Origin of the sequence: Pseudomonas sp. AOB-7 (genome assembly GCF_003696305.1) — a bacterium.
GTDB lineage: Bacteria > Pseudomonadota > Gammaproteobacteria > Pseudomonadales > Pseudomonadaceae > Aquipseudomonas.
The window spans coordinates 1-333,683 of sequence record NZ_RFFK01000006.1; the positions used below are offsets into that span (position 1 = coordinate 1).

General features: G+C 67.4%; 324 protein-coding genes, 5 tRNA genes, 3 pseudogenes and 3 riboswitches. Of the genes and pseudogenes, 200 read left to right on the top strand and 132 right to left on the bottom strand.

From position 1 onward, the window contains the following. Positions 1-175: 175 nt before the first annotated feature. The 31 genes from rpsJ to bfr all read left to right on the top strand — a co-directional run bounded on the left by rpsJ (position 176) and on the right by bfr (position 18,386). Entirely contained in the window at positions 176-487 is a 312-nt protein-coding gene (gene rpsJ, locus EA796_RS12845; RefSeq protein ID WP_003243886.1) for a 30S ribosomal protein S10, read from the top strand. Between the two features lie 83 nt (positions 488-570). After that, the gene (gene rplC, locus EA796_RS12850) at positions 571-1,200 is read left to right on the top strand and encodes a 50S ribosomal protein L3 (protein WP_122108897.1); all 630 of its coding nucleotides are present in this window, start codon (positions 571-573) and stop codon (positions 1,198-1,200) included. Between the two features lie 14 nt (positions 1,201-1,214). Then, positions 1,215-1,817: a 50S ribosomal protein L4 gene (gene rplD / locus EA796_RS12855; protein WP_021444332.1), complete on the top strand. Its 603-nt coding sequence runs from the start codon at positions 1,215-1,217 to the stop codon at positions 1,815-1,817. Next, positions 1,814-2,113, top strand: a complete 300-nt coding sequence (rplW, locus tag EA796_RS12860) for a 50S ribosomal protein L23 (RefSeq protein ID WP_021444331.1) — start codon at positions 1,814-1,816, stop codon at positions 2,111-2,113. Before rplD ends, rplW begins: the two co-directional genes overlap by 4 nt. A gap of 14 nt (positions 2,114-2,127) precedes the next feature. Continuing rightward, positions 2,128-2,952: a 50S ribosomal protein L2 gene (rplB, locus tag EA796_RS12865; protein WP_021444330.1), complete on the top strand. Its 825-nt coding sequence runs from the start codon at positions 2,128-2,130 to the stop codon at positions 2,950-2,952. Between the two features lie 16 nt (positions 2,953-2,968). Then, positions 2,969-3,244: a 30S ribosomal protein S19 gene (gene rpsS, locus EA796_RS12870; RefSeq protein ID WP_031303186.1), complete on the top strand. Its 276-nt coding sequence runs from the start codon at positions 2,969-2,971 to the stop codon at positions 3,242-3,244. An 11-nt stretch (positions 3,245-3,255) separates the two neighbouring features. Further along, complete coding sequence (rplV, locus tag EA796_RS12875) at positions 3,256-3,588, top strand: 50S ribosomal protein L22 (protein ID WP_003103908.1); 333 nt, start codon at positions 3,256-3,258, stop codon at positions 3,586-3,588. A gap of 13 nt (positions 3,589-3,601) precedes the next feature. Further along, the gene (gene rpsC / locus EA796_RS12880; protein ID WP_021444327.1) at positions 3,602-4,288 is read left to right on the top strand and encodes a 30S ribosomal protein S3; all 687 of its coding nucleotides are present in this window, start codon (positions 3,602-3,604) and stop codon (positions 4,286-4,288) included. Positions 4,289-4,300: 12 nt separating this feature from the next. Beyond that, on the top strand, positions 4,301-4,714 hold the full coding sequence (gene rplP, locus EA796_RS12885) for a 50S ribosomal protein L16 (RefSeq protein WP_003243901.1): 414 nt from the start codon (positions 4,301-4,303) through the stop codon (positions 4,712-4,714). After that, the gene (gene rpmC, locus EA796_RS12890) at positions 4,714-4,905 is read left to right on the top strand and encodes a 50S ribosomal protein L29 (protein WP_003463299.1); all 192 of its coding nucleotides are present in this window, start codon (positions 4,714-4,716) and stop codon (positions 4,903-4,905) included. Before rplP ends, rpmC begins: the two co-directional genes overlap by 1 nt. A 2-nt stretch (positions 4,906-4,907) precedes the next feature. After that, a complete protein-coding gene (rpsQ, locus tag EA796_RS12895) occupies positions 4,908-5,174 on the top strand; it encodes a 30S ribosomal protein S17 (RefSeq protein WP_031303185.1) in 267 nt (88 codons plus the stop codon). 23 nt (positions 5,175-5,197) lie between these two features. Next, the gene (rplN, locus tag EA796_RS12900; protein ID WP_003243907.1) at positions 5,198-5,566 is read left to right on the top strand and encodes a 50S ribosomal protein L14; all 369 of its coding nucleotides are present in this window, start codon (positions 5,198-5,200) and stop codon (positions 5,564-5,566) included. Between the two features lie 11 nt (positions 5,567-5,577). Next, the gene (rplX, locus tag EA796_RS12905) at positions 5,578-5,892 is read left to right on the top strand and encodes a 50S ribosomal protein L24 (protein WP_003243909.1); all 315 of its coding nucleotides are present in this window, start codon (positions 5,578-5,580) and stop codon (positions 5,890-5,892) included. 19 nt (positions 5,893-5,911) lie between these two features. Further along, complete coding sequence (rplE, locus tag EA796_RS12910) at positions 5,912-6,451, top strand: 50S ribosomal protein L5 (RefSeq protein ID WP_003243911.1); 540 nt, start codon at positions 5,912-5,914, stop codon at positions 6,449-6,451. A 14-nt stretch (positions 6,452-6,465) separates the two neighbouring features. Beyond that, positions 6,466-6,771 carry a 30S ribosomal protein S14 gene (gene rpsN / locus EA796_RS12915; RefSeq protein WP_003463288.1) on the top strand — a complete coding sequence of 102 codons (306 nt, stop codon included), beginning with the start codon at positions 6,466-6,468 and terminating at the stop codon, positions 6,769-6,771. A 185-nt stretch (positions 6,772-6,956) separates the two neighbouring features. Next, on the top strand, positions 6,957-7,349 hold the full coding sequence (gene rpsH, locus EA796_RS12920) for a 30S ribosomal protein S8 (RefSeq protein WP_013789766.1): 393 nt from the start codon (positions 6,957-6,959) through the stop codon (positions 7,347-7,349). 12 nt (positions 7,350-7,361) lie between these two features. After that, on the top strand, positions 7,362-7,895 hold the full coding sequence (gene rplF / locus EA796_RS12925; protein ID WP_021444325.1) for a 50S ribosomal protein L6: 534 nt from the start codon (positions 7,362-7,364) through the stop codon (positions 7,893-7,895). 11 nt (positions 7,896-7,906) lie between these two features. Beyond that, a complete protein-coding gene (rplR, locus tag EA796_RS12930; RefSeq protein ID WP_003243919.1) occupies positions 7,907-8,257 on the top strand; it encodes a 50S ribosomal protein L18 in 351 nt (116 codons plus the stop codon). Between the two features lie 3 nt (positions 8,258-8,260). After that, positions 8,261-8,761 carry a 30S ribosomal protein S5 gene (rpsE, locus tag EA796_RS12935; RefSeq protein ID WP_003243920.1) on the top strand — a complete coding sequence of 167 codons (501 nt, stop codon included), beginning with the start codon at positions 8,261-8,263 and terminating at the stop codon, positions 8,759-8,761. A 2-nt stretch (positions 8,762-8,763) separates the two neighbouring features. After that, the gene (rpmD, locus tag EA796_RS12940) at positions 8,764-8,943 is read left to right on the top strand and encodes a 50S ribosomal protein L30 (protein ID WP_003243922.1); all 180 of its coding nucleotides are present in this window, start codon (positions 8,764-8,766) and stop codon (positions 8,941-8,943) included. Positions 8,944-8,945: 2 nt separating this feature from the next. After that, positions 8,946-9,377 carry a 50S ribosomal protein L15 gene (gene rplO / locus EA796_RS12945; protein WP_013717341.1) on the top strand — a complete coding sequence of 144 codons (432 nt, stop codon included), beginning with the start codon at positions 8,946-8,948 and terminating at the stop codon, positions 9,375-9,377. After that, positions 9,378-10,706 carry a preprotein translocase subunit SecY gene (secY, locus tag EA796_RS12950; protein WP_122108898.1) on the top strand — a complete coding sequence of 443 codons (1,329 nt, stop codon included), beginning with the start codon at positions 9,378-9,380 and terminating at the stop codon, positions 10,704-10,706. It begins immediately after the preceding gene. Positions 10,707-10,734: 28 nt separating this feature from the next. Further along, entirely contained in the window at positions 10,735-10,851 is a 117-nt protein-coding gene (gene rpmJ, locus EA796_RS12955; protein WP_002555468.1) for a 50S ribosomal protein L36, read from the top strand. A gap of 133 nt (positions 10,852-10,984) precedes the next feature. Beyond that, entirely contained in the window at positions 10,985-11,341 is a 357-nt protein-coding gene (gene rpsM / locus EA796_RS12960) for a 30S ribosomal protein S13 (RefSeq protein WP_021444323.1), read from the top strand. A 30-nt stretch (positions 11,342-11,371) separates the two neighbouring features. Continuing rightward, positions 11,372-11,761 (top strand): 30S ribosomal protein S11, encoded by a 390-nt coding sequence (rpsK, locus tag EA796_RS12965; protein WP_003243933.1) that lies wholly within the window; start codon positions 11,372-11,374, stop codon positions 11,759-11,761. Positions 11,762-11,778: 17 nt separating this feature from the next. Beyond that, positions 11,779-12,399, top strand: a complete 621-nt coding sequence (gene rpsD / locus EA796_RS12970; RefSeq protein WP_021444322.1) for a 30S ribosomal protein S4 — start codon at positions 11,779-11,781, stop codon at positions 12,397-12,399. Positions 12,400-12,421: 22 nt separating this feature from the next. Next, on the top strand, positions 12,422-13,423 hold the full coding sequence (gene rpoA, locus EA796_RS12975; protein ID WP_122108899.1) for a DNA-directed RNA polymerase subunit alpha: 1,002 nt from the start codon (positions 12,422-12,424) through the stop codon (positions 13,421-13,423). 44 nt (positions 13,424-13,467) lie between these two features. Then, a complete protein-coding gene (gene rplQ / locus EA796_RS12980) occupies positions 13,468-13,854 on the top strand; it encodes a 50S ribosomal protein L17 (protein WP_003243945.1) in 387 nt (128 codons plus the stop codon). Positions 13,855-14,054: 200 nt separating this feature from the next. Then, the gene (locus EA796_RS12985; protein WP_122108900.1) at positions 14,055-15,434 is read left to right on the top strand and encodes a Na+/H+ antiporter NhaC family protein; all 1,380 of its coding nucleotides are present in this window, start codon (positions 14,055-14,057) and stop codon (positions 15,432-15,434) included. Between the two features lie 181 nt (positions 15,435-15,615). Continuing rightward, positions 15,616-17,766, top strand: coding sequence for a catalase/peroxidase HPI (gene katG / locus EA796_RS12990; RefSeq protein ID WP_122108901.1), 2,151 nt, complete (start codon positions 15,616-15,618; stop codon positions 17,764-17,766). A gap of 155 nt (positions 17,767-17,921) precedes the next feature. Next, the gene (bfr, locus tag EA796_RS12995; RefSeq protein ID WP_021444318.1) at positions 17,922-18,386 is read left to right on the top strand and encodes a bacterioferritin; all 465 of its coding nucleotides are present in this window, start codon (positions 17,922-17,924) and stop codon (positions 18,384-18,386) included. 48 nt (positions 18,387-18,434) lie between these two features. On the opposite strand, the gene uvrA is transcribed toward bfr, so the two are convergent. After that, positions 18,435-21,269 carry an excinuclease ABC subunit UvrA gene (uvrA, locus tag EA796_RS13000; RefSeq protein ID WP_122108902.1) on the bottom strand — a complete coding sequence of 945 codons (2,835 nt, stop codon included), beginning with the start codon at positions 21,267-21,269 and terminating at the stop codon, positions 18,435-18,437. 191 nt (positions 21,270-21,460) lie between these two features. On the opposite strand from uvrA, the gene EA796_RS13005 reads away from it, so the two are divergent. The 4 genes from EA796_RS13005 to EA796_RS13020 are packed head-to-tail and all read left to right on the top strand — an operon-like array spanning position 21,461 to position 25,179. Then, entirely contained in the window at positions 21,461-22,855 is a 1,395-nt protein-coding gene (locus EA796_RS13005) for an MFS transporter (RefSeq protein ID WP_122108903.1), read from the top strand. 9 nt (positions 22,856-22,864) lie between these two features. Next, on the top strand, positions 22,865-23,359 hold the full coding sequence (locus EA796_RS13010; protein ID WP_122108904.1) for a single-stranded DNA-binding protein: 495 nt from the start codon (positions 22,865-22,867) through the stop codon (positions 23,357-23,359). A gap of 19 nt (positions 23,360-23,378) precedes the next feature. Further along, a complete protein-coding gene (locus EA796_RS13015; RefSeq protein WP_122108905.1) occupies positions 23,379-24,263 on the top strand; it encodes a sugar nucleotide-binding protein in 885 nt (294 codons plus the stop codon). Next, on the top strand, positions 24,256-25,179 hold the full coding sequence (locus EA796_RS13020) for an NAD-dependent epimerase/dehydratase family protein (RefSeq protein ID WP_122108906.1): 924 nt from the start codon (positions 24,256-24,258) through the stop codon (positions 25,177-25,179). The genes EA796_RS13015 and EA796_RS13020 overlap by 8 nt, the downstream gene beginning before the upstream one ends. A gap of 53 nt (positions 25,180-25,232) precedes the next feature. Here the strand turns inward: EA796_RS13020 and EA796_RS13025 are convergent, their stop codons facing one another. Next, positions 25,233-25,916, bottom strand: coding sequence for an OmpW family protein (locus EA796_RS13025; RefSeq protein WP_021443655.1), 684 nt, complete (start codon positions 25,914-25,916; stop codon positions 25,233-25,235). A gap of 193 nt (positions 25,917-26,109) precedes the next feature. Here EA796_RS13025 and EA796_RS13030 point away from each other — a divergent pair, with 193 nt between their 5' ends. From EA796_RS13030 to EA796_RS13055, 6 genes are read left to right on the top strand one after another with little or no spacing between them, the layout of a single operon-like run. Beyond that, positions 26,110-26,883: a DUF3450 domain-containing protein gene (locus EA796_RS13030; RefSeq protein ID WP_122108907.1), complete on the top strand. Its 774-nt coding sequence runs from the start codon at positions 26,110-26,112 to the stop codon at positions 26,881-26,883. Continuing rightward, entirely contained in the window at positions 26,880-28,229 is a 1,350-nt protein-coding gene (locus EA796_RS13035) for a MotA/TolQ/ExbB proton channel family protein (RefSeq protein WP_122108908.1), read from the top strand. Before EA796_RS13030 ends, EA796_RS13035 begins: the two co-directional genes overlap by 4 nt. After that, positions 28,222-28,770, top strand: a complete 549-nt coding sequence (locus EA796_RS13040; RefSeq protein WP_122108909.1) for a MotA/TolQ/ExbB proton channel family protein — start codon at positions 28,222-28,224, stop codon at positions 28,768-28,770. The genes EA796_RS13035 and EA796_RS13040 overlap by 8 nt, the downstream gene beginning before the upstream one ends. A gap of 11 nt (positions 28,771-28,781) precedes the next feature. Continuing rightward, the gene (locus EA796_RS13045; protein ID WP_031303020.1) at positions 28,782-29,192 is read left to right on the top strand and encodes a biopolymer transporter ExbD; all 411 of its coding nucleotides are present in this window, start codon (positions 28,782-28,784) and stop codon (positions 29,190-29,192) included. Further along, a complete protein-coding gene (locus EA796_RS13050) occupies positions 29,192-29,881 on the top strand; it encodes a TonB family protein (RefSeq protein ID WP_122108910.1) in 690 nt (229 codons plus the stop codon). Before EA796_RS13045 ends, EA796_RS13050 begins: the two co-directional genes overlap by 1 nt. Before the next feature lie 2 nt (positions 29,882-29,883). After that, entirely contained in the window at positions 29,884-30,981 is a 1,098-nt protein-coding gene (locus EA796_RS13055) for a tetratricopeptide repeat protein (RefSeq protein WP_122108911.1), read from the top strand. Between the two features lie 143 nt (positions 30,982-31,124). On the opposite strand, the gene EA796_RS13060 is transcribed toward EA796_RS13055, so the two are convergent. The 4 genes from EA796_RS13060 to EA796_RS13075 all read right to left on the bottom strand — a co-directional run bounded on the left by EA796_RS13060 (position 31,125) and on the right by EA796_RS13075 (position 34,368). Continuing rightward, a complete protein-coding gene (locus tag EA796_RS13060) occupies positions 31,125-31,646 on the bottom strand; it encodes a DUF3299 domain-containing protein (protein ID WP_021444502.1) in 522 nt (173 codons plus the stop codon). 58 nt (positions 31,647-31,704) lie between these two features. Beyond that, entirely contained in the window at positions 31,705-32,970 is a 1,266-nt protein-coding gene (locus tag EA796_RS13065) for an FtsX-like permease family protein (protein WP_122108912.1), read from the bottom strand. 1 nt (position 32,971) lies between these two features. Beyond that, entirely contained in the window at positions 32,972-33,679 is a 708-nt protein-coding gene (locus tag EA796_RS13070) for an ABC transporter ATP-binding protein (RefSeq protein ID WP_122108913.1), read from the bottom strand. Between the two features lie 110 nt (positions 33,680-33,789). Next, positions 33,790-34,368 carry a DUF2796 domain-containing protein gene (locus EA796_RS13075; protein ID WP_122108914.1) on the bottom strand — a complete coding sequence of 193 codons (579 nt, stop codon included), beginning with the start codon at positions 34,366-34,368 and terminating at the stop codon, positions 33,790-33,792. 110 nt (positions 34,369-34,478) lie between these two features. Here EA796_RS13075 and EA796_RS13080 point away from each other — a divergent pair, with 110 nt between their 5' ends. Next, positions 34,479-34,829: a hypothetical protein gene (locus EA796_RS13080; protein ID WP_122108915.1), complete on the top strand. Its 351-nt coding sequence runs from the start codon at positions 34,479-34,481 to the stop codon at positions 34,827-34,829. Positions 34,830-34,939: 110 nt separating this feature from the next. On the opposite strand, the gene trxA is transcribed toward EA796_RS13080, so the two are convergent. The 3 genes from trxA to EA796_RS13095 all read right to left on the bottom strand — a co-directional run bounded on the left by trxA (position 34,940) and on the right by EA796_RS13095 (position 37,008). Beyond that, positions 34,940-35,812, bottom strand: coding sequence for a thioredoxin (trxA, locus tag EA796_RS13085; protein ID WP_122108916.1), 873 nt, complete (start codon positions 35,810-35,812; stop codon positions 34,940-34,942). Positions 35,813-35,911: 99 nt separating this feature from the next. Beyond that, the gene (locus EA796_RS13090; RefSeq protein WP_122108917.1) at positions 35,912-36,571 is read right to left on the bottom strand and encodes a methyltransferase; all 660 of its coding nucleotides are present in this window, start codon (positions 36,569-36,571) and stop codon (positions 35,912-35,914) included. Then, positions 36,568-37,008 (bottom strand): YbaY family lipoprotein, encoded by a 441-nt coding sequence (locus tag EA796_RS13095; protein WP_122108918.1) that lies wholly within the window; start codon positions 37,006-37,008, stop codon positions 36,568-36,570. The genes EA796_RS13090 and EA796_RS13095 overlap by 4 nt, the downstream gene beginning before the upstream one ends. Before the next feature lie 110 nt (positions 37,009-37,118). Between EA796_RS13095 and nrdR the strand changes: the two genes are divergently transcribed. From nrdR to EA796_RS13160, 13 genes are all read left to right on the top strand, one after another. Then, entirely contained in the window at positions 37,119-37,586 is a 468-nt protein-coding gene (gene nrdR, locus EA796_RS13100; RefSeq protein ID WP_021445840.1) for a transcriptional regulator NrdR, read from the top strand. Then, positions 37,583-38,689 (top strand): bifunctional diaminohydroxyphosphoribosylaminopyrimidine deaminase/5-amino-6-(5-phosphoribosylamino)uracil reductase RibD, encoded by a 1,107-nt coding sequence (ribD, locus tag EA796_RS13105; RefSeq protein WP_122108919.1) that lies wholly within the window; start codon positions 37,583-37,585, stop codon positions 38,687-38,689. Before nrdR ends, ribD begins: the two co-directional genes overlap by 4 nt. Positions 38,690-38,908: 219 nt before the next feature. Continuing rightward, positions 38,909-39,051, top strand: a riboswitch (FMN riboswitch). 126 nt (positions 39,052-39,177) lie between these two features. Then, positions 39,178-39,840, top strand: coding sequence for a riboflavin synthase (locus EA796_RS13110; RefSeq protein WP_021444360.1), 663 nt, complete (start codon positions 39,178-39,180; stop codon positions 39,838-39,840). 12 nt (positions 39,841-39,852) lie between these two features. Next, positions 39,853-40,932 carry a bifunctional 3,4-dihydroxy-2-butanone-4-phosphate synthase/GTP cyclohydrolase II gene (gene ribBA, locus EA796_RS13115; RefSeq protein WP_021444361.1) on the top strand — a complete coding sequence of 360 codons (1,080 nt, stop codon included), beginning with the start codon at positions 39,853-39,855 and terminating at the stop codon, positions 40,930-40,932. Between the two features lie 139 nt (positions 40,933-41,071). After that, complete coding sequence (gene ribE / locus EA796_RS13120; RefSeq protein ID WP_012019761.1) at positions 41,072-41,548, top strand: 6,7-dimethyl-8-ribityllumazine synthase; 477 nt, start codon at positions 41,072-41,074, stop codon at positions 41,546-41,548. Then, the gene (nusB, locus tag EA796_RS13125) at positions 41,545-42,024 is read left to right on the top strand and encodes a transcription antitermination factor NusB (protein WP_021444362.1); all 480 of its coding nucleotides are present in this window, start codon (positions 41,545-41,547) and stop codon (positions 42,022-42,024) included. Before ribE ends, nusB begins: the two co-directional genes overlap by 4 nt. A gap of 66 nt (positions 42,025-42,090) precedes the next feature. Then, positions 42,091-43,044 carry a thiamine-phosphate kinase gene (gene thiL / locus EA796_RS13130; RefSeq protein WP_122108920.1) on the top strand — a complete coding sequence of 318 codons (954 nt, stop codon included), beginning with the start codon at positions 42,091-42,093 and terminating at the stop codon, positions 43,042-43,044. 15 nt (positions 43,045-43,059) lie between these two features. Next, positions 43,060-43,587, top strand: a complete 528-nt coding sequence (locus tag EA796_RS13135; protein WP_021442491.1) for a phosphatidylglycerophosphatase A — start codon at positions 43,060-43,062, stop codon at positions 43,585-43,587. A gap of 11 nt (positions 43,588-43,598) precedes the next feature. After that, positions 43,599-44,333 carry an ABC transporter substrate-binding protein gene (locus EA796_RS13140; protein WP_122108921.1) on the top strand — a complete coding sequence of 245 codons (735 nt, stop codon included), beginning with the start codon at positions 43,599-43,601 and terminating at the stop codon, positions 44,331-44,333. Positions 44,334-44,350: 17 nt separating this feature from the next. After that, on the top strand, positions 44,351-44,995 hold the full coding sequence (locus EA796_RS13145) for a TIGR02281 family clan AA aspartic protease (RefSeq protein WP_122108922.1): 645 nt from the start codon (positions 44,351-44,353) through the stop codon (positions 44,993-44,995). A 255-nt stretch (positions 44,996-45,250) separates the two neighbouring features. Next, on the top strand, positions 45,251-45,871 hold the full coding sequence (gene ribA, locus EA796_RS13150; protein ID WP_021442488.1) for a GTP cyclohydrolase II: 621 nt from the start codon (positions 45,251-45,253) through the stop codon (positions 45,869-45,871). Continuing rightward, the gene (locus EA796_RS13155) at positions 45,868-46,281 is read left to right on the top strand and encodes an MFS transporter (protein WP_122108923.1); all 414 of its coding nucleotides are present in this window, start codon (positions 45,868-45,870) and stop codon (positions 46,279-46,281) included. The genes ribA and EA796_RS13155 overlap by 4 nt, the downstream gene beginning before the upstream one ends. Continuing rightward, entirely contained in the window at positions 46,281-47,075 is a 795-nt protein-coding gene (locus tag EA796_RS13160; protein ID WP_021442486.1) for a cobalamin-binding protein, read from the top strand. The genes EA796_RS13155 and EA796_RS13160 overlap by 1 nt, the downstream gene beginning before the upstream one ends. Before the next feature lie 34 nt (positions 47,076-47,109). Here the strand turns inward: EA796_RS13160 and EA796_RS13165 are convergent, their stop codons facing one another. The 7 genes from EA796_RS13165 to EA796_RS13195 all read right to left on the bottom strand — a co-directional run bounded on the left by EA796_RS13165 (position 47,110) and on the right by EA796_RS13195 (position 57,307). Then, entirely contained in the window at positions 47,110-48,996 is a 1,887-nt protein-coding gene (locus tag EA796_RS13165) for a TonB-dependent receptor domain-containing protein (protein ID WP_122108924.1), read from the bottom strand. 90 nt (positions 48,997-49,086) lie between these two features. Further along, positions 49,087-49,290, bottom strand: a riboswitch (cobalamin riboswitch). A 73-nt stretch (positions 49,291-49,363) separates the two neighbouring features. Then, on the bottom strand, positions 49,364-51,271 hold the full coding sequence (dxs, locus tag EA796_RS13170; RefSeq protein ID WP_122108925.1) for a 1-deoxy-D-xylulose-5-phosphate synthase: 1,908 nt from the start codon (positions 51,269-51,271) through the stop codon (positions 49,364-49,366). 103 nt (positions 51,272-51,374) lie between these two features. Then, positions 51,375-54,647, bottom strand: a complete 3,273-nt coding sequence (locus tag EA796_RS13175) for a carboxyl transferase domain-containing protein (RefSeq protein WP_122108926.1) — start codon at positions 54,645-54,647, stop codon at positions 51,375-51,377. Between the two features lie 137 nt (positions 54,648-54,784). Next, on the bottom strand, positions 54,785-55,672 hold the full coding sequence (locus tag EA796_RS13180) for a polyprenyl synthetase family protein (protein WP_122108927.1): 888 nt from the start codon (positions 55,670-55,672) through the stop codon (positions 54,785-54,787). Then, positions 55,669-55,911 (bottom strand): exodeoxyribonuclease VII small subunit, encoded by a 243-nt coding sequence (locus tag EA796_RS13185; protein ID WP_021444941.1) that lies wholly within the window; start codon positions 55,909-55,911, stop codon positions 55,669-55,671. The genes EA796_RS13180 and EA796_RS13185 overlap by 4 nt, the downstream gene beginning before the upstream one ends. A gap of 139 nt (positions 55,912-56,050) precedes the next feature. Then, a complete protein-coding gene (locus tag EA796_RS13190) occupies positions 56,051-56,824 on the bottom strand; it encodes a sulfite exporter TauE/SafE family protein (RefSeq protein ID WP_122108928.1) in 774 nt (257 codons plus the stop codon). Positions 56,825-56,908: 84 nt separating this feature from the next. Further along, entirely contained in the window at positions 56,909-57,307 is a 399-nt protein-coding gene (locus tag EA796_RS13195; RefSeq protein ID WP_003244028.1) for a nuclear transport factor 2 family protein, read from the bottom strand. A 164-nt stretch (positions 57,308-57,471) separates the two neighbouring features. Between EA796_RS13195 and EA796_RS13200 the strand changes: the two genes are divergently transcribed. The 4 genes from EA796_RS13200 to EA796_RS13215 are packed head-to-tail and all read left to right on the top strand — an operon-like array spanning position 57,472 to position 63,287. Continuing rightward, positions 57,472-58,659: an ABC transporter substrate-binding protein gene (locus EA796_RS13200; protein ID WP_122108929.1), complete on the top strand. Its 1,188-nt coding sequence runs from the start codon at positions 57,472-57,474 to the stop codon at positions 58,657-58,659. 43 nt (positions 58,660-58,702) lie between these two features. Then, positions 58,703-59,572: a branched-chain amino acid ABC transporter permease gene (locus EA796_RS13205; RefSeq protein WP_122108930.1), complete on the top strand. Its 870-nt coding sequence runs from the start codon at positions 58,703-58,705 to the stop codon at positions 59,570-59,572. Further along, on the top strand, positions 59,569-62,061 hold the full coding sequence (locus EA796_RS13210) for an ATP-binding cassette domain-containing protein (RefSeq protein WP_122108931.1): 2,493 nt from the start codon (positions 59,569-59,571) through the stop codon (positions 62,059-62,061). The genes EA796_RS13205 and EA796_RS13210 overlap by 4 nt, the downstream gene beginning before the upstream one ends. Beyond that, the gene (locus EA796_RS13215) at positions 62,058-63,287 is read left to right on the top strand and encodes an amidohydrolase family protein (RefSeq protein ID WP_122108932.1); all 1,230 of its coding nucleotides are present in this window, start codon (positions 62,058-62,060) and stop codon (positions 63,285-63,287) included. Before EA796_RS13210 ends, EA796_RS13215 begins: the two co-directional genes overlap by 4 nt. Here EA796_RS13215 and EA796_RS13220 read toward each other — a convergent pair. Beyond that, complete coding sequence (locus tag EA796_RS13220; RefSeq protein ID WP_122108933.1) at positions 63,284-63,979, bottom strand: GntR family transcriptional regulator; 696 nt, start codon at positions 63,977-63,979, stop codon at positions 63,284-63,286. The two genes, EA796_RS13215 and EA796_RS13220, sit on opposite strands and share 4 nt — an antisense overlap. Positions 63,980-64,062: 83 nt before the next feature. Beyond that, positions 64,063-65,637, bottom strand: a complete 1,575-nt coding sequence (locus EA796_RS13225; protein WP_122108934.1) for a gamma-glutamyltransferase family protein — start codon at positions 65,635-65,637, stop codon at positions 64,063-64,065. Between the two features lie 135 nt (positions 65,638-65,772). On the opposite strand from EA796_RS13225, the gene pcaQ reads away from it, so the two are divergent. From pcaQ to EA796_RS23730, 7 genes and pseudogenes are all read left to right on the top strand, one after another. Then, a complete protein-coding gene (pcaQ, locus tag EA796_RS13230; protein WP_122108935.1) occupies positions 65,773-66,705 on the top strand; it encodes a pca operon transcription factor PcaQ in 933 nt (310 codons plus the stop codon). A gap of 102 nt (positions 66,706-66,807) precedes the next feature. Then, entirely contained in the window at positions 66,808-67,527 is a 720-nt protein-coding gene (gene pcaH / locus EA796_RS13235; RefSeq protein WP_021444754.1) for a protocatechuate 3,4-dioxygenase subunit beta, read from the top strand. An 11-nt stretch (positions 67,528-67,538) separates the two neighbouring features. Beyond that, positions 67,539-68,147 (top strand): protocatechuate 3,4-dioxygenase subunit alpha, encoded by a 609-nt coding sequence (gene pcaG, locus EA796_RS13240; RefSeq protein WP_122108936.1) that lies wholly within the window; start codon positions 67,539-67,541, stop codon positions 68,145-68,147. Continuing rightward, on the top strand, positions 68,137-69,159 hold the full coding sequence (gene zapE, locus EA796_RS13245; protein ID WP_256679213.1) for a cell division protein ZapE: 1,023 nt from the start codon (positions 68,137-68,139) through the stop codon (positions 69,157-69,159). The genes pcaG and zapE overlap by 11 nt, the downstream gene beginning before the upstream one ends. After that, positions 69,153-70,097, top strand: coding sequence for an AEC family transporter (locus EA796_RS13250; RefSeq protein WP_122108937.1), 945 nt, complete (start codon positions 69,153-69,155; stop codon positions 70,095-70,097). Before zapE ends, EA796_RS13250 begins: the two co-directional genes overlap by 7 nt. A gap of 234 nt (positions 70,098-70,331) precedes the next feature. Continuing rightward, positions 70,332-71,354: pseudogene (locus tag EA796_RS23725) on the top strand (cache domain-containing protein); the annotation flags it as partial. Positions 71,355-71,489: 135 nt separating this feature from the next. After that, on the top strand, positions 71,490-72,218 hold the full coding sequence (locus tag EA796_RS23730; protein ID WP_371921471.1) for a methyl-accepting chemotaxis protein: 729 nt from the start codon (positions 71,490-71,492) through the stop codon (positions 72,216-72,218). Between the two features lie 8 nt (positions 72,219-72,226). Here the strand turns inward: EA796_RS23730 and EA796_RS13260 are convergent, their stop codons facing one another. Both EA796_RS13260 and EA796_RS13265 read right to left on the bottom strand, forming a co-directional pair. Next, positions 72,227-73,543, bottom strand: coding sequence for a bifunctional DedA family/phosphatase PAP2 family protein (locus tag EA796_RS13260; protein WP_122108939.1), 1,317 nt, complete (start codon positions 73,541-73,543; stop codon positions 72,227-72,229). Further along, on the bottom strand, positions 73,540-74,256 hold the full coding sequence (locus tag EA796_RS13265) for a DNA-3-methyladenine glycosylase (protein ID WP_031303449.1): 717 nt from the start codon (positions 74,254-74,256) through the stop codon (positions 73,540-73,542). Before EA796_RS13265 ends, EA796_RS13260 begins: the two co-directional genes overlap by 4 nt. 65 nt (positions 74,257-74,321) lie before the next feature. Between EA796_RS13265 and EA796_RS13270 the strand changes: the two genes are divergently transcribed. Next, on the top strand, positions 74,322-75,176 hold the full coding sequence (locus tag EA796_RS13270; protein ID WP_122108940.1) for a class I SAM-dependent methyltransferase: 855 nt from the start codon (positions 74,322-74,324) through the stop codon (positions 75,174-75,176). A 40-nt stretch (positions 75,177-75,216) separates the two neighbouring features. Here EA796_RS13270 and EA796_RS13275 read toward each other — a convergent pair whose 3' ends face one another. After that, positions 75,217-76,446, bottom strand: a complete 1,230-nt coding sequence (locus EA796_RS13275; protein ID WP_122108941.1) for an alpha/beta fold hydrolase — start codon at positions 76,444-76,446, stop codon at positions 75,217-75,219. Positions 76,447-76,748: 302 nt separating this feature from the next. Here EA796_RS13275 and EA796_RS13280 point away from each other — a divergent pair, with 302 nt between their 5' ends. From EA796_RS13280 to lipB, 11 genes are all read left to right on the top strand, one after another. Further along, positions 76,749-78,014: a glutamate-5-semialdehyde dehydrogenase gene (locus EA796_RS13280; RefSeq protein WP_122108942.1), complete on the top strand. Its 1,266-nt coding sequence runs from the start codon at positions 76,749-76,751 to the stop codon at positions 78,012-78,014. Beyond that, a complete protein-coding gene (gene nadD / locus EA796_RS13285; protein WP_122108943.1) occupies positions 78,014-78,691 on the top strand; it encodes a nicotinate-nucleotide adenylyltransferase in 678 nt (225 codons plus the stop codon). Before EA796_RS13280 ends, nadD begins: the two co-directional genes overlap by 1 nt. 67 nt (positions 78,692-78,758) lie before the next feature. Then, complete coding sequence (rsfS, locus tag EA796_RS13290) at positions 78,759-79,112, top strand: ribosome silencing factor (protein ID WP_031302530.1); 354 nt, start codon at positions 78,759-78,761, stop codon at positions 79,110-79,112. A gap of 9 nt (positions 79,113-79,121) precedes the next feature. Continuing rightward, entirely contained in the window at positions 79,122-79,589 is a 468-nt protein-coding gene (rlmH, locus tag EA796_RS13295) for a 23S rRNA (pseudouridine(1915)-N(3))-methyltransferase RlmH (RefSeq protein WP_021441823.1), read from the top strand. 14 nt (positions 79,590-79,603) lie between these two features. After that, entirely contained in the window at positions 79,604-81,493 is a 1,890-nt protein-coding gene (mrdA, locus tag EA796_RS13300; protein ID WP_021441824.1) for a penicillin-binding protein 2, read from the top strand. A gap of 38 nt (positions 81,494-81,531) precedes the next feature. Then, positions 81,532-82,632, top strand: a complete 1,101-nt coding sequence (rodA, locus tag EA796_RS13305; RefSeq protein WP_178082564.1) for a rod shape-determining protein RodA — start codon at positions 81,532-81,534, stop codon at positions 82,630-82,632. 17 nt (positions 82,633-82,649) lie between these two features. Next, positions 82,650-83,654, top strand: coding sequence for a lytic murein transglycosylase B (mltB, locus tag EA796_RS13310; protein WP_031302533.1), 1,005 nt, complete (start codon positions 82,650-82,652; stop codon positions 83,652-83,654). Then, positions 83,651-84,664 (top strand): septal ring lytic transglycosylase RlpA family protein, encoded by a 1,014-nt coding sequence (locus EA796_RS13315; protein ID WP_021441827.1) that lies wholly within the window; start codon positions 83,651-83,653, stop codon positions 84,662-84,664. Before mltB ends, EA796_RS13315 begins: the two co-directional genes overlap by 4 nt. A gap of 111 nt (positions 84,665-84,775) precedes the next feature. Then, entirely contained in the window at positions 84,776-85,939 is a 1,164-nt protein-coding gene (locus EA796_RS13320) for a D-alanyl-D-alanine carboxypeptidase family protein (RefSeq protein ID WP_021441828.1), read from the top strand. Between the two features lie 54 nt (positions 85,940-85,993). After that, on the top strand, positions 85,994-86,272 hold the full coding sequence (locus tag EA796_RS13325; protein ID WP_021441829.1) for a DUF493 domain-containing protein: 279 nt from the start codon (positions 85,994-85,996) through the stop codon (positions 86,270-86,272). After that, complete coding sequence (lipB, locus tag EA796_RS13330; RefSeq protein WP_122108945.1) at positions 86,272-86,889, top strand: lipoyl(octanoyl) transferase LipB; 618 nt, start codon at positions 86,272-86,274, stop codon at positions 86,887-86,889. The genes EA796_RS13325 and lipB overlap by 1 nt, the downstream gene beginning before the upstream one ends. Before the next feature lie 117 nt (positions 86,890-87,006). Here the strand turns inward: lipB and lipA are convergent, their stop codons facing one another. Both lipA and EA796_RS13340 read right to left on the bottom strand, forming a co-directional pair. Further along, positions 87,007-88,059: a lipoyl synthase gene (gene lipA, locus EA796_RS13335; RefSeq protein ID WP_122108946.1), complete on the bottom strand. Its 1,053-nt coding sequence runs from the start codon at positions 88,057-88,059 to the stop codon at positions 87,007-87,009. Between the two features lie 157 nt (positions 88,060-88,216). Beyond that, positions 88,217-88,912 (bottom strand): helix-turn-helix domain-containing protein, encoded by a 696-nt coding sequence (locus tag EA796_RS13340; protein WP_122109100.1) that lies wholly within the window; start codon positions 88,910-88,912, stop codon positions 88,217-88,219. Between the two features lie 98 nt (positions 88,913-89,010). Here EA796_RS13340 and EA796_RS13345 point away from each other — a divergent pair, with 98 nt between their 5' ends. Continuing rightward, positions 89,011-89,955 carry a carbon-nitrogen hydrolase family protein gene (locus EA796_RS13345; RefSeq protein ID WP_122108947.1) on the top strand — a complete coding sequence of 315 codons (945 nt, stop codon included), beginning with the start codon at positions 89,011-89,013 and terminating at the stop codon, positions 89,953-89,955. A 13-nt stretch (positions 89,956-89,968) separates the two neighbouring features. Then, entirely contained in the window at positions 89,969-90,409 is a 441-nt protein-coding gene (locus EA796_RS13350) for a GFA family protein (protein ID WP_021441834.1), read from the top strand. Here the strand turns inward: EA796_RS13350 and EA796_RS13355 are convergent. The 5 genes and pseudogenes from EA796_RS13355 to leuS all read right to left on the bottom strand — a co-directional run bounded on the left by EA796_RS13355 (position 90,406) and on the right by leuS (position 96,366). Beyond that, positions 90,406-91,689 carry a lytic murein transglycosylase gene (locus EA796_RS13355; protein WP_122108948.1) on the bottom strand — a complete coding sequence of 428 codons (1,284 nt, stop codon included), beginning with the start codon at positions 91,687-91,689 and terminating at the stop codon, positions 90,406-90,408. The two genes, EA796_RS13350 and EA796_RS13355, sit on opposite strands and share 4 nt — an antisense overlap. 80 nt (positions 91,690-91,769) lie before the next feature. Further along, positions 91,770-91,919: pseudogene (gene arfA, locus EA796_RS13360) on the bottom strand (alternative ribosome rescue factor ArfA); the annotation flags it as partial. Between the two features lie 79 nt (positions 91,920-91,998). Continuing rightward, positions 91,999-93,030, bottom strand: a complete 1,032-nt coding sequence (gene holA, locus EA796_RS13365) for a DNA polymerase III subunit delta (protein ID WP_122108949.1) — start codon at positions 93,028-93,030, stop codon at positions 91,999-92,001. Between the two features lie 57 nt (positions 93,031-93,087). Next, positions 93,088-93,699 (bottom strand): LPS assembly lipoprotein LptE, encoded by a 612-nt coding sequence (gene lptE / locus EA796_RS13370; RefSeq protein WP_122108950.1) that lies wholly within the window; start codon positions 93,697-93,699, stop codon positions 93,088-93,090. A gap of 54 nt (positions 93,700-93,753) precedes the next feature. Further along, positions 93,754-96,366, bottom strand: a complete 2,613-nt coding sequence (leuS, locus tag EA796_RS13375; protein WP_122108951.1) for a leucine--tRNA ligase — start codon at positions 96,364-96,366, stop codon at positions 93,754-93,756. 319 nt (positions 96,367-96,685) lie between these two features. Between leuS and EA796_RS13380 the strand changes: the two genes are divergently transcribed. Both EA796_RS13380 and EA796_RS13385 read left to right on the top strand, forming a co-directional pair. Beyond that, positions 96,686-97,114 carry a hypothetical protein gene (locus EA796_RS13380; RefSeq protein WP_122108952.1) on the top strand — a complete coding sequence of 143 codons (429 nt, stop codon included), beginning with the start codon at positions 96,686-96,688 and terminating at the stop codon, positions 97,112-97,114. Positions 97,115-97,137: 23 nt separating this feature from the next. Next, positions 97,138-97,908, top strand: coding sequence for a YdcF family protein (locus tag EA796_RS13385; RefSeq protein WP_122108953.1), 771 nt, complete (start codon positions 97,138-97,140; stop codon positions 97,906-97,908). A gap of 9 nt (positions 97,909-97,917) precedes the next feature. On the opposite strand, the gene EA796_RS13390 is transcribed toward EA796_RS13385, so the two are convergent. Further along, a complete protein-coding gene (locus EA796_RS13390; RefSeq protein WP_122108954.1) occupies positions 97,918-99,042 on the bottom strand; it encodes a class I SAM-dependent methyltransferase in 1,125 nt (374 codons plus the stop codon). Between the two features lie 68 nt (positions 99,043-99,110). Here EA796_RS13390 and EA796_RS13395 point away from each other — a divergent pair, with 68 nt between their 5' ends. Beyond that, entirely contained in the window at positions 99,111-99,887 is a 777-nt protein-coding gene (locus EA796_RS13395) for a ferredoxin--NADP reductase (RefSeq protein ID WP_021445307.1), read from the top strand. 1 nt (position 99,888) lies between these two features. Here EA796_RS13395 and EA796_RS13400 read toward each other — a convergent pair whose 3' ends face one another. Together EA796_RS13400 and mscL are read right to left on the bottom strand one after the other, a co-directional pair. Further along, the gene (locus EA796_RS13400) at positions 99,889-100,914 is read right to left on the bottom strand and encodes a CNNM domain-containing protein (protein ID WP_122108955.1); all 1,026 of its coding nucleotides are present in this window, start codon (positions 100,912-100,914) and stop codon (positions 99,889-99,891) included. Positions 100,915-101,038: 124 nt separating this feature from the next. Beyond that, positions 101,039-101,452, bottom strand: a complete 414-nt coding sequence (gene mscL, locus EA796_RS13405; protein ID WP_122108956.1) for a large-conductance mechanosensitive channel protein MscL — start codon at positions 101,450-101,452, stop codon at positions 101,039-101,041. A gap of 242 nt (positions 101,453-101,694) precedes the next feature. Between mscL and EA796_RS13410 the strand changes: the two genes are divergently transcribed. Beyond that, positions 101,695-101,940, top strand: a complete 246-nt coding sequence (locus EA796_RS13410; protein WP_021445303.1) for a YdcH family protein — start codon at positions 101,695-101,697, stop codon at positions 101,938-101,940. 79 nt (positions 101,941-102,019) lie between these two features. Continuing rightward, the gene (locus tag EA796_RS13415; RefSeq protein ID WP_021445302.1) at positions 102,020-102,298 is read left to right on the top strand and encodes a YdcH family protein; all 279 of its coding nucleotides are present in this window, start codon (positions 102,020-102,022) and stop codon (positions 102,296-102,298) included. A gap of 90 nt (positions 102,299-102,388) precedes the next feature. On the opposite strand, the gene EA796_RS13420 is transcribed toward EA796_RS13415, so the two are convergent. After that, entirely contained in the window at positions 102,389-102,883 is a 495-nt protein-coding gene (locus EA796_RS13420) for a GNAT family N-acetyltransferase (RefSeq protein WP_122108957.1), read from the bottom strand. A gap of 92 nt (positions 102,884-102,975) precedes the next feature. Here EA796_RS13420 and radA point away from each other — a divergent pair, with 92 nt between their 5' ends. Then, on the top strand, positions 102,976-104,337 hold the full coding sequence (radA, locus tag EA796_RS13425; RefSeq protein ID WP_122108958.1) for a DNA repair protein RadA: 1,362 nt from the start codon (positions 102,976-102,978) through the stop codon (positions 104,335-104,337). Positions 104,338-104,459: 122 nt separating this feature from the next. Here the strand turns inward: radA and EA796_RS13430 are convergent, their stop codons facing one another. Beyond that, positions 104,460-104,837 carry a PilZ domain-containing protein gene (locus EA796_RS13430; protein WP_122108959.1) on the bottom strand — a complete coding sequence of 126 codons (378 nt, stop codon included), beginning with the start codon at positions 104,835-104,837 and terminating at the stop codon, positions 104,460-104,462. Between the two features lie 162 nt (positions 104,838-104,999). Here EA796_RS13430 and EA796_RS13435 point away from each other — a divergent pair, with 162 nt between their 5' ends. After that, positions 105,000-105,515: a DUF3015 domain-containing protein gene (locus EA796_RS13435; protein WP_021445298.1), complete on the top strand. Its 516-nt coding sequence runs from the start codon at positions 105,000-105,002 to the stop codon at positions 105,513-105,515. A 59-nt stretch (positions 105,516-105,574) separates the two neighbouring features. Here EA796_RS13435 and glyA read toward each other — a convergent pair whose 3' ends face one another. Continuing rightward, a complete protein-coding gene (gene glyA / locus EA796_RS13440) occupies positions 105,575-106,828 on the bottom strand; it encodes a serine hydroxymethyltransferase (RefSeq protein WP_031303573.1) in 1,254 nt (417 codons plus the stop codon). Positions 106,829-107,114: 286 nt separating this feature from the next. Then, on the bottom strand, positions 107,115-111,239 hold the full coding sequence (locus EA796_RS13445; protein WP_371921472.1) for an EAL domain-containing protein: 4,125 nt from the start codon (positions 111,237-111,239) through the stop codon (positions 107,115-107,117). 375 nt (positions 111,240-111,614) lie between these two features. Here EA796_RS13445 and ettA point away from each other — a divergent pair, with 375 nt between their 5' ends. After that, positions 111,615-113,282 (top strand): energy-dependent translational throttle protein EttA, encoded by a 1,668-nt coding sequence (gene ettA, locus EA796_RS13450; RefSeq protein ID WP_021445295.1) that lies wholly within the window; start codon positions 111,615-111,617, stop codon positions 113,280-113,282. A 95-nt stretch (positions 113,283-113,377) separates the two neighbouring features. Here ettA and EA796_RS13455 read toward each other — a convergent pair whose 3' ends face one another. After that, a complete protein-coding gene (locus tag EA796_RS13455) occupies positions 113,378-113,710 on the bottom strand; it encodes a PilZ domain-containing protein (RefSeq protein ID WP_021445294.1) in 333 nt (110 codons plus the stop codon). A gap of 9 nt (positions 113,711-113,719) precedes the next feature. Further along, positions 113,720-116,041, bottom strand: a complete 2,322-nt coding sequence (locus EA796_RS13460) for a DUF1631 domain-containing protein (RefSeq protein WP_158603099.1) — start codon at positions 116,039-116,041, stop codon at positions 113,720-113,722. A 207-nt stretch (positions 116,042-116,248) separates the two neighbouring features. Here EA796_RS13460 and EA796_RS13465 point away from each other — a divergent pair. From EA796_RS13465 to EA796_RS13475, 3 genes are all read left to right on the top strand, one after another. Continuing rightward, positions 116,249-116,324, top strand: a tRNA-Asn gene (locus EA796_RS13465). Positions 116,325-116,333: 9 nt separating this feature from the next. After that, a tRNA-Pro gene (locus EA796_RS13470) sits at positions 116,334-116,410 on the top strand. Between the two features lie 5 nt (positions 116,411-116,415). Further along, positions 116,416-116,491, top strand: a tRNA-Lys gene (locus EA796_RS13475). Positions 116,492-116,661: 170 nt separating this feature from the next. On the opposite strand, the gene EA796_RS13480 is transcribed toward EA796_RS13475, so the two are convergent. The 4 genes from EA796_RS13480 to EA796_RS13495 all read right to left on the bottom strand — a co-directional run bounded on the left by EA796_RS13480 (position 116,662) and on the right by EA796_RS13495 (position 119,381). Then, on the bottom strand, positions 116,662-117,963 hold the full coding sequence (locus EA796_RS13480) for an NAD(P)/FAD-dependent oxidoreductase (protein WP_122108961.1): 1,302 nt from the start codon (positions 117,961-117,963) through the stop codon (positions 116,662-116,664). 63 nt (positions 117,964-118,026) lie between these two features. After that, positions 118,027-118,200: a DUF3094 domain-containing protein gene (locus tag EA796_RS13485; RefSeq protein WP_021445286.1), complete on the bottom strand. Its 174-nt coding sequence runs from the start codon at positions 118,198-118,200 to the stop codon at positions 118,027-118,029. Between the two features lie 24 nt (positions 118,201-118,224). Beyond that, positions 118,225-118,755, bottom strand: a complete 531-nt coding sequence (locus tag EA796_RS13490; RefSeq protein ID WP_122108962.1) for an MOSC domain-containing protein — start codon at positions 118,753-118,755, stop codon at positions 118,225-118,227. Beyond that, entirely contained in the window at positions 118,752-119,381 is a 630-nt protein-coding gene (locus EA796_RS13495) for a DUF1780 domain-containing protein (RefSeq protein WP_122108963.1), read from the bottom strand. Before EA796_RS13495 ends, EA796_RS13490 begins: the two co-directional genes overlap by 4 nt. Before the next feature lie 128 nt (positions 119,382-119,509). On the opposite strand from EA796_RS13495, the gene EA796_RS13500 reads away from it, so the two are divergent. Beyond that, a complete protein-coding gene (locus tag EA796_RS13500; protein WP_021443100.1) occupies positions 119,510-120,199 on the top strand; it encodes an energy-coupling factor ABC transporter permease in 690 nt (229 codons plus the stop codon). Positions 120,200-120,280: 81 nt separating this feature from the next. After that, positions 120,281-120,496 carry a hypothetical protein gene (locus EA796_RS13505; protein ID WP_122109102.1) on the top strand — a complete coding sequence of 72 codons (216 nt, stop codon included), beginning with the start codon at positions 120,281-120,283 and terminating at the stop codon, positions 120,494-120,496. 33 nt (positions 120,497-120,529) lie between these two features. On the opposite strand, the gene yacG is transcribed toward EA796_RS13505, so the two are convergent. The 6 genes and pseudogenes from yacG to miaB all read right to left on the bottom strand — a co-directional run bounded on the left by yacG (position 120,530) and on the right by miaB (position 125,254). After that, positions 120,530-120,724, bottom strand: a complete 195-nt coding sequence (gene yacG, locus EA796_RS13510) for a DNA gyrase inhibitor YacG (RefSeq protein ID WP_021443098.1) — start codon at positions 120,722-120,724, stop codon at positions 120,530-120,532. Then, positions 120,721-121,329, bottom strand: coding sequence for a dephospho-CoA kinase (coaE, locus tag EA796_RS13515; protein ID WP_122108964.1), 609 nt, complete (start codon positions 121,327-121,329; stop codon positions 120,721-120,723). Before coaE ends, yacG begins: the two co-directional genes overlap by 4 nt. 181 nt (positions 121,330-121,510) lie before the next feature. Beyond that, a complete protein-coding gene (locus EA796_RS13520) occupies positions 121,511-122,350 on the bottom strand; it encodes an HlyC/CorC family transporter (RefSeq protein ID WP_021443096.1) in 840 nt (279 codons plus the stop codon). Between the two features lie 15 nt (positions 122,351-122,365). Next, positions 122,366-122,837: pseudogene (gene ybeY, locus EA796_RS13525) on the bottom strand (rRNA maturation RNase YbeY); the annotation flags it as partial. After that, the gene (locus EA796_RS13530; RefSeq protein WP_122108966.1) at positions 122,830-123,822 is read right to left on the bottom strand and encodes a PhoH family protein; all 993 of its coding nucleotides are present in this window, start codon (positions 123,820-123,822) and stop codon (positions 122,830-122,832) included. The gene EA796_RS13530 and the pseudogene ybeY, both read right to left, overlap by 8 nt. An 88-nt stretch (positions 123,823-123,910) precedes the next feature. Continuing rightward, the gene (gene miaB / locus EA796_RS13535; RefSeq protein WP_178082563.1) at positions 123,911-125,254 is read right to left on the bottom strand and encodes a tRNA (N6-isopentenyl adenosine(37)-C2)-methylthiotransferase MiaB; all 1,344 of its coding nucleotides are present in this window, start codon (positions 125,252-125,254) and stop codon (positions 123,911-123,913) included. Positions 125,255-125,425: 171 nt separating this feature from the next. Here miaB and EA796_RS13540 point away from each other — a divergent pair, with 171 nt between their 5' ends. After that, on the top strand, positions 125,426-125,749 hold the full coding sequence (locus tag EA796_RS13540) for a DUF1820 family protein (protein ID WP_021443092.1): 324 nt from the start codon (positions 125,426-125,428) through the stop codon (positions 125,747-125,749). A gap of 31 nt (positions 125,750-125,780) precedes the next feature. On the opposite strand, the gene EA796_RS13545 is transcribed toward EA796_RS13540, so the two are convergent. From EA796_RS13545 to EA796_RS13565, 5 genes are all read right to left on the bottom strand, one after another. After that, a complete protein-coding gene (locus EA796_RS13545; RefSeq protein ID WP_122108968.1) occupies positions 125,781-126,329 on the bottom strand; it encodes a tetratricopeptide repeat protein in 549 nt (182 codons plus the stop codon). Positions 126,330-126,435: 106 nt separating this feature from the next. Further along, a complete protein-coding gene (locus EA796_RS13550) occupies positions 126,436-127,068 on the bottom strand; it encodes a hypothetical protein (RefSeq protein ID WP_122108969.1) in 633 nt (210 codons plus the stop codon). Further along, positions 127,068-128,357, bottom strand: coding sequence for a glutamate-1-semialdehyde 2,1-aminomutase (gene hemL / locus EA796_RS13555; protein ID WP_122108970.1), 1,290 nt, complete (start codon positions 128,355-128,357; stop codon positions 127,068-127,070). The genes EA796_RS13550 and hemL overlap by 1 nt, the downstream gene beginning before the upstream one ends. Before the next feature lie 22 nt (positions 128,358-128,379). After that, positions 128,380-129,009 carry a thiamine phosphate synthase gene (thiE, locus tag EA796_RS13560; protein WP_122108971.1) on the bottom strand — a complete coding sequence of 210 codons (630 nt, stop codon included), beginning with the start codon at positions 129,007-129,009 and terminating at the stop codon, positions 128,380-128,382. Further along, positions 129,006-129,803 carry a bifunctional hydroxymethylpyrimidine kinase/phosphomethylpyrimidine kinase gene (locus tag EA796_RS13565; protein WP_122108972.1) on the bottom strand — a complete coding sequence of 266 codons (798 nt, stop codon included), beginning with the start codon at positions 129,801-129,803 and terminating at the stop codon, positions 129,006-129,008. Before EA796_RS13565 ends, thiE begins: the two co-directional genes overlap by 4 nt. A 223-nt stretch (positions 129,804-130,026) precedes the next feature. On the opposite strand from EA796_RS13565, the gene EA796_RS13570 reads away from it, so the two are divergent. The 4 genes from EA796_RS13570 to EA796_RS13585 all read left to right on the top strand — a co-directional run bounded on the left by EA796_RS13570 (position 130,027) and on the right by EA796_RS13585 (position 135,942). Beyond that, positions 130,027-132,435: a hybrid sensor histidine kinase/response regulator gene (locus EA796_RS13570; RefSeq protein ID WP_122108973.1), complete on the top strand. Its 2,409-nt coding sequence runs from the start codon at positions 130,027-130,029 to the stop codon at positions 132,433-132,435. Positions 132,436-132,575: 140 nt separating this feature from the next. Next, positions 132,576-133,217 (top strand): TetR/AcrR family transcriptional regulator, encoded by a 642-nt coding sequence (locus EA796_RS13575; RefSeq protein ID WP_122108974.1) that lies wholly within the window; start codon positions 132,576-132,578, stop codon positions 133,215-133,217. Then, complete coding sequence (locus EA796_RS13580; RefSeq protein ID WP_122108975.1) at positions 133,214-134,863, top strand: acyl-CoA dehydrogenase family protein; 1,650 nt, start codon at positions 133,214-133,216, stop codon at positions 134,861-134,863. The genes EA796_RS13575 and EA796_RS13580 overlap by 4 nt, the downstream gene beginning before the upstream one ends. A gap of 144 nt (positions 134,864-135,007) precedes the next feature. Further along, positions 135,008-135,207, top strand: a riboswitch (cobalamin riboswitch). Positions 135,208-135,261: 54 nt separating this feature from the next. Continuing rightward, positions 135,262-135,942, top strand: a complete 681-nt coding sequence (locus EA796_RS13585; RefSeq protein ID WP_021443510.1) for an energy-coupling factor ABC transporter permease — start codon at positions 135,262-135,264, stop codon at positions 135,940-135,942. 9 nt (positions 135,943-135,951) lie between these two features. Here EA796_RS13585 and EA796_RS13590 read toward each other — a convergent pair whose 3' ends face one another. Beyond that, entirely contained in the window at positions 135,952-136,674 is a 723-nt protein-coding gene (locus tag EA796_RS13590) for a hypothetical protein (RefSeq protein WP_122108976.1), read from the bottom strand. 104 nt (positions 136,675-136,778) lie between these two features. Between EA796_RS13590 and EA796_RS13595 the strand changes: the two genes are divergently transcribed. Both EA796_RS13595 and amn read left to right on the top strand, forming a co-directional pair. Then, positions 136,779-137,108: a DUF3703 domain-containing protein gene (locus EA796_RS13595; RefSeq protein ID WP_122108977.1), complete on the top strand. Its 330-nt coding sequence runs from the start codon at positions 136,779-136,781 to the stop codon at positions 137,106-137,108. A gap of 65 nt (positions 137,109-137,173) precedes the next feature. Further along, positions 137,174-138,646 carry an AMP nucleosidase gene (amn, locus tag EA796_RS13600; protein ID WP_021443513.1) on the top strand — a complete coding sequence of 491 codons (1,473 nt, stop codon included), beginning with the start codon at positions 137,174-137,176 and terminating at the stop codon, positions 138,644-138,646. On the opposite strand, the gene EA796_RS13605 is transcribed toward amn, so the two are convergent. Further along, complete coding sequence (locus EA796_RS13605) at positions 138,647-139,615, bottom strand: threonine dehydratase (protein ID WP_122108978.1); 969 nt, start codon at positions 139,613-139,615, stop codon at positions 138,647-138,649. Positions 139,616-139,695: 80 nt separating this feature from the next. On the opposite strand from EA796_RS13605, the gene EA796_RS13610 reads away from it, so the two are divergent. Then, positions 139,696-141,039 carry a PLP-dependent aminotransferase family protein gene (locus EA796_RS13610; RefSeq protein WP_122108979.1) on the top strand — a complete coding sequence of 448 codons (1,344 nt, stop codon included), beginning with the start codon at positions 139,696-139,698 and terminating at the stop codon, positions 141,037-141,039. A gap of 3 nt (positions 141,040-141,042) precedes the next feature. On the opposite strand, the gene EA796_RS13615 is transcribed toward EA796_RS13610, so the two are convergent. After that, a complete protein-coding gene (locus tag EA796_RS13615; RefSeq protein WP_122108980.1) occupies positions 141,043-142,074 on the bottom strand; it encodes an NAD(P)-dependent alcohol dehydrogenase in 1,032 nt (343 codons plus the stop codon). Between the two features lie 175 nt (positions 142,075-142,249). Here EA796_RS13615 and EA796_RS13620 point away from each other — a divergent pair, with 175 nt between their 5' ends. Next, the gene (locus EA796_RS13620; RefSeq protein WP_178082565.1) at positions 142,250-142,819 is read left to right on the top strand and encodes a pseudouridine synthase; all 570 of its coding nucleotides are present in this window, start codon (positions 142,250-142,252) and stop codon (positions 142,817-142,819) included. Positions 142,820-142,901: 82 nt separating this feature from the next. On the opposite strand, the gene EA796_RS13625 is transcribed toward EA796_RS13620, so the two are convergent. The 5 genes from EA796_RS13625 to EA796_RS13645 all read right to left on the bottom strand — a co-directional run bounded on the left by EA796_RS13625 (position 142,902) and on the right by EA796_RS13645 (position 145,844). After that, on the bottom strand, positions 142,902-143,294 hold the full coding sequence (locus EA796_RS13625; RefSeq protein WP_122108982.1) for a globin: 393 nt from the start codon (positions 143,292-143,294) through the stop codon (positions 142,902-142,904). 59 nt (positions 143,295-143,353) lie between these two features. Next, positions 143,354-143,572, bottom strand: coding sequence for a DUF2788 domain-containing protein (locus EA796_RS13630; protein ID WP_003240295.1), 219 nt, complete (start codon positions 143,570-143,572; stop codon positions 143,354-143,356). A 90-nt stretch (positions 143,573-143,662) separates the two neighbouring features. After that, entirely contained in the window at positions 143,663-144,142 is a 480-nt protein-coding gene (locus EA796_RS13635; protein WP_021443909.1) for an Lrp/AsnC family transcriptional regulator, read from the bottom strand. A gap of 390 nt (positions 144,143-144,532) precedes the next feature. Beyond that, positions 144,533-145,417 (bottom strand): cation diffusion facilitator family transporter, encoded by an 885-nt coding sequence (locus EA796_RS13640; protein ID WP_122108983.1) that lies wholly within the window; start codon positions 145,415-145,417, stop codon positions 144,533-144,535. 7 nt (positions 145,418-145,424) lie between these two features. Then, a complete protein-coding gene (locus tag EA796_RS13645; RefSeq protein ID WP_122108984.1) occupies positions 145,425-145,844 on the bottom strand; it encodes a polyribonucleotide nucleotidyltransferase in 420 nt (139 codons plus the stop codon). 131 nt (positions 145,845-145,975) lie between these two features. On the opposite strand from EA796_RS13645, the gene hrpB reads away from it, so the two are divergent. Both hrpB and EA796_RS13655 read left to right on the top strand, forming a co-directional pair. Continuing rightward, entirely contained in the window at positions 145,976-148,510 is a 2,535-nt protein-coding gene (gene hrpB, locus EA796_RS13650) for an ATP-dependent helicase HrpB (protein ID WP_122108985.1), read from the top strand. Positions 148,511-148,564: 54 nt separating this feature from the next. Next, positions 148,565-149,389 (top strand): TlpA disulfide reductase family protein, encoded by an 825-nt coding sequence (locus EA796_RS13655; protein WP_122108986.1) that lies wholly within the window; start codon positions 148,565-148,567, stop codon positions 149,387-149,389. A 6-nt stretch (positions 149,390-149,395) separates the two neighbouring features. On the opposite strand, the gene EA796_RS13660 is transcribed toward EA796_RS13655, so the two are convergent. Next, positions 149,396-150,139: an ABC transporter substrate-binding protein gene (locus EA796_RS13660; protein WP_122108987.1), complete on the bottom strand. Its 744-nt coding sequence runs from the start codon at positions 150,137-150,139 to the stop codon at positions 149,396-149,398. A 101-nt stretch (positions 150,140-150,240) separates the two neighbouring features. Continuing rightward, positions 150,241-151,320, bottom strand: coding sequence for an endonuclease/exonuclease/phosphatase family protein (locus EA796_RS13665; RefSeq protein ID WP_122108988.1), 1,080 nt, complete (start codon positions 151,318-151,320; stop codon positions 150,241-150,243). 91 nt (positions 151,321-151,411) lie between these two features. Here EA796_RS13665 and EA796_RS13670 point away from each other — a divergent pair, with 91 nt between their 5' ends. From EA796_RS13670 to EA796_RS13680, 3 genes are read left to right on the top strand one after another with little or no spacing between them, the layout of a single operon-like run. Next, a complete protein-coding gene (locus EA796_RS13670) occupies positions 151,412-151,651 on the top strand; it encodes a CDGSH iron-sulfur domain-containing protein (RefSeq protein WP_122108989.1) in 240 nt (79 codons plus the stop codon). 33 nt (positions 151,652-151,684) lie between these two features. After that, a complete protein-coding gene (locus EA796_RS13675; protein WP_122108990.1) occupies positions 151,685-152,530 on the top strand; it encodes an SDR family oxidoreductase in 846 nt (281 codons plus the stop codon). Between the two features lie 52 nt (positions 152,531-152,582). Beyond that, complete coding sequence (locus EA796_RS13680) at positions 152,583-152,714, top strand: hypothetical protein (protein ID WP_371921469.1); 132 nt, start codon at positions 152,583-152,585, stop codon at positions 152,712-152,714. 17 nt (positions 152,715-152,731) lie between these two features. Here EA796_RS13680 and EA796_RS13685 read toward each other — a convergent pair whose 3' ends face one another. Both EA796_RS13685 and EA796_RS13690 read right to left on the bottom strand, forming a co-directional pair. Continuing rightward, positions 152,732-153,166: a VOC family protein gene (locus tag EA796_RS13685; RefSeq protein ID WP_021443900.1), complete on the bottom strand. Its 435-nt coding sequence runs from the start codon at positions 153,164-153,166 to the stop codon at positions 152,732-152,734. A 33-nt stretch (positions 153,167-153,199) separates the two neighbouring features. Beyond that, positions 153,200-153,865 (bottom strand): YciC family protein, encoded by a 666-nt coding sequence (locus EA796_RS13690; protein WP_122108991.1) that lies wholly within the window; start codon positions 153,863-153,865, stop codon positions 153,200-153,202. Between the two features lie 118 nt (positions 153,866-153,983). On the opposite strand from EA796_RS13690, the gene EA796_RS13695 reads away from it, so the two are divergent. The 3 genes from EA796_RS13695 to EA796_RS13705 all read left to right on the top strand — a co-directional run bounded on the left by EA796_RS13695 (position 153,984) and on the right by EA796_RS13705 (position 156,550). Beyond that, positions 153,984-154,463: an NYN domain-containing protein gene (locus EA796_RS13695; protein ID WP_021443898.1), complete on the top strand. Its 480-nt coding sequence runs from the start codon at positions 153,984-153,986 to the stop codon at positions 154,461-154,463. Between the two features lie 8 nt (positions 154,464-154,471). Then, positions 154,472-155,071 (top strand): PolC-type DNA polymerase III, encoded by a 600-nt coding sequence (locus EA796_RS13700; protein ID WP_021443897.1) that lies wholly within the window; start codon positions 154,472-154,474, stop codon positions 155,069-155,071. Between the two features lie 135 nt (positions 155,072-155,206). After that, complete coding sequence (locus EA796_RS13705) at positions 155,207-156,550, top strand: DEAD/DEAH box helicase (RefSeq protein WP_122108992.1); 1,344 nt, start codon at positions 155,207-155,209, stop codon at positions 156,548-156,550. 188 nt (positions 156,551-156,738) lie between these two features. Here EA796_RS13705 and EA796_RS13710 read toward each other — a convergent pair whose 3' ends face one another. The 8 genes from EA796_RS13710 to EA796_RS13745 form a co-directional block, all read right to left on the bottom strand. Continuing rightward, positions 156,739-157,980, bottom strand: coding sequence for a TIGR03862 family flavoprotein (locus EA796_RS13710; protein ID WP_122108993.1), 1,242 nt, complete (start codon positions 157,978-157,980; stop codon positions 156,739-156,741). A 72-nt stretch (positions 157,981-158,052) separates the two neighbouring features. After that, entirely contained in the window at positions 158,053-159,000 is a 948-nt protein-coding gene (locus EA796_RS13715; RefSeq protein WP_122108994.1) for an adenosine deaminase, read from the bottom strand. 190 nt (positions 159,001-159,190) lie between these two features. After that, positions 159,191-160,141 (bottom strand): 2-oxoglutarate and iron-dependent oxygenase domain-containing protein, encoded by a 951-nt coding sequence (locus tag EA796_RS13720; protein WP_122108995.1) that lies wholly within the window; start codon positions 160,139-160,141, stop codon positions 159,191-159,193. Positions 160,142-160,290: 149 nt separating this feature from the next. Further along, positions 160,291-161,373, bottom strand: coding sequence for a BMP family ABC transporter substrate-binding protein (locus EA796_RS13725; RefSeq protein ID WP_122108996.1), 1,083 nt, complete (start codon positions 161,371-161,373; stop codon positions 160,291-160,293). A gap of 254 nt (positions 161,374-161,627) precedes the next feature. Beyond that, a complete protein-coding gene (locus EA796_RS13730; protein ID WP_122108997.1) occupies positions 161,628-162,983 on the bottom strand; it encodes an 8-oxoguanine deaminase in 1,356 nt (451 codons plus the stop codon). Positions 162,984-163,153: 170 nt separating this feature from the next. Continuing rightward, the gene (locus EA796_RS13735) at positions 163,154-164,080 is read right to left on the bottom strand and encodes an ABC transporter permease (RefSeq protein ID WP_122108998.1); all 927 of its coding nucleotides are present in this window, start codon (positions 164,078-164,080) and stop codon (positions 163,154-163,156) included. A 17-nt stretch (positions 164,081-164,097) separates the two neighbouring features. Further along, complete coding sequence (locus EA796_RS13740) at positions 164,098-165,195, bottom strand: ABC transporter permease (protein WP_122108999.1); 1,098 nt, start codon at positions 165,193-165,195, stop codon at positions 164,098-164,100. Positions 165,196-165,206: 11 nt separating this feature from the next. Continuing rightward, positions 165,207-166,754 (bottom strand): ABC transporter ATP-binding protein, encoded by a 1,548-nt coding sequence (locus EA796_RS13745; protein ID WP_122109000.1) that lies wholly within the window; start codon positions 166,752-166,754, stop codon positions 165,207-165,209. A gap of 248 nt (positions 166,755-167,002) precedes the next feature. Between EA796_RS13745 and EA796_RS13750 the strand changes: the two genes are divergently transcribed. The 3 genes from EA796_RS13750 (at position 167,003) to EA796_RS13760 (ending at position 169,896) form a co-directional block, all read left to right on the top strand. Beyond that, positions 167,003-168,256, top strand: coding sequence for an ATP-binding protein (locus EA796_RS13750; protein WP_021443217.1), 1,254 nt, complete (start codon positions 167,003-167,005; stop codon positions 168,254-168,256). Between the two features lie 12 nt (positions 168,257-168,268). After that, on the top strand, positions 168,269-168,829 hold the full coding sequence (locus EA796_RS13755; protein ID WP_021443216.1) for a response regulator transcription factor: 561 nt from the start codon (positions 168,269-168,271) through the stop codon (positions 168,827-168,829). A gap of 125 nt (positions 168,830-168,954) precedes the next feature. Beyond that, positions 168,955-169,896 (top strand): AEC family transporter, encoded by a 942-nt coding sequence (locus EA796_RS13760; RefSeq protein ID WP_122109001.1) that lies wholly within the window; start codon positions 168,955-168,957, stop codon positions 169,894-169,896. A gap of 88 nt (positions 169,897-169,984) precedes the next feature. Here EA796_RS13760 and EA796_RS13765 read toward each other — a convergent pair whose 3' ends face one another. The 6 genes from EA796_RS13765 to gatC all read right to left on the bottom strand — a co-directional run bounded on the left by EA796_RS13765 (position 169,985) and on the right by gatC (position 175,271). Next, positions 169,985-170,365, bottom strand: coding sequence for a carboxymuconolactone decarboxylase family protein (locus EA796_RS13765; protein ID WP_122109002.1), 381 nt, complete (start codon positions 170,363-170,365; stop codon positions 169,985-169,987). A gap of 2 nt (positions 170,366-170,367) precedes the next feature. After that, positions 170,368-171,462 (bottom strand): calcium/sodium antiporter, encoded by a 1,095-nt coding sequence (locus EA796_RS13770; RefSeq protein WP_122109003.1) that lies wholly within the window; start codon positions 171,460-171,462, stop codon positions 170,368-170,370. 90 nt (positions 171,463-171,552) lie between these two features. Further along, entirely contained in the window at positions 171,553-171,981 is a 429-nt protein-coding gene (locus EA796_RS13775; RefSeq protein WP_122109004.1) for a septal ring lytic transglycosylase RlpA family protein, read from the bottom strand. A 75-nt stretch (positions 171,982-172,056) separates the two neighbouring features. Next, positions 172,057-173,505: an Asp-tRNA(Asn)/Glu-tRNA(Gln) amidotransferase subunit GatB gene (gatB, locus tag EA796_RS13780; RefSeq protein ID WP_021443211.1), complete on the bottom strand. Its 1,449-nt coding sequence runs from the start codon at positions 173,503-173,505 to the stop codon at positions 172,057-172,059. Between the two features lie 11 nt (positions 173,506-173,516). Beyond that, positions 173,517-174,968, bottom strand: a complete 1,452-nt coding sequence (gene gatA, locus EA796_RS13785; RefSeq protein ID WP_122109005.1) for an Asp-tRNA(Asn)/Glu-tRNA(Gln) amidotransferase subunit GatA — start codon at positions 174,966-174,968, stop codon at positions 173,517-173,519. Between the two features lie 15 nt (positions 174,969-174,983). Beyond that, positions 174,984-175,271: an Asp-tRNA(Asn)/Glu-tRNA(Gln) amidotransferase subunit GatC gene (gene gatC, locus EA796_RS13790; protein ID WP_021444716.1), complete on the bottom strand. Its 288-nt coding sequence runs from the start codon at positions 175,269-175,271 to the stop codon at positions 174,984-174,986. Positions 175,272-175,512: 241 nt separating this feature from the next. Here gatC and mreB point away from each other — a divergent pair, with 241 nt between their 5' ends. The 8 genes from mreB (at position 175,513) to tldD (ending at position 186,488) form a co-directional block, all read left to right on the top strand. Continuing rightward, positions 175,513-176,550 (top strand): rod shape-determining protein MreB, encoded by a 1,038-nt coding sequence (gene mreB / locus EA796_RS13795; protein WP_031303301.1) that lies wholly within the window; start codon positions 175,513-175,515, stop codon positions 176,548-176,550. A 200-nt stretch (positions 176,551-176,750) separates the two neighbouring features. Further along, on the top strand, positions 176,751-177,692 hold the full coding sequence (mreC, locus tag EA796_RS13800; protein ID WP_371921470.1) for a rod shape-determining protein MreC: 942 nt from the start codon (positions 176,751-176,753) through the stop codon (positions 177,690-177,692). Next, a complete protein-coding gene (mreD, locus tag EA796_RS13805; RefSeq protein WP_122109007.1) occupies positions 177,692-178,180 on the top strand; it encodes a rod shape-determining protein MreD in 489 nt (162 codons plus the stop codon). The genes mreC and mreD overlap by 1 nt, the downstream gene beginning before the upstream one ends. A gap of 49 nt (positions 178,181-178,229) precedes the next feature. Continuing rightward, positions 178,230-178,826: a nucleoside triphosphate pyrophosphatase gene (locus EA796_RS13810; protein WP_021444582.1), complete on the top strand. Its 597-nt coding sequence runs from the start codon at positions 178,230-178,232 to the stop codon at positions 178,824-178,826. 40 nt (positions 178,827-178,866) lie between these two features. Next, positions 178,867-180,324 carry a ribonuclease G gene (gene rng, locus EA796_RS13815; protein ID WP_122109008.1) on the top strand — a complete coding sequence of 486 codons (1,458 nt, stop codon included), beginning with the start codon at positions 178,867-178,869 and terminating at the stop codon, positions 180,322-180,324. A 12-nt stretch (positions 180,325-180,336) separates the two neighbouring features. After that, positions 180,337-184,155, top strand: coding sequence for a YhdP family protein (locus tag EA796_RS13820; protein ID WP_122109009.1), 3,819 nt, complete (start codon positions 180,337-180,339; stop codon positions 184,153-184,155). A gap of 39 nt (positions 184,156-184,194) precedes the next feature. Then, complete coding sequence (locus EA796_RS13825) at positions 184,195-185,043, top strand: carbon-nitrogen hydrolase family protein (RefSeq protein ID WP_122109010.1); 849 nt, start codon at positions 184,195-184,197, stop codon at positions 185,041-185,043. Between the two features lie 2 nt (positions 185,044-185,045). Beyond that, complete coding sequence (gene tldD, locus EA796_RS13830) at positions 185,046-186,488, top strand: metalloprotease TldD (RefSeq protein ID WP_122109011.1); 1,443 nt, start codon at positions 185,046-185,048, stop codon at positions 186,486-186,488. A gap of 148 nt (positions 186,489-186,636) precedes the next feature. Here tldD and yjgA read toward each other — a convergent pair whose 3' ends face one another. Further along, positions 186,637-187,155 (bottom strand): ribosome biogenesis factor YjgA, encoded by a 519-nt coding sequence (yjgA, locus tag EA796_RS13835; protein ID WP_021444455.1) that lies wholly within the window; start codon positions 187,153-187,155, stop codon positions 186,637-186,639. Positions 187,156-187,289: 134 nt separating this feature from the next. On the opposite strand from yjgA, the gene pmbA reads away from it, so the two are divergent. Then, entirely contained in the window at positions 187,290-188,636 is a 1,347-nt protein-coding gene (pmbA, locus tag EA796_RS13840; RefSeq protein ID WP_122109012.1) for a metalloprotease PmbA, read from the top strand. 53 nt (positions 188,637-188,689) lie between these two features. Here the strand turns inward: pmbA and EA796_RS13845 are convergent, their stop codons facing one another. The 10 genes from EA796_RS13845 to EA796_RS13890 all read right to left on the bottom strand — a co-directional run bounded on the left by EA796_RS13845 (position 188,690) and on the right by EA796_RS13890 (position 195,679). Further along, the gene (locus tag EA796_RS13845; protein ID WP_021445582.1) at positions 188,690-188,962 is read right to left on the bottom strand and encodes an HPr family phosphocarrier protein; all 273 of its coding nucleotides are present in this window, start codon (positions 188,960-188,962) and stop codon (positions 188,690-188,692) included. A 14-nt stretch (positions 188,963-188,976) separates the two neighbouring features. Continuing rightward, the gene (gene rapZ / locus EA796_RS13850) at positions 188,977-189,834 is read right to left on the bottom strand and encodes an RNase adapter RapZ (protein WP_021445581.1); all 858 of its coding nucleotides are present in this window, start codon (positions 189,832-189,834) and stop codon (positions 188,977-188,979) included. Positions 189,835-189,836: 2 nt separating this feature from the next. Next, the gene (gene ptsN, locus EA796_RS13855; RefSeq protein WP_021445580.1) at positions 189,837-190,301 is read right to left on the bottom strand and encodes a PTS IIA-like nitrogen regulatory protein PtsN; all 465 of its coding nucleotides are present in this window, start codon (positions 190,299-190,301) and stop codon (positions 189,837-189,839) included. A gap of 12 nt (positions 190,302-190,313) precedes the next feature. Continuing rightward, positions 190,314-190,622, bottom strand: coding sequence for a ribosome hibernation-promoting factor, HPF/YfiA family (hpf, locus tag EA796_RS13860; RefSeq protein ID WP_003242873.1), 309 nt, complete (start codon positions 190,620-190,622; stop codon positions 190,314-190,316). A 99-nt stretch (positions 190,623-190,721) separates the two neighbouring features. Beyond that, positions 190,722-192,215: an RNA polymerase factor sigma-54 gene (locus EA796_RS13865; RefSeq protein WP_122109013.1), complete on the bottom strand. Its 1,494-nt coding sequence runs from the start codon at positions 192,213-192,215 to the stop codon at positions 190,722-190,724. A 136-nt stretch (positions 192,216-192,351) separates the two neighbouring features. Next, the gene (gene lptB, locus EA796_RS13870; protein WP_021445578.1) at positions 192,352-193,077 is read right to left on the bottom strand and encodes an LPS export ABC transporter ATP-binding protein; all 726 of its coding nucleotides are present in this window, start codon (positions 193,075-193,077) and stop codon (positions 192,352-192,354) included. Further along, on the bottom strand, positions 193,077-193,622 hold the full coding sequence (gene lptA / locus EA796_RS13875; protein ID WP_122109014.1) for a lipopolysaccharide transport periplasmic protein LptA: 546 nt from the start codon (positions 193,620-193,622) through the stop codon (positions 193,077-193,079). Before lptA ends, lptB begins: the two co-directional genes overlap by 1 nt. Then, positions 193,609-194,175, bottom strand: a complete 567-nt coding sequence (gene lptC, locus EA796_RS13880; protein WP_122109015.1) for an LPS export ABC transporter periplasmic protein LptC — start codon at positions 194,173-194,175, stop codon at positions 193,609-193,611. Before lptC ends, lptA begins: the two co-directional genes overlap by 14 nt. 8 nt (positions 194,176-194,183) lie before the next feature. After that, positions 194,184-194,705 (bottom strand): HAD family hydrolase, encoded by a 522-nt coding sequence (locus EA796_RS13885; RefSeq protein ID WP_122109016.1) that lies wholly within the window; start codon positions 194,703-194,705, stop codon positions 194,184-194,186. After that, positions 194,705-195,679, bottom strand: a complete 975-nt coding sequence (locus EA796_RS13890; RefSeq protein WP_021445574.1) for a KpsF/GutQ family sugar-phosphate isomerase — start codon at positions 195,677-195,679, stop codon at positions 194,705-194,707. The genes EA796_RS13885 and EA796_RS13890 overlap by 1 nt, the downstream gene beginning before the upstream one ends. A 244-nt stretch (positions 195,680-195,923) precedes the next feature. Between EA796_RS13890 and EA796_RS13895 the strand changes: the two genes are divergently transcribed. The 10 genes from EA796_RS13895 to hisC all read left to right on the top strand — a co-directional run bounded on the left by EA796_RS13895 (position 195,924) and on the right by hisC (position 203,879). Continuing rightward, positions 195,924-196,733 (top strand): ABC transporter ATP-binding protein, encoded by an 810-nt coding sequence (locus tag EA796_RS13895; protein ID WP_122109017.1) that lies wholly within the window; start codon positions 195,924-195,926, stop codon positions 196,731-196,733. Beyond that, a complete protein-coding gene (mlaE, locus tag EA796_RS13900; protein WP_021445572.1) occupies positions 196,733-197,530 on the top strand; it encodes a lipid asymmetry maintenance ABC transporter permease subunit MlaE in 798 nt (265 codons plus the stop codon). Before EA796_RS13895 ends, mlaE begins: the two co-directional genes overlap by 1 nt. After that, complete coding sequence (mlaD, locus tag EA796_RS13905; RefSeq protein ID WP_021445571.1) at positions 197,530-198,000, top strand: outer membrane lipid asymmetry maintenance protein MlaD; 471 nt, start codon at positions 197,530-197,532, stop codon at positions 197,998-198,000. Before mlaE ends, mlaD begins: the two co-directional genes overlap by 1 nt. 14 nt (positions 198,001-198,014) lie before the next feature. Beyond that, positions 198,015-198,647, top strand: coding sequence for a phospholipid-binding protein MlaC (locus tag EA796_RS13910; RefSeq protein ID WP_122109018.1), 633 nt, complete (start codon positions 198,015-198,017; stop codon positions 198,645-198,647). Beyond that, positions 198,644-198,967 carry a lipid asymmetry maintenance protein MlaB gene (locus EA796_RS13915; RefSeq protein WP_021445569.1) on the top strand — a complete coding sequence of 108 codons (324 nt, stop codon included), beginning with the start codon at positions 198,644-198,646 and terminating at the stop codon, positions 198,965-198,967. Before EA796_RS13910 ends, EA796_RS13915 begins: the two co-directional genes overlap by 4 nt. 146 nt (positions 198,968-199,113) lie before the next feature. Next, complete coding sequence (locus EA796_RS13920) at positions 199,114-199,353, top strand: BolA family protein (RefSeq protein ID WP_003459267.1); 240 nt, start codon at positions 199,114-199,116, stop codon at positions 199,351-199,353. A gap of 22 nt (positions 199,354-199,375) precedes the next feature. Then, complete coding sequence (gene murA, locus EA796_RS13925) at positions 199,376-200,641, top strand: UDP-N-acetylglucosamine 1-carboxyvinyltransferase (protein ID WP_021445568.1); 1,266 nt, start codon at positions 199,376-199,378, stop codon at positions 200,639-200,641. A gap of 69 nt (positions 200,642-200,710) precedes the next feature. Then, complete coding sequence (gene hisG / locus EA796_RS13930; RefSeq protein WP_021445567.1) at positions 200,711-201,346, top strand: ATP phosphoribosyltransferase; 636 nt, start codon at positions 200,711-200,713, stop codon at positions 201,344-201,346. Between the two features lie 103 nt (positions 201,347-201,449). Further along, positions 201,450-202,760: a histidinol dehydrogenase gene (hisD, locus tag EA796_RS13935; RefSeq protein WP_122109019.1), complete on the top strand. Its 1,311-nt coding sequence runs from the start codon at positions 201,450-201,452 to the stop codon at positions 202,758-202,760. Positions 202,761-202,826: 66 nt separating this feature from the next. Then, the gene (gene hisC / locus EA796_RS13940) at positions 202,827-203,879 is read left to right on the top strand and encodes a histidinol-phosphate transaminase (protein WP_122109020.1); all 1,053 of its coding nucleotides are present in this window, start codon (positions 202,827-202,829) and stop codon (positions 203,877-203,879) included. Positions 203,880-203,999: 120 nt separating this feature from the next. On the opposite strand, the gene EA796_RS13945 is transcribed toward hisC, so the two are convergent. Both EA796_RS13945 and EA796_RS13950 read right to left on the bottom strand, forming a co-directional pair. Next, positions 204,000-204,455, bottom strand: a complete 456-nt coding sequence (locus EA796_RS13945) for a DUF2214 family protein (RefSeq protein WP_122109021.1) — start codon at positions 204,453-204,455, stop codon at positions 204,000-204,002. Positions 204,456-204,572: 117 nt separating this feature from the next. Continuing rightward, on the bottom strand, positions 204,573-205,946 hold the full coding sequence (locus EA796_RS13950) for an MATE family efflux transporter (RefSeq protein ID WP_122109022.1): 1,374 nt from the start codon (positions 205,944-205,946) through the stop codon (positions 204,573-204,575). Between the two features lie 163 nt (positions 205,947-206,109). Between EA796_RS13950 and EA796_RS13955 the strand changes: the two genes are divergently transcribed. Then, positions 206,110-206,574: an aminoacyl-tRNA deacylase gene (locus EA796_RS13955; RefSeq protein ID WP_021445651.1), complete on the top strand. Its 465-nt coding sequence runs from the start codon at positions 206,110-206,112 to the stop codon at positions 206,572-206,574. 135 nt (positions 206,575-206,709) lie between these two features. Continuing rightward, a complete protein-coding gene (locus EA796_RS13960) occupies positions 206,710-211,608 on the top strand; it encodes an alpha-2-macroglobulin (RefSeq protein WP_122109023.1) in 4,899 nt (1,632 codons plus the stop codon). A gap of 83 nt (positions 211,609-211,691) precedes the next feature. Here the strand turns inward: EA796_RS13960 and EA796_RS13965 are convergent, their stop codons facing one another. Beyond that, positions 211,692-211,994, bottom strand: coding sequence for a hypothetical protein (locus EA796_RS13965; protein ID WP_122109024.1), 303 nt, complete (start codon positions 211,992-211,994; stop codon positions 211,692-211,694). Between the two features lie 404 nt (positions 211,995-212,398). Here EA796_RS13965 and EA796_RS23575 point away from each other — a divergent pair, with 404 nt between their 5' ends. Beyond that, positions 212,399-213,439 carry a hypothetical protein gene (locus EA796_RS23575; RefSeq protein ID WP_218567633.1) on the top strand — a complete coding sequence of 347 codons (1,041 nt, stop codon included), beginning with the start codon at positions 212,399-212,401 and terminating at the stop codon, positions 213,437-213,439. Positions 213,440-213,720: 281 nt separating this feature from the next. Next, complete coding sequence (gene pbpC / locus EA796_RS13975) at positions 213,721-216,075, top strand: peptidoglycan glycosyltransferase PbpC (RefSeq protein ID WP_122109026.1); 2,355 nt, start codon at positions 213,721-213,723, stop codon at positions 216,073-216,075. A 41-nt stretch (positions 216,076-216,116) separates the two neighbouring features. Here the strand turns inward: pbpC and EA796_RS13980 are convergent, their stop codons facing one another. After that, positions 216,117-217,034: a LysR family transcriptional regulator gene (locus EA796_RS13980; RefSeq protein ID WP_021445326.1), complete on the bottom strand. Its 918-nt coding sequence runs from the start codon at positions 217,032-217,034 to the stop codon at positions 216,117-216,119. Positions 217,035-217,200: 166 nt separating this feature from the next. Between EA796_RS13980 and EA796_RS13985 the strand changes: the two genes are divergently transcribed. From EA796_RS13985 to EA796_RS13995, 3 genes are all read left to right on the top strand, one after another. After that, a complete protein-coding gene (locus EA796_RS13985; RefSeq protein ID WP_122109027.1) occupies positions 217,201-218,547 on the top strand; it encodes an aspartate aminotransferase family protein in 1,347 nt (448 codons plus the stop codon). A 90-nt stretch (positions 218,548-218,637) separates the two neighbouring features. Next, positions 218,638-220,134 carry a CoA-acylating methylmalonate-semialdehyde dehydrogenase gene (locus EA796_RS13990; RefSeq protein ID WP_122109028.1) on the top strand — a complete coding sequence of 499 codons (1,497 nt, stop codon included), beginning with the start codon at positions 218,638-218,640 and terminating at the stop codon, positions 220,132-220,134. A gap of 124 nt (positions 220,135-220,258) precedes the next feature. Next, positions 220,259-221,086, top strand: coding sequence for an arylamine N-acetyltransferase (locus EA796_RS13995; protein WP_122109029.1), 828 nt, complete (start codon positions 220,259-220,261; stop codon positions 221,084-221,086). Between the two features lie 526 nt (positions 221,087-221,612). Here the strand turns inward: EA796_RS13995 and EA796_RS14000 are convergent. The 7 genes from EA796_RS14000 to EA796_RS14030 form a co-directional block, all read right to left on the bottom strand. After that, a complete protein-coding gene (locus EA796_RS14000; protein WP_122109030.1) occupies positions 221,613-222,437 on the bottom strand; it encodes an NYN domain-containing protein in 825 nt (274 codons plus the stop codon). 143 nt (positions 222,438-222,580) lie between these two features. Then, positions 222,581-222,817 carry a hypothetical protein gene (locus EA796_RS14005; protein ID WP_031303580.1) on the bottom strand — a complete coding sequence of 79 codons (237 nt, stop codon included), beginning with the start codon at positions 222,815-222,817 and terminating at the stop codon, positions 222,581-222,583. A 418-nt stretch (positions 222,818-223,235) separates the two neighbouring features. After that, a complete protein-coding gene (locus tag EA796_RS14010) occupies positions 223,236-223,928 on the bottom strand; it encodes a lipopolysaccharide kinase InaA family protein (RefSeq protein ID WP_122109031.1) in 693 nt (230 codons plus the stop codon). Between the two features lie 366 nt (positions 223,929-224,294). Then, positions 224,295-225,941 carry a chaperonin GroEL gene (groL, locus tag EA796_RS14015; protein WP_122109103.1) on the bottom strand — a complete coding sequence of 549 codons (1,647 nt, stop codon included), beginning with the start codon at positions 225,939-225,941 and terminating at the stop codon, positions 224,295-224,297. A 49-nt stretch (positions 225,942-225,990) separates the two neighbouring features. Beyond that, positions 225,991-226,284, bottom strand: a complete 294-nt coding sequence (locus EA796_RS14020) for a co-chaperone GroES (RefSeq protein ID WP_021445335.1) — start codon at positions 226,282-226,284, stop codon at positions 225,991-225,993. A gap of 342 nt (positions 226,285-226,626) precedes the next feature. Further along, positions 226,627-227,091, bottom strand: a complete 465-nt coding sequence (locus EA796_RS14025; protein ID WP_122109032.1) for an FxsA family protein — start codon at positions 227,089-227,091, stop codon at positions 226,627-226,629. Between the two features lie 67 nt (positions 227,092-227,158). Next, on the bottom strand, positions 227,159-227,893 hold the full coding sequence (locus EA796_RS14030) for a HugZ family protein (protein ID WP_122109033.1): 735 nt from the start codon (positions 227,891-227,893) through the stop codon (positions 227,159-227,161). 108 nt (positions 227,894-228,001) lie between these two features. Between EA796_RS14030 and EA796_RS14035 the strand changes: the two genes are divergently transcribed. Then, positions 228,002-228,760 (top strand): SDR family oxidoreductase, encoded by a 759-nt coding sequence (locus tag EA796_RS14035; RefSeq protein WP_122109034.1) that lies wholly within the window; start codon positions 228,002-228,004, stop codon positions 228,758-228,760. Positions 228,761-228,845: 85 nt separating this feature from the next. Here the strand turns inward: EA796_RS14035 and EA796_RS14040 are convergent, their stop codons facing one another. Continuing rightward, positions 228,846-229,814: a polyprenyl synthetase family protein gene (locus EA796_RS14040; RefSeq protein WP_122109035.1), complete on the bottom strand. Its 969-nt coding sequence runs from the start codon at positions 229,812-229,814 to the stop codon at positions 228,846-228,848. Positions 229,815-230,060: 246 nt separating this feature from the next. Between EA796_RS14040 and rplU the strand changes: the two genes are divergently transcribed. The 5 genes from rplU to EA796_RS14065 all read left to right on the top strand — a co-directional run bounded on the left by rplU (position 230,061) and on the right by EA796_RS14065 (position 233,698). Further along, entirely contained in the window at positions 230,061-230,372 is a 312-nt protein-coding gene (gene rplU / locus EA796_RS14045; protein WP_021445340.1) for a 50S ribosomal protein L21, read from the top strand. 37 nt (positions 230,373-230,409) lie between these two features. Continuing rightward, positions 230,410-230,667, top strand: a complete 258-nt coding sequence (rpmA, locus tag EA796_RS14050) for a 50S ribosomal protein L27 (RefSeq protein WP_031303584.1) — start codon at positions 230,410-230,412, stop codon at positions 230,665-230,667. A 141-nt stretch (positions 230,668-230,808) separates the two neighbouring features. Then, entirely contained in the window at positions 230,809-232,026 is a 1,218-nt protein-coding gene (gene cgtA / locus EA796_RS14055) for an Obg family GTPase CgtA (RefSeq protein ID WP_021445342.1), read from the top strand. Between the two features lie 81 nt (positions 232,027-232,107). Further along, positions 232,108-233,226 (top strand): glutamate 5-kinase, encoded by a 1,119-nt coding sequence (gene proB, locus EA796_RS14060; protein ID WP_122109036.1) that lies wholly within the window; start codon positions 232,108-232,110, stop codon positions 233,224-233,226. Positions 233,227-233,236: 10 nt separating this feature from the next. Next, the gene (locus EA796_RS14065; RefSeq protein ID WP_122109037.1) at positions 233,237-233,698 is read left to right on the top strand and encodes a CreA family protein; all 462 of its coding nucleotides are present in this window, start codon (positions 233,237-233,239) and stop codon (positions 233,696-233,698) included. An 83-nt stretch (positions 233,699-233,781) separates the two neighbouring features. Here EA796_RS14065 and EA796_RS14070 read toward each other — a convergent pair whose 3' ends face one another. After that, positions 233,782-234,609, bottom strand: a complete 828-nt coding sequence (locus EA796_RS14070) for a metal-dependent hydrolase (RefSeq protein ID WP_122109038.1) — start codon at positions 234,607-234,609, stop codon at positions 233,782-233,784. Between the two features lie 121 nt (positions 234,610-234,730). On the opposite strand from EA796_RS14070, the gene EA796_RS14075 reads away from it, so the two are divergent. The 4 genes from EA796_RS14075 to EA796_RS14090 all read left to right on the top strand — a co-directional run bounded on the left by EA796_RS14075 (position 234,731) and on the right by EA796_RS14090 (position 237,920). Further along, positions 234,731-235,756 carry an AraC family transcriptional regulator gene (locus EA796_RS14075; protein WP_122109039.1) on the top strand — a complete coding sequence of 342 codons (1,026 nt, stop codon included), beginning with the start codon at positions 234,731-234,733 and terminating at the stop codon, positions 235,754-235,756. After that, positions 235,753-236,400 (top strand): MBL fold metallo-hydrolase, encoded by a 648-nt coding sequence (locus EA796_RS14080; RefSeq protein ID WP_122109040.1) that lies wholly within the window; start codon positions 235,753-235,755, stop codon positions 236,398-236,400. Before EA796_RS14075 ends, EA796_RS14080 begins: the two co-directional genes overlap by 4 nt. A 60-nt stretch (positions 236,401-236,460) precedes the next feature. Further along, positions 236,461-237,129: an OmpA family protein gene (locus EA796_RS14085; RefSeq protein WP_122109041.1), complete on the top strand. Its 669-nt coding sequence runs from the start codon at positions 236,461-236,463 to the stop codon at positions 237,127-237,129. 134 nt (positions 237,130-237,263) lie between these two features. After that, entirely contained in the window at positions 237,264-237,920 is a 657-nt protein-coding gene (locus tag EA796_RS14090; RefSeq protein ID WP_122109042.1) for an OmpA family protein, read from the top strand. Positions 237,921-238,025: 105 nt separating this feature from the next. On the opposite strand, the gene EA796_RS14095 is transcribed toward EA796_RS14090, so the two are convergent. From EA796_RS14095 to EA796_RS14120, 6 genes are all read right to left on the bottom strand, one after another. Next, positions 238,026-238,952 carry a MurR/RpiR family transcriptional regulator gene (locus EA796_RS14095; protein ID WP_122109043.1) on the bottom strand — a complete coding sequence of 309 codons (927 nt, stop codon included), beginning with the start codon at positions 238,950-238,952 and terminating at the stop codon, positions 238,026-238,028. Between the two features lie 85 nt (positions 238,953-239,037). Further along, complete coding sequence (locus EA796_RS14100) at positions 239,038-239,805, bottom strand: ABC transporter ATP-binding protein (RefSeq protein ID WP_122109044.1); 768 nt, start codon at positions 239,803-239,805, stop codon at positions 239,038-239,040. Positions 239,806-239,965: 160 nt separating this feature from the next. Continuing rightward, positions 239,966-241,078, bottom strand: coding sequence for a succinylglutamate desuccinylase/aspartoacylase family protein (locus EA796_RS14105; RefSeq protein ID WP_122109045.1), 1,113 nt, complete (start codon positions 241,076-241,078; stop codon positions 239,966-239,968). A gap of 9 nt (positions 241,079-241,087) precedes the next feature. After that, positions 241,088-241,783 carry an ABC transporter permease gene (locus tag EA796_RS14110; RefSeq protein ID WP_122109046.1) on the bottom strand — a complete coding sequence of 232 codons (696 nt, stop codon included), beginning with the start codon at positions 241,781-241,783 and terminating at the stop codon, positions 241,088-241,090. 12 nt (positions 241,784-241,795) lie between these two features. Continuing rightward, positions 241,796-242,485 carry an ABC transporter permease gene (locus tag EA796_RS14115; protein WP_122109047.1) on the bottom strand — a complete coding sequence of 230 codons (690 nt, stop codon included), beginning with the start codon at positions 242,483-242,485 and terminating at the stop codon, positions 241,796-241,798. Between the two features lie 92 nt (positions 242,486-242,577). Beyond that, the gene (locus EA796_RS14120; protein WP_122109048.1) at positions 242,578-243,354 is read right to left on the bottom strand and encodes an ABC transporter substrate-binding protein; all 777 of its coding nucleotides are present in this window, start codon (positions 243,352-243,354) and stop codon (positions 242,578-242,580) included. A gap of 468 nt (positions 243,355-243,822) precedes the next feature. Between EA796_RS14120 and EA796_RS14125 the strand changes: the two genes are divergently transcribed. From EA796_RS14125 to EA796_RS14155, 7 genes are all read left to right on the top strand, one after another. Beyond that, a complete protein-coding gene (locus tag EA796_RS14125) occupies positions 243,823-245,589 on the top strand; it encodes a cyanophycinase (protein WP_122109049.1) in 1,767 nt (588 codons plus the stop codon). Between the two features lie 65 nt (positions 245,590-245,654). Then, positions 245,655-245,978 (top strand): hypothetical protein, encoded by a 324-nt coding sequence (locus EA796_RS14130; RefSeq protein WP_122109050.1) that lies wholly within the window; start codon positions 245,655-245,657, stop codon positions 245,976-245,978. A gap of 42 nt (positions 245,979-246,020) precedes the next feature. Then, on the top strand, positions 246,021-247,301 hold the full coding sequence (locus tag EA796_RS14135; RefSeq protein WP_122109051.1) for an OprD family porin: 1,281 nt from the start codon (positions 246,021-246,023) through the stop codon (positions 247,299-247,301). 148 nt (positions 247,302-247,449) lie between these two features. Then, the gene (locus tag EA796_RS14140) at positions 247,450-248,211 is read left to right on the top strand and encodes a transporter substrate-binding domain-containing protein (RefSeq protein WP_122109052.1); all 762 of its coding nucleotides are present in this window, start codon (positions 247,450-247,452) and stop codon (positions 248,209-248,211) included. Positions 248,212-248,312: 101 nt separating this feature from the next. Then, a complete protein-coding gene (locus EA796_RS14145) occupies positions 248,313-249,572 on the top strand; it encodes a cyanophycinase (RefSeq protein WP_021442342.1) in 1,260 nt (419 codons plus the stop codon). Between the two features lie 199 nt (positions 249,573-249,771). Beyond that, positions 249,772-253,494 carry a response regulator gene (locus EA796_RS14150; RefSeq protein ID WP_122109053.1) on the top strand — a complete coding sequence of 1,241 codons (3,723 nt, stop codon included), beginning with the start codon at positions 249,772-249,774 and terminating at the stop codon, positions 253,492-253,494. A gap of 44 nt (positions 253,495-253,538) precedes the next feature. Continuing rightward, complete coding sequence (locus EA796_RS14155; protein WP_122109054.1) at positions 253,539-255,704, top strand: bifunctional diguanylate cyclase/phosphodiesterase; 2,166 nt, start codon at positions 253,539-253,541, stop codon at positions 255,702-255,704. Between the two features lie 62 nt (positions 255,705-255,766). Here the strand turns inward: EA796_RS14155 and EA796_RS14160 are convergent, their stop codons facing one another. Beyond that, a complete protein-coding gene (locus EA796_RS14160; RefSeq protein ID WP_021442527.1) occupies positions 255,767-256,387 on the bottom strand; it encodes a TetR family transcriptional regulator in 621 nt (206 codons plus the stop codon). 137 nt (positions 256,388-256,524) lie between these two features. Between EA796_RS14160 and EA796_RS14165 the strand changes: the two genes are divergently transcribed. The 3 genes from EA796_RS14165 to EA796_RS14175 all read left to right on the top strand — a co-directional run bounded on the left by EA796_RS14165 (position 256,525) and on the right by EA796_RS14175 (position 262,085). Beyond that, positions 256,525-257,676 (top strand): efflux RND transporter periplasmic adaptor subunit, encoded by a 1,152-nt coding sequence (locus tag EA796_RS14165; RefSeq protein ID WP_021442526.1) that lies wholly within the window; start codon positions 256,525-256,527, stop codon positions 257,674-257,676. 4 nt (positions 257,677-257,680) lie between these two features. Further along, positions 257,681-260,824: an efflux RND transporter permease subunit gene (locus tag EA796_RS14170; protein WP_122109055.1), complete on the top strand. Its 3,144-nt coding sequence runs from the start codon at positions 257,681-257,683 to the stop codon at positions 260,822-260,824. 91 nt (positions 260,825-260,915) lie between these two features. Continuing rightward, positions 260,916-262,085 (top strand): multidrug effflux MFS transporter, encoded by a 1,170-nt coding sequence (locus EA796_RS14175; protein WP_122109056.1) that lies wholly within the window; start codon positions 260,916-260,918, stop codon positions 262,083-262,085. Between the two features lie 166 nt (positions 262,086-262,251). Here EA796_RS14175 and adeC read toward each other — a convergent pair whose 3' ends face one another. Genes adeC through EA796_RS14190 form a run of 3 tightly spaced genes read right to left on the bottom strand, consistent with a single transcriptional unit; the run spans position 262,252 to position 267,988 of the window. Next, positions 262,252-263,685, bottom strand: a complete 1,434-nt coding sequence (gene adeC, locus EA796_RS14180; RefSeq protein WP_122109057.1) for an AdeC/AdeK/OprM family multidrug efflux complex outer membrane factor — start codon at positions 263,683-263,685, stop codon at positions 262,252-262,254. After that, entirely contained in the window at positions 263,682-266,825 is a 3,144-nt protein-coding gene (locus EA796_RS14185; RefSeq protein WP_021443405.1) for an efflux RND transporter permease subunit, read from the bottom strand. Before EA796_RS14185 ends, adeC begins: the two co-directional genes overlap by 4 nt. A gap of 14 nt (positions 266,826-266,839) precedes the next feature. Beyond that, positions 266,840-267,988 carry an efflux RND transporter periplasmic adaptor subunit gene (locus EA796_RS14190; RefSeq protein ID WP_122109058.1) on the bottom strand — a complete coding sequence of 383 codons (1,149 nt, stop codon included), beginning with the start codon at positions 267,986-267,988 and terminating at the stop codon, positions 266,840-266,842. A 179-nt stretch (positions 267,989-268,167) separates the two neighbouring features. Between EA796_RS14190 and EA796_RS14195 the strand changes: the two genes are divergently transcribed. Then, positions 268,168-268,803, top strand: a complete 636-nt coding sequence (locus EA796_RS14195) for a TetR family transcriptional regulator (protein ID WP_122109059.1) — start codon at positions 268,168-268,170, stop codon at positions 268,801-268,803. Between the two features lie 6 nt (positions 268,804-268,809). Here the strand turns inward: EA796_RS14195 and EA796_RS14200 are convergent, their stop codons facing one another. From EA796_RS14200 to EA796_RS14210, 3 genes are all read right to left on the bottom strand, one after another. After that, positions 268,810-268,989, bottom strand: a complete 180-nt coding sequence (locus tag EA796_RS14200) for a hypothetical protein (RefSeq protein ID WP_122109060.1) — start codon at positions 268,987-268,989, stop codon at positions 268,810-268,812. 31 nt (positions 268,990-269,020) lie between these two features. After that, positions 269,021-270,388 (bottom strand): PAS domain-containing protein, encoded by a 1,368-nt coding sequence (locus tag EA796_RS14205; protein ID WP_122109061.1) that lies wholly within the window; start codon positions 270,386-270,388, stop codon positions 269,021-269,023. A gap of 77 nt (positions 270,389-270,465) precedes the next feature. Next, entirely contained in the window at positions 270,466-271,482 is a 1,017-nt protein-coding gene (locus EA796_RS14210; protein WP_021445040.1) for a zinc-binding alcohol dehydrogenase family protein, read from the bottom strand. Positions 271,483-271,584: 102 nt separating this feature from the next. Here EA796_RS14210 and EA796_RS14215 point away from each other — a divergent pair, with 102 nt between their 5' ends. The 4 genes from EA796_RS14215 to EA796_RS14230 all read left to right on the top strand — a co-directional run bounded on the left by EA796_RS14215 (position 271,585) and on the right by EA796_RS14230 (position 275,008). Then, the gene (locus EA796_RS14215) at positions 271,585-272,502 is read left to right on the top strand and encodes a LysR family transcriptional regulator (protein ID WP_122109062.1); all 918 of its coding nucleotides are present in this window, start codon (positions 271,585-271,587) and stop codon (positions 272,500-272,502) included. A 67-nt stretch (positions 272,503-272,569) separates the two neighbouring features. Further along, positions 272,570-272,956, top strand: coding sequence for a DUF2946 domain-containing protein (locus EA796_RS14220; RefSeq protein ID WP_122109063.1), 387 nt, complete (start codon positions 272,570-272,572; stop codon positions 272,954-272,956). Positions 272,957-273,035: 79 nt separating this feature from the next. Then, entirely contained in the window at positions 273,036-274,439 is a 1,404-nt protein-coding gene (locus EA796_RS14225) for a PepSY domain-containing protein (protein ID WP_122109064.1), read from the top strand. Positions 274,440-274,528: 89 nt separating this feature from the next. After that, complete coding sequence (locus EA796_RS14230) at positions 274,529-275,008, top strand: copper chaperone PCu(A)C (RefSeq protein WP_122109065.1); 480 nt, start codon at positions 274,529-274,531, stop codon at positions 275,006-275,008. 181 nt (positions 275,009-275,189) lie between these two features. On the opposite strand, the gene EA796_RS14240 is transcribed toward EA796_RS14230, so the two are convergent. Continuing rightward, the gene (locus EA796_RS14240; protein WP_122109066.1) at positions 275,190-277,154 is read right to left on the bottom strand and encodes a methyl-accepting chemotaxis protein; all 1,965 of its coding nucleotides are present in this window, start codon (positions 277,152-277,154) and stop codon (positions 275,190-275,192) included. A 104-nt stretch (positions 277,155-277,258) separates the two neighbouring features. Then, positions 277,259-278,872, bottom strand: a complete 1,614-nt coding sequence (locus EA796_RS14245) for a diguanylate cyclase (protein WP_122109067.1) — start codon at positions 278,870-278,872, stop codon at positions 277,259-277,261. A gap of 266 nt (positions 278,873-279,138) precedes the next feature. Between EA796_RS14245 and EA796_RS14250 the strand changes: the two genes are divergently transcribed. After that, entirely contained in the window at positions 279,139-280,200 is a 1,062-nt protein-coding gene (locus EA796_RS14250) for a DUF2333 family protein (protein WP_122109068.1), read from the top strand. After that, positions 280,200-280,739: an NUDIX hydrolase gene (locus EA796_RS14255; protein WP_122109069.1), complete on the top strand. Its 540-nt coding sequence runs from the start codon at positions 280,200-280,202 to the stop codon at positions 280,737-280,739. The genes EA796_RS14250 and EA796_RS14255 overlap by 1 nt, the downstream gene beginning before the upstream one ends. Before the next feature lie 133 nt (positions 280,740-280,872). Here EA796_RS14255 and pta read toward each other — a convergent pair whose 3' ends face one another. The 3 genes from pta to EA796_RS23460 are packed head-to-tail and all read right to left on the bottom strand — an operon-like array spanning position 280,873 to position 284,377. Then, a complete protein-coding gene (gene pta / locus EA796_RS14260; RefSeq protein WP_122109070.1) occupies positions 280,873-282,966 on the bottom strand; it encodes a phosphate acetyltransferase in 2,094 nt (697 codons plus the stop codon). 55 nt (positions 282,967-283,021) lie between these two features. After that, on the bottom strand, positions 283,022-284,209 hold the full coding sequence (locus EA796_RS14265; RefSeq protein WP_122109071.1) for an acetate kinase: 1,188 nt from the start codon (positions 284,207-284,209) through the stop codon (positions 283,022-283,024). Continuing rightward, the gene (locus EA796_RS23460) at positions 284,210-284,377 is read right to left on the bottom strand and encodes a DUF3565 domain-containing protein (protein ID WP_256679215.1); all 168 of its coding nucleotides are present in this window, start codon (positions 284,375-284,377) and stop codon (positions 284,210-284,212) included. A gap of 141 nt (positions 284,378-284,518) precedes the next feature. Between EA796_RS23460 and EA796_RS14275 the strand changes: the two genes are divergently transcribed. The 4 genes from EA796_RS14275 to clpB all read left to right on the top strand — a co-directional run bounded on the left by EA796_RS14275 (position 284,519) and on the right by clpB (position 289,393). Then, complete coding sequence (locus EA796_RS14275; RefSeq protein WP_021446399.1) at positions 284,519-285,004, top strand: peptidylprolyl isomerase; 486 nt, start codon at positions 284,519-284,521, stop codon at positions 285,002-285,004. 239 nt (positions 285,005-285,243) lie between these two features. Further along, on the top strand, positions 285,244-285,738 hold the full coding sequence (locus EA796_RS14280; RefSeq protein WP_021446398.1) for a glutathione peroxidase: 495 nt from the start codon (positions 285,244-285,246) through the stop codon (positions 285,736-285,738). A gap of 231 nt (positions 285,739-285,969) precedes the next feature. Beyond that, positions 285,970-286,707 (top strand): nitroreductase family protein, encoded by a 738-nt coding sequence (locus EA796_RS14290; RefSeq protein ID WP_122109073.1) that lies wholly within the window; start codon positions 285,970-285,972, stop codon positions 286,705-286,707. A 121-nt stretch (positions 286,708-286,828) separates the two neighbouring features. Next, the gene (clpB, locus tag EA796_RS14295) at positions 286,829-289,393 is read left to right on the top strand and encodes an ATP-dependent chaperone ClpB (protein ID WP_122109074.1); all 2,565 of its coding nucleotides are present in this window, start codon (positions 286,829-286,831) and stop codon (positions 289,391-289,393) included. 251 nt (positions 289,394-289,644) lie between these two features. Here the strand turns inward: clpB and dld are convergent, their stop codons facing one another. The 3 genes from dld to EA796_RS14310 form a co-directional block, all read right to left on the bottom strand. After that, positions 289,645-291,378 carry a D-lactate dehydrogenase gene (dld, locus tag EA796_RS14300; protein ID WP_122109075.1) on the bottom strand — a complete coding sequence of 578 codons (1,734 nt, stop codon included), beginning with the start codon at positions 291,376-291,378 and terminating at the stop codon, positions 289,645-289,647. Positions 291,379-291,381: 3 nt separating this feature from the next. Next, on the bottom strand, positions 291,382-292,521 hold the full coding sequence (gene lldD / locus EA796_RS14305; protein ID WP_122109076.1) for an FMN-dependent L-lactate dehydrogenase LldD: 1,140 nt from the start codon (positions 292,519-292,521) through the stop codon (positions 291,382-291,384). Between the two features lie 82 nt (positions 292,522-292,603). After that, positions 292,604-294,298: an L-lactate permease gene (locus tag EA796_RS14310; RefSeq protein WP_021446393.1), complete on the bottom strand. Its 1,695-nt coding sequence runs from the start codon at positions 294,296-294,298 to the stop codon at positions 292,604-292,606. Positions 294,299-294,606: 308 nt separating this feature from the next. Here EA796_RS14310 and EA796_RS14315 point away from each other — a divergent pair, with 308 nt between their 5' ends. Then, positions 294,607-295,380, top strand: coding sequence for an FCD domain-containing protein (locus EA796_RS14315; RefSeq protein ID WP_122109077.1), 774 nt, complete (start codon positions 294,607-294,609; stop codon positions 295,378-295,380). A 79-nt stretch (positions 295,381-295,459) separates the two neighbouring features. Here the strand turns inward: EA796_RS14315 and smpB are convergent, their stop codons facing one another. After that, positions 295,460-295,942, bottom strand: coding sequence for an SsrA-binding protein SmpB (smpB, locus tag EA796_RS14320; protein ID WP_021444625.1), 483 nt, complete (start codon positions 295,940-295,942; stop codon positions 295,460-295,462). 126 nt (positions 295,943-296,068) lie between these two features. Between smpB and EA796_RS14325 the strand changes: the two genes are divergently transcribed. Genes EA796_RS14325 through EA796_RS14335 form a run of 3 tightly spaced genes read left to right on the top strand, consistent with a single transcriptional unit; the run spans position 296,069 to position 298,220 of the window. Next, positions 296,069-297,472: a sodium-dependent transporter gene (locus tag EA796_RS14325; protein WP_021444624.1), complete on the top strand. Its 1,404-nt coding sequence runs from the start codon at positions 296,069-296,071 to the stop codon at positions 297,470-297,472. After that, entirely contained in the window at positions 297,473-297,907 is a 435-nt protein-coding gene (locus EA796_RS14330) for a type II toxin-antitoxin system RatA family toxin (protein ID WP_021444623.1), read from the top strand. Further along, the gene (locus EA796_RS14335; protein WP_122109078.1) at positions 297,900-298,220 is read left to right on the top strand and encodes an RnfH family protein; all 321 of its coding nucleotides are present in this window, start codon (positions 297,900-297,902) and stop codon (positions 298,218-298,220) included. Before EA796_RS14330 ends, EA796_RS14335 begins: the two co-directional genes overlap by 8 nt. 59 nt (positions 298,221-298,279) lie before the next feature. Here the strand turns inward: EA796_RS14335 and EA796_RS14340 are convergent, their stop codons facing one another. Then, entirely contained in the window at positions 298,280-298,798 is a 519-nt protein-coding gene (locus tag EA796_RS14340; RefSeq protein WP_122109079.1) for an outer membrane protein assembly factor BamE, read from the bottom strand. Positions 298,799-298,892: 94 nt separating this feature from the next. Here EA796_RS14340 and fur point away from each other — a divergent pair, with 94 nt between their 5' ends. Then, positions 298,893-299,297: a ferric iron uptake transcriptional regulator gene (fur, locus tag EA796_RS14345; protein ID WP_031303278.1), complete on the top strand. Its 405-nt coding sequence runs from the start codon at positions 298,893-298,895 to the stop codon at positions 299,295-299,297. A 125-nt stretch (positions 299,298-299,422) separates the two neighbouring features. On the opposite strand, the gene recN is transcribed toward fur, so the two are convergent. After that, a complete protein-coding gene (gene recN, locus EA796_RS14350) occupies positions 299,423-301,099 on the bottom strand; it encodes a DNA repair protein RecN (RefSeq protein WP_122109080.1) in 1,677 nt (558 codons plus the stop codon). Positions 301,100-301,257: 158 nt separating this feature from the next. Between recN and grpE the strand changes: the two genes are divergently transcribed. The 8 genes from grpE to EA796_RS14390 all read left to right on the top strand — a co-directional run bounded on the left by grpE (position 301,258) and on the right by EA796_RS14390 (position 311,564). After that, complete coding sequence (gene grpE, locus EA796_RS14355) at positions 301,258-301,827, top strand: nucleotide exchange factor GrpE (protein WP_122109081.1); 570 nt, start codon at positions 301,258-301,260, stop codon at positions 301,825-301,827. 99 nt (positions 301,828-301,926) lie between these two features. Next, on the top strand, positions 301,927-303,843 hold the full coding sequence (gene dnaK, locus EA796_RS14360) for a molecular chaperone DnaK (protein WP_021444617.1): 1,917 nt from the start codon (positions 301,927-301,929) through the stop codon (positions 303,841-303,843). A gap of 134 nt (positions 303,844-303,977) precedes the next feature. Continuing rightward, positions 303,978-305,105 (top strand): molecular chaperone DnaJ, encoded by a 1,128-nt coding sequence (dnaJ, locus tag EA796_RS14365; RefSeq protein ID WP_031303276.1) that lies wholly within the window; start codon positions 303,978-303,980, stop codon positions 305,103-305,105. Positions 305,106-305,168: 63 nt separating this feature from the next. Next, the gene (gene dapB / locus EA796_RS14370) at positions 305,169-305,972 is read left to right on the top strand and encodes a 4-hydroxy-tetrahydrodipicolinate reductase (RefSeq protein ID WP_122109082.1); all 804 of its coding nucleotides are present in this window, start codon (positions 305,169-305,171) and stop codon (positions 305,970-305,972) included. A gap of 299 nt (positions 305,973-306,271) precedes the next feature. Then, a complete protein-coding gene (gene carA / locus EA796_RS14375; protein ID WP_122109083.1) occupies positions 306,272-307,420 on the top strand; it encodes a glutamine-hydrolyzing carbamoyl-phosphate synthase small subunit in 1,149 nt (382 codons plus the stop codon). A 31-nt stretch (positions 307,421-307,451) separates the two neighbouring features. Then, the gene (carB, locus tag EA796_RS14380) at positions 307,452-310,673 is read left to right on the top strand and encodes a carbamoyl-phosphate synthase large subunit (RefSeq protein ID WP_122109084.1); all 3,222 of its coding nucleotides are present in this window, start codon (positions 307,452-307,454) and stop codon (positions 310,671-310,673) included. Then, positions 310,670-311,146 (top strand): transcription elongation factor GreA, encoded by a 477-nt coding sequence (gene greA, locus EA796_RS14385; RefSeq protein WP_021444612.1) that lies wholly within the window; start codon positions 310,670-310,672, stop codon positions 311,144-311,146. Before carB ends, greA begins: the two co-directional genes overlap by 4 nt. Then, complete coding sequence (locus EA796_RS14390) at positions 311,124-311,564, top strand: DUF4149 domain-containing protein (RefSeq protein ID WP_122109085.1); 441 nt, start codon at positions 311,124-311,126, stop codon at positions 311,562-311,564. The genes greA and EA796_RS14390 overlap by 23 nt, the downstream gene beginning before the upstream one ends. 9 nt (positions 311,565-311,573) lie before the next feature. On the opposite strand, the gene yhbY is transcribed toward EA796_RS14390, so the two are convergent. Beyond that, positions 311,574-311,885, bottom strand: a complete 312-nt coding sequence (gene yhbY / locus EA796_RS14395; protein WP_031303274.1) for a ribosome assembly RNA-binding protein YhbY — start codon at positions 311,883-311,885, stop codon at positions 311,574-311,576. Between the two features lie 91 nt (positions 311,886-311,976). On the opposite strand from yhbY, the gene rlmE reads away from it, so the two are divergent. The 17 genes from rlmE to EA796_RS14480 all read left to right on the top strand — a co-directional run bounded on the left by rlmE (position 311,977) and on the right by EA796_RS14480 (position 328,167). Next, the gene (gene rlmE, locus EA796_RS14400; RefSeq protein ID WP_021444609.1) at positions 311,977-312,600 is read left to right on the top strand and encodes a 23S rRNA (uridine(2552)-2'-O)-methyltransferase RlmE; all 624 of its coding nucleotides are present in this window, start codon (positions 311,977-311,979) and stop codon (positions 312,598-312,600) included. A gap of 173 nt (positions 312,601-312,773) precedes the next feature. Beyond that, complete coding sequence (gene ftsH / locus EA796_RS14405; RefSeq protein ID WP_122109086.1) at positions 312,774-314,687, top strand: ATP-dependent zinc metalloprotease FtsH; 1,914 nt, start codon at positions 312,774-312,776, stop codon at positions 314,685-314,687. A 6-nt stretch (positions 314,688-314,693) separates the two neighbouring features. Beyond that, on the top strand, positions 314,694-315,545 hold the full coding sequence (folP, locus tag EA796_RS14410; protein ID WP_122109087.1) for a dihydropteroate synthase: 852 nt from the start codon (positions 314,694-314,696) through the stop codon (positions 315,543-315,545). A 13-nt stretch (positions 315,546-315,558) separates the two neighbouring features. Continuing rightward, a complete protein-coding gene (glmM, locus tag EA796_RS14415; protein WP_122109088.1) occupies positions 315,559-316,896 on the top strand; it encodes a phosphoglucosamine mutase in 1,338 nt (445 codons plus the stop codon). 65 nt (positions 316,897-316,961) lie between these two features. After that, the gene (tpiA, locus tag EA796_RS14420; RefSeq protein WP_122109089.1) at positions 316,962-317,717 is read left to right on the top strand and encodes a triose-phosphate isomerase; all 756 of its coding nucleotides are present in this window, start codon (positions 316,962-316,964) and stop codon (positions 317,715-317,717) included. Between the two features lie 3 nt (positions 317,718-317,720). Then, positions 317,721-318,098, top strand: coding sequence for a preprotein translocase subunit SecG (secG, locus tag EA796_RS14425; RefSeq protein WP_122109090.1), 378 nt, complete (start codon positions 317,721-317,723; stop codon positions 318,096-318,098). A gap of 7 nt (positions 318,099-318,105) precedes the next feature. Further along, a tRNA-Leu gene (locus EA796_RS14430) sits at positions 318,106-318,191 on the top strand. Between the two features lie 95 nt (positions 318,192-318,286). Beyond that, positions 318,287-318,363: transfer RNA gene (locus EA796_RS14435), tRNA-Met, on the top strand. Between the two features lie 129 nt (positions 318,364-318,492). Continuing rightward, the gene (rimP, locus tag EA796_RS14440) at positions 318,493-318,951 is read left to right on the top strand and encodes a ribosome maturation factor RimP (protein WP_122109091.1); all 459 of its coding nucleotides are present in this window, start codon (positions 318,493-318,495) and stop codon (positions 318,949-318,951) included. Between the two features lie 94 nt (positions 318,952-319,045). Continuing rightward, the gene (nusA, locus tag EA796_RS14445) at positions 319,046-320,527 is read left to right on the top strand and encodes a transcription termination factor NusA (protein WP_031303271.1); all 1,482 of its coding nucleotides are present in this window, start codon (positions 319,046-319,048) and stop codon (positions 320,525-320,527) included. Between the two features lie 27 nt (positions 320,528-320,554). Then, on the top strand, positions 320,555-323,041 hold the full coding sequence (gene infB, locus EA796_RS14450) for a translation initiation factor IF-2 (protein WP_021444601.1): 2,487 nt from the start codon (positions 320,555-320,557) through the stop codon (positions 323,039-323,041). 110 nt (positions 323,042-323,151) lie between these two features. Beyond that, positions 323,152-323,541: a 30S ribosome-binding factor RbfA gene (gene rbfA, locus EA796_RS14455; protein WP_021444600.1), complete on the top strand. Its 390-nt coding sequence runs from the start codon at positions 323,152-323,154 to the stop codon at positions 323,539-323,541. Positions 323,542-323,543: 2 nt separating this feature from the next. Then, the gene (gene truB, locus EA796_RS14460) at positions 323,544-324,464 is read left to right on the top strand and encodes a tRNA pseudouridine(55) synthase TruB (RefSeq protein ID WP_122109092.1); all 921 of its coding nucleotides are present in this window, start codon (positions 323,544-323,546) and stop codon (positions 324,462-324,464) included. A gap of 255 nt (positions 324,465-324,719) precedes the next feature. Then, positions 324,720-324,989, top strand: coding sequence for a 30S ribosomal protein S15 (rpsO, locus tag EA796_RS14465; RefSeq protein ID WP_004424394.1), 270 nt, complete (start codon positions 324,720-324,722; stop codon positions 324,987-324,989). 171 nt (positions 324,990-325,160) lie between these two features. Then, positions 325,161-327,266: a polyribonucleotide nucleotidyltransferase gene (pnp, locus tag EA796_RS14470; protein WP_122109093.1), complete on the top strand. Its 2,106-nt coding sequence runs from the start codon at positions 325,161-325,163 to the stop codon at positions 327,264-327,266. Between the two features lie 277 nt (positions 327,267-327,543). Next, positions 327,544-327,912, top strand: coding sequence for a BON domain-containing protein (locus EA796_RS14475; RefSeq protein ID WP_021444597.1), 369 nt, complete (start codon positions 327,544-327,546; stop codon positions 327,910-327,912). 57 nt (positions 327,913-327,969) lie between these two features. Further along, on the top strand, positions 327,970-328,167 hold the full coding sequence (locus EA796_RS14480) for a CsbD family protein (RefSeq protein WP_122109094.1): 198 nt from the start codon (positions 327,970-327,972) through the stop codon (positions 328,165-328,167). Positions 328,168-328,230: 63 nt separating this feature from the next. Here EA796_RS14480 and EA796_RS14485 read toward each other — a convergent pair whose 3' ends face one another. The 5 genes from EA796_RS14485 to EA796_RS14505 all read right to left on the bottom strand — a co-directional run. After that, positions 328,231-328,533 carry a DUF2845 domain-containing protein gene (locus tag EA796_RS14485; protein ID WP_031303269.1) on the bottom strand — a complete coding sequence of 101 codons (303 nt, stop codon included), beginning with the start codon at positions 328,531-328,533 and terminating at the stop codon, positions 328,231-328,233. Between the two features lie 23 nt (positions 328,534-328,556). Beyond that, complete coding sequence (locus EA796_RS14490) at positions 328,557-328,859, bottom strand: DUF2845 domain-containing protein (protein ID WP_122109095.1); 303 nt, start codon at positions 328,857-328,859, stop codon at positions 328,557-328,559. Between the two features lie 4 nt (positions 328,860-328,863). After that, positions 328,864-331,743: a DUF748 domain-containing protein gene (locus EA796_RS14495; RefSeq protein WP_122109096.1), complete on the bottom strand. Its 2,880-nt coding sequence runs from the start codon at positions 331,741-331,743 to the stop codon at positions 328,864-328,866. A gap of 104 nt (positions 331,744-331,847) precedes the next feature. Further along, the gene (locus EA796_RS14500; RefSeq protein WP_122109097.1) at positions 331,848-332,864 is read right to left on the bottom strand and encodes a class I SAM-dependent rRNA methyltransferase; all 1,017 of its coding nucleotides are present in this window, start codon (positions 332,862-332,864) and stop codon (positions 331,848-331,850) included. 198 nt (positions 332,865-333,062) lie between these two features. Next, positions 333,063-333,683 (bottom strand): acetyl-CoA C-acyltransferase (locus EA796_RS14505; RefSeq protein ID WP_122109098.1); only part of this gene is annotated, 621 nt, incomplete at its 5' end.

The following is a 333,683-nucleotide window of genomic DNA, read 5'->3' on the forward strand; positions in this document are numbered from 1 at the left end:
TGCCAAGATCGTCGAGTAATCGGTTGATCCGTTAAAGAGAAAAGGGCCCTTCGGGGCCCTTTTCTTTTGAACTGGTTAAAAGTTGACACCCCCTGGGGCCATCCGTACAATTGCGCCTCCTTTCGGCGGGCGTAGTCCGTCCGCAGGGATTAGCAGCTTGGAATCTGAGGTCAAAATGCAAAACCAACAAATCCGTATTCGGTTGAAGGCTTTTGACCATCGCCTGATCGATCAATCTACCCAGGAAATCGTGGAAACCGCGAAACGTACTGGTGCTCAGGTGCGTGGTCCGATTCCTCTGCCTACTCGTAAGGAGCGGTACACCGTTCTGATTTCTCCGCACGTCAACAAAGACGCGCGCGATCAGTACGAAATCCGCACTCATAAGCGTGTGCTGGACATCGTTCAGCCGACGGACAAAACCGTCGACGCGCTGATGAAGCTCGACCTTGCGGCAGGCGTGGAAGTGCAGATCAGCCTCGGCTAAAACCTGGCGGTTTTAGTCGTGTAACGCTCTGAAATGGGCGGCCATAGCGGGTGAAAGCCCCGTACACTCATGAGGTTTACAACATGACTATTGGTGTAGTCGGTCGTAAGTGCGGCATGACCCGCATTTTCACCGAAGAAGGTGTCTCCATTCCGGTCACGGTCATCGAGATCGAGCCGAATCGCGTCACCCAGTTCAAAAACGAGGAGTCCGATGGCTACCGTGCAGTGCAGGTCACTGTCGGCGAGCGTCGCGCCTCGCGCGTCAGCAAGGCTCAGGCCGGTCACTTCGCCAAGGCGAACGTCGCGGCAGGTCGTACCGTTCTGGAATTCCGTCTTGAAGAAGGCGACTACCAGGCAGGCGATCTGATCAACGCTGAAATTTTCCAAGCTGGTCAACTGGTGGATGTCACCGGTCAGTCCAAAGGTAAAGGCTTCGCCGGTACCATCAAGCGTTGGAACTTCCGCGGCCAGGACAACACTCACGGTAACTCCGTTTCTCACCGTGTGCCGGGTTCCATCGGCCAGTGCCAGACCCCGGGTCGTGTATTCAAGGGCAAAAAGATGTCCGGTCATATGGGCGCTGAGCGCGTGACCGTGCAGTCCCTGGAAGTCATTCGCGTAGACGCCGAGCGTAACCTGCTGCTGGTCAAGGGTGCCGTTCCGGGCGCTACTGGCGGCGACGTTATCGTTCGTCCGGCTGTCAAGGCGTAAGGGGAGAATCTGAGATGCAATTGAATGTAAATGGCGCTCAGGCGATCGAAGTGTCCGATGCGACCTTCGGTGGCGAGTTCAACGAGACCCTGGTTCACCAAGCAGTCGTGGCCTACATGGCCGGCGGCCGTCAGGGCACCAAAGGCCAGAAGTCCCGTTCCGACGTTTCCGGTGGCGGCAAGCGCCCGTGGCGTCAGAAGGGCACCGGTCGTGCCCGTGCCGGTACCACCCGTGGTCCGATCTGGCGTGGCGGTGGTGTGACCTTCGCAGCGTCAACCCGCAACCATGAGCAAAAGCTGAACAAGAAGATGTATCGCGCAGCTCTGCGCTCCATCCTTGCTGAGCTGGTGCGTACCGACCGTCTGGTCGTGGTCGAAGACTTCGCCGTTGATGCGCCGAAGACCAAGACCCTGTTGGCCAAGCTGAACGGCATGGGTCTGAACGATGTTCTGATCGTGTCCGATGCTGTTGATCAGAATCTGTACCTGGCTGCCCGCAACCTGCCGCACGTCGACGTTCGCGACGTTCAGGGTTCCGATCCGGTCAGCCTGATCGCGTACGAAAAGGTGCTGGTCACCGTTTCGGCCGTGAAGAAATTCGAGGAGCTGCTGGGATGAACCAGGAACGCGTATTCAAAGTGCTGCTTGGCCCGCACATCTCCGAGAAGGCCACGGTTCTGGCTGACAAGCAAGGTCAGTTCGTTTTCAAGGTCGCTACCGATGCGACCAAGCTGGAAATCAAGAAGGCCGTCGAAAGCCTGTTCAGCGTGAAGGTTGAGCGCGTCACTACCCAGAACGTTCTGGGCAAGAGCAAGCGCACCGCTCGCGGTCTGGGCAAGCGTAACGACTGGAAGAAGGCAGTTATCTCCCTTCAGCCGGGCCAAGATCTCGATTTCACCAGCAGTGCTGAGTAAGGAAGGGGTGCATCATGGCAATCGTTAAGTGCAAACCGACTTCCGCTGGCCGCCGTTTTGTGGTCAAGGTGGTCAACCAGGAGCTGCACAAAGGCGCTCCGTACGCTCCGCTGCTCGAGAAGAAGTCGAAGTCCGGCGGTCGTAACAACAACGGCCGTATCACCACGCGTCACGTTGGTGGTGGTCACAAGCAGCATTACCGTCTGGTCGACTTCCGTCGCAACGACAAGGATGGCATTCCGGCCACCGTCGAGCGCGTGGAATACGATCCGAACCGTACTGCTCACATCGCTCTGCTGAAGTACGCCGACGGTGAGCGTCGCTACATCATCGCGCCGAAGGGCGTGAGCGCTGGCGATCAGCTGGTAGCCGGCAACATGGCGCCGATCAAGCCGGGCAACAGCCTGCAGCTGCGCAACATTCCGGTAGGTTCGACCGTTCACGGTATCGAGCTGAAGCCGGGCAAAGGCGCACAGATCGCGCGTTCCGCTGGCGCTTCCGCGCAGCTGATCGCCCGTGAAGGTGCCTATGTGACTCTGCGTCTGCGCTCCGGCGAAATGCGCAAAGTCCTGGCCGAGTGCCGTGCGACCCTGGGCGAAGTCTCGAACTCCGAGCATAGCCTGCGTTCGCTGGGTAAGGCCGGTGCCAAGCGCTGGCGCGGTGTTCGTCCGACCGTTCGTGGTGTTGCCATGAACCCGGTTGATCACCCGCACGGTGGTGGTGAGGGTCGTACCTCCGGTGGTCGTCATCCGGTGTCGCCATGGGGCTTCCCGACCAAGGGCGCGAAGACCCGTGCTAACAAGCGCACCGACAACATGATCGTCCGTCGTCGCAAGTAAATAGAGGGATACGACAGTGCCACGTTCTCTGAAAAAAGGTCCTTTTATCGATCTTCACCTACTGAAGAAGGTCGAAGCGGCGGTGGAAAAGAACGATCGCAAGCCGGTTAAAACCTGGTCGCGCCGTTCCATGATCCTGCCGCAGATGGTCGGTCTGACCATCGCTGTGCATAACGGTCGTCAACATGTCCCGGTCCTCGTGAACGAAGACATGGTCGGCCACAAACTGGGCGAATTTGCCGGCACCCGTACCTATCGTGGTCACGTGGCCGACAAGAAAGCCAAGCGTTAAGGGGTAAGGAAATGGAAGTAGCCGCTAAGTTGTCGGGCGCTCGCATCTCCGCCCAGAAAGCCCGCTTGGTCGCCGACCAGATCCGCGGGAAGAAGGTGGGCGAAGCGCTCAACCTCCTGGCTTTCAGCAGCAAGAAAGCCGCCGAGATCATGAAGAAAGTGCTGGAGTCGGCCGTTGCCAACGCCGAGCACAACGAAGGCGCAGACGTCGATGACCTGAAGGTCAGCACCGTTTTCGTCAACGAAGGGCGTTCGCTTAAGCGCATCATGCCGCGTGCCAAAGGCCGTGCTGATCGCATCGTCAAGCGGTCTTGCCATATCACTGTCAAGGTTGCGGACAAGTAACGGAGTCGATCAGATGGGTCAGAAAGTACATCCCGTTGGCATCCGCCTGGGAATCGTCAAGGATCACACCTCGGTCTGGTATGCAGATGGTCGCAATTACGCCGACTACCTGAACGCCGACCTGAAGGTTCGTGCATACCTGCAAGACAAACTAAAAAGCGCGTCCGTAAGCCGTATCGACATCGCTCGTCCGGCACAAACCGCACGCATCACCATCCACACCGCTCGTCCCGGCATCGTGATCGGCAAGAAAGGTGAAGATGTTGAGAAGCTGCGTCAGGACCTGACCAAGCAAATGGGTGTGCCGGTGCACATCAACATCGAAGAGATCCGCAAGCCGGAGCTCGACGGTATGCTGGTTGCGCAGAGCGTAGCTCAGCAGCTGGAGCGTCGCGTTATGTTCCGTCGCGCCATGAAGCGCGCTGTACAGAACGCCATGCGCATTGGTGCCAAGGGCATCAAAATCCAGGTGAGTGGTCGTCTCGGCGGCGCTGAAATCGCCCGTACCGAGTGGTATCGCGAAGGTCGTGTGCCGCTGCACACCCTGCGTGCCGATATCGATTACGCCACCTACGAAGCGCACACCACCTACGGTGTGATTGGTGTCAAGGTTTGGATCTTCAAAGGCGAAGTGATTGGTGGTCGCCAGGAAGAGCTGAAGCCGCAAGCACCCGCTCCTCGTAAAAAAGCTGCTAAGTAAGGGGTACGCAAAATGTTGCAACCAAAGCGTACGAAGTTCCGCAAGCAGATGACCGGCCACAACCGTGGTCTGGCTCAGCGCGGTAGCAAGGTCAGCTTCGGCGAGTTCGCGCTGAAGTCTGTCGCCCGCGGTCGTCTCACCGCCCGTCAGATCGAGTCCGCTCGTCGTGCTCTGACTCGTCACGTCAAGCGTGGCGGCAAGATCTGGATTCGCGTGTTCCCGGACAAGCCGGTTACCAAGAAGCCTCTCGAAGTGCGGATGGGTAAAGGTAAGGGTGGCGTCGAATACTGGGTAGCCCAGATCCAGCCAGGCAAGGTCCTGTACGAGATCGAAGGCGTTTCCGAAGAGCTGGCGCGTGAGGCTTTCGCCCTGGCTGCTGCAAAGCTGCCGCTCGCCACCACCTTTGTTAAGCGGACGGTGATGTGATGAAAGCGACCGAACTTCGTGAAAAAACCGCACAGCAGCTGAACGAGCAACTGCTCGGCCTGCTGCGCGACCAGTTCAATCTGCGTATGCAGAAGGCAACTGGCCAGTTGGGGCAGTCTCACCTGCTCTCGCAAGTTAAGCGCGACATCGCTCGTGTGAAAACTGTGCTCAACCAGCAGGCAGGTAAGTGATCATGGCTGAAGCCGAAAAAACAGTCCGTACGCTGACCGGCCGTGTTGTCAGCGACAAGATGGACAAGACCATCACCGTTCTGATCGAGCGTCGCGTCAAGCACCCGATCTACGGTAAATACGTCAAGCGTTCGACCAAGCTGCACGCGCACGACGAGAACAACCAGTGCCACATCGGCGACAAGGTTTCCATCCGTGAAACCCGTCCGCTGGCCAAGACCAAGTCTTGGGCCCTGGTTGAAGTCCTCGAACGCGCAGTCGAAGTCTAAGGGCTAGGGGTCGGAGAAATTTTATGATTCAGACTCAATCCATGCTCGATGTGGCTGACAACAGCGGTGCACGTCGCGTCATGTGCATCAAGGTGCTGGGCGGCTCTCATCGTCGCTACGCCGGCATCGGCGACATCATCAAGGTCACCGTCAAGGAAGCAATTCCGCGCGGCAAAGTGAAGAAAGGTCAGGTCATGACCGCAGTGGTCGTTCGTACCCGTCACGGCGTTCGCCGTGCCGACGGTTCGATCATCCGCTTCGACGGCAACGCTGCTGTTCTGCTGAACAACAAGCAGGAGCCGATCGGTACCCGTATCTTCGGGCCAGTGACCCGTGAACTGCGTTCCGAGAAGTTCATGAAGATCGTCTCGCTCGCCCCTGAAGTGCTTTAAGGAGATCCGACATGCAAAAGATTCGTCGTGACGACGAGATCATCGTGATCGCCGGCAAAGACAAAGGTAAGCGTGGCAAGGTGCTCAAGGTTCTCGCTGACGACCGTCTGGTCGTTGGCGGCATCAACCTGGTGAAGCGCCATACCAAGCCGAACCCGATGTCGGGCGTTCAAGGCGGTATCGTCGAGAAAGAAGCGCCGCTGCACGCTTCCAACGTTGCCATCTTCAACTCTGAGACCAACAAGGCTGACCGCGTTGGCTTCAAGATCGAAGACGGCAAGAAAATTCGTGTCTTCAAGTCCACCCAGAAGCCGGTTGGCGCTTGAGAATCATAGGTAAAACACCATGGCACGACTGAAAGAGATTTACCGGAAGGAAATCGCGCCCAAGCTGAAGGAAGAACTGAAGCTGGCGAACGTGATGGAAGTTCCGCGCATCACCAAGATCACCCTGAACATGGGCCTGGGCGAAGCGATCGGTGACAAGAAAGTCATCGAGAACGCGGTTGCCGACCTCGAGAAGATCACCGGTCAGAAAGTCGTCGTGACTCATGCCCGCAAATCGATCGCCGGTTTCAAGGTTCGTGAAGGTTGGCCGATTGGCGTCAAGGTCACTCTGCGTCGCGAGCGTATGTACGAGTTCCTGGATCGTCTGCTGTCCATCTCCCTGCCGCGCGTGCGTGACTTCCGCGGCCTGAATGCCAAGTCCTTCGACGGCCGCGGCAACTACAGCATGGGCGTGAAAGAGCAGATCATCTTCCCGGAAATCGATTACGACAAAATCGATGCGCTGCGTGGTCTGGACATCACCCTGACTACCACTGCCCGTAACGATGATGAAGGCCGCGCCCTGCTGCGTGCTTTCAACTTCCCGTTCCGCAACTGATCGGAGTCTGGAACATGGCCAAGACAAGCATGAAGAACCGCGAGCTGAAGCGTCAGCAAACGGTTGCCAAGTACGCCAAGAAGCGTGCCGAGCTGAAAGCCACCATCGCCAATCCGAACACCAGTCCGGAAGCGCGTTGGGAAGCCCAGGTCGCTCTGCAGAAGCAGCCGCGTGACGCCAGCGCCTCGCGCCTGCGTAACCGCTGCCGCATCACCGGCCGTCCGCACGGCGTTTACCGCAAGTTCGGTCTGTCGCGTAACAAGCTGCGTGAAGCCGCCATGCGCGGCGACGTACCGGGTCTGGTGAAAGCCAGCTGGTAAGTCGAAACGGAGCCGGCCTCGCGCCGGCTTTGTTTTATCCGAATCAAGCCCCTTTTGGGGCTTGATTCATTTTTGATCGGTCTCTAGAATGTCCGGCTCTCCTGAGCCTGGCATTTTGCATGCCGAGCTTTTGGATGATCCCACAGCCTTCGGGCTGTTCTTTTTGTATCAGGAGCGTCTAGCCCATGAGTATGCAGGACCCGTTAGCGGACATGCTAACTCGTATCCGTAATGCCCAGATGGCTGAAAAGTCCGTCGTAAGCATGCCGTCTTCCACGCTGAAGGTGGCTGTAGCCAAAGTTCTGAAGGACGAAGGTTATATTGCGGGTTATCAGATCAGCGGCGAAGCCAAGCCGCAGCTGTCCATCGAGCTGAAGTACTTCGAAGGCCGTCCGGTCATCGAGGAAGTCAAGCGCGTGAGCCGTCCCGGCCTTCGCCAGTACAAATCCGTCGACGATCTGCCGAAAGTTCGCGGCGGTCTCGGTGTCTCCATCGTCTCCACCAACAAGGGTGTGATGACGGACCGCGCTGCGCGCGCTGCCGGTGTCGGCGGCGAAGTGCTCTGCACCGTGTTCTAAGGGGGGATAAGCATGTCTCGCGTTGCTAAGAACCCCGTAGTGCTGCCTGCCGGTGTCGAGGTCAAACTCGCCGGTCAGCAGCTCTCGGTGAAGGGCGCCAAGGGCGCTCTCGAACTGAACGTACACTCGTCCGTGGAAGTGATCCAGGAAGGCAGCGAGCTGCGTTTCGCCGCTCGTAATGGCGATCAGCAGAACCGCGCCATGGCCGGCACCACTCGTGCTCTGGTCAACAACATGGTCATCGGCGTCAGCCAAGGCTTCGAGCGCAAGCTGCAGCTGGTCGGCGTGGGCTACAAAGCTCAAGCCAAAGGCCAGGTGCTGAACCTCGCGCTGGGCTTCTCCCACCCGATCGACTACGAACTGCCGGCAGGCGTCGTAGCCGAAACCCCGAACCAGACCGAAATCCTGATCAAGGGTATCGACAAGCAACTGGTGGGTCAGGTGGCTGCGGAGATCCGTGACTTCCGTCGTCCTGAGCCTTACAAGGGCAAAGGCGTTCGTTACGCGGATGAAGTCGTCCGTCGTAAAGAAGCCAAGAAGAAGTAAGGGGCTGAGATATGACCGACAAAAAAGTTACTCGTCTGCGTCGCGCTCGCAAAGCACGCCTGAAAATGCACGAGCTCGAAGCCGTGCGTCTGTGCGTGTACCGCTCTTCGCAACACATCTACGCCCAGGTCATTTCGGCCGACGGCAGCAAGGTTCTGGCCAGTGCCTCGACCTTGGACAAAGCACTGCGTGATGGCGCCACTGGCAACGTCGACGCCGCCAAGAAAGTAGGTCAACTGGTTGCCGAGCGCGCGAAAGCCGCTGGTGTGACTCAGGTTGCATTCGACCGTTCTGGCTTCAAGTACCACGGTCGCGTCAAGGCGCTGGCCGATGCTGCTCGTGAAGGCGGGCTGGAGTTCTAAGTTATGGCAAATAACGACCAAAAGCGCGACGAAGGCTATATCGAGAAGCTGGTCCAGGTTAACCGCGTTGCCAAGACCGTAAAGGGTGGCCGTATCTTCACCTTCACCGCGCTGACCGTGGTGGGTGATGGCAAGGGTCGCGTCGGTTTCGGCCGTGGCAAGTCCCGCGAAGTGCCGGCCGCCATCCAGAAGGCGATGGAAGCTGCGCGTCGCAACATGATCCAGGTGGATCTGAACGGCACCACTCTGCAGTACCCGATCAAGTCCGCTCATGGCGCCTCCAAGGTGTACATGCAGCCGGCTTCGGAAGGTACCGGCATCATCGCCGGCGGCGCCATGCGTGCCGTGCTGGAAGTGGCGGGTGTGCAGAACGTTCTGGCCAAGTGCTACGGCTCGACCAACCCGGTGAACGTGGTTCACGCCACCTTCAAGGGTCTGAAGACCATGCAGTCTCCGGAATCCGTTGCAGCCAAGCGTGGCAAGAGCGTCGAGGAGATTCTCTAACCATGGCTAATACCGTCAAAGTGACTCTGATCAAGAGCACCAATGGCCGCCTGGCCAATCACAAAGCTTGCGTCAAGGGCCTCGGCCTGCGTCGCATCGGTCACACCGTAGAGGTTCTGGATACTCCGGAAAACCGCGGCATGATCAACAAGGCTTACTACCTGCTGAAGGTGGAGGGTTAATCATGCAACTGAACGATCTGCGTTCCGCGCCGGGTGCCCGTCGCGAGAAGCACCGTCCGGGCCGTGGTATCGGCAGCGGTCTGGGCAAGACCGGTGGCCGCGGCCACAAGGGTCAGACCTCCCGCTCCGGTGGCTCCATTGCTCCGGGCTTCGAGGGTGGTCAGCAGCCGCTGCACCGCCGTCTGCCGAAGTTCGGCTTCGTCTCCCTGAAGGCTATGGATCGCGCCGAAGTGCGTACCTCCGAGCTGAACAAGGTGGAAGGCGTCGTCACTCTGCAGGCGCTGAAGGATGCCAATCTGGTCGGCCAACACGTACAGCGCGTAAAAGTCATGCTGTCCGGTGAGGTTACCCGTGCGGTCACCCTGAAAGGTATCGCCGCCACCAAGGGTGCGCGCGCGGCTATCGAAGCAGCTGGCGGTAAGTTCGAGGACTAAATGGCTAAGCAAGGTGCTCTCTCAGCGCTGGCAGGTGGCGGGTTGTCCGAACTCTGGGCTCGTCTGCGTTTCCTGTTCATGGCGATCATCGTCTACCGGATAGGTGCGCACATCCCGGTTCCTGGCATCAACCCAGACCGACTGGCGGATCTGTTCCGGCAGAATGAGGGGACCATTCTTAGCTTGTTCAACATGTTTTCCGGCGGCGCGCTGGAGCGGATGAGCATCTTTGCACTGGGGATCATGCCGTACATCTCGGCCTCGATCATCATGCAGCTGATGACCGCCGTCAGCCCGCAGCTGGAGCAGTTGAAGAAGGAAGGTGAAGCTGGCCGTCGCAAGATCAGCCAGTACACCCGCTACGGCACTCTCGTCCTGGCGTTCGTTCAGGCCATCGGCATGTCCGTTGGTCTGGCCGGTCAGGGCGTGGCGTTCTCGGTCGATTTCGGCTTCCACTTCGTTGCGGTCACCACCTTCGTGGCGGGCGCGATTTTCATGATGTGGTTGGGCGAGCAGATCACCGAGCGCGGTGTCGGCAACGGTATCTCGATGCTGATTTTTGCAGGCATCGTAGCCGGTCTGCCGTCGGCAATCGGGCAGTCTTTCGAGTCTGCGCGCCAGGGCGATATCAACATCTTCGCCCTGATTGCCATCGGCCTGCTGGCAGTAGCGATCATCGGTTTCGTGGTGTTCATCGAGCGTGGTCAGCGTCGCATTGCGGTGCACTACGCCAAGCGTCAGCAGGGCCGCAAGGTCTTCGCCGCGCAGACCAGCCACCTGCCGCTGAAGGTGAACATGGCGGGGGTCATCCCGGCCATTTTCGCCAGCAGCCTTCTGCTGTTCCCGGCCTCGCTGGGTGCCTGGTTCGGTCAGTCCGAGGGTCTGGGCTGGCTGCAGGACATTTCGCAGGCGATCGCTCCTGGTCAGCCGTTGAACATTCTGCTGTTTAGTGCAGGGATCATTTTCTTCTGCTTCTTCTACACGGCGCTGATGTTCAACCCGAAAGACGTAGCGGAAAACCTGAAGAAGTCCGGTGCCTTTATTCCGGGCATCCGTCCGGGCGAGCAGTCGGCGCGCTATATCGATGGCGTTCTGACCCGCTTGACCATGTTCGGTGCTCTGTACATGACGGCCGTGTGCCTGCTGCCCCAGTTCCTGGTGGTGGCGGCCAACGTTCCGTTCTACCTTGGCGGGACCTCGTTGCTGATCGTGGTCGTGGTTGTCATGGACTTCATGTCCCAAGTGCAATCGCACCTCGTGTCTCACCAGTACGATTCCCTGATGAAGAAAGCCAACCTGAAGGGCTATGGCAGCGGCATGCTCCGCTGATCCACCCGTAAGGTTCGAGGAGTTGGTAATGAAAGTTCGTGCATCGGTGAAAAAGCTGTGCCGTAACTGCAAAATTATCCGTCGCGAAGGTGTCGTGCGGGTGATCTGCAGCGCAGAGCCGCGTCACAAGCAGCGCCAAGGCTGAGTGTGAACCACGCGTGATAAGCCCGGCAGCTAGTGCGCTGCCGGGTTGATTAATCGTTTCTACAGCGTTAATATCTCGCGCCCTATTTCTTGGCTTCCGGGGCGTAGGTAGCTGTCAATTGGAGTTCCACTGAATGGCCCGTATTGCAGGCGTTAACATTCCGGATAACAAGCACACTGTTATCTCGCTGACCTACATCTATGGTGTCGGTCGCACCACCGCACAGCAAATCTGTGCCGCTACCGGTGTAAACCCGGCTGCGAAAATCAAGGATCTGACTGACGAGCAGATCGAACAGCTGCGTGGCGAAGTAGCCAAGGTGAATACCGAAGGCGACCTGCGTCGTGAAGTGAATATGAAGATCAAGCGCTTGATGGATCTGGGTTGCTACCGTGGCCTGCGCCACCGTAAAGGCCTGCCGGTTCGCGGTCAGCGTACCAAGACCAACGCTCGCACCCGCAAGGGCCCGCGTAAGCCGATCCGCAAGTAATCGCATTCGCGAATCGACAGGAATTTAGTCATGGCAAAACCTGCTGCTCGTACTCGTAAGAAAGTCAAAAAGACGGTGGTCGATGGCATCGCCCACATCCACGCGTCTTTCAACAACACCATCGTGACCATCACCGACCGTCAGGGCAACGCCCTGTCCTGGGCTACCTCGGGTGGTTCGGGTTTCCGCGGCTCGCGTAAGTCCACTCCGTTCGCTGCCCAGATCGCCGCCGAGCGCGCTGGTCAGGCTGCACTGGAGTACGGCCTGAAGAACCTCGACGTGAACGTCAAGGGCCCGGGTCCGGGTCGCGAATCCGCTGTGCGTGCTCTGAACGCCTGCGGCTACAAAATCGCCAGCATCACCGACGTGACGCCTATCCCGCACAACGGGTGCCGTCCGCCGAAGAAGCGTCGCGTGTAAACAGGAGACAGTGAGAAATGGCTCGTTACATTGGTCCCAAGTGCAAACTGTCTCGCCGTGAAGGCACCGATCTCTTCCTGAAGAGCGGTGTTCGCGCGCTTGAATCTAAGTGCAACATCGAAGCAGCTCCCGGTATTCACGGTCAGCGTCGCGGTCGCCAGTCCGACTACGGCACCCAGCTGCGTGAGAAGCAGAAAGTCCGTCGTATCTACGGCGTGCTGGAGCGTCAGTTCAGCGGTTACTACAAGCAAGCTGCCAGCCAGAAGGGCGCCACCGGCGAAAACCTGCTGCAGCTGCTGGAATGCCGTCTGGATAACGTGGTTTACCGTATGGGCTTTGGCGCTACCCGTGCCGAATCCCGTCAGCTGGTTTCGCACAAAGCAATCAGCGTCAACGGTCAGACCGTAAACGTACCGTCCTATCAGGTTAAAGCTGGCGACGTCGTTGCTGTTCGCGAGAAATCGAAGAACCAGCTGCGCATCGTTCAGGCTCTTGAGCTCTGCGCCCAGCGTGGCCGCGTTGAGTGGGTCGAAGTAGACGCCGAGAAGAAGTCTGGTGTGTTCAAGAACGTACCGGCTCGTGGCGATCTGTCCGCTGACATCAACGAGAGCCTGATTGTCGAGCTCTACTCCAAGTAAGGGCTAGAAAATAGGTGCATCCATGCAGATTTCGGTAAATGAGTTCCTGACCCCCCGCCACATCGATGTGCAGGAGGTCAGTTCGACCCGCGCCAAGATCACCCTCGAGCCTCTCGAGCGTGGTTTCGGCCATACCCTGGGCAATGCGCTGCGTCGCATCCTGTTGTCCTCCATGCCTGGCTGTGCAGTAGTCGAGGCCGAGATCGACGGTGTACTCCACGAGTACTCCGCGATCGAAGGTGTGCAGGAAGATGTCATCGAGATCCTGCTCAACCTGAAAGGTCTGGCTATCAAGCTGCACGGCCGTGACGAAGTGACCCTGACTCTGGCTAAGAAGGGCCCGGGCGTCGTTACCGCTGCCGATATTCAGCTGGATCACGATGTCGAAATCGTCAATGGCGACCACGTCATCGCTAACCTGGCCGTCAATGGCGCGCTGAACATGAAGCTCACCGTAGCTCGTGGTCGCGGCTATGAGCCGGCTGACGCGCGTCAGAGCGACGAGGACGAAAGCCGCAGCATCGGTCGCTTGCAGCTGGATGCTTCGTTCAGCCCTGTGCGTCGGGTTGCTTACGTGGTGGAAAACGCCCGTGTCGAGCAGCGCACCAACCTGGACAAACTGGTCATCGACCTGGAAACCAACGGTACCCTGGACCCCGAAGAGGCCATCCGTCGTGCCGCGACCATCCTGCAGCAGCAGCTGGCCGCGTTCGTCGACCTCAAGGGTGACAGCGAGCCGGTGGTGGTCGAGCAGGAAGACGAGATCGATCCGATCCTGCTGCGTCCTGTCGATGACCTGGAACTGACCGTACGTTCGGCCAACTGCCTGAAGGCAGAGAACATCTATTACATCGGCGACCTGATTCAGCGCACCGAAGTAGAGCTGCTCAAAACCCCGAACCTGGGCAAGAAATCCCTGACCGAAATCAAGGATGTTCTGGCCTCTCGCGGTCTGTCCCTCGGTATGCGCCTCGACAATTGGCCGCCGGCAAGTCTGAAGAAAGACGATAAGGCCACTGCCTGATCGTCATCATCACCGAACGAACAAGTTTGGTAAGGAATTGAACCATGCGTCATCGTAAAAGTGGCCGTCACCTCAGCCGCACCAGCGCTCACCGCAAGGCCATGTTCCAGAACATGGCGGTCTCGCTGTTCGAGCACGAGCTGATCAAAACTACCCTGCCGAAAGCCAAGGAACTGCGTCGCGTTGCCGAGCCGCTGATCACCCTGGCCAAGGAAGACAGCGTTGCCAACCGTCGTCTGGCCTTCGACCGTACCCGTTCGAAAGCCATCGTCGGCAAGCTGTTCAACGACCTGGGCAAGCGCTACGCCACCCGTAACGGCGGCTACCTGCGCATCCTCAAGTGCGGCTTCCGCGCTGGCGACAACGCTCCGATGGCCTACGTTGAACTGGTCGACCGTCCGGTCGGTGGTTCGGTAGAAGCTGCCGAGTAAGTTGCTGGTTGTACGAAAAACCGGGCCTTGCGCCCGGTTTTTTGTTGCCCGTGATTCGTCGAGTCGGAAATCAGCGCCCTGGGGGTGTGAATATTTTTCCGCACGTCGTGTTTGATATTGTGTACGAGATTGGGCTCGGGTAAGGTTCGGCGGTCTTTGATTCGCCGGCTCGCCGGCCCCAATAAGAACAACTGCCGATCATGTCCGAACCTACCGCTCTGAGTCTTATCCCTCCTGCCATCGTCCTGACCCTCGCCATCTGGCTGCGTCGTCCCATCCTCGCCTTGCTGATCGGTGCTTGCAGCGGCCTGCTGTTGCTGTCGCCGCAAGACGCCATGGGCAGCTTCGCCGAGATTTCGCTGAAGGTGATGCAGGACGAAACCATTGGCTGGCTGATCCTGGTGTGCGGCAGCTTCGGCGCGCTGATCGCCCTGCTGGTGCGTACCGGCGGCGCCCTGGCGTTCGGTCGCGCCGCGCTGAAGCTGGCCAAGGGCCGGCGTTCCTCGCTGCTGATGACCTTCGTCCTCGGCGTGGTGATCTTCGTCGACGATTACCTCAATGCCCTGACCGTGGGCGAGACCATGAAGCGCGTCACCGACCGCTTCAAGGTTTCCCGCGAGAAGCTGGCCTACGTGGTGGACTCCACCGCCGCGCCGATCTGCGTGCTGGTGCCGCTGTCGACTTGGGCGGTGTTCTTCGGCGGCCTGCTGGAGAACAACGGCATCGCCGAGACCGGGCAGGGCATCGGCGTGTACGTCCAGGCCATTCCCTACATGCTCTACGCCTGGGCTGCGGTGCTCCTGGTGCTGCTGGTGGCCGCCGGCCTGTTCCCCGATATCGGCCCGATGCGCAGGGTCGAGATGCAGGCGCGCCACGGTTCGGCCGGGGCCATGCACGTGGGCGAGCTGAGCGCCGAGCACAACTATGCGATGAAGTCGCTGGAGGAGGAGTTCGAGGGCGCCGACAAGGAGGGCGGCAAGCTGCACAACTTCCTGGTGCCGCTGGCCATGCTGGTGGGCTTCACCGTCTACTTCGACATCGACGTGTGGATGGGCATGATCGCCACCATGCTGCTGACCCTGCCGTTCTACCTGCTGCAGCGCCTGATGCCGCTGACGGAGATGCTCGATCAGATGGTCGACGGCTTCAAGACCATGCTGCCGGCCATCGGCATCTGCGTCGCCGCCTTCATCTTCAAGGACGTCTGCGACCAGCTGATGCTGCCGCAGTACGTGGTCGAGAGCCTCAAGCCCTACATGACCCCGCAGATGCTGCCGGCCATGGTGTTCCTGTGCATGGCGGTGCTGAGCTTCGCCACCGGCTCGTCCTGGGGCATCTTCGCCGTGACCATCCCCATCGTCATGCCGCTGGCCTATGCGCTGGGCGCGGACATCCCGCTGGTGATCGGCGCGCTGATGTCGGCCTCGGCCTTCGGCAGCCAGGCCTGCTTCTACAGCGATTCCACGGTGCTGGCGGCGCAGGGTTCCGGCTGCGACCTGATCAGCCATGCCGTCACCCAGCTGCCCTATACCCTGATCGCGGCCGGCGTGGCGTTCGTTGGCTTCATCCTCGTGGCCTGAGCCTGCTGCGGGTATGGAAGAACGGGCCCCAGCGGCCCGTTTTTTTATGCGGCTCTTGAAAGAAAATAACTATCGAGTCGTTACGCTCCATGCATTGGTTCGCCTGGCGAAGCGGGTCTAGGCTTGTTCCATCGTCGGCCGCAGTCGATGGGACCGACCCGATGAGAAAAAGGAGAGAAGCATGTCGAACCAAGGTAAATGCCCGTTCAACCACGTCGCTGGCGGCGGCACGACCAACCGGGATTGGTGGCCGAACCAGTTGCGTGTGGATCTGCTCAATCAACATTCGGAAAAGTCCAACCCGCTGGGCGCGAAGTTCAACTACGCCGAAGAATTCAAGAAGCTCGACTACAAGGCGCTGAAGGCCGACCTGGTCAAGCTGATGACCGACAGCCAGGACTGGTGGCCGGCCGACTTCGGCCACTACGGCCCGCAAATGATCCGCATGGCCTGGCACGCCACTGGCACCTATCGCATCACCGACGGCCGCGGCGGCGGCGGTCGTGGTCAGCAGCGCTTCGCCCCGCTGAACTCCTGGCCGGACAACGTCAACATCGACAAGACCCGCCGCCTGTTGTGGCCGATCAAGCAGAAGTACGGCCAGCAGATCTCCTGGGCCGACCTGCTGGTGCTCGCCGGTAACGTGGCGCTGGAGTCTATGGGCTTTCGCACCTTCGGTTTCGGCGCCGGCCGCGAGGACGTGTGGGAACCGGATCTGGACGTCAACTGGGGCGCCGAGATCGCCTGGCTGGGCGTCGACCCGCAGCGGGTCACGGATGATCGCGAGCTGGCGGCGCCGTTCGGCGCCACCCACATGGGCCTGATCTACGTCAACCCGGAAGGGCCGAACGCCAGCGGCGACTACATGCTGGCGGCCAAGGACATTCGCGCCACCTTCAACCGCATGGCCATGGACGACGAGGAAATCGTCGCCCTGATCGCCGGCGGCCACACCTTCGGCAAGGCCCACGGCGCCGCGCCGGAATCGCACAAGGGGCCGGAGCCGGAGGCGGCGCCGATCGAGGCGCAGGGCCTGGGCTGGATGAGCGATTTCGGCAGCGGTCACGGCAAGGACACCATCTCCAGCGGCATCGAGGTCACCTGGACCAAGACTCCGGCGCTGTGGAGCAACAACTTCTTCGAGAACCTGTTCAAGTACGAGTGGGAACTGACCAAGTCGCCGGCCGGCGCCAAGCAGTGGGTGGCCAAGGATGCCCCGGACATCATTCCGGACGCCCATGTGCCGGGCAAATTCCACAAGCCGACCATGCTCACCACCGACCTGACCCTGCGTTTCGACCCGGAGTTCGGCAAGATTTCCCAGCGTTTCCTCAATGACCCGCAAGCCTTCGCCGAGGCCTTCGCCCGCGCCTGGTACAAGCTGACTCACCGCGACATGGGGCCGAAGGCCCGCTACCTCGGCCCGGAAGTGCCGAAAGAGGACATGATCTGGCAGGACCCGCTGCCGGCCGCCACGCACAACCCCAGCGCCGCCGACATCGCCGATCTCAAGGCGAAGATCGCCGCCTCCGGGCTGTCGGTGGGCGATCTGGTGTCGGTGGCCTGGGCCTCGGCCTCGACCTTCCGCGGCGGCGACAAGCGCGGCGGTGCCAACGGTGCGCGTCTGGCCCTGGCGCCGCAGAAGGATTGGCCGGTCAACCAGCGCGCGATCAAGGCGCTGGCCAAGCTGGTGGAGATCCAGAAAGCCTCGGGCAAGGCCTCGCTGGCCGATGTCATAGTGCTGGCCGGTAACGTCGGCGTGGAGCAGGGCGCCAAGGCGGCCGGGGTGGCGGTCGACGTGCCCTTCGCCCCCGGACGGGTCGATGCGCGCCAGGATCAGACCGACGTCGAGTCCTTCGCGGTGCTCGAGCCCGTCGCCGACGGTTTCCGCAACTACAGCCAGGGCAAGCTGGGCGTGCCGACCGAGGCCATGCTGATCGACAAGGCGCAGCTGCTCACCCTGAGCGCGCCGGAGCTGACCGCGCTGGTCGGCGGCCTGCGCGTGCTCGGCGCCAACCACGACGGCGGTGCCCATGGCGTGTTCACCGACCAGGTCGGCGTGCTGTCCAACGACTTCTTCGTCAACCTGCTGGACATGGGCATCGAGTGGAAACCGGTGGATGGCGGCGCGGAGGTGTTCGAGGGCAAGTGCAGCAAGAGCGGTCAGGTGAAATACACCGGCACCCGCAACGACCTGATCTTCGGTTCCAACTCGGTGCTGCGCGCCTATGCCGAGGTCTATGCCAGCGCCGACGGCAAGGCGAAGCTGGTCAAGGACTTCGTCGCCGCCTGGACCAAGGTGATGAACCTGGATCGTTTCGATCTGGCCTGAGCCGTTGCCGGTGGCGCGCCATCCGGCGCTTCACCGGCACCATCCGATCCACCCGGCGGCGCCTCCCTCGTGGAGGCGCCGTGCGTTTCGCTTGACCGCGACAGGCGGCCGGCGGAGCATTCGCCCATTTCACGGCTGCAACAAGGACCACCGGCATGAAGGGCCATATCGAAGTCATCGATTACCTCAAGCAACTGCTCAAGGGCGAGCTGGCCGCGCGCGACCAGTACTTCATCCACTCGCGCCTGTACGAGGACTGGGGCTTCACCAAGCTCTACGAGCGCATCAACCACGAGATGGAGGAGGAGACCCAGCACGCCGATGCGCTGCTCAAGCGCATCATCTTTCTCGAAGGCGTGCCGGACATGGCGCCGAATGCCTTCACCTACGGGCAGACCGTGCCCGAGGCGCTGAAGCTGGACCTGGCCCTGGAGTACGAGGTACGCGCGGCCCTGAGCAAGGGCATCGCGCTGTGCGAGAAGCACCAGGACTACCAGAGCCGCGACATCCTCCTGACCCAGCTCAAGGACACCGAGGAAGACCACGCCTACTGGCTGGAGATCCAGCTGCAGCTGATCGACAGGCTGGGGCTGGAGAAGTACCTGCAGAGCCAGATGTAAGCTGTGCCCATTAACCCAAGAGCCCCGCATGTGCGGGGCTCTTGGGTTTCAGGCGCGCTCGCGTTCCAGCAGCGGCTTGAGGAAGTGCCCGGTGTGCGACGCCGGGTTGGCCGCCACCTCTTCCGGGGTGCCGGTGGCGATGATCATGCCGCCCTTGGAGCCGCCCTCGGGGCCGAGGTCCACCAGCCAGTCGGCGGTCTTGATCACGTCCAGGTTGTGCTCGATCACCACCACGGTGTTGCCGTGGTCGCGCAGGCGGTGCAGCACGTCGAGCAGCTGCTGGATATCGGCGAAGTGCAGGCCGGTGGTCGGCTCGTCGAGGATATACAGGGTCTTGCCGGTGTCGCGCTTGGACAGCTCGCGACTCAGCTTGACCCGCTGCGCCTCGCCGCCGGACAGGGTGGTCGCGCTCTGCCCCAGCTTGATATAGGACAGGCCGACGTCCATCAGCGTCTGCAGCTTGCGGGCGATGGCCGGCACGGCGTCGAAGAAGGTGCGCGCCTCCTCGATGGTCATGTCGAGCACCTCGGTGATGCTCTTGCCCTTGTACTTCACTTCCAGGGTTTCGCGGTTGTAGCGCTTGCCCTTGCACACGTCGCAGGGCACGTAGATGTCCGGCAGAAAGTGCATCTCCACCTTGATCACGCCGTCGCCCTGGCAGGCCTCGCAGCGTCCGCCCTTGACGTTGAAGCTGAAGCGCCCCGGGCCGTAGCCGCGCGAGCGCGATTCCGGCACGCCGGCGAACAGTTCGCGGATCGGGGTGAACAGCCCGGTGTAGGTCGCCGGGTTGGAGCGCGGTGTGCGGCCGATCGGGCTCTGGTCGATGTCGACCACCTTGTCGAGGTGCTGCAGTCCGTCGAACGAGTCGTGGGCCGCGGCTTCCAGGGTGGTGGCGCCGTTCAGCGCGGTGGCGGTGAGCGGGAACAGGGTGTTGTTGATCAGGGTCGACTTGCCCGAGCCGGACACCCCGGTGACGCAGGTGAGCAGGCCGACCGGGATCTCCAGATCGACATTGCGCAGGTTGTTGCCGCGCGCGCCCTTGAGCTTGAGCTGCTTCTTCTTGTCGCGCGGGGTGCGCGTGGCCGGGTAGCGGATCCTCTCGCGGCCGGACAGGTACTTGCCGGTCAGCGAATCGGCATGCGCCATGACCTCGTCCGGAGTGCCCTCGGCGACGATGCGCCCGCCGTGCACGCCTGCGCCGGGGCCGATGTCCACCACGTAGTCGGCCAGGCGGATGGCGTCCTCGTCGTGCTCGACGACGATCACCGTGTTGCCCAGGTTGCGCAGGTGGGTGAGGGTGCCCAGCAGGCGCTCGTTGTCGCGCTGGTGCAAGCCGATGCTGGGCTCGTCGAGAATGTACATCACCCCCACCAGGCCGGCGCCGATCTGGCTGGCCAGGCGGATGCGCTGCGCCTCGCCGCCGGACAGGGTGTCGGCGCTGCGGTCCAGGGTCAGGTAATCGAGGCCGACGTTGACCAGGAACTGCAGGCGCTCGCGGATTTCCTTGAGGATCTTCTCGGCGATCTCGCCGCGCCGGCCTGTCAGGTGCAGGCTGCCGAAGTAGTCGCAGGCGTCGCCCACCGGCAGGCCGCTGACCGCCGGCAGGGTCTTCTCGCCGACCCAGACATGCCGCGCCTCGCGGCGCAGGCGGGTGCCGCGGCAGTCCGGGCAGGGCTGGGTGCTGAGGAACTTGGCCAGCTCCTCGCGCACGCTGGCCGACTCGGTCTCGCGGTAGCGTCGCTCCAGGTTGGGGATGATGCCCTCGAAGGGGTGCGAGCGTTTGACGATGTCGCCGCGGTCGTTGAGGTACTTGAAGTCGACGTTCTGCGTACCGCTGCCGAACAGGATGACCTTCTGATGCTCGGCGGCCAGGTCGTCGAACGGCTGCTCCAGGCTGAAGCCATAGTGCGCAGCCAGCGAGCCAAGCATCTGGAAGTAGTAGACGTTGCGCCGGTCCCAGCCGCGGATCGCGCCCTCGGCCAGGGTCAGCTCGCCATTGACCAGGCGCTTGGCGTCGAAGAACTGCTTCACCCCCAGGCCGTCGCAGGTCGGGCAGGCGCCGGCCGGGTTGTTGAAGGAGAACAGCTTGGGTTCCAGCTCGCTGATCGAGTGGCCGCAGTGCGGGCAGGCGAAGCGTGCGGAGAAGATGATCTCGTCGCCTTCTTCGTCTTCCATCGGCGTGATCAGGGCGATGCCGTCGGCCAGGCCGAGGGCGGTCTCGAAGGATTCGGCCAGGCGCTGCTGCAGGTCCTCGCGCACCTTGAAGCGGTCGACCACCACGTCGATGGAATGCTTCTTCTGCTTGTCCAGCTTGGGCAGCTCATCCAGCTCATGCAGCTTGCCGTTGACCCGGGCGCGGACGAAGCCCTGCGCGCGCAGCTCCTCGAACACCGACAGGTGCTCGCCCTTGCGCTCGCGCACCACCGGCGCCAGCAGCATCAGCTTGCGTCCTTCTGGCAGAGCGAGGACCTGGTCGACCATCTGGCTGACGGTCTGCGCCTCCAGCGGCACGTCGTGGTCCGGGCAGCGCGGGATGCCGACGCGGGCGTAGAGCAGGCGTAGGTAGTCGTAGATCTCGGTGATGGTGCCGACGGTCGAGCGCGGGTTGTGCGAAGTGGACTTCTGCTCGATGGAGATGGCCGGGGAGAGGCCCTCGATGGTGTCGACGTCGGGCTTCTCCATCATCGACAGGAACTGCCGGGCGTAGGCCGACAACGACTCCACGTAGCGGCGCTGGCCCTCGGCGTAGAGGGTGTCGAAGGCCAGCGACGACTTGCCCGAGCCGGACAGGCCGGTGATCACGATCAGCTTGTCGCGCGGCAGGGTCAGGTCGATGTTCTTCAGGTTGTGGGTGCGCGCACCCCGGATCAGAATCTTGTCCACTTACAGCGGCCTCGCGTGGCGGGCAGAAACCGGCGAGTATAGGGCCTGTTGCGGTCTGGCCGCGACCTGCATCGCCGCTTGCCGAACGACCTGTGCGTGCACCCCGGCTGCGCCCTGCGGCAATTCGCGTGCCTGTGCCGCCTGCGCCTTCGCTGCTAGAATCGCCGGCTGATTTTCACGGGACTTTTTCCATGCACGATCCGCACAGCGAGCGCATGAGTGGCGGCGAAGCCCGCGCGGCCGGTGGCCTGGCGCTGGTGTTCGCGTTCCGCATGCTGGGCATGTTCATGGTCCTGCCGGTGCTGGCCACCTACGGCATGGACCTGGCCTGCAGTACCCCGGCGCTGATCGGCCTGGCCATCGGCGCCTACGGCCTGACCCAGGCGCTGCTGCAGATTCCCTTCGGCATGCTCAGCGACCGCATCGGCCGCCGCCCGGTGATCTATGCCGGGCTGCTGATCTTCGCCGCCGGCAGCATGCTGGCGGCCAATGCCGATTCCATCTGGGGCGTGATCGCCGGCCGCGTGCTGCAGGGCGCCGGGGCCATCTCGGCGGCGGTGATGGCGCTGCTCTCGGACCTGACCCGCGAGCAGCACCGGACCAAGGCCATGGCCATGATCGGCATGAGCATCGGCCTGTCGTTCGCCGTGGCCATGGTGCTCGGCCCGCTGCTGACCCGCGCCTTCGGCCTGGCCGGGCTGTTCTGGGCCACCGCGGCGATGGCGCTGCTGGGCATCCTGATCGTCGCCGGCCTGGTGCCGAGGAACGCCGGGCCGCTGCAGCACCGCGAATCCGGGGTGGCGACGCAGGCGCTGTGGCCGACCCTCAAGCACGCCGACCTGCTGCGCCTGGACTTCGCCATCCTGGCCCTGCACGCGGTGCTGATGGCCAGCTTCGTCGCCCTGCCGCTGGCGCTGGTGGAGCAGGGCGGACTGGCAAAGGAAGAACACTGGTGGGTCTACCTCACCGCGCTGCTGATCGGCTTCTTCGGCATGGTGCCGTTCATCATCTATGCCGAGAAGAAGCGCCAGATGAAGCGCGTGCTGCTCGGTGCGGTGGCGGTGCTGCTGCTCTGCGAGCTGTATTTCGCCCTGTTCGGCAGCAGCCTGCGCGCGCTGGTGCTGGGCACCGTGCTGTTCTTCACCGCGTTCAACCTGCTGGAGGCCTCGCTGCCGTCGCTGGTGAGCAAGGTGGCGCCGGCCGGCGGCAAGGGCACGGCGATGGGCGTGTACTCCACCAGCCAGTTCCTCGGCGCCGCGCTGGGCGGCATTCTCGGCGGCTGGCTGTACCAGCAGCATGGCCTGGAGGGCGTGTTCATCGGCTGTGCGGCGCTCTGTGCAATTTGGCTGGCCATTGCTGTTACTATGCGCGAACCGCCGTATGTGACCAGCCTGCGCCTGCCGCTCGACGCCGCGGCACTGGCCGATGTCGGACTGGTCGAACGCCTGAAGGCTACGCCGGGAGTGGCGGATGCCGTGGTGGTGGTCGACGAAGCGGCCATCTATATCAAAGTGGACACCCAACAAGTGGATCGCACGTCCCTGGAACGCCTGATTGCAGCGGCGCCAGCGGCGTGCCGAGCCTAGGAGAACGTTATGGCCCGTGGGGTTAACAAAGTCATTCTGGTCGGCACCTGCGGCCAGGACCCGGAAACGCGCTACCTGCCCAGCGGCAACGCGGTCACCAACCTGAGCCTGGCCACCAGCGAGCAGTGGACCGACAAGCAGACCGGGCAGAAGGTCGAGAAGACCGAGTGGCACCGCGTCGCCCTGTTCGGCAAGGTCGCCGAGATTGCCGGCGAGTACCTGCGCAAGGGTTCGCAGGTGTACATCGAAGGCAAGCTGCAGACCCGCGAGTGGGAAAAGGACGGCATCAAGCGCTACACCACCGAGATCATCGTCGACATGCAGGGCACCATGCAGCTGCTCGGCGGCCGCCCCAGCGGTGACGAAGGCGGTGCGCCGCGCCAGTCGCGCCCGGCCCCGCAGCGCGAGCCGCAGCAGGCGCCGCGTCAGGAGCGCGCCGCGCCGCAACAGCAGGCCCAGCCAGCGCCGGACTACGACAGCTTCGACGACGACATCCCGTTCTAAGCGGAGCGGGCTCTAGCCTATGCGAATGCGCCTGATGCTGCTGGGCGGTGGTAGTGCCCTGGGGCAAGCGCTGATCCGTCTCGGCGCCGAGGAAGACATCGGCTTCCTCGCGCCCAGACCGCCGGAATCGGGCTGGGATGCCGCCAGCCTGACCCAGTTGCTCGACGACACCCGCCCGGATGCCCTGGTCAATCTGGCCTACTACTTCGACTGGTTTCAGGCCGAAGCGGTGGCCGAGGCGCGCCTGGCCACCCAGGAGCGCGCGGTCGAGCGGCTCGCCGAACTCTGCCGGCATCACGCCATCGTCCTGCTGCAACCTTCCAGCTACCGGGTGTTCGACGGCTCGCGGGCTACGGCCTACAGCGAGAAGGAGGAACCGATTCCGCTGGGGTTGCGCGGCCAGGCGCTGTGGCGGCTGGAGCAGAGCGTGCGGGCGATCTGTCCGCGGCATGTGCTGCTGCGCTTCGGCTGGCTGCTCGACGACAGTCGCGAAGGTCTGCTCGGGCGCTTTCTGCAGCGCGCCGAGCGCGACGACGCGCTCTATTTGGCCGACGACCGGCGCGGCAACCCGACGCCGGTGGACGATGCCGCGCGGGTGATCCTCGCCGTGCTCAAGCAGCTCGACTGCGAATCGCCCTTGTGGGGCACCTACCACTACGGCGGCCATGAGGCGAGCACCTCGCTGAGTCTGGGCCAGGCGGTGCTGAGCGAGGCGCGCCATTACCGCAGCAACCTGGTCGAGGACATCGCGCCGCAGGCCCACGCCGCCCGCCCGGACGCCGCCGACGAGCCGCAGCACGCAGTGCTGGCCTGCAAGAAAATCCTTCACACCTTCGGCATCAAGCCGCGCGCCTGGCGTGCCGGTCTGCCGAGCCTGCTGGACCGCTATTACCGTCATGGCTGAAATTCTCGTAACCGGCGGTGCCGGCTTTATCGGCTCGCACCTGGTCGATGCCCTGCTGGCTGCCGGTCACGGCGTGCGCGTGCTGGACAACCTGTCCATGGGCAAGCGCAGCAACCTGCCGCTGGACAATCCGCGCCTGCGCCTGATCGAGGGCGATGTCGCCGATGCCGAGGTCGTTGCCCAGGCGGTGGCCGGGTGCGCGGCAGTGGCGCACCTGGCCGCGGTGGCCTCGGTGCAGGCCTCGGTGGACGACCCGGTGGCCACCCACCAGAGCAACTTCGTCGGCACCCTCAACGTCTGCGAGGCCATGCGCCGGCACGGCGTGCGCCGCGTGCTCTATGCCTCCAGCGCGGCGGTCTACGGCAACAACGGCGAAGGCCAGGCCATCGACGAGGACACCGCCAAGGCGCCGCTGACCCCCTACGCGGTGGACAAGCTGGCCAGCGAGCAGTACCTGGATTTCTACCGCCGCCAGCATGGTCTGGAACCGGCGATCTTCCGCTTCTTCAATATCTACGGTCCGCGCCAGGATCCGTCCTCGCCCTATTCCGGGGTGATCAGCATCTTCACCCAGCGCGTGCAGCAGGGCCTGCCGATCAGCGTGTTCGGCGACGGCGAGCAGACCCGCGACTTCTTCTACGTCGGCGATCTGATCGAGCTGCTGGTCCAGGGCCTGACCGGCGCGCAGGTCGACGCGCAGCCGGCCAACGTCGGCTGGAACCAGGCGGTCAGCCTCAACCAGTTGCTGGCGGAGATCGGTGCGCTCTGTGACGGCCTGCCGCCGGTGAGCCATCTGCCGGCGCGCGCCGGCGATATCCGTCATTCCCGTGCCGACAACCGCCGCCTGCAGGCGCAGTACCGCCTGCCGCCGCCGACGCCGCTGCGCGAGGGGCTCAGGCGTCTGCTCGCCTTGTAGCCCCTGGAATGAAAGAAGCCGGCTGATGCCGGCTTTTTTCGTTGCAGGACGGCTTAGAACTTGTAGCCCAGGCCGACCATGTACACGAAGGGGTCGACATCCACGTCGACCTTGACCTTGTCGCCGGCCAGGTGGGTGGTGCCGGTGGTGTCGATGTCGATGTAGCGCACCTGGGCGTTGAGCATCAGCTGGTCGCTCAGCATGTAGTCCATGCCCACCTGGCCGGACAGGCCCCAGGAGTCCTTCAGGTCCAGGCCGCTGAAGCCCTTGGCTTCGGCCTCGCTGCTCAGCTCGGTGTCGAAGAACCAGGTGTAGTTGATGCCCAGGCCGACGTAGGGCTGGAAGGCCGAGGCCTTGTCCAGCGGGTAGTAGACGGCGCTGAGGGTCGGCGGCAGGTGCTTGAGGCTGCCCAGCTTGCCGTTCAGCCCGGCGAAGGCACCCGGCATGCCCTTGACGCCGACGTCGTGGCTGAACGGGGTGGCCGCCAGCAGTTCGATGCCCAGGTGGTCGGTGAGCATATAGGCGAAGTTCAGGCCCAGCTGGGTGTCGCTGTCGAGGGTGGCGCCGCTGCCGGGAACCTTGCCCAGCACGGCGTGATCGATGTTGCCGCTGTCTTCGCGCGGATCGACGGTGGCGGCGCCGGCGCGCACGATGATGTCGCCGGCCTGGTGGGCCTGCGCCAGGGGCGCGGCGATGGCCAGGGCCAGCAGGGAGGCGGTGAACAGCGACTTGTGCATAGTGAACTCCAATCGAGTCGGCGGATGTCTGGGTTGGAATAAATGCTAAGCCATGCATCGATTGGCTCTTTGATCCAGCTCAATGGATGAGCGGGCTCTACACGCAACGATTTGTCCATTGCTTCGATTGTGCTTTGCAGATGATAATGTTTCTCTTTTTGCAGCAAGCCTGTCTGTCGAGGACCTTCTCCGCATGAATCGCTTCCCCCTTCGCTCCCTGGCCGTCGCCCTGCTGCTGGCCAGCGGTTCGCTGGCTGCCGCGCCGCTGGATGCCGCACTGGACGAGAGCCAGCGCCTGGCCGCCGAGGCCAAGGCCTCCCAGGGCCGCGTCGAGCAGCTGGACGATGCCAGCCGCGAAATGCTCACCGAGTACCGCAATGCCTTGCAGCAGGCTGAGGCATTGAAAGGTTATAACAGTCAACTTCGTGACCTGGTCGAAGCCCAGCGTCAGGAGCTGGCCAGCTACCAGCAGCAGCTGGACGGCATCGAACGGACCCAGGAGGCGGTCAGCCCGCAGATGGTCAAGATGGTCGAGGTACTCGGCCAGTTCATCGCCGCCGACCTGCCGTTCCTCCCCGAGGAGCGCGAGGATCGTCTGGCCCAGCTGCAGGATCTGCTGCCGCGCGCCGACGTCAGCCTGGCCGACAAGTACCGGCGCATCCTCGAGGCCTACCAGATCGAGAGCGACTACGGCCGCACCCTGGAGGCCTGGCGCGGCGAGCTGAGCCAGGCCGACGGCGGCTCGCGCAGCGTCGAATTCCTCCGCCTGGGCCGCAGCATGCTCTATTACCAGACCCTCGACGCCCACGAGAGCGGCTGGTGGAACCCGCAGGCCCAGGCCTGGCAGGTGCTCGACGGCAGCGCGCGGCGTCCGCTGACCCAGGCCATCGCCATTGCCCGCCAGCAGCAGGCGCCCGCCGTGCTGTCCTTGCCGATCAAGACCCTGGCCGAGGAGGCCGCCCAATGAGTCGTCGTGTTGTAGCCGTACTGGCGCTCAGCCTGTTGCCGGCGCTGGCCGCCGTGGCCGAAACCCTCAGCCCCGATCAACTGTTGCAGCGCATCCGCAGCGAGCGCGCCGCCGAAGTCAGCGCCATGCAGGAGCGCGAGCAGGCCTTCCTCGCCACGCGCGGCGAGCAGGCGCAACTGCTCGCCGCGGCCCGCTCTGCACTGAACCTGCAGAAGGCCGAGGCCGAGCGGCTGAAGGCCGAGTTCGACCGTCAGGAGGCCGAGCTGGCCGAACAGGAAAAACTCCTGGCGCAGCGCGTCGGCCACCTCGGCGAGCTGTTCGGCGTGGTGCGTCAAAGCGCCGGCGACGTTGCCGGGCAGTGGCAGGACAGCCTGCTCAACGCCCAGTACCCCGAGCGCCTGAAGCGTCTCAAGGCACTGGCCGAGAGCCGCTCGCTGCCGTCTGCCGAAGACCTCGACGGCTACTGGATGCTGCTGCTCGAAGACCTGGCCGCCAGCGGCCGCATCGAGCGCGTGCAGCTGCCGGTGGTCGCTGCCGATGGCTCGCGCAGCGAGCAGCAGGTGCTGCGCGTCGGCGCCTTCGCGGTCTACGGCGAGGACGCCTTCCTGCGTTACGACGCCGACGCCGGCGAGCTGGTGGCGCCGCCGCGGCAACCCTCCGGCCTGGGCCAGGTCGAAGACTACCTGGACAGCCGCGATGCCCTCGCCACGCTGCCCATCGACCCCAGCCGCGGCAGCCTGCTGGCGCAGCTGCAGCAGCAGCCGACGCTGTGGGATCGCCTGCAGCAGGGCGGCCTGGTCGGTTGGGTGATCGTCGTGCTCGGCGCGCTAGGCCTGCTCCTGGCGGCCTGGCGCATGGTCTACCTGGGCCGCGTCGGCAGCGGCGTGAAGGCGCAGATGCACGACCTCAGCGCACCGCGGGGCGACAACCCGCTGGGCCGGGTGATCGGCGTGCTGGGGCCGAAGCCGCAGCTGGCCGATCTGGAAACCCTGGAGCTGAAGCTGGACGAGGCGATCCTGCAGGAGACCCCGCCGCTGGAGAAGGGTCAGGGCCTGCTCAAGCTGCTCGCCGCGGTGGCGCCGCTGCTCGGCCTGCTCGGCACCGTGACCGGCATGATCGTCACCTTCCAGGCCATCACCCAGAGCGGTGGCGGCGACTCGCGGCTGATGGCCGACGGCATCTCCCAGGCGCTGGTGACCACCGTGCTGGGTCTGGTGGTGGCCATCCCGCTGCTGTTCCTGCACAGCCTGCTGGCCAGCCGCAGCAAGGGCCTGATCCAGATTCTGGAGCAGCAGAGCGCCGGCCTGATCGCCCTGCACCTGTCGGGAGCGCCGCGCCGTGACTGAGCTGTTCGCCTTCTGGTTGCACCTGGTCGACAGCGCCCATGCGCTGCGCGACTTCATGGGCGCCGGCGGCGTGGTGATGTGGGCGCTGGCCGCGCTCTGCGTGGTGTTCTGGACCCTGGTGTTCGAGCGCTTCTGGTACATGCGCCGGGTCTTCCCGCGCTGGGTGCAGGAGCGCCGCGAGGCCTGGCAGCAGGTGCTGGCCGACGACACCGGCAACTGGCAGCGGGCGGTGCGCGCCGCCTGGCTGGCTCAGGCCCGCCAGCAGCTGGCCGCGCCGCTGCGCCTGAGCAAGACCCTGGTGGCACTCTATCCGCTGCTGGGGTTGCTCGGCACCGTGGTCGGCATGATCGCGGTGTTCGACGTGCTCGCCCTCAACGGCACCGGTAACCCGCGCGGCATGGCCGCCGGCGTCTGGCAGGCGACCCTGCCGACCATGGCCGGCATGGTCCTGGCCATTCCCGGATTGTTCAGCCTGGCGCGCCTCGAGCGCGAAGCCAGCCAGGCCATCGAGCGGCTGGCCGACCAGCTGCGTCACGACTGAGATCGCCCAACATGAGAATGCGTCGTCACCACCAGCAGGACGAAGACACCGGCATCGACCTCACGCCGATGCTCGACGTGGTCTTCATCATGCTGATCTTCTTCATCGTCACCAGCTCCTTTATCCGCGAGTCCGGCGTCGAAGTGCAGCGGCCGCAGGCGGAAACCGCCAACCCGCAGGACAAGGGCAACATCCTCATCGCCGTCACCGCCGACGGCCAGGTGTGGATGGACAAGCAGCCGGTGGATATCCGCAGCGTGCGCGCCCACGTCGAGCGCATGCGCGTCGACCAGCCGGAAGGCGCGGTGGTGGTGCAGGCCGACCAGGACGCACGCACCGGCCTGGTGGTGCAGGTCATGGACCAGGCGCGCCTGGCCGGTGTGCAGGACGTGGCGCTGGCTGCCGGTAGCGGAGTCAACTGATGCGCCTGCCGCTGTCCTTTCTCGGCGCCTGCCTGATGGCCCTGGGCCTGTTCGCCCTGATGCTCTATATGGTCGCCCCGCCCCGCGCCAAGCCGAGCGAAGAGCCGGTCAGCGTGGCCAACTTCGTGCGCATGGACGGCAACGCCAGCGAGACGGCCAGCCGCTCCCGCCAGCAGGCGCCGCAACCGCCGCAGCCGCAGACCCCGCAGCCGCCGACGCCGCCCACCCCGCAGACGGCCACGCCGAGCGCCAAGCTGCCGGCCCTGGATATCCAGCTGCCCAGCCTGGCCAGCGGCATTGCCGTCAACAGTGCGCCGGCGCCGAGCCTGTCCGGCCTGGCCCCGGGGGCGCCGGCGCCGGCGCCGACGCCGCCGAGCACCGCGGCCGATTCTGGCGGGCAGATGGGCGGCATGGAAAGCGAAGTGATGCCGCTCAACGACGTGCGCCCGGACTACCCGCGCTACGCCCTGCAGCGCGGCATCGAAGGCTTCGTCAAGCTGGCCTTCACCATCAACCGCTCCGGCAACGTGGAGAACATCCGCGTGCTGGAGGCCAACCCGCGCAACGTGTTCGAACGCGAGGCGCGCCGCGCCGCCGCGCGCTGGCGCTTCGCGCCGCGCACCGAGGGCGGCCTGGCGGTGGATCGCGAGGCGGTGAAAACCCTCTACTTCCGTCTGCAAAGGAGCTGACCATGTACCGTTGGTTGTTGCTCGTGATGCTCAGCGCTGCGGCCGTGCCCGGCATGGCCCAGCAAACCATCGACCCGGCCGTGTTCCGCGCCCTCAATGCCGCGCAGGCGGCGCAGCAGAAGGGCGATCACGGCGCGGCGCGCCAGGCGCTGGAGGCTGCCGAGGCCAAGAGCGGCAGCCTCGAAGAGGCGCTGATCTGGCGCAGCCAGGCCTATGTGGCCTGGTCGGCCGGTCACAACGGCCAGGCCATCGACTGGCTGGACAAGGCCGTGCGCAGCGGCAAGCTGGACGAGCAGATGCTCGCCGGCGAACGCCTCAACCTGGCCAAGCTCAACCTCGGCGAGCGCCGTTTCGCCAAGGTGGTGGAGTTGCTGGCGCCGGAGCAGGGCAAGGCCTCCGAAGACGTGCTGCAGATGCTGGTGCAGGCCTATCAGGGCCTGAACCAGCCGGCCAAGGCCTTGCCACTGGCCGAGCGTTACGTACAGGCCAATCCCAAGGCCGGCGATATCTGGCTGCAGTTTTTGGTCGGCGCCAACGCCGACCTCAAGCGCTATGCCCAGGCCGAGCGCTGGCAGCGCCAGCTGCTGGCACGCAAGCCGGACGACGCCAGGGGCTGGCGCCAGTTGGCCGGGCTGCAGCAGATGGCCGGCAGCCAGGACAAGGCGCTGGCCACCCTGCGTGCGGCGCACAGCAAGGGTCTGCGTTTCAGCGAGTCCGAGCTGGACAACCTGGTGCTGCTCGCCGGCGCAGCGGATCAACCCTGGCAGGGCGCCAAGCTGCTTGCCGGCATGCTCGACAGCGGCCAGCTGGCCAACACCGCGGCGCGCCAGGAGCGTCTGGGCCTGTTCTGGTGGCAGGCGCGCGATCGCGCCGCAGCGGTGCGTGTGCTGCGCCCACTGGCCGAGCGCAGCGGCAGCGGCAAGCACTGGCTGTACGTCGCCCAGCTGGAGCTGGAGCAGGCGCGCTGGCAGGCCGGCCTGGAGGCGCTGGCGCGTGCCGAGCGCAGCGGCGCCGAACGCAGCAAGGTGCGCTCCTGGCGCCAGTGGGCGGAAAGCGAGCTGCGCTTCGAGCAGGAAAACCGAGTCGCCAGTCGCAGCTAGGCCAGCGACCCTTGGGGGCGGCGTGCGCAGCGCGGCGAGGGTTTCGCGGCTAGAGCCACTCCTACACCGGCGCTAGCGCAGCCTTTGCCAACGAAAAAGCCAGACCCTGGGGTCTGGCTTTTTCGTTTTGTGTCGCGGGCGGCTTAGCTATCGGGCAGCTCGTAAGCGTAGATCTTGTCCGCCGTCATCTGGTAGCCGACCTCGGCCAGTTCGCTGCTGACGTGCTCGACCTTCAGCGGCCCCTCGACCCAGAACGGCTGGTACAGCGCATCGAGCAGCACGCCCAGCTCGCTGGTGACGTGCACGATCTGGTTCGACGGCGGCGGCGGCACGTGGATGCAGGCGCCGAAGTAGGGCACCAGGAGGAACTCGATCACCCGGCCTTCGTCGGTCACGTCCAGCGGCACTATGTAGCCGGGCAGCTTGATGGCCTGGCCGTCCAGTTCCTTCACCACCGGTGCGGCCGGCGATTGCTGCATGGCCGCCGGGCCGGACTCGGCCAGGGCGTCGGCCAGCTGCGAGAGGTCGTGGATAGGGGCGGCGTCCATCTGCTGCGGCGGCGCATCGGCCGGCACCAGTTCGGACCAGGTGAGTTCGCGCACCTCGGCGGCGGCCAGCGGCAGGGCCAGCGAGAGCAGCAGGGTGGCGAGCAAGGGGCGGGACATGGAAAACCTCGTTGTAGGAGCGCCCGCGCAGTGTACGCCAGGCGCTACCCACTTTGCCTCAGAGCCTGATCGACAGGCCGTCCGCCAGCGACTGGCGGTAGGCACGCCAGGCCGGCACGCTGCCCATCAGCAGGGCGGCGGCGAGGATGGCGCCCAGCAGCTTCCATTCGTAACTCGACGGCGCATTGAGCGCCAGATACAGGCCGTAGTTGGCCTGCACATGGCCCTGGCTGGCGGCGATGCCCAGGTACAGCAGCAGCAGGCCGAGCAGCACGCCGGCCAGGGCCAGGACGAAGGCCTCCAGCACCAGCAAGCTGGCGATATGCCAGGGCCGCGCGCCCACCGAGCGCAGGATCGCCATCTCGCGGCGGCGTTCGTTAAGGCTGGTGAGGATCGCCGTGAGCATGCCGATCAGGCCGGTCAGCACGACGAACAGCGAGACCACGAACAGCGCCTGCTCGGCCGTGCCCATCAGGCTCCACAGCTCCTGCAGGGCCACCCCGGGGAGGATCGCCAGCAAGGGTTCGCCGCGGAACTCGTTGATCTCGCGCTGCAGGCTGAAGGTGGCGATCTTGCTGTTCAGGCCCAGCAGCATCGCGGTGATCTGCTTGGGTTGCAGGTCCATGGCGCGCGCCTGCTCGGCACTGACCTGCGCCGCGCCGCGCGCCGGCATGCCGTTCTGCCAGTCGATGTGCAGCGCCTCCATGCCGGCCAGGGAGATGTGCAGGGTGCGGTCCACCGGGGTGCCGGTGCGGGCGAGGATGCCGACCACGGTGAACGGCTTGTCGTCGTGCTTGACCAGGCTGATGCGGGCCACGCCGTGGGCCAGGACGATCTGCTCGCCGAGGGCGTAGCCCAGGGCCTGGGCCACTTCGGCGCCGAGCACCACCTCGAAGGGATCCTCGGCGAAGGCGCGGCCCTGGGCCAGCTGCAGCTCTTGGCTGCGGGCGTAGCGGTAGTGCTCGAAGTAGGCGGCGCTGGTGCCCATCACCCGGTAGCCGCGGTGCGAGTCGCCGAGGGAGATGGGGATGGCCCATTTGACCTGGCGGTGCTCGGCGAAGCGCTCGAAGCTGTCCCAGCGAATGTTGTTGGTGGCGTTGCCGATGCGGAACACCGAATACAGCAGCAGATTGACGCTGCCCGAGCGCGCGCCGACGATCAGGTCGGTGCCGCTGATGGTGTTGGCGAAGCTGGCGCGCGCCTCGGTGCGCACCCGTTCCACCGCCAGCAGCAGGCACACCGACAGGGCGATGGCGAACACCGTGAGCAGCGCGGTGAAGCGGCGATTGGCCAGGCTGGCCAGGGCGATGCGGATCAGATGCATCTCAGGCCTCCTGGGGGCGCGTGGCGCGGTTGAGTTTGGCCAGCGACAGGCTGCGGTCGAACAGCGGCGCCAGGCTCTGGTCGTGGCTGACGAACAGCAGGCTGGCGCCGGCCGCGCGGCATTCGGCGAACAGCAGCTGGAGGAAGGCCTCGCGGGCATCGAAGTCCAGCGCCGAGGTGGGTTCGTCGGCGATCACCAGTTCCGGCTGGCCGATCAGCGCGCGGGCGGCGGCGACACGCTGCTGCTGGCCGATCGACAGCTCGTCGGCGCGCCGCCCGAGCAGGTCGGCGCGCAGGCCGAGGTGGTCGAGCAGGGCGGCGGCGGCAGCATCGACGCTGCCATGGCGCTGGCGCGCACGCTCGGCGCGCAGGCGCGAGAAGCGGCAGGGCAGTTCGACGTTGTCGCGCACCGAGAGAAAGGGCAGCAGGTTGAACTGCTGGAAGATGTAGCCGGTGTGATCGACGCGAAAATGGTCGCGGGCGCCGGCCGAGAGCTGGCCGAGGTCCTGGCCGAGCAGGCGGATATGCCCGCGCTGGGCCCTCTGCACGCCGCCGAGCAGGCCGAGCAAGGTGGTCTTGCCGCTGCCGCTGGGGCCCTTGAGGAACAGGGTCTCGCCGCGCTCGAGGGTGAAGCGGGGGATGTCCAGCAAGGGCGCCTGGCCGGGCCAGGCGAAGCCGAGGTCGGCGAGGTCGATCAGGGATTGGGTCATGGTCCGGCTATCGGGTGGTTTATGGGCCTGCGTGTAGGGGGGATGACGCTTCACCCATCCACCATGGCGCTCCCACGGTGGATGAGAAGAGCGTCATCCACCCTACGGCTTCAGAAACTCAGGCGCGGCTGGGCGGGGGTCAGTTCCACGCCCTGCTGGCCGCTCGGGCCGATCAGTTGTACCTGAATCTTCTCGGTGGCGGGGAAGCGTTTGAACAGCTCGGCCAGGTCCAACTGTTTCAAGTCGTTGGCGCGGGCGCAGTCGAAACGGTAGTGGGCGTGGATCTCGCTGTGCTCGCTCTGATGCTCATGATGGTCGTGGTCATGGTGACCTGCATCGCCGAACAGCGGGCTCTGCAGTTCCACCTGGGTCGCCTTGCAGTCGCCGGCGGCCAGGGCGAACAGGCTCAGCGGCTGTTCCAGTTCGGCCTTGGCGGTGGCCACCTTGGCCTTGTCGGCGTCGCTCTTGGCGGCGTGCTCGAAACCCACCAGGTTCATCGCCGGGCTTTCCAGCTGCAGCTCCAGGGTCTGGCCGTCGAGCGCCACGTTGAGGCTGGCGACGCCGTGCTCGTGAGCGCCGAGGCTGTCGTGTGCGTGGTCATGATGATCGTGGTCGTGTTTGTGTTCATGCGCCTGGGCGACGGCCAGGGGCAACAGGGCGAAGGGCAGGGCGAGCAGCAGTCGGCGCATGGGGCGTCTCCGGTACGGGTTTTAATCGTTACGTTATAACAACTTTTGTGCCGGCCTGGCCAGCGCACAGGCGTCATGGGAGCATGGGCGCTGGGAATGGGAGAACGATCATGCTGCGCATACGCGGACGCATCGGCGACTGGCCGGTGGACCTGACTGTGGAACTGGAGGCCGAGGATTGGGCGCGCCTGACGGCAGGCCTGAGTGTCGCGTCGGCGACCGAGGTGCCAGCGCCGGCCGTCTCGGCCGGCAGCAATGACGCGCTCTGGCAGACCGCCCTGCAACTGGTGCGCGACGCCGGGCAGGTGGAGGGGCCGCAGCTGCTCGGCCAACTGGCCGCGCTGGCCGGCGGCGAGGCGGCCGGCAAGCGCCTGCTGGTGCGCCTGCGCCACTGCGCGCAGATCCGTATGGAAACCGGCGCCGATGCGCCGATCTATCGCTGGGTGGGCGAGCCAGCCTAGGTCGGTGCTGAGCCTGCGAAGCCCAACAAAGCGTTCTGCCGCTGTCTCTGGTGCGCGGTGTTGGGCTTCGCGGCGCTCAGCCCAAGCTATCGTCCGGGTTCCGGCCTGAGTCAGTAGATCGCCTGGTACAGCTTGCGGCGGTAGGCGGTGACCAGCGGGTGGTCGCCGCCGAGCAGGTCGAACACCTGCAGCAGGGTCTTGTGCGGCAGGCCGTCCTGGTAGCCGCGGTTGCGCACGAACAGCTTGAGCAGGGCATCCAGCGCCGGTTCGTACTGCTGGCGGGCCAGCTGCTGCACGGCCAACTGATAGGCCGCCTCGTCGTCGCCGGCGTCCTGCGCCAGACGGCTCTTCAGGGTGGCCACTTCCGGCAGGTCGGCGGCCTGACGGAGGAAGGTCAACTGCGCCTTGGCGCCGGCCAGGGCCTGCTTGTGTTCGTCGCCTTGCACCGCATTCAGCACCGCCTCGGCTTCGCCCAGTTCGCCGCGCTCGGCCAGGCAGCGGGCGTAGAGAATCAGCGCCGCGGCGTGCTCGTTGTTCTCCGTCAGCAGCTGCTTGAGCAGCGCTTCGGCGTCGGCGAAGCGGCCGTCGGCGAACAGCGCCTGGGCGGCCTCCAGCGGGTCGGCCGCGGCCGGCGCCGGCTCGGCGACATGGGGGGCGAGCATCTGGCGAATCGCCGCTTCCGGCTGGGCGCCGGCGAAGCCGTCCACCGGCTGGCCGTCCTTGAACAGCACCACGGTGGGCAGGCTGCGGATGCCGAAGCGCTGGACGATGTCCTGCTCGACGTCGCAGTCGACCTTGGCCAGCAGCAGTTCGCCGGCGTATTGCTCGGTGATCTTCGCCAGCAGCGGCATCAGCGCCTTGCACGGCGCGCACCATTCGGCCCAGAAGTCCACCAGTACCGGCTTGTGGAAGGAGTTCTCGATCACCAGCTGTTCGAAGCTGGCGGCGCCGGATACGTCGAAGATATAGGGGGAATCGCTCATGGTCGGTCTCGAAGGGCGGGGCAATGGTCTATTAATGCGGGCAGGCGACCCGCGAAACAAGGGGTGGCGCTGCTGCCTGTTCCCCGGACTGCATCCGGGCTACCTCGGTCGTAGCGCATGATACAGGCTGACCTCGCGGAATTCGGCCGGCTCGGCCAGATCCGGCCAGGTACAGCCGTCGAGCAGCGCCAGGCGGCGGTACAGCGGGTGCTGGAAGTCCTTGACCCGCGAGTCGGCCACCAGCGCCTGGCGACCGCGGCTGAGGAAATGATCGAGCAGCGGCAGGTTGGCGCGGTCGTAGAGCACGTCGGCCACCAGAATCAGGTCGTAGCGGTCGGCCTCGGCGAAGAAATCCGCCGAGTAGTCCAGCGTCACGCCATTGAGCGCGGCATTGGCGCGGCAGGCGGCCAGCGCCAGCGGGTCGAGGTCGCAGGCCACCACCTCGGCGGCGCCGGCCTTGGCTGCGGCGATGGCGGCCACGCCACTGCCTGCGCCGAAATCCAGCACGCGCTTGCCGCGCACCCACTCGGGGCGCTCGGCCAGCCAGCGCGCCAGCACCAGGCCGCTGGCCCAGCAGAAGCACCAGTAGGGCGGTTCTTCGAGGATGCGCCGGGTTTCCTCGGGACTGAAGGCGCGGTCCATATTGCCGGCGTCGATCAGCCACAGGGCGATGTCGCTGCCGGGCAGCGTCTCGGCCACCAGGCGGGCATCGCCGAGCAGTTCGCTCAGCGCGCCTTGCAGGGATGCCGGGGCGCTCATGGCGCCGGCACCAGGCGCAGCGGACCGAGGTCGCGGCTCTGCGGGGCGGCGATGGTTTGCGCCGGCAGGCGCTGCACCAGGCGCCCGGACTGGGTGACGCGGCCGCGCAGTTCGACGCGCTGGTCGCCGGGAAAACTGGCCGGCTCGAAGTGCAGGGCGAAGGGCAGCGGGTTGCCGTCGCCGCGCAGCAGCAGGTGGCCGAGCAGGGTGGCGGGACGCCCGCGCGCGTCGACCGCCAGCAGCGCCAGATCCACCTCGGCGCCGGCGGCCACGCCGAGCAGCTGACCGCGCAGGCTGGGCAGCAGGTTGCGCGGCTCGACCGCGGGCGCCGCGCTCGGCGGGCTCGGCGGCGGCGCGGGCGGGGCAGCGGGCTCGCTGGCGCAGGCGCCGAGCAGGCCGGTGAGGATCAGGGCAAGCAGCGGCAGGTATAGGTTCATGGCGTCTTCTGCTGTTCGGGCGGGCGTCTATATAGCCTAAAGCACCTGGCTTGTCTTGCCGCTTCGATGCGCTACCATGGCGCCTTTGCCGCCACCTGCCAGCGCCTGCCATGCATTGTCCATTCTGCGCCGCCAACGACACCAAGGTCATCGATTCGCGTCTGGTCGCCGAGGGCGATCAGGTGCGCCGTCGCCGCGAATGCGTGGCCTGCGGCGAACGCTTCACCACCTTCGAGACCGCCGAACTGGTGATGCCGCGCCTGATCAAGCAGGACGGCAGCCGCCAGCCGTTCGACGAGGACAAGCTGCGTGCCGGCATGCAGCGCGCGCTGGAGAAGCGCCCGGTGAGCGTCGAGCGTCTCGAGGAAGCCATCGCCCGCATCAAGCAGCAACTGCGCGCCACCGGCGAGCGCGAGGTGAAGTCCCTGGTGCTCGGCGAGCTGGTGATGGGCGAGTTGCGCAAGCTCGACGAGGTCGCCTACATCCGTTTCGCCTCGGTGTACCGGCGTTTCCAGGATCTCAACGAGTTCCGCGAGGAGATCGAACGTCTCTCTCGCGAGCCGTCGAAAGCCCGATGAGCGCACACGACCACGCCTTCATGGCGCGCGCCCTGCAGCTGGCGCGCAAGGGCCTGTACTCCACCCATCCCAATCCGCGGGTCGGTTGCGTCATCGTGCGTGACGGGCGCATCGTCGGCGAAGGCTGGCATGCCCGTGCCGGCGAGCCGCACGCCGAGGTGCACGCCCTGCGCCAGGCCGGCGAGCTGGCGCGCGGCGCCACCGCCTACGTCACCCTGGAACCCTGCAGCCATTTCGGCCGCACCCCGCCCTGCGCCGACGGCCTGATCGCCGCCGGAGTGGCGCTGGTGGTGGCGGCCATGCAGGACCCCAATCCGCAGGTCGCCGGCAAGGGCCTCAAGCGCCTGGCCGAGGCCGGGATCGAGGTGCGCAGCGGCGTGCTGGAAAGCGAGGCGCGAGCGCTCAATGCCGGCTTTGTCAAACGCATGGAGAGCGGCCTGCCGCTGGTGCGGGTCAAGCTGGCGATGAGCCTGGACGGGCGCACCGCCATGGCCAGCGGCGAGAGCCAGTGGATCACCGGCCCGGCGGCGCGTGCCGAGGTGCAGCGTCTGCGCGCCCAGGCCAGCGTGGTGCTGAGCGGCGCCGATACCGTGCTGAGCGACGACGCGCGGCTGACCGTGCGCCCCGACGAACTGGGCCTGGGCGCCGAGCTGACCGCCCTGGCGCAGCGCCGTCCGCCGTTGCGCGTGCTGGTCGACGGACGCCTGCGGGTGCCGTTGGACAAGGCCTTCTTCCAGGCCGGGCCGGCGCTGGTGGCGACCTGCGCCGCCGCGCTGGCGCGCGAGCGTTACCAGCAGGAGGGCCACGAACTGCTCGCCGTGCCCGGCAGCAACGGTCACGTCAACCTGCGCAAGCTGCTCGAAGAACTGGCCGCGCGCGGCGCCAACGAGGTGCTGGTGGAGGCCGGGCCGCGCCTGGCCGGCGCCTTCGCCCGCGCCGGGCTGGTGGACGAATACCGCATCTTCATGGCGGCCAAGCTGCTCGGCTCCAGTGCCCGGCCGCTGCTCGACCTGCCGCTCAACCGCATGGCCGAGGCGCCCGAGCTGCAGATCGTGGATATCCGCGCCATCGGCGACGACTGGCAGATCACCGCGCGGCCGTAGGTTGGCGCTGAGCGCAGCGAAGCCCAACAGGGAGCGCGCCGCGCTCCGCCCGGCGATCTTGGCATTCTCCACGATCCCGGCGATCCCCACGCCCATGTTGGGCTTGGTCGCAGGCTCCTCAGCCCAACCTGCCGACGGCAGGTCGCCACGGCGTCCCCCTGGGGCCATGCGGTGCGGCGATAAATATGGTAAAACGCCACTCGGCCGGGCGACTGGCCGCAACGTTCTCAGGGCGGGGTGGAATTCCCCACCGGCGGTAATGGCAGATTCTGCCTAGCCCGCGAGCGCTCGTTTCGGCGAGGTCAGCAGACCCGGTGCGATCCCGGGGCCGACGGTATAGTCCGGATAAAGAGAGAGCGGGATTCCCTCCTCGGACGCCGCGTGCGCGTCCGTGAAATCCCTATCGATCGGCATTGCCCTGTTTCTGACCCAAACAGGAGTTCGTCCATGCTGTTTCGCATCATCTTCAGTGAGAAACCGGAGGGCGCATGTTCACCGGCATAATCGAAGCCATCGGCAGCATCCGTGCCATGACCCCCAAGGGCGGTGATGTGCGCGTCTATGTCGCCACCGGCAAACTCGACCTGGGCGACGTCAAGCTCGGCGACAGCATCGCCGTCAACGGCGTGTGCCTGACCGCAGTGGAGCTGCCCGGCGACGGCTTCTGGGCCGACGTCAGCCGCGAGACCCTGGCGCGCACCGCCTTCGTCGATCTCAAGCCCGGCAGTGCGGTCAACCTGGAGAAGGCCCTGACCCCCACCAGCCGCCTCGGCGGGCATCTGGTCAGCGGCCACGTCGACGGCGTCGGCGAGATCGTCTCGCGTGCCGATAACGCCCGCGCCGTGCAATTCCGGGTGCGCGCGCCGCGCGAGCTGGCCAGGTACATCGCGCACAAGGGCTCGATCACCGTCGACGGCACCAGCCTGACCGTCAACGCGGTCGATGGCGCCGAGTTCGAACTGACCATAGTGCCGCACACCCTGGCCGAGACCATCATGGTCGACTACCAGGCCGGGCGTAAGGTCAACCTCGAAGTGGACCTGCTGGCGCGCTACCTGGAGCGCCTGCTGCTCGGCGACAAGGCCGCCGAACCCAAGGCCTCGGGCCTGACCGAAAGCTTTCTCGCCGAACACGGCTACCTGAAGAATTGAGGAGACGCCCCGATGGCGCTCAACACCGCTGAAGAACTGATCGAAGACATCCGCGCCGGCAAGATGGTCATCCTCATGGATGACGAGGACCGCGAGAACGAGGGCGACATCATCATCGCCTCCGAATGTGTCACCGCCGAGCACATCAACTTTATGGCCCGCTTTGCCCGTGGCCTGATCTGCATGCCGATGACCCGCGAGCGCTGCGAGCTGCTCAAGCTGCCGCTGATGGCGCCGCGCAACGGTTCCGGCTTCGGCACCAAGTTCACCGTCTCCATCGAGGCCGCCGAAGGCGTCACCACCGGCATCTCCGCCGCCGACCGGGCGCGCACCGTGCAGGCCGCGGTGGCGCGCAATGCGGTGGCCGACGATATCGTCAGCCCCGGTCATATCTTCCCGCTGATGGCCCAACCCGGCGGCGTACTGGCGCGCGCCGGCCACACCGAAGCGGCCTGCGACCTGGCGCGCATGGGCGGCTTCGAGCCGAGCGGGGTGATCTGCGAGATCATGAACGACGACGGCACCATGGCCCGTCGCCCGGAGCTGGAGGCCTTCGCCGAGCAGCACGGTCTGAAGATCGGCACCATCGCCGACCTGATCCACTACCGCCTGATCCACGAGCGCACCGTCGAACGCATCAGCGAGCAGCCGCTGGACACCGAGCTGGGCCAGTTCAACCTGGTCACCTACCGCGACGCGGTGGAAGACACCGCGCACATGGCGCTGACCCTGGGCAAGCTGTGCGCCGAGGAGCCGACCCTGGTGCGGGTGCACAACATGGACCCGCTGCGCGACCTGTTCCTGGTCAACCAGCCGGGGCGCTGGAGCCTGCGCGCGGCCATGGCCGAGGTGGCCAAGGCCGGCAGCGGCGTGGTGCTGCTGCTGGGCAACCCGCTGACCGGCCCGGAGCTGCTGGCCCACCTCGGCCGCCAGCAGCCGGCGACTCCGGCCACCTACAGCACGGTGGGCGCCGGCTCGCAGATCCTGCGCGACCTCGGGGTGCGCAAGATGCGCCTGCTGAGCTCGCCGATGAAGTTCAACGCGATATCCGGCTTCGATCTCGAGGTTGTAGAATACCTGCCGGCTGACTGACAGTGGCCCGAAGGGCCAAAGCTGATGACCCTATCCCATTTATGGGAGAGGGGAGCAACGCCAGCTCCCCTGGGAGCACGAATTTTACTTTTTCGGAGCGCACCGCCGCTCCGGCTCTTTAACCCTAGTGAGACCCGTCATGACCCTGAAGACCATCGAAGGTACCTTCATCGCCCCGAAGGGCAAATACGCCCTGGTGGTAGGCCGTTTCAACAGCTTCGTCGTCGAGAGCCTGGTCAGTGGCGCCATCGACGCCCTGGTTCGCCACGGCGTGAGCGAGAGCGACATCACCATCATCCGCGCGCCAGGTGCCTTCGAGATTCCGCTGGTCACCCAGAAGGTCGCTCAGCGCGGCGAGTACGCGGCGATCATCGCCCTTGGCGCGGTCATCCGTGGCGGCACTCCGCACTTCGAATACGTCGCCGGCGAGTGCACCAAGGGTCTGGCTCAGGTGTCCATGGAGTACGGCGTACCGGTCGCCTTCGGCGTGCTGACCGTCGACTCCATCGAACAAGCCATCGAACGTTCCGGCACCAAGGCGGGTAACAAGGGTGCCGAAGCTGCGCTGTCTGCCCTGGAAATGGTCAGCCTGCTGGCGCAGTTGGAGGCCAAGTGAGCAACTCCGGTAACGGCCAGCCGGCCAAGAAGGGCCCCAGCGGCAAGATTCTCGCCCGCCGCGAGGCCCGTACCCTGGCCATGCAGGCCCTGTACTCCTGGCACATCGCCGGCCAGCCGCTGAACGAGATCGAAGCGCAGTTCCGCGTCGACAACGATTTCAGCAAGGTCGACGGCGCCTACTTCCACGAGATCCTGCATGGCGTGCCGCGGCAGAAGACCGAGCTGGACGAGGCCTTCACGCCGCTGCTCGATCGCCCGCTGGCAGAGATCGATCCGGTCGAGCTGGCCATCCTGCGCCTGTCCACCTACGAGCTGAAGAACCGCGTCGACGTGCCCTACAAGGTGGTGATCAACGAGGGCATCGAGCTGGCCAAGGTGTTCGGTGCCACCGACGGGCACAAGTTCGTCAACGGCATCCTCGACAAGCTGGCGCCCAAGCTGCGTGCCGCCGAAGTGGGTGCCAACAAGCGTTGAGCATGGATCGCGTTGTCCGAGCACCCTCACCCCCAACCCCTCTCCCAGAGGGAGAGGGGAGGCTCCATGGGTGAGTTCGAGCTGATCGGCCACTACTTCGCTGCCGCCCCCTGCGCCCAGGGCGGCGACGGCGTGGTTCGCGGCATCGGCGACGACTGCGCGCTGCTGGCGCTGCCCGCCGGCGAGCAGTTGGCGGTGTCCACCGACACCCTGGTCGCCGGGGTGCATTTTCCCGAATCCTGCGATGCCTTCCTGCTCGGCCAGCGTGCGCTGGCGGTATCGGCCAGCGACCTGGCCGCCATGGGCGCCACGCCCCTGGCCTTTACCCTGGCCCTGACCCTGCCCGCCGCCGAGGACATCTGGCTGGCCGAGTTCGCTCGCGGCCTGCAGCTGATGGCGCAGAACTGTTCGCTGGCGCTGGTCGGCGGCGACACCACGCGCGGCCCGCTGAGCCTGACCCTGACCGTGTTCGGCCGGGTGCCGGCTGGCCAGGCGCTGACTCGCTGCGGCGCGCGGGTCGGCGATCTGCTCTGCGTCGGCGGCAGTCTCGGCGACGGTGCCGGCGCGTTGCCGCTGGTGCTGGGGCAGCGGACGGCCGCGGCCGAACTCGCCGAGCCCCTGCTGGCGCGCTACTGGTCGCCGCAGCCGCAGCTGGCGCTGGGCCAGGCCCTGCGCGGGCGGGCCACGGCGGCGCTGGATATCTCCGACGGTCTGCTCGCCGACTGCGGGCATATCGCCAAGGCCTCGGGTGTCGCCCTGCAGGTCGAACAGGCGCGGCTGCCGCTGTCGCCGGCATTGCTGGCGTTCGCCGGCGAGCGGCAGGCGCTGGCCTGTGCGCTGAGCGGTGGCGACGACTACCGACTGGCCTTTACCCTACCGCCAGCCTTGCTCGCCGACCTGCAGGCCGATTGGCCCGAGGTGCGCGCCATCGGCCGGGTGCTGGCCGGCAACGGCGTGCAGCTGCTGGATGGTGCGGGGCGGCTCGTCGCGCCGCCGCACAGCGGTTACCAACATTTCTGACAGGATGAATGCCGCGTGACCGATCACCCCAACCAGGTTCCCGCCGAGTACGTCCCGCCTTCGGTGTGGCGCAATCCCTGGCACTTCATCGCCTTCGGCTTCGGCTCCGGCACCCTGCCCAAGGCACCGGGCACCTGGGGCTCGCTGGTGGCGCTGCCGTTCGTGCCGCTGTGGCAGATGCTGCCGGACTGGGGCTACTGGCTGATGCTGGGGGTGACCATGCTGTTCGGCTTCTGGCTGTGCGGCAAGGTCGCCGATGACTTGCGGGTGCACGACCACGAAGGCATCGTCTGGGACGAGATGGTCGGCATGTGGATCACCCTGTGGCTGGTGCCCGAGGGCTGGGTCTGGCTGCTGCTAGGCTTTCTCATGTTCCGCCTGTTCGACATCGTCAAGCCCTGGCCGATCCGCTGGATCGACCGCCATGTGCACGGCGGCGTCGGCATCATGCTCGACGACGTGATCGCCGGGGTGTTCGCCTGGCTGGCCATGCAGGGCCTGGTCTGGGGCTGGGACAGCTACGCGGCATCGTTGGGCTTCTAGAGGGCAAGGGCATGGCGCTGACGGGCTGGCTGCTGGCCGGCGTGTTGCTGCTGATCGGGGCGAGCGGGGCGCAGGCGCAGGACGCCCCGCCCGGCGAGATCCGCCTGGCCAGCGAGGTGTGGAACGGGCACACCCATGCCGATGGCACCGGGCTGGCCTGGGACGTGCTGCGCCGGGTGTTCGAGCCGGCCGGCGTCGCCTTGCGCATTCACAGCGTGCCCTATACCCGTTCCATCGGCCTGGTGCAGCGTGGCGAGGCCGATGCCTGGGTGGGCTCCTACCGCGACGAGGTCAGCGAGGGCGTGTTCTACCCGCGCTGGCACTACGACGCCGACCAGATCACCGCGCTCGGCCTGCGCGACAAGCCGCAACTGACCCTGGATAACCTCGCCGACTACCGCCTGGCCTGGATGCGCGGCTACGGCTACCAGGCCTATCTGCCGAATGTGCGCGACTACCGGGAAATTCACCGGCGCAGCGGTATCCTCGGCATGCTCGAGCTGGGCCACGCGGATTTCTATATCGACGCCCGCACCGAGGTGGACGACGTGCTGAGCGAGGCGCCGGACGCCGGGCGTTACCGCATCAGCGAACTGACCCGCCTGCCGCTGTACCTCGGCTTCGCCGACACCCCGCGCGGCCGCAGCCTGGCCGAGGTCTACGACCGACGTCTGGGCGAGCTGGTGGCCAGCGGCGAGTTGCGCCCGCTGTTCCAGCACTGGCAGCAACCCTATCCCTTCGACTGAGCCGGGAGGCCGTCCCCATGCATTTGCGCCACTGCCTCGTTGTCCTCGGCCTGCTGTTCGGCCCGCTGTGCTGGGCCGCCTCGCAGGTGCAGGTGGTCGGCCTGTTCCCCGGCGCGGCGGTGCTCAACGTCGACGGCCAGCGCAAGCTGGTGCGGGTCGGCCAGAGCGGGCCGGGCGGGGTGCAGGTGGTCAGCGTCGACAAGCAGGGTGCGGTGCTGCGCGTCGACGGCGTCGAGCGCAGCTATCCGCTGAGCCGCGAATACAGCGCCGGCTTCGCCGAACCGGTGAAGAAGCGCCTGAGCATCGCCAAGGGCATCGGCGGCCACTACTGGGTGGCCGGCTCGATCAATGGCCAGAGCGTGCAGTTTCTGGTGGATACCGGCGCCACCTCGGTGGCGCTCAACGAGGGGCATGCCAAGCGCCTGGGCATCGACTACCGGGTCAGCGGCCGGCCGCTGCAGGTCAACACCGCGAGCGGTATCGCCCGCGGATGGCAGGTCAAGCTGGATCGGGTCAAGCTCGGCGAGCTGGAGGTGCTCGGCGTCGAGGCCGTGGTGCTGGAGGGCGGCGCGCCGCACGAGGCGCTGCTGGGCATGAGCTACCTCGGCCGGGTCGGCTGGCGTGAGGAGCAGGGGATGCTGGTGCTCGAATCCAAGCTTTGAGAATCAGCTCAAAGTCTGCTGCGCGTCGGCACTGCCACGTTAAAAGCAGGCTCGGAATGCTCATTTACAATCCGTAGACTCCGCTTCCTCGCCTGCTTTTGCCTTGCATTGCTCTAGCTCGCGAGACTTTGAGCCGATTCTGATCGTGCGAATTGAGCGTTTCGATACTGATGATCGGCAATTCTGACTGACCCGGCGGCGGGGCCTGCTGATACAATGCCGCCCCTGTTTCGTACTCATTGCTAGGAGTATCCGGTGTCCGTCGTGTTCGTCGCCGCCTCCCAACTGCCCACGCCCTTCGGCGTGTTCACCATGCACGGCTTCCTCGACCAGGCCACCGGCAAGGAACACGTCGCCCTGACCTTCGGCGCTGTGGCCGACGGCGCGCCGGTGCTGGGCCGCCTGCACTCCGAGTGCCTGACCGGCGACGCCCTGTTCAGCCTGCGCTGCGACTGCGGCGCGCAGCTGCAGGCGGCGCTGCAGGCGATCGCCAACGAAGGCCGTGGCGTGCTGCTGTACCTGCGCCAGGAAGGCCGCGGCATCGGCCTGCTGAACAAGATCCGCGCCTACGAGTTGCAGGACGGCGGCGCCGACACCGTCGAGGCCAACGAGCGCCTGGGCTTCGGCGCCGACCAGCGCGACTACGCGATCTGCCAGCCGATGCTCGAGCACCTGGGCATCAAGAGCCTCAAGCTGATGACCAACAACCCGCGTAAGGTCAAGGCGCTGGGCGACATGGGCATCGCCGTGGATCACCGCGTGCCGCTGCAGATCGAGCACAACCCCTACAACAAGCGCTACCTCGCCACCAAGGCCGGCAAGCTCGGCCATATGCTGGGCAACCAGCACCAGGGCGAGGCCGAGGACAGCCTGTGACCCGCGGCCAGGTCAAGCGCCGTCTGGCGCTCGCCTGGTGGCGTCAGCTGGGCGTGGCCCTGGCACCCTTGTTCGTCTTCAACCTGCTGTTCGGCGGCGGCGCCACCACGGTGCTGAGCCTGCCGCTGTTCGTCGCCGGGCTGGCCTCGATGTTCGTCAGCCTGCCGCTGTTCGCCGCCTACAAGCGTGCGCTGATCGCCACCGACAAAGCCCTGGACAGCGACGCCGAGCCGGCCGCCTGGCTGGAGCTGGATCGTGTGCGTTTGCGCGCGCTGCTCGGCGCGGCGCTGCCGGCCTGGATCGCCGCCCTGGCGGTGCTGGCCGGGCTGGAGGCGATACCCCTGGTGCTGCTGGCGCTGTCGAGCATCGTCCTGCACTGTCTCTACCGCATTCCCCGCCAACTCGGCTGATGCGCGCGCTGCTGTTGGCCCTGTGTCTGCTGGCCCTGCCGCTGGCGGCCGCACCACGGGTGGTCAGCCTGGCGCCGTCGCTCAGCGAGATCATGCTCGAGCTGGATGCCGCCGACCTGCTGGTCGGCGTGCTGGCAGGCGACGAGCATCCCGCCGCGCTGGCCCAGTTGCCCACCGTCGGCCGCTACGGCCAGCTGGAGTTCGAGCGCCTGCTGCAGCTGGCGCCCGACTTGATCCTGATCGCTCCAGGCAGCGTGCCGGCGGCGCAGCAGGCGCAGTTGCAGCGTTTCGGCATTCCCCTGCTGGTGGTCGAGCCGGCGCGCCTCGAGCAGTTGGCCGAGGCCTTTATCCTTATCGCCGAGCGTATCGGTCGCGCCGAACGGGGCGAGCGGCTGGCGGCGGAGTTTCGCACCGAGCTGGCCGGGTTGCGCCAGCGTTACCGGCGCGAGCGGCCGTTGGCGGTGTTCTATCAGGTCTGGCACCAGCCGCTCTACACCATCGGCGGCGAGCAGCTGATCGGCGATGCGCTGGCGGTGTGCGGCGCGCGCAACCTGTTCGCCGACCTGAGCCAGCCGGCGCCCCAGGTCGGCATCGAGGCGGTGTTGGCGCGCGACCCCGAGGTGATTCTCGGCGGCAGCAATGCCGAACTGTCGAGCTGGCAGGCCTGGCCGCAGCTGCGCGCGGTGCGCCGCGGCCAGGTCTGGGCGGTGCCGGACAGGGGCCTGGAGCGGCCCAGCCGGCAGATGCTCGGCGCCATCGAGCGGCTGTGCGAGCGGCTGGCCACGGCGCGTTAGCCTGGAGCGGCTTGGTGCACCGTGAGCACCGGGATCAGAGTTGCGGTGTCCAGGTCAGCGAGAGCAGGGCGCTGCGGCCTTCCTCGCGGTAGCCGTAGTAACTCACGCTACCGAAGAAGGGGTCGTTCGGTCGGCTGTACAGCGCCTGGGAATAGTCCTTGTCCAGCAGGTTGTCGACCTTGACCTGCCACAGCAGCTCCTCGTTCATCCGCCAGCTGGCCCGCGCGCCCAGCAGGCCGTAGCCGGCGATCTCGCGGGTGTTGGCGGCATCGTCGTAGCGGCCGGAGACGGCCTGCCAGGTGAGGCCGGCGGCGAAGGCGCCGAACTGACGATCCAGATCCAGGCTCAGGCTGCGTTTGGCGCGGCGCGGCAGGGTGTGGCCGCTGTCGCGATCACGTGGGTCGAGCAGGCTGGCGCCGAGAGCGGCCTGCCAGCCCAGCACCTCGCGTTCCAGGCTCAGTTCCAGGCCTTGCAGGCGTGCCTGGTTGACGTTCATCGGGGTGCTGAAGAAGGTCAGCGGATCGCTGACCACGGTGATCAGGTCTTCGACCTCGGTGCGGTAGGCCGACAGGCTCCAGCGGCTGTCCAGGTGCTCGCCGCGCAGTTGCACCTCGTAGGTCTTCGAGCGCTCGGGGGCCAGGTTCGGGTTGCCGCCATAGAACGAGCTGGTGGGGAAGTACAGGTCGTTGAAGGTGGGCGCGTGGAAGCCCTCGCCGTAGCTCAGCAGCAGCTCGAGACGCTCGCTCAGGTCCAGGCTCAGTGCCGCGTTCCAGGTGTTCTCGCTGCCGAACTGCTGGTTGTCGTCGTGGCGCAGGCCCAGCTCGGTGGCGAAGCCCTCGCCACGGAAGCGGTGCTGGACGAAGGCGGCCCGGTTCCAGCGCTCGGTCTGGCTGAACTCGCTGTCGCTGCCCAGGCGGTCCTCGTACCAGTCGAGACCGAGCAGCAGCTGCTGGGCGTCGCTCAGTTGCAGGGTGTTGAGCCAGCCCGCGCTGTCGCGGTAGGTGTTGTACTGATAGTTGTTGCTGGCGTTCAGCGGGTCGCGGTTGTCGCTCTTGTCCTCGCCGTGGCCGAGCTCCAGGCGACTGCTCCAGCGCTCGGCGAGCTGCGCCTCGAGATGGGCCGCGGCAGTGGAAACGCTGAAGCGCTCGCTGGGGTTGCCCGGCACGAAGCTGAACAGGTCGTCGTACTCGCTCTCGCCATGCTGTTCGAGCAGGCTCAGACCGCCTTCGAGGCGTTCGTTGAAGCGGTGCTGCAGGCTCAGGTTGAAGGCCTTGCGGCGCAGGCCGTCGTGGTCGCCGTCATAGCCGCGAGCGTCTGCTGAGCGGTCGAAGCCGGCGCGCTCGACCAGGCTGGCGCCGAGGTCGAAGCGCGTGCGCTGGTCGCCGCCGGACAGTCCCAGGCTGCGTTCGAAGGTTTGCTGGCTACCGGCGGCCAGGCGCAGGCGCGGTTGCAGGCCGGCCTCGCCCTGGCGGGTGAAAATCTGGATCACCCCGCCGATGGCGTCGGCGCCATACAGCGCCGAACGTGGGCCGCGCACCACCTCGATGCGCTCGATCTGCTCGGGGCTGAGGAATTCCAGGCGGGCCAGGCCGCTGGCGGCGGCATTCAGACGCACGCCGTCGACCAGCACCAGGGTCTGGTTGGCGTTGGCGCCACGCAGAAACAGGCTGGTCAGGCTGCCGCGGCCGCCGTTCTGCACGATGGATACGCCGGGAACGCGGCTGAGCAGATCGGGCACGCTGCTGACCTGCAAACGCTCGATATCCGCCCGCTCGAACACCGTGGTGGCGGCGGTGGCCTGGGCTTGTGGTTCGGCCAGGCGCCCGGAGGTGATCACCAGCGGCTCGGCGGCGTAGGGTTCGGCGGCCAGGGCGAGGCCGGGCAGAACGGCGATGGCCAGGGCCAGGGGGGACAGTTTCATCAGGGGTATTCCTCAAAGGTCGGCAGACGTTCGAGGAGGGCAGGGGGCAAGCGCGCGCAGGGCGGCGCTTGACGGTGCGGCCCTCCGCAACACCAGTCGCACCGCCGGGGCCGGTCTCCGGGCTCACGACCCCGGTCCGCCTTCCCGGGAATACCCAGTGGCCGTGGACAAGGTGCAGGCTTGCGGCCTGCCGTCGATTACCGTTGCGGGGGCAGCGTCGGGATTGCCCGGATGGGCGCACCGACTTCCCGTTTCACGCCGTGTTAGCGGCGCACCCTGGCGGAACATGCAATGCCGCGCACCCTAGTGCGCGGCGGGATGAATGACAAGCAAGGCCGGCTCATTCAGCGATGAGCGGGTCTCATGTTCAGGCGGGCAGCTGGGCCAGTCGCGCGCGCACCGCGGCTTCGATGCCGGCCTGGTCGAGGCCACATTCTTTGAGCATCTGCGCCGGCTTGGCGTGTTCGACGTAGTAGTCGGGCAGGCCCAGCTGCAGCAGCGGCTTGACGATGTTCTCGGCGGCGAGGAACTCGCCGACCGCGCTGCCGGCGCCGCCCATCACCGCGTTTTCCTCGATGCTCACCAGCAGCTCGTGGCTGGCCGCCAGTTCGCGCAGCAGGGCGGCGTCCAGCGGTTTGACGAAACGCATGTCGACCACCGTGGCGTCCAGCGTCTCGCCGACCTGCAGCGCCTCGGCCAGTTGCACGCCGAAGGCCAGCAGGGCGACGCGGCGGCCCTGGCGACGGATCAGGCCCTTGCCGATTTCCAGCGGCGCCAGGCCTGGGGCGATGGTGGCGTTGGGGCCGCTGCCGCGCGGGTAGCGCACCGCCGCCGGGCCGTCGAACAGGTAGCCGGTGGTGAGCATGCGGCGCAGCTCGTTCTCGTCGCTGGGGGTCATCACCAGCATGCCGGGGATGCAGCGCAGGTAGGAGATATCGAAGCTGCCGGCGTGGGTCGGGCCGTCCTCGCCGACCAGGCCGGCGCGGTCGATGGCGAACAGCACGTCGAGGTTCTGCACCGCGACGTCGTGGATCAGCTGGTCGTAGCCGCGCTGGAGGAAGGTCGAGTAGATCGCCACCACCGGCTTGACCCCGTCGCAGGCCATGCCGGCGGCCAGGGTCACGGCGTGCTGCTCGGCGATGGCGACGTCGAAGTAGCGCGCCGGGAAGCGTTCGGCGAAGGCCACCAGGTCCGAGCCTTCCTTCATCGCCGGGGTGATGCCGACCAGGCGCGAGTCTGCTGCGGCCATGTCGCACAGCCACTGGCCGAACACGTTGGAGTATTTCGGGCCGGACGGCCGTTTCTGGCTGGAGAGCGGCGCGGCATCGGGCTTGACCGGCTCCAGCTTGGTAATGGCGTGGTAGCCGATCGGGTCGGCCTCGGCCGGGGCGAAGCCCTTGCCCTTCTTGGTCACCACGTGGAGGAACTGCGGGCCGTCCAGGTCGCGCATATTGCGCAGGGTGGCGAGCAGGGTGGGCAGGTCGTGGCCGTCGATGGGGCCGATATAGTTCCAGCCCAGTTCCTCGAACAGGGTGCCGGGCACCAGCATGCCCTTGGCGTGTTCCTCGGTCTTGCGCGCGATCTCCCAGGCGCCAGGCAGGCGCGAGAGGATCTTCTTGCTGCCCTCGCGCATGCTGGCGTAGGTGCGGCTGGAGAGGATCTTGGCCAGGTAGTTGGACAGCCCGCCGACATTCTTGGAGATCGACATGTCGTTGTCGTTGAGCACCACCAGCATGTTGGCGCCGACCTCGCTGGCGTGATTGAGTGCCTCGAAGGCCATGCCGGCGGTCAGCGCGCCGTCGCCGATCACCGCCACGCTCTTGCGCCGCTCGCCCTGCAGGCGGGCGGCGATGGCCATGCCCAGTGCGGCGCTGATGCTGGTGCTGGAGTGGCCGACGCCGAAGGTGTCGTACTCGCTCTCGCTGCGGCGCGGGAAGGCGGCCAGGCCGTCCTTCTGGCGCAGCGTGGCCATGCGCTCGCGGCGGCCGGTGAGGATCTTGTGCGGATAGGCCTGGTGGCCGACGTCCCACACCAGGCGGTCGTCGGGGGTGTCGAAGACGTAGTGCAGGGCGATGGTCAGCTCGATCACGCCGAGGCCGGCGCCGAAATGGCCACCGCTCTGGCCGACGCTGTACAGCAGGTACTGGCGCAGTTCGTCGGCGAGGGTTTCCAGGTCCGCTTCGGCCAGCCGGCGCAGCTCGTCCGGCGTGTTGGCGCGGTCCAGCAGGGGCGTCAGCGGGCGCTCGCGGGGGATCTCGTGGAAAGTGGTCGGCATCAGGCGAATCGTTATAGGCGTAAAAAGATGCGCAGTTTACCCGAAAACCACCGCCGCAAGCTTCAAGCCCTGCGCGACAGGCCGGCGCCCCTGCGCCAGGCCTCTACCAGGTATCGACGAACGGCCGCTTGCGCCCCTCGCGCCTCGCCGGTCGGGGCGTGGCGGCCAGCCCGCGGAGCAGCCAGGCGCGGCTGTCGGCCGGGTCGATCACCGCATCGATTTCCAGGTAGCTGGCCATGTTCAGCGCCTTGCCGTTGTCGTAGGCCTTGGCCACCAGCTTGTCGAACAGCGCCTGGCGCGCGGCGGCGTCCGCCTGGGCCGCCAGCTCCTTGGCGAAACCCAGGCGCACCGCGCCCTCCAGGCCCATGGCGCCGAACTCGGCGCTGGGCCAGGCGGCGGTGAACAAGGGCGCGTGGAAACTGCCGGCGGCCATGGCCTGGGCGCCGAGGCCGTAGCCCTTGCGCAGCACCAGGGTGAAGAAGGGCACCGTGAGGCTGGCGGCGGTGACGAACAGGCGCGAGACGTGGCGCACCGTGGCCTGTTTCTCCGCCTCCGGGCCGACCATGAAACCGGGGGTATCGCACAGCGAGACAATGGGCAGGTCATGCGCCTCGCACAGTTGCAGAAAGCGCGCGGCCTTGTCGCCGGCCACGGCATCGATGGCGCCACCCAGGTGCGCGGGGTTGTTGGCGATCAGGCCGAACGGCTTGCCTTCGATGCGGATTAACGCGGTGATCAGGCCGGGGGCGAACTGGCGGCGCAGTTCCAGCACGCTGCCGTGATCGGCCAGCAGCTCGATGACCTGGCGGATGTCGTACACGCGCAGGCGGTTTTCCGGGATCACCTGGCGCAGCTCACGAGGATCGCTGCATTGCCAGTCGCTCACCGGGCCCTGGAAATACCCCAGGTACTGCTTGGCCACGGCGACCGCTGCGGCTTCGTCTTCGACCAGCACGTCGATCACCCCATTGGGGCCTTGCACGCTGGTCGGACCAACCTGCTCGGGAGTGAAACTGCCCAGGCCGCCGCCCTCGATCATCGCCGGGCCGGCCATGCCGATAGTCGCGTTACGGGTGGCGATGATCACGTCACAGCAGCCGAGCAGCGCGGCGTTACCGGCGAAGCAGCGGCCGGAGACCACGCCCACCGTCGGCACCAGGCCGGAGAGCTTGGCCATGGCGACGAAGGTGTGGCAGTCCAGCCCGGCCACGCCAACGAAATCGGTATCGCCCGGCCGCCCACCGCCGCCTTCGGCGAACAGCACCACCGGCAGGCGCCACTGCGCCGCGAGGCCGAGCAGGCGGTCGGTCTTCTTGTGGTTCATCACGCCCTGGGTGCCGGCGAATACCGTGTAGTCGTAGGCGATGGCCAGGCAGCGCGCCGCCTCCGCGCCGAACTGCGCGGCGTTCACCGTGCCGGTGCCGCCGATCAGGCCGTCGGCCGGGCTCAGCTCCAGCAGTTCTTCGGCCGAACGCCGGCGGCGCTGGGCGGCCAGGGCCAGGGCGCCGTACTCGTTGAAGCTGCCCTCGTCCAGCAGGTCGGCGAGGTTCTCGCGCGCGGTGCGCTGGCCGCTCTTGCGCCGCTTGGCCACGGCCTCGGGGCGGCGCGCATCGGTCAGGCGCGCATGGCGTTCCAGCACTTCGGCCAGGTCGGCGCGGATATGCGCCAGGTCGACGGCCTGCTCGCCGTGGGCGTCGAGGCTGTCCACCTCGGCCGGCTGCAGAAACGCCAGCGCCTGGCCCTCACCGATGGCGTCACCGGGTGCAACCGTCAGCGCGCGGACGATGCCGCTGTGCTCGGCCTTGACCTCGAACTCCATCTTCATCGCCTCCAGTACGGCGATGCGCTGACCGGCGGCCACGGCGTCGCCTTCGGCCACCGCCAGGCTGACCAGCACGCCGGCGCTGGGCGCGCTGAGGGCCAGGGTGCCGGGCGGGGCGTCGAGGCTGGATCTGGCGCTTTGCGCAGATGCGTCGCCGGCAAAGTAGCGGTGCGGATGCGCCTGTTCGCGGGCGGCCAGCAGCTCGCTCAGGTGACGTTCGACATAGGTGGTGTCGACCTGATTGGCCAGCACCTCGTCGCGCTGCAGCAGGTTCTGCAGCAGGTGCAGGTTGCTCGCCACGCCTTCGAGGCGAAACTCGCACAGCCCCCGGTAGGCGCGGCGCAGGGCGCCGGGGTAGTCGCTGGCGCTGGCGATCAGCTTGGCGATCAGCGAGTCGTAGGCCGGGCTGACGGCGTAGCCGGTATAACCGCAGCCATCCACGCGCAGGCCGGGGCCGCTGGGCGGCTGGTAGGCGCCGAGCACGCCGCTAGCCGGGCGCGCGCTGCCATCGGCGTGCAGGGTTTCCAGATTCAGGCGCAGCTGTACGGCATAACCTTTCGCTGGCGGCGGAGTGAGCAGGCCCAGCTCGGCCAGGCTGCTGCCGGCGGCCAGGTGCAGTTGCGTATGCAGCAGATCGATGCCGGCGACCTGCTCGGTGACGGTGTGCTCCACCTGCACGCGCGGGTTGGCCTCCATGAAGTAGAAGCGCCCGGGCTGGTCGAGGTCGAGGAGGAATTCGAAGGTGCCGATGCCGCGATACTGCACCTCGGCGGCCAGGCGCAGGGCGCTGGCGATGATGGCCTCGCGGGCGACGGCGTCCAGATCCGGGCTGGGGGCGATTTCCACCAGCTTCTGGTGACGGCGCTGCAGGCTGCAGTCGCGCTCCCACAGATGGCTGACCGCGCCGCTGCCGTCGCCGAGCACCTGCACTTCGATATGCCGGGCGCGGCGCACGCGCTTCTCCACGTACAGCGCGCCGCTGCCGAAGGCGCCCTCGGCCTCGGAGGCGCAGCGGGCGAAGGCCTCGGCCAGCTGCGCGGCATCCTCCACTGCACGCATGCCGCGCCCGCCGCCGCCGGCCAGGGCCTTGAGCATCACGCTGCCGTGCTCGGCGAGAAAGTCCGCGGCCTGCTCCGGCGTCACCGCCTGGTTGATCCCCGGTACCAGCGGCACTGCGCAGCGTTCGGCCAGGGCGCGGGCGGCGGCCTTGTCGCCGAACAGTCGCAGGGTTTCTGGCGTCGGACCGACGAAGGTCAGCCCCGCATCCTGGCAGCGGCGGGCGAATTCGGCGTTCTCGGCGAGAAAACCGTAGCCGGGGTGGATGGCGCTGCAGCCGTGCGCGCGGGCGACGGCAATGAGCTGATCCATGTCCAGATAGGCCGACGGGCCGCGTCCAGCCAGTGGCACGGCCAGGTCGGCCTTGCGTATGTGCAGGCAGGCGCTGTCGTCCTCGGCGTACACCGCCACGCTGCGGATACCGAGGTCGGCGCAGGCCTGGGCGATGCGGATGGCGATCTCGCCGCGGTTGGCGATCAGCAGGGCGGAAAAGGGCATGGCGGCTCCGGACGTCTTGTCGTTATGGAGCCATCTTAGGAGGCTGGTCGCGGGGGTAAAGCAAGCCTTATATGGCGATCATGCTGGTATAGATGGTGATGATGACGTTGGCCGCAGGGCGCGCCACCGCCTATCGGCTAGCTGCGCCGCTCGACGATATAGCGCGCCAGCTCGCGCAGCGGCTCGGCCTGGCTGCCGAAGGGGCGCAGCAGGTGCAGGGCCTGGTCGCGCAGTTCCAGGGCATAGGCCTTGGCGGCGTCGAGGCCGAGCAGGGCGGGGTAGGTGGGTTTGTGGTTGGCCTCGTCCTTGCCTTGGGTCTTGCCCAGGGTGGCGGTGTCGCTCTCCACGTCGAGAATGTCGTCCTGCACCTGGAAGGCCAGGCCGATGGCGCGGGCGTACTGCTGCAGCGCCTTGAGGCCGAGCTCGTCGGCGTTGCCGCTGGCCAGGGCGCCGAGCTGCACGCTGGCCTCGATCAGCGCGCCGGTCTTGTGCCGGTGCATGGTTTCCAGGGCGCTCTGGTCGAGCGGCAGGCCCACCGCGCCGAGGTCGATGGCCTGGCCGCCGACCATGCCGGCCGGGCCGGCGGCGGCGCTCAGGGCCACGATCATCTGCAGGCGGGTCTCGGCGTCCTGCGGGTTGCGCCGGCGGTCGGCGAGCACCTCGAAGGCCAGGCTCTGCAGGCCATCGCCGGCGAGGATGGCACTGGCCTCGTCGAAGGCCTTGTGAGTGGTGGGTTGGCCGCGGCGCAGGTCGTCGTCGTCCATCGCCGGCAGGTCGTCGTGCACCAGCGAGTAGGCGTGAATCAGCTCCACCGCACAGGCGGCGCCATCGGCGCGATCCAGCTTGCCGCCCAATGCCTCGCAGGCGGCGTAGACCAGCAGCGGGCGCACGCGCTTGCCGCCGTTCATCACGCTGTAGCGCATGGCCTGGTAGAGGCGTTCGAGCTCCGCGCGCGGGGCCTGGAACAGCGGCTCGAGGGCGGCGTCGACGCGGGCCTGGCAGCTCGCCTGGTAGGCCTTGATCATGCCACCGGGTCCGCGTCGAACGGCGCCGGCTCCAGCTCGCCGTCGCGCTCCAGGAGGATCTGCACCTTCTGCTCGGCCTGGGCCAGGGCGGCCTGGCACTCGCGGGTCAGGCCGATGCCCTGCTCGAAGGCGGTCAGCGAGTCTTCCAGCGACAGCTCGCCGCTCTCCAGGCGCTCGACCAGCGCCTGCAGCTCGGCGAGGGAATGTTCGAAGTCGGGGGCGGCTTTCTTGCGGGCCATGGCGGCGGGTCTCGGGCAGCGTAGAAACGGGCGCGACACTAGCAGAGCCGCGCCCCTCGGGCAAATCAGCGGGGCCGCTGGCCAGGTCGGGGCGTAGGTTGGCGCGTAGGTTGGTGCTGAGCGCAGCGAAGCCCAACGCCTAGCGCATGTAGGTGACCCAGAAGTAGTACAGCGTCATCCCGCTACCCACCAGAATGACCAAGGCGCGCAGCAGCGCCGGCGGCAGCTTCTCGCCCAGTGCGCCGCCGGCGTAGCCGCCGATGGTGGCGCCGGTGAGCAGGATGGCCAGCTCGTACCAGCTGACCCGCCCGGCGATGACGAAGGTCAGGGTGGCGATGCTGTAGATCACCGCCGAGATCAGGTTCTTCAGCGCGTTGGCGCGGGCCAGGGCGTGGCCCTCGATGGAGAAGGCGGCCAGCTGCAGGATGCCCATGCCGGCGCCGAAGTAGCCGCCGTAGATCGACACGCCGATATGCGCGCCCAGTGACAGCGGCGTGTGCGGCGGGTGTTCGGATTCCCTGTTCTTGCGCCGCTCGGCCAGCCAGCGTCCCAGCCAGGGGCTGGCGGCGAACAGCGCGGTGGCGGCCAGCAGCAGCCAGGGGATCAGCACGCGGAATACGTCGTCGCCGCCGGCCAGCAGCAACAGGCCGCCGAGCAGACCACCGGCCAGGCCTGCCAGCAGCAGCGGGATCAGGTAGCGCCCCAGCGGGCGCAACGAGGCGCGCGCGGCCCAGGCGCCGGCCAGGCTGGCCGGCCACAGGGCCACGGCGTTGGTGGCATTGGCCGTCACCGGCGGCAGACCGGCGGCGAGCAACGCCGGAAAGGAGAAGAAGGTGCCGCCGCCGGCCAGGGCATTCATGCCGCCAGCGGCGAAACCGGCGAGGACCAACAGCAGCAGATCGGGCAGGGACATGGCGCAGGCTCGCACAAAAAGAGTGCAGCATAGAGCTGACCATTCGGTCAGCCAAGTGCGACCAAAGTGCCTGGCACCGTCGCGTCAGTCGCGGTTGATCTGCGGCTGCAGAATCCACTCGGCGCTGTCGTTCCAAACATCCATGCGGGTGATCAGGCCGTCGCGCACCTCGAAGCGGTCGAGGTAGCGATTGCCGGAGAAGCTGCGGCCGTCCGGCCACTGGCCGTAGAGGGTGCCGTTGGAATACACCACGCAGTGGTCGGCATGCTCGGTCCAGTCGAACTGGCCCATGGCTTTCTTTACCCAGTTGTAGCGACTGCCGTTGAAGGCGGTGATGGCCTGGGCATCGGGCATGGCGCGGCCGCCGGTGAAGGTGATGCGCACGTCGGCGGCCATGTAGCGGGCGGCGCCCTGTGGATCGGGGATCATCGACAGTTCGAGGAACTGGCGAACCAGGGTGACGGCGGGGTGTTCGCTGGGCATGGGTTCTCCTTGGACCTGGCTGCATCCTGCTGGTGCGTCGTGCCAGGCAATGGGGCGGTTTCTGAAGTGGCGCCATGGACAAGGCCCGTATTTGCGGGCTTTGCCGGGGTGGCACCTGTTTTGCTAGCAATGTTTGTGCAAAAGCTAGCAATTAGGAGAATGCCATGTCCACGCTATTGTCGTTTCCGCGTCGTCTGAAGCCGTGCCTGGCTGCGGCGTTCGCGTTGAGTTGTTGGTTTTCCCTGTCCGCACAGGCGGCCGAGCCGATCAAGGTCGGCCTGGTGGCGGCGCTGTCCGGGCAGTCGGCGAAATCCGGCGAGGCGCTGACCCGCGGCCTGACCATCGCCATCGACGAGGTCAACGCCCAGGGCGGTGTGCTCGGGCGTCCGCTGCAATTGGTGCGCCGCGATGACGAAAGCAACCCGTCCAAGGGGCTGCTGGCGGCGCGCGAGCTGATCCAGCGGGAGAAGGTCGCGGTGCTCTTCGGCGGGCTGGATACGCCGGTGTCGCTGGCCATCGTGCCGCTGGCCAATCAGATGAAGATGCCGTTCATGGGGGTATGGGCGGCCGGCACGCCGATCACCCGCAACGGCGCCGCCGACAACTACGTGTTCCGCGTGTCGGCGGTGGACGAGCTGGTGGACGAGGCGCTGGTCAGCTATGCGCAGAAGCACTTCGCCACCCAGAAGCCGGGGATGATCCTGATCAACAACCCCTGGGGCGAATCCAACGAGCAGGGTTTCCGCAAGGCGCTGGCGGCGCGTGGCATGCCGGTGGCCGGGGTGGAGCGCATCGAGGGCAGCGATCTCGATGTGGTGCCGCAGCTCAGTCGGCTCAAGCAGGCCGGCGCCGATACCCTGCTGCTGGTGGCCAACGTCGCGCCGTCGGCGCAGGTGGTCAAGTCGCTCGATCGCATGGGCTGGGACGTGCCGGTGGTGTCGCACTGGGGGCCGGCTGGCGGACGTTTCGGTGAGCTGGCCGGGCCCAATGCCGGGCGCGTGCACTTCATCCAGACCTACACCTTCAGCCAGGAGGGCGACGCCAAGGGCGAGGCGATCTTCGCCGCGCTGCAAAAGCGCTATCCGGAGATCAAGAGCCTGGCCGACGTCACCCCGGCGGTGGGCATCGCCAACGCCTACGACGCCCTGCACCTGACCGCGCAGGCCATCGCCGCCGCGGGCAGCACCGAGGGGCCGGCGATCCGCGACGGCTACTACGGCATCCAGCGCTACGAAGGCCTGATCAAGACCTACGAGAAACCGTTCAGCGCCGAGCAGCACGATGCCCTGGGCGTGGACGACTACGTGTTCACCCGCTTCGAGGGTGACGAAATCGTGCCGATCCAGCACTGAGCCAGCCAGTCCGGCCGCGGCAGCGGCCGGTGGAGGATTTGCCATGCTTACCGCCGCAATCATCAGCGGGCTCGGCCTGGGCAGCATGTATGCGCTGCTCGCCCTGGGCTTTCACATCACCTACGTGGTGTCGCGTACCGTCAACTTCGCCCAGGGCAGCGCCATGATGATCGGCGCGGTGCTCGGCTACAGCCTCTGCGTCACCGCCGGCCTGCCCTGGTGGCTGGCGGCTGTCTTGAGCCTGGCGCTGTGCGCGCTGTACGGCCTGGCCATCGAACTGTTCCTGGTGCGGCCCTTCCACAGCCGCGGTTCGGAAGCCTGGCTGATGGCCACGGTGGCGGGCGGCATCCTAGTGGACAACCTGGTGCTGTTCAGCTTCGGCAAGGAGCCGCGTCAGTTCGACGTGGCCCTGCTGCATCAGCACCTGCAGGTGCTGGGCAGCAATGTCCAGGCGCTGCAGCTGCTGATCCCTCTGGCCGGTGCCGGCATCGCCCTGGCGCTGTACCTGGTGCGCCGCTACACGCGCCTGGGCAAGGTGCTCGAGGCCTGTGTGCAGAATCCGCGTGCGGCGCAGCTGATGGGGATTCGGGTCAACCGCGTGGTGGCCTGCGCCTTCGCCGTGTCGACGGTGTTCGCCGGCATCGCCGGGCTGTTGATCGCGCCGCTGTACAACGTGCATGCCGACATGGGCACGCTGTTCGGCCTCAAGGCGTTCGCCGTGGCCATTCTCGGCGGTATCGCCAGCGCCAACGGGGTGTTCCTCGCCGGCCTGCTGTTCGGCCTGACCGAGGCGCTGATCACTCTGCAGTTCGGCTCGGCCTTCACCCAGATCTTCACCTTCGGCCTGGTCATCATCGCCCTGGCGCTGCGCCCCAACGGCCTGTTCGGCAAACAGACATTGGTGAAAGTATGAACCTGAGCAACCGCTACCTGGCGCCAAGCGGCCTGGCCGCGCTGGCGCTGCTGGGCAGCAGCCTGGCCTTCGTGCTGGACAGCTATTCGCTGCTGGTCTTCACCTTCTGCGCGCTGGCGGCCGTGGTCGGCGTCGGCCTGAACATCCTCATGGGCCTGTCCGGGCAGATTTCCTTCGGCCATATCGCCTTCTACGCCATCGGCGCCTACATCTCGGCGCTGCTGCTGATGGCCGGCTTGCCGCTGGGCCTGGCGCTGATCATCGCCGGACTCGGCAGCGGCCTGGTCGGTGCCCTGCTGGCGCTACCGGCGCTGCGTGTCACCGGGCCCTACCTGGCGATGGTGACCATCGCCTTCGCCTTCATGGTTCACCACGGGCTGATCGAGTGGCAGTCGCTGACCGGCGGTGCCAACGGCCTGATCGGTATTCCCATGCCCGCGTTTGGCGGGCTGGACGGCAATACCGGCCTGGCCCTGCTGGCCACCGCGCTGATGGTGGCGGCGCTGGCCTTCTACCGGCGCCTGCAGGGCAGCGGCTGGGGGCGGGCGATGCGCGCGGTGAAGTCGACGGAAATCGCCGCGCGTTCGCTGGGCTTCAACCCGATGCAGACCAAGACCCTGGCCTTCGCCCTGTCGGCCACCCTGACCGGTATGGCCGGCGGCCTGGTGGCGCCGCTGATGATGTTCATCAGCCCGGACTCCTTCCCCTTCTCGCAGTCGATCCTGTTCGTCCTGGCGGTGATAGTCGGCGGCAGCGGCACGCTGTTCGGCCCGGTGCTCGGGGCGCTGCTGATCGTGCTGCTGCCGGAGATGCTCTCGGGCCTGGCCGAGTACCGTCTGCTGATCTTCTCCATGCTCCTGCTCGCGGTGCTCTGGCTGGCGCCGCGCGGTGTGCTCGGCGCTTTGCAGCAGCGCTGGTGGCAGGCGCCGCCGGCCTACGCGCCGAAGAGTGCCAACCGTCATCTGCTGGCGCGCTGGTTCGAGCGCAGCGGTGGTGAGGCGCAAGGACTGCAGGTGCGCGACGTTGGCATCCGCTTCGGCGGCGTGCAGGCGGCCAGCGCGATCAGCTTCAGTGCCGAGCAGGGCAGCATCACCTCGGTGATCGGCCCCAATGGCGCCGGCAAGACCACCCTGCTCAACCTGATCAGCGGCTTCTATGCGCCGGACAGCGGGCAGATCGAGCTGGAACAGCAGCTGGCCGGCCTGCCGGCCTGGAAGATCGCCCGCGCCGGCATCGCCCGCACCTACCAGACCACCCAGTTGTTCGGCGAAATGAGCGTGCTGGAGAACCTGCTGGCGGCCATGCAGCAGGGCCAGCTCGGCCTGCCGCTGGCGCGCCCGCCGGCCGAGCAGGAAGAGCTGGCGCTGAACCTGTTGGCGCTGGTGGGCTATCGCGGCTCGGTGACCTGCGCCGCGGACGATCTGCCGCATGTCGACCGGCGTCTGGTGGAAATCGCCCGCGCCCTGGCCAGTCGGCCACGGGTGCTGCTGCTCGACGAGCCGGCCGCCGGCCTCAGTCGTAGCGATACCGACCGCCTGGCCGTGCTGTTCAAAACCCTGGCCGGCTTCGGTATCGCGGTGATCCTGGTGGAGCACGACATGCCGCTGGTGATGGCGGTGTCGCAGCGCATCCTGGTGCTCGACGCCGGCCGTCCGATTGCCTGGGGCACTCCGGACGAGGTGCGACAGGACCCGCGGGTGGTCGCCGCCTACCTGGGCAGCACCGACTACCAGGCGCAGCCGCGTGACGCGGCCTGGGACGGCAGCCGCGACGCCATCCTGTTCGTCAAGGACCTGGTGGTCGACTACGGCGCCGCGCCGGTGGTGCAAGGCGTGGATCTGCTGGTCAATCCCGGCGAGCTGGTGGCGATTCTCGGCGCCAATGGCGCCGGCAAGTCGAGCATCCTGCAGTGCCTGGCAGGGCTCAAGCGGCCGTCGTCGGGCCTCGTGGTGCTGGACGACGTCAATATCGAGAAAGCCGAGGCCAGCGCCATCGCCGCGCGCGGCCTGGCCCTGGTGCCGGAGGGGCGACAGTTGTTCCCCCAGCTCAGCGTGCGCGACAACCTGCTGCTGGGCGCCTACACCCGTACCGACCAGGTGGATTCCGAGGCCGAGATCGAAGCCATCCTGCGCCGCTTCCCGCGCTTGCGCGAGCGCCTGGACAGCCCGGCTGGGCTGCTTTCCGGTGGCGAGCAGCAGATGGTCGCGGTGGGCCGCGGACTGATGGCCAAACCGCGCATCCTGCTGCTTGACGAGCCCTCGCTGGGCCTGGCGCCGGCGATGATCGCCGAGCTCTACGATGCCCTGGCGAGCCTGCGCGACGAAGGCGTGACCCTGCTGCTGGTGGACCAGATGGCCAACCTCGCACTGCAGGTGGCCGACCGCGCCTATGTGCTGGAGACCGGGCGCATCGTCAAATCCGGCAGCGCTGCCGAGCTGCGCAACGACCCCGAGCTGGAAGCCGCCTACCTGGGGGAGAGCGCCGCATGAGTGCGTGGTATCTGCACAACCTGCGTTTGCCGGACGCGCCCACCCGCCTCGCCGAGCTGCGGGTGGAACGGGGCCGCTTCGTCGATGCCTTCAGCGCCGACGCCTGCCCGCGCGAGCTGGACCTGGGCGGCGGCCTGGTGCTGCCGGGGCTGATCGAAACCCATATCCACCTGGACAAGGCCTGCATCCTCGAACGCTGCAACCTGCGCGCCGGCACCCTGGCCGAGGCCATCGCCGAGACCTCGGCGGCCAAGGCCGGCTTCACCGAGGCGGATGTCTACCAGCGCGGCGCACGGGTGCTGGAGCTGGCCATCGCCCAGGGCACCATGCATATGCGCACCCACGTCGAGATCGACCCGCAGATCGGCCTGACCGGTTTCAACGCGGTACGCCGGCTGCAGGCCGACTACGCCTGGGCGCTGGACCTGCAGCTCTGCGTGTTCCCCCAGGAGGGCCTGCTCAACAATCCGGGCACCGAGGCGTTGCTGTGCCAGGCGTTGGCGCAGGGCGCCGAGGTGCTCGGCGGCTGCCCCTATACCGACAGCGATCCGCATGGGCAGATCCGCCGCTTGTTCGAGCTGGCGGTGGCGCACGATTGCGATCTGGACTTCCACCTGGACTTCGACCTCGACCCAGCGGGCATGACCCTGCCCGAGGTGCTGCGCTGTACCGAGCGGCACGGCTGGGGCGGCCGGGTTACCGTCGGCCATGCGACCAAGCTGTCGATGCTGGCGGCCGAGCCGCTGCAGGCGATCACCGCGCAACTGGCCGCGGCCGGGGTGCAGGTGACCTGCCTGCCGAGCACCGACCTCTACCTCGGCGGCCGCCAGTGCAGCCATGGCAAACCGCGCGGGCTGGCGCCGCTGGAGCGCTTGCACGCCGGCGGGGTGACTTGTTCGCTGTCGACCAACAACCTGGGCAACCCCTTCACCCCCTACGGCGACGCCTCGTTGATCCGCCAGGCCAACCTCTACGCCAACGTCGCCCAGCTCGGCACCCACGCCGAGCTGCAGACCTGCCTGGGCTGGATCTCCAGTGATTCGGCGCGCCTGCTGCGCCTGCGCGACTACGGCCTGGCACCGGGTTGCCGGGCGGATTTCATCGTCCTCGATGCGCCGCACCCGGCCGCGGTGATCGGCGAACTCAGCCCGCCGCTGCTGGGCTTCAAGAACGGTCGGCAGACCTTCGTACGGGAGCGGCCACGGCTGCTGCGGCCGAGTGATTAGAGCTCGGCGAGCGCCTCGCGCAGGTTGACCTCGACGTTCTGCTCCTGATGCAGGGCCAGCTGGCCTTCCAGTTCGTCGAGGTGCTCGATCATCAGCACCACGGCCTGCTCGCGCTGGCCGGCGGCGAGGGCGTCGAGCACCTGCTGGTGCTCGTCCGAGGCGCAGGAGGGCACGTCGTTGCGCTGGTACAGGGCGACGATCAGCGAGCTGCGCACCATCAGGTTGTCGAGGATGTCGCGCAGCACCGCGTTGCCGCAGATCTCGCCGAGCATGCGGTGGAACTCGCTGAGCTCGCGGACGATGGCGCGGCGGTCGCTGCTGCTGGTGGCGGCGCGTTCCTTGGCCATCTGTGCGGCGATGCGCTCGGCATGCTGCTGCATGATCGCTGGGGTGATCGCCTCGACTATGGCGCGCTCCACCGCGCGGCGGGCGGCGAACACGTCGCGCGCCTCCTGGGCGCTGGGTTGCGCGACCAGGGCGCCGCGGTTGGGCTCGATGGTGACGATCTTCTGCATCGCCAGGCGTTGCAGGGCCACCTGCACATGGTTGCGGTTGGCCTGCAGCGACTCGACGATCTGCGCCTCGATCAGGCGCATGCCGGGCGGCAGGCGATGTTGGGCAATGGCCTTGGCCAGCGCATCGACGATGCGCTGCACCTCCTGCTGTTTGGCGGTCACGGTCTTCTCGGCCATCGAATCAACGCTCTTGCGGGCAATGGCGGCCATTATCGCCAGTGCCACCGGCTCCGGTAAATCCGTGGCGTCGCCGGCGCCACTCAAGCGCGCTGGCCCAGCGCATCGCCCTGGCCGCGCGGGTCGTGCATCGCCTGGCGCCTGCCGTCGCGGCCGATGGCGATGATGCCGGCCTGGCCGGTGTAGGGGCTGAGGGCCGGGATGCGCTCGACCTGGTGCCCCAGGCGCTCAAGTTCGGCCATCACCGCCTCGCCCACCGGCGCCTCCAGCTTGAGGTTGTCGGTGCTGTCGAAGAAGCTGCGCCCGAGCAGAAAGCGCGGCATGTGCAAGGCCTGATCGATGGGCTGCTGGAAGTCGATCAACTGGCTGGCCAGCACCATCTGCGTCTGTGGCTGGCCATCGCCGCCCTGGGTGCCGAAGAACCAGCGGCGGCCGTCGTCGGCCAGGTAGCAGGACGGGTTGAGGGTGTGCGCGGGGCGCTTGCCCGGCGCCCAGGCGTTGGCATGCTGCGGGTCGGCATTGAAGCCGGCGGCGCGGTTCTGCCAGAGCACGCCGGTGTCGCCCAGCACGCAGCCGGAGCCGAAGTCGTGGAACAGGCTCTGGATCAGGCAGGCACTGCGGCCTTCGGCATCGCAGGCGGCCATCCAGATGGTGTCGGCCGGGCGACCGGGTTCGGCCCAGGGTTGCGCGCGCTGGTCGTCGATGGCGGCGGCGTAGCGCGCGGCCATGGCGTCGTCGAGGCTGGCGGCCCAGGACCAGTCGCGGTGGCGCGGGTCGCACAGTTCGGCGTTGCGGCGCAGCAGGCCCTGTTTGATCGCCTCCACCAGCCAGTGGTAATAGCGCGCGCTGCCGTTGCCGCAGTCGCCCAGCGCTCGGCTGCGCAGCGCCAGCATGGCCTGCAGGGTATACAGGCCCTGGCAGGGCGGGGCGACGTTGTAGAGGGTGCCCTGGCGGTAGCGGATGCTGATCGGCGCGGCCAGTTCGGCGCGGGTGGCGGCCAGGTCCTCGCCGCTCAGGCCGCAGTCATGCGCCTGGAAGGCTTCGCTGAAGGCCTGCGCCAGCTCGCCGCGGTAGAACTCGTCGAGCCCCTTGCGCGCCAGGTGGCGCAGGCTGTCGGCCAGGCGTGGCTGGCGCAACGTGTCGCCGGGGGCCAGCCAGCGGCCTTCGGCGGTCTTGCACAGCGGGTGGAGGTCCGGCAGCTGGTCGATCAGCTCGCGGCGATAGTCCTGCCAGAACAGTTGCGAGTCGGAGACCGGGTGGCCGTGTTCGGCATGATGGATGGCCTGCTCGAACAGATCCGCCCAGCCCAGGCGCGAGCCCCATTGCTGGCGGCTGATATCGGCGGCCAGCTGCCAGCTGGAGATGGCGCCGGCGGTGGTGGCCAGGGCGCTGGGGCCGCGCAGGCCGATGCTGCCGCCTGCCGGCAGACGCTGGCCGGCCTGGCCGATCCCCACAATGGTGCGCACTTCGCGGTCATGGAGCAGCCACAGGGCATCGCCGCCGATGCCGGTCATGTGCGGGTAGACGGCGGCCAGGGTGGCGCTGGCGGCGAGCATGGCGTCGATGGCGCTGCCGCCGGCATCGAGCATGGCCAGGCCGCTGCGGGTGGCGGCGGGGTGGGGGGTGCAGATCACGCCGCGGGTGGATTCGGCCAACATGGGAGGCTCCTGGCTAGCGAACAATGAAATATTGCTAGCAATTTATGCAGGAGCCATGCCGCCTCGTTTCCCGCAGCGCTTGGGCGGCGGCGGCGCTTTGCGGCATGATCGGACCATTCCACTTCGGTGCCCGCGATGAACATCGACACCCGCATCAAATTCCGTCACCTGCTGTGCTTTCTCGAGATCGCCCGTCAGCGCAGCTTCGCCAAGGCCGCCGATGCCCTGGCGGTAAGCCAGCCGGCGATTTCCAAGACGCTCAAGGAGCTGGAGGAGATCCTCGCCGCCAGCCTGTTCGAGCGCGGCAAGCAGGGCGTGACCCTGACCCCGGCCGGGGTGGCCTTCATGCGCTACGCCGGGCCCTGCGTGCAGGCGCTGCGCGACGGGGTCAACAGCCTGCGCGGCGGCGAGCACGAGGCCGGCCAGGTGCGCGTCGGCGTGCTGTCCACCGTCGAGAGCCTGCTGATTCCCGAGGTGGTGCGGCGCCTGCACGAGCGCCATGCGGCGCTGGTGGTCAGCGTCGCCACCGGGCCTGGCGCCTACCTGCTCGGCCAGTTGCGCGTCGGCGAGCTGGACCTGGTGGTCGGCCGCATGACCGACAGCCCGGACATCCAGGGCCTGACCTTCGAGCACCTGTACAGCGAATCCATGAGCCTGGTGGTGCGCCCCGGTCATCCGCTGCTGGCTGCCGGCGCCGCCGCGCTGGGACAGCTTGGCGATTACCCGCTGGTGCTGCCGACGGCGGGTACCACCATCCGCAAGCACGCCGACAGCCTGTTCGTGCAGTGCGGAGTGACGCCGTCGCGGCAACGCCTGGAGACCCTGTCGCCGGCGCTCAGTCGGCGCTACGTGCTGTCCGGCGATGCGCTGTGGGTGGCGCCGCAGGACGCGGTGTGCCTGGACGTGCAGCGTGGCGAGCTGGTCGAGCTGCAGCTGGGCGTGCAGGAACCGGGCGGCTCGGTGGGCATCTGCCGCAACGGCGCGCTGGCTCTGCCGCTGGCCGCCGAGCAGTTCTGCGCGGCGCTGCGCGAGGTGGCCGAGGCCTACCGCGAGGGGCTGTTTTCATAACCATTTGGTTATGCATTGGCGGCGTCTTTTCAATATTCCCCGCGTGCGCTTTGCCGGACACTGTGGCCACTGACTCCACAATAGCCACAACAGGAGCGCACCATGCCTGCCGAGGACAATCGCCGTTTCGTCATCCGTGACCGCAACTGGCACCCCAAAGCCCTGACGCCCGATTACAAGACCTCCATCGCCCGTTCGCCGCGCCAGGCGCTGGTGAGCATCCCGCAGTCGATCTCCGAGACCACCGGGCCGGACTTCTCGCACCTGCAGTTCGGCGAGCACGACAACGACCTGCTGCTCAACTTCAACCACGGTGGCCTGCCCATCGGCGAGCGCATCATCGTTTCCGGTCGGGTGATGGATCAGTACGGCAAGCCGATCCCGCATACCCTGGTGGAAATGTGGCAGGCCAACGCCGGTGGCCGCTACCGGCACAAGAACGACCGCTACCTGGCGCCGCTCGACCCCAACTTCGGCGGTGTCGGCCGTGCCCTGACCGACAGCGAAGGTCGCTATATCTTCCGCACCATCAAGCCCGGCCCCTACCCCTGGCGCAATGGCCCCAACGACTGGCGCCCGGCGCATATCCACTTCTCGCTCAACGGCCCGTCGATTGCCACGCGGCTGATCACCCAGCTGTATTTCGAGGGCGATCCGCTGATCCCGCTGTGCCCGATCGTCAAGGCGATCGCCAACCCGGACGCGGTGCAGACGCTGATTGCCAAGCTCGACATGAGCACGGCCAATCCAATGGATTGCCTGGCGTACCGTTTCGACATTGTCTTGCGCGGCCAGCGCCAAACCCATTTCGAGAACAAGTGAGGAGGATGACCATGCCTGTTGAATTGCTGCCGGAAACCCCTTCACAAACCGCCGGCCCCTACGTGCACATCGGCCTGGCCCTGGCCGCGGCTGGCAACCCGACCCGCGAGCAGGAGATCTGGAACCAGATGGCAGGGCCCGATGCGCCGGGCCAGCACATCGTGCTGGTTGGCCACGTCTACGACGGCAACGGCCATCTGGTGCGCGACGCCTTCCTCGAGCTGTGGCAGGCCGACCACCAGGGCCGGTACGACGAGGCTTACGACCAGAACAAGGCGTTCAACGGTTTCGGCCGCACCGCCACCACCTTCGATGCCGGCAGCGAGTGGACCGCCTACACGGTCAAGCCCGGCGTGGTGCGCAACGCCGCCGGCGTGGCGATGGCGCCGCACGTCAACGTCGTGCTGTTCGCCCGCGGCATCAATATCCACCTCAACACCCGGCTGTACTTCGAAGACGAGGCCGAGGCCAACGCCAAGGACCCGGTGCTCAATCTGATCGAGCAGCCGCAGCGCCGCGAGACGCTGATCGCCAAGCGCTGCGAGGTGGACGGCAAGCCGGCCTATCGCTTCGACATCCGCATCCAGGGCGAAGGCGAGACCGTGTTCTTTGACTTCTGAGCTGGCCGCGCAGGCCGTTCGCCTGATCGAGGCGCGCGGCCTGCAACTGGATGAGGCCCAGACGCGCATGCTGGCGCGCCTGGGCGACTGGCTGCAGGCGCGCCTGCGGCCGTTTGTCTGGCTGCGCCGGCCCGCCGCCGGTGCCTACCTCTGGGGCGGTGTCGGGCGCGGCAAGAGCCTGCTGCTCGATGCCCTGTTCCAGGCCGCGCCGGTCGCAGCCAAGCGGCGCCTGCACGTGCACGCGTTGCTGCAGGAGGTGCAGCGACGTGCGCTGACCCACGGCGGGCAGGCCGATCCGCTGCGGCGGGTGGCCGCGGCGCTGGCGAGCGAGACGCAGCTGTTCTACCTCGACGAGTTCCACGTGCACGACATCGGCGATGCGATCCTCCTCGGGCGCCTGCTGCAGCACCTGCTGAGCCTGGACTGCATCCTGCTGCTGAGTTCCAACTACGCGCCCGCCGGACTCTGCCCCAATCCGCTCTACCACAGCAGTTTCCAGCCCTTCGCCGAGCTGCTGCAGCGCCATTGCCTGGTGCTGCGCCTGGACGACGGCCCCGATTACCGCCCGCTGAGCACGCGGCATTGGGGGCGTTACCTGCAGGGCTCGGGCGCTCTGTTCGGCGCCTGCCTGGGCTGGCGCGCGGCGGCGCAGCAGGTGGCGCTGGGGCGGCGTAGCCTGACGGCCTGGGCGGCGGACGAGCGCGGCCTGTGGCTGGACTTCGCCGCGCTGTGCCGCCAGCCGCTGGCCAGCGCCGACTACCTGGAGCTGTGCCGGCGTTTCGCCCGTATCGCCGTCGGCGAATTGCCGCCGCTCGGGCGCTGCTCGGCGGACGAGCAGCAGCGCCTGGTCAACTTCGTCGATATCGCCTACGACGCCGGCATCGAGCTCTGGCTGCAGGGCGAGGCCAGCCTGGCGGCGCTGTGCGCCGGCGTCGGCCACCTCGACTTCGCCCGCACCCGCTCGCGCCTGGCGCAGCTGCGCGTGGAAAGCCCGGAGCGCCTGGCATGCTGACGGTGCTGGGGATCACCGCGCCGATCTTCATCCTTATCGGCCTGGGGTTTCTCTCGGTGCGCGGCGGCCTGCTCAGCCGTGAGCAGATGCGCGGCCTCGGCGTCTTGGTGATCAACTTCGCCCTGCCGGCGCTGCTGCTCAAGGCGCTGACCGAGCGGCGCCTCGACGAGGTGCTCAACTGGCCTTATCTGACCGCCTACGCGCTGGCCTCGCTGAGCCTGTTCGCCGCCGGTTTCGCCGTGGCGCGCTGGTGGCGCGGGCAGGGCCAGTCGGCCAGCGCCATCCTGGCCATGGGCATGTCGGTGTCCAACAGCGGTTTTATCGGCTACCCCATCGCCGTCATGGTGCTTGGCCAGACCGCGGCGGTAGCCATGGCCCTCGGCATGCTGGTGGAGAATCTGCTGCTGATCCCGCTGGCCCTGGCCCTGGCCGAAGCCGGCGCGCAGCGCGGCAACGGCGGCTGGGCGCTGCTGCGCGAAACCGGCCTGCGCCTGGCGCGCAACCCGCTGATCCTGGCCATCGGCCTCGGCCTGCTGCTGTCGTTGCTGCAGATCCGCCTGCCGGCCGTGCCGCTCAAGGTGGTGGACATGCTCGCCAGCGCCTCGGCGCCGGTGGCGCTGTTCGTCATCGGCGGCAGCCTGTACGGCCTGAAGACCCGCGGCATGGCGGCGGACGTGACCCAGGCCGCGCTGGGCAAGCTGATCCTGCATCCGCTGGCGCTGCTGGTGGCCTTCCTCCTGCTGCCGGGGGTGGAGCCGCAGCTGATGGTGGCCGGGCTGCTGTTCGCCAGCGCCCCGATGATGAGCATCTACCCCATCCTCGGCCAGCGCTTCGGCCTCGAGGAGCGCTGCGCCGCGGCCCTGGTGGCGGCCACGGTGCTGGCTTTCTTTAGCATCAGCGGCCTGCTGGCGCTGCTGACGCTGGTAGGTTGGCGCTGAGCGCAGCGAAGCCCGACGGGGCGCGCAGGGTGCGCCGCCCGCTGCGCGGCTGTCGGCTAACCGCCGGGCGGCGATCAAGCTTGGCGCGGCGTTGCCGATACGCCGGTCAGCGGTCATGGATTTACAAATTGTGAACAATTCTGTATCCAGTCGCTCGTCCTGATTCCAACAATAAGCGGGAGACTCCCCATGCGCCTCTGGCAACGCAGCATTCAGTGGCAGTTGATCCTCAGCATGGGCGCCGCCCTGCTGGCCAGCATCCTCATCGTGGTCGGCATCTACTCGGCGGTGGTCGATCGCCTGACCGAACGCTACCTGGTGGAGGAGGCCTTGCCGGCGCGCGTGCTGGCGATCCGCAACGACCTCGAGCGGGTGCTCACCGCGCCGATCACCGCCAACGCCTCGATCGCCGAGAACAGCCTGGTGCAGGACTGGCTGGCGGCCGGCGAGGACGAGGCGCGGCGCGACGAGTTCGCCCGCTACCTGGAGGGCGTGCGCGCCCAGCAGAACGCCATGACCACCTCCATCGTCGGCCTGGCCAGCGGCAACTACACCACCGGCGAGGGGCTGATGCGCACCCTCGACCGCAGCCAGGCGGAGAACCAGTGGTTCTATCGCCTGGTCGACGGCGATCGCGACCGGGTGCTGGAAATCGACATCGACAAGGGCACGCGCCAGCCGACCCTGTTCATCAATCAGCGCATCAAGCAGGGCGGCAAGACCCTCGGCGTTTCCGGCCTGGGCTACGACCTGGCGGACATGTCGAAGATGATCAGCGAGTTCCGCTTCGGCGAGCGCGGCCAGGTGTTCCTGGTCGACGGCCGGGGCGGGGTCAAGGTGCATCCGCGCTCCGAGCTCAGCGGCAGCGGCCAGCTGGAGCAGCTGTTCGGCGCCGAGGCGGCGCGCCAGGTGCTGCTCGGCGACGGCCGCGCGGTGCGTTTCGAGCGCGACGGCGAGGCCTTCCTGGCGGTGGCGCAGAAGTTCGCCAGCCTCGACTGGTTGCTGGTCAGCGAGGTGCCGGAGGCGGAAATCTACGCCGAGGCGCGCCAGGCGCTGCTGCTGACCAGCCTGATCGGCGTCGCCGTGGCGCTGCTGTTCCTCGGTCTGGTGGTGCTGCTGGCGCGCGGCCTGGTGCGGCCGATCCGCCAGGTGACCCAGGCACTGGTCGAAATCGGTGGCGGCGGCGGCGACCTGACCCGGCGTCTCGACGAGTCGCGTGGCGACGAGCTGGGCGACCTGGCGCGTGGCTTCAACCGCTTCCTGGCCAGCCAGCGGGAGCTGATCGGCGAGGTGCTGGCCACCAGCGAGCGCCTGCGCGGCGCTGTCGGCCAGGTCGCCCAGGTGGTGGAGAACACCGCCGGGCGTGCCGGCCAGCAGCAGGAAATGACCGACATGGTGGCCACCGCGGTGCACGAGATGGGCCTGACCGTGCAGGAGATCGCGCGCAACGCCAGCAGCGCCGCGCAGTCCTCGCACAGCGCCCGCGACGAGGCGCAGCAGGCGCGCCAGGTGGTGCGCCAGTCCATCGGCCATATCGAGCAGATGTCCGCCGATATCGGCACCGCCGCCGGCGCGGTGGCCGAGCTGGCCGAGCAGGTGGCGTCCATCGACCAGGTGCTGGCGGTGATCCGCGGCATCTCCGAGCAGACCAACCTGCTGGCGCTGAACGCCGCCATCGAGGCGGCGCGCGCCGGCGAGATGGGCCGCGGCTTCGCCGTGGTGGCCGACGAGGTGCGCACCCTGGCCAGCCGCACCCAGGCCTCCACCGACGAGATCCAGCAGATGATCCAGCGCCTCAAGCACGGCGCCGAGGCCGCGGTCAGCTCGATGCACGCCGGCCAGGCAGCCACCGGCACCGGGGTCGAGGCCAGCCAGCGCACCGGTCAGTCGCTCGGCGCCATCACCGCGCAGGTGGAGGCGATCAGCGACATGAACACCCAGGTGGCGGCGGCCACCGAGGAGCAGAGTTCGGTGACCGAGGAGATCAACCGCAACGTGCAGGGCATCGCCGACCTGGCCCACGCCACCGCCGGCGAGGTGCGCGCCTGCCGCGAGGACTGCCAGACCCTCAGCCGCCTGGCCGACGACCTGGCCGGGCAGATGGGCAAGTTCCGCCTGTAGCGGCCTCTCTAGTAGCTGTAGCGCAGCACGGCGGCGGACAGGTGCCAGGTGGCCATGCCGCCGAGCAGCGCCAGGCAGGCCGGCAGCAGCAGCCACCAGAGCCGCGCCGGTAGCGCCGTCAGCGTCTGCCGGCGCTGGCTGGCGGCCAGGCTCAGGCCGCACACGGCGCAGGCCAGCAGGGCGCCGGCGATGATGTCGCTGGGCCAGTGCACGCCGAGGTAGACCCGCGACAGGGCGATGGCCAGCGCCGGCAGGCTGGCCAGCAGCAGCCAGGCCAGGCGCAGCCGCGCGCCCTGGCCGCGGCCGGCCAGCACGCCGAGCACCAGGAAGAAGGCGAAGGCCGCCGAGCTGTGCCCGCTGGGGAAACTGAAGCTGGTCAGCGGTTCGCTGAGGATGTCCGGCCGGGCGCGGGCGAAGCCGTTCTTCAGTGCGCCGTTGGCCAGCGCGGTGCACAGCAGGGTGGCGCCGGCGAACAGTGCCGGCCGCCACTGCCGGGCGAGCAGCAGCAGGCCGCACAGCAGGATGGCGGCGGCCAGCTGGGTGCGCAGGTCGCCGAGCCGGGTGAGCAGCACCATGGTCGCGTCCAGATGGGCCTGGCGCTGCTCCTGCACCAGGGTCATCAAGCCCTGGTCGAGGGCGTCCAGGTGCGGCCAGCCGAGCATCAGGGCCAGCAGCAGGAGCAGGCTCAGGCCGCCGCCGAGCAGGCAGGCGGAGCGCTTCTCGGCCAGGCTGGCCTGCACCGTCAGCAGCAGGATCAGGCCGATGCCGGCCAGCAGAATCGCCGCCTCGCTCCAGAAGCCCTCGGCCATCGGCAGGCGCAGCGCAGCGCCGGTGGCCCAGCCGGGCAGCAGGTAGGCCACCGCCCAGCCGGCGGCGGCCAGCAGGCTGATGGCGATAAAACGCGGCAGCGGCATGCCGAGCATGCCGGCGGCCAGCGGCAGCATCGGGCGCAACGGGCCGATAAAGCGCCCCACCAGCAGGCTGGCCATGCCGTAGCGCTGGAAATACAGCTCGGCGCGCAGCACCCACTCCGGGTGGCGGCGCAGCAGCGGCAGGCGCGGGATGTCCTCTTTGAAGCGGCGGCCGAGGCTGTACGACAGCAGGTCGCCGCACAGGCCGCCGGCATAGGCCAGCAGCAGGGTCTGCCACAGCGTCAGCACGCCGCTGCCGGCCAGCAGGGCGACGCTGAACAGCAGCAGCACGCCGGGCAGGAGGATGCCGACCAGGGCCAGGCACTCGAACAGGGCGATGAGGAAGATGGCCAGTCCCAGCCACTCGGGGTTGCCGCCCAGCCAGTCGGTGAGGTGTTCCAGCCAGGCGCTCATGGCGCGTCTCCTGCGTTCGGCAGCAGGCGGTAATCCTGGCCTTCGACCTGGCCGCGGCGCAGCGGGTTGCGCGTGCAGTGGCGGGCGAAGGCGGCATCGACGAAGCGGTAGGGCAGGTGTTCGTCGCGGCCCTGGGGGATGCCCAGGCGCGCGCACTGCACGATGCGCTGCGGCCGCTCGCCGACATCCTCGACGAACAGGCGCTGCGGGTCGAAGCGGCGCGCGTCCCAGTCCGCCACCTTGAGGCCCAGTGCCTTGCACAGCAGGGTCTGGCCGGCGCACAGACGCTGCGGCGGGCGCGGCGAGCCGTCGCTGGCCGGGTTGTTGCGCTGCATCGCCGCCAGCGCCGGTTCTCCGCTGATGGCGTCCAGCCAGGGCTGCGCGGATTTGATCAGCACCGCGTTGCCCGGCCCATGGGCGCTGAAGTTCAACGAGTCGCCGCCGCGCGCGTAATACATGTAGATGTGCCCACCATCTGCGAACAGCGCCTTGCGTTTCTCGGTGTAGCCGAGCGAGGCGTGGCTGCCCTTGTCGACCAGGTAATAGGCCTCGGTCTCGATGATCCGTGCGCTGAGCCAGAGCGCGCCGACGCGGTGTCGGATCACCTTGCCGAGCAGCTCGCGCGCCACCAGCTGGGCATCGCGGTCGAAGAAGGCGTCGGCCAGCGGGCGGGCCTGCGGCCAGGGCAAACTAAGGGTGGGTTCGGTGGGCATGGGCTGTCGTAGGGGCTCGCGGCGGCTTAGGCTGGGCCGCGAGCATAACAATAAGAGCCTTAAAAATGCCTGAACGCAGCCGTGCCAGCAGCGCCCATATCAGCCCGTCCGCGCACTACACCGGTTACGTCTGGTACCGCCACCGCCTGGCCGAGCCGGCCTTCGTCACCGCCTTCGGCCGTTTCGTGCACAAGCTGCTGTGGCCCGTCACCTGGGGCGCGCGGGTCGGCTTCGGCCTGGATATCGAGGCCTTCCTGCTGCAGCGCCACCTGCAGATCGATGCGCAGCTCACCGCCGCCATCGAGCAGGGCGGTGTGCGCCAGGTGGTGGAAATCGCCTGCGGCCTGTCGCCGCGCGGCCGGCGCTTCTGCGCGCGTTATCCGCAGCTGCGTTATGTCGAGGCGGATCTGCCGGCCATGGCCGCGCGCAAGCGCCTGCTGCTGCACGGCGAGGGCTGGCTGGGTGGCGAGCACCAGGTGCGCGCGGTGGATATCCTCGCCGAGCAGGGCCGTCACAGCCTGGCCGCGCTGTTCGCCGAGCTGGATCGCCGCCAGCCGGTGCTGGTGATCACCGAAGGGCTGGTCAACTACTTCCCGCTGGCGCTGATCGAAGGCTTCTGGAGCCGCCTGGCCACTGAGCTGCGCGGTTTCGCCGGCGCCACCTACCTGACCGAGCTGTACCCGGACCTGCGCGAGCATCCGCGCTATCGCCAGCTGCGCTGGGGCGTCGAGCTGATCGGCCGGCTGACCCGCGGCAGCTACCCGCTGCACTACCGCGATCACGGCGAGATAGTGGCGGGCTTCCAGCGTTGCGGTTTCGCCACGGTGCAGGTCTTCGACCCCAGCGCCGATACGCTCAGCCTCGGCCTGCCGCCGGCGCGGGTGCCCGGGCTGGTGCGGGTGATTCAGGCGCAGGTGTAGGGCGGCCCGAGGGGCTTACCTAGCCCGGGTTGCATCCGGGCTAGGCGCAGGCGGCTGCCGGCAGCGGAGCGGGGTGGATCAGCGCGGCCAGCGCCTGGCTGGCCGCGGCGTCGGTGTGCGGGAAGACGAAGGCCAGGCCCCGGGCGTCGCGGCGCAGCGGTAACAGCGGCTGCGCCGGCAGTTCGCCGGCCAGCAGCTGCCAGCCGCGGCCGGGCAGCTCGGTCGGCAGGTCGGCCTGCAGCAGGCCGCCGAAGAAGCCCAGCTCGCTCAGCTCCACCGGCCAACGCAGGCCGTCGGCATGGCGCAGCACGGCCTGGCGCTGGCGCGGCGCCAGGCGCGGTTCGCAGCGCTTGTCCAGGCTCAGCAGCCGCTCGCGCGGCAACCGCGTGCTGCCCGGGCTGCGGGCCGGCAGCGGGCGCTCGCCGAGGAAGGGGCGATAGAGCGCGGCGCAGGCCTCGCGCCGTTCGAACTGGGCGAGGTGGTCGGCCTGGTGCACCAGGGCGCATTCGCCCTGGGCGCAGGCCGCGGCGAAGTGGGCGTGCTCCCAGGGTTGGGTGAAATGGTCGTGTTCGCCGGCCAGCACCAGGGTCGGGCACTGCGGGTGGCGGGCAAAGCCCTGGAAGGCCAGCAGGCGCCGGCTGTTCTGCCGGTAGCGCTCGACTTCGGCCGGGCTCAGGCGCTGGATCTGCCGCAGCAGGGCCTTGCGAAATACCGGCGCGATACCGGTGTCGTCCAGGTGCAGCGGGTTGAGCAGGCCGGTCAGCGCGCCCTGGGCGAATTCGCCGGCGCGGCCCTCGTCGAGCAGGGCCAGGCCCTCTTCCAGCAGCAGCCGTGCGCCGGGCCGGCCGAAGGCGGTGATGCCGGCCAGCAGCAGGCGCGCGCAGCGCTGCGGATGGCGCGCGGCGAACAGTGCGGCCAGCGCCGAGCCGTAGGACAGGCCGATGGGCATCAGCGGCGGCAGCTGCAGCTGTTCGGCGAAGGCGGCGATCAGGTCGGCCAGCAGCTCCAGGCCCAGTTCCGGCGCCAGCTGCAGGTTGCCGCCCTGGCTGGGCAGGTCGAGCAGGATCACCGGGTGGGCGGCGAGCAGCTCGTCGACCTCGGCGGCGAAGGAGCGAAAGCTCTGGAAGGCGCCGCCGAGCAGCAGCACCGGCGCGCGGGCGTCCTGCTCGCGGCTCGAATAGGCCTGGTAGTGCAGGCGCCAGTCGCCGATGGCCAGGATTGCCGGCGGGCTGGCGAGCAGGGCGGCGCTGTAGTCGGTGCGGTAACGCATGGTATGCACTCCGGCGATTTTTCTTGTTCTCAAGCGGGCGGCAGACTGCGCCGGCGCGATCTTGTCGGACAAAACCTGAGCTTGAAGGTAAACATTGCGCCGGTTTTTGTTTACCCAACCTTCGGGCGGCCTGTGCCGGCGGGTGTCACCGTCGCACCGCCAGGCCCGCTGCCAGGGGCCTGGCGGCGTTACCGAGGGGGCTGGGCGAACGGCTTGTCTACCGCTTACCGGACGCCGCTGGGCGCGGCCTCGCGAGCCCGCTATAATCAGCCCCTTTTTTCAACTGTCAGACCTCCGCCGCCATGACCGAGTCCGTGCACGCTTACATGACCCGCCTGGGCCAGGCCGCCCGCCAGGCTTCGCGGGTGCTCGCCCGGGCCAGCACCGCGCAGAAGAACCGCGCCCTGCAGGCCGCCGCCGCCGCCCTCGATGCCGCCCGCGCCGAGCTTTCCGCCGCCAACGAACTGGACCTGGTCGCCGGCCGCGCCAGTGGCCTGGAGCCGGCCATGCTCGACCGCCTGGCGCTGACGCCGGCGGTGATCGACGGCATGATCGAAGGCCTGCGCCAGGTGGCGACCTTGCCCGACCCGATCGGCGAGATCCGTGACATGCGCTACCTGCCGTCCGGCATCCAGGTCGGCAAGATGCGCGTGCCGCTGGGGGTGATCGGCATCATCTACGAGTCGCGGCCCAATGTGACCATCGACGCCGCCAGCCTGTGCCTGAAGTCCGGCAATGCCACCATCCTGCGTGGCGGCTCGGAGGCGATCCACTCCAACCGCGCCATCGCCGCCTGCATCCAGCAGGGCCTGGCCGAGTCCGGTCTGCCGGCCGCCTGCGTGCAGGTGGTGGAAACCACCGACCGCGCCGCGGTGGGCGAACTGATCGCCATGCCGGAATTCGTCGACGTGATCGTGCCGCGCGGCGGCAAGGGCCTGATCGAGCGCATCAGTCGTGATGCCAAGGTGCCGGTGATCAAGCATCTGGACGGCGTCTGCCACGTCTATGTCGATGTGGCTGCCGATCTCGACAAGGCCATTCGCGTCTGCGACAACGCCAAGACCCAGCGCTATTCGCCGTGCAACGCCATGGAAACCCTGCTGGTGCACAAGGATATCGCCGCCCGCGTGCTGCCGCCGCTGGCCGCCATCTACCGCGACAAGGGCGTCGAGCTGCGTGGCGACGCAGCCACCCGCGAGCTGCTCGGCAGCGACGTGCTGGTGGCCAGCGAGGACGACTGGTTCGCCGAGTACAACGCGCCGATCCTGGCGATTCGCGTCGTCGATTCGCTGGAGGCGGCCATCGAGCACATCAACCACTATGGCTCGCAGCATACCGACGCCATCATCACCGAGAACTTCAGCGATGCGCGGCGTTTTCTCACCGAGGTGGACTCCGCCTCGGTGATGGTCAACGCTTCGACACGTTTCGCCGATGGTTTCGAGTACGGCCTGGGCGCGGAGATCGGCATCTCCACCGACAAGCTGCACGCCCGCGGTCCGGTCGGCCTGGAGGGCCTGACCAGCGAGAAGTACGTGGTCTTCGGCGACGGACATATTCGCACCTGATGGCCAAGCCTGACGACGCCCGGGGCAGCGCCGCCCGACGCATCGGCCTGCTCGGCGGCACCTTCAATCCGGTGCATATCGGCCACCTGCGCGCGGCGCTGGAGGTGACCGAGTTCATGGGCCTGGACGAGTTGCGCCTGGTGCCCAGCGCGCGCCCGCCGCATCGCCAGGCGCCGCAGGTGAGCGCCGAGCAGCGTCTGGCCATGGTCGAGCTGGCGGTGGCCGGCGAGCCGCGGCTCAAGGTCGACGACCGCGAGCTGAAGCGCGACAAGCCGTCGTACACGGTGGACACCCTGGAGTCGCTGCGTGGCGAGCTGGCCGCGCACGACCAGCTGTTTCTCCTGCTCGGCTGGGACGCCTTCTGCGGCCTGCCGAGCTGGCACCGTTGGCAGGAGTTGCTCGACCACTGCCACCTGCTGGTGCTGCAGCGGCCGGATGCCGACAGCGAGGCGCCGGAGGCGCTGCGCGACCTGCTGGCGGCGCGCAGCGTCAGCGACCCGCTGAGCCTGCAGGGGCCGGGCGGGCAGATCAGTTTCATCTGGCAGACCCCGCTGGCGGTGTCGGCCACGCAGATTCGCCAGTTGCTGGCGGCCGGCAAATCGGCGCGTTTTCTGCTGCCGGATGCGGTACTGGCCTATATCCAGGCGCAGGGTTTGTATTCTGCGCCGCATGCTTGAAGCGTCGCGCATGTGCGCAGGCGTCCCATTACACGAGGCAAACGAGTCATTTATGAAGAAGCACAGCATGCCCAGCGACGAGCTGGTCAAGATCGCCGTCGCGGCGCTGGAAGAGATCAAGGCGAGCGACATCACCGTGATCGACGTCAAGGACAAGACCAGCATCACCGATTTCATGGTGATCGCCAGCGGTAGCTCCAGCCGTCAGGTCAAGGCGCTGGTGGACAACGTCCTGGAAAAGGTCAAGGAGCGCGGCGTGCGCCCGATCGGCAGCGAAGGCCTGGACAGCGGCGAATGGGCCCTGCTCGACCTGGGCGACATCGTCGTCCACGTGATGCTGCCCACCGCGCGTCAGTTCTACGACCTCGAGCGCCTGTGGCAGGGCGCCGAGCAGAGCCGCGCTCAGCACTCGGCCGAGTAAGCGCGAACCGTGCGGATCAAGCTGATCGCCGTCGGTTCGCGCATGCCGCGCTGGGTCGAGGAGGGCTGGCAGGAGTACGTCAAGCGCCTGCCGGCCGAGTTGCCGCTGGAGCTGGTGGAAATCCCGCTGAACACGCGCGGCAAGAACGCCGACGTCGCCCGTCTGATCCGTCAGGAGGGCGAGGCGATGCTGAGCAAGGTGCAGCCGGGCGAACGCATCGTCACCCTCGAGGTCCATGGCAAGCCGTGGAGCACCGAGCAGTTGGCCGCCGAGCTGGACCGCTGGCGTCTGGATGCGCGCACCGTCAACCTCATGGTCGGCGGCCCGGAAGGGCTGGCGCCGGAGGTCTGCGCGCGCAGCGAGCAGCGCTGGTCGCTGTCGCCGCTGACCCTGCCGCACCCGCTGGTGCGCATCCTGCTCGGCGAACAGATCTACCGGGCCTGGACCGTGCTGTCCGGCCATCCGTACCACAAGTGACCAAGTAAGCCACGATGCCGCAGCCGATTCGCCTCAAGGATCACGAAAAGGACGCCCGCCAGGTGCGCCGGCGCGTGCTGGTCGGCGGCGTCGCGATCCTGCTGCTGAGCGCCGTGCTGGTGGCGCGCATGTACTACCTGCAGGTGGTGCAGTACGAGCATCACACCACCCTGGCGGAGAACAACCGCATCCATGTGCAGCCGATTCCGCCTACCCGCGGACTGATCTTCGACCGCAACGGCGTGATCATCGCCGACAACCGCCCCAGCTTCAGCCTCACCGTGACCCGCGAGCGCGCCGGCGACTGGCAGCAGGTGCTGGACGTGGTGGTCGAGGTGCTGGAGCTGTCGGCGGACGAGCGCGCCCTCTTCGAGAAGCGCGTGCGCCAGGGGCGGCGGCCGTTCGAGCCGGTGCCGATCCTGTTCGAGCTGTCCGAGGAGCAGATCGCCCGCATCGCGGTCAACCAGTTCCGCCTGCCTGGCGTCGAGGTGGCGGCGCAACTGGTACGCCACTACCCGCAGCGCGAGCATTTCGCCCATTCGGTGGGCTATGTCGGGCGGATCAACGAGCAGGAGCTCAAGCGCCTCGATCCCACCGACTATGCCGGCACCCACCATATCGGCAAGACCGGCATCGAACGTTTCTACGAGGACGAGCTGCACGGCGAGGTGGGTTACGAGGAAGTCGAGACCAACGCCCGCGGCCGGGTGCTGCGGGTGCTCAACCGCATCGACCCGAAGCCGGGCAAGGACATAGTGCTGAGCCTCGACGTGCGCCTGCAGGAGGCGGCCGAGCACGCCCTGGGCGGGCGCCGCGGCGCGGTGGTGGCGATCCAGCCGCAGACCGGCGAGGTGCTGGCGATGGTCAGCCAGCCCAGCTTCGACCCCAACCCCTTCGTCACCGGCATCAGCTTCAAGGCCTATGGCGAGCTGCGCGACTCCATCGACCAGCCGCTGTACAACCGCGTGCTGCGCGGCCTCTACCCGCCGGGTTCGACCATCAAGCCGATGGTGGCGGTGGCCGGCCTCGATGCCGGGGTGGTCACGCCCACCTCGCGGGTATTCGACCCGGGCTTCTACCAGTTGCCCAATCACAGCCACAAGTACCGCAACTGGAACCGCAGCGGCGACGGCTGGGTCGACCTGGAACTGGCCATCGCCCGCTCCAACGACACCTACTTCTACGACCTGGCGCACAAGATGGGCGTCGACCGCATGCACGCCTATATGAGCCGCTTCGGCCTGGGCCAGCGCGTGGCGCTGGACATGTTCGAGGAAACCGCCGGGCTGATGCCGTCGCGCGACTGGAAGCGCGCGCGCTACCGCCAGCCCTGGTACCCGGGCGAGACGCTGATCCTCGGCATCGGCCAGGGCTACATGCAGACCACGCCGCTGCAGCTGGCCCAGGCCACCGCGCTGATGGCCACCCGCGGCAAGTGGATTCGCCCGCACCTGGCCAAGAGCATCGACGGCGCGCTGCCGGTCGATTCCAACCCGCTGCCGGACATCGTCCTGCGCGACGCGAAGTTCTGGGACTATGGCATCCGCGGCATGGAGCAGGTGCTGCACGGCGCCCGCGGCACCGCGCGCAAGGTCGGCGACAGCTCGGTCTACCGCATCGCCGGCAAGAGCGGCACGGCCCAGGTGGTGGCGATCAAGCAGGGCGAGAAGTACGACCGCGAGAAGCTGCAGGAACGCCACCGCGACCATGCCCTGTTCGTCGCCTTCGCCCCGGCGCAGAACCCGCAGATCGCCGTGGCGGTGATGGTGGAGAACGGCGAGTCCGGTTCCGGCGTGGCCGCGCCGGTGGTCAAGCAGGTGATGGACGCCTGGCTGCTGGACGACGGCGGCCAGCTCAAGGCCGAATACGCACCGGCGCAGAGCGCCGAGGTCAGTCAACGATGATGAGCAATTTCGACCGTACCCTGTCCGACGAGGACGTGCTGCGCCGCCGGGCCGGCCTGTTGCAGCGTCTGCATATCGACGGCTGGCTGCTGCTGCTGTTGCTGATCCTCGGCGCCGGCAGCCTGTTCATCCTCTATTCGGCCAGCGGCAAGAACGTCGACCTGCTGCTCAAGCAGGCCACCTCGTTCGGCATCGGCCTGGCCGGCATGCTGGTGATCGCCCAGTTCGATCCGCGCTTCATGGCGCGCTGGGTGCCGCTGGCCTACCTGGGCGGCGTCGGCCTGCTGGTGGTGGTCGAGGTGATGGGCCACACCGCCATGGGCGCCACGCGCTGGATCAACATTCCCGGGGTGATCCGCTTCCAGCCCTCGGAAATTCTCAAGATCATCATGCCGATGACGGTCGCCTGGTACCTGGCCAAGCGCAGCCTGCCGCCGCGGCCCAGGCACGTGCTCGTCTGCCTGGCGATGATCGGCGTGCCCTTCGTGCTGATCCTCAAGCAGCCGGACCTGGGCACCTCGCTGCTGATCCTCGCCTCGGGCGCCTTCGTGGTGTTCATGGCCGGTCTGCAGTGGCGCTGGATCGTCGGCGCGGTGGCGGCGGTGGTGCCGATCGCGGTGGGCATGTGGTACTTCGTCATGCACGACTACCAGAAGCGCCGCGTGCTGACCTTCCTCAACCCGGAGAGCGATCCGCTGGGCTCGGGCTGGAACATCATCCAGTCCAAGGCGGCCATCGGCTCCGGCGGCGTGCTGGGCAAGGGTTGGCTGCTGGGCACCCAGTCGCACCTGGATTTTTTGCCGGAAAGCCATACGGACTTTATCATTGCCGTGCTCGCCGAAGAGTTCGGCCTGGTCGGCGTCTGCCTGCTGCTGCTGTACCTGCTGCTGATCGCGCGCGGCCTGGTGATCACCGCCCAGGCGCAGACGCTGTTCGGCAAGCTGCTGGCGGGCGCGCTGACCATGACCTTCTTCGTCTATGTGTTCGTCAACATCGGCATGGTCAGCGGCCTGTTGCCGGTGGTGGGGGTGCCGCTGCCGTTCATTAGTTACGGCGGAACCCATCTGGTGACGCTACTGTCAGGTTTTGGGGTCTTGATGGCGATCCACACCCATAGAAAGTGGATCGCACAGGTTTGATTGGGGTAATGAATTCAATGCATCTACTGCGCGGCTGGGCAGCTCGAACGCTTTTGGGGATCGGCCTGGCGGGGGTATCCGGCGCCCAGGCACTGGCCGCCGACTACGACGGCTCGCCGCAGGTGGCCGAGTTCGTCGAGGAAATGACCCGCGACTACGGTTTCGCCAGCGAGCAACTGCTCGGTCTGTTCGCCGAGGTGGAGCGCAAGCAGGCGATTCTCGACGCCATCTCGCGCCCGGCGGAGAAGGTCAAGCCGTGGAAGGACTACCGGCCGATCTTTATCACCGACAAGCGCATCGCCCAGGGCGTCGACTTCTGGCGCCAGCACCAGGCCGCGCTGGACAAGGCCGAGGCCGAGTACGGCGTGCCGGCGCAGTTCATCGTCGCCATCATCGGCGTGGAAACCTTCTACGGCGGCAACACCGGCAGCTGGCGGGTGATGGACGCACTGTCCACCCTGGCCTTCGACTACCCACCGCGCGCGCCCTTCTTCCGCAAGGAGCTGCGTGAATTCCTCATGCTGACCCGCGAGGAGCAGGTCGACCCGATCAGCCTCAAAGGCTCCTACGCCGGCGCCATGGGTCTGCCGCAGTTCATGCCGAGCAGCTTCCGCGCCTACGCGGTGGATTTCGATGGCGACGGCCATATCAATATCTGGAGCAACCCGACCGATGCCATCGGCAGCGTCGCCAGCTACTTCAAGCGCCACGGCTGGCAGGCCGGCGGCCAGGTGGCCAGTCGCGTCCAGGCCAGCGGCGCGCGCGTCGACGAGGGCCTGACCCAGGGCCTGGACCCGGTGAAGACGGTCGCCGAGCTGCGCGCACTGGGCTGGCAGGCGCAGGATCCGCTGGCCGACGACTTGCCGGTGACCGCGTTCCGCCTGGAAGGCGCCGAGGGCGACGAATACTGGTTCGGCCTGCCCAACTTCTACACCATCACCCGTTACAACCGCAGCGTGATGTACGCCATGGCGGTCAACCAGCTTGCCGAACTCTTGGTCGACGCGCGGGGGCAGCGATGAACAGCTGCAAGCTGCTGCCGCTGGCCGTCTGCGTGGCCGCCGCGCTGCTGCTGGCGAGCTGCTCGTCGAAGCGGGCGCCGCAAACCGTGGCGACGCCCAGCGCGCCGGCGGGGATTTCCGGGCCGGGCGACTTCAACCGCCCGCACAAGGACGGCGCGCCTTGGTGGGACGTCGACGTGTCGCGGATTCCCGACGCCATCCCCATGCCGCACTACGGGCCGGTCAAGGCCAGCCCCTACGTGGTGTTCGGCCAGCAGTACTACCCGATCCAGGACGCCCGTCGCTACCAGGCGGTGGGCCCGGCCTCCTGGTACGGCACCAAGTTCCACGGCCAGGCCACCGCCAACGGCGAGACCTACGACCTGTACGGCATGACCGCGGCGCACAAGACCCTGCCGCTGCCGAGCTACGTGCGGGTGACCAACCTGGAGAACGGCAAGACGGTGATCCTGCGGGTCAACGACCGCGGGCCGTTCTACTCCGACCGCATCATCGACCTGTCCTTCGCCGCGGCGAAGAAGCTCGGCTATGCCGAGAAGGGCACCGCGCGGGTCAAGGTCGAGGGCATCGACCCGCACGAGTGGTGGGCGCAGCAGGGCCGTCCGGTACCGCTGGTGCTGGCGGGCAGCCAGCCGGCCAAGGCCGCCGTGGCGCAGCCCGTGGCCCAGCCGCTGCCGCAGGTGCTCGAGCAGTATTCGCCGCCACCGGCGCAGCACGCCGCGGCCGTGCTGCCGGTGCAGATCGACGCAAAAAAAAACGATTCACTCGCAGCCTCTGGCCTGTATCTCCAGGTGGCAGCCTTCGCCAATCCGGACGCTGCGGAGCTGCTCAAGGCCAAGCTGAGCCAGACGGTGAGTGCCCCGGTGTTCATCAGCTCAGTGGTGCGCGACCAGCAGATTCTCCATCGCGTACGGCTGGGCCCGATCGGCAGCCAGGGCGAGGCTGAGCAGCTGCAGAGCAGCGTGCGCCTGGCCAACCTGGGTCAGCCGACCCTGGTGCGTGCCGATTGATGGCACTTAACCGGCATTTGCCGGACTAACCCCAGGTCCGCCGCTTGCGGCGGATCGAGCGCAGGCCCTGCGGGGCCATTCAACACCCATGCAACGACTTTCGAGAGACGGATGAATATCACCAGCTTCGCGCAACGTGCTTCCCTGTTCCTGACCCTACTGGCCGCGCCGCTCGCCTGGGCCAGCCAGCAGCAGGTGATCCCGGCGCCGCCGCAACTGGCGGCGACCTCCTATGTGCTGATGGACGCCGCCAGCGGCAACGTGCTGGTGGAGAACAATGGCGATCAGCGCCTGCCGCCGGCCAGCCTGACCAAGCTGATGACCGCCTATATCGCCACACTGGAGATCAATCGCGGCCAGATCAAGGAAAGCGACCTGGTGCGCATCAGCGAGAAGGCCTGGCGCATGGGCGGCTCGAAGATGTTCATCGAGGTGGGCAAGGAAGTTTCGGTCGACGACCTGCTGCACGGCATCATCATCCAGTCCGGCAACGACGCCAGCGTGGCCATCGCCGAGCATATCGCCGGCAGCGAAGAGGCCTTCGCCGACATGATGAACAGCCATGGCCAGCGTCTCGGCCTGACCAACAGCCACTTTATGAACTCCACCGGCTGGCCGGATCCGGAGCACTACTCCTCGGCCCACGACATGGCCAAGCTGGCCCGCGCCATCATCTTCGAGGACCAGGCCCACTACGCCATCTACGCGCAGAAGGAGTTCCTCTGGAACGGCATCAAGCAGCCCAACCGCAACCTGCTGCTGTGGCGCGACAAGACCGTCGACGGCCTGAAGACCGGCCACACCGAAGAAGCCGGCTACTGCCTGGTCGCCTCCGCCGTGCGCGACGGCCAGCGGCTGATCGCCGCGGTGTTCGGCACCGTCAGCGAGCAGGCTCGCGCCGCCGAGGTGCAGAAACTGCTGACCTACGGCTTCCGCTTCTTCGAGACCCGCACCTTCTACCAGAAGGGCGCCGAACTGGCCCAGGCCGACGTGTGGAAGGGCGCCAGCCGCCAGGTCAAGGCCGGTCTGGCCGAGGACCTGACCCTGACCCTGCCCAAGGGCCAGCTGGAAAAACTGCAGGCCGGCATGACCCTCAACCCGCAGCTGATCGCCCCCATCCAGCAGGGCGACGTGATCGGCAAGGTCGAGGTCAAACTGGGCGAGCAGGTGGTGCACAGCGCCGATCTGGTGGCCCTGGAAGCCGTCGAGGAAGGTGGCCTGCTGCGCCGCCTGTGGGACAGCATCCGTCTGTTCTTCTTCGGCCTGTTCAACTGATAGCGCCCGGCCGCGCCAGCCCGGCGCGGCCCTTTTCCTGGACGGGCACAAGCCATGACCGATAGCGACGTTCAAGCCCCGAAAATCGAATTCCCCTGCGAGCGTTACCCGATCAAGGTGATCGGCACCGCCGGCGAGGGCTTCTCCGATCTGGTGATCGAAGTGATCCAGCGCCATGCGCCGGATCTGGATGCCTCCACCCTGGTGATGCGCGACAGCCGCAACGGCAACTTCCTCTCGGTGCAGGTGCTGATCACCGCCACCAGCGTCGAGCAGCTGCAGGCCATCCATGTCGACCTGCGCGCCACCGGCCGCGTGCATATGGTGCTCTAGTGCCCGAGCTCGTCGTTCGCCGTCTGGGGCTGGTGGACTATCAACCGACCCTGGAGGCCATGCGTCGACTGACCAGCGAGCGCGATGCGCAGACGCCGGATGAGATCTGGTTGCTGCAGCACCCCAAGGTGTTCACCCAGGGCCAGGCCGGCAAGGCCGAGCACCTGCTGGCGCCGGGCGACATCCCGGTGATCCAGGTCGAGCGCGGCGGCCAGGTCACCTACCACGGCCCCGGCCAGCTGGTGGCCTACCTGATGCTGGATCTGCGCCGCCTCGAGCTGGGCGTGCGCGAGCTGGTCACCGCCATGGAGCAGAGCCTGGTGGACGTGCTGGCCGGCTATGGCATCGCGGCGGCGCCCAAGGCCGACGCGCCGGGTGTGTACGTGGCCGGCGACAAGATCGCCTCGCTGGGCCTGCGGGTCAGCCGCGGTTGCTCCTTCCACGGCCTGGCGCTGAACGTCGACATGGACATGACGCCCTTCCTGCGCATCAACCCCTGCGGCTACGCCGGGCTGAAGATGGTGCAGATGCGCGATCTGCTGCCATCGCCGCCTGCGCTTGACGAGGTGGCGCAGCGCCTGGAGCAGGCGCTGCGCCATAGATTGGGATATTCCTAGGTCGCGCGTTCACCGAAGATCCGGCCTCGAGCCAGTGGTGCGTACGGCGCACCCTGCTCTGAGCAACGAAAAAGGGACGCCGAGGCGTCCCTTTTTCGTTTGTCGTGAAGAGCTGGCTCAGTTCAGATTCAGCGCCGGAATCAGGCTGGCGTCGACTTCCTGGCCGGGCACCGGTACCGGCGCGGCCAGGCCCAGGTTGTTCTTCTCGAACACCCGGTCGGCGCGGTAGCTGGAGCGCACCAGCGGGCCGGCGGCGACTTCCATGAAGCCTTTCGCCAGGCCGATATCGCGGAACCGATTGAATTCCTCGGGGCTGACCCAGCGCTGCACCTTCAGGTGGTTGCGCGTCGGCTGCAGGTACTGGCCGAGGGTGAGGATGTCCACGCCGATGGCGCGCAGGTCGTCCATGGTCTGGATGATTTCTTCGTCGCTCTCGCCCAGGCCGAGCATCAGGCTGGTCTTGGTCAGCACGTCCGGACGGTGGCGCTTGGCGTGGGCCAGCACGCCCAGGGTCTTCTCGTAGCCGGCGCGCGGGTCGCGCACCACGTGGGTCAGGCGCTTGACCGTCTCGACGTTCTGCGCGAATACCTCGAGGCCCGAGTCCACCACCTTCTCGATGGCCGACAGGTCGCCGTCGAAATCGGGGGTCAGGGCTTCCACCACCACCTGCGGGGTGTTGTCCTTGATCGCCCGCACGCAGGCGGCGTAGTGGCTGGCGCCGCCGTCGTCGAGGTCGTCGCGGTCCACCGAGGTCAGCACGATATAGCGCAGCGCCATCAGCTCCACCGACTTGGCGGTGTTCTGCGGCTCTTCCAGGTCCAGCCAGCCGTTCGGGTTGCCGGTGTCCACCGCGCAGAAGCGGCAGGCGCGGGTGCATACCGAGCCCATCAGCATGATGGTGGCGGTACCGTTGGACCAGCACTCGCCCATGTTCGGGCAGTGCGATTCCTGGCACACGGTGCTCAGGCGATGTTCGCCGACGTTGCGCTTGACCGCCTCGAAGCGGCTGCCGCCGGGCGCCTTGACCCGCAGCCACTTGGGCTTGGGCTCGAACACCTGGGGCTCGGCCGAGGCGCGGCGCTTCTGGCCATCCTTGATCGCGGTGATGCCCTGAGCGGTGCGGAATTTGTCGCCGCTGGCAACGGGTTTGGGCGAGGATGTGTCTGACATCGGCAATCTGGACTCCGGTAGAGGCCCCGAGGGGCTTGCGGCCGGCCGGCAGTTTATCACAGAAGGGGGCGGCGGACGTCCTGCCGACAGTCGACCGCTCTGCGCCAGGCAGGCGCTGTGAGGCATTCAGGTCGCGGTGAGCCGAGGCTGCGCGGGGTCAGCTCGTCGAGCCGCGATGTGCCCGGCGTAGCGGCGCGAAGGCGCTGGTGCCCAGCCAGGCCCAGAGCTGTCTGGCGAAAAGGGCCTGGCCCGCCACCTGCACGTCGTCGTTGTGCAGGGCATCCTGCGCGTCGCGATCGCCGGTCCATATCTCAGTCAGTGTACGCACGCTGCACCTCAGCAACAGGGTTGGTACCTGGCCGGGATCGTCGCGACACAGGTCGGCGATTCCGGCTTCCACCACCAGCCACCAGTGGCGTTCCCCTGGACGCGCATCGTGCAGGTCAAACTGGATGATCACCGGTTGCGCCGGGAACAGCTCCAGGTGGACGAAGCGGCGGATATCCCACATCAGCAGTCCGGCATCCAGCTCGTCGTCGCGCAAGCGGCTGCCTATCCAGCGTGCGCCCCACTGGCCGAGCGCCATGATCACCGGACGCAGCTCTTCGCCCGCCTCGGTCAGGTGATATTTCCAGACCTTGCCCGCCGCTTCGCGGCGAATCACGCCGATTTCTTCCAGGTGGCGCAGACGCTGGGCGAGCAGGCTGGTCGACATGCGTGGCACGCCGCGATGCAGTTCGTTGAAACGCTTGCTGCCACACAGCAGCTCGCGTATCACCAGGGGCGTCCAGCGTTCGCAGAGAGCCTCGGCGCCGCGGGCCACGGTGCAGAACTGGCCATAGCTGTCTTCCACCTCGCCCACCTCCGCTCGCCAACACTTCAGATTCTGGACTAGCCGGGGCATTTCGCCAGTCTCAGGCTGGGACCTCCAGTCCGAACGAGGATCAGGTCATGAGCAGAATCGCAATCATCCAACGCCCACCGGTGCTGCTCGACCGCGAGGCGAGTCTGGAGCGTGCGCTGCAGTCGGTAGAGGAAGCCGCAGCCACCGGCGCCGAGCTGGTGGTGCTGCCGGAACTCTACATCCCCGGCTATCCCTCGTGGATTTGGCGCCTGGCACCGGGGCGCGATGGCGCGTTGAGCAGCCAGTTGCATGCCCGCTTGCAGGCCAATGCGATCGACCTCGGCGCCGGTGACCTGCAGCCCCTGTGTCAGGTGGCACGCGAGTGGCGAGTCAGCCTGGTGTGCGGTTTCCATGAGTGTGAGCGACGCCTGGGCGGTGGCACGCTGTACAACAGCGTGGCGCTGATCGGCACCGACGGCGAGCTGAAGAACCACCACCGAAAGCTCATGCCGACCAATCCGGAGCGCATGGTGCACGGGCTCGGCGACGCTTCCGGGTTACGGGTAGTGGACACCCCGGTGGGGAGAGTGGGCTGCCTGATCTGCTGGGAAAACTATATGCCCCTGGCGCGTTACGCGCTCTACGCCCAGGGTGTGGAGGTTTATCTGGCGCCTACCTACGACAGTGGCGAGGGCTGGCTGTGCAGCATGCGCCACATCGCCCTGGAAGGGCGTTGCTGGGTGCTGGGCAGCGGTTCGTTGTTGCGTGGCCGCGATATTCCGGCAGATTTCCCGGGGCGTGAGCAGCTGTTCGCGGACCCCGAAGAGTGGATCAACGATGGCGACTCGGTAGTTGTGGATCCAGGCGGCAAGGTGGTGGCAGGGCCGATGCATCGCGAGGAAGGCATCCTCTATGCCGATATCGACGCCGCCCGGGTTGCCCCGGCGCGGCGCACCCTGGACGTGAGCGGTCACTACGGCCGGCCCGATATCTTCGACCTGAAAGTGCATAGAAACCCGGCGCAGGCGCTGCGCTTTGTCGATGATTGCTGAGGAGGTGCGAGTGATGAACGAGAAGCTGGCACATGTGGGGCGCTGCTTCTGTGGCGCCGTCGAGGTGCGTGTCCGCGGTGAGCCGCAAGCCATGGGTTTCTGTCACTGCGAATCCTGTCGACACTGGTCGGCCGGCCCGGTCAATGCCTTCAGCCTGTGGCGGCCGCAGGACTTCGAGCTGCTGCAGGGCGCGGAACACCTGGGCTGCTATGCCGGCACTCCCGGCAGCCGGCGGCACTGGTGTACCCGTTGTGGTGGCCACCTGTTCACCGAGCATCCGCAGGCCGGCCTGGTTGACGTCTACGCCGCACTGTTGCCGAGTCTGGAGTTTCGGCCCAGCGTCCATGTGCACTATCAGGAACGGGTACTGGCCATCGCCGACGGCCTGCCTAAGTTCAGGGACCTGCCGGCGCCGATGGGCGGCTCGGGAAGGCTCCTGGACGAATCCGCCTAGCGCCCGCGCAACTGCTTGAGCAGTTCCTCGTTGGGGTAGCCGTCCGCCGGCCAGTTCAGCTGCAGCTGCAGGGCGCGGATCGCCTTGCGCGTATTGGCGCCGATGATGCCGTCGGCCGGACCCGGGTCGAAACCGTTCATCGCCAGCAGTTCCTGCAGCTCGATGCGCTCGCTGCGGCCCAGCTGGCGTTCGCCGCGCGGCCAGCTGCCCTGGACTTCGGTGGGGCGCAGCAGGTTGTCGGCGAGCAGGCCGATGGCCAGGGCGTAGGAGGTGGAGTTGTTGTACTTGAGGATGCTGCGGAAGTTGTCCAGCAGCAGGAAGGCCGGGCCGCGATGGCCGGCGGGCAGCAGCAGGTTGGCGCGGGCGCTGGCGGCGGCGCCGGTCGGGGCGATCGGGCGGACGCCGAGCTCGGCCCATTCGGCCAGGCTGCGGCGCTGCTCCGGGTCGGCCAGGGCGTAGTCGAAGCCAGCCGGCAGGCGCACCTCGAAGCCCCAGGGCTGGCCACGCTGCCAGCCCGAGGCCTGCAGGTAGTGGGCGGCGGAGGCCAGGGCGTCGCTCGAGGAGTTCCACAGGTCGCGCTTGCCGTCGCCGTCGAAGTCCACCGCGTGCTGGTTGTAGGTGGTCGGCATGAACTGGGTCTGGCCCATCGCGCCGGCCCAGGAGCCGATCATGCGCTCGCCGGCGATGTCGCCGTGCTGCAGGATCTGCAGGGCGGCCAGCAGCTGGCTGCGCCAGAAGCCCTGGCGGCGTCCCTCGAAGGCCAGGGTGGCGAGGGAGCGGATCACGCTGTGGCTGCCGATATTGCTGCCGAAGTTGCTCTCCAGGCCCCAGATCGCCACCAGCACCTGGGCTTCGACGCCATATTGCCGCTCGATGCGTTGCAGCACGGCGTTGTGCTGGGCCAGCAGCACGCGGCCGCGGCCGATGCGGCTGGCGGACACCGCGCCGTCGAGGTATTCCCACACCGGGCGGGTGAATTCCGGCTGGCTGCTGTCGGCCTTGAGCACCGCCGGGTCGGGGCTGATGGCGGCGAATACGCGGTCGAACAGGGCGGCGTCGATGCCGGCGGCCAGCGCTTCGTCGCGCAGGGCCTGGCGCCATTCGGCGAAGCTCGGCGCGGGCTGCGCGATCGGCTCGGCCGGGATCGGGGCGAGCATGGCGCTGGCGTTGCTCGTGGTGGGCAGGTTCTCGGCCGGTGCCTGGGCACAGGCGGTCAGCAGGAGCAGGGGCAGCAGGTGCATGGCCGTGGCCAGAGCGCGGCGCGGGAAATGGGGCGACATGTCTATCTCGAAGCGTTTTGCAGGCGGCTACCTTAGCATGCCGACGCCGCGAACAGGGCCATCGACGCATTTTCCCGGCCCATAAAGCAAGAAGCCTCCCAGTTGTGCTGGGAGGCTTCGCGGCGGTAGCTGCCTTTGCCTTTCTGCGGTCGTTCCTGGCGGGAACGGAACAGGGGCTGGGCGACGATGGATTTGGCCTGGTTGGGCCGCTTTGCGGCTTTCTTGCTCATGCGGGTTCCTCTGCAGACCTGCGTGGATGCAGGCGTGGCGGACTATGCGCCGCTGTACAGAAAATGTCCAGGCAGGGTGCTAGTCGAGGCGCAGGCGCTGGCCGGCCAGTTGCAGGGTCAGCAGTGCCAGGTTGCTCCACGGGTCGCCGGCGGCCTGGCCCTTGATCTGCGCATCGATCTGCTGGGCCTGCTGCAGCAACTGGCCCCAGCGTTTGCTGCTGTGCCGCTGCAGTGCCTTGGAAACCAGCGGGCGGCGCTTGTCCCACACCGGCGGGCGGGCGCTGGCGAAGGCCTTGTCGAGCGGGATACCCTGGCTCTGCTGGTGGGCGATGCCGGCCAACAGGCGAATCTCGCGCGCCAGCGCCCAGAGGATCACCGGGGTTTCCACGCCTTCGCCGCGCAGCCCTTCGAGCATGCGCAGGGCGTGCGCCGCATCGCCGGCCAGGGCGCAGTCGATCAGGCCGAAGACGTCGAAGCGGGCGCTATCGGCCACCGCCGCCTGCACGGTATCGGCGTCGATCTGATTGCCTTCGGCGAGCAGCTTGAGTTTCTCCACTTCCTGGGCGGCGGCCAGCAGGTTGCCTTCCACCCGGGCGGCGATCATCTCCACCGCATCGGCGCTGGCGCTGAGGCCCGCCTGGGCCAGGCGCTGGCGAATCCATTGCGGCAGCTGGTTGGCGTCCACCGGCCAGATCTGCACGAACTGGCTCATCTGGCCGTCGATCAGCGCCTTGGCCCACTTGGATTTCTGCGTGCTGCCGTCGAGCTTGGGCAGGGTCAGCAGCAGCACGGTGTCTTCCGGCGGCCGGGCGAGGTATTCGAGCAGGGCGGCCGCGCCCTTGTCGCCAGGCTTGCCGGACGGCAGGCGCAGTTCCAGCAGGCGCTTTTCGGCGAACAGCGACAGGCTGGCGCCGGCCTGCAGCAGGTTGCCCCAGTCGAAGTTGGCTTCGGCGTTGAACACCTGACGTTCGGCGAAGCCCTGCTGGCGGCAGGCGTTGCGGATGGCGTCGGCGGCCTCCTGGCACAGTAGCGGCTCGTCGCCGCTGACCGCGTAGACGGGCGCGAGCGAACCTTGCAGGTGTTTGCCGAGTTGCGCGGGGGCAAGCTTCATCGCGGTGATGTCATCGGAGGCGGGAGGGCGTCGGGCCGCGGCGGCGGCCCGGGGGCCTTACTGGATCGGCAGTTCGATCGGCGACTGCTGCGGAGCGACCTCGGCCTCGCGGGCTTGGCGCGCGGCTTCCAGCGCTTCGGCCTCGGCCTTGGCGCGCGCCTCGGCGGTCTGCTGCAGCTGATCGAGCTGGGCCGGGGTGATCTGCTGCAGGTTCTGCGCCAGTTGCTGAATCAGCTCGCGGCGCAGTTCGTTGCGCAGCTGGGCGGCCTCCTGGTCCGAACCGGTCAGGTTGTTGTCGTCCTGCTGGTAGTAGTTTTGCACCTCGACGCGGTTGCTGGTCAGCAGCAGGTTCTGCGCGCCGCGGATCTGGTACTCCAGGGCCATGGTCAGCTCGTACTCGGCGGTACGGGCGCCGCTGGTGTAGCTGGCGCTGCGACGGTTCTCGCTCTCGTTGCTCAGCACCAGGGTGTAGGGCGCGCCGGCGTAGACCTTGACGTCGTTGCTCTCGAGTACGTCGCGCAGTTGCTGCACGGTTTCACCGTAGGCGTTGCGCGCGGTGACGTTGAGTTCCTTGAGGGCGAACTGTACGTCGCCGGTGCCACGCAGCTGGAAGCCGCACGCGCTGAGCAGGGCGGCCAGGCCGACGATCAGCAGATTCCGTTTCATCATTATCAAATCCCCTTGGCGGTTCCCGGCGCCGTGCGGCAATGGCGCCGAGCTTAATCAGTTGGCGACTATGTTGACCAGCTTGCCCGGCACGACTATGACCTTGCGAATCGCCAGGCCTTCGGTGAAACGCAGGACGTTGTCGTTGCCGCGGGCGGCGGCCTCGACTTCCTCGCGGCTGGCGTCGGCCGCAACGATGATCTCGCCGCGCAGCTTGCCGTTGACCTGCACCACCAGGGTCAGGCTGTCCTGCACCAGGGCGGACTCATCGACCTGCGGCCACTGCGCGTCGATCACCGCATCGGCATGACCCAGGCGCTGCCACAGCTCGTGGCTGATGTGCGGAGTGATCGGTGCCAGCAGCAGGACGACGGTCTCCAGGCCTTCGTGCAGCAGCGCGCGATCCTGTTCGCTCGCGGTGGCGGCTTTTTCCAGCACGTTCATCAGGGTCATCACCTGGGCGACGGCGGTGTTGAACTTGTGGTGCTGGCCGATATCGTTGCTGGCCTGCTTGATCGCCAGGTGGATGGCGCGGCGCACGGCCGTCTGCTCGTCGGTGAGAGTGGCGACCTCCACCTGGCCCGGCAGGCCGGCAGCGACATGGCTGTGAGCCAGGCGCCAGACGCGGCGCAGGAAGCGGTTGGCGCCCTCGATGCCGGAGTCGGACCATTCGCAGCTCATTTCGGGCGGCGAGGCGAACATCATGAACAGGCGGCAGGTGTCGGCGCCGTAGGCGTCGATCATCGCCTGCGGGTCGACGCCGTTGTTCTTCGACTTGGACATCTTCTCGGTGCCGCCGATTTCCACCGGCAGGCCGTCGGACTTGAGGCGAGCGCCTATGACCTTGGCCTTGGCATCGCGTTCGACTTCCACGTCGGCCGGGTTGAACCAGTCCTTGCCGCCGTTTTCCAGGGTGCGGTAGTAGGTCTCGGCGACCACCATGCCCTGGGTCAGCAGGTTCTTGAACGGTTCGTTGGACGACACCAGGCCTTCGTCGCGCATCAGCTTGTGGAAGAAGCGCGCATAGAGCAGGTGCAGGATGGCGTGCTCGATGCCGCCGATGTATTGGTCCACCGGCAGCCAGTGGTTGGCCGCGGCCGGGTCGACCATGCCCTGGGTGTAGCTCGGCGAGGCGTAGCGCGCGTAGTACCAGGACGATTCTACGAAGGTGTCCATGGTGTCGGTTTCGCGCTTGGCCGGCGCGCCGCATTTCGGGCAGCTGCACTGATAGAACTCGGGCATTTTGGCCAGCGGGCTGCCGGCGCCGTCCGGCACCACGTCTTCCGGCAGCACCACCGGCAGCTGGTCTTCCGGCACCGGTACGTCGCCGCAGGCGTCGCAGTGGATGATCGGGATCGGGCAGCCCCAGTAGCGCTGGCGGCTGATGCCCCAGTCACGCAGGCGGAACTGGGTCTTGCGCGCGCCGTGGCCGGTCGCTTCGAGGTCGCCGACGATGGCGTCGAAGGCGGCGGTGAAGTCCTTGCCGTCGTACTTGCCGGAGTTGACGGTGGTCAGGCCGTCCTTGTCGGTGTACCAGGCCTGCCACTCGGCGCTGTCGTAGTCCTTGTCCGCGGCGGCGTAGACCTGCTGGATCGGCAGGTCGTATTTGTGGGCGAACTCGAAGTCGCGCTCGTCGTGCGCCGGCACGGCCATCACGGCGCCTTCGCCGTAGCCCCACAGCACGTAGTTGGCGACGAACACCGGCAGCTTTTGCTGGGTGAGCGGATGGATGACGAACTGGCCGGTGGCCAGGCCCTTCTTCTCCATGGTGGCCATGTCGGCCTCGGCCACGGAGCCGGACTTGCACTCGGCGATAAAGGCGGCAATCGCCGGGTTGGATTCGGCGGCGCGCTGCGCCAGCGGGTGCTCGGCGGCCACGGCGACGTAGGTGGCGCCCATCAGGGTGTCCGGACGGGTCGAATAGACCTTCAGCTGACCCTCGCTGCCGATGCTGGCGACGTCGTAGTCGAAGACGATGTCGGCACCGAAGCTCTTGCCGATCCAGTTGCGCTGCATGGTCTTGACCTGCTCGGGCCAGCCATCCAGTTCGTCCAGGCTGCTCAGCAGCTCATCGGCGTAAGCGGTGATCTTGAAGTAATACATCGGGATTTCGCGCTTCTCGATCAGCGCGCCCGAGCGCCAGCCGCGGCCGTCGATGACCTGCTCGTTGGCCAGCACGGTCTGGTCCACCGGGTCCCAGTTCACCGTGCCGTTCTTGCGGTAGATCACGCCCTTCTCGAACAGGCGGGTGAACAGCCACTGCTCCCAGCGGTAGTAATCCGGCTTGCAGGTGGTGACTTCGCGGGTCCAGTCGATGGCCAGGCCCAGCGATTTCAGCTGGGACTTCATGTACTCGATGTTCTCGTAGGTCCACTTCGCCGGCGCCACCTGGTTCTTCATCGCGGCGTTTTCCGCCGGCATGCCGAAGGCGTCCCAGCCCATCGGCTGCAGCACGTTCTTGCCCTGCATACGCTGGTAGCGGGCGATCACGTCGCCGATGGTGTAGTTGCGCACGTGGCCCATGTGCAGCTTGCCGCTGGGGTAGGGGAACATCGACAGGCAGTAGAAGGTGTCCTTGCCCGGCTGTTCGCTCACGACAAAGGATTTCTGCGCGTCCCAATGGGACTGCGCGGCGGCTTCGATTTCACGGGGCGAGTACTGTTCGTGCATGGCTCTGGCGCTGGCAAAGGGGCTTTAGAGGCTGCCTGCGATCTCCTGGCTGTCGGCCATAGGGCGTTGGAAGCGCCCTCGAATGCTCATTTACCACTCGTAAACTGCGCTTTCTCGGCCACTTCCGCCTTGTCTGGCTCTAATCCAGAAGATCGTAAACAGGCTCTTACGGAAAGCGCCGTAGCATACATGAGCGTCGTCTGCCGAGGGAAACCCAGATTGCACGGCGCGCGCCGTTTGTCGCGGCGTCCGGCTGCTTGCGGGGCCTTCGCTAAGCTTTGCTTATGGGCCGCGGGTGTCGGGCCTCGCGAGGTGGTGGATGGGTGAACTGCGGCAAGTGGAGCGGGGCGGCGGTCTGTACGAGCGGCTATTGCAGCGCCTCGCCCTGGCGCTCGAGGAAGCCGAGACCGCCAGTCGCTTGCACGCCGAGCCGATGCGCGAGCTGGAGCTGGACGGCCTGAGCCCTGCCGAGCTGGAGCTGATCCGCGCCTACCTCAATCGCGACCTGCACTGGCTGCGCGGCTGGCATGCCGCCGCCGAGGAACTGGCGCTGATCCAGCGTCAGCCGCTGCGAGTCGGCAAGGCCGCCGGCGTTCGCCCGGTGGCCAAGGCCAAGCCACTGCTCAAGCGGCGTCAGGCGCTGTGTTGCGCGCTGTGCGGCACGCCGGTGAGCTGGCAGCGCGGTCAGGATGCCCAGGCCTGTCAGTCCTGTGGCTCGAAGCTGTTTCGCAGCGGCAATCCTCGCTAGGCTTGGGCACCCTGGAGGTGCCCATGCCGATTCGTTACATCCTCAAACAACTGCTGATGCCGCCCGGCGTGCTGGTGCTGCTCATCGTGCTCGCCTGGTGGTTACGCCGGCGCTTTCCGCTGCTGGCTGGCGCCTGCTTCGTCCTCGGCTGCGGCGGCCTGTGGCTGATGAGCCTGCCGCTCGTGGTGGAGTGGAGCGCGCGTCAGCTGGAGCGCGAGCCGGCGCTGAGCGCGGCGCAGTGGCCGGCGCTGGCGCAGCGCGCCGATGCCATCGTGATTCTCGGCGCCGGGCGCGAGCAGAACGATCCGGCCTGGGGCGGCGGCGACCAGCCCAGCACCCTGGCGCTCGAGCGGCTGCGCTACGCCGCGCGCCTGGCACGGGCCTCGGGCTTGCCGCTGGCGACCAGCGGCGGTCTGCACTACGGTCAGCCGCCCAGCGAGGCGGCGCTGATGGCCGAGACCCTGGCCAGCGACTACGGCCAGCCGGTGCGCTGGCTGGAGCAGCGCAGCCGCACCACCTGGGAGAACGCCCGCTTCAGCGCCGAACTGCTGCAGCCGCAGGGCGTGCGCCGGGTGGTGCTGGTGACCCAGGCCTGGCACATGCCGCGGGCGCGCTGGTGTTTCGAGCAGGCCGGCTTCGAGGTGATCGCGGCGCCCATGGGCTTTCTCGGCGGCGGCAGCGCCAGGCCGCTGGGCGGCTGGCTGCCGGAGGCCAAGGCGGTGTGGCAGAGCGGCCAGTTGCTCAACGAGGCGCTGGGCTTGCTGCTCTATCCGCTGGCCTATGGGCGTCGGTGAGCGCGGCGCCTATTTCACCGCCTTGAGCACCACGAACTTGGGCGTCGCCGCCACCTGTTCGACGCCGCGGAACAGCCGTCCCAGCTTGGCGTGGTAGCCCAGGTGGCGGTTGCCGACTATCCACAGCTCGCCGCCTTTGACCAGCGCGGCGCGGGCCTGCTGGAACATGCGCCAGGCGAGAAAATCGCCGACCACCTGCTGCTGGTGGAAGGGTGGGTTGCACAGCACCAGGTCCAGCGACTCGGCCGGCTGCTCGGCCAGGCCGTCGCCGGCGCGGATCTCCACCGGCCGCTCGCCCAGGGCCGCCCGCCAGTTGTCCCGCGCCGACTGCACCGCCATGTACGACTCGTCCACCAGCGTCAGCTGCGCCTGCGGGCTGCCGAGGGCGTAGGCAATGCCGAGCACGCCGTTGCCGCAGCCCAGATCCGCCACGCGCAGGCGCCCGAGGTGGCGCGGCAGGTGCGGCAGGAAGGCGCGGGTGCCGATGTCCAGGCCCTCGCGGCAGAACAGATTGGCATGGTTGAGCAGCTCGATGGCCGGGTTGTCCAATCGGTAACGCGTCGGGTAGGGCGATGCGGGCGCTGCCTTGGTCTCCGGTGTGGCGGTCAGCAGGCGGGCCTTCTTCAGTGCCAGCGAGGCCTGTACCGGGCCGATGTATCGTTCCAGCAGATCGCCGGCGGCGCGCGGCAGGTGCTTGACCATGGCGCCGGCCACCACCCGTGCGCCGGGGGCGAGTTGGCCGTGCAGGCGGATCAGCTGTTCCTCCAGCAGGGCCAGGGTCTTGGGCACGCGGATCAGCACCCAGTCGAACGGCCCCTGCGGCGTGTCGCTGGCCGGCACGAAGGTCACGGCGTCGCTGGCCAGGCCGTTGCGCGCCAGGTTGTTGTCCAGGGCGATACGGCCCAGGTGCGAGTCGCCGCTGCTGGTCAGCCGGCACTGCCCGGCCAGCGAGCAGGCCAGGGCGCCGAAGCCGTCGTTGAGCAGCAGCACCGCGTCGCTCGCGCCCAGGCCCTGCTCTTGCAGGTGCTTGAGCAGGTACTCGTCGGCGGCGTCGAAGGCCTGCAGCGGTTCGTTCGGCTGATGCGGCTGGCGCAGCAGATCGAGCTGGGCGAAGGGGGTGTCGAGAATAGGCATGGAAACCGTCGGTGTTTGTCGCGCCCGCTTTGCGCGAGACTGCATGGGAGTTGAGCAAAGGGGGAAGTATGACCGTCAGCGAAGAGAAGTTCACCCGCCAGGTCCTGACCGAGGTGCGTGTCTGGTCGCCCAGTCTGTTCAGCCTGCGCTGCACCCGCGACGCGGGGTTCCGCTTCCGTGCCGGACAGTTCGTCCGCCTCGGCGTGCGCAAGGCCAGCGGCTGCATCGTCTGGCGTGCCTATTCGATGGTGTCGGCGCCGCACGACGACTATCTGGAATTCTTCTCCATCGTCGTGCCCGGCGGCGAGTTCACCAGCGAGCTGAGCGGCCTTGCGCCCGGCGACGAGCTGCTGGTGGAGAAGCAGGCCACCGGCTTTCTCACCCTCGACCGCTTCGCCGATGGCCGCGACCTCTGGCTGATCGGCACCGGCACCGGGCTGGCGCCGTTCTTGTCGATCCTGCAGGACCTGGAGGTCTGGCAGCGCTTCGAGCGTATCGTTCTGGTGTACAGCGCCCGCGACCGCGGCGAGCTGGCCTATCAGGAGCTGATCGCCGATTTGCCGCGGCGCGAGTGGCTGGAGGGGGCGGGGCACAAGCTGCAGTACCTGCCAGTGGTCACCCGCGAGCAGGTGCCCGGGGCACTCCATGCGCGGGTCACCAGCCTGATCGAGAACGGCGAGCTGGAACGCGCCGCCGGCCTGAAGCTTGCGCCCGAGCACTCGCGCATCATGCTCTGCGGCAACCCGCAGATGATCGAGGACACCCGCGCCGTGCTCAGGGCGCGCAACCTGAACCTGGCGCTGACCCGCCGTCCCGGGCAGGTGGCGGTGGAGAACTACTGGTAGTTCACTCCTCGCGGATCGCCTTGATACGGTGCTCCCAGCGGCGCTTGGCGAAGCGGCGCATATTGGGGATGTCGTCGGTCTCGTCGAGGATCGGCTTGCCGATGATGGTCTCCATGATGTCTTCCAGGGTCACCAGGCCGCGCCAGCTGCCGAACTCGTCGTACACCAGGCACATGTGCTGGCGTTCCTGCATCAGCTGGGTCATCAGGTTTTCCACGTTCATGCTTTCCGGCACCACCTTGAGCGGCTTCATGATGCTGGTCACCGGCGCGGCGTCGTCCTCGGCGGCCAGGGCGTCGTAGCGGAACACCACGCCCAGCGGTGCTTCGTCCGCGCCTATCACCGGGTAGCGGGAGAACTGGCTCTGCTTGACCCGCGCCTTGAAGGCGCCGATCGAGTCGTCCGGCTCCGCCGATTCGCAGACGATGCGCGGGGTCATGATGTCGCGCAGCTTGATCTCGTGCAGGTCGAGGATATTGCTGATCACCCGCTGTTCGTCTTCGTCGAGCTTGCCCAGTTCGCGGCCGAGCAGGGTCAGCGCCTTGATCTCCTGGCGAATGTCGTGCTCCGGCTCCTTGCCGCCGAACAGGCGCATGATCAGGTCGGACATAACGATGAACGGCTTGAGCAGCAGGATCATGAAGCGCAGCAGGGCCGGCAGGAAGGGCGCCAGGGCGCGCCAGTAGCGGGCGCCGATGGTCTTCGGCAGGATCTCCGAGAGCACCAGGATCAGCAGGGTCATGATCGCCGAGGCGGCGCCGAGATAGCCGTCGCCGAAGACGATGGTCACCTGCGCGCCGACGCCGGTGGCGCCCACGGTATGGGCCACGGTGTTCAGCGTGAGGATAGCGGCCAGCGGCTGGTCGATCTTGTCTTTGAGCTCTTTCAGCCGCTCGTACAGCTTGGGGCGATCGACCTTCTGCTGGGCGATATAGCTGGGCGTCAGGGAAAGTAGGGCGGCTTCGAGGATGGAACAGATGAACGAAACCAGGATGGAGAGGACAGCGAACGCTATCAGGAGTGTCATGTAATGGGAGGAGGTGGCTAATGGCCGGCCAATTTAACGGAAATGGCCGGCGCACGGCCGGCAAAGCTGCAACATTTCGTGTCCAGATGCGGCGAGGCGTGCCGGGCACGCCTCGCCGCATGGCTCACTCCTTGCCCTGCTGCGCCTTGAGCAGGTCGCGGATCTCGCCGAGCAGCTCCTGCTCCTTGGTCGGCGCCGGCGGCGCGGTGGGGGCGGCTTCTTCTTCGCGCTTGAGCTTGTTGAGCACCTTGATGCCCATGAAGATGGCGAAGGCGACGATGGTGAAGTCGATGACGGTCTGGATGAACTTGCCGTAGCCCAGGGTCACCGCTGGCACCTCGCCCTCGGCGGCCTTGAGCACGATGGCCAGGTCGGAGAAATCCACCCCGCCGATGAGGATGCCCAGCGGTGGCATCACCACGTCGCCGACGAAGGACGAGACGATCTTGCCGAACGCCGCGCCGATGATGATGCCGACGGCCATGTCGACCACATTGCCCTTGACCGCGAAAGCCTTGAATTCGCTGAGGATGCTCATGCCTTACTCCCTTTGCCGATGCTGTTGCCAACTGTGTTTATAGCCTGCGATTGGGCCGCAGTCAGGTTGCAAAGGCAATATCGAAATAAGCGCCGCGTGCCGATGGCGCCTTTCGCCAGCACGGGCGCGAGGCCCTGGGCAACACGGCCGCTCGTCTCGTCGAGGGCGAAATTCGCCGTCGGCCGAGCCGCCGAGCCGCAGCTCGACTAGGCTAATAAGGCCATCTCCTGGGAGGGACTTCCATGCCGCTCGAACATCATCCGCTGACTCGCGAATTTCCCCAACACAACGGCGCCCTGCGCCAGCTGATGCAGCACGATGCGCGCTTCGCCCGCATGGCCGAAGAATACGAAGAGCTGGACAAGCGCATCTACGAAATCGAGGACGGCCGCGTCGCCGTCGACGACCTGACCCTGCAGGGGCTCAAGCTGCAACGGGTCGGCCTGAAGGACGAGATCGCCAGCCTGCTGCGCGCCGCCGCGACCTAGGCGGCGCTTGACCCGGATCAACGAGCGGAGCCCGAGGTCGGTCTAGGCTGCGCGCAACCCCCAACCAAGGAGCTTGCGCATGCACGTCGACCATCACCCACTGATCCACGACTTCCCCGAACACCGCGACGAACTGCAGCGCCTGCGCCGGCAGGACGCTCAGTTCGCCCGTCAGGCCGACGACTACGAGGCGCTGGACAAGCGCATCTGCCGCATCGAGGACGGCATCGAACTGCTCGACGATAGCGCCCTCGGCGCCCTCAAGCACAGCCGCGTGACACTCAAGGACGAGCTGGCGCGCCAGCTCAAGCGCGCCGCCGGGCAGTGCTGCGGCTGCGGCAACGACTGCAAGAGCTGACGCCGTTCGAACAGGGGGCGCCGCGAAATCGGACACGGCCCAGGGGCGCGTGGCGCCCTCCCGGCCAGCCGCCGTGCCTGCCGGCGCCGCTCAGTGCGTGGGCGGATTGATCAGGTAGCTGAGCAGGCCGTCCGCTTCATCCTCGTTCCAGATCTGTCGCGGCGGTCGCGGCAGCTCCTTGAGCAGCTGTTCCCAGAAGGCGCACGCCAGTTCGTCCTGACGGTAGAAACGCAGCAGCCAGGGGCTGCCGTCGCCCAGCAGCTGGTGCACCAGGGCGCGGCCGATGCCCTGGCGGCGGTATTTCTTGAGGATGAACAGGTCGGCGAATTCCGCGGCGTCGATGCCCGGCAGTTCGCTGCGCTCGATCAGCAGGAAGCCGGCGATGAAGCCGTCGGCGAGAATCAGCTGTGCGCTCCAGCCCGGCTCCTGCCAGTAGCGCGCCAGGTGCGGTTCGTGGATATAGAAGCGGCCGTCGTTCTCGACCTCTTCCTGCTCCCAGTCCGAACTCTCGTAGGCGTAGAACTGGTAGAGATTGCGGATCAGGGGAAGCTGGTCGACAGCGGTGGGCAGCAGTTCGATCTGCATGGGGGCTCCAGGGAGCGGCTTGGCGGGTCTGTAAATTTATCCAGTTGTTCGGTATCGTTCCAGCCTTTGTTCAGCAGGCAGGACTGTCCCCCATGGCCAAGGCCAAGCGCATGTACGGCTGCACCGAGTGCGGCGCCACCTTCCCCAAATGGGCCGGTCAGTGCGGCGAGTGCGGGGCCTGGAATACCCTGGTGGAAACCGTGCTGGAAGGCGTCTCGGCGCCGAGCGGGCGCACCGGCTGGGCCGGCCAGCAGGCACAGATCAAGACCCTGGCCGAGGTCAGCGTCGAGGAGGTGCCGCGCTTTTCCACCGCCTCCGGCGAGCTGGACCGGGTGCTCGGCGGCGGCCTGGTGGACGGCTCGGTGGTGCTGATCGGCGGCGACCCCGGTATCGGCAAGTCGACCATCCTGCTGCAGACCCTGTGCAATATCGCCACGCGCTTTCCCGCGCTGTACGTCACCGGCGAGGAATCGCAGCAGCAGGTGGCCATGCGCGCCCGCCGCCTCGGCCTGCCCGAGGACCAACTGAAGGTGATGACCGAGACCTGCATCGAGACCATCATCGCCACCGCGCGGGCGGAAAAACCCAAGGTGATGGTCATCGACTCGATCCAGACCATCTTCACCGAGCAGCTGCAGTCGGCCCCCGGCGGCGTCGCCCAGGTGCGCGAGAGCGCCGCGCTCTTGGTGCGCTACGCCAAGCAGAGCGGCACGGCGATCTTCCTGGTCGGCCACGTGACCAAGGAGGGCGCCCTGGCCGGGCCGCGCGTGCTCGAGCATATGGTCGACACCGTGCTGTATTTCGAGGGCGAGTCCGATGGCCGCCTGCGCCTGCTGCGCGCGGTGAAGAACCGCTTCGGCGCGATCAACGAGCTGGGCGTGTTCGGCATGACCGACAAGGGCCTCAAGGAGGTCACCAACCCCTCGGCGATCTTCCTTACCCGCGCTCAGGAGGAAGTCCCCGGCAGCGTGGTGATGGCCACCTGGGAGGGCACCCGGCCGATGCTGGTGGAGGTGCAGGCGCTGGTCGACACCAGCCATATGGCCAATCCGCGCCGGGTCACCCTGGGCCTGGACCAGAACCGCCTGGCCATGCTGCTGGCAGTGCTGCACCGCCACGGCGGCATCCCCACCTACGACCAGGACGTGTTCCTCAACGTGGTCGGCGGGGTCAAGGTGCTGGAAACCGCCTCCGACCTGGCGCTGATGGCGGCGGTGATCTCCAGCCTGCGCAACCGCCCGCTGCCGCACGATCTGCTGGTGTTCGGCGAGGTCGGCCTGTCCGGCGAGATCCGCCCGGTGCCGAGCGGCCAGGAACGGCTCAAGGAGGCGGCCAAGCACGGCTTCAAGCGCGCCATAGTGCCCAAGGGCAACGCGCCCAAGGAAGCGCCGGGCGGCCTTGCGATCATCGCCGTGACGCGCCTGGAGCAGGCGTTGGATGCCTTGTTCGAGTAGATCCGGGGCGTAGGTCGGGCCAGCGGCGTGGGCATTGATCCCGAGTCGACGGCGATTCCTGGCGCCGCGTCGGCAGGTGCGCCGCCGTGATGGGGATCGCTGCGCTCAACCCAGCCGAGCCGCTATGGCGTCTCGTCCTCGCCCAGCGCCGCCAGCTCGCGCTCCAGCAGGCTCTCGTCGCCCAGGTTCAGCTCCACCAGGCGGCGCAGGTGGCTGATGGAGTCCAGGTCGATATGCCGGCAGACGAAGCCCAGGTGATCCTGCTGGGTGCGGGTCAGCACCACTTCCATCTTCACCTGGGCCTCGCCGCCCAGGTCGATCTGCGCCTCGAACGGCTGGTCCGGGTCGCCGTTCCAGTCGCGCGGTTTCTTGATCATCAGGCCCTTGAGCGAGAGGTCGTGCAGAGCCGCCATCCAGCGCCGTTCGCCCTGGGCGATTGCGATGGGCGCGTCGAAGGCGATGCGCTGAAAGCGCCGACGCTCGTTGGCTGATTCACTCATGCCCATACTCCTGGAGGATTTCCATCACTATAGCCAAGGCAGTCGCGCGCGCGGCGGTTTTCCATGCGCCACACAATTTGCCGGCGGCCGTTTGACAGGCCGACAAGTGTCGCCAAAGCTCCTAGTGCGGTTTTTATTACCAGAGATTGCGGAGCGACTGATATGGACAAGCGATTGCTGAGCAAGGGTTTGATTTTCGGGGTGCTGGGCGTTGCCAGCCTGGCCGCTCAGTCCGCCATGGCTGCCCAGGCCGGCGGCGGTGGCTGCGGCTGGGGCAACATGGTGTTCGAAGGACAGCGCGGCCTGGTGCCCCACCTGCTGGCCACCACCACCAACGGCACCTCGGGCAACGCCACCTTCGGCCTGACCTCGGGCACCAACGGCTGCGACTCCAGCGTCACGCTGGGTTACGGCGGCCGCTCGCTGCTGGCGATGAACGGCATGCTCGACTCCATCGCCGAGGACATGGCGGTCGGCCAGGGCGAAGCGCTGGACGCCTATGCCACCCTGCTAGGCATCGAGGCACAGGACCGCGCGCATTTCGCCAAGGTCACCCACCAGAACTTCGGCAGCATCTTCCAGCACTCCGACACCACCAGCGAGCAGGTGCTGGCCGCGACCCTCGAGGTGATGAGCCGCGACGCCCAGCTGGCGCGCTATGTGAAACAGCCGGCCTGATTCCGTTGGCCACAAAAAAGCCCGCCGAATTGGCGGGCTTTTTCATTCGCGGCTGAGGCTTAGTTGCCGTAGACCGGGAACTTGGCGCACAGCGCCTTGACCTGCTCGCGCACGCGGCCTTCGACTTCGTCGTTGCCGATGTTGGCCAGCACTTCGCAGATCCAGCCGGCCAGCTGGCGGCATTCCTCTTCCTTGAAACCGCGGGTGGTCACCGCCGGGGTGCCGATGCGCAGACCGGAGGTGACGAAGGGCGAGCGCGGATCGTTCGGCACGCTGTTCTTGTTCACGGTGATAAAGGCGCGGCCCAGGGCGGCGTCGGCGTCCTTACCGGTGATGTCCTGCTTGATCAGCGAGAGCAGGAACAGGTGGTTCTCGGTGCCGCCGGAAACCACGTCGTAGCCGTTGTCGATGAACACGCCGGCCATGGTCTGGGCGTTCTTGATCACCTGCGCCTGGTAGGCCTTGAACTCAGGCTGCAGGGCTTCCTTGAAGCACACGGCCTTGGCCGCGATGACGTGCTCCAGCGGGCCGCCCTGGCCGCCAGGGAACACCGCGGAGTTGAACTTCTTCTCCAGCTCCTCGTTCTTGCGCGCCAGGATCAGGCCACCGCGCGGGCCGCGCAGGGTCTTGTGGGTGGTGGTGGTGACCACGTCGGCGAAGGGCACCGGGTTCGGGTACAGGCCGGCGGCGACCAAACCGGCGACGTGGGCCATGTCGACGAACAGGTAGGCACCGACCTTGTCGGCGATGGCGCGGAAACGCGGGAAGTCCAGTACCTGGGAGTAGGCGCTGAAACCGGCGATGATCATCTTCGGCTTGTGCTCGACCGCCAGGCGCTCGACTTCGTCGTAGTCGATCAGGCCGGCGTCGGTGATGCCGTACTGCACGGCGTTGTAGATCTTGCCGGAGAAGCTGACGCTGGCGCCGTGGGTCAGGTGGCCGCCGTGGGCCAGGCTCATGCCCAGCACGGTGTCGCCGGCGTTGAGCAGGGCCATGTACACGGCCGAGTTGGCCTGCGAGCCGGAGTGCGGCTGGACGTTGGCGTAGTCGGCGCCGAACAGCTGCTTGGCGCGGTCGATGGCCAGCTGCTCGACCACGTCGACGTACTCGCAACCGCCGTAGTAGCGCTTGCCCGGGTAGCCTTCGGCGTACTTGTTGGTCAGCACGCTGCCCTGGGCTTCCATCACCGCCGGGCTGGTGTAGTTTTCCGAGGCGATCAGCTCGATATGTTCTTCCTGGCGCTGGGCTTCCTGCTCCATCGCGGCAAACAATTCGGCGTCATAACGAGCAAGGTTCAAATCACGGCTGAACATGGCATTCCCCTGAGAAAAATCAGCTGGGCGGTAGAAAGAGGGGGCGGATTCTACCGCAAAGGTCGCATTCAGGCATATGAAGGTCGGTCATGCGGCGGACAAATGGCCTTCATGGCGGGCGTAGGTTGGGTTAGCGGCGGGTGCATTTATCCTGATACGACACAGCCGCCAGGCGCCGCATGACCCAGCACTTGGCGCCAGGCGCGCCGCCGCGATCGGGGCACCGCGCAGAACATGCGCTCCTGGCCCATGCCTGCCTGGCGACTAAACCATCCCAGGATTGCGTTTAGCTCAGGATAAACAGCGCCGTATTGCCGAACTGGGCGCTGAACTGCTGCGCCCGCATCGGTCGGCCGAGCAGGTAGCCCTGCACTTCGTCGCACTCGTGCATGCGCAGGAAGTCCAGCTGCGCCTGGGTTTCCACGCCCTCGGCGATCACCGCCAGGTTCAGGCTGTGGGCCATGGCGATGATGGCGCGGGCGATCTGCGCGTCCTGCTCGCCCTCGGGCAGGCCGTCGACGAAGCTGCGGTCGATCTTCAGCACGTCGATGGGGAACTGCTTGAGGTAGTTGAGCGAGCTGTAGCCGGTACCGAAGTCGTCCACCGCGATGCACAGGCCCAGGCGCTTGAGGTCGGCCAGGGTCTGCATGGCGCTGGCCACGTCGCGCATCAGGATGCTCTCGGTCAGCTCCAGCTCCAGGCAGGCCGGCGGGATGCCGCTGCCGGCGAGGATGGCGGCGATGCGGGTGTGCAGGTCGCCCTCGGCGAACTGGCGCGCCGACAGGTTGACCGAGATCTTCGGGATGCGGATCTTCTCCTCATGCCAGGCCTTGAGCTGGCGACAGGCCTCGTCCAGCACCCAGTCGCCGACCTGCACCACCAGGCCGAGTTCTTCCAGCACCGGAATGAACTTGTCCGGCGGCACCAGGCCGCGGCGCGGATGGTTCCAGCGCAGCAGCGCCTCGACCCCGGTCAGGCGCCGGCCGTCGCCGGAGAACTGCGGCTGGTAGTGCAGGACGAACTGGCCCTGTTCCTGGGCGTGGCGCAAGTCGCTCTCCAGTTCCAGACGCTCCAGGGCGCTGGCGTTCATGTCCGCCTGGTAGAACTGGAAGTTGTTCTTGCCGCGCTCCTTGGCGTGGTACATGGCGGTGTCGGCGTTCTTCATCAGCTGGCTGAGTTCCTCGCCGTCCTGCGGCGCCAGGGCGATGCCGATGCTGGCGGTGACGAAGAACTCGCGGCCCTCGAGGATGAAGGGCCGCGCCAGGCTGGAGAGGATCTGTTCGGCGACGTGGATCGCCCGGTTCAGTGCGCCCTCGCGGGTGGCGCGCGGCTGCAGCAGCAGGGTGAATTCGTCGCCGCCCATGCGCGCCACGGTGTCGTCGCCGTCGACGCAGGCCGACAGGCGGATGGCCACGTCCTTGAGCATGCGGTCGCCGGCGGCGTGGCCGAGCGAGTCGTTGATCGGCTTGAAGCGGTCGAGGTCGAGGAACATCAGCACCACCCACTCGTCGTGCCGCTCGGCATGCTGCAGGGCGCTGTGCAGGCGGTCCTGGAACAGGGTGCGGTTGGGCAGGTGGGTGAGGGCGTCGTAGTAGGCCAGGCGATGGATGCGCTGCTCGCTGGCCTTGCGTTCGCTGATGTCGCTGAAGAAGCACACGTAGCTGACCAGGTCGCCTTCCTCGTCGTGCACCGCGGTGATGCCGACCCAGGCCGGGAAGTTCTCGCCGCCCTTGCGCTTGAGCCACACCTCGCCCTCCCAGCTGCCGCGCTGGTTGAGTTGGCCGAGGATGTACTGCAGGTGCGCCGCCTGCTGGCGGTCGGCGGTGAGCATGCCGGGCAGCTGGTCGAGCACCTGGCCGGCGGAGTAGCCGCTGACCCGGCTGAAGGCCTTGTTGACCTGGACGATGTAGCCGGCCGGGTCGGTGACCAGAATGGCCGCGGTGGAGTGCTCGAACACCGTGGCGGCCATGCGCAGGTCCTTCTCCGCGCGGCGCTGCTGGCTGATGTCGCGGCCGACGCCGAGGATGCCCTCGAAGCGGCCGTTCTCGTCCCACATCAGCACCAGGCGCAGCTCCACCGGGATCTTGTGGCCGTCGGCGCGCAGGCAGTCGAAGACGAACAGCTGGTCCGGCAGCTCCTCGCGCAGGCGGTCGAGGCGGGGGCGGTCGCCGAGGGCGTCGCGGATGCGTTCGAGCAGCAGATTGAGGCCGTTCAATTGCTGGGGATTGGCCGCCAGGCTGGAGAAGCTGTTGGCCATCACCCAGTCGACCGAGTAGCCCAGCACAGGCTCCACCGAGGGGCTGACGTAGTTCAGCGCCAGGCTGTCGTCGGTGGAGAAGATCACGTCGCTGATACTTTCGGCGAGCAGGCGGTAGCGCTGCTCGCTGTCGCGCAGCGACTGGTTGCGCTCGATCTGTTCGGTGATGTCCTTGGCCACGCCGATCAGGCGGCTGACCCGGCCGCGCGGATCGCGCGCCAGGGCCTGTTCGCGGATGCTGAACCAGCGCCACTGGCCGTCGCGATGGCGCCAGCGCAGCACCGATTCGAGCAGCAGGCCGTCGCCGATGACCTTCTGCAGGTTGCGGATGCGCCAGTAGTAATCGCTGTCGTCCGGGTGCAGCACCTGCTCCCAGAATTCCCCGGCCATCGCCTTGAGTTCGCCGACGCTGTAGCCCAGCTGCAGGCCGAGGCTGTGGTTGCTGAACAGCACCTGCTTGTTCTGCATGTCGTGCACGTAGAGCAGGTCGGGCACCGAGCGCACCACCTCGGACCAGAAGCGCTCGCGCTCGATCAGCGACAGCTCGATGCGTTTGCGGCTGGTGATGTCGCCGATGCTCAGGGTCACCGCCTGGTAGTCCTGGATCATCTCCGGCAGACGCAGCACCAGCCAGACATGGCGTTGCAGGCCCTGGGCGGTGACCAGCTGGGTTTCCAGCTCGACCAGGTTGGGGCCCTCCAGTACGGCCACCGCCAGCTTGTAGCGCAGGTCGTCCGGCTGCAGCGGGCCGCAGTCAATCAGCTGCTGCCAGGCCTGCTCGGTGGACCTGACCCCGAGCAGGTTGAGCGCCACCTGATTGGCCTCGGTGATGCGCAGCTGTTGCAGCAGCTGCCGCTGGTGCCCGGCGTCGGCCTGCAGCCAGCGGCCCAGGCTCGCGCTGTCGCGCAGCTTGTGTTGCAGGAGGAAGCTGCGCAGGCCGGCCAGGTCGAGCACGCACAGGGCCACGCCGGTGCCTTCGAAGATGTCCTGGTAGCGTCGCCGGGTTTCCTGCAGCACGCGCATCGCCTGCTGCTCGTCGGTGACGTCACGCAGCACCCAGACGTAACCGGCCTGGCGGCCGCCCTCGCTGATGTCGCTGCGGGTCACGGCGAACAGGCGCGCGCGGCCCTGCTGCACCACCCGCACCAGCTCCGGGCCCAGGTCGCTGGTCTGCTGCGGGCTGTTGAGCAGCAGCGGATCGAGGTCGGGCAGCAGCTCCAGCAGGTGGCGATCCCACACCGCCTGGCTGCTCTGGCCGAACAGCGCCTCGGCCTGCGGGTTGAGGTAGCGCAGCTTGCCGTCGGCCTGGGTCACCAGGATGCGTTCCTCCACCGCGCCGAGGGCGCTGGCGGCCTGGCGCAGCGAGCGCCGCGATTCGGCATTGAGCCGCTGCAGGCTGCGCTGTTCGCGCTGCAGGCCGTACAGGGCGAGCAGGGTGAGCAGGCTGCACAGGGTGAACAGCAGAAACTTTCCGGCCAGGGCCGGCATCAGCCGGCTGCCAGCGCGATCGGCGTCGAACAGCGCGCGCAGCTGCCAGTCGCTGCCGTCCAGGGGGATCAGCTGCAGGCTCTGCGCCTGCTCCTCGGCGGTGACCGGGGCGACCAGGCTGCCCTGTTGCAGGGCGTCGGCACGGGCGATCACCCGCCGGCTCTGCAGGTCCTCGAGCAGCCAGGCGTGTTCGCTCTGGTGCTGCTCGCGCAGCCAGCCGCGTAGCGCGCGCACGCTCATGCGCAGCACCCGCGCGCTGCCGTCGGGCTGGCGCAGCAGCAGGTACAGCGCGCCGCCGTCGTGGGCGCTGAAGGCGAAGTGGTAGGGCGCGCCGCCGCTGCGTTGATGCAGGCTGCGGATGAAGCTCAGGTCGGCGGTCTCGCCGGCGCTGTCGGCCAGCAGTTGGCCATGGCCGTCTAGCCAGGCCAGGCTGGCCAGGGTCGGGAAGATGCCGCGCAGCGGCTTGAGCTGCGCGGCCAGCCCGTCCGCGCTGACGCTACGGCGTTCGCTGCTCTGCAGCATGGCCTGGCCGGCCTGGGCCTTGAGGCGCATGTTCAGGCCCAGGTGCTTGGTCAGTTGTTCGCTGTAGCTGCGGCTCAACTGCCGCTGGTTGTCCAGCAGCTGGCGGTATTCCTGCAGCAGCTGCCAGGCCAGCAGCCCGAGCATGGCCAGCACCAGCACCACCAGGGCGCGCTTGAGCGATTCGCGGCGGCGCGGTGCGTGCGACTCTCCCTGAGGCGACGAGGGTGGTGATGAGGGGGTCGACACGTCTTGGAACCTGCAGCTGCTGCGGGGTTGTCGGGCGCGCAAGCAGGCCTGCGCTCGCGCGAGCCGGCTAGCATGCCTGCAAATGTGGCCAAGTGCCAGCTGAGCCGACGAGCGTAGGTTTGCCCTGCCTCGCGCATTCCGGTAGCTTTGCGCCGCGCGCGCATGGCCAGCCATCCGTTCGGCACTTGGCGTGCGCCCCGGCAGGGGCTAAGGTCTCTGCACTGCGCGCCACGACGCGCCGTTTTCACCCCATTCTCACCAGTCAGGTTCTCCATGGCTCAGTACGTCTACAGCATGCATCGGGTCAGCAAGGTCGTCCCGCCGAAGCGTGAAATCCTCAAGGACATCTCCCTGTCGTTCTTCCCCGGCGCCAAGATCGGCGTGCTCGGCCTCAACGGCGCCGGTAAGTCGACCCTGCTGCGCATCATGGCCGGCGTCGACACCGAGATCGACGGCGAAGCCCGCCCGATGCCGGGGATCAAGGTCGGCTACCTGCCACAGGAGCCGCAGCTCGACCCGAACAAGAGCGTGCGCGACATAGTCGAAGAGGCCGTGGGCGAGATCAAGCAGGCCCAGGCCCGCCTCGACGAGGTGTACGCCGCTTACGCCGAGCCGGACGCCGACTTCGACGCCCTGGCCGCCGAGCAGGCCAAGCTGGAGGCGATTCTGCAGGCCTCCGACGGCCACAACCTGGAGCGCCAGCTGGAAGTCGCTGCCGACGCCCTGCGCCTGCCGCCATGGGAGGCCAAGATCGAACACCTGTCCGGCGGCGAGAAGCGCCGCGTGGCGCTGTGCCGCCTGCTGCTGTCGGCGCCCGACATGCTGCTGCTGGACGAACCGACCAACCACCTGGACGCCGACTCGGTGGCCTGGCTGGAGCGCTTCCTGCACGACTTCCCCGGCACCGTGGTGGCCATCACCCACGACCGCTACTTCCTCGACAACGTCGCCGGCTGGATTCTCGAACTCGACCGCGGCCACGGCATCCCCTACGAGGGCAACTACTCCGGCTGGCTGGAATCCAAGGCCAACCGCCTGGCCCAGGAAGCCAAGGCCGAGGCGTCGCACGCCAAGGCGATGAAGGCCGAACTGGAATGGGTGCGCCAGGGCGCCAAGGCGCGTCAGGCCAAGTCCAAGGCGCGCCTGCAGCGTTTCGAGGAAATGCAGTCGCAGGAATTCCAGAAGCGCAGCGAGACCAACGAGATCTACATCCCGGCCGGCCCGCGCCTGGGCGACAAGGTCATCGATTTCCACAACGTGTCGAAATCCTTCGGCGACCGCGTGCTGATCGACGACCTGTCCTTCAGCATCCCCAAAGGCGCCATCGTCGGCGTGATCGGCGGCAACGGCGCGGGCAAGTCGACCCTGCTGCGCATGATCACCGGCAAGGAACAGCCCGATTCCGGCAGCATCGAGATCGGCGAAACCGTGCAGATCGCCAGCGTCGAGCAGAGCCGCGACCTGCTCGACGGCAGCAAGACCGTGTGGGAGCAGATTTCCGACGGCTTCGACATGATCAAGGTGGGCAACTACGAGGTGCCGTCGCGCGGCTACGTCGGTCGCTTCAACTTCAAGGGCGCCGACCAGCAGAAGTTCGTCAAGGACCTCTCCGGCGGTGAGCGCGGTCGTCTGCACATGGCCCTGACCCTGAAGCAGGGCGGCAACGTGCTGCTGCTCGACGAACCGTCCAACGACCTCGACGTGGAAACCCTGCGCGCCCTGGAAGAGGCGCTGCTGGACTTCCCCGGTGCCGCGGTGGTGATCTCCCACGATCGCTGGTTCCTCGACCGTATCGCCACCCACATCCTCTCTTACGAGGACGACGGCAAGGTCAACTTCTTCGAGGGCAACTACAGCGAGTTCGAAGCCGACCGCAAGAAACGCCTGGGTGACGCCGCCGCGCAGCCGCACCGGGTGCGCTACAAGAAGCTGGCGCAATAACTCTTCGCCAGATGAAAAAAACGGAGCCTGCGGGCTCCGTTTTTCTTTGGCGGCCTAGGCGCGCCGGGCGCACCGGTAGCCCTGGGAGATGGGGGTCAGAGCCTGGCCAGCAGGATTTCCAGCGCCCTGGCCTGATCTTCGGCCAGGTCGATGATATGAAAGCCCGCCCAGCAGTGCTGACCGTCGGCGCCGGGGCGGCTCCATAGGCAGTCGGCGCCCAGGCGCACCTCCGGCAGAACCTGCGTGCCGGCGCTGCACACCAGGCGACATTGCAGCACCGCGTCCGCGGTGTGCGGGGTGTCGCTGAACAGCATGAAGCCGTCGGCGGACAGGTCGACGATGCGGCCCAGGCGCTGACCGCTGTTCAGGTCGAAGACCTCCAGCTGCAACTCGGTGCCATGGCGGCTGTGTTGGCGACGCTCTTCCATGGACATTCCTCAGCGGGGTTCGGCCGTGCGCCCGGTAAAGCGCTGCAGCACACGGTAGATGGCAGTAAGGGCGCGATCCATCAGCGGTGCCGCGCCTTCGGGGGGGACGATGCGGGCCAGGCCCTGTTCCATCTCGCTGGCCAGCAGGGTCAGGGGTTTGATCGCCACGCGCTGGCCACTGTTGTCGACGAACATGTAGTTGTGGGTGGTGGGGCTGAACCAGGACAGCTTGAGCCTGCGGCTCTGCTCGCCGTTGACGAACTCGAACCAGGTGCCGAACTCGACGCTGGCCAGTTCCTTGGCCAGCGTCTGGGCGCGCGCTGACAGCCTGGTGCGTGGCGGCGCCTGACGGGCGAGGTCGGCGTCCTCGCCGAGCATGGCGCCGAGCGGGCTCTCCGGCAGGCTCGGCTTGAGCCGGGCGGCCAGCTGCGGCTGCTTGGCCTGCACCGCGTGCTGGCAGGCCACCAGATCCTGCAGCAGACGACGGATGCCGTCCTCGTGATAGCCGCCGAGCAGTTCCAGGCCCTTGCGCAGGTCGCTGAGCAGCGGTACGCGCAGCTCCTGCAGGCGGCGCTTGTCGGCCTCGCCCAGCGGGGTGCCGCTCCAGGCCAGCTGCTCGGCGACCTCGCAGTGGCGCCGCCATTCCGCGCTGGCGTCGCCGTGGCGCAGCAGGACGAAGACCAGCACGTCGGCCCAGGTCAGTTCGAGAAAGTTGCGGATGATCGCCGGCAGGTCGCGCTGGGCGACGCTGCGCTGGATCACCTCCAGCGCCTGTTCGCGGGCGCCGAGCAGACGGTCGCGGCCCTTGGCCGCCTCGACCGCGCGGCGCTCGCGCAGCGCCACCTTGTGGCGCAGGGTCTCGACGTACTCGTTGAACTCGTCGATCAGGCTGTCGAACAGCGCCAGATCGCCGCTGAAACCATGGATCACCCGTTCGACCACCCACTGCATCTTCGCCAGCAGGCCGCGTTCGTCGCCTTCGTTGCCGTAGAGCACGCCGGCCTGGGCCATGGCGTTGAGCAGGCGGCGCGCCGGGTGGTGGTGCTGGGTGAACAGCGCCTTGTCCTGCAGGGCGATCTTCAGGTAGGGCGTGTGCAGGTGCGACAGCGCGGTCTTGCAGCTGTCCGGCAGGTTCTCGTCGTCGAGGATGAAGTCGAACAGCATGCCCACCAGGTCGATCACGCCGGCTTCCTGGTCGGACACCTTGCTGTCGCCGGGCAGGCTGCTGTGCGTCTCCAGTTGCTGCTGCAGGTCGGCCTTGAGCCCTTCCACCTGCTGCGGTCGCTGCAGGCGCTGGGCCAGGTCGTGGGCCGACTGCTGCTGCATGCGGTTGAGCGCGGCGAGCAGCTCGTTGGCGCTGTAGGTGCGTCTGGCGCCGCGCGGCGAGAAGCTGACGATACTGCGCGTGCCGCCCAGCAGCGGTTCGTCCGGATGGCTCTGGCGGTGCTCGCCGAGCAGGCTGGACAGGCCGCTGAACAGTGCCATGGGGTCGCTCGGCGGCGGCGCGCTGAGGTCCAGGTCGAGCAGCGCCGGTTCGGCGTGCGGGGCGCCGGGCTGGCCCTGGGCGGGCACCTGGTGTTCGGGGGCTGCTTCGGCCTTGTTCCGCACCGGGCGGCTGACGCTGGGGGTGAGCTGGGCGCTGTACTTGAGGTTGGGCAGCACGCCAGCGTCGATCAGGCGCTGGTTGAGCGCCTCGTAGAGTGCGTCCAGGCCCTGCATTACATGGCGATCGAAGAGCATGTAGAGGATGGTCTTGATTCGTAGCGGGAAGGAGCAGGGCGCCAGGGCTTCGCGGAAGGCCTGGGCGATGGCCTGTGGGCCGAAGGGGTTGCTGTCCTCGCCGAGCTTCTGGCCGTTGTTGAGCAGCGCCAGGCGCTGCTCCAGGGCGAACAGCGGCTGGGTGCAGCGCGCCTTGACCCGGCTGACCATGTTGGTCACCTGCAGGCTTTCCTCGTAGTCCTCGTTCTGCACCAGGGCCAGTTGCTCGGGGTCGAGCTCGGCCGGTGCCTGGTTCTGCAGCTTGCCTTCGAGGAAATCGGAGAAATTGTGCGCGATTTTCTGGTGGTAGCTGCGTTCGATCTGCGGCCGCTGGCGGCGAATCTCGCGCATGCTGTCGAAGAACAGGGTCTGCACCTTGTTGTTCTCGGCCTTCTCCGCGCACTCGAACAGGGTGTCGTCGACCTGGCCGAACACGCCGCTCAGGTGCTCCGCCAGGCGATTCATCACCAGCTTGCGGCAGCTCTGCACCAGCTCGCCGAAGCGCGGCTGGATGCCGCGGCTGGCGAGCTTCGCCACGCTGGGCTTGATCGGAGGCGTGTCCTGGTTGCTCATGGACTGTCCTGGCTGGAGTCGTCGGCTGGCGCGTCCTGCGTCGGGCCGCAGTTCGATGGAACATATAGTAGTCCATCGCCGCGCTGCAAAGCATTGTCGTAAAAGCAGTTTGCAGGGGTTGACAGGGAAGTTTTGCGACGTAAAATGGCGCGCCTCTGAAGCGGGAAAGCAAATAGCCGAAACGCCGAAGAGATGGAATGCCGAAGTTCCGCGATAGCTCAGTCGGTAGAGCAAATGACTGTTAATCATTGGGTCCCTGGTTCGAGTCCAGGTCGCGGAGCCAAATTCCAGACGGGGTATAGCGCAGTCCGGTAGCGCGCTTGCTTTGGGAGCAAGATGTCGGGAGTTCGAATCCCCCTACCCCGACCATATTTGGGTCGTTAGCTCAGTTGGTAGAGCAGTTGGCTTTTAACCAATTGGTCGTAGGTTCGAATCCTACACGACCCACCATATAGAACGACGAAGCCCGCCTTGTGCGGGCTTCGTCGTTTCTGCGCGTCGGCTTTTGCAGCGGGGGCATCTCGCCGCTGAATACCTGCCCCGGATTTCATGCGGGCTGCGTGCTGGTCGCCCCTCTCCCGGCGGGAGAGGGGCATCGGAAGGCCGCATGGCGGCTGCTTTCAGTGCAGCTTCAGGCGCGGCTCGGTGCTGCGGCCGATGCGGTCGCTGAGCATCAGCAGCAGGGTGCGCAGCGGGCCGTACAGGGCCATCTGGTGCATGCGGTAGAGCGACACGTAGAACACCCGCGCCAGCCAGCCTTCCAGCATCACGCTGCCGGTCAGGTTGCCCATCAGGTTGCCCACTGCGGAGAAGCTCGACAGCGAGATCAGCGAGCCGTAGTCGCGGTAGCGGTACTCCGGCAGCGGCTGGCCGCTGATCTTCAGGCGCAGCGACTTGGCCAGCAGCGAGGCCTGCTGGTGCGCGGCCTGGGCGCGCGGCGGCACGTTGCGGCCGTCGCTGCCTGGCTGCGGGCAGGCGGCGCAGTCGCCGAAGGCGAACACGTCGTCGTCCAGGGTGGTCTGCAGGGTCGGGCGCACCTGCAGCTGGTTGATGCGGTTGCTTTCCAGGCCGTCGAGTTCCTTGAGGAAGCCCGGGGCGCGGATGCCGGCGGCCCAGACCTTGAGGCTGGCCGGGATGAAATTGCCGTCGGCGGTCTGCAGCCCCTCGGCGCGCACCTCGCTGACGGCGGCGCCGGTGAGCACGGTGACACCGAGTTTTTCCAGGGTCTGGTGCACCGGCCGGGCGATGCGCTCGGGCAGTGCCGGCAGCACACGCGGGCCGGCCTCGATCAGGGTGATGCGCATGTTTTCCGGGCGGATGCGGTTGAGCCCATAGGCCGCCAGCTGCTGCGCCGCATGGTGCAGCTCGGCCGCCAGTTCGACGCCGGTGGCGCCGGCACCGACTATGGCGATGTTGATCTGTGCACCGTCCTCGCCTTCGTTGGCGTGGGCGCGCAGGTAGTGGCTGAGCATGCGTCGGTGGAAGCGTTCGGCCTGCTCGCGGGTGTCGAGGAACAGGCAGTGCTCGGCCGCGCCGGGGGTGCCGAAGTCGTTGGTGGTGCTGCCGACGGCGAGCACCAGGCTGTCGTAGGCGATCTGCCGCTCGGGCATCAGCACCTGGCCGTCGTCGTCCAGGGTCGGCGCCAGGGTGATGGTCTTGGCAGCCCGATTCAGGCCGCTCATGCGGCCGAGCTGGAACTCGAAACTGTTCCACTTGGCCTGGGCCACGTAGTTCAGCTCGTCTTCCGAGGAATTCAGCGAGCCGGCGGCCACTTCGTGCAGCAGGGGCTTCCAGATATGGGTGAGATTGGCGTCGACCAGAACGATGCGGGCCGCGCCGCTCTTGCCGAGTTTTCTACCCAGACGGGTGGCCAGCTCCAAACCGCCGGCGCCGCCGCCGACAATCACGATGCGATGGGACATGGATGATGCTCACAAGGCTTTGAAAAAGACGGTGCGAGTCCGATCGGGCGAGCGCGAGGCAGCTCATAGCACCAACCGACTCAGGAAGCGGCTCAGCAGGCCGAGGCCGACGACCACGCAGAGGATGATGGCCAGCAGGCGCCAGACCCGGAAGGGCTGGCGCTCGACCTGGTGTTGCGGCGCACTCAGGTAGTGATCGACCTTTTGCTGGTCGTCGGGGCTCAGGCGGCTGGTCATCGGGAGGCCTCTGCTCGAATGCGGCTATTCTAGGCTTGCCCGCCAGGCTTGGCGAGCCTCGTTGTCCGGCTGGTCAAGCACCTGCACGCTATCTTCCAGGCGGATGATGCCGCCTTCCAGCACCCGCGCGGTAATGCCGCCGTGGCCGCGCATGGCCTGGAAGGTGCCGCGGCCGAGGCGCTGCTCCAGCCTGGCGCAGGGTTGGCACCAGCCGGTGGTTTCCAGCAGCGCCTGGCCGATGCGAAAGCGTCGGCCCTTGAGGCTGAACAGGTTGATGCCGGCGACGGCGATATTGCGCCGCAGCTCGCTGGGCGGCAGCGGCGCCTGGTGGCCGAGCAGGGCGGCGATCACCGCCAGGTGTTCCCACTGGATCAGCGTCACCTGGCGCGCGTTGCGCGGCCCCGGGCGGCTGTGATCGCCGGTCAGCCCGGCTTCGCGGCGGGCCTGCACGGCCTCGACCTCGAGCATGGCGGCGCGCGCGGCCGGGCGCACGCCTATCCAGCGTACCCGGCCGACCTGCGGCACCTCGGCGAGCAGCTCCTGCAGCGACCTCACAGGCTGATTCCGATGTCGAACAGCAGGCTGCGGCCGAGGTTCTGGCGCAGGAAATCCGGGGCGTCCGGGTGGGCCAACAGCACGCGGGCGAAACGCGGGCCGACCAGCGACAGCGAGCGCCAGCCCTGGCGCAGGTATTCGGTGGGTGGCGGGAAGTGGCTGTTGCAGTCCAGCGCGGCGCGCTTGAGGCTGACGAAGGCGATCAGGTCCAGTTCCCCCAGGTCGATGCCGCGCTCGCGGTAGTTGTGCGCCTTCTTGCGCAGGGTGGGCGCCAGGCGCGCCTGCAGCTCGCTGGCGGGGATGCGCTTGGGGCGGGCTTCGCGGCGCACCAGCTGGCTGAGGGAGAAGGCGCTGCGCCGGCGTTCCAGCTCGGCGCGCCATTCGTCGTTGAGGCGGCGGCCCTCGTCGAGGACGAAGAACACTTCGAAGTTGGCGTCGCGAAACAGCACGTCCGGCGGCTCCTGCCCGCTGGGGCTGAAATCCTCGTTGCGCTGGGCGACGTTCAGCGCCTGCAGCAGGCGCTGGCAGACCCAGCGCTCGCGCTCCCACTTCTTGGCGTTGGAGAGAAAGGCGTTGGCTTGTTCGGCTTGGTGCGTGAGTAGACGCAGGTAATCGGAGTCGTCCATGAACCTAGCTTAGCCCCGCGCCGGGGCGCCTTGCCAGCGCGAGTCGTCCGCCGCCAGCGGCCGGTGTAGACTGCCCGGCAGCGAGCGGAGGATGGCATGCGCAGAGACGACGAAAGCGGGGCGGCGGCATGATCGCGGCGGAGTTGCTAGCGGGCACCACCCTGGCGGCCGGCTGGCTGATCTACCTGCCGGCGCTGCTCTGGGCCGTCTGGCGGGCCCCCTGGCTGGAGCTGTGCAGCGACTTGCGCCGCCAGCATCTGCTGTTCGGCACCATGCTCGGGCTGTTCCTGCTGTGGCTGGTGCGCCGCGATTTCGACTCGGGGCTGTCCTACCACTTCATCGGCATGACCGCGGTGACCCTGCTGCTGGACTGGCCACTGGCGGTGCTGGCCGGCCTGGCGGCGCAACTCGGCCTGCTCGCCATCGGCCGCCAGGACCTGGCCGCGCTCGGCGTCAACGGCGTGCTGCTGGTGCTGATCCCGGTGCTGGTCACCGAACTGTGCGCGCTGCGGGTGGAGCGCGCGCAGCCGCGCAACCTGTTCGTCTACATCTTCTTCTGCGGTTTCTTCCCGGCGGCGCTGGCCACCCTGCTGACCCTGCTCGGCGGTCTCGGCCTGCTGTGGCTGGACGGCCTGTTCCCCATGCCGCCCTGGCTGGACGACTTCGCCGGCTACCTGTGGCTGGTGATGTTTCCCGAGGCCTTTATCAACGGCACCGTGGTTACCGCGCTGGTGGTGTTCTACCCGGACTGGCTGGAGACCTTCAATCGCAGTCGCTACCTGCAGGCACCGTGGAAGGAGGACGAGCGCGACGAGTGAATCCGTCTGCGCCGCTTGATCCGGATCAATGCCGCGCCGTGGTTTCGCGCCATGCTGGAGCAAACCATTGAGGAGTTGCGCATGAGCATTCACAGTTGGGCCCGAATCGCCCTGGAGGCGGAGCTGCAGAGCGCCGAGGCGCAGGGCTTCGACCGCCTGCTGGCGTTGCGCGCGCTGCTGGCGGAGGTCGTCGAGCAGAGCAGGGGGCTGCGCGATGCGCAGGAGCTGGCGCACGAGCTGCAGTTTCTCGCCGACAACCTCGACGACGAGCGCGATTACGCCTTTATGCGGCCGTAGCCCGGATATGATCCGGGCTACGGCCACGGTTGGTCAGTGCGGGCGGGTCGGCAGTTCGCCGCTGAACAGTTCGTCTTCCAGATGGTCGCCGGGAATGGCGTGCTCCTCGGCGGCCCAGGCGCCGAGGTCGATCAGTTTGCAGCGTTCGCTGCAGAACGGGCGGTAGGTATTTTCGGTTTTCCACTCGACGGGCGCACCGCAGGTGGGGCATTGCACTGTGGTGGTCATGGCTGGCCTCCGCGCAGGGTCAGGTAGAAGGTGTGCAGGCGTTCGACCTCGGCATCCAGCCAGGCCAGGTCGCGGTCGTTGAGCAGCACGTCGTCAGCGTGGCGCAGGCGTTCCTCGCGGCTGGCCTGGGCCTGGAGGATGGCGCGCACCTGCTCCTCGCTGCTCTGGTCGCGGGCCATGGTGCGCTGCACCTGCAGCTCCACCGGGGTGTCGACCACCAGCACGCGCTGGGTCAGGCGCTGCTGGCCGGATTCGACCAGCAGCGGCGACACCAGGATGGCGTAGGGCGACTCGGCGCGCGCCAGCACCTGGACGATCTCCTGGCCGATCAGCGGGTGCAGCAGCGCTTCCAGCCAGCGGCGCTGTTCGGGGTCGGCGAACACCAGTCGGCGCAGGGCGGCGCGGTCCAGTTGGCCGTCGGCCTGCAGCACGCCGGCGCCGAAATGCTCGACTATCTTGCTCAGCGCCGGGCGACCGGGTTCGACCACCCAGCGCGCGGCATGGTCGGCGTCCACCAGGTGCACGCCGCGCTCGATAAAGCCTTGCGCCACCGCGCTCTTGCCACTGCCGATGCCGCCGGTCAGGCCGAGAATCCAGGGTTTCATAGCGAGGTTGCGGTCCCGTTGCTGCTCAAGGCCGCGATTGTAGGGTGGATTCGGCAGCGAAGCGAACAATCCGCCAGTGCGCGGCCGCTATGGCGATCGAGTCGCGGCGTGGCCCGGGTGCATCCGGGGGCAATCCCCCGGATTACGCCGGCGGCCAATCCGGGCCACGGGCTGCGCCGGCTCAGCGATTGACCGGGGTCAGGCGCAGCAGGTGGATGCGGCGACTGTCGGCGTTGAGCACGCGGAAGCGGAACTCGCCGATCTCGGTGACCTCGTTGCGCTTGGGCAGGTGGCCGAAGGCGTTCATCACCAGGCCGCCGACGGTGTCGTACTCGTCGTCGGAGAACTCGCTGTCGAAGGTCTCGTTGAAACTGTCGATCGGCGTCAGCGCCTTGATCAGGAAGTCGCCGGACGGCAGCGGCTTGATATAGCCGTCTTCCTCGACGTCGTGCTCGTCCTCGATGTCGCCGACTATCTGCTCGAGCACGTCCTCGATGGTCACCAGGCCGGCGACGCCGCCGTACTCGTCGATCACCACGGCCATGTGGTTGTGGTTGGCGCGGAACTCGCGCAGCAGCACGTTGAGGCGCTTGGACTCGGGCACGAAGGTGGCCGGGCGCAGCAGGTCCTTGATGTTGAAGCTGGGCTGCTCGCCCGAGAGGATCAGCGGCAGCAGGTCCTTGGCCAGGAGGATGCCGATGACGTCGTCGAGGCTCTCGCCGATCACCGGGTAGCGCGAGTGGGCGGCGTCGATGATGGCGGGGAGGAATTCACGCGGCGTCTGGCTGGCCTTGATGCTGATCATCTGCGAGCGCGGCACCATGATGTCGCGTACCTGCAGGTCGGCGACCTGGATGGCGCCCTCGACAATGGCCAGGGCCTCGCTGTCGAGCAGCTTGTTCTGGTGGGCTTCGCGCAGGACTTCCAGCAGTTCCTGGCGGTTTTTCGGCTCATGAGCAAAAGCCTGGGTCAGTTTGTTCAACCAGGACTTCTGCTCGTTGCTCGATCGGTCTTCGCTCATGGCGTTTACTCGGGGTTCCTTGTCAGGAGGGTTATTCGTCGCCGGCATAAGGGTCGGGATGACCCAGTTCGGCGAGCAATTGTCGTTCCAGTTGTTCCATTTCGAGGGCTTCGTCTTCCTCGATATGGTCGTAGCCCAGCAGGTGCAGGCAGCCGTGGATCACCAGGTGGGCCCAGTGCGCCTCCAGCGTCTTGCCTTGCTCGGCGGCCTCGCGCTCGAGCACCGGCACGCAGATCACCAGGTCGCCCAGCAGCGGGATATCGAGAATCCCGTCAGGAATCTCGGCGGGGAAGGACAGCACGTTGGTGGCGTAGTCCTTGTGCCGCCAGGTGCGGTTCAGCTCGCGGCCTTCGGCTTCGTCGACCAGGCGGATGGTCAGTTCGGAGTCGGCGGTGCGCTGGCGCAGGGCCAGTTCGCACCATTGACGCAGCTGGGCTTCGTCGGGGTGCTGGCCGTCACTGGCCAGTTGCAGGTCCAGTTCAAGCATCGCCGTCCTCGACCTTGCCGTGCAGGCGGTTGTCGTGGCGCTCGTAGGCCTCGACTATGCGTTGCACCAGGGGGTGGCGCACCACGTCCTTGGGCTTGAAGTGGGTGAAGCTGATGCCCGGCACGTCGCGCAGCACGTCGATCACGTGGGTCAGGCCGCTCTTGGTGCCGCGCGGCAGGTCGACCTGGGTGATATCGCCGGTGATCACTGCGGTGGAACCAAAACCGATACGGGTGAGGAACATCTTCATCTGCTCGACCGTGGTGTTCTGGCTCTCGTCGAGGATGATGAAGCTGTTGTTCAGGGTGCGGCCGCGCATATAGGCCAACGGCGCGACCTCGATCACCTGCTTCTCGATCAGCTTGGCCACGTGTTCGAAGCCGAGCATCTCGTACAGCGCGTCGTACAGCGGGCGCAGGTAGGGGTCGATCTTCTGCGCCAGGTCGCCGGGCAGAAAGCCGAGCTTCTCGCCGGCTTCCACCGCCGGGCGCACCAGCAGCATGCGTCGCACCTGCTCGCGCTCCAGGGCGTCCACCGCGCAGGCCACGGCCAAATAGGTCTTGCCGGTGCCGGCCGGACCGATGCCAAAGTTGATGTCGTGGTCGAGGATGGCCTTGACGTAGCGCTGCTGGTTGGCGCCGCGCGGCTTGATCACCCCCTTGCGCGTGCGCAGGCTGACCTGCGGCGCGCTGCTGGGGTTGACCAGTTCCTCGACGCCGGACTCCTGCAGGTACAGGTGCACCAGGTCGGGGGACAGTTCGTTGGCCTTGGTCTCACGGTACAGGCGGCGCAGCAGTTGCTCGGCAGCCTGGGCCTTGTCGCTGCTGCCGAGCAGCTCGAACTGGTTGCCGCGGTTGCGGATCTCCAGGCCGAGGCGTTCTTCGATCAGGCGCAGGTGTTCGTCGAACTGGCCGCAGAGATTGGCGAAACGGCGTGCCTCGAAGGGTTCGAGGACGAAACGATGGGGTTCTAGGGGAGCGTTCAAGGTCGTGTGATGGCCGCCAGTCGGCTGGGGTAGTGAATCGAAGCATAACGCCGGCCGCCCAAGACGCAAAGCGCGGGCGGCTACGGCTTTAGTGGAGGCCCTGTCCGTCGAGCAGGGTGCCGCGCAGCGAGTGGGGCAGGGCGTCGTCGATATGCACGTCGACGAACTGGCCGATCAGCCGCGGATTATCGCAACGGAAGTTGACGATGCGGTTCTGCTCGGTGCGGCCCTGGAGCATGCCCGGGTCCTTCTTCGAGTAGTCGCTGACCAGGATGCGCTGCACGCTGCCGACCATCCGTCGGCTGTTCTCGAAGCCGTACTGATTGATGCGGTGCTGGAGGATGGCCAGGCGCTGCTTCTTCACCTCGTCCGCGGTGTCGTCGACCAGATCGGCTGCCGGCGTGCCGGGGCGCGCGCTGTAGATGAAGGAAAAGGAGAAGTCGAAGCCGATGTCGTCGATCAGCTTCATGGTCTGCTCGAAATCCTTATCGGTCTCGCCGGGGAAGCCGACGATGAAATCCGAGCTGATCAGGATGTCCGGCACCGCGGCGCGCAGCTTGCGGATGCGCGACTTGTACTCCAGCGCCGTGTGGTTGCGCTTCATCGCCGCAAGGATGCGGTCCGAGCCGGACTGCACCGGCAGGTGCAGGTATTTGACCAGCTGCGGGATCTCGGCGTGAGCCTGGATGATGGCGTCGGAGAATTCCAGCGGGTGGCTGGTGGTGTAGCGGATGCGGTCGATGCCGTCGAGCGCCGCCACCGCGTGCAGCAGCTCGGCGAAATCGACGATGCGCCCGTCCGGCGCCGCGCCGCGGTAGCCGTTGACGTTCTGGCCGAGCAGGGTGACTTCCTTGACTCCCTTGTCGGCGAGCTGGGTGATCTCCAGCAGCACGTCGGCCAGCGGCCGGCTGACCTCCTCGCCGCGGGTGTAGGGCACCACGCAGAAGGTGCAGTACTTGCTGCAGCCTTCCATCACCGAGACGAAGGCGCTGGGGCCATCGACGCGCGGTTCGGGCAGGCGGTCGAACTTCTCGATCTCGGGGAAGCTGATGTCGACCTGAGCGGTCTTGGTACTGCGTGCGGCGTCGATCATTTCCGGCAGGCGGTGCAGGGTCTGCGGGCCGAACACCACGTCGACGTAGGGCGCGCGGTCGCGGATCGCCGCACCTTCCTGGCTGGCCACGCAGCCGCCGACGCCGATCACCAGATCCGGGTTGGCCAACTTCAGCTCGCGCCAGCGACCGAGCTGGGAGAACACCTTGTCCTGAGCTTTTTCGCGGATCGAGCAGGTATTGAGCAGGATGACGTCGGCTTCTTCGGGTTTTTCCGTGACCTCCAGGGCCTGATGCTCGCCCAGCAGGTCGACCATGCGCGAGCTGTCGTACTCGTTCATCTGGCAACCGTGGGTTTCGATATAGAGCTTCTTGGTCATGGCGCTGTCTGGGCTGGTTAAAAAATGACCGCGCATTATAGGGGAGCGGCGGGCATCAGGCTACAAGAGCTGCCGCAAGCCTCAAGCATTGCATGGCCCAGATTTCATCCAGGCTAGCCTTGTGCGCTGTGCTATTCTGCTTGCCCCTGTTTTTCCTGACTTCGAGTCTTCATGAGCAAGCGCGACCCCATCTACAAGGTGATCTTCCTCAACCAGGGCCAGGTGTACGAGATGTACGCCAAGCAGATCTTCCAGAGCGATCTGTGGGGCTTCCTGGAGGTGGAGGAGTTCGTCTTCGGCGAGCGTACCCAGGTGGTGGTCGACCCCAGCGAGGAGAAGCTCAAGGCCCAGTTCGACGGCGTGGTGCGCAGCTTCGTGCCGATGCACGCGATCATCCGTATCGACGAGGTGGAGCGCCTGGGCACGCCGAAGATCAGCGAAGCCAAGGGCGGCGGCAACGTCATGCCGTTTCCCATGCCGATGCCGGACAAGTAAGCGGCAGGCCACGAGCTACAGCTAGGTAGGGTCAGGGCAAGGGCGCGAAGGGCGAGCGGCCTTCGGCGGCCTGCAGCTCCAGCAGGTAGTTGCGGAAGATCTGTCCCAGCACCTGGCTGGCGATTTCCAGTTCATCGCGGCGCATCTGCGCCGACACCAGGTCGGCGGTGTCCATGGCCTCGTCCGAACCGTTGACCGAGGCCATCTTCAGCACGATATAGGCTTGCACGTTGTTCGCCGGCACCCCTTCGCCGCGAAAGAACATGGTGCCCAGGCGCAGCTGCGCCTCGGCATGCCCCTGCAGCGAAGCGCGTTCGAACCAGGTCAGCGCCTGCTTGAGGTCGCGCGGGGCGCGTTTGCCGTCGTAGTGGTATTCGCCGAGTTCGAACGCCGCCTGGACGTTGCCGCCGCGGGCCATTTCCTGGCAGCTGGCCAGGGCATCGGGCAGGTCTTCGGGGGCGCCGTTGAGGGCGCAGCTGCCGGTTGCGGGGATCAACAGGGAGTTGCCGCCGGCGTGTGCGAACAGCGGGAGGAAAAGCAACAGGCAGCCCAGGGTCAGGGTGCGGCCGGTGCGGTTCATCTGGATAACGGGACCTCGGCGGTTCGGGGTGGGGGACATGCCCGGCCGGCGTAAAGCGTGCCGGCCGTCGCATTATGAAATAAACCGCGCGCTTCTTACAAAACCTTTACCCGGTCGATTGCCGTGCGCTGCCCGGCAGGCTCAGCAGCAGCCAGGCCAGCAGCGGATAGGCCGGGGTGAGCAGGCCGTGGAACAGGTCGACGCGGCGCAGCGGGCCGATGAAACCCTCGGTGCCCAGCGCCAGGCCGGCCAGCAGAAACAGTCCGACCACTGCCGCGGCAGCGGCCGGCGGCGCGCGCCGCGGCCACTGCAGGACGCCGGCGTAGAGAATCAGCGCCAGGGTGGCCAGGTTCAGCGCCAGGCGGTAGTCCTCCAGGTAGCCGAGCTGGCGGAACAGCTCGAAGAAGGCGCACAGCCCCAGCACGATGCGTCCCCAGTTCGGCCGGCTCCAGGCCCAGCCGCGGCCCAGCGCCAGGGCGGCGGCGCCGAGCAGGGGCAGGGCGAGAAAGCTGCTGGCCTGGGAGAGCCACAGGTGCGCGCCCTGCCAGCCGGGGTCGAAGCCGTAGCGCAGCATGCCGACGCCTGCCGCCGCGGCCGGCAGCAGGAAACCCAGCAGGGCGCAGAACAGCGCCGGCTGATCGGCCTCGCCATAGTGCTTGCGGGCCTTGCCGATGACCAGCGCGCAGGCCAGGCAGGCCAGCGCGAGCACACCATCGGAGAGCGCGGTGCTGTACTGCATCAGGCTTTTTTCAGTTCGGCGAAGGCGCGCTCGGCGGCGTCCAGGGTCAGTTGCAGTTCGGCCTCGCCGTGGGCGATGGAGGTGAAACCGGCTTCATAGGCGCTGGGCGCCAGGTACACGCCGCCGTCCAGCATCAGGTGGAAGAAGCGCTTGAAGCGTTCGACGTCGCTGGCCATCACGTCGGCGAAGGTGACGATGTCGTCGGCGCCGCTGAAGTACAGGCCGAACATGGCGCCGGCCTGGGTGGTGACGAAGGGGATGCCGGCGGCATCGGCCCGCTGCTGCAGGCCGTCGAGCATGCGCGTGGTGTAGTCGGAGAGTTCGCTGTGGAAGCCCGGGCGGCTGATCAGCTTGAGGGTGGTCAGGCCGGCGGCCATGGCCAGCGGGTTACCCGACAGGGTGCCGGCCTGATAGACCGGGCCGAGCGGGGCGACGCACTCCATGATCGCGCGCTTGCCGCCGAAGCAGCCGACCGGCATGCCGCCGCCGATGATCTTGCCGAAGGTGGTCAGGTCCGGGGTGACGCCGTAGTGCGCCTGGGCTCCGCCGAGGGCGACGCGAAAACCGGTCATCACCTCGTCGAAGATCAGCACCACGCCGTGTTGGTCGCACAGCGCGCGCAGGCCTTCGAGGAAACCCGGCGCCGGCGGCACGCAGTTCATGTTGCCGGCCACCGGCTCGACGATGATGCACGCGACTTCCTTGCCGACCTGCGCCAGGCACTCGGCCACAGCGTCGATGTCGTTGAACGGCAGGGTCAGAGTGTGCTTGGCGAAGGCCGCCGGCACGCCGGCGGAGTTCGGTACGCCCTGGGTCAGTGCGCCGGAACCGGCCTTGACCAGCAGGCTGTCGGAGTGGCCGTGGTAGCAGCCTTCGAACTTGATGATGCTGTCGCGGCCGGTGTAGCCACGGGCCAGGCGGATGGCGCTCATGGTCGCCTCGGTGCCGGAGCTGACCATGCGCACCATCTCCATCGACGGCACCAGCGAGCAGACCAGCTCGGCCATCTCGGTTTCCAGCGCGGTCGGCGCGCCGTAGGACAGGCCGTGCTGCAGCTGGCGACGCACCGAGTCGAGCACCTCCGGGTGGCTGTGGCCGAGGATCATCGGGCCCCAGGAGCCGACGTAGTCGACGTAGCGCTTGTCGTCTTCGTCCACCACATAGGCGCCTTCGGCGTGCTTGAAGAACAGCGGGGTGCCGCCGACGCTCTTGAAGGCGCGCACCGGCGAGTTGACGCCGCCGGGGATGTGTTTCTGCGCGTTGGTGAACAAAATTTCGGAACGGGACATGGCAGGTCTCTCTACAAACGAATCAGTCGAACAGCGCGGCGAAGGCGCGGGCGCGGTCTTCCACCTCGGTGGCGCAGTCCGCGGCGAACAGGGCGTGAATCACCGCGACCAGGCTGGCGCCGCGGGCGATCAGGCCGGGGGCGTTGTCCAGGGTCACGCCGCCGATGGCGACGATGGGCTGGGCAAAGCGCGCGCGCGCCTCGTCCAGCAGCTCCAGGGTGGCGGCCGGGGCGCCGGGCTTGGTGTTGGAGTTGAAGAAGCGGCCGAAGGCGATGTAGCTGGCGCCTTCGGCGACTGCGCGCTCGGCCAGCTCCAGCTGGGCATGGCAGGTGCCGCCGATCACGGCATCGGCACCGAGGCGGGCGCGGGCCGTGGCCAGCGAACCGTCGCTCTGACCCAGGTGCAGGCCGACGTTCAGCCGTGCGGCCAGCTTCAGGTCGTCGTTGATGATCAGCGTGGCGCCGTGGCGGGCGCAGAGTTCGGCCAGGGCCTGGGCTTCGTCGAAACGGCGCACGGCATCGGCGGACTTGTCGCGGTACTGCAGCAGACGCGCGCCGCCGCGCAGCGCGGCCTCGGCGTAGGGCAGCAGCTTGCCGCCGACCAGCAGCGGTGTGTCGGTGATGGCGTAGAGGCCGCGCAGCGCCGCAGTCATTGGGCGAAGTCCAGCGGCAGGCGGCGCGGGATGTACTGACCGCGACCGGGCTGTTCGGCGTCGCGCAGGGTGCGCCAGGTGTAGTCGAGGGCGCTCTTCACCGCGCTGACCAGTTCCTCGCCCAGCGCCAGGCGGCCGGCCAGGGTGCTGGCCAGGGTGCAGCCGGAGCCGTGGTAGCTGCCGGGCAGGCGCGGGCAGGTGAAGTCGTGGCGACTGCCGTCGCGGCAATACAGGCGGTTGTGCACCTCGCGCTCGTCGCCGTGGCCGCCGGTGATCAGCAGGTAGTCGATATGGGGCAGCAGCTTCTCGGCGCATTCATCGGCCGTGCCGTCCGGCAGTTCGGCAAGGATGCGCGCTTCCGGCAGGTTCGGCGTGGCGATGGTCGATACGGCGAACAGCCGTTCGCGCATGGCGTAGCCGACTTCGTCCTTGCCCAGGGCACCGCCGCCGCCGGCGCGCAGCACCGGGTCGCAGACCAGCGGCACGCCGGGCAGCTGGCTCATCAGCTCGAGCACGGTGTCGACCATCTCCGTCGAGCCGAGCATGCCCAGCTTGACGGCGGCCACCGGCAGGTCGGCGATCACCGCGCGGGCCTGGGCCAGCACCCAGTCGCGGTCGAGCACACGGAAATCGGCGACGTCGACCGTGTCCTGCACGGTCAGCGCGGTTACCGTCGGGGCGGCGTGGCAGCCCTGGGCCAGCAGGGCTTCGATATCGGCTTGCAGGCCGGCACCACCACTGGGGTCGTGGCCGGACAGGCAGAGCACTACGGGGCGGGAATGAGTCATGTTCATGGCCGCCGAGCTTACCACCAAATCGCTCGGGCGAGACCGCCCGGTCGCCTGCGGCGCGGTGCCGCGCGATGGAAAAACTGTCGGCTGGATCAGACTTGCTGTCATTTCGCCAGGCGACGCCTGTGCTAGAGTGCCGCGCTATCGACAACTCTGCCCCGAGGCGGCGTGCGAGGCGGTGAGCGGGCGGCTCCCGGCGCGCCGCAGCGGGTTCTGGCCGGGCCGCATGCGCTACCTTCTTCTCTGTTTTTTCCTCCTGATGCCTGGCCTGGCCAGTGCCCTGGTGTTCGACGAACACAGTCGCAGCCTGCCGCTGGGTCAGGCCATGCACGTGTTCGAGGACGTGCGCGGCGATGCCAGCATCGACGACATCGCCTCGCCGGCGCTGCAGGACAGCTTCCGCCGGCACGACAAGCCGGTGCTCAACGCCGGCTATTCGCGCTCGGTGTTCTGGCTGCGCCTGGACCTGGAGTACCGCCCGCAGCAGGCGACCGGCGCGCGCAACTGGCTGCTGGAACTGGCCTACCCGCCGCTGGATCACCTGGAGCTCTACCTGCCCGACGCCGACGGCGGCTTCGTTCTGGCGCAGCGCACCGGCGACGCCTTGCCCTTCGTCAGCCGGCAGATCAAGCAGAACAACTACCTGTTCGAGCTCAACCTGGCACCGGGCCAGCCGCAGCGCCTCTACCTGCGCCTGGAGAGCCAGGGTTCGATCCAGGCGCCGCTGACGCTGTGGGCGCCCCACGCCTACCTGGAAGAGCAGCCCGGACGCATCTACGTGCTCGGCATCATCTACGGCGTGCTGCTGGTGATGCTGGTGTACAACCTGTTCATCTTCCTCAGCGTGCGCGACACCAGCTACCTCTACTACATCCTCTATATCGCCTCGTTCGGCCTCTACCAGGTGTCGGTCAACGGCGCCGGCATCGAGTACTTCTGGCCCGACAACCCCTGGTGGGCCAACGCCGCCACGCCCTTTTTGATCGGCTCGGCGGCGCTGTTCGGCTGCCAGTTCGCCCGCAGCTTCCTGCACACCGGCGAACACAGCCCCTGGATCGACCGCCTGCTGCTGCTGCTGATGGCCTGCGGCGCCGCGGTGATGATCCTGGCGCTGAGCGTCAGCTACGCCACCGCGCTGCGCCTGGCCACCTACCTGGCGCTGCTGTTCACCGTGGCGATCTTCAGTGCCGGGGTGCTGGCCTGGCTGCGCGGCATGCGCGTGGCGCGCTACTTCATCATCGCCTGGAGCGCGTTCCTGATCGGCGGGGCGATCAACACCCTGATGGTGCTCGGCTACCTGCCCAACGTGTTTCTCACCATGTACGCCAGCCAGATCGGCTCGGCGCTGGAAGTGGGCCTGCTGTCGCTGGCGCTGGCCGACCGCATCAACGCGATGAAGGAAGAGCGCGCGCGCATCCTCCAGGAGGCCGGGCGCAAGCTGGAGGCGCTGAACCAGGAGCTGGCCAACAGCAACCGCTTCAAGGACGAGTTCCTCGCCACCGTCACCCACGAGCTGCGCACGCCGATGAACGGGGTGATCGGCTCGCTGGAGCTGATGCAGACGGTCAGCCTGGACGTCGAACTGGCCCAGTACCAGCGCACCGCCGCCAGCTCGGCGCGCGACATGATGCGCATGGTCAACGACATCCTCGCCCTCACCGAGCTGCAGGCCGGCAAGCTCTACCCGCGGCGCGAGCCGTTCAGCCTGCGCGGCCTGTTCGACGGCCTGCGCGCGCAGTACGCGCCGCGGGCCCAGGACAAGGGGCTGCGCTTCGACCTGGAACTGGACGACAGCCTGCCCGATATCCTCGAAGGCGATGCCGCCAAGCTGGCCCGGGCCTTGGGCTATCTGCTGGACAACGCCATCAAGTTCACCAGCCAGGGAGGCGTGACCCTGCAGGTCGGCCGCGCCGGCAACGGCGGCGACTGCCTGCCGCTGAGCGTGCTGGTGAGCGACACCGGCATCGGTTTCGAGCCGGACGACGGACTGCTCTACCGGCGCTTCCAGCAGCTCGACGGCTCGATGACCCGCAAGTACGGCGGCCTCGGCATCGGCCTGGCGATCTGCCGGCAACTGGTCGACTTGCTCGGCGGCAGCCTCGGCCACGAGTCGCAGCCGGGGCAGGGCAGCCGCTTTCGCCTCGACGTGCCGCTGACCCTGCCGCTGCAGCCGCCGATGGCGGCCGCGCGTCCCGGTCGAGCGCCGGGCGGCGCGTTGCAGCGCCTGGCGCAGCAGTGCAGCGTGCTGATCGTCGAGGACAACGCGATCAACCAGCTGGTCACCCGCGGCATGCTGCTCAAGCTCGGCTACCGCGTACGCACCGCCGACAACGGCGCCGAAGCCCTGGAACTGCTGCGCAGCGAGACGGTGGACGCGGTACTGCTCGACTGCCAGATGCCGGTGATGGACGGCTTCGCCACCTGCCGTGCGCTGCGTGCCCTGCCGGGCTGCGCCGAGCTGCCGGTGTTGGCGATCACCGCGCACAGCCACAGCGGCGACCGCGAACGCTGCCTGGCTGCGGGCATGAGCGACTACCTGGCCAAGCCGGTGAAGTTCGACGAGCTGCGCGTGCTGCTGCACGACTGGGTGCTGTGCCGCCCGGCGAGCCCTTCGCTGACCGCCAGCTCGTCCTGAACCTGCTGGCGCCGCGCGCCTGCTTTCCTGCGGGCGCCTTGCATTCTGACGCCCGTTCGGCCGCAGTTTTGGCCGGAACGTCGCTTTAGCCATGGTCTGAATCCTGATTCACTGATGCCGTGTGAATCGGGATTCAGACCATGGCCTACCGTCCCAGCGAAGCGCGGCTCGACCGCGATCAGGCGTTGCGTCAACGCATCCTCGTCTGTGCCCTGCAGCGGGTGGTCGATGGCGGCTTCGCTGCGTTGACCATGCAGGCGCTGGCCGAGGACGTCGGCATCGCCACCGGCAGCCTGTACCGGCATTTTCGCAGCAAGGGCGAACTGGCCGCCGAGGTGTTCGCCGACGCCAGCCAGCGCGAGGTCGATGCCCTGGCCGCCACCCTGCGTGCGCCGGGCAGCGCGCCGCAGCGCCTGCGCGCAGGCCTCGAACAGTTCGCCGCGCGCGCCTGGCACAGCCGCCGCCTGGCCTTCGCCCTGATCGCCGAGCCGGTCGACCCCGAGGTGGACGAGCAGCGCCTGCTGTACCGCGAGGCCTACGCCGAACTCTTTACCGATCTGCTCGAGGAGGGCGTGCGCCGCGGCGAATTTCGCCTCGAGCAGGTCGGCCTGGTCGCCGCCTGCCTGGTCGGCGCCATCGCCGAGGCCCTGGTCGGTCCGCTCTCTCCCCCGGCCCGCGCCGCCCGTGCGGCGGGCCACCCCGCCCTGGAGCTGGCCGACGTCAGCGCCAGCCTGGTCACCTTCTGCCTGCGCGCCGTCGGCGCCGAGGAACTGCCGCGATGAAACCCAGCCTGCATGCCGAAACCCATGAGGTGTTCAACCAGGTGCCGAGCCTGGACGGCGCCAACCTCTATCGCCTCGACCTGCCGCTACAGGAGTGGATTCGCCGCTACGATGGTGCCTGGGCCCACGAGCGTTTGAGCGCCTATGGTGCGCTGGCCGGCGGCTCCCTGATGCAGGCCGGCTTTCTTGCCAACGAGAACAAACCGGTGTTCAAGAGTCATGATCGCTACGGCAATCGCATCGACCTGGTCGAGTTTCACCCGGCCTACCACGAGCTGATGCGCACGGCGGTCGAGCATGGCCTGCCATCGCTGCCCTGGACCGATCCGCGCGCCGGCGCCCATGTCGCCCGTGCCGGCCTGACCTATATGCACAGCCAGGCCGAGGCCGCCAGCGGCTGCCCGTTGACCATGACCTTCGCTGCCGTGCCGGCCATCCGCCTGCAGCCGAACGTAGCCGAGCAGTGGCTGCCGAAGATCCTCTCCAGCCAGTACGACCCGCGCAACCTGCCGATGGAGCAGAAGACTGGCGTGACCATCGGCATGGCCATGACCGAGAAGCAGGGCGGCACCGATGTGCGTGCCAACACCACTCGCGCCTATCCCATCGGCCTTGGCGGGCCTGGGCAGGGCTATGAGCTGGTGGGCCACAAGTGGTTCTGCTCGGCGCCGATGTGCGACGCCTTCCTCACCCTGGCCTACACCGACAAGGGCCTGTCGTGCTTCCTGCTGCCGCGCCACCGTCCGGACGGCACGCGCAACGCGTTCTACATCCAGCGCCTGAAGAACAAGCTGGGCAACTGGGCCAACGCCTCCAGCGAGGTGGAATACCGCGGCGCCTTCGCCTGGATGCTCGGCGAGGAGGGGCGCGGCGTGCCGACCATCATCGAGATGGTGGCCATGACCCGTTTCGACTGCATGGTCGGCTCCAGCAGCCTGATGCGCCAGGCGCTGACCCAGGCCGCGCACCACTGCGCGCACCGTCAGGTCGGCGGCAAGCTGCTCGCCGACCAGCCGCTGATGCTGAACGTGCTGGCCGACCTGGCGCTGGAGAGCGAGGCGGCGCTGGCCTTGTCCATGCGCATGGGCCGCGCGCTGGATCACCTGCATGACGAGCAGGAAGACAAGTTCGCCCGCCTGGTCACCGCCGTGGGCAAGTACTGGATCTGCAAACGCGCGCCGGAGATGATCTACGAGGCCAGCGAGTGCATGGGCGGCGCCGGTTACGTCGAGGAAACCATCCTGCCGCGCCTGTACCGCGAAGCGCCGGTCAACTCGATCTGGGAGGGCTCGGGCAACGTGCAGTGCCTGGACGTGCTGCGCGCCCTGTCGAAGGAGTCGGGCGTGCTCGACGCGCTGTTCGCCGAGCTGGGCGACGGTCACGGCGATACCCGTCTGAAGGCGCATATCCAGCGCTTGAAGGCCGATTTTGCGGATACCGCCGACATCCAGTACCGCGCCCGCCAGCTCACCGAGGACGTGGCCGTCGGCCTGCAGGCCAAGCTGCTGCTGGAGGCCGGCAACGCCACGGTGTCCGACGCCTTTATCGCCAGCCGCCTGGAAGGCCGCGGCCGGGTCTACGGCACCCTGCCGCGCGGCGTCGACGTCGAAGCACTGCTGGCGCGCAGCATGCCGCAGCTGGGCTGAGGGGCGGATCGCCTGAGCAAGGCCTTCCCGCCACGTTGAATTGCCCGGCCGGGCCGGCGCCGCGCCAGCCCTGGGGCGGCGGTCGGCAGAGCGGTTGGGTCGGGATGTGCTCGCGCGCGGCGCTGTCTTTTGTGCGTGCGGCCGGGTAAGGTGGCCGCCGATGGTTCCGGCCCCAGGGTCGGATGAAAAGGGAACAGGGTGTGGCGCCGCGTCGCCAATGCCCTGGCTGCCCCCGCAACTGTAAGCGGCGAACGACGCCCATATGCCACTGGCCCACAGGCCGGGAAGGCGGGCGAAGTGTCGAGCCGCGAGCCAGGAGACCTGCCATCGCCGTCGGGCGCTTGCGCCCATCCCCTCCATCCGGATCGTCGCGCGGTGGGCGCGACCAAGGAACCCTTATGCATATCGAACCCGGCGTCGTCGAAGGCGCCAAGATCCTGCTCAGCTACGCCACTGCCGTCACCGGCCTCGGCCTGACCGCCAAACTGGCCCGCGATGCCATACGCGACAACGGCGGGGTGGTCGCCCTGGCGCTGCGCAGCCTGTTGACCACCGCCCTGGTGTTCTGCTTCTTCGAGGTCTTGCCGCGTCATCCGGTGGGCGTCTCGGAGGTCCACCTGATCCTCGGCTCGACCCTGCTGCTGCTGTTCGGTGCCGGCGCCGCGGCCATCGGTCTGGCGGTCGGCCTGCTGTTGCAAGGGCTGCTGTTCGCCCAGTTCGACCTGCCGCAGTACGGCATGAACGTCACCACCCTGCTGCTGCCGCTGTGGGGCATCCAGCTGCTGGCCAAGCGCATCGTCGCGCCGGGCACCGCCTACGTGGATCTCTCCTACCAGCAGGCGCTGGCGCTGTCGACCGCCTACCAGGGCGGCATCGTCGCCTGGGTGGCGTTCTGGGCCTTCTACGGTCAGGGCTTCGCCGGCGACAACCTGGCGGCGGTGGGCAGCTTCGGCCTGGCCTACATGAGCGTGATCCTGATCGAGCCGCTGATCGATCTGGGCGTGCTGGCCGCGGCCAAGGCGCTGGCGCGTTTCAGCCAGGGCCCGCTGTTCAACGTGCGCCTGCATCAGGCCGCCTGACCCGCAGCGCTACCGGCGGCGCTGCCAGATCATCTTGCCGGTATTGCTCTCGGTGACCAGGTACGGGTCGCTGAAGCGATAGTAAGCGGCGGGCTGGTAGTCGGCGGCGCCGTCCAGGCGCACCAGCAGCACGCCGTTGTCGCTGCGCCAGCGGCCGCGGTACTGCAGTTCGCCCGGGCTGTTGAAACTCCAGTCGCTGCCGCCGCCGGCCGCCAGGCTCCATTGTGCGACGCTGCCGTCGGCGCCCAGCTGCAGGGTCAGCAGGGTGGCGAAGGCGGCGAAGCTGGCGCCGCCGCTGTTGATCTGCTTCTCGTGAATCCAGGTGCCGATCAGCGCCGGGTCCAGGCGTTTCGCCGCGACTGGCGCGCCGGCCGGCGCGCCACGCTGGAACAGCGCCTGGCGCTCCAGCACCTGGCCGTTGCGCGGGTCGCGCGCGGCGATGCTGACGTTGAGCATGGCGTTGGCGTAGGTGGCGTTCATATTGGCGATCACCAGCCCGGACTGCGGGTCGCTGATCTCGGCGCGCAGCAACTGGCCGTCGTAATGACCCTTGAGGTTCAGGCGCAGGCGCTGGTTTTCCACATACCGCCCTTCCACCGTCTGGCCCTGGCTGTTCAGGATCAGTTCGGCCGGCAGGCCGTCGAGGTTGGCGTGGTAGTGGCCGTCCAGCTCGCCGGCGAGCAGGACGGGAGCGAGCAGGGGCAGCAGGAGCAGGCTGAGCAGGCGTGGCATGGGGCGACCCTCGGGCAGGCGCTATGCGGCTAAGCCTAGTCGCTTGACCGCGGGGCCGCCCCAGGCTTGCAGACTGTCCCGGTCGCCTACTCTGGAGCACCGCCATGAACCGTCGCCAAGCCTTCCACCACGAACTGCAACTGGCCCGCCGTCTGCGCCGCCTGGGCGATGCCGCGGGCGAGCTGCGCCATCTGGAGCGTGCCCATATCCTCGGCCAGCCGAGTTTTCTCCAGCACGGCCTGAGCCACTGGCTGATGCTGCTGTGGGCCTGGGGCCGGCGCGACTGGGCCGAGCTGGTCGCGCAGCTGCTGCGTCTGCCGGGCAGCCTGGGGTCGCTGCTGGGCCTCTACCCGCTGGGCAATCCCGGCACGCGCCGGGTCGGGCCGCTGACGCCGCAGCCCTTGCCGGAGGATCTTGCTCGCCTGCTGCGCTGAGCGCTATGCCTGGCGCCGCCGGAACAGGCAAGATAGGGGCGTTCGATCAACCAGGAAGGTGCGCCGTGAAACCCTGTGCCGATGAATTCGTCGTTGCCTTTACCCCGGAAGAGGCGGTCGACCGCCTCGCCGCCCTCCACCAGCAGGCCACCGGTGCCCTCAGTCGGGCGCTGAAACGCTACCTCAAGGAGCGCATCAAGCCCGACGCCGGCGAGCATTGTCTGTTCCGCTATCCCGAGCTGCGCCTGACCTACCTGTGCCAGGGCGAGGTGCCGACCACCGTGCGCGCCTACGCCAAGGTGCAGGTGCCGGGTACCTACAGCGTCACCGTGACCCAGCCGGCGGCCTTTCGCAAATACCTGCTGGAGCAGCTGCGGCCGCTGATGCACGACTTCACCCTGCGCGTGGAAGTCGGCATGAGCCAGCAGAACATTCCCTATCCCTACGTGGTGGAGCAGGGCGACGAGCTGGCCGGCAGCGGGGTGACCGCCGCCGAGCTGGCGCGGGTGTTCCCCAGCACCGACCTGTCCGCCGCCACCGACGGCACCGCCGACGGCCTGTACGACTGGGAGAACACCGACCCGCTGCCGCTGGCGCTGTTCGACGCGGCCCGGGTGGATTTCTCCCTGCGCCGCCTGGTGCACTACACCGGCAGCGACTGGCGCCACGTGCAGCCGTGGATTCTGCTGACCAACTACCACCGCTACGTCGACCAGTTCATCCGCCATGGCCTGGACATGCTGGTGGGCGACTCGCGCTTCACCCGCCTGGTGTTGCCGGGCAACGTGGTGGTCGAGCGCGGCATGGCCGAAGGCGAGATGCAGGCGATCATCGAGAACGTCATCTGGCACCGCTACCAGATGCCGGCCTATCACCTGCAGGCCGATGACGGCCACGGCATCACCCTGGTCAATATCGGCGTCGGCCCGTCCAACGCCAAGAACATCACCGACCACCTGGCCGTGCTGCGTCCGCACTGCTGGCTGATGATCGGCCACTGCGGCGGCCTGCGTCAGTCGCAGACCATCGGCGACTACGTGCTGGCCCACGCCTATATGCGCCGCGACGGCATCCTCGACCGCGTGCTGCCGCCGCATATCCCGCTGCCGGCGCTGGCCGAGGTGCAGCAGGCGCTGCAGGAGGCCGCCAAGCTGGTCACCGGCGAGCAGGGCGACGAGCTGAAGAAACGCCTGCGCACCGGCACCGTGCTGACCTACGACGACCGCAACTGGGAGCTGCGCTGGGCCCAGGAGCGGCCGCTGATCAACCTGTCCAGAGCCGTCGCCGTGGATATGGAAAGCGGCACCATCGCGGCGCAGGGTTACCGCCTGCGGGTGCCCTACGGCACGCTGCTGTGCGTGTCGGACAAGCCGCTGCACAGCGAGATCAAGCTGCCCGGCGCGGCCGGCGCCTTCTACGAGCGCGCCGTGACCCAGCACCTGCGCATCGGCATCGCCGCGCTGGAGCTGATGCGCAGCCAGCTCGACTCGCTGCACTCGCGCAAGCTGCGCAGCTTCGACGAGCCGCCGTTTCGCTGATCAGGCGGCTGCGACCTCGTCGCGCAGCAGCTCGGCCAGCGCCAGGCGGTCGATATTGGCACCGCTGAGCACCACCGCCACGCGCTGGCCGGCGTTGCATTCGCGCTCCAGCATCAAGGCGGCCAGGGCGGCGGCACCGGCGCCTTCGGCGAGGTTGTGGGTGTCTTCGTGGTAGACGCGGATCGCGGCGCGGATGGCCTCGTCGTCGACCCGCACGATGCGCGCGGCGCCGGCGCGGATGATGTCCAGCGCCAACTGCTGCGGCTGGCGGCAGGCCATGCCGTCGGCCAGGGTGTCGGCGCGCTCGGTCTGCACCAGGCGGCCCTGCTCGAAACTCTGCGCGTAGGCGTCGGCACCGCTGGCGACCACGCCGATTATCTCGGTGTCGAGGCCGAGCAGGTCGCGGGTGCGGATCATGCCGCAGATGCCCGAGCCGAGGCCGATGGGCACATAGACCCGGCGCAGGTTCGGCAGCGCTTCCAGCAGCTCCAGCGCGTAGGTGGCCACGCCGCGCACCAGATCCTCATGCAGTGACGGCACCCAGTGCAGGCCGTCGCGTTCGGCCAGGCGCGCGGCCTCGGCGCGCGCCTCGTCGAAGTCGCGGCCATGTTCGATCACCTCGGCACCGAGGGCGCGCATCGCCGCATTCTTCTCGCGCGCGTTGCCGTGCGGCACCAGGATGCGGATCGCCAGGCCGGCCTGGCGCGCGGCCAGCGCCAGGCTCTGGCCATGGTTGCCGCGGGTAGCGGTGACCAGGCCACGCACCTGCGGCTCGCGGCGCAGCAGGGCGTCGATATAGACCAGCCCGCCGCGCACCTTGAACGCGGCAGTGGGGGCATGGTTCTCATGCTTGACCCACAGCTCGCACCCCGTGCGCTCGCACAGCAGCGGCCAGCTCAGCTGCGGCGTGGGCGCCATATGACGGTGAACCAGTTGCGCGCTCTGGCGCAGTTGGGCGAGGTCGAACATGACGGGCACTCCGAGTGGCGTTGACCCGGATGCTAGTGCGGCGCATTGTATGGGTAAATCTTTATATTGCATGGCAAGCAATGTGGCTTCCTGACCTCAACGACAGCGCCTTACCCACCTACCTGGCCCTGGCCGAGGCCATCGCCACGGCCATCGGCCGCGGCGAGCTCAAGCCCGGCGAGCGCCTGCCGCCGCAGCGCCGCCTGGCCTGGACACTGGGTATCAACCCGAGCACGGTGATGCTCGCCTACCGCGAGGCGGCGCGCCGGCACCTGGTCTCCGGCGAGGTGGGCCGCGGTACTTACGTGCTGGCCGGCAGCCGCGAGGCGAGTCTGTTCCGGCTCAAGCAGCCGGCCGCGCAGGGCGCGCTGATCGACCTGTCGACCAACGTGCCGGTGCACGATCCGGACAACCGCGACCTGTCCGCCAGCCTTGCTGCGCTGGCTGAACGTGGCGAGCTGGACGCGCTGCAGGCCTACCCCTCGGCGGCGTTGGTCGAGCGCGCGCACCTGGCCGGCGCCACCTGGTTGCGCCGCCGTGGCCTGGAACTGGCGCCGAACGGCCTGCTGCTCTGCGCGGGTGCCCAGCAGGGCGTCTCAGCCGCCTTGTTGGCGCTGTGCGAGGCGGGTGAAGCGATCCTGGTGGAGCGCTACACCGCGCCGGGGATCAAGGCCGCCGCGCGCCAGTTACGCCTGCCGCTGCACGGGGTGGCGATGGACGAGCGCGGCATCCTGCCCGACGAGCTCGACCGCCAGGCCCGCGCCACCGGCGCTCGCGTGGCGGTACTCACGCCCTGCCTGCAGAACCCTACCGGCGCCAGCCTGGACGCCGAGCGCCGCGCCGCCATCGCCGAGGTGGCGCGGCGTCGTGGGCTGTGGATCATCGAGGACGACGTCTACGGCGTGCTCGGCAGCGAGGCGCCGCTGGCGGTGCAGCTTGCCGAGCGCTGCCTGCTGATCAGCAGCCTGTCCAAGAGCGTCGCGCCGGGCTTGCGCCTGGGCTTTATCGCGGGGGCGCCGGAGCTGCTCGAGCGCATCGACCGCGAGGCCCAGGCCACGCGCTGGGCCGTGGCGCCGCTGAGCCTGGCGCTGGCCTGCGAGTGGATCGAAAGCGGCGTCGCCGAGCGGCGCCTGGCCTGGCAGGTCGAGGAGCTGCTGCAGCGCTGGCGCCTGGCCGCGCGTGTGCTCGGGCCGCGCATGCCGCAGGGCAGGGCGGTGGCGCCGCACCTGTGGCTGGATGGCGCGCCGCCTGCCGGCCTGGCCGAGGCCTGTCGGCAGCATGGCGTGGAGGTGGTGCCGGCCGAGGTGTTCGCGGTCGAGGCCAACCCGGGATACGCGGTGCGCGTCAGCCTCGCCGCCGCGGCCAGCCGCGCCGAGCTCAAGCGCGCCCTGGAGGGCATCGTGGCGGCCTGGCCGCTCGCCTGAGCCTCAGCGGCTGGCGTCCAGCACCACGCGATAGCGTGCCTTGCCGCTGCGCAGGTGGTCGATGGCCGCGTTCACCTGGCTCATGGGGAAGTGCTCGACCTGCGGCAGGATCTGGTGGCGGGCGCAGAATTCGAGCATGGTCGCCATGCTCGCTGGCGAGCCCACCGGCGAGCCGGACAGGCTCTTCTGCTGCGGGATCAGGTTGAACACGTGCACCGGGATGGCGCTGGGCACTATGCCGACGAAGTGCAGGCGGCCCTTGCCGCGCAGGGTGCCGAGCAGGGCGCTCCAGTCGAGGTCGGCGCTGGCGGTGACCAGGAGGAAATCCAGGCTGCCGGCAATCGCCTTCATCGCCGCGCTGTCGGTGGAGGCCACCACCCTGTGCGCGCCCAGGCGCTTGGCTTCGTCCTGCTTGCCGAGCGAGGAGGTGAAGGCGGTCACCTCGCAACCCCAGGGATTGAGAAAACGTAGCGCCAGGTGGCCGAGGCCGCCGATGCCGACCACGCCGACGCGGTCGGTGGGTTTGACGTCGAACTCCAGCAGCGGGCTGAACACCGTGGAGCCGGCGCAGAACAGCGGGCCGACCAGCGCCGGGTCGAGCCCCTCGGGCAGCGGCACGGCCCAGGCCCAGTGCGAGCGCAGGCGGTCGGCGAAACCGCCGTGGCTGCCGACTATGGTCGGTTTCACCGAGCGGCACAGCTGGTGCGAACCCTCCATGCACGAGCCGCAATGCATGCAGCTGCCCTTGTACCAGCCGATGCCGACCCGTTGACCCAGCGCGAGGCCGCGCGCCTGTTCGCCGAGGCGGACGATGGTGCCGACCACTTCATGGCCGGGGATAAAGGGGTAGCGCGCATTGCCCCATTCGTTGTCGATCATCGACTGGTCGGAGTGGCAGATGCCGCAGTATTCCACCGCCACTTCCACCTCCTCGGCGCCGAGCGGGCCGGGGTCGTAGCTGTGGCGTTCGAGCGGGGCGCCCGGGGCGGTGGCGGCCCAGCCGCTGAAGGTGGCGAGTTCGGCGCTGCTGCTCATGACTGACTCCTGTTGCGAGGGGACGGAATCAGCAGCTTAGTCGCCGCGCTACGGCGGGGAAGCACCATCAGCGCCGCTTATCGTGAGTTACACTGCGCGCCCCAGTTCCACCGAAGCCCGCCGCATGTCCCGCCCTCGTCCTCCTGCCAGTCCCCGTCCCGCCGCCCCGCGCCGGGTGGCCAAGGCGCCGCCCGCGCAGCCACGGCTGATCCTGCTGAACAAGCCGTTCGATGTGCTGACCCAGTTCAACGACGAGCAGGGCCGCGCCACGCTCAAGGACTTCGTCGAGGTGCCCGGCGTCTATCCGGCCGGGCGCCTGGACCGCGACAGCGAGGGCCTGCTGCTGCTGACCAACGACGGCCGCCTGCAGGCGCGCATTGCCGATCCGAAACACAAGCTGGCGAAGACCTACTGGGTGCAGGTGGAGGGCGAGCCGAGCGAGGCGCAGCTGCAGCAGTTGCGCGACGGCGTGACGCTTAACGACGGCCCGACCTTGCCGGCCCAGGCGCGCCTGTTGGACGAGCCGCAGCTGTGGGACAGAAATCCGCCGGTGCGCTTTCGCAAGAGCGTGCCGACCGCCTGGCTGGAACTGGTGATCCGCGAGGGTCGCAACCGCCAGGTACGGCGCATGACCGCCGCGGTCGGCCTGCCCACCCTGCGCCTGGTGCGCGTGGCCATCGGCCCCTGGCGCCTGGATGGCCTGCAGCCGGGGCAATGGCGCGAGGTGCCGGCGCGGCTTTCGTAGGCTGGATATGGCGACGCCCTGTCCACCTCTGCCCATCCCATGGCGGACAAGCCTCCGGCATGTCCGCCATACACGCTGGCCCTCAGTAGCCCGCCTTGATTACCGCGATGCCCTGGTTCAGCACCTCGCGCCAGGCCTGGCGAGTATCCGCATCGCACGCCTTGTCGTGCGCGCTGATGCTCAGCAGCAGCGCGTCGAGCCACAGGTCGTAGAGTTCGGGGCGGATGTCCAGGCGCTGGCGCGAGTGCGATTCGCCGAGGGCGCGCAGCTTGGTATCGGGCAGGCCGCGGGCGTGCATCACCAGGTTGACGATGCCCTGGCGCAGCAGCTGCTTCTGCCCGCTCATGTCGGTGTTGGCGAATTTCTCGCGGATCAGCGGCGAGCTGGCGAGGAAGTGGCGGTAGAAATCGTCGAAGAAAGCGGGGCTGGCGCAGCAGCGTCCATAGCTCTGCATCACCAGGTTGGCGGCGCTCATGCAAACTCCTTGTCAGTGGCGGCGCGCTTGCGCCTGGCTCGTCCGTGCCGTGGTCGGCCTCAGCCGTGAATGCCGCGGGCGGTCTCGATGATGTAGGTGATGATCGGCTTGGCGAGGAAGGCGAACAGGCACAGGCCCAGGCCGAGGAACAGGATGGCGGTACCCAGGCGGCCGGCCTTGGACTTCTTCGCCAGGTCCCAGATGATGAAGAACATGAACAGCATCAGCCCGCCGACCAGCACGTACATCATCAGGGCTTCGAATTGTTCGGTTTCCATGGGGCCTCGTGGTTCGGAAGGCAAACGCGGGGCGCAGATTATACGCGCCCCGATCCGCCCTGCGGCATTTCCGCGCCGGGCCTGCGACCTTCAGTCGCGCAGGTGCTGCAGCGGCAGCTGGGTGCTGGAGAGGATCTGCTGCAGGACGAAGCTGGAGCGCACGCTGGAGACGCCGTCGATGCGGGTCAGGGTGCCGAGCAGCAGCTTCTGGTAGTGATCCATGTCCGGCACCACCACCTTGAGCTGGTAGTCGGCGTCCATCCCGGTGACCAGGCAGCATTCGAGCACCTCCGGGCACTTGCGGATCTGTTCCTGGAAATGCTCGAAACGCTCCGGGGTGTGGCGGTCCATGCCGATCAGCACGTAGGCGGTCAGGCTCAGGCCGAGCTTCTTGCGATCGAGCAGGGCGACCTGGCCGAGGATGTAGCCGTCGTCCTCCAGCTGCTTGACCCGCCGCGAGCAGGGCGAGGGCGACAGGCCGATGCGTTCGGCCAGCTCCTGGTTGGACAGGCCGGCGTCGCGCTGCAATTCGGCGAGAATGTTGAGGTCGTAGCGGTCGAGTTTGTCCACTTTTGGCTCGCTATCTGATTGGATTGCTTTTAATCATGCGCGCTTAGTTAAAAATTGCGCAAGTAACAGGTTTGTGAGCAATGTTCGCAATCTTTCTTCGGCGCTGCGGGCGTAAGCTTTCTTTCAGTTTCACGGCCCGGACGACAAGTCCCACCGGCCTCGCCCAACCAGGCGAGCCGGCGCCGGCGATCCCACCGGATCGCACCGGCACCCGGGTCCGCACTGCCCAACCAGGCGGGCGACGAAAGCGGCGACAACACCGCCAGCACCGGACAGATTCCCCGAGGGGGCCGCAAGGCCCCTTTTTTATTGGTCGCGTAGACGGCGAGTCGGGTTCGTAGGGTGCGCCGCGCACCAGCCGCTCATCGGCTCTGGCCGCGAGCGGCCGCCTCAGCGCTCGACCAGTTCCGGCGGGTCGGCGTGCACCAGCACCTCGGCGCGCGGGAATTCGCTGCGGATCGCCGCCTCCACCGCCACGCAGTGGGCGTGGGCCTGGGACAGGCTGATCTCGCCGGGCAGTTCCAGGTGCAGCTGGACGAACCAGCGGGTGCCGGAGATGCGCGTGCGCAGGTCGTGGGCACCGAGCACGCCGGGCACGCTGCAGGCCAGCAGGTGCATACGCGTGCTGATCTCCGGGGCCAGTTCCTGATCCATCAGCACCGCCACCGCTTCGCGGAGGATGCTGACGGCGCTCCACAGGATGTAGCCGGCGATGCCGACGGCGAACAGCGCATCGCCCCGCTGCCAGCCGAGACTGGCCAGCAGCAGGGCCAGCAGGATGCTGCCGTTGAGCAGGATGTCCGAGCGGTAGTGCAGCGAGTCGGCGTGGATCGCGGTGGAGCCGGTCTCGCGCACCACGTGGCGCTGGAACAGCAGCAGGGCGACGGTCAGCGCCAGCGACAGCAGCATCACCGCGATGCCCAGGCCCTCGGCCGCCAGCGGCTGCGGCGCTAGCAGGCGCTGCACGCCCTGAATCCCCACCAGCACGGCGCTGATGCCGATGAACAGCGACTGGCCGAGGCCGGCCAGGGCTTCGGCCTTGCCGTGGCCGTAGCGGTGATCCTCGTCGGCCGGCTGCAGGGCGAAGTGCACCGCCACCAGGTTGATCAGCGAGGCGGCGCTATCGAGCAGCGAGTCGGTGAGGCCGGCCAGCAGACTGACCGAGCCGCTCAGCCACCAGGCGATCGCCTTGGCCAGCACCAGGCTCAACGCCACCGCCAGCGCCGCGGCGGTGGCCAGGCGCATCAGCCGGGCATGCTGGCGCTGGATCTGCATGAGTGGTTCAGGCCGCCGGGCGCAGGCCGAAGGCGGCCAGTTGCTGGGCGCTGCCGCTGTGGCGGATCAGGCGCGGGTCGTCCAGCGGCAGTCGGTGACCGGTGCTGCGCTCGATCAGCGCCTTGAGGCCGGCCTGGTCGAGCTTGCCCTCGGCATCCACCAGTTGCTTGAGCTGCTGCGGGTCGAGCTGGGCGGTCTGGCCGCCGGGCAGGTAGATGGCGCCGGTGGCGAAGTCGATGGCGAAGGCGATCAGCCCGGGAATGACGAAGAACAGGATGCCGATGGCGTCCATGGCGGCGACCGCCGGGTCGATCTTGCCTTCGATCTGGCCGCGGCGGTCCGGGTAGAACAGGGTGCCGCAGGCGGTCAGCTGGGTGAACAGGGCGACGGCGAGAACGCCGGCGATAACGCGGGATTGCGTGCGCATCGAGCACCTCCAGGGAGAAAAGTGGCGCAACTATAGCAAGGCGGTGATTGCAAAACTGCTGTCCGATCTCTCTGACCCGCGAGCCTGTTGGCAGTTCGCCGCTATAATCGCCGGCCTGCCGTGGAGAGCCCATGAACGCCCTGCCCATCGATGCCCTGCTGCCGGCCCTGCGCGAGGCCCTGGCCGCCCGTGACGAAGCCGTACTGGAGGCGCCGCCCGGCGCCGGCAAGACCACCCGCGTGCCGCTGGCGCTGCTGGACCAGGCCTGGCTGGCGGGCCAGTCGATCCTTATGCTCGAACCGCGGCGCCTGGCCGCCCGAGCCGCCGCCGAGCGCCTGGCCAGCGAACTGGGCGAGCGGGTCGGCGAGACCGTCGGCTACCGCATCCGCCTGGACAGCAGGATCGGGCCGAACACCCGTATCGAGGTGGTCACCGAGGGCATCCTCGCCCGCCGCCTGCAGGACGATCCGGCGCTGGACGGCGTCGGCCTGGTGATCTTTGACGAGTTCCACGAGCGCAGCCTGGACGCCGACCTGGCCCTGGCGCTGTGCCTCAATGGCCGTGCCATGTTTCGTGGCGTGGACAGCGGTGCGCCGCCGCTCAAGCTGCTGCTGATGTCCGCCACCCTGGAAGGGCAGCGCCTGGCGGCGTTGCTCGGTGAGGCGCCGGTGCTGCGCAGCGAGGGCCGCATGTTCCCGGTGGATATCCGCTGGGGCGCGCCATCGCCGCCGGGCGAGTGGATCGAGCCGCGGGTGGTGCAAACCGTGCTGCAGGCGCTGGCCGACGAGCCGGGCAGTCTGCTGGTGTTCCTCCCCGGCCAGGCCGAGATACGCCGCGTTGCCGAGCAGCTGGGCGAGGCCCTGGCCGGGCAGGGCGACATCCGGCTCTGCCCGCTGCACGGCGAGCTGGACCTGTCCGCCCAGCGCGCCGCCATCGAGCCGGCGCCGCCCGGCACGCGCAAGGTGGTGCTGGCCACCAATATCGCCGAGACCAGCCTGACCATCGACGGCGTGCGCGTGGTGGTCGACGCCGGCCTGGCGCGGGTGCCGCGTTTCGATCCGGCCAGCGGCATGACCCGCCTCGATACCCAGCGCATCTCGCGCGCCTCGGCCACCCAGCGCGCCGGTCGGGCCGGGCGCCTGCAGCCGGGCGCCTGCTACCGGCTGTGGTCGGAGCACCAGCACGAACAGCTCAGCGCCTATTCCGCGGCGGAGATTCTTCAGGCGGATCTGGCCGGGCTGGCCCTGCAGCTGCTGCGCTGGGGCGTGACGCCGCAGGAGCTGAGCTGGCTCGACGCACCGCCGCCGGCCGCCTACGCCCAGGCGCTGGAGCTGCTCGGCCGCCTCGGCGCGCTGGATGCGCGTGGCGCGCTCAACGCCCACGGCCAGGCCATGGCCGAGCTGCCGGCGCATCCGCGTCTCGCCCACCTGTTGCTGCGCGGCCAGGCGCTGGGCCTCGGCGCGCTGGCCTGCGACCTGGCGGCGCTGTTGTCCGAGCGCGATATCCTCCGCGGCGGCGGCGCCGATCTGCACAGTCGCCTGGCCCTGCTCGGTGGCGACAGCCGCGCGGCGCGCTCGGCGCAAGCTGGGGTGCAGCGTGCCCGGCAACTGGCGCGGCAGTTCCAGGGCCTGCTCAGGGGCCGGCCGGTGACCCAGGCGGTCAGCGAGCCCGAACACCCGCGCTGGCTCGGCTGCCTGCTGGCCTTCGCCTACCCCGATCGCATCGCCCAGCAGCGCCGCGCTGGCGGCGCCGACTATCGCCTGGCCAACCGCCGCGCGGCTCAGTTCGCCGAGGCGGACGCGCTGATGAAGCACGAATGGCTGGTGGTGGCCGACCTGGGCAGTCGCCAGGGCCAGCGCGAGGAGCGCATCTATCTCGCCGCCGACCTCGACCCGGCGTTGTTCGAGTGCGAGCTGGCCGAGCAGGTCGAGACGCTGGACGTGCTCGACTGGGACGAGCGCGAAGGCGTGCTGCGCGCCGAGCGTCAGCGCAAGGTCGGCGAGCTGGTGCTGCAGCGCCAGGCGCTGGCCGCGCTGGACGAGGAGGCGCGCTGCCGGGCGCTGGTCGGCCTGGTGCGGCGCAAGGGCCTGGAGCTGCTGCCCTGGACGGCGGAGCTGCGCCAATGGCAGGCGCGGGTGGCGCTGCTGCGCGAACTGGATATGCGGCAGCAGGGGCAGAGCGATTGGCCGGACCTGTCCGACGCCGCGCTGCTGGCCAGCCTCGAGCAGTGGCTGACGCCTTACTTGAGCAAGGTCAATCGCCTCAGCCACTTCGCCAGCCTCGACCTGCCTTCGATCCTGCAGACCCTGCTGCCCTGGCCGCTGCCGCAGCGTCTCGACGAGCTGGCGCCGCGGGCGCTGACGGTGCCGTCCGGCTCGCGCATCGCCATCGACTACAGGGAACAGCCGCCGGTGCTGGCCGTGCGCCTGCAGGAGCTGTTCGGCCTGGCCGCCACCCCGCGCATAGCCGGCGGCCGCCTGGGGCTCAAGCTGCACCTGCTGTCGCCGGCGCGGCGGCCGGTGCAGGTGACCCAGGACCTGGCCAGCTTCTGGGCCAATACCTACTTGGAGGTGAAGAAGGATCTGAAGGGCAGGTATCCCAAGCATTACTGGCCGGACGACCCGCTGATCGCCGAACCCACCGCGCGGGCCAAGCCGCGCAAGTGAACCTGCGGCGGCCGGGGGCTGTCCCAGCCGCTGTCTTCTGCCTGCGGAGTTGCCATGCTGACCCTCGATATCGGCCCATTGGCCCTGGTCACCAACCATCTGCTGTTGCTCGGCAGCCTGCTGCTGGCGCCCCTGGCGGGTTGGTGGAGTGGCCGGCGCCAGGGCTGCAACCCGGAGCGGCAGCTGTTTCGCCTGTTGCTGCTGGGGCTGCTGGTGGCCCGGCTGGCCTTCGTGCTGGTCTACGCCGAGCTCTACCGTGCGGCGCCGTGGCGGGTGCTGGATATCCGCGACGGCGGCTTTCTCGCCTGGCCGGGGCTGCTCGCCGCGCTGGCCCTGGGCGCCTGGTACCTGTGGCGCGACGCGCGTCTGCGCCGGCCGTTGGCGACGGCCATGGCGCTGGGCCTGGCCTGCTGGCTGGGCGGCAGCGCGGTGCTGCAGGCCCTGCAGCAGGGCACCCGGCTACCCGATCTGGCCCTGCAGGATCTGCAGGGACGTGCGGTCAATCTGCAGGAGTTCGCCGGCAAGCCGCTGGTGGTCAACCTCTGGGCCAGCTGGTGCCCGCCCTGTCGGCGCGAGATGCCGGTGCTGGCCGCCGCGCAGCGCGACGAGCCGGGGATGACCTTTCTGTTCGTCAATCAGGGCGAGTCCGCCGCGCAGGTGGCGGCCTTTCTCGACGCCGAGGCGCCAGGGCTGGGCAACGTGCTGCTCGACGCCGGCAATCGCCTGGGCGAGCAGGTCGGCTCGCGCGCCTTGCCCAGCACGCTGTTCTATGCCGCTGACGGGCGTCAGCTGGGCAGCCATCTCGGCGAACTGTCCGCGGCCAGCCTGGCCCATGCGCTGACGCTGCTCCGAGACGGCGAGAGCCCCGAGCCGCGCTGACACGGCTCAGGGCAACTGCAGGTCTTCGCCGGCGGCGCGCAGTTCCTCGTAGGCGCGGTCGAGGGCATCGCGCAGCGCCTCGGCGCCGGGGACATGGCGCGAGACGATCAGCTTCAGCGGCAGGCGCTGCAGCTGGACGAAGGGCAGCTCGCCCATGCCCAGGCGCCGGCGCGCCTGCTCCACCGGGGTCTGGTAGTCCAGCAGGTAGTCGCCGCGGCGGCGCTGCAGCATCTCCAGGGCGGCGGTGTGGCTGGCGGTGCGGTGTTCCACTATGCCCAGCGCCGGGTCGGCGAGCCACTGGTTGACCTCCTGCCAGTAGCTGTAGCCGCTGATCAGGATCACCCCGCTGTCCTTGAGATCGTCGGGCAGGCGCGGCAGCGGCGTGTCGCGGCGGAAATACAGGTTGAGGGTGATCTCGCCGAGGCGGTGGCGGGCCTCCAGGGTGTGCCCGACCAGCTCCGCTTTGCCCGGGGCGCCGGGCCACAGCTGCACGCTGCCGTCACGCAGGCCGCTGTACAGGCGCGCACCGGGGTAGGAGCGGAAATGCGCCTGGTAGCCGGCGTGGCGCAGCAGGCGTGCGCTGAGTTCGAGGATGGCGCCGCTGGGGCGGCCCTGGGCGTCGGTGTAGGAGTAGGGCGGGAATTCGTAATAGCCGACGCTGACCTGGCGCAGCGCGTCGATCTCGGCCGTGGCGGCAAGGCTCGGCAGCCACAGCAGGGCGGCGAGCAGAAGGCAGCAGCATCTTGGCATTTGGGAGTACGCGGCTCGGCGCCGTCTTGTCGTTATAAAAGTGTCACGCGACCAGCATGGCCAACCGCGGTGGCGCTTGTCCAGCCCCTGTCCTTCGCAGATTAGTCGAGGCTGGGCAGAAAGAAGCGGCCGATCAGCGGCAGATGATCGGAGATGTGCAGCGTGTCGTGCTGGCGCACCGTGCTGCTCAGCGGGGTCAGCCGAGGGCTGTGCAGCAGGTAGTCGAGGGTGCGGTCAGGGCCGCTGGCGGCCGGGTCGTTGGGGTAGTGGGTGTACCAGCGCGCCTGCTCGCCGCCAGCCGCCTGATCCAGGCTGGGGATCAGCGGGTAGCGCGCGGCCAGCTCCTGCAGGCGGTTGTCGCTGGCGTAGCGGCTGCGCTCAGCGTCCGGCAACTGGCCGGGCGGCAGCAGGTCGAAGTCGCCGCCGAGCACCCAGGGCGTGCCCGCGGCCTGCAGCTGGCGCAGCAGGCCGTCGGTCATGCTCAGCTGGCGCGCCTGGGTGTCGTCGTCCTGGGCGAAGGCATCGAAATGGCCGTTGAGCGTCACCAGCTCGCCGCCGCCGCGGATCGGCAGATGGCTGACCAGCAGCGCGGGCTTGGGCTGCAACGGGCGCGTCAGCGGGTTGCCGGGCCGCTGCGGCAGTTGCAGGCGCTCGGCGCGGGCGATCCGGAAGCGGCTGAGGGTGGCCAGCTTCATGCCGACGCTGCCGAGGATGCGCGGGTGCGGGACGAAGCCGGCCTGCCAGTAGAAGGCCTGGCTGGCGCAGGGGTAGAGGTCGGCCAGGCGCGCTTGCAGCAGGGCCAGTTGATCCTGATGGTCGCTGGCCCGGGCGCCGTCGTGCAGCTCCTGCAGCAGGACGACATCCGGCTGCTCGTCGCGCAGCACCCGCACCACCTCGTCGAGGGTGCTGGCCAGATCCGCGGCGCTGGGCCGGTCGTCGGGGCCGTCGCCGCCGGGCAGGTCGTACCAGAACACATGACCCTTGCCGGCCAGGTACTGCAGGTTCCAGGTCATCACCTTGAGCGCCTGCCCCGGCTGCAGCTGCGCCACCTGGCCGCTGCAGGCCAGCGGCGCCGGCTCGCGCGGCGCCGGGCGCCAGCTCAGCGCATGGACCAGGGCGAGGGACAGGCCGAGCAGCACCACCAGGGCGAGCAGCAGGCGAAGCGGGCGGGGCAGGGACATGGCGACGCGGACGGCTATGCTGGAAGGAGGCGAGGATACCCGACTGCGGCCCATCGGCCCAGGCGTGGCGCCGTCCTGCCGGGAGGGTGCGATGAACGAGCCGCTGATTGCCCAGCGCGGCCCCTATGCGGTCGAGGTTCAGGCCGGGCAGGATTACTTCTGGTGCCGTTGCGGGCGCAGCGCCAGCCAGCCGTTCTGCGACGGCAGCCACAAGGGCAGCGGACTGACGCCGTTGAAGTACCATGCCGAGCAGACCGACACCCTGTTTTTCTGTGGCTGCAAGCACACGGCCACGCCGCCCTGTTGCGATGGCAGCCATAACAGGTTGTAGTGTCGGCCAGGCTTGGCTTGTGGGGGGCAGTGCATGTATCGCAAGGTATTCGCCAACAAGGTGTTCGACCGCAAGGTGGTGCTGATCACCGGCGGCTGCGCCGGCATCGGCCGCGCCCTGGCCGTGCGCATGGCCCAGGCCGGTGCGCGCCTGGTGATTTTCGATCTGCAGCAGGCGGCGCTCGACAGCCTGGTGCAGCACCTGGCCGATCACCACAACGCCGAGGCCCTCGGCCTGCTCTGCGACGTCGCCGACGCCGCCGCGGTGCAGCGCGCGGTAGCCCTGGCCATCGAGCGTTTCGGCGGCATCGACGTGCTGGTCAACAACGCCGGCATCACCCACCGCAGCACCTTCGCCGACACCAGCCTGGAGGTGTTCCAGCGGGTCATGGCGGTCAACTACTTCGGCGCGCTGCATTGCACCCAGGCGGCGCTGCCCAGCCTGATCGCCCGCGGTGGGCAGATCATCGTGCTCAGTTCGCTGTCGGGCATCGCCCCGCTGCTCTACCGCAGCGCCTACAACGCCAGCAAGCACGCCCTGCACGGCCTGTTCGAGACCCTGCGCTACGAGCTCAAGGGCTCGGGGGTCAACGTCATGCTGGTGTGTCCCGGCTTCACCGCCACCGACCTGCGCAAGAACGCCCTGGTCGGCGACGGTTCGGTGGCCGCCCAGCCGCCGCTGGCGATGGGCAAGGTGGCCTCGCCGCAGGACGTCGCCGAGGCCATCTACCACGGCGCCCTGAGGCGCCGGCGCCTGCTGGTGCTGTCCAACGTCGACTGGCGCGCGCGGGTGCTGGCGCGCTTCTTCCCGCGACTGTTCGAGCGGGTGCTGCTGCCGCGGCTGTCCGGGCTCAAACCGCAGGGTTCGGGGCGGGGCTGATGCGTTTCTGCTGGCGCCGCTGTGCCGGGCCGAGGACGCGCCGCTGCGAGTGATGACCGACCTGTGGCCGCCGTTTCGCATGCAGGGCGCAAGCGGCGAGCTGCAGGGCCTGGATATCGACCTGCTGGCGGAGCTGTCGCGCCGCACCGCGCTGCGCTACCAGCCGGTGGCGGCGCGCCAGTAACGGGGGCGGCGCCCCTGCTAGTGGTTATGCGGCTCGCCGTAGAGCTGCTGAACCAGGTCCATGTCCCAGTAGGCGGCCTCGATCTTGTGCCCGTCGAGATCGCGCACGAAGCAGCCGTAATAGGGTTCGCCATACTCCGGGCGCGGCCCCGGCTGACCCTCGTCGCGGGCGCCGGCGGCCAGTGCGGCCTGGTGGAAGGCGTGCACCGCGGCCTTGTCCGGGGCGACGAAACCGAAATGGCTGCCGTTGCCGAGGGTCGCCGGCTGACCGTCGATCGGCGTCTGCACCCAGAACTCCGGGTACTCGCGGCCGAAGGCCACGGCGCCGGGGTGACGCATGATTTCCTTGCAGCCGAGGGTGGCCAGCACCTTGGCGTAGAAGTCGCAGGCCGCCTCGAAACGGTTGGTGCCGATGGATACGTGGGACAGGATGCTGGGGTTGGCGTCGCTCATGACGGGGCTCCTTGGTTGGCGAGACGGCCAAGCCTAGTCGCTGTTTTGCCGTTGCGCCTGCTGCCGGTCGAGCAGCATGAACAGGCGGAACAGCACCACCAGGGCGAACAGCTGGAGGAAGCCGCTGGCCGTCTGCTGCAGCACCCACAGCAGGCTGTCGTCGCGGCTCGGCAGGGTCCACCAGTCGAGCAGCCAGAGCGGCACCAGCACGCCGGCCAGGCAGCTGAACACTTCCCAGAAGCGCCCAGTGGTCAACTCGAAACTGCCCCGCAGGGCGCTCATCGGCGGCTGCCCGCGCAGCACCAGAAGCAGCTCGGCGAAGGCCAGCTTGACCATGATCCAGATGCCCGGCAGCACCAGCAGCGACAGCCCGAGCAGGATCGCCAGGGTGCTCAGCCCGGCCAGCAGGGCGAACCCCGGCCACAGGCGCAGGGCGGCGGCGAACAGCTCGTTGCCGGTCGCTGCGCGGCCGTTGCTGCGGGCGTCGAGGATGAGGATCAGCTGCGCGGCGTAGAGCGGATAGAAGAGTACGCCGAGGAGGATGCCGTAGGCCGGGTTGGCGCCTTCGCCGAGCTGAGCCGCCAGCAGCGCCTGGGCGATGGCCTCGGCCAGCAGCAGCGGCAGGCACAGGCGGGCTATGGCCGCCAGGTTGTGGCTGAAGAAGAACCAGGCATCGCGCAGGATCGGCAGTGGATTCATCGGCAGAACTCGGCAAAGGCGAAGACCCGCACTGTAGCAGAGGCGCCGCGCGCTCCGCGCTGATGGCAATGCTCTGGCATACTGGCAGGGCTTTCCGCCCGCCGACCGAGGATGCCCGGTGAAGAAGATCGCCGTATTCGCCGACGTACAGAACCTCTACTACACGGTGCGCCAGGCCCATGGCTGCCATTTCGACTACGCCGCCTTCTGGGCCGACGTCAGCCGCCAGGGGCAGATAGTCGAGGCCTACGCCTATGCCATCGAGCGCGGCGACGCCAAGCAGCAGCAGTTCCAGCAGATCCTGCGCAAGCTCGGCTTCACCGTGAAGCTCAAACCCTATATCCAGCGCAGCGACGGCTCGGCCAAGGGCGACTGGGACGTCGGCATCTGCATCGACGTGCTCGACGCCGCCGAGCGGGTCGACGTGGTGGTGCTGGCCTCCGGCGACGGCGATTTCGACCTGCTGCTCGAGCGCGTGCGCCAGCGCGGCACCGAGGCGATCGCCTACGGCGTGCCGGGGCTGACCGCGCAATCGCTGATCCGCGCCGCCAGCCGTTACGTGCCCATCGAGGGCAGCCTGCTGCTCAAGAGTCATTGAGGACATTCGTGGAATCCATCGCCGTCATCGACTTCGAAACCACCGGCGTGTCGCCGGACCAGGCCCGTGCCACCGAGATCGGCGTGGCCATTATCGAGGGCGGGCAGATCGTCGCCCGCTACCAGAGCCTGATGAACAGCGGCGCCTGGGTGCCGCCCTTTATCGAGCAGCTCACCGGCATCAGCAACGCCATGCTGCGCGCGGCGCCGCCGTCCGACCAGGTGATGGCCGAGGTGGCCGACTTTATCGGCGAGCGGCCGCTGCTGGCGCACAACGCCGCCTTCGACCAGAAATTCTGGGACGCCGAACTGGCGCGCATCCGCCGTCGCCGACGACAGCCGTTCGCCTGCTCGCTGCTGCTGTCGCGGCGGCTGCTGCCGGAGGCGCCGAGCCACAAGCTGGGCAACCTCAACCGCTGGGCCGGGCTGCCGGACACCGGCCGCGCCCACCGCGCCCTGGCCGATGCCGAGATGGCGGCCAACCTGACCCTGCACCTGTTCGACCTGTTGCGCCGCCGTCACGGTCGGCACCAGGCCGATCACGCATTGCTCTGCCAGTTGCAGAAGCTGTCGGCGGCCAAGGTGCGCGCGCTGCTGACCGCCGGCTAGCGAGTCGTGGCCCGGATGGCTTTGCGGCCAACCTCCCCGGATTGCATCCGGGCCAGGTGAATACCAGCTTCGTCCCTGCCATGGGCGCAGACCGGGTAAACTGCGCGCCTGTTTCTTTTCGACCGGTTGCCCCCCATGACCTTCGCCTCCCTCGGCCTGATCGAGCCGCTGCTGCGCAGCCTCGCCGGCCTCGACTACCAGACCCCGACCCCGGTGCAGAGCCAGGCGATTCCCGCCGTGCTCAAGGGCCGCGACCTGATGGCCGCGGCGCAGACCGGCACCGGCAAGACCGCCGGCTTCGCCCTGCCGCTGCTGCAGCGCCTGACCCTGGAAGGCCCGCAGGTGGCGAGCAACTCGGTGCGCGCGCTGGTGCTGGCGCCGACCCGCGAGCTGGCCGAGCAGGTACTGCAGAGCTTCCTGGTCTACGGCCAGCACCTGCCGCTGAGCTGCTACGCGGTGTACGGCGGGGTCAGCATCAACCCGCAGATGATGAAGCTGCGCAAGGGCGTCGACGTGCTGGTGGCCACGCCGGGGCGATTGCTCGACCTGTACCGGCAGAACGCGGTCAGGTTCAACCAGCTGCAGTGCCTGGTGCTCGACGAGGCCGACCGCATGCTCGACCTGGGTTTTGCCCGTGAGCTGGACGAGCTGTTCAGCGCCCTGCCGAAAAAGCGCCAGACCCTGCTGTTCTCCGCCACCTTCTCCGACGTTATCCGGCAGATGGCCGGCGAGCTGCTGCGCGACCCGCTGTCGGTCGAGGTCAGCCCGCGCAACGCCGCGGCCAAGAGCGTCAAGCAGTGGCTGATCCCGGTGGACAAGAAGCGCAAGGGCGAGCTGTTTCTGCACTTGTTGCAGAAAAAACGCTGGGGCCAGGTGCTGGTATTCGCCAAGACGCGCAAGGGGGTCGATCAGCTCGAACAGGAGCTGCTGGCCATCGGTGTGGCCGCCGACTCGATCCACGGCGACAAGCCGCAGCCGGCGCGCCTGCGTGCGCTGGAGCGCTTCAAGGCCGGCGAGGTGCAGGTACTGGTGGCCACCGACGTGGCCGCGCGCGGGCTGGATATCGACGACCTGCCGCTAGTGGTCAACCTGGATCTGCCGATCAACGCCGAGGACTACGTGCACCGCATCGGTCGCACCGGTCGCGCCGGCGCCACGGGCGAGGCGATCTCGCTGGTGTGCGCCGACGAGGTGGAGCAGCTGGCGGCCATCGAGAACCTCACCCAGCAGCTGATCAAGCGCGTCGACGAGCCTGATTTCATCCCCGACCACCGCGTACCGCTGACGGCGGTCGGCGGCCAGGTGCTGAAAAAACCGAAGAAGCCCAAGCAGAAACTCATCCCCGGCGCGGCCAAGCCGGCCGGCAAGGGCAATATCCACCTCGGCCGCTGGTTCGAGGAAGAGGATGCCAAGCCCAAGGCCAAGGCGGTGCGCAAGGTGCCGAGCTTCGGCGGCAAGCCCAAGGGTGGCAAGAAGTAGGGGCGCTTACTGGAAACGCTCGCGGCCATGGCGCAAGAAACCTAGAGCCGTAGCCCGGATGCAATCCGGGGCGTTGCGCCGATATGCCCCGGATTTCATCCGGGCTACAAACTGCCTCGATCGTTTTGCAGCAGCCCGCTTGCGGGCGATCGGTGCTCGCACTAAGCGGATCGTCCGCAAGCGGGCTTCTACAGCGGGATCTTCAGCCAGTCGAGCACACCCTGCGCCGCGACCCGGCCGCTGGCGAAGCAGGCGGTGAGCAGGTAGCCGCCGGTGGGCGCCTCCCAGTCGAGCATTTCGCCGGCGCAGAACACCCCGGGCAGCGCCCTGAGCATCAGGCCGTCATCGAGCGCCTCGAAGGGTACCCCGCCGGCGCTGCTGATCGCCTCGGCCAGCGGCCGTGGGCGCAGCAGGGTGAGCGGCAGCGCCTTGATCCAGGACGCCAGGGCGGGCGGATCGGCGAAGGCGGCGGCCGGCGCCAGCTCGCGCAGCAGGGCGGCCTTGACGCCGTCCAGACCGGCCTGGCGCTGCAGATGCTTGGCCATCGACTGCTTGCCGCGCGGCCTGGCCAACGCCTGCTGCAGCTTGGCCAGCGGCGTCTGCGGCAGCAGGTCGAGGCTGATCACCGCCTGGCCCTCGGCCCCGATGGCGCGGCGAATGGCGGCAGAGAAGGCGTAGACCAGGCTGCCTTCGACGCCGCCCTCGGTGAGGACGAACTCGCCGATCCGTGCGTCCTCACCGGGCAGGCTCAGGGCGACGTTCTTCAGGGGCGCGCCGGCGAACTTGCCGCGCAGGTGCTCGCTCCAGCCGGCGACCTCGAAACCGCAGTTGCTCGGCTGCAGCGCCGCCACCTCGATGCCGCGCGCCTGCAGCAGCGTCGTCCAGGCGCCGTCGGAGCCCAGTCGCGGCCAGCTGCCGCCGCCCAGGGCCAGCAGGCAGGCGTCGGCCGCGAGCCGGCGTTCGCCGTCGGCAGTGGCCAGGCGCAGGCTGCCGTCGTCGTTCCAGCCCAGCCAGCGGGTGCGGGTGTGCAGGGTCACACCGAGTTCGCGCAGGCGGCGCAGCCAGGCGCGCAGCAGCGGCGCGGCCTTCATGTCGGTGGGGAACACGCGCCCGGAGGTGCCGACGAAGGTGTCGATGCCCAGGCCGTGAATCCAGGCGCGCAGGGCGTCGGCGTCGAAGTCCTGCAGCAGCGCCGCGACTTCCCGCTGACGCTCGCCGTAGCGGCCGACAAAGGTGTCCTTCGGTTCCGAGTGGGTGATATTCATGCCGCCGACCCCGGCCAGGAGGAACTTGCGGCCCAGCGAGGGCATGGCGTCGTACAGCTCGACGCGCACCCCGGCGCGGGCCAGCACCTCGGCGGCCATCAAGCCGGCGGGGCCGCCGCCGACGATGGCGACCAGGGGAGCGGTGGGGGCGGGGATGACGGACATGCGGCGACCGGCAGGGCGAGGAAAGGGCGCATTCTAGCGGAAGGGGCAGGGCTCGGGGGGAGCCCTGCGGCATCAGGCCAGGCGCGCGTCCAGGCTGTTCTGCGCCAGGCGCTGGGCTTGGGCCTCGGTCATACCCAGGTGCTGGTGCAGGGCGGCGAAGTTCTCGCCGACGTAGCCGCCGAAGTAGGCCGGATCGTCCGAATTCACTGTCACCTTCACCCCGCGCTCGAGCATCTCGAGGATGTTGTGCTGGCCCATGTGCTCGAACACGCACAGCTTGATGTTCGACAGCGGACAGACGGTCAGCGGGATCTGCTCGTCGATAAGGCGCTGCATCAGCCGTTCGTCCTCGCTGGCGCGCACGCCATGGTCGATGCGCTTGACCTTGAGCAGGTCCAGCGCTTCCCAGATGTATTCGGGCGGGCCTTCCTCGCCGGCATGCGCCACCGCGTGCAGGCCTTCGCTGCGTGCCTTGGCGAACACCCGCTGGAACAGCCGGGGCGGGAAGCCTTTTTCCGAACTGTCGAGGCCGACGCCGATAAAGGCGTCGCGGAACGGCATGGCCTGTTCCAGGGTCTTGAACGCTTCTTCCTCGGGCAGGTGACGCAGGAAGCTGAGGATCAGGCCATGGCTGATGCCCAGTTGCTGCTCGCCGTCGCGCAGCGCCTGCTGGATACCGCGCAGCACCACCTCGAAGGGAATGCCGCGGTCGGTGTGGGTCTGCGGGTCGAAGAAGGGTTCGACGTGGATGACGTTCTGCGCCTTGCAGCGCTGCAGGTAGGCCCAGGTCAGGTCGTAGAAATCCTGCTCGCTGCGCAGCACGTTGGCGCCGGCGTAATACAGGTCGAGAAATTCCTGCAGGTTGTTGAAGGCATAGGCCGCGCGCAGGGTCTCGACGTCGGCCCAGGGCAGGGCGATCTGGTTGCGTTCGGCCAGGGCGAACAGCAGCTCGGGCTCCAGCGAGCCCTCCAGGTGCAGGTGCAGTTCGGCCTTGGGCAGGGCGTTGAGCCATTCGGGCATGGTCGGTTCTCGTCGTCAGGCTTGCGGTGCGGCCAAGTTTAACCGCTGGGACAGGATCGCGCTGTGCCGCATGGCCCGCTGCGTAGGGTGGACTTCGCTTTTCATGTCCACCACAACGTTCGTTCCGGCTGCACGAGCGGTGGATGAAAAGAGCGTCATCCACCCTACGCTGCAATCAGCCCTGTGCCTCCTAACGCCGATAGGCATAGGTATCGGCGAAGCGCGACAGCAGGTACGCGGCGCTGGTCACCGGCGGGTACTTGGGCGGGTTGTCCGCGCTGGAGCAGTTCGGCAGGCAGTCGATTAGGGTGTCCGGGTGCGGCTCGGCGAAGAAGGGCATGGAGTAGCGATCCACCCCCAGCGGGCTGATCACCCGGTGCGGGGTGGAGGTGTAACGGTCGTTGCTCCAGCGCGCCAGCATGTCGCCGATATTGACCACGAAGCTGCCGGCCAGCGGCGGCGCGTCGATCCACTGGCCATCGCGCGAACGCACCTGCAGGCCGCCGGCATCGTCCTGGTAGAGCAGGGTGATGCAGCCGTAATCGGTGTGCGCGCCGGCGCCTTGCTGGTCACTGCTGCTGGCGGTGTGGCGCGGCGGGTAGTGAATCAGGCGCAGCACGCTGATCGGCTCATGGAAGCGCGCGTCGAAGAAGTCGTGCGCGATGTCCAGGGCCATGGCCATGGCGCGCAGCAGGGTCTTGGCCAGCGCCTGCATGTCGGCGTAGTGCTGTTCCATCAGCGCGGCCCAGCCGGGCAGATCCGGGTGGCGATTCGGCCCGCGCAGCGGTTTGCCGGCCACGACATCCGGATGATCCACCGGCATATGGAAACCCATATCGAAGGTTTCCTTCAGGTCGCTCGGCTTGCTCGGGTCGAGCTGCTCGGTGGCGATGGCGCCGTAACCACGGTGGTGGGCGGTCTGGGTGATATCGATCTTGAGTTTGTCGTCGGCAGGCAGGGCGAAGAAGCGCTTCGCCGCACTGAGCAGGGCGTCGATGCGCTCGGCGCGGATGGGGTGGCCGACGATATAGAAGAAGCCCCAGTCGCGGCAGGCGCGGTCGATCTGTTCGGCCACGGCAGGCCAGGCCGACGCGTCGTTGCTGTACAGAGGGGCGATATCGATAAGGGGTAGGCTGTGCATAAAAGCTCCGGGGTGTTGCTGCGAGTCTTCTCGTACCCAGGGCAGCGGTACGTGGCGCCGAAGATCGGCGCCACGGTGATGCGGTTCTGCTGAGATAAACAGGGACGGCATCGGTAGTTGCAAGGCGGCGGGTGAAACCCGCCAGCCGCTTACTTCGGCAACTCGGCCTTCAGGTTTTCCACGTAGTAGTTCATCGCGGCCAGCTCGGCGTTGGTCGCGCTCACGCCGTCGGCAATGCGCACCGCGCCGCTCTGATCCTTGATCGGCCCGGTGAAGGGATGGAACTTGCCGCTGCGGATGTCGGCGATGATCTGCTCGGCCTCGCTCTTCACCTCGGCCGGTACCAGGTCGCTGATCGGCAGCTCGATGGTGTCTTCGGCCAGGCCGCCCCAGAAGTCCTGGCTCTGCCAGTTGCCGTCGAGCACCGCTTGGGTGGATTTAACGTAGTGCGGGCCCCAGTCGTTGACGATGGAGGTGAGCACCGCCTTGGGCCCGAAGTGGGCCATGTCCGAGGCATAACCCACGGAATAGACGCCGCGCCGCTCGGCGGTCTGGATCGGCGCCGGGCTGTCGGTGTGCTGGAAGATCACGTCCACGCCTTGGTCGATCAGCGCGTTGGCGGCGTCGGACTCCTTGCCCGGATCGAACCAGGTATTGACCCACACCACCTTGATCTCGGTGCCCGGGTTGTACTTGTCCAGGGCCAGCTGGATGGCGTTGATGTCGCGGATCACCTCGGGGATGGGGAAGGAGGCGACGTAGCCGACCTTCTTGGTCTTGGTCATCTTCGCCGCGAGGAAGCCGCCGACGTAGCGCCCCTCGTAGGAGCGCGACAGGTAGGTGGCGAGGTTCTTGTCCTGCTTGTAGCCGGTAGCGTGCTCGAAGGTGACCTTGGGAAATTGCTTGGCCACCTTCAGCGTCGGGTTCATATAGCCGAAGGAAGTGGTGAAGATCAGGTCGTAGCCGCCCTTGGCCATGTTGCGGATCACCCGCTCGGCGTCGGCGCCTTCCGGCACGTTCTCGACGAAGCTGGTGCTGACCTTGTCGCCCAGCTCCTTGATCAGCGTCCGGCGGCCCTGCTCATGCTGGTAGGTCCAGCCGTGGTCGCCGATGGGGCCGATGTAGACGAAGCCGACCTTCAGCGGGTCGGCGGCCGAGGCGCCGAGCATGGCGCCAAAGCCCAGGGCGGCGACGAGGGTGCGCAGCAGCGGTTTCTTGCTCTTCTTGTGCATGGTGGGTGCAGCTCCAGTCTTGGTGTCGGGATGGCCGTTGGTTGGCTGATCCCCTGACTGCAAAAAGCTGACCAACAAGACAGATAGCCGTGGCGACCCCATTTCATGCAGATGCGGTTGAGCGGGCTGGAACGGTCTTGGTGCGCAGCGGTTGCAGCTGCTGCGTTGTGGTGCGATATGCGGTTTTTCGCCCGTAGGGTGCGCCGCGCGCACCTTGGCTCACCGGCGCGCACGGCTCACCCCGAGGGTCGTCCTCAGCCGTTGATCAGCTCACCCGCCGCCTGACGGTGATCGGCGATCAGCTGCGCCACGTCCAGCCCTTCGATCTGCCCGTCGATGACGCGCCAGGTGCCGCCGATCATCATCCGGTCGGCGCGGTCGGCGCCGCACAGCAGCAGCGCGGAGAGTGGATCGTGGCTGCCGGAAAAACGCAGCTCGTCGAGCTTGAACAGCGCCAGGTCGGCCTGCTTGCCGACGGCCAGCTCGCCGATATCGCTGCGCCCGAGCAGGCGTGCCGAACCGCGCGTGGCCCAGCCAAGCACGCGGTGCGGGGTGATCTGCTCGGCGCCGTAGCGCAGGCGCTGGATATACAGCGCCTGGCGCGCCTCGAGGATCATGTTCGACGCATCGTTGGAGGCCGAGCCGTCGACGCCCAGGCCTAGCGGCGCACCGGCGGCCTCCAGCTCGACACTGGGGCAGATGCCCGAGGCCAGGCGCATGTTGGAGCTGGGGCAATGGCAGATGCCGGTGCCGGCGGCGCCGAGGCGGGCGATTTCGTCAGGGTTGAAGTGGATGCCGTGAGCCAGCCAGGTGCGCGGGCCGAGCCAGCCGACGCTGTCCAGGTAATCCACGGTGCGCAGGCCGAAGCGTTGCAGGCAGAAGTCTTCCTCGTCGAGGGTTTCGGCCAGGTGGGTGTGCAGGCGCACGTCCAGTTCTTCGGCCAGTTCGGCGCTCTGGCGCATGATGGCCTGGGTCACCGAGAAGGGCGAGCAGGGCGCCAGGGCGATCTGGATCTGCGCGCCGTCGCCGCGCTGGTGGTACTGGCCGATCAGGCGCTGGCTGTCGGCCAGGATCACCTCGCCCTGCTGCACCGTCTGCTGTGGTGGCAGGCCACCGTCGGCTTCGCCCAGGCTCATCGAACCGCGGGTGAGCATGGCGCGCATACCCAGTTCGCGCACCGCCTCGACCTGCACGTCGATGGCATTCTCCAGGCCGCCGGGGAACAGGTAGTGGTGATCGGCAGCCGTGCTGCAACCGGACAGCAACAGTTCGGCCAGCGCCACCTTGCTGGCCAGGGCCAGTTTCTCCGGCGTCAGGCGCGCCCAGACCGGGTAGAGCGTCTTCAGCCAGGGGAACAGCGGCTGATTGACCACCGGCGCCCAGGCGCGGGTGAGGGTCTGGTAGAAGTGATGGTGGGTGTTGATCAGGCCCGGCAGCACTACGTGCTCGCGGGCATCGAAGGTTTGCTCGCAGGCTGTTGACGGCTGCTGGCCTTTGCTGAGCACTTCGGTGATGCGGCCACCCTCGATCACCAGGCCGCCGGAAGCGTCCAGGTCGTTGGCGGTGAAGATGGCGAGAGGGTTCTTGATCCAGATACGGGTAGCTGCCATGAGCAGGCTCCTCTGAGGTTGATGTCAGGTAAGCCAGCTCAGTGTTGACCCTGTCTGCTGATCCAGGTGCGTCGGAATCGACGTGCTGCGCACGATAGCTGACTCTGTGGTCAGGGGCAATGTCCGGTGCGCGCGGCGCACCCTGCCGGCCGCGCGCACCGTCATTCATCTCAATGCCCCGGCTGCCACGGCTGGCCCAGCGACACCGGTGCATACAGCCGGGTCTTGATCGCATCGCGCGAGAGCAGCACCAGCACCAGGATAGTGGCGACGTAGGGCAGCATGGCCAGCAGGTTCGACGGGATCGACAGGCCGATGCCCTGCGCTACCAGGTGGAGGATGCTGGCCAGGCCGAACAGGTAGGCACCGAGCAGCACGCGCAGCACCCGCCAGCTGGCGAACACCACCAGCGCCAGGGCGATCCAGCCACGCCCCGCGGTCATGTTCTCCGCCCACATCGGCGTGTACGCCAGCGACAGGTAGCCGCCCGCCATGCCGGCCATGGCGCCGCCGAACAGCACCGCCAGGGTGCGCACGCGCAGCACCGGCAGGCCCATGGCGCTGGCGGCGTCCGGGTTCTCGCCGACGGCCTGGATGATCAGCCCGATACGGCTTTTCAGCAGCACCCAGGCCACCAGCGCGAACAGGGCGAAGGACAGGTAGATCAGCACGTCCTGGGCGAACAGCATGCGCCCGATCAGCGGGATATCGGACAGCATTGGAATGACGATGGGCTCGAAGCCGCTCAGCGGCTTGCCGACCCAGGCGGCGCCGACGAAGGTGGACAGGCCGACGCCGAAGATGGTCAGGGCCAGGCCGGTGGCCACCTGGTTGGCGTTGAAGCCCAGTGCCACGGCAGCGAACAGCAGCGACAGCAGCATGCCGGCGGCAATGGCCAGCAACACGCCGAGCCACAGGCTGCCGGTGCTGAAGGCGACGATAAAGCCGATCACTGCGCCGAACAGCATCATGCCTTCCTGGCCGAGGTTGAGCACGCCGCTTTTCTCGCACACCAGCTCGCCCAGGGCCACCAGCAGCAGCGGCGTGCCGGTGCGCACCATGGCGTAGAAGATATTGGTCAACAGATCGAGATCCATGGGGATTTCCTTGGCGTTCAGGTGGTGGCTTCGGCAAGCGTTTCGCGGCGTGCCCATTTCCACTGCAGCCGGGGCCGGTAGAGGATCAGCACGTCGCAGGCCAGCAGGTAGAACAGCATCATTCCCTGGAACAGCTGGGTGATCGCCTGCGGCAGGTTGAGGTTCATCTGGGCGTTCTCCCCGCCCAGGTAGAGCAGCGCCATCAGCAGGCTGGCAGCGACGATGCCGAGCGGATTGAGGCGCCCCAGAAAGGCCACGGTGATCGCCGCGTAGCCGTAGCCGGGCGAGACCTGTGGAACCAGTTGACCGATGGGGCCGGCCACTTCGCCGACGCCGGCCAGACCGGCCAGGGCGCCGCTGACCAGCAGGGCGAACCACACCAGGCGCTTCTCGCGAAAGCCGACGAAGCCGGCGGCGCGGCTGTCCAGGCCCAGCACCTTGATCTGGAAGCCGAGAAAGCTCTTGTGCAGCAGCACCCACACCGCCACCAGGGCCAGCAGCGCCAGGTACAGGCCGCCGTGCAGGCGTCCGTCCTCGCTGACCAGCGGCAGGCGACTGGCATCGCCGAACATGGCCGACTCGGGGAAGTTGAAACCGGCCGGGTCCTTCAGCGGGCCATGCACGAAGAACAGCAGCAGGTTCAGCGCGATGTAGTTGAGCATGATGCTGGTGAGGATTTCGTTGGCGTTGAACTGGGTGCGCAGCCAGGCGGTGAGCCCGGCCCAGGCCGCACCCGCGCAGGTGCCGGCCAGCACCACCCAGGCCAGCGCCCAGCGGCTGTCCCAGTCGATCAGTTGCAGGGCCATGGCGCTGCCGGCGAGTGCGCCGATCAACAGTTGGCCTTCGGCGCCGATGTTCCAGATACGCGCCTGGTAGGCCACCGCCAGGCCCAGGGCGCAGAGCAGGATCGGCAGTGCCTTGACCAGTAGTTCGGACACGCCATACCAGTCGCTGACCGGGGCGATCAGCAGGGTATGTAGGGTCTCCAGCGGGTCATGGCCGAGCAGGGTGAACAGCAGCACACCGCTGACCAGGGTCATTACGGCGGCCAGCAGCGGCGACAGCCAGAGCATGGGGCGCGACGCCTGGCCGCGCGGTTGCAGGGATAACAGCATGACGGGCTCCGTCAGCAGGCCGCAGCGGCGGCGGGTTGATCGAATTCACCGGCCATCCAGCGGCCGACTTCCACGATATTGACCTGCGCGGTGTCGACCAGCGGCGACAGGCGCCCGCTGCACAGCGCACCGATGCGGTCGCTGATCTGGAATAGTTCGTCGAGGTCTTCGGAGATCACCAGGATCGCCGCGCCGGCATCGCGCAGGGCGATCAGCGCGCGGTGGATGGCCGCGGCCGCGCCGACGTCCACGCCCCAGGTCGGGTGCGCGGCCACCAGCAGTTTCGGGTTCTGCAGAATCTCTCGACCGAGGATAAATTTCTGCAGGTTGCCGCCGGACAGGCTGCGCGCCGCCGTGTCGGCATCCGGCGTCTTCACCGCGAAGCGCTGGATGATCTGCTCGGCCAGCGCACGTACCTTGCCGCGCTGCACCAGGCCGCCCTTGACCAGGCCCTGACCGAAGGCGGTGAGCAGGGCGTTGTCCACCAGGCTCATCTCTGGCACGGCGCCATGGCCGAGGCGTTCGGCGGGCACGAAGGCCAGACCCAGCCCGCGCCGCGCATCGGGATGCAGATTGGCCACCGGCGCGGCATCCAGGCTGACTCGCTCGCGTTCGCTACGCGGTAGGCGGGTTTCGCCGCTGAGCAGGGTGAGCAATTCGTCCTGGCCATTGCCGGCCACGCCGGCGATGCCGACGATCTCGCCACTGCGCACCTCCAGGCGAATACGCTCCAGTGAGCAGCCGAACGGGTCGGGGTTATGCCAGCTGAGATCATCGACGCGCAGCCGTGGCAGGCCACCGCTGACTTTCGGGTAACTGCTTTCCAGCCCCTCGGCATCGCCAACCATCAGCCGCGCCAGCTCCAGATCGCTGCACTCGGCCGGCACGCAATGGCCGGACACCCGCCCGCCACGCAGCACCGTGGCGCTGTGGCATAGCGCGCGTACCTCGCCGAGCTTGTGGCTGATAAAGAGGATGCTGCAGCCCTCGGCGGCCAGGCGGCGCAGGGTGACGAACAGCTCGTCGGCCTCCTGCGGGGTGAGCACCGAGGTCGGCTCGTCGAGGATCAGCAGTTGGATGTCCTGCATCAGGCAACGGACGATTTCCACGCGCTGGCGCTCACCGATGGACAGGCTGTGTACCAGGCGCGTCGGCTCCAGCGCCATGCCGTAGCGCTGCGACACCTCGCGAATTTTCGGCTCCAGTTGCTTCGGCGTCCCGGCGCCCGCGCCCATGGCCAGGGCGATGTTCTCGGCCACGCTCAGGGTCTCGAACAAGGAGAAATGCTGGAACACCATGCCGATGCCCAGGCCACGCGCCATGGCCGGATCGCGCATCTTCAAGGCCTGGCCCTGCCAGCGAATCTCGCCGCTGCTGGGCTGAGTGACGCCGTAGATGATCTTCATCAGGGTGCTCTTGCCGGCACCGTTCTCGCCGAGCAGGGCGCGGATCTCACCGGGGGCGATGGTCAGGTCGATACGGTCGTTGGCCAGGCAGCCGGGGTATTGCTTGCTGATGGCCGTCAGCTGCAGGCGTGGAGCATTGGGTGGGGCGGACATGGAAATCGCTCGTCGATAGGAGGCGAGCGGAGTCAAAGCAAAAACCTGGCCATGGAGTCAGAAAAGCCTGGCGGCGGGTTGCCTCCATTGCCCTATCGGCGCGCGCCGCCCCGGGCTGGTGCGCCGCCATGCCGCGACCAGGCGGCACGCACCAGAAGCAGGCGCGGCGGCGCCGCATGCGGCCGGTTGCCGCAGCGGCGGAAGGCCGCGTCGGGCTTGGTTATACTCCGCGCACCTAGGGAGTTGTCATGCTCGAACCCGTGCAGTTGCTGTCCGCCAGCCGCCAGAACCTCTGGCGCCTGACCCTGATCCGTATCCTCGTGCTGGCCGCCCAGGCCGGTTCGGTGGGGCTCGCCTACAAGTCGGGGATGCTGCCGCTGCCCTGGCTGGAGCTGTCGGCGACCCTCGGCGTGTCGCTGCTGCTGTGCCTGGGCACCGCCCTGCGGCTGCGTGGCCCGTGGCCGGTCACCGAGCTGGAATACGCGGTGCAGCTTGCCTGCGACCTGATCATCCACAGCGTGCTGCTGTATTACACCGGCGGCTCGACCAACCCCTTCGTCTCCTATTACCTGGTGCCGCTGACCATCGCCGCGGCGACCTTGCCGTGGCTGTTCACCATCGTCCTCGCCGGCCTGGCGCTGGCCGGCTACACCCTGCTGCTAGTGTGGACCCATCCGCTGGAGCTGCCGGCGGCGCGCGAGAGCCTGCTGGTCTACGGCATGTGGCTGAGCTTCGCCCTGTCCGCGGCGCTGATCACCTTCTTCGTCGCCAAGATGGCCGAGGAGCTGCGCCGCCAGGACGAGCTGCGCGCCGAGCGCCGCGAGGAGAGTCTGCGCGACCAGCAACTGCTGGCCGTGGCCACCCAGGCCGCCGGCGCCGCCCACGAGCTGGGCACGCCGCTGGCGACCATGAGCGTGCTGCTCAAGGAGCTGCGCCAGGAGTACCGCGACAGGCCGGCGCTGCAGGACGACCTGGCGCTGCTGCAGGAACAGGTCAAGCTGTGCAAGGACACCCTGCAGCAACTGGTGCGCGCCGCCGAGGCGGACCGGCGCCAGGCGGTGGTCGAGCAGTCCTGCGTCGAGTGGCTGGAAACCACCCTCAATCGCTGGCACCTGATGCGCCCCGAGGCCAGCTACCGCTACCAGTGCCTGGGCCGCGGCACGCCGCCGCGCTTGATGCCGCCGGCCGACCTGACCCAGGCGTTGCTCAACCTGCTCAACAACGCCGCCGACGCTTGCCCGGACAAACTCGACATCCGCCTCGACTGGGATCACCAGTGGCTGCGTCTGAGCATCCGCGACCATGGCGCCGGCGTGCCGCTGGCGATCGCCGAGCAGCTCGGCCGGCCGTTCTTCACCACCAAGGGCAAGGGCTTCGGCCTCGGCCTGTTTCTCAGCCAGGCCAGCGTGACCCGTGCCGGCGGCACGGTTAAGTTGTATAACCATGAAGAAGGCGGCACCCTCACCGAACTGAAGTTGCCGCGAGCCTATGGCGTGGCCTGACAAGGAAAAACCATGAGCGACGAATCCCTGTTCGACGGCGAAGAGCAACCGCACCTGCTGCTGGTGGACGATGATCCCACCTTCACCCGCGTCATGGCCCGCGCCATGAGCCGCCGCGGCCTGCGCGTGTCCACCGCGGCCAATGCCGACGAGGGCCTGGCCCTGGCCAGGGAAGACCTGCCCGACTACGCCGTGGTCGACCTGAAGATGGAAGGCGACTCCGGCCTGGTGCTGCTGCCCAAGCTGCTCGAGCTCGATCCGGAGATGCGCGTGGTGATCCTCACCGGCTACTCCAGCATCGCCACCGCGGTGGAGGCGATCAAGCGCGGCGCGGCCAACTACCTGTGCAAGCCGGCCGACGCCGACGACGTGCTCACCGCGCTGCTCTCCGAACACGCCGACCTCGACAGCCTGGTGCCGGAAAACCCGATGTCGGTGGATCGCCTGCAGTGGGAGCATATCCAGCGCGTGTTGGCCGAGCACGAAGGCAATATCTCCGCCACCGCCCGCGCCCTCGGCATGCACCGCCGTACCCTGCAGCGCAAGTTGCAGAAGCGCCCGGTACGGCGCTGACTGCGCGTCAAACGCTACCGTCAACCCCGGATTGCATCCGGGCTACGGAATCGAACGGGCGACGGTAGCAGGGCAATGATTAGCCGGCTAACATAGGTCGTCATACAACTCCCGCCGGGATCGCCATGTTCGCCGTCGTCCAGCAAACCCTCGCCATCACCGCGCCGGTATTCGCCATGCTGTTTCTCGGCGTGGCGCTCAAGCGCCTGCACTGGATCGACCGCACCTTTATCGATACCGCCTCGAGCCTGGTGTTTCGCGGCACCATGCCGACCCTGTTGTTTCTCGGCATAGTCCGGGCCGATCTGGGCAGCGCCCTGCAGCCGGCGCTGCTGCTGTTCTTCGTCGCTGCCACCCTGGTGTGCTTCGTCCTGGCCTGGGGCTGGGCGATCTGGCGCATCCCCTTCGAGGATCGCGGCATCTACACCCAGGGCGCCTTTCGCGGTAACAACGGCATCGTCGGTCTGGCCCTGGCCACCAGCCTCTACGGCGACTACGGCCTGTCCCTGGGGGCGGTGCTCGGCGGGGTGGTGATCCTCTGCTACAACGTGCTCTCGGCCATCGTCCTGGCCATCTACAGCCCCGGCGCCAAGACCGGGCCGCTGGCCATCGCCAGGAGCATCCTGCGCAATCCGCTGATCATCGGCGTGCTGCTGGCGATTCCCTTCGCCTACTGGCGGATCGCGTTGCCGGACTGGCTGCTGACCTCGGCCGAGTACTTCGCGCAGATGACCCTGCCACTGGCGCTGATCTGCATCGGCGGCACCCTCAGCCTGGCCTCGCTGCGCCGCAGCAGCGGCACGGCACTGAGTTCCAGCCTGATGAAGATGGTCTGGCTGCCGCTGCTGGCAACCGCGGGCGCCTGGCTGTACGGCTTTCGTGAGGCGGATCTGGCGATCCTCTTCCTCTACTTCGCCAGCCCCACGGCGGCGGCCAGCTTCGTCATGGCCCGCGCCGTGGGCGCCAACCACGAACTGGCGGCGGCGATCATAGTGATCACCACCTTGGCGGCGGTGGTGACCACCAATGTTGGGCTGTTGCTATTGCAATGGGGCGGCTGGATCTAGCGAGCGGCGGGCCGCCTGCGGGAGGGGCTTCAGCGGCGACCTTCGCTGGGTTCGCGGCTGAAGCCCCTCCCACGGCCGCATGTCCAGCTCAAGTGCCGCGCTGGTAGTCCTCGATCACTTCCTGCGCCGCGCGGAAGGCGTCGATGCTGGCCGGCACGCCGGCGTAGACCGCGCAGTGCAGCAGGGTCTCGCGGATTTCCTCCACCGTGCAGCCGTTGTTCAGCGCGCCGCGCACGTGGCCCTTGAGTTCCTGCGGGCACTTCAGCGCGGTCAGCGCGGCCAGGGTGATCAGGCTGCGGGTGGCGCGCGGCAGGCCGTCGCGGGTCCACACGCCGCCCCAGGCGTGCTCGTTGACGAAGTCCTGCAGCGGCTGAGTGAACGCGGTGGCGTTGCCCAGGGCGCGCTCGACGAAGGTGTCGCCCATCACCTCGCGGCGCACCTTGAGACCCTGCTCGTGGTTGTCGCTCATGTTCAGATCTCCTGGCCGCGCTGCTTGTGCCAGGCACGCACGGCGATGATCGCCAGGGTCACGGCGGTCAGCGGCAGCACGTAGCCGATCATCGCCTCGCCGAAGGTCTGGGCGAACGGCCGGCCGGTGGCGAACAGCACCAGGTAGCCGGTGTAGGCCGCGTAGTAGGCGAGGAACAGCGCGCCTTCCCAGCGGTTGATGCGGTAGCCGGCGAAGAAGATCGGCAGGCAGACCACGGCCACCGCGATCATCACCGGGAAGTCGAAGGCCAGGGCGTTGGGCGACACGGAAATCGCCGCCGGCGCCACCAGCGAGGCCAGGCCCAGCACGCACAGCAGGTTGAAGATGTTGCTGCCGACTATGTTGCCCACGGCGATGTCGCGCTCGCCCTTGAAGGCGGCGATGATCGAGGTGGCCAGTTCCGGCAGCGAGGTGCCGACGGCAATCACGGTCAGGCCGATCACCAGCTCCGACAGGCCGAGGGCGCGGGCCAGTTGCACGGCGCCTTCGACCAGCAGGTTGGAGCCGCCCACCAGCAGCACCAGGCCGGCGACGATCAGGCCCAGGTTGACCACCCAGGCATGGGGTTTGGCCGGTTCGTTCAGGCCGAATTCCTTGGCGAACTCGTCGTCTGCGCCGCCCTTGTCCTGGCGGGCGCTGTAGATCAGGAAGCCGGTGTAGGCCAGCACGCCGGCGAACAGCAGGGCGCCGTCGAGGCGGCTCAGTTCGCCGTCCCAGGCCAGGGCGAAGGTCACCAGGCTGGCGCCGATCATGATCGGCACGTCGAGGCGGATCAGCTGGCGCGAGACGATCAGCGGCGCGACCAGGGCGGTCAGGCCGAGAATCAGCAGGACGTTGGCGATGTTGCTGCCGACCACGTTGCCGATCGCCAGGTCGCCGCTGCCGTTGATCGCCGACTGCACGCTGACCGCGGTTTCCGGCGCGCTGGTGCCGAAGGCCACCACGGTCAGGCCGATGATCAGCGGCGGGATGCCGAACTGCGCGGCCAGCTTGGCGGCGCCGCGTACCAGCACTTCGGCGCCGGCGACCAGCAGCACCAGGCCGGCGATCAGGTAGACGTAGGTCATCATTGTCATTGCGGGGGCTCCGGGAAAAATGCGGCTAGTGTAGCGATGGCGTATCGCCGCGCCAGAGGGGCGGGGGCGCTATTTGTTACCAGTCCTGTTTCACTTCAGTTGTTCGACCCGCACCGGCACCACGCCGGCGCGCAGCATGCCCAGGCGTTCGGCGGCGGCGCGCGAGACGTCGATGATGCGCCCGCGCACGAAGGGGCCGCGGTCGTTGATGCGCACCACCACGCTGCGTTCGTTGCTCAGATTGGTGACCCGCACCCGGGTGCCGAACGGCAGGCTGCGGTGCGCGGCGGTCAGCGCGTGCTGGTCGAAGCGCTCGCCGCTGGCGGTCTTGCGACCATGGTGGCGGTCGCCATAGTAGGAGGCCTTGCCGGTTTCCGTGGCACCGCTGCCGCTGCTGCTGCCGAAGGTGGAGCAGCCGGCGAGCACGGCGAGCAGGCCGAGCACGACGACGGCCTGTAGCCCGGATGCAATCCGGGGGCGCAAGGATTCCCGAATTGCATCCGGGTTACAAATGAGCATCGTCTGGTTCTCCAGGTAAACGAACGCCGGGCAAGCCCGGCGTCGTTACAGCTGTTGCAAGCGAGCCGATCCGGCTCAGCCTTCGAGCTTCTTCTTCAGCAGTTCGTTCACTTGCCCCGGGTTGGCCTTGCCTTTCGAGGCCTTCATCGCCTGGCCGACGAAGAAGCCGAACATCTTGCCGCGCTTGGCTTCGTCGCTGGCGCGATACTGCTCGACCTGCTCGGCGTTGGCCGCCAGCACTTCGTCGAGCATCTTCTCGATGGCGCCGGAGTCGGTGACCTGCTTGAGGCCCTTCTTCTCGATCACTTCATCGGCGCTGGTGCCTTCGCCGGCCGCCAGGGCCTCGAACACCATCTTGGCGATCTTGCCGCTGATGGTGTTGTCCTTGATGCGCAGGATCATCCCGCCCAGCTGCTCGGCGGACACCGGCGACTGCTCGATTTCCAGGTTGTCCTTGTTGAGCAGGCTGGACAGCTCGCCCATCACCCAGTTGGCCGCCAGCTTGGCGTCGCCGCACACCGCATTGACCGCCTCGAAGTAGTCGGCCAGCTCGCGACTGGCGGCCAGCACCGTGGCGTCGTAGGCGGACAGGCCGAACTGGCTCTCGAAACGCTCGCGCTTTTGCACCGGCAGCTCCGGCAGGCTGGCGCGCACCTCGTCGAGGAAGCTTGGCTCGATCACCACCGGCAGCAGGTCGGGGCAGGGGAAGTAGCGGTAGTCGTTGGCTTCCTCCTTGCTGCGCATGGAGCGGGTCTGGTCCTTGTTCGGGTCGTACAGGCGGGTTTCCTGCACCACCTGGCCGCCGTCCTCGATCAGCTCGATCTGCCGCTGCACCTCGTGGTTGATGGCCTTTTCGATAAAGCGGAAGGAGTTGACGTTCTTGATCTCGGCGCGGGTGCCGAACTCGACCTGGCCCTTGGGCCGTACCGAGACGTTGCAGTCGCAGCGCAGCGAGCCTTCGGCCATATTGCCGTCGCAAATCCCTAAGTAGCGCACCAGGGCGTGGATGGCCTTGACATAAGCCACCGCCTCCTTGGCCGAGCGGATATCCGGCTCGGAGACGATCTCCAGTAGCGGCGTGCCGGCACGGTTCAGGTCGATGCCGCTCATGCCGTGGAAGTCTTCGTGCAGGCTCTTGCCGGCGTCCTCTTCCAGGTGCGCGCGGGTGATGCCGATGCGCTTGACCGTGCCGTCTTCCAGGCTGATGTCCAGATGGCCCTTGCCGACAATGGGATGCTCCATCTGGCTGGTCTGGTAGCCCTTGGGCAGGTCAGGGTAGAAGTAGTTCTTGCGGGCGAAGACGTTCTGCGGCGCGATGTGCGCGTCGATCGCCAGGCCGAACTTCACCGCCATGCGCACCGCCTCGGCGTTGAGCACCGGCAGGGTGCCGGGCATGCCGAGGTCGATCAGGCTGGCCTGGGTGTTGGGCTCGGCGCCGAAGCTGGTGGCGCTGGCCGAGAAGATCTTCGATTGGGTGCTGAGCTGAGCGTGGATCTCGAGCCCGATGACTGTTTCCCATTGCATCTTTGTCGTCCTCAGAAGCCGCTCGGTGCTTGTTTATGCCAGTCGCTGACCTGCTGGTACTGGTGCGCGACATTCAGCAGGCGGCCTTCCTGGAAGTAGTTGCCGAGCAGCTGCACGCCCACCGGCAGGCCATCGACGAAGCCGGCTGGCATCGACAGGCCGGGGATGCCGGCGAGGTTGGCGGTGATGGTGTAGATGTCTTCCAGGTAGGCGGACACCGGGTCGGCGTTCTTCTCGCCGAGCTTCCAGGCCAGGTTCGGCGTGGTCGGGCCGAGGATCAGGTCGACCTCATTGAAGGCCGCGACGAAGTCGTTCTTGATCAGCCGGCGGATCTGCTGCGCCTTGATGTAGTAGGCGTCGTAGTAACCGGCCGACAGCGCGTAGGTGCCGACCATGATGCGCCGCTTGACCTCGGCGCCGAAGCCTTCGCCGCGCGAGCGCTTGTACAGGTCTTCGAGGTTGACCGGGTTCTCGCAGCGGTAGCCGAAGCGCACGCCGTCGAAGCGCGACAGGTTGGAGCTGGCCTCGGCCGGCGCGATCACGTAGTAGGCGGGGATGGCGTGCTGCATGTTCGGCAGCGAGATGTCCTTCACCGTGGCGCCGAGCTTCTTCAGCTCCTCGACCACGGCCAGCACCTTCTCGCCGATACGCGCGTCGAGGCCGGCGCCGAAGTATTCCTTCGGCAGACCGATGCGCAGGCCGGCCAGCGGCTGGCTCAGGGCGGCCAGGTAGTCGTCCACCGGCTGCTCGACGCTGGTGCTGTCCTTGGCATCGAAGCCGACCATGGCGCCGAGCAGCAGGGCGCAGTCCTCGGCGGTGCGGGCCAGCGGGCCGCCCTGATCGAGGCTGGAGGCGTAGGCGATCATGCCCCAGCGCGAAACTCGGCCGTAGGTGGGCTTGATCCCGGTGAGGTTGGTCAGTGCCGCCGGCTGGCGGATCGAGCCGCCGGTGTCGGTGCCGGTGGCGGCCGGCAGCAGGCGCGCGGCCACCGCGGCGGCGCTGCCGCCGCTGGAGCCGCCGGGTACGCGGGAGAGGTCCCAGGGGTTCTTCACCGGGCCGTAGTGGCTGGATTCGTTGGCCGAGCCCATGGCGAACTCGTCCATGTTCAGCTTGCCCAGGGTCACGGCGCCGGCGGCTGCGAGCTTTTCCACCACGGTGGCGTCGTAGGGCGCCTTGAAGCCGGTGAGGATCTTCGAGCCGCAGGACGTCAGCACGTTCTTGGTGCAGAACAGGTCCTTGTGGGCGATCGGCGCGCCGAGCAGGGCGCCGCTCTCGCCGGCGGCGCGACGGGCGTCGGCGGCCTTGGCCTGCTCGATGGCGAGATCGCTGGTGACGGTGATAAAGCTGTTGAGCTGCGGATCGAGCTGCGCGATGCGCGCCAGCAGGCTGCGGCTCAGCTCTTCGGCGGAGAATTCTTTGGCGGCGAGTGCGCGGGCGATCTCGGCCAGGGTCAGTTGATGCATGTCAGGCCCTTTCCTTTATTCGATGACTTTCGGCACGAGGTACAGGCCGTTTTCCACGGCCGGGGCGATGGCCTGGTAGGCGTCGCGCTGGTTGCTCTCGCAGACCACGTCGGCGCGCAGGCGCTGGGTGGCTTCCAGCGGGTGGGCCAGGGGCTCGATGCCCTGGGTGTCGACCGCCTGCATCTGATCGATCAGGCCGAGGATGTTGTTCAGGGTCGCGGTGGTTTGCGGAAGATCGCCTTCGTTCAGGCCCAGGCGGGCCAGGTGGGCGATTTTTTCCACCTCGGAGCGTTCAAGCGCCATCGGGGGTTCTCCAGTGGAAGTGTGATCGGGGTCTTGCTATGCGTGCCTGACGCAGGGAACGGATGTCGCGAGCCGGCGGTCAAAGGCCGCGATGTGCGGCTGCAAGGCCCGGAAAAACAGGCAATCTACCATATTGCCGCCTTGCTCAAAATCCCTGCCGTTGTTAGAGTTTGCCGCACTTTTTACCTGCGCGTTTTCGCGCTTTGCCTTTACCCACGCGTTGCCTAGGGTCCCTTTCCCCATGTTCAAGAAACTGCGTGGCATGTTTTCCAGCGATCTGTCGATCGACCTGGGCACTGCCAATACCCTCATTTATGTGCGCGAACGCGGCATCGTGCTGAACGAGCCGTCGGTGGTCGCCATCCGTACCCACGGTAACCAGAAAAGTGTCGTCGCCGTCGGTTCCGAGGCCAAGCGCATGCTCGGCCGTACCCCGGGCAACATCGCCGCCATCCGCCCGATGAAGGACGGCGTGATCGCCGACTTCAGCGTCTGCGAGAAGATGCTGCAGTACTTCATCAACAAGGTGCACGAGAACAGCTTCCTGCAGCCCTCGCCGCGCGTGCTGATCTGCGTGCCGTGCAAGTCGACCCAGGTCGAGCGCCGCGCCATCCGCGAATCGGCGCTCGGCGCCGGCGCCCGCGAAGTGTTCCTGATCGAAGAACCCATGGCCGCGGCCATCGGCGCCGGCCTGCCGGTGGAAGAAGCGCGCGGCTCGATGGTCGTCGACATCGGTGGCGGCACCACCGAAATCGCCCTGATCTCGCTGAACGGCGTGGTCTACGCCGAATCCGTGCGGGTCGGCGGCGACCGCTTCGACGAAGCCATCATCACCTACGTGCGCCGTAACTACGGCTCGCTGATCGGCGAATCCACCGCCGAGCGGATCAAGCAGGAAATCGGTACCGCCTACCCGGGCGGCGAAATCCGCGAAGTCGACGTGCGCGGCCGCAACCTGGCCGAGGGCGTGCCGCGCAGCTTCACCCTCAATTCCAACGAAGTGCTCGAGGCGCTGCAGGAATCCCTGGCGACCATCGTCCAGGCGGTCAAGAGCGCGCTGGAGCAGTCGCCGCCCGAGCTGGCCTCGGACATCGCCGAACGCGGCCTGGTGCTGACCGGCGGCGGTGCGCTGCTGCGCGACCTGGACAAGCTGCTGTCGCAGGAAACCGGCCTGCCGGTGATAGTCGCCGAAGACCCGCTGACCTGCGTCGCCCGTGGCGGCGGCAAGGCGCTGGAGATGATGGATCGCCACACCATGGACCTGCTGTCCTCGGAGTAATCCGACGCTCCAGCCGGGTCCGCCGTGCCGCCTTCGGGCGGCACGCGCATGTTCAAGCACTGCAGTACACTCGCCCCATTCCTTGCCGGATCGGTTTGTCTTTCGCATGAACTCGCGCGTCTTCCGCCCTCGCGGCGCACAAGGGGTCGGCCATTAAGCCGCTCTTCGCCAAAGGCCCCTCGCTGGGCATCCGCCTGCTGGTGCTGGCCGTGCTCTCGGCCGTGCTGATGGTGGTCGATGCCCGTTTCGAGGCGCTCAAGCCGCTGCGCAGCCAGCTGGGCCTGGTGCTGACGCCCTTCTACTGGCTGGCCGACCTGCCGGTGCGCGCCTGGGATGGCGCCACCCAGCAGATTTCCAGTCGCAGCGAACTGATGGCCGAGAACGAGAAGCTCAAGGCCGAGGCCCTGCTGCTGCAGCGCCGCCTGCAGAAGCTGGCCGCGCTGACCGAGCAGAACGTGCGCCTGCGCGAGCTGCTCAACTCGGCGGCGCTGTTGGACGAGGAAGTGCTGGTCGGCGAGCTGATCGGCGTCGACCCCAATCCCTATACCCACCGCATCCTCATCGACAAGGGCGAGAAGGACGGCGTATTCCTCGGCCAGCCGGTGCTCGACGCCCGCGGCCTGATGGGCCAGGTGGTGGAGATCATGCCCTACACCGCGCGGGTGCTGCTGCTCACCGACACCACCCACAGCATTCCGGTGCAGGTCAACCGCAGCGGCCTGCGCGCCATCGCCGTCGGCACCGGCAACCCGGAGCGCCTGGAACTGCGCCACGTGGCCGACACCGCCGACATCAAGGAGGGCGACCTGCTGGTCAGCTCCGGCATGGGCCAGCGCTTTCCCGCCGGTTACCCGGTGGCCACGGTCAAGGAAGTGATCCACGACTCCGGCCAGCCCTTCGCCATCGTCCGCGCCGTGCCCACTGCCGCGCTCAATCGCAGTCGCTACCTGCTGCTGGTGTTCTCCGATCAGCGCACCCCGGAACAGCGCGCCAACGATTCCGCTGAGGCCCAGGAAGCCGCCGACCGCGAGGCCGAGCAGGCGCGCAGCCAGGGCGCTGCGCCGGCCGCCGAGCCGCCGGCGGCTGCCGAGTCGGCCGCGGCCCCGGTGGCGTCGCCCGCCCCCGCAGAGGAGACCAACTGATGGTCGGCGTGCAACCGCGCAACGGCTGGGTGATCTGGCTCAGCCTGGCCTTCGGCCTGCTGCTCAGCGTCTCGCCGCTGCCGGAGTTCATGCAGATCGGCCGGCCGCTGTGGGTGGCGCTGCTGCTCACCTACTGGGTGCTGGCCCTGCCGCATCGGGTCGGCATGACCACCGCCTGGGTGCTCGGCCTGGCCCAGGACGTGCTGTTCGGCACCCTGCTCGGGCAGAACGCGCTGATCCTGACCCTGATCACCTTCCTGGTGCTGAGCCTGCACCAGCGCCTGCGCATGTTCCCCATGTGGCAGCAGAGCACCGTGCTGCTGGTGGTGTTCGGCCTGGCTCAGCTGGTGCAGCTGTGGCTCAATGCCCTGACCGGCAGCCGTCCGCCGACCCTGGCCTTCGTGCTGCCGGCGCTGGTCAGCGCGCTGCTCTGGCCTTGGGTCTGCGTCATCCTGCGCGGGTTGCACCAGCGCCTTAACGTCAACTGAGCGCGCCAGCTGCGGCCGGCCGCGCCTCGTCCGACAGGGAGAAGTTCGTATGGCCAAGCTGTTTCTGGCCTCTGCCTCGCCGCGCCGCCGCGAGCTGCTGGCGCAGATCGCCGTGCCCTGCGTCACGCAAATCGCCGCGATAGACGAAAATCCGTTGCCAGACGAGCCCGCCGTCGCCTATGTAGAGCGCCTGGCGCGGGAAAAGGCGCGCGCCGGTCTGGCCGCCCTGAGCGAGTCAGCCGATGCCGTGGTGCTCGGCGCCGATACCGCGGTGGTGCTCGATGGGCGCATCCTCGGCAAACCGGCCGATTTCGCCGAGTCGCGCGCCATGCTGCAGGCGCTGTCCGGGCGTAGCCATCAGGTACTGACCGCGGTGGCGCTGGCCGGTGGCGGACGCGAGGCGGCGCGGGTGGTGGCCAGCAGCGTGACCTTCCGCGCCCTGAGCGAGCGCGAGATCGAAGCCTACTGGGCCAGCGGCGAGCCGTGCGACAAGGCCGGCAGCTATGGTATCCAGGGGCTGGCGGCGGTATTCGTCAGCCGCCTCGAAGGCAGCTATTCGGCGGTGGTCGGCCTGCCGCTGTGCGAGACGGCCGAGTTGCTCGGCGAATTCGGCATTGCCTGCTGGCAGTTGCCGGCCCAGCGCTAAACTTGCGGCAGCGCGCCGCCCAATCCAGCGGGATGGATGCATGAGCGAAGAGATTCTGATCAATATCACGCCGATGGAATCGCGCGTGGCGGTGGTGGAAAACGGCGTGCTGCAGGAAGTGCACGTCGAACGCACGCAGAAGCGCGGCATCGTCGGCAACATCTACAAGGGCAAGGTGGTGCGCGTGCTGCCGGGCATGCAGGCGGCGTTCGTCGACATCGGCCTGGAGCGCGCGGCCTTTATCCACGCCTCGGAAATTTCCACCCGCGAGGGCGCCGCGGTGGAGTCGATCAGCGCCCTGGTGCATGAGGGCCAGGCCCTGGTGGTACAGGTGACCAAGGACCCCATCGCCAGCAAGGGCGCGCGCCTGACCACCCAGCTGTCGATTCCCTCGCGCTACCTGGTGTACATGCCGCGCACCAGCCACGTCGGCATCTCGCTGAAGATCGAGGACGAGGCCGAGCGCGAGCGGCTCAAGCAGGTGGTCGCCGACTGCGTGGCGGCCGAGGGCATCGAGGAGGCCGGCGGCTTTATCCTGCGCACCGCCGCCGAAGGCGCCGGCGCCGACGAGATCCTCATCGACATCCGTTACCTGCGCCGGCTGTGGGACCAGATCGCCGCGCAGATCCAGAACGCCAAGGCGCCCTCGGTGATCTACGAGGACCTGTCGCTGGCCCTGCGTACCCTGCGCGACCTGGTCAGCCCGCGCACCGAGAAGATCCGCGTCGACTCGCGCGAGACCTTCCAGAAGATCACCCAGTTCGTCGCCGAGCTGATGCCGGAGATCGCCGACCGTCTCGAGCACTACCCCGGCGAGCGGCCGATCTTCGACCTCTACGGCGTCGAAGACGAGATCCAGCGCGCGCTGGAGCGCAAGGTGCCGCTTAAGTCCGGCGGCTACCTGATCGTCGACCCGGCCGAGGCGATGAGCACCATCGACGTCAACACCGGCGCCTTCGTCGGCCACCGCACCCTCGAAGAGACCATCTTCAAGACCAACCTCGAGGCGGCCACCGCCATCGCCCGTCAGCTGCGTCTGCGCAACCTGGGCGGGATCATCATCATCGATTTCATCGACATGGAAGACGAGGAGCACCAGCGCCAGGTGCTGCGCACCCTGGAGAAGCAGCTGGAGCGCGACCACGCCAAGACCAACATCATCGGCATCACCGAGCTGGGGCTGGTGCAGATGACCCGCAAGCGCACCCGCGAGAGCCTCGAACAGGTGCTCTGCGAGCCGTGCAGCGCATGCCAGGGCCGCGGCAAGCTGAAGACGGCGGAGACCATCTGCTACGAGATCTTCCGCGAGATCCTGCGCGAGGCGCGCGCCTACCAGGCCGAGGGCTACCGGGTGCTGGCCAACCAGAAGGTGGTCGACCGCCTGCTCGACGAGGAGTCGGGCAATGTCGCCGATCTGGAGGCCTTTATCGGCCGCACCATCAAGTTCCAGGTGGAAACCATGTACTCCCAGGAACAGTACGATGTGGTGCTGCTCTGAGGCGCCGCTGAGATGAACGCGCTGGCCCGTCTGTTCATGGCCCTGCTGCGCTGGGGCCTGGGGCTCTGTGCCGCGCTGCTGGTGCTGGCGGCGCTGTACGTCAGCCTGGGCCGCGAGCTGGTGCCGCTGGTCGCCGAGTACCGCCTGGAGGCGGAGAACCGCGCCGGCGCCGCGCTCGGCGTGCCGGTGCGCATCGGTGCGCTGGAAGGGCAGTGGCAGGGCTTCGCCCCCTTGCTGGTGGCGCGCGACGTGCAGGTCGGCGATGGCGAGCAGCGCCTGGTGCTGGACCGGGTGCGGGTGGTGCCGGACCTGCTGGCCAGCCTGCTGGCACGGCGCGCGCGCATCGGCCACCTGCAACTGACCGGTTTGCAGCTGCACGTGCAGCAGCAGGACGACGGCAGCTGGCGCCTGCAGGGCCTGCCCGACGGGCCGCAGGGCGGGCGCGCCGACGTCGCCGAGCTGCTGCAACGGCTGCGCGTGGTGCAGCGCCTGAGCCTGGTGGACAGCCAGCTGGTGCTGCAGGCCGCCGGACAGGAGCCGCTGAAACTCAGTTACCTCAACCTCAGCCTGCGTTACGGCGTCAACCGCCAGCGTCTCGACGCCCGCCTGCTGCTGCCCGACGGCCAGCCGCTGAGCCTGCAGCTGCGTACCCGCATGCAGCCGCAGCAGTGGCGGCAGACCCAGGCCGAGCTCTACCTGAGTTTGCCGCAGAGCGACTGGGCCGCCTGGCTGCCGCCGCGCCTGACCGCCGCCTGGCAGGTGCAGCGCCTGCAGGCCGGCGGCGAGCTGTGGCTGAGCAGTCGCGGCGGCGAGTTGCAGCGCGGCGCGCTGCGCCTGCATGCGCCGCAGGTGCGCGGCGGCTACGCCGAGCGCGAGGCGGTGAGCCTGGAGGATCTGGCCTTCAACGCCTATTTCCAGCGCGGCGAGGCGGGGATACAGGTGCAGCTCGATTCCCTGGCCTTCAACCAGGGCGAGCGGCGCATCGGCGAGCTGCACCTGGCCCTGAGTCAGAGCCACGCCGGCAGCGACGACGAGCGCTGGCAGCTGCGCGCCGACCGCTTCGACCTGGCCGCCTGGGCGCCGCTGGTCCAGGCCCTGGCGCCGCTGCCGGAGGTCGCCGAGCAGACGCTGGCCGGGCTGGCCCCGGTGGGCGGCGTGGCCAACCTGCAGCTGGACTACCAGCCGCGCCGCGAGGGCGCCGCGCGTCTGCAGTTCGCCGCCAACCTGGAGCGGGTCGGCATCGCCGCCTACCGCGGCGCGCCGGCGGCCGAGAACGTCAGCGGCAGCGTGTCGGGGAACCCGTTTCAGGGCGAGTTGCGCCTCAATAGCGAGAATTTCGCCCTGCACCTGGATCAGCTGTTCCCTGCCCCCTGGCGTTACCGTCACGCCCAGGCGCGGCTGAGCTGGGCCTGGAACGACGATGGCCTGACCCTGGCCAGCCCCTATATGCGCCTGGACGGCGAGGAAGGGCAGCTCGCCGGCGACATGCTGATCCGCCTGCGCCGCGACCCCGACGCCGAGGACTACATGGACCTGCGCGTCGGCCTGCGCGACGGCGATGCGGCCTACACCGAGAAATACCTGCCGACCCGCTCGCCGGGCATGAGCGCCGAACTGAGCCGCTGGCTGCAGAGCGCGATCCGCGCCGGCAAGGTGGAGGAGGGCTACTTCCAGTACCAGGGTTCGCTGAACAAGGGCGCGGCCATCACGGCGCGCAGCCTCAGCCTGTTCTTCCAGGTGGCGGAGGCCGAGCTGGCCTTCCAGCCCGGCTGGCCGGCGCTGCGCGAAGGCCGCGGCCAGGTGCTGATCGAGGACGACGGCGTACGCGTGCGCCTGCAGCAGGGGCGCCTGCTGGACAGCCAGGTGAGCGCGGTCAGCGCCGCTATCCCGCTGCTGCACAACGGCCAGCCGCCGCGCCTGCAGCTCGACGGCGAGGTGAGCAGCAGCCTGGGCGACGCCCTCAAGCTGCTGCAGGAGGCGCCGCTGGGCACCGCCGAGCTGTTCGCCGGCTGGCAGGGCGAGGGCCCGCTGGCCGGGCGCCTGCAGCTGGACATCCCGCTGGCCAAGGGCGCGCCGCCCGGCGTGGTGGTGGACTTCGCCACCGAAGGCGCGCGCCTCGAGCTGGTCAATCCCGCCCTGCAACTGAGCCAGATCCAGGGGGCATTCCGTTTCAACAGCGCCAGCGGCCTGAGTGCGCCGGACGTGCGGGCCCAGGTGTTCGGCCGCCAGGTGCGCGGCAGCATCAGCGCCGAAGGCGCGCGGGGACGGACACGCACCCTGTTCGATCTGCGCGGCCAGGCCGAGGTGGAGACCCTGCGTCAGTGGCTCGGCATCGAGCAGAGCCTGCCGCTCAGCGGCTTGCTGCCCTACCGCCTGCGCCTGACCCTGGACGGCGATGACAGCCAGCTGCGCGTCGACTCCAATCTCAAGGGCGTGGCCATCGACCTGCCGCCGCCCTTCGCCAAGGCGGCCGGCGAGGAGCGCTACGCCGACTGGCGCATGACCCTGGCCGGCCGCGAGCGGCGCTACTGGTTCGACTACCAGAACCTGGCCAGCCTGGCCCTGGCCGCGCCGCCGGGCGAGCTGAGCCAGGGGCGCGGCGAGCTGATGCTCGGCGGCACCCCGGCGCGGCTGCCCAGCAGCCAGGGCCTGCGCCTGCGCGGCCGGCTCGACGAGCTGGACTGGGACGCCTGGCAGCAGGTGCGCCAGCGTCATGCGGTGAGCGTGGACGCCGAGAGCCAGCGCCTGTTCAAGGACGCCCAGCTGCGGATCGAGCGTTTCCGCGGCTTCGGCGGCGAGCTCAACGATCTGCAAGTGGGCCTGGCGCGCGAGGGCCAGGCCTGGGCCCTGCAACTGGACAGCGAACTGGCGGCCGGCCGCGTGCTGCTGGCCGATGCGGCGGAGACGCCGATTCGCGTGGAGCTCGATTACCTGCGCCTGCCGCCCGCCGATCCGGACAAGCCGGCGGATGCGCCGGACCCGCTGGCGGCCGTCGACCCGCGGCAGATTCCGGCGCTGGATATCCGCATCGGCGAGGTGCGGCGCGGCGCCAAGATTCTCGGTTCCTGGTCGCTGCAGGCGCGCCCGGAGGCGGACGGCGTGCGTTTCGACCAGCTCGATCTTGACCTGCAGGGCCTCAAGGTCGGCGGCAGTGCCGGCTGGCGCGGCGCGCCGGGGGCTACGCGCAGCTGGTACCAGGGCCGTCTGCAGGGCAAGGACCTGGCCAAGGTGCTGCTGGCCTGGGGCTATGCCCCCAGCGCCACCAGCGAGAGCTTCCGCCTGGATATCGACGGCAACTGGCCGGGCTCGCCGGCCTGGCTGTCGCTCAAGCGCTTCTCCGGCAGCCTGGAACCGGCGCTGCGCAACGGCCAGTTCGTCGAGGTGCAGGGTTCGGCGCAGGCGCTGCGGGTGTTCGGCCTGCTCAATTTCGACTCCATCGGCCGCCGCCTGCGCCTGGATTTTTCCGACCTGCTCGGCAAGGGCCTGAGCTACGACCGGGTCAAGGGGCGGCTGCAGGCCAACGACGGCCTGTTCGTCACCCGCGAGCCGATCGTGCTGAGCGGCCCGTCGAGCAACCTGGAGCTCAACGGCAACCTCGACATGCGTAACGAGCGGATCGACGCCAAGCTGCTGGTGACCCTGCCGGTGACCAACAACCTGCCGCTGGCCGCGCTGATCGTCGGCGCCCCGGCCATCGGCGGCGCGCTGTTCGTCGTCGACAAGCTGCTCGGCGACCGCGTGGCGCGCTTCGCCAGCGTGCAGTACGACGTCAAGGGCCCCATGCAGAGTCCGCAGATCAGTTTTGACAAGCCTTTCGAGAAACCCAGGTAAGCTGTCAGCCATCCGCTTCCATCCCATATCGGGTATGCCATGACCTTTGCCGTGATCCAGATGGTCAGTCAGGACGACGTGCTGGCCAATTTGACCCAGGCCCGCCAACTGCTGGAACAGGCGGCGGCCGGCGGCGCGCGCCTGGCGGTGCTGCCGGAGAACTTCGCCGCCATGGGCCGCCGCGACCTGGCCGCGCTCGGCCGTGCCGAGGCGCTGGGCCAGGGGCCGATCCTGCCCTGGTTGCAACGGGCCGCGCGCGACCTCAAGTTGTGGATAGTCGCCGGCACCCTGCCGCTGCCGCCGGACGAGGCGCCCGAGGCCAAGCCGCATGCCTGTTCGCTGCTGATCGACGACGCCGGCCAGCGGGTGGCGCGCTACGACAAGCTGCACCTGTTCGACGTCGAAGTGGCCGACAACCGTGGCAGCTACCGCGAGTCGGACGACTTCGCCCATGGCCAGCGCATCGTGGTCGCCGATACCCCGGTCGGCCGCCTGGGCCTGAGCGTCTGCTACGATCTGCGCTTTCCCGAGCTGTACGGCGCGCTACGCCAGGCCGGCGCCGAGCTGATCAGCGCGCCCTCGGCCTTCACCGCGGTGACCGGCGCCGCGCACTGGCAGGTGCTGGTGCGCGCCCGCGCCATCGAGACCCAGTGCTATGTGCTGGCGGCGGGGCAGGGTGGCGAGCACCCCGGGCCGCGGCAGACCTTCGGTCATTCGGCCATCGTCGACCCCTGGGGCCGCGTGCTGGCCGAGCAGGATCAGGGCCAGGCGGTGCTGCTGGCCAGCCGCGACGGCGCCGAGCAGGCGGCGATCCGGCAACGCATGCCGGTGCAGGCGCACCGCAGAATTCTTTCATCGGACGCCGTGCGTCCGATTGCAGTGGAGTGACCATGAACCCGATGCTGATGTCCGTCAGCGAGCACCTGCTCGCCCCCGGCAACCTGACCCTCGACAGCCTGCCCGGCGTGCTCGGCGAACTCGCCGGCCCGGGGATCGACGCCGCCGACCTGTATTTCCAGAGCCAGGTCTCGGAAACCTGGGTGCTGGAGGACGGCATCGTCAAGGAGGGCAGCTTCAACCTCGACCAGGGCGTCGGTGTGCGCGCCCAGTCCGGCGAGAAGACCGGCTTCGCCTACAGCAACGCCATCACCCTGGATGCCCTGCGCCAGGCGGCTCGCGCCGCCCGCTCGATCTCCCGCGCCGGGCAGCAGGGCCGCGTGCAGGCCTTCGCCAGCCCGCAGGTCAGTGCCCTCTACGCACCGGACAACCCCCTGGACGTGCTCGGCCGCGCCGAGAAGGTCGAGCTGCTGCAACGCATCGACCGCGCCACCCGCGCCCTCGATCCGCGCATCAAGCAGGTCACCGTGAGCCTGGCCGGGGTCTGGGACCGGGTGCTGGTGGCCGCCCACGACGGCAGCCTGAGCGCCGACGTGCGCCCGCTGGTGCGTTTCAACGTCAGCGTCATAGTCGAGCACAACGGCCGTCGCGAGCGCGGCGGCCATGGCGGCGGCGGGCGCACCGACTACCGCTATTTCCTCGAAGAGGATCGCGCCATGGGCTATGCCCGCGAGGCGCTGCGCCAGGCCCTGGTCAACCTCGAGGCGATTCCCGCGCCGGCCGGCACCCTGCCGGTGGTGATGGGCGCCGGCTGGTCCGGCGTGCTGCTGCACGAGGCGGTCGGCCACGGCCTGGAGGGCGACTTCAACCGCAAGGGCAGCTCGGCCTACAGTGGCCGCATCGGCGAGCGGGTCGCCTCCAGCCTGTGCACCATAGTCGACGACGGCACCCTGGAAGGGCGCCGCGGCTCGCTCAGCGTCGACGACGAGGGCACGCCGACCCAGTGCACCACGCTGATCGAGAACGGCGTGCTCAAGGGCTACATGCAGGACAAGCTCAACGCCCGCCTGATGGGCGTGGCGCGCACCGGCAACGGCCGCCGCGAGTCCTACGCGCACCTGCCGATGCCGCGCATGACCAACACCTACATGCGGGCCGGGCAGAGCGACCCGGAGGAGATCATCCGTTCGGTGAAGAAGGGCATCTACTGCGCCAACCTCGGCGGCGGCCAGGTCGACATCACCAGCGGCAAGTTCGTCTTCTCCACCAGCGAGGCCTACCTGATCGAGGACGGCCGGATCACCGCGCCGGTCAAGGGCGCGACCCTGATCGGCAACGGCCCGGAGGCCATGAGTCGGGTGTCGATGGTGGGCAACGACCTGGCCCTGGACAGCGGCGTCGGTACCTGCGGCAAGGACGGCCAGTCGGTGCCGGTGGGCGTCGGCCAGCCGACCCTGAAGATCGACGCCATCACCGTCGGCGGGACGGGGGCGTAGGTTGGGTTGAGGAGCCTGCGACCAAGCCCAACAGGGAGCGCGCAGCGCTCCGCCCGGCGTTCAACTGCCGGGCCTTTTTCGGCTCGGCGCGCATCTGTTGGGCTTCGCTGTGCTCAGCCCAACCTACCGGCGTTACGGATGGAGGTTATCAACGCAGGCCGCGCTGCATTTCGTCCAGTTCGCGGATGTACTTGAACACCTTGCGCGCGGCGGCGGGCGGCTTGTTGTGCGCCGCCTCGTGCTGGGCATGGCGGATCAACCCGCGCAGGTGCTGGCGGTCGGCGTCCGGGTACTGGCCGATAAAGCCTTCCAGGGCCTCGTCGCCGCCGGCGATCAGGCGGTCGCGCCAACGCTCGAGGGCATGGAAGCGCTCGTTGTATTCGCGGGTGGAGCTGTCCACCTGGTCGAGCATGGCGAGGATCGCCTCGACATCCTGTTCGCGCATCAGCTTGCCGATGAACTGGATATGGCGTTTGCGCGCGGCGTTGGCGGTGTGTTTCGGCGCTTCGGCCAGGGCACGGCGCAGGGCGTCGGTCAGCGGCATCTTGGCCAGCAGGTCCGGCTTGAGCGTGGTCAGGCGCTCGCCGAGTTCCTGCAGGGCATGCAGCTCGCGTTTGACCTGGGATTTACTCTTCTCCAGGGAGAAGTCGTCGAAGGAATCAGACATGGGGCGGGTCCAGTGGGAAACGCCGCCATGATAGCAGTAGGGGCAGCTTCAAGCCGCACGCTTCAAGCGGCAAGATGGGAGCGGACTCGGCTGTTGCTTGTGGCTTGCAGCTTATTTTGAGAATCGGAGTGGTTATGAGTGAAGTAGAGGTGATCGGCCCGCAGGCCCTGCCCCAGTTGCAGGCGCAGGTCGAAGAGATTCTCGCCGAGGCCAAGCGCCAGGGCGCCAGCGCCTGCGAGGTGGCGGTGTCCGCCGGCCAGGGACTGTCCACCACGGTGCGTCAGGGCGAGGTGGAAACCGTCGAGTTCAATCGCGATCAGGGCTTCGGCATCACCCTCTACGTCGGCCAGCGCAAGGGCTCGGCGAGCACCTCGGCCACCGGCAGCGCGGCGATCCGCGAGACGGTGGCGGCAGCGCTGGCGATTGCCGGGCACGCCAGCGAGGACGAATGCGCCGGCCTGGCCGATGCCGCGCTGATGGCCCGTGAGCTGCCCGAGCTGGATCTCTACCATCCCTGGTCGATCAGCCCCGAGCAGGCCGTGGAGCAGGCGCTGGTCTGCGAGGCGGCGGCCTTTGCCGCCGATGCCCGGGTCAACAACGCCGACGGCACCAGCCTCAACACCCACCAGGGCTGCCGCGTCTACGGCAACAGCCATGGCTTCGTCGGCGGTTACGCCAGCACCCGCCACAGCCTGAGCTGCGTGATGATCGCCGGCGGCGAAGGGCAGATGCAGCGCGACTACTGGTACGACGTCAACCGCCAGGGCGAGCTGCTCGCCGAAGCCGGCGAGATCGGCCGGCGCGCCGCGCTGCGCGCGGTGAGCCGCCTCGGCGCGCGCCCGGTGCCGACCTGCGAGGTGCCGGTGCTGTTCGCCGCCGAGCTGGCCGGCGGCCTGTTCGGCCACCTGCTGGCGGCGATCTCCGGCGGCAACCTGTACCGCCATTCCTCCTTCCTCGAAGGTGCGCTGGGCCAGCGCCTGTTCCCCGAATGGCTGAGCCTCGACGAGCGCCCGCACCTGCCGCGGGCGCTGGGCAGCGCTGCCTTCGACGGCGACGGCCTGGCCACCTACGCCAAGTCCTTCGTCGACAAGGGCGAGCTGGTGTCCTATGTGCTCGGCACCTATTCCGGACGCAAGCTGGGCTTGCCGAGCACGGCCAACTCCGGCGGCGCGCACAACCTGTTCGTCAGCCATGGCGAGGAGGACCAGCAGGCGCTGATTCGCCGCATGGGCCGCGGCCTGCTGGTCACCGAGCTGATGGGCCAGGGCCTGAACCTGGTGACCGGCGACTATTCGCGCGGCGCCGCCGGTTTCTGGGTGGAGAACGGCGAGATCCAGTTCCCGGTGCAGGAGGTGACCATCGCCGGCAACCTGCGCGACATGTTCCGCCAGATCGTCGCGGTCGGCCGCGACCTGGAACGGCGCGGCAATATCTGCACCGGCTCGGTGCTGATCGAGAAGATGACCGTCGCCGGCAGATGAGATGGGCCGAAACGACAAGGCCACCCGCGGGTGGCCTTGTGGTTTTTGGGGGGTTACTCGCCTTCCTCGAAGTAGTTCTCGATCAGGCCGACCAGCGCGTCCAGCGCCTCGTGATCCTGCTCGCCCTCGGTGTGCAGGTGCACCGGGGTGCCCTTGCCGGCCGCCAGCATCATCACCGCCATGATGCTCTTGCCGTCCACCAGGCTGTCGCTGGAGCGACCGATGCGCACCTGGCAGGGGTAGGTGCTGGCCACGCCGACGAACTTGGCGGCTGCGCGGGCGTGCAGGCCGAGCTTGTTGATGATGGTGATTTCACGGGCTGGCATCGCGGCGGAGTTCCTTAGCTGAGGTCGCGGTGACGCACCTGGACGTTCTTCAGCGGTTTTTTCAGCGCCTGGCTCAGGCGGTTGGCCAGGTATACCGAGCGATGATGACCGCCGGTGCAGCCGATGGCGATGGTGACATAGGCACGGTTGCTGGCGGCGAAGCGCGGCAGCCATTTCTCCAGGTAGGCGAGGATGTCCTGGTACATTTCCTCGACCTCCGGTTGCGCCGCCAGGTAGTCGACCACCGGCTGCTGCAGCCCGGAGAAGTCGCGCAGTTCCGGCTTCCAGTAGGGGTTGGGCAGGCAGCGCGCGTCGAACACCAGGTCGGCGTCCACCGGCATGCCGCGCTTGAAACCGAAGGATTCGATCAGGAAGGCGGTGCCCGGCTCAGGCTGGCCCAGCAGGCGCAGCTTGAGGCTGTCGCGCAGCTGGTAGAGGTTGAGGTGGGTGGTGTCGATCTTCAGGTCGGCCAGGTCGACGATGGGCGCCAGCACCTGGCTCTCGTCGGCGATGGCCTCGGCCAGCGAGCGGTTCTCGTCGGTCAGCGGATGGCGCCTGCGGGTTTCCGAGAAGCGCTTGAGCAGGGTCTCGTCTTCGGCGTCGAGGTAGAGGATGTCGCAGCGGATGTTGCGCTGGCGCACCTGTTCGAGCAGTTCCGGGAAGCGCTTGAGGTGGCTCTGCAGGTTGCGCGCGTCGATCGACACCGCCACCTGCGGCAGCAGCATCTCGGTGTTGAGCAGGGCGCGTTCGGCCAGATCCGGCAGCAGGCCGGCGGGCAGGTTGTCGATGCAGTAGAAGCCGTTGTCCTCAAGTACATCGAGGGCGGTGCTCTTGCCCGAGCCGGAGCGACCGCTGACGATGATCAGGCGCATGCTTATTGACCGTTCTGGATGTCCACGACCACCTGGTACAGATCCGCGCTGGCCGGGGCCTGGCGCAGACGTTCGCGGACGTCCTGGCGATCGAGCATGCTCGCGATCTGGCGCAGCAGTTCGAGGTGGGCGTCGGTGGCCGCTTCCGGCACCAGCAGGACGAACAGCAGGTCGACCGGGGCGCCGTCGATGGCGTCGAAGTCCACTGCGGTGTCCAGGCGCAGCACCGCGCTGATCGGCGCGCTGCAGCCGGCCAGGCGACAGTGGGGAATGGCGATGCCGTTGCCGAAGCCGGTGGAGCCGAGCTTCTCGCGGGCGATCAGGCTTTCGAAGATGTCCTGGGCATCCAGGTCGGGCAGGTCGCGTGCCACCAGATTGGCGATCTGTTCGAGCACGCGTTTCTTACTGCCGCCCGGCACGTTCACCAGGGAACGGCCGGGGGTCAGGATGTTTTCAAGTCGGATCATGGATGGGGAATGTCAGCGGGCCGTGGCGCCTTGCAGGCGTTCGAGCTGCTTTTCCTTGTGCTTGATGAGTTGACGGTCGAGTTTGTCGGCCAACAGGTCGATGGCGGCGTACATGTCTTGGTGTTCGGCGTTGGCGACTACCTCGCCGCCGGCGACGTGCAGGGTAGCTTCGATCTTCTGCTTGAGCTTCTCGACCTCCATGGTCACCTGAACGTTGGTGATCTTGTCGAAGTGGCGTTCCAATCGGCCGAGTTTCTCGCCGATATAGTCACGCAGGGCGTCGGTCACATCCAGCTGGTGTCCACTGATGTTGACTTGCATACCGCTTTCTCCTTGTTGCCTTGTGTAAGAGGCGGGTCCTATGCGACCCGCCGCCGGAACACTTTGGCTTGGAAGCGAGAGGCTTCCAATCGATCTGGCCTACATCAGTCGCTTGCGCTCGCTGGAGGGCGCTATGCCGAGGGATTCGCGGTACTTGGCGACTGTCCGACGGGCGACTTGGATGCCTTGTGCCTCCAGTAAACCAGCGATCTTGCTGTCGCTCAACGGCTTTTTCGCGTTTTCTGCGGCAACCAGTTTTTTGATGATGGCGCGGATCGCGGTGGACGAGCATTCGCCCCCCTCGGCGGTGCTGACGTGGCTGGAGAAGAAGTATTTCAGCTCGTAAATGCCGCGCGGGGTGTGCATGAATTTCTGCGTGGTGACCCGCGAGATGGTCGACTCGTGCATGCCCACCGCCTCGGCGATATCGTGCAGTACCAGGGGCTTCATCGCCTCGTCGCCGTAGTCGAGGAAGCCGCGCTGGTGCTCGACGATCTGCGTGGCGACCTTCATCAGCGTCTCGTTGCGGCTCTGCAGGCTCTTGATGAACCAGCGCGCTTCCTGCAGCTGGTTGCGCATGAAGGTGTTGTCGGCGCTGGAGTCGGCGCGTTTGACGAAGCCGGCGTACTGCGGGTTGACCCGCAGGCGCGGCATGGCCTCCTGGTTCAGCTCCACCAGCCAGCGGTCGTTGTGCTTGCGCACGATGACGTCGGGCACCACGTACTCCGGCTCGCTGGACTCGATCTGCGAACCCGGGCGCGGGTTGAGGCGCTGGATCAGGTCGATGACCTGCTTGAGCTCGTCTTCCTTGAGCTTGCTGCGGCGCATCAGCTGGGCGTAGTCGCGGCTGCCGAGCAGCTCCAGGTAGTCGCCGACCACGCGCTGGGTCTCGCTCAGCCAAGGCGTGCCGGCGGGCAGCTGGCGCAGTTGCAGCAGCAGGCATTCGCGCAGGTCGCGGGCGCCAATGCCGGCCGGCTCGAACTGCTGGATGCGGTGCAGCACCACTTCCACCTCGTCCAGCTCGACGTCCAGCTCGGGGTCGAAGGATTCGGCGACTTCCTCGAGGCTTTCTTCCAGGTAGCCGTCGTTGTTGATGCAGTCGATCAGGGTGGCGGCGATCAGTCGATCCTTGTCCGACATCGGCGCCAGATTCAGTTGCCAGAGCAGATGACTGTGCAGACTTTCACCATTGGAGGTGCGGGTGGTGAAGTCCCACTCGTCGTCGTCGTTGCTCGGCAGGCTGCTGGCGCTGGTCTGGTAGACGTCTTCCCAGGCGGTATCGACCGGCAGCTCGTTGGGGATGCGTTCGCCCCATTCGCCCTCTTCCAGGTTGTCGACCGTGGGGGTCGTTTCCTGGTAGCTGTCTTCCTTGTTCGGAGTGGGCGCGGCGCTTTCCGCGCCGTCGGCCATGGGGTCGCTGTTGTCGAAGTCGTCGCCGTCTTCCTGGCGCTCGAGCATGGGGTTGGACTCCAGTGCCTCCTGGATTTCCTGTTGCAGGTCCAGGGTCGACAGTTGGAGGAGGCGGATAGCCTGTTGCAGCTGCGGGGTCATCGTCAGCTGCTGGCCCATCTTGAGGACTAGCGATGGTTTCATTGCAGACCTTAATTCACCGGCGGGTTACGCCTTCCACTACAGGGCGCCGCGGCGCCACCAGGAAGCAAATTATATGCCTGAACTTCTCGGCTTTGCCTAGGGCTTGCCATATTTCTGTAGTGAAATAGCGGGCGAGCTACAGGCGGAATTCGTGGCCCAGGTACACCTCTTTCACCGTCTGGTTGGCGAGGATGGTCTCGGCGTCGCCCTCGGCGATCAGCTGGCCATCGTTGACGATGTAGGCGGTTTCGCAGATGTCCAGGGTCTCGCGTACGTTGTGATCGGTGATCAGGATGCCGATGCCCTTGGTCTTGAGGTGATGGATGATCTGCTTGATGTCGCCCACCGAGATCGGGTCGACGCCGGCGAAGGGCTCGTCGAGCAGGATGAACTTGGGGTTGGTGGCCAGGGCGCGGGCGATTTCCACGCGGCGGCGCTCGCCGCCGGACAGGCTCATGCCGAGGCTGTCGGCGATGTGGTGGATGTGGAATTCCTGCAGCAGGTTTTCCAGCTCCGCCTGGCGGCCGGCGCGGTCCAGGTCCTTGCGCGTCTCGAGGATGGCCATGATGTTGTCGGCCACCGACAGCTTGCGGAAGATCGAGGCTTCCTGCGGCAGGTAGCCGATCCCGGCGCGGGCGCGGCCGTGCATGGGCTGGTGGCTGACGTCGAGGTCGTCGATGCGCACGCGGCCCTGATCGGCGCGCACCAGGCCGACGATCATGTAGAAGCAGGTGGTCTTGCCGGCGCCGTTGGGGCCGAGCAGGCCGACGATCTGCCCGCTCTCGATGCTCAGGCTGACGTCGCGGACGACCTGGCGGCCCTTGTAGCTCTTGGCCAGGTGTTGGGCTTTGAGAATGGCCATTACTGCTGTGCCTGCTGGTCCGCGGGTTTGTTCTTCGGCTGGATGATCATGTCGATGCGCGGGCGCGGCACGCTAACGTTGGTGCCCGTGGCGCGGCCGGCGTTGACGATCTGGCGCTGGGTGTCGTAGACGATCTTCTCGCCCTCGAAGGTGTTGCCTTCCTGGATCACCTTGGCCTGGTCGATCAGCACGATGCGTTCGTTGCTGGCGAAATACTGGATGGTCAGGCCGTAGGCCTTGACGATTTCCTTGTCCGCCGCCGGCTTCTGCTCGTAGTAGGCCGGTTTGCCCACCGAGGTGAACACGTCGATGTCGCCGCTGGCGGTCTGGGTGATGGTCACGGTGTCGCCGGTGATCTTCAGGGTGCCCTGGGTGATGATCACGGAGCCGCGGTAGACCGCCACGCCCTGCTTGTCGTCCAGCTCGGCGCTGTCGGCCTGGATGCGGATCGGCTGCTCGCGGTCGGACGGCAGGGCCCAGGCCGCCGCGCTTCCCAATGCGGCGCCGAGGCTGAGAATCAGGGGGAGGGTGTTAACGAACCTCATGCTGGCCTCTTACGTTGGACTGCAGGAGCATCCTGCCGTCGTTCAAGTACGCTTTCATTCCTTGTGCCGTGGTCACCCCGTTGGCCGCGACGATTCTAACGGCTTGCTCGGTCTGCGCATATTCCTTGTCGGGAATCACGGTCATGCGGCTGCTGGTGATGATGGTCGGGCGGCCCTTGGCGTCGGTGCGGGCGACGCGCACGTCGTCGATCAGTTCCACCTCGACGCCGCCGGGGGAGACCTCGGCGCGCTGGCTGGTGACCTTCCACGGCAGTTCGCTGCCGCGGTACAGGTCGAGCTTGGGCATGCTGACCAGGGTGATGTCGCTGGCCTTGACGTGCTCGAGCTTGTCCGCGGTCATGCGGTAGTGCAGCTTGCCGTCGTCCTGGAACTGCACGGTGCGCGCGCCGACCACGTAGAAGTCCACGGCGTTGTCGCTGTCTGCCGGCTGGGCCTGGCGGTCGCCGTCGGGGGCGATGTTCCAGTAGCCGAGCGCCGCGACCACGACGGCGATCAGGGCGAAGATCAGGTAGTTGAGGGCTTTACGCAGCATGCTGTGCTCTACAGGTAGGCGGCTTGGGCCGCATCCAGCGTGCCCTGGGCACGCATGATCAGTTCGCAGAATTCCCGCGCCGCGCCGTCGCCGCCGCGCGCCTGGGTCACGCCATGGGCATGCTGGCGGACGAAGGCGTCGGCGCTGGCCACGGCCATGCCCAATCCGACCCGGCGAATCACCGGAAGATCCGGCAGGTCGTCGCCCAGGTAGGCGACCTGCTCGTAGCTTAGGCCCAGTTCGGCGAGCAGGCCGTCGAGCACCACGAGTTTGTCCTCGCGGCCCTGGAACAGGTGCTGGATGCCGAGGTTGTTGGCGCGGCGCTCGACCACTGGGGTCTTGCGCCCGCTGATGATCGCGGTGCGCACGCCGGAGGCGATCAGCAGTTTGATGCCGTGGCCGTCCAGGGTGTTGAAGGTCTTGAACTCGCTGCCGTCCTCGAGGAAGTACAGGCGGCCATCGGTGAGCACGCCGTCGACGTCGAAGATTGCCAGCTTGATCGCGCGGGCGCGGCGCAACAGGTCGTTCATCACATCACCCCCGCGCGCAGCAGGTCGTGCATGTTCAGCGCGCCGACCGGTTGGTCCTGCTCGTCGACTACCACCAGGGCGTTGATCTTGTGGTCCTCCATGATCTTCAGCGCCTCGGCGGCGAGCATCTCGGCGCGGGCGGTCTTGCCGTGCGGGGTCATCACCTCGTCGATCAGCGCCTGGCGCACGTCGATGCCCTTGTCCAGGGTGCGGCGCAGGTCGCCGTCGGTGAAGATGCCGGCCAGGCGGCCGTCGTCTTCCAGCACCACGGTCATGCCCAGGCCCTTCTGGGTCATTTCCAGCAGGGCGTCGCGCAGGCTGGTGCCGCGGTTCACCCGCGGCAGGGCCTCGCCCGCGTGCATGACGTTTTCCACCTTGAGCAGCAGGCGCCGGCCGAGGGCGCCGCCGGGATGGGAGAAGGCGAAGTCTTCGGCGGTGAAGCCGCGCGCTTCCAGCAGGGCGATGGCCAGGGCGTCGCCGAGCACCAGGCTGGCGGTGGTGGAGGAAGTCGGCGCCAGGTTCAGCGGGCAGGCCTCCTGGGTGACGCGGGCATCGAGATTGACTTCGGCGGCCTTGGCCAGCGGCGAGTCCGGGTTGCCGGTCATGCTGATCAGGCGAATGCCGAGGCGCTTGATCAAGGGCAGCAGGGTGACGATCTCGGCGGTGGAGCCAGAGTTGGACAGGGCCAGAACGATGTCGTCGCGGGTGATCATGCCCATGTCGCCGTGGCTGGCCTCGGCTGGGTGGACGAAGAACGCCGTGGTGCCGGTGCTGGCCAGGGTGGCGGCGATCTTGTTGCCGATATGCCCGGACTTGCCCATGCCGACCACTACCACGCGGCCCTGGCAGGCCAGGATCAGCTCGCAGGCCTTGACGAAATTGGCGTCGATGCGGGGCAGCAGCTCTTGCACCGCCTCGATTTCGAGGCGAATGGTGCGTTGCGCGGAATCTATCAGGTCGCGGGTCTGGTTCATGCTCGGCGAGGCTGTCGGACGAAAAAGACGGGGATTATAGCGGGAAAGGGCGCCGCGCTCACCTGTCCTGATCGCCTGGCGAACGCCAATGCTGTCGCAAGTCTGAACGCCGGACGGCGCCGCTCTTGGGCGGCATCGGCGGCAAATGCTATAGTCCGCGGCCATTTCGGCTCGTCTTGCAGGCGCGTGTCCCCGCTTCGGGAGGCGGCGTCTGCCAGGAAGGCTTGATTTTCAAGGAGTTCAGATGAGCGCCGAGCACGATTACGCGATCGAGTTGCAGGGCGTCAGTTTTCAGCGCGGTTCGCGGGATATCTTCGACAATGTCGATATCCGCATTCCGCGCGGCAAGGTCACCGGCATCATGGGGCCGTCCGGTTGTGGCAAGACCACCTTGCTGCGCCTGATCGCCGCCGAGCTGCGGCCGTCCGCCGGCGATGTGCTGGTCAACGGCGTCAGCCTGCCGAAGCTGTCGCGCGACGAGCTGTTCGACATGCGCAAGCAGATGGGCGTGCTGTTCCAGAGCGGCGCCCTGTTCACCGACCTCGACGTGTTCGAGAACGTGGCCTTCCCGCTGCGCGTGCACACCCAGTTGCCGGACGAGATGATCCGCGACATCGTGCTGATGAAGCTGCAGGCGGTCGGCCTGCGCGGCGCCATCGAGCTGATGCCGGACGAGCTGTCCGGCGGCATGAAAAGGCGCGTGGCGTTGGCCCGGGCGATTGCCCTGGACCCGCAGATTCTGCTGTACGACGAGCCGTTCGTCGGCCAGGACCCCATCGCCATGGGCGTGCTGGTGCGCCTGATCCGTCTGCTCAACGACGCCCTGGGCATCACCAGCGTGGTGGTGTCGCACGACCTGGCGGAAACCGCGAGCATCGCCGACTACATCTATGTGGTCGGTGATGCGCAGGTACTCGGCCAGGGCTCGCCGGCCGAGCTGATGGAGTCGGATAACCCGCGCATCCGCCAGTTCATGAAGGGCATTCCGGATGGCCCGGTGCCGTTCCATTTCCCGGCGCCGGATTATCGCGACGATCTGTTGGGGAAAAACTGATGCGTAGAATTGCTCCGCTCGAACGGCTGCGCCTGTTCGGTCGTGCGGGTATCGATGTGGTGGCGACCCTGGGGCGCTCGGTGCTGTTTCTGCTGCACGCCTTGCTCGGCCGCAACGTCGCCGGCAAGCCGTTTCAGCTGCTGCTCAAGCAGCTGTTCGCCGTCGGCGTGATGTCGCTGGCGATCATCGTCGTCTCCGGCGTGTTCATCGGCATGGTGCTGGCCCTGCAGGGTTACAACATCCTGGTCGACTACGGTTCCGAGCAGGCGGTGGGGCAGATGGTCGCCCTGACCCTGCTGCGCGAGCTCGGTCCGGTGGTCACCGCGTTGCTGTTCGCCGGGCGCGCCGGCTCGGCGCTGACCGCCGAGATCGGCAACATGAAGTCCACCGAGCAGCTGTCGAGCCTGGAGATGATCGGCGTCGATCCGCTCAAGTACATCATCGCGCCGCGCCTGTGGGCCGGCTTCATCTCCATGCCGCTGCTGGCGATGATCTTCAGCGTGGTCGGCATCTGGGGTGGGGCGATGGTCGCCATCGACTGGCTGGGGGTGTACGAAGGCTCGTTCTGGGCCAACATGCAGAACAGCGTTTCCTTTCATGACGACGTGCTCAACGGCGTGATCAAGAGCATCGTCTTCGCCTTCGTGGTCACCTGGATCGCCGTGTTCCAGGGCTATGACTGCGAGCCCACGTCCGAAGGCATCAGCCGCGCCACCACGCGCACCGTGGTGTACGCCTCGCTGGCCGTGCTCGGCCTGGATTTCATTCTGACCGCTTTGATGTTTGGAGATTTCTGATGCAAAACCGCACGCTGGAGATTGGTGTCGGCCTGTTCCTCATGGCCGGTCTGCTGGCCCTGCTGCTGCTGGCCCTGCGCGTCAGCGGCCTGAGCGTCGGCAGCGCGGCCGATACCTACAGGGTCTACGCCTATTTCGACAACATCGCCGGGCTCACCGTGCGCGCCAAGGTGACCATGGCCGGGGTGACCATCGGTAAGGTCACCGCCATCGACCTGGATCGCGACAATTACTTGGGCCGCGTGACCATGGAGCTGGAAGGCCGGGTGGACAACCTGCCGGAGGACTCCACCGCGTCGATCCTCACCGCCGGCCTGCTCGGCGAGAAATACATCGGCATCAGCGTCGGCGGCGAGGAGGCGGTGCTGAAAGACGGCGGCACCATCCACGACACCCAGTCGGCGCTGGTGCTGGAAGACCTGATTGGCAAATTCCTGCTCAATTCGGTCAATAAAGACGAAGCCAATTGATGAGGGGCCGATCCATGCTCAAGACCTTGCGTAATTCCCTGCTCGCGCTGCTCGCCGCCACGCCGCTGCTGGCACTGGCCGCGCCCAGCGCCCACGAGGTGGTGCAGCAGACCACCGACACCCTGCTGGCCGATCTCAAGGCCAATAAGGAGCAGTACCGCAGCGATCCGGCGGCCTTCTACCAGGCACTCAACGACATCCTCGGCCCGGTGGTGGACGTCGACGGCATCTCCCGCGGGGTGATGACCGTGCGCTACTCGCGCCAGGCCTCGCCCGAGCAGATGGCGCGCTTCCAGGAGAGCTTCAAGCGCAGCCTGATGCAGTTCTATGGCAACGCCCTGCTCGAATACAACAACCAGGACATCCGCGTGCTGCCGGTGGCCGGCCAGCAGGACCCGCAGCGCGCCGCGGTGAACATGGAGATCAAGGACGGCAAGGGCGTGGTCTATCCGCTGTCCTACACCATGGTGGCGCAGGACGGCACCTGGAAGCTGCGCAACGTGATCATCAACGGCATCAACGTCGGCAAGCTGTTCCGCGACCAGTTCGCCCAGTCCATGCAGAACAACCGCAACGATCTGGACAAGGTCATCGACACCTGGGCCGATACCGTGGCCAAGGCGCGCGAAGCCAAGGGTGAGTCGTGAGTCAGGCGAGCATCGATGAGCGCGCACCGGGCCAGCTGCAGCTGGCCGGCGTGCTCGACTATTCCACCGGTCCCGCCCTGCGCGAGCGGGGCGCGCGGCTGATCGCCGCCAGCAGCGCGGCGCAGTTGCTGGTTGACTGCGCCACGGTGGAGAAATCCAGCAGCGTCGGCCTGGCCCTGCTGCTGGCCTTCCTGCGCGACGCCCGGGCAGCGGGCAAGACGCTGGCCATCGGCGGCCTGCCCGCGGACATGCGCGAGATCGCCCAGGTCTGCGGCCTGCTGGAGCTGTTGCCGCTGCAGGACGCGGGCAGCGCCGGCTGACGGCGCAGCGAGGGGCGCAAGCGCCGAATGGCGCACAAACCCTCCGTCAGCGCTGCCTCATGCGGGGTTCGCAGGCGGGGGGCTTTTTTGTATGATGGCCGACCCGCGGGCGCAGGTAGCCCGATATGCGTCAATCGAGGTCGAGCATGCAGGCTGCAGAAGTGAAAAGCCTCCTAGAGGAAAAACTCCCGAATACCCAGGTGGAAGTCGAAGGCGAAGGCTGCAACTTCCAGCTCAACCTGATCAGCGACGAACTGGCCGCTCTCAGCCCGGTCAAACGCCAGCAGCAGATCTATGCCCATCTCAATGCCTGGATCGCCGATGGCAGCATCCACGCCGTGACCATGAAATTCTTCAGCCAGGCCGATTGGGCCGCGCGTTCCTGAGCCTGCGGGCGACGAGACTCCTATGGACAAACTGATCATTACCGGCGGCGCTCGCCTCGATGGCGAAATCCGCATTTCCGGGGCGAAGAACTCCGCCCTGCCGATCCTCGCGGCGACCCTGCTGGGTGACGCCCCGGTGACCATCTGCAACCTGCCGCACCTGCACGACATCACCACCATGATCGAGCTGTTCGGCCGCATGGGCATCGAGCCGGTGATCGACGAGAAGCTGTCGGTGGAAGTCGACGCGCGGTCGATCAAGACCCTGGTCGCGCCCTACGAGCTGGTCAAGACCATGCGTGCCTCGATCCTGGTGCTCGGCCCCATGGTGGCCCGCTTCGGCGAGGCCGAGGTGGCCCTGCCCGGCGGCTGCGCCATCGGTTCGCGCCCGGTCGACCTGCACATCCGCGGCCTCGAGGCCATGGGCGCGCAGATCGACGTGGAAGGCGGCTACATCAAGGCCAAGGCGCCGGAAGGCGGCCTGCGCGGCGCGCACTTCTTCTTCGACGTGGTCAGCGTTACCGGCACCGAGAACATCATGATGGCAGCGACCCTGGCCAAGGGCCGCAGCGTGCTGGAAAACGCCGCGCGCGAGCCGGAAGTGGTCGACCTGGCCAACTGCCTGAACGCCATGGGCGCCAAGATCCAGGGCGCCGGCACCGACACCATCATCATCGACGGCGTCGAGCGTCTGCACGGCGCGCGCTTCAGCGTGATGCCCGACCGCATCGAGACCGGCACCTACCTGGTGGCCGCGGCCATCACCGGCGGCCGGGTCAAGGTCAAGGACGCCGATCCCTCGACGCTGGAGGCCGTGCTGGCCAAGCTGCAGGAAGCCGGCGCCGAGATCAGCACCGGTCCGGACTGGATCGAGCTGGACATGAAGGGCAAGCGACCCAAGGCGGTCAACCTGCGTACCGCGCCCTATCCGGCCTTCCCCACCGACATGCAGGCGCAGTTCATCGCCCTCAACGCGGTGGCCGAGGGGACCGGCACGGTGATCGAAACGGTGTTCGAGAACCGCTTCATGCACGTCTACGAGATGCTGCGCATGGGCGCCAATATCCTGGTCGAAGGCAACACCGCCATCGTCACCGGGGTAGAGCAGCTCAAGGGGGCGCCGGTCATGGCCACCGACCTGCGTGCCTCGGCCAGCCTGGTGCTGGCGGCGCTGATGGCCGAGGGCGATACCCTGATCGACCGCATCTACCACATCGACCGTGGCTACGAGTGCATCGAAGAGAAACTGCAGCTGCTCGGCGCCAAAATTCGCCGCGTACCGGGCTAAGCTCTCGCGTCCACTGCCGTATGGCCGCTCCTTGTCGGAGTGGCCGTTGCCGTTCAAGGAAACCGCTCCATGCTGACCATCGCCCTGTCCAAAGGCCGCATCCTCGACGACACCCTGCCGCTGCTGGCGGCCGCGGGCATCGAGCCGACCGAGAACCCGGACAAGAGCCGCAAGCTGATCATCCCCACCACTCAGGATGACGTGCGCCTACTGATCGTACGCGCCACCGACGTGCCGACCTACGTAGAGCACGGCGCCGCGGATCTCGGCGTGGCCGGCAAGGACGTGCTGATGGAATACGGCGGCCAGGGCCTGTACGAGCCGCTGGACCTGCAGATCGCCCAGTGCAAGCTGATGACCGCGGGCAAGGTCGGCGCGCCGGAGCCCAAGGGCCGCCTGCGCGTGGCCACCAAGTTCGTCAACGTCGCCAAGCGCTACTACGCCGAGCAGGGCCGTCAGGTCGACATCATCAAGCTGTACGGCTCGATGGAGCTGGCACCGCTGGTGGGCCTGGCCGACAAGATCATCGACGTGGTCGACACCGGCAACACCCTGCGCGCCAACGGTCTGGAGCCGCAGGAGCTGATCGCCACCATCAGCTCGCGCCTGATCGTCAACAAGGCCTCGATGAAGATGCAGCACGCCCGTATCCAGGCGCTGATCGAGACCCTGCGCGGCGCCGTCGAGGCGCGACATACCAGCTGACATCCCGCAGCCTATCCGTGTCATAGCCAAATTCTCAGGTGCCCGCACGGTGGGCTTGCTACTCTAGCGGCGCCTGAGATTTGCCATTACACGAGGCTTTGCCATGACCGCTCCCATTGCTGTTCGCCGACTCAACGCCGCTGACCAGGACTTCGCCCGACACCTGGATCATCTGCTGAGCTGGGAGAGTGTGTCCGACGATGGCGTCAACCAGCGCGTGCTGGAGATCATCCAGGCCGTGCGCGAGCGGGGCGATGCCGCGCTGGTCGAATACACCCAGCGTTTCGATGGTCTGGAGGTCGCCAGCATGGCCGACCTGATCCTGCCGCGCGAGCGCCTGGAACTGGCCCTCGAACGTATTTCCCCCGCACAGCGCCAGGCGCTGGAAGTCGCGGCCGAGCGCGTGCGCAGCTACCACGAGCGGCAGAAACAGGATTCCTGGCGCTACAGCGAGGCCGACGGCACCGTGCTGGGGCAGAAGGTCACCCCGCTGGATCGTGCCGGCCTGTACGTGCCGGGCGGCAAGGCTTCCTATCCATCCTCGGTATTGATGAACGCCATCCCGGCCAAGGTCGCCGGCGTGCCCGAGGTGGTGATGGTGGTGCCGACCCCGCGCGGCGAGATCAACGAGATCGTCCTGGCCGCGGCCGCCATCGCCGGCGTCGACCGCGTGTTCACCATCGGTGGGGCCCAGGCCGTGGCGGCGCTGGCCTATGGCACCGAGAGCGTGCCGCCGGTGGACAAGATCGTCGGCCCGGGCAACATCTACGTGGCCACCGCCAAGCGCCACGTGTTCGGCAAGGTCGGCATCGACATGATCGCCGGGCCCTCGGAAATTCTCGTGGTGTGCGACGGCCAGACCGATCCGGACTGGATCGCCATGGACCTGTTCTCCCAGGCCGAGCACGACGAGGATGCCCAGTCGATCCTGGTCAGCCCGGACGCCGCCTTCCTCGACCGCGTCGCCGCAAGCATCGCCAAACTGCTGCCGAGCATGGAGCGCGCCGAGATCATCCGCACTTCGCTGGAGGGTCGCGGCGCGCTGATCCAGGTCGCCGACATGGCCCAGGCCATCGAGGTGGCCAACCGCATCGCCCCCGAGCACCTGGAGCTGTCGGTGGCCGACCCGGAGGCCTGGCTGCCGCAGATTCGTCATGCCGGCGCGATCTTCATGGGGCGCTACACCGCCGAGGCGCTGGGCGATTACGTCGCCGGCCCCAACCACGTGCTGCCGACCTCCGGTACCGCGCGCTTCTCCTCGCCGCTGGGGGTGTACGACTTCCAGAAGCGCTCGTCGATCATTTTCTGCTCGCCGGACGGCGCCTCGGAGCTGGGCAAGAGCGCCTCGGTGCTGGCCCGCGGCGAGTCGCTGACCGCCCATGCGCGCAGCGCCGAGTACCGGATCAAAGGCTGAATGTAGGATGGGTTGAGCGCAGCGATACCCATCAAAAACACAACGAATTTGAGGAGAGAAGGGCAGATGAGCAAGTTCTGGAGCCCCTTCGTCAAAGACCTGGTGCCCTACGTGCCGGGCGAGCAGCCCAAGCTGAGCAAGCTGGTCAAGCTCAACACCAACGAAAACCCCTACGGCCCGTCGCCCAAGGCCATCGCGGCGATGCAGGCCGAGCTGAACGACAACCTGCGCCTGTACCCGGACCCCAACGGCGAACGCCTGAAGCAGGCGGTCGCCGACTACTACGGCGTGAGCACCGCCCAGGTGTTCGTCGGCAACGGTTCCGACGAGGTGCTGGCGCACGCCTTCCACGGTCTGTTCCAGCACGGCAAGCCGCTGCTGTTCCCGGATGTCACCTACAGCTTCTACCCGGTCTACTGTGGCCTGTACGGCATCGAGTTCGAGGCGCTGCCGCTCGACGATGCCTTCCAGATCCGCATCGAGGATTACGCCCGGCCCAATGCCGGCATCATCTTCCCCAACCCCAACGCGCCGACCGGCTGCCTGCTGGCGCTCGACGCCATCGAGCGGCTGCTGCAGGCCAATCCGGACTCGGTGGTGCTGGTGGACGAGGCCTATATCGACTTCGGCGGCCAGACGGCCATCGCCCTGGTCGATCGCTACCCGAACCTGCTGGTGACCCAGACCCTGTCCAAGTCGCGCTCGCTGGCCGGGCTGCGCGTGGGCATCGCGGTCGGCCACCCGGAGCTGATCGAAGCGCTGGAGCGGATCAAGAACAGCTTCAACTCCTACCCGCTCGATCGCATGGCCATCGCTGGCGCGGCGGCGGCGTTCGAGGATCGTGCCTACTTCGAGCAGACCTGCCAGCAGGTGATCGCCAGCCGCGAGGCGGTGGTCGCCGGGCTGCAGGGCCTGGGTTTCGAGGTGCTGCCGTCGGCCGCCAACTTCGTCTTCGCCCGCCACCCGGACAAGGACGCCGCCACCCTGGCCGCCGGCCTGCGCGAGCAGGGCGTGATAGTGCGTCACTTCAAGCAGCAGCGCATCGCCCAGTTCCTGCGCATCAGCATCGGCGCGCCGGAGCAGAACCAGGCGCTGCTCGACGCCCTGCGAGGGCTGTAAGCGCCGCCGGGGCAATTCGGGAACGCCGCGCTCGGCCCCGGATTGCATCCGGGCCAGGGTTCTGTGCGGCGGGTGAAACCCCGCCGCCGGCCAGGGTGGCGGTAGCCGGCCGCCGATTCGCTAGCCGATCACTCCATAACCCCGCGCCAGCAGCGCCGCCAGCAGCGGCAGCAGCAACAGCAGCAACAACTCCAGGCGAATGCACCAGGTCACCAGGACGATCTGCCGGGCGCTGGGTTCCGGCACCCGGCCGGTCTTGAGCGCCGGGCGCCAGTTGAGGAAGACCACGGTAGGCAGGATCGACAGCAGGCCGACCAGAATGAACAGCCCCACCTTGGCGTGGAACAGGCTGTTGTGCAGGTAGTAGGCCCAGCCCTTGCCGTACCACAGCACCCGCGCGAGGCCGGTGAGCAGCACCAGGCCGGCGCAGATACCGTAGGCCAGGTCGGTGAGCATCAGGCTGCGCGCGCGGCGCAGATCCAGCGGCGCCTTGAACAGCACATGCTCGACGCTGAGTAGGGCGAACAGGGCGAAGATCGCCAGAAAGTGCAGATAGGCGACGAGTGCGGCGGCCATCGAGTGCTCCTTGCGGGTTATTGATCGGTTGCGGCGAGTTCGCCGCGCTTGGCCCGGTACAGCGCCTGGTCGGTGCGCTGCAGGGCCTGTTGGCGCTGGGCTTCGTTGTGCGGCAGCTCAGCGCTGAGCAGGGGCGGTCTCTCCTGCTGGCGGTGGGGCGAACCAGCGGTCGCGACGACTCAAGTGCCAAGCATAGCCAGCCAGCACCAGGCTTCGCAGCCCCATGAAGGCGAGAAAGGCCAGCCACAGGCCGTGGTTGCCCAGCGCCTGCAGCGCCCAGCCCAGCGGCAGGGCCAGCGCCAGGGCGATCAGCATGGCGTCGCGCATTTCTTTGGCCCGGGTGGCGCCGATAAACAGGCCGTCGAGCAGGTAGCTCCATACCGCCAGCAACGGCAGCAGCGCCAGGTAGGGCAGGTACTGCAGTGCGGTGTCGCGCACCGCGGCGATATCGGTCTGCAGGCCGATGAACCAGTGCCCGCCGAACAGGAAGAACAGGGCGAAACCGAGGCTGGCCAGCAGCGACCAGGCCCCGGCTACCAGCAGCGAGCGGCGCAGCGCGGCGCGGTCGCGGGCGCCGAGGGCATGGCCGCACAGCGCCTCGACCGCATGGGCCAGGCCGTCGAGGGCGTGGGCGGTGAGCAGCAGGCCGTTGAGCAGCAGGGCGTTGGCCGCCACCGTGGCGTCGCCCAGGCGGGTGCCCTGCACGGTGATCAGGAAGAACACCAGCTGCAGCGCCAGGGTGCGGATGAAGATGTCGCGGTTCACCGCCAGCAGCGGTCGCCAGCTACTCCAGCGCTGCAGCGCCACGCGCTCGAGCTGCCCCGGGTAGCGGGTCAGGGCGCGGCGCGCCAGCCACAGGCCGAGCAGCGCGGCGCTCCATTCGGCGATCACCGAGGCCCAGGCCGCGCCGGCCACGCCCCACTGCAGGCCGAGCACGAACCACAGGTCCAGGGCCACGTTGAGCAGGTTGGCGCTGAGCAGAATCGCCAGCGGCCCACGCGCGTTCTGCGTACCCAGCAGCCAGCCGACCAGGGCGTAGCTCGCCAGGGCCGCGGGCAGGCCGAACAGGCGGATCTGGAAATACTCGCGGGCCAGCGCGTCCAGTGCCGCCGATGGCCGCATCAGACCCAGCGCGGCGCCGCTGAAGGGGATCGCCAGCACGGCCAGCAGCAGCGCCAGCAGCACGCCGAGCAGCAGGCCCTGCAGCAGCACCTGGCGCAGCGCGCCGCCGTCGCCGCGGCCGGCGGCCTGGGCGGCGAAGCCGGTGCTGCCCATGCGCAGAAAGCCCATGGCCCAGGTCAGCAGGGTGTAGAGGCTGCCGCCCACCGCCACCGCCGCCAGCTGGTGGGCGTGCGGCAGGTGACCGACCACGGCGCTGTCGACCAGCGCCACCAGCGGCACCGACAGGTTGGAGAGAATCATTGGCGCGGCCAGGGCCCAGACCCGGCGCTGGGTCGGGGCGTGGCGCCAGGCGTCGAGCAGGGCGGACATGGGCGGCTCCGGCAAAGCGGCGATTATAGGCGGCGTTAGTACCTTTGCTGCTATCGCAGTCTGGTCATAGCAGCAACCGCACCTTCGCCTGCCTGCCGCCCTGGCTAGACTTTTTCCAGGGCCAGTCAACCAAGCGTCGCCGCGGCGACCGAGGAGGTGGATCATGCGTATGGCCGAAACCCTGGAGCGCCATCTGCAGCGGGCGCATTGCGACTACAAACTGATCGAGCACGAGCCCTCGGCCACCAGCCTGGAGGCGGCGCGCAAGGCGCACATTCCTGCCGCGCGCATGGCCAAGCCGGTGATCCTCGACGACCGCCGCGGCCACTACCTGATGGCCGTGCTGCCGGCCAACCGCAAGCTGGATTTGGACAAGGTGCGCAAGGGCAGCCAGCGCTGGCAGCTCAGCGGCGAGCAGAACCTGGTCGGCCTGTTCAAGGACTGCCAGCGCGGCGCGGTGCCGGCGCTCGGCGCGCTGTACGGCCTGGACATGCTGATCGACCCGCAACTGGCGCGGCTGGCGGACGTCTACCTGGAGGCCGGCGACCACGAGAACCTGGTGCATATGTCGATGGACGACTTCTTCACCCTGGCGCCCAATGCCGAGGTCTGCGAGCTGTGCCATTGAGCCGCGGCTGAAATCGTCGTCGTGCTGGGGCGAGGGGCTGTGCGCGGCTTGGCGCTTTCGCCGCCGCGCCTCCTGCCTGGGTAGGCGCTCGGCTATAGTTGGGGTTCTCTGCGCCCCCCTATACCGGAGCCCGCAATGCCGAACAAAGGACTGCTTCTGGCCCTCGCCCTGAGCCTGCTCAGCGCCTGCGATTCATCCCAGGACCCCGCCACCGTCACCAGCACCGTGCCCGCGGCCGAGCAGCAGCGCCCGCCGCAGCCGGCGGTGGATCGCGCCGCGCTGGCCGCGCGCCATGCCGGCCGCGAACTGCAGGTGGTCGACGTGTCCGAGGTGCAACTGGACGGCGCCAGCGCGTTGTCGGTGACCTTCTCCGTGCCGCTCGATCCCGACCAGCCCTTCGCCGAGCGCCTGCACCTGGTCGACAGCAAGGACGGCAAGGTCGACGGCGCCTGGGAACTGTCCGAAAACCTGAGCGAACTGCGCCTGCGCCACCTGGAGCCCAAGCGCAAGCTGGTGCTGACCATCGACGCCGGCCTGCGCGGCATCAATGGCGCCAAGCTTGCCGCCGAGCACGTCAGCCGCCTGGAGACCCGCGACCTGCAGGCCAGCGTCGGTTTCGCCAGCCGCGGCTCGCTGCTGCCGACCCGCCTGGCCGAGGGCCTGCCGGTGATCGCGCTGAACGTCGACAAGGTCAACGTCGAGTTCTTCCGCATCAAGCCCGAGGCGCTGCCGGGCTTCCTCGCCCGCTGGGGGCGCAGCAGCAACCTCGACACCTGGGAGGCGCGCGAGCTGCTGCCGATGGCCGAGCTGGTCTACGGCGGACGTTTCGACCTCAACCCGGCGCGCAACACGCGCGAGACCCTGCTGCTGCCGATCGCCGGCCTGGAGCCGTTCAAGCAGCCCGGGGTGTACCTGGCGGTGATGCGCGAGGCCGGCAGCTACAGCTATTCGCAGCCGGCGACGCTGTTTTCCCTGAGCGACATCGGCCTGTCCGCGCACCGCTACCGCGACCGTCTCGACGTCTTCACCCAGGCCCTGGAAGGTGGCCAGGCGCAGGCCGGGGTGCAGCTCGAGCTGCTCGATGGCGACGGCGCGCTGCTCGCCGAGGGCAAGACCGACGCCGCCGGCCACGCCCAGTTGCCGCTGCCGGCCAAGGCCCAGTTGCTGCTGGCCAAGCAGGGCGAGCAGACCAGCCTGCTGCGCCTCAATGCACCGGCGCTGGACCTGGCCGAATTCGATATCGCCGGGCCCAAGGCGCATCCGCTGCAGCTGTTCGTGTTCGGCCCGCGCGACCTCTATCGCCCCGGCGAGACGGTGCTGCTCAATGCCCTGCTGCGCGACGCCGACGGCAAGCCGGTCAAGGCCCAGCCGGTGAGCGTCGAGGTGCGCCGGCCGGACGAGCAGGTCAGCCGCAAGTTCGTCTGGACGGCGGACGAGGGGGGCCTCTACCAGTACCAGCTGCAGCTGGCCGAGGAGGCGCCCACCGGGCGCTGGCAGCTGCTGCTCGACCTCGGCGACGGCAGCCCGCAGCTGTACGAGTTTCTCGTCGAGGACTTCCTCCCCGAACGCCTGGCCCTGGAACTCAAGGGCCGCGAGCAGCCCTATGCGCCGGGCGACAATCCCGAGTTCGCCGTGACCGGCCGCTACCTCTACGGCGCGCCGGCCGCCGGCAACCGCCTGACCGGCCAGCTCTACGTGCGGCCGCTGCGCGAGGCAGTGGCGAGCCTGCCGGGCTATCAGTTTGGCGACGTCACCGAGGCCGATCTGACTCAGGATCAGGAACTCGACGAGATCAGTCTCGACGACCAGGGCCGTGCCGTGCTGCGCCCGGAAAACCGCTGGGGCGAGGCCAAATCGCCGCTGCGCCTGATCCTCCAGGCCAGCCTGCAGGAATCCGGCGGCCGGCTGATCACCCGGCGCATCGTCCAGCCGGTATGGCCGGCCGAGCGTCTGCCGGGGCTGCGCGGGCTGTTCGACGGCGAGGAGGTGGATGCCGACAGCCTGGCCGAGTTCGAGCTGCTGGTGGCCGATGCCGCCGGCAACAAGCTGGCCGCCGACGACCTGACCGTGCGCCTGGTGCGCGAGCGCCGCGACTACTTCTGGAGCTTCTCCGACGGTGAGGGCTGGCGGCACAACTTCAACGAGAAGTTCCTCACCCTCAGCGAGGAGCCGCTGAGCATCGAGGCCGGCGGCACCGCCAAGGTCAGCTTCCCGGTGGAGTGGGGCCCCTACCGGGTCGAGTTGGTGGACAACCGCACCGGCCTGCTCAGCAGCCTGCGCTTCTGGGCCGGCTACCGCTGGCAGGACAACGCCGAGGGCGGCGCGGTGCGTCCGGACCAGGTCAAGCTGGCGCTGGATCAGCCGGCCTACGCCGCGGGCGATGTGGCCAGGATCACGGTCACCCCGCCGGCCGCCGGCAGCGGCTACCTGTTGCTGGAATCCAGCGAGGGGCCGCTGTGGTGGCAGGAAATCAGCGTGCCGGCGGCCGGCAAGACCTTCGAGCTGCCCATAGACCCGGCCTGGGCACGTCACGACCTGTATATCAGCGCCCAGGTGGTGCGCCCCGGCGAGCGCAAGGCGCAGGTCACGCCCAAGCGCGCCGTCGGCCTGCTGCACCTGCCGCTGCAGCGTGCGCCGCGCCAGCTGGCGCTGACCCTCGAGGCGCCGGAAAAGATGCGCCCCAAGCAGCCGCTGAAGGTCAAGGTCAGTGCGCGCAACGCCGACGGCAGCATCCCCGAGAAAGTGCGGGTGCTGGTCGCCGCGGTGGATGTGGGCATTCTCAACATCACCGATTACGCCACCCCCGATCCCTTCGCCAGTTTCTTCGGGCGCAAGGCCTACGGCGCCGATCAGCTGGACGTCTACGGCCAGCTGATCGAGGGGCAGGGCCGCCTGGCCAGCCTGGCCTTCGGCGGCGACGCCGGCCTGGCCGCCGGCGGCAAGCGCCCGGACACCAGCGTGCTGATCGTCGCCCTGCAGAGCGAAGCGCTGCAGCTCAGCGAGCAGGGCGAGGGCGAAGTCAGCCTGGATATTCCCGACTTCAACGGCGAGCTGCGCCTGATGGCGCAGGCCTGGAGCGACGAGCGCTTCGGCATGGCCGAGGCCAAGACGCTGGTCGCCGCGCCGCTGATCGCCGAGCTGTCGATGCCGCGCTTTCTCGCTGGCGGCGACGAAACCAGCCTGGCGCTGGATTTGACCAACCTCTCCGGCGCCGAGCAGCAGCTCGACGTACGGGTGGACGTGGATGGCCAGCTGCGCCTGCTGCAGCGCGGCGAGGCGCCGATCCAGCTGGCCGACGGCCAGCGCACCACCCTGCGCATCCCGGTGCGCGCCGAGGGCGGCCTGGGCCAGGGGCGTATCCATGTCGAGGTGCAGGGTCTGGCGCTGCCGGGTGAGGAACTCGGCGACTTCAGCCGCGAATGGACCCTGGGCATTCGCCCGGCCTATCCGGCGCAGCTGCGGCATTTCCGTGCGGTGCTCGGCGAGGGCGAGCCCTGGAGCCTGCCGGCCGGCAGCCTGGCGGCGTTCGAGCCGGCCGGGCTGGAAGCGCTGCTGGCGCTGTCGAGCCGGCCGCCGCTGAACCTCGGCGAGCAGATCCGCGCGCTCAAGGCTTACCCCTACGGCTGTCTGGAGCAGACCACCAGCGGCCTCTACCCCTCGCTCTACGCCGACGCCGCCAGCCTCGAGCGTCTCGGCCTGGCAGGCGAGCCGGACGAGCAGCGCCGCAAGAGCATCGAGCTGGGCATCGAACGTCTGCTCGGCATGCAGCGCCACAGCGGCGGCTTCGGCCTGTGGAGCGCCGAGAGCGAAGAGGAATACTGGCTCACCGCCTATGTCACCGATTTCCTCCTGCGTGCCCGCGAGCAGGGCTTCGGCGTGCCGGCCGAGGCGCTGAAGAAGGCCAGCGACCGTCTGCTGCGTTACCTGCAGCAGAGCAGCCTGATCGAGGCCAGCTACAGCGAGGACTTCGCCCACACCCGTTTCGCCGTGCAGGCCTACGCCGGCTACGTTCTCGCGCGCAGCCAGCAGGCGCCGCTGGGCGCGCTGCGCAGCCTGTTCGAGCGGCGCAGCGAGGCGCGTTCCGGTCTGCCGCTGGTGCAGCTGGCGGCTGCTTTGAAGCTGATGGGCGACGCGCCGCGCGGTGAGCAGGCGCTGGCCCAAGGCCTGATCCAGCCGCGCGACGGCGAGCGCTGGATGGCCGACTACGGCAGCGCGCTGCGCGACCAGGCGCTGATCCTCGCCGTGCTGGAGGAACACGACCTGGCCGCCGGCCAGCGCGAGCAGCGGCTGTTCTACCTGGCCGACGAGCTGGCCGGCCAGCGCTGGCTGTCGACCCAGGAGCGCAACGCCCTGTTTCTCGCCGGTCGCGGCATTCTCGGCCAGCCGGAACAGCCCTGGCGCGCTGCGCTTTCCAGTGGTGCCTTCCAGTTCGAACTGAGTGAGCGGCAACCGGGCCTCAAGCTGGAGCGCGGCGAGCTGGCCGAGCCGCTGAGCGTGAGCAATGCCGGCAGCGCCAAGCTCTACCAGCAGCTGACCCTGTCCGGCTACCCGGTGCAGCCGCCGGCGGCCGGCGGCGACAACCTCAGCATCGAGCGCGAATATCTGGGCATGGACGGCCGCCCGCTCGACCTGCAGCGGCTGACGAGCGGCGAGCTGGTGCTGGTGCACCTGGCGGTGCGCGCCAAGCAGCGCGTGCCCGACGCCCTGGTGGTGGACCTGCTGCCCGCCGGCCTGGAGCTGGAAAACCAGAACCTGGCGCAGAGCGCGGCGAGCCTCGACGACGCCGGCAGCCAGGTCAAGGAATGGCGCCAGGCGATGCAGAACGCGCGGATCAAGCACCAGGAATACCGCGGCGACCGCTACGTGGCGGCGCTGGACGTGGACGGCTACGGCACCACCCACCTGCTCTACCTGGCCCGCGCGGTGACCCCGGGCAGCTACCGCGTACCGCCGCCGCAGGTGGAGTCGATGTACCGGCCGAGCTGGCAGGCGCTGGGCAATTCGCCGGGGGGGATGGTGGTGAGGGAGCGGTAGAGCGGCCCCGGATTGCATCCGGGCTACGGGGCTGGCTCATGGCGAAACGGGGCAAGGCCTGCTGGCCTTGCCCCGTACAGCCGTCACTTGGCGCCGATCATCTCGACGATATTGATCAGCATGGACTGGCCTACCGATACATAGTCCGGCGCCAGCATCGGCGAGTCGAACTCGGCACTGGCCATCTGGATTTCCTCCAGCCGGCAGGCCTCGAGCGCGCTTTGGAAGAGCACACCCACCACCTCCTCCACACTGGGTTGAAGGTAGGGTGCATAGTTGGCGGCGGCCTGCGCCTCGGCTACCTCGGTGTCGCAGTGGCCGGCCAGCGCGGGACTGGACAGCAGCATGGCCGTCACCGTCCAGGCGGGAATCGAATAGAAGCTCATCACTAACCTCCCGGATCTGCTTAGTTGGTAGAGGCGCACAAGGCGTAGGTGGTTACGGTGATCTGGGCTGCTGACCCGCCCCCTGTTGTCTTGACCAGCGATGCCGTCCAGCTCGAGTCGGTTGGCGGGTAGCTCAGAACGGTCTGCCAGGTCTGAGCCGAGGAATAGCTCGCTCCGCCGCCCAGCACCTGCTTGCCCTCGCTGCAGGTCGCCGTGCAGGTAATGGCGGTTGTGTTCTGTGTGCAGGTTTCGGTTTTGCGCTCCCAGGCGGTCAGGCCGGTATCGCCCTGCGGACCTGCTGCTCCAGCGGGGCCTATTTCGCCCTGAGGGCCTTGCGGACCGATCTCGCCTTGAATGCCCTGCGGACCCATTTCGCCTTGAGGGCCTTGAGGGCCTTGAGGGCCTTGCGGGCCGATCTCGCCCTGAACGCCCTGCGGACCCGTTTCGCCCTGCGGGCCCTGTGGGCCGGTCTCGCCCTGAGCGCCCTGCGGACCCGTTTCGCCCTGTGGGCCCTGTGGTCCGGTCTCGCCCTGAGCGCCCTGCGGACCCGTTTCGCCCTGTGGGCCCTGTGGTCCGGTCTCGCCCTGAGCGCCCTGCGGACCCGTTTCGCCCTGTGGGCCCTGTGGTCCGGTCTCGCCCTGAGCGCCCTGCGGACCCGTTTCGCCCTGTGGGCCCTGTGGTCCGGTCTCGCCCTGAGCGCCCTGCGGACCCGTTTCGCCCTGTGGGCCCTGTGGTCCGGTCTCGCCCTGAGCGCCCTGCGGACCCGTTTCGCCCTGTGGGCCCTGTGGTCCGGTCTCGCCCTGAGCGCCCTGCGGACCCGTTTCGCCCTGTGGGCCCTGTGGTCCGGTCTCGCCCTGAGCGCCCTGCGGACCCGTTTCGCCCTGTGGGCCCTGTGGTCCGGTCTCGCCCTGAGCGCCCTGCGGACCCGTTTCGCCCTGTGGGCCCTGTGGTCCGGTCTCGCCCTGAGCGCCCTGCGGACCCGTTTCGCCCTGTGGGCCCTGTGGTCCGGTCTCGCCCTGAGCGCCCTGCGGACCCGTTTCGCCCTGTGGGCCTTGCGGCCCGGTCTCGCCCTGAGCGCCCTGTGGACCCGTTTCTCCCTGTGGGCCCTGCGGCCCGGTCTCGCCCTGAATGCCCTGCGGACCCGTTTCGCCCTGCGGTCCCTGTGGACCAGTATCACCCTTATCCCCCTTGGTACCCGGGCATTTACCGTTGATACCGTTCTCGCAATCCCAGACTCGCCGCTCCAGGGCGCCCAGGCCGCCTTTGAGATTGTCCACGATGTGGGCTGTGTCGTGATCCGCCAGCGCCTGAGGGCTGAGGCCGAGCAGTGCCAGCGCTATCAGGGCTGCCGAAGGCGCGGCGGTAAAGCGGCCGAGGCAACTGCCCGGTACTTCGGTACCAAGCGACTGAGATGGCAATACCTGCCGGACGGCGGTGGGCAATAATTCATCGCCAAGTTCGTCGATGCGCATAACCAATGTCCTTTCGTTGCAATGGAAGGATGGCATCGCACCGTCAAGCGCCTGGCGCCGGAGAAGGCTGGGAGGTTGAACTCGATGCCCGTAAACACCGCTTGGCGGGTACTGTCAGCCCAACGAAGCAGTGTTCAGATTTAGGTCTAGTGGCCCCGTAATGGCATGTAAAGCCTCTAAGGGTCAAAAATGTGGCGAATGTGTGGTGATCAGACGGATGGTCATTGTTTATGTCAATAAATCGTCTTCTTGCGATGCCTGCTTATTGGCGCGCAGCTGAAGCCTCTGGGGGGCGGCGCTGGCGGCAGTGCGCTGGTGCGCTGATTGTTGTGCTGAGTCTGCTCTGGCTCGCCGACCGCCTGTTCCCGCTGCCGCTGCCCGAGGACGATCTGGCCCGCGTGGTGCTGGCCGAGGACGGCACGCCGCTGTGGCGCTTCGCCGATCACGACGGGGTATGGCGCTACCCGGTGACCCCGGACCAGGTCTCGCCCTATTACCTCGAAGCGCTGCTGACCTACGAGGATCGCTGGTTCCGCCTGCACCCCGGGGTCAACCCGCTGGCCCTGGCCCGCGCCGCCTGGCAGAACCTCAGCGGCGGGCGCGTGGTGTCCGGCGGCAGCACCCTGTCGATGCAGGTGGCGCGCCTGCTCGACCCGCATGGCCGCGACCTGCCCGGCAAGCTCAAGCAGCTGTGGCGCACCGCGCAGCTGGAGTGGCACCTGTCCAAGGACGAGATCCTCGCCCTGTACCTCAATCGCGCGCCCTTCGGCGGCACCCTGGAAGGCGTGGCGGCGGCCAGCTGGAGCTACCTGGGCAAGCCGCCGAGCCAGCTCACCCGCGCCGAGGCCGCATTGCTCGCGGTGCTGCCGCAGGCGCCCAGTCGGCTGCGGCCGGATCGTCACCCCGAGCGCGCCCAGGCCGCGCGCGACAAGGTGCTGCGGCGTCTGGCCGAGTTCCGCGTATGGCCGCAGGCGCAGGTGTACGAGGCACTGGAGGAGCCGGTATTCCTCGCCCCACGCCGCGAGCCGAGTCTGGCGCCCTTGCTGGCGCGGCGGCTGAACCGCGCCGGTAGCCCGCCGCTGATCCGCACCACCCTCGACGCCGGCCTGCAATTGCGCCTGGAAGACCTGCTGCTGGGCTGGCGCGCGCGCCTGCCCGAGCGCACCTCGGCGGCGATCCTGGTGGTGGAGCACCAGAGCATGGCGGTGCGCGCCTACCTCGGCTCGGTGGATATCGGCGATGCCGCGCGCTTCGGCCACGTCGACATGGTGCGCGCGTTGCGCTCGCCCGGCTCGACGCTCAAGCCCTTCCTCTACGGGATGGCCCTGGACGCCGGGCTGATCCACTCCGAGTCGCTGCTGCAGGACGTGCCGCGGCATTACGGCGACTACCGTCCCGGCAACTTCGCCGCCGGCTTCAGCGGCCCGGTGTCGGCCAGCGAGGCGCTGGCCACCTCGCTCAACCTGCCGGCGGTGCAGCTACTGGAGGCCTACGGGCCGAAGCGCTTCGCCGGCGAGCTGCGCGGCGCCGGGGTGCCGATTCGCCTGCCGGCATTGGCCGAGCCCAACCTGGCGCTGATCCTCGGCGGCGGCGGCACCCGCCTGGAGGCGCTGCTGGCCGGCTACAGCGCCTTCGCCCGTGGTGGCCTGGCGGCGCGGCCGCGCCTGCAGCCGGACGATGAGCTGCGCGAGCGGCGCCTGCTGTCGCCCGGTGCAGCCTGGATAGTGCGGCGCATCCTCAGCGGCCAGGCACGTCCGGATCGCGACCCGCGCGCGCAGCTCGTGCAACGGCCGAGCCTGGCCTGGAAGACCGGCACCAGCTACGGCTTTCGCGATGCCTGGGCCATCGGCGTCGGCCCGCGCCACCTGATCGGCATCTGGATCGGTCGCCCGGACGGCACCCCGGTGCCCGGCCAGTTCGGCCTGGCCTCGGCGGCGCCGCTGCTGCTGCAGGTGCACGATCTGCTGGTCAACCGCGACAGCCAGCGCGGCATCGCCGCGCCGGCCGATCCGCAGCCGGCCGAGGTCGGCGTCGCCGCCATCTGCTGGCCGCTGGGCCAGCCCCTGGACAGGGACGATCCCAACTGCCGGCGCCTGCGCTTCGCCTGGACCCTGCAGGGCACCACGCCGCCGACCCTGCTGGCCGCCGACCAGCCGCTGGGCAGCGGCTTGCGCGAGCCTCTGTGGCTCAATCCCCGCGGCCGTCGCGTCGCCCCAGGCTGCGCCCAGGCCGAGCGTCGCGAGCTGGCGCTATGGCCGGCGCCGCTGGAACCCTGGTTGCCACGCCGCGAACGGCGCAGCGCGCGCCTGCCGGCGGCCGACCGTGCCTGTCCGCCGCCGACGCCGGCCCAGGTGGCGCCGCTGTCCATCGTCGGCGTGCGTGAGGGCGATCGCCTGCGCCGACCGCAGGGCGACGCCGAACCGCTGCGCCTGAGCCTGTCGACCCTCGGCGGCAGCGGCCGGCGCTGGTGGTTCGTCGACGGCCGGCCGCTGGGCGACAGCGCCGCGGGGGCGCCCTTCGCCCATGCGTTCGCGGTCGGCCGGCACCAGCTCAGCGTGCTCGACGAGGGCGGCCAGACCGCCCGCCTGGAATTCAGCGTCGAGCCTTAGCGCCTGGCGCCGGCGTGCGACCTATTTTCGCCAGCGCCCGCTCAGGATTCGGCCAGCGCCTCGAGAAAACTTTCCAGCACCAGGTGCGCGCGGCGGCCCTTGCGCGTCACCGCCGCCAGGCTGATGTCGTAGAAGCGGCTGGCGGCCTTGAGCGCGCGCAGGCGCCCCTGCTGCACCCAGGCCTGGGCGTAGTGGTCGGGCAGGTAGCCGATATAGCGTCCGGTGAGGATCAGGAAGGCCATGCCCTCGCGGTCCGAGGCGCTGGCCGTGCAGTTCAGCGCCTGGTAATGGTTCTGCACCTCCGGCGGCAGGCGGAAGGTCGGGGCGATGGCCTCCTGGGCGTTGAGGCGCTCGTCCTCCAGCTGCTGGTCGTCGACGTAGAAGAGCGGATGGCCGACCGCGCAGTAGAGCAGCGAGCGCTCGTCGTACAGGGTCTGGTACTCCAGGCCGGACAGCGCGCCGACCTGCGGCACCACGCCGACATGCAGGCGGCCGTCGAGCACGCCTTGTTCCACCTCCGACGGCGGCGTCATGCGGATATGGATACGCACGTCCGGGCCCTGCGCCTTGAGCCGCGCCAGGGCGTTGGTGATGCGCATGTGCGGGATGGTCACCAGGTTGTCGGTCAGGCCGATGTTCAGCTCGCCGCGCAGATGGCGGTGCAGGCCGTTGACCTCGGTGCGAAAGCTCTCCAGCGCCGCCAGCAGCTGCAGGGTGCTCTGGTACACCTCGCGGCCTTCCTCGGTCAGGGCGAAGCCGGCGCGGCCGCGCTGGCACAGGCGCAGGCCGAGGCGCTGCTCCAGGTCGCTCATCTGCTGGCTGATGGCCGAACGGCCGATGCCCAGCGCACTTTCCGCGGCGGAAAAACCGCCGCATTCCACCACGCTGCGAAACAGCTTGAGCAGGCGGATTTCAAAGTCGCTGACCTGGGCCAGTGGATCGGGGCGGCGGCTGCTCATTTGTTTAGTAAGCCTTTAACTGAAGATAATAAGAGTGCTGTTTTACTGACTCTATGCCCGTGGCACCTTTGCTGGCAACAGATAGGCTTTCGTAGGAGCGGCGTTAGCCGCGAATCGCTCTCAGCGGACTACGAATCACCCAAACACCGCCAGCCCGAGGCTCCCGATGAACATGCCGCAGACCGCCACCCCCTCCCTGGCCAGCCAGCTCAAGCTGGATGCCCACTGGATGCCGTTTTCCGCCAACCGCCAGTTCCAGCGCGACCCGCGGATCATCGTCGGTGCCGAAGGCAGCTGGCTGTTCGACGATGCCGGCCGCAAGATCTACGACAGCCTGTCCGGCCTGTGGACCTGCGGCGCCGGCCACTCGCGCAAGGAAATCCAGGAGGCCGTGGCCAAGCAGCTCGGCACCCTCGACTACTCGCCGGGCTTCCAGTACGGCCACCCCTTGTCCTTCCAGCTGGCCGAGCAGATCGCCGACCTGATGCCGGGCGAGCTCAACCACGTGTTCTTCACCGGCTCCGGCTCCGAGTGCGCCGACACCGCGGTGAAGATGGCCAAGGCCTACTGGCGCCTGAAGGGCCAGCCGGCCAAGACTAAGTTCATCGGCCGCGCCCGCGGCTACCACGGCGTCAATATCGCCGGCACCTCGCTCGGCGGCATCGGCGGCAACCGCAAGATGTACGGCCAGTTCATGGACGTCGACCACCTGCCGCACACCCTCCAGCCTCACCTGGCCTACACCAACGGCATGGCCGAGAGCGGCGGCGTCGAGCTGGCCAACGAGCTGCTCAAGTTGATCGAGCTGCACGACGCCTCCAACATCGCCGCGGTGATAGTCGAGCCGATGTCCGGCTCGGCCGGCGTCATCGTGCCGCCCAAGGGCTACCTGCAGCGCCTGCGCGAGATCTGCACCCAGCACAATATCCTGCTGATCTTCGACGAGGTGATCACCGCCTTCGGCCGCATGGGCAAGTGGAGCGGCGCGGAATACTTCGGTGTGACCCCGGACATCATCAACGCCGCCAAGCAGATCACCAACGGCGCCATCCCGCTCGGCGCGGTGGTGGCCTCCAGCGAGATCTACAACACCTTCATGCAGCAGCCGTCGCCCGAGCATATGGTCGAGTTCACCCACGGCTACACCTACTCGGCCCACCCGGTGGCCTGCGCCGCCGGCCTGGCCTCGCTGGAGCTGCTCAAACGCGAGAACCTGATCCAGCAGGCGGCCGAGCTGGCGCCGCAGTTCGGCCAGGCGCTGCATGGCCTCAAGGGCAGCAAGCACGTGGTCGACATCCGCAACTGCGGCCTGGCCGGCGCCATCCAGATCGCCGCGCGCGACGGCGACCCGGTGATCCGCCCGTTCGAGGCCGGGCTGAAACTGTGGAAGGCCGGCTTCTACGTGCGCTTCGGTGGCGACACCCTGCAGTTCGGGCCGACCTTCAACGCCCGGATGGACGACCTCGACCGCCTGTTCAACGCCGTCGGCGAGACCCTGAACAGCCTGGACTGACGCCTTTTCTCCCCACTTCCTTATAGGGGAGTGGGGCCGGGGAGAGGGCCTCAGGCCCACCCCGCAATTCATTCGATAACGGAGAGCCCCATGAGCCTTATCCCGCACCTGATCAACGGCGAACGCGTCGCCGGCAACGAACGCAGCGCCCCGGTGTTCAACCCCTCCACCGGCGAATCGACCCGCCAGGTCGGCCTCGCCGACCGCGCCACCATGCAGTTGGCCATCGACGCCGCCAAGGCCGCCTTCCCGGCCTGGCGCAACACCCCGCCGGCCAAGCGCGCGCAGATCATGTTCCGCTTCAAGCAGCTGCTGGAACAGAACGAGAACGAAATCGCCCAGCTGATCAGCGCCGAGCACGGCAAGACCATCGAGGACGCCATCGGCGAGCTCAAGCGCGGCATCGAGAACGTCGAGTTCGCCTGCGCCGCCCCGGAACTCCTCAAGGGCGAATACAGCCGCAACGTCGGCCCGAACATCGACGCCTGGAGCGACCTGCAACCGATCGGCGTGGTCGCCGGCATCACCCCGTTCAACTTCCCGGCCATGGTGCCGCTGTGGATGTACCCGCTGGCCATCGTCTGCGGCAACTGCTTCATCTTGAAGCCGTCCGAGCGCGACCCCAGCTCCACCCTGTTCATCGCCGAACTGGCGCAGCAGGCCGGCCTGCCCAAGGGCGTGCTCAACGTGGTCAACGGCGACAAGGACGCGGTCGACGCCCTGATCCAAGCGCCCGAGGTCAAGGCGCTGAGCTTCGTCGGCTCGACGCCGATCGCCGAGTACATCTACAGCGAGGGCACCAAGCGCGGCAAGCGCGTGCAGGCCCTCGGCGGCGCCAAGAACCACGCCGTGCTGATGCCCGACGCCGACCTGGACAACGCCGTCAGCGCGCTGATGGGCGCCGCCTACGGCTCCTGCGGCGAGCGCTGCATGGCCATCTCGGTGGCCGTGTGCGTGGGCGACCAGATCGCCGACGCGCTGGTCGACAAGATAGTGCCGCAGATCAAGGCGCTGAAGATCGGCGCCGGCACCCAGTGCGGCCTGGATATGGGCCCGCTGGTCACCGCCGCGGCGCGCGACAAGGTGGTCGGTTATATCGACGACGGCGTCAAGGCCGGCGCCGAGCTGGTGGTGGACGGCCGTGGCTACCGCGTCGCCGGGCATGAGGACGGCTACTTCGTCGGCGGCACCCTGTTCGACAAGGTGACCCCGGAGATGGCCATCTACACCGACGAAATCTTCGGCCCGGTGCTGTGCATCGTCCGCGTCGGCAGCCTGGAAGAGGCCATGCAGCTGATCAACGACCACGAGTACGGCAACGGCACCTGCATCTTCACCCGCGACGGCGAAGCGGCGCGGCTGTTCTGCGACGAGATCGAAGTGGGCATGGTCGGCGTCAACGTGCCGCTGCCGGTACCGGTGGCCTACCACAGCTTCGGCGGCTGGAAGCGCTCGCTGTTCGGCGACCTGCATGCCTACGGCCCGGACGGCGTGCGCTTCTACACCCGCAAGAAGGCCATCACCCAACGCTGGCCGGCGCGCAAGAGCCACGAGGCGGCGCAGTTCGCCTTCCCCAGCAATGGCTGAGGTGAGCTGAAGCGTTGCAGCAGAGGCCGGTCGCAAGACCGGCCTTTTTGCTATCGGCCCTATGCGTATCTCCCAGCGGCCGCCTCTGGTACAACAGCCGGCAGGTAGAAAAGGGAGATGCACGATGACCGAAGCATTCAAGCTGGAGCTGCACACATACCTCGAGCGCCTGGGTTACTCCTCGGCGCCACCTCCGACCCTCGACACCCTGCGCGAGCTGCAGGCGCGGCATACCGCCGAGTTCCCCTTCGAAACCCTGGCGAGCATGCTGCGCGTGCCGGTGCAGGTCGAACCCGCCGCGATCCAGGACAAGCTGCTGCGTCAGGGGCGCGGCGGTTACTGCTTCGAGCTCAACCGCCTGTTTCTGCTGCTGTTGCAGGCGCTGGGCTTCGACGCGCGCGGCCTGACCGGGCGGGTGGTGATGGGCGGGCCGGAGGATGCCCAGCCGGCGCGCACCCATATGCTGGTGCTGGTGACCCTGGACGGCGTGCGCTACATCGCCGACGTCGGCTTCGGCGGCATGGTTCCGACCGGCCCGCTGCGGCTGGACAGCGAGGCGCAGCAGGCCACGCCGCACGAGCCCTACCGCCTGACGCTGGTGGACGGCACCTATACCTTGCGGGCGCTGGTGGCCGGCAGCTGGCGGGCGATGTACCTGTTCGATCTGCAGAAGGTGGCGGATATCGATTACGTGGTCGGCAACTGGTACGTGTGCACCCATCCGGATTCGCCCTTTCTCGGCCAGATGATCGCGGCCCGCACCGGGCCGGGCCTGCGCAAGACGCTGAACAAAGGCAGTTTCGCCATCCATCGCCTGGGGCAGGACAGCGAGCGGGTGCAGCTGCAGAGCGTCGACGCGGTACTGGAGGTATTGCGCGATGAGTTCGGCATTCGGGTGCCGGAGCATCCCGAGTTGCGGGGGATTATCGAGCGGTTGATTGCGGGGGCGTGAGCTGAGGCCTGCTGGTATCCCCGGCCGCTAGCCGCCTGTGGGAGGGGCTAGGGGAGAGGGTGCTTTTGGCTTTTTGCACTCCGACGCCGCTTGTTCGTCGTCCGTTATTACGGTTGACTCGCTTCGCTCGCCCTTCGGGCCAGCCTGCGGCTGTTACCAAGCTTCGCTTCGTATCACCCTTACGGCGACTCACTTTTTTCAAACGCCGGATGGCCGGCCCCGCAAAAAAGTAAGCAAAAACGCTGTGCCCCGCCATCCGGAACTAGGCGTCCCCGTCATGCTGCGCTCGACTCCCCTCACTCCATCGTTGCTCCAGGGGCCGGCGTACATGGGCCGTCCATGGGCCTTTACGCCTCTCGCCGCATCCATGCGGCTCGCGCCCTTCCGCAACGATTCCGCTCGGCCTCCTGAAGGGGCGTTTGGCGGCGGCTGATCGTTCGCGGTCTAAAAGCACGGCCGATGTCGTGTCGGGTTGGCGCAGGTGTTGTGAACGCAATGGCTGATAACGCGAAGCTTGTCCACCGCTTCACTGTTTCGCTGTGGCCTTCCGATTCCGCACATACAGCGCCTCACCGCCCGTCGCACTGCTGCCGCGCACCTGCAGCTCAAACCGCTTCGCATGCCCCTTGATCAAATCGCTGAGCTTCTTGAAGCCGTATAGCCGGGCATCGAATGCCGGGCGCAGTTTGCTGATGTTCGAGCCGAGGGCGCCGAGTTGGATCCAGCCGTCCTCGTCGTCGCTGTCGTCGATGACCTTGGCGATAAATTCCACCGGTACCTTCTGTACCTTCGGCTTGGCGGATGCCTTGGCCGGTTCGGTGGCTGTGGTCTCGCCAGCGACGGCTTTGGTCTTGTCGCCATTGCTGGGCGGTTCTTCCGCTGCCTCGGCGGCGTCGGCGCGAAGGATTTCCGTATAGATGAACTTGTCGCAGGCCGAGACGAAGGGCGAGGGGGTCTTCTCCTCGCCGAAGCCGTAGACGGTCAGCCCTTCCTCGCGCAGGCGCGCCGCCAGCCGGGTGAAGTCGCTGTCGCTGGAGACCAGGCAGAAGCCATCGAAGCGCCGGGTATAGAGCAGGTCCATGGCGTCGATGATCAGCGAGCTGTCGGTGGCGTTCTTGCCCTTGGTGTAGGCGAACTGCTGGATCGGCTGGATGGAGTGGTCGAGCAGCACCTTTTTCCAGCCGCCCAGGTTGGGCAGTGTCCAGTCGCCATAGATGCGCTTGACGCTGGCGACACCGTATTTGGCGATTTCCTCGAACAGGCCTTCGACTATGGCGGCGGGGGCGTTGTCGGCGTCGATCAGCACCGCGAGGTGCTTCTGCTGGCGGGAGGCGGGGGCTTTGGCGGCCATGCGGCATCCTTGCGAGAGAGGATGCCTGACCTTACTGCGAATGCTGGCGCGATGCCAGAGCGTCGATGCCAGTGGTATTCGCGCGGGGCGGGGCGCTCAACCCGTCCCGGGTCGAGCGCAACTTCCCCGTTGCGGAACGGGCGTTACTGCTCGCCCTTCAGCGCGCCGCTCAGGCCGAACATCAGCACCAGCAGGTTGGCGTCCGGTTTGGCTTGCGTCGGCGCCGGTTTGCGCGGCGGGGCGCTGGGGCAGGCTTCGGTGGCGCTGCAGTCGCGGGCTTCCAGCACGCGCGGGGCGGGTTCCTGCCAGGCAGCGGCGGCAATGGCCGTGACGCTGAGGGCGAGGCCGAGGAATAAACCTCGTGCTGTTTCTAATTTCATTTTGATAACCCCTTGAAAGCGCTGCCAAACGCTGTTCGCTAAACCTAGATCACCCACCGTTCGGTCGTGGTCTTGCGCGACGAACGGTCACTGCCTATGGCTGGCACCACCTGGGGGCTGTGCTGGGACACGGGCCAGCCCGGTTGGTTCAATCTGTGTGCGGGTAACGCCCAGGCGTCACCTTTGGTGCCTTTGGGAGCACCCTGTAGCAGCCGGCCTTGGCGGTGGGTAAGCGGGGCCAGAGTGGCGCAGCTGATCCTGCTGCCCGGCGCAAAGCTGCGGGGCAGAGCCACGTCCTGGTGATGGTGGTGCGAAAAGATCGCCCGTAGGCGGCAAACAGATGCCGGCGCTGGGCCGGCATGTATGTTTTTTAAGCAAGAGGCGTACCGTGAATCTCTGGCAGCGTTGTCGACCCCGGCTAGCCCAGGCCATTGGCGCCGCCGGCGAATACCTGGCGATAGCCCTGCAGCAGCTGCTGCCAGTCTGCGTCCGACCAGGGGCTGTGGCGCCGCAGCTGGCGCAGGTCGTGGCGCGCGGCGCGTACCCGGCTGAGGCGCCGGCGGCTCTTTTCCAGGTCGAGCAGGGCCACCTGCGGGGTGTCGCCGTCCAGGCGTACGAAGACATGCTTGGCGTATAGGCAGCCGTGCTGCCAGCGGCCCAGGTGCATGCGCGCCAGGGTGGCGCCGATCTGTTGCAGCAGCTGTGCGTGTCGCGCTTCGCCGCAGGCCTGGCGGCCGCCGTCGGCGTACCAGCTCTCGATATCTGCGAAACCGTCCAGCGCCGCGGTGACCAGCAGGCCGCGCCAGCCCTGTTGCGGGTCGCGTTCGACGCCGCAGTAGATCAGCTGCGGCACGGCCACGCCGAGGGCGTCGAGGGCGCGCAGCGCCTTGCGTTCGCGCAGCACGGTGGGGCGGCCCCTGGGGTGCAGCAGGCTGCGATAGAGGTGGCCGACCTGGCGCTTGGCGTACCAGACCGCGTCCTGCCGTTGCAGGCGCTGCACACCGCTTTCGCCGCCGCGGCGCTGGTTGGGCTCTTCCACCCATTCGCCGCGCAGTTGCCACCAATGTTGAAAGGGGTGTTGCTGGGTGTCGCCAGAGGTACCGAGGGTCATGGTCGTTGTTCTTTTGCCTGTCTGTCCGGGCTGCCCGCGCCCTCGGGGGCAGCCATTCGGGTGCGCCGGCGCAGCCGACACGGGGACAAACTAAGCAAAGCTCGCGGTCAAGTCCATAGAAAGCTATGCAGCGGTCGGGCGTTTGGCGCCGTGCGCCGTGTTGCGAATTGCACGCCCCGGGGCGCCGGGACTGGCCGTCGCATGTGGCAAGGGGCGCGACGGGGCAGGGGGCTCAGTGTGCACGGCGCACCCTGCCGGGCCGTCGCCGGTATCATCTGGCCGCGCGCCGCGCCGGCTTGGAGGCCGCCCATAAAAAACCCCGCGACGAGCGCGGGGTTCTTGTTACAGCGAGGGAGCCGGGCTGGCTTACATCATGCCGCCCATGCCACCCATACCGCCCATGCCGCCCATATCCGGCATGGCCGGGGCCTTGTCGTCAGCCGCTTCGGCCACCATGGCCTCGGTGGTGATCATCAGGCCGCCGATGGAGGCAGCAGCCTGCAGGGCCGAACGGGTGACCTTGGCCGGGTCGAGGATGCCCATCTCGATCATGTCGCCATAGGTGTCGGTAGCGGCGTTGAAGCCGAAGTTGCCCGAACCCTGCTTGACCTTGTCGACCACCACGCTCGGCTCGCCGCCGGCGTTGGCGACGATCTGGCGCAGCGGCGCTTCGACGGCGCGACGCAGCAGGGCGATGCCGACGTTCTGGTCTTCGTTGTCGCCCTTCAGGCCTTCGATGGCCTGCAGCGCGCGCACCAGAGCAACGCCGCCGCCAGGCACCACGCCTTCTTCCACTGCAGCGCGGGTGGCGTGCAGGGCGTCTTCGACGCGGGCCTTCTTCTCTTTCATCTCGACTTCGGTGGCAGCGCCGACCTTGATCACGGCAACACCGCCGGCCAGCTTGGCCAGACGCTCTTGCAGCTTCTCTTTGTCGTAGTCGGAGGTGGTGTCTTCGACCTGCTTGCGGATCTGCGCCACGCGGGCTTCGATGTCGGCTTGGGCGCCGGCGCCGTCGATGATGGTGGTGTTGTCCTTGTTCAGCACGACGCGCTTGGCGTTACCCAGGTGCTCCAGGGTGGCGCTTTCCAGGGACAGGCCGACTTCTTCGCTGATCACGGTGCCGCCGGTGAGGATGGCGATGTCCTGCAGCATGGCCTTGCGGCGGTCGCCGAAGCCCGGAGCCTTGACGGCAGCGACCTTGACGATGCCACGCATGTTGTTGACCACCAGGGTGGCCAGGGCTTCGCCTTCGACGTCTTCGGCGACGATCAGCAGCGGGCGACCGGCCTTGGCGACGGCTTCCAGTACCGGCAGCAGTTCGCGGATGTTGCTGATCTTCTTGTCCACCAGCAGCAGCAGCGGGCCTTCCAGCTCGGCAACCATGGTGTCCGGCTTGTTGATGAAGTAGGGCGACAGGTAGCCACGGTCGAACTGCATGCCTTCGACGACGGACAATTCGTTTTCCAGGCCCGAGCCTTCTTCGACGGTGATCACGCCTTCTTTACCGACCTTCTCCATGGCCTCGGCGATGATGTCGCCGATGGAGTTGTCGGAGTTGGCGGAGATGGTGCCGACCTGGGCGATGGCCTTGGTGTCGGTGCAGGGCTTGGCCAGGTCCTTGAGCTGGGCGACGATGGCGCTGGTGGCCTTGTCGATGCCGCGCTTCAGATCCATCGGGTTCATGCCGGCAGCGACCGACTTCAGGCCTTCGTTGACGATGGCCTGGGCCAGCACGGTGGCGGTGGTGGTGCCGTCACCGGCGGCGTCGTTGGCCTTGGACGCGACGTCCTTGACCAGCTGGGCGCCCATGTTCTCGAAGGCGTCCTTCAGTTCGATTTCCTTGGCAACCGAAACGCCGTCCTTGGTGATGGTCGGCGCGCCGAAGGACTTGGCCAGCACCACGTTACGGCCTTTCGGGCCGAGGGTGGCTTTTACCGCGTCGGCCAGGACGTTGACGCCGATGAGCATTTTCTTGCGGGCGGAATCGCCGAATTTGACTTCTTTAGCAGCCATGTTGATCAATCCTCAGAATTCTTGACGGTTAAACGGAGACTGGCGCGAATCAGGCTTCGATGACGGCGAGGATTTCGTTCTCGCCCATCACCAGCAGGTCTTCGCCGTCGACCTTGACGGTGTTGCTGCCGGAGTAGGGGCCGAATACCACCTTGTCACCGACCTTGACGGCCAGCGGACGTACTTCGCCGTTGTCCAGCACGCGACCGGTGCCGACGGCGACGATCTCGCCCTGGTTCGGCTTCTCGGCAGCAGAACCCGGCAGCACGATGCCGCCAGCGGTTTTGGTCTCTTCTTCGCTGCGACGGATCACGACGCGGTCATGCAGAGGACGAAGCTTCATTGTCGATCTCTCCTAACAATTGATGGCCAACTTGCCGACTCTTGTGTGGCCGGCGGGTTTGTAAAATCCGGCGGGGCCGGGTGCGGTGCGCGGTGCACACCGCGAAAGTCTGACTGCCTCGGAGGGCAGGCACCTTGCGGTGACTGCTACATGTGGGCGGGCGAGGGTATTTCAAGGGCCGGGGTGCAAATTTTTTGCATCGGCGAGGGAGGTGGCATCCGGGATGGCTTGGCGCAAGCGCCAGGGCGTGGCTGTCATCTTGTCGGAGTCGGCTGGCTGGCGATCGGCGGGCTGCGGGATCGCCAGCCAGCCGGCTCCTGTGGGGATCGTTGCGGAGCTGCTTCAGTCGCGGCGTTCGTACTCGCCTTCCAGCACATTCGGACGGGGCGCCCCCGGGCGGCTCTGCCCGGCGCGCGCGGCCATATCGTCGAAGAAGGCGCGCTGGCGCAGGGCCTGTTCCTCGGCGCGGCGGCGCAGCATGCCGACCAGCAGGCGGCGGGTGAAGGGAATCAGGCAGAGCACGCCGAAGATGTCGCTGATAAAGCCTGGCAGCAGCAGCAGGCCGCCGCCGACGGCGATCAGCAGGCCTTCGAGCATTTCCTGTTCGGGCAGCTCGCCGCGCGCCAGCTTCTCGCGGGCGCGCCAGGCGGTGGCGACGCCGGCCACGCGTAGCAATACGCTGCCGAGCACGGCGGTGCCGATCACCAGCAGCAGCGTCGGCAGCACACCGATGGCGCTGCCGACCTGGATCAGCAGGGCCAGCTCGATGATCGGGAACAGCAGGAAGAGAAACAGAAACACACGCATGGGTCGAAGTGTCCTTGGCGGAAGTCGGGCTTCCCGTAGGTTCTTAATATGGGGCGCGGCGCTTAATTCAAGCTGAAACCGCGCCGTCGGTCGGCCAGTGCTCGGCGCGCGCCAGCTGCACCAGGGCCTGGCGCACCGCGCCCGGATTGCCGCACGGGGCGGGAAACGCCAGCCAGTAAAGGCTCTGGCCGATGCGCAGGTGGAAGCCCTCGCTGTCGATGCCGCCCAGCTGCGCCGGCTCCTGTCCCGGCAGCCCGGCCAGCGCGACGTAGTGGGCGATGGCGTCGGCGTGGTCGGCGTTCATGTGCTCGACCATGCCGGCTTCGCTGCCGTCGGTCGCGAAGGGGTTGGCCAGGGCGACCTCATCGAGCCAGTGAATGGCGCCGAAACCGCCGATGAAACGCCAGCGCACCGGGTCCAGCCGCCAGAAATCGAAATCATGCGCCCGATGGTAGTCGCGTGATTGGGGGAAAAAGCGGTAATAACGCTGGGCGGCCGCCTCGATTTCGCCTTCGTCACGCAACTGTCGTGCTTCGGCGAGCAGAGTGAGGCGGCCGACCGCCTGCACATCCTCTGCGCCGCGCTCGCCGACCAGCAGCGAGCACTTGGCGTCCTGCCCGAGATTATGGGTGTGCTGGGCGATGCGACTGATCAGGATCAGCGGCCGGCCCTCGGCGTCCAGGCAGTAGGGCACCACCGATCCGAAGGGGAAGCCCGGCATGGCCTTGGAGTGGGTGCTGAGCACGCCACGGTATTCCTTGAGCAGCAATTCTCGTGCATGCTTGCCGGCTTTCACGCTCACCTTATGACTCCTCGCAAAGAATCCGTCAGAAACGGACAGGCGCCCTAGCATAGCGGTTCGCAGGCGTCAGCGGGGCTGGTTAATGCTGCAACTTGAGGGGATAACGCGATGCAACTGAAAGACAAAGTCATCATCATCACCGGTGGTTGCCAGGGCCTGGGCCGCGCCATGGGCGAGTACCTGGCGGCCAAGGGCGCCAAGCTGGCGCTGGTCGACCTGAACCAGCAAAAACTCGACGAAGCCGTGGCCGCCTGCAAGGACGCCGGCGGTGACGCCCGCAGCTACCTGTGCAACGTGGCCAATGAAGAGCAGGTGACCCACATGGTCGCCCAGGTGGCCGAGGACTTCGGCGCCATCAACGGTCTGGTCAACAATGCCGGCATTCTCCGCGACGGTCTGACCATCCGCGTCAAGGACGGCGAGATGAGCAAGATGAGCCTGGCGCAGTGGCAGGCAGTGATCGACGTCAACCTGACCGGGGTGTTCCTCTGCACCCGCGAAGTGGCGGCGAAGATGATCGAGCTGAAGAACGAAGGCGCGATCGTCAACATCTCCTCCATCTCCCGCGCCGGCAACATGGGCCAGGCCAACTACTCCGCGGCCAAGGCCGGCGTCGCCGCCGACACCGTGGTCTGGGCCAAGGAGCTGGCGCGCTACGGCATCCGCGTCGCCGGCGTGGCGCCGGGCTTCATCGAAACCGAGATGACCGGCAGCATGAAGCCGGAAGCGCTGGAGAAGATGACCGCCGGCATTCCGCTGCGGCGCATGGGCAAGCCGGCCGAGATCGCCCACTCGGTGGCCTATATCCTGGAGAACGACTACTACACCGGTCGCATCCTCGAGCTCGACGGCGGCCTGCGTCTGTAAGCGCCGCCGCGCAAACGAAAACGCCCCGACTGGTTCGGGGCGTTTTCGTTTCTGGCAGCTGGTGCGCCGTGGGCACCGCTGCTTTTTAATGTGTGCGAGCGACGGCGAAGCGGCTCAGTTCGACCAGCGCATCGCGGTATTCGCCGGCCGGCAGCGCGTCCAGGCAGGCGATGGCGCGCTCGGCGTAGTCGCGCGCCAGTTGCGCGGTGTAGTCCAGGGCGCCGGCGGCTTCCACGGCGGCGCGTATGCTTTCCAGGTCCTCGATGCCGCCCTTCTGGATGGCGCGGCGCACCAGCGCGGCCTGCTCCTCGCTGCCTTCGCGCATGGTGTAGATCAGCGGCAGGGTCGGTTTGCCCTCGGCCAGGTCGTCGCCGACGTTCTTGCCCAGCTCGGCGGCGTCGCCCCGGTAGTCGAGCAGGTCGTCGACCAGCTGGAAGGCCACGCCGAGGTGGTCGCCGAAGGTGCGCAGGGCTTCGCTCTGAGCCTCGCTGGCGCCGGCCAGCGCCGCGGCGGCATGGGTCGAGGCCTCGAACAGCATGGCGGTCTTGCCGCGGATGACTTCCATATAGGTTTCTTCCGTGGTGCTGGCGTCGCGCACTTTGGACAGCTGCAGCACCTCGCCCTCGGCGATCACCCGGGTGGCCTTGGAGAGGATGCGCATGACCGGCATGGAGCCCAGCTCGACCATCATTTCGAACGAGCGCGAATAGAGGAAGTCGCCCACCAGCACGCTCGGCGCGTTGCCCCACTGGGCATTGGCGGTGCTGCGACCGCGGCGCATGTCGGACATGTCGACCACGTCGTCGTGCAGCAGGGTGGCGGTGTGCAGGAACTCGATGGTGGCGGCCAGCAGACGCAGGTCGTCGGCCCGATAGCCCAGCGCCTTGCCGCTGAGCAGCACCAGCAGCGGGCGCAGGCGTTTGCCGCCAGCGGAGATGATATAGTCGCCGATCTTCTCCACCAGCGGTACGCGCGAGACCAGTTGTTGACGGATGATGCCGTCGACGGCGGTGAAATCGTCCGCCACCACGCGGTAGAAAGCCTGGGGTTGCATCGGCGAAAGGTGCTCCTTTGAGGTTGCGCGGCATGCTAGGTGGCGGGGTGGGGGCTGTCAAGGCAAGCGCCGGCGGGCCTTGCGTGGCGTCACGGGCTTGCGTACAATCGCGCACCCTGAACTTCCCCCTGGGCATTTCCCTGCCTTACGCAATTGCAAGGGCGTCACTTCCGGCCCCAAGCAGCCATGCCAGCCAATAACGACTTTTCTAAAGCGCTGGGTGAGCAGGATCAACGGAGATTTACCATGTACGCAGTGATTGTTACTGGTGGCAAGCAATACAAGGTCACCGAAGGCGAATTCCTCAAGATCGAGAAGCTCGAAGTCGCTACCGGCGAAGCCGTGACTTTCGATCGCGTTCTGCTGATCGGCAATGGCGACGACGTTAAGATCGGCGCTCCGGTCGTAGACGGCGCTAAAGTGGTTGCCGAAGTCGTGTCGCAAGGCCGTCACGACAAGGTGCGCATCATCAAGTTCCGCCGTCGTAAGCACCACATGAAGCGTCAGGGCCACCGTCAGTGGTTCACTGAGATCAAAATCACCGGTATCCAGGCCTGATTCGTCGGCCCCGATCCCTTTATAGGAGTATTGACTCATGGCACACAAAAAAGCTGGCGGTTCTACCCGTAACGGCCGCGATTCCGAAAGTAAACGCCTTGGCGTGAAGATGTACGGCGGCCAGGTCATCAAGGCCGGCAACATCATCGTGCGTCAGCGCGGCACCCAGTTCCACCCCGGTTTCGGCGTGGGCATCGGCAAGGACCACACCCTCTTCGCTAAAGTCGAAGGCGTGGTCAAGTTCGAAGTGAAGGGCGCTTTCGGCCGTCGCTACGTGAGCGTCGTCCAGGCTTAATCGCCGGCACGCTGGAGAAGCCCTGTCCCTAGGACGGGGCTTTTTTATTTGTGTATCTTTGGTTCGCTTGCCCGATCCGCTAGCTCTGGATGATCCGGCAAGCGTTCCCTCCAGCCCGCAGGTGACGCGGGAGGCATATCCATGAAATTCGTCGACGAAGTTTCGATTTTTGTAAAAGCCGGTGATGGCGGTAACGGCATGATGGCCTTCCGCCGCGAGAAGTTCATCGAGAAGGGCGGCCCCAACGGCGGCGACGGTGGCGACGGCGGCTCGGTATTCCTCGTCGCTGACGAGAACCTCAACACCCTGATCGACTACCGCTACACGCGCAAATTCCACGCGCAGAACGGCGAGAAGGGCGGCAGCACCGACTGCACCGGGGCCAAGGGCGAGGACTTGCTCCTGCCGGTGCCGGTCGGCACCACGGTGATCGACGCCGGCACCCAGGAAGTGATCGGCGACCTGGTCAAGCCCGGCCAGCGCCTGATGGTCGCCCAGGGCGGCTGGCACGGCCTGGGCAACACCCGCTTCAAGTCCAGCACCAACCGCGCGCCGCGGCAGACCACGCCGGGCAAGCCGGGCGAGTCGCGCGACCTCAAGCTGGAGCTCAAGGTACTGGCCGACGTCGGCCTGCTCGGCCTGCCCAACGCCGGCAAGAGCACCTTTATCCGCGCCGTTTCCGCGGCCAAGCCGAAGGTGGCCGACTACCCCTTCACCACCCTGGTGCCGAACCTGGGTGTGGTCAGCGTCGACCGCTTCAAGAGCTTCGTCGTCGCCGACATTCCGGGCCTGATCGAGGGCGCTTCGGAAGGCGCCGGTCTGGGCATCCGCTTCCTCAAGCACCTGGCGCGTACCCGCCTGCTGCTGCACCTGGTGGACATGGCGCCGCTGGACGAGAGCGATCCGGCCGAGTCGGCGCAGGTGATCATCGACGAGCTGGGTCGCTTCAGCCCGGCGCTGGCCGAGCGCGACCGCTGGCTGGTGCTGAACAAGATGGACCAGATCCCGGAAGACGAGCGCGAGGCGCGCAAGGCCGACATCGTCGCCCGTCTGGGCTGGCAGGGCCCGGTCTACGTGGTCTCGGCCATCAGCCGCGACGGCACCGAGCGCATCTGCCGCGACATCATGCATTACCTGGAAGTGCGCGGTGAGCGCATCGCCGAGGACCCGCAGTTCGCCGAGGAGCTGGCCGAGCTGGATCAGCGCATCGAAGACGAGGCGCGCGCCCGCCTGCAGGCGCTGGACGACCAGCGTGCGTTGCGCAAGGCCGGGGTGCGCAGCGTCGACGATATCGACGAAGACGACTTCGACGACGAAGATGACGACGACGGCCCGGAAATCATTTACGTCCGGGATTAAGCAAGTTTTCAACGCCGCTTAATTGCGGCGTTTTTGTAGGTGGGGCAGGCTCCATCGTTTTCTGGCTAAGGTTGGAAGATCATGCGTGACAAGGTGACCGGCGCGCGGCGCTGGGTGGTGAAGATCGGCAGTGCGCTGCTGACCGCCGACGGGCGCGGCCTGGATCGGGCGGCCATGGCGGTGTGGGTCAAGCAGATGGTGGCCCTGCGCGAGCAGGGCGTGGAGCTGGTGCTGGTGTCCTCCGGCGCGGTGGCCGCGGGCATGAGCCGCCTCGGCTGGAGCAGTCGACCGAGCGCCATGCACGAGCTGCAGGCGGCTGCCGCCATCGGCCAGATGGTGCTGATCCAGGCCTGGGAGTCGAGCTTCGCCGAACACGGCCGGCGTACCGCGCAGATCCTCCTGACCCACGACGACCTGTCCGACCGCAAGCGTTACCTCAACGCGCGCAGCACCCTGCGCACCCTGGTCGACCTCGACGTGGTGCCGGTGATCAACGAGAACGACACCGTGGTCACCGACGAGATCCGCTTCGGCGACAACGACACCCTGGCCGCGCTGGTGGCCAACCTGGTGGAGGCCGACCTGCTGGTGATCCTTACCGACCGCGACGGCATGTTCGACGCCGACCCGCGGCACAATCCGGACGCCAAGCTGATCAACGAGGCGCGTGCCGACGACCCGGCGCTGGATGCGGTGGCCGGCGGCGTCGGCGGCGCGCTGGGCCGTGGCGGCATGCAGACCAAGCTGCGCGCCGCGCGCCTGGCGGCGCGTTCCGGTGCTCATACGATCATCGTCGGCGGTGCCATCGAGCAGGTGCTGGCGCGGCTCAAGGCCGGCGAACGCCTGGGCACCCTGCTGGCGCCCGAGCGTGGCCTGCTGGCGGCGCGCAAGCAGTGGCTGGCCGGCCACCTGCAGACCCGCGGCACCCTGGTGCTGGATGCCGGCGCGGTGAAGGCGCTGAGCCAGGACCGCAAGAGCCTGCTACCGGTCGGGGTCAAGGCGGTGCAGGGCAGCTTCCGCCGCGGCGAGATGGTGGTCTGCGTTGCCCCGGACGGCCGCGAGGTCGCCCGCGGCCTGGTCAACTACAGCGCCCTGGAGGCGCAGAAGATCATCGGCCAGCCGTCCGATGCCATCGAGAAGCTGCTGGGCTATGTCGATGAGCCGGAGTTGGTGCATCGCGACAATCTGATTCTCGTCTAAGGAGAAAGGCATGCGTCCGTTCAAGGGAGTGGTGCTGGGCCTGCTGGTGCTGCCCGGCCTGGCGCTGGCCGAGACCATCGGCGAGGTGTCCACCGTGTTCAAGTGGGTGGGGCCGAACGACAAGATCGTCGTCGAGGCCTTCGACGATCCCAAGGTGGCGGGGGTGACCTGCTACCTGTCGCGGGCCAAGACCGGTGGGGTCAAGGGCGGCCTGGGCCTGGCCGAGGATCGCGCTGAGGCTTCCATCGCCTGTCGTCAGGTCGGGCCGATTCGTTTCCAGGGCGAGCTGAAGGATGGCGAGGAGGTGTTCAAGGAGCGTACCTCGCTGGTGTTCAAGACCATGCAGGTGGTGCGCTTCTTCGACAGCAAGCGCAATACCCTGGTGTACCTGGTCTACAGCGACCGGGTGATCGAGGGCAGCCCGCAGAACGCGGTGACCGCCATTCCGATCCTGCCCTGGGGCCAGCCGTAGGGGCGCAATGCGCACCAGGCGATGCGCTCGCTAGCGAAGACGGAGCAGCGCCAGTCGGGCGCACGGCCGCGCGGCAACCGCTTCTAGCCGGCCGGTGCATCGAATTCGCCGCGGTACTGCTGCACCAGGTGCAGGTTGTCGTGCTGCCAGGGGTGGAAGTCGGCCTTGTAGAAGTCCAGGTAGACCCGCACCAGCGGCCGATAGATGCCGCGCGAACCCCATAGCCAGGCCAGGCCGTCGCGCCATACCCTCCAGTTCCACAGCAGGCCGTCGCGCTTGAGCATGTGCAACAGGCCCTTGGTGGTGTCGAGCGTGAAGAAGAAGGTGCTCTGCAGCATGGCGCGGCGGCGCAGCCAGGGGTTGCCGCTGACCAGCTGGAACACGTCGAAGGCCACCGCCTTGTGCTCGGTCTCTTCCAGGGCGTGCCAGCGCCACAGGCGCGCCATGCGCGGGTCCGCGCCTTCCAGCCAGAGCGGATCCTTCAGCAGGGCGTCGGCCATGATCGCGGTCAGGTGCTCCACCGAGGCGGTGGCGGCCAGTTGCAGCTTGCTCGGCAGGTGCTTCTGCAAAAAGGCCAAACGGCGCTTGAGGCCTCGCTCCAGATAATCGATGTCATAGCCCAGCTCGCGCAGGCGCTCGCTGTACTCGAGGTGCTCGCGGCTGTGATGGCCTTCCTGACCGATAAAGCCGCGTATCTGCTCCTTGAGTCGCGGATCTTCGACCTGCTCGCGAAACAGCCGCACCGAATCGATGAAGAAGCGCTCGCCGTCGGGGAACAACACCGACATGGCGTTGAACAGATGGGTCTTGAATGCATTGCCGCCGTGCCAGTGTCGCGGCAATGGATCGGGCAGCTCGAAGTCGAGCTGGCGCGGGCGGATCTGCAAGCCTTCCGGGGTGGTACTGGCCATGCCTGTTGCCTCCGGTTGCGGGACCATGGTGCAACTATGGGCTTGTGGCGTGGCTGCGGGCAAGGTTAAGGTCAGCCAAAACACGGGTCATTTACGGCCAGCCGCCACGACAAGACGCCCGATGAAAAACGCGCTGAACTTCACTGCCGAACTGGTTCCCGTAGCCTATGCCGAGGCCTTGCTGGCGCTGGCCGAGGAGCTGGGTGTGCCGCGCGATGCCCTGTTCGCCGCCGCACGGGTGCGCCCCGAAGTGCTGGGCAGCCCGAACGGACGCCTGTCGTTCCAGGATTTTCACCTGCTCACCCAGGCCGCGCTGGAGCGCTGCGGCGAACCTGCGCTGGGCCTGGTGCTGGGCCAGCGGCTCAACGTCTCCACCCATGGCATCCTCGGTTATGCGGTGCTCTCCAGCGCCAACCTGGGCAAGGCGCTGCAGTTCGCTCTGAAGTACTACCGGGTACTTGGCCTGGCTTTCGAGCTGGAGCTGGTGGAGCAGGGCGAGGACATGGAATTGCGCGCCGTCGAGTCCTTCCCCATGGGGCCGCAATCGCGCTTTGCCGCCGAAGGCCTGTTGACCAGCATTCACACCATCGCCCGCTTCCTGCTCGGCGAGGAATTGCAGGGGCTCGCCGTCGGCTTCGCCCATGCCGCGCCGGACTACGCCACACGCTACGCCGAGGTCTTCGGCGTGGCGGCGCAGTTCGAGCAGCCCTGGCACTGGTTGCGCCTGCCGCGGCACTATCTGCAGCGGCCCATGGCCCTGGCCAACCCGGCCACGGTGCAGATGTGCGAGCAGCAGTGCGAGGCGCTGCTGGCCAGCCTCGACGTGCAGGACGGCCTGCTCACCCGTGTGCGCCGCCTGCTGCTGGCGCGCCCCGGCGATTTCCCCGACCTCGACGGCGCCGCCAGCGCCCTGCATACCAGCGGCCGCAGCCTGCGCCGGCACCTGGCGCAGATGGGCACCAGCTACCAGCAGGTGCTCGACGAAGTGCGCAAGCGCCTGGCCCTGCAATACCTCGCCACCACCCACCTGCCGCTGTACGAGATCGCCCAGCTGCTGGGTTTCAGCGACCCCTCCAACTTCCGCCGCGCATTCAGGAAATGGACGGGTAAACTGCCCGGCGATTACCGCAACGAGGCACCCCGATGAACACCGCCGCAACGACTGCCCTGATCCGCGAAACCTTCCCCGTCGGTCCCTTGCAGTGCAACTGCACCATCATCGGCGACCCGCTGACGAAAAAGGCCATAGTGGTCGATCCGGGCGGCAATCCCGATCTGATCATGGCGCGGCTCGAGGCCCATGGGCTCAGGGTGGTGAGCATCATCCACACCCACGCCCATCTCGATCACTTCCTCGCTTCCGGGCAGATGAAGGAGAAGACCGGCGCCACCCTGCACCTGCACAAGGACGATCAGTTCCTCTGGGACAACCTGGAGATGCAGTGCCGCATGTTCGGCGTGCCCTACACCCCGGTGCCGGCGCCTGACCGGTGGCTGGCCGACGACGAGGCGCTGGCCTGCGGCTGCGGCGTGGCGCTGCACACGCCGGGGCATACGCCGGGTTCGATGAGTTTCTGGTTCGCCGATGCCAAGCTGCTGATCGCCGGCGACACCCTGTTCCGTCGCGGCATCGGCCGTACCGACCTGTGGGGCGGCGACTACGCCACCATCGAGCGTTCGATCAAGCAGCGCCTGTACCGGCTGGACGAGGACGCCACGGTGGTCACCGGCCACGGCCCGGATACCCGGCTGGGTGACGAGATGCGCGAGAATCCGTTTATCCGTGCCTGAACCCGGCGCTGTGCGGGCTGTCTACACTGGCATTCTGCTGTCGTCCAAGGAGAGTTCGCCATGTCCCGCCTGACCCTGATCGCCGCCTGCTCCGCTGCCCTGCTGCTGGCCGGTTGTGCCTCGCAAAACCCCTACGATCAGAGTGCGCCGAGCTCGAACAAGACCGCCACCTATGGCGGTCTCGGCGCCCTGGCCGGTGCCGCCGCCGGTGCCCTGATCGGTCACGACGACCGCGGCAAGGGCGCGCTGATCGGCGCCGCGGTGGGCGCGGCGGCCGGCGCCGGTTACGGCTACTACGCCGACAAGCAGGAAGCCGAACTTCGCCAGCAGATGCAGGGCACCGGCGTCGAGGTGCAGCGTCAGGGCGACGTGATCCAGCTGATCATGCCCGGCAACATCACCTTCGCTACCGATTCGGCGGAGATCGCCAGCAGCTTTTACGCGCCGCTGAACAACCTGGCCAACTCCTTCCGCCAGTACAACCAGAACAGCATCGAAGTGGTCGGCCACACCGACAGCACCGGCGCGCACAGCTACAACATGGGCCTGTCGCAGCGTCGCGCGCAGAGCGTGGCCAGCTACCTGCTGGCCCAGGGCGTCGATGGCAGCCGGGTCAGCACCCGCGGCATGGGCCCGGACCAGCCGGTGGCGAGCAACGCCACGGCCGAGGGCCGCGCGCAGAACCGTCGCGTCGAGGTGACCCTGCGGCCGCTGCCGGGCGTGCAGTAACGCCCGCGGATTTGGTCTGGGTCGCAGCCTGCGCGCCGGGCGGCTGGTAAGCTGGCGCGGAACTTCGTCCCGCCGTGGCGGCTCGAAGGCTCCGGCATGCTGCCGACACCAGAACCAATCCTAAGGAAGTCCCTATGAAGACCAGGCGTAATCTGATCGCGGCCACCGCGGTCATGGCCTTGCTGGCCGGCTGTACCACCAACCCCTACACCGGCGAGCAGCAGGCCGGCAAGGCCGGCATCTACGGCGGCATCGGCGCGGTCACCGGGGCGGTGATAGGTGCCGCCACCTCGAGCAAGAAGGATCGCGGCAAGGGCGCGCTGATCGGCGCCGCGGTGGGCGGTGCGGCCGGCGGTGGCTACGGCTACTACGTCGACACCCAGGAAGCCAAGCTGCGCCAGACCCTGCAGGGCACCGGCGTGCAGGTGCAGCGCAACGGCGACGATCTCAAGCTGATCATGCCGGGCAACATCACCTTCGCCAGCAACTCGGCGGATATCTCCAGCAGCTTCTACCCGACCCTCAATTCCCTGGTGCTGGTGTTCAAGGAGTTCGACAAGAACGGCGTGAACATCGTCGGTCACACCGACAGCACCGGCTCGCTGGAGCTCAACCAGAACCTGTCCAACCGCCGTGCCCTGAGCATGGCCAACTACCTGAGCGCCAACGGCGTGCCGGGCCAGCGCATCTCCTCCTACGGTGCCGGCCCCAGCCAGCCGATCGCCAGCAACGCCAACGAAGCCGGGCGGGCGCAGAACCGCCGCGTCGAGATCAACCTGCGGCCGCTCTGAGCCGCAGTCATGGCATGACAGAGCCCCCGCTTGCGGGGGCTTTTTTCTGCGCGGCCGTCGTGTCTGCCCGGTCGTTGGCGGGCTTGGTGCCAGGCCGGCGAGCGCTCAGCTGCGCAGCTTGCCTGGCCGGCGCGACGGCTTCTCGCCGTTGGGCACGTGCAGGTAGGACATCACGCTTTCGGTCAGCTCGGCGGCCAGCTGCACAGCCTCCTTGTTGCGCGCCATGACCCCGGCCACCAGGGCTTCGATCAGGGCCAGCACGGCGGTGTTGGAGCTGATCAGCACCGGGTGGTCGGCCGGGGCGAACAGGGTGTGGCGGGCGATGCCGGCCAGGGGCGATGCCGGCGAATCGGTGATGGCCAGTACGCCGGCGCCGCGCTCGCGGGCAAAGCGCGCCAGCTGCAGGGTGTCCAGGCTGTAGCGCGGCATGGCGATGGCCAGCAGCACGTCCTGTTCGGTGATGGCGGCCAGGCGGTAGGCGGCGTTCTCGTTGCCGCCTTCCATGCTGATGGCCGTGGCGTCGGCGCAGAAGGGCACCAGGTTGGCGGCGGCCAGGCCGGCCATATAGGCGCTGTTGCCGAAGCCGAGGATGTAGATCTTGCGTGCCTGGATCAGGCCGTCGACAAAGGCGTCGAAGCTGGCCGGGACGTTGTTGGCCCCGGCGGTGGCCAGGTTGCTGCTGGCGATCTGGATCTGTTCGTGCAGGCCGAAGCCGCCGTCCGGGCGGCTCTCCAGCTCGCTGCGCAGCTTGTCCACCGGCGACACCATCTGTTGCAGGGTGCTGACCAGCTCGGCCTTGAGCCCGGTATAGCCGCCCAGGTCGAGGGCCTTGGCCAGGCGGTTGACCGCCGCCGGCGAGGTGGCGGTGGCCACGGCCATCTCCTCGATGTTCAGGGTCGCGGCCTTGAGCGGGTGGCGCAGGATGAATTCGGCCACCTTGCGCAGCGAGGGTTGCAGCGTGGGAATGCGCTCGGCCAGCTTGCGCATCACGGGGGCGGCGTAGACGGTGGCGTTCTTCGCGGAGGTCGGCATGGTGATTCGGCACGGGTGAGTGAGAGGCGGCGCAGGCCGGCGTGAGCGCAGTCTATCCCAGCCGGCCGCGCCAGGTGCACCCGGGCTACTTCAGGCTGCCGGCGAGAAACTGCTGCAAGCGTTCGGAGCGCGGGTTGGCCAGCACCTCTTTCGGGCAGCCGCTTTCCTCCACCCGGCCCTGATGGAGGAACACCAGCTGGTTGGACACCTCGCGGGCGAAGCCCATCTCGTGGGTCACCACCAGCATGGTGCGGCCTTCGCTGGCCAGATCCTGCATCACCTTGAGTACTTCGCCGACCAGCTCCGGGTCCAGGGCCGAGGTGGGTTCGTCGAACAGCATCACCTCCGGCTCCATGGCCAGGGCACGGGCGATGGCCACGCGCTGCTGCTCGCCGCCACTCATGTGCGCGGGATAGGCGTTCTTGCGATGGGCCACGCCGACCTTGGCCAGGTAGTGCTCGGCTTTCTCCAGCGCCTCCTTCCTGCTGATGCTCTGTACCTGCACCGGCGCTTCCATGACGTTGTCCAGGGCGCTCATGTGCGACCACAGGTTGAAGTGCTGAAAGACCATGGCCAGGCGCGAGCGCATGCGTTGCAGCTGCTGGGGATCGCTGGCGTGCAGGTCGCCGGTGACTTTGTGCGGCTTGAGCCGCAGTTCTTCGTCATTGAGCAGGATGCGCCCGCTGTGCGGCCGCTCCAGCAGGTTGATGCAGCGCAGGAAGGTGCTCTTGCCCGAGCCGCTGGAGCCGATGATGCTGGTGACGTCGCCGGCCCTGGCCTTGAGCGAGACGCCCTTGAGCACCTCGTGGTTGCCGTAGCGTTTGTGCAGGTTGTCGATTTCCAGGGTGTACATGATGGGATTCTCTTGTTGTTAGCAGGCTGTTGAAAACTACCTGCGTTGGTAATCCAGCGTTAAAAACGGCCTCAAAATGCTCATTTACAACATGTAAACTCCGCTTTTTCGGCCGTTTTTGCCTTGTCTTACCTGCCTCGCCTACGTTTTCAACAGCCTGCTAGTCGGTCAGCAGGCGGCCCTGGCGGATGGGCTGGGCGCCGGCGACCTTGGCCAGCCACAGGCCGGGCTGGGCATAGCGCAGGCGTTCGCGGGCGTAGAGCACGCCGCGGGTTTCGGCGAGGATCACGGAATGGCGATCGCTCAGCGGGTCGATCACCTCGAACAGCGCATCGCCGGGCTCGACCCAGGCCCCCAGCGGTTGCAGATAGCTGACCACCCCGGGGTGCGGGGCATAGGCGTACTGCGCGCCGGCAAAGGGGGTGGCCTCGCAGCAGGTCGCGGGCGCCGCCGGCCAGTCGCCGGCGAGCAGGCCCTGGTCGGCGAGAAAGCCGAGGATGGCCTCGGCATCGTCGCGGGCCTGCGGCGCCTCGGTATCGGCCATGCCGCGCAGCTCGATGGTGCTGGCCAGGCAGGCGGCTGGAATGGCGGCGTCGGGGAACTGCGCGGCGAGTTTCAGCCAGGGCCCGGCGCAGGCTTCGTCGAAGGACTGGCCGCCGCTGTCCTCGGCCAGCAGCACGGCGCCGGCGCCCAGGCGCGCGGCCAGCGGCCGCAGGCGCGGCCAGTGCTGGGGCTGGGCATAGAGCAGCAGGATCGACTCGAAGTCGCAGTGCAGGTCGAGTACCAGATCGGCATCGCAGGCCTGGCGCAGCAGCAGGCGGCGCAGCCCCTCAAGGGCCGATTTGGCTGGGGGCAACTGGTCGAGGGCGGTCAGCATGGCGCTGCGGATCAGCCGCATATTGGCCTCGCCATCGCGGCCCAGGCGGCCTTCCAGCTGCGGGGCGAGCAGCGCGGCCAGGTCGACGAAATCGCGGTTGAAGTTCGCCCCGCTGGCGAAGTCGAAGCGCCCCTGGTGGGTGGCCTGGAACATCTGCCCCAGGCCGATGGGGTTGGCCACCGGCACCAGCTCCACCACGCCGGTCAACCGCCCCTGCTTCTCCAGTTCAGCCAGCCGGCGTTTGAGTTCCACCGCCACGCGCATGCCCGGCAGTTCGTCGGCGTGCAGGCTGGCCTGGATATAGGCCTTGCGCGGGCCGCTGCCGAAGCGCAGCACCGTCAGGTGATGGTCGCTGCCGCTGGGGCTCCAGGGCAGGGAATGACGAATCGACTCCATGGTTTCTCCTCAGGCCTTGCGCGGGGCCAGGTAGGCCAGCCAGCGGCGCTCGGCGCCCTTGAACAGCTGGACCAGGGCGAAGGTCAGCACCAGGTAGAAGACCCCGGCGGTGATAAAGGCCTCGAACGGCATGTAGTAGCGCGAGCTGAGTGTACGCGCCGCGCCGGTGATGTCGATCAGGGTGACGATCGACGCCAGCGAAGTGGTGTGCAGCATCATGATTACCTCGTTGCCGTACTGCGGCAGCGCGCGGCGCAGGGCCGAGGGCAGCAGGATGCGCCGGTACAGCTTGGCGCGCGACATGCCCATGGCCTTGGCCGCCTCGATCTCGCCGTGCGGCGTGGCCTTGAGGCTGCCGGCAAGAATTTCCGCCGAGTAGGCGCTGGTGTTGATGGCGAAGGCCAGGCAGGCGCAGAAGGTGGCGCTGGAGAAATACGGCCACAGGAAGCTGTCACGGATGGCCGCGAACTGGGCCAGGCCGTAGTAGATCAGAAACAGCTGCACCAGCATCGGCGTGCCGCGGATCACGTAGGTGTAGAGCCAGGCCGGGGCGTTGAGCCAGGGCGAGCGCGATACCCGCATCAGGCCCAAGGGAATGGCCAAGGCCAGCCCCAGGGCCAGGGCGATCAGCAGCAACTGGAAGGTCACCAGCAGGCCGCGCCCATAGAGCGGCAGGTGCTCGGCGATCAGATGGAAATCGAGCATGGAGCGGGTCCTCTAGATGTCGGCCAGGCGCGCGCCCACGCTGTAGCGCCGCTCCAGCAGGCGCAGGGCGAGCAGCGAGACGCTGGTCAGCAGCAGATACAGGGCGGCCACGGCGAGGAAGAAGGTGAAGGGTTCGCGGGTGGCGTCGGCGGCATTCTTGGCCTTGAACATCATGTCCTGCAGGCCGACCACCGAGATCAGCGCGGTGGCCTTGGTCAGCACCAGCCAGTTGTTGGTGAAGCCGGGAATGGCGAGGCGGATCATCTGCGGCACCAGGATGCGCACGAACACCTGCACCCCGCTCATGCCGTAGGCCGCGCCGGCTTCCGCCTGACCCCTGGGGATGGCCATAAAGGCGCCGCGGAAGGTCTCCGACAGGTAGGCGCCGAAGATAAAGCCCATGGTAAACACGCCGGCGACGAAGGGATTGATGTCGATGTAGTGGTCGTAGCCGAGCAGCGGCGCGACACGGTTCACCAGGTCCTGGCCGCCGTAGAAGATCAGCAGGATCAGCACCAGGTCGGGAATGCCGCGAATCAGCGTGGCATAACCCTCGCCGAGCAGCGCCAGCCAGCGCATCGGCGACAGGCGCAAGGCCGCGCCGAGCAGGCCGAGGCTGATGGCCAGGGCCATGGAGGTCAGCGCCAGGCTCAGGGTGAGCCAGGCGCCATCGAGGATGGTCGAGCCGTAGCCGTGGAGCATGATGGGGTCCTCACGCGCCGCGACAGGCGCTGCGCGAATACGAGAAAGAGGCATCGCGCCGGTGGGCGGATGCCTCTGCGGACAGGGCAGGGTTACTGGCCGTAGATGTCGTAATCGAAGTACTTGGCCTGCACTTCCTGGTACTTGCCGTTGGCGCGGATGGCGTCGATGGCGGCGCTGATGCGCGCGGCATTGGCCTCATCGCCCTTGCGCACGGCGATGCCGGCACCACGGCCGAAGTACTGCGGGTCGTTGAAGTCCGGGCCGACCAGGGCGAAACCCTTGCCGGTTGGGGTCTTGATAAAGCCCTCGTCGATATTGACGATGTCGGCCAGGGTGGCGTCCAGACGGCCTGCGGCCAGGTCGAGGAAGGCTTCGTTCTGCGAGGCATAGCGCACCACTTCGATGCCGGCTTTCTCGAACTTGTCGCTGGCGTAGCGATCGTAGGTGGAGGCGCGCTGCACGCCGACCTTCTTGCCTTTGAGGTCGACCAGCGGGTCGTTGATCTGGGTGCCGGCCTTCATCGCCAGCTTGCCGGGGGTGTGGTAGTACTTTTTGCTGAAGTCCACCGATTTCAGGCGATCCTCGGTGATCGACATGGACGACAGCACGGCGTCGACCTTGCGCACCTTCAGCGAGGGGATCAGGCCGTCGAACTCCTGCTCGACCCACTGGCACTTGACCTTCATCTCGGCGCACAGGGCCTGGCCGATGTCGTAGTCGAAGCCGCTGATGGCGCCGTCCGGGGTCTTGAAGGCGAAGGGCGGGTAGGCCGCCTCGATGCCGATGCGCAGGCTGTCCTGGCTGGCGTGGCTGAAGCTGCTGGCGACGGACAGTGCCAGTGCGCCGAGAAGTGCGATCTTGTTCATCTTATTGACTCCTGGGGGGTGGTTTGGGGTTCGCTGCACAGCCGGCGGCGCGGCGCTGGCTGTGCACTGGCAGCGCCTGGGCGCAGCCGGCAACCGGGGCGGGTGGGCCGGGTTGCGGAGAGTCGGCGAAGTGGGCCGGCTCGGGTCCTGTGGGCACTATCTATGACACGTTTATTTTCATAAATCTACTATTTAGAAATATTTATGTCATTGTGGGTGTCACCGAGCGCTCGCCTCAACCGCTCTAGCGCGCTGTCTGCCGCGCCGCGAGCGAGCTATTTCAGGCCGCACCAGGAGGCCCAGGGTCGCCGCGGGCGCTTGAACAGGGGGTCGTTGTGGTATATAAAATTTCACAAAGCTGCATTGTGAAAATTATTATTCACATGCTGGGCGCCAGGACTGGCGCGGCTTGCAGCCGCCACAGGGAGGTCAATCCGCGTCAGAATTTTCATAACAAGAGCAATAAGAATGAAAAAGCCGTTCCAGCCTCGCCGTCTGTTCGTCGCCCTGATCCTCTCCTGTGCCAGCTCCGTGGCGCAGGCCGAAGGCCACCTGCTAGCCGTGGGGGGCATGCTGCGCGCCAGCAACGTCCCGGTCTACGCCAAGTTCGTCGAACTGGCCGGCGGCCAGCAAGGCGCGCGCATCGTCATTCTGCCCACTGCCAGCGGCAGTCAGGGCTCCAGCAAGCGCTTCATGGCCGAGCTGATCGCCCAGGGGGTGCCGGCCGAGCGCATCAGCATCGTCGGCATCGACCGTCACAACTACCTGGAGACCATGAACGACGCCGAGGTGGTCAAGCCCCTGGCTGACGCCAGTGCCGTGTGGTTCGTCGGTGGCGACCAGGCGCGCATCGCTCGCGCCCTGTTCAATGCCGATGGCAGCCCCTCGCTGCTGATGCAGGGGGTGCGCCAGGTGTTCGACCGGGGTGGCGTGGTGGCCGGCACCAGCGCCGGGGCCAGCATTCTCGGCGCCGAGATGCCCACCGCTTACGGCGTGGTCATGGATACCCTGGATTTCGGCGTCGCCGCCAAGACCGATCAGCGCGGCACGGCCATCCTCAAGGGGGCGGGGCTGTTTAACGGCATCATCGATCAGCACCTGGACCAGATCGAGGAAACCAGCACCGGCCGCGCCGCGCGCATGGCCGCCTACCTGGCCGAGCGCAAGGCCAGCAAGGGCTTCGGCCTGGATACCAACACCGCCATGTGGGTCAAGCCCGGCGGCCAGCTGGAGGTGCTGGGCGAGGGCTACCTGACGGTGATGGATGCCAGCCAGGCCGAGAAGGGCTTCGGCCTCTACGGCACCCGGTTGAGCAATGTGCGCCTGGCCATGCTCGGTCATGGCGACCGCTACGACCTGCGCAGCGGCACGCTGCAGCCGGCGGCGGGCAAGGCGGCCATCGAGGCCGGCAATCAGTACCTGCTGGGCAACCAGCTGATCACCGACCTGGCCGCCGTCTCGGCCATGGGCCGCGCCGTGCTCTATGGCCTGGCCGACAACAGCGCCAGCCGCCAGCTGGGCCTGATGACCCGCTACAACCCGCTCAACGGCTACCACTACGGTTACCGCTTCGCGTTCAGCAAGACCCCGGAATTCAGCGCCTACAGCCAGTTCTACGATTCGCTGACCAACTACAGCGTCAGCGGCGTGCGCCTGGATATTCGTCCGGTCAACGCCAACCTGGGCGATCCGGCCGCCAGTGCGCCGGTCGATGCCGGCAACGGCGCCCTCGGCGATGCCATCCGCGCGGTGAGCTTCCGCGGCCTGATGACCCTCAACGGGCAGAACGCCTTCGAGCCGCAGCGGCCCATCAGCCGCCTGGAACTGGCCAATGCCCTGCAGATGACCCTGGCCGCCGAGCCCAAGCTGGATGCGCTGCCGACGCTCGGCGATATCGACGCCGACGACCCGGTGCGCGAGCAGCTGCAGGTGGTGCTGTCCAACGGCTGGATGCGCGCCGGCGAGACTTTTGCCGGGCAGCAGCCGGTCACCCGCAAGGACTGGGCCCTGGCCTGCAAGGCGCTGGTCGAGCGTTTCCACAACACGCGTCTGGAAAAGAGCGCCGCGTTGAGCGACCTGGGCGAGCTGGATGCCGAACTGGCCGAGGCGGCGCGCCTGACCGTGGGCGAGGGCTGGCTCAAGGCCGCGCAGGGGCGCTTCGAGCCCGATGCGCCGGTCAGCCGCGGCGAAGTGGCGCAGACCCTGGCCCGGGTCGCCGGCCTGAGTAAAGGCTAACGCGCACCAGGCGGCGCCCGACTGGCGCCGCCCTGAATCACCCCCCGATACCCCGAGAGCCCTGTATGCAACTGAACAGGTTGGAAGCCTTCGCCCTGGAAAAACTCTGGCACGCCCCGCAGCGCGAGCGACTGCTGGCCGGCAAGCCCGATCTGCGGGTGCTGGAACGGGTGCAAACCCGCGCCGGCTTCTACTCGATCATCCAGCTGCCCGCCCACCTGGCCGCCCTGCAGCCGGGCAACGAGCTGGAGTGGCCGTTTCGTCTCAAGCGCCTGCGGGCCAAGGGGTATTTCGTCTGCTGGGCCGAGTCGGCGTCGACCCTGTGCCTGGAGGCGGTGATCAGCAAGGGCGAGTGTCCGCCCGAGCTGGCACCGGAATTGTTCGCCTAGCGGCGGACGCTGAGCTGTTCAATAACAACAATGGAGTAAGTGATGAAACTGGTAAAACTGAGCCTGATCGCCCTGGCGGTCGCCGCCGGCTCGTCGTTCGCCCTGGCCGGGGATCAGCAGCAGGCCAAGGGCTTTATCGAAGACAGCACGCTGAAGCTGCTCAACCGCAACTTCTACATGCAGCGCAACTTCGTCAACAGCCAGCGCAACACCCGCGAGGAGTGGGCCCATGGCATGCACCTGAACTATGCCTCGGGCTTTACCCAGGGCACCCTGGGCGTGGGTGTGGATGCCCATGCCTACGGCGGCATCAAGCTCGACGGCGGCCGCGGCAGCGTGGGCAACGGCATCCTGCCGGTGGACGGCGATGGCCGCATCGAGGACAACACCGGTGAAATCGGCGGCGTGGTCAAGGCGCGCATTTCCTCCACCCAATTGAAGTTCGGCGAGCAGCGTCCCACCGCCCCGGTATTCGCCACCGGCGACTCGCGCCTGCTGCCGGAAACCGCCACGGGTTTCCAGCTGTCCAGCAGCGAGATCGACAACCTGTTTCTCGAAGCCGGGCACTTCACCGCCATCAACCGCCGCAACTCGAGCAACTCCGACGGCGAACTGACCAGCGAATACGCCGAAGTGGAGGCGCGCAGCGTCGACTTCGTTGGCGGCACCTACAACTTCCACGACAACCTCAGCGTCTCGTTGTATGGCAGCGAAGCCGAGGACGTCTGGCGCCAGTACTTCGGCAACCTCTACTACAACATTCCCCTGACCGACCAGCAGTCGCTGAGCTTCGACCTGGTGGCCTACAAGACCGATGACCAGGGCAAGGCCCTGGCCGGCGAGCTGGACACCCTGACCTACTCGCTCAAGGGCGCCTACGGCTTCGGCGCGCACAAGCTCAGCCTGGCCTATCAGAAGGTCAACGGCGACGAGTTCTTCGACTACATCGGCGGCGACTCCATCTGGCTGGCCAACTCGGTGCAGTACTCCGACTTCAACGCCCCCAACGAGCGTTCCTTCCAGGTGCGCTACGACCTCAACATGGCCAGCTTCGGCGTGCCGGGCCTGAGTTTCATGGCCCGCTACATCAAGGGCGACCAGATCGACGGCACCAAGGCCGACCCCAATGGCGCCTTCGCCGGCTGGGCCGGCAAGGACGAGAAGCACTGGGAGCGCGACCTCGAGGCCAAGTACGTGGTGCAGTCCGGTGCCGCCAAGGACCTGTCCCTGCGCCTGCGTCAGGCCACCCACCGCGCCACTGCATTCGACAACGACCTCAACGAAGTGCGGCTGATCGTCGAGTACCCGCTGAGCCTGCTGTAACGGCGCTGCAGCCCGCCTCCGATTGCATCTCGGGGGCAGGCGAATCCCGAGGTTTTAGGTCTTCTCCACGCTCCTTTGACCTGACGGCACCCGCGGGTGCCGTTTTTTCCAGCGGCCCTGTGCAGCGCTCATTGCGGAGACTTACAGCATGCGTATCGTTCTGCTCCTGATGTTCTGTGGGCTGGCCTTCGGTGTGCAGGCGCAACCCTTGCGCATCGCCATGGAAGGCCAGTTCCCGCCCTTCGAGACACTGGACGAGAGCGGCCAGCTCAAGGGCTTCAACGTCGATATCGCCCAGGCCCTGTGCCAGGCCATGGCGCAGGAGTGCCAGCTGCTGCGCTTTGCCTGGGACGATCTGATCCCGGCGCTGGAGGCGCAGCGCGCCGATCTGATTCTGGCTTCCATGTCGATCACCGAGGCGCGCCAGCAACGGGTCGACTTCACCGCCAAGTACGCCCAGACCCCGGCCTACTTCTTCGCCCGCAAGGGCCTGATCCATGAGGTGATCGTCACCCCGCGGCGCATCGCCGGCAAACGGGTTGGCGTGCAGCAGGGCACCACCTACGAGCGCCTGCTGGACGACAAGTACGCCGCCCACGTCCAGTTGCAGCGTTTCGACTCCGCCGCACTGATGTACCAGGCCCTGGCCGCCGGCCAGATCGATCTGGTGCTCGACGATGCCGTCTCCGGCTTCTTCGGCTTTCTCGACACGCCCCAGGGCCAGGGTTTCGAACAGGTCGGCAACCAGGTGGTGTCACCCAAGCACTTCGGTCAGGGCCAGGGTATCGCCGTGCGCAAGGGCGACATGGTCCTGCGCGAGCGCCTGGACCGCGCCCTGGCGGTGATCCTCAGCAATGGGGTCTACAAGCGCATCGAACAGCGTTACTTCAAACACTTCTCGGTTTACTGAGCTGGAGGTCACCACTCGACAAAAAACCGCGCTGCGGCAGTTCCCGTTTCACAACACCCACAACAAGAGTGCGCCTGGCGCACGTCTCGGAGAACTCGACAATGATGCTTGGCAAAGTCTTACGCTGCACCCTGCTGCTGCTCGCCCTGTTGCCCCTGGTCGGCCATGCCGGCGGCCCGCTGGTGTTGATCGGTGGCGCCATCAAGGATGACAACGCGGCGATCTATCAACGCCTGATCCAGCTGGCCGGCGGCAGCCAGGCGCGCATCGGCATTATCACCGCCGCGTCCATTCCACCCAGTCAGGACCCGGATGCCGGCACCGCCAATGCGCGCAACTCCCAGGCCAACGGCGAGTTCTACGCCGCGCTGCTGAAAACCTACGGCGCCCAGGATGCCCAGTGGATTCCCATCGACCTGGACAGCATCGGCAACAACAGCAACCCTCAGGTGCTCGAGCAGATCAACGGCATGACCGGCTTCTTCTTCGGCGGCGGCGACCAGGGCCGACTGACCCAGACCCTGCAGACCAGCACTCGCCAGGACAGCCCGGCGCTGGCCGCCATCCGTGCCCGGCATGCCAATGGCGCCGTGCTGGCCGGTACCAGCGCCGGCACCGCGATCATGGTGCAGGGGCCGATGATCACCGGTGGCGAGAGCTATGACGCGCTGCGCAATGGCGTCTATACCAGCCCGGGCGGCGATGACCTGTCCTACGACATGCAGGGCGGCTTCGGTTTCTTCGGTCATGGCCTGCTCGACACCCACTTCAGCGAGCGCGGCCGCCAGGGCCGGATCGTGCGTCTGGCCGACTACAGCAACGTGCCGTTCGCCTTCGGCGTGGACGAGGACACCGCCCTGCTGGTGCAGGACAACCCCAGCCTGGGCCAGGTGGAGATGGAAGTGATCGGCAGCAATGGCGTGTTCGTCTTCGACCTGCGCAACAAGGAGCGCGGCAGCGGCAGCAGCTATGCCCTGTATGACGTGCTGGCCAGCTACCTGACCGCCGGCGACCGCTACCGTCCGGCCACCCAGCAGTTCGTCATCGGTGCTGGCAAGACCAGCCTGCGCGGCCGCGAATACTACAGTTCGGCCATGACCGCCAGCGGCGACATCTTCAGCAGCCCGAACAACAGCGGCGCCAACGGCCGGCGCAATCCGCGGGAGTTCGTCAAGGTCAGCGTCGACCTGTTCGACAGCCAGTCCACCAGCACCCTGGGCCGCACCTATGAGCGCACCCCGCGCTTTCGCGTCGACCTGGTCAAGAGCGCGCAGTACGACAGCCACGGCTACCAGGGCGTGATCGGCGGCAAGCGCCTGACCTCCTACCTGCGCATGCTGATGGACATGCGCCCGAACTGACGCGGGCGCCGCTGTAACGGCGGCATCTTCTGCCCTGATCCAGCCCCCCTGACCGGGGGTTTTTCCTGACCGCCTGTCGTGTCTCTTCTGGCAAAAGGCCAGCCATTCAAAACCTGACTAGAATGCTTTCTGTGGTTCTGTGAAGTCCGCGCGTCGGCCTGCTGGTGCGCGTTGGTTCGGGATGACCGAGGGAGAATCTATGGACGACAGAGCTGTCTTGCCTGCGCCTAAACCCTGGCTGCCGCTGGCCGTGGCACTGAGCCTGCTACTCGGCCTCGGCGCGCTGATCGTCTGGCAGTGGCAGCTGATGCAGAGCCGCGAGCGCGAGGACAGCGAGCAGCGCTTTTTGCTCGAGGCGCAGGACGTCGGCCAGCGTGTACTGGCGCGAATGCAGGCCTACGAGATGGTGCTGCGCGGCGTCTCCGGGCTGATGACCGGCAGCGATGCGGTGTCACAGGTGGAGTGGGATCGCGCCCTCGACCAGCTGCAGCTGCAGGATCGTTATCCCGGCATCCAGGCCCTGGCCTGGTCGCGCTACCTGGGCCGCGCGCAACTCGCCGACTACCTGGCCGAACTGCAGGCACAGCAGCGCCTCGACTACCAGATGTTCCCCGCCGGCGAACGCGAGCAGTACCTGCTGATCGGCTACGTCAGCCCGCTGGACTGGCGCAACCGCCGGGTGCTGGGCTTCGACATGCTCACCGAGCCGGCGCGCCTGAGCACCATCGAACGCGCCATCGACAGCGGCGAGGCCACCCTCAGCGCGCCGCTGATCCTGCGTCAGGAAACCCAGGTCGACGTGCAGGGCGGGGTGCTGCTGTTTCTTCCGGTGTTCCGCCCGGGCATGCCCTTGAGCACGCCGCAGGAGCGTCGCGAGGCCCTGCTCGGCACGGTCCATGGCGCCTTCCGCAGCCAGGATCTGATGGAAGGCATCCTCGGCCCGCAGAGCCGCCGTTTCGATATCGCCCTCAAGGACCTGCAGGAGCCGGACGCCATGCTGCTCAGCGGCGATGCGCCGCGCGCCGACTGGCAACCGCGCTTCCAGCGCAGCCTGGAGCTGTCGCTGTACGGCCGCACCTGGGGCCTGCAGGTCAGCAGCACCGCCGAGTATGAGCGCGGCCTGGCCGGCCGCGGCAGCACCCTCGGCCTGTGGCTGGGGTTGGCGGCGGTGGCCCTGCTGGCGCTGCTGGTGGGCGGTTACCTGTACCAGCGCGACCGCAAGCTGCACGCCAGCCAGCAGGTGGCGGCCAAGTTGCAGGAGCGCGAGGAGCGCTTTCGCCTGCTGGTCGAACGTCTGCCGGTGGCCACCCTGCTGTGCACCGCCGACGGGCGCATCGAGATGGCCAACCGCAGCGCCGCCGAGCTGCTCGACTGCGCCGCGCCGGCGCTGCTCGGCGAGCCGGTGGCGCGTTTTCTGCCGGCGGTCGATGCGCTGCCGACGCTGCAGGCGCAGCTGGCCGAGGGCGACGAGCTGCAGGCGCGCAGCCAGCGCGGCGAGACGATTCCGGTCAGCCTCAGTCTCAGCCGCCTGCGCGAGGGCGGCGACGCCGACTACCTGCTCAACCTGGTCGACCTGCGCGCACGCAAGGGCGCCGAGGAGCGTTTCCGCCTGGTGGTCGAGGCCTCGCCCAACGCCATCCTGCTGGTCGACAGCCTGGGCCGCATCGCCATGGTCAACCGCCAGACCGAACTGCTGTTCGGCTACGAGCGGCAGCTGCTGCTCGGCGAGCCGGTGGAGATGCTCCTGCCCAGCGCCCTGCGCGGCAGTCACGTGGCCATGCGCCGCGGCTACCAGGCGCTGCCGGAACCGCGGCGCATGGGCGGTAACCGCGAGCTGTTCGGCCAGCACCGCGAAGGGCGGATGATCCCCCTGGAGGTGGGCCTGTCGCCGATCCGCAGCGGCAGCGAGACCCTGGTGCAGGCGGTGATCATCGACATCAGCGAGCGCAAGGCGGCCGAGCACAAGTTGCGCGAGCAGGCCGAGCAGCTGCTGCTGGCCAACCGCTACAAGTCCGAGTTCCTCGCCAACATGTCCCACGAGCTGCGCACGCCGCTCAACAGCATCCTGATCCTGAGCGACCAGCTGCGGCAGAACCTGGCCGGCAACCTTACCGAGAAGCAGGCCAAGCACGCCGATATCGTCCACCGCGCCGGCAGCGACCTGCTGCAGCTGATCAACGACGTGCTGGATCTGGCCAAGGTCGAGTCCGGGCGCATGCAGCTCAAACTGGAGCCGCTGAACATGCAGGACGTGCTGGTCGAACTGGACGCCAGCCTGCGGCCGATGGCCGAGCTCAAGGGCCTGCGCCTGCACACCCAGCTCGACGCCGGGGTGCCGCGGGTGATTCACACCGACCGCGTGCGCCTGCACCAGATCCTGCGCAACCTGCTGTCCAACGCGCTGAAGTTCACCGAGCAGGGCGAGGTCAGCCTCACCGTGAGCTGGGAGGAACGCCTGGACGACGGTCGCGAGCTGCTCAGCTTCAGCGTGCGCGACACCGGCATCGGCATCGACCCGGCGCAGCACGAGCAGATCTTCCAGGCCTTCCAGCAGATCGACGGCTCCACCAGCCGGCGCTTCGGTGGCACCGGCCTGGGCCTGGCCATCACCCGCCAGCTGGTGCTGGCGATGGACGGCGACATCAGCCTGCACAGCGCGCCGGGGCAGGGCTCGGTGTTCAGCGTGCGCCTGCCGGTGCAGAGCGCGCCGGCCAGCGCCGAAGCGCCGCTCGAGGGGCCGCAGCGCGGCGGCGAAGGGCCGCCGCTGCTGATCGTCGAGGACGACGCCAATTTCGCCGCGGTGATCGCCGAGGCGGCTCACGGCCACGGCTTTTCCAGCGTGCACTGCCGCACCGGCCTGCAGGCGCTGAACCTGCTGCAGCATGAACCGTTCAATGCGGTGATCCTCGACATCCTGCTGCCGGACATCAGCGGCTGGCAGCTGTTCCGCCGCCTGCGCGGCCAGGTCGGCCATCGCCACACGCCGGTGCACATCATCTCCTGCGTGCCGCAGCCGGCCGGCTGGAACGACGACGGCACGCGCTACCTGGTCAAGCCGATCGACCGCGAAGAGCTGGAGCAGGTGTTCCTCGACCTGCAGCACGGCCAGTCGGCGGATCAGGCGCTGCTGCTGGTAGAGGACGTCGAGATCGAGCGCGAACACTACCGCGAGCACCTGAGCCAGCTGGGCTTTGCGGTGACCGCCTGCGCCAGCGCCGAGCAGGCCCGCGCCGCCTATGCCGGCGGCCAGTTCAGCGCCCTGGTGATCGACCTGGACCTGCCCGACCAGGACGGCTTTGCCCTGCTCGACAGCCTCAACCAGCTGCGCCCGCTGCAGGGCCTGCGGGTGGTGATCAACACCGGGGTCGACGTCACCCTGCAGAGCCTGCAGCGCCTGCGCCGTTACAGCGCGGTGGTGGTGCGCAAGCACGGCGACGACACCGAAGCGCTGGATCAGGCCGTGCAGGGCTTTCTCGACGAGGTGCGCGGCCCCGACCAGGGCCGGCGCCGCGTCAATCCACTGGAGGGGCGGCGCCTCCTGCTGGTCGACGACGACATGCGCAACGTCTACGCCTTAAGCGCGCTGCTCGATGAAGTCGGTCTGCGCGTGACCGCGGCCAAGGACGGCGTCGAAGCCATCGCCTGCTACCAGCGCGAGCCGTTCGACCTGATCCTGATGGACATGGCCATGCCGACCATGGATGGCTACACCGCCACTCGCCTGCTCAAGCAGGAGCACGGCTGCAGCCTGCCGATCATCGCCCTGACCGCCCACGCGATGAAGGGCGACCGCGAGAAATGCATAACCGCTGGAGCCGACGACTACATGGCCAAGCCGATCAAGCGCGACGAGCTGCTGGCCCTGCTGGAGCGCTGGCTCACGCCCATCGCACTGCCGCTGGCCGGCAATGATCTAACCTGAAGGGCAGGAGTTCGGTGCAAGGCCAAAAGGACACAGGAGGTAGCATGGCCCAGGCGCAGACCAAGATCGACACCGAGCAGGGAACGCAGATCCTGCTGGTGGTGGACGACCGCGCGGAGAATCTCGAGGCCATGCAGGCCCTGCTCGACGACGGCGACTGGCAGCTGCGTTGCGTGAATTCCGGCGAGCAGGCGCTGCGCTGCCTGCTGGAAGAGGACGTCGGCCTGGTGCTGCTCGACGTGCAGATGCCGCGGATGGACGGCTTCGAGGTGGCCCGGCTGATGCGCGGCAACCCGCGCACCCGCTTCACCCCGATCATCTTCGTCTCCGCCATCGCCCAGACCCAGGACGCGGTGCTGCGCGGCTACAACAGCGGCGCGGTGGATTTCGTGCTCAAGCCGTTCGACCCCACGGTGCTGCGGCACAAGATCCACAGCCTGCTGGATCACGAGCGCAACCGCAGCGAGCTGCAGCAGTTGAGCCAGCAGCTCGACCGCGCGCGGGCGTTCAACGCCTCGGTGCTGAACAACGCCGCCGAGGGCATCATGGTGGTCGGCGAGGACGGCCGCATCCAGTTCGCCAACCCGGCCATGGCGCAGATGCTCCAGGGCGAAGTCGCCGACCTGGAGGGCGCCGAGCTGCTGGCCTTCCTGCACAGCCCGCAGGTCGAGGGCGACTGGCGGCAGTCGGAGTTCTACCGCCACTGGAAGCGCGAGGCCACCTACCGGGTGCATGAGGCCAGCCTGCGCACCCTCGCCGGCGGCCTCCTGCCGGTGGCGCTGTCCTGTTCGCCGCTGCCGCGCCTGCAGCACGCCATGGTGGTGATCGCCCTGGACATGTCGGTGGTGCGCAACCTGCACGCGCAGCTGGAGTCGCAGGCGGTCACCGACGCGCTGACCGGCCTGCTCAACCGGCGCGGCTTCCACCGCGCGCTGGAGTCGGCGCTGGCGCGCATCGAGCGCAGCGGCCAGCGTCTCGCCGTGCTCTACCTCGACCTGGACGGCTTCAAACGGATCAACGACTCGCTCGGCCACGACGCCGGCGACCAGCTGCTGCGCCGCGTCGGCGAACAGCTCAAGGCCTGCCTGCGCCCCTACGACAGCCTGTCGCGCATCGGCGGCGACGAGTTCACCGCGCTGCTCGACAACCTCGGCCACCCCGAGGACGCGGCGCGGGTCGCGGAGAAGCTGATCGAGCTGGTCTCGGTGCGCCATCACCTCGACGGCGTCGACTTCACCCTCGGCGCCAGCGTCGGCATCGCCTGCTTTCCCGAGTGCGGGCAGAGCGTCGAGGGTCTGCTGCGCGCCGCCGACATGGCCATGTACGAGGCCAAGCGCGCCGGGCGTCAGCAGTACCGCTTCTTCTCCCCGGAGATGAACGGTCGCGCGCGCTCGCGGCTGATGCTCGAGGAGAGCCTGCGCCACGCCATCGAGAACGACGATTTCGTGCTGGTCTACCAGCCCCAGGTGCACTTAGGCAGCGGTCGTCTGCGCGGCTTCGAGGCGTTGCTGCGCTGGCAGCACCGGGTCGCCGGCACCGTGGCGCCCAACGTGTTCATCCCGCTGCTGGAGGAGACCCGCCTGATCAATCGCCTGGGCGACTGGATCTTCCGCGAGGGGGCGCGCCAGTTGGCTGGCTTCAGTCGCCAGTTCGGCGACGAGCTGGTGCTCAGCATCAACGTCAGTCCGGTGCAGTTCGGCATGCCGCAGCTGGTCGACGACCTGCAGCGGGTGCTCGAAGCCCACGGCCTGCAGCCGCGCCAGCTGGAAGTGGAGGTGACCGAGAGCGCGCTGATGCAGGACCTGGAGCTGACCCAGGCGCAGCTGCGCCACCTGCGCCAGCTGGGGGTGAAGATCGCCATCGACGACTTCGGCACCGGCTACTCGTCGCTGGCCTACCTGCGCCATTTCGAGCTGGATACGCTGAAGATCGACCGCCTGTTTGTCGCCAACATGCTCGATTCGCCGCGCGACGCCGCGGTGGTCAGCACCATCATCGACCTCGGCCATCACCTCGGTCTGGAGGTGATCGCCGAAGGGGTGGAAACCCAGGCCCAGCGCGACTGGCTGGTGAGCCACCGCTGCAGCATCATGCAGGGCTTTCTGGTGGCGCCGGGTATCGCCGCCGAGGCCGCGCTGCAGGTGCCGGCGCAGCTGGACTGGGCCAGCCTGCCGCTGTCGCGCGGGGATGCGCCGAAGCCGGACCTGTAGGGTGCGCCGCGCGCAGCAGGGGCCGGTGCGTACGGCCTAGGCGCGGCCCCGCGACACCCGAGCTACTGCCAACTACGCAGCAGGCCGCGGAAGCAGCTGTCGACCATGGCCGGGGTGTCGAGTTGTGGGTCGAACAGGTTGGGGTCGCGCAGCCAGTCGCTGAACAGGCCGACGATCAGCGCGTGCAGGGTACGCGCCGCCAGGCGCGGGCTGATGCCCGGCTGCAGCAGCGGCTGCACCGCCGCCTGGGCGAACTGCTGTTCGCACAGGGCGATGAACTGGTTGATAAAGGCCTCGTGGCGCTCCTCGGCTTCGCGCAGCTCCTCGGTGAATTCGCAGCGGCGCAGCAGGATGGTGAAGATGCGCCGGCGCTGCGCGTCCTGCGCCAGGTGAGCCATGGCCTCGACGCACAGGTCGCGCAGCATCTGCAGCGAGGTCAGGCCGTCGGCGGCCTCCAGTTGTTCGGCCAGCGGCTCCAGGGGCAGGCGCACCTGGTTGAGCATTTCGTGGAACAGATGGGCCTTGTTCTGAAAGTGCCAGTAGATCGCCCCGCGCGTCACCCCGGCACGGCGCGCCACCTGCTCCAGGCTGGTATGGGCCACGCCCTGTTCGAGGAACAGCAGCTCGGCGGCGGCGAGGATGGCGCAGCGGGTTTTCTCCGCGTCTTCTTTGGTTCGGCGCATGGCGATTCGGTCAATTCTGGCTAGGCTCTGGTTGAGCCGAGTTTACCGATTTTGCCGTGCCAGCAGGTGGCGCCGCGCGACTGGCGAGTCCGCCGTGCGCCCTTCGCCATGCGCGTCGCCAAGGAGAGGAGTGCCTCATGTCGTTCGTTCGCCTGTTCCGTCCGCTGTTGTCCCTGAGTCTAGCCGTGCTGCCGCTGGCCACCCTGGGTGCCGACGCGCCACCCCCGGCGGTGACCGTGGAGCAGGTCAAGGCCGGCGCCTTGCCGGTGGTGCTGGAGTACTCGGCGCGCACCGCCGGCTATCGCGAGGTACAGGTGCGGGCCCAGGTCAGCGGCATCCTCCAGGAGCGCACCTACCAGGAAGGCAGCGGCGTGCAGAAGGATCAGCTGCTGTTTCGCATCGACCCGCGTCCCTACCAGGCCGCGCTGGCCCGCGCCAAGGGCGCGCTGGCCCAGGAGCAGGCGCGCTTTCGGCAGACCGAGCGCGACCTCAAGCGCATTCGCGAGCTGCAGAAGAAGGGCTTCGCCAGCGAGAGCGAGCTGGACAATGCGGTGTCCAACTTCGAGCAGAGCAAGGCCAATATCGAGGCCGCCCAGGCCGAGGTGCAATCGCGCCAGATCGACCTCGACTACACCACGGTGAAGGCGCCGATCACCGGCATCACCAGCAAGGAAAGCGTCTCCGAGGGCAGCCTGATCGTCGCCGGCGATCCCAGTGCCAGCCTGCTCACCCAGATCACCCAGCTCGACCCGATCTTCGTCAACTTCGCCTACCCGGACGCCGAAGCCGAACGCCTGCGTCGCGAGTTGTCCGAAGGCAGCCTGGTGCCGCCGGCCAGCGGCAAACTCAACGTCGAGGTGCAGTTCGGCGACGGTTCGGCCTATCCGGTGGAGGGCGAGGTGGATTTCACCGACAGCCTGATCGACCGCGGCACCGGCACCGTCAGCGCCCGCGGCGTGGTGCCCAACCCCGAGCAGAAGCTGCTGCCGGGACAGTTCGTGCGGGTGCTGGTCAAGGGCCTGACCCGGCCCGACGCCATCACCGTGCCGGAGCGGGCGGTGGCCCAGGGGCCGCGCGGCACCTTCGTCTACGTGGTGGACGAGCAGGGCATCGCGCGTATGCGCCAGGTCGGCACCGGCGATACGGCCGGCGGCCGCTGGCTGATCACCTCCGGCGTCAGCGAGGGCGACCGGGTGGTGGTCGACGGCCTGGCCAAGGTGCGCCCGGACAGTCCGGTACAGGTCGAGGAGGCCAAGGCAGCCCCGGCGCAAGCCACGGCGCAGGAGTGACGCCATGATCTCGCGCTTCTTCATCGACCGCCCGGTGTTCGCCACCGTCATTTCCATCGTCATCGTGCTCGCCGGCCTGGCCGCCATGCGCGCCCTGCCGATTGCCCAGTACCCGGAGATCCTGCCGCCGCAGGTCTCGGTTTCGGCTGCCTATCCCGGCGCCAGCGCCCAGGTCATCGCCGAGACCGTGGCGGCGCCGCTGGAGCAGGAGATCAACGGCGTCGAGGGCATGATCTACCAGCTGTCCAACTCCTCCAGCAGCGGCGCCATGAGCCTGACCGTGTACTTCGAGGTGGGCACCGACCCCGACCAGGCCACCATCGACGTCAACAACCGGGTGCAGGCCGCCCAGGCCAAGCTGCCCGAGGAGGTGCGCCGGCAGGGGGTCAACGTGGAGAAGAAGTCCTCGGACATCCTCCAGGTGATCACCCTCTATTCGCCGGACGATTCGCGCGACCCGATCTTCATCAGCAACTACGCGCTGATCAACGTGATCGACGAGCTCAAGCGCCTGCCCGGGGTGGGCGACGCCAGCCAGTTCGGTTCCAAGGACTACTCCATGCGCATCTGGCTGCGCCCGGACAAGCTGGCGCAGTACGACCTGACGCCCACCGACGTGGTGAATGCCATCCGCGAGCAGAACTCGCAGTTCGCCGCCGGTAGCTTCGGCCAGCAGCCGCTCAAGGAGGCGCAGGACTTCACCTACACGGTGACCACCCAGGGCCGCTTCACCGACCCCAGGGAGTTCGAGAGCGTGATCCTGCGCAGCGACGCCACCGGCGCCAGCCTGCTGCTCAAGGACGTGGCGCGGGTCGAGCTGGGCGCCCAGGACTACTCCCTGGTGACTACCTTGAACGGCCAGCAGAACGCCGCCTTCGGCATCTACCTGCAGCCCGGCGCCAACGCCCTGGACACCGCCGAGGCGGTGGAGCGCACCATGCAGCGCCTGGCGCAGCGCTTTCCCGAGGGCATCGCCTACAAGATCCCCTACGACACCACCAAGTTCGTCCGGGTGTCCATCGAGGAGGTGATCCACACCTTCTTCGAGGCCCTGGTGCTGGTGGTGCTGGTGGTCTTCGTGTTCCTGCAGAACTGGCGCGCCACGCTGATCCCGGTGCTGGCCATCCCGGTGTCGCTGGTGGGCACCTTCGCCGGCATGTACCTGTTGGGCTTTTCCATCAACCTGCTGACCCTGTTCGGCATGGTGCTGGCCATCGGCATCGTGGTGGACGACGCCATCGTGGTGATCGAGAACGTCGAGCGGGTGATGCGCACCAAGCACCTCAATGCGCGCGAGGCGGCCATCGAGGCGATGGAGGAGGTCACCGGGCCGATCATCGCCATCGTCCTGGTGCTCTGCGCGGTGTTCATTCCGGTGGGCTTCCTCGGCGGCCTGGCCGGGCAGATGTACAAACAGTTCGCCATCACCATTGCGGTGTCGGTGGTGATCTCCGGCATAGTCGCCCTGACCCTGAGTCCGGCGCTCTGCGCGTTGCTGCTCAAGCCCGGCCATCACGAGCCGGCGGCGCCGTTTCGTGCCTTCAACCGCTTCTTCGACAAGGCCACCGAGGGCTACGGCGCCGGCGTGCGTTTCTTCCTCAAGCGCTCGGCCGTGGGCCTGCTGCTGTTCGGCGGGATGATCGGCCTGATCGTGTTGCTGTTCGCGCGGGTGCCTGGCTCGCTGGTGCCGGACGAGGACCAGGGCTACGTGATCAACGCCTACTACCTGCCGCCGGCGGCCTCGCTCAACCGCACCGACGCGCTCAGCGGCGCGGTGACCCAGCAACTGATGGAGCATCCGGCGGTGCAGGACGTGGTCACCTTCGCCGGTTTCGACGTGCTCACCTTCGGCGTGCGCAGCAACGCCGGGGTGTCCTTCGTGCCGCTCAAGGACTGGAGCGAGCGCACCACGCCCGAGTTGGATGCGCGCAACCTGACCCGCGAATTCATGGGCATGGGCGCGACGCAGAAGGACGGCCTGGTGCTGTCGTTCAACCCGCCGCCGATCACCGGCATGAGCACCACCGGCGGCTTCGAGGCCTATATCCAGGACCGCTCCGGCGGCAGCGTCGAGGCGCTCGGCGCCAAGGTCCAGGCCTTCGTCCAGGCCGCCAGCCAGCGCCCGGAACTGGCCGGGGTGCAGAGCACCTTCAGCGCCAATGTGCCGCAGTACTACATCGACCTCGACCGCACCAAGACCCGTGCCCTGGGGGTGAGCGTCAGCGACGTGTTCACCGCCATGCAGGCCACCTTCGGCAGCTACTACGTCAACGACTTCACCCTCTACGGGCGTACCTGGCAGGTCAGCCTGCAGTCGGAGGCGGAGTTTCGCCGCAAGCCGGAGGACCTCGGCCAGGTCTACGTGCGCTCCAGCGCCGGCGAGCTGATTCCGCTGTCGAGCTTGCTGCGGGTGCGGCGCATCCTCGGTCCGGACTCCTACGACCGCTTCAACGTCTACCCCTCGGCCAAGGTGCTCGGCGGCCCGGCACCCGGCTACAGCTCGGGGCAGGCGCTGGCGGCGATGCAGGAGGTGGCCGACCAGGTGCTCGGCGAGGACTACAGCCTGGGCTGGATCGGCTCGGCCTTCCAGGAGCTGGCCACTCAGGGGTCGGGTACCCAGGCCTTCGTCTTCGGCCTGATCCTGGTGTTCCTTATCCTCGCCGCCCAGTACGAGCGCTGGACCCTGCCGCTGGCGGTGGTCACCGCGGTGCCCTTCGCGGTGTTCGGCGCGATCCTCGCGGTGTGGCTGCGCGGCATCCAGAACGACGTGTACTTCCAGGTCGGCCTGGTCACCCTGATCGGCCTGGCGGCGAAGAACGCCATCCTCATCGTCGAGTTCGCCGTGCTGCTGCGCGCCGAGGGCAAGGGCATCTTCGACTCGGCGCTGGAGGCGGCCAAGCTGCGGTTTCGCCCCATCGTGATGACCTCGCTGGCCTTCATCCTCGGCTGCGTGCCGCTGGCGATCAGCTCGGGCGCCGGTTCGGCCAGCCGCCACTCGATCGGCACCGGGGTGATCGGCGGCATGCTTGCCGCCACGTTGCTGGCGACCTTCCTGATCCCCATGTTCTACCTGCTGGTGGAGTCCGCCGCGCAGCGCCTGAGCCGACGCGGCAAGGCCGACCAGGGCGAAGAGGCCGACCAGCGCTGAGCCCTGCCCGGGCCGCGAGCCGCGGCCCAGGCCTTTCTTGGGCGGTGTCCCGATGAGATGATTAGCCGGCTAATAAATGTCCGGACTGTCCATGAACCTTCGCCTCCTGCTGATTCTCGGCGCGCTGTGCGCCTTCGGCCCGCTGGCCATCGATTTCTACCTGCCGAGTTTCCCGACCCTGGCCCAACAGTTCGCCACCGATGTCGAGCAGGTGCAGCTGTCGCTGGCCGCCTACTTCGTCGGCATCGCCCTCGGTCAGCTGTTCTACGGCCCGCTGGCCGACCGCTACGGTCGGCGCGGCCCGCTGCTGCTGGGGGTGGCGCTGTTCACCGTGGCGTCGCTGGCCTGCGCCCTGGCGCCGAGCCTGGAGTGGCTGATCGGCGCGCGCTTCGTCCAGGCCCTGGGCGGCTGCGCCGGCATGGTGGTGACCCGTGCGGTGGTGCGTGATCTGTGCGACCCGCTGACCTCGGCCAAGGTGTTCTCGCAACTGATGCTGGTGATGGGCCTGGCGCCTATCCTCGCGCCGCTGGGCGGCGGCCTGCTGCTCGGCACCCTGGGCTGGCCGTGGATCTTCTACAGCCTGGCGCTGTTCGCCGGCCTGTGCCTGCTGGCGGTGCTGCTGTGGCTGCCGGAAACGCGGCCGCGGGGTCTGGCGCCGGCGCCGCTGCGCGGGGCGCTGGGGCAGTACCGGGTGCTGTTGGGCAATGGCGCCTTCATCACCTATTCGCTGGCCGGCGGCGTGGCGATGGCCGGGATGTTCGCCTATATCGCCGGTTCGCCTTTCGTCTTCATCGAGCTGTACGGGGTGCCGGCCGAGCACTACGGCTGGCTGTTCGGCAGCAACGCCGCCGGTTTCGTGCTGATGGCGCAGGTCAATGCGCGCCTGGTGCGCCGTGGCGGGCCGGGCCGCTGGTTGCGGCGCATGGCGCCGCTGTACCTGGCCAGCGGCCTGGCGTTGCTGGGGCTGGCGGCCTGGCAGCCGGCCAGCCTGTGGCCGCTGCTGGTGCCGCTGTTCGTCTGCGTCGCCAGCCTGGGCAGCATCCTGCCCAACGCCACTGCCTGCGCCATGGCCGGCCAGGGCGAACACGCCGGCAGCGCCTCGGCGCTGCTCGGCAGCCTGCAGTTCAGCGTGGCGGCCAGCGCCTCGGCCCTGGTCGGCGCCCTGCACGACGGCACGGCGGCGCCCATGGCCCTGGTGATCGCGCTGTGCGGCGCCGGGACCTGCGCCTTCGCCTGGCGGAGTCGGCACTATGCCGGTTGATAAGAGGGGCGTCGGTGCGGGCTACTCCCTCTCCCCGGACGGGCGAATGGGTAGATCGACGTATCGACAGCTACCGCGCGTATGGCCTGAATAGAAAAACGCCCCCGCAATAACTGCGGGGGCGGCGCGTGGGATAAGGCTCGTCCGTGATGCGGGTTACGCGCGATCAACCTTGCGGGGCCGTGCCCGTATCGGCGTTCCAGCCGCCGCCGAGAGCCTTGTACAGTTCCACTTCGCTGGCGAGCTGGGCCAGGCGGTCGCCGATCAGTTGCTGGCGCACGCTGAACAGCTGGCGCTGGGCGTCGAGCAGGGTCAGGTAGCTGTCGACCCCGGTGCGGTAGCGGCGTTCGGCCAGTTGGTAGTAGGTCTCGGTGGTGTCCAGCAGGGCGCGCTGGGCCGCCAGCTGCTCGCGGTAGGTGGTGCGGGCGGCGAGGCGGTCGGCGACTTCCTGGAAGGCGACCTGGATGGCCTTCTCGTATTGCGCCACCTGGATGTCGTTCTGCAGCTCGGCGTAGTCGAGGTTGGCGCGCAGGCGCCCGGCGTTGAAGATCGGCAGGCTGATGCTGGGCTGGAACAGCCAGGTGCCGGAGCCGCCGTCGAACAGCCCGGACAGCTGGCTGCTGGCCGTGCCGGCATTGGCGGTGAGGCTGACGCTGGGGAAGAAGGCCGCGCGCGCCGCGCCGATATTGGCGTTGGCCGCCTTGAGCTGGTGCTCGGTCTGCAGCAGGTCGGGGCGCCGTTGCAGCAGATCCGACGGCAGCCCGGCCGGCACGCTCTCGAGCAGCTCGGCGTCCAGCGCCAGGCCCTGCGGCAGGTCGTCCGGCAGGCCGGTGCCGAGCAGCTGGGTCAGGGCGTTGCGATCCTGCGCCACCAGGCGCTGGTACTGCGCCAGGCTCACCCGCGCGCTGTCCACCGCGCTGCGCGCCTGGCTCAGGGCCAGGGCATCGGCGACGCCGACGTCGAAGCTGCGCTGGGTCAGGCGGTAGCTGTCTTCGTAGGTCGCCAGGGTGTCACGGGTCAGCTGCAGCAGGGCCAGATCGGCCTGCCATTGCAGGTAGGCGCTGGCGACGCTGGCCACCAGGCTGATCTGGGTGCTGCGCGCCGCCTGTTCGGTGGCCAGGTACTGTTCCAGCGCCTGCTCGTTGAGGCTGCGGATGCGGCCGAAGAAATCCAGCTCCCAGGCATTCACCCCCAGGGTCGCGCTGTACTGGCCGCCGGTGCCGGCCGCGCCGTTCTGGCTGAGGTCGGCCGGCAGACGCTGGCGGGTGCCGCTGCCGTCGGCGGAGAGCGACGGCAGCAGCTCGCTGCGCTGGATGCGGTACAGCGCGCGGTAGGCCTCGACGTTGAGTGCGGCCACGCGCAGGTCGCGGTTGTTTTCCAGCGCCAGCTGCACCAGCTGCTGCAGCGCCGGGTCGCGGAAGAACTCGCGCCACTGCAGGTCGGCGGCGGCGCGTTCGCCTTCGGCCGCGGCGCTGCCATAGGCCTCGCCCTGCGGCCAGTCGGCGGCCAGCGGGGCGTCCGGGCGCTGGTAATCGGGAATCAGGCTGCAGCCGCCGAGCAGGGCGGCGGTCACGGCCAGGGTCAACAGGGACTGCCTCACTGCAGCGCCTCCTTTTCGGTTTCGCCGGCCGGCTCGGTTTTCTTCTTCTCGAACAGCGAGCAGACCAGCACGTAGAACAGCGGAATCCAGAAGATCGCCAGCACCAGGGCGCTGAGCATGCCGCCGATCACCCCGGTGCCGATGGCGTGCTTGCTGCCGGCGCCGGCGCCGCTGGCGATGGCCAGCGGCAGCACGCCGAGGATGAACGCCAGCGAGGTCATGACGATCGGACGCAGACGCATGCGGCAGGCCTCGATGGCCGCCTCGGTGAAGCTCATGCCCTGCTCGTACTGGGCCTTGGCGAACTCGACGATGAGGATCGCGTTGCGCGCCGACAGGCCGATGGTGGTGAGCAGGCCGACCTGGAAGAACACGTCGTTCGACAGCCCGCGGCCGTAGGTGGCCAGCAGCGCGCCGATGATCCCCAGCGGCACCACCAGCATCACCGAGAACGGGATCGACCAGCTCTCGTACAGCGCCGCCAGGCAGAGGAACACCACCAGCAGCGACAGGGCGTACAGCGCCGGGGCCTGCGAGCCGGACAGGCGTTCCTCGTAGGACAGCCCGGTCCAGGCGTAGCCGACGCCTTCGGGCAGCTGCTTGGCGATTTCCTCCACCGCGGCCATGGCGTCGCCCGAGCTGAAGCCGGGCGCCGGCGCGCCGAGGATTTCCACCGCCGACACGCCGTTGTAGCGGCTCAGCTTGGGCGGGCCGTAGGTCCACTCGCCGCTGGCGAAGGCGCTGAACGGCACCATCTGCCCGGCGGCGTTGCGCACGTACCACTTGTTCAGGTCTTCCGGGCTCATGCGCGCCGAGGACACGCCCTGCAGGTAGACCTTCTTCACCCGGCCGCGGTCGATGAAGTCGTTGACGTAGCTGGCGCCCCAGGCGATCGACAGGGTGTTGTTGATGTCCGCCAGCGACAGGCCGAGGGCGCTGGCCTTCTCGTCGTCGATCAGCAGCTGGTACTGCGGCTCGTCGCGCAGGCCGTTGGCGCGCACGCTGGTCAGCGTCGGGTGCTGGTTGGCCAGCTGGAGGAACTGGTCGCGCGCCTGGTTGAGCACCTCGTGGCCGACGCCGGCCTGATCCTGGAGGAACAGGTTGAAGCCGGTGGCGTTGCCCAGCTCCATCACCGCCGGCGGGGCGAAGGCGAACACCATGGCGTCGCGGAAGCTGAAGAAGTGCTGCTGCGCGCGCTGGGCCAGGGCGGCCACGCCGTTCTCCGCGCCGGGCCGTTCACCCCAGGGCTTGAGCATGATGAAGGCCATGCCCGAGCTCTGCCCGCGACCGGCGAAGTTGAAGCCGGTGACGGTGAACACCGATTTCACCGTGCTGCTTTCCTCGTCCAGCAGGTACTGGCGCATCTCGTCGACCACCGCCTGGGTGCGCTCGGCGCTGGAGCCGGCCGGGGTCTGCACCTGGGCGAACAGCACGCCCTGGTCTTCCTCGGGGAGGAAGGCGGTGGGAATGCGGGTGAACATAAAGGCCATCACAGCGACGATGGCGAGGTACAGCACGAGGTACGGCGCCTTGCGCTTGAGCATGGCGGTCACGCCGCGCTGGTAGGCGTCCGAGCTGCGCTCGAACTTGCGGTTGAACCAGCCGAAGAAACCCTTCTTCTCGTGGTGCTCGCCCTTGGCGATGGGCTTGAGCAGGGTCGCGCACAGCGCCGGGGTGAAGATCAGCGCCACCAGCACCGACAGGGCCATGGCCGAGACGATGGTGATGGAGAACTGCCGGTAGATCACCCCGGTGGAGCCGCCGAAGAAGGCCATCGGCAGGAACACCGCCGACAGCACCAGGGCGATGCCCACCAGCGCGCCCTGGATCTGGCCCATCGACTTGCGCGTGGCCTCCAGCGGCGACAGGCCTTCCTCGCGCATCACCCGCTCGACGTTTTCCACCACCACGATGGCGTCGTCCACCAGCAGGCCGATGGCCAGGACCATGGCGAACATGGTCAGGGTGTTGATGGAGAAGCCGAACGCCGCCAGCACGCCGAAGGTGCCGAGCAGCACCACCGGCACCGCCAGGGTGGGGATGATGGTGGCGCGCAGGTTCTGCAGGAACAGGAACATCACCAGGAACACCAGGACGATGGCCTCGAACAGGGTGTGCACCACCCCCTCGATGGAGGCCGAGATCACCGGCGTGGTGTCGTAGGGGAAGACCACCTCCATGCCCGCCGGGAAGAACGGTTCCAGCGTGGCGATGGTCTCGCGCACCGCCTTGGCGGTGTCCAGGGCGTTGGCGCCGGTGGCCAGCTTGACCGCCAGGCCGGAGGCCGGCATGCCGTTGAACTGCGCGCTGATGGCGTAGTTCTCGCCGCCCAGCTCGACCTTGGCGACGTCACCCAGGCGCACCTGGGAACCGTCGGTCTCGACCTTGAGGAGGATGTTGCGGAACTCCTCGGGGGTCTGCAGGCGGGTCTTGCCGATGATGGTGGCGTTGAGCTGGTTGCCCGGCGAGGCGGGCAGGCCGCCGAACTGGCCGGAGGAAATCTGCACGTTCTGCGCCTGGATCGCGTTGCGCACGTCCACCGGGGTCAGCTGGAAGGCATTGAGCTTGGCCGGGTCGAGCCAGATGCGCATGGCGTACTGCGCGCCGAACACCTGGAAGTCGCCGACGCCCTTGGTCCGCGAGATCGGGTCCTGCAGGTTGGAGACGATGTAGTTGGCCAGGTCGTCCTTGCTCATGCTGCCGTCGGTGGAGACCACGCCGATCACCAGCAGGAAGTTCTTCACCGCCTTGGTCACGCGGATGCCCTGCTGCTGCACTTCCTGCGGCAGCAGCGGAGTGGCCAGCTGCAGCTTGTTCTGCACCTGCACCTGGGCGATGTCCGGGTTGACCCCCTGCTCGAAGGTCACGGTGATTTCCATGCTGCCGTCGGAGTTGCTCGACGAGCTGATGTAGCGCAGCCCGTCGATGCCGTTGAGCTGCTGCTCGATCACCTGCACCACGGTGTCCTGCACCGTCTGCGCCGAGGCGCCGGGGTAGCTGACGCTGATGCCCACCGCGGGCGCGGCGATGCTCGGGTACTGGTTGATCGGCAGCTTGAGGATGGACAGGCCGCCGGCCAGCATGATCACCAGGGCGATGACCCAGGCGAAGATCGGCCGGTCGATAAAGAATCTGGACATTCAGTGGCGCTCCGTTAGCCCTTGCCGTTGCCCGGGGCGGCGTCCTGCGCCACCTCGTCGGCCTTGATATTGCGTGCCGGCACGGTCTTGACCTGGGTGCCGGGCTGGATGAACTGCAGGCCCTCGGTGATCAGGCGGTCGCCCTCGGCCAGGCCTTCCTCGACCAGCCAGGCGTTGCCGGCGGTGCGCTCGGCCTTGAGCAGGCGCTGTTCGACCTTGCCGTCGGCGTCCACCACCAGCGCCACCGGCTCGCCCTTGAGGTTGCGCGTCACGCCCTGCTGCGGGGCGAGGATGGCGTCGCGCTTGACCCCTGAGAGCAGCTCGGCATGCACGAACATGCCCGGCAGCAGCAGGTGGTCGGGGTTGGGGAACACCGCGCGCAGGGTCACCGAGCCGGTGCCTTCGTCCACCGCCACCTCGGAGAACTCCAGGCTGCCCTCGTGGGCGTAGCGGCTGCCGTCCTCCAGTTTCAGCGCGACCTTGGCACCGCCGTCGCCGGCCTTCTGCAGCTGGCCGCTGGCCAGGTCGCGGCGCAGGCGCAGCAGCTCCTTGCTCGACTGGGTGACGTCGACGTAGATCGGGTCGAGCTGCTGGATGGTGGCCAGGGCGGCGCTCTGGCCGTTGCTCACCAGGGCGCCCTCGCTGGCTGCGGATCGGCCGATGCGGCCGCCGATCGGCGCCAGCACCTTGGTGTAGCGCAGGTCGATGCGCGCCTGCTCCAGCGCCGCCTCGGCCTGCAGGCTGGCGGCGCGCGCCTCGTCGTAGGCCTGCTGACTGACGGCCTGGTCGGCCACCAGCAGCTTGTAGCGCTCGGCCAGCGCGCTGGCCGACAGCAGAGTGGCCTGGGCACTCTTGAAGCTGGCCTGATAGCTGGCCGCATCGATCTGGTACAGCTGCTGACCGGCCTTGACCTCGCTGCCCTCGGTGAACAGGCGCTTCTGGATGATGCCGGCCACCTGCGGGCGCACCTCGGCGATGCGGTAGGCGCTGGTGCGTCCCGGCAGTTCGCTGGTCAGGGCGTAGGGTTGCGCTTGCAGCGTCACCACCCCGACTTCGGGGGCCTGTTGGGTCTGCGGGGCGCTGGCTTCCTGGCAGCCGGAGAGGCTGAGCAGGGCCGCAGCAATGGCGGAAACCATGACGGCGAAGGCTGGCTTCGTGTGCATCTGAGGTGACCTCGTTTGTCGAATCTGGTGCCCGAAGGGGCGGGGAGGGCAGTAACTGAGAACCAATGGCGGCGAATATACTTACGTACGTGAATGTTTGTAAATGCCTAAAACTGCCTTCATACTCCAGCCCGGCGCTCTAGCGAGCGGCTATTGGGCGATACAGGTAGGCGCGGAAAATGGTCAGACGAACCAAAGAAGAAGCCGAGGCGACGCGGGTGCAGATACTCGATGCCGCCGAACGGGTGTTCCACGCCCAGGGCGTTTCGCGCGCCTCGTTGGCGGAAGTGGCCAAGGCCGCCGGGGTCAGCCGCGGCGCCATCTACTGGCATTTCGACAACAAGTTGGACCTGTTCCAGGCCATGCTCGAACGCCTGCGTCTGCCGCTGGAAGAACTGGCCCGGGCCAGCGAGAGCGAGGACGAGCCGGACCCGCTGGGCTGCATGCGCGAACTGCTGGTCAAGGCCCTTACCCGTCTGGCGCAGGACGCGCAGAGCCGGCGCATCCACGACATCCTGCGTTACAAGTGCGAGTACACCGGCGAGCTGGTCGGCCTGCGCGAACGCCTGCAGGCGCTCAGCGCCGAGTGCGACCAGCGCATCGCCAGGGCCCTGGGCAATGCGGTGAGTCGCGGCCAGTTGCCGGCGCAGCTGGATTGCCGACGCGCGGCGGTGTGCCTGCACGCCTACATGGAAGGGGTGGAAGCCAACTGGCTGCTGGTGCCCGATTTCGACCTGGCCGCGCAGGCGCCGGCGCTGGTGGACGCAGTGCTGGACATGCTGCGCAGCAGCCCGGCATTGCGTAGCCCGGTCTAGGCTGCTTCAGCTCGCCTGGCTGTGCTGCCGCCAGGGCAGGGCGTGCGGCGCGCGCAGGCGCGCCTCGAGGGTGGCGACGAACTGGCGGGCCTCGCCTTCGCTGCGAAAGCTCACGCTGTGTTGATCCAGACGTACCTGCCAGAGGGTCTGGCCGGCCTTGTTCAGCGGCTGAATGAGGATGTTCATGCTGCGCCACCTCTTGGGGGGAGCAGCAATCTTAGTCTGCCGGCGTGGCAGTTTCCTGACCTGGATCAAGCAGCCGACCATCGGCGCGCAGGCTGCCGTGCAGGCCGTGGCGCGGTTCGCTGCCGGTGGCCAGGCGCAGGCTCACCGGCAGCGGTTCGGCGCCGGCGCGCAGCAGCAGGGCCGGGCCCTGCCAGTGGCTGCGGTGGCCCGTGAGCAGGGCGGCGATGGTCGCCTGCAGCGGCTCGCCCGCGGGATCCCGCAGGTAGTCGCCCAGCGGCAGGCCCAGGCAGCTGTGGCCGGGGCGCCCGCTCAAGCGATCCCAGGCCGGGTTGAGGAAGGTCAGGCGGCCCTGGCTGTCGGTCAGGCACACGGCATCGTCGATCTCCTGCACCAGCTCGCGGTAGCGCAGCTCGGACACCTGCAGCTCGTCGCGGGCACGGCGCTGCTCGGTGAGGTCGATGTCGATGCAGTACATCTCCGCCTGGCCGCGGCTGTTGCGCAGCATCACGTGGCTGGAGAACACCCAGACCAGGCTGCCGTCCTGGCGCTGCAGCTGGATCTCGGCGGCGGGAATCACCGGTCCGCCCAGGTGCCAGGCCTGGATCGCCGCCACCACCTGACGGCGTTCGGCCTCCGGCACTATCAGTTCCTCCAGGCGCCGGCCGAGGGCGTCCTGCAGGCGGTAGCCGTACAGCTGCTCGCTGGCCGGGTTCCAGAAGATCACCCGGCGCTCGCGGTCGTAGCCCTGCACGGCGATGCGCGGGGTCTGCTCGAACAGCTGGCGAAAGCGCTGCTCGCTCTCGCGCAGGGCCTGCTCGTCGCGCTTCTGCGCGCTGATGTTCTGCAGGGTGCCGAGGGCATGGCCGGGGCGATCCGCCTCGCCGTGCAGCTGCAGCCAGTATTCGCCGTTGTCGCGCGACTGGCGCAGGCGCAGGCTGAGGTGCAGGGCCTGTCCCTCCTGCAGCAGCGCCAGCAGGGCGCGGCGCGCCGCCGGGCGGTCGCCGGGATGGATCAGGGCGAGCAACTGGTCGAGATGGCGCGGCGCCTGGGCCTCGCTCTGGCCGAGCAGCTCCAGGGCTTCCTCGCCCCAGCTGAACTGGCCGTCGTAGTCCCAGCTGCCGAGGGCGGCGTTGCGCTGCGCCTGCTGCAGCATGCGCGTGCGCAACTGCAGGGCGTCGTAGAGCCGCGATTGCCGGGCCAGGGCGTAGCGGGTCAGGGCGTACACCAGCAGGCTGCTGAACGCCACGAACAGCAGGCCCTTGGCGGTCTGCCAGACGGCCTGCAGGCCGGGGTCGGCGACCAGGGCCTGCAGCGCGCCGTCGCTGAAGACGATCCACAGCACGCCGAAGGCGCAGTAGATGGCGGTCAGATACAGGGGGTGGGCCAGTTTGCGACGCATGACAAGACTCGCACTGAGGCGCCAGCGGGCGCCTCAGCAAGTCTAGCTGGCCTATCGCGAGTGGTGGCGAGAGGCTATCAAAAGCCTTCGAGGACGATCTTGCCCCGCGCCTGGCCGCTTTCCAGCAGGGCGTGGGCGCGGCGCAGATTGGCCGCGTCGATGCGGCCGAAGTGCTCGCCCAGGGTGGTCTTCAGCACGCCGCTGTCCACCAGCGCGGAGACCCGCTGCAGCAGACGGTGCTGCTCGATCATGTCCTCGGTCTGGAACAGCGAGCGGGTGAACATCAGCTCCCAGTGCAGCGACAGGCTCTTGCGCTTGAGCAGCATCACGTCCAGCGGCTGCAGCGGGTCGTCGATCAGCGCCAGGCGGCCCTGCGGCGCCAGCGCCTCGACCAGCTGCGCGAAGTGCTGGTCGGTCTGCGTCAGGCTGGCGACGTGGCTGACCTGGCCGAGGCCGAGGCGCGCCAGTTCCGCGGCCAGCGGCTGGCTGTGGTCGAGCACCTGGTGGGCGCCCAGTTCGCGCACCCAGGCTTGGGTCTGCGGCCGCGAGGCGGTGGCGATCACCTGCAGTTCGGTGAGCTGGCGCGCCAGCTGCACCAGGATCGAGCCGACCCCGCCGGCGGCGCCGACGATCAGCAGGCTTTGGCCCTGGCTGGCCTGGCCTTCGCCGACCTGCAGGCGCTCGAACAGCAGTTCCCAGGCGGTGATGGCGGTCAGCGGCAGGGCGGCGGCCTCGGCGAACGACAGGCTGGCGGGCATGTGGCCGACGATGCGCTCGTCGACCAGGTGCAGCTCGCTGTTGGCCCCGGCGCGGTCGATGGCGCCGGCGTAGAACACCCGATCGCCAGGCTGGAACAGGCTCACCTCGCTGCCCACCGCCTGCACCACGCCGGCGGCGTCCCAGCCCAGTACCTTGGCCGCGCCGTGTTCCGGGGCGACGTTGCGGCGGATCTTGGTGTCCACCGGGTTGACCGAGATGGCCTGCACCGCCACCAGCAGGTCGCGCGGGCCGGGGGTGGGGGCGGGCAGTTCGACATCCTGCAGGGCGTCGGGATGTTCGGCAGGCAGGGACTGGTAATAGGCGACGGCTTTCATCGGGGCGAGCTCGGCGGGAGAGGGTGTCGCCATGCTCGGCTATTTCACAAAGGCGAAAAAGCGCGTAGGAATAGAGTCTCTTTCATTATTTTTTTGAAAATCATGCTGCGTTTCGACGACCTGCAACTCTTCGTCCGCACTGCCGAGACCGGCAGCCTGTCCGCCGCCGCGCGCCTGCTGGAGGTGTCGCCGGCTGTGGCCAGCGCCGCGCTCAAGCGCCTGGAGCAGCAACTGCAGGTGCGTCTGCTGGCCCGTTCCACCCGCAGCCTGCGCCTGACCCCGGAAGGCGATCTGTTTCTCGGCCATGCGCGCCTGGCCCTGCACAGCCTGGAGGACGGTCGCCGGCAGCTGGCCGGCAGCAAGGCCGAGATCGGCGGCGTGCTGCAGCTGTCGGTGCCCTCGGATTTCGGCCGCAACACCCTGCTGCCCTGGCTCGACGCGTTCCAGCGCGAGCATCCGCAGCTGCACCTGCGCCTGCTGCTGGGCGACCGCGTCGTCGACCTGTTCCGCGAGCCGGTGGACATTGCCCTGCGCTACGGCGCGCCGGAAGACTCCAGCCTGGTGGCGCTGCCGCTGGCGGCGGACAACCGCCGCGTGCTGTGCGCCGCACCGGCCTACCTGGCGCGGCATGGCGCGCCGCAGACGCCGGAGGCGCTGGCCGAGCACAACTGTCTGCTCTATATGCTCGGCGGGCGGGTGCACGAGCGCTGGCGCTTTCACAGTGGCAAGCGCGAAATCGCCCTGACGGTCGCCGGCGACCGGGTCAGCGACGATGCCGACGTGGTGCGCCGCTGGGCGGTGGCGGGGCAGGGGCTGGTGTACAAGTCCTGGCTGGATGTCGCCGGCGACGTGCGCGCCGGGCGGCTGCAGCTGCTGTTGCCGCAGTGGCGCGGCGAGCCGACCCCGCTCAACCTGGTCTGCGCCCACCGCGCGCAGCTGAGCCGGCCGGTGCACCTGCTGCGCGAGTTCGTCCAGGCGCGCTGCGCCGAGCTGCTGGCGCATGCCCCCTGGCGCGGCTAGGCTTGCACTCGGCTGCGGCAATCCACCGCAGTGTCGCGCCGCCATCGCCTGTTTAGAGTCGCGCCCCATGAAACTGGCCCGCAAACACCGCTCGCTGACCGCCTGGCTGCTGTACTTCAGCATCCTGTTCGGCGCGTTCGTCTGCGCCATCAGCCACGGCCAGATGGCCGGCCTGCAGCTCAGCGGGCTGGATGGCCAGTACTGCTCCTTCGAGGGCAACTTCGGCGCCGGCGCCGATCTCGACGGCTCCGGCGTGGTCGCGCCCAATCCGGCCACCGGCTCCGGTTGCGCCCTGAGCAGCAGCTTCAGCGCCATCATCCTCGCCGCCTTCTTCGGCCTGCTCGGCCTGCTGCCGGTCAGTCGCGCGCTGCCCGGCGTCAGCCTCGCGGTCCGCCGCCCGCTCCGCTACCTCTGGCCCTCGGCCAACCCCCGCGCTTCTCCGTTGTTCGCCTGATCAGCCTGCCCCTGGCGGGGCATTCCCCACCATGCGAATAGTGCGTCGCGCGGCATGCGCGCGACGCTGGAGAACTCCCATGTCGTCACTCCCCGATGCCGTTGCAGGGGCTCGCGTGCGCGCGCAGCCCGCTTTCTACAACCTGGCCTGGCGTTGGCATTTCTATGCCGGGCTGTTCGTCATCCCCTTTATGGTCATGCTGTCGATCACCGGCATGATCTACCTGTTCAAGCCGCAGCTGGACCAGTGGCTGTACGCCGATCTGCTGCAGGTGCCGGCGGGCGAACGGCCCCTGGATGCCGACCGCCAGCTGGCCATCGTCCGCGCAGCCTATCCGCAGGCAGCGGTGAGCAAGTACCTGCCGCCGGTGGCGGAGGACCGCAGCGCGCAGTTCGTGATCGGCCAGGACGGACAGGAGCTCAATCTGTTCCTCGACCCCTACCGCGGCACGCTGCTCGGCGTGCAGGACGCCACCTGGAACCTGCAGGCGGTGGTGCGCAAGCTGCACGGCGATCTGCTGCTCGGCACCGTCGGCGACCGCCTGATCGAGCTGGCCGCCGGCTGGGGCGTGGTGCTGGTGGTCTCCGGCCTGTACCTCTGGTGGCCGCGCGGCAGCGGCGGCGCCGGCGTGCTGTGGCCGCGCCTGGGCGCCCGCGGGCGTCTGCTGTGGCGCGACCTGCACGGGGTCACCGGGTTCTGGGGCAGCCTGTTGCTGCTGTTGATGCTGCTCACCGGGATGACCTGGACCGGCTTCTGGGGCGCGCAGTTCGCCGGCACCTGGAACCACTTCCCCGCGGCGATGTGGGACGCGGTGCCGAAGTCCGGGCAGCTCACCGGCAGCCTCAACGACAGCCGCCAGCAGACCGTGGCCTGGGCGGTGGAAGTGACGCCGCTGCCGGCCTCCGACCCGCATGCCGGGCACCATGGCCAGCGTCCCGCCGGCGCGGCCGCGGCGCCGCAGATCGGCCTGCAGCAGGTGGTCGACACCGCCGCGGCGCAGGGCGTGCAGCCGGGTTACAGCATCAGCTTCCCGCGCGGCGCCGAAGGCGTCTACACCGTCGCCCTGTTCGCCGACGACCCGCGCCACGACGCCACCCTTCACCTGGATCAGTACAGCGGCGCGCTGCTCGCCGATGTGCGCTGGCGCGACTACGGCCTGGTGGCCAGAACGGTGGAGAGCGGGGTGAAGCTGCACGAGGGCAAGATGTTCGGCCTGGCCAACCAGCTGCTGATGGCGCTGGTCTGCCTGCTGATCCTGTTCGGCGCGGTCAGCGGCCTGCTGCTCTGGTGGCAGCGCCGCCCGGCCGGTCGCCTTGGCGTGCCGCCGCTGCGTCACGACCTGCCGCGCTGGAAGCTCGGGGTGGCGATCATGCTGGCGCTCGGCCTGGTCTTCCCGCTGGTCGGCGCCTCGCTGCTGCTGATCTGGCTGCTGGATCGCCTGCTGGCGCGGTTGCCGGCCTGGCGCCGGCTGGCCAGCGACTGACGCGCCACCTTTATCGCGGCGCCCCGGCCCTGGCCGGCGTCGCCGGATTCATTCAGGCTACGGCCGACTATCGCAACTGGAGGAACACCATGCTGCCGAACAAATTCCTGCTGCTGGGCGCGCTGCTCGGCGCCAGCCTGCTGGCCCAGGCCCACGACTACCAGGCCGGCGACCTGCATATCGACCACCCCTGGTCGCGCGCCATGCCGCCGGTGGCGCCGACCGCCGCCGCCTACTTCGTGGTGCACAACCGGGGCCGCGAGGCCGATCGCCTGCTCGCCGTCAGCACCCCGGTGGCCGGCAAGGCCGAGCTGCACGAGCATGTGCACGAAGGCGAGGTGATGAGGATGCAGCAGGTGCAGGACGTGACCATCCCCGCCGGCGGCGAGGTGCAGTTCGCGCCCATGGGCTACCACGTGATGCTGTTCGAGCTGAAGCAGCAGGCCAAGGACGGCGAACGCTTCCCGCTGACCCTGACCTTTGAGAAGGCCGGCCAGGTCGAGGTCGAGGTGGCGGTGCAGCAAGAGGCGCCGGTTGCCGAGGCCGCCCATGAGCATCACCAGCACTGAGGCGAACGCAGTGGCAGTGCCCGGCTGACGCACGCGGCCAGCAGGCCGTTGAAAAACGTAGGCGAGGCAGCCAGTGCAAGGCAAAAACAGGCGAAAAAGCGGAGTTTACGAGCTGTAAATGAGCATTTTGAGCCTGTTTTTAACGCAGCAATGGCAACGTAGGTAGTTTTTCCACCGCCTGTTAGACGCGAAAAACCTGCACCGCACTATGCAGCTGCCCGCCCAGGTGCAGCAGCTGCTCGCCCTGGTCGCGGCTGCGGCCGATGCGCTGCAGGTTGTCGCCGCCGAGCTGGTGGATGCGTTCGCCGTGCTCGCGGATTTCGCCGACCGCCTCGCTCTGCTGCGCGGTGGCGTCGGCGATGCGTTCGGCCATGCTGGCGATGGTGTGGATCGCCGCGACGATTTCGTCGAGCGCGCCGTCGGCCGCCTCGGCCTTGCCGGCGGTGGCCTCGGCGTGTTCGACCTGGGCGCGCATGGCGCTCACCGACTGGCGCGCGGCCTGCTGCAGGCGGCCGATCAGCTCCTGGATCTCGGCGGTGGCGCTGCCGGTGCGCTGCGACAGCGAACGCACCTCGTCGGCGACCACGGCGAAGCCACGGCCGGCTTCGCCGGCCCGCGCCGCCTCGATGGCGGCGTTGAGCGCGAGCAGATTGGTCTGCTCGGCGATGCCGCGGATCACCGTCAGCACGCTGCCGATGGTGGCGGTCTCCTCGGCCAGGCGCTCGATCGCCTGGGCGTTGTCCTGCACCTCGCCGACCAGCGCGTGCAGCCCTTCCAGGCTCTGGCCGATGACCCGCTGGCCCTGCTCCAGGGCGCGGTCGGCGTCGCGGCTGGCGTCGGCGGTCTGGCTGGCGTCCTGCGCCACCTGGCCGATGGTGGCTTCCAGTTCGCTCAGCGCGTCGCGGATCAGCGCGGTGTCGCCGGCCTGGCGCTCGGCGCCGGCATGCAGGCCGCCGCTGAGCTCGGCCAGGGTGCGACTGGAGCCGGCGACCTGCTCGGCGTGGCCGCGGATGCTGGCGACCAGCTCGACCAGGTAGCGGCGCAGGTGATTGAGCGAGTCCTCGATATCGCGCAGCTCGCGGGTGCGCGCGCCGATGGCGATGGGCGTGGCGAAGTCGCCGCGGGCCCATGCCGACAGCGCCGGCACCAGCTGGCTGAGCACCCGGGTCAGGCGCCGCTGGATGCTGTCGATGGTCAGCGCGATCAGCAGGATCAGGCCGATCATCAGGCCCTGGATCAGCCGCACGTCGCCCTGGATGCGCGCGTACTCGGCCTTGACCTGCGGCTCCAGGGCGGCCAGCGCCTGCTGCAGCTGGTCGATGCGCGCGCGGGTGGCGGCGGCCAGTTGCTGGCGCTGCTCGACCAGCTCGCGGGTGCGCTGCAGCTCGGCCGGGTAGCGGCGTACCAGGGCGGCGAAGTCGCGCTTGAGGGCGACGCCGCGATCTTCCGCCTGGCTGGCGCTGCTGTCGTCGGCCAGGCCGAGCAGGGCGGCGAAGCCGGCGCTGGCCGAGTCCGAAGCCTCCGCCACACCGAGCAGCGGCAGGCTGTCGAGGCGCCCGGCCTGCGCGCCGAGGGCCTTGAGTTCGCGTTCGATATCGGCCAGCAGCTCGTTGCGGCCCTGGGCAACGAAGCGGCCGCGGGCATGGCCCAGGCGCGTCAGGTGCTGGCTGGCGTCGAACAGCGGGCGGCGGTAATCCTGCGCTGACGCCCCCGTGGCCGAGTCGGCGTACTGCGCCAGCTGCTCCAGCGCGCCGCCCATCTCCCGTTCGGCCTGCAGCAGCAGGCCCTGTGGGTCGCCGGCCAGTTTGCCGGCGGCAAGCAGCTCGCCTGCGCTGAAGGTGCGCAATTGCTCCAGGCTCGGCCGCAGCTCCTCGGCCAGCGGCGCCGGCAGCTCGTCGAGCGCCAGCTCCAGGCCGTCGATGGCCTGGCCCGCGGCGCTGTGGCGCAGGGCGTCGCCGCTGGCCAGGTAGGCCTGGATATTGCCGGCCACGTCCTGCTGGAACTGCTGGGACAGCGCCAGGTAGCGCTCCATCAGCTGGAACGGCTGTTGCAGTGCGCGTTGCGACCACCACAGGGTCGCCGCCAGGGCGACGCAGACGGTGACCAGCAGCAGGGTGTTGAGATTGGTGAGCAGCTTGAGACGCATGGCGGGCTCGATCGACGGCTGAACGATGCCCGCGAGCCTATTGCGGTTTGGTTACAGGCTGATGACGTTGTGCGTTGCGTCACGTTCCGGCGACCGGCGAGCCTTCACGCGCCGCGGTACAGCTCCACCCGGTTGCGGCCGCCGTGCTTGGCCCGGTACAGCGCCTCGTCGGCCTGCTTGGACAGGGCGTTGCCGTCCAGGCCCGGCTGCAGCATGGCGATGCCGCAGCTGAAGGTGCAGGAGAGGTCCTGCGGCTGCGCCGGGTAGTGGATCTCGGCGAAGCGCTGGCGGATTTCCTCGAGCACCCGCAGCGCCGATTGCTCGTCGGTATCGGGCAGCACCACGGCGAATTCCTCGCCGCCGTAGCGGCCGATATGGTCGGTCTTGCGCAGGCGCTGCTTGAGAAACAGCGCCAGGCTCTTGATCACCCGGTCGCCCATGGGGTGGCCGTAGCTGTCGTTGACCCTCTTGAAGTGGTCGATGTCGAGCATGGCGAAGGCCAGCGGCTGCTCGTCGCGGCGCGCACGGAAGCAGGCGTCTTCCAGCAGCTGCAGGGTGTGGGTGTGGTTGTACAGGCCGGTCAGGCTGTCGCGCACCATGCGCGCCTTGAGGTTGCGCGCGCGGGCGGCGCGGTTGCGCACGGTGGCGATCAGATGGCGCGGCTTGATCGGCTTGGTGAGGAAATCGTCGCCGCCCTCGCTCATGGCGTCGAGCTGCTTGTCCAGGTCGTCCTCGGCCGACAGGTAGATGATCGGCACGCTGACGTAGCGGTCGTTGTGGCGGATCACCTTGGCCAGCTCGATGCCGCTGCACTCGGGCATGTACATGTCGAGGATGATCAGGTCGGGCTGGAACTCGGCCAGCGCGTCCATCGCCTGGATCGGCTCGGTCAGGGTGTGGGTGAGGATGCCGGCGCTGTTGAGCACGCGCTCGGTGTGGGTGGCCTGGGCCTTGGAGTCGTCGACGATCAGCACCTTGTAGGGATCGTACTGGGCGACGTGGGTCAGCACCTCGATGCGTTCGAGCAGACTGGAGGCGTCCAGCGAGCCGGTGAAGAACTCCTGGCCGCCGGCGCGCACCGCGGCCAGGCGGGTCGGCGTGTCGGTGTCGCGGTGGCTGAAGAACAGCAGCGGAATCTTCTGCTCCAGGCCCTGCTGCAGCGAGTCGGCCAGCGCCAGGCCGGCACCGGCGAAGTCGACGTCCATGACGATGGCGGCCGGGTGGCGCTCGGCGATGGCGGCGCGAAACGCCGCGGCGTCTGTCAGCGCCTGCGCGGCCAGGCCGAAGAACTCCAGCTGCTGGGCCAGGCGCTCGGCGCGGGCGGTGTCCTGCAGGGCCAGGTAGACCGGCTTGCGCAGCGGCGGCAGGAAGGTCTGCTCGAACGCGTCGCCGTGGCGCAGGCCGGTGCGCGACAGGCGCTGCATGGCCAGGTTGAGCTGGCCGATCAGGCTGCTGTTGAGGCGTCCGCGGTTGTCCGCCACCGCCATCAGGCTGGCGGCGATGGCCTCGGCCAGCTGGGCATGCTCGGCCTGCTCGAAGCGCTCGGCGTAGCGCAGCAGGCGCAGGTTGGCCTCGCCCAGTTCGGCCATGCCGGCGTCGTTCCATTCGCTGCGCTGCAGGCGCTGCCAGACTTCCAGCACCTGACGCGCTTGGTGGATCACGCGCTGGGCGAAGTGATGCTTGAGGCGATCGCGACTGGGATCCGGGTGCTCGGTCATGGGCCGACTTCTTTAAATGACTGGGTCAGTGGTGGCTCGATGCTATCACTTGGCGGCGGCGCTGACAGTGCCGCCGATCAATTGGCGTCGTGTTTTCTGTCGAATAGGCGACATAAACCTAGCTTTTTCCCACTGACTTGCCACCGGCGGTAAGTTTGCCCGTGCGCCCTGCGCTTTGCGGCGAGCTTGCCTTATAGTGCGGGACACGCAACCCGTTGTTCGGGGCGCGGTCGAACATTCGAATTTGCTGAAGGAAGGACACTGCCATGCTGGACTGGAAGAATCGCGCGGCGAGCTCGCCCGACGCCGCCGCCAAGGCCGCCACGTACGCAGGCGAGCGCAGCGGCGCCAGCCTGATCGGTCGCGCGGTCGGCGGACTGCTCGGCCTCTACCTGCTGCTGGCCCTGGTGGTCGGCTGGTACTGGAGTCAGGAGCCGTCGGCCTTCCCGGTGCAGCAGCGGGCCCAGGCCGCGGCGGAGCAGGCCAAGCGCCAGCTGGTCGGCGGCTACACCACGGTGGAGACCCTCAAGCAGGTGGCCGGCACCCTGCTGGACAAGCCCGGCGGCTACCTGTCCAACGACCTGGCGCCGCCCGGCCTGTGGCTGGACAACATGCCGAGCTGGGAATATGGCGTGCTGGTGCAGGTGCGTGACTTCTCCCGCGCCCTGCGCAAGGACTTCGCCCGCTCGCAGTCGCAATCCACCGAGGACCCGGACCTGGCCCAGGCCGAGCCGCGCTTTCACTTCGACAACAAGAGCTGGGCGCTGCCGGCCTCGGAGTCCGAGTACCGCGAAGGGATCAAGGCGCTGGATCGCTACCTGGCCCGCCTGGCCGATCCGAGCAAGCAGAACGCGCAGTTCTATACCCGCGCCGACAACCTCAACAACTGGCTGGGCGACGCCGGCACCCGCCTCGGCTCGCTGTCGCAGCGGCTGTCCGCCAGCGTCGGCCAGGTGCGCCTGAATACCGAGGTGCTGCCGAGCGAGCCGGACGCCACGGCGGTGGGCGAGGGCGGCATCTACGAGACGCCCTGGCTGCAGATCGACAACGTGTTCTACGAGGCGCGCGGCCAGGCCTGGGCACTGGCCCACCTGCTGCGCGCGGTCGAGGTGGATTTCGCCGACGTGCTGGCGAAGAAGAACGCCACGGTCAGCGTGCGGCAGATCATCCGCGAGCTGGAGGCGGCGCAGGAAACCCTGTGGAGCCCGATGATCCTCAACGGCAGCGGCTATGGCCTGCTGGCCAACCACTCGCTGGTGATGGCCAACTACATCTCACGGGCCAACGCGGCGATCATCGACCTGCGCCAGCTGCTGAGCCAGGGCTGATGGCGGCGATCTCCGAGGCGGAAGCGGCGCATCGCGCCGCCTCCGACGCCGAGCGGGTGGCCTGGGTCGACGAACAGGACCGGCCGCTCGGCGGGGTGTCGCGCGCCGAGCTGCGCGAGCGCCGGTTGATCGGCCGCGGCACCTATATCCTGCTGTTCAACTCGGCCGGCCTGCTCTGCGTGCACCGGCGCACCCTGAGCAAGGCGCTGTATCCCGGCTACTGGGACGTGGCCGCCGGCGGCATGGTGCTGGAAGGCGAGGCATACGCCGAGTCGGCCGAGCGCGAACTGGCCGAGGAATTGGGCATAGTCGGCGCCGAGCTGGTCGAGCATGCGCATTTTCTCTACGACACCCCGGAAAGCCGGCTGTGGTGCATGGCCTACTCGGCGGTATCCGACGCGCCGCTGGTGTTGCAGCCGGAAGAAGTGCTGGAGGCGCGCTTCATCAGCGTCGAGCAGGCGCTGGAGGAGACCCGCCGCTTGCCCTATTGCCCGGATTCGCTGGCGGCATTGCAGCGTTATCTGGTCGCCCGCCGGTAGATACCGTCTTGGGGCTCACCTCGCGATAGCGAGTGCCCGCTCAAAGGCCGACCGGATTCCATCACGCCGTGCGCGCCAATGAGCGAGCGGCGAACAGCCGGCGCCAGGCGCCCCTGTGTCCATGCCTGGCGCTTCAGTTCGGCAGGTTGGCCGCCTGGATCGCGGTCAGCGCGATGGTGTAGACGATGTCGTCGACCAGGGCGCCGCGCGACAGGTCGTTCACCGGCTTGCGCAGGCCCTGCAGCATGGGGCCGACGCTGATGCAGTCGGCGCTGCGCTGCACCGCCTTGTAGGTGGTGTTGCCGGTGTTCAGGTCGGGGAACACGAACACCGTGGCACGCCCGGCCACCGGGCTGTTCGGTGCCTTCTGCCGGCCGACGCTGTCGATGGCGGCGGCGTCGTACTGCAAGGGCCCGTCGAGCAGCAGGTCGGGGCGCATCTCGCGCGCCAGGCGGGTGGCGGCGCGCACCTTCTCCACCTCCTCGCCGCTGCCGGAGTCGCCGGTGGAGTAGCTGAGCATGGCCACCCGCGGGGTGATGCCGAAGGCTTGCGCCGAGTCGGCGCTCTGCAGGGCGATCTCGGCCAGTTGTTCGGCGTTGGGGTCGGGGTTCACCGCGCAGTCGCCGTAGACCAGCACCTGATCCGGCAGCAGCATGAAGAACACCGAGGACACCAGGTTGTAGCCCGGCGCGGTCTTGATCAGCTGCAGCGCCGGGCGGATGGTGTTGGCGGTGGTGTGGATGGCGCCGGAGACCAGGCCGTCCACCTCGTCCAGGGCCAGCATCATGGTGCCCAGCACCACCGTGTCCTCCAGTTGCGCCTCGGCCATCGGTGCGTTGAGGCCCTTGCCCTTGCGCAGCTCGACCATGGGTTCGACGTAGCGCCCGCGGATCAGGTCCGGGTCGAGAATCTCCAGGCCCGCCGGCAGCTCGATGCCCTGGGCGCGGGCGACGGCGTGGACGGCGTCGGGCTTGGCCAGCAGCACGCAGCGGGCGATGCCGCGCGCCTGGCAGATCGCCGCCGCCTGCACGGTGCGCGGCTCGCTGCCCTCGGGCAGGACGATGCGCTTGGCCGCGGCCTTGGCCCGCTGCACCAACTGGTAGCGGAACGCCGGCGGCGACAGGCGCAGCTCGCGCGGCGTGCCGCAGCGGGTGGCCAGCCAGTCGTGGTCGATATGCCCGGCGACGAAGTCGGCGACCTTCTCCGCGCGCTCGCGGTCGTCCACCGGGATTTCCTTGTTCAGGCGGTTGAGGTTGGTGGCGGTGTCGTAGGAGCCGGTGCCCACCGTCATCACCGGCAGGCCGCTGGCCAGGGCGCCGCGGCACAGCTCCATGATGCGCGGGTCGGGGGCGAAGTCGCTGCACAGCAGCAGGCCGGCCAGTGGCACGCCGTTCATCGCCGCCAGCGCGGCGGAGAGGATGATGTCGTCGCGGTCGCCCGGGGTCACCACCAGGGTGCCGGGCTTGAGCAGCTGCACGCTGTTGGCCACGGCGCGGGCGCAGAGCACGATCTTCAGCATGCGCCGCTGCTCGTACCCGCCGGCGTTGAGGATGCGCGCGCCGAGCAGTTCGGCGACGTCCTTGGTGCGCGGCGCGTTGAGTTCCTCCTGCCAGGGGATGCAGCCGAGCAGGCGGAAGTCGGCGGTCTTGAGCAGCGGCGAGAGTTCCTGCAGGCGTTCGGCGAAAGCCGCCACGCCCTGTTCGCTGCGTACCTTGTTGAGGATCACGCCGAGCACCTTGGGGTCCTTCGGCCCGCCGAACAGCTGGGCCTGGATCTCGATGCGGTCGGACAGCTCGGTGAGGCTCTCGTCCTCCGGCGCGCTGACCAGGATCACGTCGGCGTCCAGGCTCTTGGCCAGGTGGAAGTTGACCCGCGCGGCGTAGCTGGCGTGACGGGTCGGCACCATGCCCTCGACTATGACCACGTCCTTGTCCACTGCGGCCCGTTGGTAGAGGCTGATGATCTCCTCGAGCAATTCGTCGAGCTGGCCGTCGCCGAGCATGCGTTCGACATGGCCGAGCGACAGCGGCTTGGGCGAGTTGAGGCCATGGGTGCGGGCGATCAGCTCGCTGGAGCGCTCCGGGCCCTCGTCGCCGGCATGCGGCTGGGCGATCGGCTTGAAGAAGCCGACCTTGAGGCCGCTGCGTTCCAGGGCGCCGACCAGGCCGAGGCTGATGGAGGTGAGGCCGACGCCGAAGCCGGTGGGGGCGATAAAGAAGGTATGCATGGTCTCTCCAGATATGGGGGCGCTGAGCGCAGCGAAGCCCAGCGGCGATTCGGGCTCAGGCGTCGAGCAGGGCCAGGGTGTCCAGGGCGATCTGCCGCTCCTCGTTGGTCGGCACCACCAGCACCCGCGGACTGCCGTCGGCCTGGATGGCGCCGGCGGCGCCGCGCACGCAGCGGGCGTTGGCCGGCTGGTCCAGGTGCAGGCCGAGCAGGCGCAGGTGGTCGACGGTCTTGCTGCGGATCAGCGGCGAGTTCTCGCCGATGCCGCCGGTGAACACCAGGCCGTCCAGCCGCGGCAGGGCGCAGCTCATGGCCGCCAGCGACTTGGCCAGGCGGTAGCAGAACACCTCGATGGCCAGGCTGGCGCCGGCATGGCCCTGCTCGCGCGCCTGTTCCAGGGCGCGCATGTCGTTGGACAGGCCGGACAGGCCGAGCAGGCCGCTGTCCTTGTTGAGCATGCTGTCGATCTGCTCCAGGCTCCAGCCCAGGGCGCGCGCCAGGTGGCTGTGCAGGTTGGGATCGACGTCGCCGCTGCGGGTGCCCATCACCAGGCCTTCCAGCGGGGTCAGGCCCATGCTGGTGTCGCGGCTCTGGCCGTCGACTATGGCGCAGGTGGAGCAGCCGTTGCCCAGGTGCGCCACCAGCCAGCTGCTGTCGCCCACGGCCAGGCCGGCCAGTTCCGCGGCGCGGCGGCTGACGTAGCGGTGGCTGGTGCCATGGAAGCCGTAGCGGCGCACGCCGTGCTCGCGGTACAGCGCCTCCGGCACGGCGTAGCGGTAGGCGTATTCGGGCAGGGTCTGGTGGAAGGCGGTGTCGAACACCGCGACCTGCACCAGGTTGGGGAACAGCTTCATCGCCGCCTCGATGCCCAGCAGGTTGGCCGGGTTGTGCAGCGGCGCCAGCGGCGCGGTCTGGCGGATGGCCAGCAGGCTGATCTCGTCCAGCCGGCTGGCGGCGGTGAAGCGCTCGCCGCCGTGCACCACGCGATGGCCGATGCCGTGCAGCTCGCCGCCGGCGGCGCGTTGCACCAGCGGCAGCAGCTGGGAGAGCGCCAGGCGGTGGTCGGCGCCGGGGATCATCAGGCTGTCCCGGGTTTCGCCCTGCTGCCAGTGCAGGGCCGCCTCCGGGCTGCCCAGGCGCTCGGCCAGGCCGCTCAGGGGGAATGGCTCCTGGGCTTCGTTGACCAGGGCGAACTTGATCGACGAACTGCCACAGTTGATCACCAGAATATTGCGTGCAGGCATTTAGGCTTCCTTGAAATCATCGTTCGGCCGTCCCGTAGCGCACCAGCCGCAGGGAAAGGCGCTGCCTAAGCGGGCCTGGCGCTGTTCGGGGTCGAGCACCCAGGGGCGATTCTGCCAGGGCGGGCGGTGACGCAGGTGCTGAGTATGGCCGCAGGACAAGACTGCCACCCAGTCGCCGTGCTCGTCCTGACGGAAGTCAAGCAGGCGCGGCGCCCCTGCCGCCGGCCGTTTGTCCGGGCTCGGGTCGCATTCGCCTGCGGCCTTGGTTAAACTCGCTCGTTCATCATTCTTCTGCAAAAGGTCTCACCCATGCTGATCGCCGCCAACAAGGCCGTCTCCATCGACTATACCCTGACCAACGATGCCGGTGAGGTGATCGACAGCTCGGCTGGCGGCGCGCCGCTGGTCTATCTGCATGGTGCGGGCAACATCATCGCCGGTCTGGAAAAGGCCCTGGTCGGCAAGCAGGTCGGCGACGAGCTGGACGTCTCGGTCGAGCCGGAAGAGGCCTACGGCGAATACAGCGCCGAACTGGTCGCCACCCTCAGCCGCGCCATGTTCGAAGGCGTCGACGAGCTGGAAGTGGGCATGCAGTTCCACGCCTCCGGCCCGGACGGCAGCATGCAGATCGTCACCATCCGCGATCTGGACGGCGACGACGTGACCGTCGACGGCAACCACCCGCTGGCCGGCCAGCGCCTGAACTTCAAGGTCAAGGTGGTCAATGTGCGCGACGCCAGCGCCGAGGAAGTGGCCCACGGCCATATCCACGGCGAAGGCGGTCACCACCACTGATCGGCAGGGCGTGCGGATCGTCCGAAACGACCTCCGGTCGTTCCATCATGGCGATCCGCTGCTAAGCTGAATCTTGCGAAGAAGGCGCCGATAGGCGCCTTTTTTGTCGCAGGCCAGCGTTGCCTGCCACCCGCGGGCCGTCGCCGGCGCGTCGAAAAACGCACCAGGCGTTTTGTGCGCGCAGGCCATCGCTGGTCGCCTTGTGGGCCGTCGCGCCGAATCTGTCGAGGAAGTCCATCATGAGTGCTTTTCACGATCTCAACCTGCGTGCGCTGGATGGCCAGGACCTGCCGCTGGCGCCTTACAAGGGCCAGGTGGTGCTGGTGGTCAACGTCGCCTCCAAGTGCGGCCTGACTCCGCAGTACGCCGGGCTGGAAAAGCTCCATCAGCAGTACAAGGGCAAGGGCTTCACCGTGCTCGGCCTGCCGTGCAACCAGTTCGCCGGGCAGGAGCCGGGCAGCGAGGAGGCGATCCGCGAATTCTGCAGCCTCAACTACGGGGTGACCTTTCCCCTGGGCAGCAAGCTGGAGGTCAACGGCCCCGGCCGCCACCCGCTGTATCGCCTGCTGGCCGGCGAAGGCGCGGAGTTTCCCGGCGACATCACCTGGAATTTCGAGAAGTTCCTGGTCGGCCAGGACGGCCGGGTGCTGGCGCGCTTTTCGCCGCGCACCGCGCCGGACGATCCGGCGCTGATGCAGGCCATCGAGAAGGCGCTCGGCCTGGCAGACCGCTGAAAAACTACCTGCGTTGGCAATCCTGCGTTAAAAGCGGCCTCAAAATGCTCATTTACAGCACGTAAACTCCGCTTTTTCGGCCGCTTTTGCCTTGTCTTGCCTGCCTCGCCTACGTTTTTCAACGGCCCGCTGTAACGGCGAATCGGCCAATCCGCCGGCCGTTTCGACGGCCAGCCTTGTTCCCCGCTCCTCTCGGCGGCTTAATCGGGCGATCTGCCGAGGAGTCCGCCCATGACCAGTTTCCCCCGCGACCCCGACGAGGCCATGGCCTCGCCGGCCGCCCTGCGCGCGCTGATCGAAAGCCGTCGCGCGGTGCGCCGTTTCACCGCCGAGCCGGTGCCGGAGGCGGTGATCCGCGACTGCCTGGAACTGGCGGTGCTGGCGCCGAACTCCTGCAACCTGCAGCCCTGGAGTTTTCAGGTGATCCGCGAGCCGGCACTGCTGGCACAGCTGCACCCGGTGTGCATGAGCCAGCACGCCGCCCGCGCGCCGCTGATCATCGCCGTGCTGGCGCGCCCGGATACCTGGCGCCAGGCCTGCCGGCAGATCGTCGAGCACTGGCCGGAAGCCGAGGTGCCGGCGCGCATCCGCCACTTCTACGGCAAAACCGCGCCGTTCCAGTACAACCAGGGCCCGCTGGGCCTGCTCGGCCTGTTCAAGCGCCAGCTGGTGCGCCTGCTGGCGCTGCGCAAGCCGCTGATGCGCAGGCCCAACAGCCGCGCCGAGATGCGCCTGTGGGCGACCAAGTCCACCGCCCTGGCGGCGCAGAATCTGATGCTGGCGTTCCACAGTCACGGCTACGCCACCTGCCCGATGGAGGGCTTCGACGAGGTGCGCCTGCGCCGGGTGCTGGAGATTCCGCGCCAGGCCATTCCGATCATGCTGCTGGCGGTCGGTCGCCAGGGCGAGAGGGGCGTGTACAACCCGCGCCTGCGCTTTGCGCTGGAGCAGCAGGTGACCTGGCGCTGACCTGGATCAAGGCGTCCCGGCTTGAATACGGCGTAATCGTCCTCATCTAGTCTTCATCTCGGCGGGTTTCTGTATCCGGGGATTGTGGTCCCGGCCCGCTTTTCTAGAAGGAAGGACATCTATGCGTATCGACCGTTTGACCAGCAAGTTGCAACTTGCCCTCTCCGATGCCCAGTCCCTGGCCGTGGGCATGGACCACGCCGCCATCGAGCCGCTGCACCTGCTGCAGGCGCTGCTGGAGCAGCAGGGCGGTTCGATCAAGCCGCTGCTGATGCAGGTGGGCTTCGACATCGCCAGCCTGCGCCAGGGTCTGACCCGCGAACTCGACCACCTGGGCAAGCTGCAGAACCCCACCGGCGACATCAACCTGTCGCAGGACCTGGCGCGCCTGCTCAACCAGGCCGACCGCCTGTCGCAGCAGCGCGGCGACCAGTTCATCTCCAGCGAGCTGGTGCTGCTTGCGGCGATGGATGAGAACACCAAGCTGGGCAAGCTGCTGCTGGCCCAGGGCGTGTCGAAGAAGGCCCTGGAGAACGCCATCGCCAACCTGCGCGGCGGCCAGGCGGTCAACGACCCCAACGTCGAGGAGTCGCGCCAGGCCCTGGACAAGTACACCGTCGACCTGACCAAGCGCGCCGAGGAGGGCAAGCTCGACCCGGTGATCGGCCGCGATGACGAGATCCGCCGCACCATCCAGGTGCTGCAGCGCCGCACCAAGAACAACCCGGTGCTGATCGGCGAGCCCGGCGTGGGCAAGACCGCCATCGCCGAGGGCCTGGCCCAGCGCATCGTCAACGGCGAGGTGCCCGACGGGCTCAAGGACAAGCGCCTGCTGTCGCTGGACATGGGCTCGCTGATCGCCGGCGCCAAGTTCCGCGGCGAGTTCGAGGAGCGCCTCAAGGCGGTGCTGGGCGAGCTGTCCAAGCAGGAAGGGCGGATCATCCTGTTTATCGACGAGCTGCACACCATGGTCGGCGCCGGCAAGGCCGAGGGCGCCATGGACGCCGGCAACATGCTCAAGCCGGCGCTGGCGCGCGGCGAGCTGCACTGCGTCGGCGCCACCACCCTGGACGAGTACCGCCAGTTCATCGAGAAAGACGCCGCGCTGGAACGGCGCTTCCAGAAGGTGCTGGTGGACGAGCCCTCCGAGGAGGACACCATCGCCATCCTGCGTGGCCTCAAGGAGCGCTACGAGGTGCACCACGGCGTGACCATCACCGACGGCGCGATCATCGCCGCGGCCAAGCTCAGCCATCGCTATATCACCGACCGCCAGCTGCCGGACAAGGCCATCGACCTGGTGGATGAGGCCGCCAGCCGCATCCGCATGGAGATCGACTCCAAGCCGGAGGCCCTCGACCGTCTGGATCGCCGCCTGATCCAGCTGAAGATCGAGCGCGAGGCGCTGAAGAAGGAAGAGGACGAGGCCACCAAGAAGCGCTTCGTCAAGCTGGAGGAGGACATCGCCAAGCTGGAGCGCGAATACGCCGACCTGGAGGAAATCTGGAAGTCGGAGAAGGCCGAGGTGCAGGGCTCGGCGCAGATCCAGCAGAAGATCGAGCAGGCCAAGGCCGACCTCGAGGCGGCGCGGCGCAAGTCCGACCTGCAGCGCATGGCCGAGCTGCAGTACGGCATCATCCCCGACCTGGAGCGCAGCCTGCAGATGGTCGATCAGCACGGCAAGAGCGAGAACCAGCTGCTGCGCAACAAGGTCACCGACGAAGAAATCGCCGAGGTGGTGTCGAAGTGGACCGGCATCCCGGTGAGCAAGATGCTCGAGGGCGAGCGCGAGAAACTGCTGAAGATGGAAGGCCTGCTGCACCAGCGGGTGATCGGCCAGGACGAGGCGGTGGTGGCCGTGGCCAACGCCGTGCGCCGCTCCCGCGCGGGGCTGGCCGACCCCAACCGGCCGAGCGGCTCGTTCCTCTTCCTCGGCCCCACCGGGGTGGGCAAGACCGAGCTGTGCAAGGCGCTGGCCGAGTTTCTCTTCGACACCGAGGAAGCGCTGGTGCGCATCGACATGTCCGAATTCATGGAGAAGCACAGCGTGGCGCGGCTGATCGGTGCGCCGCCCGGCTATGTCGGCTATGAGGAGGGCGGTTACCTGACCGAGGCGGTGCGGCGCAAGCCTTACTCGGTGGTGCTGATGGACGAGGTAGAGAAGGCCCACCCGGACGTGTTCAACGTGCTGCTGCAGGTGCTCGAAGACGGCCGCCTGACCGACAGCCACGGGCGCACCGTGGACTTCAAGAACACTGTGATAGTCATGACCTCCAACCTCGGCTCGGCGCAGATCCAGGAGCTGGTCGGCGACCGCGAGGCGCAGCGCGCGGCGGTGATGGATGCGGTGAGCAGCCATTTCCGCCCCGAGTTCATCAACCGTATCGACGAGGTGGTGGTGTTCGAGCCGCTGGGCCGCGAGCAGATCGCCGGCATCGCCGAGATCCAGCTCAAACGTCTGCGTGGCCGCCTGGCCGAGCGTGAGCTGAGCCTGGAACTGACCCCCGAGGCGCTCGACAAGCTGATCGCCGTCGGCTACGACCCGGTCTACGGTGCGCGGCCGCTGAAGCGGGCGATCCAGCGCTGGATCGAGAACCCGCTGGCGCAGCAGATCCTGGCTGGCGCCTTCGCTCCGGGTGCGCTGGTGCATGCCAAGGTGGAGGGCGAGGAGATCGTCTTCGCCTGATTGCGCTCGATGTAAAAACAAGGCCCGCCAAATTGGCGGGCCTTTGCTTTTGCGCGGGAAATCGGTCAGGCGGCCCCGGATTGCATCCGGGCTACGGAACTGTTCAATTGAGGGTCGGCCGGACGCGATCAGGCCCCTCGCCCCACTGGGGAGAGGGTTAGGGAGAAGGGAGAACTGACAGCCCGTATGGCGGATGTGGCTTTTTACATCCGCCGCAATGGTGGATCGATAAAGCGTGATCCACCCTACGCTCAATGCTCCTTTCCGCAGCAGCCACCCCAGTGCTTCTGCTTCGAGGTATGGCCGATGCCGGGGTTGAAGCTGTTGGTCGGGTCGAGTTCGCGGTAGAAGCCGGCCAGCGCCGGTTTGGCCACGTACAGGTGGCCGACGTTGTGCTCGGCCGGGTACTCGGCGCGGCGCTCGTCCAGCAGCGCCCACATGCGGTGCTCCATCGCCAGCGGGTCGACGCCTTTCTTGACGATGTAGTCCTGGTGGAACACGTGGCAGAAGAAGTGCCCGTAGTAGAGCTTGTGCACGATCTGCTCTTCCAGCTCGGCGGGCAATTTTTCGACCCAGTCGCGGTCGTTGCGGCGCAGGGCGATATCCAGCGCGACTATGTCTTCCACGCTGCCGCGGTGCGCCTCGCGGTAGCGGATCGCCGCGCCGGCGATGGCGAAACGGTGGAGGAAGGCCTTGCGTCCCTCCTCGGCGTCGCACTCGAAGAAGGCGCCGCTGGTGCTGCCGGCGAAATACTCGGCGAGAAAGGCGCGGGTCTGCTCCAGGGTGTCGTTGGACACCCGCAGCAGCAGGTGATGCTCGTAGCGCTCGCGGTACTCGCGCATGCGCTTGGGTAGGTGGCTGGGCAGCAGGTTCATCGCCGCCTGCAGCACGCGATCGGTCACCCCGCGCAGGCCGAAGCGTTCGAAGAAGCCGTCGATGCGGCTCTTCAGGGCGAAGGCGGCCGGCACCCTGGCGGTGCCGAACTTGTCGATCACCAGGAAGCTGTCCTTGCCGTACTTCTCGCCGATGTCGAAGGCGGTACGGTGGATGTATTCGCCGGCGATCGGCAGGCGCGGCAGGTGGGTGAGCAGGTGGCGGCGCACCTCGGTGAGGTCGTGCGGGTCGTTGCTGCCGATATAGAACACCGTGCTCGGCTCCTTGGGGAAGGTGTCCAGGCGCACGGCGAACAGGCACAGCTTGCCGGCCGAGCCGGAGGCCTCGAACAGCCGCGAGGGGTCGGCGTTGAAGCGTGCCGGGGTGTCGGCATCGACGTCGCGCACGTGTTCGCCGTAGCGTGCGTCGGAGGCCTTGGCGGTCGCCTCGTTGCGGATCTGTTGCGGACCGTAGTCGCCGTTCTGCAGGCGGGTGAGGATTTCCTCGGGGTTGTCGCCCAGCTCGATGCCCAGGTGATTGACCAGCTGCAGCGTGCCGTCGTCTCGCACCTGGGCGTACAGCGCCAGCTCGGTGTAGGCCGGGCCGCGGCGCACCAGGGCGCCGCCGGAGTTGTTGCAGATGCCGCCGAGCACCGAGGCGCCGATGCAGGACGAGCCGATCACCGAATGCGGCTCGCGGTTGAGCGGCGCCAGCGCCTGCTCCAGGCGGTCGAGGGTGGCGCCGGGCAGGCACACCACCTGCTCGCCGTCGTTGATCAGCTGCACGCCGGCGATGCGCAGGGTGCTGATCAGCACGATCTCGCGGTCGTAGTCGTCGCCGTCCGGGGTCGAGCCGCCGGTCAAGCCGGTGTTGGCCGCCTGCATGATGACGATGCGGTCGGCCGCCACCGCCGCCTGCAGCACCCGCCATTGCTCCAGCAGCGAGCCGGGGCGCACCACCGCCAGGACGCTGCCCTGGCCGCTGCGGTGGCCCTTGCGAAAGCGCCGGGTGGCCTGCTCGTCGGTCAGCACGTAGGCGTCGCCCACCACCTGGCGCAGCTGCGCCAGCAGGGTGGCCGAGGCGACGCTTGCGATCTCCTGTGCGGCGCCCATGGCCTAGCGCTCCTTGACCAGCGAATCGCGGTTGATCTCGGCGATCGACTTGGCACCGGTGAGCACCATGGCCACGCGCATTTCCTTCTCGATCAGCTCCAGCAGGTTGCTCACCCCGGCGCCGCCGGCGGTGGCCAGGGCGTAGACGAAGGCGCGGCCGAGCAGCACGCTGTCGGCGCCGAGGGCGAGCATGCGCACCACGTCCAGACCGGTGCGGATGCCGGAGTCGGCGAGGATCTTCAGCTCGCCCTTGACCGCATCGGCGATGGCCGGCAGGGCGCGGGCGCTGGACAGCACGCCGTCGAGCTGACGGCCGCCGTGGTTGGACACCACTATGCCGTCGGCGCCGAACTTGACTGCGTCGCGGGCGTCGTCGGCGTCGAGGATGCCCTTGATCACCATCGGCCCTTCCCAGAAGTCGCGGATCCACTGCAGATCCTTCCAGGAAATCGACGGGTCGAAGTTGGCGCCCAGCCAGCCGATGTAGTCGGCCAGGCCGGTGGGGTTGCCGCGGTAGGTGGAGATATTGCCCAGGTCGTGCGGCTTGCCCAGCAGGCCGACGTCGAGCGCCCAGCTCGGGTGGGTCATGGCCTGCAGCATGCGCCGCAGCGGCGCGTTGGGGCCGCTCATGCCGGAGTGGGCGTCGCGGTAGCGCGCCCCGGGCACCGGCATGTCGACGGTGAACACCAGGGTGCTGACGCCGGCGGCTTTGGCCCGCTCCAGCACGTTCTTCATGAAGCCGCGGTCCTTCAGCACGTAGAGCTGGAACCACATGGGCCTGTCGATGGCCGGCGCCACCTCCTCGATCGGGCACACCGACACCGTGGACATCGTGAAGGGGATGCCCTTGGCCGCCGCCGCCTTGGCCGCCTGCACCTCGCCGCGCCGCGCGTACATGCCGGTCAGGCCGACCGGGGCCAGGGCCACCGGCATTGCCAGCTGCTCGCCGAACAGCTCGGTGGACAGATCCAGCGCCGACATGTCCTTGAGCACCCGCTGGCGCAGGGCGATGTCGGCCAGGTCGGCGACGTTGCGCCGCAGGGTGTGCTCGGCGTAGGCGCCGCCGTCGAGGTAGTGGAACAGGAAGGGCGGCAGCTTGCGCTGCGCGGCGGCGCGGTAGTCGGTGGAGGCAGAAATGATCATGAACTCATCCTGTGCTGAAAAGGGGGGCGTGGGGCCGTAATACGCGCGCCCCGACGGGTCGGGGCGCGCGGGGCGGCGGCGGTCAGTGGGCGATCAGCGGGTCGCTGACGCCCAGGGCATAGATCGCCACCATCGCGATGACTCCAGTAAAGAACACGTAGTACAGGGTCGGCCAGATGGTCTTGCGCAGGGTGCTGCCCTCGCGGCCGAGCAGGCCGACCGTGGCCGAGGCCGCCACCACGTTGTGGATCGCCACCATGTTGCCGGCGGCGGCGCCGATGGCCTGCACGGCGACGATCAGCGCGCCGGAGATGCCCAGGCTGCTGGCCACGCCGAACTGGAACTGGCTGAACATCATGTTGCTCACCGTGTTGGAACCGGCGATGAAGGCGCCCAGGGCACCGATGCTCGGCGCCAGCAGCGGGTAGATGCCGCCGACGCTGTCGGCCACCCAGCGCGCCATGAGGATCGGCATGCTGGCCAGCTCGGCGCCATTGACTCCGGAGTTGATCAGGATGCGCACCATCGGCACGGTGAACAGCAGCACGAAGCCGGCGCTGAGCAGCACGCTGGACGACTCCTTCACCGCGGCGGTGAGTTCGCGCAGCTTCATGCCGTGCAGGAAGAAGGTGGCCAGCACCACGGCGACCAGAATGCCGCCCGGCAGGTACAGCGGCTGGAAGTTGGCGCCGATGCCGGCCTCGCCGAGCAGGTCGGGGAAGTTCACCACCACCGCCTTGAGCGCATTGCCGACCTCGGGGAACACCCGGCTGATCACCAGCAGCACGCCGACCAGCACGTAGGGCAACCAGGCGCGCAGGGCGCTCATCGGCTTGGCGGTGAGCTCGTCCAGCTTCATCTCGACGCTGCCCAGCCATTCGCTCGGCCACTTGTCGGCCGGGGCGAAATCCCAGGTGGTCTTAGGTACCAGGAAGCCGAAGCGGGCGGCGCTGGTGACGATGGCCAAGCCGATCAGTCCGCCGAGCAGCGAGGGGAATTCCGGGCCGAGGAACACGCCGGTGGCGGCGTAGGGCAGGACGAAGGCGAGGCCGGCGAAGATCGCGAACGGCAGCACTTCCAGGCCGGCCTTCCAGCTTTTCTCCTGACCGAAGAAGCGGGTCAGCATCATCGCCATCACCAGCGGCATGACCACGCCGACCGTGGCATGGATGATCGCCACCTGGCTGGTGATCAGCTGCAGGAACTGCGCCCAGCTCGAGCCCTGCTCGAGCAGCTGCGCGCCGATGCTGGCGGTGTCCAGGCCGGTGTTGACGCCGACGATGATCGGCGTGCCGACCGCGCCGAAGGACACTGGCGTGCTCTGCACCAGCATGCCCATCAGCACCGCGGCCATGGCCGGGAAGCCGATGGCCACCAGCAGCGGCGCGGCGATGGCGGCCGGGGTGCCGAAGCCGGAGGCGCCCTCGATGAAGCAGCCGAACAGCCAGGCGATGATGATCGCCTGGATGCGCCGGTCGGGGCTGATGGTGGCGAAACCGGCGCGGATCGCGGTGATGCCGCCGGAATGCTTGAGAGTGTTGAGCAGCAGGATGGCGCCGAAGATGATCCACAGCAGGCCGAGGGTGATCAGCAGGCCCTGCAGGGTCGAGGCCAGCACGCGGTTGAAGCTCATGTCCCAGGCGAACAGGCCGACCGCGGCAGTGATCAGGTAGACCAGCGGCATGGCGTGCTTGGCTGGCCAGCGCAGGCCGATCAGCAGCACGGCGGCCAGCAGGATGGGGGAGAACGCCAGCAGGGCGAGAATTCCGTTGGACATGGGGCTCACTCCGCGGCGAGGCGCACGCGGCGCAGTGGGGACGAAGCGGTGGCGGGCAGACGTGCGGCGCTATGGGGGTTCATGGCGTGACCTCGACGACTCGTTCTTGTTATCGGCATGGATTAATTGGTAAGACCAATTTACAAAGTTGCCGGCTCAGGTTAAAAGTCGATCAATGACCTGTCAAATCGTCGGGCTAAGACTTTGGTCGTAGAGGCTCGTCTTGTCCGCGTTCGGCCTGGGCGATAGGCTTGCGCCTCAGGGCCAGGCCTGCTGGTGGCCTGGTCAAACCAATGGAGAAGTTCGGGATGGAAGTAGGGCAGGTGCGGCAGCGCCGTTTATCGGACGATATCGTCGCGCAACTGGAAACCATGATCCTCGAAGGCACCCTGCGTGCCGGCGAGCGCCTGCCTGCCGAGCGCACCCTGGCCGAACAGTTCGGCGTGTCGCGCCCGTCGCTGCGCGAGGCGATCCAGAAGCTGGTGGCCAAGGGCCTGCTGGTCAGCCGCCAGGGCGGCGGCAACTACGTCGCCGAATCGCTCGGCTCCACCTTCAGCGACCCGCTGATGCAGCTGCTGGAAAACAAGGAGGACGCCCAGCGCGACCTGCTGGAGTTCCGCCACACCCTGGAAGGCTCCTGCGCCTACTACGCGGCCAAGCGCGCCACCGATATCGACCGCCAGCGCCTGACCGAGGCGTTCCAGGCGCTGCAGGACTGCTACACGCGGGTCGGCAAGGTCACCCGTGCCGAGGAGGGCGCCGCCGATGCGCGCTTCCACCTGGCCATCGCCGAGGCCAGCCACAATGCCGTGCTGCTGCACACCATCCGCGGTCTGTTCGACCTGCTCAAACGCAACGTGGTGACCAATATCGGCGGCATGTACGCCCAGCGCGAGGAGACTCGCGACATGCTGATCAGCCAGCACCGCGCGCTGTACGAGGCGATAGTCGAGGGCCGCGCCGAGGACGCCCGGGCGCTGTCGGATCGGCATATCGACTACGTGCAGGAAGTGCTGGCGGAAGTGCGGCTGGAGGCACGCCGGGTGGAGCGGGCGCAGCGGCGCGGCGCGGTCAGGCCCTAGGGCGCCAGCGCACCGGCCTGGTGCTGCGGGCGTACAGGGGCGCGCGGCCTGGGCGGCGCCGCGACACCCTGCTGAGTGCTCAGTCGTCCTTGCCCTTGCTGCGCATGGCGCGCTGCACTTCGCGGTCGGCGTCGCGTTCCTTCTCGACATGGCGCTTGTCGAAGTCCTTCTTGCCCTTGGCCAGGGCGATCTCGCACTTGACCAGGTGCTGCTTCCAGTACAGCGACAGCGCCACGCAGGTGTAGCCCTTCTGCTGCACCGAGCCGAACAGCTTGTCCAGCTCGCGCTTGTTCAGCAGCAGCTTGCGGGTACGGGTCGGGTCGGCGATGACGTGGGTGCTGGCGGTCTGCAGCGGGGTGATGTGCGCCCCCATCAGCCAGGCCTCGTCGTCCTTGAGCAGCACGTAGCTGTCCACCAGCTGCGCCTTGCCGGCGCGCAGGCTCTTCACTTCCCAACCGGACAGCACCAGGCCGGCCTCGAACTTGTGTTCGATGAAGTAGTCGTGCAGCGCCTTCTTGTTCAGCGCGATGGTGCCTTGGGGATGTTTCTTTTGCTTAGCCATAGGGCGCGCATTATAGGGAGTCGCCAACGCCTGCGCTATGGGCGGAGCCGGCGCCGAACTTGAGCCCATGCAGCGAATCTCCGACAATGCGCGATCTTTTTTCCCGCAGCATGGGTTTGGCCGCATATGGCGAACGACAAAGTCTCGATTCACGGTGCCTGGGCCAGTCGCTGGGTGTTCATCCTGGCGGCCACCGGCTCGGCGGTCGGCCTCGGCAATATCTGGAAGTTTCCCTACATGACCGGGGTCTACGGCGGCGGGGCCTTCGTCGTCATGTACCTGTTCTGCATCGCCCTGGTCGGCGTGCCGATCATGCTGGCCGAGACCCTGATCGGCCGCCGCGGCCGGCAGAGTCCGGTCAACGCCATGAAGAGCCTGGCCGTCGAGGCCGGTGCCTCGAAGCACTGGTCGCTGGCGGCGCTGGTGGGCATGGTCGCCGCGTTGCTGATCCTGTCGTTCTACAGCGTGGTGGCCGGCTGGTCGCTGGACTACATCCTGGGCATGGGCCGCGGCGATTTTACCGGGGTCACGGCCGACGGCGCCGGCGCCGCCTTCGGCGGCCTGACCGGCGATCCCTGGCGCCTGACCCTGTGGCACAGCCTGTTCATGCTGCTCACCGCCGTGGTCATCGCCAAGGGCGTGGTCGCCGGCCTGGAGCGCAGCCTGCGCATCATGATGCCGCTGCTGTTCGTCCTGCTGCTGGTGCTGCTGGGTTACAGCTTCACCACTGGGCACTTCTGGCAGGGCTTCGACTTCCTCTTCCATTTCGATCCGAGCAAGGTGCAGGACGGCATCCTCGCCGCCATGGGCCATGCCTTCTTCACCCTCAGCGTCGGCGTCGGTTCGATCATGGTCTACGGCGCCTACATGCCGAAGCGGGCCTCGATCGGTGCCACGGTGCTCACCGTCGGCGTGCTCGACACCCTGGTGGCGCTGACCGCGGGGCTGGCGCTGTTTCCCATCGTCTTCGCCGCCGGCCTGGAGCCGGGCGGCGGTCCGGGCCTGATGTTCGTCACCCTGCCCATTGCCTTCGGCAATATCGCCTTCGGCCAGGTCATGGGGCTGATCTTCTTCGTGCTGGTGGCGGTGGCGGCCTGGAGTTCGTCGATCTCCATGCTCGAGCCGGCGGTGGCCTACTTCGTCGAGAAGACCGCGCGCAGCCGCGCGCAGGTGACCGCCGTGCTGGCGCTGCTGTGCTGGCTGGTGGGCATGGGCACCGTGCTGTCGTTCAACCTCTGGGCCGAGGCCAAGTTCTTCGTCTTCGCCGATGACGGCTTCCACCTGCTGCAGTGGGGCGCCGAGGGCGGCAAGACCTTCTTCGACAGCATCGACTACCTCACCAGCCGCATCCTGCTGCCGCTGGGCGGGCTGTCCTTCGCCCTGTTCGCCGGTTGGGTGCTGAGCCGCGACGCGGTGCGCGAAGAGCTGGCGATCAGAAGTCCGCTGCTGTTCAATCTGGCCCTCTGGCTGATTCGCGTGGTGGCGCCGATCGGCGTGCTGATCGTCTTTGTCGCGGAGCTGAGCAAATAAATGACCACGCGCATCCAACGCTCGGCGCTGTTGCCCTATCCGGCGCAGGCACTGTTCGACCTGGTCAACGACGTGGCCAGCTATCCCGAATTCCTGCCCTGGTGCCGCGCCAGCCAGGTGCTGGAGGTCAGCGAGGTCCATATGCTGGCCAGCCTGGAGGTGGCCAAGGGCAGCCTCAGCCAGCGCTTCGTCACCCGCAACACGCTGCAGCCCGGGCAGCGCATCGAGATGAACCTGCAGGAGGGCCCGTTCACCCGCCTGCACGGCGTTTGGGAGTTCAAGGCGCTCGGCGACAAGGCCTGCAAGATCAGCCTGGACCTCTCCTTCGACTATGCCGGCCCGCTGGTGCGCGCTACCCTGGGGCCTCTGTTCAACCAGGCGACCAACACCCTGGTCGACGCCTTCTGCCAAAGGGCCAAGCAGCTGTATGGATAAGCGCAACATCGCCATCGAAGTGGTCTACGCCCTGGCCGACAAGCAAAAACTGTTACGCCTGTCGGTGCCGGCCGGCACCACGGTGCGCGAGGCGGCGCTGCTCTCGGGCATGCAGCAGCATTTTCCCGGCCTCGACCTGCAGCAGGCGCCGCTGGGCATCTTCGGCAAGGCGGTGGCCAAGCCCGAGGAGCGGGTGCTGGAGGAGGGCGAACGGGTGGAAATCTACCGGCCGCTGATCGCCGACCCCAAGGAAGTGCGCAAACAGCGTGCGGCCAAGGCCAAGGCGAAAGAAGAAGGCGGAGAGCAGGCCTGAGAGGCGCTCGCCAGACATAAAAAAGCCCGGATCGCTCCGGGCTTTTTTATGTCTGGGTGTTACTGCGGATCGGTATCCAGTGGCTCCGGTACCGGTACCGGTACGGTCTCCACCTGGTCCACTTCGCGCTGGATCTGCTCCAGCAGCGAGCCCGGTACGGGCGGGGTTTCGTCCTGTTGCTGCGGCTGGGCTTGCGGGGTGGTCACGCCGCTGTCCTCGCCGAGAATCGCCTGGTCGCGGCTGACGCCGGGCATGAAGTCGCCGGCCAGGCCGACCAGTTGATCGTTGCCGTCGAACACCAGGCTGACGCGCTCCTGCAGGCGCTGAGTGCCGCCCGGCTGGATGCTGTAGAGGTAGTCCCAGCGGTCGGCGTGGAAGGTGTCGGTGATCAGCGGATTGCCCATGATAAACCGCACTTGGCGTCGGGTCATTCCCGGGCGCAGCTGGTCTATCATGTCCTGTGTCACGACATTGCCCTGTTGGATGTCGATCTTGTAAACCCCGGGGAATGAACAACCGGCGAGTGCGAAGAGCCCGGTCAGCGACAGGCTGGTCAGCAAGAGCTTGGTTTTTTGCATCGGAGGGTGACTTCCACTATCTTGGGCAACTTGAACCCCGGATCATACCCGTATTGAAGGGTGCTGCGAAGCAGCATCCATGAGAAAGCAGACCATGGTTGAAAATAGCGAACTGCGCAAAGCTGGACTGAAAGTGACTCTGCCACGGGTGAAAATCCTGCAGATGCTCGACAACGCCGAGCACCGTCACATGAGTGCGGAAGACGTCTACAAGGCGCTGATGGAAGCCGGCGAAGACGTCGGCCTGGCCACCGTGTACCGCGTGCTGACCCAGTTCGAAGCGGCCGGCCTGGTAGTGCGCCACAACTTCGACGGCGGTCACGCGGTGTTCGAGCTGGCCGACAGCGGCCACCACGACCATATGGTCTGCGTGGATTCCGGCGAAGTGATCGAGTTCTTCGATGCGGAGATCGAGAAGCGCCAGAAGGAGATCGTCAAGGAGCACGGTTTCGAACTGGTGGATCACAATCTGGTGCTGTACGTGCGCAAGAAGAGCTGATGCTTCTGCTGCAATGAAAAAGGCGACCCGAGGGTCGCCTTTTTGTTTTTCGGTTTTCCGTTGCCCGGATGAAGGCCGGCGGGCCATGCCGAGCATTGCCGGATCGCATCCGGGCCAGGCTCCGCTTAGGCGGCCTGGGCCTTGCTCACCATCTTGCGCGCGTGGGCCAGGGATTCCTTGGTCAGATCGACGCCGCCGAGCATGCGCGCGATTTCCTCGATACGGCCGTCGTTGTCCAGCTTGCTCACCGCCGTGGCAGTGGCGTCCTCGTCGCGGCGCTTGTGCACGAACAGGTGCTGATGGCCCTGCGCGGCCACCTGCGGCAGGTGGGTGACGCACAGCACCTGGCCGCGTTCGCCGAGGCGACGCAGCAGCTGGCCGACCACTTCGGCGGTGGGGCCGCCGATACCGACGTCCACTTCGTCGAACACCAGGGTCGGCACGCGCGAGGTCTGCGCGGTGATCACCTGGATTGCCAGGCTGATGCGCGACAGTTCGCCGCCCGAGGCCACCTTGGCCAGCGCGCGCAGCGGCTGGCCGGGGTTGGCGCTGACCAGGAACTCCACGCTCTCCAGGCCGCCGGCCTGCGGCTCGTCGCTGTCCAGCGGTTGCAGCTGGATGCTGAAACGCCCGCCGGGCATGCCCAGCGCCTGCATCTCCTGCTCCACCGCGGCGCTCAGGCGTGCGGCGGCCTGGGCGCGCAGGGCGCTGAGTTCTTCGGCCTTTTCCCGGTAGTGGCGGGCGTAGGCGGCCAGCTCCTCGGCCAGGCGCTCGCCGGCCTGGTCGTCGGCGTTCAGCCCTTCCAGCTCCTCGAACAGTTGCTGCTGCAGGGCGGCCAGTTCGCCGGGCTGGATGCGGTGCTTGCGCGCCAGGGTGTAGATGCTGTCCAGGCGTTCTTCCAGGTATTGCTGGCGCTCGGGGTCGGCGTCGAAGTGATCGAGGAAGCGGTTCAGCTCGCCGACCGCTTCTTCCACCTGGATCTGTGCGCTGGCCAGCAGGTTGCTGGCTTCGCCGAGGGCGCCGCCCTGGCCGGCGAAGCCGCCGAGACGATTGAGGCTGGCGGTTAGTGCCGACAGCACGTTGCCGGCATCGCTCTCGCTGCACAGCTCCAGCACCTGACGGCAGGCGCCGAGCAGAGCTTCGGCGTTGCTCAGGGCCTTGTGCTCCTGTTCCAGCTGTTCCAGTTCGTGCTCGCCCAGGGCCAGGTTGTCCAGTTCTTCCAGCTGGTAGCTGAGCAATTGATGGCGGGCGCGTTGCTCGTCGCCCTGACTGGAAACGCGCTGCAGCTCGTTGCGCGTCTGCTTCCAGCGCTGTGCGGCCAGTTGCACCTGGCGCGCCAGCTCCTGGCTGGCGGCGTATTCGTCGAGCAGGCGGCGATGGGTGTCGGTCTTCAGCAGCGACTGGTGCTCGTGCTGGCTGTGGATATCGATCAGCAGCTCGCCGAGGGCCTTGAGGTCGCCCTGCGGGCAGGGGCTGCCGTTGATGTAGCCGCGCGAGCGGCCCTCGGCGGTGATCACTCGGCGCAGGATGCACGGGCCGTCGTGGTCCAGGTCGCGTTCGGCGAGCCAGGCGCGGGCTTCGGCGATGTCGCTCAGGTCGAAGCTGGCGAGGATGTCCGCCTTGTCGCTGCCGGGGCGCACCACGCCGCTGTCGGCGCGGTCGCCTAGGCACAGGCCGAGGGCGTCGAGCATGATCGACTTGCCGGCGCCGGTCTCGCCGCTGATGGCGCTCATGCCGCGGTCCAGCTCGAGATCGAGGTGGTCGACGATGGCGTAGTTGTGAATGGACAGGTGCACCAGCATGGCGAACGCTCCCGAAGTGAAGTCTGGTTATTTATACAGTGTTTTTTCTTTTCCTGACAATCCTCCCTATCGCCCCTTGAAAGCTGGGGATTTGGCTCCATATAGGCGGGCAGGTGCGCGAGTCGAGTTCGCGCCGGTTTATTCGAGAGGAGAGAGGCATGGCTGACGAACAGACCCTGGATACGCAGAACCCCGAGGCGCAGGCGGCTGAGGCCGCGGCGGCGGGCGACGACCTGGCTGCTCGCGTGCAAACGCTGGAAGAGCAACTGGCCGCTGCGCAGGATCAGTCGCTGCGCATGGCTGCCGACCTGCAGAACGTGCGCCGCCGCGCCGAGCAGGACGTGGAGAAGGCGCACAAGTTCGCCCTGGAAAAATTCGCCAACGACCTGCTGCCGGTGGTCGACAGCCTGGAGCGCGGCCTGGAACTGTCCAGCCCGGACGACGAGGCAATCAAGGCGGTGCGCGAAGGCATGCAGCTGACCCTCAAGCTGTTCCACGACACCCTGGCGCGCTACCAGCTGGAAGCCATCGATCCGCACGGCGCGCCGTTCAACCCGGAACACCACCAGGCCATGGCCATGGAGGAGAGCATCCACGCCGAGCCCAACTCGGTGCTCAAGGTGTTCCAGAAGGGCTATCTGCTCAACGGTCGCCTGCTGCGTCCGGCCATGGTCGTGGTCAGCAAGGCGCCGCTGACGCCGCAGCCGTCCATCGATGAGCAGGCTTGAAATCCGCCGCGCCGTCCCCATTTCTAAGTCAAGCGTTTTAGTGCTACCGCCGCCGGCGAAACCAGGCGACGGAAAAATCAAAGTTTCGGGAGAACATTCATGGGCAAAATCATCGGTATCGACCTGGGGACCACCAACTCCTGCGTCTCCATTCTAGAAAACGGCAACGTCAAGGTGATCGAGAACGCCGAAGGCGCGCGCACCACGCCGTCGATCATCGCTTACGCCAACGATGGCGAAATCCTCGTCGGCCAGTCGGCCAAGCGCCAGGCAGTGACCAACCCGCACAACACCCTGTACGCGGTGAAGCGTCTGATCGGCCGCCGCTTCGACGAAGAAGTGGTGCAGAAAGACATCCAGATGGTGCCGTACAAGATCGTCAAGGCCGACAACAACGACGCCTGGGTCGAGGTCAACGGCCAGAAGATGGCACCGCCGCAGATCAGCGCCGAAGTGCTGAAGAAGATGAAGAAGACCGCCGAGGACTACCTGGGCGAGCCGGTCACCGAGGCCGTCATCACCGTTCCGGCCTACTTCAACGACAGCCAGCGCCAGGCCACCAAGGACGCCGGCCGCATCGCCGGTCTCGACGTCAAGCGCATCATCAACGAGCCGACCGCAGCGGCGCTGGCCTATGGCATGGACAAGGCCAAGGGCGACCACACCGTGATCGTCTATGACCTGGGCGGCGGTACCTTCGACGTGTCGGTGATCGAGATCGCCGAAGTCGATGGCGAGCACCAGTTCGAGGTGCTGGCTACCAACGGCGACACCTTCCTCGGTGGCGAGGACTTCGACATCCGCCTGATCGACTACCTGGTCGACGAGTTCAAGAAAGAAACCGGCATGAACCTCAAGGGCGACCCGCTGGCCATGCAGCGCCTGAAGGAAGCTGCGGAGAAGGCCAAGATCGAGCTCTCCTCCAGTCAGTCGACCGACGTCAACCTGCCGTACATCACCGCCGATGCCACAGGGCCCAAGCACCTCAACGTGAAGATCTCCCGCGCCAAGCTGGAGTCGCTGGTCGAGGACCTGGTGCAGCGCACCATCGAGCCGTGCCGCATCGCGCTGAAGGACGCCGGTATCGACGTGGCCAAGATCGACGACGTGATCCTGGTCGGCGGTCAGACCCGCATGCCGTTGGTGCAGAAGACCGTCGCCGAATTCTTCGGCAAGGAAGCGCGCAAGGACGTCAACCCGGACGAAGCCGTGGCCATGGGCGCCGCCATTCAGGGCGCGGTACTGGCCGGCGACGTCAAGGACGTGCTGCTGCTCGACGTCAGCCCGCTGACCCTGGGTATCGAGACCATGGGCGGGGTGATGACCGCGCTGATCGAGAAGAACACCACCATCCCGACCAAGAAGTCGCAGGTGTTCTCCACCGCCGACGACAACCAGAGCGCCGTGACCATCCACGTGCTGCAGGGCGAGCGCAAGCAGGCCGCGCAGAACAAGTCGCTGGGCAAGTTCGATCTGGCCGAGATTCCGCCGGCGCCGCGCGGCGTGCCGCAGATCGAAGTGACCTTCGACATCGACGCCAACGGCATCCTCCATGTGTCCGCCAAGGACAAGGCCACCGGCAAGCAGCAGTCCATCGTGATCAAGGCCAACTCCGGCCTGTCCGAGGACGAGATCGAGCAGATGATCCGCGACGCCGAGGCCAACGCCGAGGAAGACCGCAAGTTCGAGGAGCTGGCCACCGCGCGCAACCAGGGCGATCAGCTGGTGCACGCCACCCGCAAGATGCTCACCGAGGCCGGCGACAAGGCTGACGCCTCCGAGAAAGCGGCCATCGAGAAAGCCATCGGCGATCTGGAAGTCGCGCTCAAGGGCGACGACAAGGCCGCCATCGAAGCCAAGATGAACGCCCTGTCCGAGGCCACCACGCCGCTGGCACAGAAGATGTACGCCGAGCAGCCGCAGGCCGGCGCCGCCCAGCCGGGTGACGGCGATGCCAAAGGCGCCGCCGACGACGTGGTCGACGCCGAGTTCGAAGAGGTCAAGGAGAACAAGTAAGGGCTGCGGTTCGCACGCGAACCGCCCCTGCTTTCGCTCCACCGTCGCCTGGCGACGGGCAGGATTCGCCGCGCGGGAGCCCTCTCCCGCGTCGGCGTATCTGGAGCTCACGAATCTGAGAGTGCAGCACGACTATGGCAAAACGAGACTATTACGAAGTCCTGGGTGTGGAGCGCGGCGCCAGCGAGGCCGAGCTGAAGAAGGCCTACCGGCGCCTGGCGATGAAGTATCACCCGGACCGCAACCCGGACGACAAGGGCGCCGAGGAAAAATTCAAGGAGGCCAACGAGGCCTACGAAGTGCTCTCCGACGCCGGCAAGCGTTCGGCCTATGACCAGTACGGTCATGCCGGCGTCGACCCGCAGATGGGCGGCGGCGGTGGCGCCGGTTTCGGCGGCGCCAACTTCTCCGACATCTTCGGCGACGTGTTCAGCGACTTCTTCGGCGGCGCCCGCGGCGGTTCGCGCGGTGGCGCCCAGCGCGGCTCGGATCTGCGCTACACCCTGGAGCTGGACCTGGAAGAGGCGGTGCGCGGCACCACCGTGACCATCCGCGTGCCGACCCTGGTCGGCTGCAAGACCTGCGATGGTTCGGGCGCGAAGAAGGGCACCAGTCCGGTGACCTGTACCACCTGCGGCGGTATCGGCCAGGTGCGCATGCAGCAGGGCTTTTTCTCTGTGCAGCAGACCTGCCCGCGCTGCCATGGCAGCGGCAAGATGATCACCGACCCCTGCGGCAGCTGTCACGGCCAGGGCCGGGTGGAAGAGAGCAAGACCCTGTCGGTCAAGGTGCCGCCGGGCGTCGACACCGGCGACCGCATCCGCCTGTCCGGCGAGGGCGAGGCGGGTTCCCATGGCGGGCCGGCCGGCGACCTCTACGTGGTGGTCAACGTGCGCGAGCACGCGATCTTCCAGCGCGACGGCAAGCACCTGTACTGCGAGGTGCCGATCAGCTTCGCCGACGCGGCGCTGGGCGGCGAGCTGGAAGTGCCGACCCTCGATGGCCGGGTCAAGCTGAAGATCCCCGAAGGTACCCAGACCGGTAAGCTGTTCCGTCTGCGCGGCAAGGGCGTGGCGCCGGTACGCGGCGGTGCGGCGGGCGACCTGATGTGCCGGGTGGCGGTGGAAACCCCGGTCAATCTGAACAAGCGCCAGCGCGAGCTGCTCGACGAGTTCCGCAAGTCGCTGCAGGGCGACGACTCCCACTCGCCCAAGGCCAGTGGCTGGTTCGAAGGCGTCAAGCGCTTCTTCGGCGACGTATAAAACCCTGGCCTCAGGCTGCAGGCATGGCTTGCAGCTTGAGGCTTGCAGCTTGGAGCTGATGCTATGCAACGTATCGCAGTGATGGGCGCCGCCGGGCGCATGGGCAAGACCCTGATCGAAGCCGTGCGCCAGGCCGAGGGCGCGCAGCTGACCGCCGCCATCGACCGTCCGGACAGCAGCCTGATCGGCGCCGATGCCGGCGAACTGGTCGGCCTGGGCAAGATCGGCGTGGCGCTGGTCGGCGATCTCGCCGCCGCGACCGCCGAGTTCGACGTGTTGATCGACTTCACCCACCCCTCGGTGACCCTGAAGAACCTGGAAATCTGCCGCGCCGCCGGCAAGGCCATGGTGATCGGCACCACCGGCTTCACCGCGGAAGAGAAGCAGCTGCTGAGCGAGGCGGCCAAACAGATTCCCATCGTCTTCGCCGCCAACTTCAGCGTCGGCGTCAACCTCTGCCTGAAGCTGCTGGACACCGCCGCTCGCGTGCTGGGCGACGATGTCGATATCGAGATCATCGAGGCCCACCACCGGCACAAGGTCGACGCGCCGTCCGGCACCGCGCTGCGCATGGGTGAAGTGGTGGCCGATGCCCTCGGCCGCGACCTGCAGAAGGTCGCGGTGTACGGTCGCGAAGGCCAGACCGGTGCCCGGGCGCGCGAAACCATCGGCTTCGCCACCGTGCGTGCCGGCGACGTGGTCGGCGACCACACCGTGCTGTTCGCCGCCGACGGCGAACGGGTGGAGATCACCCACAAGGCCTCCAGTCGCATGACCTTCGCCAAGGGCGCGGTGCGTTCGGCGCTGTGGCTGCAAGGCCGTGCGCCGGCCCTGTACGACATGCAGGACGTGCTGGGGCTGAAATAGGGCGTGTCGGGCGCAGCCGGCGGGCTCAGCGCAAAGGCTGCCGAGCCCTGGCTCGGATGAAATCCGGGGATGCAGCGACGCAAGTCCCCCCGGATGGCGTCCGGCTACAGGCTCGATACGACGCACGGGTCATATCGGGTGGACCGAAAAAGGGTTTTCCTGTAAGCTTCCCGCTTTAGTGTGTCCACTAAAAGTTACGCAGAAATGGCTCTGATAAAAAAGCGGGATGACCTTCACACGTCATCCCGCTTTTTTACAATCTGCGTTTGCTTCAAGCCTTGATCGAGACGGAGGTCTTCTTGACTAAGCCAGCCCCTAAACCCGCCATTCTGGCCCTCGCTGACGGCAGCATCTTTCGCGGCGAATCCATCGGGGCCGATGGCCAGACCATCGGAGAGGTGGTGTTCAACACCGCCATGACCGGCTATCAGGAAATCCTCACCGATCCTTCCTATGCCCAGCAGATCGTCACCCTGACCTACCCGCATATCGGCAATACCGGCACCACGCCGGAGGATGCCGAGTCCAACCGCGTCTGGGCCGCCGGCCTGATCATCCGCGATCTGCCGCTGATCTCCAGCAACTGGCGCGACAAGCAGCCGCTGGACGAATACCTCAAGGAAAACGGCACCGTCGCCATCGCCGGCATCGACACCCGCCGCCTGACCCGCATCCTGCGCGAGAAGGGCTCGCAGAACGGCTGCATCCTGGCGGGCGAAGGCGCCACCGAAGAAAAGGCGCTGGAGCTGGCGCGAAGCTTCCCGGGCCTCAAGGGCATGGACCTGGCCAAGGTGGTCAGTTGCGAGCAGCCCTACGAGTGGCGCTCCAGCGTGTGGAACCTGGACAGCGACAGCCACCCGGAAATCGCCGCGGCCGAACTGCCTTACCACGTGGTTGCCTACGACTACGGTGTCAAGCTGAACATCCTGCGCATGCTGGTCGCCCGCGGCTGCCGCCTGACCGTGGTGCCGGCGCAGACGCCGGCCAAGGACGTGCTGGCGCTGAACCCGGACGGCGTGTTCCTCTCCAACGGCCCCGGCGACCCCGAGCCCTGCGACTACGCCATCGCCGCGATCAAGGAAATCCTCGAGACCGAGATCCCGGTGTTCGGCATCTGCCTCGGCCACCAGCTGCTGGCCCTGGCCTCCGGCGCCAAGACCCTGAAGATGGGCCACGGCCACCACGGCGCCAACCATCCGGTGCAGGATCTGGATTCCGGCGTGGTGATGATCACCAGCCAGAACCACGGTTTCGCCGTGGACGAGAACAGCCTGCCGAGCAACCTGCGGCCGATCCACAAGTCGCTGTTCGACGGCACCCTGCAGGGCATCGAGCGTACCGACAAGGTGGCGTTCAGCTTCCAGGGCCACCCGGAAGCCAGCCCCGGCCCGCACGACGTGGCCCCGCTGTTCGACCGCTTCATCTCCGCCATGGCGGCCCGTCGCTGATCGCTGAGTCCAGGAATTCGAGAGTTACCCCATGCCAAAACGTACAGATATCAAAAGCATCCTGATCCTCGGCGCCGGCCCCATCGTCATCGGCCAGGCGTGCGAGTTCGACTACTCCGGCGCCCAGGCGTGCAAGGCGCTGAAGGAAGAAGGTTTCCGCGTCATCCTGGTGAACTCCAACCCGGCCACCATCATGACCGACCCGTCGATGGCCGACGCCACCTACATCGAGCCGATCAAGTGGGCCACCGTGGCCAAGATCATCGAGAAGGAGCGCCCGGACGCCCTGCTGCCGACCATGGGCGGCCAGACCGCGCTGAACTGCGCCCTGGACCTGGAGCGCCACGGCGTGCTGGAGAAGTTCGGCGTCGAGATGATCGGCGCCAACGCCGACACCATCGACAAGGCCGAAGACCGCTCGCGCTTCGACAAGGCGATGAAATCCATCGGCCTGGCCTGCCCGCGCTCCGGTATCGCCCACAGCATGGAAGAAGCCTACGGCGTGCTGGAGATGGTGGGCTTTCCCTGCATCATCCGCCCGAGCTTCACCATGGGCGGCACCGGCGGCGGCATCGCCTACAACCGTGAGGAATTCGAGGAAATCTGCGCCCGTGGTCTGGATCTGTCGCCGACCAACGAGCTGCTGATCGACGAATCGCTGATCGGCTGGAAGGAATACGAGATGGAGGTGGTCCGCGACAAGAAGGACAACTGCATCATCGTCTGCTCCATCGAGAACTTCGACCCGATGGGCGTGCACACCGGCGACTCCATCACCGTCGCGCCGGCGCAGACCCTGACCGACAAGGAATACCAGATCATGCGCAACGCCTCGCTGGCGGTGCTGCGCGAGATCGGCGTGGAAACCGGCGGCTCCAACGTGCAGTTCGGCATCTGCCCGAATACCGGGCGCATGGTGGTGATCGAGATGAACCCGCGCGTGTCGCGCTCCTCGGCGCTGGCCTCCAAGGCCACGGGTTTCCCGATCGCCAAGATCGCCGCCAAGCTGGCCGTCGGTTACACCCTCGACGAGCTCTCCAACGACATCACCGGCGGGCGCACCCCGGCATCCTTCGAGCCGGCCATCGACTACGTCGTGACCAAGATTCCGCGTTTCGCCTTCGAGAAGTTCCCCAAGGCCGACGCCCGCCTGACCACCCAGATGAAGTCCGTGGGTGAAGTCATGGCCATCGGCCGTACCTTCCAGGAGTCGGTGCAGAAAGCCCTGCGCGGCCTGGAAGTGGGCGTTGCCGGCTTCGATCCGAAGCTCGACCTCCATGACCCGGAAGCCGAAAGCACCCTGCGTCGCGAGCTGACCGTGCCTAGCGCCGACCGCATCTGGTACGTGGCCGATGCCTTCCGCGCCGGCAAGAGCGTCGCCGAAGTGTTCGAGCTGACCCGCATCGACGAGTGGTTCCTGGTGCAGATCGAGGATCTGGTCAGGGAAGAGGAGAAGGTCAAGACCCTCGGGCTGTCCGCCATCGACTACGAGCTGATGTTCAAGCTCAAGCGCAAGGGCTTCTCCGATGCGCGTCTGGCCAAGCTGCTGGGCGTTTCCGAGAAGAGCCTGCGTGCTCACCGCCACAAGCTGAAAGTGCTGCCAGTGTACAAGCGCGTGGACACCTGCGCCGCCGAGTTCGCTACCGACACCGCCTACATGTACTCGACCTACGAGGAAGAGTGCGAGGCCGCGCCGTCGACCCGCGACAAGATCATGATCCTCGGCGGCGGCCCCAACCGTATCGGCCAGGGCATCGAGTTCGACTACTGCTGCGTGCACGCGGCGCTGGCCATGCGTGAAGACGGTTACGAGACCATCATGGTCAACTGCAACCCGGAAACCGTCTCCACCGACTACGACACCTCCGACCGCCTGTACTTCGAGCCGGTGACCCTGGAGGACGTGCTGGAAATCGTCCGCGTCGAGCAGCCCAAGGGCGTGATCGTGCAGTACGGCGGCCAGACCCCGCTGAAGATCTGCCGCGCCCTGGAAGAGGCCGGCGTGCCGATCATCGGTACCAGCCCCGAGGCCATCGACCGCGCCGAAGACCGCGAGCGCTTCCAGCAGATGGTCCAGCGCCTCGGCCTGCGCCAGCCGGCCAACGCCACCGCGCGCAGCGAAGACGAGGCCCTGGCCCTGTCCAAGGGCATCGGTTACCCGATGGTGGTGCGTCCGTCGTACGTGCTGGGCGGCCGGGCCATGGAAATCGTCTACCAGGAAGAAGAGCTCAAGCGCTATATGCGCGAGGCCGTCAAAGTCTCCAACGACAGCCCGGTGCTGCTGGATCGCTTCCTCAACTGCGCCATCGAGGTGGACGTGGATGCGGTGTGCGACGGCGAGACCGTGGTGATCGGCGCCATCATGCAGCACATCGAACAGGCCGGCGTGCACTCCGGTGACTCCGCCTGCTCGCTGCCGCCGTACTCGCTGCCGGCGCACATCCAGGACGAGATCCGCGAGCAGGTCAAGAAGATGGCCCTGGAGCTCGGCGTGGTCGGCCTGATGAACGTGCAGATGGCCGTGCAGGGCGAGGACATCTACGTTATCGAGGTCAACCCGCGCGCTTCGCGTACCGTGCCGTTCGTCTCCAAGTGCGTCGGTGAGTCCCTGGCCAAGGTGGCCGCTCGGGTCATGGCCGGCAAGAGCCTGGCCGAGGTCGGCTACACCAAGGAAATCATCCCGCCGTTCTTCAGCGTCAAGGAAGCGGTGTTCCCCTTCGCCAAGTTCCCGGGCGTCGACCCCATCCTCGGCCCGGAAATGAAGTCCACCGGTGAAGTCATGGGCGTCGGCGACAGCTTCGGCGAGGCCTTCGCCAAGGCCCAGCTGGGCGCCAGCGAGATCCTGCCGAACTCCGGCTGCGCCTTTATCAGCGTGCGCGAAGACGACAAGCCGGAAGCCGTGCAGGTCGCCCGCGACCTGGTGGCGCTGGGCTTCGAGGTGGTCGCCACCGCCGGCACCGCCAAGGTGATCGAGGCCGCCGGGCTGCCGGTGCGTCGGGTCAACAAGGTGACCGAAGGTCGTCCGCACGTGGTCGACATGATCAAGAACGACGAAGTCACCCTGATCATCAACACCACCGAGGGGCGTCAGTCCATCGCTGACTCCTACTCGATCCGTCGTAACGCTCTGCAGCACAAGATCTACTGCACCACCACCATCGCGGCGGGGCAGGCGGTCTGCGAGGCGCTCAAGTTCGGTCCCGAGAAGACCGTGCGCCGGCTGCAGGATCTGCATGCAGGAATCAAGGCATGAATAAATACCCCATGACCGTCCAGGGCGCCCGCGCCCTGGAAGAGGAACTGGCGCACCTGACCAAGGTGCTGCGCCCGCAGCTCAGCCAGGCCATCGGCGAGGCGCGCGAGCTGGGCGACCTCAAGGAAAACGCCGAATACCATGCCGCGCGCGAGCAGCAGGGCATGGTCGAGGCGCGTATCCGTGACATCGAAGGCCGCCTGCAGAATGCGGTGATCATCGACGTCACCAGCATCGCCCACACCGGCAAGGTGATCTTCGGCACCACGGTGGAAATCGCCAACGTCGAGACCGACGAAAGCGTGACCTACCAGATCGTCGGCGAGGACGAGGCCGACATCAAGCAGGGCAAGATCTCCGTCGGCTCGCCCATCGCCCGCGCCCTGGTGGGCAAGGAAGAGGGCGACGTGGTGACCGTACAGACGCCCAGCGGCCTGATCGAGTACGAGATTGTCGAAGTCCGCCACCTATAAGCTGAGCCAGCCGTCGCGGGCCGGCGCCGTCAGCTGGCAGCTGGCCCAGACGCTCTGGGTCGGTGGCCTGTGGTTGCTGCAGTTCGTCATCCTGCCGGCCATCGGCCAGCTCGGCCTGGCGCCGCTGCTGGTCGAGGAGATCGCCACGCGGCTGGTGCCGCTGCTGGTGGGGATGACTGCCGTTTGCGTCGGCGTGCAGCTGGTGGCGCTGCTGCGCGGCGAGGGGCTGGTGAGCCTCTGGCGCGACTTGCGCGGCCAGCTGCTGCTGACCGTGGCGGTCATGGCGCTGAGTTATGGCGTGGTGCTGCGCTACTGGCCGGAGGCCGGGCAGTGGCTACGCTTCAGCTACCTGGTGATGGCATTCTGCGGGCTGCTGCTGGTGCTGCAGCCCGTGCCGGGGCAAGCGCGCGGGGCTTGATGCCGCGGCTCAGCCCTGGTGGCGAATCACGTTGGACAGGTTGCGGTTCGGCTTGGGGTTCTTGCGATAGAGCAGGGCCATCTTGCCGATCACCTGTACCAGTTCGGCCCGACCGCTCTGGCACAGCGCCTCGATGGCGGCCAGGCGGTCTTCGCGCTCGGCGACGCGCAGCTGCACCTTGATCAGTTCGTGATCGTTCAGGGCGCGCTCCAATTCGGCCAGCACGCCTTCGGTCAAACCGTTGTCGGCCACGATCAATACAGGTTTCAGGTGGTGGCCGATAGATTTGAACTGTTTCTTCTGCTCTTGAGTGAGCGGCATAATCTGACCCCTAAGTTCGGTCTGGAAAAACGGCGCCTATCTTACCCGAGCCGGCGCGGTTATTCATGACCCGTTAAATCCGAGGTTTTGCGTGGCCCGTTCCAAGACCAGCCAGCGTTGGCTGAAAGAACATTTCGATGATCCCTACGTGAAGATGGCGCAGAAGGACGGCTATCGTTCGCGCGCCAGCTACAAGCTGCTGGAGATCCAGGACAAGGACCGCATCCTGCGCCCGGGAATGACCGTGGTCGACCTGGGCGCCGCACCGGGCGGCTGGTCGCAGGTGACCAGTCGGGTGATCGGCGACAAAGGTCGGCTGATCGCCTCCGATATCCTGGAGATGGACGCCATTCCCGACGTTGCCTTCATCCAGGGCGACTTCACCGACGATGCGGTGTTCGCGCGGATTCTCGAAGCCATCGGGGAAAACCCGGTGGACCTTGTGATTTCCGACATGGCCCCCAATATGAGTGGGGTGAGAACCGCCGATCAGGCGCGCGCCATGTACCTGTGCGAGCTGGCGCTGGATCTGGCTGGACGCGTGCTGCGTCCGGGCGGCGATTTTCTGATCAAGATTTTCCAGGGCGAAGGTTTCGACGCCTACCACAAGCAAGTGCGCGAGACGTTCGACAAGGTGCAGATGCGCAAGCCGCTGTCGTCGCGCGATCGCTCCCGCGAGCAGTACCTGCTGGCCCGCGGATTTCGCGGGGTCTAGGGTGAAACCGGCGCGCCCGGAGCGGGTCTCAATGTTAGAGACCTAATAAAGGGTTACAGACGGTGCCTGCCAGATGCGGGCGTTTGGTGTAAGTTAGGTCGGTATATCACTGGTCGTCATGGGAAGCCTGCTTCGCCACGAGGCCTGCTTCAGAGGGTAGCTAATTGAACGACATGGCAAAGAACTTGATCCTGTGGCTGATCATCGCGGCCGTATTGGTCACCGTGATGAACAACTTCTCCAGCCCGAGCGAGCCACAGACCCTGAGCTACTCGCAGTTCATCGAGCAGGTCAAGGAGGGGCGCGTCGAGCGCGTCACCGTCGACGGTTTCGTGATCACCGGCAAGCGTACCGACGGCGAAGGCTTCAAGACCATTCGTCCGGCGATCCAGGACGGCGGCCTGATCGGCGACCTGATCGACAACAACGTGGTCATCGAGGGCAAGCAGCCCGAGCAGCAGAGCATCTGGACCCAGTTGCTGGTGGCCAGCTTCCCGATTCTGGTGATCATCGCCGTGTTCATGTTCTTCATGCGCCAGATGCAGGGGGGCGCTGGCGGCAAGGGCGGGCCGATGAGTTTCGGCAAGTCCAAGGCGCGCCTGCTCTCCGAAGACCAGGTCAAGACCACCTTCGCCGACGTCGCCGGTTGCGACGAGGCCAAGGAAGAGGTCAGCGAGCTGGTGGAATTCCTCCGCGACCCGGGCAAGTTCCAGCGCCTGGGCGGACGTATCCCGCGTGGCGTGCTGATGGTCGGCTCGCCAGGTACCGGTAAGACGCTGCTGGCCAAGGCCGTGGCCGGCGAAGCAAAAGTGCCGTTCTTCACCATCTCCGGCTCCGATTTCGTCGAGATGTTCGTCGGCGTCGGCGCCAGCCGCGTGCGCGACATGTTCGATCAGGCCAAGAAGCACGCGCCGTGCATCATCTTCATCGACGAAATCGACGCCGTCGGTCGCCATCGCGGCGCCGGCATGGGCGGCGGGCACGACGAGCGCGAGCAGACCCTCAACCAGCTGCTGGTGGAGATGGACGGCTTCGAAATGAATGACGGCATCATCGTCATCGCCGCCACCAACCGTCCCGACGTGCTCGACCCGGCACTGCTGCGCCCCGGTCGTTTCGACCGCCAGGTGGTGGTCGGCCTGCCGGACATCCGCGGCCGCGAGCAGATTCTGAAGGTGCATATGCGCAAGGTGCCGATGAGCGACGACGTGCAGCCGGCGGTGATCGCCCGCGGCACCCCGGGTTTCTCCGGCGCCGACCTGGCCAACCTGGTCAACGAGGCCTCGCTGTTCGCCGCCCGCGCCGGCAAGCGCGTGGTGGAAATGAAGGAGTTCGAGCTGGCCAAGGACAAAATCATGATGGGCGCCGAGCGCAAGACCATGGTCATGTCCGACAAGGAGAAGCTCAACACCGCGTTCCACGAGGCCGGTCACGCCATCGTCGGGCGTCTGGTGCCCGAGCACGACCCGGTCTACAAGGTGTCGATCATTCCGCGCGGTCGCGCCCTGGGTGTGACCATGTTCCTGCCGGAAGAGGATCGCTACAGCCTGTCCAAGCGCGCGCTGATCAGCCAGATCTGCTCGCTGTTCGGCGGCCGTATCGCCGAGGAAATGACCCTGGGCTTCGACGGTGTTACCACCGGCGCCTCCAACGACATCATGCGCGCCACCCAGCTGGCCAAGAACATGGTGACCAAGTGGGGCCTGTCCGAGAAACTCGGTCCGCTGATGTATGCCGAGGAAGAGGGCGAGGTGTTCCTCGGTCGCAGCATGGGCAGCCAGCACAGCAATGTGTCCGGCGAAACCGCCAAGTTGATCGACGAGGAGGTGCGGCGCATCATCGACGAGTGCTACGCCACCGCCAAGAAGCTGCTGGTGGAGAACCGCGACAAGCTCGACGCCATGGCCGAGGCGCTGATGAAGTACGAAACCATCGACGCCGATCAGATCGACGACATCATGAATGGCCGCGAGCCGCGTGAGCCGCGCGGTTGGGATGGCGGCGGCGACTCCGGTGCGCCGCAGGCCAAGGTCGACGAGGTCTCTCGTCCCGAGAAGCCCATCGGCGGGCCGGCGGCAGAGCACTGATCGCCTATGTCCCTCGCGCAATACCCAAGCCGGCTGCCCTGTGGCAGCCGGCTTCTTGATTTGTCCCGTCCGCAGGTGATGGGCATCCTCAATGTCACCCCCGATTCCTTCTCCGATGGCGGCCGCTTCACTGCGCGCGACGCCGCGCTGCGCCATGCCGCGGCCATGGTCGCGGCAGGGGCGACGCTGATCGACGTCGGCGGTGAGTCGACGCGCCCCGGCGCGCGCGTGGTTTCGCCGACCGAGGAGCTGGAGCGCGTGGCGCCGGTGGTCGAGGCCATCGCCCGTGAGCTGGACGTGATCATCTCGGTCGACACCTCGACCCCGGCGGTGATGCGCGAAACGGCGCGACTCGGTGCCGGGTTGATCAACGACGTGCGCTCGCTGCAGCGCGATGGCGCGCTGGATGCCGCCGCCGACAGCGGCCTGCCGGTATGCCTGATGCATATGCGCGGCGAGCCCGGCAATATGCAGGACGACCCGCAGTACCCGGATATCCTGGTCGAGGTGCGCGACTTTCTCGAAGAACGCATGGCAGCCTGCGCGACGGCCGGTATTCCCGCCGAGCGGATCGTGCTCGATCCGGGCTTTGGTTTCGCCAAGACCCTGGAGCACAATCTGGCCCTGTTCAAGCGTATGGGCGAGCTCTCCGTCCTCGGCCGCCCGCTGCTGGTTGGCGTGTCGCGCAAGAGCATGATCGGCAAGGTGCTCGGTCACGAGGTGGGCGAGCGCCTGTATGGCAGCCTGGCGCTGGCGGCCCTGGCGCTGACCAAGGGCGCCCATATTTTGCGTGTGCACGACGTCGCCGAAACGGTGGACGTGGTGCGGATGATCGCCGCGGTGGAAGCGGCGCACTAACAAGGAAAGCGGTATGGCTAGAAAATACTTCGGCACCGACGGCATTCGTGGCCGCGTCGGTCAATTCCCCATCACTCCGGATTTCATGCTCAAGCTCGGCTGGGCGGCGGGCATGGCCTTCCGCAAGCAGGGCAAGTGCCGCATCCTGATCGGCAAGGACACGCGAATTTCCGGCTACATGTTCGAATCCGCCCTGGAGGCCGGTCTGGCCGCTGCCGGTGCCGACGTGCAGTTGCTCGGGCCGATGCCGACGCCGGCCATCGCCTACCTGACGCGTACCTTCCAGGCCGATGCCGGCATCGTCATCAGCGCCTCGCACAATCCGCACGACGACAACGGCATCAAGTTCTTCTCCCGCGAGGGCACCAAGCTGCCTGACGATGTGGAGCTGATGATCGAGGAGCTGCTCGATCAGCCGATGACCGTGGTGGAGTCTGCCGGAATCGGCAAGGCCTCGCGGATCAACGATGCCTCGGGGCGCTACATCGAGTTCTGCAAGGGTAGCGTGCCCAGCGGCACCAGCTTCAAGGGGTTGAAGATCGTCGTCGACTGCGCCCACGGCGCCGCCTACAAGGTCGCCCCCAGCGTGTTCCGCGAACTGGGCGCCGAGGTGCGGGTGATGGCGGCGCAGCCTGACGGGCTGAACATCAACGACGCTTGCGGCTCGACCCATATCGCCGCCCTGCAGGCCGAAGTGGTCGCGCAGCAGGCCGATCTGGGCATCGCCTTCGACGGCGACGCGGACCGGGTGCTGATGGTCGATCAGCACGGCGCAGTGGTCGACGGCGACGAGCTGTTGTTCATCATCGCCCGCGATCTGCAGGAGCGCGGTCGTCTGCGCGGCGGTGTGGTCGGCACGCTGATGAGCAACCTGGGCCTGGAGCTGGCTCTGGCCGAACTGAACATCCCCTTCGTGCGGGCCAAGGTCGGCGATCGCTACGTGATCGCCGAGCTGCTGGCGCGCAACTGGCAGCTGGGGGGGGAGAATTCCGGGCACCTGGTGTGCTTCCAGCACACCACCACCGGCGACGCGATCGTCGCCGCGCTGCAGGTGCTGATGGCGCTCAAGCGTCGCGAGCAGACTCTGGCCGAGGCGCGCGGCGGGCTGAAGAAGTGCCCGCAGGTGCTGGTCAATGTGCGTCTGGGCGGCGATGTCGATCCGCTCGCGCACCCGTCGGTGCAGGAAGCCTGCAACCGGGTGACCGAGCGCATGGCCGGTCGTGGTCGGGTGCTGCTGCGCAAGTCGGGAACCGAGCCGTTGGTGCGGGTGATGGTCGAGGGCGACGAGGAAAGCTTGGTGCGCGGCTATGCCGATGAATTGGCTAAGATTGTTGCCGAAGTCTGTGCTTGATTGAGCTTGCTACCGAGGGTGCTCTTGGGTAACATCTGCGCCCTCTTTGATCGACGAGGTAAAACATGCGTCGCCCCTTGGTCGCCGGTAACTGGAAAATGCACGGTACCCGCGCCAGCGTCGCAGAGCTGATCGAAGAGCTTCGCCAGCTGGACTTTCCGGCTGAGGTCGAAGTCGCGGTATTCCCTGGCAGCTTGCATATAGCCCAGGTCGTGGCCGGTCTGGCCGCTGGCGCTGTGAAAGTGGGTGCGCAGAATTGTGCGGCACAGGCGGAGCAGGGCGCCTTGACCGGTGAGCTGGCGACGAGTCAGTTGGTCGATGCGGGATGCGAGCTGGTGTTGGTTGGCCACTCCGAGCGGCGCCTGATCCTGGGCGAGAGCGACGAAGCGGTGATTCGCAAGTTCGCCGCGGCGCAGGTCGCGGGGCTGGTGCCGGTGCTTTGTCTCGGCGAGACGCGCGAGCAGCGCGAGGCCGGTGCGACGCTGGATGTGGTGGGTGCTCAGTTGGCTGCCGTGATCGACGCTCTGGGTGTCGAGTCGCTTGCAAAGGCGGTGGTGGCTTACGAGCCGGTTTGGGCCATAGGTACCGGGCTGACCGCTACGCCCGAGCAGGCCCAGCAAGTGCATGCGGCGATCCGCGCCCAGGTTGCGCAGGCGGATGCCGAGGTGGCGAGCGGTCTGAGAATTCTTTATGGCGGCAGTGTGAAGGCCGCCAGTGCAGCCGAGTTGTTCGGCATGCAGGATATCGATGGGGGGCTTGTGGGTGGAGCCTCTCTGAATGCGGATGAATTCGGTGCGATCTGTCGCGCTGCAGGAAACTGAAGAATGCTGGAAACAGTCATTGTGGTTCTGCACCTGCTGGGTGCGATCGGTGTAGTGGTGCTGGTGCTATTGCAGCAGGGCAAGGGTGCCGATGCTGGTGCATCGTTCGGTTCGGGGGCTTCGGCAACCGTATTCGGAAGCCAAGGTTCCTCTACCTTTCTGAGTAAGTTTACTGCTATACTCGCCACCGGTTTTTTCATTACTAGCTTGGGCTTAGCGTTCTTTGCTAAAGAAAAAGCTGATGCGATGACCCAGGTTGGTCTGCCAGATCCAGCGGTTCTGGAAGTTCAACAAAAGCCGGCAGCAGAAGATGTGCCGGTGCTCGAAGAGCAAGCGCCCGCCACCGATTCGTCGGATGTGCCGGAGGCTCCCGAGCAGTAACAGTTTTGCCGAGGTGGTGGAATTGGTAGACACGCTACCTTGAGGTGGTAGTGGCCATAGGCTGTAGGGGTTCGAGTCCCCTCCTCGGTACCATACTCAAGAAAGCCCGCAGTTCGCGGGCTTTCTTGTTGCTGGAGTCTCGGTTGACCCTCGAGGGGGGCAGCCGTATAATTCCGGCCCAGCTTTGACGCGGGGTGGAGCAGTCTGGTAGCTCGTCGGGCTCATAACCCGAAGGTCGTTGGTTCAAATCCAGCCCCCGCAACCAGTTTCAGCAGGCCCCTTTTCAGGGGCTTTTTGTTAGCTGAAAGACAGTGTCCGCCGGCATTTCAGGCGGTTCGAAGGGATGGGCGTTTCGCCCATTTTTTATTTGCACAGCATGCGCGAGGGCCGTTAAGTGTCGAGCAAGCTAGAACAGTTGCAGGCCTTGTTGGCCCCGGTAATCGAAGCACTCGGTTACCAGTGTTGGGGCATCGAGTTCCTGTCGCAGGGGCGTCATTCGCTGCTGCGTGTCTATATCGACAAGGAAGGCGGCATCCTGATCGACGATTGCGAGATCGTCAGCCGTCAGCTCAGCGGTGTGCTGGACGTCGAGGATCCCATTACCTCGGAGTACACCCTGGAAGTGTCTTCGCCCGGCATGGACCGGCCGTTGTTCACCCTGGAGCAGTTCGCCGCTCACGCTGGCGAGCAAGTGAAGATCAAGCTGCGTTCGCCTTTCGACGGGCGGCGCAACTTTCAAGGCCTCCTCCGCGGTGTGGAGGAACAGGACGTGGTAGTGCAGGTGGATGACCACGAGTACCTGTTGCCGGTCGACCTGATCGACAAGGCCAACATTATCCCCCGGTTTGATTGAGACGCGGATCCCGCGAGAGCTCTGCGGCTAGCGCGAATGGCGCAAGTAGCGCGGATGGTGCAGATCCAATGGATTGCGAAAGGCGAGGCGTACGATGAGCAAAGAAGTACTGCTAGTTGTTGAGTCGGTATCCAACGAAAAGGGTGTGCCGGCTAGCGTAATTTTCGAGGCGCTGGAGTTGGCTCTGGCGACCGCAACCAAGAAACGTTTTGAAGACGAAGTCGATCTGCGTGTGACGATCAACCGGCAGAACGGCAGCTACGAGACCTTCCGGCGCTGGACCGTGGTCGACGAGTCCGAATTCGAAGACCCGGCCTACCAGCTGACTGAAGACATGCCGCAGGCCATGGAAGCCGGCGCCAAGATCGGCGACGTGCTGGAGGAGAAGGTCGAGTCCATCGAGTTCGGCCGCATCGCCGCGCAGACCGCCAAGCAGGTCATCGTGCAGAAGGTGCGCGAGGCCGAGCGTGCGCAGGTGGTCGACGCCTACCGCGAGCGCCTGGGCGAGATCATCTCCGGCACCGTGAAGAAGGTCACCCGCGACAACGTCATCGTCGACCTGGGCAACAATGCCGAGGCGCTGCTGGCCCGCGAAGACATCATCCCGCGCGAGACCTTCCGCGTCGGCGTGCGTCTGCGCGCCCTGCTCAAGGAAATCCGCACCGAGAACCGCGGTCCGCAACTGATCCTGTCGCGTACCGCGCCGGAAATGCTGATCGAGCTGTTCCGCATCGAAGTACCGGAAATCGCCGAAGGGCTGATCGACGTCAAGGCCGCTTCCCGTGACCCGGGTTCGCGCGCCAAGATCGCCGTGCGCTCCAAGGACAAGCGCATCGACCCGCAGGGTGCCTGCATCGGCATGCGCGGTTCGCGCGTGCAGGCGGTTTCCGGCGAGCTGGGCGGCGAGCGCGTGGACATCGTGCTGTGGGACGACAACCCGGCGCAGTTCGTGATCAACGCCATGTCGCCGGCCGAAGTGGCGGCGATCATCGTCGATGAAGATGCCCATGCCATGGACATCGCCGTCGCCGAGGACAACCTGGCTCAGGCCATCGGCCGCGGCGGCCAGAACGTGCGCCTGGCCAGCCAGCTGACCGGCTGGACGCTGAACGTGATGACCGAGGCGGACATCCAGGCCAAGCAGCAGGCGGAAACCGGCGACATCATGCAGTCCTTCATCGACGAGCTGGAAGTCGACGAAGAGCTGGCCCAAGTCTTGGTCGAAGAGGGTTTCACCAGTCTCGAAGAGATTGCCTACGTACCCATGGAAGAAATGCTCAGCATCGATGGCTTTGACGAGGACATCGTCAATGAGCTGCGTGCACGGGCCAAGGATCGTCTGCTGACCAAGGCGATCGCCAACGAGGAGAAGTTGGCCGATGCCCATCCGGCGGATGATCTGCTGGAACTGGAAGGCATGGACAAGGCGCTGGCTCTGGAGCTGGCGCTGCGCGGCGTGATTACCCGTGAAGACCTGGCCGAGCAGTCGATCGACGACCTGCTCGACATCGACGGCATCGACGAAGAACGTGCCGGCAAGCTGATCATGGCCGCTCGAGCCCACTGGTTCGAATAAGCGGTTGCGGCCTGAGGAGAAAGATGCATGACGCAAGTCACGGTGAAAGAACTGGCCCAAGTGGTCGACACACCGGTGGAGCGCCTGCTGCAGCAGATGCGTGAAGCCGGGCTGTCCCACGACAGCGCCGAACAAGTAGTGACCGATAGCGAGAAGCAGGCCCTGTTGGCCCATCTCAAGAGCAGTCACGGCGACAAGGTCGAAGAGCCGCGCAAGATCACCTTGCAGCGCAAGACCACCAGCACCCTGCGGGTGGCTGGCAGCAAGACCATCAGTGTCGAAGTGCGCAAGAAGAAGACCTTCGTCAAGCGCAGCCCGGAAGAGCTGGAAGCCGAGAAGCAGCGCGAGCTGGAAGCCCAGCGCGCCGAAGCCGAGGCCGAGCGCCTGAAGGCCGAGGAAGCAGCCAAGCGCAAGGCCGAGGAAGAGGCCAAGCGCCAGACGGCTGCCGCTCCGGCGGCGGTTGATGGCGTTGCCGCGGTTGCCGCGCCGATCAGCGAGCCGGTAGTGGCTGCTCCCGTGGTCGAGGCCGAGCGCAAGAAGGATGAGGTGCGCCGTCCCGAGAAGACGCGCAGCGACGACGACGAGCGCCGCGATCGCAAGCACACCCAGCATCGTCCGACCGTCAAGGAGAAGGCGCCGGCTCCGCGCGTCGCTCCGCGCAGCGTCGACGAAGAGAGCGACGGCTTCCGTCGCGGTGGCCGTGGCAAGGCCAAGATGAAGAAGCGCAACCAGCATGGCTTCCAGAGCCCGACAGGTCCTATTGTGCGCGACGTATCGATTGGCGAGACCATTACCGTTTCCGACCTGGCCCAGCAGATGGCCATCAAAGGCGCGGAAATCGTCAAGTTCATGTTCAAGATGGGCACTCCGGTGACCATCAACCAGGTGCTGGATCAGGAAACCGCCCAGTTGATCGCCGAGGAATTCGGCCACAAGGTCAAGCTGGTCAGCGACAACGCCCTGGAAGAGCAGCTGGCCGAGTCGCTGAAGTTCGAGGGCGAGGCCTTCCAGCGCGCGCCGGTGGTGACCGTCATGGGTCACGTCGACCACGGCAAGACCTCCCTGCTCGACTATATCCGTCGTGCCAAGGTGGCCTCCGGTGAGGCGGGTGGCATCACCCAGCACATCGGCGCCTACCACGTGGAAACCGACCGCGGCATGGTGACCTTCCTCGACACCCCTGGCCACGCTGCGTTTACCCAGATGCGTGCCCGCGGTGCCAAGGCCACCGACATCGTCATCCTGGTGGTGGCGGCGGACGACGGCGTGATGCCGCAGACCCAGGAAGCGGTGCAGCACGCGAAAGCGGCTGGCGTGCCGATCGTGGTCGCGGTGAACAAGATCGACAAGCCCGATGCCAACCCGGACAACATCAAGAACGGCCTGGCCGCTCTCGACGTCATCCCGGAAGAGTGGGGCGGCGACGCGCCGTTCGTACATGTTTCGGCCAAGATGGGTACCGGTATCGACGAACTGCTCGAAGCCGTATTGCTGCAGGCTGAAGTGCTCGAGCTGAAAGCCACGCCGTCGGCCCCGGGCCGTGGTGTGGTGGTCGAATCGCGCCTGGACAAGGGCCGCGGCCCGGTGGCCACCGTGCTGGTTCAGGACGGTACCCTGCGTCAGGGCGACATGGTTCTGGTCGGCGTCAACTACGGCCGTGTGCGTGCCATGCTCGACGAGAACGGCAAGTCGATCAAGGAAGCCGGTCCGTCGATTCCGGTCGAGATTCTCGGCCTGGACGGCACGCCGGATGCCGGTGACGAGATGATGGTGGTGGCCGACGAGAAGAAGGCCCGCGAAGTTGCGCTGTTCCGTCAGGGCAAGTTCCGCGAGGTCAAGCTGGCTCGTGCGCATGCCGGCAAGCTGGAAAACATCTTCGAGAACATGGGCCAGGAAGAGAAGAAGACCCTCAACATCGTGCTCAAGGCCGATGTGCGTGGCTCTCTGGAAGCCCTGCAAGGCTCGCTCAGCACCCTGGGCAACGACGAAGTGCAGGTGCGCGTGGTCGGTGGCGGCGTCGGTGGTATCACCGAGTCCGATGCCAACCTGGCGCTGGCCTCCAACGCCGTGCTGTTCGGCTTCAACGTCCGTGCCGATGCCGGTGCGCGCAAGATCGTCGAGGCCGAAGGCCTGGACATGCGCTACTACAACGTCATTTACGACATCATCGAGGACGTCAAGAAGGCGCTCACCGGTATGCTCGGCAGCGACGTGCGGGAGAACATCCTGGGCATCGCCGAGGTGCGTGACGTGTTCCGTTCGCCGAAGTTCGGCGCCGTGGCCGGCTGTATGGTCATCGAGGGTACCGTGTACCGCAACCGTCCGATCCGCGTACTGCGTGAGGACGTGGTGATCTTCGAAGGCGAACTGGAGTCCCTGCGCCGCTTCAAGGACGACATGTCCGAAGTGCGGGCCGGCATGGAATGCGGTATCGGCGTGAAGAGCTACAACGACGTCAAGGTCGGCGACAAGATCGAAGTGTTCGAGAAGGTCCAGGTGGCGCGCAGCCTGTAAGCAACCCGGCGCGATAACGCAACGCCCGGCCCCGCTCAAGCGCGGCCGGGCGTTTGCCGCTTTTGAGCCCGACGCCGAACAGGCGGCGGGCGAAGGAAAGGTAAGTAGAAATGGCCAAAGACTACAGCCGTACCCAGCGTATCGGCGATCAGATGCAGCGCGAGCTGGCCCTGATGATCCAGCGCGAGATCAAGGACCCGCGCCTGGGCCTGGTGACCATCACCGCAGTGGACGTCAGCCGCGACCTGTCCCATGCCAAGGTGTTCATCACCGTGATGGGCAAGGACGACGATGCCGAGCAGATCAAGCTAAACCTGGAGATCCTCGGCGAGGCAGCCGGTTATCTGCGCATGCTGTTGGGCAAGTCGATGAAGGTGCGCACCATCCCGCAGCTGCACTTCCAGTACGACGCCAGCATCCGCCGCGGCGCCGAGCTGTCGGCGCTGATCGAGCGTGCGGTGGCGGAAGATCGCAAGCACCAGGACGGCAGCGAGGGTTAAGCGTGGCGCAGGTCAAACGTATACGGCGCAAGGTCGACGGCATCATCCTGCTGGACAAGCCGCGCGGCTTCACCTCCAATGCCGCGCTGCAGAAGGTGCGCTGGCTGCTCAACGCGGAGAAGGCCGGCCACACCGGCAGCCTCGATCCGCTGGCCACCGGCGTGCTGCCGCTGTGCTTCGGCGAGGCGACCAAGTTCTCCCAGTACCTGCTCGATGCCGACAAGGGCTACGAGACCCTGGCCCAGCTCGGTGTCACCACCACCACCGGCGATGCCGAGGGCGAGGTGCTGGAGCGGCGTCCGGTGACCGTTGGTCGTGCCGAGATCGAGGCGCTGTTGCCGCGTTTTCGCGGCGAAATCAAGCAGATACCGCCGATGTACTCGGCCCTGAAGAAGGACGGCCAGCCACTTTACAAGCTGGCCCGTGCCGGCGAGGTAGTGGAGCGCGAGGCGCGTTCTGTTACTATTGCGCGCCTGGATTTGCTGGCCTGCGAGGGCGAGCAGGCCCGCCTGGCGGTGGATTGCAGCAAGGGCACCTATATTCGGACCCTGGTCGAGGATCTCGGCCAACTGCTCGGTTGCGGCGCGCACGTCGCCGAGCTGCGCCGGACCAAGGCCGGGCCGTTCGACCTGAGCCGTACCGTGACCCTGGAAGAGCTGGAAGCGGCGCATGCCGAAGGTGGCAACGAAGCGCTCGATCGCTTCCTGCAGCCGGTCGAGAGCGGCTTGCAGGACTGGCCGCTGCTGCAGTTCTCCGAACACAGCGCGTTCTACTGGTTGCAAGGGCAGCCGGTACGCGCGCCGGAAGCACCGAAGTTCGGCATGGTGCGGGTGCAGGATCACACCGGTCGCTTCATCGGCATCGGCGAAGTGAGCGACGATGGGCGTATCGCCCCGCGTCGATTGATTTACACCGGTGCCTAGCACCGGGTGCAGACACGGGTCTTAGGGCCCGGATTGAATTGATACCGGCGCATGGCGTCGGCAGGTGTTGTCGGTGGTTGCCGGTAACGCCGAATGGTTCGGCCCCGAGGGCTGAAGCCTGAAGCTGGCGATACCAGCGGCAGGACTGCGAGGGTGGCTGTTAGTAGGCACGGTCATACCTCTTTTTAAAACACGGGAAGCGATTCCCGGCCTATTGAGACTGCTTCGGCAGTTTCCAGATGAGAGGAAGCCAACATGGCACTCAGCGTTGAAGAAAAAGCCCAGATCGTTAACGACTACAAGCAAGCTGAAGGCGACACCGGTAGCCCGGAAGTGCAGGTAGCCCTGCTGACCGCCAACATCAACAAGCTGCAAGGCCACTTCAAGGCCAACGGTAAGGATCACCACAGCCGTCGTGGTCTGATCCGTATGGTTAACCAGCGTCGTAAGCTGCTGGACTACCTGAAGGGCAAGGACACCAGTCGTTACAGCGCCCTGATCGGTCGCCTGGGCCTGCGTCGTTAATAGACGCGAGCTGCACAAGTTGGAAGCTGGGAGTTCGGCGTCGCGAGTGGGGAGTGATCCTCACCTCGTGGCGCTGGGCTTCCAGCTTTTGGCTTTTCGAGGGATGCACCGGGTCCGACTCCCGCGCTTCTTTCCAATTTCCCCCAAGGCAACAAAGAGAAGGAAAACACCGTGAACCCGGTAATCAAGAAATTCCAGTTCGGTCAGTCGACCGTTACCCTCGAGACTGGCCGTATCGCCCGTCAAGCCTCCGGCGCCGTGCTGGTCACCGTTGACGACGACGTCAGCGTGCTGGTCGCCGTAACCGGCGCCAAGACTGCCGACCCAAGCAAAGGTTTCTTCCCGCTGTCCGTGCACTATCAGGAAAAGACCTACGCTGCCGGCAAGATCCCGGGTGGTTTCTTCAAGCGTGAGGCGCGTCCCTCCGAGAAGGAAACCCTGACCTCGCGTCTGATCGACCGTCCGATCCGTCCGCTGTTCCCGGAAGGCTTCCAGAACGAAGTGCAGGTCATCTGCACCGTGGTTTCCACCAGCAAGAAGACCGATCCGGACATCGCGGCGATGATCGGTACCTCGGCTGCCCTGGCCATCTCCGGCATCCCGTTCAACGGCCCGATCGGTGCCGCGCGCGTCGCCTTCCATCCGGAAACCGGCTACCTGCTGAACCCGAATTACGAGCAGCTCAAGGCCTCGAGCCTGGACATGGTCGTGGCCGGTACCAAGGACGCCGTGCTGATGGTCGAATCGGAAGCCAAAGAGCTGACCGAAGACCAGATGCTGGGCGCCGTGCTGTTCGCCCATGAGGAGTTCCAGGTGGTCATCCAGGCTGTCGCCGAGCTGGCTGCCGAAGCCGGCAAGCCGACCTGGGACTGGCAGCCGAAGCCGGAAAACACCGCACTGCTGAACGCCATCCGTGGCGAGTTCGGCGAGGCGATTTCCCAGGCCTACACCATCACCATCAAGCAGGACCGCTACGCGCGCCTGGGCGAGCTGCGCGATCAGGTCGTCGCCAAGTTCTCCGGTGAAGAAGGTCAGCCTACTGCCGGTGAAGTCAAAGACGCCTTCGGCGAAATCGAATACCGCACCGTGCGCGAGAACATCGTCAACGGCAAACCGCGTATCGATGGTCGTGACACCCGCACCGTGCGTGGCCTGAACATCGAAGTCGGTGTACTGGACAAGACCCACGGTTCGGCGCTGTTCACCCGTGGCGAAACCCAGGCGCTGGTCGTGGCTACCCTCGGTACCGCCCGCGACGCACAGCTGCTCGACACCCTCGAAGGCGAGAAGAAAGACCCCTTCATGCTGCACTACAACTTCCCGCCCTACTCGGTCGGTGAGTGTGGTCGCATGGGTGCCACTGGCCGTCGCGAAATCGGCCACGGCCGTCTGGCCCGTCGTGGTGTTGCCGCCATGCTGCCGAGCGCCGACGAGTTCCCGTACACCATCCGCGTAGTGTCGGAAATTACCGAGTCCAACGGTTCTTCCTCCATGGCGTCGGTCTGCGGCGCTTCCCTGGCGCTGATGGACGCCGGTGTGCCGATGAAGGCGCCGGTGGCCGGTATCGCCATGGGCCTGGTGCTGGAAGGTGAGAAATTCGCCGTACTGACCGACATCCTCGGCGACGAAGACCACCTGGGCGACATGGACTTCAAGGTAGCCGGTACCGCCAAGGGCGTCACCGCGCTGCAGATGGACATCAAGATCCAGGGCATCACCGAAGAGATCATGGAGCAGGCGCTGGAGCAGGCGCTGGAAGCGCGCCTGAACATCCTCGGCCAGATGAACCAGGTCATCGCCCAGTCGCGCAGCGAGCTGTCGGCCAATGCGCCGACCATGCTGGCGATGAAGATCGACCAGGACAAGATCCGCGACGTCATCGGCAAGGGTGGCGCCACCATCCGCGCCATCTGCGAAGAGACCAAGGCTTCGATCGATATCGAAGACGACGGCTCGATCAAGATCTTCGGCGAAACCAAGGAAGCGGCCGAGGCGGCCAAGCAGCGCGTTCTGGCCATCACTGCGGAAGCCGAGATCGGCAAGATCTACGTCGGCAAGGTCGAGCGCATCGTCGACTTCGGCGCCTTCGTCAACATCCTGCCGGGCAAGGACGGCCTGGTGCACATCTCCATGCTCAGCGATCAGCGCGTGGAGAAGGTCACCGACGTGCTGCAGGAAGGTCAGGAAGTGAAGGTACTGGTACTGGACGTGGACAACCGCGGCCGTATCAAGCTGTCGATCAAGGACGTCGCCGCCGCCGAGGCATCCGGCGTCTGACGACTCGCTCGCTGCAAGGACAAGCCCCGCCTCTGCGGGGCTTTTCTTTGCGCGCGGCAAAACCCTGGCCGCAGATCCGCGTCGTGCAATTTGCCCGAGGCTTTTGCGCGGGGTTCGGCGAAATGCAAGGTTTCGCCTATCTGGGTGTATTCATAAGCTATTGAAAAATAACAGTATTGTGAGTTCTTAAAAGCTGGCACAGGCCTTGCGAAAGTCCTGTTGAGCCTGCAGCCAGGAGCTGGCCTGCAGATTGTCTGGAACGTACAGGAGTCGAACCATGAAACAGCCAATCAAGCGTATTGCTCTCGCCACCCTGACCACCACTGCCCTGGGCCTGTCGCTGGCGTCCACGGCGTTCGCCCAGCCGGCCGACGCCGTGCAGCCGACCCTGCTGGCTGCCAATACCAGCGTGGACAAGGCCGAGCAGGCGGTGTCCGACACCTGGATCACCAGCAAGGTCAAATCCAGCTTTATCGCCGACCAGAGCCTGAGCGGCCTGGACATCAAGGTCGAGACCAATCAGGGCGTGGTCGCGCTGTCCGGCGTGGTGGCCAGCGAGGCCGAGCGCGAACTGGCCATCGCCAAGGCCAAGGAAATCGAGGGCGTGCGTGACGTGTCGGCCGACGGCCTGAAAGCCGCCGACTGATAAGTGAGCGTGGCGGGTTGCGGCCCGCCGCTTCGCCAACCACAGGGAGCCATGACCATGAACAGCGACATCATCAAGGGTAAGTGGAAGCAGCTCAGCGGGCGCATCAAGGAGCGTTGGGGCAACCTCACCGACGACGACCTGGACGTCGCCGAGGGCCACAGCGAGTACCTCGTCGGCAAGCTGCAGGAACGCTATGGCTGGACCAAGGAGAAGGCCCAGCAGGAGTTGCGCGACTTCAGCGACAAGCTCTGACGCCGCGTTACAGACCGAGGCCCCGCCGGCATCGTCGGCGGGGCCTTGGCGTAGGTGCGGGCATCAGATGCCGCGCTTGCTGCGAATCTCCACCAGGCGTCCGCCCTCGAAGCGCAGGAAGTGGTACATGCCGCCGCGTGGCCCGTAGATCCACTCCTCCACGGCGACCTCGTTGCGAAAGCCGTACTGGTCGAGCACTTCCTTGTAGCCGAGAAAGTCGCGGCTCAGCGGTTCGCCGCATTTGCCCTGGACTTCGCTGGTCGGCGCGCTGGTGCTGACCAGGGCGCTGCCGCAGCGATAGGTGGAGGAGGCTTCGGCCAGCGGCAGGGCCAGCAGTAACAGCAGTGGGGCGTGGTGGAGGCGGATCACTGGCGGTTCCTGGTGTGGTTTCAGTGCTGACGACGGCGCTCGATGGCGACCAGGCGGTTGCCCTCGAAGCGCAGGATGCTGAGCATGCCGTTGCTCGGCCCGTAGACCCATTCCTCGACCAGGTACTCGCGGCGGTCGTAGGAGCCCAGGGTGTAACCGATGGGATCGCGGTGCTGCGGCTCGCCGCACTTGCGTTCGACCTCGAAGGGACGGTCGCCGAGGCTGACCAGCTGGCTGCCGCAGCGCAGGGTATCGGCGTGCAGCGGCGCGCTGGCCAGGGCGGCCAGCAGGGCGCAGAGGGCGGTGCAGGGGCGACGACGCATGGCGCTACTCGCTGTCCAGGTGGAGCGGGGTGAGCACGCGGCCATCGGCCTCGGGCTCTCCTAGATTGACATCGATCAGGTACAGGCGTTCGTCGGCCAGGCCGCCTTGGGCGACCAGGTAGTCCTTGATCGCCGCCGCGCGCTGCTGAGCCAGCTGGCGCAGCAGCAGCTTGCTCTGCGCCCAGGAGTCGAGCACGGCCTGGCGCATAAGCTGATGACGCTGCTCGTCGTCGAATTCGGCCCATTCGGCCGGCGGCTGCTGCTTGAGGCGGGCGCGGTAGATGCCTTCGAGAAGGATCGCCTGGTCGTCCTCGTCCACCACCAGCTCGTCGGCGCTGGCCGGCACCTTGTCGCCGCGGCGCTGCAGCATCTTGTACCAGGTCTCGCGGAATTCACGTTGCAGGCGCTGCTCGGCCAGCAGCGGGCCGTCGGCGCGCTGGGCGCTCTGGCCTTCCACTTCCAGGCGCAGCGCCGGGCGTTCCTGCAGGGCCTTGGCCAGGGTGTCGAGGGCCTGGCGTGCGTCGTCGCTCAGGGCGTCCGAGCCGGCGTCGAACGGCACGGTGCTGAGGTCGACGTCGCTGCCGCCGGCGACCAGGCCGGCGACGAACTTGAACGGTGCCTGCGCCGCGCGCAGCACCAGGTTGCGCAGGGTCTGCCAGACGATGGGCATGACGCTGAACTCGGGGTTGTTGAGGTCGCCCTTGACCGGCAGCTCGATGGCGATCTTGCCCTCGGTGTCCTTGAGCAGGGCCACCGCCAGGCGGATCGGCAGGTCGACGGCGTCCGGGCTGTCGACCTTCTCGCCCAGCTGCAGGTTTTCCACCAGCACCTTGTTCTCGGCGTTGAGCTGGCCCTTCTCGATGCGGTAGTGCAGGTCGAGGTTGAGCCGGCCCTTGCGGATGCGGTAGCCGGCGAACTTGCCAGAGTAGGGGGTGATGGTGGTCAGTTCGACGTTCTTGAAGCTGGTGGCGATGTCCAGGCTGTTGAGCGGGTCGAAGGGGGTGAGCTTGCCCTTGACGCTGACTGGCGCGTACTTGTCCACCTTGCCCCGGATGTCGACGCTGGCGGCCTGCGGGCTCTGGTTGTCGAGGGTGCCGATGCGGCCGTTCATCTGCTGGATGGCGGTGGCGAAGCTGGGGGTCAGGCTGAAGTCGGCGAAGTTGGCCGAACCGTCGTTGATGGTCACGCCGCCGATGCGCACGGCCAGCGGTTTGCCCGCATCCGCCTGAGCCTCAGCCGGCGCGGCAGGCTGCGGCACGATCAGCTCGCTGACGTTGGTGGTCAGGTTCTCGTTGATCACGAAGCGCACATAGGGCTGCTCCAGCTCGACCTGCTCGATGGCGAGGCTTTCGCCGTGGCGATAGTCGAGGCCGTTCACCCGCACCTGCTGCCAGCGCAGGAAGTCGCGCTCGCGCAGGGTGTCGAGGGTGTGCAGCTGGTCGATCCTGGCGCTGCCGCTCACCTGGAGCGCCAGCGGCGCGGTGCTCCTGAGTTGCACCTCGAGGTCGCTGCCGAGCAGGCCGCTGCGCAGTTCCAGGCGGATAAAGGGGCTGAGATAGGCCTGGGCCAGGCGCAGGTCGATGTCCTGGGTGGCGACCTTGAGCTGGGCGCTGGTGGGTTGCAGCTGCACCTGGCCGGCTGCCTGCAGCTTGCCCTGTTTGCCCAGGCCGGTATCCAGCTTGAGGCCGAAAGGCTTGTCGCCGAGGCTGTCGAAGTCGCTCAGCTCCAGGTTCAGCGGGCCGACGTCCAGCGCCACTGCCTGTTGCGGCATGCGGTCGACCAGGTGGGCCTGGTAGTCGCGCAGCTGCACGTCGCGCAGCAGCACCTGCCAGGGTTTGCTCGCCTCCTCGGGCGGCGCCGGCTCGCTGGCTGCCGTCGGTTTGCCGGCAAACAGCTTCTGCCAGTCCAGCTCGCCGTCGGCCTCGCGCGCGGCCCAGGCTTCCAGGCCCTGGCTGCGCACCTGGCCGATGAGCACCTGCTGCTTGGCCAGGTCCAGGCTGGCGTCGGCGACGTCGAGGCGCTGCAGGCGCAGCAGCGGCTTGCCTTCGGGGCTGTCGATGGCGAAGGGTGCCAGTTGGATGGCTAGCTTGCTCAGCTGCAGCTCGGTGCCGCTGGACAGGTCGAGGCGGTAGTCGCTGCTCAGATCGACCTGGCCTTCCTGCAAGACCAGCGGCAGGGCATCGCGCACGTAGGGCCAGATGGCGCGCAGGCGGCCGTCGCTGAGCTTGAGGTTGCCGCTGGAGGTCAGTGGCACTAGGCCTATGCGGCCCTGCCAGTCGATGCGACCGCCATGGGGGCCGGTGGCGGTCAGGGTCATTTCGGCGTTGTCGCCGGCCAGGGTGCTGAGGTTGTGCAGTTCCAGGTTGAGCGAGTCGTAGGCGAACTCCACCGGCTCGCTGGGGCGCAGGTCCTGGAAGTGCAGGGAGTTCTCGCGCAGCCCGACCTTGTCGATGCGCAGCGGGAAGGGCTCGCTTGGCGGCGCGTCGGCGGCGTCCGCCGGGCTCTCCGGCAGTTTGAACAGCTGCGTGAGGTTGAGCGTGCCGTCCTTGGCGAACAGCACCTCGCCGTGCGCGCCGTCCAGCTCGACCTCGGCCAGGTGCAGGGCGCCGCTCCACAGGCTGTCCAGTTGCAGGTTGGCGTACAGCTGCGCCAAGCCGAGCTGTGGCCGCTGCGGCTCACCGATGGCCAGGCCCCACAGGCGCAGCTCCAGGCTGAAGGGATTGAGCTGCAGGCGCTGCAGGCTGGCCGGCACGCTGGCGTACTGCGCCAGCTGCTGGTTGGCGATGCGCAGGGCGATGCCCGGCAGAATCAGGAAGCCGATCAGGCTGTAGAGGAAGAGGGCGATCAACAGGGCGCTCAGCGCGCGCTTCAGTCCTTTGGGCATGGCGAGGCGTCATCTATCCAGACGAAGAGATGCCTTGGAGTATGGCACGCCGGTTCGGTTCCGGGCGTGCGCCGCACCGCGCATTTTTCTCTGTCGCGGGTCGCTCAGAGCCTCAGGATCAGGGTCTTCAGCGGCGGCTTGGCGTCGTGCGAGGGAAAGTCGGCGGCCGGTGGCAGCACCTGGCAGTCGCGCAGCGGGCGGCCGAGCTTGGCGGCGCAACGCAGCACCTGATCGCGCCAGTCGGCCAGCTCCACCTTCGCCAGGTTGTTGCAGCACACCAGCGTGCCACCCTCGGCGGTGGCCAGGATCGCCGGCTTGAGCAGGCTCTGGTAGTCGCGCAGCAGGTCGACGGTGCCGAAGGCGCTCCTGGCCCAGGCTGGCGGGTCGAGGAACACCAGGTCGAACTGGCGCGGCGCCAGACGCGGATAGGCCGGCAGTTTCTGTCCGCGGCGGCTGGCGACGGGCAGGTCGGCCAACTGGCGGATCGCCGGGAAGTAGTCGGACTGGATGAACTGCATGGCCGGCAGGCTGGGGTTCAGCGCGCCGTTCTCGCGGCCCACCGCCAGGTTGCCCTCGGCGAAGTCCAGGTTGACCACCTCGCGCGCGCCGCCGGCCGCGGCGCAGAGGCCGACGCCGCAGGTGTAGGCGAACAGGTTGAGCACGGACTGGCCGGCGCTGTTGGCCTTGATCCAGCCGCGGGCGTTGCGCAGGTCGAGAAACAGCAGCGGGTCCTGCCCGGGATGGCGGCCACGCACCCGATAGTTCAGGCCCCACTCCTGGCCGAGCATATCGTCCAGTGCCTCGGGGGTGGCCTGATACACCGCGTCGCGGCGGTCGACACGCGAATTGCCGCCTGCGCGGTCGTTGTAGACCAGGTGCAGGTCGAGGCCGAGACGCTCGTTGATGGCGCTGTGCAGCCCGAGCAGCGCCTCGCGCTGCAGCGGTTGGTGAAAGCTTTGCACCAGCAGTTGCGGGCCGTAGCGATCGAGCGTGAGGCCGGGGGCGCCTTCCTGGCTGCCGTGGAACAGGCGGTAGCAGTCGGTACCCTGGGCGTGCAGTTCACCCAGCAGCGGTTGGCGGGCATCGAGGGCGGCGCGCAGCGCCAGATCAAGAGCGGGCATGCGCGGCATCTCGGAGAAAGGAAAGGCCGGCAGTTTAGCAAGAAAAACGCCGACCCTCGGTCGGCGCGTTGTGGCGATTGCGGCCGGCGTAGGTTGGGTTGAGCGCAGCGAAACCCAACGGCGGTCTACCGGGCGCGCCGGGTCGCGCCCCTGTTGGGCTTCGGGGCTGCGCCCCTCGACCCAAGCTACGGCTTTGGCTTAGCGCTCGATGGCCAGCGCCACGCCCTGGCCGCCGCCGATGCACAGGGTGGCCAGGCCCTTCTTCGCATCGCGGCGGATCATCTCGTGCAGCAGGCTGACCAGCACACGGCAGCCCGAGGCGCCGATGGGATGGCCGAGGGCGATGGCGCCGCCGTTGACGTTGACCTTGGCCGCGTCCCAGCCCAGCTCCTGGCCGACCGCCAGGGCCTGGGCGGCGAAGGCTTCGTTGGCTTCGATCAGGTCCAGCTCGGCGAGGTTCCAGCCGGCCTTGTCCAGGCAGCGGCGGGTGGCCGAGACCGGGGCGATGCCCATGATCGCCGGATCGACGCCGGCATTGGCGTAGGCCTTGATCCTGGCCAGCACCGGCAGGCCCAGTGATTGCGCCTTGGCCGCGCTCATCAGCAGCACGGCAGCGGCGCCGTCGTTAAGGCTGGAAGCGTTACCGGCGGTGACGCTGCCGTCCTTCTTGAACGCCGGCTTGAGCTTGCCCAGCGCCTCGGCGGTGGTGCCGGCGCGCGGCTGTTCGTCGCGGGCGAAGGCGACGGGATCGCCCTTGCGCTGCGGGATTAGGACCGGAACGATCTCGGCGTCGAAGCGACCGGTCTCGATGGCCGTGCA

Bases quoted from the DNA above. Each gene is read 5' to 3' on its own strand.
- rpsJ (WP_003243886.1), top strand. From the start codon at position 176: ATGCAAAACCAACAAATCCGTATTCGGTTGAAGGCTTTTGACCATCGC.
- rplC (WP_122108897.1), top strand. From the start codon at position 571: ATGACTATTGGTGTAGTCGGTCGTAAGTGCGGCATGACCCGCATTTTC.
- rplD (WP_021444332.1), top strand. From the start codon at position 1,215: ATGCAATTGAATGTAAATGGCGCTCAGGCGATCGAAGTGTCCGATGCG.
- rplW (WP_021444331.1), top strand. From the start codon at position 1,814: ATGAACCAGGAACGCGTATTCAAAGTGCTGCTTGGCCCGCACATCTCC.
- rplB (WP_021444330.1), top strand. From the start codon at position 2,128: ATGGCAATCGTTAAGTGCAAACCGACTTCCGCTGGCCGCCGTTTTGTG.
- rplV (WP_003103908.1), top strand. From the start codon at position 3,256: ATGGAAGTAGCCGCTAAGTTGTCGGGCGCTCGCATCTCCGCCCAGAAA.
- rpsC (WP_021444327.1), top strand. From the start codon at position 3,602: ATGGGTCAGAAAGTACATCCCGTTGGCATCCGCCTGGGAATCGTCAAG.
- rplP (WP_003243901.1), top strand. From the start codon at position 4,301: ATGTTGCAACCAAAGCGTACGAAGTTCCGCAAGCAGATGACCGGCCAC.
- rpmC (WP_003463299.1), top strand. From the start codon at position 4,714: ATGAAAGCGACCGAACTTCGTGAAAAAACCGCACAGCAGCTGAACGAG.
- rpsQ (WP_031303185.1), top strand. From the start codon at position 4,908: ATGGCTGAAGCCGAAAAAACAGTCCGTACGCTGACCGGCCGTGTTGTC.
- rplN (WP_003243907.1), top strand. From the start codon at position 5,198: ATGATTCAGACTCAATCCATGCTCGATGTGGCTGACAACAGCGGTGCA.
- rplX (WP_003243909.1), top strand. From the start codon at position 5,578: ATGCAAAAGATTCGTCGTGACGACGAGATCATCGTGATCGCCGGCAAA.
- rplE (WP_003243911.1), top strand. From the start codon at position 5,912: ATGGCACGACTGAAAGAGATTTACCGGAAGGAAATCGCGCCCAAGCTG.
- rpsN (WP_003463288.1), top strand. From the start codon at position 6,466: ATGGCCAAGACAAGCATGAAGAACCGCGAGCTGAAGCGTCAGCAAACG.
- rpsH (WP_013789766.1), top strand. From the start codon at position 6,957: ATGAGTATGCAGGACCCGTTAGCGGACATGCTAACTCGTATCCGTAAT.
- rplF (WP_021444325.1), top strand. From the start codon at position 7,362: ATGTCTCGCGTTGCTAAGAACCCCGTAGTGCTGCCTGCCGGTGTCGAG.
- rplR (WP_003243919.1), top strand. From the start codon at position 7,907: ATGACCGACAAAAAAGTTACTCGTCTGCGTCGCGCTCGCAAAGCACGC.
- rpsE (WP_003243920.1), top strand. From the start codon at position 8,261: ATGGCAAATAACGACCAAAAGCGCGACGAAGGCTATATCGAGAAGCTG.
- rpmD (WP_003243922.1), top strand. From the start codon at position 8,764: ATGGCTAATACCGTCAAAGTGACTCTGATCAAGAGCACCAATGGCCGC.
- rplO (WP_013717341.1), top strand. From the start codon at position 8,946: ATGCAACTGAACGATCTGCGTTCCGCGCCGGGTGCCCGTCGCGAGAAG.
- secY (WP_122108898.1), top strand. From the start codon at position 9,378: ATGGCTAAGCAAGGTGCTCTCTCAGCGCTGGCAGGTGGCGGGTTGTCC.
- rpmJ (WP_002555468.1), top strand. From the start codon at position 10,735: ATGAAAGTTCGTGCATCGGTGAAAAAGCTGTGCCGTAACTGCAAAATT.
- rpsM (WP_021444323.1), top strand. From the start codon at position 10,985: ATGGCCCGTATTGCAGGCGTTAACATTCCGGATAACAAGCACACTGTT.
- rpsK (WP_003243933.1), top strand. From the start codon at position 11,372: ATGGCAAAACCTGCTGCTCGTACTCGTAAGAAAGTCAAAAAGACGGTG.
- rpsD (WP_021444322.1), top strand. From the start codon at position 11,779: ATGGCTCGTTACATTGGTCCCAAGTGCAAACTGTCTCGCCGTGAAGGC.
- rpoA (WP_122108899.1), top strand. From the start codon at position 12,422: ATGCAGATTTCGGTAAATGAGTTCCTGACCCCCCGCCACATCGATGTG.
- rplQ (WP_003243945.1), top strand. From the start codon at position 13,468: ATGCGTCATCGTAAAAGTGGCCGTCACCTCAGCCGCACCAGCGCTCAC.
- EA796_RS12985 (WP_122108900.1), top strand. From the start codon at position 14,055: ATGTCCGAACCTACCGCTCTGAGTCTTATCCCTCCTGCCATCGTCCTG.
- katG (WP_122108901.1), top strand. From the start codon at position 15,616: ATGTCGAACCAAGGTAAATGCCCGTTCAACCACGTCGCTGGCGGCGGC.
- bfr (WP_021444318.1), top strand. From the start codon at position 17,922: ATGAAGGGCCATATCGAAGTCATCGATTACCTCAAGCAACTGCTCAAG.
- EA796_RS13005 (WP_122108903.1), top strand. From the start codon at position 21,461: ATGCACGATCCGCACAGCGAGCGCATGAGTGGCGGCGAAGCCCGCGCG.
- EA796_RS13010 (WP_122108904.1), top strand. From the start codon at position 22,865: ATGGCCCGTGGGGTTAACAAAGTCATTCTGGTCGGCACCTGCGGCCAG.
- EA796_RS13015 (WP_122108905.1), top strand. From the start codon at position 23,379: ATGCGAATGCGCCTGATGCTGCTGGGCGGTGGTAGTGCCCTGGGGCAA.
- EA796_RS13020 (WP_122108906.1), top strand. From the start codon at position 24,256: ATGGCTGAAATTCTCGTAACCGGCGGTGCCGGCTTTATCGGCTCGCAC.
- EA796_RS13025 (WP_021443655.1), bottom strand. From the start codon at position 25,916: ATGCACAAGTCGCTGTTCACCGCCTCCCTGCTGGCCCTGGCCATCGCC.
- EA796_RS13030 (WP_122108907.1), top strand. From the start codon at position 26,110: ATGAATCGCTTCCCCCTTCGCTCCCTGGCCGTCGCCCTGCTGCTGGCC.
- EA796_RS13035 (WP_122108908.1), top strand. From the start codon at position 26,880: ATGAGTCGTCGTGTTGTAGCCGTACTGGCGCTCAGCCTGTTGCCGGCG.
- EA796_RS13045 (WP_031303020.1), top strand. From the start codon at position 28,782: ATGAGAATGCGTCGTCACCACCAGCAGGACGAAGACACCGGCATCGAC.
- EA796_RS13050 (WP_122108910.1), top strand. From the start codon at position 29,192: ATGCGCCTGCCGCTGTCCTTTCTCGGCGCCTGCCTGATGGCCCTGGGC.
- EA796_RS13055 (WP_122108911.1), top strand. From the start codon at position 29,884: ATGTACCGTTGGTTGTTGCTCGTGATGCTCAGCGCTGCGGCCGTGCCC.
- EA796_RS13060 (WP_021444502.1), bottom strand. From the start codon at position 31,646: ATGTCCCGCCCCTTGCTCGCCACCCTGCTGCTCTCGCTGGCCCTGCCG.
- EA796_RS13065 (WP_122108912.1), bottom strand. From the start codon at position 32,970: ATGCATCTGATCCGCATCGCCCTGGCCAGCCTGGCCAATCGCCGCTTC.
- EA796_RS13070 (WP_122108913.1), bottom strand. From the start codon at position 33,679: ATGACCCAATCCCTGATCGACCTCGCCGACCTCGGCTTCGCCTGGCCC.
- EA796_RS13075 (WP_122108914.1), bottom strand. From the start codon at position 34,368: ATGCGCCGACTGCTGCTCGCCCTGCCCTTCGCCCTGTTGCCCCTGGCC.
- EA796_RS13080 (WP_122108915.1), top strand. From the start codon at position 34,479: ATGCTGCGCATACGCGGACGCATCGGCGACTGGCCGGTGGACCTGACT.
- trxA (WP_122108916.1), bottom strand. From the start codon at position 35,812: ATGAGCGATTCCCCCTATATCTTCGACGTATCCGGCGCCGCCAGCTTC.
- EA796_RS13090 (WP_122108917.1), bottom strand. From the start codon at position 36,571: ATGAGCGCCCCGGCATCCCTGCAAGGCGCGCTGAGCGAACTGCTCGGC.
- EA796_RS13095 (WP_122108918.1), bottom strand. From the start codon at position 37,008: ATGAACCTATACCTGCCGCTGCTTGCCCTGATCCTCACCGGCCTGCTC.
- nrdR (WP_021445840.1), top strand. From the start codon at position 37,119: ATGCATTGTCCATTCTGCGCCGCCAACGACACCAAGGTCATCGATTCG.
- ribD (WP_122108919.1), top strand. From the start codon at position 37,583: ATGAGCGCACACGACCACGCCTTCATGGCGCGCGCCCTGCAGCTGGCG.
- EA796_RS13110 (WP_021444360.1), top strand. From the start codon at position 39,178: ATGTTCACCGGCATAATCGAAGCCATCGGCAGCATCCGTGCCATGACC.
- ribBA (WP_021444361.1), top strand. From the start codon at position 39,853: ATGGCGCTCAACACCGCTGAAGAACTGATCGAAGACATCCGCGCCGGC.
- ribE (WP_012019761.1), top strand. From the start codon at position 41,072: ATGACCCTGAAGACCATCGAAGGTACCTTCATCGCCCCGAAGGGCAAA.
- thiL (WP_122108920.1), top strand. From the start codon at position 42,091: ATGGGTGAGTTCGAGCTGATCGGCCACTACTTCGCTGCCGCCCCCTGC.
- EA796_RS13140 (WP_122108921.1), top strand. From the start codon at position 43,599: ATGGCGCTGACGGGCTGGCTGCTGGCCGGCGTGTTGCTGCTGATCGGG.
- EA796_RS13145 (WP_122108922.1), top strand. From the start codon at position 44,351: ATGCATTTGCGCCACTGCCTCGTTGTCCTCGGCCTGCTGTTCGGCCCG.
- EA796_RS13160 (WP_021442486.1), top strand. From the start codon at position 46,281: ATGCGCGCGCTGCTGTTGGCCCTGTGTCTGCTGGCCCTGCCGCTGGCG.
- EA796_RS13165 (WP_122108924.1), bottom strand. From the start codon at position 48,996: ATGAAACTGTCCCCCCTGGCCCTGGCCATCGCCGTTCTGCCCGGCCTC.
- dxs (WP_122108925.1), bottom strand. From the start codon at position 51,271: ATGCCGACCACTTTCCACGAGATCCCCCGCGAGCGCCCGCTGACGCCC.
- EA796_RS13175 (WP_122108926.1), bottom strand. From the start codon at position 54,647: ATGCCCTTTTCCGCCCTGCTGATCGCCAACCGCGGCGAGATCGCCATC.
- EA796_RS13180 (WP_122108927.1), bottom strand. From the start codon at position 55,672: ATGATCAAGGCCTACCAGGCGAGCTGCCAGGCCCGCGTCGACGCCGCC.
- EA796_RS13185 (WP_021444941.1), bottom strand. From the start codon at position 55,911: ATGGCCCGCAAGAAAGCCGCCCCCGACTTCGAACATTCCCTCGCCGAG.
- EA796_RS13190 (WP_122108928.1), bottom strand. From the start codon at position 56,824: ATGTCCCTGCCCGATCTGCTGCTGTTGGTCCTCGCCGGTTTCGCCGCT.
- EA796_RS13195 (WP_003244028.1), bottom strand. From the start codon at position 57,307: ATGCCCAGCGAACACCCCGCCGTCACCCTGGTTCGCCAGTTCCTCGAA.
- EA796_RS13200 (WP_122108929.1), top strand. From the start codon at position 57,472: ATGTCCACGCTATTGTCGTTTCCGCGTCGTCTGAAGCCGTGCCTGGCT.
- EA796_RS13205 (WP_122108930.1), top strand. From the start codon at position 58,703: ATGCTTACCGCCGCAATCATCAGCGGGCTCGGCCTGGGCAGCATGTAT.
- EA796_RS13210 (WP_122108931.1), top strand. From the start codon at position 59,569: ATGAACCTGAGCAACCGCTACCTGGCGCCAAGCGGCCTGGCCGCGCTG.
- EA796_RS13215 (WP_122108932.1), top strand. From the start codon at position 62,058: ATGAGTGCGTGGTATCTGCACAACCTGCGTTTGCCGGACGCGCCCACC.
- EA796_RS13220 (WP_122108933.1), bottom strand. From the start codon at position 63,979: ATGGCCGAGAAGACCGTGACCGCCAAACAGCAGGAGGTGCAGCGCATC.
- EA796_RS13225 (WP_122108934.1), bottom strand. From the start codon at position 65,637: ATGTTGGCCGAATCCACCCGCGGCGTGATCTGCACCCCCCACCCCGCC.
- pcaQ (WP_122108935.1), top strand. From the start codon at position 65,773: ATGAACATCGACACCCGCATCAAATTCCGTCACCTGCTGTGCTTTCTC.
- pcaH (WP_021444754.1), top strand. From the start codon at position 66,808: ATGCCTGCCGAGGACAATCGCCGTTTCGTCATCCGTGACCGCAACTGG.
- pcaG (WP_122108936.1), top strand. From the start codon at position 67,539: ATGCCTGTTGAATTGCTGCCGGAAACCCCTTCACAAACCGCCGGCCCC.
- EA796_RS13250 (WP_122108937.1), top strand. From the start codon at position 69,153: ATGCTGACGGTGCTGGGGATCACCGCGCCGATCTTCATCCTTATCGGC.
- EA796_RS23730 (WP_371921471.1), top strand. From the start codon at position 71,490: ATGGTGGCCACCGCGGTGCACGAGATGGGCCTGACCGTGCAGGAGATC.
- EA796_RS13260 (WP_122108939.1), bottom strand. From the start codon at position 73,543: ATGAGCGCCTGGCTGGAACACCTCACCGACTGGCTGGGCGGCAACCCC.
- EA796_RS13265 (WP_031303449.1), bottom strand. From the start codon at position 74,256: ATGCCCACCGAACCCACCCTTAGTTTGCCCTGGCCGCAGGCCCGCCCG.
- EA796_RS13270 (WP_122108940.1), top strand. From the start codon at position 74,322: ATGCCTGAACGCAGCCGTGCCAGCAGCGCCCATATCAGCCCGTCCGCG.
- EA796_RS13275 (WP_122108941.1), bottom strand. From the start codon at position 76,446: ATGCGTTACCGCACCGACTACAGCGCCGCCCTGCTCGCCAGCCCGCCG.
- EA796_RS13280 (WP_122108942.1), top strand. From the start codon at position 76,749: ATGACCGAGTCCGTGCACGCTTACATGACCCGCCTGGGCCAGGCCGCC.
- nadD (WP_122108943.1), top strand. From the start codon at position 78,014: ATGGCCAAGCCTGACGACGCCCGGGGCAGCGCCGCCCGACGCATCGGC.
- rsfS (WP_031302530.1), top strand. From the start codon at position 78,759: ATGCCCAGCGACGAGCTGGTCAAGATCGCCGTCGCGGCGCTGGAAGAG.
- mrdA (WP_021441824.1), top strand. From the start codon at position 79,604: ATGCCGCAGCCGATTCGCCTCAAGGATCACGAAAAGGACGCCCGCCAG.
- mltB (WP_031302533.1), top strand. From the start codon at position 82,650: ATGCATCTACTGCGCGGCTGGGCAGCTCGAACGCTTTTGGGGATCGGC.
- EA796_RS13315 (WP_021441827.1), top strand. From the start codon at position 83,651: ATGAACAGCTGCAAGCTGCTGCCGCTGGCCGTCTGCGTGGCCGCCGCG.
- EA796_RS13320 (WP_021441828.1), top strand. From the start codon at position 84,776: ATGAATATCACCAGCTTCGCGCAACGTGCTTCCCTGTTCCTGACCCTA.
- EA796_RS13325 (WP_021441829.1), top strand. From the start codon at position 85,994: ATGACCGATAGCGACGTTCAAGCCCCGAAAATCGAATTCCCCTGCGAG.
- lipA (WP_122108946.1), bottom strand. From the start codon at position 88,059: ATGTCAGACACATCCTCGCCCAAACCCGTTGCCAGCGGCGACAAATTC.
- EA796_RS13345 (WP_122108947.1), top strand. From the start codon at position 89,011: ATGAGCAGAATCGCAATCATCCAACGCCCACCGGTGCTGCTCGACCGC.
- EA796_RS13350 (WP_021441834.1), top strand. From the start codon at position 89,969: ATGAACGAGAAGCTGGCACATGTGGGGCGCTGCTTCTGTGGCGCCGTC.
- EA796_RS13355 (WP_122108948.1), bottom strand. From the start codon at position 91,689: ATGTCGCCCCATTTCCCGCGCCGCGCTCTGGCCACGGCCATGCACCTG.
- holA (WP_122108949.1), bottom strand. From the start codon at position 93,030: ATGAAGCTTGCCCCCGCGCAACTCGGCAAACACCTGCAAGGTTCGCTC.
- lptE (WP_122108950.1), bottom strand. From the start codon at position 93,699: ATGATGAAACGGAATCTGCTGATCGTCGGCCTGGCCGCCCTGCTCAGC.
- leuS (WP_122108951.1), bottom strand. From the start codon at position 96,366: ATGCACGAACAGTACTCGCCCCGTGAAATCGAAGCCGCCGCGCAGTCC.
- EA796_RS13380 (WP_122108952.1), top strand. From the start codon at position 96,686: ATGGGTGAACTGCGGCAAGTGGAGCGGGGCGGCGGTCTGTACGAGCGG.
- EA796_RS13385 (WP_122108953.1), top strand. From the start codon at position 97,138: ATGCCGATTCGTTACATCCTCAAACAACTGCTGATGCCGCCCGGCGTG.
- EA796_RS13390 (WP_122108954.1), bottom strand. From the start codon at position 99,042: ATGCCTATTCTCGACACCCCCTTCGCCCAGCTCGATCTGCTGCGCCAG.
- EA796_RS13395 (WP_021445307.1), top strand. From the start codon at position 99,111: ATGACCGTCAGCGAAGAGAAGTTCACCCGCCAGGTCCTGACCGAGGTG.
- EA796_RS13400 (WP_122108955.1), bottom strand. From the start codon at position 100,914: ATGACACTCCTGATAGCGTTCGCTGTCCTCTCCATCCTGGTTTCGTTC.
- mscL (WP_122108956.1), bottom strand. From the start codon at position 101,452: ATGAGCATCCTCAGCGAATTCAAGGCTTTCGCGGTCAAGGGCAATGTG.
- EA796_RS13410 (WP_021445303.1), top strand. From the start codon at position 101,695: ATGCCGCTCGAACATCATCCGCTGACTCGCGAATTTCCCCAACACAAC.
- EA796_RS13415 (WP_021445302.1), top strand. From the start codon at position 102,020: ATGCACGTCGACCATCACCCACTGATCCACGACTTCCCCGAACACCGC.
- EA796_RS13420 (WP_122108957.1), bottom strand. From the start codon at position 102,883: ATGCAGATCGAACTGCTGCCCACCGCTGTCGACCAGCTTCCCCTGATC.
- radA (WP_122108958.1), top strand. From the start codon at position 102,976: ATGGCCAAGGCCAAGCGCATGTACGGCTGCACCGAGTGCGGCGCCACC.
- EA796_RS13430 (WP_122108959.1), bottom strand. From the start codon at position 104,837: ATGAGTGAATCAGCCAACGAGCGTCGGCGCTTTCAGCGCATCGCCTTC.
- EA796_RS13435 (WP_021445298.1), top strand. From the start codon at position 105,000: ATGGACAAGCGATTGCTGAGCAAGGGTTTGATTTTCGGGGTGCTGGGC.
- glyA (WP_031303573.1), bottom strand. From the start codon at position 106,828: ATGTTCAGCCGTGATTTGAACCTTGCTCGTTATGACGCCGAATTGTTT.
- EA796_RS13445 (WP_371921472.1), bottom strand. From the start codon at position 111,239: ATGCTCGGGCTGCTGGCCTGGCAGCTGCTGCAGGAATACCGCCAGCTG.
- ettA (WP_021445295.1), top strand. From the start codon at position 111,615: ATGGCTCAGTACGTCTACAGCATGCATCGGGTCAGCAAGGTCGTCCCG.
- EA796_RS13455 (WP_021445294.1), bottom strand. From the start codon at position 113,710: ATGGAAGAGCGTCGCCAACACAGCCGCCATGGCACCGAGTTGCAGCTG.
- EA796_RS13460 (WP_158603099.1), bottom strand. From the start codon at position 116,041: ATGAGCAACCAGGACACGCCTCCGATCAAGCCCAGCGTGGCGAAGCTC.
- EA796_RS13480 (WP_122108961.1), bottom strand. From the start codon at position 117,963: ATGTCCCATCGCATCGTGATTGTCGGCGGCGGCGCCGGCGGTTTGGAG.
- EA796_RS13485 (WP_021445286.1), bottom strand. From the start codon at position 118,200: ATGACCAGCCGCCTGAGCCCCGACGACCAGCAAAAGGTCGATCACTAC.
- EA796_RS13495 (WP_122108963.1), bottom strand. From the start codon at position 119,381: ATGGACGACTCCGATTACCTGCGTCTACTCACGCACCAAGCCGAACAA.
- EA796_RS13500 (WP_021443100.1), top strand. From the start codon at position 119,510: ATGATCGCGGCGGAGTTGCTAGCGGGCACCACCCTGGCGGCCGGCTGG.
- EA796_RS13505 (WP_122109102.1), top strand. From the start codon at position 120,281: ATGAGCATTCACAGTTGGGCCCGAATCGCCCTGGAGGCGGAGCTGCAG.
- yacG (WP_021443098.1), bottom strand. From the start codon at position 120,724: ATGACCACCACAGTGCAATGCCCCACCTGCGGTGCGCCCGTCGAGTGG.
- coaE (WP_122108964.1), bottom strand. From the start codon at position 121,329: ATGAAACCCTGGATTCTCGGCCTGACCGGCGGCATCGGCAGTGGCAAG.
- EA796_RS13520 (WP_021443096.1), bottom strand. From the start codon at position 122,350: ATGAGCGAAGACCGATCGAGCAACGAGCAGAAGTCCTGGTTGAACAAA.
- miaB (WP_178082563.1), bottom strand. From the start codon at position 125,254: ATGACCAAGAAGCTCTATATCGAAACCCACGGTTGCCAGATGAACGAG.
- EA796_RS13540 (WP_021443092.1), top strand. From the start codon at position 125,426: ATGAGCAAGCGCGACCCCATCTACAAGGTGATCTTCCTCAACCAGGGC.
- EA796_RS13545 (WP_122108968.1), bottom strand. From the start codon at position 126,329: ATGAACCGCACCGGCCGCACCCTGACCCTGGGCTGCCTGTTGCTTTTC.
- EA796_RS13550 (WP_122108969.1), bottom strand. From the start codon at position 127,068: ATGCAGTACAGCACCGCGCTCTCCGATGGTGTGCTCGCGCTGGCCTGC.
- hemL (WP_122108970.1), bottom strand. From the start codon at position 128,357: ATGTCCCGTTCCGAAATTTTGTTCACCAACGCGCAGAAACACATCCCC.
- thiE (WP_122108971.1), bottom strand. From the start codon at position 129,009: ATGACTGCGGCGCTGCGCGGCCTCTACGCCATCACCGACACACCGCTG.
- EA796_RS13565 (WP_122108972.1), bottom strand. From the start codon at position 129,803: ATGAACATGACTCATTCCCGCCCCGTAGTGCTCTGCCTGTCCGGCCAC.
- EA796_RS13570 (WP_122108973.1), top strand. From the start codon at position 130,027: ATGCGCTACCTTCTTCTCTGTTTTTTCCTCCTGATGCCTGGCCTGGCC.
- EA796_RS13575 (WP_122108974.1), top strand. From the start codon at position 132,576: ATGGCCTACCGTCCCAGCGAAGCGCGGCTCGACCGCGATCAGGCGTTG.
- EA796_RS13580 (WP_122108975.1), top strand. From the start codon at position 133,214: ATGAAACCCAGCCTGCATGCCGAAACCCATGAGGTGTTCAACCAGGTG.
- EA796_RS13585 (WP_021443510.1), top strand. From the start codon at position 135,262: ATGCATATCGAACCCGGCGTCGTCGAAGGCGCCAAGATCCTGCTCAGC.
- EA796_RS13590 (WP_122108976.1), bottom strand. From the start codon at position 136,674: ATGCCACGCCTGCTCAGCCTGCTCCTGCTGCCCCTGCTCGCTCCCGTC.
- EA796_RS13595 (WP_122108977.1), top strand. From the start codon at position 136,779: ATGAACCGTCGCCAAGCCTTCCACCACGAACTGCAACTGGCCCGCCGT.
- EA796_RS13605 (WP_122108978.1), bottom strand. From the start codon at position 139,615: ATGTTCGACCTCGCCCAACTGCGCCAGAGCGCGCAACTGGTTCACCGT.
- EA796_RS13610 (WP_122108979.1), top strand. From the start codon at position 139,696: ATGTGGCTTCCTGACCTCAACGACAGCGCCTTACCCACCTACCTGGCC.
- EA796_RS13615 (WP_122108980.1), bottom strand. From the start codon at position 142,074: ATGAGCAGCAGCGCCGAACTCGCCACCTTCAGCGGCTGGGCCGCCACC.
- EA796_RS13625 (WP_122108982.1), bottom strand. From the start codon at position 143,294: ATGAGCGCCGCCAACCTGGTGATGCAGAGCTATGGACGCTGCTGCGCC.
- EA796_RS13630 (WP_003240295.1), bottom strand. From the start codon at position 143,572: ATGGAAACCGAACAATTCGAAGCCCTGATGATGTACGTGCTGGTCGGC.
- EA796_RS13640 (WP_122108983.1), bottom strand. From the start codon at position 145,417: ATGCAGATCCAGCGCCAGCATGCCCGGCTGATGCGCCTGGCCACCGCC.
- EA796_RS13645 (WP_122108984.1), bottom strand. From the start codon at position 145,844: ATGCGCACGCAATCCCGCGTTATCGCCGGCGTTCTCGCCGTCGCCCTG.
- hrpB (WP_122108985.1), top strand. From the start codon at position 145,976: ATGAACGCCCTGCCCATCGATGCCCTGCTGCCGGCCCTGCGCGAGGCC.
- EA796_RS13655 (WP_122108986.1), top strand. From the start codon at position 148,565: ATGCTGACCCTCGATATCGGCCCATTGGCCCTGGTCACCAACCATCTG.
- EA796_RS13660 (WP_122108987.1), bottom strand. From the start codon at position 150,139: ATGCCAAGATGCTGCTGCCTTCTGCTCGCCGCCCTGCTGTGGCTGCCG.
- EA796_RS13665 (WP_122108988.1), bottom strand. From the start codon at position 151,320: ATGTCCCTGCCCCGCCCGCTTCGCCTGCTGCTCGCCCTGGTGGTGCTG.
- EA796_RS13670 (WP_122108989.1), top strand. From the start codon at position 151,412: ATGAACGAGCCGCTGATTGCCCAGCGCGGCCCCTATGCGGTCGAGGTT.
- EA796_RS13675 (WP_122108990.1), top strand. From the start codon at position 151,685: ATGTATCGCAAGGTATTCGCCAACAAGGTGTTCGACCGCAAGGTGGTG.
- EA796_RS13680 (WP_371921469.1), top strand. From the start codon at position 152,583: ATGACCGACCTGTGGCCGCCGTTTCGCATGCAGGGCGCAAGCGGCGAG.
- EA796_RS13685 (WP_021443900.1), bottom strand. From the start codon at position 153,166: ATGAGCGACGCCAACCCCAGCATCCTGTCCCACGTATCCATCGGCACC.
- EA796_RS13690 (WP_122108991.1), bottom strand. From the start codon at position 153,865: ATGAATCCACTGCCGATCCTGCGCGATGCCTGGTTCTTCTTCAGCCAC.
- EA796_RS13705 (WP_122108992.1), top strand. From the start codon at position 155,207: ATGACCTTCGCCTCCCTCGGCCTGATCGAGCCGCTGCTGCGCAGCCTC.
- EA796_RS13710 (WP_122108993.1), bottom strand. From the start codon at position 157,980: ATGTCCGTCATCCCCGCCCCCACCGCTCCCCTGGTCGCCATCGTCGGC.
- EA796_RS13715 (WP_122108994.1), bottom strand. From the start codon at position 159,000: ATGCCCGAATGGCTCAACGCCCTGCCCAAGGCCGAACTGCACCTGCAC.
- EA796_RS13720 (WP_122108995.1), bottom strand. From the start codon at position 160,141: ATGCACAGCCTACCCCTTATCGATATCGCCCCTCTGTACAGCAACGAC.
- EA796_RS13725 (WP_122108996.1), bottom strand. From the start codon at position 161,373: ATGCACAAGAAGAGCAAGAAACCGCTGCTGCGCACCCTCGTCGCCGCC.
- EA796_RS13730 (WP_122108997.1), bottom strand. From the start codon at position 162,983: ATGGCAGCTACCCGTATCTGGATCAAGAACCCTCTCGCCATCTTCACC.
- EA796_RS13735 (WP_122108998.1), bottom strand. From the start codon at position 164,080: ATGGATCTCGATCTGTTGACCAATATCTTCTACGCCATGGTGCGCACC.
- EA796_RS13740 (WP_122108999.1), bottom strand. From the start codon at position 165,195: ATGCTGTTATCCCTGCAACCGCGCGGCCAGGCGTCGCGCCCCATGCTC.
- EA796_RS13745 (WP_122109000.1), bottom strand. From the start codon at position 166,754: ATGTCCGCCCCACCCAATGCTCCACGCCTGCAGCTGACGGCCATCAGC.
- EA796_RS13750 (WP_021443217.1), top strand. From the start codon at position 167,003: ATGCTCGAACCCGTGCAGTTGCTGTCCGCCAGCCGCCAGAACCTCTGG.
- EA796_RS13755 (WP_021443216.1), top strand. From the start codon at position 168,269: ATGAGCGACGAATCCCTGTTCGACGGCGAAGAGCAACCGCACCTGCTG.
- EA796_RS13760 (WP_122109001.1), top strand. From the start codon at position 168,955: ATGTTCGCCGTCGTCCAGCAAACCCTCGCCATCACCGCGCCGGTATTC.
- EA796_RS13765 (WP_122109002.1), bottom strand. From the start codon at position 170,365: ATGAGCGACAACCACGAGCAGGGTCTCAAGGTGCGCCGCGAGGTGATG.
- EA796_RS13770 (WP_122109003.1), bottom strand. From the start codon at position 171,462: ATGACAATGATGACCTACGTCTACCTGATCGCCGGCCTGGTGCTGCTG.
- EA796_RS13775 (WP_122109004.1), bottom strand. From the start codon at position 171,981: ATGCTCATTTGTAACCCGGATGCAATTCGGGAATCCTTGCGCCCCCGG.
- gatB (WP_021443211.1), bottom strand. From the start codon at position 173,505: ATGCAATGGGAAACAGTCATCGGGCTCGAGATCCACGCTCAGCTCAGC.
- gatA (WP_122109005.1), bottom strand. From the start codon at position 174,968: ATGCATCAACTGACCCTGGCCGAGATCGCCCGCGCACTCGCCGCCAAA.
- gatC (WP_021444716.1), bottom strand. From the start codon at position 175,271: ATGGCGCTTGAACGCTCCGAGGTGGAAAAAATCGCCCACCTGGCCCGC.
- mreB (WP_031303301.1), top strand. From the start codon at position 175,513: ATGTTCAAGAAACTGCGTGGCATGTTTTCCAGCGATCTGTCGATCGAC.
- mreD (WP_122109007.1), top strand. From the start codon at position 177,692: ATGGTCGGCGTGCAACCGCGCAACGGCTGGGTGATCTGGCTCAGCCTG.
- EA796_RS13810 (WP_021444582.1), top strand. From the start codon at position 178,230: ATGGCCAAGCTGTTTCTGGCCTCTGCCTCGCCGCGCCGCCGCGAGCTG.
- rng (WP_122109008.1), top strand. From the start codon at position 178,867: ATGAGCGAAGAGATTCTGATCAATATCACGCCGATGGAATCGCGCGTG.
- EA796_RS13820 (WP_122109009.1), top strand. From the start codon at position 180,337: ATGAACGCGCTGGCCCGTCTGTTCATGGCCCTGCTGCGCTGGGGCCTG.
- EA796_RS13825 (WP_122109010.1), top strand. From the start codon at position 184,195: ATGACCTTTGCCGTGATCCAGATGGTCAGTCAGGACGACGTGCTGGCC.
- tldD (WP_122109011.1), top strand. From the start codon at position 185,046: ATGAACCCGATGCTGATGTCCGTCAGCGAGCACCTGCTCGCCCCCGGC.
- yjgA (WP_021444455.1), bottom strand. From the start codon at position 187,155: ATGTCTGATTCCTTCGACGACTTCTCCCTGGAGAAGAGTAAATCCCAG.
- pmbA (WP_122109012.1), top strand. From the start codon at position 187,290: ATGAGTGAAGTAGAGGTGATCGGCCCGCAGGCCCTGCCCCAGTTGCAG.
- EA796_RS13845 (WP_021445582.1), bottom strand. From the start codon at position 188,962: ATGCCAGCCCGTGAAATCACCATCATCAACAAGCTCGGCCTGCACGCC.
- rapZ (WP_021445581.1), bottom strand. From the start codon at position 189,834: ATGCGCCTGATCATCGTCAGCGGTCGCTCCGGCTCGGGCAAGAGCACC.
- ptsN (WP_021445580.1), bottom strand. From the start codon at position 190,301: ATGATCCGACTTGAAAACATCCTGACCCCCGGCCGTTCCCTGGTGAAC.
- hpf (WP_003242873.1), bottom strand. From the start codon at position 190,622: ATGCAAGTCAACATCAGTGGACACCAGCTGGATGTGACCGACGCCCTG.
- EA796_RS13865 (WP_122109013.1), bottom strand. From the start codon at position 192,215: ATGAAACCATCGCTAGTCCTCAAGATGGGCCAGCAGCTGACGATGACC.
- lptB (WP_021445578.1), bottom strand. From the start codon at position 193,077: ATGGCCATTCTCAAAGCCCAACACCTGGCCAAGAGCTACAAGGGCCGC.
- lptA (WP_122109014.1), bottom strand. From the start codon at position 193,622: ATGAGGTTCGTTAACACCCTCCCCCTGATTCTCAGCCTCGGCGCCGCA.
- lptC (WP_122109015.1), bottom strand. From the start codon at position 194,175: ATGCTGCGTAAAGCCCTCAACTACCTGATCTTCGCCCTGATCGCCGTC.
- EA796_RS13885 (WP_122109016.1), bottom strand. From the start codon at position 194,705: ATGAACGACCTGTTGCGCCGCGCCCGCGCGATCAAGCTGGCAATCTTC.
- EA796_RS13890 (WP_021445574.1), bottom strand. From the start codon at position 195,679: ATGAACCAGACCCGCGACCTGATAGATTCCGCGCAACGCACCATTCGC.
- EA796_RS13895 (WP_122109017.1), top strand. From the start codon at position 195,924: ATGAGCGCCGAGCACGATTACGCGATCGAGTTGCAGGGCGTCAGTTTT.
- mlaE (WP_021445572.1), top strand. From the start codon at position 196,733: ATGCGTAGAATTGCTCCGCTCGAACGGCTGCGCCTGTTCGGTCGTGCG.
- mlaD (WP_021445571.1), top strand. From the start codon at position 197,530: ATGCAAAACCGCACGCTGGAGATTGGTGTCGGCCTGTTCCTCATGGCC.
- EA796_RS13910 (WP_122109018.1), top strand. From the start codon at position 198,015: ATGCTCAAGACCTTGCGTAATTCCCTGCTCGCGCTGCTCGCCGCCACG.
- EA796_RS13920 (WP_003459267.1), top strand. From the start codon at position 199,114: ATGCAGGCTGCAGAAGTGAAAAGCCTCCTAGAGGAAAAACTCCCGAAT.
- murA (WP_021445568.1), top strand. From the start codon at position 199,376: ATGGACAAACTGATCATTACCGGCGGCGCTCGCCTCGATGGCGAAATC.
- hisG (WP_021445567.1), top strand. From the start codon at position 200,711: ATGCTGACCATCGCCCTGTCCAAAGGCCGCATCCTCGACGACACCCTG.
- hisD (WP_122109019.1), top strand. From the start codon at position 201,450: ATGACCGCTCCCATTGCTGTTCGCCGACTCAACGCCGCTGACCAGGAC.
- hisC (WP_122109020.1), top strand. From the start codon at position 202,827: ATGAGCAAGTTCTGGAGCCCCTTCGTCAAAGACCTGGTGCCCTACGTG.
- EA796_RS13945 (WP_122109021.1), bottom strand. From the start codon at position 204,455: ATGGCCGCCGCACTCGTCGCCTATCTGCACTTTCTGGCGATCTTCGCC.
- EA796_RS13950 (WP_122109022.1), bottom strand. From the start codon at position 205,946: ATGTCCGCCCTGCTCGACGCCTGGCGCCACGCCCCGACCCAGCGCCGG.
- EA796_RS13955 (WP_021445651.1), top strand. From the start codon at position 206,110: ATGCGTATGGCCGAAACCCTGGAGCGCCATCTGCAGCGGGCGCATTGC.
- EA796_RS13960 (WP_122109023.1), top strand. From the start codon at position 206,710: ATGCCGAACAAAGGACTGCTTCTGGCCCTCGCCCTGAGCCTGCTCAGC.
- EA796_RS13965 (WP_122109024.1), bottom strand. From the start codon at position 211,994: ATGAGCTTCTATTCGATTCCCGCCTGGACGGTGACGGCCATGCTGCTG.
- pbpC (WP_122109026.1), top strand. From the start codon at position 213,721: ATGCCTGCTTATTGGCGCGCAGCTGAAGCCTCTGGGGGGCGGCGCTGG.
- EA796_RS13980 (WP_021445326.1), bottom strand. From the start codon at position 217,034: ATGAGCAGCCGCCGCCCCGATCCACTGGCCCAGGTCAGCGACTTTGAA.
- EA796_RS13985 (WP_122109027.1), top strand. From the start codon at position 217,201: ATGAACATGCCGCAGACCGCCACCCCCTCCCTGGCCAGCCAGCTCAAG.
- EA796_RS13990 (WP_122109028.1), top strand. From the start codon at position 218,638: ATGAGCCTTATCCCGCACCTGATCAACGGCGAACGCGTCGCCGGCAAC.
- EA796_RS13995 (WP_122109029.1), top strand. From the start codon at position 220,259: ATGACCGAAGCATTCAAGCTGGAGCTGCACACATACCTCGAGCGCCTG.
- EA796_RS14000 (WP_122109030.1), bottom strand. From the start codon at position 222,437: ATGGCCGCCAAAGCCCCCGCCTCCCGCCAGCAGAAGCACCTCGCGGTG.
- EA796_RS14005 (WP_031303580.1), bottom strand. From the start codon at position 222,817: ATGAAATTAGAAACAGCACGAGGTTTATTCCTCGGCCTCGCCCTCAGC.
- EA796_RS14010 (WP_122109031.1), bottom strand. From the start codon at position 223,928: ATGACCCTCGGTACCTCTGGCGACACCCAGCAACACCCCTTTCAACAT.
- groL (WP_122109103.1), bottom strand. From the start codon at position 225,941: ATGGCTGCTAAAGAAGTCAAATTCGGCGATTCCGCCCGCAAGAAAATG.
- EA796_RS14020 (WP_021445335.1), bottom strand. From the start codon at position 226,284: ATGAAGCTTCGTCCTCTGCATGACCGCGTCGTGATCCGTCGCAGCGAA.
- EA796_RS14025 (WP_122109032.1), bottom strand. From the start codon at position 227,091: ATGCGTGTGTTTCTGTTTCTCTTCCTGCTGTTCCCGATCATCGAGCTG.
- EA796_RS14035 (WP_122109034.1), top strand. From the start codon at position 228,002: ATGCAACTGAAAGACAAAGTCATCATCATCACCGGTGGTTGCCAGGGC.
- EA796_RS14040 (WP_122109035.1), bottom strand. From the start codon at position 229,814: ATGCAACCCCAGGCTTTCTACCGCGTGGTGGCGGACGATTTCACCGCC.
- rplU (WP_021445340.1), top strand. From the start codon at position 230,061: ATGTACGCAGTGATTGTTACTGGTGGCAAGCAATACAAGGTCACCGAA.
- rpmA (WP_031303584.1), top strand. From the start codon at position 230,410: ATGGCACACAAAAAAGCTGGCGGTTCTACCCGTAACGGCCGCGATTCC.
- cgtA (WP_021445342.1), top strand. From the start codon at position 230,809: ATGAAATTCGTCGACGAAGTTTCGATTTTTGTAAAAGCCGGTGATGGC.
- proB (WP_122109036.1), top strand. From the start codon at position 232,108: ATGCGTGACAAGGTGACCGGCGCGCGGCGCTGGGTGGTGAAGATCGGC.
- EA796_RS14065 (WP_122109037.1), top strand. From the start codon at position 233,237: ATGCGTCCGTTCAAGGGAGTGGTGCTGGGCCTGCTGGTGCTGCCCGGC.
- EA796_RS14070 (WP_122109038.1), bottom strand. From the start codon at position 234,609: ATGGCCAGTACCACCCCGGAAGGCTTGCAGATCCGCCCGCGCCAGCTC.
- EA796_RS14075 (WP_122109039.1), top strand. From the start codon at position 234,731: ATGAAAAACGCGCTGAACTTCACTGCCGAACTGGTTCCCGTAGCCTAT.
- EA796_RS14080 (WP_122109040.1), top strand. From the start codon at position 235,753: ATGAACACCGCCGCAACGACTGCCCTGATCCGCGAAACCTTCCCCGTC.
- EA796_RS14085 (WP_122109041.1), top strand. From the start codon at position 236,461: ATGTCCCGCCTGACCCTGATCGCCGCCTGCTCCGCTGCCCTGCTGCTG.
- EA796_RS14090 (WP_122109042.1), top strand. From the start codon at position 237,264: ATGAAGACCAGGCGTAATCTGATCGCGGCCACCGCGGTCATGGCCTTG.
- EA796_RS14095 (WP_122109043.1), bottom strand. From the start codon at position 238,952: ATGCCGACCTCCGCGAAGAACGCCACCGTCTACGCCGCCCCCGTGATG.
- EA796_RS14100 (WP_122109044.1), bottom strand. From the start codon at position 239,805: ATGTACACCCTGGAAATCGACAACCTGCACAAACGCTACGGCAACCAC.
- EA796_RS14105 (WP_122109045.1), bottom strand. From the start codon at position 241,078: ATGGAGTCGATTCGTCATTCCCTGCCCTGGAGCCCCAGCGGCAGCGAC.
- EA796_RS14110 (WP_122109046.1), bottom strand. From the start codon at position 241,783: ATGCTCGATTTCCATCTGATCGCCGAGCACCTGCCGCTCTATGGGCGC.
- EA796_RS14115 (WP_122109047.1), bottom strand. From the start codon at position 242,485: ATGCTCCACGGCTACGGCTCGACCATCCTCGATGGCGCCTGGCTCACC.
- EA796_RS14120 (WP_122109048.1), bottom strand. From the start codon at position 243,354: ATGAACAAGATCGCACTTCTCGGCGCACTGGCACTGTCCGTCGCCAGC.
- EA796_RS14125 (WP_122109049.1), top strand. From the start codon at position 243,823: ATGAAAAAGCCGTTCCAGCCTCGCCGTCTGTTCGTCGCCCTGATCCTC.
- EA796_RS14130 (WP_122109050.1), top strand. From the start codon at position 245,655: ATGCAACTGAACAGGTTGGAAGCCTTCGCCCTGGAAAAACTCTGGCAC.
- EA796_RS14135 (WP_122109051.1), top strand. From the start codon at position 246,021: ATGAAACTGGTAAAACTGAGCCTGATCGCCCTGGCGGTCGCCGCCGGC.
- EA796_RS14140 (WP_122109052.1), top strand. From the start codon at position 247,450: ATGCGTATCGTTCTGCTCCTGATGTTCTGTGGGCTGGCCTTCGGTGTG.
- EA796_RS14145 (WP_021442342.1), top strand. From the start codon at position 248,313: ATGATGCTTGGCAAAGTCTTACGCTGCACCCTGCTGCTGCTCGCCCTG.
- EA796_RS14150 (WP_122109053.1), top strand. From the start codon at position 249,772: ATGGACGACAGAGCTGTCTTGCCTGCGCCTAAACCCTGGCTGCCGCTG.
- EA796_RS14155 (WP_122109054.1), top strand. From the start codon at position 253,539: ATGGCCCAGGCGCAGACCAAGATCGACACCGAGCAGGGAACGCAGATC.
- EA796_RS14160 (WP_021442527.1), bottom strand. From the start codon at position 256,387: ATGCGCCGAACCAAAGAAGACGCGGAGAAAACCCGCTGCGCCATCCTC.
- EA796_RS14165 (WP_021442526.1), top strand. From the start codon at position 256,525: ATGTCGTTCGTTCGCCTGTTCCGTCCGCTGTTGTCCCTGAGTCTAGCC.
- EA796_RS14170 (WP_122109055.1), top strand. From the start codon at position 257,681: ATGATCTCGCGCTTCTTCATCGACCGCCCGGTGTTCGCCACCGTCATT.
- EA796_RS14175 (WP_122109056.1), top strand. From the start codon at position 260,916: ATGAACCTTCGCCTCCTGCTGATTCTCGGCGCGCTGTGCGCCTTCGGC.
- EA796_RS14185 (WP_021443405.1), bottom strand. From the start codon at position 266,825: ATGTCCAGATTCTTTATCGACCGGCCGATCTTCGCCTGGGTCATCGCC.
- EA796_RS14190 (WP_122109058.1), bottom strand. From the start codon at position 267,988: ATGCACACGAAGCCAGCCTTCGCCGTCATGGTTTCCGCCATTGCTGCG.
- EA796_RS14195 (WP_122109059.1), top strand. From the start codon at position 268,168: ATGGTCAGACGAACCAAAGAAGAAGCCGAGGCGACGCGGGTGCAGATA.
- EA796_RS14200 (WP_122109060.1), bottom strand. From the start codon at position 268,989: ATGAACATCCTCATTCAGCCGCTGAACAAGGCCGGCCAGACCCTCTGG.
- EA796_RS14205 (WP_122109061.1), bottom strand. From the start codon at position 270,388: ATGCGTCGCAAACTGGCCCACCCCCTGTATCTGACCGCCATCTACTGC.
- EA796_RS14210 (WP_021445040.1), bottom strand. From the start codon at position 271,482: ATGAAAGCCGTCGCCTATTACCAGTCCCTGCCTGCCGAACATCCCGAC.
- EA796_RS14215 (WP_122109062.1), top strand. From the start codon at position 271,585: ATGCTGCGTTTCGACGACCTGCAACTCTTCGTCCGCACTGCCGAGACC.
- EA796_RS14220 (WP_122109063.1), top strand. From the start codon at position 272,570: ATGAAACTGGCCCGCAAACACCGCTCGCTGACCGCCTGGCTGCTGTAC.
- EA796_RS14225 (WP_122109064.1), top strand. From the start codon at position 273,036: ATGTCGTCACTCCCCGATGCCGTTGCAGGGGCTCGCGTGCGCGCGCAG.
- EA796_RS14230 (WP_122109065.1), top strand. From the start codon at position 274,529: ATGCTGCCGAACAAATTCCTGCTGCTGGGCGCGCTGCTCGGCGCCAGC.
- EA796_RS14240 (WP_122109066.1), bottom strand. From the start codon at position 277,154: ATGCGTCTCAAGCTGCTCACCAATCTCAACACCCTGCTGCTGGTCACC.
- EA796_RS14245 (WP_122109067.1), bottom strand. From the start codon at position 278,872: ATGACCGAGCACCCGGATCCCAGTCGCGATCGCCTCAAGCATCACTTC.
- EA796_RS14250 (WP_122109068.1), top strand. From the start codon at position 279,139: ATGCTGGACTGGAAGAATCGCGCGGCGAGCTCGCCCGACGCCGCCGCC.
- EA796_RS14255 (WP_122109069.1), top strand. From the start codon at position 280,200: ATGGCGGCGATCTCCGAGGCGGAAGCGGCGCATCGCGCCGCCTCCGAC.
- pta (WP_122109070.1), bottom strand. From the start codon at position 282,966: ATGCATACCTTCTTTATCGCCCCCACCGGCTTCGGCGTCGGCCTCACC.
- EA796_RS14265 (WP_122109071.1), bottom strand. From the start codon at position 284,209: ATGCCTGCACGCAATATTCTGGTGATCAACTGTGGCAGTTCGTCGATC.
- EA796_RS14275 (WP_021446399.1), top strand. From the start codon at position 284,519: ATGCTGATCGCCGCCAACAAGGCCGTCTCCATCGACTATACCCTGACC.
- EA796_RS14280 (WP_021446398.1), top strand. From the start codon at position 285,244: ATGAGTGCTTTTCACGATCTCAACCTGCGTGCGCTGGATGGCCAGGAC.
- EA796_RS14290 (WP_122109073.1), top strand. From the start codon at position 285,970: ATGACCAGTTTCCCCCGCGACCCCGACGAGGCCATGGCCTCGCCGGCC.
- clpB (WP_122109074.1), top strand. From the start codon at position 286,829: ATGCGTATCGACCGTTTGACCAGCAAGTTGCAACTTGCCCTCTCCGAT.
- dld (WP_122109075.1), bottom strand. From the start codon at position 291,378: ATGGGCGCCGCACAGGAGATCGCAAGCGTCGCCTCGGCCACCCTGCTG.
- lldD (WP_122109076.1), bottom strand. From the start codon at position 292,521: ATGATCATTTCTGCCTCCACCGACTACCGCGCCGCCGCGCAGCGCAAG.
- EA796_RS14310 (WP_021446393.1), bottom strand. From the start codon at position 294,298: ATGTCCAACGGAATTCTCGCCCTGCTGGCGTTCTCCCCCATCCTGCTG.
- EA796_RS14315 (WP_122109077.1), top strand. From the start codon at position 294,607: ATGGAAGTAGGGCAGGTGCGGCAGCGCCGTTTATCGGACGATATCGTC.
- smpB (WP_021444625.1), bottom strand. From the start codon at position 295,942: ATGGCTAAGCAAAAGAAACATCCCCAAGGCACCATCGCGCTGAACAAG.
- EA796_RS14325 (WP_021444624.1), top strand. From the start codon at position 296,069: ATGGCGAACGACAAAGTCTCGATTCACGGTGCCTGGGCCAGTCGCTGG.
- EA796_RS14330 (WP_021444623.1), top strand. From the start codon at position 297,473: ATGACCACGCGCATCCAACGCTCGGCGCTGTTGCCCTATCCGGCGCAG.
- EA796_RS14335 (WP_122109078.1), top strand. From the start codon at position 297,900: ATGGATAAGCGCAACATCGCCATCGAAGTGGTCTACGCCCTGGCCGAC.
- EA796_RS14340 (WP_122109079.1), bottom strand. From the start codon at position 298,798: ATGCAAAAAACCAAGCTCTTGCTGACCAGCCTGTCGCTGACCGGGCTC.
- fur (WP_031303278.1), top strand. From the start codon at position 298,893: ATGGTTGAAAATAGCGAACTGCGCAAAGCTGGACTGAAAGTGACTCTG.
- recN (WP_122109080.1), bottom strand. From the start codon at position 301,099: ATGCTGGTGCACCTGTCCATTCACAACTACGCCATCGTCGACCACCTC.
- grpE (WP_122109081.1), top strand. From the start codon at position 301,258: ATGGCTGACGAACAGACCCTGGATACGCAGAACCCCGAGGCGCAGGCG.
- dnaK (WP_021444617.1), top strand. From the start codon at position 301,927: ATGGGCAAAATCATCGGTATCGACCTGGGGACCACCAACTCCTGCGTC.
- dnaJ (WP_031303276.1), top strand. From the start codon at position 303,978: ATGGCAAAACGAGACTATTACGAAGTCCTGGGTGTGGAGCGCGGCGCC.
- dapB (WP_122109082.1), top strand. From the start codon at position 305,169: ATGCAACGTATCGCAGTGATGGGCGCCGCCGGGCGCATGGGCAAGACC.
- carB (WP_122109084.1), top strand. From the start codon at position 307,452: ATGCCAAAACGTACAGATATCAAAAGCATCCTGATCCTCGGCGCCGGC.
- greA (WP_021444612.1), top strand. From the start codon at position 310,670: ATGAATAAATACCCCATGACCGTCCAGGGCGCCCGCGCCCTGGAAGAG.
- yhbY (WP_031303274.1), bottom strand. From the start codon at position 311,885: ATGCCGCTCACTCAAGAGCAGAAGAAACAGTTCAAATCTATCGGCCAC.
- ftsH (WP_122109086.1), top strand. From the start codon at position 312,774: ATGGCAAAGAACTTGATCCTGTGGCTGATCATCGCGGCCGTATTGGTC.
- folP (WP_122109087.1), top strand. From the start codon at position 314,694: ATGTCCCTCGCGCAATACCCAAGCCGGCTGCCCTGTGGCAGCCGGCTT.
- glmM (WP_122109088.1), top strand. From the start codon at position 315,559: ATGGCTAGAAAATACTTCGGCACCGACGGCATTCGTGGCCGCGTCGGT.
- tpiA (WP_122109089.1), top strand. From the start codon at position 316,962: ATGCGTCGCCCCTTGGTCGCCGGTAACTGGAAAATGCACGGTACCCGC.
- secG (WP_122109090.1), top strand. From the start codon at position 317,721: ATGCTGGAAACAGTCATTGTGGTTCTGCACCTGCTGGGTGCGATCGGT.
- nusA (WP_031303271.1), top strand. From the start codon at position 319,046: ATGAGCAAAGAAGTACTGCTAGTTGTTGAGTCGGTATCCAACGAAAAG.
- infB (WP_021444601.1), top strand. From the start codon at position 320,555: ATGACGCAAGTCACGGTGAAAGAACTGGCCCAAGTGGTCGACACACCG.
- rbfA (WP_021444600.1), top strand. From the start codon at position 323,152: ATGGCCAAAGACTACAGCCGTACCCAGCGTATCGGCGATCAGATGCAG.
- rpsO (WP_004424394.1), top strand. From the start codon at position 324,720: ATGGCACTCAGCGTTGAAGAAAAAGCCCAGATCGTTAACGACTACAAG.
- EA796_RS14475 (WP_021444597.1), top strand. From the start codon at position 327,544: ATGAAACAGCCAATCAAGCGTATTGCTCTCGCCACCCTGACCACCACT.
- EA796_RS14480 (WP_122109094.1), top strand. From the start codon at position 327,970: ATGAACAGCGACATCATCAAGGGTAAGTGGAAGCAGCTCAGCGGGCGC.
- EA796_RS14490 (WP_122109095.1), bottom strand. From the start codon at position 328,859: ATGCGTCGTCGCCCCTGCACCGCCCTCTGCGCCCTGCTGGCCGCCCTG.
- EA796_RS14495 (WP_122109096.1), bottom strand. From the start codon at position 331,743: ATGCCCAAAGGACTGAAGCGCGCGCTGAGCGCCCTGTTGATCGCCCTC.
- EA796_RS14500 (WP_122109097.1), bottom strand. From the start codon at position 332,864: ATGCCCGCTCTTGATCTGGCGCTGCGCGCCGCCCTCGATGCCCGCCAA.